General features: G+C 56.5%; 428 protein-coding genes, 7 tRNA genes, 1 other RNA gene, 5 pseudogenes, 1 riboswitch and 1 other annotated feature (2 of these 443 only partly in view). Of the genes and pseudogenes, 220 read left to right on the top strand and 221 right to left on the bottom strand.

What is annotated here, in order from left to right; translation table 11 throughout:
• Together ABR39_RS13195 and acpH are read right to left on the bottom strand one after the other, a co-directional pair.
• Positions 1-492: the 5' portion of a peroxiredoxin gene (locus ABR39_RS13195; protein WP_014168840.1), read on the bottom strand. Its footprint begins 111 nt before the window's first position; only the first 492 of its 603 coding nucleotides appear in the window; it begins with the start codon at positions 490-492; its stop codon lies beyond the left edge, outside the window.
• A gap of 127 nt (positions 493-619) precedes the next feature.
• The gene (acpH, locus tag ABR39_RS13190) at positions 620-1,201 is read right to left on the bottom strand and encodes an ACP phosphodiesterase (protein ID WP_047347297.1); all 582 of its coding nucleotides are present in this window, start codon (positions 1,199-1,201) and stop codon (positions 620-622) included.
• Between the two features lie 92 nt (positions 1,202-1,293).
• On the opposite strand from acpH, the gene queA reads away from it, so the two are divergent.
• The 7 genes from queA to ABR39_RS13155 all read left to right on the top strand — a co-directional run bounded on the left by queA (position 1,294) and on the right by ABR39_RS13155 (position 7,962).
• A complete protein-coding gene (queA, locus tag ABR39_RS13185; protein ID WP_047347296.1) occupies positions 1,294-2,364 on the top strand; it encodes a tRNA preQ1(34) S-adenosylmethionine ribosyltransferase-isomerase QueA in 1,071 nt (356 codons plus the stop codon).
• A 55-nt stretch (positions 2,365-2,419) separates the two neighbouring features.
• Positions 2,420-3,547 (top strand): tRNA guanosine(34) transglycosylase Tgt, encoded by a 1,128-nt coding sequence (gene tgt, locus ABR39_RS13180; protein WP_047347295.1) that lies wholly within the window; start codon positions 2,420-2,422, stop codon positions 3,545-3,547.
• Between the two features lie 22 nt (positions 3,548-3,569).
• Entirely contained in the window at positions 3,570-3,902 is a 333-nt protein-coding gene (gene yajC / locus ABR39_RS13175) for a preprotein translocase subunit YajC (RefSeq protein ID WP_042320789.1), read from the top strand.
• Positions 3,903-3,929: 27 nt separating this feature from the next.
• On the top strand, positions 3,930-5,777 hold the full coding sequence (gene secD / locus ABR39_RS13170) for a protein translocase subunit SecD (RefSeq protein WP_048339044.1): 1,848 nt from the start codon (positions 3,930-3,932) through the stop codon (positions 5,775-5,777).
• A gap of 10 nt (positions 5,778-5,787) precedes the next feature.
• Complete coding sequence (gene secF / locus ABR39_RS13165) at positions 5,788-6,759, top strand: protein translocase subunit SecF (protein WP_047347293.1); 972 nt, start codon at positions 5,788-5,790, stop codon at positions 6,757-6,759.
• 142 nt (positions 6,760-6,901) lie between these two features.
• Positions 6,902-7,267, top strand: coding sequence for a VOC family protein (locus ABR39_RS13160; protein WP_047347292.1), 366 nt, complete (start codon positions 6,902-6,904; stop codon positions 7,265-7,267).
• Between the two features lie 14 nt (positions 7,268-7,281).
• Positions 7,282-7,962, top strand: coding sequence for a helix-turn-helix transcriptional regulator (locus ABR39_RS13155; protein ID WP_047347291.1), 681 nt, complete (start codon positions 7,282-7,284; stop codon positions 7,960-7,962).
• Positions 7,963-8,078: 116 nt separating this feature from the next.
• On the opposite strand, the gene ABR39_RS13150 is transcribed toward ABR39_RS13155, so the two are convergent.
• Both ABR39_RS13150 and ABR39_RS13145 read right to left on the bottom strand, forming a co-directional pair.
• Positions 8,079-8,963 carry a nucleoside-specific channel-forming protein Tsx gene (locus ABR39_RS13150; protein WP_025756198.1) on the bottom strand — a complete coding sequence of 295 codons (885 nt, stop codon included), beginning with the start codon at positions 8,961-8,963 and terminating at the stop codon, positions 8,079-8,081.
• A 270-nt stretch (positions 8,964-9,233) separates the two neighbouring features.
• Entirely contained in the window at positions 9,234-9,773 is a 540-nt protein-coding gene (locus ABR39_RS13145) for a DUF3251 domain-containing protein (RefSeq protein ID WP_047347393.1), read from the bottom strand.
• Positions 9,774-9,925: 152 nt separating this feature from the next.
• Here ABR39_RS13145 and nrdR point away from each other — a divergent pair, with 152 nt between their 5' ends.
• The 5 genes from nrdR to thiL all read left to right on the top strand — a co-directional run bounded on the left by nrdR (position 9,926) and on the right by thiL (position 13,531).
• Positions 9,926-10,375 (top strand): transcriptional regulator NrdR, encoded by a 450-nt coding sequence (gene nrdR / locus ABR39_RS13140; protein ID WP_008503337.1) that lies wholly within the window; start codon positions 9,926-9,928, stop codon positions 10,373-10,375.
• Between the two features lie 4 nt (positions 10,376-10,379).
• Complete coding sequence (ribD, locus tag ABR39_RS13135; RefSeq protein WP_047347290.1) at positions 10,380-11,483, top strand: bifunctional diaminohydroxyphosphoribosylaminopyrimidine deaminase/5-amino-6-(5-phosphoribosylamino)uracil reductase RibD; 1,104 nt, start codon at positions 10,380-10,382, stop codon at positions 11,481-11,483.
• An 87-nt stretch (positions 11,484-11,570) separates the two neighbouring features.
• Complete coding sequence (gene ribH / locus ABR39_RS13130; RefSeq protein ID WP_006176874.1) at positions 11,571-12,041, top strand: 6,7-dimethyl-8-ribityllumazine synthase; 471 nt, start codon at positions 11,571-11,573, stop codon at positions 12,039-12,041.
• A 21-nt stretch (positions 12,042-12,062) separates the two neighbouring features.
• Positions 12,063-12,482: a transcription antitermination factor NusB gene (nusB, locus tag ABR39_RS13125; RefSeq protein ID WP_006809908.1), complete on the top strand. Its 420-nt coding sequence runs from the start codon at positions 12,063-12,065 to the stop codon at positions 12,480-12,482.
• Between the two features lie 77 nt (positions 12,483-12,559).
• Positions 12,560-13,531: a thiamine-phosphate kinase gene (thiL, locus tag ABR39_RS13120; RefSeq protein WP_047347289.1), complete on the top strand. Its 972-nt coding sequence runs from the start codon at positions 12,560-12,562 to the stop codon at positions 13,529-13,531.
• A 101-nt stretch (positions 13,532-13,632) separates the two neighbouring features.
• Here thiL and ABR39_RS13115 read toward each other — a convergent pair whose 3' ends face one another.
• The 4 genes from ABR39_RS13115 to xseB form a co-directional block, all read right to left on the bottom strand.
• Entirely contained in the window at positions 13,633-14,607 is a 975-nt protein-coding gene (locus ABR39_RS13115) for an aldo/keto reductase (protein WP_047347288.1), read from the bottom strand.
• Positions 14,608-14,668: 61 nt separating this feature from the next.
• Positions 14,669-16,531: a 1-deoxy-D-xylulose-5-phosphate synthase gene (gene dxs, locus ABR39_RS13110; RefSeq protein ID WP_047347287.1), complete on the bottom strand. Its 1,863-nt coding sequence runs from the start codon at positions 16,529-16,531 to the stop codon at positions 14,669-14,671.
• A gap of 24 nt (positions 16,532-16,555) precedes the next feature.
• A complete protein-coding gene (gene ispA, locus ABR39_RS13105) occupies positions 16,556-17,455 on the bottom strand; it encodes a (2E,6E)-farnesyl diphosphate synthase (RefSeq protein WP_047347286.1) in 900 nt (299 codons plus the stop codon).
• Positions 17,456-17,698, bottom strand: coding sequence for an exodeoxyribonuclease VII small subunit (xseB, locus tag ABR39_RS13100; RefSeq protein ID WP_008503331.1), 243 nt, complete (start codon positions 17,696-17,698; stop codon positions 17,456-17,458).
• A gap of 191 nt (positions 17,699-17,889) precedes the next feature.
• Between xseB and thiI the strand changes: the two genes are divergently transcribed.
• The gene (gene thiI, locus ABR39_RS13095) at positions 17,890-19,338 is read left to right on the top strand and encodes a tRNA uracil 4-sulfurtransferase ThiI (RefSeq protein WP_047347285.1); all 1,449 of its coding nucleotides are present in this window, start codon (positions 17,890-17,892) and stop codon (positions 19,336-19,338) included.
• Positions 19,339-19,470: 132 nt separating this feature from the next.
• On the opposite strand, the gene yajL is transcribed toward thiI, so the two are convergent.
• Positions 19,471-20,064 (bottom strand): protein deglycase YajL, encoded by a 594-nt coding sequence (gene yajL / locus ABR39_RS13090; protein ID WP_047347284.1) that lies wholly within the window; start codon positions 20,062-20,064, stop codon positions 19,471-19,473.
• Positions 20,027-20,938 carry a 2-dehydropantoate 2-reductase gene (gene panE, locus ABR39_RS13085; RefSeq protein WP_047347283.1) on the bottom strand — a complete coding sequence of 304 codons (912 nt, stop codon included), beginning with the start codon at positions 20,936-20,938 and terminating at the stop codon, positions 20,027-20,029. The genes yajL and panE overlap by 38 nt, the downstream gene beginning before the upstream one ends.
• Positions 20,939-21,059: 121 nt before the next feature.
• On the opposite strand from panE, the gene ABR39_RS13080 reads away from it, so the two are divergent.
• Positions 21,060-21,551, top strand: coding sequence for a YajQ family cyclic di-GMP-binding protein (locus ABR39_RS13080; protein WP_023334701.1), 492 nt, complete (start codon positions 21,060-21,062; stop codon positions 21,549-21,551).
• A gap of 33 nt (positions 21,552-21,584) precedes the next feature.
• Here ABR39_RS13080 and ABR39_RS13075 read toward each other — a convergent pair whose 3' ends face one another.
• The 8 genes from ABR39_RS13075 to ABR39_RS13040 form a co-directional block, all read right to left on the bottom strand.
• Positions 21,585-22,946, bottom strand: a complete 1,362-nt coding sequence (locus tag ABR39_RS13075; RefSeq protein WP_047347282.1) for an MFS transporter — start codon at positions 22,944-22,946, stop codon at positions 21,585-21,587.
• Positions 22,947-23,095: 149 nt separating this feature from the next.
• Positions 23,096-23,983, bottom strand: a complete 888-nt coding sequence (gene cyoE / locus ABR39_RS13070) for a heme o synthase (protein ID WP_013095848.1) — start codon at positions 23,981-23,983, stop codon at positions 23,096-23,098.
• A gap of 11 nt (positions 23,984-23,994) precedes the next feature.
• The gene (locus ABR39_RS13065) at positions 23,995-24,321 is read right to left on the bottom strand and encodes a cytochrome o ubiquinol oxidase subunit IV (protein WP_006176899.1); all 327 of its coding nucleotides are present in this window, start codon (positions 24,319-24,321) and stop codon (positions 23,995-23,997) included.
• Complete coding sequence (locus ABR39_RS13060; RefSeq protein ID WP_047347281.1) at positions 24,321-24,935, bottom strand: cytochrome o ubiquinol oxidase subunit III; 615 nt, start codon at positions 24,933-24,935, stop codon at positions 24,321-24,323. The genes ABR39_RS13065 and ABR39_RS13060 overlap by 1 nt, the downstream gene beginning before the upstream one ends.
• Positions 24,925-26,916 carry a cytochrome o ubiquinol oxidase subunit I gene (gene cyoB / locus ABR39_RS13055; protein ID WP_014168864.1) on the bottom strand — a complete coding sequence of 664 codons (1,992 nt, stop codon included), beginning with the start codon at positions 26,914-26,916 and terminating at the stop codon, positions 24,925-24,927. The genes ABR39_RS13060 and cyoB overlap by 11 nt, the downstream gene beginning before the upstream one ends.
• A 16-nt stretch (positions 26,917-26,932) precedes the next feature.
• Positions 26,933-27,880, bottom strand: coding sequence for a cytochrome o ubiquinol oxidase subunit II (gene cyoA / locus ABR39_RS13050; protein WP_014882770.1), 948 nt, complete (start codon positions 27,878-27,880; stop codon positions 26,933-26,935).
• A 478-nt stretch (positions 27,881-28,358) separates the two neighbouring features.
• On the bottom strand, positions 28,359-29,834 hold the full coding sequence (ampG, locus tag ABR39_RS13045; protein ID WP_047347280.1) for a muropeptide MFS transporter AmpG: 1,476 nt from the start codon (positions 29,832-29,834) through the stop codon (positions 28,359-28,361).
• 46 nt (positions 29,835-29,880) lie between these two features.
• On the bottom strand, positions 29,881-30,459 hold the full coding sequence (locus ABR39_RS13040) for a lipoprotein (protein WP_023310568.1): 579 nt from the start codon (positions 30,457-30,459) through the stop codon (positions 29,881-29,883).
• Between the two features lie 304 nt (positions 30,460-30,763).
• Here ABR39_RS13040 and bolA point away from each other — a divergent pair, with 304 nt between their 5' ends.
• The 11 genes from bolA (at position 30,764) to ABR39_RS12985 (ending at position 41,842) form a co-directional block, all read left to right on the top strand.
• Positions 30,764-31,081: a transcriptional regulator BolA gene (gene bolA / locus ABR39_RS13035; RefSeq protein WP_013095855.1), complete on the top strand. Its 318-nt coding sequence runs from the start codon at positions 30,764-30,766 to the stop codon at positions 31,079-31,081.
• Between the two features lie 330 nt (positions 31,082-31,411).
• Positions 31,412-32,710: a trigger factor gene (gene tig, locus ABR39_RS13030; protein WP_047347279.1), complete on the top strand. Its 1,299-nt coding sequence runs from the start codon at positions 31,412-31,414 to the stop codon at positions 32,708-32,710.
• A gap of 260 nt (positions 32,711-32,970) precedes the next feature.
• The gene (clpP, locus tag ABR39_RS13025; protein ID WP_010428105.1) at positions 32,971-33,594 is read left to right on the top strand and encodes an ATP-dependent Clp endopeptidase proteolytic subunit ClpP; all 624 of its coding nucleotides are present in this window, start codon (positions 32,971-32,973) and stop codon (positions 33,592-33,594) included.
• 127 nt (positions 33,595-33,721) lie between these two features.
• On the top strand, positions 33,722-34,996 hold the full coding sequence (gene clpX, locus ABR39_RS13020) for an ATP-dependent protease ATP-binding subunit ClpX (RefSeq protein WP_024906819.1): 1,275 nt from the start codon (positions 33,722-33,724) through the stop codon (positions 34,994-34,996).
• A gap of 182 nt (positions 34,997-35,178) precedes the next feature.
• Positions 35,179-37,533 carry an endopeptidase La gene (gene lon / locus ABR39_RS13015; RefSeq protein ID WP_023334706.1) on the top strand — a complete coding sequence of 785 codons (2,355 nt, stop codon included), beginning with the start codon at positions 35,179-35,181 and terminating at the stop codon, positions 37,531-37,533.
• Positions 37,534-37,743: 210 nt separating this feature from the next.
• Entirely contained in the window at positions 37,744-38,016 is a 273-nt protein-coding gene (hupB, locus tag ABR39_RS13010) for a nucleoid-associated protein HU-beta (protein ID WP_002444653.1), read from the top strand.
• A gap of 212 nt (positions 38,017-38,228) precedes the next feature.
• Positions 38,229-40,100, top strand: a complete 1,872-nt coding sequence (gene ppiD, locus ABR39_RS13005; RefSeq protein ID WP_047347278.1) for a peptidylprolyl isomerase — start codon at positions 38,229-38,231, stop codon at positions 40,098-40,100.
• Positions 40,101-40,248: 148 nt separating this feature from the next.
• Positions 40,249-40,629: a helix-hairpin-helix domain-containing protein gene (locus tag ABR39_RS13000; protein WP_047347277.1), complete on the top strand. Its 381-nt coding sequence runs from the start codon at positions 40,249-40,251 to the stop codon at positions 40,627-40,629.
• Positions 40,630-40,728: 99 nt separating this feature from the next.
• Positions 40,729-41,127 (top strand): YbgC/FadM family acyl-CoA thioesterase, encoded by a 399-nt coding sequence (locus ABR39_RS12995; RefSeq protein WP_047347276.1) that lies wholly within the window; start codon positions 40,729-40,731, stop codon positions 41,125-41,127.
• Positions 41,128-41,175: 48 nt separating this feature from the next.
• Positions 41,176-41,541, top strand: a complete 366-nt coding sequence (locus ABR39_RS12990) for a type II toxin-antitoxin system RelE/ParE family toxin (protein ID WP_047347275.1) — start codon at positions 41,176-41,178, stop codon at positions 41,539-41,541.
• Positions 41,513-41,842 carry a DNA-binding protein gene (locus ABR39_RS12985; RefSeq protein ID WP_082132648.1) on the top strand — a complete coding sequence of 110 codons (330 nt, stop codon included), beginning with the start codon at positions 41,513-41,515 and terminating at the stop codon, positions 41,840-41,842. The genes ABR39_RS12990 and ABR39_RS12985 overlap by 29 nt, the downstream gene beginning before the upstream one ends.
• 2 nt (positions 41,843-41,844) lie before the next feature.
• Here the strand turns inward: ABR39_RS12985 and queC are convergent, their stop codons facing one another.
• Both queC and ABR39_RS12975 read right to left on the bottom strand, forming a co-directional pair.
• Positions 41,845-42,540: a 7-cyano-7-deazaguanine synthase QueC gene (gene queC, locus ABR39_RS12980; RefSeq protein WP_047347273.1), complete on the bottom strand. Its 696-nt coding sequence runs from the start codon at positions 42,538-42,540 to the stop codon at positions 41,845-41,847.
• A gap of 66 nt (positions 42,541-42,606) precedes the next feature.
• On the bottom strand, positions 42,607-44,307 hold the full coding sequence (locus ABR39_RS12975) for an SgrR family transcriptional regulator (protein ID WP_047347272.1): 1,701 nt from the start codon (positions 44,305-44,307) through the stop codon (positions 42,607-42,609).
• A gap of 101 nt (positions 44,308-44,408) precedes the next feature.
• Between ABR39_RS12975 and cof the strand changes: the two genes are divergently transcribed.
• Positions 44,409-45,227, top strand: a complete 819-nt coding sequence (gene cof, locus ABR39_RS12970; protein WP_047347271.1) for an HMP-PP phosphatase — start codon at positions 44,409-44,411, stop codon at positions 45,225-45,227.
• 40 nt (positions 45,228-45,267) lie between these two features.
• Here the strand turns inward: cof and ABR39_RS12965 are convergent, their stop codons facing one another.
• Positions 45,268-46,314 carry a PLP-dependent cysteine synthase family protein gene (locus ABR39_RS12965; RefSeq protein ID WP_047347270.1) on the bottom strand — a complete coding sequence of 349 codons (1,047 nt, stop codon included), beginning with the start codon at positions 46,312-46,314 and terminating at the stop codon, positions 45,268-45,270.
• Positions 46,315-46,429: 115 nt separating this feature from the next.
• Between ABR39_RS12965 and ABR39_RS12960 the strand changes: the two genes are divergently transcribed.
• The 5 genes from ABR39_RS12960 (at position 46,430) to amtB (ending at position 52,349) form a co-directional block, all read left to right on the top strand.
• Positions 46,430-46,888 (top strand): Lrp/AsnC family transcriptional regulator, encoded by a 459-nt coding sequence (locus ABR39_RS12960; RefSeq protein WP_047347269.1) that lies wholly within the window; start codon positions 46,430-46,432, stop codon positions 46,886-46,888.
• 30 nt (positions 46,889-46,918) lie between these two features.
• Entirely contained in the window at positions 46,919-48,691 is a 1,773-nt protein-coding gene (locus ABR39_RS12955) for a SmdA family multidrug ABC transporter permease/ATP-binding protein (protein ID WP_047347268.1), read from the top strand.
• Positions 48,684-50,465, top strand: coding sequence for a SmdB family multidrug efflux ABC transporter permease/ATP-binding protein (locus ABR39_RS12950; RefSeq protein WP_047347267.1), 1,782 nt, complete (start codon positions 48,684-48,686; stop codon positions 50,463-50,465). The genes ABR39_RS12955 and ABR39_RS12950 overlap by 8 nt, the downstream gene beginning before the upstream one ends.
• A 220-nt stretch (positions 50,466-50,685) precedes the next feature.
• Positions 50,686-51,024: a P-II family nitrogen regulator gene (gene glnK / locus ABR39_RS12945; RefSeq protein WP_008503304.1), complete on the top strand. Its 339-nt coding sequence runs from the start codon at positions 50,686-50,688 to the stop codon at positions 51,022-51,024.
• Between the two features lie 35 nt (positions 51,025-51,059).
• Complete coding sequence (gene amtB / locus ABR39_RS12940; RefSeq protein ID WP_047347266.1) at positions 51,060-52,349, top strand: ammonium transporter AmtB; 1,290 nt, start codon at positions 51,060-51,062, stop codon at positions 52,347-52,349.
• Positions 52,350-52,529: 180 nt separating this feature from the next.
• On the opposite strand, the gene tesB is transcribed toward amtB, so the two are convergent.
• Complete coding sequence (gene tesB / locus ABR39_RS12935; protein WP_047347265.1) at positions 52,530-53,390, bottom strand: acyl-CoA thioesterase II; 861 nt, start codon at positions 53,388-53,390, stop codon at positions 52,530-52,532.
• A 203-nt stretch (positions 53,391-53,593) separates the two neighbouring features.
• On the opposite strand from tesB, the gene ABR39_RS12930 reads away from it, so the two are divergent.
• The gene (locus ABR39_RS12930) at positions 53,594-54,121 is read left to right on the top strand and encodes a YbaY family lipoprotein (protein ID WP_029741632.1); all 528 of its coding nucleotides are present in this window, start codon (positions 53,594-53,596) and stop codon (positions 54,119-54,121) included.
• Positions 54,122-54,156: 35 nt separating this feature from the next.
• Here the strand turns inward: ABR39_RS12930 and ABR39_RS12925 are convergent.
• A pseudogene (locus ABR39_RS12925) lies at positions 54,157-54,554 on the bottom strand (MGMT family protein).
• Between the two features lie 84 nt (positions 54,555-54,638).
• Here ABR39_RS12925 and ffs point away from each other — a divergent pair.
• The 3 genes from ffs (at position 54,639) to ABR39_RS12915 (ending at position 55,461) form a co-directional block, all read left to right on the top strand.
• Positions 54,639-54,735: signal recognition particle sRNA small type (ffs, locus tag ABR39_RS24405), an RNA gene on the top strand.
• Positions 54,736-54,997: 262 nt separating this feature from the next.
• A complete protein-coding gene (locus ABR39_RS12920) occupies positions 54,998-55,249 on the top strand; it encodes a hypothetical protein (protein ID WP_047347264.1) in 252 nt (83 codons plus the stop codon).
• Entirely contained in the window at positions 55,246-55,461 is a 216-nt protein-coding gene (locus tag ABR39_RS12915) for a hypothetical protein (RefSeq protein WP_008503298.1), read from the top strand. Before ABR39_RS12920 ends, ABR39_RS12915 begins: the two co-directional genes overlap by 4 nt.
• A gap of 83 nt (positions 55,462-55,544) precedes the next feature.
• Here the strand turns inward: ABR39_RS12915 and ABR39_RS12910 are convergent, their stop codons facing one another.
• Positions 55,545-56,966 carry a PLP-dependent aminotransferase family protein gene (locus ABR39_RS12910; protein WP_047347263.1) on the bottom strand — a complete coding sequence of 474 codons (1,422 nt, stop codon included), beginning with the start codon at positions 56,964-56,966 and terminating at the stop codon, positions 55,545-55,547.
• Positions 56,967-57,052: 86 nt separating this feature from the next.
• Here ABR39_RS12910 and ABR39_RS12905 point away from each other — a divergent pair, with 86 nt between their 5' ends.
• From ABR39_RS12905 to ABR39_RS12895, 3 genes are all read left to right on the top strand, one after another.
• Positions 57,053-57,664 (top strand): YczE/YyaS/YitT family protein, encoded by a 612-nt coding sequence (locus ABR39_RS12905; RefSeq protein ID WP_047347262.1) that lies wholly within the window; start codon positions 57,053-57,055, stop codon positions 57,662-57,664.
• A 77-nt stretch (positions 57,665-57,741) separates the two neighbouring features.
• Positions 57,742-58,812, top strand: a complete 1,071-nt coding sequence (locus tag ABR39_RS12900) for a LacI family DNA-binding transcriptional regulator (RefSeq protein ID WP_047347392.1) — start codon at positions 57,742-57,744, stop codon at positions 58,810-58,812.
• Positions 58,813-58,915: 103 nt separating this feature from the next.
• Complete coding sequence (locus ABR39_RS12895) at positions 58,916-62,008, top strand: beta-galactosidase (RefSeq protein ID WP_047347261.1); 3,093 nt, start codon at positions 58,916-58,918, stop codon at positions 62,006-62,008.
• A 34-nt stretch (positions 62,009-62,042) separates the two neighbouring features.
• On the opposite strand, the gene ABR39_RS12890 is transcribed toward ABR39_RS12895, so the two are convergent.
• Positions 62,043-62,849, bottom strand: a complete 807-nt coding sequence (locus ABR39_RS12890) for a nickel/cobalt efflux protein RcnA (RefSeq protein WP_047347260.1) — start codon at positions 62,847-62,849, stop codon at positions 62,043-62,045.
• A gap of 134 nt (positions 62,850-62,983) precedes the next feature.
• Between ABR39_RS12890 and ABR39_RS12885 the strand changes: the two genes are divergently transcribed.
• Positions 62,984-63,256 (top strand): metal/formaldehyde-sensitive transcriptional repressor, encoded by a 273-nt coding sequence (locus ABR39_RS12885; RefSeq protein WP_024906840.1) that lies wholly within the window; start codon positions 62,984-62,986, stop codon positions 63,254-63,256.
• On the opposite strand, the gene ABR39_RS12880 is transcribed toward ABR39_RS12885, so the two are convergent.
• The gene (locus tag ABR39_RS12880; protein ID WP_047347259.1) at positions 63,249-64,814 is read right to left on the bottom strand and encodes an EAL domain-containing protein; all 1,566 of its coding nucleotides are present in this window, start codon (positions 64,812-64,814) and stop codon (positions 63,249-63,251) included. The two genes, ABR39_RS12885 and ABR39_RS12880, sit on opposite strands and share 8 nt — an antisense overlap.
• Before the next feature lie 219 nt (positions 64,815-65,033).
• Here ABR39_RS12880 and ABR39_RS12875 point away from each other — a divergent pair, with 219 nt between their 5' ends.
• Both ABR39_RS12875 and ykgO read left to right on the top strand, forming a co-directional pair.
• Positions 65,034-65,294 (top strand): type B 50S ribosomal protein L31, encoded by a 261-nt coding sequence (locus ABR39_RS12875; RefSeq protein ID WP_047347258.1) that lies wholly within the window; start codon positions 65,034-65,036, stop codon positions 65,292-65,294.
• Between the two features lie 2 nt (positions 65,295-65,296).
• Positions 65,297-65,437, top strand: coding sequence for a type B 50S ribosomal protein L36 (ykgO, locus tag ABR39_RS24165; RefSeq protein ID WP_003859006.1), 141 nt, complete (start codon positions 65,297-65,299; stop codon positions 65,435-65,437).
• Here ykgO and ABR39_RS12870 read toward each other — a convergent pair.
• Positions 65,434-66,144: a GNAT family N-acetyltransferase gene (locus tag ABR39_RS12870; RefSeq protein WP_047347257.1), complete on the bottom strand. Its 711-nt coding sequence runs from the start codon at positions 66,142-66,144 to the stop codon at positions 65,434-65,436. The genes ykgO and ABR39_RS12870 overlap by 4 nt on opposite strands.
• A 101-nt stretch (positions 66,145-66,245) precedes the next feature.
• Here ABR39_RS12870 and ABR39_RS12865 point away from each other — a divergent pair, with 101 nt between their 5' ends.
• Positions 66,246-67,706, top strand: a complete 1,461-nt coding sequence (locus ABR39_RS12865; protein ID WP_047347256.1) for a PLP-dependent aminotransferase family protein — start codon at positions 66,246-66,248, stop codon at positions 67,704-67,706.
• Here the strand turns inward: ABR39_RS12865 and ABR39_RS12860 are convergent.
• The 6 genes from ABR39_RS12860 to acrA all read right to left on the bottom strand — a co-directional run bounded on the left by ABR39_RS12860 (position 67,678) and on the right by acrA (position 74,517).
• Positions 67,678-68,145, bottom strand: coding sequence for a YlaC family protein (locus ABR39_RS12860; RefSeq protein WP_047347255.1), 468 nt, complete (start codon positions 68,143-68,145; stop codon positions 67,678-67,680). The genes ABR39_RS12865 and ABR39_RS12860 overlap by 29 nt on opposite strands.
• Positions 68,146-68,262: 117 nt before the next feature.
• A complete protein-coding gene (gene maa, locus ABR39_RS12855) occupies positions 68,263-68,814 on the bottom strand; it encodes a maltose O-acetyltransferase (protein ID WP_047347254.1) in 552 nt (183 codons plus the stop codon).
• A 208-nt stretch (positions 68,815-69,022) separates the two neighbouring features.
• Positions 69,023-69,241, bottom strand: coding sequence for an HHA domain-containing protein (locus tag ABR39_RS12850; protein WP_008499287.1), 219 nt, complete (start codon positions 69,239-69,241; stop codon positions 69,023-69,025).
• Positions 69,242-69,268: 27 nt separating this feature from the next.
• Positions 69,269-69,643 carry an Hha toxicity modulator TomB gene (gene tomB, locus ABR39_RS12845; protein WP_008499288.1) on the bottom strand — a complete coding sequence of 125 codons (375 nt, stop codon included), beginning with the start codon at positions 69,641-69,643 and terminating at the stop codon, positions 69,269-69,271.
• 511 nt (positions 69,644-70,154) lie between these two features.
• Entirely contained in the window at positions 70,155-73,301 is a 3,147-nt protein-coding gene (gene acrB / locus ABR39_RS12840) for a multidrug efflux RND transporter permease subunit AcrB (RefSeq protein WP_047347253.1), read from the bottom strand.
• Positions 73,302-73,323: 22 nt separating this feature from the next.
• Positions 73,324-74,517, bottom strand: a complete 1,194-nt coding sequence (gene acrA / locus ABR39_RS12835) for a multidrug efflux RND transporter periplasmic adaptor subunit AcrA (RefSeq protein WP_047347252.1) — start codon at positions 74,515-74,517, stop codon at positions 73,324-73,326.
• A gap of 140 nt (positions 74,518-74,657) precedes the next feature.
• Between acrA and acrR the strand changes: the two genes are divergently transcribed.
• Together acrR and mscK are read left to right on the top strand one after the other, a co-directional pair.
• Positions 74,658-75,311: a multidrug efflux transporter transcriptional repressor AcrR gene (gene acrR / locus ABR39_RS12830; protein WP_047347251.1), complete on the top strand. Its 654-nt coding sequence runs from the start codon at positions 74,658-74,660 to the stop codon at positions 75,309-75,311.
• A gap of 112 nt (positions 75,312-75,423) precedes the next feature.
• Complete coding sequence (mscK, locus tag ABR39_RS12825) at positions 75,424-78,771, top strand: mechanosensitive channel MscK (RefSeq protein WP_047347250.1); 3,348 nt, start codon at positions 75,424-75,426, stop codon at positions 78,769-78,771.
• Here mscK and rsmS read toward each other — a convergent pair.
• Both rsmS and priC read right to left on the bottom strand, forming a co-directional pair.
• Complete coding sequence (gene rsmS, locus ABR39_RS12820) at positions 78,768-78,983, bottom strand: pleiotropic regulatory protein RsmS (protein ID WP_047347249.1); 216 nt, start codon at positions 78,981-78,983, stop codon at positions 78,768-78,770. The two genes, mscK and rsmS, sit on opposite strands and share 4 nt — an antisense overlap.
• Before the next feature lie 14 nt (positions 78,984-78,997).
• A complete protein-coding gene (priC, locus tag ABR39_RS12815) occupies positions 78,998-79,525 on the bottom strand; it encodes a primosomal replication protein N'' (protein ID WP_047347248.1) in 528 nt (175 codons plus the stop codon).
• A gap of 50 nt (positions 79,526-79,575) precedes the next feature.
• Between priC and ABR39_RS12810 the strand changes: the two genes are divergently transcribed.
• The 9 genes from ABR39_RS12810 to ABR39_RS12770 all read left to right on the top strand — a co-directional run bounded on the left by ABR39_RS12810 (position 79,576) and on the right by ABR39_RS12770 (position 88,975).
• Positions 79,576-79,953: a DUF454 family protein gene (locus tag ABR39_RS12810; RefSeq protein ID WP_047347247.1), complete on the top strand. Its 378-nt coding sequence runs from the start codon at positions 79,576-79,578 to the stop codon at positions 79,951-79,953.
• A gap of 151 nt (positions 79,954-80,104) precedes the next feature.
• Positions 80,105-80,656, top strand: coding sequence for an adenine phosphoribosyltransferase (apt, locus tag ABR39_RS12805; RefSeq protein ID WP_000127359.1), 552 nt, complete (start codon positions 80,105-80,107; stop codon positions 80,654-80,656).
• Positions 80,657-80,744: 88 nt separating this feature from the next.
• Positions 80,745-82,670 (top strand): DNA polymerase III subunit gamma/tau, encoded by a 1,926-nt coding sequence (gene dnaX, locus ABR39_RS12800; protein WP_047347246.1) that lies wholly within the window; start codon positions 80,745-80,747, stop codon positions 82,668-82,670.
• Positions 82,000-82,064, top strand: a sequence feature (DnaX frameshifting element). It overlaps the preceding gene by 65 nt.
• 54 nt (positions 82,671-82,724) lie before the next feature.
• Positions 82,725-83,057 (top strand): YbaB/EbfC family nucleoid-associated protein, encoded by a 333-nt coding sequence (locus ABR39_RS12795; protein ID WP_003858972.1) that lies wholly within the window; start codon positions 82,725-82,727, stop codon positions 83,055-83,057.
• Positions 83,057-83,662 carry a recombination mediator RecR gene (recR, locus tag ABR39_RS12790; RefSeq protein ID WP_008499298.1) on the top strand — a complete coding sequence of 202 codons (606 nt, stop codon included), beginning with the start codon at positions 83,057-83,059 and terminating at the stop codon, positions 83,660-83,662. Before ABR39_RS12795 ends, recR begins: the two co-directional genes overlap by 1 nt.
• Positions 83,663-83,772: 110 nt before the next feature.
• The gene (gene htpG / locus ABR39_RS12785; protein WP_047347245.1) at positions 83,773-85,647 is read left to right on the top strand and encodes a molecular chaperone HtpG; all 1,875 of its coding nucleotides are present in this window, start codon (positions 83,773-83,775) and stop codon (positions 85,645-85,647) included.
• A 229-nt stretch (positions 85,648-85,876) separates the two neighbouring features.
• On the top strand, positions 85,877-86,521 hold the full coding sequence (adk, locus tag ABR39_RS12780) for an adenylate kinase (protein ID WP_006809841.1): 645 nt from the start codon (positions 85,877-85,879) through the stop codon (positions 86,519-86,521).
• 124 nt (positions 86,522-86,645) lie between these two features.
• A complete protein-coding gene (hemH, locus tag ABR39_RS12775) occupies positions 86,646-87,608 on the top strand; it encodes a ferrochelatase (protein ID WP_014882814.1) in 963 nt (320 codons plus the stop codon).
• Between the two features lie 62 nt (positions 87,609-87,670).
• On the top strand, positions 87,671-88,975 hold the full coding sequence (locus tag ABR39_RS12770; protein ID WP_047347244.1) for an inosine/guanosine kinase: 1,305 nt from the start codon (positions 87,671-87,673) through the stop codon (positions 88,973-88,975).
• Between the two features lie 104 nt (positions 88,976-89,079).
• Here the strand turns inward: ABR39_RS12770 and ybaL are convergent, their stop codons facing one another.
• Both ybaL and ABR39_RS12760 read right to left on the bottom strand, forming a co-directional pair.
• On the bottom strand, positions 89,080-90,756 hold the full coding sequence (ybaL, locus tag ABR39_RS12765) for a YbaL family putative K(+) efflux transporter (protein ID WP_047347243.1): 1,677 nt from the start codon (positions 90,754-90,756) through the stop codon (positions 89,080-89,082).
• A gap of 230 nt (positions 90,757-90,986) precedes the next feature.
• Positions 90,987-92,207: an MFS transporter gene (locus ABR39_RS12760; RefSeq protein ID WP_047347242.1), complete on the bottom strand. Its 1,221-nt coding sequence runs from the start codon at positions 92,205-92,207 to the stop codon at positions 90,987-90,989.
• 169 nt (positions 92,208-92,376) lie between these two features.
• On the opposite strand from ABR39_RS12760, the gene ushA reads away from it, so the two are divergent.
• A complete protein-coding gene (ushA, locus tag ABR39_RS12755) occupies positions 92,377-94,029 on the top strand; it encodes a bifunctional UDP-sugar hydrolase/5'-nucleotidase UshA (RefSeq protein WP_047347241.1) in 1,653 nt (550 codons plus the stop codon).
• A 90-nt stretch (positions 94,030-94,119) separates the two neighbouring features.
• Here the strand turns inward: ushA and ybaK are convergent, their stop codons facing one another.
• The 3 genes from ybaK to copA all read right to left on the bottom strand — a co-directional run bounded on the left by ybaK (position 94,120) and on the right by copA (position 98,143).
• A complete protein-coding gene (gene ybaK, locus ABR39_RS12750; protein WP_047347240.1) occupies positions 94,120-94,599 on the bottom strand; it encodes a Cys-tRNA(Pro)/Cys-tRNA(Cys) deacylase YbaK in 480 nt (159 codons plus the stop codon).
• Positions 94,600-94,799: 200 nt separating this feature from the next.
• Positions 94,800-95,594 (bottom strand): TraB/GumN family protein, encoded by a 795-nt coding sequence (locus tag ABR39_RS12745; protein WP_047347239.1) that lies wholly within the window; start codon positions 95,592-95,594, stop codon positions 94,800-94,802.
• Between the two features lie 50 nt (positions 95,595-95,644).
• On the bottom strand, positions 95,645-98,143 hold the full coding sequence (gene copA, locus ABR39_RS12740) for a copper-exporting P-type ATPase CopA (protein WP_047347238.1): 2,499 nt from the start codon (positions 98,141-98,143) through the stop codon (positions 95,645-95,647).
• A 108-nt stretch (positions 98,144-98,251) separates the two neighbouring features.
• Between copA and cueR the strand changes: the two genes are divergently transcribed.
• Positions 98,252-98,656, top strand: coding sequence for a Cu(I)-responsive transcriptional regulator (gene cueR, locus ABR39_RS12735; protein WP_047347237.1), 405 nt, complete (start codon positions 98,252-98,254; stop codon positions 98,654-98,656).
• Here cueR and ABR39_RS12730 read toward each other — a convergent pair.
• From ABR39_RS12730 to ABR39_RS12720, 3 genes are read right to left on the bottom strand one after another with little or no spacing between them, the layout of a single operon-like run.
• The gene (locus ABR39_RS12730; protein WP_047347236.1) at positions 98,653-99,111 is read right to left on the bottom strand and encodes an NfeD family protein; all 459 of its coding nucleotides are present in this window, start codon (positions 99,109-99,111) and stop codon (positions 98,653-98,655) included. The genes cueR and ABR39_RS12730 overlap by 4 nt on opposite strands.
• Positions 99,108-100,022: an SPFH domain-containing protein gene (locus ABR39_RS12725; protein WP_047347235.1), complete on the bottom strand. Its 915-nt coding sequence runs from the start codon at positions 100,020-100,022 to the stop codon at positions 99,108-99,110. Before ABR39_RS12725 ends, ABR39_RS12730 begins: the two co-directional genes overlap by 4 nt.
• 44 nt (positions 100,023-100,066) lie before the next feature.
• Positions 100,067-100,918 carry a hypothetical protein gene (locus ABR39_RS12720; protein WP_047347234.1) on the bottom strand — a complete coding sequence of 284 codons (852 nt, stop codon included), beginning with the start codon at positions 100,916-100,918 and terminating at the stop codon, positions 100,067-100,069.
• 143 nt (positions 100,919-101,061) lie between these two features.
• On the opposite strand from ABR39_RS12720, the gene fetA reads away from it, so the two are divergent.
• Both fetA and fetB read left to right on the top strand, forming a co-directional pair.
• Entirely contained in the window at positions 101,062-101,733 is a 672-nt protein-coding gene (gene fetA, locus ABR39_RS12715; protein WP_047347233.1) for an iron efflux ABC transporter ATP-binding subunit FetA, read from the top strand.
• The gene (gene fetB / locus ABR39_RS12710; protein WP_047347232.1) at positions 101,726-102,508 is read left to right on the top strand and encodes an iron efflux ABC transporter permease subunit FetB; all 783 of its coding nucleotides are present in this window, start codon (positions 101,726-101,728) and stop codon (positions 102,506-102,508) included. The genes fetA and fetB overlap by 8 nt, the downstream gene beginning before the upstream one ends.
• Positions 102,509-102,558: 50 nt before the next feature.
• Here the strand turns inward: fetB and ABR39_RS12705 are convergent, their stop codons facing one another.
• From ABR39_RS12705 to tesA, 3 genes are read right to left on the bottom strand one after another with little or no spacing between them, the layout of a single operon-like run.
• The gene (locus ABR39_RS12705) at positions 102,559-103,413 is read right to left on the bottom strand and encodes a co-chaperone YbbN (RefSeq protein WP_047347231.1); all 855 of its coding nucleotides are present in this window, start codon (positions 103,411-103,413) and stop codon (positions 102,559-102,561) included.
• Positions 103,414-103,471: 58 nt separating this feature from the next.
• On the bottom strand, positions 103,472-104,242 hold the full coding sequence (locus ABR39_RS12700; protein ID WP_047347230.1) for an SDR family oxidoreductase: 771 nt from the start codon (positions 104,240-104,242) through the stop codon (positions 103,472-103,474).
• A 28-nt stretch (positions 104,243-104,270) separates the two neighbouring features.
• Positions 104,271-104,894: a multifunctional acyl-CoA thioesterase I/protease I/lysophospholipase L1 gene (gene tesA, locus ABR39_RS12695; RefSeq protein ID WP_047347391.1), complete on the bottom strand. Its 624-nt coding sequence runs from the start codon at positions 104,892-104,894 to the stop codon at positions 104,271-104,273.
• Between tesA and ybbA the strand changes: the two genes are divergently transcribed.
• From ybbA to ABR39_RS12680, 3 genes are all read left to right on the top strand, one after another.
• Entirely contained in the window at positions 104,865-105,551 is a 687-nt protein-coding gene (gene ybbA / locus ABR39_RS12690; RefSeq protein WP_047347390.1) for a putative ABC transporter ATP-binding protein YbbA, read from the top strand. The genes tesA and ybbA overlap by 30 nt on opposite strands.
• Complete coding sequence (gene ybbP, locus ABR39_RS12685; protein ID WP_047347229.1) at positions 105,548-107,962, top strand: putative ABC transporter permease subunit YbbP; 2,415 nt, start codon at positions 105,548-105,550, stop codon at positions 107,960-107,962. The genes ybbA and ybbP overlap by 4 nt, the downstream gene beginning before the upstream one ends.
• Positions 107,963-108,145: 183 nt before the next feature.
• Positions 108,146-109,291: a porin gene (locus tag ABR39_RS12680; RefSeq protein WP_047347228.1), complete on the top strand. Its 1,146-nt coding sequence runs from the start codon at positions 108,146-108,148 to the stop codon at positions 109,289-109,291.
• A gap of 125 nt (positions 109,292-109,416) precedes the next feature.
• Here ABR39_RS12680 and mnmH read toward each other — a convergent pair whose 3' ends face one another.
• The 6 genes from mnmH to ppiB all read right to left on the bottom strand — a co-directional run bounded on the left by mnmH (position 109,417) and on the right by ppiB (position 113,886).
• On the bottom strand, positions 109,417-110,487 hold the full coding sequence (gene mnmH / locus ABR39_RS12675; RefSeq protein WP_047347227.1) for a tRNA 2-selenouridine(34) synthase MnmH: 1,071 nt from the start codon (positions 110,485-110,487) through the stop codon (positions 109,417-109,419).
• Positions 110,488-110,572: 85 nt separating this feature from the next.
• Positions 110,573-111,640, bottom strand: coding sequence for a 5-(carboxyamino)imidazole ribonucleotide synthase (gene purK / locus ABR39_RS12670; protein WP_047347226.1), 1,068 nt, complete (start codon positions 111,638-111,640; stop codon positions 110,573-110,575).
• Entirely contained in the window at positions 111,637-112,146 is a 510-nt protein-coding gene (gene purE, locus ABR39_RS12665; RefSeq protein WP_047347225.1) for a 5-(carboxyamino)imidazole ribonucleotide mutase, read from the bottom strand. Before purE ends, purK begins: the two co-directional genes overlap by 4 nt.
• A 171-nt stretch (positions 112,147-112,317) precedes the next feature.
• Positions 112,318-112,527 carry a YdgH/BhsA/McbA-like domain containing protein gene (locus ABR39_RS12660; RefSeq protein WP_047347224.1) on the bottom strand — a complete coding sequence of 70 codons (210 nt, stop codon included), beginning with the start codon at positions 112,525-112,527 and terminating at the stop codon, positions 112,318-112,320.
• Between the two features lie 138 nt (positions 112,528-112,665).
• Positions 112,666-113,388: a UDP-2,3-diacylglucosamine diphosphatase gene (gene lpxH, locus ABR39_RS12655; RefSeq protein ID WP_047347223.1), complete on the bottom strand. Its 723-nt coding sequence runs from the start codon at positions 113,386-113,388 to the stop codon at positions 112,666-112,668.
• A 3-nt stretch (positions 113,389-113,391) separates the two neighbouring features.
• On the bottom strand, positions 113,392-113,886 hold the full coding sequence (gene ppiB / locus ABR39_RS12650; RefSeq protein ID WP_010428247.1) for a peptidylprolyl isomerase B: 495 nt from the start codon (positions 113,884-113,886) through the stop codon (positions 113,392-113,394).
• Positions 113,887-114,060: 174 nt separating this feature from the next.
• Between ppiB and cysS the strand changes: the two genes are divergently transcribed.
• The gene (gene cysS / locus ABR39_RS12645; protein WP_047347222.1) at positions 114,061-115,446 is read left to right on the top strand and encodes a cysteine--tRNA ligase; all 1,386 of its coding nucleotides are present in this window, start codon (positions 114,061-114,063) and stop codon (positions 115,444-115,446) included.
• 92 nt (positions 115,447-115,538) lie between these two features.
• On the opposite strand, the gene ABR39_RS12640 is transcribed toward cysS, so the two are convergent.
• The 5 genes from ABR39_RS12640 to folD all read right to left on the bottom strand — a co-directional run bounded on the left by ABR39_RS12640 (position 115,539) and on the right by folD (position 120,050).
• The gene (locus ABR39_RS12640) at positions 115,539-116,060 is read right to left on the bottom strand and encodes a metal-dependent hydrolase (RefSeq protein ID WP_047347221.1); all 522 of its coding nucleotides are present in this window, start codon (positions 116,058-116,060) and stop codon (positions 115,539-115,541) included.
• Positions 116,061-116,132: 72 nt separating this feature from the next.
• Positions 116,133-117,149, bottom strand: a complete 1,017-nt coding sequence (malI, locus tag ABR39_RS12635; protein WP_047347220.1) for a Mal regulon transcriptional regulator MalI — start codon at positions 117,147-117,149, stop codon at positions 116,133-116,135.
• A gap of 86 nt (positions 117,150-117,235) precedes the next feature.
• Entirely contained in the window at positions 117,236-118,735 is a 1,500-nt protein-coding gene (locus tag ABR39_RS12630) for a PTS transporter subunit EIIC (RefSeq protein ID WP_025756120.1), read from the bottom strand.
• Between the two features lie 234 nt (positions 118,736-118,969).
• Complete coding sequence (gene ybcJ / locus ABR39_RS12625; protein ID WP_023310640.1) at positions 118,970-119,182, bottom strand: ribosome-associated protein YbcJ; 213 nt, start codon at positions 119,180-119,182, stop codon at positions 118,970-118,972.
• A 1-nt stretch (position 119,183) separates the two neighbouring features.
• Positions 119,184-120,050 carry a bifunctional methylenetetrahydrofolate dehydrogenase/methenyltetrahydrofolate cyclohydrolase FolD gene (gene folD / locus ABR39_RS12620; protein ID WP_045328445.1) on the bottom strand — a complete coding sequence of 289 codons (867 nt, stop codon included), beginning with the start codon at positions 120,048-120,050 and terminating at the stop codon, positions 119,184-119,186.
• A gap of 310 nt (positions 120,051-120,360) precedes the next feature.
• On the opposite strand from folD, the gene fimA reads away from it, so the two are divergent.
• From fimA to sfmF, 6 genes are all read left to right on the top strand, one after another.
• Entirely contained in the window at positions 120,361-120,924 is a 564-nt protein-coding gene (gene fimA / locus ABR39_RS12615; protein WP_047347219.1) for a type 1 fimbrial major subunit FimA, read from the top strand.
• Positions 120,925-120,992: 68 nt separating this feature from the next.
• Positions 120,993-121,538, top strand: coding sequence for a type 1 fimbrial protein subunit FimI (gene fimI / locus ABR39_RS12610; RefSeq protein WP_047347218.1), 546 nt, complete (start codon positions 120,993-120,995; stop codon positions 121,536-121,538).
• Positions 121,539-121,572: 34 nt separating this feature from the next.
• Positions 121,573-122,265, top strand: a complete 693-nt coding sequence (fimC, locus tag ABR39_RS12605) for a type 1 fimbria chaperone FimC (protein WP_047347217.1) — start codon at positions 121,573-121,575, stop codon at positions 122,263-122,265.
• Between the two features lie 14 nt (positions 122,266-122,279).
• Complete coding sequence (locus tag ABR39_RS12600) at positions 122,280-124,844, top strand: fimbrial biogenesis usher protein (RefSeq protein WP_047347216.1); 2,565 nt, start codon at positions 122,280-122,282, stop codon at positions 124,842-124,844.
• Positions 124,845-124,857: 13 nt separating this feature from the next.
• On the top strand, positions 124,858-125,862 hold the full coding sequence (fimH, locus tag ABR39_RS12595) for a type 1 fimbria D-mannose specific adhesin FimH (protein WP_047347215.1): 1,005 nt from the start codon (positions 124,858-124,860) through the stop codon (positions 125,860-125,862).
• Positions 125,863-125,871: 9 nt separating this feature from the next.
• Positions 125,872-126,396, top strand: coding sequence for a fimbria assembly protein (gene sfmF, locus ABR39_RS12590; protein ID WP_047347214.1), 525 nt, complete (start codon positions 125,872-125,874; stop codon positions 126,394-126,396).
• A gap of 51 nt (positions 126,397-126,447) precedes the next feature.
• Here the strand turns inward: sfmF and fimZ are convergent, their stop codons facing one another.
• The 3 genes from fimZ to ABR39_RS12575 all read right to left on the bottom strand — a co-directional run bounded on the left by fimZ (position 126,448) and on the right by ABR39_RS12575 (position 129,332).
• Complete coding sequence (fimZ, locus tag ABR39_RS12585) at positions 126,448-127,080, bottom strand: fimbria biosynthesis transcriptional regulator FimZ (RefSeq protein WP_047347213.1); 633 nt, start codon at positions 127,078-127,080, stop codon at positions 126,448-126,450.
• Between the two features lie 812 nt (positions 127,081-127,892).
• Positions 127,893-128,609, bottom strand: a complete 717-nt coding sequence (locus ABR39_RS12580; protein ID WP_047347212.1) for a helix-turn-helix transcriptional regulator — start codon at positions 128,607-128,609, stop codon at positions 127,893-127,895.
• A 24-nt stretch (positions 128,610-128,633) separates the two neighbouring features.
• Positions 128,634-129,332 (bottom strand): EAL domain-containing protein, encoded by a 699-nt coding sequence (locus ABR39_RS12575; RefSeq protein ID WP_047347211.1) that lies wholly within the window; start codon positions 129,330-129,332, stop codon positions 128,634-128,636.
• A gap of 279 nt (positions 129,333-129,611) precedes the next feature.
• Between ABR39_RS12575 and ABR39_RS12570 the strand changes: the two genes are divergently transcribed.
• From ABR39_RS12570 to pheP, 9 genes are all read left to right on the top strand, one after another.
• Positions 129,612-129,688, top strand: a tRNA-Arg gene (locus tag ABR39_RS12570).
• 277 nt (positions 129,689-129,965) lie between these two features.
• Positions 129,966-130,041: transfer RNA gene (locus ABR39_RS12565), tRNA-Thr, on the top strand.
• Positions 130,042-130,120: 79 nt separating this feature from the next.
• Positions 130,121-130,951, top strand: a complete 831-nt coding sequence (locus ABR39_RS12560; RefSeq protein WP_047347210.1) for a CPBP family intramembrane glutamic endopeptidase — start codon at positions 130,121-130,123, stop codon at positions 130,949-130,951.
• A 354-nt stretch (positions 130,952-131,305) separates the two neighbouring features.
• On the top strand, positions 131,306-132,322 hold the full coding sequence (locus ABR39_RS12555) for an iron ABC transporter substrate-binding protein (RefSeq protein WP_047347209.1): 1,017 nt from the start codon (positions 131,306-131,308) through the stop codon (positions 132,320-132,322).
• Between the two features lie 24 nt (positions 132,323-132,346).
• Positions 132,347-133,921, top strand: coding sequence for an ABC transporter permease (locus tag ABR39_RS12550; RefSeq protein ID WP_047347208.1), 1,575 nt, complete (start codon positions 132,347-132,349; stop codon positions 133,919-133,921).
• Between the two features lies 1 nt (position 133,922).
• Positions 133,923-134,954, top strand: a complete 1,032-nt coding sequence (locus ABR39_RS12545; RefSeq protein WP_047347207.1) for an ABC transporter ATP-binding protein — start codon at positions 133,923-133,925, stop codon at positions 134,952-134,954.
• A 149-nt stretch (positions 134,955-135,103) separates the two neighbouring features.
• A complete protein-coding gene (gene yahO / locus ABR39_RS12540; RefSeq protein WP_023310654.1) occupies positions 135,104-135,379 on the top strand; it encodes a DUF1471 family periplasmic protein YahO in 276 nt (91 codons plus the stop codon).
• Between the two features lie 185 nt (positions 135,380-135,564).
• Entirely contained in the window at positions 135,565-137,751 is a 2,187-nt protein-coding gene (locus ABR39_RS12535; protein ID WP_047347206.1) for a TonB-dependent receptor, read from the top strand.
• Positions 137,752-137,854: 103 nt separating this feature from the next.
• Complete coding sequence (gene pheP / locus ABR39_RS12530; RefSeq protein ID WP_047347205.1) at positions 137,855-139,243, top strand: phenylalanine transporter; 1,389 nt, start codon at positions 137,855-137,857, stop codon at positions 139,241-139,243.
• 181 nt (positions 139,244-139,424) lie between these two features.
• Here the strand turns inward: pheP and ABR39_RS12525 are convergent, their stop codons facing one another.
• Positions 139,425-139,724, bottom strand: a complete 300-nt coding sequence (locus ABR39_RS12525; protein WP_047347204.1) for a helix-turn-helix domain-containing protein — start codon at positions 139,722-139,724, stop codon at positions 139,425-139,427.
• Positions 139,712-140,074 carry a type II toxin-antitoxin system RelE/ParE family toxin gene (locus tag ABR39_RS12520; protein WP_045286105.1) on the bottom strand — a complete coding sequence of 121 codons (363 nt, stop codon included), beginning with the start codon at positions 140,072-140,074 and terminating at the stop codon, positions 139,712-139,714. The genes ABR39_RS12525 and ABR39_RS12520 overlap by 13 nt, the downstream gene beginning before the upstream one ends.
• Before the next feature lie 203 nt (positions 140,075-140,277).
• Between ABR39_RS12520 and ABR39_RS12515 the strand changes: the two genes are divergently transcribed.
• From ABR39_RS12515 to ABR39_RS12500, 4 genes are all read left to right on the top strand, one after another.
• A complete protein-coding gene (locus ABR39_RS12515) occupies positions 140,278-141,516 on the top strand; it encodes an MFS transporter (RefSeq protein WP_047347389.1) in 1,239 nt (412 codons plus the stop codon).
• Positions 141,517-141,531: 15 nt separating this feature from the next.
• Positions 141,532-142,557 carry a sugar phosphate isomerase/epimerase family protein gene (locus tag ABR39_RS12510; RefSeq protein ID WP_047347203.1) on the top strand — a complete coding sequence of 342 codons (1,026 nt, stop codon included), beginning with the start codon at positions 141,532-141,534 and terminating at the stop codon, positions 142,555-142,557.
• Positions 142,550-143,692 (top strand): Gfo/Idh/MocA family protein, encoded by a 1,143-nt coding sequence (locus ABR39_RS12505; protein ID WP_047347202.1) that lies wholly within the window; start codon positions 142,550-142,552, stop codon positions 143,690-143,692. The genes ABR39_RS12510 and ABR39_RS12505 overlap by 8 nt, the downstream gene beginning before the upstream one ends.
• A gap of 75 nt (positions 143,693-143,767) precedes the next feature.
• Positions 143,768-144,739 (top strand): LacI family DNA-binding transcriptional regulator, encoded by a 972-nt coding sequence (locus ABR39_RS12500; protein ID WP_047347201.1) that lies wholly within the window; start codon positions 143,768-143,770, stop codon positions 144,737-144,739.
• Here ABR39_RS12500 and ABR39_RS12495 read toward each other — a convergent pair whose 3' ends face one another.
• Both ABR39_RS12495 and ABR39_RS12490 read right to left on the bottom strand, forming a co-directional pair.
• Positions 144,740-145,984 (bottom strand): mechanosensitive ion channel family protein, encoded by a 1,245-nt coding sequence (locus ABR39_RS12495; RefSeq protein WP_047347200.1) that lies wholly within the window; start codon positions 145,982-145,984, stop codon positions 144,740-144,742.
• A gap of 65 nt (positions 145,985-146,049) precedes the next feature.
• Positions 146,050-147,486 (bottom strand): MFS transporter, encoded by a 1,437-nt coding sequence (locus ABR39_RS12490; RefSeq protein ID WP_047347199.1) that lies wholly within the window; start codon positions 147,484-147,486, stop codon positions 146,050-146,052.
• A 107-nt stretch (positions 147,487-147,593) separates the two neighbouring features.
• On the opposite strand from ABR39_RS12490, the gene ABR39_RS12485 reads away from it, so the two are divergent.
• The 3 genes and pseudogenes from ABR39_RS12485 to ABR39_RS12475 all read left to right on the top strand — a co-directional run bounded on the left by ABR39_RS12485 (position 147,594) and on the right by ABR39_RS12475 (position 149,201).
• A complete protein-coding gene (locus ABR39_RS12485; protein WP_047347198.1) occupies positions 147,594-148,463 on the top strand; it encodes a helix-turn-helix transcriptional regulator in 870 nt (289 codons plus the stop codon).
• Between the two features lie 139 nt (positions 148,464-148,602).
• Positions 148,603-148,933 (top strand): annotated as a pseudogene (locus tag ABR39_RS12480) (type II toxin-antitoxin system RelE/ParE family toxin).
• Entirely contained in the window at positions 148,914-149,201 is a 288-nt protein-coding gene (locus ABR39_RS12475; protein ID WP_047347197.1) for a helix-turn-helix domain-containing protein, read from the top strand. The pseudogene ABR39_RS12480 and the gene ABR39_RS12475 overlap by 20 nt, the downstream one beginning before the upstream one ends.
• A gap of 36 nt (positions 149,202-149,237) precedes the next feature.
• Here ABR39_RS12475 and nfsB read toward each other — a convergent pair whose 3' ends face one another.
• From nfsB to ABR39_RS12460, 3 genes are all read right to left on the bottom strand, one after another.
• Positions 149,238-149,891, bottom strand: a complete 654-nt coding sequence (gene nfsB, locus ABR39_RS12470; protein ID WP_047347196.1) for an oxygen-insensitive NAD(P)H nitroreductase — start codon at positions 149,889-149,891, stop codon at positions 149,238-149,240.
• Between the two features lie 120 nt (positions 149,892-150,011).
• Positions 150,012-150,380, bottom strand: a complete 369-nt coding sequence (locus tag ABR39_RS12465; protein WP_047347195.1) for an MmcQ/YjbR family DNA-binding protein — start codon at positions 150,378-150,380, stop codon at positions 150,012-150,014.
• A complete protein-coding gene (locus ABR39_RS12460; RefSeq protein ID WP_047347194.1) occupies positions 150,370-150,960 on the bottom strand; it encodes a TetR/AcrR family transcriptional regulator in 591 nt (196 codons plus the stop codon). Before ABR39_RS12460 ends, ABR39_RS12465 begins: the two co-directional genes overlap by 11 nt.
• Positions 150,961-151,150: 190 nt before the next feature.
• Here ABR39_RS12460 and ABR39_RS12455 point away from each other — a divergent pair, with 190 nt between their 5' ends.
• Positions 151,151-152,254, top strand: coding sequence for an MBL fold metallo-hydrolase (locus ABR39_RS12455; protein WP_047347193.1), 1,104 nt, complete (start codon positions 151,151-151,153; stop codon positions 152,252-152,254).
• Positions 152,255-152,286: 32 nt separating this feature from the next.
• A complete protein-coding gene (locus tag ABR39_RS12450; RefSeq protein WP_047347388.1) occupies positions 152,287-152,628 on the top strand; it encodes a RamA family antibiotic efflux transcriptional regulator in 342 nt (113 codons plus the stop codon).
• A 49-nt stretch (positions 152,629-152,677) separates the two neighbouring features.
• Here ABR39_RS12450 and ABR39_RS12445 read toward each other — a convergent pair whose 3' ends face one another.
• Positions 152,678-152,926 carry a DUF1158 domain-containing protein gene (locus tag ABR39_RS12445; protein ID WP_013097677.1) on the bottom strand — a complete coding sequence of 83 codons (249 nt, stop codon included), beginning with the start codon at positions 152,924-152,926 and terminating at the stop codon, positions 152,678-152,680.
• A gap of 489 nt (positions 152,927-153,415) precedes the next feature.
• Between ABR39_RS12445 and ABR39_RS12440 the strand changes: the two genes are divergently transcribed.
• The 3 genes from ABR39_RS12440 to ABR39_RS12430 all read left to right on the top strand — a co-directional run bounded on the left by ABR39_RS12440 (position 153,416) and on the right by ABR39_RS12430 (position 160,438).
• A complete protein-coding gene (locus tag ABR39_RS12440) occupies positions 153,416-156,124 on the top strand; it encodes a cation-transporting P-type ATPase (protein ID WP_047347192.1) in 2,709 nt (902 codons plus the stop codon).
• A gap of 105 nt (positions 156,125-156,229) precedes the next feature.
• Complete coding sequence (locus ABR39_RS12435; RefSeq protein WP_047347191.1) at positions 156,230-157,294, top strand: efflux RND transporter periplasmic adaptor subunit; 1,065 nt, start codon at positions 156,230-156,232, stop codon at positions 157,292-157,294.
• 9 nt (positions 157,295-157,303) lie between these two features.
• Positions 157,304-160,438 carry an efflux RND transporter permease subunit gene (locus ABR39_RS12430; RefSeq protein ID WP_047347190.1) on the top strand — a complete coding sequence of 1,045 codons (3,135 nt, stop codon included), beginning with the start codon at positions 157,304-157,306 and terminating at the stop codon, positions 160,436-160,438.
• Here the strand turns inward: ABR39_RS12430 and ABR39_RS12425 are convergent.
• Positions 160,389-161,510 carry a YbdK family carboxylate-amine ligase gene (locus tag ABR39_RS12425; protein WP_047347189.1) on the bottom strand — a complete coding sequence of 374 codons (1,122 nt, stop codon included), beginning with the start codon at positions 161,508-161,510 and terminating at the stop codon, positions 160,389-160,391. The genes ABR39_RS12430 and ABR39_RS12425 overlap by 50 nt on opposite strands.
• 105 nt (positions 161,511-161,615) lie before the next feature.
• On the opposite strand from ABR39_RS12425, the gene ABR39_RS12420 reads away from it, so the two are divergent.
• Positions 161,616-162,506, top strand: coding sequence for an oxidoreductase (locus ABR39_RS12420; RefSeq protein ID WP_047347188.1), 891 nt, complete (start codon positions 161,616-161,618; stop codon positions 162,504-162,506).
• On the opposite strand, the gene ABR39_RS12415 is transcribed toward ABR39_RS12420, so the two are convergent.
• A complete protein-coding gene (locus ABR39_RS12415; RefSeq protein WP_047347187.1) occupies positions 162,503-163,297 on the bottom strand; it encodes an AraC family transcriptional regulator in 795 nt (264 codons plus the stop codon). The two genes, ABR39_RS12420 and ABR39_RS12415, sit on opposite strands and share 4 nt — an antisense overlap.
• Before the next feature lie 76 nt (positions 163,298-163,373).
• On the opposite strand from ABR39_RS12415, the gene ABR39_RS12410 reads away from it, so the two are divergent.
• The 10 genes from ABR39_RS12410 to ABR39_RS12365 all read left to right on the top strand — a co-directional run bounded on the left by ABR39_RS12410 (position 163,374) and on the right by ABR39_RS12365 (position 174,257).
• Complete coding sequence (locus ABR39_RS12410; RefSeq protein ID WP_047347186.1) at positions 163,374-165,341, top strand: FUSC family protein; 1,968 nt, start codon at positions 163,374-163,376, stop codon at positions 165,339-165,341.
• Complete coding sequence (locus ABR39_RS12405) at positions 165,334-165,549, top strand: DUF1656 domain-containing protein (RefSeq protein ID WP_047347185.1); 216 nt, start codon at positions 165,334-165,336, stop codon at positions 165,547-165,549. The genes ABR39_RS12410 and ABR39_RS12405 overlap by 8 nt, the downstream gene beginning before the upstream one ends.
• On the top strand, positions 165,546-166,409 hold the full coding sequence (locus tag ABR39_RS12400; RefSeq protein ID WP_047347184.1) for an efflux RND transporter periplasmic adaptor subunit: 864 nt from the start codon (positions 165,546-165,548) through the stop codon (positions 166,407-166,409). The genes ABR39_RS12405 and ABR39_RS12400 overlap by 4 nt, the downstream gene beginning before the upstream one ends.
• 72 nt (positions 166,410-166,481) lie before the next feature.
• Positions 166,482-166,919: a DcrB-related protein gene (locus ABR39_RS12395; RefSeq protein ID WP_047347183.1), complete on the top strand. Its 438-nt coding sequence runs from the start codon at positions 166,482-166,484 to the stop codon at positions 166,917-166,919.
• A 17-nt stretch (positions 166,920-166,936) separates the two neighbouring features.
• A complete protein-coding gene (locus ABR39_RS12390; protein WP_047347182.1) occupies positions 166,937-171,130 on the top strand; it encodes an HNH/endonuclease VII fold putative polymorphic toxin in 4,194 nt (1,397 codons plus the stop codon).
• A 10-nt stretch (positions 171,131-171,140) separates the two neighbouring features.
• A complete protein-coding gene (locus tag ABR39_RS12385) occupies positions 171,141-171,524 on the top strand; it encodes an Imm50 family immunity protein (protein ID WP_047347181.1) in 384 nt (127 codons plus the stop codon).
• Between the two features lie 208 nt (positions 171,525-171,732).
• The gene (locus tag ABR39_RS12380) at positions 171,733-172,146 is read left to right on the top strand and encodes a hypothetical protein (RefSeq protein ID WP_240477064.1); all 414 of its coding nucleotides are present in this window, start codon (positions 171,733-171,735) and stop codon (positions 172,144-172,146) included.
• 110 nt (positions 172,147-172,256) lie between these two features.
• The gene (locus tag ABR39_RS12375) at positions 172,257-172,778 is read left to right on the top strand and encodes an SMI1/KNR4 family protein (protein ID WP_047347179.1); all 522 of its coding nucleotides are present in this window, start codon (positions 172,257-172,259) and stop codon (positions 172,776-172,778) included.
• A gap of 297 nt (positions 172,779-173,075) precedes the next feature.
• A complete protein-coding gene (locus ABR39_RS24400; protein WP_047347178.1) occupies positions 173,076-173,621 on the top strand; it encodes an SMI1/KNR4 family protein in 546 nt (181 codons plus the stop codon).
• Between the two features lie 258 nt (positions 173,622-173,879).
• Positions 173,880-174,257: a hypothetical protein gene (locus ABR39_RS12365; protein ID WP_047347177.1), complete on the top strand. Its 378-nt coding sequence runs from the start codon at positions 173,880-173,882 to the stop codon at positions 174,255-174,257.
• A gap of 153 nt (positions 174,258-174,410) precedes the next feature.
• On the opposite strand, the pseudogene ABR39_RS26380 reads toward ABR39_RS12365, so the two are convergent.
• From ABR39_RS26380 to ABR39_RS12345, 5 genes and pseudogenes are all read right to left on the bottom strand, one after another.
• Positions 174,411-174,582 (bottom strand): annotated as a pseudogene (locus tag ABR39_RS26380) (helix-turn-helix domain-containing protein); the annotation flags it as partial.
• 63 nt (positions 174,583-174,645) lie between these two features.
• Positions 174,646-176,694, bottom strand: a complete 2,049-nt coding sequence (locus ABR39_RS12360) for a UvrD-helicase domain-containing protein (RefSeq protein WP_047347176.1) — start codon at positions 176,692-176,694, stop codon at positions 174,646-174,648.
• Complete coding sequence (locus tag ABR39_RS12355; RefSeq protein ID WP_047347175.1) at positions 176,684-178,891, bottom strand: ATP-dependent nuclease; 2,208 nt, start codon at positions 178,889-178,891, stop codon at positions 176,684-176,686. The genes ABR39_RS12360 and ABR39_RS12355 overlap by 11 nt, the downstream gene beginning before the upstream one ends.
• Positions 178,892-179,230: 339 nt before the next feature.
• Entirely contained in the window at positions 179,231-179,686 is a 456-nt protein-coding gene (locus tag ABR39_RS12350; protein ID WP_047347174.1) for a hypothetical protein, read from the bottom strand.
• A 230-nt stretch (positions 179,687-179,916) separates the two neighbouring features.
• Complete coding sequence (locus tag ABR39_RS12345; RefSeq protein ID WP_047347173.1) at positions 179,917-180,798, bottom strand: LysR family transcriptional regulator; 882 nt, start codon at positions 180,796-180,798, stop codon at positions 179,917-179,919.
• Positions 180,799-180,903: 105 nt separating this feature from the next.
• On the opposite strand from ABR39_RS12345, the gene budA reads away from it, so the two are divergent.
• The 4 genes from budA (at position 180,904) to ABR39_RS12325 (ending at position 184,772) form a co-directional block, all read left to right on the top strand.
• The gene (gene budA, locus ABR39_RS12340; protein ID WP_047347172.1) at positions 180,904-181,683 is read left to right on the top strand and encodes an acetolactate decarboxylase; all 780 of its coding nucleotides are present in this window, start codon (positions 180,904-180,906) and stop codon (positions 181,681-181,683) included.
• 13 nt (positions 181,684-181,696) lie between these two features.
• Complete coding sequence (alsS, locus tag ABR39_RS12335; RefSeq protein ID WP_047347171.1) at positions 181,697-183,376, top strand: acetolactate synthase AlsS; 1,680 nt, start codon at positions 181,697-181,699, stop codon at positions 183,374-183,376.
• 20 nt (positions 183,377-183,396) lie between these two features.
• Positions 183,397-184,167: a (S)-acetoin forming diacetyl reductase gene (locus tag ABR39_RS12330; RefSeq protein WP_047347170.1), complete on the top strand. Its 771-nt coding sequence runs from the start codon at positions 183,397-183,399 to the stop codon at positions 184,165-184,167.
• Positions 184,168-184,298: 131 nt separating this feature from the next.
• Positions 184,299-184,772, top strand: coding sequence for a cold-shock protein (locus ABR39_RS12325; protein ID WP_047347169.1), 474 nt, complete (start codon positions 184,299-184,301; stop codon positions 184,770-184,772).
• A gap of 68 nt (positions 184,773-184,840) precedes the next feature.
• On the opposite strand, the gene ABR39_RS12320 is transcribed toward ABR39_RS12325, so the two are convergent.
• From ABR39_RS12320 to ABR39_RS12300, 5 genes are all read right to left on the bottom strand, one after another.
• The gene (locus ABR39_RS12320) at positions 184,841-185,545 is read right to left on the bottom strand and encodes an ABC transporter ATP-binding protein (protein ID WP_047347168.1); all 705 of its coding nucleotides are present in this window, start codon (positions 185,543-185,545) and stop codon (positions 184,841-184,843) included.
• Positions 185,532-186,368 (bottom strand): ABC transporter ATP-binding protein, encoded by an 837-nt coding sequence (locus ABR39_RS12315; RefSeq protein WP_047347167.1) that lies wholly within the window; start codon positions 186,366-186,368, stop codon positions 185,532-185,534. The genes ABR39_RS12320 and ABR39_RS12315 overlap by 14 nt, the downstream gene beginning before the upstream one ends.
• Positions 186,361-187,194 carry an ABC transporter permease gene (locus tag ABR39_RS12310; RefSeq protein ID WP_047347166.1) on the bottom strand — a complete coding sequence of 278 codons (834 nt, stop codon included), beginning with the start codon at positions 187,192-187,194 and terminating at the stop codon, positions 186,361-186,363. Before ABR39_RS12310 ends, ABR39_RS12315 begins: the two co-directional genes overlap by 8 nt.
• On the bottom strand, positions 187,194-188,207 hold the full coding sequence (locus ABR39_RS12305; protein ID WP_047347165.1) for an ABC transporter permease: 1,014 nt from the start codon (positions 188,205-188,207) through the stop codon (positions 187,194-187,196). Before ABR39_RS12305 ends, ABR39_RS12310 begins: the two co-directional genes overlap by 1 nt.
• A gap of 139 nt (positions 188,208-188,346) precedes the next feature.
• Positions 188,347-189,915 carry an ABC transporter substrate-binding protein gene (locus ABR39_RS12300; protein WP_047347164.1) on the bottom strand — a complete coding sequence of 523 codons (1,569 nt, stop codon included), beginning with the start codon at positions 189,913-189,915 and terminating at the stop codon, positions 188,347-188,349.
• A gap of 201 nt (positions 189,916-190,116) precedes the next feature.
• Between ABR39_RS12300 and ABR39_RS12295 the strand changes: the two genes are divergently transcribed.
• Positions 190,117-190,815: a GNAT family N-acetyltransferase gene (locus tag ABR39_RS12295; protein ID WP_047347163.1), complete on the top strand. Its 699-nt coding sequence runs from the start codon at positions 190,117-190,119 to the stop codon at positions 190,813-190,815.
• A 32-nt stretch (positions 190,816-190,847) separates the two neighbouring features.
• Here ABR39_RS12295 and ABR39_RS12290 read toward each other — a convergent pair whose 3' ends face one another.
• The 8 genes from ABR39_RS12290 to betI all read right to left on the bottom strand — a co-directional run bounded on the left by ABR39_RS12290 (position 190,848) and on the right by betI (position 199,299).
• Positions 190,848-192,542 (bottom strand): thiamine pyrophosphate-binding protein, encoded by a 1,695-nt coding sequence (locus tag ABR39_RS12290; protein ID WP_047347162.1) that lies wholly within the window; start codon positions 192,540-192,542, stop codon positions 190,848-190,850.
• A 33-nt stretch (positions 192,543-192,575) separates the two neighbouring features.
• Positions 192,576-193,316 (bottom strand): SDR family oxidoreductase, encoded by a 741-nt coding sequence (locus tag ABR39_RS12285; protein ID WP_047347161.1) that lies wholly within the window; start codon positions 193,314-193,316, stop codon positions 192,576-192,578.
• Between the two features lie 273 nt (positions 193,317-193,589).
• A complete protein-coding gene (locus tag ABR39_RS12280) occupies positions 193,590-194,237 on the bottom strand; it encodes an anti-sigma factor (RefSeq protein WP_047347160.1) in 648 nt (215 codons plus the stop codon).
• A complete protein-coding gene (locus ABR39_RS12275; RefSeq protein WP_047347159.1) occupies positions 194,234-194,788 on the bottom strand; it encodes an RNA polymerase sigma factor in 555 nt (184 codons plus the stop codon). The genes ABR39_RS12280 and ABR39_RS12275 overlap by 4 nt, the downstream gene beginning before the upstream one ends.
• A 43-nt stretch (positions 194,789-194,831) precedes the next feature.
• Positions 194,832-195,395 carry a fasciclin domain-containing protein gene (locus ABR39_RS12270; RefSeq protein ID WP_047347158.1) on the bottom strand — a complete coding sequence of 188 codons (564 nt, stop codon included), beginning with the start codon at positions 195,393-195,395 and terminating at the stop codon, positions 194,832-194,834.
• A 152-nt stretch (positions 195,396-195,547) separates the two neighbouring features.
• On the bottom strand, positions 195,548-197,212 hold the full coding sequence (gene betA, locus ABR39_RS12265; protein ID WP_047347157.1) for a choline dehydrogenase: 1,665 nt from the start codon (positions 197,210-197,212) through the stop codon (positions 195,548-195,550).
• 13 nt (positions 197,213-197,225) lie between these two features.
• Positions 197,226-198,698: a betaine-aldehyde dehydrogenase gene (gene betB, locus ABR39_RS12260; protein WP_047347156.1), complete on the bottom strand. Its 1,473-nt coding sequence runs from the start codon at positions 198,696-198,698 to the stop codon at positions 197,226-197,228.
• Positions 198,699-198,711: 13 nt separating this feature from the next.
• Complete coding sequence (betI, locus tag ABR39_RS12255) at positions 198,712-199,299, bottom strand: transcriptional regulator BetI (RefSeq protein ID WP_047347155.1); 588 nt, start codon at positions 199,297-199,299, stop codon at positions 198,712-198,714.
• Between the two features lie 128 nt (positions 199,300-199,427).
• Here betI and betT point away from each other — a divergent pair, with 128 nt between their 5' ends.
• Complete coding sequence (betT, locus tag ABR39_RS12250) at positions 199,428-201,461, top strand: choline BCCT transporter BetT (RefSeq protein ID WP_047347154.1); 2,034 nt, start codon at positions 199,428-199,430, stop codon at positions 201,459-201,461.
• Between the two features lie 111 nt (positions 201,462-201,572).
• Here the strand turns inward: betT and entD are convergent, their stop codons facing one another.
• Positions 201,573-202,220, bottom strand: a complete 648-nt coding sequence (gene entD, locus ABR39_RS12245; RefSeq protein WP_047347153.1) for an enterobactin synthase subunit EntD — start codon at positions 202,218-202,220, stop codon at positions 201,573-201,575.
• A gap of 112 nt (positions 202,221-202,332) precedes the next feature.
• Positions 202,333-204,582, bottom strand: coding sequence for a TonB-dependent siderophore receptor (locus ABR39_RS12240; protein ID WP_047347152.1), 2,250 nt, complete (start codon positions 204,580-204,582; stop codon positions 202,333-202,335).
• Positions 204,583-204,796: 214 nt separating this feature from the next.
• Here ABR39_RS12240 and fes point away from each other — a divergent pair, with 214 nt between their 5' ends.
• From fes to entF, 3 genes are read left to right on the top strand one after another with little or no spacing between them, the layout of a single operon-like run.
• Positions 204,797-205,996, top strand: coding sequence for an enterochelin esterase (gene fes, locus ABR39_RS12235; protein ID WP_047347151.1), 1,200 nt, complete (start codon positions 204,797-204,799; stop codon positions 205,994-205,996).
• Positions 205,997-206,006: 10 nt separating this feature from the next.
• Positions 206,007-206,219: an MbtH family protein gene (locus tag ABR39_RS12230; RefSeq protein WP_047347150.1), complete on the top strand. Its 213-nt coding sequence runs from the start codon at positions 206,007-206,009 to the stop codon at positions 206,217-206,219.
• Positions 206,216-210,073 carry an enterobactin non-ribosomal peptide synthetase EntF gene (gene entF / locus ABR39_RS12225; RefSeq protein ID WP_047347149.1) on the top strand — a complete coding sequence of 1,286 codons (3,858 nt, stop codon included), beginning with the start codon at positions 206,216-206,218 and terminating at the stop codon, positions 210,071-210,073. The genes ABR39_RS12230 and entF overlap by 4 nt, the downstream gene beginning before the upstream one ends.
• 89 nt (positions 210,074-210,162) lie before the next feature.
• Here entF and fepC read toward each other — a convergent pair whose 3' ends face one another.
• The 3 genes from fepC to fepD are packed head-to-tail and all read right to left on the bottom strand — an operon-like array spanning position 210,163 to position 212,953.
• Positions 210,163-210,963 carry an iron-enterobactin ABC transporter ATP-binding protein gene (fepC, locus tag ABR39_RS12220; protein WP_047347148.1) on the bottom strand — a complete coding sequence of 267 codons (801 nt, stop codon included), beginning with the start codon at positions 210,961-210,963 and terminating at the stop codon, positions 210,163-210,165.
• On the bottom strand, positions 210,960-211,949 hold the full coding sequence (gene fepG, locus ABR39_RS12215; protein WP_123156787.1) for an iron-enterobactin ABC transporter permease: 990 nt from the start codon (positions 211,947-211,949) through the stop codon (positions 210,960-210,962). The genes fepC and fepG overlap by 4 nt, the downstream gene beginning before the upstream one ends.
• Positions 211,949-212,953, bottom strand: coding sequence for a Fe(3+)-siderophore ABC transporter permease (gene fepD, locus ABR39_RS12210; protein ID WP_047347146.1), 1,005 nt, complete (start codon positions 212,951-212,953; stop codon positions 211,949-211,951). Before fepD ends, fepG begins: the two co-directional genes overlap by 1 nt.
• Before the next feature lie 108 nt (positions 212,954-213,061).
• Between fepD and entS the strand changes: the two genes are divergently transcribed.
• The gene (gene entS / locus ABR39_RS12205; protein WP_047347145.1) at positions 213,062-214,309 is read left to right on the top strand and encodes an enterobactin transporter EntS; all 1,248 of its coding nucleotides are present in this window, start codon (positions 213,062-213,064) and stop codon (positions 214,307-214,309) included.
• Positions 214,310-214,355: 46 nt separating this feature from the next.
• Here entS and fepB read toward each other — a convergent pair whose 3' ends face one another.
• Positions 214,356-215,315: a Fe2+-enterobactin ABC transporter substrate-binding protein gene (fepB, locus tag ABR39_RS12200; RefSeq protein WP_047347144.1), complete on the bottom strand. Its 960-nt coding sequence runs from the start codon at positions 215,313-215,315 to the stop codon at positions 214,356-214,358.
• Between the two features lie 186 nt (positions 215,316-215,501).
• On the opposite strand from fepB, the gene entC reads away from it, so the two are divergent.
• The 5 genes from entC to entH are packed head-to-tail and all read left to right on the top strand — an operon-like array spanning position 215,502 to position 220,328.
• Complete coding sequence (gene entC / locus ABR39_RS12195; RefSeq protein WP_047347143.1) at positions 215,502-216,677, top strand: isochorismate synthase EntC; 1,176 nt, start codon at positions 215,502-215,504, stop codon at positions 216,675-216,677.
• Between the two features lie 9 nt (positions 216,678-216,686).
• On the top strand, positions 216,687-218,297 hold the full coding sequence (gene entE, locus ABR39_RS12190) for a (2,3-dihydroxybenzoyl)adenylate synthase EntE (protein WP_047347142.1): 1,611 nt from the start codon (positions 216,687-216,689) through the stop codon (positions 218,295-218,297).
• 10 nt (positions 218,298-218,307) lie between these two features.
• Positions 218,308-219,162: an isochorismatase gene (locus tag ABR39_RS12185; protein WP_047347141.1), complete on the top strand. Its 855-nt coding sequence runs from the start codon at positions 218,308-218,310 to the stop codon at positions 219,160-219,162.
• On the top strand, positions 219,162-219,914 hold the full coding sequence (gene entA / locus ABR39_RS12180; protein ID WP_047347140.1) for a 2,3-dihydro-2,3-dihydroxybenzoate dehydrogenase EntA: 753 nt from the start codon (positions 219,162-219,164) through the stop codon (positions 219,912-219,914). Before ABR39_RS12185 ends, entA begins: the two co-directional genes overlap by 1 nt.
• On the top strand, positions 219,915-220,328 hold the full coding sequence (gene entH, locus ABR39_RS12175; protein WP_047347139.1) for a proofreading thioesterase EntH: 414 nt from the start codon (positions 219,915-219,917) through the stop codon (positions 220,326-220,328).
• Positions 220,329-220,417: 89 nt separating this feature from the next.
• On the opposite strand, the gene ABR39_RS12170 is transcribed toward entH, so the two are convergent.
• The 3 genes from ABR39_RS12170 to ABR39_RS12160 are packed head-to-tail and all read right to left on the bottom strand — an operon-like array spanning position 220,418 to position 222,700.
• Positions 220,418-221,530, bottom strand: a complete 1,113-nt coding sequence (locus ABR39_RS12170; protein ID WP_047347138.1) for a M20 family metallopeptidase — start codon at positions 221,528-221,530, stop codon at positions 220,418-220,420.
• A gap of 13 nt (positions 221,531-221,543) precedes the next feature.
• A complete protein-coding gene (locus ABR39_RS12165) occupies positions 221,544-222,008 on the bottom strand; it encodes a YjiG family protein (protein WP_047347137.1) in 465 nt (154 codons plus the stop codon).
• Positions 222,005-222,700: a nucleoside recognition domain-containing protein gene (locus tag ABR39_RS12160; protein ID WP_047347136.1), complete on the bottom strand. Its 696-nt coding sequence runs from the start codon at positions 222,698-222,700 to the stop codon at positions 222,005-222,007. The genes ABR39_RS12165 and ABR39_RS12160 overlap by 4 nt, the downstream gene beginning before the upstream one ends.
• A gap of 268 nt (positions 222,701-222,968) precedes the next feature.
• On the opposite strand from ABR39_RS12160, the gene cstA reads away from it, so the two are divergent.
• Together cstA and ABR39_RS12150 are read left to right on the top strand one after the other, a co-directional pair.
• The gene (gene cstA / locus ABR39_RS12155) at positions 222,969-225,074 is read left to right on the top strand and encodes a pyruvate/proton symporter CstA (protein WP_047347135.1); all 2,106 of its coding nucleotides are present in this window, start codon (positions 222,969-222,971) and stop codon (positions 225,072-225,074) included.
• A gap of 58 nt (positions 225,075-225,132) precedes the next feature.
• On the top strand, positions 225,133-225,330 hold the full coding sequence (locus ABR39_RS12150; RefSeq protein WP_006809671.1) for a YbdD/YjiX family protein: 198 nt from the start codon (positions 225,133-225,135) through the stop codon (positions 225,328-225,330).
• Here the strand turns inward: ABR39_RS12150 and ABR39_RS12145 are convergent.
• The 4 genes from ABR39_RS12145 to ABR39_RS12130 form a co-directional block, all read right to left on the bottom strand.
• Complete coding sequence (locus tag ABR39_RS12145) at positions 225,327-225,731, bottom strand: helix-turn-helix domain-containing protein (RefSeq protein ID WP_010428455.1); 405 nt, start codon at positions 225,729-225,731, stop codon at positions 225,327-225,329. The genes ABR39_RS12150 and ABR39_RS12145 overlap by 4 nt on opposite strands.
• The gene (locus ABR39_RS12140; RefSeq protein WP_047347134.1) at positions 225,703-226,008 is read right to left on the bottom strand and encodes a type II toxin-antitoxin system RelE family toxin; all 306 of its coding nucleotides are present in this window, start codon (positions 226,006-226,008) and stop codon (positions 225,703-225,705) included. The genes ABR39_RS12145 and ABR39_RS12140 overlap by 29 nt, the downstream gene beginning before the upstream one ends.
• A 183-nt stretch (positions 226,009-226,191) precedes the next feature.
• A complete protein-coding gene (locus tag ABR39_RS12135) occupies positions 226,192-226,935 on the bottom strand; it encodes an SDR family NAD(P)-dependent oxidoreductase (RefSeq protein WP_047347133.1) in 744 nt (247 codons plus the stop codon).
• A gap of 57 nt (positions 226,936-226,992) precedes the next feature.
• Entirely contained in the window at positions 226,993-228,081 is a 1,089-nt protein-coding gene (locus tag ABR39_RS12130) for an oxidoreductase (RefSeq protein ID WP_047347132.1), read from the bottom strand.
• Between the two features lie 159 nt (positions 228,082-228,240).
• Between ABR39_RS12130 and ABR39_RS12125 the strand changes: the two genes are divergently transcribed.
• From ABR39_RS12125 to ABR39_RS12110, 4 genes are all read left to right on the top strand, one after another.
• Positions 228,241-229,743, top strand: a complete 1,503-nt coding sequence (locus ABR39_RS12125; RefSeq protein ID WP_047347131.1) for a sugar ABC transporter ATP-binding protein — start codon at positions 228,241-228,243, stop codon at positions 229,741-229,743.
• Positions 229,740-230,735 (top strand): ABC transporter permease, encoded by a 996-nt coding sequence (locus tag ABR39_RS12120; RefSeq protein ID WP_047347130.1) that lies wholly within the window; start codon positions 229,740-229,742, stop codon positions 230,733-230,735. Before ABR39_RS12125 ends, ABR39_RS12120 begins: the two co-directional genes overlap by 4 nt.
• 19 nt (positions 230,736-230,754) lie before the next feature.
• A complete protein-coding gene (locus ABR39_RS12115; RefSeq protein WP_047347129.1) occupies positions 230,755-231,819 on the top strand; it encodes a sugar ABC transporter substrate-binding protein in 1,065 nt (354 codons plus the stop codon).
• Positions 231,820-231,890: 71 nt separating this feature from the next.
• Complete coding sequence (locus ABR39_RS12110) at positions 231,891-233,132, top strand: LVIVD repeat-containing protein (protein WP_205626270.1); 1,242 nt, start codon at positions 231,891-231,893, stop codon at positions 233,130-233,132.
• Between the two features lie 100 nt (positions 233,133-233,232).
• Here the strand turns inward: ABR39_RS12110 and mtnK are convergent, their stop codons facing one another.
• Positions 233,233-234,432 carry an S-methyl-5-thioribose kinase gene (mtnK, locus tag ABR39_RS12105; protein WP_047347128.1) on the bottom strand — a complete coding sequence of 400 codons (1,200 nt, stop codon included), beginning with the start codon at positions 234,430-234,432 and terminating at the stop codon, positions 233,233-233,235.
• A gap of 104 nt (positions 234,433-234,536) precedes the next feature.
• Between mtnK and mtnA the strand changes: the two genes are divergently transcribed.
• Both mtnA and ABR39_RS12095 read left to right on the top strand, forming a co-directional pair.
• The gene (mtnA, locus tag ABR39_RS12100; protein ID WP_047347127.1) at positions 234,537-235,553 is read left to right on the top strand and encodes an S-methyl-5-thioribose-1-phosphate isomerase; all 1,017 of its coding nucleotides are present in this window, start codon (positions 234,537-234,539) and stop codon (positions 235,551-235,553) included.
• A 42-nt stretch (positions 235,554-235,595) separates the two neighbouring features.
• Entirely contained in the window at positions 235,596-236,075 is a 480-nt protein-coding gene (locus ABR39_RS12095; protein WP_047347126.1) for an SRPBCC family protein, read from the top strand.
• Positions 236,076-236,115: 40 nt separating this feature from the next.
• Here the strand turns inward: ABR39_RS12095 and ABR39_RS24850 are convergent, their stop codons facing one another.
• Positions 236,116-236,382, bottom strand: a complete 267-nt coding sequence (locus ABR39_RS24850) for a helix-turn-helix domain-containing protein (RefSeq protein ID WP_072059239.1) — start codon at positions 236,380-236,382, stop codon at positions 236,116-236,118.
• A gap of 106 nt (positions 236,383-236,488) precedes the next feature.
• Between ABR39_RS24850 and ABR39_RS12090 the strand changes: the two genes are divergently transcribed.
• Positions 236,489-236,713: a helix-turn-helix transcriptional regulator gene (locus tag ABR39_RS12090; protein ID WP_047347125.1), complete on the top strand. Its 225-nt coding sequence runs from the start codon at positions 236,489-236,491 to the stop codon at positions 236,711-236,713.
• A gap of 102 nt (positions 236,714-236,815) precedes the next feature.
• On the opposite strand, the gene ABR39_RS12085 is transcribed toward ABR39_RS12090, so the two are convergent.
• The 3 genes from ABR39_RS12085 to ABR39_RS12075 are packed head-to-tail and all read right to left on the bottom strand — an operon-like array spanning position 236,816 to position 238,655.
• Positions 236,816-237,358, bottom strand: coding sequence for a 1,2-dihydroxy-3-keto-5-methylthiopentene dioxygenase (locus tag ABR39_RS12085; protein WP_047347124.1), 543 nt, complete (start codon positions 237,356-237,358; stop codon positions 236,816-236,818).
• Positions 237,355-238,044, bottom strand: coding sequence for an acireductone synthase (gene mtnC, locus ABR39_RS12080; RefSeq protein WP_047347123.1), 690 nt, complete (start codon positions 238,042-238,044; stop codon positions 237,355-237,357). Before mtnC ends, ABR39_RS12085 begins: the two co-directional genes overlap by 4 nt.
• A complete protein-coding gene (locus ABR39_RS12075) occupies positions 238,041-238,655 on the bottom strand; it encodes a methylthioribulose 1-phosphate dehydratase (RefSeq protein ID WP_047347122.1) in 615 nt (204 codons plus the stop codon). Before ABR39_RS12075 ends, mtnC begins: the two co-directional genes overlap by 4 nt.
• A gap of 248 nt (positions 238,656-238,903) precedes the next feature.
• Between ABR39_RS12075 and ABR39_RS12070 the strand changes: the two genes are divergently transcribed.
• A complete protein-coding gene (locus ABR39_RS12070) occupies positions 238,904-240,064 on the top strand; it encodes a pyridoxal phosphate-dependent aminotransferase (RefSeq protein ID WP_047347121.1) in 1,161 nt (386 codons plus the stop codon).
• Here ABR39_RS12070 and ABR39_RS12065 read toward each other — a convergent pair whose 3' ends face one another.
• The 3 genes from ABR39_RS12065 to citR form a co-directional block, all read right to left on the bottom strand.
• Positions 240,065-240,703, bottom strand: coding sequence for an IbrB-like domain-containing protein (locus ABR39_RS12065; RefSeq protein ID WP_430748976.1), 639 nt, complete (start codon positions 240,701-240,703; stop codon positions 240,065-240,067).
• Complete coding sequence (locus ABR39_RS12060; RefSeq protein WP_047347119.1) at positions 240,676-241,899, bottom strand: phosphoadenosine phosphosulfate reductase; 1,224 nt, start codon at positions 241,897-241,899, stop codon at positions 240,676-240,678. Before ABR39_RS12060 ends, ABR39_RS12065 begins: the two co-directional genes overlap by 28 nt.
• 170 nt (positions 241,900-242,069) lie before the next feature.
• The gene (gene citR / locus ABR39_RS12055; RefSeq protein ID WP_047347118.1) at positions 242,070-242,969 is read right to left on the bottom strand and encodes a DNA-binding transcriptional repressor CitR; all 900 of its coding nucleotides are present in this window, start codon (positions 242,967-242,969) and stop codon (positions 242,070-242,072) included.
• A 640-nt stretch (positions 242,970-243,609) separates the two neighbouring features.
• Between citR and ahpC the strand changes: the two genes are divergently transcribed.
• Entirely contained in the window at positions 243,610-244,173 is a 564-nt protein-coding gene (ahpC, locus tag ABR39_RS12050; RefSeq protein WP_008501015.1) for an alkyl hydroperoxide reductase subunit C, read from the top strand.
• Between the two features lie 187 nt (positions 244,174-244,360).
• On the top strand, positions 244,361-245,926 hold the full coding sequence (gene ahpF, locus ABR39_RS12045; RefSeq protein ID WP_047347117.1) for an alkyl hydroperoxide reductase subunit F: 1,566 nt from the start codon (positions 244,361-244,363) through the stop codon (positions 245,924-245,926).
• A 60-nt stretch (positions 245,927-245,986) separates the two neighbouring features.
• On the opposite strand, the gene uspG is transcribed toward ahpF, so the two are convergent.
• On the bottom strand, positions 245,987-246,415 hold the full coding sequence (gene uspG, locus ABR39_RS12040) for a universal stress protein UspG (protein ID WP_047347116.1): 429 nt from the start codon (positions 246,413-246,415) through the stop codon (positions 245,987-245,989).
• A gap of 180 nt (positions 246,416-246,595) precedes the next feature.
• Between uspG and ABR39_RS12035 the strand changes: the two genes are divergently transcribed.
• A complete protein-coding gene (locus tag ABR39_RS12035) occupies positions 246,596-247,834 on the top strand; it encodes a zinc-dependent alcohol dehydrogenase (protein WP_047347115.1) in 1,239 nt (412 codons plus the stop codon).
• Positions 247,835-247,844: 10 nt separating this feature from the next.
• On the opposite strand, the gene yldA is transcribed toward ABR39_RS12035, so the two are convergent.
• Together yldA and rnk are read right to left on the bottom strand one after the other, a co-directional pair.
• Positions 247,845-247,934, bottom strand: a complete 90-nt coding sequence (yldA, locus tag ABR39_RS26310; RefSeq protein WP_276202997.1) for a small membrane protein YldA — start codon at positions 247,932-247,934, stop codon at positions 247,845-247,847.
• A gap of 137 nt (positions 247,935-248,071) precedes the next feature.
• Entirely contained in the window at positions 248,072-248,482 is a 411-nt protein-coding gene (gene rnk / locus ABR39_RS12030) for a nucleoside diphosphate kinase regulator (protein WP_047347114.1), read from the bottom strand.
• A 245-nt stretch (positions 248,483-248,727) separates the two neighbouring features.
• Between rnk and ABR39_RS12025 the strand changes: the two genes are divergently transcribed.
• A complete protein-coding gene (locus ABR39_RS12025) occupies positions 248,728-249,345 on the top strand; it encodes a flavin reductase family protein (protein ID WP_047347113.1) in 618 nt (205 codons plus the stop codon).
• Here the strand turns inward: ABR39_RS12025 and rna are convergent.
• The gene (gene rna, locus ABR39_RS12020; RefSeq protein ID WP_047347112.1) at positions 249,339-250,148 is read right to left on the bottom strand and encodes a ribonuclease I; all 810 of its coding nucleotides are present in this window, start codon (positions 250,146-250,148) and stop codon (positions 249,339-249,341) included. The two genes, ABR39_RS12025 and rna, sit on opposite strands and share 7 nt — an antisense overlap.
• 94 nt (positions 250,149-250,242) lie before the next feature.
• On the bottom strand, positions 250,243-251,610 hold the full coding sequence (gene dcuC / locus ABR39_RS12015; RefSeq protein ID WP_047347111.1) for an anaerobic C4-dicarboxylate transporter DcuC: 1,368 nt from the start codon (positions 251,608-251,610) through the stop codon (positions 250,243-250,245).
• Between the two features lie 394 nt (positions 251,611-252,004).
• Here dcuC and pagP point away from each other — a divergent pair, with 394 nt between their 5' ends.
• On the top strand, positions 252,005-252,622 hold the full coding sequence (pagP, locus tag ABR39_RS12010) for a lipid IV(A) palmitoyltransferase PagP (protein WP_165587281.1): 618 nt from the start codon (positions 252,005-252,007) through the stop codon (positions 252,620-252,622).
• 190 nt (positions 252,623-252,812) lie between these two features.
• Positions 252,813-253,022, top strand: coding sequence for a transcription antiterminator/RNA stability regulator CspE (gene cspE / locus ABR39_RS12005; protein ID WP_002439184.1), 210 nt, complete (start codon positions 252,813-252,815; stop codon positions 253,020-253,022).
• A 219-nt stretch (positions 253,023-253,241) separates the two neighbouring features.
• On the opposite strand, the gene crcB is transcribed toward cspE, so the two are convergent.
• Positions 253,242-253,625, bottom strand: a complete 384-nt coding sequence (crcB, locus tag ABR39_RS12000) for a fluoride efflux transporter CrcB (RefSeq protein WP_047347109.1) — start codon at positions 253,623-253,625, stop codon at positions 253,242-253,244.
• A 66-nt stretch (positions 253,626-253,691) separates the two neighbouring features.
• On the opposite strand from crcB, the gene ABR39_RS11995 reads away from it, so the two are divergent.
• Both ABR39_RS11995 and tatE read left to right on the top strand, forming a co-directional pair.
• Positions 253,692-254,480: a deaminated glutathione amidase gene (locus tag ABR39_RS11995; protein ID WP_047347108.1), complete on the top strand. Its 789-nt coding sequence runs from the start codon at positions 253,692-253,694 to the stop codon at positions 254,478-254,480.
• Positions 254,481-254,605: 125 nt separating this feature from the next.
• Positions 254,606-254,809, top strand: coding sequence for a twin-arginine translocase subunit TatE (gene tatE, locus ABR39_RS11990; protein WP_023310742.1), 204 nt, complete (start codon positions 254,606-254,608; stop codon positions 254,807-254,809).
• A gap of 81 nt (positions 254,810-254,890) precedes the next feature.
• On the opposite strand, the gene lipA is transcribed toward tatE, so the two are convergent.
• From lipA to leuS, 14 genes are all read right to left on the bottom strand, one after another.
• Complete coding sequence (gene lipA, locus ABR39_RS11985) at positions 254,891-255,856, bottom strand: lipoyl synthase (RefSeq protein ID WP_047347107.1); 966 nt, start codon at positions 255,854-255,856, stop codon at positions 254,891-254,893.
• Positions 255,857-256,062: 206 nt separating this feature from the next.
• Positions 256,063-257,016 carry a YbeF family transcriptional regulator gene (locus ABR39_RS11980; protein WP_047347106.1) on the bottom strand — a complete coding sequence of 318 codons (954 nt, stop codon included), beginning with the start codon at positions 257,014-257,016 and terminating at the stop codon, positions 256,063-256,065.
• A gap of 291 nt (positions 257,017-257,307) precedes the next feature.
• The gene (gene lipB, locus ABR39_RS11975; protein ID WP_047347105.1) at positions 257,308-257,949 is read right to left on the bottom strand and encodes a lipoyl(octanoyl) transferase LipB; all 642 of its coding nucleotides are present in this window, start codon (positions 257,947-257,949) and stop codon (positions 257,308-257,310) included.
• A gap of 95 nt (positions 257,950-258,044) precedes the next feature.
• Positions 258,045-258,308 carry a DUF493 family protein YbeD gene (ybeD, locus tag ABR39_RS11970; protein WP_006177135.1) on the bottom strand — a complete coding sequence of 88 codons (264 nt, stop codon included), beginning with the start codon at positions 258,306-258,308 and terminating at the stop codon, positions 258,045-258,047.
• 105 nt (positions 258,309-258,413) lie between these two features.
• Positions 258,414-259,625 (bottom strand): D-alanyl-D-alanine carboxypeptidase DacA, encoded by a 1,212-nt coding sequence (gene dacA / locus ABR39_RS11965; RefSeq protein ID WP_014069323.1) that lies wholly within the window; start codon positions 259,623-259,625, stop codon positions 258,414-258,416.
• Positions 259,626-259,764: 139 nt separating this feature from the next.
• On the bottom strand, positions 259,765-260,883 hold the full coding sequence (gene rlpA, locus ABR39_RS11960) for an endolytic peptidoglycan transglycosylase RlpA (RefSeq protein ID WP_047347104.1): 1,119 nt from the start codon (positions 260,881-260,883) through the stop codon (positions 259,765-259,767).
• Between the two features lie 16 nt (positions 260,884-260,899).
• Positions 260,900-262,012, bottom strand: a complete 1,113-nt coding sequence (mrdB, locus tag ABR39_RS11955; protein WP_008501037.1) for a peptidoglycan glycosyltransferase MrdB — start codon at positions 262,010-262,012, stop codon at positions 260,900-260,902.
• 2 nt (positions 262,013-262,014) lie between these two features.
• A complete protein-coding gene (gene mrdA, locus ABR39_RS11950; protein ID WP_047347103.1) occupies positions 262,015-263,916 on the bottom strand; it encodes a peptidoglycan DD-transpeptidase MrdA in 1,902 nt (633 codons plus the stop codon).
• Positions 263,917-263,944: 28 nt separating this feature from the next.
• Complete coding sequence (gene rlmH / locus ABR39_RS11945) at positions 263,945-264,412, bottom strand: 23S rRNA (pseudouridine(1915)-N(3))-methyltransferase RlmH (protein ID WP_003858701.1); 468 nt, start codon at positions 264,410-264,412, stop codon at positions 263,945-263,947.
• A gap of 3 nt (positions 264,413-264,415) precedes the next feature.
• Positions 264,416-264,733, bottom strand: coding sequence for a ribosome silencing factor (rsfS, locus tag ABR39_RS11940; RefSeq protein WP_023334893.1), 318 nt, complete (start codon positions 264,731-264,733; stop codon positions 264,416-264,418).
• Positions 264,734-265,002: 269 nt separating this feature from the next.
• Positions 265,003-265,668: a nicotinate-nucleotide adenylyltransferase gene (nadD, locus tag ABR39_RS11935; RefSeq protein ID WP_047347102.1), complete on the bottom strand. Its 666-nt coding sequence runs from the start codon at positions 265,666-265,668 to the stop codon at positions 265,003-265,005.
• On the bottom strand, positions 265,661-266,692 hold the full coding sequence (gene holA, locus ABR39_RS11930) for a DNA polymerase III subunit delta (RefSeq protein WP_047347101.1): 1,032 nt from the start codon (positions 266,690-266,692) through the stop codon (positions 265,661-265,663). The genes nadD and holA overlap by 8 nt, the downstream gene beginning before the upstream one ends.
• On the bottom strand, positions 266,692-267,261 hold the full coding sequence (gene lptE, locus ABR39_RS11925) for an LPS assembly lipoprotein LptE (RefSeq protein ID WP_047347100.1): 570 nt from the start codon (positions 267,259-267,261) through the stop codon (positions 266,692-266,694). Before lptE ends, holA begins: the two co-directional genes overlap by 1 nt.
• A 14-nt stretch (positions 267,262-267,275) precedes the next feature.
• Entirely contained in the window at positions 267,276-269,858 is a 2,583-nt protein-coding gene (leuS, locus tag ABR39_RS11920; protein ID WP_048339042.1) for a leucine--tRNA ligase, read from the bottom strand.
• A 214-nt stretch (positions 269,859-270,072) separates the two neighbouring features.
• Between leuS and ABR39_RS11915 the strand changes: the two genes are divergently transcribed.
• Complete coding sequence (locus tag ABR39_RS11915; protein ID WP_047347386.1) at positions 270,073-270,555, top strand: zinc ribbon-containing protein; 483 nt, start codon at positions 270,073-270,075, stop codon at positions 270,553-270,555.
• A 149-nt stretch (positions 270,556-270,704) separates the two neighbouring features.
• On the opposite strand, the gene rihA is transcribed toward ABR39_RS11915, so the two are convergent.
• The 10 genes from rihA to miaB all read right to left on the bottom strand — a co-directional run bounded on the left by rihA (position 270,705) and on the right by miaB (position 280,976).
• Positions 270,705-271,646 carry a pyrimidine-specific ribonucleoside hydrolase RihA gene (gene rihA, locus ABR39_RS11910; RefSeq protein ID WP_047347098.1) on the bottom strand — a complete coding sequence of 314 codons (942 nt, stop codon included), beginning with the start codon at positions 271,644-271,646 and terminating at the stop codon, positions 270,705-270,707.
• A 120-nt stretch (positions 271,647-271,766) separates the two neighbouring features.
• A complete protein-coding gene (locus ABR39_RS11905; protein WP_047347097.1) occupies positions 271,767-272,492 on the bottom strand; it encodes an amino acid ABC transporter ATP-binding protein in 726 nt (241 codons plus the stop codon).
• Positions 272,492-273,166, bottom strand: coding sequence for a glutamate/aspartate ABC transporter permease GltK (gltK, locus tag ABR39_RS11900; RefSeq protein ID WP_047347096.1), 675 nt, complete (start codon positions 273,164-273,166; stop codon positions 272,492-272,494). The genes ABR39_RS11905 and gltK overlap by 1 nt, the downstream gene beginning before the upstream one ends.
• Complete coding sequence (locus ABR39_RS11895; protein ID WP_023310756.1) at positions 273,166-273,906, bottom strand: amino acid ABC transporter permease; 741 nt, start codon at positions 273,904-273,906, stop codon at positions 273,166-273,168. Before ABR39_RS11895 ends, gltK begins: the two co-directional genes overlap by 1 nt.
• A 155-nt stretch (positions 273,907-274,061) precedes the next feature.
• Positions 274,062-274,967 (bottom strand): amino acid ABC transporter substrate-binding protein, encoded by a 906-nt coding sequence (locus ABR39_RS11890; protein ID WP_023334902.1) that lies wholly within the window; start codon positions 274,965-274,967, stop codon positions 274,062-274,064.
• A gap of 398 nt (positions 274,968-275,365) precedes the next feature.
• Positions 275,366-276,904, bottom strand: a complete 1,539-nt coding sequence (gene lnt / locus ABR39_RS11885; protein ID WP_047347095.1) for an apolipoprotein N-acyltransferase — start codon at positions 276,902-276,904, stop codon at positions 275,366-275,368.
• A gap of 5 nt (positions 276,905-276,909) precedes the next feature.
• Positions 276,910-277,788 (bottom strand): CNNM family magnesium/cobalt transport protein CorC, encoded by an 879-nt coding sequence (corC, locus tag ABR39_RS11880; protein WP_021242574.1) that lies wholly within the window; start codon positions 277,786-277,788, stop codon positions 276,910-276,912.
• 89 nt (positions 277,789-277,877) lie between these two features.
• Positions 277,878-278,345, bottom strand: a complete 468-nt coding sequence (gene ybeY / locus ABR39_RS11875) for an rRNA maturation RNase YbeY (protein ID WP_047347094.1) — start codon at positions 278,343-278,345, stop codon at positions 277,878-277,880.
• Positions 278,342-279,388: a PhoH family protein gene (locus tag ABR39_RS11870; RefSeq protein ID WP_047347093.1), complete on the bottom strand. Its 1,047-nt coding sequence runs from the start codon at positions 279,386-279,388 to the stop codon at positions 278,342-278,344. The genes ybeY and ABR39_RS11870 overlap by 4 nt, the downstream gene beginning before the upstream one ends.
• Before the next feature lie 163 nt (positions 279,389-279,551).
• Positions 279,552-280,976: a tRNA (N6-isopentenyl adenosine(37)-C2)-methylthiotransferase MiaB gene (miaB, locus tag ABR39_RS11865; RefSeq protein WP_028012350.1), complete on the bottom strand. Its 1,425-nt coding sequence runs from the start codon at positions 280,974-280,976 to the stop codon at positions 279,552-279,554.
• Between the two features lie 135 nt (positions 280,977-281,111).
• Between miaB and ubiF the strand changes: the two genes are divergently transcribed.
• Entirely contained in the window at positions 281,112-282,287 is a 1,176-nt protein-coding gene (gene ubiF, locus ABR39_RS11860) for a 3-demethoxyubiquinol 3-hydroxylase (protein WP_047347092.1), read from the top strand.
• A gap of 110 nt (positions 282,288-282,397) precedes the next feature.
• On the opposite strand, the gene ABR39_RS11855 is transcribed toward ubiF, so the two are convergent.
• From ABR39_RS11855 to nagB, 8 genes are all read right to left on the bottom strand, one after another.
• Positions 282,398-282,472 (bottom strand) — tRNA-Gln (locus ABR39_RS11855).
• Between the two features lie 36 nt (positions 282,473-282,508).
• A tRNA-Gln gene (locus tag ABR39_RS11850) sits at positions 282,509-282,583 on the bottom strand.
• 40 nt (positions 282,584-282,623) lie between these two features.
• Positions 282,624-282,700, bottom strand: a tRNA-Met gene (locus tag ABR39_RS11845).
• Positions 282,701-282,927: 227 nt separating this feature from the next.
• The gene (gene asnB, locus ABR39_RS11840; protein WP_010428626.1) at positions 282,928-284,592 is read right to left on the bottom strand and encodes an asparagine synthase B; all 1,665 of its coding nucleotides are present in this window, start codon (positions 284,590-284,592) and stop codon (positions 282,928-282,930) included.
• Between the two features lie 249 nt (positions 284,593-284,841).
• The gene (gene nagD / locus ABR39_RS11835; protein ID WP_008501057.1) at positions 284,842-285,594 is read right to left on the bottom strand and encodes a ribonucleotide monophosphatase NagD; all 753 of its coding nucleotides are present in this window, start codon (positions 285,592-285,594) and stop codon (positions 284,842-284,844) included.
• 45 nt (positions 285,595-285,639) lie between these two features.
• The gene (gene nagC, locus ABR39_RS11830; RefSeq protein ID WP_021242995.1) at positions 285,640-286,860 is read right to left on the bottom strand and encodes a DNA-binding transcriptional regulator NagC; all 1,221 of its coding nucleotides are present in this window, start codon (positions 286,858-286,860) and stop codon (positions 285,640-285,642) included.
• 8 nt (positions 286,861-286,868) lie between these two features.
• On the bottom strand, positions 286,869-288,017 hold the full coding sequence (gene nagA / locus ABR39_RS11825; protein WP_047347091.1) for an N-acetylglucosamine-6-phosphate deacetylase: 1,149 nt from the start codon (positions 288,015-288,017) through the stop codon (positions 286,869-286,871).
• A gap of 55 nt (positions 288,018-288,072) precedes the next feature.
• Positions 288,073-288,873: a glucosamine-6-phosphate deaminase gene (gene nagB, locus ABR39_RS11820; RefSeq protein WP_047347090.1), complete on the bottom strand. Its 801-nt coding sequence runs from the start codon at positions 288,871-288,873 to the stop codon at positions 288,073-288,075.
• A 328-nt stretch (positions 288,874-289,201) separates the two neighbouring features.
• Here nagB and nagE point away from each other — a divergent pair, with 328 nt between their 5' ends.
• The 4 genes from nagE (at position 289,202) to chiQ (ending at position 295,299) form a co-directional block, all read left to right on the top strand.
• Positions 289,202-291,223 carry an N-acetylglucosamine-specific PTS transporter subunit IIBC gene (gene nagE, locus ABR39_RS11815; protein ID WP_072059238.1) on the top strand — a complete coding sequence of 674 codons (2,022 nt, stop codon included), beginning with the start codon at positions 289,202-289,204 and terminating at the stop codon, positions 291,221-291,223.
• A gap of 169 nt (positions 291,224-291,392) precedes the next feature.
• Positions 291,393-293,060 carry a glutamine--tRNA ligase gene (glnS, locus tag ABR39_RS11810; protein WP_047347088.1) on the top strand — a complete coding sequence of 556 codons (1,668 nt, stop codon included), beginning with the start codon at positions 291,393-291,395 and terminating at the stop codon, positions 293,058-293,060.
• Positions 293,061-293,506: 446 nt separating this feature from the next.
• Positions 293,507-294,922, top strand: coding sequence for a chitoporin ChiP (chiP, locus tag ABR39_RS11805; RefSeq protein WP_047347087.1), 1,416 nt, complete (start codon positions 293,507-293,509; stop codon positions 294,920-294,922).
• Positions 294,923-294,969: 47 nt separating this feature from the next.
• Positions 294,970-295,299: a ChiQ/YbfN family lipoprotein gene (chiQ, locus tag ABR39_RS11800; RefSeq protein WP_047347385.1), complete on the top strand. Its 330-nt coding sequence runs from the start codon at positions 294,970-294,972 to the stop codon at positions 295,297-295,299.
• 106 nt (positions 295,300-295,405) lie between these two features.
• On the opposite strand, the gene fur is transcribed toward chiQ, so the two are convergent.
• From fur to ybfF, 4 genes are all read right to left on the bottom strand, one after another.
• Positions 295,406-295,852, bottom strand: a complete 447-nt coding sequence (gene fur, locus ABR39_RS11795; RefSeq protein WP_023310771.1) for a ferric iron uptake transcriptional regulator — start codon at positions 295,850-295,852, stop codon at positions 295,406-295,408.
• A 290-nt stretch (positions 295,853-296,142) separates the two neighbouring features.
• Positions 296,143-296,673: a flavodoxin FldA gene (fldA, locus tag ABR39_RS11790; RefSeq protein WP_008501067.1), complete on the bottom strand. Its 531-nt coding sequence runs from the start codon at positions 296,671-296,673 to the stop codon at positions 296,143-296,145.
• 155 nt (positions 296,674-296,828) lie between these two features.
• Positions 296,829-297,116 (bottom strand): LexA regulated protein, encoded by a 288-nt coding sequence (gene ybfE / locus ABR39_RS11785; RefSeq protein WP_023334913.1) that lies wholly within the window; start codon positions 297,114-297,116, stop codon positions 296,829-296,831.
• Between the two features lie 128 nt (positions 297,117-297,244).
• Entirely contained in the window at positions 297,245-298,018 is a 774-nt protein-coding gene (gene ybfF, locus ABR39_RS11780) for an esterase (RefSeq protein WP_047347086.1), read from the bottom strand.
• A gap of 183 nt (positions 298,019-298,201) precedes the next feature.
• Here ybfF and seqA point away from each other — a divergent pair, with 183 nt between their 5' ends.
• The gene (seqA, locus tag ABR39_RS25650; protein WP_047347085.1) at positions 298,202-298,750 is read left to right on the top strand and encodes a replication initiation negative regulator SeqA; all 549 of its coding nucleotides are present in this window, start codon (positions 298,202-298,204) and stop codon (positions 298,748-298,750) included.
• A 24-nt stretch (positions 298,751-298,774) separates the two neighbouring features.
• A complete protein-coding gene (gene pgm / locus ABR39_RS11770) occupies positions 298,775-300,415 on the top strand; it encodes a phosphoglucomutase (alpha-D-glucose-1,6-bisphosphate-dependent) (protein ID WP_047347084.1) in 1,641 nt (546 codons plus the stop codon).
• A gap of 103 nt (positions 300,416-300,518) precedes the next feature.
• On the opposite strand, the gene potE is transcribed toward pgm, so the two are convergent.
• The 9 genes from potE to kdpF all read right to left on the bottom strand — a co-directional run bounded on the left by potE (position 300,519) and on the right by kdpF (position 312,451).
• Entirely contained in the window at positions 300,519-301,832 is a 1,314-nt protein-coding gene (potE, locus tag ABR39_RS11765; protein WP_047347083.1) for a putrescine-ornithine antiporter, read from the bottom strand.
• Entirely contained in the window at positions 301,829-304,027 is a 2,199-nt protein-coding gene (speF, locus tag ABR39_RS11760; RefSeq protein ID WP_047347082.1) for an ornithine decarboxylase SpeF, read from the bottom strand. Before speF ends, potE begins: the two co-directional genes overlap by 4 nt.
• Positions 304,028-304,282: 255 nt before the next feature.
• Positions 304,283-304,387 (bottom strand): leader peptide SpeFL, encoded by a 105-nt coding sequence (gene speFL, locus ABR39_RS25410; protein ID WP_003858645.1) that lies wholly within the window; start codon positions 304,385-304,387, stop codon positions 304,283-304,285.
• Positions 304,388-304,665: 278 nt separating this feature from the next.
• Entirely contained in the window at positions 304,666-305,343 is a 678-nt protein-coding gene (gene kdpE / locus ABR39_RS11755) for a two-component system response regulator KdpE (RefSeq protein WP_047347081.1), read from the bottom strand.
• Entirely contained in the window at positions 305,340-308,027 is a 2,688-nt protein-coding gene (gene kdpD, locus ABR39_RS11750; RefSeq protein ID WP_047347080.1) for a two-component system sensor histidine kinase KdpD, read from the bottom strand. The genes kdpE and kdpD overlap by 4 nt, the downstream gene beginning before the upstream one ends.
• Complete coding sequence (kdpC, locus tag ABR39_RS11745; protein WP_047347079.1) at positions 308,028-308,603, bottom strand: potassium-transporting ATPase subunit KdpC; 576 nt, start codon at positions 308,601-308,603, stop codon at positions 308,028-308,030.
• Positions 308,604-308,615: 12 nt separating this feature from the next.
• Positions 308,616-310,664: a potassium-transporting ATPase subunit KdpB gene (kdpB, locus tag ABR39_RS11740; protein WP_047347078.1), complete on the bottom strand. Its 2,049-nt coding sequence runs from the start codon at positions 310,662-310,664 to the stop codon at positions 308,616-308,618.
• A gap of 18 nt (positions 310,665-310,682) precedes the next feature.
• Positions 310,683-312,362 carry a potassium-transporting ATPase subunit KdpA gene (gene kdpA, locus ABR39_RS11735; RefSeq protein WP_047347077.1) on the bottom strand — a complete coding sequence of 560 codons (1,680 nt, stop codon included), beginning with the start codon at positions 312,360-312,362 and terminating at the stop codon, positions 310,683-310,685.
• A complete protein-coding gene (kdpF, locus tag ABR39_RS24395; protein ID WP_014069365.1) occupies positions 312,362-312,451 on the bottom strand; it encodes a K(+)-transporting ATPase subunit F in 90 nt (29 codons plus the stop codon). Before kdpF ends, kdpA begins: the two co-directional genes overlap by 1 nt.
• A 308-nt stretch (positions 312,452-312,759) precedes the next feature.
• Between kdpF and ABR39_RS11725 the strand changes: the two genes are divergently transcribed.
• The 7 genes from ABR39_RS11725 to nei all read left to right on the top strand — a co-directional run bounded on the left by ABR39_RS11725 (position 312,760) and on the right by nei (position 318,873).
• Positions 312,760-312,966 (top strand): YbfA family protein, encoded by a 207-nt coding sequence (locus tag ABR39_RS11725; protein ID WP_014069366.1) that lies wholly within the window; start codon positions 312,760-312,762, stop codon positions 312,964-312,966.
• Between the two features lie 605 nt (positions 312,967-313,571).
• A complete protein-coding gene (gene phrB / locus ABR39_RS11720; RefSeq protein ID WP_047347075.1) occupies positions 313,572-314,984 on the top strand; it encodes a deoxyribodipyrimidine photo-lyase in 1,413 nt (470 codons plus the stop codon).
• Positions 314,985-314,994: 10 nt separating this feature from the next.
• The gene (locus ABR39_RS11715; protein ID WP_047347384.1) at positions 314,995-315,738 is read left to right on the top strand and encodes a type 2 GTP cyclohydrolase I; all 744 of its coding nucleotides are present in this window, start codon (positions 314,995-314,997) and stop codon (positions 315,736-315,738) included.
• Between the two features lie 14 nt (positions 315,739-315,752).
• A complete protein-coding gene (gene pxpB / locus ABR39_RS11710) occupies positions 315,753-316,409 on the top strand; it encodes a 5-oxoprolinase subunit PxpB (protein ID WP_047347074.1) in 657 nt (218 codons plus the stop codon).
• Positions 316,403-317,335: a 5-oxoprolinase subunit PxpC gene (pxpC, locus tag ABR39_RS11705; RefSeq protein ID WP_047347073.1), complete on the top strand. Its 933-nt coding sequence runs from the start codon at positions 316,403-316,405 to the stop codon at positions 317,333-317,335. The genes pxpB and pxpC overlap by 7 nt, the downstream gene beginning before the upstream one ends.
• Positions 317,322-318,059 (top strand): 5-oxoprolinase subunit PxpA, encoded by a 738-nt coding sequence (gene pxpA, locus ABR39_RS11700; protein ID WP_047347072.1) that lies wholly within the window; start codon positions 317,322-317,324, stop codon positions 318,057-318,059. Before pxpC ends, pxpA begins: the two co-directional genes overlap by 14 nt.
• A 22-nt stretch (positions 318,060-318,081) precedes the next feature.
• On the top strand, positions 318,082-318,873 hold the full coding sequence (gene nei / locus ABR39_RS11695) for an endonuclease VIII (RefSeq protein WP_047347071.1): 792 nt from the start codon (positions 318,082-318,084) through the stop codon (positions 318,871-318,873).
• Between the two features lie 98 nt (positions 318,874-318,971).
• On the opposite strand, the gene ABR39_RS11690 is transcribed toward nei, so the two are convergent.
• Positions 318,972-320,255 carry a citrate synthase gene (locus tag ABR39_RS11690; protein WP_047347070.1) on the bottom strand — a complete coding sequence of 428 codons (1,284 nt, stop codon included), beginning with the start codon at positions 320,253-320,255 and terminating at the stop codon, positions 318,972-318,974.
• A gap of 639 nt (positions 320,256-320,894) precedes the next feature.
• Between ABR39_RS11690 and sdhC the strand changes: the two genes are divergently transcribed.
• From sdhC to pnuC, 23 genes are all read left to right on the top strand, one after another.
• Positions 320,895-321,299: a succinate dehydrogenase cytochrome b556 subunit gene (sdhC, locus tag ABR39_RS11685; RefSeq protein WP_020684965.1), complete on the top strand. Its 405-nt coding sequence runs from the start codon at positions 320,895-320,897 to the stop codon at positions 321,297-321,299.
• Positions 321,293-321,640 carry a succinate dehydrogenase membrane anchor subunit gene (gene sdhD / locus ABR39_RS11680; protein WP_008501088.1) on the top strand — a complete coding sequence of 116 codons (348 nt, stop codon included), beginning with the start codon at positions 321,293-321,295 and terminating at the stop codon, positions 321,638-321,640. Before sdhC ends, sdhD begins: the two co-directional genes overlap by 7 nt.
• The gene (gene sdhA / locus ABR39_RS11675; RefSeq protein WP_003858619.1) at positions 321,640-323,406 is read left to right on the top strand and encodes a succinate dehydrogenase flavoprotein subunit; all 1,767 of its coding nucleotides are present in this window, start codon (positions 321,640-321,642) and stop codon (positions 323,404-323,406) included. The genes sdhD and sdhA overlap by 1 nt, the downstream gene beginning before the upstream one ends.
• Positions 323,407-323,421: 15 nt before the next feature.
• Positions 323,422-324,138 carry a succinate dehydrogenase iron-sulfur subunit SdhB gene (gene sdhB / locus ABR39_RS11670; protein WP_008501090.1) on the top strand — a complete coding sequence of 239 codons (717 nt, stop codon included), beginning with the start codon at positions 323,422-323,424 and terminating at the stop codon, positions 324,136-324,138.
• 223 nt (positions 324,139-324,361) lie between these two features.
• Positions 324,362-327,169, top strand: a complete 2,808-nt coding sequence (sucA, locus tag ABR39_RS11665) for a 2-oxoglutarate dehydrogenase E1 component (RefSeq protein WP_047347069.1) — start codon at positions 324,362-324,364, stop codon at positions 327,167-327,169.
• 14 nt (positions 327,170-327,183) lie between these two features.
• A complete protein-coding gene (odhB, locus tag ABR39_RS11660) occupies positions 327,184-328,404 on the top strand; it encodes a 2-oxoglutarate dehydrogenase complex dihydrolipoyllysine-residue succinyltransferase (protein WP_047347068.1) in 1,221 nt (406 codons plus the stop codon).
• A 96-nt stretch (positions 328,405-328,500) separates the two neighbouring features.
• On the top strand, positions 328,501-329,667 hold the full coding sequence (sucC, locus tag ABR39_RS11655; RefSeq protein ID WP_047347067.1) for an ADP-forming succinate--CoA ligase subunit beta: 1,167 nt from the start codon (positions 328,501-328,503) through the stop codon (positions 329,665-329,667).
• Entirely contained in the window at positions 329,667-330,536 is an 870-nt protein-coding gene (sucD, locus tag ABR39_RS11650; protein WP_008501094.1) for a succinate--CoA ligase subunit alpha, read from the top strand. The genes sucC and sucD overlap by 1 nt, the downstream gene beginning before the upstream one ends.
• Before the next feature lie 731 nt (positions 330,537-331,267).
• On the top strand, positions 331,268-332,836 hold the full coding sequence (gene cydA, locus ABR39_RS11645) for a cytochrome ubiquinol oxidase subunit I (protein WP_047347066.1): 1,569 nt from the start codon (positions 331,268-331,270) through the stop codon (positions 332,834-332,836).
• Between the two features lie 15 nt (positions 332,837-332,851).
• Positions 332,852-333,991 (top strand): cytochrome d ubiquinol oxidase subunit II, encoded by a 1,140-nt coding sequence (gene cydB / locus ABR39_RS11640; RefSeq protein ID WP_047347065.1) that lies wholly within the window; start codon positions 332,852-332,854, stop codon positions 333,989-333,991.
• Between the two features lie 14 nt (positions 333,992-334,005).
• Positions 334,006-334,119 (top strand): cytochrome bd-I oxidase subunit CydX, encoded by a 114-nt coding sequence (gene cydX, locus ABR39_RS24160; RefSeq protein WP_003858598.1) that lies wholly within the window; start codon positions 334,006-334,008, stop codon positions 334,117-334,119.
• Positions 334,119-334,409: a cyd operon protein YbgE gene (gene ybgE / locus ABR39_RS11635; RefSeq protein ID WP_008501100.1), complete on the top strand. Its 291-nt coding sequence runs from the start codon at positions 334,119-334,121 to the stop codon at positions 334,407-334,409. The genes cydX and ybgE overlap by 1 nt, the downstream gene beginning before the upstream one ends.
• Before the next feature lie 148 nt (positions 334,410-334,557).
• Complete coding sequence (ybgC, locus tag ABR39_RS11630; protein ID WP_003858593.1) at positions 334,558-334,962, top strand: tol-pal system-associated acyl-CoA thioesterase; 405 nt, start codon at positions 334,558-334,560, stop codon at positions 334,960-334,962.
• Positions 334,959-335,651 (top strand): Tol-Pal system protein TolQ, encoded by a 693-nt coding sequence (tolQ, locus tag ABR39_RS11625; RefSeq protein WP_008501101.1) that lies wholly within the window; start codon positions 334,959-334,961, stop codon positions 335,649-335,651. The genes ybgC and tolQ overlap by 4 nt, the downstream gene beginning before the upstream one ends.
• A gap of 3 nt (positions 335,652-335,654) precedes the next feature.
• Complete coding sequence (gene tolR / locus ABR39_RS11620; RefSeq protein ID WP_003858589.1) at positions 335,655-336,083, top strand: colicin uptake protein TolR; 429 nt, start codon at positions 335,655-335,657, stop codon at positions 336,081-336,083.
• Between the two features lie 28 nt (positions 336,084-336,111).
• On the top strand, positions 336,112-337,404 hold the full coding sequence (gene tolA, locus ABR39_RS11615; protein WP_047347064.1) for a cell envelope integrity protein TolA: 1,293 nt from the start codon (positions 336,112-336,114) through the stop codon (positions 337,402-337,404).
• A gap of 134 nt (positions 337,405-337,538) precedes the next feature.
• Entirely contained in the window at positions 337,539-338,831 is a 1,293-nt protein-coding gene (gene tolB / locus ABR39_RS11610) for a Tol-Pal system beta propeller repeat protein TolB (protein WP_047347063.1), read from the top strand.
• Positions 338,832-338,866: 35 nt separating this feature from the next.
• Complete coding sequence (gene pal, locus ABR39_RS11605) at positions 338,867-339,388, top strand: peptidoglycan-associated lipoprotein Pal (RefSeq protein ID WP_003858578.1); 522 nt, start codon at positions 338,867-338,869, stop codon at positions 339,386-339,388.
• A 9-nt stretch (positions 339,389-339,397) separates the two neighbouring features.
• The gene (gene cpoB / locus ABR39_RS11600; RefSeq protein WP_047347062.1) at positions 339,398-340,192 is read left to right on the top strand and encodes a cell division protein CpoB; all 795 of its coding nucleotides are present in this window, start codon (positions 339,398-339,400) and stop codon (positions 340,190-340,192) included.
• Between the two features lie 161 nt (positions 340,193-340,353).
• Positions 340,354-340,429, top strand: a tRNA-Lys gene (locus tag ABR39_RS11595).
• Positions 340,430-340,452: 23 nt separating this feature from the next.
• A tRNA-Lys gene (locus tag ABR39_RS11590) sits at positions 340,453-340,528 on the top strand.
• Between the two features lie 234 nt (positions 340,529-340,762).
• Complete coding sequence (gene nadA / locus ABR39_RS11585) at positions 340,763-341,806, top strand: quinolinate synthase NadA (protein ID WP_047347061.1); 1,044 nt, start codon at positions 340,763-340,765, stop codon at positions 341,804-341,806.
• A gap of 22 nt (positions 341,807-341,828) precedes the next feature.
• Positions 341,829-342,548, top strand: a complete 720-nt coding sequence (gene pnuC, locus ABR39_RS11580) for a nicotinamide riboside transporter PnuC (protein ID WP_047347060.1) — start codon at positions 341,829-341,831, stop codon at positions 342,546-342,548.
• Here pnuC and zitB read toward each other — a convergent pair.
• A complete protein-coding gene (gene zitB, locus ABR39_RS11575) occupies positions 342,545-343,483 on the bottom strand; it encodes a CDF family zinc transporter ZitB (protein WP_047347059.1) in 939 nt (312 codons plus the stop codon). The two genes, pnuC and zitB, sit on opposite strands and share 4 nt — an antisense overlap.
• A 105-nt stretch (positions 343,484-343,588) precedes the next feature.
• Entirely contained in the window at positions 343,589-343,966 is a 378-nt protein-coding gene (locus tag ABR39_RS11570) for a YbgS-like family protein (protein WP_047347058.1), read from the bottom strand.
• Between the two features lie 304 nt (positions 343,967-344,270).
• On the opposite strand from ABR39_RS11570, the gene aroG reads away from it, so the two are divergent.
• Entirely contained in the window at positions 344,271-345,323 is a 1,053-nt protein-coding gene (aroG, locus tag ABR39_RS11565) for a 3-deoxy-7-phosphoheptulonate synthase AroG (RefSeq protein ID WP_047347057.1), read from the top strand.
• 60 nt (positions 345,324-345,383) lie between these two features.
• Here the strand turns inward: aroG and gpmA are convergent, their stop codons facing one another.
• The 7 genes from gpmA to modE all read right to left on the bottom strand — a co-directional run bounded on the left by gpmA (position 345,384) and on the right by modE (position 353,131).
• The gene (gpmA, locus tag ABR39_RS11560) at positions 345,384-346,136 is read right to left on the bottom strand and encodes a 2,3-diphosphoglycerate-dependent phosphoglycerate mutase (protein WP_023310804.1); all 753 of its coding nucleotides are present in this window, start codon (positions 346,134-346,136) and stop codon (positions 345,384-345,386) included.
• Positions 346,137-346,342: 206 nt separating this feature from the next.
• Positions 346,343-347,383, bottom strand: coding sequence for a galactose-1-epimerase (galM, locus tag ABR39_RS11555; RefSeq protein WP_047347056.1), 1,041 nt, complete (start codon positions 347,381-347,383; stop codon positions 346,343-346,345).
• A complete protein-coding gene (gene galK, locus ABR39_RS11550; RefSeq protein ID WP_047347055.1) occupies positions 347,377-348,525 on the bottom strand; it encodes a galactokinase in 1,149 nt (382 codons plus the stop codon). The genes galM and galK overlap by 7 nt, the downstream gene beginning before the upstream one ends.
• 3 nt (positions 348,526-348,528) lie before the next feature.
• Positions 348,529-349,575 (bottom strand): galactose-1-phosphate uridylyltransferase, encoded by a 1,047-nt coding sequence (gene galT / locus ABR39_RS11545; protein ID WP_047347054.1) that lies wholly within the window; start codon positions 349,573-349,575, stop codon positions 348,529-348,531.
• A gap of 9 nt (positions 349,576-349,584) precedes the next feature.
• The gene (gene galE, locus ABR39_RS11540; protein ID WP_047347053.1) at positions 349,585-350,601 is read right to left on the bottom strand and encodes a UDP-glucose 4-epimerase GalE; all 1,017 of its coding nucleotides are present in this window, start codon (positions 350,599-350,601) and stop codon (positions 349,585-349,587) included.
• 201 nt (positions 350,602-350,802) lie between these two features.
• Positions 350,803-352,275: a molybdate ABC transporter ATP-binding protein ModF gene (gene modF, locus ABR39_RS11535; protein ID WP_047347052.1), complete on the bottom strand. Its 1,473-nt coding sequence runs from the start codon at positions 352,273-352,275 to the stop codon at positions 350,803-350,805.
• 67 nt (positions 352,276-352,342) lie between these two features.
• Entirely contained in the window at positions 352,343-353,131 is a 789-nt protein-coding gene (gene modE, locus ABR39_RS11530; protein WP_047347051.1) for a molybdenum-dependent transcriptional regulator, read from the bottom strand.
• 127 nt (positions 353,132-353,258) lie between these two features.
• Between modE and ABR39_RS11525 the strand changes: the two genes are divergently transcribed.
• From ABR39_RS11525 to modC, 4 genes are all read left to right on the top strand, one after another.
• Positions 353,259-353,408, top strand: a complete 150-nt coding sequence (locus tag ABR39_RS11525) for an AcrZ family multidrug efflux pump-associated protein (protein WP_008501118.1) — start codon at positions 353,259-353,261, stop codon at positions 353,406-353,408.
• Positions 353,409-353,585: 177 nt separating this feature from the next.
• Entirely contained in the window at positions 353,586-354,359 is a 774-nt protein-coding gene (gene modA, locus ABR39_RS11520) for a molybdate ABC transporter substrate-binding protein (protein ID WP_047347050.1), read from the top strand.
• Entirely contained in the window at positions 354,359-355,048 is a 690-nt protein-coding gene (modB, locus tag ABR39_RS11515) for a molybdate ABC transporter permease subunit (RefSeq protein WP_023326931.1), read from the top strand. The genes modA and modB overlap by 1 nt, the downstream gene beginning before the upstream one ends.
• Before the next feature lie 2 nt (positions 355,049-355,050).
• Entirely contained in the window at positions 355,051-356,109 is a 1,059-nt protein-coding gene (gene modC / locus ABR39_RS11510; protein ID WP_047347049.1) for a molybdenum ABC transporter ATP-binding protein ModC, read from the top strand.
• On the opposite strand, the gene ABR39_RS11505 is transcribed toward modC, so the two are convergent.
• Entirely contained in the window at positions 356,110-356,928 is an 819-nt protein-coding gene (locus ABR39_RS11505; protein WP_047347048.1) for a pyridoxal phosphatase, read from the bottom strand.
• Between the two features lie 140 nt (positions 356,929-357,068).
• On the opposite strand from ABR39_RS11505, the gene pgl reads away from it, so the two are divergent.
• The gene (pgl, locus tag ABR39_RS11500; protein WP_047347047.1) at positions 357,069-358,064 is read left to right on the top strand and encodes a 6-phosphogluconolactonase; all 996 of its coding nucleotides are present in this window, start codon (positions 357,069-357,071) and stop codon (positions 358,062-358,064) included.
• Positions 358,065-358,165: 101 nt separating this feature from the next.
• Here pgl and ABR39_RS11495 read toward each other — a convergent pair whose 3' ends face one another.
• Positions 358,166-359,449 carry a putative acyl-CoA thioester hydrolase gene (locus ABR39_RS11495; protein WP_047347046.1) on the bottom strand — a complete coding sequence of 428 codons (1,284 nt, stop codon included), beginning with the start codon at positions 359,447-359,449 and terminating at the stop codon, positions 358,166-358,168.
• A gap of 226 nt (positions 359,450-359,675) precedes the next feature.
• Between ABR39_RS11495 and hutI the strand changes: the two genes are divergently transcribed.
• The 5 genes from hutI (at position 359,676) to hutH (ending at position 365,920) form a co-directional block, all read left to right on the top strand.
• Positions 359,676-360,899, top strand: a complete 1,224-nt coding sequence (hutI, locus tag ABR39_RS11490) for an imidazolonepropionase (protein WP_047347045.1) — start codon at positions 359,676-359,678, stop codon at positions 360,897-360,899.
• Entirely contained in the window at positions 360,896-361,834 is a 939-nt protein-coding gene (hutG, locus tag ABR39_RS11485) for a formimidoylglutamase (protein WP_047347044.1), read from the top strand. Before hutI ends, hutG begins: the two co-directional genes overlap by 4 nt.
• A gap of 19 nt (positions 361,835-361,853) precedes the next feature.
• Entirely contained in the window at positions 361,854-362,588 is a 735-nt protein-coding gene (locus ABR39_RS11480) for a histidine utilization repressor (protein ID WP_047347043.1), read from the top strand.
• Positions 362,589-362,714: 126 nt separating this feature from the next.
• Positions 362,715-364,400 (top strand): urocanate hydratase, encoded by a 1,686-nt coding sequence (gene hutU, locus ABR39_RS11475; protein WP_047347042.1) that lies wholly within the window; start codon positions 362,715-362,717, stop codon positions 364,398-364,400.
• Positions 364,400-365,920: a histidine ammonia-lyase gene (hutH, locus tag ABR39_RS11470; RefSeq protein ID WP_047347041.1), complete on the top strand. Its 1,521-nt coding sequence runs from the start codon at positions 364,400-364,402 to the stop codon at positions 365,918-365,920. Before hutU ends, hutH begins: the two co-directional genes overlap by 1 nt.
• A 104-nt stretch (positions 365,921-366,024) precedes the next feature.
• Here hutH and ABR39_RS11465 read toward each other — a convergent pair whose 3' ends face one another.
• Entirely contained in the window at positions 366,025-366,501 is a 477-nt protein-coding gene (locus ABR39_RS11465; RefSeq protein ID WP_047347040.1) for a kinase inhibitor, read from the bottom strand.
• 48 nt (positions 366,502-366,549) lie between these two features.
• Positions 366,550-367,839 (bottom strand): adenosylmethionine--8-amino-7-oxononanoate transaminase, encoded by a 1,290-nt coding sequence (gene bioA / locus ABR39_RS11460; protein ID WP_430748975.1) that lies wholly within the window; start codon positions 367,837-367,839, stop codon positions 366,550-366,552.
• Positions 367,840-367,925: 86 nt separating this feature from the next.
• Here bioA and bioB point away from each other — a divergent pair, with 86 nt between their 5' ends.
• Genes bioB through bioD form a run of 4 tightly spaced genes read left to right on the top strand, consistent with a single transcriptional unit; the run spans position 367,926 to position 371,553 of the window.
• Complete coding sequence (gene bioB, locus ABR39_RS11455; protein ID WP_047347038.1) at positions 367,926-368,966, top strand: biotin synthase BioB; 1,041 nt, start codon at positions 367,926-367,928, stop codon at positions 368,964-368,966.
• Positions 368,963-370,120 carry an 8-amino-7-oxononanoate synthase gene (gene bioF, locus ABR39_RS11450; RefSeq protein WP_047347037.1) on the top strand — a complete coding sequence of 386 codons (1,158 nt, stop codon included), beginning with the start codon at positions 368,963-368,965 and terminating at the stop codon, positions 370,118-370,120. The genes bioB and bioF overlap by 4 nt, the downstream gene beginning before the upstream one ends.
• Positions 370,104-370,859 (top strand): malonyl-ACP O-methyltransferase BioC, encoded by a 756-nt coding sequence (gene bioC / locus ABR39_RS11445; protein WP_047347036.1) that lies wholly within the window; start codon positions 370,104-370,106, stop codon positions 370,857-370,859. The genes bioF and bioC overlap by 17 nt, the downstream gene beginning before the upstream one ends.
• Entirely contained in the window at positions 370,852-371,553 is a 702-nt protein-coding gene (gene bioD / locus ABR39_RS11440; RefSeq protein WP_047347383.1) for a dethiobiotin synthase, read from the top strand. Before bioC ends, bioD begins: the two co-directional genes overlap by 8 nt.
• On the opposite strand, the gene ABR39_RS11435 is transcribed toward bioD, so the two are convergent.
• On the bottom strand, positions 371,516-372,238 hold the full coding sequence (locus ABR39_RS11435) for an ABC transporter ATP-binding protein (RefSeq protein WP_047347035.1): 723 nt from the start codon (positions 372,236-372,238) through the stop codon (positions 371,516-371,518). The two genes, bioD and ABR39_RS11435, sit on opposite strands and share 38 nt — an antisense overlap.
• A 752-nt stretch (positions 372,239-372,990) precedes the next feature.
• Here ABR39_RS11435 and uvrB point away from each other — a divergent pair.
• Complete coding sequence (gene uvrB, locus ABR39_RS11430; protein ID WP_047347034.1) at positions 372,991-375,006, top strand: excinuclease ABC subunit UvrB; 2,016 nt, start codon at positions 372,991-372,993, stop codon at positions 375,004-375,006.
• Positions 375,007-375,079: 73 nt separating this feature from the next.
• On the opposite strand, the gene yvcK is transcribed toward uvrB, so the two are convergent.
• Positions 375,080-375,988, bottom strand: coding sequence for a uridine diphosphate-N-acetylglucosamine-binding protein YvcK (gene yvcK, locus ABR39_RS11425; protein ID WP_047347033.1), 909 nt, complete (start codon positions 375,986-375,988; stop codon positions 375,080-375,082).
• A gap of 226 nt (positions 375,989-376,214) precedes the next feature.
• A riboswitch (molybdenum cofactor riboswitch) is annotated at positions 376,215-376,349 on the top strand.
• Between yvcK and moaA the strand changes: the two genes are divergently transcribed.
• The 6 genes from moaA to ABR39_RS11395 all read left to right on the top strand — a co-directional run bounded on the left by moaA (position 376,337) and on the right by ABR39_RS11395 (position 379,816).
• Positions 376,337-377,326 carry a GTP 3',8-cyclase MoaA gene (gene moaA, locus ABR39_RS11420; RefSeq protein ID WP_048339041.1) on the top strand — a complete coding sequence of 330 codons (990 nt, stop codon included), beginning with the start codon at positions 376,337-376,339 and terminating at the stop codon, positions 377,324-377,326. It overlaps the preceding riboswitch by 13 nt.
• Positions 377,327-377,350: 24 nt before the next feature.
• Positions 377,351-377,863 (top strand): molybdenum cofactor biosynthesis protein B, encoded by a 513-nt coding sequence (moaB, locus tag ABR39_RS11415; RefSeq protein ID WP_047347031.1) that lies wholly within the window; start codon positions 377,351-377,353, stop codon positions 377,861-377,863.
• 3 nt (positions 377,864-377,866) lie between these two features.
• Positions 377,867-378,352 (top strand): cyclic pyranopterin monophosphate synthase MoaC, encoded by a 486-nt coding sequence (moaC, locus tag ABR39_RS11410; RefSeq protein WP_047347030.1) that lies wholly within the window; start codon positions 377,867-377,869, stop codon positions 378,350-378,352.
• The gene (gene moaD / locus ABR39_RS11405; protein WP_047347029.1) at positions 378,345-378,590 is read left to right on the top strand and encodes a molybdopterin synthase sulfur carrier subunit; all 246 of its coding nucleotides are present in this window, start codon (positions 378,345-378,347) and stop codon (positions 378,588-378,590) included. Before moaC ends, moaD begins: the two co-directional genes overlap by 8 nt.
• A 1-nt stretch (position 378,591) precedes the next feature.
• Positions 378,592-379,044, top strand: a complete 453-nt coding sequence (moaE, locus tag ABR39_RS11400; protein ID WP_047347028.1) for a molybdopterin synthase catalytic subunit MoaE — start codon at positions 378,592-378,594, stop codon at positions 379,042-379,044.
• A 64-nt stretch (positions 379,045-379,108) separates the two neighbouring features.
• Positions 379,109-379,816, top strand: coding sequence for a Bax inhibitor-1/YccA family protein (locus ABR39_RS11395; protein ID WP_047347027.1), 708 nt, complete (start codon positions 379,109-379,111; stop codon positions 379,814-379,816).
• A 125-nt stretch (positions 379,817-379,941) separates the two neighbouring features.
• On the opposite strand, the gene ABR39_RS11390 is transcribed toward ABR39_RS11395, so the two are convergent.
• Genes ABR39_RS11390 through ABR39_RS11380 form a run of 3 tightly spaced genes read right to left on the bottom strand, consistent with a single transcriptional unit; the run spans position 379,942 to position 382,900 of the window.
• Entirely contained in the window at positions 379,942-380,904 is a 963-nt protein-coding gene (locus tag ABR39_RS11390; protein WP_047347026.1) for a lysylphosphatidylglycerol synthase domain-containing protein, read from the bottom strand.
• The gene (gene clsB / locus ABR39_RS11385; protein ID WP_047347025.1) at positions 380,904-382,142 is read right to left on the bottom strand and encodes a cardiolipin synthase ClsB; all 1,239 of its coding nucleotides are present in this window, start codon (positions 382,140-382,142) and stop codon (positions 380,904-380,906) included. Before clsB ends, ABR39_RS11390 begins: the two co-directional genes overlap by 1 nt.
• On the bottom strand, positions 382,139-382,900 hold the full coding sequence (locus ABR39_RS11380) for an endonuclease/exonuclease/phosphatase family protein (protein WP_047347024.1): 762 nt from the start codon (positions 382,898-382,900) through the stop codon (positions 382,139-382,141). Before ABR39_RS11380 ends, clsB begins: the two co-directional genes overlap by 4 nt.
• Positions 382,901-383,033: 133 nt before the next feature.
• Here ABR39_RS11380 and ABR39_RS11375 point away from each other — a divergent pair, with 133 nt between their 5' ends.
• The gene (locus ABR39_RS11375) at positions 383,034-383,444 is read left to right on the top strand and encodes a YbhQ family protein (RefSeq protein WP_014883088.1); all 411 of its coding nucleotides are present in this window, start codon (positions 383,034-383,036) and stop codon (positions 383,442-383,444) included.
• Here the strand turns inward: ABR39_RS11375 and ABR39_RS11370 are convergent.
• The 5 genes from ABR39_RS11370 to cecR are packed head-to-tail and all read right to left on the bottom strand — an operon-like array spanning position 383,406 to position 389,046.
• Positions 383,406-384,512, bottom strand: a complete 1,107-nt coding sequence (locus ABR39_RS11370) for an ABC transporter permease (RefSeq protein ID WP_042715003.1) — start codon at positions 384,510-384,512, stop codon at positions 383,406-383,408. The genes ABR39_RS11375 and ABR39_RS11370 overlap by 39 nt on opposite strands.
• Positions 384,513-384,521: 9 nt before the next feature.
• Positions 384,522-385,655: an ABC transporter permease gene (locus tag ABR39_RS11365; RefSeq protein WP_047347023.1), complete on the bottom strand. Its 1,134-nt coding sequence runs from the start codon at positions 385,653-385,655 to the stop codon at positions 384,522-384,524.
• Positions 385,645-387,384, bottom strand: coding sequence for an ATP-binding cassette domain-containing protein (locus ABR39_RS11360; RefSeq protein WP_047347022.1), 1,740 nt, complete (start codon positions 387,382-387,384; stop codon positions 385,645-385,647). The genes ABR39_RS11365 and ABR39_RS11360 overlap by 11 nt, the downstream gene beginning before the upstream one ends.
• Complete coding sequence (gene hlyD / locus ABR39_RS11355) at positions 387,377-388,372, bottom strand: secretion protein HlyD (RefSeq protein ID WP_047347021.1); 996 nt, start codon at positions 388,370-388,372, stop codon at positions 387,377-387,379. The genes ABR39_RS11360 and hlyD overlap by 8 nt, the downstream gene beginning before the upstream one ends.
• Positions 388,369-389,046, bottom strand: coding sequence for a transcriptional regulator CecR (cecR, locus tag ABR39_RS11350; RefSeq protein WP_047347020.1), 678 nt, complete (start codon positions 389,044-389,046; stop codon positions 388,369-388,371). The genes hlyD and cecR overlap by 4 nt, the downstream gene beginning before the upstream one ends.
• Positions 389,047-389,251: 205 nt before the next feature.
• On the opposite strand from cecR, the gene rhlE reads away from it, so the two are divergent.
• Both rhlE and dinG read left to right on the top strand, forming a co-directional pair.
• Positions 389,252-390,631, top strand: coding sequence for an ATP-dependent RNA helicase RhlE (gene rhlE, locus ABR39_RS11345; RefSeq protein ID WP_047347019.1), 1,380 nt, complete (start codon positions 389,252-389,254; stop codon positions 390,629-390,631).
• A 96-nt stretch (positions 390,632-390,727) separates the two neighbouring features.
• Entirely contained in the window at positions 390,728-392,905 is a 2,178-nt protein-coding gene (gene dinG, locus ABR39_RS11340) for an ATP-dependent DNA helicase DinG (RefSeq protein ID WP_047347018.1), read from the top strand.
• On the opposite strand, the gene ABR39_RS11335 is transcribed toward dinG, so the two are convergent.
• The 5 genes from ABR39_RS11335 to ABR39_RS11315 form a co-directional block, all read right to left on the bottom strand.
• Positions 392,892-393,392 (bottom strand): fimbrial protein, encoded by a 501-nt coding sequence (locus tag ABR39_RS11335; protein WP_082132645.1) that lies wholly within the window; start codon positions 393,390-393,392, stop codon positions 392,892-392,894. The two genes, dinG and ABR39_RS11335, sit on opposite strands and share 14 nt — an antisense overlap.
• Positions 393,393-393,402: 10 nt before the next feature.
• Positions 393,403-394,392, bottom strand: a complete 990-nt coding sequence (locus ABR39_RS11330; RefSeq protein ID WP_047347382.1) for a fimbrial protein — start codon at positions 394,390-394,392, stop codon at positions 393,403-393,405.
• A gap of 17 nt (positions 394,393-394,409) precedes the next feature.
• The gene (locus tag ABR39_RS11325; protein ID WP_047347381.1) at positions 394,410-396,899 is read right to left on the bottom strand and encodes a fimbria/pilus outer membrane usher protein; all 2,490 of its coding nucleotides are present in this window, start codon (positions 396,897-396,899) and stop codon (positions 394,410-394,412) included.
• A 74-nt stretch (positions 396,900-396,973) separates the two neighbouring features.
• Complete coding sequence (locus ABR39_RS11320) at positions 396,974-397,648, bottom strand: fimbrial biogenesis chaperone (RefSeq protein ID WP_047347016.1); 675 nt, start codon at positions 397,646-397,648, stop codon at positions 396,974-396,976.
• A 61-nt stretch (positions 397,649-397,709) separates the two neighbouring features.
• A complete protein-coding gene (locus tag ABR39_RS11315; RefSeq protein ID WP_047347015.1) occupies positions 397,710-398,243 on the bottom strand; it encodes a fimbrial protein in 534 nt (177 codons plus the stop codon).
• A 220-nt stretch (positions 398,244-398,463) separates the two neighbouring features.
• On the opposite strand from ABR39_RS11315, the gene ybiB reads away from it, so the two are divergent.
• Complete coding sequence (gene ybiB, locus ABR39_RS11310; RefSeq protein WP_047347014.1) at positions 398,464-399,426, top strand: DNA-binding protein YbiB; 963 nt, start codon at positions 398,464-398,466, stop codon at positions 399,424-399,426.
• Between the two features lie 117 nt (positions 399,427-399,543).
• Here the strand turns inward: ybiB and ybiJ are convergent, their stop codons facing one another.
• From ybiJ to mcbA, 3 genes are all read right to left on the bottom strand, one after another.
• Positions 399,544-399,804 carry a DUF1471 family protein YbiJ gene (gene ybiJ, locus ABR39_RS11305; protein ID WP_047347013.1) on the bottom strand — a complete coding sequence of 87 codons (261 nt, stop codon included), beginning with the start codon at positions 399,802-399,804 and terminating at the stop codon, positions 399,544-399,546.
• A gap of 285 nt (positions 399,805-400,089) precedes the next feature.
• A complete protein-coding gene (locus ABR39_RS11300) occupies positions 400,090-400,356 on the bottom strand; it encodes a DksA/TraR family C4-type zinc finger protein (protein ID WP_047347012.1) in 267 nt (88 codons plus the stop codon).
• 122 nt (positions 400,357-400,478) lie between these two features.
• Entirely contained in the window at positions 400,479-400,745 is a 267-nt protein-coding gene (gene mcbA / locus ABR39_RS11295; RefSeq protein ID WP_047347011.1) for a DUF1471 family periplasmic protein McbA, read from the bottom strand.
• A 243-nt stretch (positions 400,746-400,988) separates the two neighbouring features.
• Between mcbA and rlmF the strand changes: the two genes are divergently transcribed.
• Positions 400,989-401,900, top strand: coding sequence for a 23S rRNA (adenine(1618)-N(6))-methyltransferase RlmF (gene rlmF / locus ABR39_RS11290; protein WP_047347010.1), 912 nt, complete (start codon positions 400,989-400,991; stop codon positions 401,898-401,900).
• A 45-nt stretch (positions 401,901-401,945) separates the two neighbouring features.
• On the opposite strand, the gene ybiO is transcribed toward rlmF, so the two are convergent.
• The 6 genes from ybiO to rhtA all read right to left on the bottom strand — a co-directional run bounded on the left by ybiO (position 401,946) and on the right by rhtA (position 408,543).
• Positions 401,946-404,159 (bottom strand): mechanosensitive channel protein, encoded by a 2,214-nt coding sequence (gene ybiO, locus ABR39_RS11285; RefSeq protein WP_047347009.1) that lies wholly within the window; start codon positions 404,157-404,159, stop codon positions 401,946-401,948.
• A gap of 124 nt (positions 404,160-404,283) precedes the next feature.
• Entirely contained in the window at positions 404,284-405,006 is a 723-nt protein-coding gene (gene glnQ / locus ABR39_RS11280; RefSeq protein WP_014069454.1) for a glutamine ABC transporter ATP-binding protein GlnQ, read from the bottom strand.
• Complete coding sequence (glnP, locus tag ABR39_RS11275; RefSeq protein ID WP_010428919.1) at positions 405,003-405,662, bottom strand: glutamine ABC transporter permease GlnP; 660 nt, start codon at positions 405,660-405,662, stop codon at positions 405,003-405,005. Before glnP ends, glnQ begins: the two co-directional genes overlap by 4 nt.
• Positions 405,663-405,746: 84 nt before the next feature.
• A complete protein-coding gene (gene glnH / locus ABR39_RS11270) occupies positions 405,747-406,490 on the bottom strand; it encodes a glutamine ABC transporter substrate-binding protein GlnH (RefSeq protein WP_023310880.1) in 744 nt (247 codons plus the stop codon).
• A gap of 362 nt (positions 406,491-406,852) precedes the next feature.
• Positions 406,853-407,356 carry a DNA starvation/stationary phase protection protein Dps gene (gene dps, locus ABR39_RS11265; protein WP_010428924.1) on the bottom strand — a complete coding sequence of 168 codons (504 nt, stop codon included), beginning with the start codon at positions 407,354-407,356 and terminating at the stop codon, positions 406,853-406,855.
• Positions 407,357-407,655: 299 nt separating this feature from the next.
• Positions 407,656-408,543, bottom strand: a complete 888-nt coding sequence (rhtA, locus tag ABR39_RS11260) for a threonine/homoserine exporter RhtA (protein WP_047347008.1) — start codon at positions 408,541-408,543, stop codon at positions 407,656-407,658.
• A gap of 354 nt (positions 408,544-408,897) precedes the next feature.
• On the opposite strand from rhtA, the gene ompX reads away from it, so the two are divergent.
• Positions 408,898-409,416: an outer membrane protein OmpX gene (gene ompX, locus ABR39_RS11255; RefSeq protein ID WP_008501173.1), complete on the top strand. Its 519-nt coding sequence runs from the start codon at positions 408,898-408,900 to the stop codon at positions 409,414-409,416.
• A 568-nt stretch (positions 409,417-409,984) separates the two neighbouring features.
• Here ompX and ABR39_RS11250 read toward each other — a convergent pair.
• Positions 409,985-411,568, bottom strand: coding sequence for a phosphoethanolamine transferase (locus ABR39_RS11250; RefSeq protein WP_047347007.1), 1,584 nt, complete (start codon positions 411,566-411,568; stop codon positions 409,985-409,987).
• A gap of 282 nt (positions 411,569-411,850) precedes the next feature.
• The gene (gene mntS / locus ABR39_RS11245; protein WP_014831181.1) at positions 411,851-411,979 is read right to left on the bottom strand and encodes a manganase accumulation protein MntS; all 129 of its coding nucleotides are present in this window, start codon (positions 411,977-411,979) and stop codon (positions 411,851-411,853) included.
• A 183-nt stretch (positions 411,980-412,162) separates the two neighbouring features.
• Between mntS and mntR the strand changes: the two genes are divergently transcribed.
• The 9 genes from mntR to ABR39_RS11200 all read left to right on the top strand — a co-directional run bounded on the left by mntR (position 412,163) and on the right by ABR39_RS11200 (position 422,817).
• On the top strand, positions 412,163-412,636 hold the full coding sequence (mntR, locus tag ABR39_RS11240; RefSeq protein WP_023335001.1) for a manganese-binding transcriptional regulator MntR: 474 nt from the start codon (positions 412,163-412,165) through the stop codon (positions 412,634-412,636).
• Positions 412,633-413,742: an anion transporter gene (locus tag ABR39_RS11235; RefSeq protein ID WP_047347006.1), complete on the top strand. Its 1,110-nt coding sequence runs from the start codon at positions 412,633-412,635 to the stop codon at positions 413,740-413,742. The genes mntR and ABR39_RS11235 overlap by 4 nt, the downstream gene beginning before the upstream one ends.
• Before the next feature lie 101 nt (positions 413,743-413,843).
• Entirely contained in the window at positions 413,844-414,938 is a 1,095-nt protein-coding gene (locus ABR39_RS11230; RefSeq protein ID WP_047347005.1) for an HlyD family secretion protein, read from the top strand.
• A complete protein-coding gene (locus ABR39_RS11225; protein ID WP_047347004.1) occupies positions 414,935-416,506 on the top strand; it encodes a DHA2 family efflux MFS transporter permease subunit in 1,572 nt (523 codons plus the stop codon). Before ABR39_RS11230 ends, ABR39_RS11225 begins: the two co-directional genes overlap by 4 nt.
• Positions 416,506-418,029, top strand: coding sequence for an efflux transporter outer membrane subunit (locus ABR39_RS11220; protein WP_047347003.1), 1,524 nt, complete (start codon positions 416,506-416,508; stop codon positions 418,027-418,029). The genes ABR39_RS11225 and ABR39_RS11220 overlap by 1 nt, the downstream gene beginning before the upstream one ends.
• A gap of 104 nt (positions 418,030-418,133) precedes the next feature.
• Positions 418,134-419,171 (top strand): aldo/keto reductase, encoded by a 1,038-nt coding sequence (locus ABR39_RS11215; protein WP_047347002.1) that lies wholly within the window; start codon positions 418,134-418,136, stop codon positions 419,169-419,171.
• Between the two features lie 163 nt (positions 419,172-419,334).
• Positions 419,335-420,711, top strand: a complete 1,377-nt coding sequence (locus ABR39_RS11210; RefSeq protein WP_047347001.1) for a glycoside hydrolase family 1 protein — start codon at positions 419,335-419,337, stop codon at positions 420,709-420,711.
• Positions 420,712-420,762: 51 nt separating this feature from the next.
• On the top strand, positions 420,763-422,085 hold the full coding sequence (locus tag ABR39_RS11205) for a PTS sugar transporter subunit IIC (protein WP_047347000.1): 1,323 nt from the start codon (positions 420,763-420,765) through the stop codon (positions 422,083-422,085).
• A 15-nt stretch (positions 422,086-422,100) separates the two neighbouring features.
• Positions 422,101-422,817, top strand: a complete 717-nt coding sequence (locus tag ABR39_RS11200) for a GntR family transcriptional regulator (RefSeq protein WP_047346999.1) — start codon at positions 422,101-422,103, stop codon at positions 422,815-422,817.
• Positions 422,818-422,825: 8 nt separating this feature from the next.
• On the opposite strand, the gene ABR39_RS11195 is transcribed toward ABR39_RS11200, so the two are convergent.
• On the bottom strand, positions 422,826-423,635 hold the full coding sequence (locus tag ABR39_RS11195) for a glycosyltransferase (protein WP_048339040.1): 810 nt from the start codon (positions 423,633-423,635) through the stop codon (positions 422,826-422,828).
• Positions 423,636-423,877: 242 nt separating this feature from the next.
• Positions 423,878-424,798 (bottom strand): L,D-transpeptidase, encoded by a 921-nt coding sequence (ldtB, locus tag ABR39_RS11190; RefSeq protein ID WP_047346998.1) that lies wholly within the window; start codon positions 424,796-424,798, stop codon positions 423,878-423,880.
• A gap of 222 nt (positions 424,799-425,020) precedes the next feature.
• Between ldtB and ABR39_RS11185 the strand changes: the two genes are divergently transcribed.
• Positions 425,021-426,616 carry an ABC-F family ATPase gene (locus ABR39_RS11185; RefSeq protein ID WP_047346997.1) on the top strand — a complete coding sequence of 532 codons (1,596 nt, stop codon included), beginning with the start codon at positions 425,021-425,023 and terminating at the stop codon, positions 426,614-426,616.
• 89 nt (positions 426,617-426,705) lie between these two features.
• Here the strand turns inward: ABR39_RS11185 and ABR39_RS11180 are convergent, their stop codons facing one another.
• Positions 426,706-429,069 (bottom strand): glycoside hydrolase family 31 protein, encoded by a 2,364-nt coding sequence (locus ABR39_RS11180; RefSeq protein ID WP_047346996.1) that lies wholly within the window; start codon positions 429,067-429,069, stop codon positions 426,706-426,708.
• A gap of 17 nt (positions 429,070-429,086) precedes the next feature.
• Positions 429,087-430,388 carry an MFS transporter gene (locus tag ABR39_RS11175; RefSeq protein ID WP_047346995.1) on the bottom strand — a complete coding sequence of 434 codons (1,302 nt, stop codon included), beginning with the start codon at positions 430,386-430,388 and terminating at the stop codon, positions 429,087-429,089.
• A 287-nt stretch (positions 430,389-430,675) separates the two neighbouring features.
• On the opposite strand from ABR39_RS11175, the gene ABR39_RS11170 reads away from it, so the two are divergent.
• Positions 430,676-431,749, top strand: a complete 1,074-nt coding sequence (locus ABR39_RS11170) for a LacI family DNA-binding transcriptional regulator (RefSeq protein WP_047346994.1) — start codon at positions 430,676-430,678, stop codon at positions 431,747-431,749.
• On the opposite strand, the gene ABR39_RS11165 is transcribed toward ABR39_RS11170, so the two are convergent.
• The 4 genes from ABR39_RS11165 to ABR39_RS11150 form a co-directional block, all read right to left on the bottom strand.
• Positions 431,746-433,002, bottom strand: coding sequence for a DUF1479 domain-containing protein (locus ABR39_RS11165; RefSeq protein WP_047346993.1), 1,257 nt, complete (start codon positions 433,000-433,002; stop codon positions 431,746-431,748). The genes ABR39_RS11170 and ABR39_RS11165 overlap by 4 nt on opposite strands.
• A 149-nt stretch (positions 433,003-433,151) precedes the next feature.
• Positions 433,152-433,967 (bottom strand): Cof-type HAD-IIB family hydrolase, encoded by an 816-nt coding sequence (locus ABR39_RS11160; protein ID WP_047346992.1) that lies wholly within the window; start codon positions 433,965-433,967, stop codon positions 433,152-433,154.
• 195 nt (positions 433,968-434,162) lie between these two features.
• A complete protein-coding gene (locus tag ABR39_RS11155; RefSeq protein WP_047346991.1) occupies positions 434,163-436,595 on the bottom strand; it encodes a formate C-acetyltransferase/glycerol dehydratase family glycyl radical enzyme in 2,433 nt (810 codons plus the stop codon).
• 4 nt (positions 436,596-436,599) lie between these two features.
• Positions 436,600-437,499 (bottom strand): glycyl-radical enzyme activating protein, encoded by a 900-nt coding sequence (locus ABR39_RS11150; protein ID WP_047346990.1) that lies wholly within the window; start codon positions 437,497-437,499, stop codon positions 436,600-436,602.
• Between the two features lie 128 nt (positions 437,500-437,627).
• Between ABR39_RS11150 and fsa the strand changes: the two genes are divergently transcribed.
• A complete protein-coding gene (gene fsa, locus ABR39_RS11145; protein ID WP_047346989.1) occupies positions 437,628-438,290 on the top strand; it encodes a fructose-6-phosphate aldolase in 663 nt (220 codons plus the stop codon).
• A 79-nt stretch (positions 438,291-438,369) separates the two neighbouring features.
• Here the strand turns inward: fsa and moeB are convergent, their stop codons facing one another.
• Both moeB and moeA read right to left on the bottom strand, forming a co-directional pair.
• On the bottom strand, positions 438,370-439,122 hold the full coding sequence (moeB, locus tag ABR39_RS11140) for a molybdopterin-synthase adenylyltransferase MoeB (protein ID WP_047346988.1): 753 nt from the start codon (positions 439,120-439,122) through the stop codon (positions 438,370-438,372).
• A 1-nt stretch (position 439,123) separates the two neighbouring features.
• Positions 439,124-440,356, bottom strand: a complete 1,233-nt coding sequence (gene moeA, locus ABR39_RS11135) for a molybdopterin molybdotransferase MoeA (RefSeq protein WP_047346987.1) — start codon at positions 440,354-440,356, stop codon at positions 439,124-439,126.
• Positions 440,357-440,544: 188 nt separating this feature from the next.
• On the opposite strand from moeA, the pseudogene iaaA reads away from it, so the two are divergent.
• From iaaA to gsiD, 5 genes and pseudogenes are all read left to right on the top strand, one after another.
• Positions 440,545-441,508 (top strand): annotated as a pseudogene (gene iaaA / locus ABR39_RS11130) (beta-aspartyl-peptidase).
• Entirely contained in the window at positions 441,495-443,366 is a 1,872-nt protein-coding gene (gsiA, locus tag ABR39_RS11125; protein ID WP_047346985.1) for a glutathione ABC transporter ATP-binding protein GsiA, read from the top strand. Before iaaA ends, gsiA begins: the two are co-directional and overlap by 14 nt.
• A 23-nt stretch (positions 443,367-443,389) precedes the next feature.
• Positions 443,390-444,928, top strand: a complete 1,539-nt coding sequence (gene gsiB, locus ABR39_RS11120) for a glutathione ABC transporter substrate-binding protein GsiB (RefSeq protein ID WP_047346984.1) — start codon at positions 443,390-443,392, stop codon at positions 444,926-444,928.
• Between the two features lie 5 nt (positions 444,929-444,933).
• Positions 444,934-445,854 (top strand): glutathione ABC transporter permease GsiC, encoded by a 921-nt coding sequence (gsiC, locus tag ABR39_RS11115; RefSeq protein WP_047346983.1) that lies wholly within the window; start codon positions 444,934-444,936, stop codon positions 445,852-445,854.
• 1 nt (position 445,855) lies between these two features.
• Positions 445,856-446,767 (top strand): glutathione ABC transporter permease GsiD, encoded by a 912-nt coding sequence (gene gsiD, locus ABR39_RS11110; RefSeq protein ID WP_047346982.1) that lies wholly within the window; start codon positions 445,856-445,858, stop codon positions 446,765-446,767.
• Between the two features lie 111 nt (positions 446,768-446,878).
• On the opposite strand, the gene rimO is transcribed toward gsiD, so the two are convergent.
• The gene (rimO, locus tag ABR39_RS11105; protein ID WP_032661331.1) at positions 446,879-448,204 is read right to left on the bottom strand and encodes a 30S ribosomal protein S12 methylthiotransferase RimO; all 1,326 of its coding nucleotides are present in this window, start codon (positions 448,202-448,204) and stop codon (positions 446,879-446,881) included.
• Between the two features lie 216 nt (positions 448,205-448,420).
• On the opposite strand from rimO, the gene bssR reads away from it, so the two are divergent.
• Both bssR and ABR39_RS11095 read left to right on the top strand, forming a co-directional pair.
• Positions 448,421-448,804 (top strand): biofilm formation regulator BssR, encoded by a 384-nt coding sequence (gene bssR, locus ABR39_RS11100; RefSeq protein ID WP_047346981.1) that lies wholly within the window; start codon positions 448,421-448,423, stop codon positions 448,802-448,804.
• Between the two features lie 106 nt (positions 448,805-448,910).
• Positions 448,911-450,028: pseudogene (locus tag ABR39_RS11095) on the top strand (PQQ-dependent sugar dehydrogenase).
• On the opposite strand, the gene ABR39_RS11090 reads toward ABR39_RS11095, so the two are convergent.
• The gene (locus tag ABR39_RS11090; protein WP_047346980.1) at positions 450,029-450,655 is read right to left on the bottom strand and encodes a glutathione S-transferase family protein; all 627 of its coding nucleotides are present in this window, start codon (positions 450,653-450,655) and stop codon (positions 450,029-450,031) included.
• A 241-nt stretch (positions 450,656-450,896) separates the two neighbouring features.
• Here ABR39_RS11090 and dacC point away from each other — a divergent pair, with 241 nt between their 5' ends.
• Positions 450,897-452,102, top strand: coding sequence for a serine-type D-Ala-D-Ala carboxypeptidase (dacC, locus tag ABR39_RS11085; protein WP_047347379.1), 1,206 nt, complete (start codon positions 450,897-450,899; stop codon positions 452,100-452,102).
• A gap of 98 nt (positions 452,103-452,200) precedes the next feature.
• Here dacC and deoR read toward each other — a convergent pair whose 3' ends face one another.
• From deoR to ABR39_RS11070, 3 genes are all read right to left on the bottom strand, one after another.
• Positions 452,201-452,959, bottom strand: coding sequence for a DNA-binding transcriptional repressor DeoR (gene deoR / locus ABR39_RS11080; protein WP_008503427.1), 759 nt, complete (start codon positions 452,957-452,959; stop codon positions 452,201-452,203).
• Positions 452,960-453,026: 67 nt separating this feature from the next.
• Entirely contained in the window at positions 453,027-453,635 is a 609-nt protein-coding gene (gene ybjG, locus ABR39_RS11075) for an undecaprenyl-diphosphate phosphatase (RefSeq protein WP_047346979.1), read from the bottom strand.
• A gap of 7 nt (positions 453,636-453,642) precedes the next feature.
• Positions 453,643-454,371 (bottom strand): phosphatase PAP2 family protein, encoded by a 729-nt coding sequence (locus ABR39_RS11070; RefSeq protein WP_047346978.1) that lies wholly within the window; start codon positions 454,369-454,371, stop codon positions 453,643-453,645.
• A 168-nt stretch (positions 454,372-454,539) separates the two neighbouring features.
• On the opposite strand from ABR39_RS11070, the gene ABR39_RS11065 reads away from it, so the two are divergent.
• The gene (locus tag ABR39_RS11065; RefSeq protein ID WP_047346977.1) at positions 454,540-455,772 is read left to right on the top strand and encodes an MFS transporter; all 1,233 of its coding nucleotides are present in this window, start codon (positions 454,540-454,542) and stop codon (positions 455,770-455,772) included.
• Between the two features lie 88 nt (positions 455,773-455,860).
• Here ABR39_RS11065 and ABR39_RS11060 read toward each other — a convergent pair whose 3' ends face one another.
• Entirely contained in the window at positions 455,861-456,673 is an 813-nt protein-coding gene (locus ABR39_RS11060) for a Cof-type HAD-IIB family hydrolase (RefSeq protein ID WP_047346976.1), read from the bottom strand.
• Positions 456,663-457,877, bottom strand: a complete 1,215-nt coding sequence (locus tag ABR39_RS11055; RefSeq protein WP_047346975.1) for an MFS transporter — start codon at positions 457,875-457,877, stop codon at positions 456,663-456,665. Before ABR39_RS11055 ends, ABR39_RS11060 begins: the two co-directional genes overlap by 11 nt.
• Before the next feature lie 81 nt (positions 457,878-457,958).
• On the opposite strand from ABR39_RS11055, the gene ABR39_RS11050 reads away from it, so the two are divergent.
• Entirely contained in the window at positions 457,959-458,504 is a 546-nt protein-coding gene (locus ABR39_RS11050; RefSeq protein ID WP_047346974.1) for a TetR/AcrR family transcriptional regulator, read from the top strand.
• On the opposite strand, the gene ABR39_RS11045 is transcribed toward ABR39_RS11050, so the two are convergent.
• The 4 genes from ABR39_RS11045 to ABR39_RS11030 all read right to left on the bottom strand — a co-directional run.
• Positions 458,501-459,271 carry an SDR family NAD(P)-dependent oxidoreductase gene (locus ABR39_RS11045; protein ID WP_047346973.1) on the bottom strand — a complete coding sequence of 257 codons (771 nt, stop codon included), beginning with the start codon at positions 459,269-459,271 and terminating at the stop codon, positions 458,501-458,503. The two genes, ABR39_RS11050 and ABR39_RS11045, sit on opposite strands and share 4 nt — an antisense overlap.
• Positions 459,272-459,389: 118 nt before the next feature.
• Positions 459,390-459,821 (bottom strand): glutaredoxin-dependent arsenate reductase, encoded by a 432-nt coding sequence (gene arsC / locus ABR39_RS11040; protein WP_047346972.1) that lies wholly within the window; start codon positions 459,819-459,821, stop codon positions 459,390-459,392.
• Positions 459,822-459,833: 12 nt separating this feature from the next.
• Positions 459,834-461,123 carry an arsenic transporter gene (locus ABR39_RS11035; protein WP_047346971.1) on the bottom strand — a complete coding sequence of 430 codons (1,290 nt, stop codon included), beginning with the start codon at positions 461,121-461,123 and terminating at the stop codon, positions 459,834-459,836.
• Positions 461,124-461,163: 40 nt separating this feature from the next.
• On the bottom strand, positions 461,164-461,373 hold the 3' portion of the coding sequence (locus ABR39_RS11030; protein WP_047346970.1) for a metalloregulator ArsR/SmtB family transcription factor. The gene runs 111 nt beyond the window's last position; the window shows 210 of its 321 coding nt (coding positions 112-321); the start codon falls outside the window, past its right edge; its stop codon occupies positions 461,164-461,166.

Below are 461,373 nucleotides of genomic sequence, written 5' to 3'. Positions count from 1 at the left end.
GTGGAACTGCAGCGCGTCAACCATGCGCAGCATTTCGTCGATGTTACGACCCAGCGGCAGATCGTTCACAACCTGGTGACGAACGATGCCGTTTGCGTCGATCAGGAAAGAACCACGCAGCGCAACGCCAGCGTCCGGATGTTCGATACCGTAAGCCTGCTGGATTTCGCGTTTGATGTCCGCAACCATTGCGTATTTCACCGCACCGATGCCGCCTTTATCGACAGGGGTGTTACGCCATGCGTTGTGTACAAATTCAGAGTCGAAGGAGACGCCTACAACTTCCACGCCACGCTTCTGGAATTCTTCGTAACGTTTGTCGAATGCGATCAGCTCAGACGGGCAAACGAAAGTGAAGTCCATTGGCCAGAAGAACAGAACGGTCGCTTTACCGTTGGTGTGCTGTTTGAAGTTGAAGTTTTCAACGATTTCACCGTTGCCCAGAACTGCTGCAGCTGTAAAATCCGGAGCCGGACGAGTTACCAGAACCATATGATTCTCCTGTAGATACTAAGGTTATTTGGAACGCAACGCGGGCCAGTATAGAGAGTGTTCGGGAATAAGACAAAGAGGTGGTGACAATCGTTCCGCCAGCTTTTACCTATCAATGTGAATTCTGTTACAGCTGTTTGTTTTTCGCCTGGGTCATCATGCGCGGGTAAAACTGCCAGAAACGCGTTTCCAGCGCATCGTAATGTTCGTCAAGGTCATACCAGGAGTCACGCAGCGCATCCAGGCGCGGGCGGCGGCTTGCCATCCCATTTAACACGTTCTGGATGAAGTCCATCTCGCGATAGCGCTCCAGCCAGCGTTCCGACCACAGGTAGTTATTCAGATTCACAAAGCGCGGCGGCGAGTCAGGCAAAATGATCGATACCTGCTGGTGGGCATAGCGCACAAACTCTGGCAAAGGCATCTCCGGCGACAGCTGTTCCCAGTGGCGCGACAGGAAGTGGTCCCACATTACGTCGAGCGTGATCGGCGCAACGCGGCGGGTTTCAGGGCGAAACCACGCTTTGGCTTCCGTCACCTCCGGCAGGTTATCGGTTATGACATCAATGCGGCGGTGCATAAAAATCCCGTCGACGACCTCAGGGGAATAGTCTTCAGCGGGGTTGCCGCGCACGAAATCGGCCAGCAAATTGCCGGACAAGGAGCTGTCAGCGAGGTGAGCGAGATGCAGGTGAGCGAGAAAATTCATGCGTTTTATTTGTCCGTGGGCGGCTAGTTGTTGCAGCAAAAGGGTGTGAGCACTAGACTATGCCGCCTGTTTTTAAGTCACGAGTATACGTCATGCGCGTCGCCGATTTCTCCTTTGAACTACCTGAATCCCTGATTGCTCACTACCCAATGCCTGAGCGCAGCAGCTGTCGTTTGCTGTCACTGGATGGGCCAACGGGCGAGCTGACGCACGGTACTTTCACCGATTTGCTCGACAAGCTCAACCCTGGCGATCTGCTGGTCTTTAACAATACCCGCGTGATCCCAGCGCGCCTGTTTGGCCGTAAAGCCAGCGGCGGCAAGATTGAAGTGCTGGTCGAACGTATGCTCGATGATAAACGTATTCTGGCACATATTCGCGCGTCTAAGGCACCGAAGCCGGGCGCTGAGCTGCTGCTGGGCGATGACGAGAGCATCAAAGCGACCATGACCGCGCGCCACGATGCGCTGTTTGAAGTGGAGTTCGATGACGAGCGTTCGGTGCTCGACATCCTGAACGCCATCGGCCATATGCCGCTGCCGCCGTACATTGAGCGTCCGGACGAAGAGGCCGACCGCGAGCTGTACCAGACCGTCTACAGCCAGAAGCCTGGCGCGGTGGCGGCGCCGACGGCAGGCCTGCACTTTGATGAACCGCTGCTGGAAAAGCTGCGCGCGAAAGGTATTGAGATGGCGTTTGTCACGCTGCACGTCGGCGCGGGAACCTTCCAGCCGGTGCGCGTGGACAGCATCGAAGATCACATTATGCACTCCGAATATGCCGAAGTGCCGCAGGACGTGGTGGATGCGGTGCTGGCCGCGAAAGCGCGCGGTAGCCGCGTCGTTGCGGTCGGCACGACGTCGGTGCGCTCGCTGGAGAGTGCCGCGCAGGCGGCAAAAAACAGTCTTATCGAGCCGTTCTTTGGCGATACGCAGATCTTTATCTACCCGGGCTATCAGTACAAAGTGATCGACGCGCTGGTGACCAACTTCCATCTGCCTGAATCGACGCTGATTATGCTGGTCTCCGCGTTTGCGGGTTATCAGCATACGATGAATGCCTACAAGTCTGCGGTAGAACAAAAATATCGCTTTTTTAGCTACGGGGACGCGATGTTTATCACGTACAATCCGCTGGCTTTGAATGAGCGTGTCGGGGAATAAGTCCGCGGCACCAGAATAATGTGTCGGACTGTTTTTCCGGCACAGAGGAAAGAAAATGAAATTTGAACTCGATACCACCGATGGCCGCGCGCGTCGCGGTCGCCTGGTGTTTGATCGCGGCGTGGTAGAAACTCCCGCGTTTATGCCTGTGGGCACCTACGGCACCGTCAAAGGGATGACGCCGGAAGAAGTTGAAGCCACTGGCGCGCAGATCATCCTCGGCAACACCTTCCACCTGTGGCTGCGCCCGGGTCAGGAGATCATGAAGCTTCACGGCGATCTCCATGATTTTATGCAGTGGAAAGGCCCAATCCTCACCGATTCCGGCGGTTTCCAGGTCTTCAGCCTGGGGGATATCCGCAAGATCACCGAGCAGGGTGTGCACTTCCGTAACCCGATCAACGGCGATCCTATTTTCCTCGATCCAGAAAAATCGATGGAGATTCAGTACGATCTCGGCTCTGACATCGTGATGATCTTCGACGAATGTACGCCATACCCGGCCGACTGGGACTACGCAAAACGCTCTATGGAGATGTCTCTGCGTTGGGCGAAGCGTAGCCGCGATCGTTTTGACTCCCTGCAGAACAAAAATGCCCTGTTCGGCATTATTCAGGGCAGCGTTTACGAAGATTTACGCGATATCTCTGTTAAAGGTCTGGTAGAGATAGGTTTTGATGGCTACGCTGTCGGCGGTTTGGCTGTGGGTGAACCGAAGGAAGACATGCACCGTATTCTGGAACATGTTTGCCCGCAAATCCCGGCAGATAAACCCCGTTACCTGATGGGCGTGGGTAAACCAGAAGATCTGGTTGAAGGCGTACGCCGCGGCATCGATATGTTCGACTGCGTTATGCCAACCCGCAACGCGCGTAACGGTCATCTGTTTGTTACCGATGGCGTGGTGAAAATCCGTAACGCGAAGCATAAAAGTGACACCAGTCCGCTCGACGCCGAGTGCGATTGCTATACCTGTCGCAATTATTCTCGCGCGTATCTGCATCATCTCGATCGTTGCAACGAGATTTTAGGTGCGCGTCTCAATACCATTCATAATCTTCGTTATTATCAGCGCTTAATGGCTGGTTTACGTAAGGCTATCGAAGAGGGTAAATTAGAGAGCTTCGTGACCGATTTCTACCAACGTCAGGGCCGGGATGTCCCACCTTTGAACGTTGATTAATTTTAATAATGAGGGAATTTGAATGAGCTTTTTTATTTCTGATGCGGTAGCAGCAACTGGCGCGCCTTCTCAGGGCAGCCCGATGTCTCTGATTCTGATGCTGGTTGTGTTCGGTCTGATCTTCTACTTCATGATCCTGCGTCCACAGCAGAAGCGCACCAAAGAGCACAAAAACCTGATGAACTCTATCGCGAAAGGCGATGAAGTGCTGACCAACGGTGGCCTGGTGGGTCGCGTGACCAAAGTAGCGGAAAGCGGCTACATTGCTATCGCCCTGAATGACACCACTGAAGTGGTTATCAAACGTGACTTCGTAGCTGCCGTTCTGCCGAAAGGCACCATGAAGGCGCTGTAATCCCAACTTTTCCCAAAGGGAACTGCCGTGTTAAACCGTTATCCTTTGTGGAAGTACATCATGCTGGTCGTCGTGATTATCGTCGGCCTGCTGTACGCACTTCCCAACCTGTATGGTGAGGATCCGGCCGTTCAAATCACTGGCGCGCGCGGTGTCGCCGCCAGTGAGCAAACGCTGATCCAGGTCCAGAAAACGTTACAAGAAGAAAAAATTACCGCTAAGTCTGTGGCACTGGAAGAGGGCGCTATTCTTGCTCGCTTCGACACCACCGACACGCAGCTCCGCGCTCGTGAAGCGCTGATGGGCGTGCTGGGTGATAAATATGTCGTGGCGCTTAACCTTGCTCCTGCAACCCCGCGTTGGCTGGCTGCTCTGAATGCAGAGCCAATGAAACTGGGTCTTGACCTGCGTGGCGGCGTTCACTTCCTGATGGAAGTGGATATGGATACCGCGCTCGGCAAGCTGCAGGAACAGAATATCGACAGCCTGCGCAGCGATCTGCGTGAGAAAGGCATCGCCTATACCACCGTGCGTAAAGAAGATAACTACGGCTTGAGCATCACGTTCCGCGACAGCGCGGCACGCGACCAGGCTGTAACTTACCTGTCTCAGCGTCACCGCGATCTGGTGATTACCTCTCAGGGCAGCAACCAGCTGCGTGCGGTAATGACGGATGCACGTCTGAGCGAAGCGCGTGAATACGCCGTTCAGCAGAACATCAACATTCTGCGTAACCGTGTAAACCAGCTGGGCGTGGCTGAGCCGCTGGTACAGCGTCAGGGTGCTGACCGTATCGTGGTAGAACTGCCAGGTATCCAGGATACCGCACGTGCGAAAGAGATTCTGGGTGCAACCGCGACTCTGGAATTCCGTCTGGTTAACACCAATGTCGATCAGTCCGCCGCTGCTGCAGGCCGTATTCCGGGTGACTCCGAAGTGAAACAGACCCGCGAAGGTCAGCCGGTTGTGCTGTACAAACGCGTGATTCTGACCGGTGACCATATCACCGACTCCACTTCCAGCCAGGACGAATACAACCAGCCGCAGGTTAACATCTCGCTCGATAGCGCGGGTGGTAACATCATGTCTAACTTCACCAAGGACAACATCGGCAAACCGATGGCGACCCTGTTCGTGGAGTACAAAGACAGCGGTAAGAAAGATGCAAACGGTCGTGCTGTACTGGTGAAAGAGGAAGAGGTGATTAACATCGCCAATATCCAGTCTCGTCTGGGTAACAGCTTCCGTATTACCGGTATTAACAACCCGAACGAAGCGCGTCAGCTCTCTCTGCTGCTGCGTGCCGGTGCGCTGATTGCGCCAATTCAGATTGTTGAAGAACGTACCATTGGTCCTACTCTGGGTATGCAAAACATCCAGCAGGGTCTGGAAGCGTGTCTGGCCGGTCTGGTGGTCTCTATTCTCTTCATGATCTTCTTCTATAAGAAGTTTGGTCTGATTGCGACGTCCGCGCTGCTGGCTAACCTGGTGCTGATCATCGGCATCATGTCCCTGCTGCCGGGTGCGACGCTGACCATGCCGGGTATTGCGGGTATCGTTCTGACCCTTGCGGTGGCGGTCGACGCCAACGTACTGATAAACGAACGTATCAAAGAAGAGTTGAGCAACGGTCGCTCTGTGCAACAGGCGATTGAAGAAGGCTACAAAGGGGCGTTCAGCTCCATCTTCGATGCGAACGTAACAACACTGATTAAGGTTCTTATCCTGTATGCAGTGGGTACTGGCGCTATCAAAGGCTTTGCGATTACCACCGGTATCGGTGTTGCAACGTCGATGTTTACCGCTATTGTCGGCACCCGTGCCATCGTGAACCTGCTGTACGGCGGCAAGCGCGTCAAAAAGCTGTCTATCTGAGGAGTGCGTTGTGGCACAGGAATATACTGTTGAACAATTAAACCACGGCCGTAAAGTCTGGGACTTTATGCGCTGGGACTACTGGGCCTTCGGCATTTCAGGTTTTCTGCTGATTGTGTCCATCGCCATCATGGGCGTGAAAGGCTTTAACTGGGGTCTCGATTTTACCGGCGGTACGGTAATTGAAATCTCCCTGGAAAAACCGATCGATATGGACCAGATGCGCGAATCGCTGCAGAAAGCGGGCTTCGAAGAGCCGCTGCTGCAAAACTTCGGCAGCAGCCGCGATATCATGGTGCGTATGCCTCCGGTACACGATGCCAACGGCAGCCAGGAGCTGGGTAGCAAGGTTCTGAACGTCATCAACGAATCGACCAGCCAGAATGCGGCGGTGAAGCGTATTGAGTTCGTCGGCCCGAGCGTGGGCGCGGATCTGGCGCAAACCGGTGCGATGGCGCTGATGGTTGCGCTGATCTCCATCCTGATCTACGTTGGCTTCCGCTTCGAGTGGCGCCTGGCGGCAGGTGTGGTTATCGCTCTTGCGCACGACGTGGTGATCACCATGGGGGTACTGTCGCTGTTCCACATTGAGATCGACCTGACGATTGTGGCATCCCTGATGTCCGTTATCGGTTACTCACTGAACGACAGTATCGTGGTATCTGACCGTATTCGTGAAAACTTCCGTAAGATCCGTCGCGGTACGCCGTACGAAATCTTTAACGTGTCGTTGACCCAGACGCTGCACCGTACCTTGATCACATCCGGAACGACCTTGATGGTTATCCTGATGCTGTATCTCTTCGGTGGCCCGGTACTGGAAGGCTTCTCGCTGACCATGCTGATTGGTGTCACCATCGGTACGGCGTCGTCTATCTACGTTGCGTCCGCACTGGCACTGAAACTCGGCATGAAGCGCGAGCACCTGCTCCAGCAGAAAGTCGAGAAAGAAGGGGCGGATCAGCCGTCCATTCTGCCGTAAGGCGACGTTTAGCGCGTTATCGAAATCCCGGTCTGGTGACCGGGATTTTTTTTATCTGCTCCTGACAAACACTCCTGACAGTATGCTGTCAGGAGCCCTGTCGTAGACTCTTTCTGAACCCAAACAACAGGCAGGAGGAAGTATGAAAAGTGTGATTAACTGGTTTGAAATTCCGGTCGCCGATATGGATCGCGCCATCAAATTTTATGAACTGGTAATGCAGGTTATGCTGAAGCGCGAGCAAATGGATGTTGCAGAGCTGGCGATTTTCCCGCACGAAGACCCGGCAACCGGCGGCGCGCTGGCGAAATTTGACGGCGTTACGCCGTCGCAGCAGGGCGCTATTATTTATCTGCATACTGACAATCTGGCGGCCACGCTCGATCGCATTGCCTCTGCGGGCGGTGCATGCGTCTTTGGTCCGCTGGAATTGCCGCGAGGCATTGGCACCATTGCCTTGTTCACCGACAGCGAAGGTAATCGCGTCGGCCTCCATCAACCTGCCTGAGAGCGGAATAAGATATGACCCGACGCGCTGACCGTTTGTTCCAGATTGTGCAGATCCTGCGGGGCAGGCGTCTGACAACGGCAGCGCATCTGGCGGACCGGCTTGGCGTGTCCGAGCGCACGGTCTACCGCGATATCCGCGACCTTTCACTTTCCGGCGTGCCGGTGGAAGGTGAGGCGGGAAGCGGATACCGGCTGATGTCGGGTTTTGACCTGCCGCCGCTGATGCTGACAAACAAGGAGTCAGAGGCGCTGATCGTCGCGATTCGCCTGCTCAAAACCTGGGGAGGTGAATCGCTGTCGCGCGAGCTGGAGTCGGCTCAGGAAAAGGTGCTGGCTATCCTGCCAGAGGAGAGTCGGCGAAAGGCGGAGCAGGCGCGTATCTACGCCCCGGACTTTTGCATGCAAAGCCACTCCCGCAGCCATTTTGACATGATTCACCAGGCGATTTCCGCCCAGCGCGTGTTGGCGCTGCATTACCGTGATGAAGCCGGACAGCTCTCTAAGCGTGAGGTTCAGCCGCTGGGGCTGTTCTTCTGGGGTGAGCGCTGGCTGCTGGCGGCGTGGTGTGAACGGCGCGATGACTATCGCTGTTTCCGGCTCGACAGATGCCTCAATATTGTGACTACGGAGAGGCGGTTTAGCGAAAGTGCGGACAGGTCTTTGGCGGATTTTTTGCGCAAGGTGAGGCAGTAAAAGCCAGGTGGCGAGGTAAAAGCAAAACGGCAACGATGTTGCCGTTTTTTGTGTTTGCACCCTCTCCCGTGGGAGAGGGAGGGGTGAGGGCACCAGCCCGCACAATCTCGCACTGGTTAGAAGTTATAACCCACAACCAGGTAACCACCCCAGCCGGTAGAACGGACGCTGAAGTCGCCGTTGCCGAAGTTCAGGCTCGCGTCATCGTTCCACTGGCCACCGTTGTGCCAGTAACGCGCAACAACAGAGTAGTGCCAGTGATCGTAGTTCAGTGCCAGGATGTGGCTGGAGGCGATGGAGTCGTTGGTGCGCGCTTTCTTACCGTTCAGGTCGCGGAAGTCGTTGTCGCCCAGATCTGAACCCCAGTCAAAGTTGGTGAAGCCGATGTAGCTCAGGTTGCCGCCCCACAGCTGGGTGATTGGCACAAAGTATTTCACTTTGAAACGGTAGCCATCCCACTCGTTTTCGTTCGCGGCACCGTAGTTCTGCCACTGGTACTTAGCGTATACGTTCAGAGACAGGCTCATTGGCAGGCCGGTATCGATGTCCGTACCCAGACCCATGTACCAGGTGCTCTGGCGACCGGACTTGTTGCGGCCCATGTCATAGATGTAGTTGTTCGCGAAGTACCACTCTTTGAACGGACCAAACGCCAGGCTGGTACCGGTCAGCTTATCAATAGAGAAGCGTGGTTCAATTTCCATGAACAGTGGGGAACCGTGGTTCCAGATACCTTTCGCGTCGGTGTTACCACCGAAGAAGACCGGTGCATCCATATAGCCATAGAAATCAAACCAGTCTTTCTTGGCGAACGCTTCATATTCCAGGTAGGTATCGTTACGGATCTGAGGTCCGAAGCGGGTGTGGTAGCTGCCGACCACGTTAACGCTCTGGTGCCACCAGTCGGAGAGGTATTGCGGTTTGTCGTTTTCCGCTGCGTTAACAGTGAAAGAAGAGGACAGTGCCAGCACGGCGCCAGCTGCGAGTAATGTTTTTTTCATAATCATGCCACTGATTGAAATTCCCTTCCGGGAGTGAAAAATGCGCGAATTGCGTTTCTAAATATTTCGTGTTTCTGCGGTGCCTATTATAGGAATCCCTGCTCACAAAAATATGTGTTGTTTCACATATCTCTCACACGCGTAATCGATTGCGTTCACGTTTGCGTACTTTAAACGGCCGGGATTGTAGCGGCAATCATTTATGTTGCCAATCCATACGAAATGTAAATGTTAGCGGAGTGACATTTCACTCCGCTTAAAAGGATGGAATTACTGCGCGGCGGGTTGAATGTCGTGAATGCGGATAAAGCCTAACTGTTCCGGCGTAAGGCCGCTCAGCTGAAGCGGTATTTCCACATCGCTGGGCGCTAAAACGCTGGCCGGGGCGGTGAACAGCTGATTCTTCACGTTCACTTCCTGGTAATTCTCCGTGGTGCCCTGGATCTGTCCCCACTCCACGGTACCGCTGAAGGCTGGAAGCGGATCGTTGGATTCGCCCTGGATGCGTAATGTTGCGCGCGTACCATCGGCATTCGCCGCCACGTTCACCAGCGACATTTTCAGCGTGCCAACCTGGCTGTTCAGGCGTGCAGGCGTGTTCGCGCCCGGCAGCAGATAAACCCCGCTGCTGGATTTGGCGTTCAGCGCGTTTTGCTGGGTGATCTTCACCGTTTCTTTGTTCAGCTTGTCCAACGCCGTATTGAGCGTATTCACGCTCTGTTTCATCTGACGGACTTCGGTTTGCTGTGCACAGGCGCTAAGGGTGAAGAGGCTCCCCACCAGCAAAATTTTTAGGTAACGTCTTGTCATTGCGCTTATTTCCTTGAAATAACGGATCGCTCTAATGATAGCCAGCATCATCGTGTCAGACATAGATCCTTTATCTCAAAAAGCTCTTCCTTTGTTGTCAGGCCAGATCAGGGTAAAATGAAAATCAGTTAACCGGATAACAGGGATACCGTATGCATTGCCCATTCTGCTCCGCTGTGGATACCAAAGTCATCGACTCTCGTCTTGTGGGCGAGGGGTCATCCGTACGCCGTCGTCGGCAGTGTCTGGTGTGCAACGAGCGTTTCACGACCTTTGAGGTTGCAGAGCTGGTAATGCCGCGCGTGGTAAAAAGTAACGACGTGCGCGAGCCGTTCAACGAAGAGAAACTGCGCAGCGGGATGCTGAAGGCTCTCGAAAAACGGCCCGTCAGCGCGGATGACGTTGAGATGGCGTTAAACCACATAAAATCTTACCTTCGCGGTTTGGGCGAGCGTGAAGTGCCCAGCAAGATGATCGGCAACCTGGTGATGGAACAGCTGAAAAAACTTGATAAGGTCGCCTATATCCGCTTCGCCTCTGTCTACCGCAGTTTCGAAGATATCAAAGAGTTTGGCGAAGAGATCGCCCGCTTACAGGATTAAGCTCATGCACGATGAGATGTACATGGCGCGCGCCATGAAGCTGGCGCAGCGCGGTCGTTTTACTACCCATCCCAACCCAAACGTCGGGTGCGTGATCGTTAAAGACGGCGAGATCGTGGGGGAGGGGTTTCACTATCGTGCAGGTGAGCCGCATGCTGAGGTTCATGCGTTGCGCATGGCTGGCGAGAAGGCGCGAGGTGCCACGGCCTACGTTACGCTGGAGCCCTGCAGCCATCACGGGCGTACGCCGCCGTGCTGCGAAGCGCTGATTGCCGCCGGTGTTTCACGCGTGGTCGCCTCGATGCAGGACCCGAATCCGCAGGTGGCCGGACGCGGTCTGTATCGCCTGCAGCAGGAAGGCATTGACGTCAGCCATGGTTTGATGATGCAGGACGCCGAAGCAATCAATAAAGGCTTCCTGAAGCGTATGCGCACGGGGTTCCCCTATATCCAGCTTAAGCTGGGCGCCTCGCTGGATGGACGTACGGCGATGGCAAGCGGCGAGAGCCAGTGGGTAACTTCGCCTCAGGCAAGGCGCGATGTGCAACGTCTGCGTGCGCAAAGCCATGCTATCCTCACCAGCAGTGAAACCGTGCTCGCTGACGATCCGGCCATGACCGTGCGCTGGGACGAGCTGAATGCCGATACCCAGGAGCTTTATCCGCAGGAGAACCTGCGTCAGCCGCTGCGTATTATTATTGATAGCCAGAACCGCGTGACGCCGGAGCACCGTATTGTCCAGCAGCCGGGTGAAACCTGGATTGCCCGCACCAAAGAAGACTCGCGCGAATGGCCGGAAGGCGTGCGCAGCATCATGGTGCCGGAGCATAACGGCCATCTGGATCTGGTGGTGCTGATGATGCTGCTCGGCAAACAGCAGGTGAACAGCATCTGGGTAGAAGCGGGCCCGACGCTGGCCGGTGCGCTCTTACAGGCCGGGCTGGTGGATGAACTGATTGTTTACGTTGCGCCTAAACTGTTAGGTCACGACGCGCGCGGCCTGTTTGTGCTGCCCGGCCTTGAAAAACTGGCCGATGCACCACAACTCAAATTTAGCGATATTCGTCCGGTGGGTCCGGATGTCTGCCTCCACTTAACGACAGCGTAATTGCTCCCGAAATAGGGAAGCAGTGCGCAAAGTATTATGATAAAATCCGCCCCCCTGCGGGGCCAAATGAACCCGTAAAGGAAGAGTATGAACATTATTGAAGCTGCTGTAGCTACCCCGGACGCTCGCGTCGCCATCACCATTGCGCGTTTCAACAACTTCATCAACGACAGCCTGCTGGAAGGTGCCATTGACGCCCTGAAACGTATCGGCCAGGTTAAAGATGACAACATTACCGTTGTTTGGGTTCCAGGTGCTTACGAACTGCCACTGGCAGCGGGCGCGCTGGCGAAAACCGGTAAATACGACGCGGTGATTGCACTGGGTACCGTTATTCGTGGCGGCACTGCGCACTTCGAATACGTTGCGGGCGGTGCAAGCAACGGTCTGGCACACGTTGCGCAGGACGCTGAAATTCCTGTCGCATTCGGCGTGCTGACCACCGAAAGTATTGAACAAGCCATCGAACGTGCTGGCACCAAAGCCGGTAACAAAGGTGCAGAAGCTGCACTGACCGCGCTTGAAATGATTAATGTATTGAAAGCCATCAAGGCCTGATTTTTTTGTAAGGGGAATTCCGTGAAACCTGCTGCTCGTCGCCGCGCCCGTGAATGTGCCGTCCAGGCACTTTACTCCTGGCAGTTGTCCCAGAACGACATCGCTGATGTTGAGTACCAGTTCCTGTCAGAACAGGACGTGAAAGATGTTGACGTTCTGTACTTCCGTGAACTGCTGTCGGGAGTGGCGACTAATAGCGCGTATCTCGATGGTCTGATGAAACCTTACCTGTCCCGTCTGCTCGAAGAGCTGGGTCAGGTAGAAAAAGCAGTGTTGCGTATCGCGCTGTTTGAGCTGTCTAAACGTGATGATGTGCCGTATAAAGTGGCCATCAACGAAGCGATCGAACTGGCGAAAACCTTCGGCGCTGAAGACAGCCACAAGTTTGTAAACGGCGTACTTGATAAAGCAGCACCTGCGATCCGTCCCCACAAAAAGTGATCCGCAAACCGGAGTTCTGCGTTGCCTGACGGGCAGTGCGGCTCCGGTTTTTTCTTTTATTTGCTGAGGCATAACGTATGGCATGCGGCGAATTCTCCCTGATTGCCCGTTATTTCGACCGTGTCAGAACCTCTCGTCTTGATGTTGAAACCGGCATTGGCGATGACTGTGCACTTCTCAATATTCCCGAAAAACAGACGCTGGCAATCAGCACCGACACCTTAGTGTGCGGACGTCATTTTTTACCGGATATCGATCCTGCCGATCTGGCGTATAAAGCGCTGGCGGTTAACGTTAGCGATCTGGCGGCAATGGGTGCCGATCCCGCGTGGCTGACGCTGGCACTGACGCTGCCTGAGGTAGATGAAGCCTGGCTTGAAGCCTTCAGCGATGCACTGTTTGAGCAGCTCAACTACTACGATATGCAGCTGATTGGCGGCGATACCACTGCCGGGCCGCTGTCGATGACGCTGGCGATCCACGGCTATGTCCCGCTCGGTCGCGCGCTGAAGCGCTCGGGCGCAAAACCCGGCGACTGGATTTACGTCACCGGTACGCCAGGCGACAGCGCGGCAGGGCTGGCTATTCTGCAGGATCGCTTAACCGTGAAAGACGCTGACGATGCGGCATATCTGGTTAAACGCCATCTGCGCCCGACGCCGCGTATTCTGCACGGCCAGGCGCTGCGCGAGCGGGCAAGCTCGGCTATCGATCTCTCTGACGGTCTCATCTCAGACCTCGGCCATATTCTGAAGGCCAGCGGCGTCGGCGCGCGCGTTGACCTGGATCTGTTCCCGCTGTCAGAGCAACTGCTTCGCCATGTGGAGCCTGAGCAGGCCCTGCGCTGGGCGCTCTCCGGTGGCGAAGATTATGAGCTGTGCTTTACCGTGCCGGAGCTGAACCGTGGGACGCTGGATGTCGCGTTAGCGCATCTCGGCGCGAAATTTACCTGCATCGGTCAGATCATGCCGGAAAGCGAAGGGCTGAAGTTTGTCCGTGAAGGTGCGCCGGTAACGCTCGACTGGAAAGGGTACGATCACTTCGCGTAAGTTTGTGCGCTCTGTATTGCCGGGTGGCGCTGCGCTTACCCGGCCTACAAATAGGGTGCGATCGTAGGCCGGGTAAGGCGAAGCCGCCACCCGGCAAGTGTTTACTTAAACCCCACCACCGGATGCTGCTGATACGGCGTCTCCAGCTCGGCAACCTGCTCCGGCGTTAGCGTGATATCTACCGCATTCAGCAGTTCATCTAGCTGCTCTTCCCGGGATGTGCCGATAATCGGTGCCGCAACGCCGCGCTTACCCAGCAGCCACGCCAGCGCCACCTGGGCGCGGGTTGCTCCGGTATCGTCGGCGATCCCGGCTAAGCGTTCGGCGATTAGCGCATCGCTGGCCTCTGTTCCTTCGTACAGGTTTTTTCCCACTTCATCCGAGACCAGACGGGCCGTGGTTTCTCCCCACGGGCGGGTCAGCCGGCCCCGTGCCAGCGGGCTCCACGGGATCACCGCGACGCCCTCCTGATGGCACAGCGGCAACATTTCTCGTTCTTCTTCACGATAGATCAGATTGTAGTGATCCTGCATGGTGACAAAGCGCGCCCAGCCGTGCTGCGCCTGGAGATCCAGCGCCTGTGCAAACTGCGACGCGTGCATAGACGACGCGCCGATGTAGCGCGCTTTACCGGCCTTTACGACGTCGTTGAGCGCTTCAAGCGTCTCCTCGATCGGTGTGTTGTAATCCCAGCGGTGAATTTGCAGCAGATCGACGTAATCCATGTTCAGGCGTCTGAGGCTGTCATCAATGGAACGCAGGATCTGCGCGCGAGAAAGGCCCTGAGGCAGGTCGCCCACCGGGTAGTACACCTTGGTGGCGACCACGATTTCATCACGACAAGCAAAATCACGCAGGGCGCGACCCACAATCTCCTCGCTGCTGCCGTCGGAGTAGCTGTTGGCGGTGTCAAAGAAGTTAATGCCGCCCTCAATGGCGCGTTTGATAATCGGACGGCTGCTCTCTTCCGGCAGCGTCCAGGCGTGATTTCCCCGATCGGGCTCGCCGAAGGTCATGCATCCCAGACAAAGTCGGGAAACCTTGAGGTCGGTTTTTCCTAATGTAGTGTATTGCACGGTCCGCTCCTGCTGTTTAAACACCAAGTTTAAGCATAGCAGGAGCGGAAAAGGGGAGGGATTAGTCCAGCCAGGCGCGGATTTTGGCTTCGATACCGGCGGCGTCCAGGCCAATCGCCGCGCGGGCTTCGTCCTGGGTACCTTGTGGAATGAAATGATCCGGCAGGCCGAGGTTCAGCACCGGAACGGCTTTACGGTTTGCCATCAGCACCTCGTTCACGCCGCTGCCCGCACCGCCCATAATGGCGTTTTCTTCCAGCGTGACCAGCACGTCATGAGTCTGTGCCATGCTCAGGATCAGAGACTCGTCGAGCGGCTTCACAAAGCGCATATCCACCAGGGTGGCATTCAGCGTTTCAGCCACTTTCGCGGCCTCCGGCATCAGCGTACCGAAGTTCAGAATTGCCACTTTCTCACCGCGACGTTTTACCAGACCTTTACCGATCGCCAGCTTTTCCAGCGGCTGCAGCTCAACGCCCACCGCATTACCGCGCGGGTAGCGAACGGCACTTGGACCATCCTGATAGTGGTAGCCGGTAAACAGCATCTGACGACATTCGTTTTCGTCGCTTGGCGTCATGACAACCATATCGGGAATACAGCGCAGGAACGACAGGTCAAACGCGCCCTGGTGAGTCTGGCCGTCGGCACCAACGATGCCCGCACGATCGATAGCAAACAGTACCGGCAGCTTCTGAATGGCCACGTCATGGATCACCTGATCGTAGGCGCGCTGCAGGAAGGTAGAATAGATAGCGACAACCGGCTTGTAGCCGCCAATGGCCAGGCCCGCTGCAAACGTCACCGCATGTTGCTCGGCAATAGCCACGTCAAAATACTGGTCAGGGTATTTTTTAGAGAACTCCACCATGCCGGAGCCTTCGCGCATGGCCGGAGTGACCGCCATCAGCTTGTTGTCTTTCGCTGCGGTTTCGCACAGCCAGTCGCCAAAGATTTTTGAATAGATCGGCATGCCGCCGCTGCTTTTTGGAAGACAGCCGCTGGACGGGTCAAATTTCGGGACCGCGTGGAAGGTAATCGGATCTTTTTCCGCCGGCTCGTAGCCACGCCCTTTTTTGGTCATGATGTGCAGGAACTGCGGGCCTTTCAGGTCGCGCATGTTCTTGAGCGTGGTCACCAGACCCAGCACGTCATGGCCGTCAACCGGGCCGATATAGTTGAAGCCCAGCTCTTCAAACAGAGTACCCGGCACGACCATGCCTTTGATGTGTTCTTCGGTGCGCTTGAGCAGCTCTTTGATCGGCGGTACGCCGGAGAAGACCTTCTTGCCGCCTTCACGCAGCGAGGAGTAAAGCTTGCCGGAGAGCAGCTGGGCCAGATGGTTGTTCAGCGCGCCGACGTTTTCGGAAATCGACATTTCGTTATCGTTAAGGATAACCAGCATGTCCGGCTTGATGTCGCCCGCGTGGTTCATAGCCTCAAAGGCCATACCGGCGGTGATAGCACCGTCGCCAATCACGCAGACGGTGCGGCGCTGCTTGTTCTCTTTTTCGGCGGCAACGGCAATACCGATGCCCGCTGAAATGGAGGTGGAGGAGTGGCCGACGCTCAATACGTCATACTCGCTCTCACCGCGCCACGGGAACGGGTGCAGACCGCCTTTCTGTCGAATGGTGCCAATTTTATCGCGACGTCCGGTCAGAATTTTGTGCGGATATGCCTGGTGACCCACGTCCCAAATCAGCTGATCGAACGGCGTGTTATAGACGTAATGCAGCGCCACGGTCAGCTCAACCGTGCCAAGCCCGGAGGCGAAATGGCCGCTGGAGCGGCTAACGCTGTCGAGCAGGTAGCGACGCAGCTCGTCGCACAGCTTCGGCAGGCTCTCTTTCGGCAACAGACGTAACTCCTGGGTGGAGTCAACTAACGCCAGTGTCGGGTATTTGGCAATATCAAAACTCATCAAAGGCTCATCGAGATAGTGTGTTTATTTATCACGCTGGATTATATAGTCCGCTAGCGCTTCCAGTGCCGAGGTATCCAGCGATTGCGCGGCCAGCTGATTCAGAGACTGGCGGGCATCCTCTATCAGATCCCGGGCTTTACGTTGGGCTTGCTCAAGGCCCAGCAGGGCGGGGTAGGTACTTTTGCCAAGCTGCTGGTCCGCACCCTGACGTTTTCCCAATGTTGCAGTATCGCCCACCACATCCAGAATGTCATCCTGAACCTGGAACGCCAGACCGATACTTTCTGCGTATCTGTCCAGAATCGGCAGGGCTTTGCGCCCTTGCTCACCCGCGCTCAGCGCGCCCAGGCGTACGGCTGAACGAATCAGCGCCCCGGTTTTATGGCGATGAATACGCTCCAGCTGTTCCAGATTAACCTGACGTCCTTCCGCGTCCAGATCCAGGGCCTGTCCGCCGCACATGCCGGCCACGCCGCTGGCCATTGCCAGTTCGGAGATCATCGCCAGGCGGTCGCGGTCAGCCACTTCAGCCATCGGCGCGTCGCTCAGAATCGAGAAGGCCAGCGTTTGCAGGGCATCACCCGCCAGAATGGCATTTGCCTCGCCAAACTTGATATGGCAGGTTGGTTGACCCCGACGTAAATCGTCGTCGTCCATTGCCGGTAAATCATCGTGGATCAGTGAATAGGCGTGAATGCACTCAACGGCGGCTGCCGGTGCGTCCAGCGTGTTATCGCTGATGCCAAACATACTGCCTGTGGCGTAGACCAGAAACGGGCGCAGGCGCTTTCCACCCAAGAGTGCGCCATAGTGCATGGCCTCAACCAGTGGAGTGTTCTGAAAAGGCTGTGGCGCAATAAAACGGCGCAGGGCGTCGTTGGCGCGCACGACGCGCGCCTGAAGCTCGTTGGCAAAATCCATTTACTCGGCGTCCGGTGTGAATGGCGTGGTTTTCGCGTCTTCGCTGTCGGAAAGCAGGATCTGCACGCGCTGTTCGGCCTGCTGCAGTTTGACCTGCCCCTGGCGCGCCAGCTGCACGCCGCGCTCGAATTCGTTGAGCGCCTCTTCCAGCGGGAGATCGCCGCTCTCAAGGCGGGTGACAATTTGCTCCAGTTCACTCAGCGCAGTTTCGAAACTGGCCGGTGCGTCGTTCTTCTTCGGCATAGTGAATTGACTCTTATATTCTTCGCCCCGACATGGTAACGGACTCAGGGCAATTATCAAATAACGCGCAATGTGCACAGGAGCGGCGCGATGGTGGTATACTTGCGCGCCTGGATGCAGCCACGGGTGTGGGCTGCTGTACTCTTTTCCATTACAAGCCTTAATACGCTTGCCTAAGAAACATTGCCGCCATGAAGTTTATCATTAAATTGTTCCCTGAAATCACCATCAAAAGCCAATCTGTGCGTTTGCGCTTTATTAAAATTCTCACCGGGAACATTCGTAACGTATTAAAGCACTACGACGAGACTCTCGCCGTGGTGCGCCACTGGGACCACGTTGAGGTCCGTGCGAAAGACGAAAACAAACGTCAGGATATTCGCGACGCCCTGACCCGTATTCCGGGGATCCACCATATTCTGGAAGTGGAAGACGTCCCGTTCAGCGATATGCACGACATCTTCGAGAAAGCGCTGGTCCAGTACCGCGACCAGATCGAAGGCAAAACCTTCTGCGTACGCGTGAAGCGTCGCGGTAAGCACGAGTTTAGCTCCATTGAAGTGGAACGTTACGTTGGCGGCGGCCTGAACCAGCACGTCGAGTCTGCGCGCGTGCGTCTGACCAACCCGGACGTGACCGTCAATCTGGAGATCGAAAACGATCGCCTGCTGCTGGTGAAAGGGCGCTATGAAGGTATCGGCGGCTTCCCGATCGGGACTCAGGAAGATGTTCTGTCTCTGATCTCCGGCGGCTTCGACTCCGGCGTCTCCAGCTATATGCTGATGCGTCGCGGCTGCCGTGTGCATTACTGCTTCTTCAACCTGGGCGGCGCGGCGCACGAAATCGGCGTTCGTCAGGTGGCGCATTACCTGTGGAACCGCTTCGGCAGCTCCCACCGCGTGCGTTTTGTGGCGATTAACTTCGAACCTGTGGTCGGCGAAATCCTCGAGAAAGTAGACGACGGCCAGATGGGCGTCATCCTGAAGCGCATGATGGTGCGTGCGGCTTCCAAAGTGGCTGAGCGCTACGGCGTGCAGGCGCTGGTCACCGGCGAAGCGCTGGGCCAGGTCTCCAGCCAGACGCTGACCAACCTGCGTCTGATCGACAACGTCTCTGATACGCTGATCCTGCGTCCGCTGATCTCCCACGATAAAGAGCACATCATCGATCTGGCGCGCGAAATTGGCACCGAAGATTTTGCCCGCACCATGCCGGAGTACTGCGGCGTGATCTCAAAAAGCCCAACGGTGAAAGCGGTGAAGGCGAAGATCGAAGCGGAAGAAGAGAACTTCGATTTTGCCATCCTGGACAAAGTGGTGGAGGAAGCCTCCAACATTGATATCCGTGAGATTGCCCAGCAAACCGAGCAGGAAGTGGTTGAAGTTGAAACCGTCAGCGGTTTTGGTGCCAGCGATGTGATTGTGGATATTCGTTCTATCGATGAACAGGACGCCAGCCCGCTTAACGTCGAAGGCGTTGAGGTGGTTTCTCTGCCATTCTACAAGCTGAGCACGAAATTTGGCGATCTCGACAAGAGCAAAACGTATCTGCTGTGGTGCGAGCGCGGGGTGATGAGCCGCCTGCAGGCGCTGTATCTGCGCGAGCAGGGCTTTGCGAATGTGAAGGTGTATCGCCCGTAGTTTTTTGTTGGGGAGTGCGGCCTGATGCCCTCACCCCGACCCTCTCCCACAGGGAGAGGGCGCAAACATTAAAAACGGCAACCTGAGGTTGCCGTTTTGCTTTTACCTACCGCCACCCGGCTTTTTTATGCACTACTCTTCATAGTAATTATAAATTCCCGCCGGCATCACCAGCGACGATGCCACTTCGTACGCTTTTTCACGCCCGACCAGCAGGTCAATAATCTTCAAGCCAAAATCAATCGCGGTGCCTGGCCCCTGGCTGGTCAGCAGGTTGACGCGCGGATCCCAGACCACGCGTTTATCCACCCACTGGTCTTCCGGAATGATCTCTTTCAGCCCCGGGAAGCCGGTCATGTTGCCGATGGGGAAGATGTCATGCGGAACCAGTACCGTGCCTGCGGCGGCGCAGATGGCTGCGACGATCCGACCTGATAAGTGGAACTGACGCACGGTCTCGACCAGCAGCGGGCTGTCGCGAAAATACTCCGCGCCCTTCAGGCCACCCGGCAGGACGATGATGTCGTAATCCCCGTCCGCCACCTGCACAAGCGGGGCATCCGCGAGGAGTTTCACCCCGCGCGAGCAGGTGACGGCCAGATTACCGTCGCTGGCGACGCTGGCGGTTGTCACGGTGATGCCGCCGCGCACCATTAAATCAATGGTGGTGACCGCTTCTGTCTCTTCGCTACCAGGGGCGAGGCAGATCAGTGCCGACGCGCTCATATTCACTCTCCTTACGTTTAACCAGGTCATACAGACGGGCGTTTTCCGGCACGGCGATACCGTGCGCGCGGGCGCGTTTTAGCAGATAGCCGGTAATGTAGTCGATCTCCGTGTGGCGTAATGCCCGAACGTCCTGCAACATCGAGGAGATGTTTTCTGCGGTACTCTCAATAACCTGCTCGACATAACAGCGTAAATCGTCCGCTGAGGTATGCAGGCCTTCCCGCTCAACGACCGCTGCGACTTCCGCACACAGCGTCGCAACGTCCTGCGGATGATTTTTTAGCTCCCCATTCGGGCAGTCCCACAACGCCGTCAGCGGATTAATCACGCAGTTGACGGCCAGCTTGCGCCAGAGCTGAGGTCGAATATGGTTATGCCAGGCCACGTCTGGCAACACCTTCTGCAGGACATCGGCAAGATAGCTGTAGTCCCCATCCTGCGTTCTGGCGGGGCCGATGTGCGTCACGCCACTGGCGACATGCACGATGATGTTGCCGTCGCGGCGGGCGGCATGAGTGGTTGTCGCCATCAGCAGGGGCTGCGGGACGCTTTTCAGCTCATCGAGCGTCCCCATGCCGTTATGCAGCAGCAGTATGGGGGAAGTGGGGGGGAGCTGCGCGGCCAGTGTCTTTACCGCGTCTGAGACCTGCCACGCCTTGAGCGTCACCAGTAAAAGGTCGCTTTGCGCCAGAAAATCTGGATCGTTGGCGGTGAGCGATTCGTTAAAGATGCTTCCGTCTTCACCAATCAGATTCACGCTGCAATAGGGCTGGGGCACGCGCAGCCAGCCCTGAACCTCATGTCCGTGCTTGCACAGCGCGGTCAGCCACAGCTGGCCAAGCGCTCCGCATCCGAGCACTGTAATTTTCATTGTTCCTCCTCACCTGCAACTGCGCCAGGTGTTACAGCTTAATTATACAGCTAAGCTTCTGTTGAGTTATGCCTCGTAGCGGGTATTATGCAACGCAACAAAAGTGAAGGGAGAAGAAAAGATGCCATCTTTCGATATTGTTTCCGAAGTTGATATCCAGGAAGTTCGCAACGGCGTAGAGAACGCAACCCGCGAAGTTGAGTCACGTTTCGATTTTCGTGGCGTTGAGGCGTCGTTTGAGCTGAACGATGCAAATAAGACTATTAAGGTGCTGAGCGAGTCTGATTTCCAGGTGAATCAGCTGCTCGACATTCTGCGCGCCAAGCTGTTAAAACGCGGCATTGAAGGGACGTCTCTGGATGTGCCGGAAGAGTTTGTGCACAGCGGTAAAAACTGGTTTGTTGAAGCCAAGCTGAAGCAGGGCATTGAGAGCGCAGTGCAGAAGAAGATCGTTAAGCTCATCAAAGACAGCAAGCTGAAGGTGCAGGCGCAGATCCAGGGTGAAGAAATTCGCGTCACCGGCAAGTCCCGCGATGACCTGCAGTCCGTGATGGCGCTGGTGCGCGGCGGCGATCTGGGACAACCGTTCCAGTTTAAAAACTTCCGCGATTAACGTAAAAAAGCCCGGTTTAACCGGGCTTTTTTTTCAGGCTTTGAGCGCCTGTTCGACCTCAAAGCGGTTGGTCATTTTACTGTCTATTTTGACGTAAGCGCTGCGTTCTTCCGGCACAATAAGCACCTCTGTCACGCCCTCTTTGACTTCCAGACGCTGCTTCAGCGCATCGCTAATTTCTACATCATCCGGAATTTCTACCCGCAGGCTGCTCACGTAGCGTGGTTCTTTCATGGTACTGGCAACCAGCAGCCAGACTGTCGCCAGCAGCGCGCCTGCAAGAAACACGGTTTGCGAATCAAACAGCCCGTCCACCCAGCCGCCAAGCGAGCCGCCGATCGCCACGCCGAGAAACTGGCTGGTGGAGTAAATGCCCATTGCCGTGCCTTTGTAACCGGCCGGGGACTCTTTGCTGATCAGCGATGGGAGCAGGGCTTCCATCAGGTTAAAGGCCAGGAAGAAGAGCTGCACGCCGGCAATCAGTTCCCAGAAGTGCGGGCCGGAACCCCAGAGCACGATCTCGGCAATCAGCAGGACCGCCACGCAGCCCACGAAGACGCGCTTCATTTTGCGCTTCACTTCGGCGTATATGATAAACGGCACGACGGAGACAAACGAAATCAGCATCGTGACCAGATAAATTTTCCAGTGCTCTGCCGCCGGGAAGCCCGCAGCGGCAAGCTGGCCGGGCAGGGCGACAAAGGTAGACATCAGCAGGATGTGCAGACACATAATGCCAAAATTGAGCTTGAGCAGGCGTGGTTCAACAATCACTTTGCTAAAGCAGCCTTTTACCATCCCCGATTCACGGTTGAGGACGTGGTTTTTGCTGTCCGGCACCACCCACAGGGTTAAGGCAATCCCGAGGGTCGCCAGTACGGCAATCATCCAGAACAGGGCGTGCAGGCCAAGCGCATGGGTAATGATGGGGCCGAGCACCATCGCAATGGCAAAGGTGACGCCAAAGCTCACGCCGATGAAGGCCATCGCTTTGGTGCGGTTCTGCTCGCGGGTTAAGTCTGACAGCAGCGCCATCACCGCGGCGGCAATCGCGCCGGAGCCCTGCAGGGCGCGGCCAAGAATAATGCCCCAGATGGAGTGGGAGAGGGCGGCAATGACGCTCCCGAGCACAAAGACCAGCAGCCCGCCGACGATCAGCGGCTTTCGACCCACCCGGTCAGAGAGCAGGCCAAACGGGATCTGGAATACCGCCTGCGCCAGACCGTAGATGCCGATCGCGAGCCCAATCAGCGCCTCGCTGGCCCCCTGCAGCGCCATACCGTACGTGGTCAGAACAGGCAGGACCATAAACATGCCAAGCATCCGTAGCGAGAAGACAGTCCCTAAGCCCCAGGTCGCGCGAAGCTCGCCTGGCGTCATTTTATAATCGTTCATTACCACCTCAGTTCAAAAGCAGGCCATAGTGTAGTGCGGGGAAGGGGCGGGGTAAATAAAGGGTTATTTAACAAATATTACATGCGTTATTAATAGATTTGGCGAATAAAAAAGGGTGCCGAAGCACCCCTTTATTCACCTGTTGTGGCTTACCAGACGTAAGTCAGCAGGTTGTGTGAATCCGGCACCATGAAGTCCACGGACATCATCACGGACAGCGAGGTGATGGCGACAATCGAGAACACAAACAGTTTGCGCGCCCAGACTTTGTCATCTTCCACTTTGTAACCGCGCAGCGCCATACCGAGCCACCAGACGCTCACCGCAGCCGCTACCGCCAGATATTTGTATCCAGCGTAACCGCCGAGAGAGAGCATCAGCGTTGCAACAGCAAAGGCGATGATGTAGAGCGTGATGTGGTTTTTAGCAACAGAAATGCCTTTCACGACCGGCAGAACCGGGATGTTCGCCGCCTGATAATCCTTAAAGCGGAAAATCGCAATGGCATAGGAGTGCGGCATCTGCCACAGGCTAAAGATAGCCAGCAGGATCAGCGCACCGCTGTCGAACTCGTTCGTGACCGCGCAGTAGCCAATCACCGGCGGCGCAGCGCCGGAGAGAGAACCAATCAGCGTGCCGTAGACGGAGTGACGCTTCATATACAGGCTGTAAACGCCCACATAAACTACGAACCCCATCACCCCCAGCCAGCAGGCCAGCGGGTTAGCACCAAACCACAGCAGCATAAAGCCAGCAATACCCAGCAAGGTGGCGTACACCAGCGAGACGGAAGGGGCGATCAGGCCTTTCACCAGCACCCGATTTTTGGTCCTTTCCATCTTCTTGTCGATATCCATGTCGATGTAGTTGTTAAATACACAACCGGACGCAACAACCAGTGACACACCGACCAGCGTGTAGATAAAGAGGGTGTAATCAATGCTGCCCTTAGAGGCCAGCAGGAACCCTCCGATCACGGAGATCAGGTTGCCAAAGATGATGCCTGGTTTCGTTACTTGCAGGTATTGCTTAAACATACTCGCCGCTCTTAGTGAACCATCATGTTGTAGTTGAGGTTCCACATAATCCAGATGGAACCGACTACCAGGATAGCGATGATAATCACGGTAAAGATGAAGGCCGTCATGTTCCAGCCTTCATCGGACTTGGTGTTCATGTGCAGGAAGCAAACCAGATGCACCAGAATCTGAATCACCGCGGTCACCAGGATTGCACCCAGAATAACCGGTTTAGACGCAGAGCCGCTCATCACCATCCAGAACGGAATCACCGTCAGGATGATCGACAGGATGAAACCTGTCATGTAGGTTTTTACGCTACCGTGGGAAGCGCCATGATCGTTTGAATGACTCATTACATCGCCCCCATCAGATATACAACAGAGAACACACAGATCCACACCACGTCCAGGAAGTGCCAGAACAGACTCAGGCACATGATACGGGTACGGTTAGTGCTGGTCAGGCCGCGACGGGATACCTGGAACATCAGTACCGCCATCCAGATCAGACCAGAGGTTACGTGCAGACCGTGGGTACCTACCAGCGCGAAGAACGCGGACAGGAAGCCACTGCGATCCGGGCCGAAGCCTTCCATGATCAGGTGATGGAATTCATAGATTTCCATCCCGATAAATCCAGCACCAAACAACCAGGTCAACGCCAGCCAGGAAACAACCTGGCTCTTGTTGTTTTTGTACATGGCGATAGCCGCCATGCCGTAGGTGATGGAGCTGAATAACAGCAGTGCGGTTTCAACCAGAACGAACGGCAGTTCAAAGATGTCCTTGCCAGCCGGGCCGCCCGCCGTGCCGTTCACCAGAACGGCATAGGTCGCGAACAGACAGCAGAACAGAATGCAATCGCTCATCAGGTAGATCCAGAAACCGAAGACTTTGGTCGGTCCTGTATCGTGGTGCGCATGTTCATGCGCGTGGGCAGTCGAGTGCGCCAGAGTATCAGTTGCCATTTTTCAGCCCCGCTTTAGAAATCTCGTCGAAATGCTGATTTTCCAGCTTCTCAACTTCACGGACTGGTACGTAGTAGTCCACGTCCTCGTCAAAGCTCTTCACAATCCAGCTGATTACGATGCCGGCGAAGCCAACAATCGCCATCCACCAGATGTGCCAGATCATTGCGAAACCAAATACCGTTGCGAAAGCGGCAATGACAATGCCCGCACCGCTGTTTTTCGGCATGTGGATCTCTTCGTAATGAGCAGGTTGCTTGTACGCTTCACCTTTTTCTTTCATTTCCCAGAATGCGTCGCGCTCATGAACCTGCGGCACAATGGCAAAGTTATAGAAAGGAGGTGGAGAAGAGGTCGCCCACTCCAGCGTACGGCCACCCCATGGGTCACCGGTCAGATCACGGTTCTGGTCGCGGTCGCGAATAGACACGTAGAACTGAATCAGCTGAGACGCGATACCACAGGCAATCAGCACGGCGCCGCCCGCTGCAACCATCAGCATTGGGTGGAACTGCGGATCGATCTGCTGGCTCAGACGACGGGTCATACCCATGAAGCCCAGCACGTACAGCGGCATAAATGCCACGAAGAAGCCGATGATCCAGAACCAGAACGCGCGTTTACCCCATTTTTCGTTCAGCGTGAAGCCGAACGCTTTTGGCCACCAGTAGGTTACGCCAGCGAAGCAGCCGAAGACCACGCCACCGATGATAACGTTATGGAAGTGCGCAATCAGGAACAGACTGTTGTGCAGAACGAAGTCAGCACCCGGTACCGCCAGCAGTACGCCGGTCATCCCACCTACGGAGAAGGTGACGATGAAGCCGATGGTCCACAGCATTGCTGAGTGGAACACGATACGGCCCTGGTACATGGTGAACAGCCAGTTGAAGATCTTAACCCCGGTAGGGATTGCGATAATCATGGTAGTAATACCGAAGAAGGCGTTTACGTTCGCGCCTGCACCCATGGTGAAGAAGTGGTGCAGCCAAACGATGAACGACAGAACGGTAATACACACGGTTGCCCACACCAGAGAGGTGTAACCAAACAGACGTTTACGCGAGAAGGTAGCCGCGATTTCGGAGAACACGCCGAAAACAGGCAGAACCAGAATGTACACTTCCGGGTGACCCCAGGCCCAAATCAGGTTGATGTACATCATCATGTTGCCACCCATATCATTCGTGAAGAAATGGGTGCCCAGGTAGCGGTCCAGGGTCAGCAGCGCGATGGTGACGGTCAGAATTGGGAAGGAGGCAATAATCAGGATGTTGGCGCACAGAGATGCCCAGGTAAATACCGGCATCTTGAACATGGTCATGCCAGGGGCACGCATCTTGATAATGGTCACAAAGAAGTTGATACCGGTCAGGGTAGTACCGACACCGGAGAGCTGAAGCGCCCAAATCCAGTAGTCAACGCCAACGCCCGGGCTGTACTCAATTCCTGAAAGCGGTGGGTAAGCCAGCCAGCCGGTCTGTGCGAATTCGCCCACGCCCAGTGACAGGTTAACCAGAATTACGCCGACAACCGTGAACCAGAAGCTCAGGTTGTTCAGGAACGGGAACGCAACGTCGCGCGCGCCGATTTGCAGCGGAACGACAACGTTCATCAGACCGATAACCAGCGGCATCGCCACGAAGAAGATCATGATAACGCCGTGGGCGGTAAAGATCTGATCGTAGTGGTGCGGCGGCAGGAAGCCGGCTTCACCCGCAGAAGCGAGTGCCTGCTGGCTACGCATCATGATCGCATCCGCAAAGCCACGAATTAACATGACGATACCGACGATGCAGTACATGATACCGAGTTTTTTGTGGTCAACCGAAGTCAGCCACTCGTTCCACAGGTAGCTCCACTTACCGAAGTAAGTGATTAAGGCCAGTAAGGCCGCGCCACCAATGATAATTGCAGCCACCGTAACCACGATAATCGGTTCATGGTAGGGCACTGCATCCAGTGTCAATTTTCCGAACATTTTCTTCCTCGGCCCCTTAGTGAGCGGTTTCCGCGTGGCTCATGTCCATGCCTTCCATACCTTCGTGCGCGCTGTGCTCGCCTTCAGGTTGGGTCATGTCCATGCTCTTGCCGTGATCCATAAATTTGCCAATAACGTCTTTGAACAAATCAGGTTTCACGTTAGAGAAGTACTCCACCTTGTTATATTCGCTTGGTGCTGCCACTTTTTCGAACGCCGCCATGTCAGACATGGTGTTTGGAGACTGCTTCGCTTTTTCAACCCACTGGTCGAAAGCGGCACGGTCTGGCGTTGCAATAGCTTTGAACTTCATACCTGAGAAGCCCGGGCCGCTATAGCTGGCGGAGATACCATCATAGGTGCCTGCTTCATTCGCGATCAGGTGCAGGTTAGTCTGCATACCGGCCATCGCGTAAATCTGGCTACCCAGACGTGGGATGAAGAAGGAGTTCATTACGGAGTTGGAGGTCACTTTGAACTGAACCGGAGTGTTCGCCGGGAAGGCGATTTCATTCACGGTAGCAATACCCTGCTCTGGATAGATGAAGAACCATTTCCAGTCCATGGAGACCACTTCAATGGTAATAGGTTTCTCATCGTGAACCAGCGGTTTGCTTGGCTCAAGTGCGTGAGTGGTTTTCCAGGTCAGTACGGCAAGGAACAGGATGATCAGAATAGGTACCGTCCAGACCACAGCTTCCACTTTATTGGAGTGTGACCAGTTAGGGCTATACTTCGCATCTTTATTGCTCGCACGATACTTCCAGGCGAAACCAACAGCCATCAAAATGGCAGGAATAACCACAATCAACATCAGGCCAAAAGCCGTCAATATCAGTGAACGTTGTTCCAGTCCAATCTGTCCTTTGGGGTCTAGTAGTGCAGAATCGCAGCCACTGAGTAATACAGTGCCCGCGAATAATGACAACCATCCCAAACTTTTATTGTATTTCCCGAGTCTCATTTAACGACCTCAATTCCACGGAGTCTGGTGGCGTTTAAAGTGTGCGGGCATTTTACGGGAAGGTTACATTACTGTAAACATCATTAGGCCTGTGTCAGGAAGGTGTTACCGGGTTCTGCCGCACGTGTCACAAGTGTTGCAAATTATGTCGGTCTTTATGACCGAAGCCGCATGGCGTGGGCTTTATAACGAAAGGCCCCCCAAGCATACCTTAAAAGGGGCAATTGGTATAACCATTGTTGAAAATAAACAAAAAATTAACAATTAATTATCAATAAAAAGACATCTAAAAAACGAAAAATCAAACTCTCCTCTGCTGAATCGTTTAATGAAAAATAGCGTTTTGGAAAAGGAGCTAATAATTTCCAAATCCTATCCCGCACAAAACAACAAATATTTTTTTTACCAGTTGTCGGCTATTTCGCCGTTATAATTTCGGTTAGTGATTACAACGGGAAATAACCTTTCGCATTTCTCTTCAGGTCATCTGCGTTTTACGCAACGCCATGAAATCGAGCAGACCCCCGAGCAGGATCCCCGCGACGGCCAGCAGGGCGCCTGCATCCAGCAGAAGGGCTTCGAGAGGGAGCGCCAGTGACGTGCAGGCATTAATAATGAGCACGACAAGCCAGAGTGCCAGCGCAACGCAGCCCACCATTAACAGACGTAAGGCAAAACGGTAGGCGCGATGATATTCGTTACGCGGCATAAAGTGTTCTGTCCGCTGGGTATATTCCAGCGTCTGACGGCAAACCAGCAGCAATAAAATCCCCGGCACGGCCGCCACGACCGAGAAGAGATAAAACGTAGGCCACCCGTGAGCTTCAACAAACCAGCCGGCAATCGGACCCACGTAGACGCGGCCAACGGCGGAGAGCGCCGAGAGCAGAGCGAACTGCGTGGCGGAAAACGACTTGTTGCACAGGGTCATCAGCAGGGCGACAAATGCCGCTGTCCCCATACCGCCACAGAGATTTTCAAAGAACACCGCGGCGGCCATGCTGATCGTATGTTTATCGGTAATTGACAGCAGCCAGTAGCCTGCATTTGAGGCGCCTTGCAGGATGCCGAAGATCAGCAGCGCGCGGAACAGCGTCAGGCGCTGCATCAATACGCCGCCGTAGAGCGCGCCGACGATGGTTGCAAACAGCCCCAGCGTTTTATTCACCACGCCCACTTCACCGGCATCAAAACCGACGCCCCGGATCAGGAAGGTGGTGGTCAGGCTCATCGCAAAGGCATCGCCCAGCTTATAAAGGACGATAAGCAACAGGATCAGCCAGGCGTTGTTGCGGCCAAAGAAGTCGCGCAGCGGTTCGGCGACAGCTTGCTCCAGCGAGCGGGGGACCGGGATGACATCACTCGGCTCGGGTGCAAATAGCGTAGCGATAATGCAGGGGATAAGCAGGGCCGCCATCAGCCAGTACATGCCCTGCCAGCCGAGGTAGCGGTCGGCCAGCCACAGCGCCAGTCCGCCAGAGACCAGCATCCCGAGGCGATAGCCCAGCACGCTGATTGCCGCACCGGCACCGCGCTCTTCCGCAGGTAACACGTCCGTCTTCCAGGCATCAAACACGATATCCTGCGAAGCGGAACAGAAGGCAATCACCACCGCGAGCGCGGCCATCCAGCGTAGCTGCGTGGTGGGCTCAAGAAAACCCATCGCCGCAATGGCCAGCAGCAGCAGGATCTGGGTCATCACTAACCAACCGCGACGCCGTCCCAGGAATGGCGGAGTGTAGCGATCCATGACCGGCGACCACAGGAACTTAAAGACATAGGCCTGACCAACAAGCGAGAAGAAACCGATGGTTTTAAGATCGATGTTCTCGACCGTCATCCACGCCTGAAGCGTGCCGGAAGTGAGCGCGAGGGGTAAACCCGAGGCAAAGCCGAGGATCAGCAGAATGGCTGATTTCGGTTGCTGGAAAATGCGTAAGTAATGACTGGACATGTTCTTATAAAACTGACCCGGCGATATACCGGGTCAGTCAGCAGGATTAACGCGCGTTTTGCTTGATGAAGTCGTGAATGCTGGTGTCCTGCGCCATATCGGCGATGGTATCTGTCAGCACGCTGTTCACGGCGTTAGCAATGTTCTGGTTAGAGGCCTGGAAAGCCCCCTCAACGGAGTAGCTCGCGCGGTAGTTTTTAGTCATCTTGTTGCCATTCTTCGCGGTAGCAATAATGGCGATATCGGCTTTGGTCGCGATGTTGTAGCGCACGTTACCCTGGGAAACGTCAGCGTACAGGTTGTTCACGATGATCTGCAGATCGACCGCGCCGCTTGGGCCAATCATATAGCCGCGAGCCGTCATCTGTTTCTCCAGCACTTCCTGAAGCAGGAAGCGCAGGTCGCGGGACGCGGTGAGCGTAACCTGCTGGTTATCGCGGGTCACTTTTGCCAGCGCCTGATCCTGACGCTGATCGGCACCGTTAATGCTCACGGTGACGCCCATCAGGCTTGGGTCCTGCTGAGGCAGGGTAATTTTTGGTGAGACATCAATGGTGGTAGGCGGGGTAGCACAGCCTGCCAGCATAAAAAGGGCTACCAATGGAAAGAAGAGTTTTTTTAACATTTTAAAGTTCTCACGAATCGTAAGCATAGAGAGAGAAAAATTGCCGCCATCATAACATTGCCAACGGTCAGGGGAAGTAGTCAACGCATGTAAATTCATCGTCTTGTCTGAAAACTGACCAGCTCACCCTTTTTCTTCTCCCGTGAATGACAAAAGGTATGAGTCTCACAGTGAACTTCATTCCTTTGAATGAGAAAATCAGATGAAAGCTAAATATTTGTTGTCTTGATGTAATGGAAACGGTAAAAGCGGCTAACATTTAAAGGGATGGGTGACATCCTGGCGTTGTCGGAGGAGTAATTTCATGATGATACGTGAGCAGATAGAAGATAAATTAAGGGCAGCGTTCAACCCTGTGTTCCTCGAAGTCGTCGACGAAAGCTATCGTCATAACGTGCCGGCAGGTTCTGAAAGCCACTTCAAAGTGGTTCTGGTTAGCGATCGCTTCACGGGAGAACGTTTCCTGAACCGACACCGCTTGATCTACAGCACCTTGACGGAAGAACTCTCCACAACCGTACATGCTCTGGCATTGCATACTTACACCATTAAGGAATGGGAAGGTTTGCAGGATACGGTTTTTGCGTCACCGCCTTGTCGCGGTGCAGGCACCATCGCCTGATAAATCGGATTTGCAACGGCTGGAGCTTTTCCAGTATGTTGCTAACAGATTTCCTCAAAACGGCCTCCGGGCCGTTTTGTTTTGTCTGAGTTTTGAGCGGATGGAGCGATTTTAAGGCTAAAAATAGCCTTAAAGTGTGAAAAAAGCCGCAGCAACATGCCCCAACCGTTCTCGACTCACCTAAGTGATGCCGCTATAATGCCGCGTCTTATTGAATGTCTTCGGGATGATTCTGGCGACAGGGAATGTGAATCTGCACTAAGAGAGCATCCCGGTATAACAGACAGATTCAGAGTTGACCGAGCACTGTGATTTTTTTGAGGTAACAAGATGCAAGTTTCAGTTGAAACCACTCAAGGCCTTGGCCGCCGTGTAACGATTACTATCGCTGCTGACAGCATCGAAACTGCTGTGAAAAGCGAGCTGGTCAACGTAGCAAAAAAAGTACGTATTGACGGCTTCCGTAAGGGCAAAGTACCAATGAATGTTGTTGCTCAGCGTTATGGCGCTTCCGTGCGTCAGGATGTGCTGGGTGAACTGATGAGCCGCAACTTTATCGATGCGATCATCAAAGAAAAAATCAATCCGGCCGGCGCGCCGAACTATGTTCCAGGCGAATACAAGCAGGGTGAAGACTTCACCTACTCCGTAGAGTTCGAAGTGTACCCGGAAGTTGAGCTGAAAGGTCTGGAATCTATCGAAGTTGAAAAACCAGTTGTTTCCGTGACTGACGAAGACGTTGACGGCATGCTGGACACCCTGCGTAAGCAGCAGGCGAACTGGAAAGAGAAAGAAGGCGCTGTTGACGCGGAAGACCGTGTGACCATCGACTTCACCGGTTCTGTAGACGGCGAAGAGTTCGAAGGCGGCAAAGCGTCTGACTTCGTACTGGCAATGGGCCAGGGTCGTATGATCCCAGGCTTCGAAGACGGTATCAAAGGCCACAAAGCGGGCGAAGAGTTCACTATCGACGTGACCTTCCCTGAAGAGTACCACGCTGAAAACCTGAAAGGGAAAGCAGCCAAGTTCGTCATCAACCTGAAGAAAGTTGAAGAGCGCGAACTGCCAGAACTGACTGAAGAATTCATCAAGCGTTTCGGCGTGGAAGATGGTTCTGTTGCGGGCCTGCGTACCGAAGTGCGTAAAAACATGGAGCGCGAGCTGAATGGCGCTGTGCGTAACCGTGTTAAATCTCAGGCGATCGACGGTCTGGTTAAAGCCAACGAAATCGACGTTCCAGCTGCCCTGATCGACAGCGAAATCGACGTGCTGCGCCGTCAGGCTGCACAGCGTTTCGGTGGCAACCAGCAGCAAGCGATGGAACTGCCACGCGAACTGTTCGAAGAGCAAGCTAAACGCCGCGTTGTTGTTGGCCTGCTGCTGGGCGAAGTCATTCGTACCCACGAGCTGAAAGCTGACGAAGAGCGTGTGAAAGGTCTGATCGAAGAGATGGCTTCTGCATACGAAGATCCATCAGAAGTGATCGAGTTCTACGGTAAGAACAAAGAACTGATGGACAACATGCGCAATGTTGCCCTGGAAGAGCAGGCTGTTGAAGCGGTACTGGCGAAAGCGAAAGTCACCGAAAAAGTGACCTCTTTCAACGAACTGATGAACCAGCAGGCGTAATTTCGCCCCAACGGTTTAAAGTTTGAACAGAAAACCCGTTGCCTTGCGGCAGCGGGTTTTTTTTATCGCAGCTTTAGCCCAGGAAGAGTGCTAAAACGCCCTTTCGGTGTTAGCGTAACAACAAAAGGTTGTTATGCTTGAAATAGGGCACTGTGAACCCCATAAGTACGTAATCATGATGAATGAGACTGGCTGATAATCCGTCCGTAAGGTTACAATCAGTACAGCAGGTGTTTTCAATTTTGATCCAGGAGACGGAAATGTCATACAGTGGCGAACGAGATAACTTTGCACCCCATATGGCTCTGGTGCCAATGGTTATTGAACAGACCTCACGTGGTGAGCGTTCTTTTGATATCTATTCCCGTCTGCTCAAGGAACGCGTTATCTTTCTGACAGGCCAGGTGGAAGACCACATGGCTAACCTGATCGTGGCGCAGATGCTGTTTCTGGAAGCGGAAAACCCGGAAAAAGACATTTACCTGTACATTAACTCCCCGGGTGGCGTGATTACAGCAGGTATGTCCATTTATGACACCATGCAATTCATCAAGCCAGATGTAAGCACTATCTGTATGGGTCAGGCTGCATCTATGGGCGCGTTCCTGTTAACAGCAGGGGCTAAAGGTAAGCGTTTCTGCTTGCCTAACTCCCGCGTGATGATTCACCAGCCGCTGGGCGGTTACCAGGGGCAGGCGACGGATATTGAAATCCACGCCCGCGAAATTCTGAAAGTAAAAGCGCGCATGAATGAACTTATGGCGCAGCATACGGGTCAACCACTCGAGCAGATCGAGCGCGATACCGAGCGCGATCGCTTCCTCTCTGCTCCAGAGGCAGTTGAGTACGGCTTAGTCGACTCCGTGTTGACCCATCGTAATTGATGCCCGCGACGCGAGTGTGCCGCTATACTAAGGTAGGGCGGCACTCTGCCTGAGAGCAGCTTGCGTCTTAGAATGGCATTTGCGTCGTCATGTGCGGCACAAAGAACTTAAAAAGAGGTTTGGACTCATGACAGATAAACGCAAAGATGGTTCGGGCAAACTGCTGTACTGCTCTTTTTGCGGCAAAAGCCAGCATGAAGTGCGTAAACTGATTGCCGGGCCGTCCGTGTATATCTGCGACGAATGTGTCGATTTATGTAACGACATCATTCGCGAAGAGATTAAAGAAGTCGCGCCACACCGCGAACGTAGCGCGCTGCCAACGCCGCATGAAATTCGTCATCACCTTGACGACTATGTCATCGGTCAGGAGCAGGCCAAGAAAGTGCTGGCGGTAGCGGTATATAACCACTACAAACGTCTGCGTAACGGCGATACCAGCAATGGCGTAGAACTGGGTAAAAGTAACATTCTGCTTATCGGCCCAACCGGTTCCGGTAAAACGCTGCTGGCTGAAACCCTGGCTCGCCTGCTGGATGTTCCGTTCACCATGGCGGATGCCACCACCCTGACCGAAGCCGGTTATGTGGGTGAGGACGTCGAAAACATCATCCAGAAACTGCTGCAGAAGTGCGATTATGACGTACAGAAAGCCCAGCGTGGGATTGTCTACATCGATGAGATCGACAAGATCTCGCGTAAATCAGACAACCCGTCCATCACCCGCGACGTATCGGGTGAAGGCGTACAGCAGGCACTGCTGAAGCTGATCGAAGGTACGGTTGCTGCCGTTCCGCCGCAGGGAGGTCGTAAACATCCGCAGCAGGAGTTCCTGCAGGTTGATACCTCCAAGATCCTGTTCATCTGTGGTGGTGCGTTTGCCGGTCTGGATAAAGTCATCTCCCACCGTGTTGAAACCGGCTCCGGCATTGGTTTTGGCGCAACGGTGAAATCAACGTCCGAAAAACCGAACGAAGGCGAGCTCCTGTCACAGGTTGAACCAGAAGATCTGATCAAATTTGGCCTGATCCCTGAATTCATCGGCCGTCTGCCGGTTGTGGCAACGCTGAATGAACTGAGTGAAGATGCGCTGATCCAGATCCTGAAAGAGCCGAAAAATGCGCTGACCAAGCAGTATCAGGCGCTGTTCAATCTGGAAGGCGTTGACCTGGAATTCCGTGACGAGGCGCTGGATGCCATTGCCAAAAAAGCAATGATTCGCAAAACCGGCGCGCGCGGCCTGCGTTCTATCGTTGAAGCGGCGCTGCTTGACACCATGTACGATCTGCCGTCGATGGAAGACGTTGAAAAAGTGGTGATTGACGAGTCCGTCATTAGCGGTCAAACCAAGCCGCTGCTGATTTACGGTAAACCGGAAGCGCAGCAGGCATCTGGCGAATAATTCACCAAATCATACAAGCAGTTAATTAAAAAGGGGGGATTTTATCTCCCCTTTACTTTTTCCTTATTCATAGCGTTGAATGTGTGGGAAACATCCCCATATACTGGATACATGTTAATGGTTATGTGAAGCACAGTGACATGACCAGCTTACCTGGCGGACACTAACTAAGAGAGAGCTCTATGAATCCTGAGCGTTCTGAACGCATTGAAATCCCCGTATTGCCGTTGCGCGATGTGGTGGTTTATCCGCACATGGTCATACCCTTATTTGTAGGGCGGGAAAAATCTATCCGTTGCCTCGAAGCCGCTATGGATCATGATAAAAAAATCATGCTGGTGGCGCAGAAAGAAGCATCAACGGATGAGCCGGGTGTAAACGATCTTTTCACCGTCGGGACCGTGGCCTCTATTTTGCAGATGCTGAAGCTGCCTGACGGCACCGTCAAGGTGCTGGTAGAAGGCCTGCAGCGTGCGCGTATTACCACTCTGTCAGACGATGGCGAACACTTCTCTGCGAAGGCAGAGTACCTTGATTCGCCTGAACTTGATGAGCGCGAACAGGAAGTGCTGGTTCGCACCGCGATTAGCCAGTTTGAAGGCTATATCAAGCTGAACAAGAAAATCCCACCAGAAGTGCTGACGTCGCTGAACAGCATCGACGATCCTGCACGTCTGGCGGATACCATCGCTGCCCATATGCCGCTGAAGCTGGCTGACAAACAGTCCGTTCTGGAAATGTCCGACGTTAACGAACGTCTGGAATACCTGATGGCGATGATGGAGTCTGAAATCGATCTGCTGCAGGTTGAGAAGCGTATTCGCAACCGCGTGAAAAAGCAGATGGAGAAATCTCAGCGTGAGTACTATCTGAATGAGCAAATGAAAGCCATTCAGAAAGAACTCGGTGAGATGGACGACGCGCCGGACGAAAACGAAGCGCTGAAGCGCAAGATCGACGCGGCGAAGATGCCAAAAGAGGCGAAAGAGAAAGCGGAAGCTGAATTGCAGAAGCTGAAAATGATGTCTCCGATGTCGGCTGAAGCGACCGTTGTCCGCGGCTACATTGAGTGGATGGTGCAGGTTCCGTGGAACGCCCGCAGCAAGGTCAAAAAAGACCTGCGTCAGGCGCAGGAAATCCTCGATACCGACCACTACGGCCTGGAACGCGTGAAAGACCGCATTCTTGAGTACCTCGCGGTACAAAGCCGTGTGAATAAAATTAAGGGCCCAATTCTGTGCCTGGTAGGGCCGCCGGGGGTGGGTAAAACCTCTCTGGGCCAGTCTATCGCCAAAGCGACCGGACGTAAGTATATCCGTATGGCGCTGGGTGGCGTACGCGATGAAGCGGAAATCCGCGGTCACCGCCGTACCTACATCGGTTCTATGCCGGGTAAACTGATCCAGAAGATGGCGAAAGTGGGCGTTAAAAACCCGCTGTTCCTGCTCGATGAGATCGACAAAATGTCGTCGGACATGCGTGGCGACCCGGCTTCGGCTCTTCTGGAAGTGCTTGATCCAGAACAGAACGTGGCGTTCAGCGATCACTACCTGGAAGTGGATTACGACCTGAGTGACGTCATGTTCGTGGCGACGTCCAACTCCATGAACATTCCGGCTCCGCTGCTGGACCGTATGGAAGTGATCCGTCTCTCCGGTTACACCGAAGATGAGAAGCTGAACATCGCTAAGCAGCACCTGCTGCCGAAGCAGATTGAGCGTAACGCGCTGAAAGCCAACGAGCTGACCGTAGAGGACAGCGCGATTATTGGCATCATCCGCTACTACACCCGCGAAGCGGGCGTGCGTAGCCTTGAGCGTGAAATCTCTAAACTGTGCCGTAAAGCGGTGAAACAGCTGCTGCTGGATAAGAGCCTGAAACACATTGTGATCAACGGCGACAATCTGCATGCCTATCTCGGCGTTCAGCGTTTCGACTACGGTCGCGCGGACAACGAAAACCGCGTTGGTCAGGTGACCGGCCTGGCATGGACGGAAGTGGGCGGCGATCTGCTGACCATCGAAACCGCCTGTGTACCGGGTAAAGGCAAGCTGACCTACACCGGTTCGTTGGGTGAAGTGATGCAGGAATCCATTCAGGCGGCACTGACCGTGGTGCGCGCGCGTGCGGAAAAACTTGGTATTAACCCGGATTTCTACGAAAAACGCGACATCCACGTGCACGTACCTGAAGGGGCGACGCCGAAAGATGGTCCAAGCGCGGGTATTGCCATGTGTACCGCTCTGGTTTCTTGTCTGACCGGTAACCCGGTGCGCGCCGATGTGGCGATGACCGGCGAAATTACGCTACGTGGTCAGGTTCTACCGATTGGTGGCTTAAAAGAAAAACTGCTGGCGGCACATCGCGGTGGGATCAAAACCGTATTGATCCCTTACGAAAACAAACGCGATCTGGAAGAGATTCCGGACAACGTGATTGCCGATCTGCAGATCCATCCTGTGAAGCGAATTGAGGAAGTTCTTAGTCTCGCATTGCAGAATGAACCGTCCGGAATGCAGGTTGTAACCGCAAAATAGTGACCTCGCGCAAAGAGCGTCAATAAAAACAAGGCTGGTAAGTCATTTCGCACTTGCCAGCCTTTTTTTGTATAGCTAATTTAGATTGCTGATTAGGTCAGCCATCAACAACGGGTGTTGTAAGGTCATGGCAGGCCTGATATAACTGCTGCGCGGTCGCGTTGTGAAGGATTCAGGCGCGATATAAATTATAAAGAGAGGAAGAGAACAGTGAATAAATCTCAACTGATTGACAAAATTGCTGCTGGTGCTGATATTTCTAAAGCTGCAGCTGGACGTGCGTTAGATGCATTAATTGCTTCTGTTACTGAATCTCTGCAGGCTGGGGACGACGTTGCACTGGTAGGCTTCGGTACTTTTGCTGTTAAAGAGCGTGCTGCCCGTACTGGCCGCAACCCTCAGACCGGTAAAGAGATCACCATTGCTGCCGCTAAAGTGCCGGGTTTCCGTGCAGGTAAAGCGCTGAAAGACGCAGTAAACTGATTGCTTTCCCGTCTCAGGGAAGCCGTATAGTACAAGGGCGCATCTTCTGATGTGCCTTTTTTGTTTGTCCAGACCTGATTTGTGCGAGTTTATGCGAGTTGTGGGCTGACAATCGCCCCGTTTTCTTGTCACAATACGACCTTACGCGCGACGGGCAGGATTTTCCGTCAGCGTCAGGTAACCAGTCACCTACAGCGGAGTGTTGTTACACCATGATGGACAGCTTACGCACGGCTGCTAACAGTCTCGTGCTCAAGATTATTTTCGGTATCATTATCGTGTCGTTCATATTGACCGGCGTGAGCAGTTACCTTATTGGCGGTGGCGCGAACTATGCCGCAAAAGTGAATGGCCAGGAGATTAGCCGTGGTCAGTTCGAGAATGCTTTTGCCGGTGAACGTAACCGTATGCAGCAACAGCTGGGCGACCAATTCTCTGAACTGGCAGCGAACGAAGGGTACATGAAGACCCTGCGCCAACAGACACTGAACCGTCTTATCGACGAAGCGCTGCTGGATCAGTATGCCAAAAAACTGGGTCTTGGCATCAGCGATGAGCAGGTGAAAAAAGCCATCTTCTCCACGCAGGCCTTCCAGTCTAACGGTAAATTCGACAACGCGCGCTACAACAGCATCGTCAATCAGATGGGCATGACTGCCGATCAATACGCTCAGGCTCTGCGTAATCAACTGACCACCCAGCAGCTCATTAATGCCGTCGTCGGCACCGATTTCATGCTTAAAGGTGAAACGGATGAACTGGCCGCGCTGGTGGCGCAGCAGCGCGTTGTTCGTGAAGCGACGATTGATGTGAACGCTCTGGCGGCGAAACAGCAGGTAAGCGACGCTGACGTTAACGCCTGGTACGAGCAGAACAAGAACACTTTTGTTTCTCCGGAACAGTTCCGTGTGAGCTATATCAAGCTGGATGCGGCTGCGCTGCAGGAAAGCGCGTCTGACGCGGAAATCCAGTCTTACTACGACCAGCATCAGGATCAGTTCACTCAGCCGCAGCGTAACCGCTACAGCGTGATTCAGACCAAAACCGAGGCTGATGCCAAAGCGGTACTGGATGAACTGAACAAAGGCGCTGATTTCGCGACCGTTGCGAAAGCGAAATCCACCGATATTATCTCCGCGAAAAACGGCGGTGATATGGGCTGGCTGGAAGAGGCAACCACGCCGGATGAACTGAAAAATGCCGGTCTGAAAGACAAGGGCCAGCTGTCTGGCGTTATCAAATCCTCCGTTGGTTTCCTGGTTGTCCGTCTGGACGACATCATTGCTGCAAAAACCAAGCCGCTAGCTGAGGTTCGTGATGATATCGCAGCGAAAGTGAAGCAGGAAAAAGCGCTGGATGCCTACTACGCACTGCAGCAGAAAGTGAGCGATGCTGCCAGCAATGACAACGAGTCTCTGGCGGGTGCAGAGCAGGCGGCTGGAGTGAAAGCGGTTGAGACGGGCTGGTTTGGCCGTGACAACCTGCCGGAAGAGCTGAACTTCAAACCGGTTTCTGATGCCATCTTTAACGGTGGACTGGTCGGTGAGAACGGCACGCCAGGCAGTAACTCTGACATCATTACCGTCGATGGCGATCGTGCGTTTGTTCTGCGCGTCAGCGAGCACAAGCCTGAAGCGGTCAAATCGCTGGCGGAAGTGAAGGATCTGGTTGTCGCTCAGGTTAAGCACAACAAAGCGGAACAGCAGGCGAAACTGGATGCTGAGAAGATTCTGGTTGATCTGAAAGCAGGCAAAGAGGACGCGCTCAAAGCGGCGGGCCTGAGCTTCGGTGAAGCGAAAACGCTGAGCCGTACCGGTCAGGATCCTGTCAGTCAGGCGGCGTTTGGTCTGAACCTGCCAGCAAAAGATAAACCAAGCTTCGGCACCACCACCGATATGCAGGGTAACGTCATTCTGCTGGCGCTGGATGAAGTGAAAGCCGGCACCCTGCCAGAAGCGCAGAAGAAAGCGATGGTTCAGGGCATTACTCAGAACAATGCCCAGATTGCTTTCGAAGCCATGATGAGCAACCTGCGTAAAGAAGCCAAAATTAAGCTGGGTGATGTAATAACTCAGCAGCAATAATTACGTATCTGCTCGCAGAATTTCGTAACGCTCTGCAAAAACTAAAGGCCGCTTTCGCGGCCTTTTCCATTTCTGCAATCTGCTGTTTGTGCCTGTTTTCTCCGGCGGCTATCGTGACGTGGCTGTCAACACACAAGGAGATAACAGCATGAAACGTGGAATCAAAGCACTGTTAATTACGCTGGCTATTGCCACCACCGGGATGAGCGCTGGCGCGCTGGCGGCGACACCTGCCGCCAAACCACAGACGGTACAGAGCAAGACCGACGCAGCCGCGCCGGTGCAGGGACAAACCAAAGCGACTGACGCCGGTAAAAACGTGGATGATGACGGTACGCGGGTGAGTATCAATTCGGCCTCTGCAGAAGACCTGGCCCGCGCGATGAATGGTGTCGGCCTGAAAAAAGCGCAGGCCATCGTCAGCTACCGGGAAGAGTATGGTCCTTTCAAAACTGTCGACGATCTCAAACAGGTTCCGGGTATGGGCAGCGCGCTGGTTGAGCGCAACCTCTCACACCTGACGTTGTAATCTCACATTTACTTGCACTGCAGCGATAATTTGCCAGGATAAAGAGGTCATACCAGTTATGACCTCTAATCCTACAATAACAGTAAAGGCTATTGCGCTATGCAGACAAAAATCAAAGTACGCGGTTTTCACCTCGACGTTTACCAGCATGTGAACAATGCCCGCTATCTTGAGTTTCTTGAAGAAGCGCGCTGGGACGGGCTCGAAAATAGCGAAAGCTTTCAGTGGCTGACCGCGCACAACATCGCGTTCGTGGTCGTCAATATCAACATCAACTACCGCCGTCCGGCCGTGCTGGGTGATGTGCTTACCGTGACCAGTCAGGTACAGCAGCTAAGTGGCAAAAGCGGGGTGTTAAGCCAGGTGGTAACGCTCGATCCAGAAGGGCAGGTAGTGGCTGATGCGCTGATTACGTTTGTCTGTATCGATCTGAAAACCCAGAAGGCGCTACCGCTTGAAGGGGAGTTACGGGAAAAGCTGGAACTGATGATCGCTTAGAAATTCTGTCTTTTATAAAAGACAAAAGGACTTTTCAGGGATAGAATAATGGACAGGGACTACGTTGTTGAACGTTACCGAACCCGTGACGGAAAAATTCCGTTCGAGGAGTGGGTAGCAAATATGAGGCGAAAGGATCCGGAGCTAGCGTTTCGGATCCTTCTGCGAATTGACCGTGCTGAGAAAGGGAATTTCGGCGATTACCGATATCTCAGAGAGGGTGTCTGGGAATTGAAAATTGATTGTGGTCCCGGCTATCGAATCTATTTTGCAGTACAACATCGGAAGATCCTATTGTTGCTGATCGGCGGTGACAAAAAGAGTCAAAAGGCTGATGTGAAACTGGCAATAGATTACTGGAATGAGCATCAAAAGGATAAATCCGATGAGCAAGAGCCAACAAAAATTTTCTAGTTCCGTCAGCCATGATGAAGCCGTTGTAAAAATGCTTCGTGAAAACCCTTCCTACGCCCAGCTATACCTGCAGGTTGCGTTAGATGAGATTTATGAAGATCAGGGGATCCCTGCATATTTAATCGCGTTAAGACGCGTCATCGAATCCCGCGGCGGCATAGGTGAAATTGCTACTAAATCGGGTCTTTCCCGTCAGCAGCTGTACCGAACCTTGTCTAATAACGGCAACCCAACGCTGACGACGTTAATGAAAGTCACGCGTGCTGCCGGCGTAAAACTGTTCGACAGCACGGTTAAATAGCCCTATTTTAGCCCGGTTTTTTTCTGCATCGCGGCCATCACGCCGACTTTATCGGCAAGATAATGATTCAGCCCGTTAGCGCGCAGGTTACAGGCGGCGCACTGGCCGCAACCGTCGCCTTTGATGCCGTTATAGCAGGTGAGGGTATCGCTGCGAACCAAATCCAGCTTGCCCCAGTAGTCCGCCAGCGCCCAGGTTTCTGCTTTATCCAGCCACATCAGAGGGGTTTCAAAGCGCGTATCTTTCGCCATCCCCAGATTGACGGCGTGGTTCAACGCTTTCACAAACTCGTCGCGACAGTCCGGGTAACCGGAGAAGTCGGTTTCACATACGCCGGTTATTACCGCTTCGGCTTTTACCTGGTAGGCGTAAATCGCCGTCAGGGTCAGGAAGAGGATATTACGGCCCGGCACAAAGGTGTTCGGAATGCCGCTGGCATCGGGTTCGTAGTCCGGGACGGGAATGCTGTCGCGGGTGAGGCTGCTAACGGCCAGCTCATTTAACAGCGTAACATCCAGTACCTTGTGCGCGCGTGCGCCCAGTTTCAGGGCCAGTTCACGGGCGACGTCGATTTCAGCGCGATGACGCTGACCATAATCGAAAGTAACACAGTGAACTTCATCATACTGATGAAGGGCCTGGACCAGGCAGGTAGTAGAGTCTTGTCCTCCGCTGAACACGACGACGGCACGTTTCATAAATCATCTCAACAGTTACGGTAAAAGCGTTATGTTACCGCCTGACCACGACGGCGACCAGCTTCTTCACGATTTGGGGGCGGGCAGCCAGGCTTCGGTAAAATCAAACCAGCCTCGGGTGTTGAGGCGTATGCCGTTGACCCCCGGCGGGGCGCTGATTTGATACTGGTAGTTAAACAGCGGTGTAATGACCGCGTTTTCCATAAGCTGGCTAAAAATGGCTTTCAGGCCAGCATGCCGATCCTGTTCATCGGCCTGAGTCTGTACCGCATCCAGGGTGGCCTGTAGATGAGCGTATTGAGGCGCGCTCAGCAGGTGTGGCCAGAGAGCATCACAGCGCAGCCACTGCTCAAGCGTGTATTCCGGGGCTTCGCCAATCAGCCTGTCGCCCATCATCATGTCCGCGTCTGCCAGTTGCTGGCATCCATCCCAGGTTTTCGCATCGTAAAAGATAACCGTAAGCGCGCAGCCCAGTTGTGCAAGGTACTGTTTTAGCTGTCGGGCCATCGTGTGTAACTCAACCGGCAAATGGTAAATCAGGGTTAATTTCTTCGGCAGAGGGACATGCGTTAAATCCGGCCACTGGGGGATCGCCCAGCCGGGCAGTAACTCCTCCGTTGGGTTAATCAGCCCTTCGTTTAGCCCAAGCGTATGCAGAAGCGATGAGAGATGAATGATATTGATGAGCCGCCGCGCCTGAATTTCACTCAGGCGCGGGCTTTGCTTCAGGGTGAGATAACAAAAGCCCAGACTGGTGCTGTTGGTGACCAGGCGCAGGCTCTCAAGTTCATCCGGCTCACCAATGGCAATCTGCACCGGATGACGACAGCTGGTACCCAGCCCAGAGTCAAACAGCGTCGGCGTGATCCAGTATTCGATAGCCTTAAGCAGCGGATGGCTGAGATGGTACTGTTCGTGGCTTTCCAGACGAACCAGGTCGGGTTCATACACGCTGAGTCTGAAGGGCCCGCTGCCCGTCATAGGCTGTTCGGGATGGGCAAGACGGCTGCAGTAAGTGGCCAGGCGGTGTGCCAGCCAGTAATCCGGCTGGTGCAAGGTAAATGTCAGACACTGAGGATGAGTGACGTCAACGCGTAAGACGCTCTGGAACAGCTTACGCAGGGCGGGCAGGGCAAAAAGCGCGGTCAGGCTCTGCTGAAGCTGTCCGGTCTCGACCTTATCGCCGTTATGCCAGTGCAGGGTGGATCGAATATAAAAATGCCAGCGCAGGCCGTCATCCGAGACCTCCCAGTGATGGGCGAGATCGCCCGTGGGTTCACTGGAGCTGCCGTGAAAGCGCGTCAGCCCGGAAAAGATCTGTCCGGCCAGATGCTGTTCCGCCCGACCGGGCAGAAAACCCGGATGAAGCGGGTCCAGAGAGCGGTAATAGGGGATGCGCAGCGTCGGCGTGTCGTTTTGCCACTGCCCGCCTAAAAACGGATGCAGCAATGACCGCAGCGCGTCTGGTGCAAGCTGGGCCAGCTCAAGCGCGTTGTGCTGCTGTCCACGCTTTAACGCCTCTTCCATCATCGCATTGCGCAGCGACTCTGGGGTGACATGGAACGTCAGTTCACCTCGTTTTCCGCGACCAGACTGCGCTCGCCAGCTTAGCCAGCCCGCTTCCTGGGCCTGACGCAGCAGCGTTCGAACATGCCGCTCGCTACAAAAACAGCGGGCCGCCAGCTCGCTGATGGTGACCTGCTGCGTCGCACCCTCGGACGGCTGCCAGAGGCGATGATACTGATTAAGTCGATTAAGCTGGCGCATGAGAAACCCTGAACAATAATTATCATCTATTCACTATTACTTCCGTATATCTCACACGATACTGATGCACAAGTTAATCGCATCACATTTCGGGAGTAATCATGGCTCGGCTCGCTGCATTTGATATGGACGGTACGCTGTTAATGCCGGATCACCGTTTGGGGGAGAAAACCCTGAACACGCTGAAGCGTCTGCGCGAGCGTGATGTCACCCTGACATTTGCTACCGGGCGTCATGTGCTGGAAATGCGTCATCTGCTGGGCGCGTTTTCCCTCGACGCCTTTCTGATCACCGGCAACGGGACGCGAATTCATTCTGTAGAAGGCGATGTGCTGCACCGTCAGGATCTCAACCCGGAAGTGGCGGATATCGTGCTGCACAGCACCTGGGACACCCAGGCCAGCATCCACGTCTTTAACGATCGGGGCTGGTTCACCGGGCGTGAAATTCCGGAACTGCTGCATGCGCATGTCTACAGCGGTTTTAAATACCAGCTTATCGACCTGCGTCGGATCCCCGCCCATGCGGTGACCAAGATCTGCTTCTGCGGCGATCATGACGATCTCTGCCGCTTACGCATTCAGCTGAATGAGGCGCTGGGTAATCGGGCGCACCTGACCTTCTCGGCGGTGGATTGTCTGGAGGTGTTACCTGTGGGCTGTAACAAAGGTTCCGCCCTGGCGGTACTGAGCGACCACCTGGGCTTAACGCTGCAGGACTGTATGGCGTTTGGCGACGCCATGAACGACCGGGAGATGCTGGGCAGCGTCGGCCGCGGTCTGATTATGGGAAATGCGATGGCGCAGCTAAAAGCAGAACTTCCCCATCTGCCGGTTATTGGGCACTGCGGTAACGAAGCGGTGTCCCATTTTTTGACGCATTGGCTGGACAATAACAACCTCCCATATTCCCCCGAATAGTGAGACCCTTCCAGCAAGCCAGACCCCGGTCTGGCTTTTTTTATTTCAGCAGCTCTGCAATCCGGGCTTTCCACGGGGCGATATCGCCGATGTTGGCCTGCACCCACTCCGCATTGTAGTAGGTTTCCAGGTAGCGTTCGCCGCTGTCGCACAGCAGCGTGACGATAGAGCCGGTGCGGCCCTCTTCGCGCATGCGTGCGGCAAGCTGCAGTGCGCCCCACATATTTGTGCCCGTCGATGCGCCGACTTTGCGGCCCAGCTGCGTCTCCAGCCAGTGCGCCGTTGCCACGCTTGCGGCATCCGGCACGCGCATCATCTCATCCACTACGTCCGGGATGAACGATGGTTCAACGCGCGGGCGGCCAATCCCTTCAATTTTACTGCCTACCGGGCTGCGCAGACCAGCATCGCGGTTTTGCCAGTAGTCGAGGAACACGGAGTTCTGCGGATCAACCACCATCAGCTGGGTATCATAGCCCTGACAGCGAATGTAACGTCCAATAGTGGCAGACGTGCCGCCCGTCCCGGCGCTCATTACAATGTACGACGGAACCGGGTGCGGCTCGTGGGTCATCTGGCGGAAGATACTGTCGGCAATGTTGTTATTGCCGCGCCAGTCCGTCGCGCGCTCGGCGAAGGTAAACTGGTCCATATAGTGGCCGTTGAGCTCGCGGGCCAGCATTTCGGAAGCGGCGTAGATTTCGCAGGCGCTTTCCACAAAGTGGCAGCGACCGCCGTAAAATTCGATCTGTTCGATTTTGCGTCTGGCAGTGCAGGAAGGCATCACCGCGATAAACGGTAGGCCCAGCAGGCGAGCAAAATAGGCTTCGGACACCGCCGTTGAACCGGATGAGGATTCAATGATAGTGGTGCCTTCTTTAATCCAGCCGTTACATAAACCGTATAAAAACAGTGAGCGCGCCAGACGATGCTTCAGGCTGCCGGTAGGATGGGTGCTTTCATCTTTCAGATAGAGCTGAATACCGTCAAATCCCGGCAGGGAAAGGCGAATCAGGTGCGTATCTGCCGAGCGCTGATAGTCGGCATTGATTTCGCTGATCGCATGTTTAACCCAAGTGCTATTCATCGTAGTTATCCGTTTGTCATTTTGTGCCTAGGATAGCGAAAAGCACAGAAAAAATTGTTGCTATCTGGCCTTTAAAATAGAATGAAGGGAGAAAAATTTTCTCTATGAGGTGGCTATGCTAGATAAAATTGACCGCAAGCTCCTTTCATTACTGCAAAGTGACTGTACCCTCTCTTTGCAGGCGCTGGCAGATGCCGTTAATCTGACCACCACGCCGTGCTGGAAGCGCCTCAAGAAGCTTGAGGATGACGGTATTCTTCTGGGACGCGTCGCGTTATTGGATCCAGAAAAACTGGGGCTTGGATTAACGGCGTTTGTCCTGATAAAAACTCAGCATCACAGCAGCGAGTGGTATAGCCGCTTTGTCACGCAGGTGTCCGAAATGCCAGAGGTGCTCGGCTTCTGGCGTATGGCCGGCGAGTACGATTACCTGATGCGCGTTCAGGTCGCAGACATGAAGCGCTATGATGATTTCTACAAGCGACTGGTGAACAGCGTACCGGGGTTATCGGACGTCACTTCGAGCTTCGCCATGGAACAGATTAAATACACCACAGCGTTACCTATTGAATAACTTCGTAAAATACCTTCAGGAACAAACCGCGTGCGATTATTTGCCCAATTAAGCTGGTACTTTCGTCGGGAGTGGCAACGCTATCTCGGCGCCGTATTCCTGCTTATTATCATTGCCATTTTGCAGCTGATCCCGCCGAAAGTGGTGGGATATGTCGTGGATGGCGTCACCGAACAGCATTACACCACCGCACGGGTGTTGATGTGGGTCGGCACGCTGGTGCTGACGGCCGTCATTGTTTATCTGCTGCGCTACGTCTGGCGCGTGCTGCTGTTTGGCGCGTCCTATCAGCTGGCCGTTGAGCTGCGTGAGGATTTTTACCGCCAGCTGAGCCGGCAGCATCCCGAATTTTATCTGCGCCATCGCACCGGGGATCTTATCGCGCGCGCCACTAACGACGTCGATCGCGTGGTCTTTGCCGCCGGGGAAGGGGTGCTGACGCTGGTGGACTCGCTGGTGATGGGCTGCGCGGTGCTGATCGTCATGTCCACGCAGATCAGCTGGCAGTTGACCCTGCTTGCCTTGCTGCCGATGCCGCTGATGGCGCTGGCGATCAATCGCTACGGCGAACAGCTGCACGAGCGCTTTAAGCTGGCGCAGGCGGCGTTTTCTTCCCTGAACGACCGCACGCAGGAGAGCATGACCAGCATCCGTATGATTAAAGCGTTTGGCCTGGAAGACCGACAATCCGCACTGTTTGCGGCCGATGCCGCGGACACGGGAGCGAAGAACATGCGCGTCGCGCGTATTGACGCTCGTTTTGACCCGACGATTTATATCGCGATTGGCATGGCAAACCTGCTGGCGATTGGCGGCGGAAGCTGGATGGTGGTGCAGGGCGCGTTGACCCTGGGGCAACTGACCAGCTTTGCGATGTATCTGGGGCTTATGATCTGGCCGATGCTGGCGCTGGCCTGGATGTTTAACATCGTGGAGCGCGGCAGCGCCGCCTATAGCCGCATTCGCGCCATGCTGGCCGAAGCGCCGGTGGTCAATGACGGGAGCGAAGCGGTACCGGAAGGGCGCGGCGTCATGAAAGTCGACGTCCGTCAGTTTGTCTATCCGCAAACGGAACATCCGGTACTGGAGAACGTCAGCTTTACGCTTCAGCCAGGCCAGATGCTCGGCATCTGCGGCCCGACGGGTGCCGGCAAAAGTACCGTGCTTTCGCTGCTCCAGCGCCACTTTGACGTCACGCAGGGCGATATTCGCTTCCATGATATTCCCCTGACCCGGCTGGTACTGGATGAGTGGCGAGGCCGTCTGGCGGTGGTGAGCCAGACGCCGTTTCTGTTTTCGGACACCGTGGCGAACAACATTGCCCTCGGACGTCCGTCGGCAACGCAGGAAGAGATAGAGCATGTGGCGCGGTTAGCCAGCGTACATGATGATATTTTGCGCCTGCCGCAGGGCTACGATACGGAAGTCGGGGAGCGGGGCGTCATGCTGTCCGGCGGGCAAAAACAGCGTATCTCCATTGCCCGCGCGCTGTTGCTCAATGCTGAAATCCTGATCCTGGACGATGCGCTTTCCGCCGTGGATGGCCGTACCGAGCACCAGATCCTGCATAACCTGCGCCAGTGGGGCGACGGACGCACGGTGATTATCAGCGCCCATCGTTTGTCAGCGCTTACCGAAGCCAGCGAAATACTGGTATTGCAGCACGGGCACGTTGCCCAGCGCGGGCAGCATGAAACGCTTGCGGAGCAGCCGGGATGGTATCGCGATATGTATCGCTATCAGCAGCTTGAAGCGGCGCTGGACGATGCGCCGGAACACGCAGAGGAGGCCACCCATGCGTAAGCTCGGAACGATGTGGCCGACGCTTAAGCGTCTGCTGGCCTACGGCTCGCCGTGGCGTAAACCGCTCTCCGTGGCCGTGCTTTTACTCTGGATTGCGGCGATTGCCGAGGTGAGCGGCCCGCTTCTCATCAGCTACTTCATCGACAATATGGTCGCTAAAAGCTACCTGCCGCTGGGGCTGGTGGCGGGCTTAGGCGTGGCCTACGTTGGGTTGCAGCTGACGGCGGCAGGGCTGCACTATGCCCAGTCTCTGCTGTTCAACCGTGCAGCCGTGGGCGTCGTGCAGCAGCTGCGTACGGACGTGATGGACGCCGCGCTTCGCCAGCCGCTCAGCGAGTTTGATACTCAGCCGGTCGGGCAGGTGATTTCGCGGGTGACCAACGATACGGAGGTGATCCGCGATCTGTACGTCACCGTGGTGGCAACTGTGTTACGCAGCGCAGCGCTGATTGGCGCGATGCTGGTGGCAATGTTCAGCCTCGACTGGCGCATGGCGCTGGTGGCAATCACTATCTTCCCGGCGGTGCTGATCGTGATGGTTATCTATCAACGCTACAGCACGCCGATTGTCCGTCGGGTGCGCACCTATCTTGCCGACATTAATGATGGCTTCAACGAAGTGATCAACGGCATGAGCGTTATCCAGCAGTTCCGCCAGCAGGCGCGTTTTGGCGAGCGGATGGGCGAAGCCAGCCGTTCGCACTACATGGCGCGCATGCAGACCCTGCGGCTTGATGGGTTCCTGTTACGCCCGCTGCTGAGCCTCTTCTCCGCGCTGGTGCTTTGCGGGCTGCTGATGCTCTTTGGCCTGACCACACGAGGAACCATTGAGGTTGGCGTTTTATACGCCTTCATCAGCTACCTTGGCCGCCTTAACGAACCCCTGATTGAGCTGACGACACAGCAGTCGATGCTCCAGCAGGCCGTGGTGGCTGGGGAGCGCGTGTTCGAGCTGATGGACAGGCCGCGTCAGACCTACGGCGACGACGAGCGTCCTCTGCAAAGCGGGGCCATTGCCTTTGATAACGTCTCGTTTGCCTATCGCGACGACCAGCTGGTGCTGCAGGACATCACGCTTGATGTTCCTTCACGCGGGTTCGTGGCGCTGGTGGGGCATACCGGCAGCGGTAAGAGCACGCTCGCCAGCCTGTTAATGGGGTATTACCCGGTCAGCCGGGGTGAAATCCGCCTCGACGGACGCCCGCTCGCGGCTCTCAGCCACGGTGTGTTACGCAAAGGCGTTGCGATGGTGCAGCAGGATCCGGTCGTACTGGCCGATACCTTCTACGCCAACGTGACCCTGGGGCGAGACTACTCTCAGGAGCAGGTCTGGGACGTGCTGGAGAAAGTGCAGCTGGCAGCGCTGGCACGCGGGTTTAGCGACGGGATCAATACGAAACTGGGCGAGCAGGGGAACAATCTCTCCGTTGGTCAAAAACAGCTCCTGGCGCTGGCGCGGGTGCTCATTGAAACGCCGCAGATACTGATTCTGGATGAAGCCACGGCCAGCATTGACTCCGGCACCGAGCAGGCCATCCAGCAGGCGCTGGCCGCCGTACGCGACCATACGACGCTGGTGGTGATTGCTCACCGACTTTCGACCATCGTTGACGCGGACACCATTCTGGTGCTGCATCGCGGACAGGCCGTTGAGCGCGGTACGCACCGTGAACTGCTGGAAGCAAAAGGGCGCTACTGGCAGATGTATCAGCTGCAGCTGGCGGGCGAAGAGCTGGCCGCCAGCGTGCGCGATGAAGAGTCGCTTAGCGCCTGATGCACTAAAATGAGGCGACGCGCTAACAGTCATTCCTGTTGGTGCAAAACTGAAACGCACCCTGCACCGGCATGGTGCGTTTTTTTTCACCGGTGCGTTTAGCAGGCGCGCGTAACGCTCATCGCACCGCTATTCCTCCTGGTTTTCATTTCTGGCACACCCCTTGCAATACCTTCTGCGTTAGCTGCGGCCATTACCGAATTCTGACTGGAGGGGATCTATGAAGCTGGTTACGGTTGTAATCAAACCATTCAAACTCGAAGACGTGCGTGAAGCGCTCTCTTCAATGGGTATTCAGGGACTGACTGTCACCGAAGTGAAAGGCTTTGGTCGTCAGAAGGGTCATGCCGAGCTTTATCGCGGGGCGGAATACAGCGTTAACTTTCTGCCAAAAGTAAAAATTGATGTCGCGATTGCTGACGATCAGCTTGATGAAGTCATTGATGTCATTAGCAAAGCGGCCTACACCGGCAAAATTGGCGACGGCAAAATTTTCGTTGCCGAACTGCAGCGCGTCATTCGCATCCGTACCGGCGAATCTGACGAAGCGGCACTGTAATTAACGCCTGGCACACAGTGATAGGGATCGAGAAAATGAAGATAGCAACACTTAAAACGGGTCTGGGTTCGCTGGCACTGCTGCCGGGCCTGGCGCTGGCTGCTGCACCTGCTGTGGCAGACAAAGCCGATAACGCCTTTATGATGATCAGCACCGCGCTGGTGCTGTTCATGTCCATTCCGGGCATTGCGCTGTTCTACGGCGGCCTGATCCGCGGCAAAAACGTTCTCTCCATGCTGACGCAGGTTGCCGTAACGTTCGCGCTGGTCTGCGTGCTGTGGGTGGTTTACGGCTACTCGCTGGCGTTCGGCACGGGCAACGCGTTCTTTGGTAACTTCGACTGGGTGATGCTGAAAAATATTGAGCTGACCGCGCTAATGGGCAGCTTCTACCAGTATATTCACGTTGCTTTCCAGGGCTCGTTCGCCTGTATTACCGTCGGGCTGATTGTGGGCGCGCTCGCCGAACGTATTCGTTTCTCAGCGGTCCTGATTTTCGTGGTGGTCTGGCTGACGCTCTCCTATGTGCCGATTGCGCATATGGTCTGGGGTGGCGGTCTGCTGGCAACGCACGGCGCGCTGGACTTCGCGGGCGGTACCGTTGTACACATTAACGCCGCGGTAGCGGGTCTGGTTGGCGCATACCTGATTGGCAAACGCGTGGGCTTCGGTAAAGAAGCATTCAAACCGCACAACCTGCCGATGGTCTTTACCGGTACCGCGATCCTTTACTTTGGCTGGTTTGGCTTCAATGCCGGCTCAGCAAGTGCCGCAAACGAAATCGCCGCGCTGGCCTTCGTGAACACCGTTGTGGCCACGGCGGGTGCAATCCTCTCCTGGGTCTTTGGCGAGTGGGCGGTGCGCGGTAAACCTTCTCTGCTGGGTGCCTGTTCGGGGGCGATTGCCGGTCTGGTCGGTATCACTCCAGCGTGTGGTTATGTTGGTGTGGGTGGCGCGCTGCTGGTCGGCCTGGTGTCGGGTCTGGCGGGTCTGTGGGGCGTGACGGCGCTGAAGCGTATTCTGCGCGTTGATGACCCTTGCGATGTGTTTGGCGTGCACGGCGTGTGCGGCATCGTCGGCTGTATCATGACCGGTATCTTCGCAGCGAAATCGCTGGGTGGCGTGGGCTACGCAGAAGGCGTCACCATGGCCCATCAGGTGCTGGTGCAGCTGGAAAGTATTGCTGTCACCGTGGTGTGGTCTGCCGTTGTCGCTTTCATTGGCTACAAACTGGCGGATATGACGGTTGGGCTGCGCGTACCGGAAGAGCAGGAACGCGAAGGTCTGGACGTCAACAGCCACGGCGAGAATGCGTATAACGCCTAAGGTAAAAGCAAAACGGCAACCTTTGGTTGCCGTTTTTAGTGTTTGTTCCCTCTCCCCGTGGGAGAGGGTCAGGGTGAGGGCATCAGGCCGCACCAGGTAAAAGCAAAACGGCAACCTATGGTTGCCGTTTTTAGTGTGTATTCCCTCTCCCCGTGGGAGAGGGCCAGGGTGAGGGTAACATCAACCTCGATTACGCATCACCCCTTCCTGCACCGTCGAGGCGACCAGCACGCCATCCTGCGTATAAAACTCCCCACGAACAAAGCCGCGAGCGCTTGATGCCGACGTACTCTCCACGCTGTAGAGCAGCCACTCGTTCATGTTGAACGGACGGTGGAACCACATGGAGTGGTCGATCGTCGCGACCTGCATCCCTTTTTCGAGAAACCCGACGCCGTGCGGCTGCAGCGCCACCGGCAGGAAGTTGAAATCTGACGCATAGCCCAGCAGATACTGATGCACGTGGAAGTCCTCAGACACCGTACCGTTAGCCCGGATCCAGACCTGGCGCTTCGGTTCCGCGGTATGGCCTTTCATCGGGTTGTGGAACTCGACGGGGCGGATCTCAAGCGGCTTATCGCAGAGAAACTTCTCTTTGACCTGCGGCGGAAGCAGATGCGCCAGCGCACGGGCGATATCGGTCTCTGATTTGAGCTCGTCTGGCGACGGCGCCGGGGGCATCACTTTCTGGTGCTCGTAGCCGGGTTCTGGTGCCTGAAAAGAGGCCGTCATGTAAAAGATCGGCTTACCGTTCTGGATAGCCGCGACGCGGCGCGCGCTGAAGCTGTTGCCATCTCTCAGGACTTCAACGTCATAGACGATCGGTTTTGCGCTGTCGCCGGGGCGTAAGAAGTAGCTGTGGAATGAGTGCACCAGACGGTCTGCCGGGACAGTCTCCTTTGCTGCGTACAGCGCTTGTCCAACGACTTGCCCGCCGAAGACCTGGCGTAAGCCTAAATCTTCGCTCTGTCCGCGAAAGAGTCCTTCCTCAATTTTTTCCAGATTCAATAATGTCAGCAGATTGTTCAGTGCCTGACTCATAATTGTCCTCAATAAACGCCGTAGCGAAAGATAGGCAGAGTATAACGCAGAAATGAAAGTGGTCCGATGGGTAGAATAATCTGAATATCGGGACGATTTCAGGCATTAATCAGTGATTTGTGCCACACTTGTATACGTTATGTGATTGAAACGACATCGGATGGGATCGATCCCGCTGGTGCATTGATGATAAGGAGACTTCAATGAAACTCGTGCCCATGCTAAGTGGTGTAGCTATTGCGGTGGCGTTGTCCGCCTGTGCCGGTAAGAGCGCCCAGGTGCCTGTACCAGCAGCCGATCCGAACGGGATTAATACCCTTTCACAGCAATCCATTCAGCAGCCTAACGTTTCCGGTACCATCTGGATTAAACAGAAAGTCGCGTTACCGCCGGATGCGGTATTAACGGTGACGCTGTCTGATGCTTCCCTGGCCGACGCGCCATCGAAGGTTGTGGCCCAGCGCGCCGTCCGTACTGAAGGTAAGCAGGCGCCGTTTAGCTTCGTATTGCCGTATAACCCATCGGACGTGCAGCCTAATGCCCGCATCCTGCTGAGTGCAGCGGTAACGATCAACGGTAAGCTGGTGTTTATCACCGATACGGTCCAGGAAGCGATCAATAACGGTGGGACAAAAGTCGACCTGAACCTGGTCCCTGTGCAGCAGACCGAAGTACCGGTCGCGCCGCAGACCAATCAGCCGTCCCTGCCAACCCCACCGACTCAGATGTAATGATTGTGTTTCCCCTCTCCTCCGGGAGAGGGGGATCAATACACCCAGCGGTACTTCTGCAAATCGATTTGCCCTGACCCTGATACCTGCACCCCTTCTGAAAGTAACGCCTGACGCTGACGCTGGAGATCCGGTCCGGTGAGCGAGATGGCGCCATGTCGATTCACCACCCGATGCCAGGGCAACGTGCTTCCTTCCGGTAGCCGTTTCAAAACGCCGCCGACCTGTCGCGCCGCGCGCGGGGAACCGGCCAGGCGTGCGACATCACCATAGGTAGTGACATAGCCTTCCGGGATTGAAGCCACGATTTGCCATACGCGCTGTGGAAAGGAGTCGTGCTCGTCCATACCTTCACCTGTGGGGATGTTCTGGAGAGCCATGGTAAACGAAGACCGTGATGATTGCTGCGCCTGTTTGCGCAAGAAACCAGCATCCGGTTCCTGGTAGCTTGCAATTGGTCGTTAGCACAGGGATAATGCGCCAGCGCGTTGGTTATCAACGCTCTCAATGGGGGCTCTGTTGGTTCTCCCGCAACGCTACTCTGTTCACCAGGTCAGGTCCGGAAGGAAGCAGCCAGGGCAGACGACGTGTGTGCCGGGATGTAGCTGGCAGGGCCCCCACCCATTTCTGGACTCGTACCTTCTTCCCTGTTTTTTACCTTTCCTTTAGCGTTTATTCCACAATAAGATTAAGCTTATATCGTGTAATATATATTTCATCGCTTTGAAATATTACTGTCATAAACCTGTAATAATAGACTGGCATTTTATATTCGGATGTCTATTTTCTACCATAATTCAAAAAAATATATATCTGGATAACATTGTTAACTTCGTGTATTAAATAAAGTACTTATTCCGAAGGGAAGTGACAAACATGGCTACAGCGGTATTAAACGTTAAGATCGATGACGCGCTAAAAGAAAGGCTTCGCCACTATGCGGAAGACAATAACGAGAATTTAAGCGTGACGACAGAGAAACTGCTGCTGCTGGCGTTTGAAGCAGTAGAAGAGGCGGGAGTATCGGAAGAGGATATTGATAATCAGCATACGGAAGAAGAGAGCATTTCTCCTTTTACTCCTAAAGAAATCAAAGCTCTACGTAAACTTCTGAAGAAGAGAAAATGAAACAACAACTGTCAACTGCCAGCGACTACAAAGAAGCCTGCGATCTGTTGCGTTCAGGCTACGTGAAGCATGTACGTCTTGGCTGGAATGTCGGAAGTGATGAGTTCTTTCGTATTGCGTCTGACTGGTGTGATACCGGCGCAAAAATAAAGAAAGATGGTGAAAACTTTGTTATTTCACTAAAAGGTTTTCCTATTCCTGCTCAGCATTAACTTCTGAACGGTGAAAACTGCTGACTGCCTCCGTGACAGTCAGCAGTTTTTATTTTTTATGATCGGCTTCAAACTTTTCAATATTAAATCACGCTGCGTTTTATCGATGGCATGTTTTTATTCAGAGCAAGCCATAGCGGTTTGATCCTCAGCAGCGCCTGCTCAAGCTCTGTCGGTTCGAGCGAGAAGGGCATCCGTAAATAGCGGTCAAACGCGCCAGATAAACCAAACCGCGTCCCGGTCCCCAGATTGATCCCCAGAATCTCAGCCCGCGCGGCAAGCTGAGTCGCCAGCATGCCCGGGAGTTCTATCCAGTAAGAGAGCCCGCCCTCCGCTTCATGGAATGTCCACTCAGGGAAATGTTCGCGCAACAATTCACCGCACCGATCGCGTCGTTCAGCCAGCATTTTCCGGCGCGCGGGCAGAAACGTCTCGCTGTTATTCATGAGCCACAGCATCGCCAGCTGTTCCAGCAGCGGAGACCCTAAATCCAGGGTATCCCGCGTCTGGGCGAGCGTGGCGATAGTACGCGAGGAGGCGCGGATCCAGCCGAGACGCAGCCCTCCCCAAAAGCTTTTTCCCGCAGAGCCTAACGTAATGACGGTGGCCTGTGGGTTGAAGGAGGCCAGCGGCGGCGGCGGAGGCGAGTCAAACCAGAGATCCACCATCGTCTCATCCACCACCAGCGCCGTACGGGTTTGCGCAGCAATATCGGTGATGGCCTGACGGGTCGCGATATCCATGCATCTCCCGGTCGGGTTATGAAAATCTGGCATCAGATACGCCAGCCGCGGTGCGGTCTGGGCAAGCGTTGCCGCGAAGCCGTCTGTATCCCAGCCGGTCTCCGGCAGCGACACCCCCACGGGCCTACACTGCGCCCCCTGAATGGCGGCAATCGCCAGCGGGTAGGTGGGATGGTCAACTACGACGCGATCCCCCGGCCCGGTCATCATCCGCAGCACCAGCGCAAAGCCGCTGACGGCGCCATTAACCACCATCACTTCCTCTGCGCGGGTGGGAAGACCGCGCGCGGTATAGCGCGCAGCGATGGCCTCCCGCAGCGCCGGCAGCCCAAGCTGATCGTAGCCCGTCAGCGAAAGGTGCTGCGTAATGGCGGTGAGCGCATGGGTATACGCCTGGTGGATCTCCGGCCCGGCATTCAGTGCTGCTGTGGAGAGATCCAGCGCGGCACTCGCTGCTGAAAGGGTGGGAACGGCGCGCGTATCCGGGAGGATCACGCGCGACCCGCTGCCGTGACGGCTTTCAAGATAACCTTCTTCGCGCAGATGGGCGAGGGCGCTGCTGACGGTGGTTCGGCTTACGTCCAGCGCAGAGGCCAACTCACGCTCGCCCGGCAGCCGCGTATTGAGCGCCAGCCGACCATCAAGGATTAACAGACGCAATGCATCGGCCAGCTGACGCCAGAGCGGAGTGCGGGACGAGGTTTGCTGCCAGTGGCCTAAAAGGCGTATCAAAGACTGGCTTCCGAAGCGGCGTGATGACATATGCAGTCCACTATTTGAAAACTGGACATTAATCATAGTGCCATTTTAGGTCAGGATGAAAGCCTGGTTCACTGGAGAAGATAAAAATGGTGCGTCGTCTGCTACAACTTTATGTCGGTTTAGGGCTGTATGGCCTTTCCACCGCGATGTTTATTCGTTCCGATTTGGGCGTCGATCCGTGGGATGTGTTTCATCTTGGGGTAGGGATGCAGCTGGGGATGAGCATCGGGACGGTGATCATTTTAGTCGGCGCTGCGGTACTGCTGCTGTGGATCCCACTGCGTCAGATGCCGGGGCTGGGCACCATCAGCAACGTGATTTGTATCGGTCTGGCGGCGGACGCCAGCATGGCGCTTATCCCTGAACTGAGTTCCTTGCCACTTCGCATCACGCTGTTGGTCGGGGGTATTGTGATGAACGCGATTGCGACCAGTATGTACATCGGTGCCGGTTTCGGGCCCGGCCCGCGCGACGGCCTGATGACCGGCATTCATGCCCGACTGGGATGGTCCATTCGCAGCGTGCGTACCTCAATTGAGGTGTCCGTCCTGCTGATTGGGTGCGTGCTTGGCGGCACGTTTGGGGTGGGGACCGTATTGTATGCCCTGACCATTGGCCCGCTTATCCAGCTCTGTCTGCCCTGGTTCCGCCAGAAGCCGCGCATTGCGGAAATTCCTCAGCCAGAGCGGGTTGTTTAATTTTGCGAAGCGCTCACATGTTTTAACGGCATCGCTGTGCCAGAATAGGCATCCCGAAATACGCGATGCCAGAATGCATGAAAGCTATCACTCTCTATGATGTCGCCCTCCTTGCGGGGGTTTCTTATCAGACCGTCTCCCGCGTCATTAACGACGCGGAACATGTGTCTGCCCGCACGCGGGAAAAGGTGCAGCAGGCGATGGCGGAACTGCACTACGTTCCTAACCTTCGCGCGCAGCAGCTGGCGGGCAAACGCACCCGAACGCTGGGGCTCATCACCACCGATCTGGCCCTGCACGCGCCTTCGCAAATTGTCTCAGCGGTAAAAACGCGTGCGGCCGAAAAGGGGGCGAGCGTCCTCATTTCCATGGTGGAGCAGCCGCAACAGTGTCAGGCCGCACTTCAGGCGCTGCTGGCGCAGCGCGTGGAAGCCCTGCTGGTGAATGTTCCGCTTGACGATGAACATGCCGAACAGCTCAGGGCCCTGGCGTCGCCTGTCCCGGTGCTGTTCCTTGATGTATCGCCCTCCGCGCAGGTAAATAGCCTGGTGTTTAACGCTGAACAGGGTGCGCGTCTGGGCATTGAGCATCTGCTTTCGCTGGGGCATCAGCGCATTGCCCTGCTGAGCGGGCCGGAAAGCTCGGTTTCTGCGCGGGCGCGTCTGGCGGGTTGGAAAGCCGCCCTGGCACGCGCAGGTCTTGACGCCGCTGCGGTTGCCTTCGGTGACTGGAGCGCGGCCTGCGGATATGAGAAGGGGCATCTGCTGCTGTCTGGGGCGGTATTACCGGATGCGATTCTGGTGGCGAACGATCAAATGGCGCTTGGGGTGATGCGCGCCTGTGCGGAAAAAGGGATAGCGGTTCCGGGCCAGATTTCCGTGGTCGGGTTCGACGATACGGCTGACAGCGCCTGGTTCTCCCCGCCGCTGACGACCATTCGTCAGGCCTTTCGCGACGCGGGGGAACGCAGCGTGGAGTGGCTGCTGGCGCCCACCGGGGACGACGCGTGCTGGCAGGTTCAGCTGCCGGTTACGCTGGTTACCCGTCATTCCAGCGCGCGCCATGCTCCCCGGCAGGCCGAACGAGAGGATCTGGCGCGGCAGCTCAGAAGCCTGGCGCTGATGGCCGAGCAGCTTGCCCGCAAATAGGACTTTTGTGATCTGACTCGCTACCCCGCGATCGAACGCTTTACCGTCGCCGATCGCCAGGGCATGTTACCCAAAATTGTGAGCGCTTCGCAAAGAGGTTGATATGTCCAATACCCCATCGCTGACCCTCAGCGCCATCCTGGCCCGACGAGACTGGGAAAATCCGGGGGTTACCCAGTGGAACCGCCTGGCCGCACACGCGCCGTTACACAGCTGGCGTAATGAACAATCCGCCCGGGACGACGCCGGATCCGTCAGCAGGCATAGTCTTAACGGGGTGTGGCGATTCAGTTTTTTTGCGGCACCCGAGCAGGTTCCTCAGGTATGGGTAGCCGAAGATTGTGCAGATGCCGTTGCGATGCCCGTGCCGTCTAACTGGCAGATGCAGGGGTTCGATACGCCCATCTACACCAATGTGACCTATCCCATACCCGTTAACCCGCCTTTTGTGCCGCAAGAAAACCCCACCGGCTGTTACTCGCTCACATTTGACGTAGAGGACGCTTGGTTACAGAGCGGGCAAACCCGCATTATCTTTGACGGCGTGAACTCGGCGTTTCATCTGTGGTGCAACGGAGAGTGGATAGGCTATTCCCAGGACAGTCGGCTGCCCGCCGAATTTGACCTCTCGGCGGCATTGCGTCCCGGTCAGAACCGCCTGGCGGTCATGGTATTGCGCTGGTGCGACGGCAGCTATCTGGAAGATCAGGACATGTGGCGCATGAGCGGCATTTTCCGCGATGTGACGCTGCTGCATAAACCCGAGATGCAGATTGCCGATTATCACGTCGTGACAGACCTGAATGCGGAGCTGGACCGCGCGGCGCTGAAGGTCGACGTCGCCCTGCAGGGTTCGCAATTTTCAGCGTGTGAAGTGGCCTTAACCCTGTGGCGCAAGGGAGAGAAATGCGCCAGCGTATCCCGGCGTCCGGGGTCGGCCATTGTTGACGAACGCGGCAGCTGGGCCGAGCGCTTAACGGTAACGATCCCCGTTGAGGCCCCTGCGCTCTGGAGCGCGGAAACGCCGGAGCTGTATCGCCTGACGATTGTGCTGCTTAACCCGCAGGGGGAAGTGCTGGAGATTGAGGCGTGCGACGTTGGCTTCCGCCGCGTTGAAATCAGCAACGGCCTGCTGAAGCTTAACGGTAAACCGCTGCTGATCCGCGGGGTTAACCGGCACGAGCATCATCCGGAAAACGGCCAGGTGATGGACGAAGCGACAATGCGTCGCGATATTGAAATCATGAAGCAGCACAACTTCAACGCCGTGCGCTGTTCGCACTACCCGAACCATCCGCTGTGGTACCGGCTTTGCGATCGCTACGGGCTGTACGTCGTTGACGAGGCCAATATCGAAACCCACGGCATGGTGCCGATGAGCCGCCTTGCTGACGATCCGCGCTGGCTGCCCGCCATGAGCGAGCGCGTGACCCGCATGGTGCAGCGCGATCGTAACCACCCCTCAATTATCATCTGGTCCCTGGGCAATGAGTCTGGCCACGGCGCAAACCACGATGCATTGTACCGCTGGGTGAAGTCCACCGATCCGACGCGCCCGGTGCAATACGAAGGCGGTGGGGCGAATACGGCGGCGACCGACATCGTCTGCCCGATGTACGCCCGTGTCGACCAGGATCAGCCTTTTCCGGCGGTACCGAAATGGTCAATCAAGAAGTGGATCGGCATGCCGGACGAAGCGCGTCCGCTGATCCTCTGCGAATACGCTCACGCGATGGGTAACAGCTTCGGTGGGTTCGAGAAATACTGGCAGGCGTTTCGCAGCCATCCTCGCCTGCAGGGAGGGTTTGTCTGGGACTGGGTCGATCAGGCGTTGACGAAGAAAGACGAAAATGGCAACGCGTTCTGGGCCTACGGCGGGGATTTTGGCGACAAACCGAACGATCGGCAGTTCTGCCTCAATGGCCTGGTCTTCCCCGATCGCACGCCGCACCCGGCGCTGTACGAAGCGCAACGCGCGCAGCAGTTTTTTACCTTTACGCGGGTGAGCACGTCTCCGCTGGTGATAGAGGTACAAAGCGGCTACCTGTTCCGCCGCACCGATAACGAAGTGCTGAGATGGACGGTTGCCCGCGACGGAGAAGTTCTGGCTGCAGGCGAGGTGACGCTCGCGATGGCGCCGGAAGGCACTCAGCGCCTGGAGATTGCCCTGCCAGAGATGACGGCCGAACCGGGAGAGGTCTGGCTGAACGTTGAAGTCCGCCAGCCGCGGGCAACGCCGTGGTCACCGGCTAACCATCGCTGCGCGTGGGAGCAGTGGCCGCTTCCGGCTCCGCTCTTTACTACGCCGCCAGCGCCTGCGGGCGAGCCGCCGGTTTTGACGCAAAACGAGCGCATGCTGGAGGTCACGCATCGTCAACAGCGCTGGCAGTTCGATCGCACCACGGGCAACCTGACGCAATGGTGGCGCGAGGGGGGTGAAACATTGCTCGCACCGGTGACGGATAACGTGAGCCGCGCACCGCTGGACAACGACATTGGCGTGAGTGAAGCGACGCAAATCGATCCGAACGCGTGGGTTGAGCGCTGGAAAGCGGCGGGCATGTACGATTTCACCTCGCGACTTTTGCACTGTGAGGCAGAGCAGCACGCGGGCGAGGTGGTGGTGACCACCCTGCACGTCGGGGAGTATCACGGCAAAGCGCTGTTCCTGAGCCGCAAAACCTGGCGGGTGGACGACCAGGGAAGGCTGCACGGTGATATTCAGGTTGATGTTGCGTCTGATATTCCGGAACCCGCGCGCGTAGGCCTGAGCGTTCATCTTGCCGAAACGCCGGAAAACGTTCACTGGCTGGGGCTGGGGCCGCATGAAAACTACCCTGACAGAAAGCTGGCGGCAGAGCAGGGGCGCTGGACATTGCCTCTGGAGGCCATGCATACGCCGTATATCTTCCCGACGGAAAATGGTTTGCGCTGCGATACCCGGGAACTCGTGCTGGGTGCGCATCAGCTGAATGGCGCGTTCCATTTCTCGGTGAGCCGCTACGGCCAGCAGCAGCTGCGTGAGACAAGCCATCATCATCTGTTGCAGGAAGAGCCGGGATGTTGGCTCTGCCTCGATGCGTTCCATATGGGCGTGGGCGGCGACGACTCCTGGAGCCCCAGCGTCTCGCCGGAATTTATCCTCCAGCAACGCCAGCTTCGTTATACCTTCAGCTGGCAGCAGCGCCTTAACTGACCATTGAGATGCGGCCACACGGGTGGCCGCATGCTTACGCCAGAATTCCGCTCAGGCCATGCAGGCTCATGTAAATCCCTACCATGATAATCAGCGCCGCTGAGATCCACGGCGCTTTGCGGGAAAATTCGCTAAACCCGGGCCAGCGTTTTGTCGCATGTTTGAGGCTTAAGGCGGCAATCGCGCCGGAAGCGACCAGGGTAATCGCCAGACCAATACTGAAGCTGAACACCAGCGTCGCGCCAAGGGCAAAATGCTTAAGCTGCAGGCAGATGAGCAGTACGGTGATGGACGCCGGGCAGGGAATAAGCCCGCCGGTCAGGCCAAACATCGCGATCTGTCCGGTGGTGACGTTTTGACCGTTGAAACGCCGGTTAATATCCTGCGCGTGCGCGCGCTGGTGGGCGTCCTGCCACTCCTCTTCAACCAGCAGGTGGCCGTGATGATGGTCGTGGTCATGATGATGATCGTGATAGTGATCATGATGATGATCGTGCGGCTGGCTCTCTTTCCAGGTGCGCCACGCCATCCACAAGGCGATCAGGACGATCAAGACTCCCGAGATCAGCTGAAACCACGGTTCTGAGGTATGCGCATCCCAGCTCCGACCAAACCATAATCCTGCCATGGCAATGATCCAGACCACCGCCGTATGGGAAAGCGTTGCCGCCAGACCGAGCAGTACCGCCTGTTTCAGCGTGCCGCGGATGGCCACAATAAAGGCGGCCATCATCGTTTTTGAGTGGCCCGGCTCCAGGCCATGTAATGCACCGAGCAGAATAGCGCTGGGGACAAACAGCCAGGCATTACCCTGCTGCAGGAGTGAAGCAAAATCGTTCATGGGAAATTCCGGAGTGGAAAGCGTGCCCTGATACTACTCCCCCCCAGTAGATTAATACTACCCCCCAGTAGAAAAATACTCAGGGGGAGTAGAGCGTGATATGCTTTCAAAGCCAAAAAGAGAGGGATGCAGAGATGTCACATACCGTTCGCGACAAGAAAATGTTATTGACTCGCCTGAAGAAAATTCAGGGGCAGAGTAACGCTCTGGAGAAAATGCTGAATAGCGATCACGAATGCGCCGAGGTGTTACAGCAGCTGGCGGCGATCCGCGGGGCGGTCAACGGCATGATGATGCAGGTGATCGAAGGGCATTTAACCGATCACGTAGTGAAAGAGCCTGAAGAAGCGCAGCGTGAAGCCGATCTTGGCGTAGTGCTGCAGGTGATCAAATCCTATCTTAAGTAGAGTGCGTTTCGAGGTTATTTTCGGCCCAAAGAATAAATTCCGTTTTGGGCAGCGCTTTGCTGTAGTACCACCCCTGCCCATACTGTACGCCGTGCCGGTGCAGCCAGGCGAGCTGCCCTGCGGTCTCGACACCCTCGGCCACCATCGCCAGCTTCAGCGACTTCGCCATTTCAATAATGTGCGGCGTCACGTTTTTATACTCCAGCGCGTCCACGAACGATTTATCAATTTTGAGCGTGTCGACATCCAGGTCCTGCAGATAGCTCAGGCTGGAATAGCCCGTGCCAAAATCATCAATATAGACAGGGTGACCCGCACGACGGAATGCGGCGATAGCCGGTGCGCTAATCTGGGGATCGGCAAAGCCGCGTTCGGTTAACTCAAGGGCGATCTGTTTGGGATGGACTTTCCACTTATTCAGCAACTGGCTCAGCAGAGCCGGCAGCGTGCCGGAGGTTAAATCGGCGGGCGCGAGGTTAATGGAGATGTGCTGATCGTCGTGAAGGTGCAGCCAGCTGCCCATATCTTCAAACACTTTTTCGATGACTAACTGCGTCAGCTGCGAGATGAGCCCCGTTTGCTCTGCAAGCGGCACAAAGATGTCAGGCGAAAGGCTGCTTCCGTCTGGCTGTGGCCAGCGCGTCAGCGCCTCTGCGCCCACAATTTTTCCGCTACACAGCGCCACGATGGGCTGATAGTGAACCACAAAATCGCGGCTGTTAATGGCGTCAAGCAGGCGATTGCGAGGCGACTGGATGCGGCGCAGGATCCGCAGGACAAAGAGCGCGGCAAGCAGGCTCATCAGGATGCCAAAGGGCAGCCATAGCAGCAGCTGCCGGTGCCAGGTTTCAGCCAGCGGCTTGAGCGTTGCCCATGTCACGACGGTAAAACCCAGCTCAGGGACGGGCTTCATGACGTACATTGAGCCGTTATACTGGACGCTTCTCACTTCATGACCCTCGATCGTGTCACGGATATGCGGATCGAGTTTATTGCTGCTGGCGAATATGCGGTGGGTTGTACTTCCTACCAGGGCGGCGTCAATCGCTATCTCACCGAAAGGGATCACATCCACCAGTGAGGCTGGATCGACCATGACAAGATAATGACCTTTTCCCAGCACGGCCATGTAGCGGTTAAACCCAAGATCGTTTTGCGTGGTCAGCCATGCGCTGTAGCCATCTTCAGTAATGCGCATCGGCGGCGGGAAAGGGGACGCATGGCTGGTTTGCTCCAGGGAGGAGCAGAGCGGCTTAAGGTTATCGATATAAATCACTTCCTGGACATATCGCCACGAGAAAGCGACGCGGCGCATCTCTCTTAACTGCAGAGGGCTACACGGCACGCCCTCAAAGGCCTCCAGGTGATTGAGCGCTTCTTTTGCCTGCTCCACGACCCTGTCGGTTCGTACCAGCACGCGTGAGGCATAGTTATCCAGCGCATCGACAAATTTATCTTCCGCCTGACGATGGGCCAGCCAGATGCTAAGGCAAATGGGGACCAGCACGGAAAAGATAAGTACGCCAGTCACCAGACTGACCAGATGTCGAGTTTTCATGCTGTCGTTTCCTTCCTCGTATACCCGTTCCTGGGCACTGAGTTCCCTGCCTGAAGAGAAAGATTTTACCGCGAAATGATATAGTTATAGCACGTGGTTGGCCTGGCTATCATTTTATCTCAGGCAAACCCAAAAATATCGGCAGGTGAGAGGGGTTGTTTTTTCAGACGGGCCTGGATATTATTTTGTTATGTTATAACAAAACATAAGAGGTTTATGATGAAACCAAATATCCATCCCGCTTATCGTACCGTGGTCTTCCACGACACCAGCGCCAATGAATATTTTAAAGTGGGCTCAACCATTAAGACCGAGCGCGAAATTGAACTCGACGGCGAAACGTATCCGTACATCACCATCGACGTCTCGTCAAAATCGCACCCGTTTTATACCGGTAAGCAGAAAACGTTCTCCACGGATGGCAGCACGGCGCGCTTCCGCAAGCGTTTTGGCGGTTTTCTCAATGCGAAGCGGGGCTAACCATGCAGGTACTTAACTCATTGCGCAGTGCAAAACAGCGTCACCCGGATTGCCAGATAGTCAAACGCAAGGGACGCTTATACGTGATTTGCAAATCCAACCCGCGCTTTAAGGCGGTTCAGGGGCGTAAAAAAAGACGCTAAATGCGCGTTTCTCGCCAGCTTTCCAGGGATCTTTTCTGTTTGCCATCGGCAGTAAAATTGTCGGTGGCAAGCCAGCTTTCAAAGGCGCTTGCCAGCGCCGGCCACTCTTTGTCGAGAATCGAAAACCAGTCGGTATCCCGGTTATGACCTTTTATGACCAGCGCCTGGCGAAAACGCCCCTCAAACTGAAAGCCCAGACGCAGTGCCGCTTTGCGGGAAAGCTCGTTCAGGCTATTGCACTTCCATTCATAGCGCCGGTAGCCAAGGGTATCGAACGCATACCGCATCAGCAGATACTGCGCTTCTGTCGACATGGGCGTGCGGCTTAACAGCGGAGAAAAGTGAACGTGCCCCACTTCCACCACGCCGTTTTTGGGATCGATCCGCATCAGGGACAGCGTCCCGACCGGAGATTGGGTCTGGTTATCGATAACGGTAAAGTGAATGGGATCGGGTAACTCACTTACGCTCGCCACCCATCCGGCAAATTCCTCTGCGGTGGCATCGGGTTCGCGCAGTAGCCACGTCCAGCTGCGGGTATCTTCGGCCAGGGAATATGCGGAGAACAGCGCGTCGGCATGCTCCACGCGCAGCGGCTCAAGCCGACAATAGCGACCCTGAAGTACCACCCGGGACGGATGCTGGCGAGGTTGCCAGTCGTGAAGGGGTTCGCCCACTGGCTGTCCGAACTGATTGAATGTCTTCATCTTAATTTCCGTGACGTTGAAAAGAGTTCCAGACTAGTAAATTGCTGGTTCCTTAAAAAGAACCAACAGGCTATGTTTTGATGGTTCCACGAGGAGATGAGATGAATATACCGGGTGATGAATTTTATACCTTGCTCAATGCAGCCCTGAAAAAACGTGGGGAAGAGACGCTCCAGCGCGCGCTCTATCTTGCTTTGCGGGAGGCCATACTGTGCGGAAGGCTTCGCTCCGGCAGCCAGCTTTCCGGTTCGCGAACGCTGGCTCAGCAGCTTTCCCTTTCCCGCAATACCGTTAATGCAGCGCTGGACCAGCTCACGCTTGAAGGGTATTTGCAGCGTAACCGCCAGGGCACGCGGGTGGCACAGCTCGCTCACCGCGCTGTCGCCCGGACATTGCCGGACCCTACCATTACGCTCGCCAGACGGGTCGGCCTGCTGCCTGCGCAGGTGATCCGGGACACGCCGGTTCTGGCGTTTACCCCTGGAACGCCGGCCATCAACTATTTTCCTCTGCCGCTGTGGCGGCGATTGTACGATCGCGTGATGCGGGAGGAGGGATATGCCCTGTTAGGGTACGGCGACCCGGCCGGTGAGCCGTCGCTGCGGGCTGCAATTGCCCGGCACCTTGCGCTATCTCGCGGCATTGACTGCGACGCCAGCCAGATTGTGATCACGGAAGGGGCGCTTGAGGGCGTTAACCTGTGCACGATGCTGTTGAGTGAGCCAGGCGATGTCGCCTGGGTAGAAAACCCCGGCTATAGCGGGGCAAAGAGCGCTTTTGTTAAAGCCGGCCTGAAAATGACGGGAATACCGGTTGATGAGGAGGGGATGTGCTGGGAAGGGGGGGATGCGCCTTCACCCTCGCTGATTTTTACCTCGCCTTCACACCAGTTCCCCTACGGGAGCGTGCTCAGTGCACGGCGGCGCCTGGCGTTGCTGGAGCTGGCCAGACAGCATAACGCGTGGATTATTGAGGACGACTACGACAGCGAGTTCCGCTATACCGGTGAGCCAGTGCCGGCCATGCTGGGAATGGTCGCTAACGCGCCCGTTGTCTATCTCGGGACGTTCAGTAAAACGCTGTTTCCGTCGCTAAGAATGGGGTTCATGGTGCTGCCGCCAGCGCTGGCCAACGCGGCGCGCCCGGCCATCGGCTCGCTGCTGCGCGGTGGGCATCGTGCTGAGCAGCGTACCCTGGCGCTGTTCATTGAAGAAGGTCACTATGCCCGCCATCTTGCCGCCATGCGTCGGCTCTATCGTAAGCGTTACCGCCAGCTGCGGGAGGTGCTGGGCGCGGAGCTGCATACGCCGCACCGCATTTTGGCGGGCGAAGGCGGGATGCATCTGACGCTGGCGATAGACGGTATTGACGACCGGGGGCTGGTGGAGAAGGCGAGGGCGTTTCAGCTGGCACCCGCTGCACTGAGCGGGTATTACCTGGAGTCGAAGCAGGGGCAAACCGGTCTGGTTTTAGGCTACGGCAATACCTCTGCTTCTCAGTTTGTGCCGGGGATCCGACGCCTGCAGGCGTTAATTACGCAGCAGCAGGGCGGGAAAGGGTAAAGACGTCATAGAAAGAGAGCTGGCCTTTGGTGGAGACCATTTTCTGCAGCTTCTCTTTTTGCTCGGTTTCCACTGCCGGCGAGTGCATGATGCTCTCGATAAGATCCGCAGGCACATAGCGCGTGTTGTACCATTCGCCGTTATAGCAGACCCGGAAATCGAGGACGTCGATATCTTCGTAACGGTAGCGCGGATTCACGTCGAAAAAGAAAAAGGCGTTAAAGACGACAAACAGCACAACGAGCAGCCAGACGGAGTCCACCAGCGTTTCGGACTTCAGCATCACAATAAGCGTCGCCAGCCAGGCGGCATACATTGCGACAAACAGTCCAGGATGTTTGCGAATAAAGCTAATGCTAAAGCGCGGGCGATTATCGCGCTTTTCGCGGAGGTTAAGATCGTCGATGGTGGCGGTAAGCAGGCGCTGTATCTCGGTCATTATTTGCCTTCATGAGAGTTGACAATACAGGGTGTCTGCCAATTTTAGGGGAGCCATCAGGCTGAAAAAAGTAACAGTCTGGCGCTAAAAGACCATAACAGTTGACTCCCCGGAACCTCACAGCGTTTTGATGATTTTTGCCGGATTGCCGCCAACGACGACGTTTGCCGGGACGTCCTTCGTCACCACGGCACCGGAGGCGACCACCACGTTATCACCGATAGTGACGCCAGGGTTAATGACCGCCCGGCCACCAATCCAGACATTATTACCAATGGTGACGGGTTTTCCAAACTCCACGCCGCTATTACGCTCCTCCGCATCCAGGGGATGGGTGGCCGTATAAATATGCACACCTGGCGCGAGCATGCAGTTGTCGCCAATATGAACAGGACAGACGTCCAGCATCACGCAATCGAAGTTAGCGTAAAAGTTTGTACCCAGATAAATGTTATATCCATAGTCGCAGCGGAAGCTCGGTTCTATATAAGCCCCTTCGCTTTGCCCAAGAAGCTCCGCCAGAATGTTCTGGCGTTCTGTTTTTTCATCAGGTGCGGTGTGGTTATAGCGATAAATCAGATGGCGGGCCCGAAGTCGGTCAGCCCGTAATGTTTCATCACCGGGGCGGTAATGTTCACCGGCAATCATCTTCTGTTTTTCTACGCTCATGAGAAACCTCTCTGGATGTCATTACCGCAGGGTAATCGTAACAGGCCAGAAGGGGAACGTTCCCGGAAAGCCGATGTGACTAGCGTCACAACATTGTTGCGGAAGAACACGTTTTACACGGAAACCTGGCCTGGGCACAGGGAGCATAACGGGATAGGTATATATAGCTTAGAACGTGGCGTAGAACTCTACAGACACCCTTCAAACATTAACGGACAAATTTCCACACAGAAGTAGGGATTTTGTCGTACAGCTTATTCATTGTCAGCTCAGCAAGACGATGGTCAGCGGCTGAATAAAATACCGCCAGTTCATTATCAGAAAGCTCGTATTTATTCTTTTCAATGACGCGCTCGAGCGTGTCAATTGACTGACAACGTCGCAAGCGCATCAAATAATCGATCTTTGTGAGTGGTTTATCAGACATAAATTCACCTTAGTAATTGTAATAATTTTAACAGGAAAGACTAACCGGGTTAGCTCTGCTCACGTTGACGAAACAGCGGAATAGCCGGTTTCCCGATTTACGCCATTTTTGCAAATCCTGGGCGTTAATGCCGTAACTGCTGAACAACATAAAGGTGTCGTCCAGGTATTCATCAATTTGCTCAATGAGCTTATTATCTTCATTGTACTTAATTTTATAATTAAGTGCGAAGGTTGCGATATGCTCTATCAGCTCATTCAACTGTAAATTGATGGCAGACGTTGGGTCGTTTACCCAGCCATGGTTACTTTCATCAAGATTGGCAAGGCAGTCATGGTACAAGGATTCGCAGAGAAATTTCAACTGCGCGATATCATGCCTTTTTGGCGAGTACTCGTCCATAGCGCATCCCCTTCTGAGTGATTTCTTACTCACCGAACATCAATGTCGGGATGGATACAACATACTTAGCCGCACGGGTGCTGTGTTCCTGATAACTCTAACTATAAGCCACTCGCTTCAAGATTTCATCGCGCTATTACGAAAAATTACAAATAAAACCGTAGACTGCGAGCGTACAGGCAATTGTTCGTCCAGGACTGAACTTTTTTATCCAAATTAACAATGGATTTTTATCGCTTCCTTACGTTTCATTGGCTTAGCTTAAACGATGAGAAAAGTTCTGATTCGGACTTTTCTTTGTCTGAACTTCTTATTAGGAATATTCCTAATAGCTTAAGCGGGGAAATGAAATTAAAAAAATCCTGAATTCACCGATTAAGTTATCAGTTAATTATGATATGTCTAATTAAGATGGCAGAAAATAAATAGAACTACAATAAGCGTAATTTATGATTTTTTCTGAAAATGAAAAAGGCCGCTAATGCGGCCTTTTTATCATGTGAAACCGGTATCAGTGAGGTTCTACCGAATGACTGTGCTCAACATCTTCATTCTTACGGCTGAAGCGGCGGCGAACCACCACGAAGAACACCGGTACGAAGAAGATAGCCAGTACGGTCGCGGTGATCATACCGCCCATAACACCTGTACCTACCGCGTTCTGCGCACCGGAACCCGCACCAGAGCTGATAACCAGCGGCAGTACGCCGAGGATAAACGCCAGTGACGTCATCAGGATTGGGCGCAGACGCATACGAACCGCCTCAAGCGTCGCCTCAATCAGGCCTTTGCCTTCTTTCTCCATCAGATCTTTGGCGAATTCAACGATAAGTATCGCGTTCTTCGCCGACAGGCCAATGGTTGTCAGCAGGCCTACCTGGAAGTAAACGTCGTTGGTCAGTCCACGGAACGTTGCCGCAAGCAGCGCGCCGATAACCCCGAGTGGAACCACCAGCATTACGGAGAACGGAATCGACCAGCTCTCGTACAGCGCCGCCAGACACAGGAAGACCACAATCAGTGAAATGGCGTACAGGGCAGGGGCCTGGTTACCGGACAGACGTTCCTGATAGGACATACCGGTCCAGTCATAGCCGATACCCGAAGGCAGCTTGCTCGCCAGCTCTTCCATCAGGTTCATGGCTTCACCGGTGCTTCGGCCCGGCGCTGCCTGACCCAGGATCTCCATAGACGGCAGACCGTTATAGCGTTCCAGACGCGGTGAACCGTATTCCCAGCGTGACGTTGAGAACGCCGAGAACGGAACCATCTGACCATTGCTGCCGCGCACGAACCAGCTGTTAATATCGTTCGGCAACATACGGTACTGCGCCTCTGACATCACGTACACTTTCTTCACTCGACCGCGGTCGATGAAGTCGTTAACGTAGCTACCGCCCCAGGCTGCGCCCAGCGTGGTATTGATGTCACTGATGGACACGCCCAGCGCCTGGGCTTTCTCCTGGTCGATGTCGATTTTGTACTGCGGCGTATCTTCCAGGCCGTTTGGACGTACGCCGACCAGCAGGTCAGGGTGCTTAGCAACTTCACCAAACAGCTGGTTACGCGCCTGCGTCAGTTTTTCGTGACCCAGACCGCCCTGGTCAATCAGCTGGAAGTCGAAGCCGGTCGCGGTACCCAGTTCAACAATCGCTGGCAGGTTAAAGGCGAAGACCATCGCATCTTTAATCTGCGAGAAGGTGCCCATTGCACGGCCGGTGATGGCTTCAACCTTGTTCTCTTTGCCCGGACGTTCAGACCAGTCTTTCAGAGAGACGAAGGCAATACCGGTGTTCTGACCGCGACCCGCAAAGCCAAAGCCGTTAACCGCAAACACGGACTCAACGTTGGCTTTCTCTTTGGTGAGGTAGTAATCGGTCATCTCATCCAGCACTTTCTGGGTACGCTCTTGCGACGCACCCGCCGGAAGCTGGGCCATACTCAGGAACACGCCCTGGTCTTCGTCCGGCAGGAAGGAGCTTGGCAGACGAACGAACAGGTAGGCCATACCCACCACGATGATGATATAGAGCAGCAGGTAACGACCGGTGCTGCGCAGGATGTTGCCTACGCTGTCGGTGTAGTGGTGCGTGCTCTTATCAAACATGCGGTTAAACCAGCCGAAGAACCCTTTATGCTCGCCATGGCCGCCTTTCTGAATCGGCTTCAGCATGGTGGCACACAGGGCTGGCGTCAGGATCAACGCCACCAGTACCGACAGCGCCATCGCAGAAACGATGGTGATGGAGAACTGACGGTAAATCGCACCGGTGGAGCCACCGAAGAAGGCCATCGGGATAAATACCGCAGACAGTACCATCGCGATACCGACCAGCGCGCCCTGGATCTGACCCATTGACTTACGGGTTGCTTCCTTCGGCGGCAGACCTTCCTCCGCCATGACGCGCTCGACGTTCTCTACCACAACGATGGCATCATCCACCAGCAGGCCGATGGCGAGCACCATCCCGAACATCGTCAGGGTGTTTATCGAGTAGCCAAATATCGACAGGATCGCAAAGGTCCCGAGCAATACCACCGGCACAGCAATCGTTGGGATAAGCGTTGCGCGGAAGTTTTGCAGGAACAGGTACATCACCAGGAATACCAGGATGATCGCCTCGACCAGCGTTTTAACCACTTCGTGAATCGAGATTTTGACGAACGGCGTGGTGTCATACGGGTAAACGATCTTCAGACCTGACGGGAAGAACGGTTCCATCTTCTTCAGTTCTGCACGGATCGCCGTGGCGGTGTCCAGGGCGTTAGCGCCTGTCGCCAGTTTGATACCCAGACCGGAAGCCGGCTTGCCGTTGAATTTCGCGATGATGTCGTAGTTCTCACCGCCCAGTTCCACTTTCGCCACGTCGCGCAGGCGAACCTGCGAACCGTCCTGATTCACCTTCAGCAGAATTTTGCTGAACTCATCGGCCGAGGTCAGACGGGTCTGCGCGATGATAGAGGCGTTAAGCTGCTGGCCTTTCACCGGCGGCGTACCGCCTAACTGGCCGGCTGCCACCTGGGCGTTCTGCGCTTTAATCGCGCTGATCACGTCGACCGGGGTCAGCTGGAAGTTGTTCAGTTTGTTCGGGTCCATCCAGATACGCATCGCGTACTGGGAACCGAACAGCTGTACGTCACCCACACCGGAAGTACGGCTGATAGCGTCCTTCATATTGGCGCCTACGTAGTCGGAAATATCCTCCTGCGTCATGGTGCCGTTGGTGTTGATAACGCCGACAACCATCAGGAAGCTACTGGACGATTTCTCGACGCTCACGCCCTGCTGTTGTACTTCCTGCGGCAGCAAAGGCATCGCCAGCTGCAGTTTGTTCTGCACCTGAACCTGCGCAATGTCAGCGTCAGTACCTGACTGGAAGGTCAGGGTGATCTGAACTGTACCGGTAGAGTCACTGTTTGAGGACATGTACATCAGGTTATCGATACCGTTCATGTTCTGTTCGATAACCTGAGTGACGGTGTCCTGCACCGTTTTCGCATCAGCCCCCGGGTAGGTTGCGGAAATTGTCACCGCCGGTGGCGCAATCGTTGGATATTGCGCGACAGGCAGCTTCAGGATCGCAAGTCCCCCGGCCAGCATGATGATAATGGCGATCACCCATGCAAATATGGGGCGATCGATAAAGAAATTAGGCATGTCTTAACGGCTCCTGTTTAAGTTAAGACTTGGTTTGTTCTGACTGGCCAGCGGCCGAAGCTTGTTGTTTATCGTCAGATTTCACTTCCTGTGCTTTAACCTGCGCGCCAGGACGAACTTTTTGCAAACCAGTAACAATCACGCGATCGCCATCTTTCAGACCTTCCGTCACCAGCCATTTATCGCCAATCGCCTGGGTAGCGGTGATATTGCGCGTTTCGACTTTGTCATCTGCCCCAACAACCAGTGCGCTCGCATCGCCGCGTGGCGTACGGGTCACACCCTGCTGTGGAACCAGAATGGCGGTTGGATTCGTTCCTTCTTCCAGACGCGCGCGAACAAACATACCTGGCAGCAGATTTTTGTCAGGGTTCGGGAAAATCGCACGTAAGGTGATGGAACCGGTGGTCTGGTCGACCGTCACGTCAGAGAATTCCAGCGTACCTTCCTGCGGGAACTTGATACCGTCGTTGGTAATCAGCTCCACTTTGGCTTTGCCGTTTTCCTGTTTCAGGGTGCCGTTAGCCAGCTCCTGTTTCAGGCGTAGGAAATCATTGCTGGACTGCGTCACGTCGACGTAGATCGGATCAAGCTGCTGCACGGTTGCCAGAGCAGTGGTCTGACCGTTCTGCACCAGTGCCCCTTCCGTGACGGAAGACTTACCAATACGACCGCTAATAGGGGAGGTCACTTTGGTATAGGCCAGGTTAATGCGGGCGGTTTCGACTGCCGCTTTGGCTGCCACTACGGCCGCGTTAGCCTGCTGGGCATCCGCCAGGGCTGTATCATAGTCCTGTTGGCTGATGTATTTGGTACCAAGCAGTTTTTGATAGCGGTTCAGCGTCAGCTGGGCAATTTTGGCCGCAGCCTGTGCTTTTGCCAGGTCACCTTTGGCGCTTTCATACGATGCCTGATAGGTTGCTGGATCAATCTGATACAGAGACTCACCGGCCTTCACATCACCGCCTTCGGTAAAGTTACGCTTCAGGATAATGCCGCTAACCTGAGGACGAACTTCCGCAATGCGGTACGCATTTGTGCGGCCTGGTAATTCGGTGGTGATTTGTAGAGGTTCAGATTTGAGCGTCACGACGCCTACTTCTGGCGCCTGCTGAGCTCCTTGTTGAGCCGGTTTGTCGTCACATCCTGTTAGCGCTAAGCTGCCTGAGAGCATCAGAACGACCGCCAGAGGCGTTAACCCTCTGTTTTTGTTCATATGTAAACCTCGAGTGTCCGATTTCAAATTGATCAAGGGTCCTGAGTCTAAAACCCATTGCTGCGTTTATATTATCGTCATGCTATGGTACATACATTCACAAATGTATGTAAATCTGACTCCTGTAAATTCACTCACCTATGGCACGAAAAACCAAACAACAAGCGCTGGAAACCCGACAACACATTCTGGATGTGGCAATACGTTTGTTTTCTCAGCAAGGTGTTTCGTCAACCTCGCTGGCGCAGATTGCTCAGGCTGCCGGTGTAACGCGGGGAGCGATTTACTGGCATTTTAAAGACAAGTCAGATCTGTTCAGTGAAATCTGGGAGCTTTCAGAGTCCAGCATTAGCGATCTCGAGAGTGAGTATCGGGCAAAATTCCCCGACGATCCACTCTCAGTATTGAGAGAAATATTAGTATATATCCTTGAAGCGACGGTAGTTGAAGAACGTCGCAGATTAATGATGGAAATTATCTTTCATAAATGCGAGTTCGTTGGCGAAATGGCGGTGGTGCAGCAGGCGCAACGTAGCCTTAGCCTGGAGAGCTATGACCGCATTGAACAGAATCTGAACCTGTGCATGCAGGCAAATCTGTTACCGGCCAATCTCTTGACCCGCCGGGCGGCTATCCTGATGCGCAGCTACATTTCAGGCCTGATGGAAAACTGGCTATTTTCCCCGCAATCCTTTGACCTGAAAGAGGAAGCCCGCAGCTACGTGGCAATTTTACTGGAAATGCTTCAGCTCTGCCCCACGCTGCGTAGTGATACATCTTCTCTCACTGCCTGAGTGGTTCCAGGATTTATCTCAGAGGCTCACGTTCGCGCTATTCTGCTTCAGGCGAGCGTGATATTCTTCACGCCGGACTATTTTCGGTCGTCTTCTGACATCATTCACAACTATGCTGCCCATCAATCGCTCGCAACATCCTGTATTTGCATTGCTCTTTGCGATGCTATTTTTCTTCGCCACGGCGCCGCTGACCTGGGCCCGCGCCGATAACAGCAATGATATCCCCTCGCGCAGCGATGTTCAGTCGCAGCTCGACACGCTGAACAAGCAAAAAGAGCTTTCTCCTCTGGATAAACTCATCCAGCAGGATCTGACGGAAACGCTGGAAACGCTGGATAAAATCGAGCGCATCAAAGCAGAAACCGCCCAGCTTCGCCAGAAGGTGGCGCAGGCCCCTGAAAACATGCGCAAAGCGACGGAATCGCTGAACGCCCTGAGCGACGTGGATAACGACGACGAAACGCGCAAGACGCTCTCGACGCTCTCTTTACGCCAGCTGGAGTCGCGCGTCGCGCAGTTACTCGACGACCTGCAAACCGCGCAGTCCGACCTCGCAACGTATAACAGTCAGCTTGTCTCCCTGCAAACCCAGCCGGAGCGCGTGCAAAATCTGATGTACTCCGCGTCTCAGCAGCTGCAGCAGGTCCGCAACCGCCTGAACGGCACAACGGTAGGGGAAGGCACGCTGCGCCCGACGCAGCAAACCCTGCTGCTGGTTCAGCAGACCTTGCTCAACGCGCAAATCGAACAGCAGCGTAAAAGCCTGGAAGGGAATACGGTGCTGCAGGATACGCTGCAGAAACAGCGTGATTACGTCACCGCGAATATTAATCGCCTGGAACACCAGCTCCAGCTGTTGCAGGAGGCGGTTAACAGCAAGCGCCTGACGCTGACGGAAAAAACCGCTCAGGAGGCCGTATCGCCTGACGAAACCGCCCGTATTCAGGCGAATCCGCTGGTGAAGCAGGAGCTCGAGGCTAACCACCAGCTTAGCCAGCGCCTGATTGTGGCGACGGAAAGCGGCAACTCGCTGGTTCAGCAAAATATCAAAGTCAAAAACTGGCTGGACCGCGCGCTGCAGGCGGAACGCAATATCAAAGAGCAGATCGCGGTCCTGAAAGGCAGCCTTCTGCTGTCGCGTATTCTCTACCAGCAGCAGCAGACGCTCCCCTCCGCCGATGAGCTGGAGGACATGACCAACCGCATTGCGGATTTACGTCTTGAACAATTTGACGTCAACCAGCAGCGCGATGCCCTTTTCCAGAGCGATGCCTTTGTCGCCAAAATTGAAGAGGGGCACTCCAGCGACGTGAACCCGGAAGTGCACGACGCGCTGCTCCAGGTCGTTGATATGCGTCGCGAGCTGCTGGACCAGCTCAACAAACAGCTGGGCAACCAGCTGATGATGGCCATTAACCTGCAGATCAACCAGCAGCAGCTGGTGAGCGTCTCGAAAAGTCTGCAGGAGATCCTGACCCAGCAGATTTTCTGGGTAAACAGCAATAAACCGATGGACTGGGACTGGATTAAATCCTTCCCTGAGACGCTGAAAACGCAGATCAAGAGCATGAAGATCACCGTGAACTGGGAGAAAGCCTGGCCCGCGGTGACGATTGCTCTGCTGGCGGGGTTACCGCTGCTGTTGATTGCGGGCCTGATTCGCTGGCGTTTGGGCTGGCTGAAAAAATACCAGGCGAAGCTGGCGTCCGAAGTGGGGCAGCTGCGAAACGATAGCCAGCTCCATACGCCAAAAGCGATTCTAATCGATCTCATTCGCGCCCTGCCGGTGTGCCTGATTATTCTGGCGGTGGGCCTGATTCTGCTCACGATGCAGCTCAACGTCAGCGATTTGCTGTGGGCGTTCAGTAAAAAACTGGCGCTGTTCTGGCTGGTGTTCGGCGTCTGCTGGAAGGTGCTGGAAAAAGACGGCGTGGCCGTGCGCCATTTCAACATGCCTGCACAGCTGACCAGCCACTGGCGTCGTCAGATTGTGCGCATCAGCCTCGCGCTGCTGCCGCTGCACTTCTGGTCGGTTGTCTCTGAACTTTCCCCGCTGCATCTGATGGATGACGTGCTGGGCCAGCTGGTGATCCTGCTGAACCTGCTGCTGATTGCTATCCTGATGTGGCCGATGTGCCGCGACAGCTGGCGTGATAAAGAGTCCCACAATATTCGTCTGGCCACCGTGACGGTTCTGGCGATCATTCCGCTGGCGCTGATGGTGCTCACGGCAACGGGCTACTTTTACACCACGCTGCGCCTGTCCGGGCGCTGGATTGAAACGGTTTATCTGGTGATCGTCTGGAACCTGCTCTATCAGACCGTGCTGCGCGGCCTGAGCGTGGCAGCACGCCGCATTGCCTATCGCCGCGCCATCGCGCGTCGTCAGCATCAGGTGAAAGAGGGGGCCGAAGGGGCAGAGCCACAGGAAGAGCCGACCATCGCGCTGGAGCAGGTTAACCAGCAGACGCTGCGTATCACCATGCTGGTGATGATTGCCCTGTTTGCCGTGATGTTCTGGGCCATCTGGTCCGATCTTATAACCGTTTTCGCCTATCTCGACAGTATTACGCTCTGGCAATACAACGGAACCGAAGCCGGTGCGGCGGTCATGAAAAGCGTGACCATGGGCAGCCTGCTGTTTGCACTGGTGTCGTCGGTCGTGGCCTGGGCGCTGATTCGCAACCTGCCAGGCCTGCTGGAAGTGCTGGTCCTGTCGCGTCTGAATCTTCGTCAGGGGGCGTCGTACGCTATTACCACGATCCTCAACTACGTCATCATCATTGCCGGGGCGATGACGGTCTTTGGCTCACTTGGCGTCTCCTGGGATAAACTGCAGTGGCTGGCAGCCGCCCTCTCGGTTGGCCTTGGTTTTGGCCTGCAGGAGATCTTCGGTAACTTTGTGTCCGGTCTGATCATCCTGTTTGAACGTCCGGTTCGTATCGGCGATACCGTCACCATCGGCACTTTCTCCGGTACGGTCAGTAAGATCCGTATTCGTGCCACCACCATCACCGACTTCGATCGCAAAGAGGTGATCATCCCGAACAAAGCGTTTGTGACCGAGCGTCTGATCAACTGGTCGCTCTCCGATACGGTGACGCGCGTGGTGATCCGCCTGGGCGTCGCCTATGGATCGGATCTGGAGAAGGTGAAAGAGGTGCTGCTGAAGGCGGCGTCAGAACATCCGAAAGTGATGCACGATCCTGCCCCGGCGGTGTTCTTCACCACCTTTGGGCCGAGCACGCTGGATCACGAGCTGCGTTTATACGTGCGCGAGCTGCGCGATCGCAGCTACACGGTGGATGAACTGAACCGTTCTATCGATCGCCTGTGTCGTGAAAACGATATCAATATCGCCTTTAACCAGCTTGAGGTTCATCTACGCAACGAGAAAGGTGATGAGCATACGGAAGTGAAGCGCGAGATTAAGGGTGACGATCCCACTCCGGCTTAATCTATTTTCCCTCTGCCCTTAGGGGCGAGGGAACGATTTTCTCCCTCTCCCTCAGGGGAGAGGGCAGGCTGAGAGGGTAATTTTCCCTCAAAATCCCGCCGCACAATCTCCAGCGCCTTAAGCACCGTCTCGGCGGGGATCTCATGATTCTCCAGCAGCATAATCAAATCGACGGCCAGTTTGACCTCATCGGGTGCATTTTCCAGTGACATGAGTAGGGCTCCTGTTAACGGGTCAAACGTTCAATGACGCGTTCAATCTCATCCAGCGCCTGACGGCAGCGGACGATGCGTCCTTCCAGCGCGCTAATCTCGCGCATCAATAGCTGCTGCTCTTCCAGCGTTTCGCTGTTGTTCAGCCGCACTTCGCGTTCGCGCTTCATCTCAAACAGCCGGCGTTCAAACTCCTGGTTCTCCAGCCGCTTGCGCTGCCATTTAGCAAGCCCTGGCGAGGCGCTGTCCCAGGCGCGCAGCGGCCAGGCGGCAATTTCGCGGTGCAGAGCGGTGATCTGCTCAGTAAGATGCTCCGCAAGCCACGTCACCTGTTCGTGCTGTTCACGCTCAACGGCATGGCGAAGCTCGTCGAGATGGGTCTGCGCTTCAGCAATATAATCCTCGATTACCGTGCTGCGGGTACGAAAAAGCTGCCGGTCAAAGCGCGGCTTCAGCGTGGCGTGCCCCAGCAGAGGGGTGGCCTCGGCTCGCAAGGTGGTTAGCTGTTTTTGCAGCATCTCCAGAAGCAAGTCTGTTTTCAAGGCGCTCTCCAGTGGTAAAGTAGCCGTTCAGTTTGATAACGATTCGCATTATGCAGCGTACTATTTTAATCATCATTGGCTGGCTCGCGGTAGTGCTTGGCACGCTGGGCGTGGTTTTACCCTTGCTGCCGACCACGCCGTTTATCCTGCTGGCGGCCTGGTGCTTCGCCCGCTCGTCACCGCGTTTTCACCACTGGCTGCTGTATCGCTCATGGTTTGGCGGCTATCTGCGGCACTGGCAAAAACACCGGGCCATGCCGCCCGGGGCAAAGCCGCGCGCGATCGCGGTGATCCTCATCACCTTCGCTATTTCATTATGGATGGTGAAAATGATGTGGGTGCGGATCCTGCTGCTGGTCATCCTCACCTGTCTGCTTATCTTCATGTGGCGGATCCCCGTGGTTGATGAAAAGCAACAAAAGCACTGAAGCCTCATCATGGCTGTTGCAATTATCACGCGCAGCCAGTAAATTCGACCGTTTTCGAGCACAGGTGCGCCTGGTCAAAGGTTAAACAATTGTTGCCTTGGCCGACTCGTTGCGCGCCGTGAGTAACACTGTTTCATTTAGGCACAAACCGATGACCGCAACTGCACAGCAGCTTGAATATCTGAAAAACAGCATCAAAAGCATCCAGGACTATCCAAAGCCTGGCATTCTTTTCCGTGATGTCACCAGCTTGCTGGAAGACCCGAAAGCGTACGCGCTCAGCATTGAACTGCTGGTAGAGCGTTATAAAAACGCCGGGATCACCAAAGTAGTAGGTACCGAAGCCCGTGGCTTCCTGTTTGGCGCACCGGTTGCGCTGGCGATGGGCGTGGGATTTGTGCCAGTGCGCAAGCCGCGCAAACTGCCGCGTGAAACCATCGCGGAGAGCTACGAGCTGGAGTACGGCACCGATCAGCTGGAAATCCACGTTGATGCGATCAAGCCTGGCGACAAAGTGCTGGTGGTTGACGATCTGCTGGCAACCGGCGGCACTATCGAAGCGACCGTGAAGCTGATCCGTCGTCTGGGTGGTGAAGTGACCGACGCGGCCTTCATCATCAACCTGTTCGATCTCGGCGGTGAACAGCGCCTGGAAAAACAGGGCATTACCAGCTACAGCCTGGTGCCTTTCCCGGGTCATTAATCCCGGTTTTCACAACCTCGCTCAATGGGTGAGGTTGTGATAGCATTCCCCTCCATAAATTCACCTTCCAGCGTTGCAGAGCCTGCCCATGAGTTATCAGGTGTTAGCCCGTAAATGGCGACCACAAACCTTTGCTGACGTTGTCGGTCAGGAGCATGTGCTGACGGCCCTGGCGAACGGCTTGTCGCTAGGTCGCATCCATCACGCTTATCTTTTCTCCGGCACCCGCGGCGTCGGTAAGACCTCTATTGCCCGTTTGCTGGCAAAAGGACTCAACTGCGAAACCGGGATCACCGCCACGCCCTGCGGCGTGTGCGATAACTGCCGGGAGATCGAGCAGGGGCGTTTTGTCGATCTGATCGAGATCGACGCCGCCTCGCGCACCAAAGTTGAAGATACCCGCGACCTGCTCGACAACGTGCAGTACGCCCCGGCGCGCGGCCGCTTCAAGGTCTACCTGATCGATGAAGTGCATATGCTGTCGCGCCACAGCTTCAACGCCCTGCTGAAAACGCTGGAAGAGCCGCCCGCGCACGTGAAGTTCCTGCTGGCGACCACCGATCCGCAAAAGCTGCCGGTCACCATTCTGTCGCGCTGCCTGCAGTTCCACCTGAAGGCGCTGGACGTTGAGCAGATCCGCGCGCAGCTTGAGCACATTCTTGATGAAGAGAAAATTGTCCACGAACCGCGCGCCCTGCAGCTGCTGGCCCGCGCGGCGGACGGCAGCCTGCGTGATGCGCTCAGCCTGACCGATCAGGCGATTGCCAGCGGTGACGGCAAACTCTCTACCGAGGCGGTCAGCACCATGCTCGGTACGCTGGATGACGATCAGGCGCTTTCGCTTATCGAAGCGATGATTGCCGCCAACGGGGAGCGCGTGATGTCGCAGGTAAATGCGGCCGCTGCCCGGGGTATTGAATGGGAGGGGCTGCTGGTTGAAATGCTCAGCCTGCTGCACCGCGTGGCGATGCTGCAGCTGTCTCCGTCAGCCATTGGCGCGGATATGGCCGCCATTGAACAGCGGATGCGTGAGCTTGCCCGCACCGTGCCGCCTGCCGACGTGCAGCTGTACTACCAGACGCTGCTGATTGGCCGCAAAGAGTTACCGTTCGCGCCGGATCCCCGGATGGGCGTTGAAATGACGCTGCTGCGCGCGCTGGCGTTCCATCCGCGTATGCCGTTGCCCGAGCCTGAGGTACCGCGGCAGTCTTTCGCGCCGGTCGCGCCCACGGCGGTGATGTCACCGCAGCAGGTACCGCCGCAGCCGACGCCGCCGCCGCAAAACGTGCCGCTGTCGGATGCCACCAGTTCGGTGCTTGCCGCACGCAGCCAGCTTCAGCGTGCGCAGGGAGTAACCAAACCAAAAAAGAGTGAACCGGCAGCGCCAGGAAGAGCGCGGCCGGTGAACAACGCCGCGCTTGAACGACTGGCATCGGTAACGGAGCGCGTACAGTCGCGTCCTGCACCGTCCGCGCTCGAGCAGAAAGCCCCGGTGAAAGAAGAGGCTTACCGCTGGAAGGCAACCACCATCATCGAAACGGTGAAGGAGGAGGTCGCCACGCCTAAGGCGCTGAAAAAGGCGCTGGAGCATGAGAAAACGCCGGAGCTTTCCGCGAAGCTTGCCGAAGAGTCTATTGCGCGCGACGCCTGGGCCGCCGAGGTCAGCAAACTCCAGCTGCCGAAGCTGGTGGAGCAGGTCGCGCTGAATGCCTGGAAAGAGCAGGACGGCAATCAGGTGCGTTTGCACCTGCGTCCGGGTCAACGCCACCTGAATTCCCCTGGCGCGCAAAAGGCGCTGGCCGAGGCGCTGGCCGCTTTACAGGGTTCACCGGTTGAATTGACTATCATTGAAGATGATAATCCGGCAGTGAAAACGCCGCTGGAGTGGCGTCAGGCCATTTATGAAGAGAAGCTCGCGCAGGCGCGCGAGGCGATTATTGCGGATAACAACATTCAGACCCTGCGCCGGTTCTTCGACGCCGATCTGGATGAAGAGAGTATTCGCCCCATTTGATCGTGAGTCTGACTTACGGTTGTAATCCTTAAACGTGAAAGAAGAGAGAAGCCTATGTTTGGTGGAAAAGGCGGTCTGGGTGGCCTGATGAAGCAGGCTCAGCAGATGCAGGAAAAAATGCAGAAGATGCAGGAAGAGATCGCTCAGCTGGAAGTCACGGGTGAGTCCGGTGCCGGTCTGGTCAAAGTGACCATCAACGGTGCGCACAACTGCCGTCGCGTTGAAATCGACCCGAGCCTGCTCGAAGACGACAAAGAGATGCTGGAAGATCTGGTTGCCGCCGCGTTTAACGATGCTGCGCGCCGTATCGACGAAACTCAGAAAGAGAAAATGGCCTCTGTTTCCAGCGGTATGCAACTGCCGCCTGGCTTCAAGATGCCATTCTGATGCAAACCAGTCCGCTGCTCACGCAGTTAATGGAAGCACTGCGCTGCCTGCCGGGCGTTGGCCCGAAGTCGGCGCAGCGCATGGCGTTCACGCTTTTGCAGCGCGACCGCAGCGGCGGGATGCGCCTGGCGCAGGCTCTGACCCGCGCCATGTCAGAAATTGGTCATTGTGCGGATTGCCGCACCTTTACCGAGCAGGACGTGTGTAACATCTGTACGAACCCGCGTCGCCAGGAAAACGGTCAGATTTGCGTGGTGGAGAGTCCGGCGGACATCTACGCCATCGAACAAACCGGGCAGTTTTCTGGTCGCTACTTCGTGCTGATGGGGCATCTCTCCCCGCTGGACGGTATTGGCCCGGACGATATCGGTCTCGACCGCCTTGAACAGCGTCTTGAGTCCGAAACGATCAAAGAGGTGATCCTCGCCACCAACCCCACGGTGGAAGGGGAGGCAACCGCCAACTACATCGCCGAGCTGTGCTCGCAGTACGGCGTTGATGCCAGCCGCATCGCCCACGGCGTGCCGGTGGGCGGCGAGCTGGAGATGGTGGACGGCACCACGCTGTCCCACTCTCTGGCCGGACGTCACAAGATTATTTTCTGACCAAACGGAGGCTGCACGCGCGGCCTCCGCTTGAAATTTTCCTCCCTTATCCCCATCTCTCACTCAACGTTTTACAACCCCATTAAATGGCATTGTTGAGGTCGACATAGATGAAAGGACAAGAAACCCGTGGTTTCCAGTCAGAAGTAAAACAGCTTCTGCACCTGATGATCCATTCCCTGTATTCCAACAAAGAAATTTTCCTGCGCGAGCTGATTTCCAACGCCTCGGATGCGGCGGACAAGCTGCGCTTCCGCGCGCTGTCCAACCCGGATCTGTACGAAGGCGACGGTGAGCTGCGCGTGCGCGTCTCGTTTAATAAAGAGAACCGCACCCTGACCATCGCCGATAACGGCATTGGGATGAACCGCGACGAGGTGATCGACCACCTCGGGACCATCGCGAAATCCGGCACCAAAGCGTTCCTTGAGTCCATGGGCTCTGACCAGGCGAAAGACAGCCAGCTGATCGGTCAGTTCGGCGTCGGTTTCTATTCGGCGTTCATCGTGGCGGATAAAGTCACCGTGCGCACCCGCGCCGCGGGCGACAGCGCCGAGAACGGCGTGCTGTGGGAGTCTAAAGGTGAAGGTGAATACACCGTTGATGACATCACCAAAGCGGATCGCGGTACCGAAATCACCCTGCACCTGCGTGAAGGGGAAGATGATTTCCTGAACGACTGGCGCGTACGCTCCATCATCAGCAAGTATTCCGACCATATCGCGCTGCCGGTAGAGATTGAAAAACAGGAAGAGAAAGACGGTGAAACCGTGGTCTCCTGGGAGAAAATTAATAAGGCGCAGGCGCTGTGGACGCGCAACAAGTCTGAGATCAAAGACGACGAGTACAACGAATTCTACAAGCACATCGCCCACGACTTTACCGACCCGCTGACCTGGAGCCACAACCGTGTCGAAGGTAAGCAGGAGTACACCAGCCTGCTGTACATTCCGGCACAGGCACCGTGGGACATGTGGAACCGCGATCATAAGCACGGCCTGAAGCTGTACGTGCAGCGCGTCTTCATCATGGACGACGCCGAGCAGTTCATGCCGAACTACCTGCGCTTTGTGCGCGGTCTGATAGATTCCAACGATCTGCCGCTGAACGTCTCCCGCGAAATTCTGCAGGACAGCACCGTCACCCGTAACTTGCGCAACGCCCTGACCAAACGTGCGCTGCAGATGCTGGAAAAACTGGCGAAAGACGATGCGGAAAAATATCAGACCTTCTGGAAACAGTTCGGCCTGGTGCTGAAAGAAGGCCCGGCTGAAGACACCGCGAACGTTGAAACGATCGCCAAACTGCTGCGCTTTGCCTCTACGCACACCGACTCCTCCGCGCAGACCGTGTCGCTGGAAGAGTACGTCTCGCGCATGAAGGAAGGGCAGGAGAAGATCTACTACATCACCGCCGACAGCTACGCGGCGGCTAAGAGCAGCCCGCACCTCGAGCTGTTGCGCAAGAAAGGCATCGAAGTGCTGCTGCTTTCTGACCGCATCGACGAGTGGATGATGAACTACCTGACCGAGTTCGACGGTAAGGCGTTCCAGTCAGTTGCTAAAGCGGACGAGTCCATCGACAAGCTGGCGGATGAAGTGGACGAAAGCGCGAAAGAAGCCGAGAAGGCGCTGGAGCCATTCATTGAGCGCGTGAAAACGCTGCTGGGCGAGCGCGTGAAGGAAGTGCGTTTCACCCATCGTCTGACCGACACCCCGGCCATTGTCACCACCGATGCCGATGAAATGAGCACCCAGATGGCGAAACTGTTCGCTGCTGCGGGCCAGGCGGTGCCGGAAGTGAAATATATCTTTGAGCTGAACCCGGATCATCCTCTGGTGAAACGCGCGGCGGATACCCAGGACGAAGCCCGCTTTGCCGAGTGGGTTGAGCTGCTGCTGGACCAGTCTCTGCTGGCCGAACGCGGCACGCTGGAAGATCCTAACCTCTTCATTAAACGTGTGAATGCGCTGCTGCTGGCGTAATTAAACACCTACCCCTCACCCTGCCCTCTCCCCAAAGGGGAGAGGGTGTTCAAGTTCCCTCTCCCCTTTGGGGAGAGGGTTAGGGTGAGGGGGAATCAATCGCACTAACCCAAATAATCTCCCCCCGTTAACCGTTTCAGCCCTCCCGCCTTCCTTGAGCCGCACCCGTTCTGGTGGTATTGTTTAGCGCTTTTGAAAAATTGAAACGACATTTGAGGGGATTTTCGCAATGCGTATTATTCTGCTTGGCGCTCCGGGCGCGGGTAAAGGAACTCAGGCTCAGTTCATCATGGAGAAATACGGTATTCCGCAAATCTCCACCGGTGACATGCTGCGCGCCGCTGTTAAATCTGGCTCCGAGCTGGGCAAACAAGCGAAAGACATCATGGACGCAGGCAAGCTGGTGACCGACGAGCTGGTTATTGCTCTGGTCAAAGAGCGCATTGCTCAGGAAGACTGCCGTAACGGTTTCCTGCTGGACGGCTTCCCGCGCACCATTCCTCAGGCTGATGCCATGAAAGAAGCGGGCATCAACGTGGACTACGTTCTGGAGTTCGACGTACCGGACGAGCTGATCGTTGACCGCATTGTTGGTCGTCGCGTACACGCTGCTTCTGGCCGCGTTTACCACATCAAATTCAACCCGCCTAAGGTTGAAGGTAAAGACGACGTGACCGGCGAAGAGCTGACCACCCGTAAAGACGACCAGGAAGAGACCGTGCGTAAACGCCTGGTGGAATACCATCAGATGACCGCGCCGCTGATCGGTTACTACACCAAAGAAGCGCAGGCGGGCAACACTAAATACGCTAAAGTTGACGGCACCAAAGCCGTGGCTGACGTTCGTGCAGAGCTGGAAAAAATCCTCGGCTAATCGCGCGCCTCTCACCCGGGCCCCCGGGTGAGAAATATTCTCATCTTACCTATTACAGCAATGGGTTCCGTTTAAACGCATTTCCGCTACAATTGACAACCATTCAAATGGTTAAGAGGCGTGAATGAGTCAGGCGAAAACCGGCATCCTGCTTGCCAATCTGGGCACTCCAGAAGCACCTACATCAGACGCGGTAAAACGCTACCTGCGACAATTTTTAAGCGACACGCGCGTCGTGGATTTTCCGCGACTGCTGTGGTGGCCGCTGCTGCGTGGCGTCATTCTGCCGATCCGTTCTCCGCGCGTCGCCAAACTCTATCAGTCCGTCTGGATGGAAGAGGGCTCTCCGCTGATGGTCTACAGCCGTCGCCAGGAAAAGGCGCTGGCTGCCCGCCTGCCGGATATGCCCGTCGCGCTTGGTATGAGCTACGGAAAACCGTCCCTCGAAAGCGCGGTGGAATCCCTGCTGGCGCAGGGCGTGGACCACATCGTCGTGCTGGCGCTCTATCCGCAGTACTCGTGCTCGACGGTGGCTGCCGTCTGGGATGAACTGGCGCGCATTCTGGCGACCCGCCGCCGTATACCGGGCGTGACCTTTATTCGCGATTACGCGGATAACGACCTCTACATCAAGGCGCTTGCCAACAGCGCGCGCGCGTCGTTTGAAAAGCACGGCGAGCCGGATCTGCTGCTGCTCTCCTACCATGGGATCCCGCAGCGTTTCGCCAACGAAGGGGATGATTACCCGCAGCGCTGCCGCGATACCACCCGCGAGCTGGTTTCTGCCCTCGGCCTGCCGCCGGAGAAGGTGATGATGACCTTCCAGTCGCGCTTCGGTCGCGAGCCGTGGCTGACGCCGTACACCGATGAAACCCTTAAAATGCTGGGAGAGAAGGGCGTGAAGCACATTCAGGTGATGTCGCCGGGCTTCTCGGCAGACTGTCTGGAAACGCTGGAGGAGATCGCGGTGCAAAACCGGGAATTTTTCCTTGAGGCTGGCGGTGAGAAGTACGAGTACATTCCGGCACTTAACGACTCGCCTGAGCATATCGACATGATGGTCTCGCTGGTGACAAACAGCCGCTGATCGCACTGCGGGCCGGGTTTGTGCTACCATTCCCGGCCTCTATTCTTTGCACAGTTCAGACCATGAAATTTCCCGGTAAACGTAAATCTAAACACTACTTCCCCGTTGATGCCCGCGATCCGCTCCTGCAGCAAATTCAGCCAGAAAATGAAACCAGCGCGGCATGGGTCGTCGGTATCGATCAGACGCTGGTGGACATTGAAGCGAAAGTGGATGATGCGTTTGTCGCCCGTTACGGTCTGAGCGCCGGGCACTCTCTGGTGATCGAAGACGACGTTGCCGAAGCGCTCTATCAGGAGCTGGTGCGTGAAAATCTGATCACCCATCAGTTCGCCGGTGGCACCATCGGCAATACTATGCACAACTACTCCGTGCTGGCCGACGACCGCTCGGTTCTGCTCGGCGTGATGTGCAGCAATATTGAGATTGGCGGCTACGCCTACCGCTATTTGTGTAACACCTCCAGCCGCACCGATCTGAACTACCTTCAGGGCGTCGACGGGCCTATTGGCCGCTGCTTTACGCTTATCGGAGAGTCCGGCGAGCGCACCTTTGCCATCAGCCCGGGGCATATGAACAAGCTGCGTGCCGAGAGTATTCCGGAAGAGGTGATCGCAGGCGCCTCGGCGCTGGTACTGACCTCGTACCTGGTGCGCTGCAAGCCGGGCGAGCCAATGCCGGACGCAACCATGAAGGCGATTGAGTACGCGAAGAAATACAACGTGCCCGTCGTTCTGACGCTGGGCACCAAATTCGTGATTGCCGATAACCCAGAGTGGTGGCAGGCCTTCCTGAAAGAGCACGTCTCCATTCTGGCAATGAATGAAGAAGAGGCGGAAGCGCTGACCGGTGAGAGCGATCCGCTGCTGGCGTCAGATAAAGCGCTGGACTGGGTGGATCTGGTGCTCTGCACCGCCGGCCCTGTCGGTCTGTATATGGCAGGCTTTACGGAAGAAGAGAGCAAACGCAAAACTCAGCACCCGCTGCTGCCTGGCGCGATTGCCGAGTTCAACCAGTACGAGTTCAGCCGCGGTATGCGCCATCAGGATTGCATCAACCCGCTGCGGATCTACTCTCACATCGCGCCATACATGGGCGGACCGGAGAAGATCATGAACACCAACGGCGCGGGCGACGGCGCGCTGGCCGCGCTGCTGCACGACATTACCGCCAATGCCTACCACAAAACCAACGTACCGAACTCCAGCAAGCACAAGTTCAGCTGGCTGACCTATTCGTCGCTGGCGCAGGTATGCAAATACGCGAACCGCGTAAGCTACCAGGTGCTGAACCAGCACTCACCGCGCTTAACGCGTGGCCTGCCGGAACGGGAAGACAGCCTCGAAGAGGCGTACTGGGATCGGTAAAAGAAAACCCCTCACCCTAACCCTCTCCCCATAGGGGAGAGGGAACTCGAACACCCTCTCCCCTATGGGGAGAGGGCTGGGGTGAGGGGACCAGACCGCACAAGCTAGCCCGTCACCCCTTCTTCAACCGGCGGATTCTCCAGCAGCGTCAGCATCGTGTTCGCAATCTCACGCTCGCCCATCACTACCTTATTCGCACCGCGCTCGGTGATATATTCCACCTCGTCGTCATAATGCGCCCGGGCGATAATCTCAATCGTTGGGCACTTCTCGCGCGCGGAGGCCACAATCTCACCCGCTTCATAGCCGTTTGGTATGGTCAGCAGCAGCCAGCGGGCGCAGTCCAGATGCGCCAGGTTCATGATCTCTTCGTTCGCCGCGTTGCCCAGCACCGCCCGAATGCCGCGCTCGCGCAGCTCGTCGACGCGGGAGCGCGACGTTTCAATCACCACCAGCGGAATGCCCTGCGCCATCAGCTTCTCGCCGAGGAGGCTGCCCACGCGGCCAAAGCCGACCAGCAGGGCGTGGTTGCAAATATCCACCGGGATCTGCTTCTCTTCTTCGATGGCCTCTTCCAGGGTCTGCTCTTCCAGCGTTTCGGTTTTATCGAGGTATTTTTCCAGCAGGGCAAATAGCACCGGGTTCAGCATAATCGACAGGATCGCGCCCGCCAGCACCAGGTTTTGCCCGGCCTGCGGCAGCAGGTTCAGGGCCATACCCAGACCTGCCAGAATAAAGGCGAACTCGCCAATCTGCGCCAGGCTGGCGGCGATGGTCAACGCCGTACGTGGGGAGTGACCGAACATTCGCACCAGGAAGAAGGCGGCGAGCGACTTACCAAAGATAATGATTGCCAGCGTGCCCAGCACGGCCAGCGGCTGGTGAATCAGAACCATCGGATCAAACAGCATTCCGACGGAGACGAAGAACAGCACGGCAAAGGCGTCGCGCAGCGGCAGGGTGTCGTGCGCCGCGCGGTGGCTCAGCTCTGATTCGTTCAGCACCATCCCGGCGAAGAACGCGCCCAGGGCAAAGGAGACGTCAAACAGCTCAACGGCACCAAACGCGATACCCAGCGCCAGCGCCAGCACGGAGAGGGTAAACAGCTCGCGTGAGCCGGTCGCCGCGCTGCGGGACATGATCCACGGTACCAGACGGCGGCCCACCAGCATCATGATGGCGATAAACGCCACCACTTTCCCGATGGTGATGCTCATATCCAGCGCCAGCGAAGCGAAGCCGACATTGTCTTTTTCCATCATGCCGGCGACGGCAGGCAGCAGCACCAGCGTCAGCACCATGACCAGGTCTTCAACAATTAGCCAGCCTATCGCGATTTGCCCGCGCTGGCTGTCTATCAGCTGTCTCTCTTCAAGCGCACGCAGCAGCACCACGGTACTGGCGGTTGAGAGACACAGCCCAAATACGATACCGGTCATTAACGACCAGCCCAGTAAGGCCGAAAGCGCCATCCCCAGCAGCGTCGCCACCCCTATCTGGGCGATCGCTCCGGGTATGGCAATCGACTTTACCGCCATCAAATCCTTCAGGGAAAAATGCAGGCCGACGCCAAACATCAGCAGAATCACGCCCAATTCCGCCAGCTCAGGGGCCAGTTTGGTATCCGCAACGAAGCCTGGCGTAAACGGTCCCGCCAGTACGCCCGCTAACAGATAGCCGACAAGAGGAGAAATACGCAATTTATTAGCAATCATGCCGAGGATAAAAGCGAGCACAAGTCCACCAACAATGGTGGTGATAAGCGGTGTGGCGTGGTGCATTCCGTCTCCTTTCGTTGTGGGTGTTCCTTTTTGGTGAAAAACCAAAAAACCGAGTAATAGTTTATGACAATTTTTACTCTTGTGTTTATGAATAATTGTTGAATTTTGAATAAAACAGCAATATGCGCCCAAAAAAGCGCATTTTGATAAATTCAGGGAGGAGATGAAGAAGAAACCCTTATGGCATCAGGGTATCAGGTAGCCAAAGTTAAACTTTGGCTACCGGTTATTTACGCTTTGTGGCGGTTATCAGGCAAGAATATGGTCAACATCCCAAGAAGTGGCAGGAAAGCGCAGATTTTATAAACCAGGAAGATGCTCGTGTGATCCGCAACCATCCCTAACACCGCGGCACCAAGCCCGCCCATGCCAAAGGCAAAGCCGAAAAAGAGCCCGGAAACCATACCGATACGCCCAGGCAGCAACTCTTGGGCATAGACCAGAATGGCGGAAAAGGCGGATGCGAGGATAAAACCAATAATCACGGTTAAAATTCCCGTCCATTCAAGGCTGGCGTACGGCAAAATAAGGGTAAACGGCGCGACGCCGAGGATAGAGCCCCAAATAACATATTTACGCCCAATCTTATCCCCTACGGGCCCGCCAATGACCGTGCCGGCCGCGACGGCGAACAGGAAGGCAAACAGGTGAATCTGGGCATTCTGTACCGATAATCCGAATTTTTGCATCAGGTAAAAGGTGTAATAGCTGCTGATGCTCGCCATATAGAAGTATTTCGAGAAAATCAGCACCAGCAGCACGGAAACCGCCAGGATAACCTTATTGCGCGGAAGGGGATTGATAACCTTCGCTTTGGGTTTACCTTTGTTCACCCGATGCTGAGCGGCATACCAGCGGCTGATCTGCGCCAGCACGACAATGGCCAGCAGCGCCGCCAGGACAAACCATGCCACGTTGCCTTTGCCGTAAGGGGCAATAATTACCGCGGCCAGCAGCGGGCCCAGGGAGCTACCGAAGTTACCGCCTACCTGGAAGAGCGACTGCGCCAGACCGTGACGCCCGCCAGAGGCCATACGCGCCACGCGGGAAGACTCCGGATGGAAAACGGACGAGCCGGTGCCCACCAGCGCGGCAGCAATCAGCACGGCCTCAAAGCTCCCCGCCATGGCCAGCAGCACCAGCCCGCTTAAGGTAAAGCACATGCCTATCGGCAGCGACCACGGCATCGGGTATTTGTCCGTCCAGTAGCCTACCACCGGCTGCAGCAGCGAGGAGGCCAGCTGGAAGGTCAGGGTGATCATCCCGATCTGCACGAAGGTGAGGGAGAACTCGGACTGCAGCAGCGGATAAATGGCCAGAATCAACGACTGGATCATGTCGTTGAGCAGGTGCGAAAGGCTGATTGCGCCTAATACTTTAAAGGAGGTGCGCGATGATGGCGGCGACGCCGGCGCGCCCGGAACGGGCTGGGTTGATTCACTGATTGCCATAGAGAGAATTACCACGTCTTTAGTTATTAGAAATGCAGAGTGTAATTATTATCCGACTAACATACCCGCCCGGGACATTTGAAGAAAGTCGCAATTCTGAAAACTTATTTGTCTATTCTTGTTAGTCACTGTAATTTTTGCCTTTGTCTATTGGTCAGGGAGAGAGAAGATGAAGTTAATGAAGCGGGGCGTCGCGCTGGCGCTCATCGCCGCATGGGGCCTGGTAAGCCTGCCCGCGCAGGCGTATGAAAAAGACAAAACCTATAAAATCACCATTCTGCATACTAACGATCACCACGGTCACTTCTGGCGCAGTGAATACGGCGAATATGGCCTGTCGGCTCAAAAAACGCTGGTGGATAGCATTCGCAAAGAGGTGGCAGCCCAGGGCGGCAGCGTGCTGTTGCTGTCGGGCGGCGATATCAATACCGGCGTGCCGGAATCCGACCTACAGGACGCCGAACCTGATTTTCGCGGCATGAACCTGATTGGCTACGACGCGATGGCCGTCGGTAACCATGAGTTTGATAATCCACTGAGCGTGCTGCGTCAGCAGGAGAAGTGGTCAAAATTCCCGTTCCTCTCCGCCAATATTTACCAGAAAAGCACCGGCGAGCGTCTGTTTAAACCGTGGGCGCTGTTTAAGCGTCAGGATCTGAAAATCGCGGTCATTGGCTTAACCACCGACGATACGGCGAAAATTGGCAACCCCGAGTTCTTTACCGATATCGAATTCCGCAAACCGGCAGACGAAGCGAAGCTGGTGATTCAGGAGCTGCAGCAAAACGAAAAGCCGGACGTGATAATTGCCACCACGCACATGGGGCATTACGACAACGGCGAGCACGGCTCTAACGCGCCCGGCGACGTGGAGATGGCGCGCAGCCTGCCTGCGGGCTCGCTGGCGATGATTGTGGGTGGTCACTCACAAGATCCGGTGTGTATGGCCTCGGAGAACAAAAAGCAGGTGGACTACGTGCCGGGCACGCCGTGCGCGCCAGACCGTCAGAACGGTATCTGGATTGTCCAGGCGCACGAGTGGGGCAAATACGTGGGCCGGGCGGACTTCGAGTTCCGTAACGGTGAGATGAAGCTGGTCCATTACCAGCTCATTCCGGTCAACCTGAAGAAGAAGGTTACATACCCTGACGGGAAAAGTGAGCGCGTACTTTACACCCCAGAGATTCCAGAAAACCAGCAAATGCTCTCCCTGCTGACGCCATTCCAGAACAAAGGCAAGGCGCAGCTGGACGTGAAAATCGGCACGCTGAACGGGCGTCTGGAAGGGGACCGCAGTAAGGTTCGCTTCGTGCAGACCAACATGGGCCACCTGGTGCTGGCGGCGCAAATGGCGCGCACCGGGGCTGACTTCGGCGTAATGAGCGGCGGCGGCATTCGTGACTCTATCGAAGGTGGAAACATTACCTATAAAGACGTCCTGAAGGTGCAGCCGTTCGGTAACCTGGTGGTCTATGCCGACATGAGCGGGAAAGAGGTCATTGACTATCTGACTGCCGTGGCGCAGATGAAGCCGGATTCCGGGGCTTACCCGCAGTTTGCCAACGTCAGCTTTGTGGCGAAAGACGGCAAGCTTAACGACCTGAAGATCAAAGGCGAACCGGTTGACCCGGCTAAAACGTACCGCCTGGCGACCTTGAGTTTTAACGCCACCGGCGGTGACGGCTATCCGCATATCGATAATAAACCGGGCTACGTGAATACCGGCTTTATCGACGCGGAAGTGCTGAAGCAGTTCATCGAGCAGAATTCGCCGATTGACGTGAATGCGTATGAGCCGAAAGGCGAGGTGAGCTGGCAGTAGTGCGGTTGTTTTGCCGGGTGGCGGCTACGCCTTACCCGGCCTACATTCGAATCGTAGGCCCGGTAAGCGCAGCGCCACCGGGCAATTTTCTCAATCTCTGCGTGCAATATCCGCAAACTTCGCGTCCAGCATTTTCGCCAGATCGCCCGCGGCCAGCTCAATATCCAGCCCGCGTTTGCCACCGGATATAAAGATGGTTTCAAATTGCTGAGAAGGGGCATCAATCAGCGTCGGCAGGCGTTTTTTCTGCCCGAGCGGGCTGATCCCGCCCACCAGGTAGCCCGTGGTGCGTTGCGCAACCATCGGATCGGCCATATCCACCTTCTTCGCCCCCAGGGCTTTAGCGACTTTTTTCAGATCCAGCTGGCCCGCCACCGGGGTGACCGCGACGGCGAGGTGTTTCATGTCGCCATTCACCGCAACCAGCAGCGTTTTGTAAACCTGGTCCGCGTTCAGGCCCAGCTTGCGCACCACTTCATCACCAAAGTTGGTTTCATTCGGATCGTGATCGTAAGTATGGATCCGGAAAGAAATGTTGTTTTTTTCGAGTAATTTAACGGCGGGAGTCATAGCTATCCTTCTTACGACAGACAAATCATGTCAACAGCATACGCCTGACGTTTGTCTAAAAAATAGCACCATCTTGCGCAATAGTATTGGCAGTGATGGTCACTTTGAGCGACAATCGGCTCAACCGAAGGTCTCCTTCGGCATAATAAAAACGATGAAATTCCTCTTTGACGGGCCAATAGAAATATTGGCCATTTTTTTTATTTCAGCAGCGACGGCAAATTCCCTTCCCCGTACAAATGTAACGCCCCAACCGCCACCACGTAATGCCCCGCAGGCAGAGCATGCAGCGTCTCCCGCCAGGCTTTGTTGCGCGCGTTCATCAGCACATCATATAACGATTCGCTGAACGTTGACGGTAAGGCCAGCTTACCGTCCGCAGGCGGCGCATCCAGCCACCAGCCAATCATGGTCTGCAGCAGTCGCGCGTTGGTGTGCCAGTGGGTCAGCGTATCGTCCAGCAGCATAAGGCCGTCGTCGGGAAGCTGCCGCAGGAGCGCAATCTGGCTGTCCGTCCCTTCCAGCTCGATGATGGGCAGACGGCGCGCCCTTGCCACGTTCAGCAGCTGGTAATCAATGCCGTAATCACCGCGCAGGCCCAGACGCTGTGCCTGCGTGGCCTGCAGCACCATCGCGATTTGCCAGAGCGGCAGGGTGTCAATCATGGAGAGCGAGACGCCCGTTTCATCGGCGACGCGGGTCAGTTCCGCAAGCTGGGTTTCATCCAGGCGTTCTGCCAGCGTGAGATCGCTCTCCAGCCCGGCAAACGGCGACTCGTGGCCAGAAATGTCCGCCTCAACGACCAGCGCATCGGCGCGTTTCAGCAGTTTAACCAGCGCGGGCGGCAGGGGAGACATATCCTGCGTGCCCATATGGATACTGCCCACCAGGTGCAGGTGTTGCCCGCCGGGGAGGGAGATATCCAGACCCGGCCAGGCGTAACGGCGAGGAAAGAGGGCGCGAAACGATGTTTTTATACGATTAAACAGACCCATACGCGCTCCATGAATGGAAAGGTTCATGCTAGCGCGTACGAGTACAAGGTTCAATCTTTCGGTTTAAAGCGCAGCAGCCGGTTGGCGTTGCTCACTACGGTGATGGAGGAGAGCGCCATCGCCGCACCCGCGACCACCGGATTAAGCAGCGTGCCGGTCAGCGGCCACAAAATGCCGGCAGCAATCGGGATACCGAGCGAGTTATAGATAAATGCCCCCAGCAGGTTCTGCTTCATGTTGCGCAACGTGGCTTTCGAAATGGCCAGCGCGTCGGCAACGCCCATCAGGCTATGGCGCATCAGCGTAATGGCAGCGGTTTCAATGGCTACGTCGCTCCCGCCACCCATGGCAATCCCCACGTCCGCCTGGGCCAGCGCCGGGGCATCGTTGATGCCGTCGCCGACCATCGCCACCTGACGACCCTGTTGCTGCAGGTTCTTAATCGCATCCGCTTTGCCGTCCGGCAGGACGCCTGCAATCACCTCATCAATTCCTGCTTCTTTCGCGATGGCGTTGGCGGTGGTCGGGTTATCCCCGGTCAGCATCACCAGACGGTAGCCCGCGCGGTGCAGACGCGCCAGGGCATCTACGCTGTCCTGGCGCAGCGGATCGCGAACGGCCAGCAGCGCGGCGGCTTTGCCATCTACCGCAAGGAGAACCGGCGTGGCGCCCTGTGACGCCTGCGCTTTTAGCTCGCTCTCCAGCGCGGAGGTATCAATACCGTTTTCATTAAGCAATGCCTGGTTGCCCAGCAGCAGCGCGTGGCCCTCTGCCTCACCGCTTACGCCGAGCCCGCGCAGGGTGCGGAAGCTGCTGACCTGCGGCAGGGCAGCATCATTCGCTTTATCAAGGATGGCGCGCGCCAGCGGATGGCTTGAGCCTTGCTCCAGCGCGGCGGCGAGCCGCAGCGCCTCCTCTTCGGCAATGCCTGCGGTCGTGACGGCCACCACCTGCGGTTTGCCTTCGGTGAGCGTGCCGGTTTTATCAAACACCAGCGTGTCGAGCGTGCTGGCCCGCTGCAGCGCGTCCGCGTCCCGCACCAGCACGCCAAACTCGGCCGCGCGGCCTACGCCGGAGATAATCGACATCGGCGTCGCCAGGCCAAGGGCGCAAGGACAGGCGATGATCAGCACCGTGGTGGCGATCACCAGGGTATAAACAATCTGCGGGGCAGGGCCGAAAACGTACCAGATCGCCGCGCTCAGCAGGGCAATACCGACCACCACCGGCACAAAAATGGCGGAAATTCTGTCAGCGAGCTGGCCAATTTCCGGCTTGCTGCTCTGCGCCTGACGCACCATGCGAATAATACGCGACAGCGTAGTATGGCTGCCGACGGCGCTGGCGGTGAACAGCACGCTGCCGTCCTGTACCACCGTCCCGGCATGAACGGCGTCGCCGTCTGATTTCTGCTGGGGAATGGGCTCGCCGGTCAGCATCGCTTCATCCAGCCAGGCTTCGCCCTGCGTTATCTTACCGTCAACGGGAACGCGATCGCCCGTGGTCAGGCGCAGCGTCATGCCGGGCTGAACCTCGGCCAGCGGAACGCTCTTTTCCCCTGCGTCCGTGACCACGCGCGCGGTTGGCGGGGTTAAATCGAGCAATCTTTCCAGCGCTTTCGAGGAGCGCTGGCGGGCGCGGGCTTCCAGCATATGGCCTAAGTTGATCAGGCCGATAATCATCGCGCTCGCTTCATAATAGAGATGCCGCGCTTCCATCGGGAACCACTGGGGCCAGACGTTCACGCTCATGGAGTACAGCCATGCCGCACCCGTGCCGAGGGCGACCAGCGTATCCATCGTCGCGGTGCGGTTTTTCAGGCTCTTCCAGGCGCTGGTATAGAAATGACCGCCCGCGAAGATCATCACGCCCAGGGTAATGACGCCAATCACCAGCCACAGCGTGCGGTTGTCGTCGGTGACCATCATGTTGTCGCCGATCATCCCCCACACCATCACCGGAATACCCACCAGCAGGGCGACAATCGCCTGCCAGCGGAAGCGCTTCATGGTGGCGATAGCCGTTTCCTGCTGGCGCTCGCGGCGTTCGGCGTCATCTTCGATGGCCTCCGCCCCGTAGCCCGCTTTTTCAACGGCCTGCACTAAATCTGCTGCGGAGGCGCTGCCCATCACCAGCGCAGTGCGCTCCGCGAGGTTGACCCGTGCCTGCGCGACGCCCGGTACCGCCTGCAAGGCGTTTTGTACCCGGGAGACGCAGCTGGCGCAGCTCATGCCGTTGATCAGCAGCTGTTGGCTGTCATCAATATCATCAGCTGCCGGAAGCTCAGGAGTGGCCGCTGTCAGCGCTTCCGACGGGGATGATGACTCTGCCAGCGGTTTAGCCTTTGGGTGGCTTAGCTCCGCCCCGTAGCCGGCCTGCTTGATGGTATCAATCAGCGCATCCGCGCTGGCGCTGCCGGTGACGGCGGCACGATCGATACTGACTTCAGCGCTTTCGACATCAGGGCGCTGTTCCAGACTTTCTTTAACGCGTTTGACGCAGTGGCCGCAGGAGAGGCCGTCCAGCGTCAGGTCAATAGTGTGAGACATAACAAAACTCCCGTATAATATTTTGGTCAGTTGTTGACCGGAGTAACGCTTTTCACTAACTGTTATGAAGGTTAAACCTTCCATCAAGGGGAAGGTCAAGGGGGAAATGTGAATATTAGCGATGTGGCAAAAAAAACCGGTTTAACCAGCAAAGCGATTCGCTTTTATGAAGAGAAGGGGCTGGTGACGCCGCCGCTGCGCAGTGAAAACGGCTACCGCAGCTACACGCAGCTGCATCTGGATGAACTGACGCTGCTGCGCCAGGCAAGACAGGTCGGTTTTAACCTGGAAGAGTGCGGCGAGCTGGTTAACCTGTTCAACGATCCGAAGCGTCACAGCGCAGACGTGAAAAAACGCACCTTGGAAAAAGTGGCCGAGATTGAACGCCATATCACCGAGCTGCAGGCGATGCGCAAGCAGCTGCTACAGCTCGCGGAATCCTGTCCGGGAGATGACAGCGCCGACTGCCCGATTATCGATAATCTTGCCGGCTGCTGTCATCGTAAGGCTTAAGCCTGGCAGGCTTTGACCCGCAGGGTAATACCTTCCACCGCAATGACCTCAACCCGCGTTCCGGCGCTGAGGTCGTCGTCGGCGACCACCGGCCACGAGCTGTCGCCCACGCGCATATGTCCCCGCCCGTTCACCAGCGCGGCGTCGAGCGTAAAACGCTGGCCGACAATCTGCTGTCCGCGCTGGTTGAGATGCGCATCCACCGGCTTCTGCTCGCTAACCCGTCGGTTAAGCCAGCGCCACCACAGCCACGCGGCCACCAGCGTCAGCACGGCAAACAACGCGCCCTGCCACGCCCAGTCAAGCGGCAAAATCCACACGAGCAGCCCGGTAATGACCGCGGCGACACCGCTCCAGAGCAGGTAGCCATTGCCGCCCAGCATCTCAGCGGCCAGCAATAAACCCCCGAGGCTTAGCCAGAAAGCGTGAGGATGTGCGACGATGAGCTCAATCATTTTTTACGCTCGTTTCCGCTGTCTTTGATAAGCTCGGCAATACCGGCGATAGAGCCCATCAGGCTGCTGGCCTCCAGCGGCATCATCACCACTTTGCTGTTATTCGCGGAGCCGATCTCTTTCAGCGCGTCGGTATATTTTTGCGCGACAAAGTAGTTCACGGCCTGGATATCACCGGCGGCAATCGCCTCTGACACCATCTGGGTGGCACGGGCTTCCGCCTCGGCTGAACGTTCACGCGCTTCCGCCTGTAAAAATGCGGACTGACGGTCGCCTTCCGCTTTCAGGATCTGCGACTGTTTTTCCCCTTCTGCTTTGAGGATCTCAGCCTGACGTACCCCTTCGGCTTCCAGAATGTAGGCACGCTTGGTTCGCTCGGCCTTCATCTGCGCGTTCATGGAGGCAATCAGCTCCGCCGGCGGGCGCACGTCGCGGATCTCAATACGGGTGACTTTGATCCCCCACGGGTTCGTTGCCTCATCGACAATATGCAGCAGGCGGGTATTGATGCTGTCGCGCTGGGAAAGCATCTCGTCCAGCTCCATCGAGCCCAGCACGGTACGGATGTTGGTCATCGTCAGGTTGACGATCGCCAGCTCCAGGTTGCTGACCTCATAGGCCGCTTTCGGCGCGTCAATTACCTGAATAAAGCAGACGGCGTCAATGGTGACGTTGGCGTTATCCTTCGAGATCACTTCCTGAGAAGGAATATCCAGCACCTGTTCCATCATGTTGATCTTGCGGCCGATTCTGTCCATGAACGGAACAATCAGGCTTAGGCCAGGCTGGAGCGTATTGGTATAGCGGCCGAAACGCTCGACGGTCCACTGATAGCCCTGTGGGACAATTTTGACGCCTGCGCCCACGATAACGAGCGCAACGAAAATAAGGACGGGAATAACGATAAGCATAAAAACCTCCTGTTTTGCATGCTGTGACGAGTGAAAGTGTGTGTTTATTGCTCGTAAGTATAGGTAAAGTCAGAGATGAATCCATCACCCGCCTTTGCGATGGCTTTGGATAATCCCTGGTAGTAATTCTCCAGCCCCAGCGCTTCGATATGCTGGATCTGTTCGCGAATGGGGGCGCAGAACAGTACGGCATTCCCTGCCTCAACGCGCTTGTTGTTAGGTGGAAGGTCGCCCGCGATGGCTTTGAACCACGTTCGGATACCCTGCTTTAAGCTGTGCGGCGCTTTTGCCAGATTATCCATTCCCGTCAGGACCTGCAGGGTGGGGAACTCATCGGCCATCACGGCGGTTTTCATGCGCGCAAAGAACTGGCTGAACAGCTCAAACGAGCCCAGATCGGTGACGCGGGGCTTGGTCGTTTTACCGTTTTTATTGCCGATTTTACCTGCCGCAGACGCCGAGGCCGGCACCGCGTTCACTTTTTCCAGCTCCAGCCCAAATAGCAAATTGCAGTGCGCGCGGCGGGCTTTCAGCGGGTAGGTCATCAGGACGTCAATGAACTGGGTTGCTTTCACTTCCGCAAGGTCGTGGTTGATAAGCCACTGGGTGCGAGAAAATTCAGCCGGAGAGACGAACCAGTCAGGCACCTCGTTAAAACGCTTTGATTTTCCTTTGCCGTCAAATTCAAGGAAGTGTGTCCCGTTGTCGAAGGCGAAATAGCAATTTTTGAAACTGCCGATCGTGGTGTTCACGATGAGCGCCTTCTTAACAAAATCGACCACCTCTGCACCAATGACAAAACGCGTGAGTTCCGAAGATTTGATGACTTCCATTAATGTTTCGACATCAGGAACACCAGGCTTCAGGGAAGGGAACTCATAAAAGATGTGTGCCATGCTGCATACTTCCTGTAGTGATGGTGGTGACAAATGACAAACAAAAAGTTTAACACTTGCTTTAGCGTGAGGCTATTCGCTCTGTGCGCACGAAAGGATTATGCTACAGGCGGTTATGACAAAAAGCGGTTAACGGAAGCGCAATGAACGATAAAAAAAACTTAATACATCTCAGGGATGTCGGGTTTCGTGTCGGGGAAAACACCATCCTTCAGCACGTCGAGTTTTGCCTGTCGCCGGGCGAGTTTAAATTAATAACGGGCCCTTCAGGCTGTGGTAAAAGCACGCTGCTGAAGATTGTGGCCTCCTTGCTCAGCCCCACTGAGGGCACCATTCTGTTTGAAGGCCAGGATATTGCGTCACTTTCTCCGGAAAGCTATCGCCAGCAGGTTTCCTATTGTGTGCAAACCCCCACGCTTTTTGGCGATACGGTCTATGACAACCTGATTTTCCCGTGGCAAATCCGTCAAAAAACGCCGGAGCCGGAAAAATTCACCCGGGATCTGGCCCGCTTTGGCCTTGCGGAGGAGACGTTAACCAAATCCATTAATGCGCTGTCGGGCGGTGAAAAGCAGCGCGTCTCGCTCATCCGCAACCTGCAGTTTTTACCGAAGGTGCTGCTGCTGGATGAAATTACCAGCGCGCTTGATGACGCCAACAAACGCAACGTTAACGAGATTATTCATCGTTACGTCCGCGAGCAGAATATTGCCGTGCTGTGGGTGACGCACGACGCCAGCGAAATTACCCATGCGGATGACGTGATTACGCTCCAGCCGCACGGTGGAAAAATGCAGGAGGCAAACCGTGGGTGAGCATAATATTACCAATGAATCCCTGGCGTTTTCGATGGTGCTGGTGCTGATTGCGATTGTGGTCAGCTACCGCGAAAAGCTGGGGCTGGAAAAAGATATTGTGTGGAGTATCTGCCGCGCGGTGATTCAGCTCATCATCGTCGGCTATGTGCTGAAGTACATCTTCAACGTCAACCACGCGGTCCTGACGCTGCTGATGGTGCTCTTTATCTGCTTTAACGCGGCCTGGAATGCGCAAAAGCGCAGTAAATACATTGATAAGGCGTTTATCTCATCGTTTATCGCGATTACCACCGGGACGGCGCTCACGCTGGCGGTGCTGGTACTCTCCGGCTCGATTGAGTTTACGCCGATGCAGGTTATCCCTATCTCGGGGATGATTGCGGGGAACGCCATGGTGGCCGTTGGGCTCTGTTATAACAACCTTGGCCAGCGTTTCAGCAGCGAACAGCAGCAGCTGCAGGAGAAACTAAGCCTGGGGGCCACGCCAAAAGTGGCCTCGGCGCGGCTGATTCGTGAAAGCATTCGTTCATCGCTGATCCCGACGGTGGATTCCGCCAAAACGGTTGGGCTGGTGAGCCTGCCGGGCATGATGTCGGGGCTGATTTTTTCGGGTATCGATCCGGTAAAAGCGATTAAGTATCAGATCATGGTGACGTTTATGCTGCTCTCCACGGCAAGCCTGTCAACCATCATTGCCTGCTACCTGACCTATCGGAAGTTCTACAACGCGCGCCACCAGCTGGTGGTGACGCAGTTGAAAAAGTCGGAATAAACCGTCTTTTGTAGGCCCGGTAAGCGTTAGCGCCACCGGGCATTTTTTTGTTAGTAGAGCAACGCGTACAGCTGACGACGGTACTTCGACGCCAGCGCGTCGCCGGTGCCCAGCGCGGCGAGGATCTCCTGGAACATCTTGCGCGCCTGGCCGTCTGCGGCGGCGAGGTCTTTTTGCAGATGGCTAAACAGCAGCTCCAACGCCTCTTCGTTGCGTCCCACCTGATGTAACTGCAACGCCAGCTGGCTTGCCAGCGCGGCGTCGGCCGGGTTATCGGCAACCTGCTGCTGCAGCTGCTGAATCTCCGGGGTGTCCGCGGCCTGCTTCAGCAGCTCAATCTGCGCCACCAGGCCCTGATAGCGGGTGTCCTGATCCTGCAGCGGAACGGTCTTGAGTACGGCCTCCGCGTCTTCCGAGCGGTGCAGGGCGATCTGCGTTTCTGCCAGCAGCAGGCCAATCTGGCTGTTCTGCTTCGACAGCTGCCACGCGTCTTTGAGCAGCGGCAGCGCCTCGTCATATTTGCCTTCCTGCATCAGCGCCATGCCTTCCTGCGCTTTCAGCTCTTCTTCGCGCGGCAGCACTTTATCCAGCAGAGCACGGATTGCCTCTTCCGGCTGCGGCCCCTGGAAGCCGTCAACGGGCTGACCGTTCTGGAACAGATAGACGGTGGGAATGGCGCGCAGGCCAAACTGAGACGCGACCATCGGCTCTGCGTCACAGTCCAGCTTGGCAAGAATGAACTGACCGTTGTACTGGGCGGCAAGGCTTTCCAGTACCGGCGTCAGCTGCAGACAGTGTTGGCTGCGTTCAGACCAGAAGTAGAACAGGACCGGTTTGGTCATCGACTGTTCAAGGGTCTGTTGCAGGTTTGCTTCAGTAATATTGACGATATTCTGTACGGACATGCGGCTTTCTCTTTTGTCGGTTTGTTCTTTACATGGGGATGCGCGACGTCGCTTCAACTCAACCGTGTAAAATTTTGTCCATCATCCGGCCCGGCAGCAGGCGTTTTAACCAGCCTACGGCGTGGGTGACCAGCGTGACCGGATAGCGCATTTTAGGGTGTTCGCTTTCAAAAGCATGGCGCACTTTGGCAACAACCGCTTCGGGCCCGAGGGTAAAGCGTGCGGCAATGCCGGGGTTCTCGACCGGTTTATCCGCCTGCGTCTGGTTCACGTTGTCGGTAAAGCGGGTGCGGATCGGGCCGGGTTCAATCAGGCTAACCTTAATGCCGCTGTGGCGCAGCTCCATGCGCAGGGCGTCGGACCAGGCCTCCAGCGCATATTTGCTGGCGGCGTAGGCGCCGCGGCCTGGGGTTGAAATTAACCCCATCACCGACGATGTCATCACGATGCGCCCTTCACCGTGCGGCAGCATCGCGGGGAGCAGACGCATGGTGAGCTGATGTACGCCGAAGAAGTTGGTCGAAAACTGCTTCTCCAGCGTTTCGCGGGAGAGCGTATCCAGCGGGCCATACACGCCGTAACCGGCATTGTTAAAGAGCCCGTAAAGACGATTGTCGGTCAGCGCGATGACCTCATCAGCGGCGCGCTCAACGCTCTCCGGCGAGTCCATATCCAGCAGCACGCCGGTAAGGCCCAGCCCGTTCATGCGTTCGACATCGTCGGGTTTGCGGCAGGCCGCCAGAACCCGAAATCCCTGGCGCTTTAGTTCAAGCGCGCTTTCAAGGCCGATTCCACTGGAACATCCTGTAATTAAGACCGATTTTTGCATAACTTTACCTGTCAGGATCTCCGCTTAATCAGGAGTCATGTTTAACTAAAGGAGCCAGCCGCGTTGCCATCCAGTCGGCAATAAACGGCTGAGCATCGCGATTGGGGTGGATCCCGTCGTCTTGCATCCATTGGGGTTTGAGATAGACCTCTTCCATGAAAAATGGCAGCAGCGGAATATCAAACTCTTTGGCAAGCTTAGGGTAGATCGCGCTAAAAGCCTCATTATACCGACGACCGTAGTTGGCGGGCAGGCGAATTTGCATCAGCAGCGGCTGGGCGTTTGCCGCCCTGATGTCCTGCAAAATGGTGCGCAGCGTTTGCTCCGTTTGCTGAGGCTGAAAACCGCGCAGGCCATCATTACCGCCAAGCTCAACCAGCACCCAGCGCGGCTGATGCTGTTTGAGCAGCGCAGGCAGGCGCGATAAACCCTGCTGAGAGGTATCGCCGCTGATGCTGGCGTTGATAACCGACGTCTTGCTCTGCCACTTGTCATTGAGCAGGGCGGGCCAGGCCGCGCTGGCCGCCATGCGGTAGCCTGCGCTCAGGCTGTCGCCAAGAACCAGTAACGTGTCCGCTGCCGCCGCGCGGAAGGTCATCAGAATCAAAAACAGGAAGGGCAAATGCCAGCGGAAAACAGTGTTGAAGTTCATCATCTTAAGAAGTCCGTCGGTCAGGGGGAACACGAGCTTTCCATCCTTACTGGAGTTGAACTCGTTGTCAAACGCGCTGAAACCATCGCGCTGATTGGCGAATCCGGTTCCGGTAAGTCCACGCTGCTGGCGATTTTGGCCGGTCTGGACGACGGCAGCAGCGGCGAAGTCCACCTGGTTGGGAAACCGCTGCATCAGCTTGATGAAGAGGCGCGGGCCGCGCTGCGCGCGCGTCACGTTGGTTTTGTTTTTCAATCTTTTATGCTGATCCCGACGCTGAACGCGCTGGAAAACGTCGAACTCCCGGCGCTTCTGCGCGGGGAAAATAGCCGTGAAAGCCGCGCTCACGCGAAGGCGCTGCTTGAACAGCTCGGTCTGGGGAAACGTCTCGACCATCTTCCCGCGCAGCTTTCTGGCGGTGAGCAGCAGCGCGTGGCGCTGGCTCGGGCGTTTAACGGCCGCCCGGAAGTGCTGTTTGCCGATGAGCCCACCGGTAACCTTGACCGTAAAACCGGTGACAGGATTGCCGACCTGCTGTTTTCGCTCAACCGCGAGCACGGTACCACGCTGATCCTCGTGACCCACGATCCGCAGCTCGCCGCCCGCTGCGACCGTCGCCTGCGGCTGGTTAACGGTATTCTTCAGGAGGAGGCATGATTACCCGCTGGTTCTGGCGCGAGTGGCGCTCGCCCTCGCTGCTGATTGTCTGGCTGGCGTTAAGCCTGGCGGTGGCCTGCGTGCTGGCGCTCGGCAGCGTCAGCGACCGGATGGAAAAAGGGCTCAGCCAGCAGAGCCGGGAGTTTATGGCGGGAGACCGGGCGCTGCAAAGCTCGCGCGCCGTTCCGCCGGGCTGGATTGACGAGGCGCGCACGCTGGGGCTGAAGGTGGGAGAACAGATTACCTTCCAGACGATGACCTTCGCGGGCGACACGCCGCAGCTGGCAAGCGTCAAAGCCGTCGATGATATCTACCCAATGTACGGTGAACTGCAGACCAGCCCGCCCGGGCTGAAGCCAGAGCCCGGCACGGTACTGCTGGCCCCGCGGCTGATGGCGCTCCTGAATCTGAAAACCGGCGACAGTATCGACGTGGGTGATGCCACGCTGAAAATCGCCGGGGAAGTGGTGCAGGAGCCCGACTCCGGCTTTAACCCGTTCCAGCTTGCGCCACGTTTGATGATGAATACCGCTGACGTGGCGAAAACCAACGCCGTGCAGCCGGGCAGCCGCGTCACCTGGCGCTATAAGTTTGGCGGCACGCCTGCGCAGCTTGATACGTATGAAAAATGGCTTCTGCCGCAGTTGAAGCCGGAACATCGCTGGTACGGGCTGGAGCAGGACGAGGGGGCGCTCGGCAAATCTCTTGAACGTTCTCAGCAGTTCCTGCTGCTGTCGGCACTGTTAACCCTGCTGCTGGCGGTGGCGGCGGTAGCCGTGGCGATGGGGCACTACTGCCGCAGCCGCTACGACCTGGTGGCGATCCTCAAAACCCTGGGGGCGGGCAGGGCGCAGCTGCGTAAGCTGATTGTCGGCCAGTGGCTGATGTTGCTGATGCTGTCCGCGCTGACCGGCGGGATAATGGGGCTGCTGTTTGAAAAACTGCTGATGGTGATGCTGAAACCGGTGCTCCCGGCCGCATTGCCGCCGGCCAGCTTCTGGCCGTGGCTGTGGGCGATGGGCGCAATGACGGTGATCTCGGTGCTGGTGGGGCTACGGCCCTACCGTCTGCTGCTCGCTACGCAGCCGCTGCGCGTGCTCCGCAACGATGTGGTGGCGAACGTCTGGCCGCTGAAGTTCCACCTTCCGGTGATTATTGCGGTGGCGGTGGGGCTGCTGGCCTGGCTGATGGGGGGCAGCACGCTGCTGTGGGCGGTGCTGGCCGGAGCGGTTGTGCTGGCACTGCTGTGCGGCGTGCTGGGCTGGATACTGCTCAACGTCCTGAAGCGACTGACGGTAAAATCCCTGCCCGTGCGCCTGGCGGTCAACCGTCTGCTGCACCAGCCCTGGTCTACGCTGAGCCAGCTTTCGGCCTTTTCGCTGTCGTTTATGCTGCTGGCCCTGCTGCTGGTGCTGCGCGGCGATCTGCTCGACCGCTGGCAGCAGCAGCTGCCGCCGGAAAGCCCGAACTATTTCCTGATCAATATCGCCCCTGAGCAGGTCGCGCCGCTGAAGGGCTTCCTGTCCGAGCATCATATTATTCCGGAGTCGTTCTATCCCATCGTTCGCGCGCGGCTGACGCAGATCAACGGCCAGCCAACGGAGGGAAACAAAGACGAGTCGCTTAACCGCGAGCTGAACCTGACCTGGCAGGAGAAACGCCCGGATCACAACCCGATTACCGCCGGCACCTGGCCGCCGAAAGCGGGAGAGGTGTCGATGGAAGAGGGGCTGGCGACGCGCCTGAACGTGAAGCCGGGAGATAGCGTCACCTTTACCGGCGATACCCAGGATTTTACCGCGAAAGTCACCAGCCTGCGTAAAGTTGACTGGGAAAGCCTGCGGCCAAACTTCTTCTTTATCTTCCCGCCGGGGGCGCTGGACGGGCAGCCGCAGAGCTGGCTGACCAGCTTCCGCTGGGAGAACGGTAACGGCATGCTGACCCAGCTGAACCGGGAATTCCCGACGGTCAGCCTGCTGGATATCGGCGCGATCCTGAAGCAGGTGGGGCAGGTGCTGGAGCAGGTGAGCCGCGCGCTGGAGGTGATGGTGGTGCTGGTGACAATTTGCGGCGTGCTGTTGCTGCTGGCCCAGGTGCAGGTGGGCATGCGCCAGCGGCATCAGGAGCTGGTGGTCTACCGCACGCTGGGGGCCGGTAAGCGGCTGCTGCGGATGACGCTCTGGAGCGAGTTTGCGCTGCTGGGGCTGGTGGCCGGTCTGGTGGCGGCCATGGGCGCAGAGACGGCGCTGGCGGTGTTGCAGACGAAAGTGTTCGACTTCCCGTGGGAGCCTGACTGGCGCCTTTGGTTGATACTGCCTCTGTGCGGCGCGGTGCTGCTTTCTCTTTGCGGAGGCTGGCTCGGCACGCGGCTGTTAAAGGGCAAAGCCCTGTTCCGTCAGTTTACGAGTTGATTTAGTACAGTGATAATTGCGCGCCGGGTTTTAATACCGGCGCGCAATGCTTAAATAGCACAAAGTGATAATACCCATTCATTTAGTAGCACAAAACATTAAAAACCCGTCCACACAGGCCGATTATTTCCAGTTAATATTCACCAGCTAAATATTTAGCAGCGTGTCTATTAAGGAAAAATAATGACTATAAAAAAATCAGCGCTGGCGGCAACGATCGGCGCGGCAGTGGCATTCACGTCCTTCGCTTCTCAGGCGGAAATCACCGTTCTTAAACAGGATCCTCAGGCGGGTAACCCGCTGAGCCGCCTGAACTTCACCGTTGGCGGCAGTATCCGTCCTCAGTTCCAGAACATGACCGGCGACGACGGTAAAAACAGCTACAAGCGTAACGGCTTCGACGGCGGCACCCGTTTCCGTTTCGCAGCAGATTACTACCTGTTTGATGACATCAGCTGGATCAGCTACTACGAGCTGGGTGTGAACATTCCTGCGCAGTTTAACTGGGATCACCACTACGCCGAAGGTGCGCACGACACCACGCGTCGTATGCTCTACACCGGTCTGAAGAGCGACACCTGGGGTACGCTGACCTTCGGTCAACAGAACAGCGTTTACTATGACGTGGTTGGCGTGAAAACCGATATCTGGGACTATGACATGATTGGTCAGGCGCCAGGTAACGGGATCAACGGCGACTACGACGGTTCTTATCGTTCACGCCAGATGCTGAAATATAAGAAAACCGTGGGCGATGCTGACATTTATGCATCCTACCTGTTTGAAGACAGCGAATACCTGCCGGGCAACGGCCTGCGCTACAAGCGTAAAGGCGGCGGTTCACTGGGTCTGGATTACCACCTGACCACCGATCTGACCTGGGGCGCCGCGTGGAACTACACCCGTGCGGATATGCGTAACCCGGACAACGGCGACAGCAAATCCTACGACCAGAACATCCTCGGTACCGCGCTGAGCTGGACGCCGGATAACTGGACCTTCTCCGCAGGCGGCGGCTGGTATCAGAACTTCCTGACCACCAAAAAAGTGTCTGTAAACGACTACTTTGCGGGTGACGCCTGGGGTATTGAATACTTCGCGGGTTACAAATTCCCAGTCGGGCAGTACGCGGTTAAATCCATCCAGCCATACTTCATGGGCGACCGTATTGAGTACGTGAACGGCCGTAACTACCAGCGCATCGACAACGGCGTGGGTATCAGCTTCCAGCTGGATTACGGTTTCCGCGTGGATTACGAACACGTGTTCACCTCCAGCACCGACAACCTGGGCGACATGAACCTGGTGCGTCTGCGTTACGACTTCTAAGTCGTCATGTTGGGTGCGGTCTGATGCCCTCACCCTGACCCTCTCCCACGGGGAGAGGGAACAAACATTAAAAACGGCAACCCTGGTTGCCGTTTTGCTTTTACCTCGCCACCCGGCTCTATTTTTCAGCGATCAAGCCACTCCGCAACTTCTCCATACGTCCCGCGATACACAATCTTCTCCGCTTTCTTCTCCAGCTGATAGCCGTACATCGGGTCGTAATAGTCCTTCAGCAGCGGCGCAAGCCAGCTGAAGTGCGCGTCGGTGCTGCCAGAGCGTTGCTGTTCCAGCAGCGCGGAATCTAATAGCGCGGTGAACTCAGCATACCGCTGCAGCCCCAGACGGCGGCGAATGGCGAACAGGCCGTGGTGCAGGTACTCGCTGTACTCTTTCCAGCCCGCTTCCTCGCCGTATGCGGCAGAAAAGTCCGCCCACATATGGTCGAAATACTCTTCGCGCAGGCGCTCAAGACGAATATCAAACGGGTCCTCCACCACGACGATAGGCGCTTCAACCATGCGGTCGCGCAGGCATTCCGGCAGGTGGTTGGAGCCAATCATCCGGCCCTCGTCTTCCAGCACCCAGCGCGCGGCATCTTTTTTCAGCAGCTCAACGGCAAGGTGATTCTCAAAGCTTGCCTGGGAAAGCTGCGGCGTCAGCGTGCGGCCAAACGAGGAACCGCGATGGTGCGCCAGCCCTTCCAGATCGATTCCCTGCGCGTGCTGCTTCACCAGCAGCGTTTTACCGTTTCCGGTACAGCCGCCGATGAGCACCATCGGTTTTTGTGACTGCTCGATGGTCGCCTGAATCGCCGCCTGACGCAGGGCCTTATAGCCGCCGCGGATCAGCGGGTAATCGATACCCGCCTCTTTCAGCCAGGCCTGGGAGATATGCGAGCGCTGGCCGCCGCGCGCGCAGCAGAGAAAGCCCTCAGGATGGGCAAGGCAGGCTTCGCGCCAGGCGTTGATGCGCGCATCGCGCGTCTCACCCTTTACCAGACTATGGCCGAGCGCCAGCGCGGCGTCTGGCCCCTGGCGTTTATAGCAGGTGCCCACGGCGGCGCGTTCGTCGTCGTTCATCAACGGCAGGTTAAGGGCGGCGGGCATCGCGCCCTGGGCAAATTCGATCGGCGCGCGAACGTCGATTAAAGGGGTATCGGACGCGAGGATCGCGCGATAGTCCGTTCCATCGTTCATGGGTATTCCAGAAAAAAGCTAAGCAGCAATGGGCGGGAATTGTACGCCGGGGAAAGAGGAGGTCAACTCCCCGGCGGAGGGCGCGCTATTTAAGCTTTGATTGTGCCCAGACAATGCCGCTCGCATATTCCGGCGGCAGGAGAGGGATCATCGCTTCCAGCGTGGCGCTCAGGCGGTCCGTGTCGCTGTCGTTCAGGTTCAGGTGACCCACTTTACGACCCGCGCGAACCTCTTTGTCATACCAGTGCAGGTGCAGCAGCGGCAGCTTCAGCCAGTCGTAGTTCAGATCGGTGCCGATCAGGTTGATCATCACCGACGGGCTGTTCACCACCGGCTGCGGCAGCGGCAGGTCGGTGATGGCGCGCAGATGCAGTTCGAACTGGCTGATGGACGCACCGTTTTGCGTCCAGTGGCCGCTGTTGTGCACGCGCGGCGCGAGTTCGTTGATCAGCAGACCGGACGGGGTGATAAAGCACTCCATCGCCATGACGCCCACATAGCCGAGTTCGTGCATGATGGCAGAGAGCATATCTTCCGCCTGCGCCTGCTGGTCGGCATTGGCGTGCGGGAAGGCCACGCTGGTGCGCAGGATACCGTCCTGATGCAGGTTATGCGTCAGAGGGTAAAACACCGTGCGGCCATCGTGCCCGCGCGCGCCCACCAGCGACACTTCGCCGCTAAAGTTGATGCCCTGCTCAACGATGCACTCGCCGTAGCAGTCATCCGGCAGCTCGGCGGTGTCGTTCGCGCGCAGACGCCACTGGCCGCGGCCGTCGTAGCCGCCCACGCGGCGCTTCACGATTGCCAGGTCGCCCAGCATCGCGAAGACGTCATTCCACTCGCTTTTATCGGACAGGAGCTGCCACGGCGCGGTCGCAAGGCCGAGCTTGTCGAACAGCTGCTTTTGCGTCAGGCGGTCGGCAATGATCGGGAACACATCGCGGTTAACAAAGGCGTTGTGACGCGCCAGCTCGCGCGTCAGGGCCGTCTCCGGCCAGCGTTCGATCTCGGCGGTAATCACGCTCTGGTGGAACGGCACGGCTTCAGGTTCAGCATCCAGCCCGACGGGCCAGACGGCAATACCCAGCGGTTCACCTGCCTGGCGCAGCATGCGGCCCAGCTGGCCGTTACCGAGGACGCAAACCTGCTTCATGCCGCACCCCGCGGGTCCGGATTGTCCAGCACCTCGTCGGTCTGGGCTTTACGCCACTCCGCCAGACGCTGACGTAACGCGCTATCGTGCGTTGCGAGGATCTGCGCGGCCAGCAGGGCGGCGTTTGCGGCACCCGCTTTGCCAATTGCCAGCGTGCCGACGGGAATGCCGCGCGGCATCTGAACGATGGAGTAGAGGCTATCAACACCGCTCAGTGCGGCGCTTTGTACCGGGACGCCGAGAACCGGCACCAGCGTTTTGGCGGCAATCATGCCTGGCAGATGTGCTGCGCCGCCCGCACCGGCAATGATCACCTCATAACCGTTCTCTTCGGCGCTTTCGGCGAAGCTGAACAGTTTGTCCGGTGTACGGTGTGCGGAGACCACTTCTACGTGGTGCGGAACATTCAGGATTTCAAAGATTTCGGCGGCGAACTGCATGGTAGCCCAGTCGCTTTTGGACCCCATCACGATGGCGACACGCGCCGGATTATTGCGGGAAGACATGCGTCTTAAAACTCCTGTGGTGCGAAACACACTGCTTTCGAGGGCACAGAGAATAGCATGTTATACGGGCAAGGAAAACGGTTGCGCGGTTAAAAGGTGAGCCGTTGTTGCCATCCATTCATAACAAAACAGACCGCGTTCTGGCGGTCTGTTTTCGTTGTTCGGCAATCATTATTTAGTCAGTTCTGCGGTCATGTGCACGCGGTTGTTGAACTGTGCGCTGGTGATTTTGTAAGAGGCGCCCTGTTCAGCGGCCTGTGCAGCAATTTTCGCTTCTGCGCGGTCAAGGGTTGAACCGGTTGCGCTGACGCTCTGAGCGAAAGCACCGAAAGAAGCCAGAGAAAGTGCGGCAACTGCAACGAAAGTTTTGATGGATTTCATGGTCGTATTCCTTAAGTAATTTATCTGGGATAGGGCATGTTGCCCTGATGTGATAAATAATAGACCGACCATGGACTGATTAAAATCGAAACAATTTGCCGATATCGTTCAATTAAATTGAATAAATTTGCGCGAGGATTAAAACGGGAAAGCGATGAGTTCGACGCCTTCGGGCGTGACTTTGACCATCGATCCTTCGCTGTGCCAGGCACCGAGGACGACGCGGTGGGCCGGTTCGCCGTTGGCGATAAGGGAATGCACGTCAGGACGATGGGTATGGCCGTGGATTAACCACTGCACGCGGTGCTTTTCCATGACGTTGACAACCGCCTGCGGGTTCACGTCCATGATGGTCATGGATTTGCTGCTGTTGGCGGCTTTACTGCTCGCGCGCATGCTGGCGGCGATGCGGTTGCGGATAAACAGAGGCAGGGCGAGGAATAGCGTCTGGATCCACGGTGTATGGACCTTAGCGCGAAATGCCAGGTAGCCGGTATCGTCAGTGCAGAGCGTGTCGCCGTGCATGATCAGCACCTTGCGGCCATAGAGGTCGAGCACCTGTTCTTCCGGCAGCAGCGTCATGCCGCTTTCGCGGGCGTAGCGCTTGCCGACCAGGAAATCGCGGTTGCCGTGAATGAAGTAGCAGGGGACGCCGGAATCCACCAGCGTTTTAATGGCCGAGGCCATTTCACGGTGCAGCGGGTTAGGATCGTCGTCGCCAATCCAGGCTTCAAAGAGATCGCCCAGGATGTACAGTGCGTCGGCGCTTTTCGCTTCACCGCGTAAAAAACGTAGAAAACCGGCGGTAATCGCCGGTTCTTCCGTTTGCAGATGCAAATCTGCAATAAAGAGTGTCGCCACGAATTACTCGCTGACGGTCACGCTTGTAATCACAACGTCTTCTTTAGGAACGTCCTGGTGCATACCGCTGCGGCCGGTAGAGACGGCTTTGATCTTGTCAACCACGTCCATACCTTCAACCACTTCTGCGAATACGCAGTAGCCCCAACCCTGCAGGCTTTCGCCGGAGAAGTTCAGGAAGTCGTTATCAGCCACGTTGATGAAGAACTGCGCGGTAGCAGAGTGAGGCGCCTGAGTACGGGCCATTGCCAGCGTGCCGCGGGTGTTTTTCAGGCCGTTGTTCGCTTCGTTTTTGATCGCTTCTTTGGTTTCTTTCTGGTTCATGCCAGGTTCAAAACCGCCACCCTGGATCATAAAGCCGTTGATCACGCGGTGGAAGATGGTGTTGTTGTAGAAACCTTCGCGGCAGTAGTCCAGGAAGTTTTTAACTGTTTCAGGCGCTTTGTCATCAAAGGTTTTGATTACGATATCGCCATGATTAGTGTGGAAAGTAACCATTTTTGCATCCTGTTCCGTTATTGTGGTACGTCGACCCGCGTTCGGGTCATATATAGGGGCTTGTTATAGCATAACCACAGGATGCGATCACCTTGCATTGTGTGCTGCTTCGGGTTTGAATTACGGGTAGAATAGCCGGTTTTCAACCACACACGTGTTTATATGGAATCTTCGATGTTAAAAATCTTTAATACAATGACGCGCCAAAAAGAGGAATTTAAACCTATTCATGCCGGGGAAGTCGGCATGTACGTGTGTGGTATTACGGTTTACGATCTCTGTCACATTGGCCATGGCCGTACCTTTGTCGCCTTCGACGTAGTTTCACGCTACCTGCGTTTTCTGGGGTACAACCTGAAATACGTGCGTAACATCACCGACATCGACGATAAAATCATCAAGCGAGCTAATGAGAACGGCGAGAGCTTTGTGGCGCTGGTCGATCGTATGATCGTCGAGATGCACAAAGATTTCGACGCCCTGAATATTCTGCGTCCGGACAGCGAGCCGCGCGCCACCCACCATATTCACGAAATTATCGACATCACCGAAAAGCTGATCGAACGCGGTCACGCCTACGTGGCGGACAACGGTGACGTGATGTTCTCGGTGCCGACCGATCCCACCTACGGTTCGCTTTCCCGCCAGGATCTGGACCAGCTCCAGGCCGGCGCGCGCGTTGACGTGGTAGACGTGAAGCGCAACCCGATGGACTTCGTGCTGTGGAAAATGTCCAAAGAGGGCGAACCAAGCTGGCCATCCCCGTGGGGTGAAGGCCGCCCGGGCTGGCACATTGAATGTTCCGCGATGAACTGCAAACAGCTGGGCAAACACTTCGACATCCACGGCGGCGGTTCAGACCTGATGTTCCCGCACCACGAAAATGAAATCGCGCAGTCCACCTGCGCCCACGGCGGCGAGTACGTTAACTACTGGATGCACTCCGGGATGGTAATGGTTGACCGCGAGAAGATGTCCAAATCGCTGGGCAACTTCTTCACCGTGCGTGACGTGCTGAAGTATTACGACGCGGAAACCGTGCGCTACTTCCTGATGTCCGGCCACTATCGCAGCCAGTTGAACTACAGCGAAGAGAACCTCAAGCAGGCGCGTTCGGCGCTGGAGCGTCTGTACACCGCGCTGCGCGGAACCGACAGGTCTGTTCCTGCCGCTGGCGGCGAAGCGTTTGAAGCACGCTTTGTTGAGGTGATGAACGATGACTTCAACACCCCGGAAGCGTACTCCGTGCTGTTCGACATGGCGCGCGAAGTGAACCGCCTGAAGTCAGAGGATATGGCAGCAGCGAATGCGCTGGCGGCGCATCTGCGTAAGCTCTCTTCCGTGCTTGGCCTGCTGGAGCAGGAGCCGGACGCGTTCCTGCAGAGCGGCGCGCAGGCGGACGACGGCGAAGTGGCGGAAATTGAAGCGTTGATCAAAGCGCGTCTGGAAGCGCGTCAGGCGAAAGACTGGGCGGCGGCAGATGCGGCGCGTAACCGTCTGACCGAGATGGGTATCATTCTGGAAGATGGCCCGCAGGGCACGACTTGGCGCCGTAAGTAAGTCTGGTGCGCGCTGATGCCCTCACCCCAGCCCTCTCCCACAGGGAGAGGGTGCAAACACTAAAAACGGCAACGTGAGTTGCCGTTTTGCTTTTACCTCCGCCTCCACCACAACAACCCCATCAGCACCACACCCGGCAGCCACACCCACATCAGTTCAGAGAGAATGACCTGGTGCCCATACGGCGTGGTATAGCGCGACAGCGCAAACGGCGCGACCTTAATCACCTGCCACGGCGCAAAGAAGCGTTCATCTGACCACGGCCACAGCCAGCCGACGCCTTTCCCGCCCGTCGTTATTGAATCCAGCAGGCTGTGCGACAGCAATGACACGGTTAAAAATAGCCAGCACCGGGTCAGGCTTGCCCGGAACCATCGTCGGCCAATCAGCACGCAGAGTATCGGCACCACAAAGGCAAACAGCAGGGAGTGGGTAAAGCCGCGATGGCCGAAAACGTTGCCGTAAGCGACGCCGAACTTAAACGCCAGCACGTCAGCGTCGGGCAGCATGGCGAGGACAATGCCGGCAAACAGCAGGCGGGGAGGAATAACTTTTGTTCCCAGACCTAAGCCCAGGCAAAGCGGAACAGCAGCGTGCGTAATAACGGTAGGCATCGTATTTATCCGTGGCAAATCATGGAACTATAGCAGTGAATGCCACACAGCCGAGCCTGGTTAAATTCTGATTTACGCCGACTCGCGCGCGATAAGCTGCCCGGAGAGCGTAATACGCTGCGTTTGCAGCGTCGGCTCCTTCAGCGTGCGAATAATCAGCCCGGCCGCCTGACGCCCCGTCTCTTCGCTGGCGGACGAGACGTAGGTAAATGACGGCGAGGTGAGGTTAACGTGCAGCATATCTTCGAAACCGACCAGCGCGACCTGCTGCGTCAGAAACACATCTTTACCCACCGTACGTCCGACCTGATGAATACCGGAAATGGAGCCGATCATCGCATCCGGCGAGTGGCAGAGCAGGGCGGTAATGGTGTTGTTTTTTTCCAGCAACTGGCGGGTGGCGAAACCCGCGGCCAGCGTGTCATCGCTGCAGGCCGGCGAGAATTCATCGCGCCAGACCAGGCCGTTTTGCGTCATCGCGCTGCGAAAGCCAAGCAGGCGCTGCTCGCGGATAAGGCAGCCTTCACGCCCGCCAATGTAGGCGATATTGCGGTGGCCGCGCTCGATAAGATAACGCACCGCCAGATTTGCCGCCTGGCGGTTATCGCGCATCACGAGGTTGCATTTTTCATCCAGCAGGGACTGAGAAACCACCACCAGCGGCAGCGGGCAGCGGCGAATCTGTTCCGGCAGGGTGGACGTGCGGGTGTCCGAGGCCAGATAGATAACCCCGGCGACGCCCTGCTGCTTAAACGACAGCAGGCAGCGCTCAAGATGGTCAGCGTCGTTCTGCGGCTGGCCGAGAAAAACCATATATCCCTGTTTTTCCAGCTCCTGGACGATACTCGCCATCACCTTGATGGAGAAGCTGTCGCTAAAGTCGCGGAGGATCAGACCAATCAGGTTGGAGGTGTTGGCGCGGAGGTTGGCAGCTGCGACGTTATGAACATAGCCCAGCGTATTGATGGCAGCGTTGACCTTCCCGATCGTGGCCTCTGAGATTTTCCCTTTCTGGCGCAGCACCAGCGAGACGGTTGAGACCGAAACGCCCGCGTGCTTTGCGACATCAATAATGCTGACTTTCTTCAAAACCACTCCCTGAATTTAACCGATTATCAGCCAGATACGACAATGCGTCTCCCAGCGTACAGGAGACGCGTCGTTCAGGCATCTTATTATTTGCCGATCATGGTGGACATGGTTTGGGCGATAAACTGTGCTCTGGCACCGAAAATCACCTGAATACCGTTGTCGCCGACGAAGACCACGCCGCGCGCGCCGAGCCCGTTCAGGCCGTCTCTGTCTACCGCCTCGCTTTTTGCCACTTCCAGGCGCAGACGGGTGATGCAGGAGCCGACGGAGTCGATGTTATGCGCCCCGCCCAGCAGGGTGATGATCTCGGTTGCGAGCTCGGAATCTGACTTCTCATCCGCGTTAGCGGTGACTTCCGTGCGGCCCGGCGTTTTCACGTCGAAGCGGCGGATCACAAAGCGGAACGTGAAGTAATAGATCAGGCCCATTGGAATACCGATGATAATGGCGTTCAGGAAGTTGGTCTGGTAGCCGTTGAATGACGGCAGGATCCCGAATGACAGGTAGTCGATAAAGCCCGCAGAGAACGACTTGGCGATATGCGCGTGCAGCAGATACATGGTCATGTATGCCAGACCCGCCATGATGGCGTTAAAGACGTACAGAATCGGCGCCACGAAGATAAAGGTAAACTCAACCGGTTCGGTGATCCCCGTCAGGAAGCAGGTGAGCGCCGCGGAGAACAGAATACCGGCCGCGATTTTCTTATTCTTCGTATGGGCTTCGTGATACATCGCCAGGCACGCGGCGGGCAGCGCGAACAGCATCAGCGGGAATTCACCCTGCATGAACTTACCGGCGTTCTGATAGGTGTCGCTGCTGAAGGATTTCACCCCTTCTTCCAGCATCTTGAACCAGATGGTCTGGTCGCCGTGGATAACCTGGCCGGCCTGGGTGGTGTAATCCCCGAACGAATACCAGAAAGACGGGTACCAGATATGGTGCAGACCGAGCGGGATCAGCGCGCGCTCCACCAGACCGAAGATAAAGGTCGACGCCGCCTGGTTATCGCCGTTAACCACCACCGAGAGCGCGTCGATACCGGCCTGAATATGCTGCCAGACGTACGGCAGCAGCAGCCCCATCAGGAATGAAAGGAACGCCGTTGCGATCGCCACGAAGCGCTTACCGGAGAAGAAGCCCAGGAATTCCGGCAGCTGCATGGTGTGGAAGCGGTTATAGCACCAGGCCGCGAGAATACCGCAGATCAGGCCGCCAAAAACGCCCATCTGCAGCGTCGGGATGCCGACGACCATGGCGTATTTTCCGCCCTGAGAGGCCATTTCTGGCGTGATGCTCAGTACGGTGCTGATGGTGATATTCGTGACAAACACCGAGACCGCCGCAGACAGTGCCGCAATGCCGGATTCCGACGCCAGACCGACGGCAGAGCCAATGGCAAACAGCATCGGCAGGTTATCAAAGATAACCCCGCCCGCGTTCATCATCAGCGGCAGATGAAACTTATCGCCGAAGGCCAGCAGCAGGCCCGCAGCGGGAAGCAGTGAAATTGGCAGCATTAAGGCGCGACCAATCATCGATAACTTAGACAGCGATTTAACAAACCCTGATATCAGACTCATGCTGATTTCCCCCGAGTAGCGCTTTTTTCGGCGCTGTTATTGTAAGTAGAACGTTTTAGTAGAACGTTCTACTCATCGTGGGCAAAGAGTGAAAAACGCGCAACTGAATTTTCACATTTCAACAGATGAAATAGTGATTATTTGAAGTTGATCGATAAATAACCGTGATGGGTGTGAGGGGATTTTTATCCCCTCTCCCTGTGGGAGAGGGTTAGGGTGAGGGCATCAGACGGCTCAGGCCGTAACGGTCACGCTCTGTCCTTCAAAGCTCACGGTCTGGCCCGCGACAATTTTGCAGCGCTTGCGCGTTTCTACCACGCCGTCGACTTTTACTCGCCCGTCGGCGATAACAATTTTCGCCTGCGCGCCGCTTTCGCTCCAGCCTTCCAGCTTCAGCAGATCGCACAGCTCAACGTGCGGATGTTTACCTAATGAAAAAGTCGCCATCTTACGCGTCCTCTACGTCGTGATATTCTTCGCATGCCTGCAACGTATTCTGAATCAGTGTTGCAACGGTCATCGGGCCTACGCCGCCCGGCACTGGCGTGATGTAAGAGGCGCGAGCCGCGGCATCTTCATACACCACGTCGCCGACCACTTTGCCGCTTTCCAGACGGTTAATCCCGACGTCCACGACAATCGCCCCCTCTTTAATCCATTCGCCTGGAATAAAGCCCGGCTTACCGACCGCGACGATCAGCAGATCGGCATTTTCTACGTGATGACGCAGGTTTTTGGTGAAGCGGTGAGTGACGGTGGTGGTGCAGCCGGCCAGCAGCAGCTCCATGCTCATCGGACGCCCCACGATGTTGGACGCGCCAATAACCACGGCGTTCAGGCCGTAGGTGTCGATGTTATAACGCTCCAGCAGCGTCACGATACCGCGCGGCGTGCACGGACGCAGACGCGGCGCGCGCTGGCACAGGCGGCCAACGTTGTACGGATGGAAACCGTCAACGTCTTTATCCGGTGCGATACGCTCCAGCACCTTCACGTTGTCGATACCTGCCGGCAGCGGCAACTGAACCAGAATACCGTCGATCTCTTTATCGGCATTCAGGGTATCAATAAGTTCCAGCAGTTCTGCTTCGCTGGTGGTTTCCGGCAAATCGTAAGAGCGGGAGACGAAGCCGACCTCTTCACACGCTTTGCGCTTGCTGCCGACATAAATCTGCGATGCCGGGTTGCTGCCAACCAGCACAACGGCCAGCCCGGGGGCGCGTTTTCCGGCGGCTTTACGCGCCTTCACTTTTTCCGCGACCTCAGAGCGCACCTGCTGCGCAATCGTTTTACCGTCAATAATCTTTGCTGCCATCAGAGAGAAGATTCCGTCTGTAACGTTTGAAAGGGGGGATTGCCTGTATTTTGTCAGAAGCGAGCGCCGCTGTCAGTCACCCTTTACGCGTTTTTATCAGTGGGGCGCAAAAACCCTTCTTAACGGATGGTCAATTTCCTAGGCGGGATTAGGATGTGACCTGGCGAAATGGCAGCGTTTTGACATATTTAAAAAACGCGTCCTGAGCTACTTTGTCTCCTCCGAAATAAGCTTTCAATTAATCAATTGAACGTATTTCTTATTCCCGATTATTCGCGGGAAGGGTTATTTACATTTTAAAGGAATAGACATGAAACTCAGCAACATTGCTTCTACTGTTATTGCTACGTTGGCCCTGATTGCGGGTGCCGCAAATGCAGCAGATCCTGCTACCCCGGTTTCCGTAAATGGCGGTACCGTACATTTTAAAGGTGAGCTGGTTAATGCTGCTTGTTCAGTAAATACTGATTCTTCCGAGCAGACCGTTAATCTGGGTCAGTATCGCACCGCGAAATTCACTAAAGTGGGCGACACCACCTCCAATATTCCATTCAACATTGAACTGAACGATTGCGATCCGCTGGTAGCCAAAACTGCAGCCGTTGCGTTCACCGGTCAGATCGACCCAACCGACAAAACTCTGCTGGCAGTGTCCTCCGGCAGCAACGACAACACCGCGAAGGGCGTAGGTATCGAGATCCTCGACAGCAAATCCAGCGTTCTGACGCCGGACGGTGCAACCTTCTCTGCGGCGCAGACGCTGATCGAAGGGACTAACACCCTGAAGTTCACCGCGCGTTATAAATCAACGGCTGCAACCACCGAGCCAGGCCAGGCGAACGCTGACGCCACCTTCGTAATGAAATACGAGTAATTCCTCCGCACAGGGATGTTCAGGCCTCATGGATGAGGCCCGTCATACGCAAATGCCAGGAACGAAGGATGACAAGGACCGGAACACTACTGTTGTTAACCCTTGCGATGGCTGGCCCGGTATCGGCGCATACCGTGGTGATCGAAGGCGGCAAAGTGCATCTCAGAGGTGAGCTGGTGAACGGCGGCTGCGCCGTGGCGCCGGACAGCCAGAATATGCGCATCGACATGGGGCAGTACCGAACCAATTCATTTTCCGGTGTGGGCAGCTTTTCCACCGTAAATGTGCCTTTCACCGTGCGGCTGCTGGACTGCAGCGTTGATGTCTCGCGCACCGTGGGGATCCAGTTTCAGGGCGTCACACCCGCAGAAGATCCGCAGGTCTTTCTGGCGACGTCGCGGCCGGGTGAAACACCTGTCAGCAGCGGCGTTGGGCTGGCGCTCTTTGACGAACAGCAGCGTCAGATTATCCCGAATGCCACGGCCGTCAGCTGGCTGCCGGTCGATACCCGCGAGCTGGCGTTCCATTTTAGCGCCCGCTATCGGGCTATTTCCGAACACCTCGAGCCAGGCAAAATTCAGTCGGATGTCTGGTTTACGCTGATTTATCCATAACACCTGCGAACACAATATTAAAGGTACGGTTGTGATGAATACCCTAATTAAACCAGGACTTTTTTTATCGTTTATTTTAATGATGGTTTCTGCATGCGCGAATGCGTCCGGCGGTATTGCGCTGGGGGCCACGCGCGTTATTTACCCGGCCGACGCGAAGCAAACGTCGCTGGCGATCACTAACAGCAACAAACAAGAACGCTATTTAATTAACGCGTGGATCGAAAATGCGAACGGGCAAAAAGAAAAAACCTTTGCCGTTACTCCGCCATTGTTTGTGAGCGAGCCGGACAGCGAAAACACGCTGCGTATTATTTACGCCGGACCTGCACTGCCTGCCGATCGCGAATCGCTCTTTTATATGAACGTGAAAGCGATCCCGTCAGTGAACAAAGCGAAAACCGAAAACAATAACGTGCTGCAGCTGGCGATCCTCTCGCGCATCAAGCTGTTTGTGCGCCCGAATAACCTGGCGATGCAGCCGGAAGAGGCGCTTTCCCAGCTGCGGTTTGAGCGTGCCGGCAACCATCTTAAAGTCAGCAACGCGTCTCCGTATTACATCACCCTGGTCAACGTGAAGCTGGGCGGACAGACGCTGGATAACCTGATGGTTGCGCCGAAAAGCTCGGCGCAGCAGGTGCTGCCAGCCGGTGCCGGCGGCACGCTTTCCTGGCAGAGCGTGAATGACTACGGTGCCATCACGCCGGCGCGTAGCGTTAACCTGTGAGCAGAGTCAGGGCGATGAAAAACCACCAGGGACGTTACTGCCCGGTTGCACTGGCGCTGATGGCGGCGCTCTGGCCGCAGGCTGGCTGGAGCGAAAGTTATTTCAACCCGGCCTTCTTGTCCGACGACGCCGCCACCGTGGCGGATTTGTCGCGTTTTGAACAAGGGCACCAGCAGGCACCCGGCGTTTATCGCGTGGATATCTGGCGTAACGATGAGTTTATCGGTACCCAGGACGTGCGCTTTGAGCAGGCCGAGAACGCGCCGCCGGTGGCGGGTGGGTTGTCGCCGTGTATTACCCGCGCGATGCTCGACCGCTTTGGCGTCAATGCCGCGGCGTTTCCCGAGCTAGCTAACGTGCAGGGCGAGACCTGCGTTCCGCTGACCACGGCCATTCCCGGCAGCGAAACGGTGTTCAACTTTGCCTCGCAGCGTTTGAACGTCAGCCTGCCGCAGGTGGCGTTGCAAAACAGCGCCCGGGGCTACATTCCGCCTGAGCAGTGGGATGAAGGCATCCCCGCCGCACTGGTGAACTACAGCTTCACGGGCAACCGCGGAAGCGAAGATGACAGCTACTACCTGAACCTGCAGAGCGGGTTGAACTACGGCGCATGGCGTTTACGTAACAACGGCGCGTGGCGCTACACGCAAAATAACGGGCAGCGGCACAGCGAGTGGCAGAATATTGGCACCTGGGCGCAGCGCACCGTTATTCCGCTGAAAAGTGAACTGGTGCTGGGCGACAGCAATACCGGAAATGACGTCTTCGACAGCGTGGGTTTTCGCGGCGGTCGGCTTTTCTCGTCTGACAGCATGTACCCGGACAGCCTGCAGGGCTACGCACCGACCGTGCGCGGGATTGCCCGCACGCCCGCCAAAGTGGTGGTGCGTCAGAACGGCTACGTTATCTATCAAAGCTACGTGCAGCCGGGCGCATTTGCCATTAGCGACCTCAACCCGACCTCCTCAAGCGGTGACCTTGAGGTGACGGTCGAAGAGAAAGACGGCACCCAGCAGCGCTATACCGTGCCGTACTCCACCGTGCCGCTCCTGCAGCGTGAAGGGCGCTGGAAGTACGACCTCGTCGCAGGGGATTACCGCAGCGGCAACAGCGATCAGGATACGCCGTTCTTCACCCAGGGGACCCTGATTACCGGCCTTGCCAACGGTTATACGCTCTACGGCGGGACGCAGCTGGCGTCACGCTATACCGCGGTGGCCATCGGGGCCGGTAAAAACCTCGGCGACTGGGGGGCGGTCTCGCTTGATATCACCCATGCCCGCAGCCAGCTCGCGGATGACAGCAAACATGAAGGGCAGTCTCTGCGCTTCCTCTACGCGAAATCCCTTAACGGCTTCGGCACCAACTTCCAGCTGCTGGGCTACCGCTATTCCACAAAAGGGTTTTATACCCTGGACGATGTCGCCTGGCGCTCGATGGAAGGCTATCAGTATGCCGACAGCCAGGACGATAACGATGTGCCGGACGTGCAGAGCTATCACAACCTGACGTGGAATAAAAAAGGCCGCTTCCAGCTCAACGTTTCTCAGTCTCTGGGAGATTACGGCTCGGTGTACATCTCCGGCAGCGAGCAGACCTACTGGGGAACGGACGAGACGAACCTCTGGTATCAGCTGGGGTATGCGGGGGGCGTGAAGGGGGTTAACTACTCCGTTTCGTTGTCGTGGAATAAATCCGTCGGGATCGACGGTACTGACCGGATCGCGTCGTTTAACGTTTCCGTGCCGTTCAGCCTCTTTACCCGTCAGGGCTATCGCCGGGACAGCGCCATCGACAGGGCCTACGCCACGGCATCCGCCAGCCGAAACAGCGATGGCGACACAAGCTGGCAAACCGGGGTCAGCGGCACGCTGCTGGAGGATCGCAACCTGAACTACAGCGTGACCCAGGGACACGCCAGCTCCAACGGCTCAAGCGGAAGCGCCAGCGCCAACTGGCAGGCGACCTACGGCACGCTGGGCGTGGGCTACAACTACAGCCGCGATCAGCACGATCTCAACTGGCAGCTCTCCGGCGGGGTGGTCGGCCATGCTGACGGCGTGACCTTCAGCCAGCCGCTGGGCGACACCAACGTGCTGATCAAAGCCCCGGGGGCATCAGGCGTTAGCGTCGAAAACCAGACCGGCGTAAGAACCGACTGGCGAGGCTATGCGGTGATGCCGTATGCCACCGTCTACCGCTATAACCGCGTGGCGCTGGATACCAACACCATGAGCAACAACACCGATATCGAAAATAACGTGAGCAGCGTGGTGCCGACCAAAGGCGCGCTGGTGCGCGCCAGCTTTGATACCCGCATTGGCGTGCGCGCCCTGCTGACGGTGACGCGCGGCAACCAGCCCGTGCCGTTCGGCGCGGTGGTGCGTGAAACCCAAAGCGGCGTGACCAGCATGGTGGGGGATGACGGACAAATATACCTGAGTGGGCTGCCGCTGGAAGGCGAACTGCTGATTCAGTGGGGCGACGGGGCGCAGTCCCAGTGTCGCGCTCGCTATCGCTTATCCCCTGAAAGCCAGAACCAGGCCATTACCATGGCGGGGGCAAGCTGTGATCGTTAACGAGGTTTCAAAGATGCGCATTGTACGCAACGTAATGGGCTTTGCGCTGCTCTGCAGCGTGATGCCCGCATGGGCAACGGTTTGCCAGAACTCCACTGGCGTGGCGAAGGATATCTCCTACGATCTCTCAAACGTTTTTAACAGCTCCAATAACAAACCGGGGCAAATTGTGACCCTTGCGCAAAAGTCCGGGCTGGTCGGCGTCAATGCTATCTGTCCCAAAGGAACTAGCGGGAAGTCCACGATGCGCAGCTACGTCACCAGTCTGCCGGTAACGACGGTGATTGATAGCTATAAGTATGTGCAGCTGAACGACTATCTGGATGGCGCAATGCAGATCCACGATGACTTCGCGGGTACCTTCTACCCGCCAGCCAACTATATCCAGATGGGGCAGCACCCTAACGTTCCGAATAACAAGGCGTTTCCGGTTACCGACTCGAAGCTGGTCTTTCGCCTGAGAGTCACGCGGCGGTTTATCAATATGGTGGTGATCCCTCAGCAAACCATGTTCCGGGTGTATGTGACGACCACGACATCGGACCCACTGAATACGCCGGTGTATACCATCAGCTATAGCGGTACCATTCAGGTGCCGCAGAGCTGTGCGATAAATGCCGGGCAGGTGGTGGAGTTTGATTTTGGCGATATTGGCGCATCGCTGTTCAGCCAGGCGGGGGCCGGTAATCGTCCCCAGAAAGTCTCGCCGCAGAGTAAAACCATTGCGATTAAGTGTACGAACGTGGAGGCCAACGCTTATCTGACGATGCGCATCGAGGCGGAAAAAGTCTCTGGCAACGCGCTGATCTCCGATAACCCCGATCTGGGTTTTGTGGTGGCGAACGACAGCGGCGCTCCTCTGACGCCTAACAACCTGAACAGCAAAATACCGTTCCGCCTGGACGACAGCGCGCAGGCGCAGGTGGGAATTCGGGTATGGCCGGTGAGCATTACGGGTAATAAACCCGCAGAAGGCCGCTTCACCTCTCGCGGCTATCTTCGCGTGGATTACGATTAAGGGGGAGAGATGCGGAACTGGAAAGGACATTTCACTGCGGTGGCTCTGGCGATGTTTCAGGCAAACGCGTGGTCAGCCACCGCGCTGGGCGAGATCAATATTCAGATGTCCGGCAACATTGTCGATTTCACCTGCGTTGCGGAGGGCAGCGATAGCGACAAGACCGTTACGCTGGGCACCTGGCCCACGAAACAGCTCGGCACCACCGGGAGCCGCACGCAGCCCATGCCGTTTACGCTGAAGCTGACCGGCTGCCCGCCGGGGGCGGCATCCATTACGTTTTCGGGTAAAGCCGACGGCAGCAATAGCGGTTTGCTGGCGCTGAATGACGTCAGTACAGCAAGCCGTGTCGCCGTGGAGATCAGGGATGCGGATAAAACGCGTCTGGCTCTCCAGCAGGCCAGCCAGCCGGTTTCGGTTGATGCGCAGGGGAATGCAACGTTGTCGTTTTATGCCAATTATATCGCTACTGCCGATGACCCTCAGCCCGGCCGGGCTGATGCAGATGCCACCTTCATGATTAATTATAATTAGCACTGACCGCACTCCCTGAAGCTCAGATAAGCTGCAGGGAGTGAATTCAGGTTATAGCAGTTCGTGCGCTTTGGCGTAATCAATTAATTCCACGATGCTTTGCACGCCCAGCTTGGAATAAATATTGGATTTGTGCGCACTAATGGTCTTGTTGCTTAATAGTAGCTGCTCAGCAATTTCCTTATTGGATAATCCATTCGCCAGATACCGTAATACTGTGACCTCACGATTCGATAATGGCATATCTACTGCCATTCCTTTTCCTGAACCCGAATGGTTTATAAAGTTCAACGTTTCCGACGGGAAAAAAGAATAGCCCATCAGGATCATCTCTACGGCGTTGTAGATCTCACCTAAATCTTTTCGTTTACTGACAAAACCATTTGCCCCGGCGCGAATGGCGCGGCCAGCGTAAAATATCTCTGATTTAGAGGAGAGGAACAGAACCTTAATGCTCTTGTTTAAGTTTCTGATTCTCTTGAGTAAATCGAAGGCATCCGTGCCCGTGAGTTCAATGTCAAGGATCACCAGATCGATAGGGTGATTGCGGATACAGTCAAGGACTTCATGGCTATCGCCAGACTTGAGCTTGACTGCGATATTTTTATTTTTCTGTAGCAGGACTTCTATCGACATTCTGACGATAGGATGTTCGTCCATAATGATAACGGATGCCGGTTTCATTTTTAATGCCTCAGATTGTTAAAAGCGTTATGCAGAGTTTGGTAAAACTCTCGAAATGCCGGAAGGATATAATGTGCAGATCCCTATACCGTAGTATTTCCCTGGAAAGAGCGAAAGCATCCTTGTTTACGTAATGAAAAGAACTATGCCTCAGCGCGGTCATCTCATTTGGCTGGTGTTGGCAAAAAGGTTTTTCTTATTCAGATTTGGTACGCATCTTATTATACAGGGTAAGTTTTTTCCGAAAACCCTGTAAATTAATCTCCGCTTATGGGTTTGTATTATGTTCTGGATCTGAATCGCTATTATTTTAAAATTAGCGGAAATATCCTGTTATCCCATTTACCGCATTTTTTCATCTTTATGTAATAACAAAAAATAACAGATATCTCTGTATGTTGATCAGTTGTTAATAAAAACACGCCTCATTTCAGGCGGCGTCTCCGCAGCGGACAGGTGAAAAATTGCCCTCGCAGGCCAGCAGGCCTTCATCTGAAAGTGCTTCGGTTGACCTTGAGAACAGCGTTTGCTGCACAGGAGAACATGCTGTCCGCTTCGCTTTTTACTCCCAGGGCAACTCGCTAAGCTGCTTGTTTTTACATCATTATCATCTTGTTAACGCTATCTGCATTCACTTAACGGATGGAGGAAAGTGCTGCCGTTCAATCAATTTGTGGCATTTCACAAGGTTCGCGCCCGTAAATTAGGAATAGTTATAATTTCGATTTTATTGTTAATAATTAACATTTCCGCAACGTGAATGGTAAGTAATTTCCTAAACCTCTTTAGGAAATAAGGGGTTAGGGCGTGCGTTAAAACGTGCAGTCTGAAAGATTATTAAGAAGGTGTAGCAATTCCTGGCGATGGCTCAGCCCCAGTTTCAGCAGGATGCAGCTGAGGCGATAAATAATGCGGCTATAGGGACGATTCTGCATCAGGGCAATCTGGCGCAATGTCCTGCCCCGTGAGAGCTCCTGCAGGATGGGCCATTCGTTGCGGGAGAACCAGTCCTTTTCGGAACCCTGCGGGGGGCTGGTATCCAGCAGGCTGTGCTGGAGCGCCGCGGCGTTCAGCTGACGTTCGAGCACGTGAAAGGGCCCTGCCGCTTTGCAGAAGAGGCGGGTGTCGTAATTATCGGCCCGGACGAGCAGCCAGGGCGTCAGGAAAGGCGGAAACAGGCTATGCCTTCTCAGCTGATCCAGTTTTTCCAGCAGCCCCGTAGACCGGCTTTCAATATCCACGACCAGACGGGCTGATGGCCACTGCGTCTGGGCGACAAGGGCGTCGTCCAGCGTGGCAAAGTCGCAGCAGCTGCTCAGGGGAAACTGGCCGTTGAGAAAACCGGTGCGCAGGAAGTGATCCTCCGTCACCAGAATGATAAACGGGGCGTCTGTTTTGCGGGGCTGGCTGATGGACTGGCTCAAAAATTCGAGTCGGTCGAAAAAGGGGGGAGCGAAAGGTGAGCGCGTAAATCCCAGTGCATCACTTCCCGTACGCCGCCGCCGGTAACGGCGCACTGTCATTCGCATGGCCTCCCTCCTGGAAATGGCGCTTTAATCCTCCGGCCATGTCCAGGACGGCCAGTAATACCCCTGGCCGAGATCGGCGCCTGCCTGCAGTGCCCAGGTACGATCGCGTTCAGTCTCAATACCTTCGATAAGCACTTTCCCGGCAAGCTGAAAGCAAAGGGAAACCAGTTGCCTCAGCGCAGGGGTGTTGCGTAAACGCCAGAATGCTTCCTTATCTATTTTGATGCCGCTTAAGGGGAGTCGGCAGGCTAAAAACGACTGTACTAAGACGTCATCCACGTCATCCAGCCAGATTGCGTGTCCCTGTTTTCTGAGCAGCAGCAGATTCTGAATGACGCGCTGCTTCTGCGCGACGGACAGCGCCAAAAAAGCCGCGGGGTCGACAATCTCAATATTGAGCGGTGCGGCTGGCAACCTGATAAGTCGCTGAAAAGACGCAGGCTCCGTCAGGACGGTTATCGGCAGATTAATAAAAAGGTTATGACCGTGCGGCGTATTTTTTAACGCGGCAAGCTGCGCTTCAAGCAGCGTTATGGACCAGAGTGCAGAGCGATCGTAAAAAAAGTCCTCAGCGTGCCGCGACGCGGACAGGACGCTGAGAACCTCTACACCCACCTGACGCAAGGAGGCGAGGGCGACGATGGGCTCAAGCTTAATGCCGACGATGTCCTGAGAAACGTACTGTAACCGGGGGGGCGAATCTATCGGGTTTTGCGCTGTCACTCCATTGTCCTGTTGTCTGTCAGCCTCCAGGCGGCCGGGATACCAGGCTCTAGTGTGACGAGCTGACGTACAGGAAAACAGCAGGCGTTACTTAAATGCAACTAAGCCTTTTCGCAGCACGAAATTGTACGGGAGAAAAGCGGGGGGATGGAGAAAAAACAGCCATATTTACAATCAACTAGCCCTAATCAGGCCAGAAAACGGAAAAGGCATTGACTCACCTGCCATTGACCGTATAATTCTTCGCGTTTCACCACCGCGAAGTTCACTCTTCTCAGTGCGCCCTTAGCTCAGTTGGATAGAGCAACGGCCTTCTAAGCCGTAGGTCGTAGGTTCGAATCCTACAGGGCGTGCCATTTAGTCTCGGCGCGTAATCCACCCCTTTTTTCCCCTGACCAACCAACCGCTACCGATCCCTGTGCCTGATTTTAACCGTCGGATTTGCATGGTTAATTCCAGATGTGTATCATTCTGCACCCGGCCCAGGAGCCTGTCGGTGAGAACGTTTGTTCCGTCATCGACCGGTCATTGGCGTAGTTCCAGCCAGGGCCACCATACCGCCACTAGCTCATCGGGAAGAGCGACAACCAGGATGTTGTAGTACGGGGTTCGAGGCTCCGGTGGCGGACCAACGCCGACTTAGCTCAGTAGGTAGAGCAACTGACTTGTAATCAGTAGGTCACCAGTTCGATTCCGGTAGTCGGCACCATATTTATGGCTTCTCCGTGGGATGCCTCCGGCACGACATGCCTTTTCACTGTTGTACATACCGGTCATGAAGGACAAATATGTGGTATCTACTCGCAACTTCGCTTGCCGCACTTTCCCTTAATAAAAGCCTGGCTTACCTGTTGCTGGGGTTAACGGCATTTCTCGGCTGGAAACAGGGCGTTCTGGATGCCCCGGCGCTGCTGGTGATTGCATCAATCGTTATTGGCTGGTCTGTTGTTGAATGGCTACGTAATAAAAATAATAAATATACTTATCTGGTTGAAGGCCTGTGCGTGGCCATCGCCGTTGCCCTGGTTATGCATGTGCTCCCGGGCTTCCATAACCCTAAAGTGCTGGATGCCGTCGTTGTTGGTCCGCAAAGCATACCGTTCAGTATGTACTTTAATATGGACAAGGCGGTGGTGCCGTTCTTTTTAATTACGTGCATGCCAACGCTATTCGTAGCAAAACCCCTCTATAAAGCGGGCAAGATTGGCTGGGGAATATTGGTTCTTGCGATACCCGCGCTGTTACTTTTGGCCGTTACGTTGGGCGGGCTGAGAATTGAGCCGCATGCGCCAGAATGGTTCGCTCAATTTGCCCTTGCGAATATTTTCTTCGTCTCTTTGGCCGAGGAAGCCTTGTTCAGAGGCTACCTGCAGCAGCGCTTGTCCCGGATTATTCATCCCGTTGCCGCGCTGCTGATTGCCTCAGTCATCTTTGGGCTGCTGCATTACAGCGGCGGTTTACTGCTGATTATATTTGCCAGCCTCTCCGGCATTATTTATGGCCTGGCGTGGATGTGGAGCGGCAGGCTCTGGGTTGCAACGTTATTCCATTTTGGGCTGAACTGCGTGCATTTATTGTTCTTCACCTATCCGATGTATGCCCCCCACGCGGCGATGTGATGCGTTTTTAAATAGTAGACTAATAATTTGGCCACCTCTGAATAAGCATAAAAAAGCCCCGAAATATCGGGGATTTTTTATATATGCCGGGCGCTTAAATAAAAATTTTTACTTCGCGGCAGAATGAATAGAAGACTAATGAATTTCGTTGGCAGGCTTAAGGTTTTCTTAATCTAAATATTATCTCGAATTAAAATCTGGATTTTTATCATTTCAAACTCCGCAATAAAGAAATTTTACACTTTTACGTTTAAACTCGATTGATACTAATTATCATTAGCGTTGTTGTATGCTTTAATCCTGTCCCACAAAGCTATGAGTAGTTACTCCCGTTGGTCTATTAAGGATATGTTCATGAATTCTCGCCTGCTGTCCTGCTTCTCGCTTGCCTTGTTGTCTTCATCACTTTTCCTTTCCACACAATCGGTTGCTGCCGATAATAGCGAAGGTATCGTTGTCTACAACGCGCAGCATGAAAACCTGGTGAAGTCGTGGGTTGACGGTTTTACCAAAGAAACCGGCATCAAAGTGACTTTGCGTAACGGCGATGACAGCGAGCTGGGTAACCAGCTGGTACAGGAAGGCAGCGCATCCCCGGCGGACGTATTCCTGACCGAGAACTCGCCGTCAATGGTGCTGGTGGATAATGCCAGCCTGTTTGCGCCGCTGGATGCAGACACCCTGAAGCAGGTACCGGCAGAATATCGTCCGGCGCACGGTCGCTGGATCGGCATCGCTGCCCGCAGCACGGTGTTTGTCTATAACCCGGAAAAACTGAATGAACAGCAGCTGCCAAAATCACTGATGGATCTGGCAAAACCGGAGTGGAAAGGCCGCTGGGCGGCATCACCGTCAGGCGCGGATTTCCAGGCCATCGTGAGCGCAATGCTGGCCCTGAAAGGCGAGCAGGCTACCCTGGAATGGCTCAAGGCGATGAAAGCCAATTTCGTTGCCTATAAAGGCAACAGCACCGTGATGAAAGCAGTCAATGCCGGCCAGATTGATGGCGGCGTGATTTATCACTACTACCGCTTTGTCGATCAGTCCAAAACGGGCGAAAACAGCAAAAACACCCAACTCTACTACTTCAAACACCAGGATCCGGGCGCGTTTGTTAGCCTCTCTGGCGGCGGCGTGCTGGCGTCCAGCAAACACAAAGCGCAGGCGCAGGCCTTCATCAAATACATTACCGGTAAAGAAGGGCAGGAAAGCCTGCGTACCAACAATGCCTTTGAATACGCCGTGGGCGTGAACGCGGCTTCAAACCCGAAACTGGTTCCGCTGAAGGATCTTGATGCGCCGAAAGTTGAACCTTCATCGCTCAACAGTAAAAAAGTTATCGAGCTGATGACGCAGGCCGGCCTGCTGTGATCCTGAGAGTAAAGTGAACGTCTTATGTCTGGTCTGAGTCTCGACATCGGAAAAAACAGAGTGCAGGAGCCTGCCCGCAGGCGTCCTGCACTGCCGATGGTTGCGTTAGCTGTGTTGTTTTCATTGATGGCGCTTCTGCCTTTGGGTTTTATCATTGCCATTGGCATTGAGACGGGCTGGGAAACCATTAAGGCGCTGGTGTTCCGCCCGCGCGTGGCCGAGCTGCTCAGCAACACGCTGTGGCTGACGGCTTTAGCGGTGCCGCTCTGTATCGTGACGGGCGTAGCGATAGCCTGGCTCACCGAGCGCACGCAGCTTGCCGGGCGAGGGATCTGGTCTGCGCTGGCGGTTGCCCCGCTGGCGATCCCGGCGTTTGTGCAAAGCTATGCCTGGGTGAGCGTTGTCCCGTCAATGCACGGGCTTTCCGCGGGCGTGTTCCTCTCCGTTCTTGCCTACTATCCGTTCATCTACATGCCGGTTGCGGCGGTGCTGCGCCGCCTTGACCCGACGCTTGAGGATGTGGCCGCGTCGCTCGGCACCCCGCCGTGGCGGGTCTTTTTCCGCGTGGTGCTGCCGCAGCTCAAGCTGGCTATCTGCGGCGGCGCGCTGCTGGTGGCGCTGCACCTGCTGGCGGAATATGGCCTGTACGTGATGATCCGCTTTGATACCTTCACCACGGCGATTTATGACCAGTTCCAGTCAACCTTCAGCGGCCCGGCAGCGAACATGCTGGCGGGCGTGCTGGCCCTGTGCTGCCTGGCTATCCTGGTGCTGGAAGGCGTGACGCGCGGAAAAGCACGCTACGCGCGCATTGGCGCCGGGGCCGCGCGCGAGCAGAAACGCTGGCCGCTGAAGCCTGTGGCCGCCGCGCTGGGCCAGCTGTTTTTCATCGTGCTGATCGTGCTGGCGCTGGGCGTGCCGTTGATTGTTCTGTGCCGCTGGATTTGGCTCGGCGGCGTGCAAAACTGGATGAGCGCCGATCTCTGGCACTCGCTGCGCCAGACGCTGATGCTCGGCGTGGGCGGAGCCCTGCTGACGACGGCGTGCGTGATCCCCATCGCGTGGCTTGGTATCCGCTACCCGCACCGCATCTTCCGGATGCTGGAAGGGTGCATCTATATCACCAGCTCGCTGCCGGGCATTGTCACGGCGCTCGCCCTGGTCACCGTCACCATTCATTACGCCCGTCCCATTTACCAGACGGAAATTACCCTGTTCCTTGCCTACCTGCTGATGTTTATGCCCCGTGCGCTCATCAACCTGCGGGCGGGGATTGCGCAGGCGCCAGTCGAGCTGGAAAACGTGGCGCGCAGCCTGGGCAGCACGCCGGCGAAGGCGCTCTGGAGCGTCACGATGCGGCTGGCCGCGCCGGGTGCGGCGGCGGGAGCCGCGCTGGTTTTCCTCGGCGTCAGCAACGAGCTGACCGCCACCCTGCTGCTCTCTCCGCTGGGCACGCGCACGCTCTCCACCGGATTCTGGGCGCTGACCAGTGAAATTGACTATGTGGCAGCCGCGCCATACGCGATGCTGATGATTCTGATTTCACTCCCGCTGACCGCCATTCTCTATATGCAGTCGAAGAAAATTGCAGGGCTATGACATGCTTGAATTAACCGCCATTTCTAAATCGTTTTCTGACGTGCAGGTGCTCGACAGCTTAAACCTGAGCGTTGCGCCGGGGAGCAGGACGGCGATTGTCGGGCCATCCGGGTCGGGTAAAACCACGCTGCTGCGAATTCTTGCCGGTTTTGAAACGCCCGACACGGGGCGCATTGTCATGCAGGGGAGAACGCTGTTTGATGAAAACAACTTTGTTCCCGCCCACCTGCGCCGGATCGGTTTTGTTCCTCAGGAGGGCGCGCTGTTCCCGCACCTCAATGTGGCAGACAACATTGCCTGGGGGCTGGACGGTACCCGCCACGAGAAGCGCCAGCGCGTTGAGGCGCTGATGGAGATGGTCTCTCTGGACAGGCAGCTCGCAACGCACTGGCCCCATGAAATTTCCGGCGGACAGCAGCAGCGCGTGGCGCTTGCCCGCGCGCTGGCCCAGCGTCCTTCACTGATGCTGCTGGATGAACCTTTCTCGGCGCTGGACACAGGCCTGCGCGCCATGACCCGTAAAGCCACGGCCGATCTGCTGGCTGAAGCGGGCGTGGCCTCGATTCTGGTCACCCACGATCAGAACGAAGCGTTGTCCTTTGCCACGCAGGTCGCGGTCATGCGCTCCGGGCGCTTCACCCAGGTCGGAACGCCTTATGACGTCTACACCCGTCCCGTTGACGAAGAGACGGCGCTGTTTCTTGGCGATGCGCTGATCCTCTCTGCAGAGTTCAGCGCGGGCTACGCCGTTTGCGCGCTGGGTGAGGTGCCTACGGATAATGCCCATGCGACAGGGCAGGGCAAGGTTATGTTGCGGCCCGAGCAGCTGAGCGTGACGGCATGTGCCTCGCATGAAAGCCCGATCTCGATTCTTGATGTGGACTTCACCGGCCAGCTGTCGACGCTTACCCTTGCGTTAGCCGGTGAGCAGCAACCCGTGATTCTGAAGACCGTAAGCCAGCCTGGCTGGAACCCGGGAACCGCGGTACGTATTGATATTGCTGGCACCGCGCGGGTATTCGAATATTCTTAATATTCGTTAGTAATTTCATGCAACGGGTTGTTATAAAAGAATTTTCCCGAGAGTATGGCATTTCCTCAGATTCTCTACCATGCTCATAAAACCTCACCATCATGGGTGAGGTTTTTTGTAGTTGCTGATTAATCTCAAGGAAAAAGGTTATGAAAAAGACGACTGCTATTTTGTTGGGAACGGCGTTACTATTTACGACCAATGCTTTTGCTGCACAGCTACTCACTAAAAGCGAGTTCAAGAAAGTTGCGTCCCAGTATAAAAAAATCGGTACGGTAAACACCTCGAATGAGGTATCGGTTGATGATGCAAAAAAAGAACTGATTGAGAAAGCCGATAAAAAAGGCGCGGATGTCCTGGTGCTCACTTCCGGGAACACCAACAATAAAATTCACGGTACGGCCAATATTTACAAGAAAAAATAACGTCACTTCAGCCGCCCCATGAGGGGGCGGCTGTTCTGCCTCTTCTCTCGCCACGCTTCCCTTTCGTACACGCTGACGCTTGCTAACGCATAGATAATGCGTATAGTTCTCATTTGCATTGCAGCCAATACATTTTAAGGCCCGACAACGGGCCATTTTTGCGCGCACTTTCAAATGAGTTAACGATGAACAACACCAAAATACACAAAACGCTGCTGGCGCTCGCCGTTGGCGCGGTGACACATTCCGCTTACGCGGCGGATGATAAAAAAGAAGACACCATTGTTGTGCAGTCTGCACCTGCCGGCGATTTTAAACCCGGCGGCGACCAGCCTGTGCCGGCCTTTCTTGACGGACAGGTCGCGAACGGCGGGCGTATGGGGATGCTCGGCCAGCAGAACGCCATGGACGTGCCGTTCAACATCATCAGCTACACCTCGAAGCTGGTTGAAGACCAGCAGGCGAAAACCATCGCTGACGTTGTCGCCAACGACGCGGGCGTACAGTTTGTTCAGGGCTACGGCAACAGCGCGGAAACCTACCGCATCCGCGGCCTGAAGTTTGACGGCGACGACATGACCTTTGGCGGCCTGTCCGGCGTCCTGCCGCGCCAGGTGGTGGATGCCCAGATGGTCGATCGCATTGAGATCTTCAAAGGGGCAAACGCCCTGATGAACGGCGCGGCGAGTTCCGGCGTGGGCGGAATGATCAACCTTGAGCCAAAACACGCGGGCGAACTCCCGCAGGCGAAAGTCGGGGTCGACTACACCTCGGATTCTCAGATTGGCACCACGCTGGATGCGGGCCGTCGCTATGGCGACAGCGACCAGTTTGGCGCACGGGTGAACCTGGTGCACCGCGAAGGGGAAACCGGCATACCGAACGATCGCCGCCGCACCACGCTGCTCTCCACCGGTCTCGATTACAAAGGCGACCGCTTGCGCACCTCGCTGGATCTCGGCTATCAGAAGAAAACCTTCCACGGCAGTCCGACCAGCGTCAATATTTCGGCGGTGGATTTCGTGCCCGAGCCGCCGAAAAACGATCGCAACATCTCGCAGAAGTGGGCCTACAGCAATATCGAGAATGAGTTCGGGATGTGGCGCAGCGAGTACGATATCAGCGACAGCTGGACGGTCTATACCGGCCTGGGGGCGCAGCACGCGCACGAGGAAGGCACCTACAGTGCACCGAAGCTGGTCGATAAGAGCGGTAAGGCGACGGTCAGCCGCCTCGACACCAACCGCATCAGCGACGCCGTCAGCGGGATGGCGGGCATTCGCGGTAATTTTACTACCGGCTTCGTGTCGCATAAGGTGAACGTCGGCTATTCGGCGATGACGAAAAACGAAAAAATCGCGTGGAAAATGTCGGCAGCGAAGGATAACCCGACGACCAACATCTACCACAACACCGGCGTTGATATGCCGGACAGCAGCAACTTCAACGGCTCTGGCGGAAAGTACAGCGATCCGCTGACCAGCGGACGCACCCGCACTCAGGGCTGGCTGCTGAGCGATACGCTGGGCGTACTGGACGATAAGCTGCTGTTCACCGCCGGGGCGCGCCACCAGAAAGTGGTCATCCGCGGGTATAACAAAATCACCGGTGCGGAAAACGACGCGGACGGCTTTGACGGCAGCCGCTGGATGCCAACCTACGGCGTGGTCTACAAGCCGTGGGAGCAAATCTCCCTCTATGCTAACCATACCGAAGCGCTGCAGCCGGGTAAAAACGCGCCTGACACCGCCACTAACTACGGGCAGAGCACCGGTATCGTTCACTCTAAGCAGAACGAAGTGGGCGTGAAGGCCGACTTCGGCCGCGTGGGTGGCTCTTTGGCGCTGTTCGAAATCAAAATGCCGTCCGCTATTCTCGATAGCCAGACGAAGCATTACGGCCTGGACGCCGAGCAGCGCAACCGCGGCGTTGAGCTGAATGTGTTCGGCGAGCCGATGCTGGGGATGCGCCTCAACGCCAGCGCCACCTGGCTACAGGCAGAGCTGACCAAAACCAACAACGGTCTCAACCAGGGTAATGACGCGATCGGCGTCCCGAACTTCTACGCCGTGCTGGGTGCGGAATATGACATTAAACCGATCGACGGCCTGACCGCGACCGCGCGCGTGAACCACTCCGGCACGCAGTATGCCGACCTCGCGAACAGCAAAAAGCTCGACAGCTACACCACGCTGGATCTGGGCATGCGCTATCGCTTCGCGGTGAACCACAATGAAAACCAGATGACGGTGCGCGCGGGCATCGACAACGTGACCAATGAGAACTACTGGGCCAGCGTGGACGATTCCGGTACCTACATCACTCAGGGTGAACCGCGGACCTTTAAGGTCTCGGTTGGCTACGAGTTCTAAGCGTTCCACCTCGTTATCCGGGGCAGGGATGCCCCAATCCCTTGCTACCTCCAGCATGAAGTGTTAAAACGTGCCCCTTCTAAAAAAGAGACAGGGGTAGGACGTGAAAGACGCGTCATCCGCTTCAGGCCATGGTAGCACTGAAGCCTCGTCGGATCAGAATCCGACGCTGCAACGTGGTTTGCAAAATCGACATATTCAGTTAATTGCCCTTGGCGGCGCGATCGGTACCGGGCTGTTTCTCGGCATCGGCCCCGCTATTCAGATGGCCGGCCCCGCGGTTCTGCTGGGTTACGGTATCGCCGGGGTTATCGCCTTCCTGATCATGCGCCAGCTTGGCGAGATGGTTGTTGAAGAGCCGGTTTCTGGCTCCTTCGCACACTTTGCTTATAAATACTGGGGCCCGTTTGCAGGCTTCCTGTCCGGCTGGAACTACTGGGTGATGTTCGTGCTGGTAGGGATGGCGGAGCTGACCGCCGCAGGTATTTACATGCAGTACTGGCTGCCGGATGTCCCGACGTGGATCTGGGCGGCGGCCTTCTTCATCATTATTAACGCCATTAACCTCGTCAACGTGCGCCTGTACGGTGAAACCGAGTTCTGGTTTGCGCTGATCAAAGTGCTGGCGATTATCGGCATGATCGGCTTTGGCCTGTGGCTGCTGTTCTCCGGCCACGGCGGCGAGCGCGCGACGATCGACAACCTGTGGCAGCACGGCGGCTTCCTCGCCACCGGCTGGAAAGGGCTAATCCTCTCCCTGGCGGTGATCATGTTCTCCTTTGGTGGGCTGGAGCTGATTGGCATTACCGCCGCCGAAGCGCGCGACCCGCACAAGAGCATTCCAAAAGCGGTTAACCAGGTGGTGTACCGTATTCTGCTGTTCTACATCGGCTCGCTGGTGGTGCTGCTAGCACTTTATCCGTGGGTGGAAGTGAAATCCGACAGCAGCCCGTTCGTGATGATTTTCCACGATCTGAACAGCAACGTGGTCGCCTCTGCGCTGAACTTCGTTATCCTGGTCGCGTCACTGTCGGTCTATAACAGCGGCGTCTACTCCAACAGCCGCATGCTGTTTGGCCTCTCCGTACAGGGCAATGCGCCGAAGTTCCTCACCCGCGTGAGCCGCCGCGGCGTGCCGGTGAACTCCCTGCTGCTCTCGGGCGCCATTACCTCGCTGGTGGTGCTGATCAACTACCTGCTGCCGAAAGAGGCCTTTGGCCTGCTGATGGCGCTGGTTGTCGCCACGCTGCTGCTTAACTGGATCATGATCTGCCTGGCGCACCTGCGCTTTCGCGCCGCGATGCGCCGCAAGGGACGCGAGACGCAGTTCAAGGCGCTGCTCTACCCGGCGGGCAACTATCTCTGTATCGCTTTCCTGGGGCTGATTCTGGTGCTGATGTGCACCATGGATGATATGCGCCTGTCAGCGATGCTGCTGCCGGTGTGGGTGGTGTTCCTGTTTATCGCGTTCAAGCTTTCGCGCAAAAAGTAGCACGGTTTTCTCCCTCTCCCTGTGGGAGAGGGCCGGGGTGAGGGCACCAGACCGCACCAAACCAGACCGCACCTGCCCTCACGCCCGGTGGCGCTGCGCTTACCGGGCCTACATGTTCCGGGCCGTTATTATTTTGTAGACCGGATCAGCGAAGCCGCCAGCCGGCCTGCAACGTGCAATATCAAATCTGAAACGCTATCCGTTTCCCATTCGGTAACGTGACATCAATGCTCAGTTCACCGCCGAGGGCACTGACATAGCGTTTGAGTGTTGAAAGCCGGGGATCGTTACCCGGCTGTTCGATTTTCGCTACAGTGGGTTGTTTTACCCCCATTGCGTTGGCCAGTTCCGTCTGCGAAACATTGAGCTCTTCCCGCAATTGATTCAGGGAAACAATTCTGCGCATCACTTCAACTTTAGCCGCAATACGCTCCCGACTTTCCGCGCTCTGTTGTGCCATAAGTTCTTTTAGCGTTGCCATATGGCCTCCTTATCAGCCAGATGTCTGCTGTACTCAACGTCAGCCAGCGTAATCATTTCTTTATAAAACCGTTTTTGGTTACAACCGGTTTTGTCTCCTGCACAGAGCACAATCGCTTTACGGTCAGGATCAAAAGCAAAAAAGGCCCTGATGGGTTTGCCCGCATGCTGAATGCGTAACTCTTTCATATTCGCATAGGCTGAAGCCTTTACGGTGTCTACATATGGCCGCCCAAGCGTTGGGCCAAACTCAGCAAGGATATGCATCATCGCCAGCACATCTTCTTTCAATGCTGTTGTTTGTTCAAAGAACCATTCATCAAATCTGTCCGTTGTCTCGACGTTCCACATCGTTTCTCCTGTTGCTTCCTCGCCGTTTTATTTTATAGCCTATTGGCTATAATGGCAATCAAACGCCTCGTTTTGATATACAGCACCTTTATCGTGACTCCCCTCCCAATTCCGTTTCGATCCACAGGATCTTTATTTTGTAATCGATTACTTTTTATTTGAACTGTTTTGTAATCGATTACTTTTTCTGGGTGAGGCTCATCATGGTGTCAACAACTGAAAGTAGTGGAAAGGCGATAGCACAGCACCGGCTGCTGGTTCCGCGGCTGTCGTTAATGATGTTTTTGCAGTTTTTTATCTGGGGTAGCTGGTCGGTTACGCTCGGCCTGGTGATGACCCAGCACAACATGTCTTTGCTGATTGGCGATGCGTTCTCCGCCGGGCCAATCGCCTCTATTCTCTCGCCGTTTGTGCTCGGCATGCTGGTGGATCGCTTCTTTGCCTCGCAGAAGGTGATGGCGGTGATGCATCTCGCGGGCGCGGCGATTCTGTGGTTCGTTCCGGGCGCGCTCGTTGCTGAAAACGGCGCGCTGCTGATCGGCCTGCTGTTTGGCTACACGCTCTGCTATATGCCAACGCTTGCGCTGACCAACAACATCGCGTTTCACAGCCTGGCAAACGTCGATAAAACCTTCCCGGTGGTTCGCGTGTTCGGCACTATCGGCTGGATTGCGGCGGGGATATTTATTGGCGTCACCGGCGTGTCCGCAAGCGTCACTATTTTTCAGGTGGCCGCGGCCAGCTCCGTGCTGCTGGCCATCTACAGCCTGACGTTGCCGCACACCCCGGCCCCCGCGAAAGGGCTGCCGGTTAAGGTGCGCGATCTGTTCTGTGCGGATGCCTTCGCGCTGCTTAAAACCCGTCACTTCTTCGTCTTCTCCGTCTGCGCGATGCTGATTTCCGTGCCGCTAGGTACCTACTACGCCTATACCGCGTCTTATCTGGCAGACGCAGGGATTGCGGACGTCAGCACTGCGATGTCGTTCGGGCAGATGTCGGAGATCGTCTTCATGCTGGTGATCCCGCTGCTGTTCCGCCGTTTGGGCGTGAAAATTATGCTGCTGATCGGCATGCTGGCGTGGTTCGTACGTTACGCCATGTTTGCCCTCGGCGTGAGCGAAGAGGGACGTTTCCTGCTGTACATCGGCATTCTGCTGCACGGCGTGTGCTATGACTTTTTCTTTGTGGTGGGCTTTATCTATACCGACCGCGTGGCGGGCGAAAAAGTAAAAGGCCAGGCGCAGAGCATGATTGTGATGTTCACCTACGGTATCGGAATGCTGCTCGGCTCGCAGATTTCCGGGGCGCTCTATAACCGTCTGGTGGCGGGGCAAACCGTGCCGCAGGCGTGGGTGACATTCTGGTGGATCCCGGCGGTGGCCGCCGCGGCGATCGCGCTGATTTTCCTTCTCACGTTCAGGTATGACGATGACAAGGCGTAATGTTCTGGAGGTGGTATGAGAACGATGAAAGGACCCGGTATTTTTCTGTCGCAGTTTATTGGCGAAGAGGCTCCGTTTAACTCGCTCGACGGCCTTGCGGGGTGGGCGGCAGATAAGGGCTATAAAGCGGTGCAGATCCCCTGCAATCATCCGCACATTTTTGATGTAGAGAAAGCCGCAGAGAGCCAGGATTACTGCGATGAAGTCACCGCTAAGCTGGCCGCACAGGGGCTTGTCATCAGCGAGCTGTCTACCCATCTTGAAGGGCAGCTTGTGGCGGTAAACCCGGCTTACAGCGACGCGTTTGACCATTTCGCGCCCGCGTCAGTGCGCGGTAACGATACGGCCCGCCGGGCGTGGGCCACGCAGAAGCTGAAGCAGGCGGCGATCGCTTCCGCCAGATTGGGCCTGAAAGCGCACGCAACGTTCTCAGGCTCGCTGGCATGGCCGTTTTTCTATCCGTGGCCGCCGCATAACGAGCAGCGTTTTCAGGAAGCATTCGTGGAGCTGGCAGCCCGCTGGCGGCCGATTCTGGATACCTTCGGTGAACAGGGCGTAGACGTCTGTTTTGAGCTGCATCCGGGGGAAGATCTGCACGATGGGGTGACGTTTGAGCGTTTTCTGGCGCTGGTGGATAACCACCCGCGCTGCAACATTCTCTACGACCCGAGCCATATGTTGCTGCAGCAGATGGACTATCTGGCCTTTATCGACATCTATCACGCTCGCATCAAAGCATTCCACGTGAAGGACGCCGAATACCGTGCGAGCGGACGGAGCGGCGTGTACGGCGGCTATCAGCCGTGGATCAACCGTGCCGGTCGCTTCCGTTCGCTGGGCGATGGGCAGATCGACTTCAAGGGCATTTTCAGCAAACTGACCCAGTACGACTACGACGGCTGGGCGGTACTGGAGTGGGAGTGCTGCCTGAAGGACGGTGATACCGGCGCGAGTGAGGGCAGCGCGTTTATCCGTCGCCACATTATCCCGGTCTCCGGGCGCGCGTTTGATGATTTCGCGGCAGGAGGCAGCCATGATTAACGTCGGAATTATCGGCAGCGGGTTTATCGGCCCGGCGCATATCGAGGCGCTCAGGCGGTTGGGTTTTGTCCAGGTCGTCGCGCTGTGCGACAGCACGCTGGCGCAGGCGCAGGAAAAAGCGCGTCGGCTTAACGTCCCGCACGCCTATGGCAGCGTGGATGCGTTACTCGCACATCCCGATCTGCACGTGGTGCACAACTGCACGCCGAACCACCTGCATGCGGAGATTAACCGCCAGATCCTGCGCGCGGGAAAGCACGTTTTTTCCGAGAAGCCGCTGTGCATGACTCCGGACGAGGCGCGCGAGCTGGTGGCGCTGGCAGAGCGGGCGGGCGTGGTGCACGGCGTGAGCTTTGTCTATCGCCAGTTTGCGATGGTGCGACAGGCCGCGAGCATGCTGCGCGCGGGTAGCGTTGGACGGGTGTTTGCCGCGCACGGCAGTTATCTGCAGGACTGGATGCTGCTGGAAACCGACTATAACTGGCGCGTGGATGCCGCGCTGGGCGGTGCATCGCGCGCGGTGGCGGATATCGGCTCCCACTGGTGCGACACGGTGCAGTTTGTCACCGGCCGCCGCATCACCGAGGTGATGGCCGACCTCGCTATCGTCTGGCCGACGCGCAAGGCTAACGTGGCCGGAAATCAGACCTTCGTGCATGACGAACACGCCCGCTATGAGGACAAACCGGTCACCACGGAAGACTTCGGCTCGGTGCTGTTTCGCTTTGACGACGGCAGCAAAGGCAGCTTTAGCGTCTCGCAGGTGAGCGCCGGGCGCAAAAACCGCCTGGCGTTTGAGATCAACGGCAGCGAGCGGTCGGTGGCGTGGGATCAGGAGAACCCGCAGCAGCTGTGGATTGGCCATCGCGCGCAGGCAAACCAGACGCTCACCGACGACCCGAGCCTGATGAACCCTGACGTGGCCGACAGCGCCCATTTTCCCGGCGGGCATATTGAAGGCTGGCCGGACGCCTTTAAAAACATGATGGCGCAGTTCTACCGTGCCGTGCAGGCGGGCGCAATGCCGGATCGGCCCGCGTTTGCCACCTTCCACGATGGCGCGAACGTGATGTATATCATTGATGCAATAGTAAAAAGCCATCAGCAGCAGCGCTGGGTTTGCGTGGCGCAATGACGCGTTGCCCGGTTCGCCGGGCAGCGAATTTATGGTAGCCTGCACAAAACGCTAACCGCAGGATGTGTCGTCGCTATGTCAATTCAGAAAATCGCTCAGCTGGCCGGGGTCTCCGTGGCGACGGTTTCCCGTGTGCTCAACAACAGCGACACCGTGAAGGCGAAAAATCGCGAGCGCGTCCTGCAGGCGATCCAGGAGAGCAACTATCAGCCCAATCTGCTGGCGCGCCAGCTTCGTACCGCCCGCAGCTACATGATCCTGGTGATGGTCTCGAACATTGCCAACCCGTTCTGCGCCGAGGTGGTGAAGGGCATCGAAGAAGAGGCTGAGAAAAACGGCTACCGCATTCTGCTGTGCAACTCTGGCTCTGATATCGAACGCTCCCGCTCGGGCTTAAGCCTGCTCTCCGGCAAAATCGTCGACGGCATTATCACCATGGACGCCTTTTCGAAGCTGCCGGAACTGGCAACGTTGATAGGTTCTGCCCCGTGGGTGCAGTGCGCCGAATACGCCGACGCCGGTACGGTTTCCTGCGTGGGGATTAACGACGTCGATGCCTCCCAGCATGCCGTCAGCCAGCTGGCCGAGAGCGGCCATACGCGTATCGCGATGATCAACCACGACCTCAGCTATAAATATGCCCGCCTGCGCGAGCGCGGCTACAAAAGCGTGATCCACCTTAAAGACCTGGCGTATCAGGCGGTGGAGTACGCGAGCGATCTCAGCTCCCGCGCCGGAATGGCCGCCATGCAAAATCTGCTGAAGGAAAACCCGCCGGACGCGGTATTTGCCGTTTCCGACACGCTGGCAGCGGGGGCCTTACGCGCCATTCAGCAGGCGGGACTGCGCGTGCCGGAGGATATCGCGGTTGTCGGTTTTGACGGCACCGAGCTGGCGGACATGATTTCGCTGACCACCATTGAGCAGCCGTCGCGGGATATCGGGCGCAAGGCGGTCGATCTGCTCTTAAATAAGATCGACAACCCGGATGCGCCCACGGAAAGAGTGATGATGGACTGGCGCTTTATTTCCCGCGCCAGCGCCTGATTATCTGGCGACAGCGCCCGCAAGGGCGCGAATATCGTTCCCGGTCGGCGACTGGTGAATGCGCAGACCAAATTCATCCACTACCGCAAAAATATGGTCGAAGATGTCCGCCTGAATCTCCTCATATTCCGCCCAGACAACCGTATTGGTGAAGGCATATATTTCAATCGGTAAACCATTCGCGTCAGGAGCGAGCTGGCGCACCATTAGCGTCATATCTTTACGAATACGCGGGTGGTTGCGCAGATATTCATTCAGGTAGGCGCGGAAGGTACCAATATTGGTCATCTTGCGCAGGTTTAATACCGATTCGCCTTCGCCGTTCTGCTGATTCCACAGGTTTATTTCCTCATGTCGCGCGGCCAGATAGGGCTTCAGCAGCTTCGCCTGAATCAGCTTCTGCTGCTCCTGCTCGTCGAGAAAATGAATGCTGGTGGTATCGATATTCAGGCTGCGCTTAATGCGTCGCCCGCCGGAGGCAGACATCCCGCTCCAGTTGATAAAGGCGTCGGAGACCAGCGCCCACGTCGGGATGGTGGTAATGGTGTTGTCGAAATTGCGCACTTTGACGGTGGTCAGGCCGATGTCCGTCACCGTGCCGTTGGCGCCGTATTTTGGCATCTCCAGCCAGTCGCCAAGCTTGAGCATATCGTTGGCGGAGAGCTGAATACCGGCCACAAGCCCCAGTATCGGGTCTTTGAAGACCAGCATTAATACCGCCGCCATGGCACCCAGGCCGCTTATCAGAATCGCCGGAGACTGGCCGATCAGCAGGGAGATAATCAAAATCCCCACCAGTATCGCGCTCACCAGCTTAATGCCCTGGAAGATCCCCTTCAGCGGCAGCTGCGACGCGGTCGCCATTTTCTGCGACAGATTGAAAATCACGTCCAGCAGCGAGAAGAAGGAAAGCAGGGCATACACCATGACCCACAGCTTCGCGCAGGTGGTGAGAATTTCCGCCGCTTCGCTGCCTTTTTGCAGCCACAGTACCGCCTGAACGTTAACGATTATCCCCTGAAGGGTAAAGGCCAGACGGTGAAATAATTTATTCTGGGTAATGATCTGCAGCCATAAATGGCTGCTGGCCTGCGCGCGTTTTTCGAAAGCTCGCAGCACCACTTTGTGCAGAATAAAATGAACGATAATGGCGGTAAGAAAAATAATACCAAAGATAATCACTAAAGAGGTGGTGTGATTAATTTCAATGCCTAACTCTTCAACCTGAGCAATTAATTCCTGCATAACGTCTCCTGTATTGATGCAGCCCCATAATGGCGGCTGCGGATCTATTATGCAAATTCACGGACTTATTTGGCGGCCTGACAGACCTTCACTACCGGCAGGCACAGGCGATGGCGCATGCGCAGCGTCGCCAGCGCCAGCACCACCATCATCACCGTTTCCACCGTCAGGAAGACGTTAACCGCCTGGGTGTAATCCCCGTGATGGTGTTGCAGCGCGTGCAGCAAAATCGCGCCAAAAATGGCCGGACCCAGCCCCAACGCAGCCTGCTGCAGCGTGCTGAGAATGGCGCTCGCGGCCCCGGCGTCGTCAGGCTGAATATCGCGCATGCCGATGCGGTAGAAGCTGTTCACGATCAGCGCCTGCCCGTAGCCCACCAGCCCGGTGGCGGGTGCCAGCGTCAGCGCGGTGTTGTTCATACCCCACAGCCGGAACGTCGCCATCAGCGCCAGCAGTCCGATAATCTGGATCGCCAGACCCGTCAGCAGTATGGTGCTGGTGCTGTAGCGGGCAATCAGACGCGGCGCGAACCACGCGGAAATAAAGTAGGTCACGCCCAGCGCAATAAAGCTGTTCCCGGACTGCCACGGCGCCATCCCCAGACCGCTCTGCATGGTGAGCGCCATGCAAAACATAAACCCGGACCAGACGCTGAAAAATAGCATCGCAATCAGTACGCCAAAGCGAACGCTGCGAAGCGCAAGCAGGCGCGGCGGGATCAGCGGGTGGGCATTATTACGCTCTTTTTTGCGCGCATTTAGCGCCATCAGCCAGGCCAGTGGGATTAGGGCGAGAAGCATCGCCTTCAGCGGCCAGGACCAGTGCCACTGTGGGCCAAGCGCCATCGGGAACAGCAGGCAGCAAAGCATGATGGCCAGCATCACGGTGCCTGCCCAGTCGATGCGGGACGGCGTCTCGCGACGGGTTTCCGGTACGAAACGGCGGCTCAGCGCCAGCACCACCAGACAAATCGGCACGTTAATAAAGAAGGCGTTACGCCAGCCCAGCCCGGCGATATCCGCCGACACCAGCCAGCCGCCGCCCATCTGGCCGACGATAAACGCAATCCCGCCGATGCCGCCAAACAGGCTAATGGCTTTCGCGTGGGCGGTGCCTTTCAGCGTCACGTGCAGCGTGGCAAGAATTTGCGGCATGATTAGCGCGGCTCCTGCGCCCTGAACGATGCGCGCGGCCAGCAGTTGTTCGATGTTGCCCGCCATTCCGCACAGCAGAGAGGTCAGGCCAAAGATCCCCACGCCCCACATAAACAGACGACGACGGCCAAAATTATCCCCGAGCTTGCTGCCGAGGGCGAGGCAGACGGCAAAGGCGACGCCGTAGAGGGCGACGATCAGCTCCAGCTCGGTGGCGGTAGCGTGCAGTGAATGGGTGATAGCGTCCAGCGCCACGTTGGTGATTGAGGTATCAATCATCGGCAGCATCTGGCCGGTTAACAGCAATATCAGGCCAGCGCGACCCGGTGAAACAACTGACGTATTCATGGTAACTCCATTGCGTCATTCAACAGATGGTCGTAGCATCAACCATCTGATAAACGGGTACCAGTTCTTGCTTATACTGGTACTGGCACTACCATGCAGGGGGATTTATGGCCTTGATGTCTGAACCGGTTGCCTCACGTCAGGACGACACCCGAAAACAGCTGGGTGCTTTTTTGCGCGCGCGGCGTGAAAGCCTCGATCCCCAGCGTCTTGGCCTGCCGCGCAGCGGTCGGCGCCGCACGCCGGGCCTGCGCCGGGAAGAGGTGGCGATGCTCGCAGACGTGGGCGTGACCTGGTATACCTGGCTTGAGCAGGGCAGGGACGTCAACCCGTCGAGCGCAGTGATGGCGGCCGTGGCGAAAGCCTTGCAATGCACCCCAACCGAGGCCCGACACCTGTTTGTGTTGGCCGGATTGCCGCCGGGTGAAGCGCCGCAGGCGGTCTGCTGCGAGGGTATCAGCGAAGGCACGCGCCGCCTGCTGGATACGCTGATGCCGAAACCGGCCAGCATCCAGAAACCGAACTTCGACATCGTGGCGTGGAACGACAGCTTCGGGCATCTGATGGGCGTCGATTTCAATGAAATCCCGCCGGAAGACCGCAACTGTATTTATCTGTTTCTCACCCACCCCGCGTGGCGCGCGCGTCTCGGCAGGCGCGACGACGTGCTGCCGATATTTGTCTCTTACTTCCGGGCGGCGATGGCCGAACACCGGGGCGACCCGCTGTGGGAGGCCAAGCTGGCGCGCTTCTTTGCGGTGTCGGAAGAGTTTAAAACCCTGTGGCACCAGCGCAACGACGTGCGCGGCGTGGAGAACCAGCTCAAGCTGTTTACCCATCCCGAGCTGGGGGATTTTACGCTGCAGCAGATGTACTGGTACTCCGCGCCGCGAAACGGGTCGCGGCTGCTGGTTTATCTGCCGGTGGATGAGGCGGGGGAGCGGGCGATGGCGTGGCTGGCGGAGCAGGGGAAATAAGTTTTTTGCGAGACGGTTTCAGGGAATCAACGCGGATCCGGTTCTGCCTGTTTAAAGCGGGTAAGGTGAGACACTAAAGGCTAAATTAGCCTTTAATGCAAATTGCCTTATATGCTAATATCATCAGGGATGAAAAACCGTGTTCAGACTTATTGTTCATGAGGCGGTCAGGGAAGAAATTCTCTCACTGCCTGCTGGGGTACAGGCGAAGCTGATTCGACAGCATGATAAATTACGCACTAACCCGACAGTCTCTGAGAGAACCTGACAGCAAACCCTTACCCTATGGTTTGTTTGAAATCAGAACCGTCGGGCTGATCCACACTCGTGGGATCTACGTTTATCAGCGGGAAAAGACAATTTTTCTGCTGCGGGTATTTATCAAGAAAACGCAAAAAACGCCCTCTGCTGAACTCCGTCTGGCATTGAAACGACAACAGGAGATGTTGGATGAGCAAAAAGATTATTGACTGGGATGAACTCAGAGCAGAGCTGTTAAATAATTCTGAGGTGCAGGCTTCTTTTGATGCAGAAGAGCGCAAGGAACGCCTGCGGGAGATGCTGGCGCAATGGCGCGACCATGCTGGTCTGACGCGCGCACAGGTGGCGGAGCGGATGGGCGTCAGCGCACCCACGGTATCAAGAATGGAAGCGAATATTACCCGGGCGAGCCTTGATACGTTAACGCGCTACGCGCTGGTGTGTGGGGTGAAGCATCCGCAGATTACGCTTTATTGAAAACAGGCACGCCGGAACCCAGCGTGCCAGAAGGGATCAGCACTCGGTCACAATCGTGCTCAGCGGCAGGCGGGATTTCGGCAGCGTGGCGTTGAAATCTTCCACGCTGTGGTGCCCAACCGGCACCACCACCAGGCTGGTGAAGCCTTTCTCTTTCAGGCCAAACTCTTCGTCGAGGATCGCGGCGTCGAAACCTTCAATCGGTACCGCGTCCAGACCCAGTGCGCCAACGCCCAGCAGGAAATTGCCGACGTTCAGGTAAACCTGCTTCGCCATCCACTGATCGTCATCTTTCAGATCCACGCGGTGCATGTCGGCGAAGAAGTGGCGGCCTTTATTGTTGGCGGCTTTGGCTTCTGGCGTGTTGAAACGGCCATCCGCCTCTTCCTGGTCCACGACGCGCTCCAGCCAGGCGTCATCCATCGCGGTTTTCGCGCAGAACACCACCACGTGAGAAGCATCCAGCATTTTGCGTTCGTTGAACACATAGGTGCCCGCGGCAGATTTCGCCACGCGCGCTTTTCCTTCCTCGGTGCTGGCCACGATAAAGTGCCACGGCTGGGAGTTGGTGCTCGACGGGCTGTACTGCAGCAGGGTTTTGATTTTTTCCGCTTCTTCAGCGGTCAGTTTTTTAGCTGGGTCGAACGCCTTGGTGGAGTGGCGTTTCAGGGCGACAGAAATGATATCCATAACAACTCCTGGTGATGAAATTCGCCCGCGTGCGGGCGAGAAAGGTGAGCAGATTACAGCGGGACGCGGAAAAAGATAAGTGCAATTCGAGCGTTTACTCTGTTCGGCTCAGACGAACAATCAGGCCGGCCGGATCCACTTCTGGTCTTTTTTTGGCAGCTTATCCACCACCAGATTCCATGAGTCGTTGATAAGGTCGGTCACCAGTTCCGGCGTTACGTCGTCAGTGCCGTAAAGGGAAATCCAGTGTTTTTTGTTCAGGTGATAGCCCGGTTCAACGCCACGATAAATCTGCTGGTTTAACAGCGATTTTTCCGGATCGGACTTCAGGCTGACGTGGGGGCGTCCGTGGACGGTGGCCATCAGCATAAAAATTTTTCCGCCCACTTTAAACACGTCATATTCCGGCCCAAACGGCCAGCAGTGTTCGGTGAACGGCAGCTCCAGCGCCACGCGCATGGCGTGCTCCTGTAAGGCTTTACTCTCCATTGGCGTCCTCATAGGCAAGACCGCGCCACATCACATCAAATCCGAGCGCTTTAAAATCAACGGCGCGGGAAGGATCGCGGGTAGCAAATTCCATCGTGGTTTCGGCCAGCGATAAGAAAAGCGCATCGCCGAATGTTTTAAATTCATCTGACATAAACACCTGACGCACCGAGCGGCGGCAGAGTTCATGCAGCTCGGGGAACATCTCTTTCACGGCCTGTTCCGTCTCGGCGTTGATCTTCTCGCTGACGCCAAGCTGGCGAATCGCGGCGTGCGCGAGAGGGTTTTTGATCCCCCAGTCAACGTAGCTGTTCCAGATGTTTCGCGTGTGCTCTTTCGGCGTGGTAAGGCTGCGATCCAGGTTGGACAGCATCGCCTGGCAGAGATCCTGCTTCAGGTGCAGGTAGAGGGCATTCAGCAGATCGTCTTTCGTAGCAAAGTAGCGAAACAGGGTGCCTTCGGCGACGCCCGCGTTACGGGCAATTAACGCCGTTGAGGCGGCAATACCTGACTGTGCAAACGCCACCGTTGCGGCTTCCAGTAAGGCCTGTTTTTTATCTTCACTCTTCGGACGTGCCACTAAATTTTTCCTCCTGTCAATTGTAAAAACCCCGATTGAAACACGTGCTTTGACACGCTGCAACGCGGAATGTCAAAGATCGAAAACGTCTTGACGACTTTATCATCATATCTATAATGAGTGCTTACTCACTCATAATCAAGTTTACCCCGCGCAAACTATCGGATGGGGCGCGTTTTCGGGTCAGGATATGAAAAAACCTCTCTTCATCTGCGTGGTGTTAATCATGATTATTGCTTCAGCTGCAACTTTACCCTGTGTTCTGAATGCCGGATTTGGCCAGCCGCCGCAGGGCGAGCAGCTCACCGAAGTGGAAGCCTCCCCGCAGTACCGCGAGGGGAAATTCCATAATACGCTGCCGACGCCGGGCTATAACGGTGACAAAAATATGCTGGTTGCGACGTGGGAGTTTCTGACCAAAAAAACCGAAAACGCACGTCCGGCCCGGCCGCTGCCGCTGGTGAAAACCGATCTCGCTAGCCTGCCGCTGGAGCAGGACACTCTGGTGTGGCTCGGCCACTCCTCGTGGTATCTGCAGCTTGCGGGCAAACGCATCCTGATTGACCCGGTGCTCGGCAACTATGCCGCACCGTTCTCATTCCTCAATAAAGCCTTCGCCGGCGAGTATCCGTGGCGCGCTGAAAGCATGCCGGAGATCGACCTGCTGATTATCTCGCACGATCACTACGATCATCTGGATTACGCCACCATCAGGGCGCTGCTGCCGAAGGTGAAGCGAGTGGTGACGCCGCTGGGCGTGGGATCCCACCTGCGCTACTGGGGGATGAACCCCGACATTATCGACGAGCGCGACTGGAACCAGTCGGTGCGCGTCAGCGATGAACTGACGGTGCATGTTCTGCCGGCGCGTCACTTCTCGGGGCGCGGTATCAAACGCGATCGAACCCTGTGGGGCAGCTTTATGTTCGTCACGCCTGAGCAGAAGGTTTACTACAGCGGCGATTCCGGTTACGGCCCGCACTTTAAGGCCATCGGTGAGCAGTTTGGCGAGGTTGACCTGGCCATTATGGAAAACGGCCAGTACGACCAGGACTGGAAGTACATCCACATGCTGCCGGAGGAAACGGCGCAGGCGTCGGCGGATCTTCGCGCGAAAGCCGTGGTGCCCGGACATAACGGACGCTTCGTGCTGGCGAAACACGCCTGGAACGACCCGCTGATCCAGCTGGCCAAAGCGAGCAAGGACAAAAATTATCGGCTGCTGACGCCGGAGCTGGGCGAGCCCGTCCGGGTGAGTGACACCACCCAAACGTTTCGCGCGTGGTGGGAATAATGTTTAAGCAAGAAGCAGAGGGGGAGAGCAGTATGACCATTTCCGCTCAAGTCATCGACACTATCGTCGAATGGATCGACGACAACCTGCATCAGCCATTACGTATAGAAGAGATTGCCCGCCACGCGGGTTACTCGAAATGGCACCTGCAGCGGTTGTTTATGCAGTACAAGGGGGAGAGTCTGGGACGCTACATCCGTGAACGCAAGCTGCTGCTGGCGGCGCGCGATCTGCGTGAGTCGGACGAGCGCGTGTATGAGATTTGCCTGCGTTACGGGTTTGACTCGCAGCAGACGTTTACCCGCATCTTCACCCGTACGTTCAACCAGCCGCCAGGCGCGTACCGTAAAGAGAACCACAGTCGGACGCATTGAACGCAAACGCAAGCCGGGTCGGCGCAACCGCCACCCGGCTTTTTTTGGCTTACGACGCCAGTGAAAACCAGCGGCGCCAGACGAAACGCAACACGAAGAATTCGATCGCCCCGAGCAGTAAAAACCACACGCAGAACAGAATGGTGTAGAGCTGGTTAAGGTCGACCATATGAAAGGTCTGAACCAGCTTCTGGGCCAGCACCAGCCCAAGCGAGGGCGCAGGGAGCAGCAGGCACGATAGCAGGGCCAGCAATAAAATGCCGCCTGCCGTGAGCAGCGATTCTAACGGGTGTTTCATCGTAATGTTAATCGTCAGTTAAAAATGTCATTGTCCGGCATCCCGGAACGTAAAGCAATATCAACCCGGCGGACGTTTTTTGAATAAAACGAACGCGCTATTCTGTGAATAAATAACAGAAAAAGAATAATTCTCCAGAAGCGATAAGATTATTATCGCCTAATGTAAATAAACGTCTGTATCAGGAAAATAATTTTACAAACGTATAGGTGCTATATCCAATTAACGTGGCAATAACAATGGCCGCGATAACGTATAACACCAGTCGACGCCCGCGATAAATACCCATCATGGTTTCCCCTCGTTTAGTGTTGGTTTAGACATATTTTGTAAAAATCAGGCCATCGAAATAGTTTTAATCAGTTTTGAATAACCGAGAAGTCATTATATTGCGGTAGATCAATTTTACCCGCAAGACTTTAAAATGAATTTATTTAAGCCCGAAAGGAATTCAGGCTTCTGTTCACCGGATATTGAAGGAAAAATACGATGACCGAAAAAAAATTATCCCCAAACGTGCCGCCTTCCGGCGGGCTGGCATACCAGCAGACCGTAGAGCAGGTGCTCGCTCACGCGCAGAGCCAGGCCAGCGGCCTGGACCGCGCAGAGGCGCAGGCGCGTCTGCAAAAAGTGGGGCCGAACGCGCTGCCGGAGAAAAAAGGTAAACCCGCCTGGCTGCGTTTTTTGGCCCATTTTAATGATGTCCTGATTTATGTCCTGCTGGCCGCCGCCGTATTAACGGCAATAATGGGCCACTGGGTTGATACGCTGGTTATTTTGGGCGTGGCGGTGATTAATGCCTTAATTGGCCATGTTCAGGAAAGTAACGCGGAAAAATCCCTGAAGAGTATTCGAAATATGCTCTCCAGCGACGCGCGCGTTATTCGTAACGGCAGTCACGAAACTATACCCACAACTGAAATAGTCCCGGGCGATATTATTGTATTACGCGCAGGGGATCGTATTCCGGCGGATATGCGTTTAATCGAGGCGCATAATTTACGCGTGGAAGAGGCGATTCTGACCGGTGAATCCACCGTTGTGGATAAACACACCGGCCCGCTGAGCGGAGAATTGCCGCTGGGCGACCGCACCAACATGGTCTTCTCCGGAACCACCGTGAGCGCGGGGGGCGGCGTTGGCGTGGTCACCGCGACCGGTAAGGATACGGAACTCGGTCACATCAACCAGATGATGGCGGGCATTGAAAAGCACCGCACGCCGCTGCTGGTGCAGATGGATAAGCTCGGCAAAGCGATCTTCGCCATTATCCTCGCCATGATGGCCGCGCTGTTTATCTTCAGCCTGGCGTTCCGCGAGATCCCGATGGGCGAGCTGCTGCTCTCCCTGATTAGCCTGGCGGTGGCCTCCGTACCGGAAGGTCTGCCGGCGATTATCTCCATCATCCTCTCCCTGGGCGTGCAGGCGATGGCGCGCAAGCGGGCGATTATCCGCAAGCTGCCGACGGTTGAAACCCTTGGCGCGATGACCGTGGTTTGCTCGGATAAAACCGGCACCCTGACCATGAACGAGATGACGGTTAAGGCCATCATCACCGCCGACGCCTGCTACCGCGTGGACGGCAACAGCTACGAGCCGGTGGGCAACATTTACCTTGAAGGCAGCGACGAGCCGGTGCAGATCCAGCCGGGCACCGTGCTGGAGCAGTACCTGCGCACCATCGACCTGTGTAACGACAGCCAGCTGATTCAGGACGAGCGCGGTCTGTGGGGCATCACCGGTGGGCCAACCGAGGGGGCGCTGAAGGTGCTGGCGGCGAAGGCCAGCCTTGAGCCGGTTATGACCACCCTGGTTAATAAGATCCCGTTCGACTCGCAGTACAAGTACATGAGCACCCACTATCAGATTGACGGTGAGGAGCAGATCCTGATCACCGGCGCGCCGGACGTCATTTTCGCCCTGTGCGCGCAGCAGCAGACCCGTAACGGCGCGGAAGCCTTTAACCACGCGTACTGGGAAGCTGAAATGGAGCGCTATGCGCGTCAGGGGCTGCGCATGGTCGCGGCGGCGTTCAAGCCGGCCAGCGGCGAGCAGGCATTAACGCACGACGACCTGAGCCACGGCCTGATCTTCCTCGGCATCGCCGGGATGATGGATCCGCCGCGTCCGGAAGCGATTGACGCAATTAACGCCTGCCAGCAGGCGGGGATCCGCGTGAAGATGATCACCGGGGATCACCCGCAGACGGCGATGAGCATCGGCCAGATGCTGGGGATCACCAACAGCGAGCAGGCGGTGACCGGCTACCAGCTGGAGAAGATGGACGACGCCGAGCTGGCGGACGCGGCGGTGAAGTATGACATCTTCGCCCGCACCAGCCCGGAGCATAAGCTGCGCCTGGTGAAAGCGCTGCAGGATAAAGGTGAAATCGTCGGCATGACCGGTGACGGCGTGAACGATGCCCCGGCGCTGCGTCAGGCTGACGTGGGCATCGCGATGGGCATCAAAGGCACGGAAGTGACCAAAGAGGCGGCGGACATGGTCCTGACGGACGATAACTTCGCCACCATCGCCAGCGCGGTGAAAGAGGGGCGTCGCGTTTACGACAACCTGAAGAAGACCATCCTGTTCATCATGCCGACCAACCTCGCGCAGGGGCTGCTGATTGTGATTGCGCTGCTGGCGGGAAATATCATTCCGCTGACGCCGGTGCTGATTTTGTGGATGAACATGGCAACCTCCGCCACGCTCTCCTTCGGCCTGGCCTTTGAAGCCGCCGAGCGCAACATCATGCGCCGTCCGCCGCGCCAGACCGGGCAGCACGTGATGGACGCCTACGCCGTCTGGCGCGTGGCCTTCGTCGGCACCATGATTGCCATCGCCGCCTTTGCGCTGGAAGCCTGGCTGGCCCCGCGCGGCCACAGCGCGGAGTTCATCCGCACCGTGCTGCTGCAGATGCTGGTCTGCGCCCAGTGGGTGTACATGATTAACTGCCGCAACACCGAAGGGTTCTCCCTGAACCGCGGCCTGCTGGCAAACAAAGGTATCTGGCTGGTGACGGGCGTGCTGTTCCTGCTTCAGGCGGCGATTATCTACCTGCCGTTTATGCAGATGCTGTTCGGCACCGAAGCGCTACCGCTGCGCTACTGGTTTGTCACTCTGGCGGTGGCGGGCGCGATGTTCTTCGTCGTGGAAATCGAGAAGCGACTGACGCGCAGGTTCCGTAAGGCTGCATAACTTTTTGCCCTCACCCTAACCCTCTCCCACAGGGAGAGGGAACTCAGACCTCCCTCTCCTCGCGGGAGAGGGTCGGGGTGAGGGGAACACATCTGAGGTACTCCCATGAAATTCCCACTCCTGTTCGCGCTCCTCGCCAGCACCCTGCAACCCGCATTTGCCGCCGCCATTCCCGTCCGCGTCGCCGCCGTGGAGCAGACCGCCCACGCCGCCGAGCGTCAGATCCCGGGTCGTATCGAAGCGATTCACACCGTTGAGCTGCGCGCCCGCACGGAAGGCGTGATCACGAAAATCAACTTCCGCGACGGGCAGTACGTGAAAAAAGGCGACGTGCTGTTTGAGCTCGACGACGCCGAGCCGCGCGCCGCCCTGCGTCTGGCGCAGGCCGAAGTGAACAGCGCCGACGCCACGCTGCGTCAGGCACAGCAGCAGCTTTCGCGCTTTGAAAGCCTGGGCAGCAGCAACGCCATCAGCCGTCACGACGTGGACAACGCCCGCATGCAGCGGGACGTCGCCCGCGCCGCGCTGGAGCAGGCGAAAGCCCGGCTCGAAACCCGCAACGTCACTCTGAGCTACACCCGCATCACCTCGCCGATCGACGGGCGCGTGGGGCACAGCCGGTTCCACGCGGGCAGCCTGGTTAACCCGGCGAGCGGCGTGCTGGTCGAGGTGGTGCAGCTCGACCCCATCCGCATCGCCTTTGCGCTGGAAGAGGGCGCGTTTGCCGCTAAGGTCGGACAGCATGCGGATATCAGCGCCATGAAGCAGGCCTGGCAGGCGCTGATCGACAGCAACGGTCAGCGCGTCAGCGGCGAGCTGACGTCCGTGGACAACCGCATCGACCCGCGTACCGCCAGCGTGATGCTGCGCGCCGAGTTCGCCAACCCTAGCCATCAGCTTCTGCCCGGCGGCAATGTGAATGTGACTTTGCGCCCGATGAGCGAGAAGGCGGTGCTTACGCTGCCCGCCGCAGCGGTCCAGCAGAACGGCGACGGGTTCTTTGCCTGGGTGATTAACGCCGACGGCAAAGCCGAAATGCGCCCGCTGAAGATCGCCGGCCAGATTGGCCAGCAGTTCCAGATCACCTCCGGCGTGAAGCCCGGTGAGCGAGCGATTACTGACGGCGCGCAGCGCGTGCAGCCCGGCGCTGCCGTCCAGATACTGAATTAAGGAGCCATCATGCTGACGTTTTTCATCAAACGCCCGCGCTTTGCGATGGTGATTGCGCTGGTCATCACCCTGCTCGGAGCCATCGCGCTGAGGATTATTCCGGTAGAGCAGTACCCGCAGATCACGCCGCCGGTCGTGAATGTGTCAGCGTCATGGCCGGGTGCCAGCTCGGCTGACGTGGCGGAGGCCATCGCCGCACCGCTGGAGACCCAGCTGAACGGCGTGGACCACATGCTCTACATGGAGTCCACCAGTTCGGACGAAGGCACCTACAGCCTTAACATCACCTTTGCGGCGGGCACCGACCCGGACCTCGCCGCCATCGACGTGCAAAACCGCGTGGCGCAGGCCGTGGCGCAGCTGCCCGCCGAGGCGCAGCAAAACGGCGTGCAGGTACGCAAGCGGGCCACCAACCTGATGATGGGGGTAAGTCTTTACTCACCTAATAACACCCACACGCCGCTGTTCGTCAGCAACTACGCCAGCACCCAGGTGCGCGAGGCGCTGTCTCGCCTGCCGGGCGTCGGACAGGTGCAGATGTTCGGCGCGCGCGATTACAGCATGCGCATCTGGCTGCGTCCGGACCGCATGAACGCCCTGAACGTCACGACCGACGACGTGGCGCAGGCGCTGCGCGAGCAGAACGTGCAGGGCGCGGCGGGCCAGGTCGGCACGCCGCCGGTGTTTAACGGCCAGCAGCAGACCCTGACCATCAACGGGCTGGGGCGCTTAAGCCAGGCCGAAGACTTTGCCGACATCATCATCCGCGCGGGTGAAATGGGCCAGCTGGTGCGCCTGAAGGACGTCGCCACCATCGAGCTTGGCTCGCGCAGCTACAGCTCCGGCGCGCAGCTGAACGGGCACGACTCCGCCTACCTCGGCATCTACCCGACCCCGTCCGCCAACGCCCTGCGCGTGGCCGACGCGGTGCGCGCGGAGCTGGAGCGCCTCTCGACGCGCTTCCCGGACGACCTGACGTACGAGGTGAAATTCGACACCACCACCTTTGTCGCGGCGACGATCAAAGAGATCGGCGTCTCGCTGGCGCTGACGATGTTGGCGGTTGTGGTGGTCGTTTCCCTGTTTCTGCAAAGCTGGCGCGCGACGCTGATTGTCGCGCTCGCCATTCCGGTGTCGCTGGTGGGCACCTTTGCGGTGCTCTACACGCTGGGCTACTCCGCCAACACCCTCAGCCTGTTCGCCATTATTCTGGCGCTGACCATGGTGGTGGATGACGCCATCGTGGTGGTGGAGAGCGTCGAAACGCTGATGGCGGAAGGGCAGAGCCGTACGGCGGCGACCGCGCTGGCGCTGCGCCAGATTGCCGGGCCGGTGATTGCGACGACGCTGGTGCTGCTGGCGGTGTTTGTGCCGGTGGCGCTGCTGCCGGGGATTGTTGGCGAGCTGTACCGCCAGTTTGCGGTGACGCTCTCGACGGCCGTCACGCTCTCAAGCCTCGTGGCGTTAACCCTGACGCCCGCACTGTGCGCGATGCTGCTTCGTCCGCGTCCGGCACAGCCCGCGGCGATTTTCCGCGGATTCAACCGGGGGCTGGACGCCACGCGTGGTTTCTACACCCGCATCGTGACTGTGTTCAACCTGCGCCCGTGGCTGGCGCTGCTGGCCACCGCAGGCGCTGCGGCCGTAGTGGCGTTCAGCTTTACGTCGATGCCAAAAGGCTTCCTGCCGCAGGAGGATCAGGGCTACTTCTTCGCCAGCGTTCAGCTGCCGGAAGCGGCCTCGCTGGAGCGCACCGAGGCGGTGATGGCTACGGCGCGCGAATTAATCGCCAAAAACCCGGCGGTGGAGGACGTGATTCAGGTCTCCGGGTTTAACATTCTCAACGGCACCAGCGCCTCCAACGGCGGGTTTATCTCCATCATGCTGAAGGACTGGAGCGAGCGGCCGCCGCTGGATGAGGTGATGGGCACCCTGCAGCGCCAGCTGCTGGCCCTGCCGGAAGCGACCATCATGACCTTCGCGCCGCCGACGCTGCCGGGGCTGGGCAACGCCTCCGGCTTCGACCTGCGCATTCAGGCGCAGGCGGGGCAGAGCCCGGCGGAGCTTGAGCGCGTGACGCGTGAGGTGCTGGCGAAAGCCAATCAGCACCCGCAGCTGAGCCGCGTGTTCACCACCTGGAGCAGCAACGTGCCGCAGCTGACGCTGACCGTTGACCGCGAGCGCGCCGCCCGTCTCGACGTGCCGGTGTCGCGCATCTTCAGCAGCCTGCAAACCGCCTTTGGCGGCACGCGCGCCGGGGATTTCAGCGTCAACAACCGCGTCTACCACGTGGTGATGCAGAACGAGATGCAGTGGCGCGAGCGCGCCGAGCAGATTAGCGAACTGTTCGTGCGCAGCAACAGCGGCGAACGGGTGCGCCTGAGCAACCTCGTCACTATTACGCCGACCGTCGGCGCGCCGTTCCTGCAACAGTACAATCAGTTCCCGTCCGTGTCGGTGAGCGGCTCGGCGGCGGAGGGAGTGAGCAGCAGCACCGCGATGGCGGTGATGGGCGAGATTCTGGCGGAAAACCTGCCAGCCGGGTACGACTATGCCTGGAGCGGCATGTCGTATCAGGAGCAGCAGACCGGCAACCAGGCGATGTGGATCGTGCTGGCGGCGGTGGTCATGGCGTGGCTATTCCTCGTCGCCCAGTACGAGAGCTGGACGCTCCCGGCGAGCGTGATGCTCTCGGTGCTGTTCGCCATCGGCGGGGCGCTGGTCTGGCTGTGGTTGGCGGGATACGCCAACGACGTGTACGTGCAGATAGGTCTGGTGCTATTGATAGCCCTCGCCGCCAAGAACGCGATCCTGATCGTGGAGTTTGCCCGCGCGCGGCGCATGGACGGGATGGCGATTGTCGATGCCGCGCGCGAAGGGGCCTCGCGCCGCTTCCGCGCGGTGATGATGACCGCCGTGTCGTTCATTATCGGCGTATTGCCCATGATGCTGGCGACCGGGGCGGGAGCCCAGAGCCGCCGCATCATCGGCACCACGGTGTTCAGCGGCATGCTGGTGGCCACGGTGGTGGGGATTATCTTCATCCCCGCGCTGTTCGTGCTGTTCCAGCGCCTGCGCGAGTGGGGCCACGGCCTTACGGACTCGTCGCCCACAGCTCGCAGTGCTTCTGAACCAGAGAAATAAGCGAGCCGCCGTCGGCGATAAACTCCCGCATGCGCTGCGCCTCGCTCTTGCCCTGCTTTAACAGCAGGGCAATTTCATTGACTGCGCTCGTCGCGCCGAGCTTCTCGGCCGACGGCGCAACCTGCTCCAGCAGCCAGGCAATGTCTTCCGCCACGGTCTTGTGCTCGCCGGTGTGCACGTCCGTCAGGATCCCCTCCAGCCCATAACGACACGCCTGAAAACGGTTAAAGCGATACAGCAGGAAATCCTTCTCCTGATGCTTATAGGGCCGTGTGGTCAGCAGCCAGTGGGACGTCGCCTGAATCAGTCCGGCGATGTTAATCGCGTGGCCGAGCGTCAGCGGCGTATCCATCACTCGCACCTCCACGGTGCCAAAGTGCGGGCTGGGGCGAATGTCCCAGTGCAGATCTTTAATGCTGTCGATCATGCTGGTCGAACTCAGGCGGCGGAACAGCCCCTCGAACTCCTGCCAGCTATTGACCCACGGCATCTGGCCGTTATCCGGAAACCCTGAAAAAATGTTGAGCCGAGACGAGGAGAACTTCGTGTCCGTGCCCTGCATGTACGGCGAGGCCGCCGCCAGGGCGATAAAGTGCGGGACAAAGCGCGACAGGCCGTGCAGCAGGTAGATGGCGTCATCTCCGGTCCGACAGCCGACGTGCACGTGCTGGCCGAACACCGTTGCCTGCAAAATCAGGTAGCCGAAGCGCTCAAGCGTGACGTTATAGCGCTCGTCGTCGCAGACCTCCTGACGCTGCCACTTCTGGAACGGATGCGTCCCGCCGCCGCAGATCTGAATATGCTGCTCCGCCGCGGCGCGCAGGATGCTCTGCTGCATCACCGAGAACTGCGCGGCCGCCTGGTCGATGTTCTGGCACACGCCGGTGGCGATTTCGAGCATGCTTTCGGTGATGTCGTGTTTGACCTCGCCGCCTTTGATGTCGTCTTTGACGGCGGCGATAAGCGCGGAGGAGTCCTGGCTGAGATCGTACCCCGGCGGGTTAACCACCTGCAGTTCGAGTTCGATGCCGAGGGTAAAAGGTTCAGAGGATTTGAAATCGGGTAAAGGCATGGCGCACTCCGTTGTCTGTTGTGTGTTGAGTATAGACAACGACGTGGCGCTCATTTTTCTGGGTGGTATAACTGTTAGCAGGCTTAGCGAAAAGGGGAGTGACTCATGTCTGACTATCCAACCATAGCGCTGCTTGGACCGGGTGCAATTGGTACCACCATTGCCGCAGTGCTGCACGACGCGGGGCGCACGCCGCTGCTGTGCGGACGCACCGCGCATCCTGAGCTGCGTTTACGCTACGACGAGGGTGAAACGGTGGTGCCGGGTCCGGTATTAACCGATCCGGCCGTCATCACGAGCCCTGTCGATCTGGTATTTGTGGCGGTAAAAACGACGCAAAATGCCGACAGCGCCGGGTGGCTGCGCGCGCTGTGCGATGAAAACACCGTGGTCTGCGCGCTGCAAAACGGCGTGGAGCAGAAAGCCCAGCTGGAGCCGTGGGTCAACGGCGCGACGGTGCTGCCGTCGGTGGTCTGGTTCCCTGCGCAGCGCGAGCCGGATGCCTCCGTATGGCTGCGCGCCAAACCCCGCCTGACGCTGCCGGACGCGCCGCAGGCGCAGCGGGTAGTAGAGGCGCTTCGCGATACGCGCTGCGCGGTTGAGCTCTCGGCAGACTTCGCGAGCGTCGCCTGGCGCAAGCTGCTGCAAAACGCGGTTGCCGGGCTGATGGTGCTGGCCAACCGCCGCGCCGGGATGTTCAGGCGCGAGGATGTCAGCGAGCTTGCGCTGGCCTATCTGCGCGAGGGGCTTGCCGTCGCCCGCGCCGAAGGGGCGAAGCTGGACGATGCTGTGGCCCAGGAGATTCTGGCGAACTTCCAGCGCGCGCCTGAGGACCTGGGCACGTCGATTCTTGCCGACCGTCAGGCCGATCGTCCGATGGAGTGGGATATCCGCAACGGCGTCATCCAGCGCTACGGCCGCAAACACGGTATTGCGGTTCCCATTAGCGACGTGGTGGTGCCGCTGCTGGCGGCGGGGAGCGAGGGGCCGGGCTAACGGCCGCTGTTTTTCCGTTCGGCAAAGTAATGCGCGGGCGTGCTGCCCATCGCTTTTCTGAACATGGTGATAAACGCATTCACGGATTCATACCCGAGCGTTGTCGCCACGTTCTGGACGGGCACGCCGCTTGCCAGCTCCCGCAGGGCAATAATCAAATGCAACTGCTGGCGCCATCGCCCGAAGCTCAGCCCGGTCTCGCGCTGCATCAGGCGGGCAAACGAGCGCTCGCTGAGGGCCAGCCGCTTCGCCCACGCCTTCAGGGTGCTTCTGTCCTCCGGTCGGCTGACCAGCGCGTCGGCCATGGCGCGAATTTTCGGATCGGCTGAGACCGGCAGGCTCAGCTTCTGCTGCGGCATGCTGGCGAGCTCGTCCAGCGTCACCCGGGTCAGCCTGGCGACGTGGCCGTCGGGAGGATAATCAACGCCCTCATGCGTCAAACGATCGACCAGCTCCTTAATCAACGGCGATATCGCCAGCGTGCAACACTTCTCCGGCAGCGCCGCCGCGCCGGGCTCAATAAACAGATAGTTCAGGTGCGCGTTCCATGTCGCTTTCGCGCTGTGCGGGATCCCGCCCGGGATCCAGACGGCGCAGTCCGGCGGCACGATCCAGATATCGTTTTGCGCATAGCAGCTGACCGCGCCGTAGCGGGCAATAATCAGCTGCCCCTTGCGGTGGGTGTGTACCGGCACTTCCGCGGCGTAGTCCACGAAGTCCAGATGACGCGCCACGGCAGGCGAGGCGCTAGAGTCAGGGTCATACAGCGTATGAGCAAGTTGAGGCTTCACGATTCTGGCAACTTTTAGGTATTTTTTGACAGAATAGAGTATTTAAGCGGGTCTGCAAGCCGGTAATAATCCCGGCATGAAAAACATTTTCTCTCATCCTGTGCTGCGAAACGACGCGGGGGCGATTATCTACGCAGCAAAGAGTTTTGCCGCGGCGATGCTCGCGTATTACCTCGCCCTGTCGATCGGCCTTGAGCGTCCTTCATGGGCGATTATTACGGTTTACATCGTATCGCAGACGTCGGTGGGGGCATCGCTCAGCAGAAGCCTCTACCGGCTGGCCGGTACGGTTGTCGGGGCCTGCGCGACCGTTCTGATTGTCCCCACCTTCGCGAATACGCCGATCCTGTGCAGCGTTGTACTGACGGGCTGGATCGCCTTCTGCCTGTGGCTCTCCCTGCTGGAACGCACGCCCCGGGCGTACGCCTTCGTGCTGGCGGGCTACACCGCGAGCCTGATTGGCTTTCCGGCGGTGTCCGATCCCGGCGGCATCTTCAGCGTCGCTATTGTCCGCGTGCAGGAGATCGCGATTGGGATTCTCTGCGCGGCGCTGATCCACCGCTACGTGCTGCCCGCGCGGGTATCGGGCCAGTTCAACGCTAAGCTATCCCAGACGCTACGGGCCGCGCGCGGGCGAGTGGCGGATACCTTAGCCGGCAAACCCGACGCGGCTTCCGGCCCGCTGCATCTGGCCCTGGCGCTGCAGTTCCTGCAGGGCATAAGCCACCATATTCCCTATGATTTTGCCCTGTCTGCCCCGGTGCGGCAGGCCAGGAAAGCGATTCACGATCGGCTGGCGCGGCTCGTTATCGTCAACTGTGAATTACATGACCGCCTGCCGGCGAGCGGAACCCTGCCCGCCGACGTGCAGGCATTGCTGGAGGACGTTCAGGCCTGGCTGGCCGGTGAAGGCGATGATCCCAGCAGCACGGCAGAGGCGCTGCGGCACCGCTGTGTGCTTCTCATCGAGCGGTATGCCACGCAGGCGCAGACGTTTGAAGACGCGCTGCAGGTCAGTTTTATTCGCTACCTTTCGGAGGCTATCGCTCTTCTGCATCAGTGCGAGCGCCTGTCCGGAGCCATCCACCATGCGAAGCCTGTCTTCGGGGAGATACAAAGCCGTGCGGCAAAAGGCTACGTGTTCCACCGCGATCCTCTTACCGCCGCACGCACGGCGCTGGGGGCTTTCGCCATTATCCTGAGCGGCTGCCTGGTGTGGATCTTCTCAGCATGGCCGGACGGCGGAACGGCGATGTCGATACTCGGCGTCTGCTGCACGCTGTTTGGCAGCTTCGACACCCCGGCACCGCACATCGTGAAGTACATCGTTGGCTCGTTTTGGGGCGTGCTGATTAGCCTGCTCTACAGCTTTGCGCTGCTGCCGCAGGTGAGCGATTTCCCGGTGCTGGTGGCGGTGCTTGCTCCGGCGTATCTGCTGGCCGGGTCGCTTCAGGCGCGCCCGCCCACCACGTTTATGGCGATGGGGATCACCCTGACGCTGCCCATTCTGTGCGAGCTGGGCGCGCGCTACAGCGGAGACTTCGCCGTCGCGGCCAACACCGCCATTGCGCTCTTTGCCGCCACCGGTTTTGCCGTCGTGAGCATGAGCCTGCTGCAAACCGTGCAGGCGGATGGCGCCATCGCGCGCCTGCTGAACATCTGCCAGCGCGACACTCGCCGCAGCGTGAAGGGTACGCTGCGGGTTGATGAAACGCACTGGATCAACCTGATGATGGACCGCACCGCCCTGCTGCTGCCGCGCCTGCCGCGCAGCAAACATGCGCCAGAGCAGGCGCTTGACCGGCTGCTGCACGCGCTGCGTCTGGGGCTTTCGGTTATGCATTTACGCCGCGGTGACGCACCGCCCGGCAGGGAGGTTGACGCGCTTTTTCATCAGATAGCAACCGCAGACAGCAGCCACTTGCGCGAATGCCTCGCCGACATCATCGAGCGGCACCTGCCTGCGGCAGATGAACATACGCGCCAGTTTGTCTTCAGGCTGGTGGATCTGCACTGTGCATTACGGGAGCCAGACCATGGTTAACGATCTCAATATCGGCGGCGTTTTTATTCCGGGGCTGCTGACGGTCGCCCTCGCGGCGCTGGTCTGCACGCTGGGCCTCGTGGCGCTTTTCTCACTCAGCAGGCTTTACCGGCGCTTGCCGTTTCGCCCGCTGCTGGACGTTTCCACCTGGATTGTCACCTTTTTCCTGCTGATGCAGGGCCTGACCGCGTTGGGGTTATTGTCATGAAATCACTGCTCTCTTTACTGGCTCGCTATGCGTTGACGTTAAGCGCGGCCGCAGCTGCCACGCTTCTGGCGTTTATGCTGTGGAAACACTATGCCCAAACGCCCTGGACCCGAGACGGCCGCGTGCGGGCGGACGTGGTGCAGATTGCGCCGGACGTCTCCGGGCCGGTCATCAGCGTGGCCGTGCGGGACAATCAGTGGGTGAACCGGGGCGATGTGCTCTACGCCATCGATCCGCGCTGGCTCAGGCTGGCGGTTGCCAGCGCGCAGGCGGACTTGGAGTCGAAACGCCATGAGATGCTGATGCGCCAGGATGCGGCCCATCGCCGCACGCTGATTAAAAACGCCATCTCCAGCGAGGATTTGCAGCAAACCGGCAGCGCGGCGAACGTCGCGGCGGCCAACTATCACGGTGCGCAGGCCGCGCTGGCGCTGGCCGAGCTTAATCTGGCGCACGCCACCGTCCGTGCGCCGGTCTCGGGGTACGTCACGCACCTGCGGCTCCGCCCCGGAGACTACGCGACGGCGGGGGAGACAAAGGTCGCCATCGTTGATGCCCACAGCTTCTGGGTGGTGGGATACTTTGAGGAGACCAAACTGCGCCATATTCGCGTTGGGGATCGCGCGCGGGTCGCGCTGATGGGCTTCGGGCCTGTGATTGCCGGGCACGTGGAGAGCATCGGACACGGGATCGGGGACAGCAATGATGAGACGGGCGGGCTGGGTCTGCCCGACGTCGAGCCTACCTTTAGCTGGGTGCGGCTGGCGCAGCGCGTGCCGGTACGCATTCATATCGACACGCTGCCGCAGGGGATTGAACTGGTGGCGGGCCTGTCGGCGAGCGTGTCGGTGGGGCAATAATCTGGGGATAGTCAGCCTTAAACACATATGCGAAACTTACCGCTTCTGAAAATATGTGGTGGGACCCGCTCAATGTCAGAACAACATTCGCAGTGCCTTTTCAGTGAAGGACTGATCAACGTTCCTGAGGGTTATCAGGATCGTACCGTCAACGTATTCGCGCCGCCCGCGGCGGATGCGCCGGCGTTCAACATCTCCCGCGATGCCCTCAACCCCGGCGAAGCGCTTGCCGCGTATATCGACCGCCAGCTCGCTCTGATGGCAAAGCACATCAAGGGCTGGAAGCAGGGTGAGCGCAGCGCCGCGACGCTGGGCGACGGCCTGTCACAGGGTGAAACCGTCCATGCCAGCTACCTGCGCGACGGGAAACGCATCTGGCAGCAGCAGGCCGTGTTTAACGTCGACGGCGATAACATTCTGGTGTTCACCATGACCTGCACCCGCGCGCTGGGCGATGCCGACGGCGCGCTGTTTGGCGATCTTCTCAGGAGCTTCCGCTTCCACCATTAACTTCAGGGACCGTTGTTATGTTTGAAGCAGCACGCGTTGGTGATGATATCGGCCACTCCGGTGCGCTGGCCGGTATGATTGCCGGAACGATTGTCGGTGGCCTGATTGCCGCCGCCGGGGGCATTCTGGCGGGGGCCATGTTTATTGCCGGTCTCGGCGCATCCTGCCTTGGCGTGGGCGTCCTGCTCGTCGGCGCCAGCCTGGCCGTGGGGTATTACACCGGGGAGCTGGCAACCGCCGCCCGGGACAGCATCGCGGACGCCGGGGCATCCAGCATGACGAAGAAAGGCGTCATCACCTCCGGCTCGCCCAACGTGTTTATCAACGGTAAACCCGCCGCGCTTGCCACCGATAGCACCGTCGACTGTTCTGACGACGGTTCGCAGCAGATGGCCGAAGGCTCTAAGCGCGTCTCCATTAACAGCCAGCCTGCCTCCCGCATCGGGGATCGCACCACCTGCGACGCGAAGGTGATGACCGGTTCGGACAACGTCATTATCGGCGGCGACCCGCAGCAAACCCTGCCCATTCAGTCTGAAGTGCCCGAGTGGCTCTACAAAGTCTCCGATCTAACCCTGCTGTTCGCCGGCCTGCTCGGCGGGTGGGGCGGTGCCGCTGGCAAAGTTGGGGCGCTCTCTAAGCTGCTGGGCAAAATCCCCGGCATCAACAAGCTGGCCCGTATCGCCTGTCGCGCCGGCACGCTGATGACCGGCGTGGCGGCCGCGGGGATCATCGCCCGCCCGGTGGATATCGTCAGCGGACAGAAGTTTCTCAGCGGGGATGATGAGCTGGACTTCGTCCTGCCTTCCCGTCTTCCGGTGCGCTGGCAGCGCTACTGGCGCAGCGGCAACCCCGGCGACAGCGTGCTGGGCCGCGGCTGGAGCCTGTTCTGGGAAAGCCGCCTGGAGACGTATCAGGGCGGCCTGGTGTGGCGCGCGCCGTCCGGCGATTACGTTGCCTTCCCGAAGGTCCCGAAAGGGCTGCGCACCTACTGCGAAAGCGAAAAAAACTGGCTTGAACATCACCAGGACGACAGCTGGTCGGTGTATGACGTCAGCGGCGAGCGCTGGCACTATGCACCGCTGCGGGAGGATGCCCCGTCGCTGCTCCAGCGCATCTCTGAACCGTGCAGCAACGATATCCTCTTCGAGTGGAATGCGGATAATACCCTGCATGCCCTGACCGACAGCGCGGGCCAGCGGGTAGTCTGCCGCTACGACCGTGACAGGCTCGTCGGCGCCTGGCTGGATGACGAGATCTGTCTGGTCAGTTACGCTTATGATGAACAGCGCCAGCTGGTCTCCGTGACCGGCCGGGGCGGTAGCGTGCGCCGACGCTTCAGCTGGCAGGACGGGCTGATGAGCACCCACGAGGACGCCAACGGCCTGCTGAGCGAATACCGCTGGCGGGAGATTGACGGCCTGCCGCGGGTGGTCGGCTTCCGCCACAGCGGCGGCGAACAGCTGACGTTCGAATACGATTTTGATAACGGCACCCGCCGCGCGACCCGTGAAGACGGCGCGCAGGCGCACTGGCTGGTGGACGACGACGACAACGTCGCGCGCTTCACGGATTACGACGGTCGCCAGACGACGTTTGTTTACCGCGACGGCGAGCTCTGCGACGTTATTCTGCCCGGCGGGGCAATGCGCCGCAGCACGTGGGACAAATACGGCCGCATGACCAGCGAGACGGACCCGGCTGGCCGCCGCACGGAGTATCACTGGCATCGCCTGACCGACCGCATCACCCGCACGGTTTACCCGGACGGTACCTCATCGCAGGCCATGTACGACCTTCGCGGTCGCCTGCTGTCGGAAACGGATCCGGCCGGTAGCACCACCGCGTATGACTATCCCGATGAAGAAGAAAACTTGCCGGAGAGCATCACCGACGCCATCGGCGGCGTGGTGCGTCTGGTCTGGAATCACCAGGGGCTGCTGACGCAGCGCACCGACTGCTCCGGCAGCGTCACCCGCTTCACCTACGACCGCTTCGGGCAACTGATTGCCAGCGAGGATGCGGAAGGGAATATCACGCGGCGGGAGTGGAGCCGTGCCGGGCTGCTGAGCGCCGTGATCCATCCGGACGGCAGCCGCGAGTCGCTGGTGTGGAACGAACGCGGCCAGCTCACGGGCTGGCGCGACCCGCTGGAAAGCGAGGTGAGCTGGGCCTACAACGCGCTCGGCCTCCCGGTCAGCCTTACCGACCGTATTGGCCGCGTGCGGCAGTGGCGTTACGACCCGCGCGGTAACCTGCTGCGACTCGATAACGGCAACGGGGCGGAATACCGCTTCACCTACGACGCCGTGGGTCGCCCGCTCAGCGAAATGCGGCCGGACGAGACCGTGCGCCATATGGAATGGGACGCGCGAGGGTTCCTCTGCGCGCTCGAAGAAAACGGCCGGCCTGCCGCCGACGGCGGCATCGCCCGTCGCGTCCAGCAGTTCAGCTATGACGACAGCGGGCTGCTGATCGGGCGCACTCAGCGCCACGCGGAGTACCGCTACTTCCGCGACCTGAGCGGCCAGATTACCCGCATTCGCCGCACGCCAACCGCCGAAGGCGTTGCCCTGGGTATCGAAAGCGATGAGATCGCTTACCGCCACGACGCCGCCGGGCGCGTGCTGAGCGAGACCGGCATTAACGGTGCGGTGGGCTACGAGTGGGATGCCCTGAGTAACCTGACCGGCCTGACGCTGCCCGGCGAGCAAAAGCTGGCCTGGCTGCACTACGGCTCCGGCCACGTCAGCGCCATCCGCTTCGGGCAGCAGCTGGTGACCGAGTTCACCCGCGACCGCCTGCACCGCGAGGTGCGCCGCACCCAGGGCGCGCGCGATCAGCTCCGTCAGTATGACAGTCTCGGCAGACGCACTCTGCAGCGCAGCGAATTAAGCACGGACGTGACCCTGCCGGAGCAGGCGCTACTGGAACGCCTGTATCGCTACACCGCGCGCGGCGAGCTTTCCGGCGTCAGCGACAGCCTGCGCGGAGAGGTGGACTACGGCTACGACGCCGAAGGGCGTCTGCTGAAGCACTACGAGGCCCGACAGGGGCACAGCCGCGCGCAGTTCAGCTATGACGCCGCGGATAACCTCGCCGGCAATGACGATGCGGTACCGGTCACGGATAACCGCCTGCAGCACTGGCAGGCGCTGTTCATGAAATACGACCACTGGGGCAACCTGGTCAGCCGCCGGAACGGGCTGTATGAGCAGCATTATGCCTATGACGCCGAGAACCGTCTGGTGTCCGCCCGGGGAACCGGGCGGGAAGGACGGTTTGAGGCACGCTATCACTACGACGCGCTGGGCCGCCGCACGCGCAAAATCGTCACCACGACGCACGGCACCACCGACACCCGCTTCCTGTGGCAGGGCTACCGCCTGCTGCAGGAGCAGCAGGAGAGCGGGCTGTGCAGCACGTATATTTACGACCCGAATGAAGCCTGGAGCCCGCTGGCGCGGGTGGATCACCTTCGTGACCAGAGCAGCGGTGAGATTTACTGGTTCAATACCGACCTGAACGGCGCGCCGCTGGAAGTGACCGACGAGCGCGGCGCGGTGCGCTGGAGCGGCCAGTACGGCAGCTTTGGCGAGGTACGCCACCAGAGCGAAGGGTTCTCACGGGTTGTGAATCGCTCGGCGATGGCACACCAGCCGCTTCGCTATGCCGGGCAGTACGCTGACGGTGAAACGGGGCTGCACTATAACCTGTTCCGCTACTACGACCCGCAGGTCGGGCGGTTTATTGTGCAGGATCCGATTGGGCTGAATGGTGGGTGGAACCTTTATCAGTATGCTCCGAACCCGTTGGGGTGGATTGATCCGTTGGGTCTTGCTAGCTGTACTACTAAATTTAAATCGAGAAATGCAGCCTTTAGGGCAGCGAAAAGAGATGCCGGTATTCCTATGAATCAACAACCAGATAGGATATTCAATCCTAAAACTGGATTCAATGGTTCCCACAGAAATGTCCCAATGACGGATTCCAGTAAAAATCCTATTTTTGATAGCGCCGGTAAACAAATCTGGACAAGAGAGTATCAATTTACTAAAGCAGATGGTAATAAAATTATTATTCAAGACCATTCTGCTGGGCATGTTTATCCTGGAGGAATTGGAAATCAAGGTCCTCATTTAAATGTAAGACCGTTCGAAAATACTCGAACAGGTTCAGTTCCTGGCACATTGGATCATTATGAATTTTGAGGAGAGTCATATGTATTGGAATGAAATCGAAGGTAGTATTTTGTTTAACAAGGTTTTCAGTAGAGATGTTGAAGTGAATGAAATCGACATCTTTGATATTAAAATAGACCGCGAAGCTGCTACGGTAATAATATGTTTTGACCTTGTTAATGAATTGCCTGACAATCCTCCCCCAAAATGGGTTAAAGGTTATAATAGATGTAGATGTGGTATAAATTGCAGTGGAGTAAAATTCTTAAAAATAGAAGGTATGTCTACGGATATGCCAGCAAAAATAGAAATACAAAAAAACACTCCCCATAGTGAAGTTATAATAAAGGGGGCAGATATTTTTTTAAATTTGAAGTGTTCGCATATACAATTAATGGGACCTTCCGTATATATTAGTCAGTAAGCTAAAGGCCGGGATGGATTTTTAAATTTTCCTGGCTTTAATAATTTAAGGTTGGTTCAGTTTACTGAATAAGTACATCCTATTCCTTTAATATGAGATTGGTTTAATCTGTGCCGTGAAGCATATTGAAGGGGGAGAGCTACGAAAATTAAATAGCCGAAAAACAAAATGTGGTTGAGAGATTATGTTATCTAAGAAAATAACGCTAATGAGTCAATCTCGAGGTTGGTGGTATGATGATATCACTCAAGAGTATAGTGATGCTTTGCTTTCTTTAGGTATTGACCTTTCTTCTGATTTTGCTCAATTTTATTTGCACGTTGAGGATGGGGCTACTTTTCATAGCAGGAATCATGAAATTTATCAGATCTGCTGGTTTGTCATAAATTCCTCGTACCAACTTGAACTTAAGAGAACACATGAAATATTAAAAATACCAAACGAGTATATTCCCTTGGATGGTTTTCAAAGCGAGGGTGGGTATTTTTATAACAAAAAAAATGGAGAGGTTTTATTTATCAATGTAGGGGATGCTTTAACTAACTTCCTACAGGGGGAATTAAATCCTCAATGGGTAGACTTTAATTCTTTCATTGAATGGTTTTTTGATTTAAATAAATGAATGAAATATTCCGGAAACCATTAAGTTCCGGCTTTTATTTCTACAATCAATTTTTCCATAGAGGTGGAGCATCTAAGATCAAGAAGTCATGACCTTAGTAAGGAGAGCCTATGCCTATTTCATGCGGTAAGCCTGCAAATAAAAAAGAAATTAAAATTTTGGAGGAAAAATTCAAAGTCAGTTTGCCAGAAGATTATAAAGAATTTCTCAGGATGAAAAATGGTTTTGTTGTAAAATCTCCGGATTTTTGTGAGTTGGAGTACGAAGGTGTCAATGAAGGGATTATCGCTTTCTATGCTCTTTTTGGAATGAATATGAAAAATCCTAATCACGATATTTTTCGTCAAAATGAGAATTTTTTAAATGAACTTGATTTTATCGATGATAAGTTAATTATTGGTGATGATTCTGGAGGTAACTTTTACCTTATATTAAATGGTAGTGAAAGCCAAGGTGTGTATTATTGGGACAGAACACATCTACATGCTGAGGATGATATCCAAGAGTTTGAGATCGCTGAGAAAAATGAGTGCGGCAATATCTATAAAATTACTAATAGCTTTATGGAATTTTACAAGAAAATTTGTGAGACATCTCTTGATGCAGGAAAGAATGTAACTGTTGATTTATGATATTTTAAAATAAAGCCATAATCAGAATATGATCATGGCTTATTTTTTTACATTTAGATGTTAGTAAATAGATAAACAGTAATAAAAAGAATGTCAGATATGCTTGTGTTTTATCATTGGTAATAATGCCATTGCATAGAAAAAAGGCATTACACAGAAAGCGGCTCAAAATTTGTTAAGGGAAAAAATGCTTACTCCACATCATCTGAGTGCGAATACCATAATTCTTCTGCCGAGAGAGCTTCATGCCAATGTGCCACATATTGGCTACGAATCAGATATATGTAGGAAAGAACATTGTTGAAAAAATTAAAGCGCTTTGGAGCGAAATCGACATTATTACCATTAGATGAACTGAAAAAGAGTTTAAATACATTAGAAACATCAATAGGGCCAATTCCTGAAAGTTATCGTGCCTATTTACTTCATTTTGGCGTTTCTGTTCTTTTTGATGTAAATATTTTTTTCAAGGCGTTACAACCATCTCCGTGGTCTGATGAGCAAGGAAACGATACGCTTGAGTCTTTGTACGGCCTTGCAGAATCGGGTAAAGAATATACTGTCTTTGAAATGGCTGATACATACCGGAATGATTTTCGCGATCAATGGTTACCGATAGGAGCCTCGTCTGGTGATAATCAAATCTGTCTTTGCCTCAAGGGAGGTATGTCGGGAGAGATCTGGTTTTGGGATCACGAGTCTGATCCAATATTCAATGATTCGGTAGTGACCTCCGGGTTGACGAAAATAGCAAACTCCTTCGATGAGTTTGTTGATATGCTTACTGTTCAGGATGATAAAATAAATGCATCAGGTGTAATTAAAGTCGATCTTGATTTTTAATAAAGGGTACTTGCGGTGACCTTTGCGAAGTCCATCAATTGCTGAAAGGTGGGCGTAACTGATGCAGCAAATATCATAGAAGCAACAGCCGTTTCGCTATGCTGGGAATATATATTTTGCTCTTTTAAAAAGAGCAATATTAAAAACATTTGTGCGGATGTCATTTTCGACTGCCTTAAGCTACTAATCATATTAATGAATATCAGGTTTTCGGTAAAAATCTATCAGGAGCAAAATGGTTCAAGATAAGGAGAACTGATGAGTAATGTTAAAAATCTTATTGCAGCGTGTATTAACTGCTATGAAGAAAATGATGTATTCACCATCGGAATAGGGGATGACAGTCATGATCCAAAAAATTTCATCATTATCGGACGATTCGACGAAGATGAATTACCCGTTAATGAATGCATTGGATTTCAGAGTGAGTCAACGGAATATGAGTTAACAGACTCTATTCGTTCTGTTCAGCTCACTGAAGACAAACTTGTGATCGTGCTTAATGAAAATGCTGTAAAAATGATTGGTATCAGGGAATATCATGTGGTCATTCCTGCAGCAAAAGACTCTAAATCGCTTGGAAAGTGTTTGAGGGAAGTGTTTGAAGGCAGTGATGTACTTCTACAATTACCGTAAGGTTTTAGCCACGACATGGCTAGCATGTTTGCCTTTCTTTATGGTGATGCTGAGCCATTTCTAGCAGATGGCACAATTGTTGAGTCAACGTTCAATGGCGAACAGAATAGCTGCGTCACTTTTTTCTGAACACCTAGTAGAATTCCATCCTAATCAATTCCCTACATATGCATTCACCTGTACGCCAAAACGCTTCGCCAGCGCGCGCATATGACCCAGCGTTAACGTGCGCTGTCCGTTTAGAATTCGACTCACCACAGACTTCTTGCCTTTCTTACTCGAAATCGCTCTGAGTGGGTTGGTACTGGTCCATTAGCGTTTGCAATTACACAACGCCTGATGGGATTAGCCATCCTTGGCAATATTTACACCATGCTAAGTAAAGACCTCATTTAGGGGGGTGAGTAAATAAATTTGTTATTTTGTTTTCATCGATTTCTTTGTTTGTAAAAAGAAAAATCTTTAAATTGTTTATAGCTCTTGAGCTTGAAACATACAATAATCTTCTTGCTGATTCCAATTGAGAATTTAGGTTGTTGTTCATGTCGGAATTTAAAAGAGTAGAAAAATATCCTTCTTTTCTATTGAATGAATCGGAGAGAAAAACTAATACATTATCAAACTCCAGACCTTTAGATGCATGGCAAGTTAAATATGAAACTAAACTTTCTGAGTATTTTTGATAAATAAAGTCTAGCCATAAGAAAAATTGTTCCATATCAAGTTGGAATAATCTGTCTAATAGTTGAGGAAGCTTGATTGTATCTTTAAATCTGCATTCCTCGATGATTTTATTTTTTGATATCTCTAAACCTTCAATGACAAGATTGAAGTTATAGTTAATGATCTTCTGAATTTCATTATCTTGACTTGGATAATACTTAGATATTTCGTTAACAAAATCACTTAACGTGTTAAAATTTAATGAGTCAATGAATCTTATAGAGTTTAAAACATCTGATAGATTATGGTTTTGGATGGGGGATTTATTGAAAAAGTCTGAAATTGAAAAGTTCGCTTTTCTTTTTAACATATAAAGAGGCATCAATAAGTCGTGCAAAATAGATGGTAGAAGGCCTGCATATCGCATTTCTCTGAATAAAAACTCCGAGCCAATTATCTCAAATCCTTTTGTATTTTCCGCTTGGTAAATATCTAGCATAGTATTATAAAGTGTCTCAAAACCAAGGAGTTGTGACAGCATTTCATTTTTTAGAACAAGACATGCAAGCTTGGATTTTTCATTTATACTCCATTCGCTTTTATGTTTTTGAATTACAGAAGTTAAATAGTTATAATTATAATTGCTTTCTTGTTCAATAATCAAAGCCGGACAACATTGATCTATGTGGATTTTCATCGGGCTCTGTTTTACATCTTGATGTCCCCCTCTAATATTGTTGATACATGCCACGATATTTTGATGCGATCTTCTGTTGATGTTTTTGACCAATTTTTTGAGACTATTCGATTCACTATGCGTGCTATCTTTATAAATTGTTTGCATAGGGTCGCCAAAAAAACCTATGCATAATTTTTTGTTTTCTTCTCTTGCAATCTTATCGATATCTAAAAATAAATTAATTATGTTTTCATCCGTATCTTGATATTCGTCAATAAAAATAAGTGGATGAGAATCGATGATGCATTTTAATAACAACTTATATTTACGAAGTAATCGGGACGCATACAATAATAAAGTGTTATGTCCAATGATGTTTCTATACAGTACCTCAATATTTTTTGTGTTAAAATATTTTATTATATCGAAACGGTCTTCTTTAGCTTCAATCTTGAGTATGCACTCTTTGTACTCTTGATGCTTAACTAGTTTTTTTAGGATGCTTGATAATTTTTGATAATTCCCTCTAAGTTGGTTAAATACAACTTCATCAGTAATGGATTTTAAGTACTCCCAAAAATCAGAGGCTGATTTAATAGAACCATAAAAGTTATTTTTATCTTTTAATATGTGACTTATTATTGTGTTAATGTGATGTTCTTCCAGGCTTCTTACTTTTAATAAAGTGATATCGTTCGTTTCTAATTCATAGATTTCACTTTGAATTTTTGTGATTTGCTCACTTAAGAAAATAACATGCTCATCAAGTAGTAAATCCATATGGAACTTAACAACATCCCAAATGTAAGAATGGATTGTAGAAGTTATTACTAAATCATTATCGCCTAATCTTTGTTTTATTTCATCAGCTGCATTGTTTGTATATGTAATGCATAGTATTTTTTGACTATGAGCGACCAATTCAGCATGGTTTTCGGTTATGAATTTATTAACACCTGTAATGAGAGCATGAGTTTTACCAGCTCCGGCTCCAGATATAAAATAAAAAGAGTTGAAATTTTTTATCAAGTTTAAAAGTTCGGCTTCAACACTTTTCTCGATTTCAATTTGCTGCTGGTCAAGTTTAAATTTCATAGTTTACGCCATCTCTTTTTAATTTTAATGTAAGCCATTCAAATCCTTTTAAAATGTAATCAGGAAGTTCTGGCTTGGGCTGGTCTGCTGTAACTAAAGAGAAAATGAGGTTGTTAGAAAATTCGCTTTTTTTATTGGTCAATAGTTTCTGTAATTTTCTGGAGTTATGAGCTATATTGTTAGTATTCCTTGTGCTTCCAAGAGTACTCAATGTTTCTTTTTTTATAACCTTAAGAAGTACATTTAATAGTAAATTATTATCATAATTCTTTAAGATAAATGCCTCTTCAAAACTAGTGGCATAATAAGTGATTTCTGGAGAAACTCTCGGTATATCAATACCATCTTTCTGAAACACAACCATCAAATTATCTTTTACATAATAATTACTTAATGCTGAAATTTTGTTGTTTTTAAAAAAGTGACATAATGTTGCGTTTGTAGTTATTAATTCATCAGAGAGAGTTGATATTTGGCCAACGATCTGAACCTTGGAATCAGATTCATCAGATTCATCAGATTCATCAGATTCATCAGATTCATCAGATTCATCAGATTCAACAGCTTCAACAGCTTCAACAGCTTCAACAATAATTTTATTATCTTCAATTATATTTGTATTGTTTTTCTTTATTTGTTTTTTAAAATCAATATCAGTAATGATCAAAGATGGAATTTGAATCTTATTTATTAACTTTTCGTAAACTTTTGCATGTGCACCATCTATTCTGAATACAGAAATATGCATTCGGTTGAGTATTGGATCTTTTTCAATATAAGAATTCAATACGCGCTCTTCAGTAATACCTTCTACAAAAATTATAGCATCAGAGAAAAATAAATCTGGAGTTTGATGTTTTATGTGTTTTTTAATAAACTCAAATTGCAATATTTTAGTTTTTGAATCTGCTATGTCTTTATCCTTTAGTAAGACATTAGCAGCATTCCCGTGCTTGAGGTAAATATAATTAATGTCATCAAAAGTATTACTGCTATGAATAACGCTGTTTAGAATATGAGATGAATGAGTGGTTATAAGTATCTGACTTTTGAGCGAATTTAGGTTTTCTACTTGATGGGATAAAATCTCATTTAATGCCTCTTGGATATGTCTGATGAAATTAATTTGCATTTGTGGGTGCATGAATACTTCTGGTTCTTCAATGCATAAAAGTCTAATTTTACTTTGGTTCGTTTCTTTTAGACTTTGATTTGTGTAATCTATTATTTCACCAATAATACTGACTAAGCTTGCATAGCCTAGACCAAACTGACTCTCTGGAACAAGAAAATCTCCATCTCTATGTTCATAAGTAATTAAGTCCGACATTAGTTTGTCGAATGTCAATTCAGATCTTAGCTCTATTCCAATTTCTTTATCAGAAATTATCTTGGCTAAAATTCTCTCAACACCTGATTGGTGTTTAATTTTAATATTCTGAGTGAGATTTTCATTGTTACCATCGACTAAATTTAGAATCCCTTCATATTCATCTGCATCAGATTCATACATATATTTAATGATTTTATTAAAAGACTTTGTGAGTAACCTTTTGTCGTGAATGTTTTTGGCTGCTGAGATAACTCTCAAATCGAAGATGTTTTTCGGTGTAAGGGTATCTAAATATACGCCTTGGTAGTTTTTAATTTTTCTTTTAAATTGAGTTTTAGATAATATATCAAGGTATTTTCTGAAGATTTTCTCTTGGTTATCGTTCTCGCTGGGGAGGTTTTTTTTGAGTTCTTCTATTTTTGATATATAATCTGCTTTTATTTTAACTTCATACTCAATAAAGATATTTGCTTTTCGCACTCCATCAATTAAGGATCGTTTCGCATCGATAAAAGATTTGAAATCGCCAGTGAGGTCATGCATGCTATCATCTAAAATAATCTCTATTTCAAAAGATAATTTTGGCGTTATGTCTTGTCTGCCATCTAGATTTTGCTTAAGTATGGCTTTGGAGTAATTATAATTAAAATCATGGCCTGTGATTTTTTCTGAGTCAGAATATAAAAGCTCTAGTGCTTTTGTTACAGTTGTTTTACCTGAATTATTTTTTCCTATGACGAGCGTTGTTGACGAAGCGACTAAATCTTTTTGTGGCGATTCACTGTGTGATTTGACGAATCCGATAATATTATCATTATCTCCAAATTTCCTGAAGTTATTTATTTTTAGAAAAGATATATACACAAAACCTCCTGTTGAAATGTATTATTCATTTTTAATGATAAAAGCATAACGAATTTAACGAAAGGTCTTGTGAAAATCAATAAATAAAAATACATAAGCGGTATTTTGTTATGAGGGATAAATTCTTCTTTTTCTTACGTTTATAAGTAATTGTTATAACACATTGACTTTTATAATGAAGATGGTCTATTTACTGTTTTCTAGAAAACTAGAATTAGTGATGTATTTACTCTTTTACTATCGTTACCGCTCCTATTGTACTTTCGACATTGAATTTGTTTGCAACAGGCCGAAATCCTGCTTTTTACTCAGCAGAACCCCGGCCCCCCATCACACGCCTCAATGCTCCGGAATATACGGCTCCTTCACAAACTCAGCCAGCAGCCAGACCATATCATGCAGCAGCCCGGTGAGTTCTTTCGCCACGCTCGCAGGCAGTGTCCCGCCCATCACCGCCAGCGTTAGCGCCACAGCATAATCCACCTGCAACGCCGTCTCCTGCCAGCAGTCCGGCATGCAGGAAACGATCTTCTCCCCCGCGATGAGCCGTTCAACCAGATGCGGGGGAAGTTCCGTATCGCAACGTTCACGGAGGCGTTTAAGCAGTTCCAGCAAGCGCTCGCAAAGTATAGAAAACGTCACGGGATCGTCAGTTTCAACCAGCACGCTCACACAGGCGGCGCAGGTGTCAGCCAGTTCGAAGAGATCTGCGGAATCACAAAGCTGAAGATTGATGAGGTGATGAACAGCGCTTTCTTCAGAGAGCGCATAAGAAAAGTTAGGTGTAGTAGCCATTTAGCATCCTCGTTGTGCAAAAAAGTGTCATGTTATGCTAACGGGTTCCTACGCCCGGTTACGGATGTGCCGCAACGCAGGCACTTTACGACCGTGAAGAAAGGATGAAAAGGGATGCCCCTGAATTACATAAGGTTGCTTGCAGGTTTGCGAGGCGGCTTCCAGAAGGGCATTGCCGGGTGGCGGCTGCGCCTTACCCGGCCTACAAAAAACACCAACCAAACCGGCCGCTACCCCTCGCTCATCATCGCCAGAAACCGCTTCACCGTCCGCGAGCGTTCAAAGCGCCGCCAGCAGAGCGCGATATCGGTATAAAGCTCCGGCGAGCTCAGCGCGTGGTAGGTAACATTCGGTGGAGAAATGGCCGCCATTGATTTCGGCACTAGGGCGAAGCCGCCGCCCGCGGAAACCATGCTCAGGGAGGAGGAAAGCTGTGACGACTGCAGCGCGTGCTGCACGTCAATCCCGGCCCGTTCGCAGCAGCCGTAAACCCTGTCGTACAGGCCGGGCGCGACCTCCTGCGGGAACAGCACCACCGGCGTATCACACAGCTGGTCCAGCACCAGATCGCCGCTTGCTGCCAGCGGATGGTCGCGATGTAGCGCCACCACCATCGGCTCCCGGTCGAGGATTGTTAACTCGAACGCCTTGCTGCTTTCGCACGGCAGGCGCACGAAGGCGATATCCAGCTCACCCTCCGCCAGCATCGTCGTCAGCGAAGACATATTGGCTTCCACCTGGTGAACCTGCACCGCCATGTTCTGCACCTGATACTGACGGATCAGCGCGAAAATTTTGGGATGAAAAGCGTCGGAGCTGGTGATGCCAATCGACAGGCTGCCGTTCAGCCCGCGCGCGATGCCGCGGGCTTTCTCCAGCGCGGCGTCGCTCAGCGCCAGGATCTTGCAGGCGTCCTCGTAGAAGGCTTCTCCCGCTTCGGTCAGCTCCACGCCCCGCGTCAGGCGTCTGAACAGCGGCGTGCCCACTTCCTCTTCGAGCCGTTTGATCTGCTGACTCAGAGGAGGCTGTGAAATACCCAGCGCTTCGGCCGCCCTGGTGAAGTGTCGCTCGCGTGCAACCGCGACAAAATACCGCAGATAACGAAGTTCCATATCAAAAACGTCTCAAACCACCATGGATTCTATATTGGAACTCTCTGCTGAATCGGGTCAACATTTATTTAACCTTTCTAAATAAAGTTGAAGAGGACGAGCGTGATGATGCATTCATCTGCCTGCGACTGTGAGGCCAGTTTGTGCGAGACCCTGCGCGGGTTCTCCGCCCAGCATCCTGACAGCGTGATCTATCAGACATCGCTAATGAGCGCCCTGCTAAGCGGCGTGTACGAGGGGGAGACCACCATCGCCGATCTGCTGGCACACGGTGATTTTGGTCTGGGCACCTTCAACGAGCTGGACGGCGAAATGATTGCCTTCAGCAGCAAAGTGTACCAGCTGCGCGCCGACGGCAGCGCCCGGGCCGCGAAGCCAGAGCAGAAAACGCCGTTCGCGGTGATGACCTGGTTCCAGCCGCAGTACAGGATAACCTTCAATGGCCCGGTCAGCCGTCAGCAGATCCACGACGCGATCGACCAGCAGATCCCCTCCGATAACCTGTTCTGCGCGCTGCGCATCGACGGCAATTTCCGCCACGCCCACACCCGCACCGTACCGCGCCAGAAGCCGCCGTACCGCGCGATGACCGACGTGCTGGACGACCAGCCGGTGTTCCGCTTTAACCAGCGCGAAGGGGTGCTGGTCGGGTTCCGTACGCCGCAGCATATGCAGGGCATTAACGTGGCGGGCTATCACGAACACTTTATCACCGACGACCGTCAGGGCGGGGGACATCTGCTCGACTACCAGCTGGAGAGCGGCGTGCTCACCTTCGGTGAAATTCACAAGCTAATGATTGACCTGCCCGCCGACAGCGCGTTTTTACAGGCCAACCTTCACCCCAGCAATCTTGATGCAGCGATCCGTTCCGTCGAAAACTAACAGGAGAACTACCGTGAACAGTGAGAAACAGTCACGTCAGTGGGCGCACGGCGCCGATATGGTTGTCGGCCAGCTGGAAGCGCAGGGCGTGAAGCAGGTGTTCGGGATCCCGGGTGCGAAAATCGACAAGGTCTTTGACTCCCTGCTGGACTCCTCCATCGAGATCATCCCGGTGCGCCACGAGGCGAACGCGGCGTTTATGGCGGCAGCGGTAGGGCGGCTGACCGGCAAGGCCGGGGTCGCGCTGGTCACCTCCGGGCCGGGCTGTTCGAACCTGATCACCGGCATCGCCACCGCCAACAGCGAAGGCGACCCGGTGGTGGCGCTGGGCGGGGCAGTGAAGCGGGCGGATAAAGCCAAGCTGGTGCACCAGAGCATGGACACCGTCGCCATGTTCAGCCCGGTCACCAAATACGCTGTAGAAGTCAGCTCGCCGGACGCGATTGCCGAGGTGGTATCGAACGCGTTTCGCGCCGCCGAGCACGGCAGGCCGGGCGGGGCGTTTGTCAGCCTGCCGCAGGATATTGTCGACCAGCCCGCGACGGGCGCAATTTTACCTGCCAGCGGCCCGGCACTGATGGGCCCGGCGCCGGAATCCGCCATTAACGACGTGGCGAAGCTTATCGAGAACGCCAAAAACCCGGTTATTTTGCTCGGCCTGATGGCCAGCCAGCCGGCCAATAGCGCCGCGCTGCGCAAGCTGCTGGAGAAAAGCCGTATTCCGGTCACCAGCACCTATCAGGCCGCCGGGGCGGTGAACCAGGAGCACTTCACCCGCTTCGCCGGACGCGTCGGCCTCTTTAACAACCAGGCGGGCGACAGGCTGCTCCACCTGGCGGATCTGATTATCTGCATCGGCTACAGCCCGGTGGAGTACGAGCCGTCCATGTGGAACAGCGGCGACGCCACGCTGGTGCACATTGACGTGCTGCCCGCCTATGAAGAACGTAACTACGTGCCGGATCTGGAGCTGGTGGGGGACATCGCCGAAACCCTGAACCTGCTCGCTAACCGCATCGATCGTAAGCTGGAGCTGAGCCAGCGGGCGTCAGAAATACTGGTCGACCGCCAGCATCAGCGCGATCTGCTCGACCGCCGCGGTGCCTCGCTCAACCAGTTTGCCCTGCATCCGCTGCGCATCGTCCGCGCCATGCAGGACATCGTGAATAACGACGTAACGCTCACCGTGGACATGGGCAGCTTCCACATCTGGATCGCCCGCTACCTCTACAGCTTCCGGGCGCGTCAGGTGATGATCTCCAACGGTCAGCAGACCATGGGCGTCGCGCTGCCGTGGGCAATCGGCGCGTGGCTGGTGAATCCGGGGCGCAAGGTGGTGTCGGTTTCCGGCGACGGCGGCTTCCTGCAGTCGAGCATGGAGCTGGAAACCGCGGTGCGCCTCAACGCCAACGTGCTGCACATCATCTGGGTGGATAACGGCTACAACATGGTCGCCATTCAGGAAGAGAAAAAATACCAGCGTCTTTCCGGCGTCGAGTTCGGCCCGGTCGATTTCAAAGCCTATGCCGACGCCTTCGGCGTGAAGGGCTTCGCCGTGGAGAGCGCGGACGCGCTTGAGCCGACGCTGCGCGCGGCAATGGATGTCGACGGCCCCGCGGTGGTAGCCATTCCCGTCAACTACAGCGATAACCCGCTGCTGATGGGCCAACTCCATCTCAGCCAGATTTTGTGAATCAATATAAGGACAGAGAAATGCAAAAAGTTGCTCTCGTAACGGGCTCAGGCCAGGGGATTGGTAAAGCGATTGCGCTGCGCCTGGTGAAAGATGGTTTTGCCGTCGCCATTGCGGATTATAACGACGAGACGGCGAGAGCCGTTGCCGACGAAATCATCCGCAACGGCGGTAACGCCGTCGCCGTGAAGGTGGACGTATCCAACCGCGAGCAGGTGTTTGCGGCGGTCGAGAAGGCCCGCACCGCGCTGGGCGGCTTCGACGTGATCGTTAACAACGCCGGGGTTGCGCCGTCCACGCCCATCGAATCCATCACCCCGGAGATTGTCGACAAGGTCTACAACATCAACGTGAAAGGGGTGATCTGGGGCATTCAGGCCGCGATCGACGCGTTTCGCAAAGAGGGGCACGGCGGCAAGATCATCAACGCCTGCTCCCAGGCGGGCCACACCGGTAACCCGGAGCTGGCCGTCTACAGTTCCAGTAAATTCGCGGTGCGCGGCTTAACCCAGACCGCCGCGCGGGATCTCGCGCCGCTGGGGATCACCGTTAACGCCTACTGCCCGGGCATCGTGAAAACGCCGATGTGGGCGGAGATCGACCGTCAGGTCTCCGAGGCGGCGGGTAAACCGCTCGGCTACGGGACCGAAACCTTTGCCAAACGCATTACGCTTGGCCGCCTGTCCGAACCGGAAGATGTCGCCGCCTGCGTCTCATACCTCGCCGGGCCTGACTCTGACTATATGACCGGCCAGTCGCTGCTCATCGACGGTGGGATGGTGTTCAACTAAATACTAATAAGCTCTGACATGAGTTTTCCCCTGCCTCCGTGCAGGGGCTTTTTTTTGTCTCCTCCGCCATTGTGCATTACACTGCGCGCTGCAAAACTTTAGTCATTACGATCTGACAGGCGGTAACAGCGATGAACGGTACAATCACAACGTGGTTTAAAGATAAAGGCTTTGGATTTATCAAAGATGAAAACGGCGACAACCGCTATTTTCATGTGATTAAGGTCGCGAACCCCGATCTGATTAAAAAAGATGCCGCGGTGACCTTTGAGCCAACCACCAATAACAAAGGCCTCTCCGCCTATGCGGTGAAGGTGATCCCGGAAAGCAAGCACCTCTATATTGCGGGCGAGCGGGTGAAGCTCACTTCGATCAAATCCTTCGTGGTGTTCAGCGAAGAAGAGCCGGTTGATACCAAAATCGACAAAGAGAACGCGGTGCTGTCGGTCGGGCTGCTGATGAACAGCATCAAGCCGAAGTCCGATAAAAAGCCGGGCGAAATGCGTTCGGTGAAGAAGCTGGCGATCACCACCTTCCAGAATACGACGATGATCTTCACCGAAGATGAAATCGACATTGATGCCACGGTGAAGCTGCTGAAGTGATTTTTTGCCGGGTGGCGGCTACGCCTTACCCGGCCTACGAAACCCGTGCGGCGCTCGCCGCCGCACGGTTACCCCATCCTATGCTCACCCCTCAACATTGCCTCACGGTCAAATACCCGCTGGATCTCCCCGTGCGCCATAAACGCTGCCCGGTCGGACATATGCGCAACCACGTCCGCGTCGTGGCTCACCAGCAGATAGGTCATGCCGTGCTCGGCCTTCAGGCGGTTGAGCAGGTTCAGGATTTCCGCCTGCACCGACATATCCAGCGCCGAGGTGGGCTCGTCCAGCAGGAGTAGCTGCGGGCGCAGCAGCAGCGCGCGGGCAATCGCCACGCGCTGGCGCTGGCCGCCGGAAAGCTGGTGCGGGTAGCGTTTACCCGCGTCGGCGGAAAGCCCCACCTGCTGTAGCGCATCCGCCACCTTTTCGGCAACCTGAGTTTCACCGTGGATGTTTAACGGCTCTGACAGGGTGCGAGAAATTGTGTGGTTCGGGTGCAGCGAGGCCCAAGGATCCTGAAACACCATCTGCACGTTGCGGCGAAGCTCGCCTTCAAAACGTCGTCCTGGCCGTAACGCTTCTCCCAGGATCGAAATGCGGCCGTTCCACTCGCGCTGCAGCCCCGCCAGCACGCGCAGAATAGTCGATTTCCCGCAGCCGGATTCACCGATCAGGCTGAAGGTCTCGCCTTTCTCAATAGCAAAGCTGGCGGCGGAGACCGCCGTTTTCTCCCCGAAGCTCACCTGGAGCTGGTTTACGTCAACGAGAGCCATTGTTCACCTCCTTCCACGGCTGCGAGCGGTCCAGCGTCGGCAGCATCTGTCCATAGGTACTGGCGCTCGGACGGCAGGTCCACAGGGTGCGCGTGTAAGGATGCGTCGCCTGCGGGAGCTGGCTTGCCGCCATCTCATCGACCTTTTCGCCCTGATACATCACCAGCACGCGGTCGCAGTGCTCCGCCACCAGCGGCAGATCGTGGCTGATGAGCAGCATCGCCATCTGGCGCTCTTCGCACTGCTGCACCAGCAGTTCGAGGATCTGGTTGCGCAGGCGGGCGTCCAGTGCGGAAGTGGGTTCGTCGGCAATCAGCACCTGCGGGTTGTTGATCAGCGCAATCGCAATCATCACGCGCTGGCCCATGCCCCCGGAGAGTTCAACGGGGTAGCGCTGGAGGACATGTTCGTTGAGTCCGACGGCGCGGATGATGTCGTGAATGCGCGCCAGGCGTTCAGCGCGGGGCAGGCGCTGATGCAGGGTCAGCGCCTCCTCAAGCTGGGCGGCGACGTTTTTCGCCGGATTCAGCGCGTAGCGCGGGTCCTGCAGGACCATCGCAATCCCGTTGCCGCGCAGCGCCTGCCAGCGTCCGCTGTTCAGGGTCAGCAGGTCGTTGCCGAGCACGTTAAGCCGGTTCGCGCTCACGATGCCGGGCTTACGCACCAGCCCCATCAGAGCGCGGGCGGACATCGACTTGCCCGAGCCGGATTCCCCCACCAGCGCCAGCCGCTCGTTGCCAAGCGTGAAGCTCAGGTTGTTGACCACGCGCGCGGCGGGGTAGTCGATATTCAGCGCATCGACGATGACGCGGTGTTCAGTCATGCTGTGGCTCCAGTACGTCGCGCAGGCCATCGCCCAGCAGGTTAAAGGCCAGGCTGGCGAACAGAATGGCCCCGCCCGGAATGGCGGCAATCCACCACTGGTCGAAAATCACCTGCATGCCGTCGGCGATCATCGCGCCCCATTCGGCCATCGGCGGACGTGCGCCAAGGCCGAGGAAGCCAAGACCGGCGGCGGCCAGAATAATGCCTGCCAGATCCAGCGCCAGCCGCACAATCGCGGACGGCAGACACAGGGGCAGAATATGCCCGACCAGCAGGCGCGGGCCGCGAATGCCCATCATCTCGGCGGCGGCCAGGTAATCGCTGTGGCGCAGGCGCTGAATTTCACTGCGCGCCTGACGCGCGTAGGCCGGCCAGGTGGTTAAGGCCAGCGCCAGCGCGCCGTTGACCAGCCCCGGGCCGAGCATCGCGACAAACGCGAAGGCGAGGATCAGGCGCGGCATCGACATCACCACGTCGGTAAAGCGCATCAGGATGCGCTCCATCCAGCCGCCGTAGTAGCCGGACAAAATCCCCACCAGCAGCCCGGCGGGCAGGGTGATAACGGTAACTAATGCCACCAGCCCGAGCGCCGGTCGCGTGCCGTAAATCAGGCGCGAAAGCAGGTCGCGCCCGTAGCTGTCGGTGCCCAGCCAGTGCTGGCCGTTCGGTGCCTGCAGGCGCGAAGCGGCGTCCTGCCAGTTCGGGTCAAGCGGCGCGAGCCACGGCGCGAACAGGGCGATCAGCACCAGCAGCGCGATGGCAATCAGTCCGCAAAAGGCGGCGGGGGAGCGGCGCAGGCGGCGTAAGAAAAGATAAAACGGCATCAGCGCACCCTGGGATCGGTTGCCCGCACGAGCAGGTCGGTAAGGTTATTGATCAGCACAAAGCAGACGCCAATCAGCAGCGTGCCGCCCATGATGGCGGTGGTGTCTCCGGCGAACAGGGCGGTGGTGAGATAGCGCCCGATGCCCGGCCACGAGAAGACGGTTTCGGTTAATACCGCGCCCTCCAGCATGCTGGTGTAGGCCAGCGCAATCACCGTCAGCAGGGTGCCGCGAATGTTCGGCAGCACGTGGCGCAGCAGGATGGTCATCTCCCCGGCACCCTTGGCGCGGGCGAGCAGAATGTACTCTTTGTTCATCTCGCTCAGGCAGGCGGATCGCGTCAGGCGGGTAATGCTCGCCAGCGAGTAGTACGCCAGCAGCAGCACCGGCAGCACCAGGTGGCTGATGGCGTTGCGGAACGCCTCGCGGTCGCCGGAAAGCCAGGTATCAATCAGCGCAAAGCCGGTGCGCGGCTCCACGGTGAACTGCCAGATGTCGTCCAGCCTGCCGGGACCCGCGCTCCACTGCAGCTTCGCGTAGAACAGGGCCAGCATCAGCAGGCCGAGCCAGAAGATCGGCACCGAGTTGCCGAGCAGGGTGAGGGTTCTGAGCGCTAAATCGAGCGGTGAACCGGCGTAGCGGGCGCACAGCACCCCGGCAATCACGCCGAGTACGGCACCGATGATTAAGGCAAGGGTCGCCAGCTCCAGCGTGGCGGGGAAGGCGTGCAGCAGATCCTGCAGCACCGGCTGTCCGGTGGCGCTGGCGGTGCCTAAATCACCGTGGGCGAGGTTTTGCAGATAGTGCCAGAACTGCACGGGCAGGGGCCGATCCAGACCGAGCTGGTGGCGAACCTGATCGTAGGTTGACTGGCTGGCGTGATCGCCGACGATCTGCAGCACGCGATCGACCGGGGAAAACGCCGAAAGCGCAAACGTGACGAGCAGCAGCCCGAAAAGCGTGAGCAGCAGGGTCAGCAGACCCTGCAGCACGCGGGTGGAAAGATGTGGCATGGGAAAACCGTTATCCTGAAAATATGCACGGACGGCTCCCTCTCCCGTTGGGAGAGGGCGGGGGTGAGGGGAAACAGGCGGCTCTGTTGCGCGATGTTGCCCTCACCCCAACCCTCTCCCACAGGGAGAGGGAGAAAAGCTACTTCGTAACGCGATCGTACCAGACCATATCCGCGTTCAGCCCCTGCTGATACCCCTTCACGTTATCGCGAACCACGATCTGGGTTTTGCCCTGATCGACGAACACGTACGGCGAGCTATGCTGCAGCTGTTCCTGCATTTTCTTGTACAGATCCAGACGCTTCGCCGGATCCGGCTCGGCTACCGCTGCCAGCGTGGCCTTGTTCATCTCCGGAATTTTCCAGCCGTTAAGCCCCGCCACGGTGCTGGATTTGCCGTCGTTCCACGCGAAGGCGCTGGCGTTGGAGTGCGCATCGAAGTAGTCCGGGATCCACAGACGAATCGCCGCCTGATGCTGCTTCGCGCGCACGCGTGCGTACACCTGGCTACCCGCCGCGGGCAGCAGATCCACCTTCACGCCACCCTGCGCAAAGCTCGCCTGCATCGACTGGGCGATGGTGATAAACGGCGCCTTGTTCTCCACGTCGAGGGTGAAGTGCGCGTCTTTAATGCCCGCTTTCTCGAGGATCGCTTTCGCCTTCGCCGGGTCAAATTTAAACGGATTGTCTTCCAGCGCGCCCGGCAGGCCGACCGGCAGGAAGCTCTGATGAACAAAATACTGGCCTTTCAGCAGATTTTTGGTGATGCCTTCATAGTCGACCAGCCAGCGTGACGCTTCCCAGAAGGCCGGGTTGTTCAGCAGCGGGTTGGCGCTGTTGCCGGTGTTAAACACCAGGTAATTCTGCTCCGCGGACGGGATGCTAAGCACCTTCACGCCCGGCTTGCCGTCCAGCGCGCTAATCTGGTCTGCACCCAGATCGCGCGCCACGTCGGCATCACCCTGCTGGATCAGCAGGCGGCGCGAGGCCGGATCGGGGACGTTTTTAATAATGATGCTTTTCAGCTTCGGCGCACCGCCGGGGGCGGAGTCGTTGGCTTCCAGCACGATAGCCTGATGCGGCTGATAGACGCGCATTTTGAACGCGCCGCTGCCCGCCGAGTGCATTTTCAGCCACGCGTTGCCGAAGTCGTTATCCTTCACGTTCGCCGCAACCTGCTTTTCATCCACGATGGAGGCAATCGGCGTAGAGAGAATATTCAGCGCCACCGACGGGCTCACATCCGCCGTCCAGTGAAGCTGGAGGGTATGGTCATCCACCTTTTTCAGCTGGCTGGCGATGTTGCTGGCGTCCCAGCCCAGCACGTTCAGGATAAAGGCCGGGGATTTGTTCAGCGTCACGGCGCGGGTGTACGAGAAGATCACGTCTTCCGGGCGCAGCGGGTTGCCGGAGGCGAATTTTGCATCGGGCTTGAGCTTGATGGTCAGGGTTTTTGCGGCCGCGTCGGCGTCCCAGCTTTCCGCCAGAATCGGGGTGATTTTTTCCGGGTTATCGCGGTCCGGCTGTACCAGGCGCTGATACAGGCTCGGCACGGTCTGGATGCTGGAGAGCTCGTTGGCTTCAGCCGGGTCGAGGCTCACGATGTCATCAAGCCCCTGGGCAACAACCAGCGTGTTGGGCGGAGTAGCGGCGTGGGCAGCGCTTGAGAGCGCAGCCAGCACCAGTAACGGCAGCAATTTTTTAGTCATAGCGATCCCTGAGAAGAATATATTGTGATTGTTTTATGCTCCGCTACGTTAGGTCGTCTCTGACATTACGCAAAGTCGAAATTCAGCTTTCCTTATGCCTTCCTGGAATATCGCATGCGCTCGGGCTATTAAAATACGCTGCTTTTCGCCCGCTTTTTAACCTGCTATAACAAAATCCTTACCTTTCAGGGAGTCAACGTCGTGCCAGAAATCAATCAACATGGTCAAACCGTTAACGATATCGTGCCTGGCTGGACGGGCGCGCGCGTCTTAACCCGCACGCCGCTGTTCGGCCAGTACTGCCGTCTGGAGGTGCTGGATGCCGATCGCCACGCGGCCGATCTCTATGAGGCGTATGCCCTGGGCGACGACAGCGACTGGACGTGGCTTGCCAGCACGCAGCCGACGAGCGTGGAAGCCACCGCGCACTGGATCGTGGCGAAGGTGATGGACGATGAGCTGGTGCCGTTTGCCGTCATTGATTTACGCACCGAGCGGGCGGTGGGGCTGGTGAGCTATATGGCCAACGAGCGTCTGCTGGGGTCGGTCGAGATTGGCCACGTGACCTGGTCGCGGAAGATGAAAGGCTCCCGCATCGGTACCGAAACGGTGTGGCTGCTGCTGAAAAATGCCTTTGAGCACGGCTACCGTCGGCTGGAGTGGAAGTGCGATTCCATGAACGTGGCGTCGCGCAGGGCGGCGGAGCGGCTGGGGTTTGTCTGGGAAGGGCGCCTGCGCCAGAAGCTGGTGCGCAAGGGACGCAACCGGGACAGCGATATGCTTTCTATTATTGACGGCGAATGGCCGCAAAGAGACGCGGAGCTGCGCGCCTGGCTGGCGGCGGAGAATTTTGACGGGGAAGGGCGGCAGATTAAGCGGTTAGAGGCGTTTCGGTTATAGGTGTTTTTGTAGGGTACATCTAAAACGGCCGATCAATCTGCGGAAATGGCAATTTCAATCAAGTTGGTTTTTCCGGACTGCAGCCCCTGCGTCACCGCCGTGGCGATATCCGCGGCCTGGGTGACCCGGCAGCAGCGGATGCCCAACGCGGTGCCCAGCGACTGAAAATCAATTTGCGGGTTAATCAGATCCATCCCGATAAAACGCCCCAGCTTCGTCGAACTGTAGCCCGGCTGACCTTTCATAAAGTTCTTCAGGATGTTGTACTCCAGGTTGTTCATCACGATAAAGGTGACGGGCAACGCTTCGTGCGCTGCCGTCCAGAGCGCCTGCGGGGAATACAGCGAGGCGCCGTCGCCAACCAGACACACTACCGGCTCGCGCCCCAGCCCCAGCGAGTGGCCTACTGCTGCGGGCATCCCCCAGCCCAGACCGCCGCCGCGCATAAAGTAGTACCGCTGATGCTGACGATCGGAGATAAACCTGCGGACGTGTCTGGCCGTGGCAATCGCCTCATCGACAATCGTCGTGCCCGCCGGAATGGCGCGGATGACTTCCCAGGCCGCCACCATCGGGGAGATAGCCGGGCGTAACCGTTCGGCGGCCAGGCGTTCTTCCTGCTGCCGCCACTCGTTTTCCCGCTCCACGCGCGCCTTAGCCAGCAGTTGCTGGTGGAGCAGCTTGCTGGCAGCCCGGTGCTGGTCCAGTCTCGGCAGCAGGTCGCGCAGAGAGAGCTTGATGTCACCCATCACCGAGAGGCGAGTGGCATACGAGCGGCCAAGCTCGTTCATATCCGCCGAGAGCTGATACACCGCGCAGCTTTCCGGAATGGCCTCGCCCTCGCTATACAAAATGGCGATCAGGCTTCTGCCGCCGATGATAAATACGGCATCGTAGGCGTTGATGACGCTGGCGATTTCTCCTGCGGTGGTGGGCATGTTGCCCCGCCAGAGCGCGTGCTGGGTGGGAAAAGGCAAATTCAGCGGCCAGGAGGAGCCGTAGACGTGGGCGCTAAGCGCCTCCGCAAGCTGGACAATCTCCTGCGTCGAGCCGCTGGAGTGAACTTCATCGCCCGCCACAATCATGACCCTGCCGGGGGGAACCGCGCTGAGCGCCTGCGCCAGCTCGTCCAGCGAGCCCGCGACGGTGTGATAGTCCACTCTGGACGCCGTCTGTATCCCGGCGTCGCTCAGCTCTTCCATAACGTTCATCGGCAGAGAGAGCAGGACCGGGCCACCCGGAGGGTAGCTGGCCGCGTGAAACGCGCGTCGCACCAGCACCGGGAGCTGGTCGGCGCTGGTGACCTCCTGCGCCCACTTCATGACCGGGGAACCAATAGAGACAATGTCATCATACAGAAGCGGGTCGCGGACGTAGTGGCGCGTGTCCTGCTGTCCGACGGTGACAACCAGCGGAGTTTTCATGATCCGCGAATTAATCAGATTCCCCATGCCGTGCCCCAGACCGCTGGCGGTATGCAAATTGATAAAGCCGGTTTTGCCGGAGGCTTTTGCGTAGCCGTCGGCAATGGCAACCACGCTGCTCTCCTGGAGCGCCAGAACATAGTGAATATTTTCATGACGAAGCAGAGCATCGATGAGGGGAAGTTCGGTGGTGCCGGGATTGCCAAAAATATATTCCACGCCTTCACTCTCCAGCACCTCAAGGAGAATATCGGCGCCGGAGCGCATATTTAAATCTGATAAGGACGTTAATGATTTAATCATAATGACACCTCATTCAGTATTATTTAAGGCATGCTAAAATTCTTCCTGCGTCGGACGAACAACAATTTCATTAATATCAACGTCGCCTGGCTGTTCGATGGCAAATAAAACGGAGCGGGCAATCGCGTCTGCCGAAATAGCCTGCTTATAAAATTCATGGAGAAATTTTTTACTCTCTTCGTCTGAGCTGCCGAACTGCAGCTCGCTTTCGACCGCGCCGGGAGAGATAAGCGTGGTGCGTATCGTTTTACCTGCTTCCTGGCGCAGACCCTCGCTAAGCGCGCGAACGGCGAATTTTGTCGCGCTGTACACCACGCCGCCGGGGGCAAGGACCTTGATGCCCGCTACCGAGGCAACGTTAATAAAGTGTCCACTTCCCTGGCGCTGGAACACCGGTAATGCGGCCGCGACGCCGTACAGTACCCCTTTCAGATTGGTATCAATCATCTTGTCCCATTCGTCGGTTTTCAGCTCGCTGAGTGGGGCGATAGCCATAAAGCCAGCGTTGTTGATCAGCACGTCCACGCGCTGGTATGCGGCGATGGCAGCCTCAATGGCGCGCTGGACCTCTTCCTGACGGGTCACATCGGCCTTGACGGCGATGGCCTTGCCGCCTTGCTGGATTATCCTGTCCCCGAGGGCATTAATTTTGTCCTGACGGCGCGCCACCAGGACCAGCGAATACGCATTATTCGCTAAATGGAGGGCAATGGCCTCACCAATCCCGCTGCTGGCACCGGTGATAACGACAACCTTGTTTGCACTATTATTCATGATCTTATCTCACTGTTGTGTGATTCAAAAAATAAAAGGCAGGGAAGGATTAAAGAATAACGGCGAATTCTTTAATTCTGGTTTTTGATATATTGTATATCTGACATGGAATAAGGTTCGCTTAAAACTTAATGGAGTACGGAAGAGTATGTCAATAACGTTTTATAATAATAAAATTAATTGCAAGCCTAATATTTAATTCTTATATGTAACTGTCATATGAACAGAATGAAATTGGGTGCCCCTCGCCTCCCTGCGAATAAGGCACGAGGATTATATTTTTCCACTGTACAGCACGGGCCCCGTGGGAAGGCCGGTGGGGGAGCCTCCCTCTGGTTCAAGGCTTATCGCTATCGTGGCGTCAGGAGTCAGCGCTGTGTTCCTGAGAGTAACGCGTGTCGGTATGGCGGTATGCAGCAGCCCCAGCGATATCGGCGCCTGACCGTCAGGTATCAGCCAAAGCTGCAGGCTATGTTGTGCCGCAACGGCGTTCGGTCTGAGCGGGGTAATGCTCAGATGCTCGCGTCTGGCGTCCGCACTGACTACCCACTCCCCATGCTGCCGGGCATCGTTGAGCACCATCAGCGGAGCGAGTTCCGGCGTGCGGGTGGAATACCAGGCAATGACGGTAACGGCGGCGAGGGAAGCCGCGGCCATCCAGCCGATATAAGGACGGCTTTTACGCAAAGGCGTTGTAGAGGGCAGATCGAGGACGATTCTCTTCCACACCGTTTCTGGCGGAGGGACTGGCGCAAGATGGCTATCGAGCGTGCTGAACATGTTCTGCCAGTACGCAGCGCGGGCGGCCAGGCCGGGTTCATCGGCAAGCCTTTTCTGAAACTGAAGCCGTGCCCCTCCCCGCAGGGTGCCGAGGGCATATTCTGCTGCCAGCATGTCGTCGCGTTTTTCAGCGTCATTCATAGGCCCACACACTCCCGAAGATGATCCATTGCGCGGCGGATCCAGCTTTTTACTGAGCCCACCGGCTGCTGAAGCCAGTCTGCAATATCGCTGTGGGACATGCCCTGATAGTAGGCAAGCGTAATGCTCTGACGCTGTTCGTGGCTCAGATGTTCCAGGCAATGCCTGAGCCGTGCTGCCTGCGCGTCGTCGTGCCAGCTATTCGGCTCGTCGCTTTCGCTCAGCAGAATATCTTCGGAATACGACTCCTCGCGGGCGGCAGCGCGGGTTTGCCCGCTGCGCAGCCAGTCAATGCAGCGGTTGCGAACAATATGCGTGAGCCAGGTCATCGGAGAGCTCAGGGTGGCGTTATAGGTTTCAGCTTTACTCCAGACGGTGACAAAACAGTCGTGAAGGATCTCTTCCGCCCAGGCGCGATGACGCAGCATGCGCAGCGCGACGGCAAACAGATGCGGTGAAGTGAGTCGGTATAGTTGTTCAAATGCGCGGCGATCGCCGTTTGCGACCGCCTGCATTAATTTCAACTGCTGTTCAGCCAGCGCGTTATCCATGTTTTTCCCGGAAGGCAACGTCACACTTCCGAAGTATAGACAACTACTTAGGCATCAGGACGGTATCAATCACATCGATCACGCCATTTTTCTGATGGACGTCATAGGTGCTGATGTTCGCCACGTTACCTTTACCATCTTTGAGCTGAATATTGTGCGGGCCGTTGCTCATGATCCACAGAGGCTGACCGTTAACGGTTTTCAGTTCAGCGTGGCCGCCGCCCTGTTTAATTTTCTGCTCCAGCGCTTTCATATCGTAATTACCGGCTACCACGTGATAGGTCAGGATGCTGGTGAGCAGCGCTTTATTTTCCGGCTTCACCAGGTTGTCGACCGTACCCGCAGGCAATTTTGCAAACGCCGCATCGGTTGGCGCAAAAACGGTGAAGGGCCCTTTGCTCTGAAGCGTATCCACCAGCCCGGCTGCTTTGACCGCCGCCACCAGGGTGGTGTGATCTTTCGAGTTCACGGCGTTCTCAACAATGTTTTTGCTCGGGAACATTTCCGCTCCGCCCACCATCACGGTGCCTGACGTCATGGCTGCTGATGCGCCTGCACAGAAGAGTAAAGCGCTGGATACGAATGCAACACTGAGTAGCTTTTTCATCATTTATCCTCGGATTAGGGAGCAAAGGCGTTGCTCACATACTCACATACGAGGGCAGGGGGAAAACTGGATGCAGGGAAATGAAAATAAATTTCGGGAGAGGGAATTCCCTCTCCCCAGCGGGGAGAGGGTTAGGGTGAGGGGAAAACGACTTAGCGCCTCACCGGTGCGCCATTCGCCACATAATACGCCGCCGTGCTCTTCGCCAGCGGCTCGCGACCGCGAATGGCGTCGGCAACTTTCTCGCCAATCATAATGGTGGTGGCGTTCAGGTTGCCGGTGATGATCTGCGGCATAATCGACGCATCCACCACGCGTAACCCTTCCAGTCCGTGAACGCGGCCTTCACCGTCGACCACCGCCATCTCGTCATAGCCCATCTTGCAGGTGCCGCACGGGTGGAAGGCGGTTTCGGCGTGGTTGCGCACGAACTCGTCCAACTGCTCGTCGGTCTGGCACTCGACGCCCGGGCTGATTTCGCGCCCCCGATATTTGTCCAGCGCAGGCTGGTGCATGATCTCGCGGGTGATGCGGATCGCGTCGCGGAACTCCTGCCAGTCCTGCTCGTGGGACATATAGTTGAACAGAATCGCCGGATGCTGCTGCGGATCGCGTGACGTAATGCGCACGTGGCCGCGGCTTGGGGAACGCATGGAGCCGACGTGGCACTGGAAGCCGTGCTCTTTTACCGCGTTCGAGCCGTTGTAGTTAATCGCTACCGGCAGGAAGTGGTACTGAATGTTCGGCCACTCGAACTCCTCGCGGCTGCGGATAAACCCGCCCGCCTCGAAGTGGTTGCTCGCCCCCACGCCGGTGCCGCCAAACAGCCACTCGGCGCCAATCTTCGGCTGGTTCCACCACTGCAGGGCAGGGTAGAGGGAAACCGGCTCTTTGCATTCGTACTGAAGATACATCTCCAGGTGATCCTGCAGGTTTTCGCCCACGCCGGGCAGGTCGTGCACCAGCGGGATATCAAACTGCTTCAGCAGCTCCGCGTTGCCCACGCCGGAGCGCTGCAGGATCTGCGGGGAGGCGATCGCGCCTGCGCACAGCAGCACCTCTCTCTTCGCCGTCGCTTTGGATGGAATGGTGCTTTCGCCTTCCAGCCACTCGACGCCCACCGCGCGCTTGCTTTCGAAGAGGATGCGGTCGGTCATGGCGTGGGTGCGGATGGTCAGGTTCGGGCGCTTTTTGGCCTGGTCCAGATAGCCGCGCGCGGTGCTGGCACGTCGGCCCTGCGGCGTGACCGTGCGGTCCATCGGGCCGAAGCCTTCCTGCTGATAGCCGTTAAGATCGTCGGTGCGCGGGTAGCCCGCCTGCACGCCCGCCTCCACCATCGCCTCAAATAGCGGGTTCACGCCCGGTTTGGAAGTGGTGACGCTCACCGGACCGTCGCCGCCGTGGTAGTCGTTCGGGCCCACGTCGCGCGTTTCGGCCTTGCGGTAGTAGGGCAGGCAGTTGAGATAGCTCCAGTGCTCCAGGCCCGGCTCTTTAGCCCAGTTATCCAGATCCATCGCGTTGCCACGCACGTAGCACATGCCGTTGATCAGCGACGAGCCGCCCAGCCCTTTGCCGCGCCCGCACTCCATGCGGCGGTTGTTCATGTACGGCTCTGGCTCGGTTTCATACGCCCAGTTGTAGCGCTTGCCCTGCAAAGGGAACGCCAGCGCGGCGGGCATCTGGGTGCGGAAGTCAAAGCGGTAATCCGGCCCGCCCGCTTCAAGCAGCAGCACGGTGGTGTTCGGATCTTCAGTCAGTCGCGTTGCCAGTACGTTGCCGGCAGAGCCGGCCCCGATAATGATGTAGTCAAATTGCAAATAAACCTCCCGGTTAAAATATGGACTGGAATTTACCCATCTCAACCTGGATGGACTTCACCTGGGTGTAGCTTTGGAGCGTCATCACCCCGTTCTCGCGGCCGATGCCGGAGTGCTTGTAGCCGCCAACCGGCATCTCTGCGGCGGATTCACCCCAGGTGTTGATCCAGCAGATGCCCGCTTCGAGCTGATGAATGGCGCCGTGGGCGCGGTTCAGGTCGGCCGTGACGATGCCCGCCGCCAGACCGTAGTCGGTGTCGTTGGCGCGGCGAATGGCTTCTTCATCCGTTTCGTAGGTGAGGATGGACATCACCGGGCCGAAGATCTCCTCGCGTACGATGGTCATCTCGTCGGTGCAGTCGGTGAAGACCGTCGGGGCAACCCACGCGCCGTTATCAAAGCCGTCACCTTTTAGCACGTCACCGCCGCACAGCACGCGCGCGCCTTCCTCTTTGCCTTTGGCAATGTAGCGCAGCACGCTGTCGCGGTGCGGGAAGCTGACCATTGGGCCAAAGTTGGTGTTTTCATCGAACAGATCGCCCGCGCGGATGCGGCCCACGCGCTCGACGATTTTCTGCTCAAACGCGGCTTTAAATTTCACGGGCACGAACACGCGGGTGCCGTTGGTGCACACCTGGCCGGAACTGAAGAAGTTCGCCATCATGGCGATGTCCGCCGCGAGATCGAGATCCGCGTCGTCGAAAATAATCAGCGGAGATTTGCCGCCCAGCTCCATCGTCACCTCTTTCAGGGACGAAGCCGCCGAGTTGGCCATCACCTTTTTGCCGCTGGCGACGCCGCCGGTAAAGGAGACTTTGGCGATGCCCGGATGGTCGGTCAGGAACTGGCCGGTCTCCGCGCCCACGCCCGGCAGGACGTTAAACACGCCGTCCGGCAGGCCCGCTTCGGTGTAGATCTCGGCAAGCTTAAGGGCGGTGAGCGGGGTCACTTCGCTCGGCTTGAAGATCATCGCGTTGCCCGCTGCCAGCGCCGGGGCAGATTTCCACAGGGCGATCTGGATCGGGTAGTTCCACGCGCCGATGCCCGCCACCACGCCCAGCGGTTCGCGGCGGGTGTAGACGAACGAGGTCTCACGCAGTGGGATCTGGCTGCCTTCCAGCGCCGGGATCAGCCCCGCGTAATACTCCAGCACGTCCGCGCCGGTGACGATGTCCACGGTTGAGGTTTCGGAAAAGGCTTTACCGGTGTCGAGGGTTTCCAGCTTTGCCAGCTCGTCGTTGCGCTCGCGCAGGATATCAACGGCGCGGCGCAAAATGCGCGAGCGCTCCATGGCGGTCATCGCCGCCCAGATCTTCTGCCCGCGCTGTGCGCTTTCCACGGCGCGGTCGACGTCATCGCGCCCGGCGGCCTGCACGGTCGCCAGAACTTCACCGTTGGTCGGGTTGATGGTCTCGAAGGTGCGACCGCTGGTGGCCGATGTATAACCACCATTGATATAAAGCTGCTGTTCTGCCATTCGGGACATAAATTCTCCTCGGTTAATCGGTCGGTAAATGCTGGCTGATAAAGTGGCTGGTAAGCGACTGGGCCAGCGTCTTATCCAGCGGTTTGCCGCTCAGGGCCGCGCGCAGCCATAGGCCGTCAATCAGAGCAGCCAGCCCGTAGCCTGCCTCCTGCGCCTGTTCGCGCGGTAGTTCGCGGCGGAACTCGTACACCAGGTTTGACAATAAGCGGCGGCTGCTCACCTGCTGCAGGCGGTAGAGCATCGGCTGGTGCATGCTGCTCGCCCAGAAGGCCAGCCAGGCCTTCATCGCCGCGCTGCTGACCTGGGTCTCATCAAAATTGCCGCCGACAATCGCCTGCAGGCGCTGCTCCGCGCTGCCGTTCGACAGGGCGTGCAGGCGGCTTAATACCGCGTCGCGCAGCTGGCCGGTGATGTCGCGCATGGTCGCTTCCAGCAGACCATTTTTGTCTTTGAAGTAGTGACTGATGATCCCCGTGGAAACGCCCGCCCGACGGGCGATCTGCGCGATCGTCGCATCATGCATTCCCACTTCATTTATTGCTTCCAGCGTGGCGTCGATAAGCTGCCTGCGCCGGATTGGCTGCATCCCCACTTTGGGCATTGTTGCCACTCCATTCATCAGCGTTGGTTAACCATTAAAGCGGTTTTTGATTGGACGTTCAATATAAAATGTGTCTTAATTGTTGCGGATTTGGATTTTAATAGTTACAAAAACAGTGGGGATACTGGATGACAGACCTTTCACAAGACAGAGAAAAGGACAAAATCAATCCGGTTGTTTTTTATACATCCGCAGGACTGATTTTGTTGTTTTCCCTGACAACCATCTTCTTTCGTGATTTTTCTGCCGAGTGGATTGGGCGGACCCTGAACTGGGTGTCGAAGACCTTCGGCTGGTACTACCTGCTGGCGGCGACGCTCTATATCGTCTTCGTGGTCTGCATTGCCTGCTCGCGCTTCGGGTCGGTAAAGCTCGGGCCCGAGCAGTCAAAACCCGAGTTCAGCCTGTTGAGCTGGGCCGCGATGCTGTTTGCCGCCGGCATCGGCATCGACCTGATGTTCTTCTCCGTGGCCGAACCGGTCACGCAATATATGCAGCCGCCGGAAGGGGCAGGGCAGACGATGGAGGCCGCGCGACAGGCGATGGTCTGGACGCTGTTCCACTACGGCCTGACCGGCTGGTCGATGTACGCCCTGATGGGGATGGCGCTTGGATACTTTAGCTATCGTTATAATTTACCCCTTACCATTCGCTCCGCGCTGTACCCGATTTTCGGCAAAAAGATAAACGGACCGATTGGCCACAGCGTGGACATTGCGGCGGTGATCGGCACCATCTTCGGTATCGCCACCACGCTCGGGATTGGCGTGGTGCAGCTCAACTACGGGCTGAGCGTGCTGTTTGATATTCCGGATTCGATGGCGGCCAAAGCGGCGCTGATTGCGCTGTCGGTGATCATCGCCACCATTTCGGTGACCTCCGGCGTCGACAAGGGCATCCGCGTGCTCTCTGAGCTGAACGTCGCGCTGGCGCTGGGCCTGATCCTGTTTGTGCTGTTTATGGGGGATACCTCTTTCCTGCTCAATGGCTTAGTGCTGAACGTGGGTGATTACGTGAACCGCTTTATGGGCATGACGCTAAACAGCTTCGCCTTTGATCGCCCGGTAGAGTGGATGAACAACTGGACGCTGTTCTTCTGGGCGTGGTGGGTGGCGTGGTCGCCGTTCGTTGGCCTGTTCCTGGCGCGCATTTCGCGTGGCCGCACCATCCGCCAGTTTGTGATGGGCACGCTGATTATCCCGTTCACCTTTACCCTGCTGTGGCTGTCGGTGTTCGGAAACAGCGCGCTGCACGAGATCATTCACGGCAACGCGACCTTCGCGCAGGAAGCGATGGCGCACCCGGAGCGCGGCTTCTACAGCCTGCTGGCGCAGTACCCGGCGTTTACCTTCAGCGCGTCCGTGGCGACCATTACCGGCCTGCTGTTCTACGTCACCTCGGCGGATTCCGGCGCGCTGGTGCTGGGCAACTTCACCTCGAAGCTGAAGGACATTAACAGCGACGCGCCGAACTGGCTGCGCATCTTCTGGTCCGTCGCCATCGGCCTGCTGACGCTCGGCATGCTGATGACAAACGGCATCTCGGCGCTGCAGAACACCACGGTGATCATGGGGCTGCCGTTCAGCTTCGTTATCTTCTTCGTGATGGCCGGGCTGTATAAGTCCCTCAAGGTGGAAGATTACCGCCGCGTCAGCGCCAGCCGCGACACCGCGCCGCGCCCGATGGGCGCGCAGGACAGGCTGAGCTGGAAGAAACGCCTGTCGCGCCTGATGAACTACCCGGGCACGCGCTATACCAAACAGATGATGGAGACGGTCTGCTTCCCCGCCATGGAAGAGGTAGCCCAGGAGCTGAAGCTGCGTGGTGCCTACGTGGAGCTGAAAAACCTGCCGCCGGAGGAGGGCGAGACCCTGGGACACCTGGATCTGCTGGTGCACATGGGCGATGAGCAGAACTTTGTCTACCAGATCTGGCCGCAGCAGTACTCGGTACCCGGTTTTACCTACCGGGCGCGCAGCGGGAAATCGACCTACTACCGGCTTGAGACCTTCCTGCTGGAAGGGAGCCAGGGGAATGATTTGATGGATTACAGCAAGGAGCAGGTAATTACGGACATTCTGGACCAGTATGAACGGCACCTGAACTTTATCCATCTGCACAGGGAAGCGCCGGGGAATAGCGTGATGTTCCCGGATGTTTGATTGATGACAAACATCTGTCATTAACAATTCAGCCGTCTTTCTTGCCGGGTGGCGCTGCGCTTACCCGGCCTACAAAACCGGTTTACCGTAGGCCTGATAAGCGAAGCGCCATCAGGCTTTCAGCAACGTCCACACGCTCTCATCAGTAGTCTGCCAGGCGAGGGTAAAGCCAGCGCTCTCTGGATATTTTCCAGCCGGGTAAGAAAGCTTCAGTGAAATTGTTTTCTCATCTAACGCGGTGACTCTCGCACAGTCAAAACCCATATACGTCTTCACCTGCGGAAAGAGCGCCTTGAACAGACTCTCTTTGGCGCTAAACGCCAGCGTCAGCGCCAGCGCGAAAGGGAAGCCCGAGCGCGTCAGGCACATCGCCTCCTGCGCATCAATAATGCCGTCCTGGATTTCACGGGCTTCACGCTCCGCAAGAATGGCTTCGCAATCAATACCTACCAGCGCTGCCGGATGACGGACGACAATCGCCATCGCCTGCGTGCCGCTGTGGGTGATGCTTCCTGAAACGCCTTCCGGCCAGAGCGGTTCGCCGCTGGGGCCGATGCCGGGAACGGCGTGGTCAGGTAAGGCATGGGCGGCGGCGATGCGGCCCGCCAGATGTTCGGCTTTGCGTTTGCGTCCGGCGTTTGCAAGTTCGGCATGGTGGGGGAGCCAGAGGAGATCGGCGTCGGTGAAGGTCTTGGGATCGAAGGTGACGCGATGGACGGTGTGGCCGGCGAGAATGAACGTGCGGTGGGTGGTGTGCATGTTTTTCCTCTTTCAGCAAATAGTGCGGCCTGATGCCCTCACCCCGGCCCTCTCCCACAGGGAGAGGGAGCAAACACTAAAAACGGCAACGAGGTTGCCGTTTTGCTTTTACCTAGAAGCGCGTATTCACGCTCATATACCAGGTCCGGCCCGGCTCATTATACGTATACGCTCCCGCGCCGTACATATACGCACCGGTAGTGGTGTTCCCGGTGGTCTGGGCATTTCCCGCACGCCACTGGCGCTTGTCGAAGACGTTATCCACGCCGCCGGTCAGGCTGACGTTTTTGGTCATGTCCCAGGTCGCGCTCAGGCCAACGATGCTGTACGGGCTGACTTCGTCTTTCTCCGAGCCGGTCACCGGCTGACCTTTGTAGTTGTACTTCTTCGGCTGCTGCTTGCCGTACCAGGTGAAGGTTGACTGGAGCGACACGTCCTGATGAACCTGCCAGCTCAGGGTCGAGTTCAGCGTGTACTCCGGGATGATCGACAGACGGTCGCCGGTCTCCTTGTTCTTGCTCTGCAGCATGTAGGTAATATTGTTGGTCCAGTTGATCGTGTCGCTGACCGGCACGTTCAGGGAGCCTTCCAGCCCTTCAACGACCGCCTTCGGCACGTTTTCCCACTGGTAGATATCGGTCTGCACCTTACCGGAAGAGGTGTGTCCAATCGGCGCGTAGCCCGCTTCAATCTTGTCGCGATAGTCGTTACGGAACCAGGTGACGCCCGCCAGCCAGCCGTCGCGCTTCCACTCCAGGCCAATCTCTTTGTTGATGCTGGTTTCGGCCTTCAGGTCGTCGTTGCCCATCATGTAGCAGCCCACGCCGTCGGAGCTTGCGTAGCAGCCCTGGCCTTTGCTGTAGAGCAGATAGTTCGGGTTGGTCTGGTACAGGCTCGGTGCCTTATAGGCACGCGCGATACCCATCTTCAGCGTGAAGTTATCCCCCAGACCCTGCGACAGGTTCAGGGACGGGCTCCAGTTGTTGCCGACGATGGTGTGATGGTCGAAGCGCAGCGCCGGGGTCAGCATGGTGCTGTCGGTCAGCTCCATGTTGTTCTCGGCGAACAGCGAGAAGATCTCTGCCGACGTATACGGGCTCCGATCGTTACTCATGCCCGGAATAGTGCCGCCCTGCTGGGTTTGCGTGAAGGAGGTCGAGTCCTTCATGCGCTGTTGGTTCCACTCGGTGCCCAGCGTCAGGTTCTGGTTGACGAGGAAATCAATCGGCAGGTTGATTTCGCTGTGCAGCATCACGTCGGCCAGGTCGGTGTCGGTGAATTTATTGCTGTTGAACAGCCCTTCCAGACCACCCGCCAGCCCTTCGCCCAGGCGGGAGTTGCGGGTGTGCTCATACTGCGCCCAGTTGCTGGTGGTGATGCCGTTATCCCAGCCGCCGTTCCAGGTGACGGCGAAATTCTGGCGATAGATACGGTTGGTCTCTTTGCCGTAGTTTTTCTTCACCAGGCCGCTGGAGCTGTTGTCGTTGTTGGTATTCTGGGTATCGCCGGCGTAGAGGTTGTTCTGGCGGCTGTAGCCTGCTTCAAACTCCAGGGACTGCATTGGCGCGAAGTCCCAGCGCACCACGCCGTTAATGTCTTTGTTTTCTACACCCTCGCGGCCTGCGGGCAGCGTGTCGGCGTAGGCACCGGTACGATCGGACTGGTGGCCCTGGTTGATGTCCCACGCGTCGGCCTGCGTCTTGTCCAGATTACCGAACATGCGGAAGCTGAAGTCGCCGCCGAGCGGGCCGCTCAGGCTGAAGTTGGTGCGTTTAGTGGAACCTTCGTCCTTGTGTTCTGGCGCATTCAGGTAGGTGTTCCAGGAGCCGTGCCACTGGTCATCGAACTTTTTAGTGATGATGTTCACCACGCCACCTGCCGCACCGTTGCCGTAGCGCGCGGCCGCCGGACCGCGGATCACTTCGATGCGCTCAATCATCTCTGGCGGCACCCAGCCGGTATCGCCGCGGGTATCACGCTCGCCGCGCCAGCCCAGACGGATGGAGTTACGGCTGGTCACCGGCTTGCCGTCGATCAGGATCAGGGTGTTTTCCGGCCCCATCCCGCGGATATCAATCTGACGGTTATTCCCGCGCTGGCCGCTGGTGGAGTTCCCGGTCAGGTTTACGCCCGGCATGGTACGGATAATTTCAGCCACGTCGCGCGCGGGCGGGTTTTTACGGATCTCATCGGCGGTAATGGTCGATACGCCAGGCGCCTGCAGGTTCTGCTCGGCGGCGGTGATGACCATCGTATCTTCGTGCTGCGCGGAGGCGGTGCTGTCGTCTGCCAGGGCTGGCAGCGCGACGCCGTAAATCCCTAAGTTGACCAGCAAGGCCAGGGAGTGAATCTTCTTATTCATTGTACGTCCTGCTTTTCGCGCCGCGTCCCCTGGCTCCATTCCCGAAGGGGAGAGGAGGCGGCATGGTGTCACCCGCAAGTGGGCATGATTGTTTTTTGAGCGCGCTTCCCACAGCGCGGGCACTACGCTATTGCAAATGCAAATAGTTATCAATAATATTATCAATAAAATTTGTCCTGAGACAAAAAAGACGGTTAAACATGAGGTTATAAGGGTGACGACGTTAACAACGGGAAGTGAAGCGTGGTGGCAGTCGAAAAAGGGGCCTGAATGGACGCCGGAAAAGGGACAATATCGCGTCACGTTCTGGTGGCGTGACCCGGCAGGAACGCAACGTTCGTCACCGACCAAACGCGTCTGGCTCTATATCACCGGCGTGACCGATCACCATCAAAATGCCCGCCCGCAATCCCTCGAACGCATTCCTGATACCGACGTCTGGCAGTGGCAGGGCGAGTTCAGCCCCGAATGGCGCGGAAGCTACTGTTTTATCCCCTCCGTGAATGAAAATGATTTTGCCGACGCGGTATTCGAAGGCCAGCAGCCGGACCGCATGGCGCTGCGCGAAGGCTGGCGCAAACTGCTGCCGCGCGCGGTGTCTGACCCTCTGAATCCGCAGAGCTGGCGCGGCGGGCGCGGCCATGCCGTCTCGGCGCTGGAGATGCCGGAAGCCCCGGTTCAGCCGGGCTGGCATCATCCGGATACGCCCCACAGCGCGCCGGTCTGCATCGAATGGGAAAGCGCGCGCCTGAAAAACCGCCGTCGCGTATGGGTTTTCACCACCGGTGAAGCTAACCCGCAGCGCCCGCTGGCAGTGCTGCTCGACGGCCAGTTCTGGGCCGAAAGCATGCCCGTCTGGCCCGCGCTGGCGTCGCTCACCGCCGAGCGCAAACTGCCGCCTGCCGTTTACGTGTTAATCGATGTGATCGACATGGCGCATCGCAACCGCGAGCTGCCGTGCAATGCCGATTTCTGGCTTGCGATACAGGAAGAGCTTCTCCCGCTTGTCAAAAACCGCGTGCCGTTCAGCGACCGCGCCGACCGGACGGTGGTCGCAGGGCAAAGCTTTGGCGGCCTCTCTTCCCTTTACGCCGCGCTGAACTGGCCGCAGCGTTTTGGCTGCGTGCTGAGCCAGTCCGGCTCTTACTGGTGGCCGCACCGCGGCGGGCAGCAGGAAGGGCTGTTAATCGAACAGCTTAAAGCGGATGAGATAGCCGCGCGCGGGCTGCGCATCGTCCTTGAGGCCGGGCGCAACGAGCCGCTGATTTTCAACGCCAATCAGGCGATTTACGCCGAACTACGCGCCCGGCATCAGGTTTACTGGCGTCAGGTTGACGGCGGACACGATGCGCTTTGCTGGCGCGGTGGGCTGACGCAGGGGCTGATGACCCTCTGGCAGCCGCTTATTCAATAACGGAGTCTGTATGGAATTCAGCAATCCTTTCGATAACCCGCAGGGACAGTTCGCCATTCTGCAAAACGACCACGGGCAGTACAGCCTGTGGCCGCAGCAGTGCGAGCTGCCGGCAGGGTGGCGCGTGGTGTGCGAAGCGCAGCCGCAGGACGCATGCCAGAAATGGCTGGCGGAACGCTGGCAAACCTTAGTACCGTCCCATTTTGCGGAGGGGAACGCATGAACCGTCTTCCTCTCGTTGCCGCCCAGCCGGGGATCTGGATGGCGGAGCAGCTGTCCACGCTGCCAAACGCCTGGAGCGTGGCGCACTACACCGAGCTGAAAGGCGATATTGACGCGCCGATGCTGGCAAAAGCCATTGCGGAAGGCATGATGCAGGCCGATACCCTGCGGATGCGTTTCATTGAGGACAACGGCGAGGTGTGGCAGTGGGTGGATGACACCTTCATTCTGCCTGAGCCGTCCATCGTTCGCGTTGACTCTCACACCGCCGCCTTGGCGCTGATGGAGGCCGATCTCAACCAGAACCTGCGCGTCGACAGCGGTCAGCCGCTGGCGTTTCACCAGCTGATTCAGGTCGGCGAGCGTCAGTGGTACTGGTATCAGCGCTATCATCATCTGGTGGTAGATGGCTTCAGCTTCCCGGCCATTACGCGTCAGATTGCCGCGATTTATGCCGCCTGGAAAAAGGGCGAACCGACGCCTGAATCCCCGTTTACGCCGTTTGCCGAGGTGGTGGACGAGTATCAGCGCTACCGCGCCAGCGAGGCGTATCAGCGCGACGGTGCCTTCTGGGCTGAGCAGCGCAAGCAACTGCCTTCTCCGGTCTCGCTCTCTTCCTCGCCGCTGCCGGGACGCGCTGCCACTACCGACATTCTGCGCCTGAAAATTGCCGCCGACGGCCGTGCCTTTAGCCAGCTTGCGCAGGCGGCAGGGCAGGTGCAGCGCACCGATCTGGCGCTTGCGCTGGTGGCGCTGTGGCTCGGCCGCCTCACCGGACGGCTGGACTACGCCGCCGGGTTTATCTTTATGCGCCGCATGGGGTCCGCCGCGCTGACCGCGACCGGGCCGGTGCTCAACGTCCTGCCGCTGGCGGTGAATATCAATCCGCAGGAGAGCCTGCCCGCGCTGGCGCTGCGCCTGGCTAACCAGCTGAAAAAAATGCGCCGCCACCAGCGCTACGACGCCGAGCAGATCGTGCGCGACAGCGGGAAGTCGGCAGGCGACGAAGCCCTGTTTGGCCCGGTGCTGAACGTCAAGATGTTCGATTATCAGCTGGATATCGACGGCGTGGAGGCCACCACCCACACGCTGGCAACTGGCCCGGTGAACGATCTGGAGCTGGCGCTGTTCCCTGACGAGCAGGGCGGATTAAGCATTGAGATCCTCGCCAGCAAGCAGCGTTACGATGAAGCAACGCTCACTCGCCATGTTTCGCGCCTGAACGCGATGCTGATGCAGTTTGCGGCGAACCCTGACCTGCGCTGCGGCGAGGTGGAAACCGTTTCAGAGCAGGAGTACGCAAAGCTCGCGCGCATCAACGATACCGGGCTGGCGCTGCCGTCCACCACGCTCGCGGAGCTGGTGGCGGAGCAGGCGAACAAAACGCCGGATGCCCCCGCGCTGGCGGATGCCCACATTGCGCTGAGCTATCGTGAGATGCGCGAGCAGGTCGTCGCGCTGGCAAACCTGCTGCGCGAACGCGGCGTGAAGCCGGGCGACAGCGTGGCGGTGGCCCTGCCGCGTTCGGTGTTCCTGACGCTGGCGCTGCACGGCATCGTCGAGGCGGGAGCCGCATGGCTGCCGCTGGACACCGGCTACCCGGACGACCGCCTGCGGATGATGCTGGAGGACGCGAAGCCGTCCCTGCTCATTACCACCGACGAGCAGCGTTCGCGCTTTAGCGACCTGCCGATTACCTCATTTAGTTACAACACACTGTTACCGACCGCGGGTGCTGAACCGCTGCGCCTGGCGAAGCCGGAGCAGACGGCGTACATCATCTTTACCTCCGGTTCGACCGGGCGTCCGAAAGGGGTCATGGTCGGGCATACCGCCATCGTCAACCGCCTGAAGTGGATGCAGAATCACTACCCGCTGAACGCGAGCGACGTGGTGGCGCAGAAAACGCCATGCAGTTTTGACGTGTCGGTGTGGGAGTTCTGGTGGCCGTTTATCGCCGGGGCGAAGCTGGTGATGGCCGAGCCGGACGCGCACCGCGACCCGCAGGCGATGCAGAGCTTCTTCGCGCAGTACGGCGTGACGACAACCCACTTCGTGCCGTCGATGCTGGCGGCGTTTGTCGCCTCGCTGACGCCAGACAACGTCGCGTGCTGCAAAACGCTTAGGCAGGTGTTCTGCAGCGGCGAAGCGCTGCCGACCGGGCTCTGCCGCGAGTGGGAACAGCTCACCTATGTGCCGCTGCATAACCTCTATGGCCCAACGGAAGCGGCGGTGGACGTCAGCTGGTATCCGGCGTTTGGCCCGGAACTGGCGGCCGTTGAAGGCAACAGCGTGCCGATCGGTTTCCCGGTGTGGAACACGGGGTTACGCATCCTTGACGCGATGATGCGCCCGGTGCCGTTCGGCGTGGCGGGCGATCTTTACCTCACCGGCATCCAGCTGGCGCAGGGGTATCTGGGCCGTCCGGACCTGACCGCGAGCCGCTTTATTGCCGATCCGTTTGCCCCGGGCGAGCGGATGTATCGTACCGGCGACGTTGCCCGCTGGCTGGACAACGGCGCGGTGGAGTATCTGGGCCGCAGCGACGATCAGCTGAAAATTCGCGGCCAGCGCATTGAGCTCGGCGAAATCGACCGGGCGATGCTGTCGCTGCCGGACGTGGCCCAGGCCGTGGCGCACGCCTGCGTGTTCAACCAGGCGGCGGCAACGGGCGGCGATGCCCGCCAGCTGGTGGGGTATGTTGTCTCTGAATCGGGTCTGCCGCTGGACCGCGACGCGCTGCTGGCATCCCTCAAAGCACAGCTGCCGCCGCATATGGTGCCGGTGGTGCTGCTGCAAATCAGCGCGCTGCCGCTAAGCGCGAACGGCAAGCTCGACCGCAAGGCGCTGCCGCTGCCGGAGCTGACCAGCAAAACATCCGGCCGCGCGCCGGAAAGCGAAACCGAAATCACTGTCGCGCAGGCGTTCTCGGCGCTGCTGGGCTGCGAAGTGAACGATATCGAAGCCGACTTCTTTGCCCTCGGCGGTCATTCGCTGCTGGCGATGCGCCTCGCGGCGCAGCTTAGCCGCACGTTCTCCCGCAAGGTCACGCCGGGGCAGATTATGGTCGCCTCCACTGTGAGTAAGCTCAGCGCGCTGTTGGACTCGCAGATGAGCGACGAGCAGGCGCAGCGTCTGGGATTTGAAACGCTTCTCCCGCTGCGTGAAAGCGGCGGCCCAACGCTGTTCTGCTTCCATCCGGCGTCCGGGTTCGCGTGGCAGTTCAGCGTGCTGGCGCGCTACCTCAGCCCGCGCTGGTCGATAACCGGCATTCAGTCGCCGCACCCGGAAGGGCCGATGCAGCAGTGCGCGGATCTGGATGGAGTAATCGAACATCACCTGAATACGTTGCGTAAGCAGCAGCCGCAGGGGCCGTATTACCTGTTCGGCTATTCCCTCGGCGGCACGCTGGCGCAGGGCATTGCGGCGCGTCTGCGCGCGCAGGGTGAAGCGGTCGCGTTCCTCGGTCTGCTGGATACCTGGCCGCCGGAAACCCAGAACTGGGCGGAAAAAGAGGCCAACGGCCTCGACCCGGAGGTGCTGGCGGAAATCGAGCGCGAGCGTCAGGCCTTTATCGCCGCTCAGCAGGGGCAGGGCACCAGCGAGCTGTTTAACGCTATCGAAGGCAACTACGCCGACGCGGTGCGGCTGCTGACCACGGCGCACAGCGCGCGCTTTGAGGGTAAAGCGACGCTGTTTGTTGCCGAACGCACGCGAACGATGGACCCGCAGGTCGCGTGGGCGCCGTGGGTGAGTGAACTGGAGGTGTACAGCCAGGATTGCGCCCACGTGGATATCATTTCACCGCAGGCGTTTGAGAAGATAGGGCCGGTGTTGAAGGAGATTTTGGGGTAACGTTTAAAGCCCCTCACCCTAACCCTCTCCCTGTGGGAGAGGGGATGGTTTGCTCCCTCTCCCTGTGGGAGAGGGCCGGGGTGAGGGCATCAGACCGCACGCTTGCCTAACGGCACCACCAGCGGCGTTCCCGCCACCGGATCGTCAATAATCATGCAGCGCATGCCGTAGATCCGCTCGATCAGCTCCGGCGTCACAATCTCCTTCGGCGCGCCCTGCGCCACAATCTCGCCGTCGCGTAGCGCAATCAAATGCGTGGCGTAGCGGCACGCCTGGTTTAAATCGTGCAGCACCGCGGCCAGGGTATACCCCTGCGTGCGGTTCAGCTCGCTCAGCAGCTCAAGCAGGTCAATCTGATGGCTGATGTCGAGCCAGGTCGTCGGCTCGTCCAGCAGCATGATGGCGGTCTCCTGCGCCAGCACCATCGCAATCCACGCCCGCTGGCGCTGCCCGCCGGAGAGGGTATCCACGCTCTGCAGGGCGAGATCGGTAATCCCCGTCGCCCGCATCGCGCGGCTGACCGCCTCGTCATCCTCTTTACGCCAGCGGGTGAACAGCGGCTGGTGCGGATAGCGCCCGCGCGAGACCAGCTCCTGTACCGTGATGTCTCCCGGTGTGGTGGCGTTTTGCGCCAGCAGCCCGATGCGCCGCGCCACCTCTTTGCTGGCGAAGCGCTGGATCTGCTCTCCGTCGAGGAACACGCTGCCTTCAGCCGGCGTCATCAGGCGGCTGAGGGTGCGCAGCAGGGTCGACTTACCGCAGCCGTTCGGCCCGATGATTGCCGTAAAATGGCCGTCCGGAATGGCAACGGATAAGTCACGGGCAATGATTTTTTTGCCGTAGCCGAGGGTAAGATTTTCGCCGCGCAAGCGGGTGGTTGTGTCTGTCATTTCTTGCGTGACTCCTGAACGAGCAAGACGATGAGATAAATCCCGCCGAGGCTGACGGTCACCACGCCCACCGGCAGTTGATAAGGCATAAACAGCCGCTGGGCGCAGAGATCGGCGGCCAGCAGCAGCAACGCGCCGCAGAACGCCGCCTGGGTGAGTCCCCAACGCGCCGTCCCGCTAAGACGACGCGCGATATGCGGCGCCACGAGGGCGATAAACGAGATCGGCCCGGCGATAGCGGTAGAGGCGGCAGTCAGCAGTACGGCCACCAGCATCAGCATCAGGCGCGAGCGTTCAACGCTTACGCCCAGCGCGCAGGCGCTGTCGTCGCCCATCTCCAGCAGACGCATGCGCCGCACCAGCAGCAGCGCGCCGATAAACATCAGCACTATTAGCGGCGCGGCGGGCCAGGTTTTGCCCCACGTCAGGCCGTTGAGGGAACCGGCATACCACAGCCCGGCGGAGAGGGCGGTTTCCAGCGAGGCCTGCAGCAGCAGCCAGGTGTTAAAGGCCATCAGCATGGCGCGGACGCCGATGCCGATGATGATCAGGCGGAAGGTGTCGATGCCGTTGCACCAGGCAAGCAGCCAGATAACCAGCGACGTCAGAATGCCCCCCGCCATCGCCGTAAAGGTGATGGCCGTCAGGTGCTGGCCAAACAGCACCATCGCCACCAGCACGCCGCTCCAGGCCCCGGTGTTGAGGCCCATCACGTCCGGGCTGCCGAGCGGGTTGCGCATCAGCGACTGGAAAATCGCACCGCTGACGCCCAGGGCTGCGCCCACCAGAATCGCCATCGCCACGCGCGGCAGCCGCCACTCCGTCACCACCATAGTGATGTTGCGCGGCGCGCTGCCGAGCAGGGCGTTAAAGACCTGAGTGAAATCGAGCGTGACCGCGCCGCTGCGCAGGCTCCAGACCGCCAGCAGCAGAATGGCGATAAGCAGCAGCGAGACGCTGGTGAGTAAACGACGGGACGGGGCCATCATGCGCCACCTCCGCGCTTGCGGCGCACGAGGAAGATCAGCACCGGCGCGCCGATAAAGGCGCTGACCACCGAGACGCGCAGCTCGCCGGGCACCAGCAGGCGGCCCAGCACGTCGGCAAACAGCAGCAGGGCAGGGGTGGCCAGCAGCGTCACCGGCAGCGACCAGCGGTGATCCGCCCCCACCAGCCAGCGCGCCACGTGCGGCATCATCAGGCCGATAAAGGCAATCGGGCCGACCACGGCGGTCGCGCTGCCGCATAGTACGGTGATGGCGAGCAGACCAATCAGCTGCGTGCGCGCCACGCGGTTGCCGAGGGCGGTCGCGGTGTCGCTGCCGAGGCTCAGGCTGTTGAGCGCGCGGCTTAAAAACAGCGCCACGGCGGCAGCGATAATGACCGGGATCGCCACCACTTTCAGGGTTTCAAGCGTGCGGATATCCAGCGAGCCGGCCTGCCAGAAGCGCAACTGGTCGTAGACGTCCGGGTTGAGCAGGGCGATGCCGTTGGATAACCCTTCCAGTACCGCCGCGAGCGCCACGCCCGCCAGCGTCAGGCGCACCGGGCTCAGCTGCCCGCCGCCCTGGCTGCCGGTAAACGCCACGATCAGCGAGGCAGCCAGCGCGCCGCAGAAGGCCATGACCAGCTGCTCAGACGGAGAGGTGAAGCTGAACAGCGCCGCGCCGAGCACGATGGCAAAGCTGGCGCCGGAGTTAACGCCGAGGATGCCGGGGTCTGCCAGCGGGTTACGGGTAAGGGTTTGCATCAGCGCGCCGGCAAGGCCGAGCGCGCCACCGGCAAGCAGCCCGGCGAGGGTACGGGGCAGGCGGGCGTCGAGCACGATAACGCAGTCGGCGCTCTGACAGGTGCCGGTGAGCGCATCAACGATAACGGACGCGGGCAGCGGCTTCGCGCCGACCAGCAGGCTGAGTGCAATCGCAAGGCTCAGGAGCAGCAATAAAACGGGCACGGCAATGGCGCGCACCGAAGAAGAGGAAAACGACATAGCAACATCCATGATTTGATAATGATAGTGATTATCGTTATCTATCTTATTTGGCTATGTTAGCATGTGCGCCCATGGAATGGGTAGAATTACACTCAAGGCTTTGTCATGAATCAAAAATCCTGGCTGCTCAACCTCAGCCTGCTTAAAACGCACCCGGCGTATCGCGCCGTTTTTATCGCCCGCTTTATCTCCATTTTATCCCTCGGCCTGCTCGGCGTGGCCGTGCCGGTACAGATCCAGACCATGACGCACTCCAGCTGGCTGGTGGGGCTGTCGGTTACCTTAACCGGCGGGGCGATGTTTATCGGCCTGATGGTCGGCGGCGTGCTCGCGGACCGCTACGAGCGTAAGAAGCTGATCCTGCTGGCGCGCGGCACCTGCGGCGTGGGCTTTATCGGGCTGTGTCTGAACGCCATGCTGCCGGAGCCGTCGCTGATTGCCATTTACGCTCTTGGCCTGTGGGACGGCTTTTTTGCCTCGCTAGGCGTGACGGCGCTGCTGGCGGCCACGCCCGCGCTGGTCGGGCGTGAAAACCTGATGCAGGCCGGGGCGATCACCATGCTCACCGTGCGCCTCGGCTCGGTGATTTCGCCGATGGTGGGCGGCCTGCTGCTGGCAACGGGCAACGTGGCCTGGAACTACGGGCTGGCGGCGGCGGGGACCTTTATCACCACGCTGACCCTGCTGCGCCTGCCCCTTCTTCCGCCTCCGCCGCAGCCGCGCGAGCATCCGCTGAAATCGCTGATGGCAGCCATTCGTTTTCTGTTCAGCAACCCGCTGATTGGCGGCATTGCGCTGCTCGGCGGCCTGCTGACCATGGCGAGCGCGGTGCGAGTGCTGTACCCGGCGCTGGCGGGAGAGTGGCAGATGAGCGCCTCGGAGATTGGCATTCTCTACGCCGCCATTCCGCTCGGCGCGGCGTGCGGAGCGCTGACCAGCGGCAACCTGGCGCAAAGCGCGCGGCCGGGGTTGATTATGCTGCTTGCCACGCTGGCCTCGTTTATCGCCATTGGCTTCTTTAGCCTGATGCCGGTGTGGGCGCTGGGCGTGTTGTGCCTGGTGATTTTCGGCTGGCTCAGCGCCATTAGCTCGCTGTTACAGTACACCCTGATCCAGACCCAGACGCCGGAAGGGATGCTCGGGCGCATCAACGGCCTGTGGACCGCGCAGAACGTGACGGGTGATGCCATCGGTGCGGCGATCCTCGGCGGCCTGGGGGCGATAATGACCCCGGTGGCGTCGGCGAGCAGCAGCGGGTTTGTATTAGCGATGATTGGCGGGATTTTGTTGATCGCATTAGCGGAATTACGGCGGTTCAGGCAGGAGAGTGTGTTGAACGACGGTGCGGCCTGATGCCCTCACCCCGACCCTCTCCCACAGGGAGAGGGAGGTAAAATACCTACTTGAACAACGTATTCAATCTGTCTAACACCAGCATCGCGCTGTAATAATCCAGGCGGAAGGTCTCCGTTCCCAGCACCCAGACGCGCTTGTTCTTCACTGAAGGCAGATGCGCCAGCAGCGGGTTGGCGTAAATCGCATCCACATCTTTCTGGTCGCCGGCAAACACAAACAGCCCTTCACCGTTCAGCCCGGTAGCCAGGCTTTCACCGCCCAGCTGAACAATGTCGTGGCGCTTGCCCTGGCTTTTGGAGGTGTGCAGCCCGGCTGGCAGGTCAGCCAGCGTAAAGCCCAGCTGGTGCAAAAGCTTGCCCTGTGCAGATTCTGCGGTCCACAGGTTGGCGCTGCGCGCGGCGGCGGTGTAGACGATGGCGTTCACCGGCTGCGGCGGCAGTTTCATCTGCTGTTTCACCTGCGCAAGCTGTTTATCAAAAGCGGTAATGCGCTCTGCGGCCTGCTTTTCCTGTCCCGTAATGGTGCCCAGCTTCGTCAGCAGTTCCTGCCAGCTCTTGTCGTCGTAGTTGATGATAAGCGTCGGGGCGATGGCGGAGAGCTGGTCGTACAGCGCCAGCGCGGAATCCCCGCCGGTGGCGCTGATTAAAATCAGGTCCGGCATCTGTGCCGCGACCGCTTCGGCGCTCGGCTCACCAATGTACAGCCGCGCGACCTTGCGCTGTTTCGCGATATCACCCCACTGGCGCAGGAAACCCTGCGCGTCCGCCACGCGGTTGTTCGGCGCGGTTGCGCCGCTGGCGACGACCGGGGCGTCAATCGCCAGCAGGGAGCCGGTTAAGGTCACGCTGGTGGAGACAATGCGCGTCGGCTTGCTCTCCAGGGTATGCACGCCGCGGCTGTCGGTCACCTGACGTGGCCAGTCGGCAGCGGCGGCTGAGGTAAGTCCTAAAACAAAAAGTCCGAATAAAAGCAGGGGAGTACGGCAAACGGCAGGGAATTTCACAGCGCGGTATCCTGTTTTTGTTGAAGATAATGCTTCTCATTTTCATGGTTGCCGCGAAGGGATGCAAGCTTTTGTCGCACAAGTTATTTGCCCGACGGTTGACAGCGAAGCGATGTGGGATTAGGTTAGCCTCGAAAATATAAATGATAATCATTATTGCTTCTTTTATCATTTGAGGAGGATGATATGGATACGTCCCTGGCTGAGGAAGTTCAGCACACCGCAAGCACGCTGCAATCAGACCGCTTTTTCTTTATGTCGCCTTACCGCAGCTTTACCACGTCCGGCTGTTTTGCCCGCTTCAATGAACCCGCCGTCGGCGGCGACGATCCGGCGGGTCAGTTCCAGCAAAAATTAGCCCAGGCCTTCCGGAATGCAAAAGCCAGCGGCATTGCTCACCCGGTGATGGTGGGGGCGATCCCGTTTGATACCCGCAAGCCCTCGTCGCTGTTTATTCCCGAACGCTGGCAGACCTTTTCTCGCCCGGCGCGTCAGCAGTCTTCACGCTATTTCTCCGGTACGCAGGCGCTGAAGGTGGAACAACGCACCGAGATCCCGCCGCAGCCCGTGTTTGAAGAGATGGTCGCCCGCGCGGCAGCGCTGACCGCCACGCCGCAGGTGAACAAGGTGGTGCTGTCGCGCCTGATTGATATCGCGACAGACAAACGCATGGACAGCGGCGCCCTGTTGGAGCGCCTTATTGCCCAGAACCCGGCGAGCTTTAACTTCCACGTGCCGCTGGAAGACGGCGGCGTGCTGCTCGGGGCAAGCCCGGAGCTGCTGCTGCGCAAAGAGGGTGCGCACTTTAGCTCGCTGCCGCTGGCGGGTTCCGCGCGCCGCCAGCCGGACGACGTGCTGGATCGCGAAGCGGGCAACAAGCTGCTGGCCTCCGAAAAGGACCGCCACGAGCACGACCTCGTGACCCAGGCGATGAAGGCCATTCTCGCGCCTCGCAGCCATCATCTCAGCATGCCTGACTCTCCGCAGCTCATCACCACGCCGACGCTGTGGCATCTGGCGACGCCTGTGGAAGGCGAGGCGCGTGAAAACGAGAACGCCCTGACCCTGGCGTGCCTGCTGCACCCGACGCCGGCGCTGAGCGGCTTCCCGCATCAGGCGGCAAAAGAGCTGATTGCCGAGCTGGAGCCGTTCGACCGCGAGCTGTTCGGCGGCATCGTCGGCTGGTGCGACAGCGAAGGCAACGGCGAGTGGGTGGTGACCATCCGCTGCGCGCGTCTGCATAAAAATAGCGTTCGCCTGTTTGCCGGCGCGGGCATTGTGCCCGCCTCCTCCCCGGTGGGCGAGTGGCGCGAGACCGGCGTGAAGCTCTCCACCATGCTCAACGTTTTTGGTTTGCACTGAGGAAGACTGATGACCATTCCCTTTACCCGCTGGCCTGAGGAATTTGCCCTGCGCTACCGTGAAAAAGGCTACTGGCAGGATCTGCCGCTGACACACATCCTGACGGATCGCGCGAATAGTGATGCGGTCGCCATTATCGACGGCGAACGTCGCGTGACCTACCGCGCGTTTAATGAGTCCGTAAACAACCTGGCTTCAGCCCTTCAGGCGCGCGGGCTGCAGCGCGGCGAGACGGCGCTGGTGCAGCTTGGCAACGTGGCCGAGTTCTACATCACCTTCTTCGCGCTGCTGCAAATCGGCGTGGCGCCGGTGAACGCGCTCTTTAGCCACCAGCGCAGCGAGCTGAACGCTTACGCCCTGCAAATCAAACCCGCCGTGCTGATTGCCGATCGCGACCACGCGCTGTTCGCGGGCGATGACTTCCTTAACGCTTTCGTGGATGAACACCGTTCGGTGCGCGTCGTCCTGCTGCGCGGTGACGGGGGTGAGCATGTGCTGGAGGCGGCGATTTCCCGCCCGGCGGACAATTTTATTGCTAACCCGACGCCCGCCGACGAGGTGGCGTTTTTCCAGCTTTCCGGCGGCAGCACCGGCACGCCCAAGCTTATCCCGCGCACGCATAACGATTACGACTACAGCATTCGCCGCAGCAACGAGATCTGCGGCATTACCGCCGAAACGCGTTACCTGAACGCGCTCCCTGCGGCGCATAACTACGCCATGAGCTCGCCGGGATCGTTAGGCGTCTTTACCGCGGGCGGCTGCGTGGTGCTGGCGAACGATCCGAGCGCTACGCTCTGCTTCCCGCTGATTGAACAGCATCAGGTTAACGTCACCTCGCTGGTGCCGCCTGCGGTTAGCCTGTGGCTGCAGGCCATCGCCGACGGGGCGGGAAACGCGCAGCTTAAATCGCTCAAATTGCTGCAGGTGGGCGGCGCGCGCCTTTCCGCCACGCTCGCGGCGCGTATACCGGCCGAGATTGGCTGCCAGCTGCAGCAGGTGTTCGGCATGGCGGAAGGGCTTGTGAACTACACCGCGCTCGACGACGCGCCGGAACGCATCATCAATACCCAGGGGCGCCCGATGTGCCCGGACGACGAGGTATGGGTGGCGGACGAGCACGGCAACCCGCTGCCGCGCGGGGAGGTCGGGCGTCTGATGACCCGCGGGCCGTATACCTTCCGGGGCTATTTTAACAGCCCGGAACACAACGCCAGCGCCTTCGACGCCGACGGCTTTTACTGCTCCGGCGATCTGATCGCCATCGACGAGCAGGGCTACATCACCGTGCAGGGACGCGAGAAGGATCAGATCAACCGCGGCGGAGAGAAGATCGCCGCCGAAGAGATCGAGAACCTGCTACTGCGCCACGAGGCGGTGATCCACGCCGCGCTGGTGAGCATGGAGGACAGCCTGCTGGGTGAGAAGAGCTGCGCGTATCTGGTGGTGAAACAGCCCCTGCGCGCGGTCGAGGTGCGTCGCTTCCTGCGCGAGCAGGGCGTTGCCGAATTTAAGCTGCCGGACCGCGTGGAGAGCGTGGATGCGCTCCCGCTGACGCCGGTCGGCAAAGTCGATAAGAAACAGTTGCGCCTGTGGCTTGCTGAACGCGCCCGGGGCTGAGGAACAGAGAATGGCTATCCCAAAATTAACCGCTTACGCGCTGCCAACCGCCGCAGATCTGCCGACCAGTAAAGTGAACTGGGCGTTTGAACCTGAACGCGCCGCGCTGCTGATCCACGATATGCAGGAATACTTCCTGAACTTCTGGGGCGAAAACAGCGCGATGATGCAGCAGGTGGTGGCTAACATCGCTAAACTTCGCGATTACTGCAAAGCGCATAATATTCCGGTCTACTACACCGCCCAGCCGAAAGAGCAGAGCGACGAAGATCGCGCCCTGCTCAACGACATGTGGGGGCCAGGTCTGACCCGCTCGCCGGAGCAGCAGCGTATCGTTGCTCAGCTGACGCCGGACGAAGCGGACACCGTGCTGGTGAAGTGGCGCTACAGCGCGTTCCACCGCTCGCCGCTGGAGCAGATGCTGAAAGAGACCGGCCGCAACCAGCTGCTGATTACCGGCGTGTATGCCCACATCGGCTGCATGACTACCGCCACCGATGCCTTTATGCGCGACATCAAACCGTTCTTTATTGCCGACGCGCTGGCGGATTTCACCCGCGACGAGCACCTGATGTCCCTTAACTACGTGGCCGGGCGCTCTGGCCGCGTGGTGATGACTGACGAGCTGCTGCCGTCCGTTCCGGCCTCAAAGGCCGCGCTGCGCGAGCTGATCCTGCCGCTGCTGGACGAGTCCGACGAGCCGATGGATGACGAAAACCTGATCGACTACGGTCTGGACTCGGTGCGCATGATGGCCCTGGCCGCCCGCTGGCGCAAAGTGCATGGCGATATCGACTTCGTGATGCTGGCCAAAAATCCCACCCTCGACGCCTGGTGGGCGCTGCTCTCCCGCGAGGTGAAGTAATGGGATTTGATTTCACCGGTAAAACCGTCTGGGTTACGGGGGCGGGGAAGGGGATTGGCTACGCGACGGCGCTGGCGTTTGCCGAAGCCGGCGCGCAGGTGACCGGGTTCGATCTGGCCTTCCCCCAGAAAGATTATCCGTTTGCCATCGAAACGCTGGACGTGGCGGATTTTGCTCAGGTCAGCGATGTGTGTGGCCGTTTGCTTAATACCCTTGAGCGTCTGGACGTGCTGGTCAACGCGGCGGGCATTCTGCGCATGGGGGCGACGGACCAGCTCTCGCAGGCGGACTGGCAGCAGACCTTCGCGGTCAACGTTGGCGGGGCGTTTAACCTGTTCCAGCAGACGATGGGCCAGTTTCGCCGTCAGCAGGGCGGGGCGATTGTGACGGTGGCCTCTGACGCGGCACATACGCCGCGCATCGGCATGAGCGCCTACGGCGCCTCGAAAGCGGCGCTGAAAAGCCTGGCATTGACCGTCGGTCTGGAGCTGGCGGGCAGCGGCGTGCGCTGCAACCTGGTGTCGCCGGGCTCAACGGATACCGATATGCAGCGCACCCTGTGGAAAAGCGACGATGCGGAGCAGCAGCGCATTCGCGGCTTTGGCGAGCAGTTTAAGCTCGGCATTCCGCTCGGCAAAATCGCCCGTCCGCAGGAGATTGCCAGTACGGTGCTGTTCCTCGCCTCCGATGCCGCCAGCCATATCACCCTGCAGGATATCGTGGTGGACGGCGGCTCCACGCTGGGGGCGTAGATGATCTGGAAACGTCATGTACCCCTCGAGGAGCTGAACGCGACCAGCCTGAACACCCTGGTGGCGCATCTCGGCATCGTCTATACCCGCATCGGGGACGACACGCTGGAAGCGGAGATGCCGGTGGATGCGCGCACCCATCAGCCGTTCGGCCTGCTGCACGGCGGGGCCTCCGCAGCGCTGGCGGAAACGCTCGGCTCGATGGCCGGGTATCTGATGACCCGCGACGGGCAGAGCGTGGTGGGCACGGAGCTTAACGCCACGCATCACCGCGCGGTGTCGCACGGCAAGGTGCGCGGGGTATGTCAGCCGCTGCATCTGGGGCGTTCCAGCCAGAGCTGGGAGATTGTGGTCTTCGACGAGCAGGGACGGCGCTGCTGTACGTGTCGGTTGAGTACGATGGTGCTGGGTTGACCGGTGCAGAATTGCCGGGTGGCGGCTTCGCCTTACCCGGCCTACACCTCACACGTAGGCCCGGTAAGCGAAGCGCCACCGGGCAATGTTTACAACATCGATACCACCCGCTTCAACAGCCGAATTCTCGGCGCTATGGACGCTTTATCCAGCCACTCCGCCGGGCTGTGGAACCCGGCGCCAACCGGCCCGAAGCCGTCAAGCGTCGGGATGCCGAGCGCTGCCGTGTGGTTGGCATCGCTCCCACCGCCGACCGCCTGCCAGGTAATGGCGATGCCTTCCGCTTGACCCGCCGCTTCTACCTGCTGCATCAGCGCCTGGGTTGCTTCGCTTGCTGCCATCGCCGGCTTGTGATTGACCCGCGTCAGCGTGGTGGTCACGCCGTCTGAAAAGCCTTTCTCACATAACGCCTCCAGCGCCTGGTTCACCCGGTCGTACTCGTCGTTTTCCCAGAAGCGAACGTCCAGTTCTGCCACGGCGCTGTCCGCGACCACGTTCGCCGCGCTGCCGCCCTGAATAACGCCGACGTTCAGCGTGGTGCCGCGATCCCAGTCCGTCAGGGCATTGATGGCGATAACGCTGTTTGCCATCGCGGTAATCGCCGAGCGGCCTTTCTCCGGGTCGTTACCCGCATGCGCCGCCACGCCGCTGAAGGTGAGGTGATAGCCCGCCATGCCTTTACGCGCTTTCACCAGCGAGCCGTCGGAGCGGGCGGCTTCGCACACCAGCACGCAGCGGGAACGCTTAGCCAGTTCACCAATCCATTCGTGGGAATAGACAGAGCCGGTCTCTTCGTCCGGGTTCATCGCCACGGCAATCGCGAGACGCTCGTTGTCCGCGGCATCGAGCCCGCGCATCGCCCACAAAATATTCAGAAGTCCGCTCTTCATATCCGAGACGCCGGGGCCGTACAGGCGGGTATCGTCCTCGCTCATCGGGCGTTCGGCCACGGTGCCAGCGGGAAACACGGTATCCAGATGGCCGACCAGCAGCACGTCGAACCGTTCCGCCTGCGGCTTGTTGCTGACGAACACGCCGGGGCCAACCTTGTCGCCCAAATTCACCTGCTCCGTGTGCCAGCCCTCACGCTGCCAGAGCTGCTGCATGATGCCTGCTACGGCTGCGACGCCGTCAATCGTCTGGGTTCCGCAGTCCACGTTCACCAGGGTTTTCAGTTCTTCGATGTAATGGTCAAGATTCATGTTCACGTCCTGTTCAGAGAATAATGCGCATCAGCAGCATGGCTAAAAATGCGTTGACGACCGAGATGGCGATCATCAGCGGAATGCGTTTGGCGCGGGTGCCGATCACGCCCAGAATGCGGCCCAGGTACTGCACCTGCGAGCCCATCAGGTAGATGGCGGGCGCCAGGATCGCCAGGTGCTCGCCGGTGAGGATGCCTTTATCAAACAGGCCAATGGCGACGCCGATCCCGCCGCCCATCGACATCCAGCCGCCAATCAGCACGGCGGCCGCTTCGCCCGGCAGGCCAAACAGGCCCATCAGCGGGGCGAAGATGGTGCCCAGCCCTTTTAGCGCGCCGGTAATTTCAAGCGCTTTGATGATGATAAACGCCATCACCACGTTGGGCAGGGTGCTGCTGGTGGCAATGCTCCAGCCTTTGCGCGCGCCTTCGATAAACACATCGGTAATGACGGGGTTGGACTGTGGGGCGCTCATGCGGCGTCTCCTTTACCGGTGAAAGACAGGATCAATCGCAGCAGATTGGCACCCACGATTTTCATCATGAACATGACGGCGATACAGGCCCCGATGGAGGTAGGCACCGCAGCCGTACCGTCAACGGCGACCAGCGTAAAGAGGATGGCGCCGGAAGAGAAAAAGTTGGTGATCATCGCCCCGGCGGAGAACTGGAACATGGCGAAGACGTCTTTCTCTTTTTCGCTGATTTGCCCTTCATCAGACAGATTTCGCGTGAGGGACGCGCCGACGTCGGTGCTTTGCAGGCTGCCTATCAGCGCCAGCCCGGCGGTGCCGGGAATGCCCAGCAGCGGGCGCAGCAGAGGGGTTAAGAGCTTGCGGGCGGCGCGCAGGGCGCCGTAGTGCTCCAGCACGTTGATCATCCCTAGCGCAAACATCACGGCCGGAATTAAACCGAGCGCGAAGAGAAATCCGTCCATCGCGCCGCTGCCGCCGGTGCCGCGAAAGGCGCTGCTGGCGGTCGTCAGGGTGCCATCCTCCAGGCTGGCTTTACTGACCACTTTGCCAAACGCGCCGTTGAGGGTGGTGAAATCAAAAACGCCGTACCACTCTTTTCCGCCCAGCAGGCCAGAGAAGAAAACGGCTGCAAACGCCAGGGCGAAGTACGCGCCGGGCCCGACCTTACTATCCTGAGGTACTGAACTGTTCATATCCTTTTCCTTGTATGCACGCCATTGCGCAGGATCATTCTGGCGAGGTTATGAGCAAAAAAAATGATACAAATCATTCCGTAAGGTGGTGCCTGGACGAAAAAGGCAAAAGTGTGACCGGTGACGGTACGAAAGTGATCGGCTTAACAATGTGGTGTAAATGTGTGGTTTGACCACGCATAATTGCGTTTCAAAGTTGTTAAATTTTATCCGTTGTTCTAGAAACAAAATGTAACATCTCACTGTTTCACAACAACGGATAACCACGATGAACAACTCAGGGAAATACCTTATATGGGCAGGGCTCTCCGTTGTGGGAGCCTTTGCCCTGGGCTATATCGCCCTCAACCGGGGAGAGCAGATCAACGCGCTGTGGATCGTTGTCGCCTCCGTCTGCATTTATCTGATCGCGTATCGTTTTTATGGCCGCTATATCGCGAAGAACGTCTTAGGGGTTGATGCCACGCGCATGACGCCAGCCGTCCGCCATAACGACGGGCTGGACTACGTGCCGACCGATAAAAAAGTGCTGTTCGGCCACCATTTTGCGGCGATTGCCGGGGCAGGGCCGCTGGTGGGCCCGGTGCTGGCGGCGCAGATGGGCTACCTGCCGGGGATGATCTGGATCCTTGCCGGCGTGGTGCTGGCAGGGGCGGTGCAGGACTTTATGGTGCTGTTCGTCTCCACCCGTCGCGATGGTCGTTCGCTGGGCGAGCTGGTGAAAGAGGAGATGGGGGCAACCGCCGGGGTGATTGCGCTGGTGGCGACCTTTATGATCATGGTGATCATCCTCGCGGTGCTGGCGATGATCGTGGTGAAAGCGCTGACCCACAGCCCTTGGGGGACGTATACCGTTGCTTTCACCATTCCGCTGGCGCTGTTTATGGGGATCTACATCCGCTATCTGCGTCCGGGCCGAATTGGTGAAGTATCGGTGATTGGCCTGGTGTTTCTCGTGTTCGCCATTATCTCCGGCGGCTGGGTAGCGGAAAGCCCGACCTGGGCACCGTTCTTCGACTTTACCGGCGTACAGCTCACCTGGATGCTGGTGGGATACGGCTTCGTGGCGGCGGTGCTGCCGGTATGGCTGCTGCTGGCCCCGCGCGACTACCTCTCCACCTTCCTGAAAATCGGCACCATCGTCGGGCTGGCGATCGGCATTCTGATTATGCGTCCGACCCTGACCATGCCTGCGCTGACCAAATTCATCGACGGCACCGGCCCGGTCTGGACCGGCAACCTGTTCCCGTTCCTGTTTATCACTATCGCCTGCGGTGCGGTGTCGGGCTTCCACGCGCTGATTGCCTCAGGCACCACGCCGAAGATGCTGGCGAATGAAAATCAGGCCTGCCTGATTGGCTACGGCGGCATGCTGATGGAGTCCTTCGTCGCCATCATGGCGCTGGTCTCGGCCTGTATCATCGATCCGGGCGTCTACTTCGCGATGAACAGCCCGATGGCGGTGCTGGCACCTGCCGGCACCGTTGACGTCGTCGCGTCTGCCGCGCAGGTCGTGAGCGGCTGGGGCTTTGCGATTACGCCAGACACGTTAACCAGCATTGCGAATGAGGTGGGCGAGCAGTCGATCATCTCCCGTGCGGGCGGGGCGCCTACGCTTGCGGTAGGCATGGCCTACATTCTCCACGGTGCGCTGGGCGGGCTGATGGACGTGTCGTTCTGGTATCACTTCGCCATTCTGTTCGAGGCGCTGTTTATCCTGACGGCGGTAGATGCGGGAACCCGTGCGGCGCGCTTTATGCTGCAGGATCTGCTGGGCGTGATCTCCCCGAACCTGAAGCGTACCGATTCGCTCCCGGCTAACCTGCTGGCAACGGCGCTGTGCGTGCTGGCGTGGGGCTACTTCCTGCACCAGGGCGTGGTCGACCCGCTGGGTGGGATTAACACCCTGTGGCCGCTGTTCGGTATCGCCAACCAGATGCTGGCGGGCATGGCGCTGATGCTCTGCGCGGTGGTGCTGTTCAAGATGAAGCGCCAGCGCTACGCGTGGGTGGCGTTAGTGCCAACCGCATGGCTGCTGATTTGTACCCTGACGGCAGGCTGGCAGAAAGCCTTCAGCCCGGACAACAAGGTGGGCTTCCTGGCAATCGCCAACAAGTTCCAGGCGATGATCGACAGCGGTAAGATCCCGGCGCAGTACACCGAGTCGCAGCTGTCGCAACTGGTGTTTAACAACCGTCTGGACGCCGGGCTGACTATCTTCTTTATGGTGGTGGTCGTGGTGCTGGCGTTGTATTCTCTCAAAACCGCGCTGGCGGCGTTGAAAGTCGACAAGCCAACGGCAAAAGAGACGCCTTACGAGCCAATGCCTGAAAACCTGGAAGAGATTGTCACCCAGGCCAAAGGGGCGCATTAACCTGTGTGCCGGGTGGCGCTAGCGCTTACCCGGCCTACATTTCTGTGAGACCAGAATTATGTTCGACACCCTTTCCAAAGCAGGTAAGTACCTGGGCCAGGCCGCCAAAATGATGATTGGCGTGCCGGACTACGACAACTACGTCGAGCATATGCGGGTTAACCATCCGGACCAGACGCCAATGACGTACGAAGAATTTTTCCGCGATCGCCAGGATGCGCGCTACGGCGGCAAGGGCGGGGCGAAGTGCTGTTAACCCTCTTTCGGTAAATAGAGGCTGATCTGCTCCTGCTTACAGCCGTAAATGGCCGCGAGTTTTTCGCGGGTGCGTTTTTGCGGGCGGGAGTCCAGCGCTTCAAGCTGTGACACGGCAGACTGGCTGATGCCGAGTTTCTCCGCCACCTCCTGCTGGGACATGCCGCGCAGGATGCGCCATGCGGCCTGCAGGCTGACGTTCTGCCAGGTCATGATGCTGCACACTTCTCCGGGTAATTCCACGTCATCCAGACTATCGTGTTCGACCTCGATATCCTCCAGGTCGTCGTCGGTTTCGTCGTCAATTTCTGCCATCTGTAAGAGCATACGAAAATATTCGTGATAGGGAATAACGACGTACTGCGTTTTCCCGTTATCGTCCTTGATTAGCTGTACAGCCATAGTTGGCACTCTCCTCATGCAGGTAAGTCGTTGAAGTTCTGCGCTTGACGGCCAAAACATAACAATGGTTATCGGGATCGTCCCGAAGCGTATAGATGATGCGGTAATCGCCAACGCGTAGTCGGAAATGATCTTCTGTTGCCGATATTTTTTTGATATCGGGCCGGGGAGCCGAGCGGTCATCCAGCTCGGCAAGCTTTACCTCAATGCGTCGCTGATACCGCTCGTCAACCTTTGAAAACGCCTTCTTTGCACCATTGGACCAGACAATCTTCATCCGTACCTCCACTGTACGCCCACACAAAATATAAGGAAATAATAAGACTATTAGATAAATTCCGAATTTCTTATGGGGGACTGTAGACTCGACAAACAGCGGAAAAAAGGGGCAAAACGCAAACCGTCGAAGCGGCTCGAAAAGGCCTCTGCCGGGCGACAGAGGCTTGCAGAGAATGTGCGATCAGGCGTTCAGACCGCCGTCCACGTCCAGCCCCGTACCGGAGATCTGCCCGGCGGCCGGGCTGGCCAGGAAGGTTACTGCCGCCGCGATGTCTTCCGGCTGGCCGTAGTGACCGATGGCAATCATCTGGCGCTGGGCTTCCGCCTGCTCCCCGTCCTCCGGGTTCATATCGCTGTTTGTCGGTCCAGGGTGAACAAGGTTAACGGTAATGCCGCGCGGGCCTAAATCGCGCGCCAGGCCACGGGTGAGGGAGTTAAGGGCAGACTTCGTCATTGAGTAGACGGCAATGCCCGGCTGCGCCACGCGGTTGGCCAGACAGCTGCCGATGTTGATAATTCGCCCGCCGTCAGACATATGCACCAGCGCTTCCTGAATGGCGATGACCACCCCACGAATATTGACGTTGATAAGGGCGTCAATGTCCGCCAGCGTCATGGACTCCAGCGGGCCGCCGCGCGCGATCCCGGCGTTGTTGACCAGAATGTCCAGCCCGCCGAGGGAGCGCGCCGCATGGGTGACGGCATCCTGAATGGCCTGCGCGCTGGCGCTGTCGGCCTGCACCGCTTCACCGTGCCGCCCAAGCGCCTTAATTTCATCGGCAACCGCCTGGGCTTTTTCGGCAGATTTTTCATACGTAATAACCACGTCGGCACCGGCGCTCGCCAGCGACAGCGCGATAGCGCGACCCAACCCACGGCTGGCGCCGGTAACCAGCGCCTTCTTACCTGTTAAATCGATCTGCATGATGACCTCGTTGCGAGAGTGGTGAGAATCATCATTAGGTATAGACGGTCGGGGCGATTAACGGCTGAAGGATTCCACCTTCTCAAACGCCGCGCGCAGAACTTCAGGCGTTAACGTCACCGGCAGATAATGAATCGACTCGACCGGGCGCAGGGTGTGGGCAATGACCTTATCCAGTTCGTCGCGGTTATTGATATCGACCGCCAGCGCGCGAAGCGTGGTCGGCAGGTTAAAACGCCGATACGCCGAGACCAGCTGGCCCAGCACGTCGTCCTGGCCGAGGAGGGCACTTTGCACCAGGATGCCGTAGGCCACCTTGGTACCGTGGAGGTATTTTTCCGTCTGCGGCAGCACGGTTAAGCCGTTATGCACCGCATGCGCCGCCGCCACGCGGGTATAGCGTTCGCCCAGCCCGCCGACCATCCCGCCGCCGGCAATAATGGCATCCACCACGTCCCTGAACGCCTGGGTTTGTTCGCCGCGCTGCTGGTCAGCCAGCGCTTCCTCGCTGTGATCCAGCAGCACGTCGCGGATCGCCAGCGCGCCGTTAATGCCCAGACGCACGGTCAGCGGCAGGTTTTCAGGCTGCGGCGCGAGCACTACCGCTTCGTACCACTTCGCCAGCGTATCGCCAATCCCCGCCAGCAGATATTCCGCCGGCGCGTTGAGGATGATTTGCGGCTCCACCAGCACCAGGAAGTTAGCGTCGTCGAAGATCTCAAACTGCAGCGCCTGACCGGCATCGTTGTACCAGACGGAGAGCGGGGTCCACGCCGCGCAGGTGGCAGCCACGGTGGGGATACCCACGAACGGCACGCCTAAACGACGCGCCACGGCTTTCACCGTATCCATCACCGCGCCGCCGCCAACGCCAATGACCACGCTCGCACCGCTGCCGGCTTCGTTCACCAGGTGGGTGACGTCGCGCTCGCTGCAGTGGCCCTTAAACAGCAGGTGCTTTGCGCCCGGCGCGTTAAAGCTCTCCGGCAGGAAAGGGCGCGCGCCTTCGATGGCGCGCTCGCCGTAAATCCACACCGCGCGGGAAAGCTGTTCCGGGGTAAAGAAGTCATGCAGATGCGCAAGGCTTCCGGGATGGGAGAAATAGTTCGCCGGGCCGGGGACGACGCGGATGTCGGTGTTGCTCATGGAAGTGTCCTTTTTTTGGAAGCGCTAACCCGATGTTATGTCTGGACATCCGGATGGCTAATAATATTTCGCTTTAACTTATGCCTTTTCCGTCGTTGTCAGTCAACCGGAGCTGTGAAAAATTCGATAAATCAGAAGAGTAATGAAGGATTTACGCGGATGGTTTCCAGTCGCCTTGAGATGCACGGTATCAGCCTGGCCTTTTCCGGCTTTCAGGCGCTGTCGCGCGTCAATTTCACCCTAACCGGCGGAACCGTTCATGCGCTGACCGGCGCCAACGGCGCGGGCAAATCAACGCTGATGGCGGTGCTGTGCGGAACGCACGAACGCTATGAGGGTGAGATTTGCATTAACAACCAGCCGGTGACGATCCGCGAACCGCTGGACGCCAAACGGCTGGGGATCCACCTGGTTCAGCAGGAGGTGGACGTGGCGCTGATCCCGGGGTTAACCATTGCCGAAAATATCATGCTCGACAGGCTGGCGCAGCCGGGGCATCGCTTCAGCTGGCGCACCGTTCGCCAGCAGGCGAGACAGGCGCTGGCCCAGCTGGACGTCTCCCTGGACGTGCGTCGCGTTATTGACAGCTGTTCGCTTGCCGAAAAGCAGCAGATTTTGCTGGCACGCGCCTTGTCCCACCACTGCCGTTTTTTGATTCTTGATGAGCCCACCGCGCCGCTGGATGCCCACGAAAGCGAGCGTCTGTTTGCCGTGGTAAGGCGCTTAAAGCAGCAGGGCATCGGGGTGGTGTTTATCTCGCATCGCATTCACGAGCTGAAAGCCATCTGCGACACCCTGACGGTGCTGCGCGACGGCAAGCTGATTGAGTCCGGCCCGATGGCGGACCTCAGCGGCGAAGCCATCGTCGAGAAGATGCTCGGCCACGTGCTGAGCGATATCTATCCGCCCGCACGACCGCCGCACGGCGGCGAAACGCTGCTACGCGTGGAGGGCCTGCACGACGACGCGCTGCTAAAAGATATCTCCCTGCACCTGCGCAAAGGCGAAATCCTTGGCATCGCCGGGCTGGCGGGCGCGGGCAAAACCGAGCTCTGCAAGGCGCTGTTTGGCGCCAGCAAAAGCCGCGTGGCGCGCGGTGAGCTGAATCATCAACCCTGGAAACCGCGCGACCCGGCGGATTCCGTGCTGCGCGGGCTGGCGCTGGTGCCGGAGGAGCGGCGCAAAGAGGGGATCTTTATCGATGAGCCGGTGAGCATGAACCTTGCCGTATGCGCCGATAACAGCTTCTCGCGCTGGAGCCTGTTCGGCCATCGTCAGGCGTGGCGCTGGGCGGAGGAGGTGATTGCCCGCGTCGGCGTTCGGGCGCGCGGGCCGGGCCAGGTGCTGCGGCGTCTGTCCGGGGGTAACCAGCAGAAGGTCGCCATCGGAAAATGGCTGCGCAATGACGCCAGCGTGCTGATATTCGACGAGCCGACCAAGGGCGTGGACGTCAAGGCCAAAACCGACCTGTTCCAGCTGATTGACGGCCTGGCGCGCGAGGGCAAAGGGGTCATTTACGCCTCCGGCGAATTTGCCGAACTGGTGGGGTTGTGCGACCGCATCTGCGTGTTGTGGGATGGGCGTATCGTGGCGGAAATCGCCGGGGCCGAGGCCCGTGAAGAGACACTACTTTATTATTCAACCGGAGGAACGGCGCCGTGAGCAAGGCCCTTTCAGTGAACGCGGCGGCGTCTGGCCGTCAGCAGATTTTTGATTTTCTCTACAAGTGGGGCATGTTGCTGACCGTCGTCGCGCTGGTGGCCGTTTTTGGCCTGGCGTCGGACAACTTCCTCGACCCGAACAACATCATCAATATCCTGCGCTCGATTGCCATCGTGACGGTGATAGCCATTGGCGTGTCGATTTCTCTGACCATCGGCGGGTTCGATCTCTCCGTGGGGTCAACGGCGTCGCTGGCGAACGCGCTGGTGATTTCGCTTTTCGTCTGGCACGGCTTCGGCACCACAGAGTCGATTCTGATCACCCTTGCGCTCTGTACGCTGGTGGGGCTGTTTAACGCTTTTCTGATCGTCATCCTGCGTATTCCCGACATGCTCGCGACGCTTGCCAGCCTGTTTGTGATCCAGGGCGTGGCGATGACCTACAGCTACGGCGGGTCGATTACCGAAAACATGGTCCTGCCGAGCGGCGACATGGCGGAAGGAACGATTCCGGCGGCGTTCAGCCTGCTGGGGCAGGTGCCAACCATCGTCATCATCATGCTGGTGGTGACGATTCTGGCGCAGCTTGGGCTTTCGCTCACCACCCACGGTCGTCGGATGTACGCCATTGGCGGTAACCCGGAAGCGGCGCGTCTCTCCGGCATTCGCACTACGCGCTACAAGGTGGCGGCCTACGTGATTGCCTCTCTGCTGGCGGGGTTGGGGGGGATTTTGCTGGCGTCGCGCATCGGGTCGTCGCAGGTGAATGCGGGCGGCGGCTATCTGATGGACGCGGTAGCCGCGGCCTGGATCGGCTTCTCGCTGGCCGGGTCCGGCAAGCCAAACGCGCTGGGGACGGTGGTCGGGGCGGTCATTCTTGGCGTGCTGTCGAACGGGCTGGTGATGCTCTCGGTGCCGTATTACGCCATGGACATTATAAAAGGGCTGGTGCTCGCGGTAGCGCTGGCGATTACCTACATACAAAAACGCTGACAACACAACGGGATAAAAAATGAAAAAGATTGCACTCTCTTTAGTGGCGCTCGGGCTGCTCACTTCTCTGCCAGGCTTTGCGGCCACGCCCGCGCCGCTTCCGGCCGCCATTGCCAACCACGACGGCCCGATCCGCATTGCGGTGATCCGCAACCTCGGCTCAGACGACAACACCACGCAGTTTATTGCCGGGGCGATTGAGGAAGGGAAGAAGCTTGGCTTTAAGGTCAGCACCTTTTTAAGCAACGGGGACGATGCCAAATTCCAGGACTTCGTTAACCAGGCCATTAGCCAGAAATATGACGGGATTATTCTCTCCCAGGGGCGCGACCCGTACTCCACCGCGCTGGTGAAGAAGGCGGTGGATGCCGGGATAAAAGTCGCGGTATTTGATACCGCCGTAAACGGCGAGATCCCGGGCGTGACCGTTACCCAGCAGGACGATGCCTCACTGACGAATCTCTCTTTCGGCCAGCTGGCGAAAGATTTCAACGGCAAGGCCAATATCGTCAAGCTATGGGTGGCCGGCTTCCCGCCGATGGAGCGTCGCCAGACTGCGTATAAAGAGCTGCAAAAACAGTATCCGGACATCAAAGAGCTGGAGTCTATCGGCGCGGTCTCGTCTGACGTGCAGGGCGACACCGCCAACAAGGTGGGCGCGATCCTGGCGAAATACCCGAAAGGCAAAATTGACGCTATCTGGGGCACCTGGGACGCCTTCAGCCAGGGGGCTTATAAAGCGCTGAAAGAGAACGGCCGCACCGAGATCAAACTCTACAGCATCGACATCTCCAACCAGGATCTGCAGCTGATGCGCGAGCCGGGCAGCCCGTGGAAGGTGAGCGTGGCGGTGGATCCGAAGCTGATTGGTGCGACCAACGTGCGTCTGGTGGCGAACAAGATTGCCGGAGAAGCCACGCCGGCAACCTATGACTTCAAAGCGGCCGCGATCCCGCAGGCGCTGCTGACCGCCCAGCCGGGTGCGGTGAACGTGGCGTCGCTGGGTAAAATTATTCCGGGCTGGGGCCAGACGGAAGATTTTATCGCCCCGTGGTTTGCGACGCTGGAAGCCAGGTCAAAATAATGCCCGGTGGCGCTGCGCTTACCGGGCCTACGGGGTAAGGCGCGGCCGCCACCCTGCGAAAGGAGTATAAGGTGTCTCAGTTACCCACCCCCGAATACAGCCGCAATATGCGGCTGATTGGCCACAGCGACCAGGGCGGCCGTCCGGACGGCGTGCAGCTGATGGTGCATCGCGGCTTCGCGTATATCGGCCATATGGTGTCGCAGGGCTTTTCCATTGTGGACGTGCGCGACCCGAAAAACCCGAAACCCGCGGGCTATGTGCCCGCGCCGCCGGGCACCTGGAACGTGCACCTCCAGGCGCATGATGACCTGCTGCTGGTGATCAACGCCCGGGATCTGTTTGCCGATGCGCGCTTTGCCGACGAGAAGGTCTACTACACCCGCCAGGTGGGGGAGACCGTCAGCGACGTGCAGGAAAAAGGCTGGAGCGCGGGCTTGCGGGTGTTTGACATCTCCACGCCGGATAAGCCGCGTGAAATCGGCTTTCTGTCCCTGAGCGGCATTGGCATTCACCGCATCTGGTTCGTCGGCGGGCGCTGGGCGTACGTCTCGGCGCTGATCGACGGTTTTACCGACTACATCTTCCTGACCATCGACCTGGCCGATCCGCGTAAGCCCGAAGTGGCGGGGCGCTGGTGGCTGCCGGGCATGAACCAGGCCGAAGGCGAGAAGCCGGACTGGCCGGAAGGGAAACGCTACGCGCTGCACCATGCGATTATCGCCGGGGATACCGCCTACGGCAGCTGGCGCGACGGCGGGCTGACGCTGCTGGACGTGAAAGACCGCGCGCAGCCGAAGCTGATTAGCCATCGCAACTGGAGCCCGCCATTTGGCGGCGGGACGCACACCGCGCTGCCGCTGCCGGACCGCTCCCTGCTGGTGGTGCTGGACGAAGCGGTGCTCGACAATCAGGAAGACGGCGAAAAGCTGATCTGGCTGTTTGATATCCGCGAGCCGGCGAACCCGGTGAGCATCTCTACCTTCCCCCAGCCGGATGAAATTGACTACGTGGCGAAAGGGGCGCATTTCGGGCCGCATAACCTGCACGAGAACCGGCCGGGAAGCTTTGTCAGCTCAACGCTGATTTTTGCCACGTACCAGAATGCAGGCGTGCGCGCGTACGACATTTCCAATCCATATCGACCGGTGGAAACCGGCGCGCTGGTGCCTGCCGCGCCAGAGAGAATGATGGACACGCGGCCGTATCGCCCTCAGGTGATCCAGTCGTGCGACGTGTTTGTGGATGCGCAGGGGATTATTTACAGCACGGATTATAACGGCGGGTTATCGGTGATTGAGTATCTGGGGTGAGTGCGGTTTGATGCCCTCACCCCGGCCCTCTCCCACAGGGAGAGGGAGAAAATCAGTAGCGTAGGCCCGGTAAGGCGAAGCCGCCACCGGGCAAATGCACTCAGCTGTACTGACGCACCCGTGCCACCAGCTCTTCCGCGCTGTCGATACGGTCGGCAATGACAATCAGCGCCTTGCCGAGCGTAATGGCGTGGCGCAGGCATTCGTGGCGCATGGCGTCATCCGCAATGGTGTCGATATCCGCCACGTGAGAAAGCCCCACGCTGCGGCGAATCAGCTCCGTGCCGCAGAAGCCGATGGCATCGTGCCAGACCTTTTTCAGAAACGCGGAGGCATAGCCCGGTGCGCTCAGCGCCGCATCGCGCGTTTTCTCGTTTGCCAGCGCCTGGAAGCGTTCCGCGAAGGTATTCCAGAGCTCCTGGATATCGGTCAGGCGCTGCTCGCGTGCGGCAGCGGCATCGCGAATGCCCAGATGCCCCGGCAGGCCGCAGAAATTGAGCAGCAGGTTGCCGATGGCGGTGCCCACGTCAAAGCCAATCGGGCCGAAGTAGCCAAACTCGGCGTCGATGGCCTTCAGGCTGCCGTCCGCCACGAAAATTGACCCGCTGTGAATATCGCCGTGCAGCAGCGCTTCGGCCTGAGAGAAGAAGCGATGCTTCAGGGAGGCCACGGCAATCTTCAGCTGGGCGTCGTCGCGCAGGGCGGCAACATCGTTTTCCAGCTCGGCCGGGTAGCTGTTGCGCTCGTGGATCTGGTACGGATCGTTAAAGAACAGATCTTCGGTGATCTCGCACATCTCCGGATTAATGAATTTCGCCACCTGTGCTTTTTTCTCGTGCGGGTGCAGGTAGAAATCGCTGGTGTGGAACAGCGCGTGCGCGAGGTATTCCCCCAGCTGGCGCGCGGCCTGCGGGTAGTGATTATTTTTAATCAGCTCGCCGCGCCAGATCAGGTGGCTGGAGAGATCTTCCATCACCATTACCGCCAGTTCCGGGTCAAAGTGGTGAATTTTCACGGTGTGCTGCGGGCTGTGCCGGTAGTGCTCGACCAGGGTTTGCGCCTCCAGGCGGGCGCGATCCAGCGTTAACGGCCAGGACTCGCCGACGCAGCGCACGTAGGGCAGCGCCTGCTTGACGATAATGCGGCTCACGCCTGCGCTGTCGAATATTTTAAACACCAGATTGAGGTTACCGTCGCCCACCTCCTGCGCCTCTACCAGCGATGAAGGATCGTCAAGGCCGCCGAACTGCTTTGCATACTCCACGGCGTCCTGGGCGGTAAAGGTACGGTATTGCGACATGGCCTGTTCCTCACGGGTTTGCTAATAAAGACATGTAGACGTCTATACATCTGGATTTCATCCTGACACAATGTGCTACAACAACGCAACAGGGAATTAACGACATGCAGACATTACAGACGACCAGCCTGCGGGTGACGGATAATCAGCTCTTTATTCTCGACCAGCAGGCCCTTCCGCAGGAGAAACGCTGGCTGGATGCCTCTACGGTAGAGGCGCTGGTGGGCCATATTCACGCACTTAGGGTGCGCGGCGCGCCGCTGATTGGTCTCTCTGCAAGCCTGCTGCTGGCGCTGCTGGCGGAAAGCGGTAAAAGCCGCGACGAACTGGCCGTGGCGCTGGATACCCTGCGCGCGTCGCGCCCCACGGCCGTGAACCTGATGAACAACCTCGACCGCATGAAGCTGGCGCTGTGGCAGGAAGATTTCGTTTCGGCACTTGTAACGGAAGCGCTGCGTCTGATTGACGAAGATAAACAGCTCTGCGACGCGATTGCGGAAGCCGGTAGCGCGCTGGTCAAACCCGGCAGCCGCCTGCTGACCCACTGCAATACCGGCGGGCTGGCAACCGCGGGCGTCGGCACCGCGCTGGGCGTCATTGCCCGTGCGCATCAGGACGGTAACGTCAGCAGCGTCTGGGTCGATGAAACCCGTCCGCTGCTGCAGGGAGGCAGGCTGACCGCATGGGAACTCGGCGAGCTGGGCGTGCCGTATCAGCTCATCACCGATTCCATGGCCGCCAGCCTGATGGCGAAAGGGGAGGTAGACGCCGTGTGGGTGGGCGCAGACCGTATTGCCGCCAACGGCGATGTGGCAAATAAAATTGGTACCTACTCGCTGGCGGTACTGGCGAAATTCCACGGCATTCCGTTCTACGTCGCCGCGCCGCATACCACGCTCGACCCGGACTGTCCGAACGGGGATGCGATCCCCATCGAGCAGCGTGCCGCCAGCGAGGTAACGGGCGTGGCGGGGAGCTTTGGCGCGGTGCAATGGGCACCGGAAAACGCACGGGTCTATAACCCGGCCTTTGACGTCACGCCTGCCTCGCTGATTAGCGGCTGGGTGCTGGATACGGGCGTGGTCACGCCGGAAGCGGTGGCAAACGGGAAATTCGCCTGAGTCCGGCTATCCTTTAAGGGGTTCCCTTAAGAGGACAATATCGTGACGCTCGATCCTGAAACTGACTTAAAACTGGAGCGCGTGGTGGATGCACCGCGCGACCTGCTGTGGCTGTGCTGGACCACGCCGGAACATATCAAAAATTTCTTCATTCCTGCTCCCCATAAGGTGACCGAGTGCGATCTCGATCTCCGCGTGGGCGGGCGGTTCAACACCGTGTTTGAGGTGGACGGTCAGCGGATGGATAACCGCGGTGTCTTCCTGGAAATCGATCCCGGTAAAAAGCTGGTCTTTACCGATGGCTATACCGAAGGCTGGAAACCGGCCGAGAAGCCGTTTATGACGGCGATTTTATTGCTGGAAGACGTTGGGGAGGGGAAAACCCGCTATACGGCGATAGCGCGCCATCCGACGAAGGACATCCGTGAGCAGCATGAACAGATGGGTTTCCACGAAGGGTGGGGCATTGTGCTGGACCAGCTGGTGGGGTATGTGAAGTCTCTTAGACCCCCTCTCCCTTGAGGGAGAGGGTTGGGGTGAGGGGGAACATACGTTGATGATATTAAATATGGGGGCTTTGTCTCGTAGCCCTTCTCTGACGGAAAATGGGTTCCCCTTTTTCATCAAAATACCTTTCCGGCCATATCACATCTGGCGAGGTGTTTAGCGCCTGAGCAATGAGAAATTCCCCTTTAGGCCACGGCCGGGATAGTGCGTTTGCTAATGTAGATGATGACAGCCCGGCCTTGCGTGACAACGCAGCCAGGCTTGTTCCATGTTTCTTTAGTGCGGCAATGATATCGGCAGGATGCCAGTTTTTATGACGCATTGTGTTCTCCTTACAGGTGTTCGTTACATGCTCAATTATCCTGTTTTGGGATAAAAACACAACGAGAGGATATTCGATTTCAGGATATTTGTATGGAATCGGAACAATGGCCTCAGTTTACTCGGACGAATACCAGCGTGTTATCAATGCGTTGAAGAAAGCTCGTAAAGAGAAGGGGATTACTCAGGTGCAGCTTGCTGAGGCTTTAGGGAAACCCCAATCGTTTATCGCTAAAGTAGAAAGTGGTGAGCGCAGGTTAGATGTGGTGGAGTTTGTGCATCTGGCGAGGCTGGTTGACGCAGATGTACAGAGGATTATCGCCAGTATTTAATGAATGCCTGAATAGGGAACTGACCACCTCAGCCGTATGTTCCCCCCTCACCCTAACCCTCTCCCCTAGGGGCGAGGGGATTGTTCCGCGCCCCTCCAGACTTCATGCAAGTCTGGGATACGCTTCCGCAATCGCATCACCCGTAAACTGGGCCACCCAGCCTTCCGGGTTGTCGAAAATACGTATAGCGGTAAAGTTCGGCTCTGAACCCATATCAAACCAGTGAGGCGTGCCCGCCGGCACGGAAATCAGGTCGTTTTTCTCGCACAGCACCTGATACACCTCATCACCAATGTGCAGGCAGAACAGCCCGGCGCCTTCTACAAAGAAGCGCACTTCATCTTCGCCGTGGGTGTGCTCGTTCAGGAACTTCGCGCGCAGCGCGTCTTTCTGCGGGTTGTCGGCGCGAAGGCTAATCACGTCCCAGCTCTGGTACCCTTTTTCCGCCACTAGCTTATCTATCGCATGCTGATAGGCTTCGATCACCACCTCAGGCGCAGGATCCTGGCCTAAATCTCGATCGGCCGCCCAGCGTTCAAAACGCACACCCCTGGCGTTGAGCTGTTGGGCAATTTCGTCCGCGTCGGTGCTGTGCCACTGATGCTCGCTGGCGTCTTTATCAGAGTAAATCGTTAATGCGCTCATGAAGGGATCTGCTCCGGGTTAATCTCGTCAAACTGGTGGATCTGATGGTGGTGGCTTGCGCCGTCATCATCACCGCGAATCAGCTGCAGGGTGCGAAAACCTGCCTGTTCAGCCGCGTCCAGCTCCTGATGAATATCCGACAGGAACAGGATCTGCGACGGGGCAATGCCCGTTTGCGCCGCAATGTTCTGATAAGACTGCACTTCGCGCTTGGCGCCGATGTGGGTATCAAAATAGCCGCTGAACAGATGAGTAATATCACCTTCGTCGCTGTAGCCAAATAACAGTTTCTGCGCAGCAACGGAGCCAGAAGAATAAACATAGAGATCAATGCCTTGCGCTTTCCATTTTTCAAGCGCAGGCAGCACGTCCGGGTAGAGGTGGCCGGTAAAGTCGCCGTTGACGTAGCCGTCCTGCCAGATAATTCCCTGAAGGGCCTTCAGCGCCGTCGACTTACGGTCTTCATCCATAAAGGTGAACAGCGTATTGATAAGGTCGCTGACGCTGGCGTGCGGAGCGTTAATTTCATCACGCAGGTTGTCCAGAATGGATTTGACCGGCTCGGCGTACTGCTGGGCGGTCACGAAAGCCGCCAGCCGCTCACGCGCGTAGGGGAACAAAACGTCGTGGACAAAACGAATATCGCTGGTGGTCCCTTCAATATCCGTCACAATCGCGCGAATCATACTCTCTCCAGTTGTCGTAAACGCATTTCGCATTCAAATAGGAATTCTAGTCCTTCCAGATGACGGCGGGCTTCGGCCACATCGCGTCCCCAGCAGGTTAAGCCATGACCGCGCAGAAGAAAACCATAATTAAGCGGGCGTTCCCGTGCGTAATGGGCGATTCGCGATGCGAGGGCGTCGATATCCTGGTCGTTGTCAAACACCGGGATAGCCACCGTATCCTGATGCGTGGTCTGCCCGGTGAGGGATTTTTGCATCTCGAAGCCGCTGATGGTCAGTTCGGCCTCTTTCACCAGACGCGACAGCACCGTCGCGTTCACCGTGTGAACGTGCAGGACGGCGTTGGCCTCGGGGAAAAGGCGATAAATGAGGGTGTGCAGCCCGGTCTCCGCCGAGGGCCTGCGGCCAGACGGCGCGCGGTTGGTGGCGATCTCGACCTGCAGAAAATCGTCCGTTGTCAGGCTGCCTTTGTCTTTGCCGGATTCGCTGAGCCAGCAGAGGTGTTCGTCCTGACGCACCGACATGTTGCCGCCGGTGGCGGGAGCCCAGCCTTTGGCGCCAATCCAGCGGCAGGCGTCGACCAGATGCGTGAGTTGCAGGTTGTCTGTCATTTTCCTTTTACCCTCTCGGCCAGGAATATTCATATGGTTTATACCCGTCATACTTCGAGTTGCAGGTGCGTTGGCTGCACTCACTCACCCCAGTCACGTACTTATGTACGCTCCCGGGGATTCGTTCCCTTGCCGCCTTCCTGCAACTCGAATTATTTAGGGTATAGACGTCTAAGCGTCTTGATTGCCAAAGACTAACATCGTGTTATAGTGGCAGCAACATAAGTATTACAAGCAGGCACAACACAATGAGTAATAACGCATTGATTCCGCAGAGTAAACTTCCAAATCTCGGTACGACCATCTTTACGCAGATGAGCGCCCTGGCGCAGCAGCACAATGCGATAAACCTCTCGCAGGGGTTCCCGGATTTTGACGGACCGTCATATTTGCAGGAGCGCCTGGCGTACCACGTTGCACAAGGGGCGAATCAGTATGCGCTGATGACTGGCGTGCAGGCGCTGCGGGAAGCCATTGCGGACAAAACGGCGGAGCTATATGGCCATAAGCCCGATGCGAACACCGACATCACGGTGACGGCAGGGGCAACCGAAGCGCTGTATGCGGCCATCACCGCGCTGGTGCGCGCGGGCGATGAGGTCATCTGCTTTGACCCGAGCTACGACAGCTACGCGCCTGCGGTTGAACTTTCCGGCGGCGTGGTGAAGCGCGTGGCGCTCCAGCCGCCGCATTTCCGCCCGGACTGGCAGGCGTTTGCCGCGCTGCTGAGCGATAAAACCCGTCTGGTGATTCTGAACACGCCGCACAACCCGTCCGCTACGGTGTGGCAGAAAGCCGATTTCGCCGCGCTGTGGCAGGCCATCGCTGAACGTGAAATTTATGTTCTGAGCGACGAAGTGTACGAGCACATCTGCTTTGCTGAGGAAGGGCACGCCAGCGTGCTGGCCCATCCGCAGCTTCGCGAGCGCGCAATCGCCGTCTCGTCATTTGGTAAGACTTACCATATGACCGGCTGGAAAGTAGGCTATAGCGTGGCACCAGCCGCCATTAGCGCGGAGCTGCGCAAAGTGCACCAGTACCTGACGTTTGCCGTGAATACGCCGGCCCAGCTGGCGCTGGCGGATATGCTGCGTGCTGAACCCGAGCACTATCGCGAGCTGCCGCGTTTCTACCGTGAACGGCGGGACCTGTTTGTGTCTGCGCTGAGTAAGAGCCGTCTGGAGATTTTGCCTTCGGAAGGGACCTACTTCCTGCTGGCGGACTACAGCGCCATTTCCGATCTGGATGACGTCAGCTTCTGCCAGTGGTTGACCAAAGAAGTAGGTGTTGCGGCGATCCCGCTATCCGTCTTTTGCGCCGATCCCTTCCCGCATAAGCTGATTCGCCTCTGCTTTGCGAAACAGGAATCGACGCTGCTGGCGGCGGCAGAGCGCCTTAACGCGATCTGATTATTTCACCGTCCAGGCTTCGGAGTAACGACGGTCTGCAAAGAGTTCCAGCAGACCGTTGATTTGCTTGAGCCGCAGGACTTCGTCTTTGTCCATGCCCAGCTCCTTGCCGATTTTCTCGTCATCCCAGCCAAGTTGGACCAGCTCGCGGACGATATCGGACATCGCGTTAATCTGGTGTCGACCTCGCGCCCGGTTATGGCGGATGGTCGCGGCCATCCGGTCGCGCTTTTTCTGCCGCTCTTTACGCAGGCAGGTTACCGGCAGGTAGCCTTTCAGCTGGCGCTTTAACACCGCCCGGTTTGAACCAATTTCGTGGCGATGAAAGCCGTCGACGATTTCATAATGCTGAGCATCGCTCTCCGTGACCACGATGGGCTGCGTGAAGCCGTCCATCTCCAGTGATTTACAGAGCAAGCGTTTTTCCGGCGGTGCGACGTTATTCGGGTTGTAATCGTTAGCGGTAATCTCGTCCTGTTTGATCCACAGCACGCAGTCGACGGGCTGCTCGCGAAAAGGGCTGTTTTCATGGATGGCCTGGCGAAAGGCGTTGATGGCTTCAATACGTTTGTCTTCGGGAAGAGACTGAAGATAGCGCGCCATTTCTTTAATCAATCGTTGCTGCATAAGATCCCCCATTCCTTGCGTTTTGACTTTATCCGTTCGCTGTAGCGTTGATAGTGCTTTGGTTTGTTAGGACTGAATGAAAGGGCGCGACACCAGTAGTCATTATTGAGTAATACCTTGCACACGCGTCGCCAGGACGGAATATCTTTTGCCCCGATATCGCCCTGCTGGGTGTCGGGAATATCGGCCATGCCTCTCTTTTGATACCAGTGCAGATAAATCGCGATTTTATTGCGGTAATGTTCCGCCGTGGTTTGCGGCATGCTGTCGAGCAGCAGCATGGCGTACTCGCGCCAACTGAGCGCGTCAGGTTTAAGGATTTTACGGTGGCCATAAAAGTGATTGTCCTGGCCCGCGTAAACGCCCCCGCTGTGCACGCCACTTACCCGCCCGCACATCGCTGCCCAGCGTTCGGGCTCAACAACGTGATAGAGCCACAAACCCTGACGCTGTTCCGGGCCAAAGGGCTCACAGATGCGCATATAGCGCGGAGGAACGCCTGCCTGAAACATCAGGTCGTAAAGGGGGTTGTAACATCCGCCCGTTTTAGCAAACCATGTCCAGATATCGGCGGTTTTCCAGTCGTACAGCGGATAGATATACCAGGCGTGGCCGCCCGGGGCGACGCTGGTCCAGGGTTTGTCATCGGCAAAGCGCCGTTTCCGTGCGTTAGCGATAGTCAAAAAACGATTGTAGGATTCATCGGCACGAATACCGACCATCATGGCCGCCGGACGGCTTTGGGCAAACCACTCTGAAAACGCGCGAACAAAGGCTTCAAACGTCATGCCAGGCTGGTAGAAATCGAAGTAATCAGGAGCGGTAATGGCGCCTGCAGGCGGCTGGCGCACCCACTGTTTCCCTGGCTCCCAGCATTGCCATTCGGGGTGAAACTGCGTAAGTGAATTTTGCGTCGTTAACGGCAAGGCAACCCACCAGCATTTCTCAATAACATCGGCATACTGCCCGAGCATGTTATTTATATGCTGAATGGTGTACGTGAACTGTGCTTCCCAGTCGATAAAAAGTAAGTGGATCTTCTTACCCTTTTTTCGCGCTATTTGCGCGGTAAGGTGAAACATGATGGTAGAGTCTTTGCCGCCAGAAAACGAAACACAGACACGGGGAAGATTTTCAAGCGTCCAGCTAATCCGTTCAGTGGCGGCTTCAATAACATTTTTATTGATCGGTATTTTATAAACAGACAAGTACGATTTCCTCCTTGAAATAATTGCCAGGTTATTATGTCAATACAGGTAGGGGAATCATAGTCTTGTAAATTACGACAAGTAAATGAATAAAAACTCTTTTTTAGAAGTATTTGCGTGCGTTATGAATAAAGAGGAGGCGTGGCTGTGATTTTCACAGCCAGACCGGATTATTTATCAGTTATTTTTGCAATGAAATTAGCGAAAACGGCGCTATTTAACGCAGAGCGGTTATAAAGCATGAACATATTAGCGATGGGGAGCTTAAACGGCGTATCGACTATTTTCAGCCGCAATGCATCACAATATTGGTTATACATGGCTTCCGGAATAAAGCCGAGCAGATGAGATGCGCCAATCATCGCCACGATAGAGAAGAAAGAGTCACTGCGGAAAACCACGTTCCTGTCCATCAGGATCTGCTCCGACTCAGCCTGATAGCTTTTTACGCCGGGGTTATCGCTGAGGTAAAGCGTAAATTTCTCCTTTTTCAACTCTTCTACCGAAGCGAAATCGCCTATGCGGGGATGATCCTGACTGCACACCAGCACTATCGGATACTCTGAAAAAGGAACGCAGACTAACGAACGGTTATTGACGGGCGACGGCGAAAAAACCAGATCGGCTTTACGATAAGCCAGCAAGTCTTCTGCGGTTTCACCGGTGAGCAACATATCATGAAGTTCAATTTCATAATTATGCTCACGCATCAATAGCTTCATAGGATCCAGCATGGTTTTGGGTGAGAGTACCTGAGGGCAGTAGATCACGAAGTTTTTCTTCAGCGAAGAGCTATGCATGATGTTAATTGTCTGCTCAAGCTGATTCAGGTTTTGCTCAAGATGATGGTGAAGATTGACGCCTACCGTGGTGGGGGTGATACCTTTTCCCGAACGGATAAAGAGAGGGTCGCTGAGCTGGTTGCGCAGCCGCTGCAGCGATTGACTAACCGCCGACGGTGTAATGTAGAGCGTTTCTGCTGCCTTACTGATGCTCAGGTGCTGGTAGATACATTCGAAAATGACCAGCAGGTTGAGATCGAATTTTTTGAGGTCGTAAAGATTTGCCATGTTTCATCCTGAGTGCGCTACGGTGCGTTATCACATCACTGATAACTATAGAACTAAGTTAACTATTTACCATCCATGATAGTTAACTGACTTAATTGTTATTGAAAACCAACTTAATATATCACGAATATAGATTAATGAAATAGAACTTCAATAATCATTAAGATATTTTTATCTTTAAAAGACAAAATAAAATTGAATAAAAGTAGTGTGATTTATATATCGACAAGGAGTTATCACTCATTTTTATTTAAACCCCGGTTACGGTGATGACGCCGCGATCTGCACCGTTTGGTAAAACCTATCACAGCCATAGATAAGATTGCCCCTTGCGTCCATTGCCCTGCGTCAGTACGGGTGTTGTAATCAGGGGGCTGTTACGGCCTTGATATAAAGGTAAGTAGAGCGCAACGCAACGCCGGTAGTATTACCGGCACTGAAAGTTCCTGTGGAAAGTTCAGGTATCAGGGCCGCCCACCAGGGCGGCCTTTTTACTATCGGGCTTTCGTTTATTCAGTTCACAACGGTGTCTTGTTCGGGTTGTAAGGTTTGGCTGATTGATTTGATAAAGCATACGCATTAGCCCCGATGAGCAAAGTTGGTTACCTTACATCTCAACGAAAACACGGAGGAAGTACAGATGTCTTTGATTAATACCAAAATTAAACCTTTCAAAAACCAGGCGTTCAAAAACGGTGAGTTCATTGAAGTCACTGAGAAAGATACCGAAGGCCGCTGGAGCGTGTTCTTCTTCTATCCTGCTGACTTCACCTTCGTTTGCCCGACTGAACTGGGTGACGTGGCAGACCACTATGACGAACTGCAGAAGCTGGGCGTAGACGTTTACTCTGTGTCTACCGATACCCACTTCACGCACAAAGCATGGCACAGCAGCTCTGAAACCATCGCCAAAATCAAATACGCGATGATCGGTGACCCGACTGGCGCCCTGACCCGTAACTTCGACAACATGCGTGAAGATGAAGGCCTGGCAGACCGCGCGACCTTCGTCGTTGACCCGCAGGGCATTATCCAGGCTATCGAAGTTACCGCTGAAGGTATCGGCCGTGATGCTTCTGACCTGCTGCGTAAAGTGAAAGCGGCTCAGTACGTAGCGTCTCACCCAGGCGAAGTTTGCCCGGCGAAATGGAAAGAAGGCGAAGCGACTCTGGCTCCATCTTTAGACCTGGTCGGCAAGATCTAAGTCTGTAAAGCCTGGCGGCGCTGCGCTTGCACAGGCCTACAGCATCGTAGGCCGGGTAAACGAAGTGCCACCCGGCAATCAATGGGCGCCCCCCGCGCCCATTTCATCTAACACCATGATGCAAGTTGCATTCAGGCCGCCCGTATAAGGCAGCTTGCATGATGACGTTTTAAGAGAGGGAAGAACAATGCTCGACACTACGATGAAAACCCAGCTCAAGGCATACCTTGAGAAACTGACCAAACCCGTTGAGCTGATTGCCACGCTGGACGACAGCGCGAAATCGGCAGAAATCAAAGAACTGCTGGCAGAGATCGCTGAACTGTCACCGAAAGTGACGTTTAAGGAAGATAATACGCTGGCAGTCCGTAAGCCTTCTTTCCTGATAACTAACCCAGGCTCTGACCAGGGACCGCGCTTTGCCGGTTCGCCGCTGGGACATGAATTTACGTCGCTGGTGCTGGCGCTGCTCTGGACTGGCGGCCACCCGTCGAAAGAGGCGCAGGCGCTGCTGGAGCAGATCCGCGATATCGACGGCGATTTTGAGTTTGAAACCTATTATTCACTCTCCTGCCACAACTGCCCGGACGTGGTGCAAGCGCTGAACCTGATGTCGGTTCTGAACCCGCGTATCAAGCACACGGCGATTGACGGTGGTACCTTCCAGAATGAAATCACCGATCGCAACGTGATGGGCGTTCCGGCTGTCTACATGAACGGCAAAGAGTTCGGCCAGGGCCGTATGACCCTGACCGAAATCGTGGCCAAAGTGGACACCGGTGCTGAAAAACGTGCGGCAGAAGAGCTGAACAAGCGTGATGCGTACGACGTGTTGATCGTCGGTTCCGGCCCGGCGGGTGCGGCGGCGGCGGTTTACTCCGCGCGTAAAGGGATCCGTACCGGCCTGATGGGTGAACGTTTTGGCGGCCAGGTGCTCGATACCGTGGACATCGAAAACTATATCTCTGTACCGAAAACCGAGGGCCAGAAGCTGGCCGGCGCGCTGAAGGCGCACGTCAGCGATTACGACGTGGACGTGATCGACAGCCAGAGCGCCAGCAGGCTGGTGCCGGCTTCGGTCGAGGGTGGTTTACACCAGATTGAAACCGCCTCCGGCGCGGTGCTGAAAGCACGCAGCATTATCATTGCCACCGGCGCGAAATGGCGCAACATGAACGTCCCGGGTGAAGATCAGTATCGCACCAAAGGCGTGACCTACTGTCCGCACTGCGACGGCCCGCTGTTCAAAGGTAAGCGCGTGGCGGTGATCGGCGGCGGTAACTCCGGCGTGGAAGCGGCTATCGACCTCGCGGGTATCGTTGAACACGTTACCCTGCTGGAATTTGCGCCAGAGATGAAGGCAGACCAGGTTCTGCAGGATAAAGTGCGCAGCCTGAAAAACGTCGACATCGTACTGAATGCGCAGACCACGGAAGTGAAGGGCGACGGCAGCAAAGTGACGGGTCTGGAATACCGCGACCGCGTGAGTGGCGACGTTCACAGCGTTCAGCTTTCAGGGATCTTCGTGCAGATTGGTTTGCTGCCAAACACCACCTGGCTGGAAGGGGCGATTGAGCGCAACCGCATGGGCGAAATCATCATCGATGCGAAATGCGAGACCAGTGTGAAGGGCGTATTTGCCGCCGGCGACTGTACCACCGTGCCGTACAAACAGATCATCATTGCCACTGGCGAAGGTGCGAAGGCATCTCTGAGTTCGTTTGACTATCTGATCCGCACTAAAACCGCATAATAAAAGAAAGCAAGACTACACCTGCAATAGCGAGAGGCCACCGAAAGGTGGCCTCTTTTTTTATCTAACGACCATCACCGGTATGTGGGTGTGGCGGATCACGCTGGAGGCGTTAGACCCCAGCAGATGCGTGGTAATGGAAGGGTTGCGCGAACCGATGACCACCACGTCTGCTTTCAGCTCGGTCGCCAGTTCATTTACCGCATCGCGTACGCTGCCAAACCTGACGTGCGTTTTAATGCGAGAAGGGTCGATGCTGAAATGGCTGACCATAGTTTGCAGGCGCGTTTCCGCTTCGTGCTGCAAATGCTCCTCGAAGCGACGCACGTCGGCGGCAAAGCGGTGAAGGCTCAGGCTGGCGGAACCCGGCAGCACGTGCAATAGATGGATAACGCCGTCCTGTTGCGCCAGGAACTCCGCATGACGTACGGCCTTGTCGCTCAGCTCCATCTCAAAAACATCAACCGGCATAATGATTCTCTGATACATACCCGTTTCTCCTTGTTTATAAACGCTGAACTCATTCAACCACAAAATACAAATGGTTTCTGTAAGCGCCCCGGCAGTTTTCTTATCTCGCCAGGATAAATCTCAAAAGGTGTGTATTCCCGGGCAGGCCTTCAGGGGTAGCTACCCTTATACACTTACCTGGAACCTTTCGGAGGTCGCATGAAAGCACTTACGTATCACGGTCCGCACCATGTTCGCGTCGAGAATGTCCCTGACCCCATCATTGAACAGCCCGACGATATCATTCTGCGCGTCACGGCCACGGCTATCTGCGGCTCCGATTTGCATCTCTATCGCGGAAAGATCCCGAAGGTGCAGCACGGCGACATTTTTGGCCATGAATTTATGGGGGAAATCGTCGAATGCGGAACAGAGGTGAAGAATTTGCAAAAAGGCGATCGCGTGGTAATCCCCTTTGTCATCGCCTGCGGGGACTGTTTCTTTTGCCGTCTGCAGCAGTACGCGGCCTGTGAGAATACCAATGCCGGGCAGGGAGCCGCGCTGAATAAAAAGCAAATCCCCGCGCCGGCCGCGCTGTTTGGCTATAGCCATCTCTACGGCGGCGTGCCGGGAGGGCAGGCGGAATACGTTCGCGTGCCAAAAGGTAACGTCGGACCGTTTAAGGTCCCGCAGCTTCTTTCTGACGATAAGGCGCTGTTCCTGTCCGATATTTTGCCTACGGCCTGGCAGGCGGCAAAAAATGCGCAAATTCAAAAAGGCTCAAGCGTAGCCGTTTTCGGCGCCGGGCCGGTGGGGCTACTGACCATTGCCTGCGCGCGGCTGTTAGGGGCTGAGCAAATCTTTGTTATCGATCACCACCCTTACCGGCTGCAATTTGCCGAGGCGCGTTACGGGGCAATTCCCATCAACTTTGATGACGACGACGACGCAGCGGAAAAAATCATCGGGCAGACTGCAGGCCAGCGCGGCGTTGATGCCGTGATCGATGCGGTAGGCTTCGAAGCGAAAGGCAGCACCACGGAAACGATCCTCAGCAACCTGAAAATTGAAGGCAGCAGCGGCAAAGCGTTGCGCCAGTGCATTGCTGCCGTGCGGCGCGGCGGGGTAGTCAGCGTACCCGGCGTGTACGCCGGGTTTATTCATGGCTTCCTGTTTGGCGATGCCTTTGATAAGGGGTTAACGTTTAAGATGGGCCAGACGCACGTCCACGCCTGGCTGGGTGAGCTGCTACCGCTTATCGAAAAAGGGCTGCTTACGCCGGAAGAGATCGTGACCCACTATCTCCCTCTTGCGGATGCGGAACGCGCCTATAAGATTTTCGAAAAACGGGAGGAGGAGTGCCGGAAGGTCATTCTGGTTCCTGGTGCAGAAACGCCTGAGGCCGCAGAGCAAAAAGTGAAGGGCCTGGTCAATGCTTTCCCGGGTGGCGTTGCGTGAGAAAACACGCTTACCAGTGGCGTTCAAGGTAGAGTACGGCCGTGACGATAATCGCCACAAAAATCAGAAAAATGAGTGTGATAGCCAGTATTTCACCCATGACCGTCCCCGCGGCACCAAAACAGATTAAGCGTGGATTAAGGCCTTTTCGCGCGATATAGGAAAATGGGGTGAATTTGCGGAAAGAGGATGCGGCTGCATCCTCTGTGCAAAGCGGGGGCGCTTGTTCAGAAGAGGTTAACGCAGGTAATCGCCCGCGGCTTCTGGCTGGTAAAGCAACGCCAGCACTTCCAGATGGGTAGAGGTGCCGCCCGGTAATTCCCAGTGGATGGTATCGCCCGTGCGCAGCCCTAGCAGTGCGGCACCCACAGGAGCAAGGACAGAAAGCTGTGTGCTGCTGTCCGTCATCTGCGACGGGTAAACCAGCGTGCGGGTCAGCTCTTCGCCGGTGGTCAGGTTGCGGAATTTTACCTGGCTGTTCATGGTGACCACGTCATGCGGCATTGACTCAGGGGTGCACATCTGCGCCCGGTCAAGCTCTTCATTCAGGGCGTCGGCCACCGGAAGTGAGGCAAACTCTGCTTTTTCTAACAGCCTGTCGATACGTTCTGCGTCGAGCTCATTGATGATAATTGTAGGTCTGGACATTTTTACTCCATGTCGTTAATGCTGCGTGTCACGCAGAAACCAATCCAAAAGAAAACCCTCGCCGTCTGGCAGCGAGGGTTTAACTCTCCCGATGATACTGGCTGAGCGCGCAAGTTTGAAGTGATGAAGGTCACATTCATGGTCCATATGAATTTTCACTGAAATTTATTCAGTCTGCATTCCGGACGGATTGCGTTACGCTGAACGTCCTGAATCCGGGCGTTGCCCACCAACGAGAGAGAACTATGTATTTCTACCAACCGTCTCAGGGACACGGCCTGCCGCATGACCCGCTGAACGCTATTATTGGTCCACGTCCGATCGGCTGGATCTCCTCATGCGATAATGCCGGTCAGCTGAATCTCGCACCGTACAGCTTCTTTAACTGCTTTAACTATCGCCCGCCGATCATCGGCTTTTCCAGCAACGGCTGGAAGGACAGCGTGCGTAATATTACCGAGACCAAAGAGTTTGTCTGGAACCTGGCGACGCGCGACCTCGCTCAGGCCATGAACCAAACCTCTGCAATGCTTCCCCACGATCGGGATGAATTTAGCTTTGCCGGGCTCACGCCAGCGGCCAGCCAGCTGGTGAATGCGCCTCGCGTTGCAGAAAGTCCGGTGAATTTTGAGTGCCGCCTGTCGCAGTGCATTCAGCTTACCGGAGCCGACGGCACGCTGGTGGATACGTGGCTGGTATTGGGAGAAGTGGTCGGTATTCATATTGCCGAAACGCTGCTGGAAGAGGGGATATACCAGACGGCGAAAGCGCAGCCCATCCTGCGTGCGGGTGGGCCGACGGCTTACTATGGCATCAGTGACGAAAACCGGTTTGATATGGTACGCCCGGGCGCGGGTCAGTAACCGGCTTTATCAATCACGAATTGTTTTCCGCAGTTACCCGGATGTGGCTGCGGTGCAAACGACGTTGCTGAAAGCGGGTTATTAATGGTGTCTGCCTTCAGCGAAATTTGCATCTCGGTCAGATACGCCGGATTGCCGTTGCAGGTTAGCTTGAACGCTTTGACGTTTTCCCTGCCCCAGGTTTTGGCGACGGCACTGTCAAAGTTGCTACGACTGACGGTTTTTCCGTAGTTATCGGCGAGGAATTTACCCACCGCACTGGTTTTAACTTCCTGATTCATCCGCACCATCGTGCCGAAATAGGCGTCGGGATCAAAACCAAAGCAGACGCCATGTTTGGCATATTCGTAACGTTCCAGGCAGGAATTACCGCCCGCGCCCGGCATCACGTCGTTGAGCTTTGCGGCGCCGGAGAGCGACAGCCCGGTTTCGGCGGCGGCACATTTGCGGCTGGCCTTCACTTCCGGCATGTTCGGGATGGGACGCGTGGCACAGCCAAAGCGCATCCACCGACGTTCATCCACGCCGCGCGAGGCAATAGACTTCGGCAGGCCTGGCCATAATCCGTGCACGGTCAGAAAATCGGCTTTGTTTTCGGCCTCTTTTTGCAGGCGACACTCGTCAGGTTCATTGCGGTTGCGCTCGACCATGCTCTGACAAAAACCGGTTTGCCAGGACAGCGCCAGAACATAGCGATCGAAATCGCCATACTGCGTTGCCTTGAGCGGTTCGGCCTGGGCGGAGAAGACACAGAGTGCAAGCGCCATGGCGCCAGATGGGATAACGATATCCTTCCTGAACATATGATTTCCTGATCGAATGAACATGATTAATTTCTGGAAGTTATTAAAGCACAAAAAGCGCCCGCAGGCGCTTTTTGGATATCAGTAATTTAGCTTAGGCTGCGCCGGGAACCAGCACTTCCGTGGCGATAATCACGATAATCAGCCCAACAATAACGGGCACTGAGGTGCGTTTTACCACTTCGAATGGCGAGATTTTCGCCATCCCGGCAACGGCGACGACCACACCCGATACCGGCGAAATAGTACGACCCAGGTTTGAGGCCTGCAGCATGGGAATGGAGAGATACGCCGGGTTAATACCGGAGGAGTGGGCCAGTTTTGGGATCATCTCAACGAATGCGTAGAACGGCGCATTACCGGAGCCGGTGGTCATGGCCGCGAGCATGGTGAGCACCACCAGAACCAGCATCAGGATAATACTGGCCGAGCCGAACGAGGTGGCAATGGAGATCAGGCTCTGGATAAAGCCAATCGTGCTCAGACCCTGAGCAAAGACGCCTGCTGCCACCAGCAGCATCACCACGCCAGCGAAGGCATCCGCCATCCCGCGATACGCCACTTCCAGACCCGTGAACACTTTTTGCGTGTTAAAGCCGCGCACAAATTCCAGCACGGCGGCCAGCAGCATGCAGATGACCAGAATGGTGATGATGTGCAGCTGCGGGCCCCATTTTCCGTCAAAAATCAGCACCCCGATAATCGGCGTGAACGGCAGAATGGCGTAGAAAGCGGGAGCGGTAGTGGTGATTTCACTCACGTCCATCATTTCATGGCTGATGTTTTCTTTCTTATCGAGATAGCGCTGCCAGAAGAAATGCGCGATGCCCATCCCAACAATGGCAACAATCGAGATCGGCAGCGTGGTTTTAAAGGCGAAGTCGATGAGTGACATCTCCGCAGCCTTGGCTGCCAGCACAACGTCGCCAGAGGTCGGGGAGAGAATAATGGCTGCCGGAGACGCGCAAATTGCCGCTGCCGCACCACGGCTGATACCGACGTTCACCATGACCGGGAACAGCGTGGCCATGAGCAGTACGCCGAGGCCGGTTGCTGACGACACGGCCAGCGACATCAGGCAGGCGAGGAAATAGGCGGCGACCATCAGCAGATACGGCGAGTTGATGTACTGCAGGGGTTTCGAGGCAAGCTTAACCACCATGTCGTTGGCGCCGATATGGGTCATGTAGGCCGCAAAACCGCACAGCATCATGATCATCATACCCAGGTCGCCACCGCGGCTCATGAGCAATATTTTAATGTATTCAACAATATCAGTGGCGGTATAACCGGTGCTGGTAGCGCTGGCAGGTAATACCTGATGCCCCATTATTGCGCTGATAATCAGCAGTGTTAACCCGCCAACGAATAATACGCCCGTGGCCGAGTAGCCTTTAATGATGTAGCGTGCGACACCGACAATGACGACGACTCCAATAAGGAGTTCGATTAACGTAAGCATGATTTCCCCTGTATCTTTGCTGCACTGGAGCACAAAAAATCTATAAAAAAAAGAAGGATGAAATGTGCCCAATAAATGGGCCGTTCTTGCTGATTAAAATCAATAAACAGACGACTAGAGAACAGAACAATCGTGTTTTTGCCATGACCCAGACATTTATGTCATGAGAGCCTTGACCAGCAGAAATAGCGCAACATGTCTTTACAATGATAACAGATTGTTAATGTTTTGTGTGATTTAGCATGTTGCTGATAAAAAAGGTTAAAGCGGTAAAAGGCACACCCTGCATGGGCTTATTCAGACTTGCCTCCAGCATTTATTAAGAATATTCCAGAAAAGAGGGTGAATAATTAGGAATAACGCCGATGTCGTTAAGCTTTGATTCAACTATTTTATGGTAAACTTTGCCTCGAATACTAAGAATGGTAATTGCATTGTGATCGTACGTAATACTTTTTTCTCTATTTTGTTGTTTATTTTTGGGCAGTTAACGTTTTCTTCTGTTGCACAGGCAGGAGACAACGCGACGGATAAAGGCTGGTTCTCAACCTTTACTGATAATGTTTCCCAAACCTGGACGGCTCCTGAACATTATGACCTCTATGTTCCGGCGATAACGTGGCATGCGCGTTTTGCTTATGACAAAGAGAAAACAGATAAATACAACGAGCGTCCCTGGGGGGCGGGTTTTGGCCAGTCGCGCTGGGATGAAAAGGGAAACTGGCATGGCATCTATCTGATGGCCTTTAAAGATTCGTTTAATAAATGGGAACCGATTGGGGGTTACGGCTGGGAGAAAACCTGGCGACCCTTAGCGGACGAGAACTTCCACGTCGGTTTGGGCTATACCGCCGGGGTCACCGCACGTGACAACTGGAACTACATTCCGATTCCGGTGCTGCTGCCGCTGGCCTCTATTGGCTACGGCCCTGCAACGTTCCAGATGACCTATATCCCGGGTACCTATAACAACGGTAACGTTTACTTCGCCTGGATGCGTTTTCAGTTTTAACTGAAAAAACTTTACATGGTGGTGAAAAAACGCGCAGTCGTTGATTCATAAACGATAAAAATCTGCCAGTGAAAATTAACGCGACTTTAGTCACTTTTTATCAAAGATCCGCTGGACAAAAGGTCCCACAATTGATGTACTGGTAACCGACACAGCATTTGTGTCGTTTTTTAATGTAAAGGTAATTTTGATGTCTAAGATTAAAGGTAACGTTAAGTGGTTTAATGAGTCCAAAGGATTCGGTTTCATTACTCCTGAAGATGGCAGCAAAGACGTGTTCGTACACTTCTCTGCAATCCAGTCTAATGGTTTCAAAACTCTGGCTGAAGGTCAGCGTGTAGAGTTCGAAATCACTAACGGTGCCAAAGGCCCTTCTGCTGCTAACGTAATCGCTCTGTAATTCAGACGCGTCAGCAAGAATTTCAAAACCCGCTCACTGAGCGGGTTTTTTTCGTTTTGAATCAGCCAAGCAGATACATTTTCAGGAAGCTGGCAACGATCAGCACGCTCAACAATACCATTCCTGCGCTCATCAGACTCTGTTTCATTCTGTCACCCTCGTTCAGTACTGCATTCAGAGTGACAGAGAAAAATTAAGCCAACATTAACGTCCCGTCCGTTAATGTGTACTTGCAGTAGAAAACAGCCAGAATGCGATCCCCGTCATCGCAAAGGAACCGAGCATGTTAATCGCGATATTCACCAGCGCCCAGCCGATACGGCCTTCCTGAAAGAGAAACACCACTTCGGCAGAGAATGTGGAGAAGGTGGTTAACCCGCCGCAGAAACCTGTTGTAATCAAGACCTTCCACATGGGGTCGATGTGCGTCATTCGGTTAAACCAGGCCAGCCCCATGCCAATGATAAAGGCACCAATCAGGTTTGCGGCAAGCGTTCCCATTGGAATCGCCTGATGCAGGGGGTTAAACCGCATACTTAGAAACCATCGCGCAACGCTACCCGTTCCCCCACCAATAAAAACGGCTAAAAGTAGTTGTAACACGCTTAATACCTGCTATTTGATTGTAAGAGTAGCGAGTTTAACGCCGTTTATGATGAGGGGACAAATATGTATGTAGCGGTAGGGCAATTTGCGGTCACGCCTGACTGGCAAGAGAATGCGATTAAATGCGTCAACCTGATGAGGCAGGCCCGGCAGAAGGGCGCGTCGCTGTTAGTTCTCCCCGAAGCGCTGCTGGCCAGGGATGATAATGATCCGGATCTGTCGGTGAAGTCGGCACAGCCTCTGGACGGCGGATTTTTACAGCAATTACTGGCCGAGAGCATCGGCAACGAGATGACAACCATTTTTACGGTTCATGTTCCCTCCACGCCGGATCGTGCGGTGAATACGCTCGTGGTGATTCGCGGCGGGACAATAGTTGCACGTTACGCCAAGCTACATCTCTATGACGCGTTTAGCATTAAGGAGTCGCGACGCGTTGACCCCGGAGACCGTGTTCCGCCTCTGCTGGAGATTGACGGGTTTAAGGTTGGGTTGATGACCTGCTACGACCTGCGTTTTCCGGAGCTGGCGCTTCATCTGGCGCTACAGGGCGCGGACGTGCTGGTATTGCCTGCTGCGTGGGTCAAAGGACCGTTAAAAGAGCACCACTGGTCAACGCTGCTTGCGGCGCGCGCGCTGGATACGACCTGTTATATGGTTGCCGCAGGAGAGTGTGGTACTAAAAACATCGGGCAAAGCAGGGTGGTTGATCCGCTGGGTGTGACGATTGCCGCCGCCGCGGAAGCACCGGTTTTGCTGATGGCGGAGATAAACTTAGACAGAATTGCGCTTGCCCGTCAGCAATTACCCGTTCTTCGCAATCGTCGATTTGCGCCACCGCAATTATTGTGACGTTTTTTTCAACAATGCTTGATTCACCTTGTTACAGATTGCTATTGTGTGCACGCGCTAAATGACCGTTAATACAATCAGGTTTTGGCGCTGAATGCAGCCTGTTTTAAGTAAAGAAGGTATCTATGGGTGAGATTAGTATTACCAAACTGCTGGTGGTTGCCGCACTGGTCGTCCTGCTGTTTGGTACCAAGAAGTTACGCACGCTGGGTGGTGACCTGGGCGCTGCCATCAAAGGCTTCAAGAAAGCGATGAACGACGATGATGCGGCTGCGAAGAAAAGCGCCGAGGATGACGTCCCGGCAGACAAGCTTTCTCACAAAGAGTGACAGCAATGCCTGAGGGCTTGCGAAAAAAAACCGGCTCATGAGGCCGGTTTTTTTGTATTACTGTAAATGAATATTACAGCATTATTTAACTTCTTCGCCTTTTGCCTGCATATCGGCATGGTATGAGGAGCGAACAAATGGGCCGCATGCTGCGTGGGTAAAGCCCATCGCCAGCGCTTCGGCTTTCATTTCATCAAACTCGTCCGGGCTCACGTAGCGCTGTACCGGCAGGTGGTGGCGGCTTGGCTGCAGATACTGTCCCAGGGTCAGCATGGTCACACCGTGGCGGCGAAGATCGCGCATCACCTCGATGATTTCCTCATTGGTTTCACCCAGACCCACCATCAGACCTGACTTGGTCGGGATATGCGGATGCGCTTCTTTGAAACGCTCCAGCAGCTTCAGAGACCAGTTATAATCTGCACCCGGACGCACCTGGCGATAAATACGCGGCACGTTCTCCAGGTTGTGGTTAAACACATCTGGCGGTGTAGCGGTCAGGATATCCAGCGCACGGTCCATACGGCCGCGGAAGTCTGGAACCAGCGTCTCAATTTTAATATTTGGGCTTTTCTCGCGAATGGCCGTAATGCAATCAGCAAAGTGCTGAGCACCACCATCACGCAGATCGTCACGGTCAACGGACGTGATAACCACGTAACGCAGCGCCATGTCAGCGATGGTCTGCGCCAGTTTTTGGGGTTCGTTAGCATCGGGTGCAACTGGACGGCCATGGGCTACATCGCAGAACGGGCAGCGGCGGGTACAGATAGCACCCAGAATCATAAACGTCGCGGTACCATGGTTGAAACATTCAGCAAGGTTCGGGCAAGAGGCTTCTTCACAGACGGAGTGGAGGCCGTTTTTGCGCATCGCCGCTTTGATCCCCTGGATACGCGAAGAGTCAGCCGGAAGTTTGATTTTCATCCATTCCGGTTTTCTTAACAGCGCCTCGCGCTCTGTAGCCACGTTTTTAACCGGGATAAGGGCCATTTTATCGGCATCGCGGTATTTAACTCCGCGTTCCATCACAATGGGTTTACTCATAGCGTGCGTGTTCCAGTTGCGAATATCGAAGGAAAGCGTTTCAATTCAAGGGAATGTTGTATTTATCAACTATTTTTGAACGAACGACAGGCAGTATATCATTGAAATGGTCGTTAAAGCAGCCTGCCACGTCGCCAATTTGTAAAATAGTTGTTGTTTTGTGCCTTTTGCCCTGCAAGCGCAGGGGCTTATGCTGGCTTAAGCTGTCAGAAGGCCTGGCGGATAATGCGGATGACGTTTTCAAGTACCGGATCGCGCAAGCTCAGTTTGTTGTAATGCAGTGAAATCTCGATAGATTCCGCATTAAGTTGCCCGAGTGGGATGCTTTCCAGCGGCCAGCATTTCCGCAGCAGGCTATACAGGCGTGCCGGCATGATGCACAACATATCGCTGCTGCCGATCAGGGATGCAGTAGTGAACATATTGTAACTACTGAAGCTTATCTGACGCTCTGGGAAAATTTCATCAATACGCTGGCGCAGAGCATGATTAGACTGCCCCTCAGTGATGAAAGAAGAGTGGTCGTAGTTGCGCAGGTTTTCGAGGGTCAACGGCTCGCTGAGGGCGGGATGCTGCTGGCGGCACACCAGAACCAGGTTATCCGCATAAAGCACATTTTGCCCCAGCGCTCTGGCACTGAAGCTTCCGCTTTCAATAATCAGGTCCGTCTGGAACTGGGCAAGCTGAATATCAGGTTCATTGAGCGGCACATTGCGAAGCAGGAGCTGTGGCGCATGCTCTTTCACGGCCTGGAAGATTGCCGGCATTACCAGTACACCCACAGAAGGCGAACAGCCGATGGTGATGGTTCTCTGCTTATCGTAGCTTCCGGTTAAATCCAGAGCGCCCAGAATCGACTCCAGTCCCTGGCTGATGAACTCATGGAGGTGCGTGGCGTAAGCCGTCGGCGTCACCCCCTGGCCCTTACGGATAAATAACGGGTCGGGGAATATAGCGCGTAGCTTTTGAATTGACTGGCTTATTGCTGATGGCGTGAGATTAAGAATTTTCGCAGCGTTAACGATACCCTTGTGGACATATACTGCCTCAAAAATAGTCAGTAAATTGAGATCAATATTACGTAAAGTCCGAAAAATTTGCGGCTTGTCTTCGCCACCAGAGTCATTCAGGCGTTTGGCTGGTAAATTATTATACTCCACGCTTTCACTCCGTATACATTCACAATATGAATGATAGTTGAATTTATTTATTATGCTTGTAGAGATTCGTAAAGTGTTGGTTTTGTTTCACTTGTTTATCGAAAACAAACAGTTGTGTGATTATCACTCACGTTACTTAGGCCGTGTTTGCCGCGCTTGCGTAAGGCTAAATAATATGTAACGGTAATATTCGGGCGCTTCGAAAATATAGAATCTGGGGTTTATTGTAAAGCGCAAAAGCGGTAAATAAACAGTGGCTCGTCAAATTAGCGAGCCATGTTGTACGATATATTAAGCAGGGATATATTCGTGCGGGGGATTGTTAAGTAGTGCTAACACGTTCTTCAAAAGTACGGGACGAATAGTTTCTGGCGTCGCGGTTTCAACCCACTGGCGCATGTGCGTCATTTCCATGCCGGCGTAGCCGCAGGGGTTTATGCGCTGGAAAGGCGCGAGATCCATATTAATATTCAATGCGAGGCCGTGGAAGGAGCAGCCTTTACGGATACGCAGTCCCAGAGAGCAGATCTTCATTTCCCCAACGTAGACACCCGGCGCATCGGCTCGTGGGTGCGCGTCAATACCGTATTCCGCCAGCGTGTTGACGACGGTTTGCTCCAGTAAGGTAACCAATTCACGCACGCCAAGCTTTCTGCGCTTCAGATTCAACAGGACGTACATTACCTGCTGCCCGGGCCCGTGATAAGTGACCTGCCCACCGCGATCGCTCTGAATCACCGGGATATCACCCGTCATCAATAAATGTTCCGCTTTTCCCGCCTGACCCTGCGTAAATACCGGCAGGTGTTCCACCAGCCAGATCTCATCCGGGGTGCTGTCATCGCGTGAATCGGTGAAATCATGCATAGCCTGGGAGACAGGCTCATAAGGTTGCAGCCCGAGGTGACGGACCAGAATTTTATCCTGATACAAAACTGCGTCTCCGAAGACGAGGGACAAAAGGTGTGCGGGAGTATATCACAGCGGGGGAGAGGGGTTACCCGGCAAACCGGGTAACCGCAAAGGGACTACAGAACCATACGAACAATTTCGATATTGCCGAGCTCTTCGTACAGCGTCTCAACCTGCTCAATGTGTGTCGCAGTGATGGTAATAGAAACCGAGTGGTAGTTGCCCTTGCTGCTTGGTTTTACTGACGGAGAGTAGTCACCCGGCGCATGGCGCTGTACCACTTCAACCACCTGATCAACCAGCTCAGGTTTCGCCAGACCCATTACTTTGTAGGTAAATGAGGTAGGGAATTCAAGCAGTTCGTTAAGTTTGGTTTTCATGTCAGCTCCGGCGTAACGTCAAAAAGAATAACTCCCACGTCAGGTGGGAGTTATCAGGATACTTAGTATATGGGGATCAAAATCACACTTTCAAGTGTTCAATTTTTAACCAAACCAGTGATGGAACATCAATTTAATGTAATCAATGATTTTGCCGAAGAAATTGCCCTCAGGAATTTCTTGCAGGACAACCAGCGGACGCTGATCGATCGTCTTACCATCCAGCTGGAAGTTAATGGTGCCCACAACCTGGTTTTTCTGCAGCGGGGCATGCAGCTCGGTGCTGTTCAGGACGTAGCTGGCTTTCAGATCCTTCATACGACCGCGAGGAATGGTCAGGTACAGGTCCTTATCAACGCCGAGGGAAGCACGGTCGTTGTCACCGAACCAGACGGGTTCAGAAGCAAACTCCTTGCCTGCTTTCAGTGGATTCACGGTTTCGAAGAAACGGAAGCCCCAGGTCAGCAGTTTCTTGCTTTCTGTTTCGCGGCCTTTAAAGGTACGACCGCCCATCACGGCTGAGATCAGACGCATCTGACCTTCAGTGGCAGAAGCCACCAGGTTGTAGCCCGCTTTATCGGTATGGCCAGTTTTGATGCCGTCAACGTTCAGGCTGTTATCCCACAGCAGGCCGTTACGGTTGGTCTGACGAATACCGTTGAAGGTGAACTCTTTCTCTTTATAGATAGAGTACTCATTGGGTACATCGCGGATCAGCGCCTGACCAATCAGGGCCATGTCGCGTGCGGAGCTGTACTGACCGTCTGCATCCAGGCCGTGTACGGTCTGGAAATGGCTGTTTTTCAGACCCAGCGCGGTCACGTAGCTGTTCATCAGACCCACGAAGGCATCCTGGCTACCGGCGGCGAAATCGGCCATTGCCACGCAGGCATCGTTACCTGACTGCAGGTTGATGCCGCGAATCAGCTGAGAAACAGGAACCTGCATACCCGGCTTCAGGAACATCAGAGAAGAACCTTTGAAGACAGGGTTCCCGGTTGCCCACGCATCGTTACCGATGGTGACCAGATCCGACTCTTTGAATTTACCTGCCTTCATAGCCTGGCCGATAACGTAGCTGGTCATCATTTTGGTCAGGCTAGCCGGGTCACGGCGCGCATCGGCATTCTGTTCTGCCAGCACTTTGCCAGAGTTGTAATCGATCAGGATGTAGGATTCCGCATCGATTTGCGGAACGCCAGGGATCATGGTCTTGATATTCAGGTCATCGGCGTGAGCTGCAGAGAGTGCAGCAGCGCAAAGGGCCGTGGTCAGCGCCATGCGCTGCACAAAACGAGCAGAAAAGGTGGTCTTCATGGTCAGAACTACGACATCCGTGATGGAATTAAAAAAAGTGCCTTACTATAGCAAATGCTATTCAGGCAGGCATCCGACTTTAAGCATGAGTTTGTGAATGTGTTTTACACAAACTGACATTTCGGACACCGCCGATTAATTACTTTGCAACAGCGATAAATGACTGAAGCTGAGCTTCATTCTGCAAGCGCTGCTGAAGGGTCGTTGCCTGCGATTTGCTGGCAAACGGCCCCATCTGAATACGCCACACCGCGCCGTTCTGTTCAACGCGTCCTGGTACCCCGAACTGCTGGCTCAGACGCTGTTGATACTGTTGGGCCCGCGCCCGATCGCTCACTGCGCCAACCTGAACCACATAGCTGCCGCTGGCCGCAGCCGCTACTGCCGCACTTTGTGTAGTCGCTGGCGCCGTTACGGGAGCCGGTTGGGTCGCTGGTGCTGTAACAGGAGCTGTAACAGGAGCAGGGGCTGGCGTAGGCTCGCTGCCTTCAAGCACGCCCGAAGCTAAGGTCGTCGGTGCACCCAGAAAACCGCTGCTCTTTACCGGTGCGCCGGTTGAATCATCGCTTTGCAGGGTGTCATTGCTGATCGGACGGATTTCTCCGCCTGGCTGAGAAGGTGCTGCCGGAGACGAGGCGCTTCCCATTCCGCCGTCAAGATTTGGACGGTCAGGAAGGGCGTAGGTCTGTTTCGCCACCGTCGTACACGCGGTGCCCGGCCCGGAGAGCGAGCCATCCTGCGCCACGATAATCGGGTCAATACGGACTTTGGTATTGTTCGAGGTGTTCAGGCGATCGGCGGACGCGCGAGACAGGGAAATCACCCGGTCATTCCCGTACGGGCCGCGGTCGTTGATGCGCACGACGATCATACGGCCGTTCGCCAGGTTGGTGATACGGGCGTAGCTTGGAATCGGCAGCGTTGGGTGTGCCGCAGTCAGCTGCATTGGGTCGAACGCTTCCCCGGAGGCCGTCAGGTTACTGCCTGGCTCAGCATCATAAATGGCGGCAAAGCCAGCCTGACTGAAACGGGACGGATCCTGAACAATTTTGTAGCTTTTGCCGTCGCGCTCGTAATCCTGATTAGCACTGGCATTCAGCGGTTCATAAACGGGATCGGCTCCGCTGATTTCAACGTTCGGGCCATTACACACCGCAGGCTGCGGCGGCGCGACGGTTGCCTGTTGCTGACCATCATCACTTGTGCAGGCCGCAAGTAAACTTGCCGCGATGCAGATCCCCAGCCACTGCTTACGCATTCCGATCCCCTTATTTTTATACGCTTTTTGACAACATTTTTCTGTGGGTATGGATCGACATCACGATACCAAACCCGGCCATCAACACGATCAGTGCCGAGCCTCCGTAACTCACCAGCGGCAGCGGTACGCCTACCACCGGCAGAATACCACTCACCATACCAATATTTACGAAGACATAAACGAATAAAATCAGCATCAACCCGCCAGCCATGACGCGACCAAAGGTGGTTTGCGCGCGTGCTGCAATCCACAATCCCCGCATGATCAGCAGGACGTACAGCGCCAGCAATATTAATATGCCAACCAGCCCCAGCTCTTCCGCCAGTACGGCGAAGATAAAGTCGGTGTGGCGTTCCGGTAAAAATTCCAGCTGCGACTGTGTGCCGTGCAGCCAGCCTTTACCGCGCAGGCCGCCGGAGCCAATCGCAATCTTGGACTGAATAATATGATAGCCCGCGCCCAGCGGATCGGTTTCCGGATCGAGCAGCATCATGACGCGCTGGCGCTGGTAATCATGCATCAGGAAGAACCAGAGGATAGGGATGAACGCCGCGATCAGCACTACCGCGATACCAATCAGACGCCAGCTCAGTCCCGACAGGAAAAGGACAAACAGGCCCGAGAGGGCGATAAGGATTGAGGTGCCAAGGTCAGGCTGTGCCGCAACCAGCAGCGTCGGCAGGAAAATCAGCACCAGCGCGATGGCGGTATTTTTCAACGACGGCGGACAGACGTCGCGGTTGATAAAGCGAGCCACCATCAATGGAACGGCGATTTTGGCAATTTCCGAGGGCTGGAAGCGGACAATACCCAGATCCAGCCAGCGCTGCGCCCCTTTTGAAATGGCGCCAAACGCATCTACCGCAACCAGCAAAATAATACAGAAGATGTAGAGATAGGGCGCCCAGCCTTCGTAGACGCGCGGCGGGATCTGCGCCATCACCACCATGATGATCAGACCCATCGCGATCTGGCCGATTTTGCGCTCCATCATGCCGATATCCTGGCCACTGGCGCTCCAGATAACCAGTGCGCTGTAGACCAGCAGAGCCAGGAGGATCAGCAGCATGGCTGGGTCGATGTGGATTTTATCCCACAGCGATTTTTTATTTGGATTATCCGTCATGATTATTGGTCCTCCGCCGCAGCGGCGGCCGGGTTTTCAGCCGGCAGTTCGGTGTTGTTATCACCCAGCATAATGTGGTCAAGGATCTGGCGCATGATGGTCCCTACCGCTGGCCCGGCACCGCCGTTCTCCAGAATCATCGCCACCGCAACCTGCGGGTTATCATAAGGGGCAAACGCCGTCATCAGCTTATGGTCACGCAGACGTTCGGCAATGCGGTGTGCGTTATAGGTTTCGTTGGCTTTCAGACCAAACACCTGCGCGGTACCGGATTTCGCGGCCACCTTGTACGGTGCGCCGGTAAAGTACTTATGCGCGGTGCCGTTCGGGCGGTTTGCCACGCCGTACATACCGTCTTTCGCGATTTCCCAGAAGCCGGAGTGAATGTCACCCACAGGCGCTTCGTGCGGCTGGTTCCAGGGCACTTTTTTACCGTCTTCAACCGTACTTTGCAGCAGATGAGGGACTTTCACCACGCCGTCATTGATGAGGATCATCATGGCTTTGTTCATCTGAAGCGGCGTTGCCGTCCAGTAACCCTGGCCGATACCCACCGGAATGGTGTCACCCTGATACCACGGTTTTTTAAAGCGCTTCAGCTTCCATTCACGCGTAGGCATGTTGCCAGAACGCTCTTCTGAAAGGTCAATGCCGGTGTAATGTCCGTAGCCGAATTTACTCATCCACTCTGACAGGCGGTCGATCCCCATGTCATAAGCCACCTGATAGAAGAAGGTATCCGCAGACTCCTCCAGCGATTTGGTGACGTTCAGATGGCCGTGGCCCCATTTTTTCCAGTCACGATAGCGCTTATCTGAACCTGGCAGCTGCCACCAGCCCGGGTCAAACAGGCTGGTATTACGGTTGATGACGCCGGCACTCAGTGCCGAGACCGCCACGTACGGTTTAACCGTGGATGCCGGTGGATAAACCCCTTGCGTCGCGCGGTTTACCAGCGGCGTATTGGGGTCATTAAGCAGGCCGGAATAGTCTTTACTGGAGATGCCGTCAACAAAGAGATTCGGGTCATAGCTTGGCATTGACACCATCGCCAGGATGCCACCGGTACGCGGATCGGTTACCACCACGGCTGCACGGCTGCCCGCCAGTAAGGTTTCAATATACTGCTGCAGTTTAAGATCGAGCGTCAGATAGACGTCGTGCCCCGCCTGAGGCGGCACTTCTTTCAGCTGGCGAATAACGCGGCCACGGTTGTTAACCTCAACCTCTTCATAGCCGGTTTGCCCGTGCAGTACTTCTTCGTAGTAGCGTTCAATTCCCAGCTTACCGATATCGTGCGTTGCCGCGTAGTTGGCCAGCTTGCCGTCTTTATCGAGGCGGTCGACGTCTTTGTCGTTAATCTTGGAAACGTAGCCAATCACATGCGTCAGCGCGGAGCCATAAGGATAGTAGCGACGCTTGTAACCCTTCACTTCCACGCCGGGGAAACGGTACTGATTCACCGCAAAGCGGGCCACCTGAACTTCCGTCAGATTGGTTTTTACCGGAATGGAGGTGAAGCGGTGAGAGCGAGCGCGCTCTTTTTTGAAGGCGGCGATATCGTCATCGTTAAGATCGACAACGCTCTTCAGCGCTTCCAGCGTATCCTGAACGTTATCGACTTTTTCCGGCATCATCTCGATTTGATAGATGGTGCGGTTTAACGCAAGCGGAGTGCCGTTACGATCGTAAATAATGCCGCGGCTGGGTGCGATGGGCACCAGCTTAATGCGGTTTTCGTTTGAACGCGTCTGGTAGTCGGTAAAGCGGACAATTTGCAGATTATAAAGGTTGGCGATCAGCACGCCGGTAAGCAGCAAAATCCCCGTAAAGGCGACCAGCGCCCGGCGCACAAACAGCGCGGACTCAGCCGTATAGTCGCGAAAAGAATTCTGTAGTTTCATCCGCTGCTTAATCTACCCTGGTCAGTCATTACTCGCGGTGATAGGGGTGGTTGGTAGTAATGCTCCACGCGCGATACAGGCTTTCTGCTACCAGTACCCGAACGAGCGGGTGGGGAAGCGTCAGCGCGGAGAGAGACCAACTTTGTTCGGCTGCCGCCTTGCAGGCAGGGGATAACCCTTCAGGCCCGCCAATCAACAGACTGACGTCACGGCCATCCTGCTTCCAGCGCTCCAGTTCGTGCGCCAGCTGCGGCGTATCCCAGGGCTTCCCTGGAATATCGAGGGTAACGATGCGGTTTTTGCCTGCGGCAGCCAGCATCAGTTCACCCTCTTTATCGAGAATACGTTTGATATCAGCGTTCTTGCCGCGCTTTCCGGCGGGAATTTCCACCAGTTCGAACGGCATGTCTTTTGGAAAACGACGCAGATATTCAGTAAAACCGGTTTGTACCCAGTCTGGCATTTTGGTGCCGACGGCGACCAGCTGCAACTTCACGCATTAACCCCAGAGTTTTTCCAGCTCATACAGGCGACGGCTCTCGTCCTGCATGACATGGACAATGACATCGCCGAGGTCGACAACTACCCAGTCAGCCGTCGCTTCACCTTCAACACCCAGCGGTAACAGCCCTGCTGCACGCGATTCCTGAACCACGTGATCGGCAATCGAAACCACATGACGCGTAGAAGTACCGGTGCAGATGATCATGCAGTCGGTAATACTGGATTTACCCTTAACGTCGATAGCGATGATGTCCTGACCTTTCAGGTCATCAATTTTGTCAATAACAAAATCCTGGAGTGCTTTACCCTGCAAGTTTTCCCCCTGGGGTGAATGAGATTATAAAACGTTGAATTCGTAGCCAGGCAGTATACCTGAACTCACGCCTGTATCGGGACAACTGTCTCCGGCCAGGCTTTTGAAGGCGGGTATCATCCCACCCTCCGCCTGAGATTGCATCGCCATTTTTGTAAAACAATTTCTGTAAAGCAATGATCGGCGGGAAAGTCTGGCAGCGGAGGATAACAGTATGGCTTAACCTGTCAAGGCAGGATAAACAATAAGCCACTTTTTATGCCCTCCGGCTATTCATCTGCGCTTTTCTGATACAAACCGTGCGTATGGATATACTCAAGCACCGCTGCCGGTAGCATATCGTCACACGCTAAACCTTGCTGTAAACGCTCGCGAATGAGTGTTGCAGAGATATCGAACCACGGTGTTTCCGCCAGATAAATCTTCCCGGCAGGCTGATTGTGAAGATCCTCAACGTTATCCGTGAGATGGTCTTCCAGCCACTGCTGGTACTGTGCTTCGCGCATGGTCAGCGGATAGCCCGGACGGCGGCAGACGAGCAGGTGGCTGTTCTCCAGAATGGTTTCATACTGATGCCATGTGGGGAAATTCAGCAGGGAATCCTGGCCGATGATAAAGGCCAGCGGCTGGTCTGGCCCTTGTTCGGCTCGCCACTCCTGAAGCGTCTGAGACGTCCAGGAGGGCGTGTTGCGACGCAACTCACGCTCATCAAGTGTGAAGAGCGGTTTATCTGCGATGGCAAGGGCGAGCATCTCTTTTCGCTGCTCGCTGGTTGCCTCGGGCTGCGGACGATGGGGCGGGACATTATTGGGCATAATGATGACGCGCTGAAGGCCGATCAGATTCGCCAGAATTTCAACCGGCTTCAGATGCCCGTAATGTACCGGGTCGAAGGTGCCGCCATACAAGGCCTGTAAGGAATGCATACTATCCATCAATAAAAACGTCTGCCAGCGCCTTATGGCAAAGCAGCAGAGAAAGGCTTTCCAGCTCTGCCCAGACCGACTGACCATAATCTTGTTTTAACGTGAGCTCAGCGCGCATCAGAAGCTGTACAGCCTGACGAAGCTGTTCATGACTCAGGCGGTTAACGGCCTCGGTGGTCAAAGCCCTGCGATTTTGCCACACCCGATGTTTATCAAACAGCGAGCGCAATGGCGTATGTGCAGATTGTCGCTTGAGCGTAACCAGCAGCAACAGTTCGCGCTGCAGCGTACGCAGCAGAATGACGGGTTCGCTCCCTTCCAGACGCAGCTGCTGCAGAATATGCAGGGCGCGTTTGCTTTTCGCCGACAGCAGCGCATCCACCCAGTGGAACGGCGTGAAGTGCGCCGCGTCGTTAACGGCCTGCTCAACGCGCGGTAAGGTCAACTTGCCGTCCGGCCACAGCAGAGAAAGTCTGTCCAGCGCCTGCGCCAGGGCCAACAGGTTACCTTCATAGCAGTAACAGAGCAGTTGATTTGCCGCATCATCCAGCTGAAGGTTGTTCTGCTTCGCTCTCGCAGCCACCCACTTCGGCAGATGCGCCTGCTCAGGCGTCTGACAGGTGACCAGCACCGCGTGGGTGGCGAGCTGGGTAAACCACGCTGCGTTTTCCTGGGCTTTGGTCAGCTTGTTGCCACGCACAATGAGGAGCAGATCGCTGTGTAACAGGCTGACCAGCGTGGCGAGCTGTTCATTAATGGCCGCGTTAGGACCATTATCCGGCAGCAGGATTTGAATCGTCTGGCGCGAGGCAAAAAGGCTCATCGCCTGACACAGTGAGAAGAGGGCGTTCCAGTCGGTATTGTTATCGAGCTGGACGGTGTGGTGTTCATCAAAGCCCTGCGCGGCTGCCGCATGTCGCACGGCATCCAGGCTTTCCTGAAGTAATAACGGATCGTTCCCAAGAAGCAGATACGCCGCGCGCAGCCCTTCATTGAGCTGCGCGCGGAGTTGTTCAGGATACAGCCTGATCATCAGTTACCCATGGAGGTAGAAACAGGAGCTGCGTTAGCGTCCGGTTTTTCGATGATGTCAGAGCCTTCTTTCTTAGACGCTGCAACGGTCGGCAGTTTACGGATCAGCTGTTCCGCCGCCTTGTCGTACATTTCGTTGATGATAATCTGCTGTTCGGCATCTTTTGCCAGCGCCGTCTGCGGGTTATCAAAGAACGAACGGTACACTTTTGTACTGATTGGATAAATGTCTTTACCCGGGATCAGCACGGCTGCATTAACCGTCATGACCATTTGATACTCAGCGGTGCGGCCATCCTGGAAGATAGAGGCCGTATCCTTGCCGAGCGTCATCCCCAGAACACGCAGAGACGGAACATCCTGGCGCAGCGTGTCTTTCTCAATCAACTCAACGCCGTTCAGACGCAGCTGATTACGGATTGCCCGGCTGAGTGGACCATTCGGATCCGAAGAGTCAAAGATCATTGTTTTCATCTGAGCAGGCACCGCCGTAGTATTGCGCAGGTGCCAGCCACAGCCAGCGGTGACAAGCACCGCCAGAGATAAGAGTATTGTTGCCAGTTGTCGCACGTTTCCTCCCGCGCTTAGCCAACGACCAGATTCAGCAGTTTACCCGGTACGTAGATCACTTTACGCACGGTAACGCCCTCAAGATATTTTGCGACCAGAGTTTCCTGGCCCGCGCGCTCGCGAACCTGTTCTTCGGTTGCATCGACCGCCACGGTAATTTTACCGCGGACTTTGCCGTTTACCTGGACCACGACCAGCGTTGTGTTTTCCACCATCGCTGCTTCGTCAGCCTGTGGCCACGGCGCGTTGTCGATATCGCCTTCGCCTTTCAGCTCCTGCCACAGGGTGAAGCTGACGTGCGGAGTGAACGGGTTCAGCATGCGAACAACCGCCAGCAGCGCTTCACGCATTAAGGCGCGCTCCTGCTCACCGTCCTGCGGGGCTTTCGCCAGCTTGTTCATCAGTTCCATAATAGCCGCAATTGCGGTATTGAAGGTCTGACGACGACCAATATCGTCAGTCACTTTCGCAATCGTTTTATGAACATCACGACGCAGCGCCTGCTGATCTTCAGTCAGCGCGGCGGCGTTCAGTGCCGGGGCATCGCCCAGAGCGGTATGTTCGTAAACCAGTTTCCAGACGCGTTTCAGGAAGCGGTTCGCGCCTTCAACGCCAGACTCCTGCCATTCCAGAGTCATGTCTGCCGGAGAAGCAAACATCATGAACAGACGCACGGTATCCGCGCCGTAGCGCTCAACCATTACCTGCGGGTCGATGCCGTTGTTTTTAGACTTGGACATCTTGCTCATGCCGGTATAGACCAGCTCATGACCTGCGGCGTCTTTGGCCTTCACGATACGGCCTTTCTCGTCACGCTCAACGATAGCATCAACCGGAGAAACCCAGTTACGCTCGCCGTTTGCACCGACGTAGTAGAAGGCATCTGCCAGCACCATGCCCTGGCACAGCAGCTGTTTAGCCGGTTCGTCAGAGTTCACCATGCCGGCATCGCGCATCAGCTTATGGAAGAAGCGGAAGTAGAGCAGGTGCATGATGGCATGTTCGATACCACCGATATAGATATCTACCGGCAGCCAGTAGTTTGCCGCATCGGAGTCCAGCATACCGTCCTGATACTGCGGGCAGGTATAACGCGCATAGTACCAGGATGACTCCATAAAGGTGTCAAAGGTGTCGGTTTCACGCAGCGCAGGCTGGCCGTTGACGGTGGTTTTGGCCCACTCAGGATCGGCTTTGATCGGGCTGGTGATGCCGTCCATGACCACGTCTTCCGGCAGGATCACCGGCAGCTGATCTTCCGGCGTTGGCATCACGGTGCCATCTTCCAGCGTCACCATTGGGATTGGCGCACCCCAGTAACGCTGACGGGAAACGCCCCAGTCGCGCAGACGGAAGTTAACTTTACGCTCGCCCACGCCAAGGGAGGCCAGCTTATCGGCGATGGCGTTGAAGCCTTCTTCGAAGCTCAGACCGCTGAACTCCCCGGAGTTGAACAGGGTGCCTTTTTCGGTCAGCGCCTGTTCGGACAGGTCTGGTTCTGAACCGTCGGCGGCCAGAATAACCGGTTTGATGGTCAGACCGTATTTGGTGGCAAATTCGTAGTCGCGCTGGTCGTGACCCGGAACGGCCATTACGGCGCCCGTGCCGTATTCCATCAGTACGAAGTTGGCGGCCCAGACAGGGATGGCTTCGCCAGTCAATGGGTGAATGGCTTTAAAGCCGGTATCAACGCCTTTTTTCTCCATCGTCGCCATGTCGGCTTCGGCCACTTTGGTGTTGCGGCACTCGTCGATGAAGGTGGCCAGTTCTGGATTGTTTTCTGCCGCTTTCTGCGTCAGCGGGTGACCTGCGGCCACGGCCAGGTAGGTCGCGCCCATGAAGGTGTCCGGACGGGTGGTGTAGACGGTCAGGGTCTGGTCGTAGTTCTCAACGTTGAAGGTGATCTCCACGCCTTCAGAACGGCCGATCCAGTTGCGCTGCATGGTCTTAACGGTATCTGGCCAGTGGTCCAGGTTATCCAGATCGTTCAGGAGCTCATCAGCGTAAGCGGTGATTTTAATAAACCACTGCGGGATCTCTTTACGCTCAACTTTGGTGTCGCAGCGCCAGCAGCAGCCGTCGATAACCTGTTCGTTTGCGAGAACGGTCTGGTCATTCGGACACCAGTTAACGGCAGAGGTCTTTTTGTACACCAGGCCTTTTTTATACAGCTCGGTGAAGAATTTCTGTTCCCAGCGATAGTATTCCGGGGTACAGGTTGCCAGCTCGCGGCTCCAGTCATAGCCAAAGCCCAGCATTTTGAGCTGGTTTTTCATATACGCGATGTTGTCGTACGTCCACGGTGCCGGAGCCGTATTGTTTTTTACCGCTGCGCCTTCCGCAGGCAGACCGAACGCATCCCAGCCGATAGGCTGCAGGACGTTTTTGCCCAGCATACGCTGGTAGCGCGCAATCACATCACCGATGGTGTAGTTACGCACATGGCCCATGTGTAGTCGACCAGAAGGATAGGGAAGCATCGACAGGCAGTAATACTTCTCTTTGCTCTCGTCTTCGGTTACTTCAAAGGTGCGCTTCTCGTCCCAGTGTTGCTGGACTTTTGATTCTATCTCTTCCGGGCGGTATTGCTCTTGCATGGCAGCCAGTGGTCCTGTTTTCAATACAGCTACAAATGTAGCCAATGGATGTGGTAATTCAGATCCGCATAGCATAGCCCAAACGCCCGCGTCAAAACAGCCTTTCGCACAAATGCGCTTTGCAGGAATTTACCGGGTCTGTGCTTCACCTGACAAAGCGGTGATGAAATAAGGTCTATTATTAGAAATAGTTACTTACCCGGGAGGCAAAATGATGAACAAGGTTGCTCAATTTTACCGCGAACTGGTGGCGACACTGACGGAACGGCTGCGTAACGGCGAGCGCGATATTGACGCGCTGGTTGAGCAGGCACGTGCCCGCGTGACGCAAACGGGTGAGTTAACGCGAACCGAAGTGGAAGAGGTAACCCGCGCCGTGCGCCGTGACCTGGAAGAGTTTGCGCGCAGTTACGAAGAGAGTCAGGACGAGGTCGCTGACAGCGTGTTTATGCGGGTGATCAAAGAGAGCCTGTGGCAGGAGCTGGCGGATATCACCGACAAAACGCAGCTGGAGTGGCGCGAGGTATTCCAGGATTTGAACCACCACGGCGTCTACCAGAGCGGCGAAGTGGTGGGACTGGGCAACCTGGTGTGTGAGAAGTGCCATCACCATATTGCGGTCTATACGCCGGATGTACTGCCGCTGTGTCCGAAGTGCGGGCACGACCAGTTCCAGCGCCGGCCGTTTGAGCCCTAGGTAAAAGCAAAACTGTTTGCTCCCTCTCCCTTTGGGAGAGGGCTGGGGTGAGGGCATCAGGCCGCACAAAGTAAAAGCAAAACGGCAACCCCGTTGCCGTTTTTAGTGTTTGCACCCTCTCCCCGTGGGAGAGGGTTGGGGTGAGGGCATCAGGCCGCACTATAGTAAGCCAGTCTCTCCGCCAGCAAATCCACAAACGCCTCCCGGTCGATGTTCACCATCACCGTAGTATTTGGTTTATTCCCCGTCAGCGAGTAATAATCCACCACCGTCATGCCCTGGGTGTATTTTCCCTGCGTCTCAACGCCAACCCATCTGTCCACCGTGGTAAACATCTCAGGTTTTAACAGCCAGGCAATTGTGCACGGGTCGTGCAGCGGCGCGCCGTGGAATCCCCATTTCTCGACTTTGTGATACTCCATAAAGAAATCGAGCAGCTCAGCCACGGTTGTCGCGACCGGATTACCTACGGCACGGAAGCGCTCAATATCGTCAGCCATAATCTGCGCGCGATGAGTAACATCCAGCCCCGCCATCACAATCGGCAAGCCGGACTGGAAGACGATCTCGGCGGCTTCCGGGTCGACAAAAACGTTGAACTCGGCAGCCGGCGTCCAGTTTCCCAGCCCCATCGCGCCGCCCATGATGACGATACGGGCGATTTTGCTGTGCAACTCGGGATGACTATTAAGCAGCAACGCGACGTTAGTCTGCGGGCCGGTCGCCACCAGCGTGACGGGCTCAGCGCTTTCTCGCAGCACTTTTGCCATCAGCTCAACTGCGGTGCAGTTTTGCGGTGCGAAACCTGGCTCCGGCAGCGCGGGACCGTCCAGCCCACTTTCACCGTGCACGTTATCCGCGATAATTAACTCGCGCATCAGGGGCTTGACCGCTCCGCCAGCGACGGGAATATCGGGGCGGTTGAGCAGCGTCAGCATGCGTAAAACGTTACGCAGGGTTTTATCCGGCGTCTGGTTTCCGGCAGAAGAGGTAACGGCTTTGACGTCGAGTTCAGGGGAGGCAAGTGCAAGGACGAGTGCAATCGCGTCATCATGACCCGGATCGCAATCGAGAATGATCGGTTGTGCCATAGCGTTCTCCATTCATAGCGTTATTTTGTGACAAGGTTAACGCTGCAATGTGACGCCGAATAGAGGAAGAAATCTAAAGCGTGAAGCAGTGCGCAATCCGAAGATTGCGCACTGAGAAGATTAGTGCAGGATTTTGGCCAGGAAATCTTTTGCGCGCTCGGATTTCGGGTTAGCGAAGAACTCTTCTTTCGGCGAGTCCTCCACGATCTTCCCTTCGTCCATAAAGATCACGCGGTTGGCCACTTTACGGGCGAAGCCCATCTCGTGGGTCACCACCATCATGGTCATCCCTTCGTGCGCCAGCTCGACCATGACGTCCAGTACCTCGTTGATCATCTCAGGATCGAGCGCCGACGTTGGCTCATCAAACAGCATTGCAACGGGATCCATGCACAGCGCACGGGCAATCGCCACGCGCTGCTGCTGGCCGCCAGAAAGCTGCGCCGGGAACTTATCGGCATGTGCAGAGAGCCCAACGCGTTCCAGCAGCTTCAGACCTTTCTCGCGCGCAGCTTTTTTATCACGCTTAAGCACTTTCACCTGCGCCAGGGTCAGGTTCTCAATAATGGAGAGGTGAGGGAACAGCTCAAAATGCTGGAACACCATGCCAACGTGAGAGCGAAGCTGGGCAAGATTGGTTTTCTTGTCGTTGACTTTGGTGCCGTTGACAACGATCTCACCCTGCTGGACCGGCTCCAGTCCGTTGACGGTTTTGATCAGCGTCGATTTACCGGAACCGGACGGCCCGCACACTACCACCACGTCGCCTTTTTTCACTTCGGTGGAGCAGTCGGTCAGCACCTGAAAGTGCCCATACCATTTAGAAACATTTTTCAGGGAAATCATTATACCGTCCTTTTCTTCAGCCAGCTGACCAACAGCGACGCGCTTAAACTAATCACAAAATAGACCGCACCCGCGAAGAGCACCATCTCGACCTGCGTACCATCACGTTCACCGATGGTTGACGCGGTACGGAAGAAGTCTGCCAGACTCAGAACGTAGACCAGGGAGGTATCCTGGAACAGCACGATACCCTGGGTCAGCAGGAGCGGAACCATGGCGCGAAACGCCTGCGGCAGAATAATGAGCTGCATGGACTGCCAGTGCGTCATCCCCAGTGCCAGTGCGGCGCTGGATTGCCCGCGGGAGATGCTTTGAATGCCCGCACGGATAATTTCCGAGTAGTAAGCGGCCTCAAACATGGAGAACGCCACCATCGCGGAGATCAGGCGGATATCGGTTTTCGGCGACAGGCCCAGCACGTTTTGCAGGAAGCCGGGCACAATCAGGTAAAACCACAGCAGCACCATTACCAGCGGGATGGAGCGGAACACGTTAACGTAGGCGGTCGCAAACCAGGCGAAAGGCTTAAAGCTCGACAGGCGCATGACGGCCAGCAGGGTACCCCAGACGATACCAATGATGATGGCAATAACGGTGATTTTTAAGGTAATCACCAGGCCATCAAGCATGTATGGCATGGATGGAACGATAGAACTCCAGTCAAATTCGTACATTATTTGCCCCCCAGATTACCCGGCAGGCGGATTTTGCGTTCAACCAGGTTCATCACCAGCATGATGAAAGCGTTAATCAGAACATACGCGAGCGTGATCGCGGTGAAGGATTCCCACGCGTGCGCGGAGTAATCCAGCAGTTTGCCCGCCTGAGCGGCCATATCGACCAGGCCGATAGTCGAGGCGATGGCCGAGTTTTTCACCAGGTTCATCATCTCAGAGGTCATCGGTGGAACGATAACGCGGTAGGCGTTAGGCAGCAGCACATAGCGGTAGGTTTGCGGCAGGGTCAAGCCCATTGCCAGGCCCGCATTTTTTTGTCCACGGGGTAATGACTGAATGGCGGCACGCACCTGCTCGCAAACGCGCGCAGCGGTAAACAGCCCCAGACACATCATGGAGGAGACAAAGAACTGTACATTCGGATCCAGTTCCGACTTGAACCACATGCCAATATTTTCCGGCAGCAGTTCCGGGATAACCAGATACCAGGTAAAGAATTGCACGATCAGCGGAACGTTACGGAACAGTTCCACATACAGGGTGCCAAGTGTTGAAAGAAAACGGTTAGGGACGGTGCGCAGAATACCGAACAGAGAACCGACAAGAAACGCGATAATCCACGCCGTTATCGATAATGCCACGGTAACCTGAAAGCCGCTCCACAGCCAGCCAAGATAGGTGGTGTTGCCGAACGGGGCTTGTTGCAGGAATATGCCCCAGTTCCAGTCTATTGACATAATAAACTCCAGAAAAAAAAGGGTAGCAGCGCTACCCTCGAAGATTGGTGAGAAGCTCATTTTTCGCGCTGAGTGGGGAACGACCACTCAACGTATAGTCTGTCCATGCTTCCCGACAATCGAGAGGGCAGGAGATCCCGCCCCTGTTGTTCTAATTAGTTAAGAGCTTTGTCATTTGGAGATTTGAACAGCGCTTTCATGTCTTCAGACAGTTCAAAGTTCATGTTGAGATTTTTTGGTGGAATCGGGTTCTTGAACCACTTGTCGAACCATTTTTCCGCTTCGCCGGAGGTCTGCACCTGAGCGATGGTGTCATCGATCAGCTTTTTGAACTGCGGATCGTCTTTACGCAGCATACAGCCGTAGGCTTCTTTCGACTGCGCGGTACCGACGATATCCCAGTTGTCCGGTTTTTTCGCTTTCGCACGCTCGCCCGCCAGCAGGGCGTCATCCATCATAAACGCGACGGCACGACCGCTTTCCAGAGTACGGAAGGAGTCGCCATGGTCTTTCGCGCTGATGATGCGCATATCCATTTTCTTCTCGTCGTTCAGCTTGTGCAGCAGCACTTCTGAGGTGGTACCGGAGGTGACAACGACCGCTTTGCCTTTCAGGTCAGCGAAGTCTTTGATCTCACCGCCTTTCTTGGTCAGCAGGCGGGTGCCCACAACAAAGATAGTGTCCGAGAAGGCAGCCTGTTTCTGACGCTCGAGGTTATTGGTGGTGGAGCCACACTCGAAATCAAAGGTGCCGTTTTGCAGCAGTGGAATACGGTTCTGTGAAGTGATTGGGATCAGCTTCACCTGCAGGTCAGGTTTGTTCAGCTTTTTCTTCACAGCTTCAACGATGGCGTTGGAGTAATCCTGTGAATAGCCCACGACTTTTTGCGTGTTGTCGTAGTAAGAGAACGGGACTGAAGATTCACGGTGGCCGACCACGATGACGCCGTTTTTGGCAATCTTGTCGAGAGTGCTGCCTGCTGCCGGAGCATCTTCAGCGTGAACCACGCCTGCAGACATTCCCATAACCAGCATTGCTGTGGCCAGTTTACGTAATTGCATACCCAACTCCTTTTTTATCAGCGCCAGTGACGCTTTGATACCCATTGTGATGTTGTTATATCTCGCGCAATGCGAGTGCAGTGTTATGCAAGCTTGTTAACATTTAGTCTGGCTTAATGTAAAGATTTTGCTGCGTTATTGTTTATTTTTGCGAAGCGCGCCGCACCATTCAGAGGCAAATATCTCCCGTTGCACCGTTTCGGTGCTACCGATGATCTACGGTGGTGCGACTAAGTTGCACGTTAAGCCAAACTGCGTTTACCTGAATAAACAAAGCAATAGGCGTGCCAGAATTGAACTTTGGAGGGAACTGTCGGGTGGCGCTGACGCTTACCCGACCTACGGGAACGAAATGTAGGCCGGGTAAGCGTCAGCGCCACCCGGCAAAGGAGGTAAGGTTATTTACTACGCTGACGCAGGCTCATCAGCACCGCGCCAAAGCCGAACAGCACGGTCAATATCCACAGCGGCCAGTTGCCGGTACGGGCGTATGGCGTCAGGCCGGATGTTGGCGTGACTTTTGTGGTCAGCACTTCCCGGGTGAACTGCGGGATCATGGACTGAATTTCACCCTGCGGTCCAATCACGGCGGTGATGCCGTTGTTGGTGCTGCGCAGCAGCGGACGCGCCAGCTCCAGGGAGCGCATCCGCGCCATCTGGAAGTGCTGCCACGGGCCAATTGACTTACCAAACCAGGCATCGTTAGAGATAGTTAGCAGGAAGTCCGTGTCCGGGCGGAAGTTGTCGCGCACCTGCTCGCCGAGGATAATCTCATAGCAAATGGCCGCCGTCAGAGCAAATCCGTGCGCATGCAGCTGGGGCTGAACGTATGGCCCGCGGCTGAAAGAGGACATCGGCAGGTCAAAGAACGGTGCCAGCGGGCGCAGAATTGACTCCAGCGGAACAAACTCACCAAACGGCACAAGGTGGTTCTTGTTGTACCGGTCAGTGGAGTTGTAGCTGTACTCGCTGTCTTTGCCGAGCGTAATGATGGTGTTGTAGGTGTCGTAGCGGTTCTGCTGATTCAGACGCGCATCAACAATCCCGGTGATCAGCGTGCTGCCACGCGAGAGCAGCAGGTCGTTCATCATGTTGAGGAACGGCTGCTGGTTAATCTCCAGATCGGGGATCGCCGACTCTGGCCAGATAATCAGCTGTGATTTACCCATCACCTCTTCCGTGGCGTTGGCGTAGATCTTCAGCGTATTCAGCAGCTCTTTCTCGTCCCACTTCATGGACTGCGGGATATTTCCCTGAACCATAGAAACCTGCGTGGCGCGTTCGGGCTCAAGGGTGAACCACTGGATATAGCGCAGCGGGAAGGGCAGAGCGAACAGCACCAGCGCCACAACCAGCGGCTTCCAGCAGCGTGTCACCAGCGCCAGTACCAGCAGGCCGCTGACAACCATCAGCAGGAAATTGATGGCCTCAACGCCCATCACCGGCGCCAGGCCTTTCAGGGGGCCATCAATCTGACTGTAGCCGAACTGCAGCCATGGGAAGCCTGTCAGCACCCAACCGCGCAGGAACTCGGTAAGTTGCCAGACCACCGGCGCGGCAATAGCGACGCGCAGCCAGGTCGTTTTCGGCCACAGGCGAGAAAGGATGCCTGCGAACAGACCGGTATACAGCGAGAGATACGCAGCGAGCAGCACCACCAGGAAGACGTTAACCGGGCCCGGCATACCGCCAAACTGGGCGATGCTGACATAGACCCAGTTGATACCTGAGCCAAATAGCCCCAGTCCCCAGAAGTAGCCGATGGCGGCAGCCTGTACCGGACGACGATTCAGGGTCAGACCCTGTAGTCCCATCAGGGAGAGAATGGCCGCAGGCCAGATGTCGTAAGGAGAAAAAGCCAGCGTACCGCTGGCTCCGAGTAACAGCGCCAGCAGCAAACGGACGCGCTGGCGTTCAAGAAGTGAGGCAAATGCCATTTACATTAATCTTCCAGTTTTGGCACCGGTGAATCGTCCGGCGTTCTGACGTGAACCTGTATAATACGTCGGCTGTCGGCCATTGCCACTTTGAACTGGTAACCGTCAATGTCAACGGTCTCGCCGCGCGCCGGAAGATGGCCAAAGGCCTGCATCACCAGCCCGCCAATGGTATCAACCTCTTCATCGCTGAAGTGGGTACCGAAGGCGTCGTTGAAGTCTTCAATCGAGGCCAGCGCGCGCACGGTCCAGGTGTGGCGGCTGAGCTGACGGAAGTCGATGTCTTCCTCTTCGTCATACTCATCTTCGATTTCGCCCACGATCAGCTCAAGAATATCTTCGATCGTGACGAGACCGGACACGCCACCAAATTCATCAATAACAATCGCCATGTGGTAACGCTGCGAGCGGAACTCTTTCAGCATCCGATCCACACGTTTACTCTCCGGCACGACCACGGCCTGGCGTAACACTTTTTCCATGCTGAAGGCTTCGGCATCGCTGCGCATAAACGGCAGCAGATCTTTCGCCATCAAAATCCCTTCGATGTGATCTTTGTCTTCGCTGATAACCGGGAAACGCGAGTGGGCGGATTCGATGATGACATCGAGGCACTCGTCCAGCGTCTGGTTGCGTTTCAGGGTGATCATCTGCGAACGGGGGATCATGATATCGCGGACGCGCTGGTCGGCGATGTCCATAACCCCTTCGAGCATTTCGCGCGTATCTTCGTCGATAAGGTCGTTCTGCCCGGAATCACGAATCAGCTCCAGCAGTTCATCACGGTTTTTCGGTTCGCCGTGGAAAAGCTGGTTCAGAATGAGGGAGAAAAATCCCTTTTTACTGGTTGTCGTGTCGCTACTGTGTGAATTGTCGTCGCTCATGGCGTTTGTTAAGGGTTCTCTTGTTAGTTCAACGTTTACCGCCACGCGATGTCCTTTCGTGGCGGCATGTTAATCCGTCAGGTGACGGACTATTCTTTCTCGGCAATGTACGGATCCTCATAGCCCAGAGCAAGCATTATCTCTGTCTCGAGGGTCTCCATCTCTTCCGCTTCGTCGTCTTCGATATGATCGTAGCCGAGCAGATGCAGGCTGCCGTGTACCACCATGTGCGCCCAGTGGGCCTCAAGGGGTTTTTGCTGCTCTTTGGCTTCCTGTTCAACCACCTGACGGCAGATGATCAGATCGCCCAATAGCGGCATCTCGATACCCGGCGGCGCTTCGAACGGGAAAGAGAGCACGTTGGTCGGCTTATCTTTCCCGCGATAGGTCAGGTTAAGCTCGTGGCTTTCTGCTTCATCCACCAGGCGAATCGTGACTTCTGATTCTTCCTGAAACTGGGGGATAACGGCATCCAGCCATTTCTGAAACTGTGCCTCATCTGGCATGCCGGAATTATCTTCACAGGCCAGCTGTAAATCGAGGATCACCTGACTCATTTCTGTTCTTGCTCCTGCGCTTCGCGCTTACGTTCTGCGGCCAGTTCGGCCTTACGCTTCTGATCCGCCTCTTCCCAGGCTTCATAAGCGTTAACGATACGCGCGACCACCGGGTGGCGTACCACGTCTTCACTGTGGAAGAAGTTAAAGCTGATTTCGTCGACCTCGGCCAGCACCTCAATGGCGTGGCGAAGGCCCGATTTGGTGCTGCGCGGCAGGTCAATCTGCGTTACGTCACCCGTAATGACTGCCTTTGAGTTAAAGCCGATACGCGTCAGGAACATCTTCATCTGTTCGATGGTGGTGTTCTGGCTTTCATCGAGGATGATGAACGCATCGTTCAGCGTACGGCCACGCATGTAGGCGAGCGGAGCAACTTCGATAACGTTACGCTCAATGAGCTTCTCGACCTTCTCAAAGCCCAGCATTTCAAACAGCGCATCGTATAAAGGGCGCAGATACGGGTCGACCTTCTGGCTCAGATCGCCCGGCAGGAAGCCCAGTTTTTCACCCGCTTCAACGGCAGGGCGGGTCAGCAGGATACGCCGGATGTCCTGGCGTTCCAGCGCATCAACCGCAGCGGCAACGGCCAGATAGGTTTTACCCGTACCCGCCGGACCCACGCCGAAGGTGATGTCATGGTCAAGAATGTTGGCGATGTACTGCGCCTGGTTTGGCGTGCGCGGCTTAATCACGCCACGTTTGGTCTTGATGTTAATGGCTTTGCCATAGTCCGGCACGCTTTCCGCGCTCTGTTCCAGCACGCGCGCCTCTTTAATGGCGAGGTGGATCTGTTCCGGTTCGATATCCTGAATTTCGCCGCGCATCGGGGCGGTATCAACATACAGGCTACGCAGAATGTCCGCGGCGGCGTTGACGCAGATAGGGCGTCCGGTAAGTTTGAAATGATTATCGCGACGATTGATTTCGATACCCAGACGTCGCTCCAGTTGTTTGATGTTGTCATCAAACGGCCCGCACAGGCTCAGCAGGCGAGCGTTGTCTGCTGGCTCAAGGCTAATTTCACGCGTATCTATGTTCAAACTGTTCCTCTTTGATTGGTTAACTGATCCGTTGCGACAGGGCGTAATAAAACGGTCATTACCGAAATTATTCACGCCATAGAATAAAGGCGCAAGCGTTGCGGATGATATTGGGGACGATAAGAGGAAATACAAGGCCTGCCGGAAAGGCAGGCCATGAGGATTAAGGCTGGTAAATTCCCACGCCAGAATCATTTTCTTTGCGGGTACGCGAAATCACGGATTCCGGCGACTCTGCAATACGCAGGCCCATTTCGTCTTCGGTACGTACCACTTTTGCGCGCAGCGAGTTGGTCAGCACTTCGACAATCTCGACGTCCACGAATTTACCGATCATGTCCGGGGTGCCTTCAAAGTTCACCACGCGGTTGTTCTCGGTACGGCCGGAGAGTTCCATAATGCTCTTGCGTGAGGTGCCTTCTACCAGAATGCGCTGAACGGTGCCGAGCATACGGCGGCTCCAGGCATTGGCCTGCTGGTTGATGCGCTCCTGCAGAATATACAGACGCTGCTTTTTCTCTTCTTCCGGTACATCGTCAACCATATCGGCCGCGGGCGTTCCCGGACGCGCTGAGAAGATGAAGCTGTAGCTGACGTCAAAGTTCACTTCGCCGATGAGCTTCATGGTGCGCTCGAAGTCATCAGCGGTTTCGCCAGGGAAGCCGACGATAAAGTCAGAGCTTATCTGGATATCCGGGCGGGCTTCACGCAGCTTACGGATGGTCGACTTATACTCCAGCACCGTGTGCGGACGGCCCATCAGGTTCAGCACGCGGTCAGAGCCGCACTGAATCGGCAGGTGCAGGAAGCTCACCAGCTCTGGCGTATCGCGATAGACGTCGATGATGTCGTCGGTAAATTCCATCGGATGGCTGGTGGTAAAGCGAATGCGGTCGATGCCGTCAATCGCGGCGACCAGACGCAGCAGTTCGGCAAAGCTGCCGGTGGTGCCGTCGTAGTTCTCTCCGCGCCAGGCGTTAACGTTCTGGCCCAGCAGGTTCACTTCGCGTACGCCCTGTGCGGCCAGCTGCGCGATTTCAAACAGAATGTCATCTGCCGGTCGGCTGACTTCTTCACCACGGGTGTACGGCACCACGCAGTAGGTACAGTACTTGTTGCAGCCTTCCATGATGGAGACGAAGGCGGTCGGGCCATCGGCGCGCGGCTCCGGCAGACGGTCAAATTTTTCGATTTCCGGGAAGCTGACGTCAACGACCGGGCTGCGATTGCCGCGAACCTGGTTGATCATCTCAGGCAGACGGTGCAGGGTCTGCGGGCCAAAGACAATATCCACATAGGGGGCTCTCTGACGGATCAGCTTGCCTTCCTGCGACGCGACGCAGCCACCCACGCCGATGATCAGGTCCGGATTTTTTCGCTTAAGGAGTTTCCAGCGACCTAATACGTGAAAGACTTTTTCCTGCGCTTTTTCACGAATGGAACAGGTGTTCAGCAGCAGCACGTCCGCTTCTTTCGCATTTTCAGTCAGCTGGTATCCGTGGGTGGTATCCAGCAGATCGGCCATCTTGGATGAATCGTATTCGTTCATCTGACAGCCCCAGGTTTTTATATGGAGTTTTTTAGTCATCGACTTGCTCAGCTCAGGATTGCAAGCCGCGTATTGTAATGCTTTGGTGGGGTTGTGACCAGTATGAAGGTTATGTGTCTCAGGACCGAAAAAATCCGGTAAACTTAAGGGATTCTCCAATAAGGAAAATTGACCATGACACTCCAACACACCGAAGTTGCCGTTGTCGGCGGCGGTATGGTCGGCGGCGCGCTGGCGCTGGGGCTGGCGCAGCAGGGATTTGAGGTAACGGTAATTGAACAGTCGGCGCCTGCGCAATACGATCCGGCGGCCAAACCGGATGTGCGTATTTCCGCTATCAGCGCGGCCTCCGTTGATCTGCTGCGCGGGCTGGGCGTATGGGAGGCGGTGCTGGCGATGCGCGCGCATCCTTACAGCCGCCTTGAAACCTGGGAGTGGGAAAATGCCCACGTCGCGTTTGATGCCGCCGAGCTGAAGCTACCGCGCCTGGGTTATATGGTGGAAAACAACGTGCTCCAGCGGGCGCTCTGGCAGGCGCTGGAGGCGCACCCGAAGGTAACGCTGCGTGTTCCGGCGTCGCTTAAGGCGCTGCATCCTCACGATAGCGGCTATTTACTAACGCTCGACAGCGGCGATGAACTGGCCGTGAAGCTGGTCATCGGAGCGGACGGTGCCAACTCGCAGGTCAGGCAGATGGCGGGTATTGGGGTTCATGCCTGGCAGTACGAGCAGTCCTGTATGCTGATTACCGTCCAGTGCGAGAAGGCGCCGGGAGAGAGCACCTGGCAGCACTTTACCCCGAATGGTCCGCACGCCTTTTTACCGCTGTTCGATAACTGGGCGTCGCTGGTGTGGTACGACAAACCGGCGCGCATTCGCCAGCTGCAGGGGCTTTCAATGGAGCAACTGCAGCGGGAGATTCACATGCACTTCCCGAACCGTCTGGGCAACGTTACGCCGGTCGCTGCAGGGGCGTTCCCGCTCACGCGCCGTCACGCTTTGCAGTACGCCCGCGAAGGGTTGGCGCTGGTGGGCGATGCAGCACACACCATTCACCCGCTGGCCGGGCAGGGTGTAAACCTGGGGTACCGTGACGTTGAGGCGTTACTGGATGTACTTGGCAGCGCCCGCGGACATGCAGAAAACTGGTCCAGCCATCAGGTTCTGAAGCGTTACCAGACGCGACGCATGGCGGATAACTTTATCATGCAGTCGGGAATGGATCTGTTCTATGCCGGGTTCAGCAATGACTTAGCCCCGGTGCGCATTCTGCGTAATATTGGGTTAATGGCGGCGGAACGCGCCGGTGGCTTGAAGCGTCAGGCGCTCAAATACGCCCTGGGACTCTAATATTTATTCCCTCTCCCCGTGGGAGAGGGCCAGGGTGAGGGCATCAGGCTACTCAATTCTGAACAACAAAAACAAAAAAGCCCGCAGAGCGGGCTTTTTTGTTACTTAAGTGGCTGGGGTGCAGGGATTCGAACCCCGGAATGCTGGTATCAGAAACCAGAGCCTTACCGCTTGGCGACACCCCAATTGCGTTAAACAAACTGCTTAACGACTTTTTAAATTGGCTGGGGTACGAGGATTCGAACCTCGGAATGCCGGAATCAGAATCCGGTGCCTTACCGCTTGGCGATACCCCAACAATTTGTCTTGATTACCGAAAAATCGACAATCTAAATTTGGTGGCTACGACGGGATTCGAACCTGTGACCCCATCATTATGAGTGATGTGCTCTAACCAACTGAGCTACGTAGCCATCTTTTTTCGCGTTACCTTATCGGCGTTGCGGGGCGCATTATGCGTATAGACCCTTGCAGCGTCAACACCTTTTTCAACGAAAATAGCCGGAATGTGACTGTTTGGTTAGGTTGCGAACAGCGTGACCGAATATTCGGCAATTATTGGTTATTAATCGGTTTTAGACGATGAAATGTGAGGCAAAAAAATAGGGCCCCCTGAGGGGCCCTGGTGCGATTTGAGTGATTATTTGTAGGCCGACTGGTGAACGCCTACCGCACGTCCTGATGGATCGTTCATGGATTTGAACGATTCATCCCATTCAATCGCTTTAGCAGAAGAGCAGGCGACGGAAGGACCACCCGGTACGCACTCCGCAGCGCTCGGAACCGGGAACAGCTCTTCAAAAATTTCGCGGTACAGATACGCCTCTTTCGAGCCTGGCGTGTTGTACGGGAAGCGGAAGCTAGCGGTTTCCAGTTGCTGGTCAGAAACCTGTTTTGCCGCCACCTCTTTCAGGGTGTCGATCCAGCTATAGCCTACGCCATCAGAGAACTGCTCTTTCTGACGCCAGGCAACGCTTGCCGGCAGGTAGGATTCAAAACATTCACGCAGGATATGTTTTTCCATTTTGCCGTTGCCGCACATTTTGTCCTGCGGGTTGATGCGCATCGCCACGTCGAGGAATTTCTTATCCAGGAACGGAACGCGTGCTTCAACACCCCATGCCGACATCGCTTTGTTGGCACGCGCGCAGTCAAACATATGCAGAGCCTGCAGCTTACGCACGGTCTCTTCGTGTAGCTCTTTGGCGTTCGGCGCTTTATGGAAGTACAGGTAGCCGCCAAACACTTCGTCAGAACCTTCACCGGAAAGCACCATTTTGATACCCATCGCTTTGATCTTACGCGACATCAGGTACATCGGCGTGGAGGCGCGAATTGTCGTTACGTCATAGGTTTCGATGTGATAGATCACATCGCGGATCGCATCCAGGCCTTCCTGCACGGTGAAGTGAATTTCATGGTGCACAGTACCCAGGTGGTTTGCCACTTCCTGCGCGGCCTTCAGGTCAGGTGCCCCTTCCAGGCCCACGGCAAAGGAGTGCAGCTGTGGCCACCAGGCTTCTGAGCGCTCCTGATCTTCCACGCGGCGCGCGGCGAATTTCTTGGTGATCGCGGAGATCACGGAGGAGTCCAGACCGCCGGAGAGCAGCACGCCGTATGGCACGTCAGACATCAGGTGGCTTTTAACGGAATCTTCCAGCGCCTGACGCAGCTCGGCTTTGTCCGTGACGTTGTCTTTCACCGCGTCGTAGTCGAACCAGTCACGCTGATAATACTGACGGATCTCGCCGTCTTTGCTCCACAGGTAGCTGCCCGCCGGGAACTCTTTAATGGTACGGCAGACCGGCACCAGGGCTTTCATTTCAGACGCAACATAGAAGTTACCGTGTTCATCGTGGCCCATGTACAGCGGGATAATACCAATGTGGTCACGGCCAATCAGGTAGGCGTCTTTTTCACTGTCGTACAGGGCGAATGCGAACATGCCCTGCAGGTCGTCGAGGAATTCGGGGCCTTTCTCCTGATACAGCGCCAGGATGACTTCACAGTCAGAGCCGGTCTGGAAGGCGTAGCGGTCGCCGTACTCGGCGCGCAGCGCCTGATGGTTATAGATCTCACCGTTGACAGCAAGCGCGTGCGTTTTTTTCTCGTTATACAGCGGCTGTGCACCGGCGTTGACGTCAACAATAGACAGACGTTCGTGAGCCAGAATCGCTTTGTCACTGGCGTAAACGCCGGACCAGTCCGGGCCGCGATGGCGCATCAGGCGGGACAGTTCGAGTGCTTTTTTACGCAGTTCGCCCGCGTCAGTTTTAATATCCAGTACGCCAAAAATTGAACACATAACCTTCTCCGTTAACCCTGTTGCTTTGTAATGTTGCTTGCTTATGAAAATGCCGCAAAGGGGCAGGGCGCGCAAGCGTTTTACGGGTGAAAGCGGAAATAGTGCAATGGCGGTTGCGGATCAGTGAAAAAGGCGTATGTCATGAGCGCATTTATTGATGATTATGCAATGAAAGCGCTTTTTTGTTAGATGGGGTTGTGTTTTGCGGGCGTAAAATTAAAGAACCACGCCTTCAGGCGTGGTTCGGTATCAGATGATGTCAATTTCATCAACGGAGGGGTAGATCCAGCTTGGCCGGAACGGCATCGAGTCTATGTCATCAAGCTGAGAGACGCCGGAGAGCACCAGAATCGTCTCCAGACCCGCCTGGAAACCGGCCAGAATGTCGGTGCGCAGGTTGTCGCCGACGATAACGGTTTCTTCAGAGTGGGCCTGCATCTTGTTGAGCGCGGCGCGGATGATCCACGGGCTTGGCTTGCCAACGTAGAAAGGCTTGCGCCCGGAGATTTTCTCGATACCGGCACATAGCGCGCCGCAGGCCGGATAAAAACCACGGCCATGGGTATCCGGGTTGGTCGCAATAAAGCGCGCGCCGTTAGCCACAAAGAAGGATGCCTTATGCATCATCTCCCAGTTATAGGAGCGCGTTTCACCCACAATCACAAAGTCCGGGTTGACATCGGTGATGGTAAAGCCCGCTTTGTACAGCTCGTGGATCAGCGCGCCTTCACCGACAACGTAGGCTTTTTTCCCTTCCTGACGCTTCAGGAAATCCGCCGTGGCCATCGCCGAGGTATAAAACACGCTGTCCGGGACGTCGACACCCGCCGTCGCAAAGCGGTTTGCCAGATCCTGACCGGTCTGAGAAGGGTAGTTCGTGAGAAGAACCAGAGGCATTCCTTTGTCGATGATGCGGTGAAGAAACTCCGCAGCACCCGGCACGGCAACGTTGTCGTGCATCAGCACGCCGTCGATATCACAAATTACATTCTTAATGGTCATGGACAGTCCGACATCAAAAAAAGAAGGCGTTACTATAAGGTCCGATCAACTTTCCAGCAAATGCTGCAGCAGAATTCCGTTGAGCATGGCGCGTTTGACCAGCGCGAATGCGCCAATCGCCGAGCGATGGTCAAGCTTTGAACGAACCACCGGAAGGTTCTGGCGGAATGCTTTTAGCGCCTGGGTGTTAATACAGCCTTCAATAGCGGGCAGCAGTACCTTTTCCGCCTCCACAATTTCACCCGCGATAACCACTTTTTGCGGGTTAAACAGGTTAATGGCGATGGCGATGGTTTTCCCCAGATGGCGCCCCACCTGCTCGATCACTTCACAGGCCAGCGCGTCGCCCTTATTGGCGGCTTTACAGATGGTGCCTATCTTACAATCGTCGAGCGTGACGCGGCTTTGATAACCCTGCTCCAGCAGATGGCGAACGCGCTGCTCAATGGCGGTGTTGGCGGCAATGGTTTCAAGGCAACCGAAGTTGCCGCAGTGGCATCGTTCCCCGAGGGGTTCAACCTGAATGTGGCCGATCTCACCAACGTTACCGTTGCGACCAATAAAAATTCGGCCGTTAGAGATAATGCCTGCGCCCGTACCGCGGTGAACGCGCACCAGAATAGAGTCTTCGCAGTCCTGGCTCGCACCAAAGTAGTGCTCAGCCAGCGCCAGAGAGCGAATGTCGTGGCCCACAAAGCAGGTCACTTTGAAACGTTTTTCCAGCGCGTCGACCAGCCCCCAGTTTTCAACCTGAATGTGCGGCATATAGCGGATCACGCCGCTTTCCGGGTCGACCAGGCCGGGCAGAATGACGGAAATAGCGATGAGTTCGCGGATCTTGCGCTGACAGCTTTCAATAAACTGCGCGATGGTATTCAGCAGCGCATGCTCCAGCGTCTCCTGGGTGCGCTCCGGCAGGGGATAGTGCTCTTCCGCAATGGCTTTGCTGCTCAGATCGTAGAGCGTGAGCGTGGTGTCATGACGACCCAGCCGGACGCCAATTGCCTGAAAATTGCGGGTTTCGGTAATAATGGAGATCGCGCGGCGGCCCCCAGTGGAAGCCTGCTGATCGACTTCTTTGATCAGACCGCGCTCAATGAGCTGGCGGGTAATTTTTGTCACGCTGGCGGGAGCAAGCTGGCTTTGTTCGGCTATCTGGATACGTGAGATTGGCCCGTGTTGGTCAATCAGGCGATATACCGCCGCACTGTTAAGTTGTTTAACGAGATCGACATTACCAATTTGAGCTTGTCCGCCAGGTGTCATACTTTTACTTACTCAGTGACGACCTCGTTACCATTAACGATGGTCTTAATAATTTTATAATCGTGTGTGAATGCCGTCAGGTTTGCAACCATACCTGGTGCAATTCCGCCAAGCTGTTTATCCACGCCCATTGCGCGAGCTGGATAAAGGGTGGCCATACGCAGGACTTCATCAAGCGCAATCCCGCAATGCTCAACCAGGTTACGCACCCCTTCAATCATGGTCAAAGAGGAACCACTCAGCGTACCGTTTTCATCCACACACAGTCCATTGCGGTAGTATATTGTTTTACCGGCAAAAATGAACTGCTCAATATTTGCACCTGCCGGGGCGGTGGCATCTGTTACCAGACAGAGCTTGTCACCTTTCAGCCGCTTGGCATTGCGAATGTTGGTGTAATCGACGTGTAAACCGTCCGCGATAATGCCGCAGTAAACGTCTGGCTCATCCAGAATCGCGCCGACCAGACCCGGTTCACGCCCCGTGATGTACGGCATGGCGTTATAAAGGTGCGTCGCAAAGGTAATGCCCGCGCGGAAGCCGGCTTTGGCCTCTTTCAGCGTGGCGTTAGAATGGCCCGCTGAAACAACAATCCCGGCGGCGGCCAGTTTGCTGATGACGTCAGTGCCGGTCATTTCAGGCGCCAGCGTCACTTTGGTGATGACATCGGCGTTCGCACACATGTAGTCAACCAGTTCCGCATCAGGTTTACGCACGTAATTCGGGTTATGCGTCCCTTTCTTGACCATATTCAGCCATGGCCCTTCAAGGTGCAGACCCAGCGCCTGATTCGGATATTTGGCCAGGTATTCGCGCATCACGCGGATACCCTGCTTCATGAGGTCATCACTGCTGGTAATGAGCGTTGGCAGATAGCTGGTGCAGCCTGATTTCTCGTTGGCTTTCTGCATGATCTCCAGCGTTTCGACCGTTACCGCATCGGCGGAGTCATTAAATTGCACACCGCCGCAGCCGTTCAGCTGTACGTCGATGAAACCGGGGGAGATTACTGCTCCATTGAGTGAGCGCTGTTCAATCTCCGGCGGCAGCTCTGCCAGCGGGCAAACACGTTCAATCAGGCCATTGGCGATAACAATCGCATGGTCATCCAGAATTTCATGGCCGGTATAAATCCGACCGTGGGTTAAAGCGTACATAACGACCCCCGGTTAAAAAAAGCGGCCGCCTCTTGATGAAGAGGCGGTTATTCAATTACAGACCTTTGATGTTCTCAGCTTCTAACTCGTTGAAGTATTTCAGCGTTTTCACCTTCAGCTCCATCGTGGACGGCTCGTCGCAAACGATGACTGATTTAGGATGCAGCTGCAGGCAGCTGATGGTCCACATATGGTTCACGTTGCCTTCAACGGCAGCCTGCAGCGCCTGCGCTTTCACGCCGCCCAGGACCAGAATCATCACTTCTTCGGCATCCAGCAGGGTGCCTACGCCTACGGTCAGGGCGTATTTTGGAACCTGGTTAACGTCACCGTCAAAGAAGCGGGAGTTTGCCACGCGCGTGTCATGGGTCAGCGTTTTAATACGCGTACGGGAAGCGAGAGATGACGCCGGTTCGTTAAACGCGATATGACCGTCGTTACCTACACCGCCCATGAACAGGTGGATTTTACCGTAGGAACGGATTTTTTCTTCATACTGACGGCATTCTGCGTCAATATCCGGCGCGTTTCCATTCAGCAGGTTAATATTTTCAGATGGAATATCAACGTGATCAAAGAAATTGCGGTGCATAAAGCTATGGTAGCTTTCCGGATGTTCTTTCGGTAAGCCGACGTATTCGTCCATATTGAAGGTCACAACATGTTTGAAGCTAACCTGGCCTGCTTTGTGCATCTCTACCAGGGCTTTATACGCGGTCAGCGGTGTGCCACCCGTCGGAAGGCCAAGGACGAAAGGACGATCGGCGGTCGGTTTGAACGCGTTAATGCGGTTAACGATATGGCGAGCGGCCCATTTGCCGACTTGTTCAGCAGTTGCCAGGGGAATCAGTCTCATTGTTCACCTCAAGAGTTAAAGTAGAAGAGTGGGCGGATGGCTATCGGAACCTGATGCTTAAGCGTAACCTGGAACCTTTCAGGCCGGATCAATCCGTCTTGATTTTTCGAATGATAAAATAAGTTTTCGTTGTTAGCCAGTGAAAGGGAGGGTAATAAACGATATTTGGTGACAAAAATCACAAAAAGTACGCGTTTAATTTGCGATACGAATTAATTTTTCACACACTCACAATGCCAGTGAATCATCAACTGTATATATAGTTCGTGACACAATAAAAAACAGAGCTGAGAACATGCCTTAAACGGGGTCTCATAGGGGGAAGAAAGTGAGTATTCTAGGTTATTTACAAAAGGTTGGTCGCGCACTGATGGTGCCGGTCGCCACGCTGCCTGCCGCAGCCATCCTGATGGGTGTCGGCTACTGGATCGACCCCAACGGCTGGGGTAACACCAGCGCGCTGGCGGCGTTCTTTATCAAGTCAGGCTCCGCCATTATCGACAACATGTCCGTATTGTTTGCGATTGGTGTGGCTTACGGTATGTCCAAAGACAAAGACGGTGCCGCTGCGCTGACCGGTTTTGTCGGTTTCCTCGTGTTAACCACTCTCTGCTCGCCTGCAGCGGTGGCCATGATCCAAAAAATCCCGGCGGACCAGGTTCCGGCGGCATTCGGTAAGATCAGCAACCAGTTTGTCGGTATCCTTGTGGGTATCATCTCTGCCGAACTGTACAACCGCTTCAGTAGCGTAGAGCTGCCAAAAGCGCTGTCGTTCTTCAGCGGTCGTCGCCTGGTGCCTATTCTGACCTCCTTTGTGATGATCTTCGTTGCGTTCATCCTGATGTACATCTGGCCGGTTATCTTCGACGGTCTGGTGAACTTTGGTGAACACATCCAGAAACTGGGCTCCGTCGGTGCGGGCGTGTATGCGTTCTTCAACCGTCTGCTGATCCCGGTTGGTCTGCACCACGCGCTGAACTCCGTATTCTGGTTCGACGTTGCAGGTATTAACGATATCCCTAACTTCCTGGGTGGCGCACAGTCCATCGAAGCAGGTAAAGCGGTTGTCGGTATTACCGGTCGTTACCAGGCAGGCTTCTTCCCAATCATGATGTTTGGTCTTCCAGGCGCTGCGCTGGCTATCTACCACTGCGCGCGTCCAGAAAACAAAGCGAAAGTGCTGGGTATTATGATGGCGGGCGCGTTTGCGGCCTTCTTCACCGGTATCACCGAGCCGCTGGAATTCTCCTTCATGTTCGTGGCGCCTGTACTGTACGTGATCCACGCTGTGCTGACCGGTATCTCCGTGTTTATCGCGGCAAGCATGCACTGGATTGCGGGCTTTGGCTTCAGTGCGGGTCTGGTGGATATGGTGCTTTCTTCCCGTAACCCGCTGGCAACCCACTGGTGGATGCTGATCCCACAAGGTCTGGTGTTCTTCGCGATCTACTACATGGTGTTCCGTTTCACTATCACCAAATTCAACCTGATGACCCCGGGTCGTGAACTGGCCGTGGCCGGTAGCGAAGCGGATGGTCAGGATGTGAACGTGAGCGGTGCTCAGGATCAGGACGTATCGGGTCTGGCGCGTCAGTACATTGCCGCTGTCGGCGGTTCTGACAACCTGACCGGCATTGATGCCTGTATCACCCGTCTGCGTCTGAACGTGAAAGATTCTTCTCTGGTAAACGAAGCGCTGGCGAAACGCCTGGGCGCGTCCGGTGTTATCCGCCTGAACAAAACCAGCGTGCAGATTATCGTCGGCTTCGTTGCAGAAAAAATTGCCAACGCAATGAAAACGACCGGCCCGGTTGCAGCCGCTGAAGCAAGCGCTGCGCCTGCTGCCGCTCCTGCAGCTGCAAAACCGCAGGCGGTACCTAACGCCAAAACGGTTGCCGCGCTGGTGTCTCCCGTCACCGGTGAGGTCGTTGCGATTGAGCAGGTGCCTGATGAAGCGTTCGCCAGCAAAGCGGTCGGTGACGGTGTTGCGGTGAAACCAACGGACAAAACCGTTGTGTCTCCTGCTGCCGGTACCATCGTGAAAATCTTCAACACCAACCACGCGTTCTGCCTCGAAACCGAAAATGGCGCGGAGATCGTTGTCCACATGGGTATCGATACCGTTGCGCTGAACGGTCAGGGCTTTACTCGTCTGGTGGAAGAGGGCGCTGAAGTGGTGGCCGGCCAGCCGGTTCTGGAAATGGATCTGGACTTCCTGAACGCCAACGCGCGCTCCATGATAAGCCCGGTGGTTTGCAGCAACATCGACGACTTCAGTGGCCTGGTCATTCAGGCGAAAGGTCAGGTTGTTGCGGGTCAAACGCCGCTGTATGAGATTAAAGGCAAGTAATCGCTCCTGAGTAGAGTCATGCCTTAAGCGGCGGGGGATATCCTCCGCCGCTTTTTTTTGCAGCAAATGCCCCCATTATTTTCTTCAGAGCCGTTTTAAGGGTTGTCACTACGTCCGGCTTATAAGATCATATGCCGTTATACGTTGTTTACGCTTTGAGGAATCCACGATGAGTGAGGCAGAAGCCCGCCCGAGTAACTTTATTCGTCAGATCATCGATGAAGATCTGGCCAGTGGTAAGCACACCACAATTCATACCCGCTTCCCGCCGGAGCCGAACGGCTACCTGCATATCGGGCATGCAAAATCTATCTGCCTGAACTTTGGCATTGCCCAGGACTATCAGGGGCAGTGCAACCTGCGTTTCGATGACACCAACCCAGTAAAAGAAGACATCGAATACGTTGAGTCCATTAAGAACGACGTGCAATGGCTGGGCTTCAACTGGTCTGGCGATATCTGCTACTCCTCTGACTATTTTGATCAGCTGTACGCCTATGCGGTTGAGCTGATCAACAAAGGTCTGGCGTATGTCGACGAGCTGTCTGCTGACGAGATCCGTGAATACCGCGGAACGCTGACCGCACCGGGCAAAAACAGCCCGTTCCGCGATCGCAGCGTTGAAGAGAACCTGGCGCTGTTTGAAAAAATGCGTGCCGGTGGCTTCGAAGAAGGCAAAGCCTGCCTGCGTGCCAAAATCGATATGGCGTCTCCGTTCATCGTGATGCGCGATCCGGTGCTGTACCGTATTAAATTTGCTGAACACCATCAGACCGGTAACAAGTGGTGCATCTACCCGATGTACGACTTCACCCATTGCATCAGCGATGCACTGGAAGGCATCACCCACTCCCTGTGTACGCTGGAGTTCCAGGACAACCGTCGTCTGTACGACTGGGTACTGGATAACATCACCATTCCTGTGCATCCGCGTCAGTACGAGTTCTCTCGTCTGAATCTGGAATACACCGTGATGTCCAAGCGTAAGCTGAACCTGCTGGTGACCGACAAGCACGTTGAGGGCTGGGATGACCCGCGTATGCCGACCATCTCTGGTCTGCGTCGTCGTGGTTATACTGCCGCGTCTATTCGTGAGTTCTGCAAACGTATCGGCGTGACCAAGCAGGACAACACCATTGAAATAGCTTCTCTCGAATCCTGCATTCGCGAAGACCTCAACGAAAACGCACCGCGTGCGATGGCGGTCATCGACCCGGTGAAGCTGGTTATCGAGAACTATCCGCAGGGTGAAAGCGAGCTGGTCTCCATGCCTAACCATCCGAACAAACCGGAAATGGGCAGCCGCGACGTGCCGTTCAGCGGTGAAATCTGGATCGACCGCGCTGACTTCCGCGAAGAAGCCAACAAGCAGTACAAGCGTCTGGTGTTGGGTAAAGAGGTGCGTCTGCGTAATGCCTACGTCATCAAAGCCGAGCGCGTAGAGAAAGACGCGGAAGGGAACATCACCACCATCTTCTGTTCATATGACGCTGAAACGCTGAGTAAAGATCCGGCGGACGGCCGCAAGGTGAAAGGCGTTATTCACTGGGTGAGCGCGACGCATGCGCTGCCGGTAGAAATTCGCCTGTATGACCGTCTGTTCAGCGTGCCTAACCCGGGTGCTGCTGAAGACTTCCTGGCGACCATCAACCCAGAATCTTTGGTGATCAAGCAGGGTTATGCAGAGCCTTCCCTGAAAGCCGCTGAAGCGGGTAAAGCGTTCCAGTTCGAGCGTGAAGGTTACTTCTGCCTGGACAGCCGTTACAGCACCGCGGAAAAACCGGTATTTAACCGTACCGTTGGTCTGCGTGATACCTGGACCAAAATCGGCGAATAATAACGCTGCATTGGTCAATGAGAGACAAACGCCGCTTATTGCGGCGTTTTTTTATTTAACGATCATATCGTTAAAGCAGGGGGGGAATAATATCGAGGAAAATATCAGGTCAATGTGGTGCTACTTATTTTTCTGAAAAAAGTTTGTTTTTTATCATCAATACGCAATTTGTAAAAAGTAACAGCAATTAACGATCTTACCCTCTGAAATTTAATGGCGTGCCCCGCCAAATCTCGCCCTCCGGCAAATGTTACAAAGCGCTACCAATTATGTGCACTTCGTCATAATCCTGACTTTTGTCCGCTGAAAAGCATTGATAATTCGCGTCGCGAAAAATAACCTAAAGACGGTAGTTAATTCGAGGGTATTTATAACTACCCCTGACCATTTGGTCTTTTTTATTTTCGCCGTTTCAGGCGTTTTAATTCGTCAAAGAGGAATAATCTATGCGTACGTTCAGTGGCAAACGTAGTGCGCTGGCGCTGGCTATTGCCGGTGTGACAGCAATGTCGGGCCTGGTCGTTACACCAGAGGCGAAAGCCGCAGGTTTCATCGAAGATTCTACCCTCACGGGCGGTATTTATTACTGGCAGCGTGAACGTGACCGTAAAGACGTCACCGAAGACAAATACAAAACTAACCTTTCTCACTCCACCTGGAACGCTAACCTCGACTTCCAGTCAGGCTATGCCGCAGATATGTTCGGTCTGGATATTGCTGCGTTTACCGCGATCGAAATGGCGGAAAACGGCGACAGCGGCCACCCGAACGAAATTGCCTTCTCCTCCAGCAACAAAGCCTATAAAGAAGACTGGTCCGGGGATAAGAGCGGAATCAGCCTTTATAAGGCCGCAGCGAAATTTAAATACGGCCCGGTGTGGGCGCGCGGTGGCTATATTCAGCCCACCGGCCAGACGCTGTTAGCGCCGCACTGGAGCTTTATGCCAGGCACCTATCAAGGTGCAGAAGCCGGGGCTAACTTTGACTACGGTGATGCGGGTGCGTTGAGCTTCTCTTATATGTGGACCAACGAATATAAAGCACCGTGGCATATCGAAATGGACAAGTTCTACCAGGGCGATCGTAAAACGCGGGTAGATTATCTTCATTCTCTTGGTGCTAAGTACGATTTCAAAAATAATCTGGTGCTTGAAGCGGCATTTGGTCAGGCACAAGGATACATGGACCAGTATTTTGCCAAAGCATCTTATAAGTTCGATATCGCCGGAAGCTCACTTTCGACCAGCTATCAATTCTATGGTGCGCGAGATAAAGCAGACGCACAAAATAACCTGCGTACCAACGATGAAGTGGCACTTGCCAGGGACTTATATGACGGCACGGCCTGGCTGCAAGCTTTAACCTTTGGCTACAAGATTGGCCAGGTGGATCTTCGTCTTGAAGGCACGTGGGTCAAAGCTGATGGTAATCAGGGCTTCTTCTTACAGCGCATGACACCAACCTATGCATCTTCTAACGGTCGCCTGGATATCTGGTGGGATAACCGCTCTGACTTTAACGCCAATGGTGAAAAAGCAGTCTTCTTCGGGGCGATGTACGATCTCAAAAACTGGAATCTTGCAGGTTGGTCAGTGGGGGCTTCCTATGCTTACGGTTGGGATGCTAAACCAAGTAGTGCCCCAATCTACGATCAGAGCCAGCGCTTGAAGGAATCCGCCTATAGTCTGGATGCTGCGTATGTACTGCAGGATGGAAGAGCCAAGGGCACAATGTTCAAACTGCACTTCACCCAGTATGACAACCATTCTGACCTGCCTAGCTACGGTGGCGGATATAACAACATCTTCCAGGATGAGCGTGACGTGAAATTCATGGTTATCGCACCGTTCACCATCTTCTGATGAATCGTCCGGCGGGTTAGCGCCCGCCGGACCGGAGACTGCACATGATGAAAAAAATCGTAATTGTCGCGCTGCTGGCGTCGGGGCTGGTGGCGTGTTCTCAGAGCCAGGCACCTAAAGAAGACTCCCGGCTGAAGGAGGCCTATAGCGCGTGCATCAATACCGCTGAAGGCTCGCCGGAGAAAATTCAGGCCTGCCAGAGCGTATTGAATGTGCTGAAAAAAGAGAAGGCGCATGAGCAGTTCGCAACGCAGGAAAATGTTCGCGTGATGGATTACCAGGCCTGTATCCAGGCGCGTAAAACCGGTAACGATCAGGAAGTGGCGAAGCGTTGCGACCAGATCTGGAAAGAGATCCGCAGCAATAACAGTAATTAACCTGCTGTTATCATGCCCGGTGGCGCTACGCTTACCGGGCTTTTTTATACCTGAATACAGGCAAAAAAAAGCCAACCTTGCGGCTGGCTCAGAGTATGAAGACTGATTATTTTGCGTCGTGCGCGTGGTCATCTTCGCGGCAGTCGCCTTCAGCGCAGTGACCGTAAAGGTACAGGCTGTGGTTGGTCAGGCGGATGCCATGACGCGCGGCGATTTCACGCTGGCGTGATTCAATGGAATCATCGCTAAATTCAATGACCTTGCCGCAATCGAGGCAGATCAGGTGATCGTGGTGCTGCTGCTGGGTCAGTTCGAAAACAGATTTACCGCCTTCGAAATTATGACGGGTAACAATGCCCGCGTCATCAAACTGGTTCAGCACGCGATAGACGGTAGCCAGCCCAATCTCTTCACCCATGTCAATAAGACGTTTATAGAGGTCTTCCGCACTGACATGGTGATTGTCTGGACCCTGAAGCACTTCGAGGATTTTTAACCGAGGAAGCGTAACTTTCAGGCCAGCCTTCTTTAATGCGGTATTGTTGTCAGTCATGCGGAATCTGTCCTGTTGCTAAACGATTCACTTCTGTAGGAAGTGACAGAAAATGCACCCGGGATAATGCGTCTCATTATAGAACTGCCATGGCTAAATGAAAACTGCAAGTCTCAGGCAAAATATGCTTATAAAAACGTGGTATCACCAACAAACTTGCTCAATGGAAAACCACGTTTATCAGGGAGACATTGTACAGGTCTGGGCGAAAAAGTTAAAAGATTGTAGCGATTAATTTAATCGGTTTGACCTGGAGCACGGGCGCAGCCGCCGCTGCGCCGCGATAAAAATCAGGCGTTAAGAATATCGTCCAGGTGCAGTTCCTCACGGATCTGCTTAACCCATTTCTCAACGCGCTCTGCCGTCAGCTCTGGCTGACGGTCTTCGTCGATGGCCAGACCCACGAAATGATCGTCATCGGCCAGGCCTTTAGACGCTTCGAAGTGGTAACCGGCAGTTGGCCAGTGGCCAACGATCACTGCGCCATTCGGCTCAATGATGTCGCGGATAGTCCCCAGCGCGTCACAGAAGTACTCGGCGTAGTCTTCCTGATCGCCGCAGCCAAACAGGGCGACCAGCTTACCGTTGAAGTCGACTTCTTCCAGCGTCGGGAAGAAATCATCCCAGTCGCACTGGGCTTCACCGTAGTACCAGGTTGGAATACCCAGCAGAAGAATGTCATAGCCTTCGAGATCTTCTTTGCTGCTCTTGGCGATGTCATGCACATCAGCAACGTCTTTACCGAGCTGTTTTTGAATGTTTTTTGCGATATTTTCGGTATTGCCGGTATCACTGCCAAAGAAAATGCCGATGATTGCCATGAGTAAAATAACCTCTTGAAACTTAATAGTATGGTGGCGCAATTCGGCCACGGATAAGGGCAATAATAGCAGAACTGGCAACCCTGCGGAAACAGCTATCGCGCAGGACTGCACTCCGTGCTACATGAAAAGGGCGATAAAGGGGATTTTCAGACTTATGCCTGGCTGCGTAACGTCTCAAGCTGGGCGATCAACATCTCTTCAATGAGCTCGCTGCGGCTGATATTTCGCGCGTCAGCCAACTCGTTAAGCGCATCGACGGCGTCGGCGTTAAGCTTCAGTTCGACACGCTTAAGCCCACGATTTTTATCGCGTTTAAGCTGGTTGCGTTTATTGATACGCAGCTGTTCATCGCGCGAAAGCGGATTCGTCTTGGGTCGTCCCGGTCGACGCTCATTCGCGAACAGATCTAGTGTCGTACGGTCCGTTTGTTCTTTGGCCATGATTCTGAGACTTCGGGGGAAACACGCCGCCCTGCTAATGCCCGGGCGATAAGCGCGCCATCATACATCACCAAAAACGGCACGCCAACGACTGGAAGCCCGCAGCCTTCCAGTCGCTCTCTTTTTAATCAATTCGCAGTATCAGCGAGATAGCGGCGAATGGCGCGCAACACGGCGTCAGGTTTTTCTGCGTGAACCCAGTGTCCGGCCCCGGCAATCACGTGGGCGCGCGCCTGCGGGAATTGTGCCAGCAAGGTGTCGCGGTACGCGTCGGTAATATAAGGAGAGTTACCGCCACGAATGAAGAGGGTAGGGTGTGGCCAGGCAGGTACCGTTTTCCAACCCACGATATTGTTGTACTGCTCCCAGAGCGCCGGCACGTTAAAACGCCATTGTCCGTCAACAAACGACTTCAGCAGGAACTGCACGACGCCTTCTTCATCAAGATGGTCACGCATGACCGCAGCCGCCTGTTGGCGGGTCGCGACACCCGCTTCAGTGACCGCATTGATGGCGGCAAAAATCTCGTCGTGACGGCGGACGTCATAATCCACGGGCGCGACATCAATCACCACTAGGCCGTTAATACGCTCCGGCGCAAGCGCCGTCAGGGCCATCACCGCTTTGCCGCCCATTGAATGCCCGATGAGCGTCACCTTCTGCAGGCCGTTGGCGTCCAGCGTATCCAGCAGATCCTGCGCCATCGCGGCGTAGGTCATTTCGTCTGAACGCCCGGAAAGACCGTGATTGCGCATATCGACCTGTAAAATATCGTGATCGGTAACCAGATCGCGCGCCAGCACGCCCAGGTTATCCAGGCTGCCAAAAAGCCCGTGAACCAGTACGATGGGAGAATTATTGTTCGGCGATTGTGCAGTTTGCGCTCGGGTATTCAATTTCATGGCAAAGTTCTTTTTTTACGTATGTCAGGTTAGGGTATCATGTTGACCATTCTGCCGCCCGGCTGCAAGGTTCCAGTTTAATCTGACTTTTGCTGCCAACCTGGTTTGACGCTATCCGCTGTTGGGATTTGACCCTATAATCCCAATGACTTGTATTCAGATAAGAAATCGCACTGGATTAAGATGAAAACAATCGAAGTTGATGACGAACTCTATCAGTATATTGCCAGCCAGACGCGGCATATCGGGGAGAGCGCGTCCGACATTTTACGGCGCATGCTTAAAATTTCCGCCGCTTCACAGCCTGCTACCCCAGTCACCAAAGATGTCGTGTCTCAGCCGAGCGTTGTTGCACAGGCTAAACCTGCCGTGACACCGGCAAAAGATAAAGTGCGCGCGATGCGCGAGCTGCTGCTGTCCGATGAATATGCGGAGCAGAAAAAGGCGGTTAACCGCTTTATGCTGGTGCTGTCTACACTTTATTCACTGGATAACAAGGCGTTTGCTGAAGCGACCGAGTCGCTGCACGGTCGTACTCGCGTCTATTTCGCGGGTGACGAGCAGACGCTGCTGCAAAATGGCAACCAAACCAAACCTAAACATGTCCCAGGCACTCCGTACTGGGTGATCACCAATACCAATACGGGCCGCAAGTGCAGCATGGTTGAACATATCATGCAGTCCATGCAGTTCCCGGCGGAATTGATTGAAAAGGTTTGCGGTACAATTTAACCCTTGCATCAGAAGGACCCGGTAATGGCAAATCACAGCCGTGCAGGCCAACCTGCACAACAAAGCGATTTGATTAACGTCGCTCAGCTGACCGCGCAGTATTACGTGCTGAAACCGGTCGTGGGCAACGCAGAACACGCAGTGAAGTTTGGTACATCTGGTCACCGCGGTAGCGCGGCGCGCCACAGCTTTAACGAACCGCACATTCTGGCGATTGCTCAGGCCATTGCCGAAGAGCGCGCTAAAAACGGCGTTACCGGTCCGTGCTACGTGGGTAAAGACACCCATGCGCTGTCTGAACCGGCGTTCATCTCTGTTGTGGAAGTGCTGGCCGCAAACGGCGTTGATGTGATTGTTCAGGAGAACAACGGTTTTACCCCAACGCCTGCGGTGTCTAACGCTATCCTGGTGCACAACAAAAAAGGTGGCGCGCTGGCTGACGGGATCGTTATCACGCCATCCCATAACCCACCGGAAGACGGCGGCATCAAATACAACCCACCTAACGGTGGCCCGGCAGACACCAACGTCACCAAAGTGGTGGAAGACCGTGCAAATGCCTTGCTGGCTGACGATCTGAAAGGCGTGAAGCGCATCTCCCTGGATGCCGCCATGGCGTCCGGCCACGTGAAAGAGCAGGATCTGGTTCAGCCTTTCGTGGAAGGGCTGGCGGATATCGTTGACATGGCGGCGATTCAGAAAGCCGGCCTGAAGCTGGGTGTGGATCCGCTGGGCGGCTCCGGTATTGAATACTGGAAACGTATCGCCGAGCATTACAAGCTGGATCTGACCATCGTGAACGATCACGTCGATCAGACCTTCCGCTTTATGCACCTCGATAAAGACGGCGCGATCCGTATGGACTGCTCCTCCGAGTGCGCCATGGCGGGCCTGCTGGCGCTGCGCGATAAATTCGACCTGGCGTTTGCTAACGACCCGGATTATGACCGTCACGGTATCGTCACCCCTGCCGGGCTGATGAACCCGAACCACTATCTGGCCGTCGCGATTAACTACCTGTTCCAGCACCGTCCGCAGTGGGGCAAAGAGGTGGCCGTCGGTAAGACGCTGGTCTCTTCAGCCATGATCGACCGCGTGGTCGACGCCCTGGGTCGCAAGCTGGTGGAAGTGCCGGTGGGCTTTAAATGGTTCGTTGATGGTCTGCACGACGGCAGCTTCGGCTTCGGTGGTGAAGAGAGCGCCGGTGCGTCATTCCTGCGCTTCGACGGCACGCCGTGGTCAACCGATAAAGACGGCATCATCATGTGCCTGCTGGCGGCGGAGATCACCGCGGTCACCGGTAAGAACCCGCAGGAACATTACAACGAGCTGGCGGAGCGTTTTGGTGCGCCAAGCTATAACCGCATTCAGGCTGGCGCGACCTCTGCTCAGAAAGCCGCTCTGTCCAAACTCTCTCCAGAGATGGTCAGCGCAAGCACCCTGGCGGGTGACCCGATCACCGCGCGTCTGACGGCGGCGCCGGGCAACGGCGCATCCATTGGCGGTCTGAAAGTGATGACCGAAAACGGCTGGTTCGCTGCGCGTCCATCCGGTACGGAAGATGCGTATAAAATCTATTGCGAAAGCTTCCTCGGCGCTGAACATCGTCAGCAGATTGAGAAAGAAGCGGTAGAGATTGTCAGCGAAGTGCTGAAAAACGCGTAAGTGGTGTTTGGTGCGGGCTGATGCCCTCACCCCGTCCCTCTCCCACAGGGAGAGGGAGAAAACATTAAAAACGGCAACCTCCGGGTTGCCGTTTTGCTTTTACCTAACTATGTTTATTCTTCAATTCAAATCTCGGCGATACCAGACCGTACAGCGTCCAGCCCATAAAGGTCACCATCGCGCCATACAGCATCGCCTCCTGGCCGGATGAGTAGAGCGCATAGAAGCTGTAAATCGCCCCAATCAGCGCCACGATATTCGCCGCACGCGCCTTGCGTGGATCCACCTTCGCGACTTTCTGAATAATCACCAGCGCCGCCATCGACAGAATATACGGAATGATATTCGTCACTACCGCCAGGTTGACCAGCACGTTGAACTGGCTGTTCAGCGACGGGCTAATGGTCATCAGCGACAATCCGCTCTGGAAGATGACAATGGCCAGCATGCCCTGTACCGGCGCATCGGCTTTGGTCACGCGGGAGAAGATTTTCGGGAAGTAACCTTCATCAGCCGAAGATTTGAACACCTGCGCGATGGTGAACTGCCAGCCGAGGAGCGAACCGCAGCAGGACATAACCATCAGCCCCATGATCACTTTCCCGACTTCCGGGGTGAACATCTGCGCGAAGGCCAGCCCGAACGGCGCCGTGGATTTAGCCAAATCCATGTTCGGTACGATGCCGGCAATAACGTTAGTCGAGATGATATAGATCACCGCCGCGCCCAGCGTTCCGCCCAGAACGGCAATCGGGACGTTCTTTTCCGGGTTCTCTACCACTTCCGCGTTTGCACAGGCCGATTCCAGACCGAGGAAGGCCCACAGCGTCATGGCGATGGAGGACCCGACAGCGGTAAAGAACGGCACATGGTGCGGGTTCCAGGAGTTCGCGTACAGGGTCGGGCTGAACCAGAACCAGCCGATGATGCACAAACCCACAACCGGGATAATCACGCCCCAGACGGTGATGCTACTCAGCTGTCCGGTGATTCGTGCGCCGCCAAAGTTGGCCACGGTGCAGATCCACAGCACGCCGGTGGTTGCTAAACCAATCTGTACCGGGCTGAGCGTGGCACCAAACAGCTCCGTGCCGTAACCCACGGCGGAGATGGCAATCGCCACGTTAGCAATCAGCAGCGACACGCCGTAGGTATAGTTGGCCATAAAGTTGCCCGACTTGCCAAAGGCATACTCCGCATAGCCACCCATCCCGCCTGACTTGCGGCTGAACATCCCGCACTTGGCAAATGCCCACGCCAGCGCCATTGAACCTACGGCGGTCACCAGCCAGGAAATAATCGAAATGGTTCCCACTTCGGCAAGCTTGGTGGGCAGCATGATGATCCCGGAACCCATCATGTTCACCATGGTGAGGATGGTCAGCTGCACCACGCCCATCTTATTGGACTTACTCATAATTTCTCTCCCTTCAGCAGCGCGGGCTGAGCGGCGGGTTGTTTAATGACGTAGCAGCGAACCTGTTTGCGACCGTCACACTCCTCGACGTATACGCCCTGCAGCTCTGGCGCAAAGCCCGGTAACAGGTTGATCCCTTCTTCCAGCGCGGCAAAGTAGCGCAGCACGGAACCGCCCCAGACTTCCCCCGGGACAACACACAGCACCCCTGGTGGATAAGGAAGGGCGCCTTCGGCGGCGATGCGGCCTTCCGCGTCGCGCAGGGACACCAGTTCAACCTCACCACGCAGATAGGCGTAGTTCGCGTCCTGCGGGTTCATCATCACCCGTGGGAAGTGAGACTTGCGGAACATCTCTTTTTGCAGCTGTTTTACGTTGTGGCGGGCGTACAGGTCATGCATTTCCTGGCAGATCTGGCGCAGGGTGTAATCCGCGTAACGTTCCGGATGCTGTTTGTAGAGAGACGGCAGTACCTCTTTTAGCGGCACATCGCTCTCGAGCAGTTTTTCGAAGCGAACCAGCTGTGCCACCAGCTGCTGCAGCTTGCCCATATCTTCGGCAGGCGTGAGCAGGAACAGGATCGAGTTGAGATCGCATTTCTCCGGCACAATGCCGTTTTCACGCAGGAAGTTGGCGAGGATGGTGGCGGGCACGCCGAAGTCGTCATACTCACCGGTGCGGGCGTTAATGCCCGGCGTGGTCAGCAAGAGCTTGCACGGATCGATAAAATACTGATGCTCAGCGTAGCCTTCAAAAGCGTGCCAGTTTTCACCCGGTACGAAGTGGAAGAAGCGCAGATCGGTTGCAATTTCCGCCGTGTCCCAGCTTTCCCACGGACGGCCATCCACCGTTTCCGGCACGAAGGGGCGCAGATACTGACAGTTTTGCAGGATTAACTTGCGCGCTTCGATACCGTTCACCACGCAGTCCATCCACATGTTGCGCCCGCTCTGGCCTTCATGCATCCGGGCGTTGATGTCCAGCGCGGCAAACAGCGGATAGAACGGGCTGGTGGAGGCGTGCATCATAAAGGCATTATTCAGCCGCTTGTGCGGGACATAGCGCTGCTGGCCTTTGATGTGGCTGTCTTTCTTGTGGATTTGCGAGGTCTGTGAGAAGCCGGCCTGCTGTTTATGCACGGACTGGGTGACCAGGATCCCCGGGTCGTTTTCGTTCAGCTCCAGCAGCAGCGGAGAGCAGTCGGCCATCATCGGGATAAACTGCTCGTAACCCACCCAGGCCGAGTCAAACAGGATGTAATCACACAGATGACCAATCTTATCCACCACCTGACGGGCGTTATAGATGGTGCCATCGTAGGTACCCAGCTGAATCACCGCCAGACGGAACGGACGCGCATCGCGTGCACGGCCAGGTGCGACCTCTGCCACGAGCTCGCGCAGATAATGTTCTTCAAAGCAGTGGGCGTCAATGCCGCCAATGAAGCCGTAAGGGTTGCGCGCGGTTTCAAGATAGACCGGCGTAGCGCCTGCCTGAAGGAGGGCACCGTGATGGTTGGATTTATGGTTGTTACGGTCGAACAGGACCAGGTCACCCGGGGTGAGCAGGGCATTAAGCACCACTTTGTTGGATGACGAGGTGCCGTTCAGCACGAAGTAGGTCTTATCGGCGTTAAAGACTTTTGCCGCGTGCTGCTGCGCAATGCACGGCGCGCCTTCGTGGATCAGCAGATCGCCCATCGCCACGTCGGCGTTGCACAGATCGGAGCGGAAAAGCGTCTCACCAAAGAAATCGACAAACTGGTTACCGGCAGGATGACGGCGGAAGAACTGCCCACCCTGATGCCCCGGGCAGTCAAACGCGCTGTTGCCCTGCTTCACGTAGTCGACCAGGGCGCGGAAAAACGGTGGACGCAGCTGGGTTTCATACTTCTGGGCTGCCGCTTCCAGCTGGCGTCCGTAAAAGTCGTTGCTGGTGTCTGAATACTCAAATACGCCATGAATGCGCGATAAATAATCAGCCGGGATGATCTCTTCTTTGTGTGTTGCGACAAAAACAGGAATGCCAAAACCGGTGGCTTCTATTTCTTCCAGGATGCCGTCAGTAATATCGCTGACCGCCAGAACAACGGCGGCAACATCAATATAATCCGAGATGCGGACATCCACCAGCTCACGCTGGGTGCTAAAGCAATCCGGACATGCACGGCTGGCTGCAATTTTTAAACTTTTCATCTTTCTCTCTTTATTTTAGATAACATGCGTCCCTCGATTTCTTGTAAGAAAGAAATCGATAATTTCCCGGAAAAAAAGCAAAGGATGGCCGCTGATTAAAATCAGTGAATTGCTTTTTTTGATGATTGAAATTCAGTCCGCCCGGTGCGGATGAGTCTGAATCAAGATGAATAAGCGCACGGGTTCACAGGCAATAGCCTGTAAAATAAGGTGTTTCAGGATGACCTGTAAGCGAGCGCGCCAGAAGTCGAAGGACTACCGGGCGTTAAAGAGGTGAAAGTCAAAGCAGTTTCGGTGGGCAAACATCATGATATGTGTTGTCCGCCTTATATGGGGCATCAAGCGATTATTGTTTTCCATGTTTCATTTTCCTTTCAGTAATTGAAAGCATGGTCATTTTATCCGGGAAAAAGGGATTAACTGTGATCATGATCACCGTTAACCGATCATTTTAGAAATAAATATTCGTTTTTGATGAATATCTCAGATCAAAATTCTGATTTGTTGATGTGGTGTTAATAACATGTTTTTCTAATGTTTTAGCGCGAGAAAATAATGAAAGATGTTCTTAATGGTTTTATTTTAAATGAGTGATGATGGGTTTTTATTATTAATTAAAAATAAAAGTGAATAGATATTCAGACCATAAACCGATAACCGATACCGGTTTCAGTTAATAAATGGCGAGGGCGAGCGGGGTCAACTTCGAGTTTCTGACGAAGGTGTCCCATATATATGCGTAAATAGTGACTGTGTTCTACAGCGTTAGGTCCCCACACCTGATTTAACAGCTGGCGTTGGGTAAGTACCTTACCGTGGTTGTTGAGCAGCACGGCGAGCAGGCGAAACTCGATTGGCGTGAGATGGATCTCTTCTTCACCGCGCACAATTCGTCGCGCGGCCAGGTCAACCCGGATATCGCTAAACGTATAGACTGGGTCGGCTGGCGTGGTTGCGCTGTGGCGACGCAGCGCCACGCGAAGGCGAGCCTGCAGTTCGCCGATGCCAAAAGGTTTAATCAGGTAGTCATCCGCTCCGGCATCCAGCGCGGCGATTTTATCTGTCTCTTCAGTGCGGGCGGAGAGCACCAGAATCGGCATCTGGCTCCACTGGCGAACTTCCCGAATGAAGTCGATGCCGTCACCATCCGGCAGCCCAAGATCGAGGATCACCAGGTCCGGCTTGCGGGTAGCGGCTTCAATTAAACCCCGTTGAAGCGTACTCGCGTCATGAACGCGCAGACCGTCTCCTTCCAGCGCAGCGCGCAGAAACCGACTAATGGCGATCTCATCTTCAACAATCAGAACGTTGATCACAAATCCTCTGGTAATTCATTAAGTTCTGGCGGGGTTTCCAGAGGAAGTGTAACACAAAAACGCGCGCCGCCTTCCGGGCGATTCTCTGCGGAAATGGACCCGCCGTGAACGTCAATAATCGCCTGGCAAATCGCCAGCCCCAGCCCGACGCCCGGAATGGCCGACTCCTTATTGCCGCGCGCGAATTTTTCAAAAATAGCCAGCTCTTGCCCGGCAGGAATGCCCGGACCGGTATCCCAGACCTCAAGATGAAGCGTGCCATCTTTCACCGTCGCATCCACGCCAATCCGCGCGCTGGCACCCGCATATTTGCCGGCATTTTCCAGCAGGTTGATCAGCACCCGTTCGAACAGCGGGCCATCAACGTGAATCAGGGTCAGGGGCTCAGGCATGTTCAGCGCGATATGTCGCCCACCCAGACCGGGTTCGAGCATTTTCAGGGCGCTGCCCACCACCTCTTCAAGCGTGAGCCACTCTTTTTTCAGGTTAAAGCCGCCTGACTGAATACGCGCCATATCAAGCAGGTTATTCACCAGACGCGTGGTGTTCAGCACGTGCTGGCGGATCTCGCTGGCCTGAAGGGCATGTTTAGAGCCCTCCGCCGCCAGGTCCAGCGTCAGGATTTCTGACTGACCAAACAGGACGGTGAGCGGGGTTCGCAGATCGTGAGACAGCGCCGCCAGCAGCGAGTTACGAATGCTTTCACGCTCGCTTGCCAGCCGGGCCTGCTCTTCGCTGGCGGTGAGCGCAAGCCGCTCGAGCGCGCTGGCAACCAGCAGGGTGAAAGTCTCGAGCAGCCGCTGCTGTTCGGGGATCATCAGCTGGCGCAGGTTGGATGGCTCAACGATGACCAGCCCCTGATTTTTATCGGCACTGCGCAGCGGCAGAATTTGATAAGGCACGCCGGGCAGGGTGTCGGTCCCTGCGCCCGCAGGTAATCCTTTATCAAAGCTCCAGCGCGCGATGGCCTCGTCCCAGGGCGTCATGCCTGAGGCCGACGTCAGCGGGCGCAGCCTGCCATGTTCGTCCGGGAGTAAAATCAGGTTGCTGGCATGAAACGTCGAGCGGATAAACTGCTCGCTGGTTTGCACGATATCCAGCGGGGTACGGCCAACCGCCAGCGACTTCGACATCTCATAGAGATGGCGCGTGCGCTGTTCGCGGTAGCGGGCGATACGCGCCTGATAGCGCACGCCCGCCGTCAGATTCCCGATCACCAGCCCGACGGTGAGCATCACGCCAAAGGTGAGAATGTACTGCACGTCTGAAACCGCCAGCGTGCCGCGCGGGGCGATAAAGAACAGATCGAAGCTGATGACGTTGATGACGGTCGCAAGTACCGACGGCCAGCGCCCGTAAAAGAGCGCAACTACCACCACGCCAAGGAGATAAATCATCACCAGGTTGGCCGCGTCGAAGGCAAACAGCCACTGGCTGGCAATCATGGTTATGAGGGCACAGAGCACGACGGCAACAAGACAGCCGCGAATTTGCATCCGCCATTTATCACCAAACGCCCGCGCGTCCGGTGTTCGGGAGGGCAGGGACGTGGGTTTGTCGTCCAGCGCCACGATCACCAGATCCAGATCCGGCGCGCGGCGGGCCAGTTTGTCAGCAAACGATTCGCGGCTAAACCAGCGGCGATGCTGGCGACGGCCAATCACGATTTTCCCCAGGTTATGCTCGCGCGCGTAGCGCAGAATGGCTTTATCTTCTTGGGGATCGGACAGGGTGGCGGTTTCGGCACCCAGCTCCTGCGCCAGGCGCAGCGAACTCAGAATAGCGCGGCGCTGGTTTTCGGGCAGGGCGTGTAGCTGCGGCGTTTCGACATACACCGCGTGCCAGACGCTGCCAAATTTGGCCGCCAGCCGGGCCGCGGTGCGGACAAGCTTTTCATTGCCGCTGCCGTGGCCCACGCACAGCAGGATGGCGTCTCGCGTGTGCCAGACGCGTTCCTGTCCCTGTAAGTCGCGCCAGGCGCGCATCTGATCGTCCACCCGGTCGGCGGTTCGCCGCAGGGCCAGTTCGCGCAGGGCAATCAGGTTTCCTTTACGGAAGAAATGTTCGATGGCGCGCTCGGCCTGGCCGGCGATATAGACTTTGCCTTCGTGCAGGCGCTGGCGTAAATCATCGGGGGGTAGGTCGACCAGCATCACCTCGTCGGCGGAATCGAAGAACGGATCGGGTACCGTTTCGCGCACCTGAATGCCGGTCACGCCGCTGACCACGTCGTTCAGGCTTTCGAGATGCTGAACGTTAACCGTCGTGAAAACATCAATGCCGGCCTCAAGTAACTCTTCAACGTCCTGCCAGCGTTTGGGATGGCGCGAGCCTGGCGCATTGCTGTGCGCCAGCTCGTCCATCAGGATAAGAGCGGGACGGCGGGCGAGGGCCGCATCGAGATCGAATTCGGTGACTAACCGACCGCGGTGGCTGATGCGTCGGGGCGGCTGGGTGGCCAGCCCCTTCAGCAGCGATGCCGTCTCTTTACGTCCGTGGGTTTCGACCACGCCGATCAGAATATCGAGCCCCTGCGCCCGAAGCCGCTGGGCTTCCGTCAGCATGGCGAAGGTTTTCCCGACGCCCGCGCAGGCGCCAAAGAAAATTTTCAGTTTGCCGCGATGGGCTTCAGCCGTCTGTTCGAGCAGCCTGTCCGGATCCGGGCGCATGGGCTCGTCGGTCATTTAGTTTTTCCTTAGCGCGTCCAGCGCCAGATTCAGCTCAACAATATTCACCACGGGCATGCCGATGAAGCTGACCAGCGGCTTTTGCGTGTGCTCGGCAACCAGCTGGCTAACCTGTTCGACGGTCAACTGACGGGCGGCGGCGACGCGCGGAATTTGCCATGCCGCCGCTGCCGGCGTCAGGCTGTAGTCCAGCCCGCTGGCCGAGGCGGTCACCAGCTCCACGGGAACGTCACGGCTGGCCTGCGGATTAGCGGCGCGCAGGGCTGCCACACGCCCGGCGACGGCTTTGTCCAGCTCGGGGTTGCTGCCCGCCAGGTTACTGCCGCCGGATGCCATCGGATTATACGGGCTTTCGGCAGTGGCGGAAGGGCGTCCCTGGAAGTAGCGGACATCCGTAAAGTTCTGTCCAATCAGGCGCGAACCGCGGTTTTCACCGTTTTGCATAATCAGCGAGCCGTTGGCCCGATCCTTAAACCACCACTGGCCCAGCGCGGTGGTCACCAGCGGATACAGCCCGCCGGTAATGAGAGACAGCAGAATAAATAGAAGTATAGCGGGGCGTAACATCGTCATTTGATTCACCTTTTAAACCAGGCCAAACAGCGTCAACAGCAGGTCGATAACCTTGATACCGATGAAAGGCACCACCAGCCCGCCGAGGCCGTAGATCCACAGGTTGCGGCGCAGCATGGCGGCGGCGGTGAGCGGCTTATAGCTCACGCCCTTCAGCGCCAGCGGGATCAGGAAGACAATAATCAGGGCGTTAAAAATCACCGCACTGAGAATGGCCGAGGACGGAGAGTGCAGGTGCATCACGTTCAGCGCGTTTAATTGCGGATAGGTCGCGGCAAACGCGGCCGGAATGATGGCGAAATACTTCGCCACGTCGTTGGCGATGCTGAACGTGGTCAGCGAACCGCGCGTCATCAGCATCTGCTTACCGATGTGTACCACTTCAATCAGCTTGGTCGGGTTGGAGTCGAGGTCAACCATGTTGCCCGCCTCTTTTGCGGCCTGCGTACCGGAGTTCATCGCTACCGCCACGTCGGCCTGCGCGAGGGCTGGGGCATCGTTGGTACCGTCACCGGTCATCGCCACCAGACGGCCTTCCGCCTGATACTGACGAATCAATGCCAGCTTGGCTTCCGGCGTTGCTTCGGAAAGAAAATCATCCACGCCCGCTTCGGCGGCAATCGCCGCTGCGGTAAGACGGTTGTCCCCGGTGATCATCACCGTTTTGATCCCCATTTTACGCAGCTGGGCAAAGCGCTCTTTGATGCCGCCTTTGACGATATCCTTCAGGGCGATCACTCCGAGCACGCGAGCACCCTCGGCCACCACCAGCGGCGTTGCCCCCTGACGGGCCACGCTCTCGACCAGGCTGTCCACTTCCGGTGGGAAGTGGCCAGTGTTGGCCTCAATGTGGCGACGGATGGCATCGACAGAGCCTTTACGGATCATGCGATCCTGAATGTTAATGCCGCTCATGCGGGTTTGCGCCGTGAAGGGCACGAAAGTGGCGTGCAGGCTCTGAACGTCGCGCTGGCGCAGGTTAAAGCGCTGCTTGGCGAGAACCACAATGCTGCGGCCTTCCGGGGTTTCATCGGCAAGGGAGGAGAGCTGTGCCGCATCCGCCAGCGTTTTTTCATCCACGCCCGGGGCGGGTAAGAAATCTGACGCCTGGCGGTTGCCGAGGGTAATGGTCCCGGTTTTATCCAGCAGCAAGACATCCACGTCACCGGCTGCTTCCACCGCACGCCCGCTGGTGGCGATGACGTTAGCACCAAGCATGCGGCTCATCCCGGCCACGCCGATGGCAGACAGCAGGCCGCCAATGGTGGTTGGGATCAGGCAGACCAGCAGAGCCACCAGAACAGTGATGGTGACCGCGGTGCCGCCATAGGCGGAGAACGGCCACAGCGTCGCGGTGGCCAGCAGGAAGACGATGGTCAGCGCCACCAGCAGGATGGTCAGCGCGATTTCGTTTGGCGTTTTGCGACGCTGCGCGCCTTCCACCATAGCGATCATCCTGTCGAGGAAGGTTTCACCCGGGTTAACGCTGCACTGGATCACCAGCCAGTCGGAGAGAATGCGCGTCCCGCCCGTCACGGAGGCGAAATCGCCGCCGGATTCACGGATAACCGGCGCGGATTCCCCGGTAATAGCGCTTTCGTCCACCGATGCGCCCCCTTCAATAACTTCCCCGTCGCAAGGGATAATGTCACCGGCTTCCACCAGCACCACATCGCCTTTACGCAGTTCATCCGCCGGAACGTGATCCATCTGCGCGCCGTATTTCGGCTCACGTAACTTGCGTGCGAAGGCGGTTTTTTTCACCCCTTTCAGGCTGTTGGCCTGTGCTTTACTCCGGCCTTCCGCCAGCGCTTCTGCAAAGTTGGCGAACAGCACGGTAAACCACAGCCACAGGCTGATGGCGGCGGTAAACATCGCGTTTCCCGGCATGTGGCCCGTTCCCATGGCAATTGCCAGGGCGGTGGTCAGGACGCTTCCCGCCCAGACGATAAACATCACCGGGTTGTGCCACTGCACGCGCGGGCTCAGCTTTTTCACCGCGTCCATGAGCGCCTGGCGAACTAATGACGGTTCGAACAGGGCCAGTTGTTTACGACTCATGACAATTTCTCCGCAAAATCAGCGTAAAGAGAGGTATTCCGCGACCGGGCCTAACGCGAGGGCGGGGATAAAGGTCAGGGCGCCGACCAGCAACACGGTGCCCGTCAGCAGGCCGATAAACAGCGCGCCGTGGGTCGGCAATGTTCCGGTGGTGGTCGGTTGAATTTTTTTATTCACCAGCGATCCGGCAATCGCCATGACCGGCACAATGATCCCGAAGCGACCCACAAACATGCAGAACGCCAGCAGACAGTTCCAGAACGGTGAGTTGGCGCTTAAGCCTGCAAAGGCGCTACCATTGTTGTTGGCGGCCGAGGAGACGGCATACAGCACTTCGCTAAAACCGTGAATGCCCGGGTTAAAGATGCCGCTGCGTCCTGCCTCGGTCATCAGCGCCAGCGCGGTGCCGAGCAGCACAAGGGCAGGGGTGACCAGAATCGCCAGCGCGGTTAATTTCATTTCGCGAACGTCGATTTTTTTACCCAGGTATTCCGGGGTGCGGCCAATCATGAGACCGGCAATAAACACCGCCAGCAGCACGAACAGCAGCATGCCGTAAAGACCGGAGCCCACGCCGCCAAACACCACCTCGCCAATCTGCATCAGCCACATCGGGATCATGCCCCCCAGTGCCGTAAAGGAATCGTGCATGGCATTGACTGCGCCGCACGAGGCCGCTGTGGTGACCACCGCATACAGGCTGCTGGCGAGAATGCCGAAGCGGCTCTCTTTACCTTCCATGTTGATCGCGCTATCGGCGCCCAGCGAGAGGAAGTGCGGATTACCCTGCCATTCGGCCCACATCACCAGTGCGGCACAGACCACAAAGATAAGCGACATCGTCCAGAGCAGAGTGCGCCCCTGACGGCGATCGTTGACCACGTCACCGAAGGCAAAGCAGAGCGCGGCGGGGATCAGGAAAATGGCCAGCATCTGCACAAAATTGGTCAGTGCGGTAGGGTTTTCAAACGGATGCGACGAGTTGGCGTTAAAGAAGCCCCCACCGTTCGTCCCGAGCATCTTGATGGCTTCCTGAGACGCGACTGGCCCCATCGGCAGAAGCTGTTTTGCCCCTTCCAGCGAGGTATAAGGTGCGTAGGGCAGCAGGTTTTGCAGGGTGCCTTGCTGAATAAAGAACAGCGCGATTAGCAGCGCAATTGGCAGCAGGATCCACAGCGTTATGCGCGTCAGATCCACCCAGGCATTGCCCAGCGTACTGACTTTCTGGCGGGCAAACGCGCGCGTCAGCGCGAAGATCACCGCGATACCGCTGGCGGCAGAGAGGAAGTTTTGCACGGTTAAGCCGGCCATCTGGCTGAAGTAGCTCAGCGTGGTTTCACCGGAATAGGACTGCCAGTTGGTGTTGGAGACAAAACTGACCGCCGTGTTCAGCGCAAGATGCCAGGACAAGCCCGGTAATTGTTGCGGGTTCAGCGGCAGGCTGCCCTGCAGCATCAGCATGGCAAAAAGCGCAATCAGCCCAACGATATTCAGCAGCAGAATGGCTAGCAGATATTCGCGCCAGTTCATCTCCCGATCGCGTATCCCCAGCACGCGCCAGATCCCTTTCTCAACGCTTCCCGTGCCGGGCAAGGGGACGTTGTTGATAAGCCGTGCCAGCCCTGTTCCCAGTGGCCGGGCCAGGACGAACAGGACCACTAAGAAGCTGGCGATAAGCAAAAACGCCTGAGCAGCCATCAGAATGCCTCCGCATTAATCAGGGCATAAACCAGATAGCCCAGTAACAGGAACACCAGCACGATGCCGGCAATAAGACCTGCACTCACAATCCACCTCCGGGTGACTTTTGTTGTTGTGCTAACGGTAGGATTTATGGCGCAAAGATTTCGCAAAAATGAGAAGGGCGGGTGTAAAAAAAGTATAAAAATGAGAAAGCCCACAATTTAACTATTGATAAGTAAATCGTTAACTTTTTTGTAACTTAGTTACGGCGTGAATGTAAATTTTCACTAAACGGGCGAAAATAAGTGGTCGGATGAGTAGTAAAATTACAAACAAAGCGATATTATTTTAGCCAGGTCACAGATTTTGAATTTTCCGGATGACGTTTCCGGCCAACTATAGGGGAGAAAATATGGATCTTTATAAAGAGTATCCGGCTCATATCGTGTTCATGCGTCGCACTTTCGCCGTAGTGGCTGGCGTGCTGGCTCTGCCGGTGATGCTGTTCTGGAAAGATCGTGCACGTTTTTACAGCTATCTGCACCGCGTATGGGCGAAAACCAGCGAGAAGCCGGTATGGATGGACCAGGCCGAGAAAGCGACCTGCGATTTTTACTGATACGAAGACTACACGCAGCAATAAAAAAACCGCCAACAGTAATGTGGCGGTTTTTTTGTCCCTCAGGATTCGCGGTCCGTTGGGTGGTTTATCAAGCTCTCACACAGAGGTTTTCAAGCATACTTCTGCAAGCTGAAGATTCAAACGCTTAGATCCTAAATATATTCTTAAAAACAATTTCAATGGATTACGCTTCGTTCGCGCGGAGATTACTATGCAGCGTCCCTTTCCGCCATCTCGCAAATGGGCACCGGTCACGGGAGAGGTATTTCCACAACCGTGAGTCAGGCTCCACACAGGGCTTGTGTCCACCGACTTATCACCGGTGGTGAACGGTGGAGCGGTTAGCTGCAGGGACCGCATAATGAAACGCTATATATGCATTGCGTTCATTGTCGCCAGCGTACTTGTTGTTAAGCGTGATGAACCGACCGGGTTTGTTGCATTGACCACGATAGCGCAGGACAAGTAGCGTTAAGGCCGCCTCGGGCGGCCTTTTTTATTTCATCCCGTCTACACTTCATGGCAAAGTACATTAAAAGCCCGCCGCTTTTTCCTTTGGTGGCGTGCCCTTACGGACATAATGGATATTTGCCTGGAGTTTTATGCCCACCCATCTGGTTTGGTTTCGCGCGGACCTGCGCGTGCATGACAACATCGCTCTTGCGGCTGCCTGCCGCTCTCAGGATGCCAGGGTGCTGGCGCTGTTTATCGCCACGCCCGGACAATGGCAGCAGCATGATATGGCGCCCCGACAGGCCGCTTATCTCAACTCGCATCTGAATGAACTGCAATGCTCGCTTGCCGAAAAAGGCATTCCGTTGATTTATAAAGAGGTCAGTGACTTTGCCGCGCAGCTTCTGGCGGTGCAGGAGGTGTGCCAGCAGCACCAGGTCACGCATCTTTTTTATAACTATCAGTACGAACTGAACGAGCGCCAGCGGGATCGCCAGCTGGAGGCAACGCTGAAAGACGTGCAGTGCCAGGGCTTTGATGACAGCGTAATGCTGGCGCCGGGCAGCGTTATGACAGGCAATCATGAGATGTACAAGGTGTTTACGCCCTTTAAAAACGCCTTTGTTAAACGTCTTAAAGAGGCGCTGCCGGAGTGCGTGGCCGCGCCCGCAGTTCGGGGGGAGGCGTTAACGGACCTGCCGGAACTGACGTTTAATTATCCCCAGGCGGCGTTCGATGCGCTTCTGTTCCCCGCCGACGAGAAATCTGCTATCGCGAAGCTGCGCCAGTTTTGCAAACAGGGCGCGGGTGAGTATGACGCGCGCAGGGATTTCCCGGCCATTGAAGGGACCAGCCGTTTATCCGCGTGCCTGGCGTTGGGCGTGCTCTCTCCTCGCCAGTGTTTGCATCGTCTGCTGGCCGAGCAGCCTCAGGCGCTGGACGGCGGGCCCGGGTCGGTGTGGCTTAACGAGCTGATCTGGCGCGAGTTCTATCGCCATCTGATGACGTATCACCCTGATTTATGTAAACATCGGCCATTCATTTCGTGGACCGATAACGTAACATGGCAGCACGATGAGGCGCTCTTCCAGGCGTGGCAGAAAGGTGAAACGGGCTACCCCATTGTGGACGCCGCGATGCGTCAGCTAAATGAAACCGGGTGGATGCACAACCGTCTGCGGATGATTACCGCCAGCTTCCTGGTGAAAGATCTGCTTATCGACTGGCGTGCCGGGGAGCGCTATTTTATTTCTCAGCTGATCGATGGCGATCTGGCGGCGAACAACGGCGGCTGGCAGTGGGCCGCCTCGACCGGCACCGATGCGGCTCCCTATTTCCGGATTTTTAATCCCACCACCCAGGGGCAAAAATTTGACGCAGACGGTGACTTCATTCGCCGCTGGCTGCCCGCGCTCAGGAATGTTCCTGCGAAAGCGATCCACGACCCGTGGACATGGGCGGATAAACAGGGCGTGAAGCTCGATTATCCCCGTCCGATTGTTGACCATAAACAGGCGCGCGTCGCCACGCTGGCGGCCTATGAAGCCGCCCGCAAAGCTTGAGAGAGTGATGATGAAAAATAGCGAACTGGAAAGCCTGATCAACGAAAAACTGAACAGTACCGCCTTCAGCGATTACGGCCCGAACGGGCTTCAGGTTGAAGGACGTGAGACGGTGCAAAAAATTATCACTGGCGTGACGGCAAGCCAGGCGCTGCTGGACGAGGCTGTTCGTCAGGACGCCGACGCGGTGATTGTCCACCACGGTTATTTCTGGAAAAACGAATCGCCGATTATTCGCGGCATGAAGCGCAACCGCCTGAAAACGCTGCTGGCAAATGACATCAACCTGTACGGCTACCACCTGCCGCTGGATGCGCACCCGGAGCTCGGTAACAACGTTCAGCTGGCGCAGTTACTTGGAATTACCGTGATGGGCGAAATTGAGCCGCTGGTGCCGTGGGGCGAACTGGCGATGCCGGTTCCGGGGCTGGAGCTGGCCTCATGGATCGAAGCGCGCCTCGGGCGTCGTCCTCTGTGGTGCGGCGATACCGGACCGGAACTGGTGAAGCGTGTTGCCTGGTGCACCGGGGGCGGGCAGGGCTTTATCGATAGCGCCGCGCGCTTCGGTGTAGACGCGTTTATTACAGGCGAAGTCTCGGAGCAGACGGTTCACTCCGCCCGCGAGCAGGGGCTCCATTTCTACGCCGCAGGGCACCATGCCACGGAGCGTGGCGGCATTCGCGCCCTCAGCGAATGGCTGACGGAAAATACCGATCTGGATGTGACCTTTATTGATATCCCTAATCCGGCCTGATGAGAGGTAGTTAAGTGCAGCGAGCGCGTTGTTATCTTCTGGGCGAAACCGCAGTGGTACTGGAGCTGGAGCCGCCCGTTACGCTGGCTACGCAAAAGCGTATCTGGCGGCTGACCCAGCGTCTGGCCGATATGCCTGAAGTGGTTGAGGCCATTCCGGGCATGAATAACATTACCGTCGTGCTGCGTAGCCCGCATACGCTGGCTCTGGATGCCATCGAACGCTTGCAGCGCTGGTGGGAAGAGAGTGAGGCGCTGGAGCCTGACTCCAGAACGATTGAGATCCCGGTGGTGTACGGTGGTGCGCAGGGGCCCGATCTCTCCGTGGTCGCCGAGCACTGCGGGTTAACGGAAAAGCAGGTTGTTGAGCTGCACGCCTCCGTTGATTACGTGGTCTGGTTTTTAGGGTTTCAGCCGGGCTTTCCGTATCTTGGCGGGCTTTCCCCGAGGCTGCATACGCCGCGTCGCGCGGAGCCGCGCCTGAGCGTGCCGGCAGGCACCGTCGCAATTGGTGGCGAACAGACCGGCATTTATCCACTGGCTTCGCCTGGCGGCTGGCAGCTTATCGGACACACGTCCACGCCGTTATTTGAACCCGGGCAGGCATCGCCGGTCCTCCTGCGTCCTGGCGATACCCTCCGCTTTATCCCGCAGAAGGAGGGCGTATGTTAACGCTTATTCGCGCCGGGCTTTACACCTCCGTTCAGGATGCGGGCCGCTTTGGCATGCGCCAGTCCGGCGTGAGCTACTGTGGCGCGCTGGACAGGCCCGCGCTGGAGATTGCTAACGTGCTGGTGGGCAACCCCGGCAATACGGCGGCGCTCGAAATTACGCTGGGGCAGTGTGTCATTGAGTTTAGCCACGAGACCTGGTTTGCGTTAACCGGCGCCGGGTGCGATGCCACGCTTGATGGCAAAGCGGTCTGGACCGGCTGGCGGCTGCGGGCGAAAGCCGGGCAGCGTTTAACGCTTAAGCGCCCTCTGCACGGTGTACGCAGCTATCTTGCGGTTGCGGGCGGGATTGACGTGCCGGAGGTGCTGGGCTCATCCAGTACCGATCAGAAAGCCGGTATTGGCGGCCACGAAGGACGCCTGTTGCAGGATGGCGATCGTCTGGCGATCGGGCCCTCTGCGCGCCACTTCTCGACGGCTCAGGGCGTGAAGCAGCTCCTCTGGGGGAACCAGATCCGCGCCCTGCCGGGGCCGGAATATCATGAATTTGACGAGGCCTCTAAAGAGTCCTTCTGGCGTTCGCCGTGGAAGCTTAGCCCGCAAAGTAACCGCATGGGATATCGCCTGCAGGGACAGCCGCTGACCCGTACGACGGACCGAGAATTGCTTTCCCACGGGTTGTTGCCCGGCGTCATTCAGGTGCCGGGTAATGGTCAACCTATTGTGTTGATGAACGATGCGCAGACGACGGGCGGTTATCCGCGTATTGCCTGCATTATTGAGGCCGATCGTTACCATCTGGCGCAAATTCCCCTGGGACAGCCGATCCACTTCGTGCAATGTTCGCTGGAGGAGGCGCTGAAGGCGCGTCAGGATCGGCAGCGCTACCTGGAACAGCTGGCGTGGAGGCTCGATGGTAAAGATTGATTTAAACGCCGACTTGGGCGAGGGCGGCAGCGCGGATGCCGAGCTGATGACCCTGGTCTCCTCGGTCAATATCGCCTGCGGCTTTCACGCGGGTGATGCGCGGATCATGCTGGAGAGCGTGCGCAATGCCCTTAAAAACGGCGTAGCGATTGGCGCTCATCCGAGCTTTCCCGACCGGGAAAACTTTGGCCGCACCGCGATGAACCTGCCGCCGGAGACGGTCTACGCCCAGATGCTGTACCAGATTGGCGCGCTGGAAGCGATTGTGCGAGCCCAGCAGGGCGTGTTACGCCACGTGAAGCCGCACGGCATGCTCTACAATCAGGCGGCGAAAGATCCCGCTCTTGCTGACGCCATTGCCCGCGCGGTACGGGATTGCAACCCGCAGCTGATACTGGTTGGCCTGGCGGGTAGCGAGCTTATCCGCGCCGGGCAGCGTCTGGGGTTAACCACGCGTCAGGAAGTGTTTGCGGACAGAGGATATTTGCCCGATGGCAGCCTGGTCCCGAGGACCCAGCCCGGCGCGTTAATCACCTATGCATCTCAGGCGCTGGCGCAGACGCTTCAGATGGTGCGGGAGGGCACGGTCAACGCGACGGATGGCTCTACGGCCAGCGTGCAGGCGGATACGGTTTGTTTACACGGTGATGGCGAGCATGCGCTGCAGTTCGCGCGCCGCTTACGGGCGGCCTTTGCAGAGCAGGGGATCCTCGTCAGCGCCTGACACTCACGATAAGGACAGAAAAATGCCTGAAGGCCCGGAGATCCGCCGCGCAGCGGATAGCCTCGAGGCGGCGATAAAGGGCAAAACCCTGACGGATGTCTGGTTTGCTTTTCCTCAACTGAAAGCGTTTGAAGCCCAGCTGGTGGGCCAAACGGTGACGCATATTGAAACGCGCGGGAAGGCGTTGCTTACGCACTTTTCCCATAACCTGACGTTATATAGCCATAACCAGCTTTACGGCGTCTGGCGAGTGGTTAACGCGGACGAGCAGCCGCAAACCAACCGCGTGCTGCGCGTCAGGCTGCAGACGGCGGATAAAGCAATTCTGCTTTACAGCGCGTCGGATATTGAAATGTTAACCCCGGAGCAACTGCTTACTCACCCGTTCTTACAGCGGGTCGGGCCGGATGTGCTGGATATGCGCCTGACGGCGAGCGATGTTAAAGCCCGCTTGTTATCCCCCAAATTCCGCAACCGGCAATTTTCCGGATTACTGCTCGATCAGGCGTTCCTGGCAGGGCTGGGTAACTATCTGCGGGTAGAAATTCTGTGGGAAGTGGGGCTGGCACCGCAGCACAAAGCGTCTCAGTTAAGCGATGAACAGCTGGAGGCGCTGTCCCACGCGCTGCTGGATATTCCGCGGCTATCCTATAACACGCGCGGCGTGGTGGATGAGAACACGCATCACGGGGCGCTGTTCCGCTTTAAGGTGTTTCATCGGGCGGGAAAGAAATGCGAAAGGTGCGGCGGCATTATCGACAGGATAATGCTCTCTTCACGACCGTTTTACTGGTGTCCGCACTGTCAGAAATAAAAGAAAACGGTAACCCTGAGGTTACCGTTTTTAATATTTTCACCCTCTCCCTGTGGGAGAGGGCCGGGGTGAGGGCATCAGGCCACACCCAATGTCTTTTAGCGCTTAATATCAGACTTAAAATCACGCTGCTCGTAGCCGGTGTACAGCTGACGAGGGCGAGCAATTTTCATGCCTTCGCTGTGCATTTCGTTCCAGTGCGCAATCCAGCCTACGGTACGCGCCATCGCGAAGATCACGGTGAACATGGAAGACGGAATACCCATCGCTTTCAGGATGATACCGGAGTAGAAATCGACGTTCGGGTAGAGTTTCTTCTCGATGAAGTACGGGTCGTTCAGCGCGATGTGCTCAAGTTCCATCGCCACTTCCAGCAGGTCATCTTTGGTACCCAGCTCTTTCAGCACTTCGTGGCAGGTCTCACGCATGACGGTCGCGCGCGGGTCGTAGTTTTTGTAAACACGATGACCGAAGCCCATCAGGCGGAAGGAGTCATTCTTGTCTTTCGCGCGACGCACGAACTCAGGAATGTGCTCAACGGTGCTGATCTCTTCCAGCATCTTCAGTGCCGCTTCGTTCGCGCCACCGTGCGCCGGTCCCCACAGGGAGGCGATGCCCGCAGCGATACAGGCGAACGGGTTCGCGCCTGAAGAGCCTGCGGTACGGACGGTGGAGGTCGAGGCGTTCTGTTCGTGGTCAGCGTGCAGGATCAGAATACGGTCCATCGCGCGTTCCAGCACCGGATTCACTTCGTACTCTTCGCACGGCGTGGAGAACATCATGCGCAGGAAGTTACCCGCGTAGGAGAGGTCGTTACGTGGATACACAAACGGCTGGCCGATGGAGTATTTGTAACACATCGCCGCCATGGTTGGCATTTTGGACAGCAGGCGGAACGCCGCGATATCGCGGTGACGTGGGTTATTCACGTCAAGGGAGTCGTGGTAGAACGCCGCCAGCGCACCGGTAATACCGCACATCACCGCCATCGGGTGAGAGTCACGACGGAACGCATGGAACAGACGGGTAATCTGCTCATGGATCATGGTGTGACGGGTCACGGTGGTTTTGAATTCATCGTATTGCGCCTGCGTCGGTTTTTCGCCGTTCAGCAGGATGTAGCACACTTCCAGATAGTTGGATTCGGTGGCTAACTGATCGATGGGGAAGCCGCGATGGAGCAGGATACCTTCGTCACCGTCAATGTAGGTGATTTTGGATTCGCAAGATGCGGTAGAGGTAAATCCTGGGTCAAAGGTGAAAACCCCTTTAGAACCCAGCGTACGGATATCAATAACATCCTGACCGAGCGTGCCTTTTAGCACATCCAGTTCAATAGCATCATCACCATTTAGGGTGAGTTTTGCCTTTGTATCAGCCATTTACGGTCTCCTTAGCGCCTTATGCTTAAGACTGCGCTTTACCGGATTTGCTTTCAGCTGTTAATCACCGTTACCAGATTGTTATTTGGCTTACCGCTCAGCTCACGAGGACAAACCAGGGTACAGAGCTATGGCGCCTTGCAGGTAAACGAATGAAATATCAGTGAAACAACAGCAAATCAGCGTTTTTGCAGTCCGAATTATTCAAACCTGTATATCACTAATAACTGTCCTGATAACTTCGGTCAATACCATCACACTGTTACATAACTATTTGTCAGGTGAAAGAGAGACCTCATAACTTTTGAGCATTATATGCCTTTTCTGATGACGTTTGTAACAATATTGTTTAACATTTGTCAAATCAGATGATTAAAAATTAAAAAGATGTTGTTATCGTGACCCTGATCACTGTTCCAGAGAAAACCCGACAAACTGTATGTAGGTTAATTGTAATGATTTTGTGAACGGCCTATACTGCCGCCAGGTCTCCGGAACACCCTGCAATCCCGAGCCACCCAGCGTTGTAACGTGTCGTTTTAGCATTTGGAAGCAATGTTTTGCATGACGCGCAGTTATAGAAAAGGAACGCTGCTTGACCCGCATCGCAGTCCGGAGGAAGGAAACAATAAGAACAGCATGTGGGCGTTATTCATGATAAGAAATGTGAAAAAACAAAGACCTGTCAATCTGGATCTCAAAACGATCCGGTTCCCTGTAACAGCAATAGCGTCCATTCTGCACCGTGTATCCGGTGTGATTACGTTTGTGGCGGTCGGTATTCTACTGTGGTTACTGGGCACCAGCCTCTCTTCTCCTGAAGGATTCCTCCAGGCCTCTGCCATCATGAACAGCTTCTTCGTAAAATTCATCATGTGGGGCATTCTGACCGCGCTGGCGTACCACGTTGTTGTGGGTGTTCGCCATATGCTGATGGACTTCGGCTACCTGGAAGAAACGTTCGAAGCCGGGAAACGCTCCGCTAACATTTCATTTGTGATTACAGTCGTGCTTTCACTTCTCGCAGGAGTTCTCGTATGGTAAGCAACGCCTCCGCATTAGGACGCAACGGCGTACATGACTTCATTCTTGTCCGTGCTACTGCCATCGTTCTCACCCTTTATATCATCTATATGATCGGTTTCTTTGCGACCAGCGGCACGCTGACGTGGGAAATCTGGAGCGGGTTCTTCGGATCTGCCTTCACCAAAGTGTTCACCCTGCTGGCGCTGTTCTCCATCCTTATTCATGCCTGGATTGGTATGTGGCAGGTGCTGACCGATTACGTTAAACCTCTGGCGATTCGCCTCCCTCTGCAGCTGGCCATTGTTGTTGCTCTGGTGGTTTACGTTATTTATGGATTCGTTGTGGTGTGGGGTGTGTAATGAAACTGCCAGTCAGAGAATTTGATGCTGTAGTCATTGGTGCGGGTGGCGCAGGTATGCGTGCCGCACTGCAAATTTCCCAGAGCGGCCAGACCTGTGCGCTGCTCTCAAAAGTTTTCCCGACCCGTTCCCATACCGTGTCTGCGCAGGGCGGTATTACCGTTGCGCTGGGTAACTCCCATGAAGATAACTGGGAATGGCACATGTACGACACGGTAAAAGGTTCCGATTACATCGGCGACCAGGATGCCATCGAATATATGTGTAAGACTGGCCCGGAAGCGATTCTGGAGCTGGATCACATGGGTCTGCCGTTCTCCCGTCTGGAAAATGGCACCATCTATCAGCGTCCGTTTGGCGGCCAGTCGAAAAACTTCGGCGGCGAGCAGGCGGCACGCACCGCGGCAGCGGCTGACCGTACCGGTCACGCGCTGCTGCACACGCTGTATCAGCAGAACCTGAAAAACCACACCACCATTTTCTCCGAGTGGTACGCGCTGGATCTGGTGAAAAACGCCGATGGCGCAGTGGTAGGTTGTACCGCGCTGTGCATCGAAACCGGTGAAGTGGTTTACTTCAAAGCCCGCGCAACCGTGCTGGCCACCGGCGGGGCAGGCCGTATTTATCAGTCCACCACTAACGCCCACATCAACACCGGTGACGGTGTCGGTATGGCAATCCGCGCTGGCGTGCCGGTGCAGGATATGGAGATGTGGCAGTTCCACCCAACCGGTATCGCCGGTGCAGGCGTTCTGGTGACGGAAGGCTGCCGTGGTGAAGGTGGCTACCTGCTGAACAAACACGGCGAGCGCTTCATGGAGCGTTATGCCCCAAATGCGAAAGACCTGGCGGGTCGTGACGTGGTGGCGCGTTCCATCATGATCGAAATCCGTGAAGGCCGCGGATGTGACGGCCCGTGGGGTCCACACGCGAAGCTGAAACTCGACCATCTGGGTAAAGAGGTGCTGGAATCCCGTCTGCCGGGCATTCTGGAGCTGTCCCGCACCTTCGCTCACGTCGACCCGGTGAAAGAGCCGATTCCGGTTATCCCAACCTGCCACTACATGATGGGCGGTATTCCGACCAAAGTGACCGGCCAGGCGCTGACCGTGAACGAGCAGGGCGAAGACGTGGTCATCCCTGGCCTGTTCGCGGTAGGCGAGATTGCCTGCGTATCCGTACACGGTGCAAACCGTCTGGGCGGCAACTCCCTGCTGGACCTGGTGGTGTTTGGTCGTGCGGTGGGTCTGCATCTGCAGGAATCCATTGCCGAGCAGGGCGCGCTGCGTGATGCGACCGACGACGAAATCGATGCCTCTCTTGAGCGCCTCAACCGCTGGAACGGTAACCGTAACGGCGAAGATCCGGTGGAAATCCGTAAAGCGCTGCAGGAATGCATGCAGCACAACTTCTCGGTATTCCGCGAAGGCGACGCGATGGCGAAAGGTCTTGAGCAGCTGAAAGCGATCCGCGAGCGTCTTAAAAACGCCCGTCTGGACGACACCTCCAGCGAGTTCAACACCCAGCGCGTTGAGTGCCTGGAACTGGATAACCTGATGGAAACCGCGTTCGCAACCGCGATGTCGGCAAACTTCCGTACCGAAAGCCGTGGCGCGCATAGCCGCTTCGACTTCCCGGATCGTGATGACGAAAACTGGCTGTGCCATTCCCTGTATCTGCCAGAGTCGGAAACCATGACGCGTCGTAGCGTCAACATGGAACCGAAACTGCGTCCGGCGTTCCCGCCGAAGATTCGTACTTACTAATGCGGAGACAGGATAATGAAACTCGAATTCTCAGTTTATCGTTATAACCCGGATGTTGATGACGCTCCGCGTATGCAGGACTACACCCTGGAAGCGGAAGAAGGTCGCGACATGATGCTGCTGGATGCCTTAATCCAGCTGAAAGAAAAAGATCCGACGCTGTCGTTCCGCCGCTCCTGCCGTGAAGGGGTGTGTGGCTCTGACGGCGTGAACATGAACGGCAAAAATGGCCTGGCCTGCATCACGCCAATTTCAGCGTTGCAGCGCCCTGGCCAGAAAATTGTTATCCGTCCTCTGCCAGGCCTGCCGGTCGTGCGTGATTTGGTGGTAGACATGGGGCAATTCTATGCACAATATGAGAAGATTAAGCCTTACTTATTGAATAATGGGCAAAATCCACCCGCTCGCGAGCACTTACAGTCTCCTGAGCAGCGTGAAAAACTCGATGGGTTGTACGAGTGTATTCTCTGTGCATGTTGTTCAACGTCCTGCCCGTCGTTCTGGTGGAACCCGGACAAGTTCATCGGCCCGGCCGGTCTGCTGGCTGCCTATCGCTTCCTGATCGATAGCCGCGACACCGAAACCGACAGCCGTCTGGAAGGACTGAGTGACGCTTTCAGCGTATTCCGCTGCCATAGCATCATGAACTGCGTCAGTGTGTGTCCGAAGGGGCTGAACCCGACGCGCGCCATCGGCCATATTAAGTCGATGCTGCTGCAGCGCAGTGCGTAAGTAGTGAGAGGGGAGCGCTGTTCCCCTCACCCTAACCCTCTCCCAAAGGGAGAGGGAACAGATTGCAGAAACCTTTAAAAACTGCCCTGAAGTCTAGACAGTTTCTAAAGGTTCCTTCGCGGGCCAAAGTAAAAGAGCTCGCAGGTGAACCCCGGCACGTACACGGTGTGTGCGTGGTAGTTTCTACGGCGAAAGTAAGCATAAAAATGCTTAAGGGATCACGATGCAGAACGGCGCAATGAAAGCCTGGCTGGACTCTTCTTACCTCTCTGGTGCTAACCAGAGCTGGATAGAACAGCTCTATGAAGACTTCTTAACCGATCCTGACTCAGTGGACGCAAACTGGCGTTCCATGTTCCAGCAGTTGCCTGGCACGGGAGTCAAACCGGATCAATTCCATTCCAAAACACGTGATTATTTCCGTCGTCTGGCGAAGGATGCCTCACGTTACTCTTCTGCGATTTCCGACCCTGACACCAATGCGAAGCAGGTTAAAGTCCTGCAGCTTATCAACGCTTATCGCTTCCGCGGTCACCAGCATGCGAATCTCGATCCGCTGGGACTGTGGAAACAAGACCGTGTGGCCGATCTCGATCCGGCGTATCACGATCTGACCGAGGCCGATTTCCAGGAAAGCTTTAACGTAGGTTCCTTTGCCATCGGCAAAGACACGATGAAGCTGGGCGATCTGATTAACGCGCTCAAGCAAACCTACTGCGGCTCCATCGGCGCGGAATACATGCACATTACCTCTACCGAAGAGAAACGCTGGATCCAGCAGCGTATCGAATCCGTAGCGGGCCACGCGAACTTCTCGGCTGACGAGAAAAAACGCTTCCTGAACGAACTGACCGCAGCGGAAGGCCTTGAGCGTTATCTCGGCGCGAAATTCCCGGGTGCAAAACGCTTCTCGCTGGAAGGCGGCGATGCGCTGGTACCGATGCTGAAAGAGCTGATTCGTCACGCAGGCAAGAGCGGTACCCGTGAAGTGGTACTGGGCATGGCGCACCGTGGTCGTCTGAACGTACTGGTCAACGTGCTGGGTAAAAAACCGCAGGACCTGTTCGACGAATTCGCGGGCAAACACAAAGAACACCTCGGCACCGGCGACGTGAAGTACCACATGGGCTTCTCGTCGGATATCGAAACCGAAGGCGGTCTGGTTCACCTGGCGCTGGCGTTTAACCCGTCGCACCTGGAAATCGTCAGCCCGGTAGTTATCGGTTCCGTGCGCGCGCGTCTGGATCGTCTGGACGAGCCAAGCAGCAACAAAGTGCTGCCAATCACCATCCACGGTGATGCGGCGGTAACAGGGCAGGGCGTGGTTCAGGAAACCCTGAACATGTCGAAAGCGCGTGGTTATGAAGTGGGCGGTACCGTTCGCATTGTAATCAACAACCAGGTGGGCTTCACTACCTCTAACCCGCTGGATGCGCGTTCTACTCCGTACTGCACCGACATCGGTAAGATGGTTCAGGCACCGATCTTCCACGTTAACGCGGACGATCCGGAAGCCGTTGCTTTCGTGACCCGCCTGGCGCTGGACTACCGTAATACCTTTAAACGCGATGTGTTCATCGATCTGTTCTGCTACCGCCGTCACGGCCACAACGAAGCGGATGAGCCAAGTGCAACCCAGCCGTTGATGTATCAGAAAATCAAAAAACACCCGACGCCGCGCAAAATCTATGCTGACAAGCTGGAAAGCGACAAGGTGACGACGCTGGAAGATGCGACCGAAATGGTCAACCTCTACCGCGACGCGCTGGATGCGGGTGAATGCGTAGTGAAAGAGCTGCGCCCGATGAACATGCACTCCTTTACCTGGTCGCCGTACCTCAACCACGAGTGGGATGAGAGCTACCCGAACAAGGTTGAGATGAAGCGCCTGCAGGAACTGGCTAAACGCATCAGCACCGTACCGGACGCTATCGAGATGCAGTCTCGCGTGGCGAAAATCTACGCTGACCGTCAGTCCATGGCGGCAGGTGAGAAGCTGTTCGACTGGGGCGGCGCAGAAACGCTGGCTTATGCAACGCTGGTTGACGAAGGCATCCCTGTTCGTCTGTCCGGTGAGGATGCGGGCCGCGGTACCTTCTTCCACCGTCACGCGGTTGTTCATAACCAGTCCAACGGTTCAACCTACACCCCGCTGCAGCACGTGCACAACGGTCAGGGCCAGTTCAAGGTCTGGGACTCCGTGCTGTCTGAAGAAGCGGTACTGGCATTCGAATACGGTTACGCCACTGCGGAACCACGCACCCTGACCATCTGGGAAGCGCAGTTCGGCGACTTCGCCAACGGTGCGCAGGTGGTTATCGACCAGTTCATCTCCTCCGGCGAGCAGAAGTGGGGCCGTATGTGTGGCCTGGTAATGCTGCTGCCGCACGGTTATGAAGGCCAGGGTCCGGAGCACTCCTCCGCGCGTCTGGAACGTTATCTGCAGCTCTGCGCTGAGCAGAACATGCAGGTCTGCGTGCCGTCCACTCCGGCTCAGGTGTACCACATGCTGCGTCGTCAGGCGCTGCGCGGTATGCGTCGTCCGCTGGTGGTGATGTCGCCGAAATCCCTGCTGCGTCATCCGCTGGCGGTCTCCAGCCTGGATGAACTGGCCAACGGCACCTTCCTGCCAGCTATCGGTGAGATTGACGAGCTGGATCCGAAGGGCGTTAAGCGCGTCGTAATGTGTTCTGGTAAGGTTTATTACGACCTGCTGGAACAGCGCCGCAAGAACGATCAGAAAGATGTCGCCATTGTGCGTATCGAACAGCTTTATCCATTCCCGCATCAGGCGATGCAGGAAGTGCTGAAACAATACGCTCACGTACATGATTTTGTCTGGTGCCAGGAAGAGCCGCTTAACCAGGGCGCATGGTACTGCAGCCAGCATCATTTCCGTGAAGTGATTCCATTTGGGTCTGCCCTGCGTTACGCAGGTCGCCCGGCCTCCGCCTCTCCGGCGGTAGGGTATATGTCCGTTCACCAGAAGCAGCAACAAGATCTGGTCAATGACGCGCTGAACGTCGATTAATTAAAGGATACATAATGAGTAGCGTAGATATTCTTGTTCCCGACCTGCCTGAGTCTGTAGCAGATGCGACCGTCGCCACCTGGCACAAAAAACCAGGCGACGCCGTTAAGCGCGATGAAGTGCTGGTAGAAATCGAAACTGACAAAGTGGTACTGGAAGTACCGGCATCGGCGGATGGCATTCTGGATGCAGTCCTGGAAGATGAAGGCACGACCGTGACCTCTCGTCAGATCCTGGGTCGCCTGCGCGAAGGCAACAGCGCGGGCAAAGAGTCCAGCGCGAAATCTGAAGAGAAAGCCTCTACGCCGGCTCAGCGCCAGCAGGCTTCCCTGGAAGAACAGTCTAACGACGCGCTCAGCCCGGCGATCCGTCGCCTGCTGGCTGAACACAGCCTTGACCCGGCAGCCATCAAGGGCACCGGTGTGGGGGGGCGTCTGACCCGCGAAGACATCGACAAACATCTGGCGAAAGCGCCTGCTCAGGCAGAAGCGAAAGCCCCTGCGGCGGCACCGGCAGCACAGCCTGCTCTGGGCGCCCGCAGCGAAAAACGTGTGCCAATGACTCGCCTGCGTAAGCGTGTGGCCGAGCGTCTGCTGGAAGCGAAAAACTCCACCGCGATGCTGACCACCTTCAACGAAGTGAACATGAAGCCAATCATGGACCTGCGTAAGCAGTACGGTGACGCCTTCGAAAAACGTCACGGTATCCGTCTGGGCTTTATGTCCTTCTACGTGAAAGCGGTTGTTGAAGCGCTGAAACGCTATCCGGAAGTGAACGCGTCTATTGATGGCGATGACGTGGTTTACCACAACTATTTCGACGTCAGCATGGCGGTTTCTACTCCACGTGGCCTGGTAACCCCGGTTCTGCGCGATGTCGATACCCTGGGTATGGCTGATATCGAGAAAAATATCAAAGAGCTGGCTGTTAAAGGCCGCGACGGCAAGCTGACCGTAGACGACCTGACCGGAGGTAACTTCACCATTACCAACGGCGGCGTATTCGGTTCACTGATGTCTACCCCGATCATTAACCCGCCGCAGAGCGCGATCCTGGGTATGCATGCCATTAAAGATCGCCCTATGGCGGTTGACGGTAAAGTTGAGATCCTGCCAATGATGTACCTGGCGCTCTCTTACGACCACCGCCTGATTGACGGCCGCGAGTCCGTGGGCTTCCTGGTAGCCATTAAAGAGCTGCTAGAAGATCCAACGCGTCTGCTGCTGGACGTCTAGTTACTTTTAGGATCACCTGCCCTGTAGACCGGCACAAAGACCGCGCCGGTCTACAGGTTTGAAGATAACGATTACCCTGAAGGATGGATAGAACACATGAACTTACATGAATATCAGGCCAAACAGCTGTTTGCCCGGTATGGCTTACCGGCTCCGGTGGGTTATGCCTGTACTACCCCGCGTGAAGCAGAAGAAGCTGCATCTAAAATCGGTGCCGGCCCTTGGGTAGTTAAATGTCAGGTTCACGCTGGTGGCCGTGGTAAAGCGGGCGGTGTGAAGGTTGTTAAGAGCAAAGAAGAGATCCGCGCTTTTGCTGAACATTGGCTCGGCAAACGTCTGGTGACCTATCAGACGGATGCGAACGGCCAGCCGGTTAACCAGATCCTGGTGGAAGCGGCAACCGACATTGCTAAAGAACTGTACCTCGGCGCGGTCGTTGACCGTAGCTCCCGTCGCGTAGTGTTCATGGCGTCTACCGAAGGCGGCGTGGAAATTGAAAAAGTGGCGGAAGAGACCCCGCACCTGATCCACAAAGTGGCTATCGATCCGCTGGCAGGCCCAATGCCTTACCAGGGTCGCGAGCTGGCGTTTAAACTGGGTCTGGAAGGCAAGCTGGTTCAGCAGTTCACCAAGATCTTCATGGGTCTGGCAAATATCTTCCTGGAGCGCGATCTGGCGCTGATCGAGATTAACCCGCTGGTGATCACCACCCAGGGCGACCTGATCTGCCTCGACGGCAAGCTGGGCGCTGACGGCAACGCACTGTTCCGCCAGTCCGATCTGCGCGAAATGCGCGACCAGTCACAGGAAGACCCGCGTGAAGCGCAGGCTGCACAGTGGGAACTTAACTACGTTGCACTGGATGGCAACATCGGCTGCATGGTTAACGGCGCGGGCCTGGCAATGGGCACCATGGACATCGTTAAGCTGCACGGCGGTGAGCCAGCGAACTTCCTCGACGTAGGCGGTGGCGCAACCAAAGAGCGCGTAACCGAAGCGTTCAAAATCATCCTCTCTGACGACAACGTAAAAGCTGTTCTGGTGAACATCTTTGGCGGCATCGTACGTTGCGACCTGATTGCTGACGGTATCATCGGTGCGGTAGAAGAAGTGGGCGTTAACGTTCCGGTTGTCGTACGTCTGGAAGGTAACAACGCTGAACTTGGCGCGAAAAAACTGGCTGACAGCGGCCTGAATATTATTGCAGCGAAAAGTCTGACGGATGCAGCTCAGCAGGTTGTTGCCGCAGTGGAGGGGAAATAATGTCAGTTTTAATTAATAAAGATACCAAGGTTATCTGCCAGGGCTTCACCGGTAGCCAGGGGACTTTCCACTCCGAACAGGCAATTGCCTACGGTACGCAGATGGTTGGCGGCGTTACGCCAGGTAAAGGCGGCACCACGCACCTGGGCCTGCCGGTGTTTAACACCGTGCGTGAAGCCGTAGAAGCGACGGGCGCAACCGCGACCGTTATCTACGTTCCGGCACCGTTCTGCAAAGACTCCATTCTGGAAGCGATCGACGCGGGTATCAAACTGATCATCACCATCACTGAAGGCATCCCGACGCTGGATATGCTGACCGTGAAAGTGAAGCTGGACGAAGCGGGTGTGCGCATGATCGGCCCGAACTGCCCAGGCGTTATCACTCCGGGCGAATGCAAAATCGGCATCATGCCGGGTCACATTCACAAGCCGGGCAAAGTGGGCATCGTTTCCCGTTCCGGTACGCTGACCTATGAAGCGGTTAAGCAGACTACCGATTACGGTTTCGGCCAGTCCACCTGTGTGGGCATCGGCGGTGACCCAATCCCGGGTTCTAACTTTATCGACATCCTGAAGCTGTTCCAGGAAGATCCGCAGACCGAAGCGATCGTCATGATCGGTGAGATCGGTGGTAGCGCTGAAGAAGAAGCGGCTGCTTACATCAAAGAACACGTGACCAAGCCTGTTGTCGGTTACATCGCGGGCGTGACTGCACCAAAAGGTAAACGTATGGGTCACGCAGGCGCAATCATTGCCGGCGGTAAAGGTACGGCTGATGAGAAATTTGCAGCGCTGGAAGCCGCAGGTGTGAAAACCGTTCGCAGCCTGGCGGATATCGGCGAAGCTCTGAAATCCATCATTAAGTAAGTCCTCTCTGCTCCCCGCAAGGGGGGCGTTGCAGTATAAAAATGTCCGTTTCGACATGGTTGGCCGCTGAAAAGCGGCCTTTTTTTACGTGCCGGACATCATGAAATAGTCACAAATTGGTGTTAATTAGTAAGAGCCAAAAGGTAAAATTATTGTTATTTATTTTACTTAAAGAGAACAGATGGAAAAAAACGTAAAACGCACTAAAATTTATGTCCTGAATAAATCAGCCATTCCGCACTGCCTGAGTTAATAGAAATCACTTCTGTTTATATTAAGCACTCTATTCGATAACCTAGCCTGTATTTTATATACATATCTTTAACATGGTTTTTACTATGTTCACCACATCAAAACACAATTAACATAACTGATTGTTTTTGATTTAAATCAATGTTTAATGTTTGGAAAAACGCACCAAAAGGCGCTAAATTGTCCCCGATCAAAATGGCCGAAAAGTGGTAATTTTGCTATAAATTGATCGCCGTCGAAAAACGTAAATATGATTCAATAAAAACCTGTTTATTGTAAGGGTTTTGCAGCGTATTATATTTGCGGGATCAATTTGAATTTTTTATTAACGTATTTGTAACCTCACGTCATCGTTTTTATCCTCCTTCAGGATAATAACGACGACAAGGATGCGAATAATTTGTATTGGGGCATGCGTGTGAATCTCTCTCTGACGGGGTTCACTCTCGGAGTCTTCATGCGATGAGCAAGGAGTCATGATGTTAGATATAGTCGAACTGTCGCGCTTACAGTTTGCCTTGACCGCGATGTACCACTTCCTGTTTGTGCCACTAACGCTCGGTATGGCGTTCCTGCTGGCCATCATGGAAACGGTATACGTTCTCTCCGGCAAACAGATTTATAAAGATATGACCAAGTTCTGGGGCAAGTTGTTTGGTATCAACTTTGCACTGGGCGTGGCAACCGGTCTGACCATGGAGTTCCAGTTCGGGACTAACTGGTCTTATTATTCCCACTATGTAGGGGATATCTTCGGTGCGCCGCTGGCCATTGAAGGTCTGATGGCCTTCTTCCTCGAATCCACCTTTGTAGGTCTGTTCTTCTTCGGCTGGGACCGTCTGGGTAAAGTCCAGCATATGGCAGTGACCTGGCTGGTTGCATTAGGTTCGAACCTGTCCGCGCTGTGGATCCTGGTTGCGAACGGCTGGATGCAGAACCCAATCGCGTCTGATTTCAACTTCGAAACCATGCGTATGGAGATGGTCAGCTTTGCTGAGCTGGTCCTGAACCCGGTTGCACAGGTTAAATTCGTTCACACCGTAGCTTCTGGCTATGTGTGCGGCGCGATGTTTGTACTGGGCATCAGCTCTTACTACATGCTGCGTGGTCGCGACTTCGCGTTCGCTAAGCGTTCCTTTGCTATCGCTGCAAGCTTCGGTATGGCTGCAATCCTCTCTGTTATCGTTCTGGGTGATGAATCCGGTTACGAAATGGGTGACGTGCAGAAAACCAAACTGGCCGCCATCGAAGCCGAATGGGAAACGCAACCGGCACCTGCTGCCTTTACGCTGTTCGGTGTTCCCGATCAGGACGCGCAGGAAAACCGCTTCGCTATTCAGATCCCTTACGCGCTGGGTATCATCGCAACCCGTTCAGTTGATAAGCAGGTGACGGGTCTGAAAGAGCTGATGGTTCAGCACGAAGAGCGTATCCGTAACGGTATGAAGGCCTACTCTCTGCTGGAACAGCTGCGTGCCGGTTCTACCGACCAGGCTGTTCGCGACCAGTTCAACACCGTGAAGAAAGATCTGGGTTACGGTCTGCTGCTGAAGCGTTATACCCCGAACGTTTCTGATGCGACGGAAGCACAAATCCAGATGGCCACCAAAGACTCCATTCCGCGTGTTGCGCCACTGTACTTTGCATTCCGTATCATGGTGGGCTGCGGCATCATCATGCTGCTGATCATTGCGGCGTCCTTCTGGTCCGTGATTCGTAACCGCATCGGCGAGAAAAAATGGCTGCTGCGCACCGCGCTGTACGGTATTCCACTACCGTGGATCGCGATCGAATCGGGCTGGTTTGTTGCGGAGTATGGCCGTCAGCCATGGGCGATTGGTGAGGTGCTGCCAACGGCGGTAGCGAACTCCTCCCTGACAGCAGGCGACCTGATCTTCTCCATGCTGCTGATTTGTGGTCTGTACACCCTGTTCCTGGTGGCTGAACTGTTCCTGATGTTCAAGTTCGCGCGCCTTGGCCCAAGCAGCCTGAAAACCGGTCGCTATCACTACGAGCAGTCTACTGCGACTACTCAGCCGGCACGCTAAGACAGGAGTCATCAAATGATCGATTATGAAGTATTGCGTTTTATCTGGTGGCTGTTGGTCGGCGTTCTGCTGATCGGTTTTGCCGTCACGGATGGTTTCGACATGGGGGTGGGGATGCTCACCCGCTTCCTCGGTCGTAATGACACCGAGCGTCGAATCATGATTAACTCCATCGCCCCGCACTGGGACGGTAACCAGGTGTGGCTGATCACCGCAGGCGGAGCGCTGTTCGCTGCCTGGCCGATGGTCTACGCGGCTGCGTTCTCCGGTTTCTACGTGGCGATGATTCTGGTGCTGGCCTCTTTATTCTTCCGTCCGGTCGGTTTCGACTACCGTTCCAAGATTGAAGACACCCGCTGGCGCAACATGTGGGACTGGGGCATCTTCATCGGTAGCTTCGTTCCACCGCTGGTCATCGGCGTGGCGTTCGGTAACCTGCTGCAGGGCGTACCGTTCCACCTGGACGAATATATGCGTCTTTACTACACCGGTAACTTCTTCCAGCTGCTGAACCCGTTTGGTCTGCTGGCCGGTGTTGTGAGCGTGGCGATGATCATCACTCAGGGCGCCACCTATCTGCAGATGCGTACTGTGGGTGAACTGCACCTGCGCTCTCGCGCGACGGCTCAGGTTGCTGCGCTGGTTACGCTGGTCTGCTTCGCCCTGGCCGGTGTGTGGGTGGTGTACGGCATTGATGGTTACGTAGTGACGTCTGCTATCAACCACACTGCGCCGTCTAATCCGCTGACCAAAGAAGTGGCGCGTCAGGCGGGTGCATGGCTGGTGAACTTCAACACGACGCCAGTGCTGTGGGCTATTCCTGCTCTGGGCGTGTTGCTGCCGCTGCTGACCGTGCTGACGTCTCGTCTGGAGAAAGGCGCTCTGGCGTTCGTGTTCTCTTCACTGACGCTGGCGTGCATCATCCTGACGGCGGGTATCGCAATGTTCCCATTCGTCATGCCATCCAGCACCATGCTGAATGCTAGCCTGACCATGTGGGATGCGACCTCCAGCCATATGACGCTGAACCTGATGACGTATGTTGCTTGCGTGTTCGTTCCGATTGTTCTGGCCTACACCATCTGGTGTTACTGGAAAATGTTCGGTCGTATCACTAAAGAACATATCGAAAGCAACACCCACTCTATGTACTAAGTAAGGAGCTGAATATGTGGTATTTCGCATGGATTTTAGGGACGCTTCTTGCCTGTGCATTTGGTGTCATCACTGCCCTGGCGCTTGAGCACGTGGAAGCGACCAAAGCGGGTGAAGAAAAACACTAATGAATATTATCGCGAAACTTTACGCGGTAATGGATAAGCGCCCGTTACGGGCGCTTTCTTTAGTGATGGCATTACTGCTGGCAGGTTGTATCTTCTGGGACCCTTCGCGCTTTGCAGCGAAAACCAGCGAGCTTGAAATCTGGCACGGCTTCCTCATTATGTGGGCGGTGTGCGCAGGTGTGATCCACGGCGTGGGCTTTCGTCCGAAAGCCGTTCACTGGCAGGGGATTTTTTGCCCGCTCATTGCCGATCTGGTGCTTCTCGCCGGTTTGATTTTCTTCTTCTTCTGAATAAGAAATGTCCGTTAACGTTATGGGCTTACCCGAGCCCATAAAAATTTACTCTCCGTTTACTTTCTCCCATTCCAAACCATCATTCCCGCGCGTATAGTAGCGAAGTTTAAAAGCTCTAACTTTTGTTGCATTACTGGGATGTAAAGTGAATACAACGCTGTTTCGATGGCCGGTTCGTGTCTATTACGAAGATACCGATGCCGGTGGTGTGGTTTACCACGCCAGCTACGTTGCTTTTTATGAACGGGCACGCACAGAGATGCTGCGCCATCATCACTTTAGTCAACAGGTGCTGTTGGCTGAGCGAGTTGCCTTCGTGGTACGCAAGATGACGCTTGAGTATTTTGCGCCTGCCAGACTCGACGATATGCTCGAAGTCCAAACTGAAATTACATCAATGCGCGGGACCTCACTGGTTTTCACGCAGCGGATAGTCAACGCAGAGAACACCGTACTGAACTCAGCTGAAGTACTGATTGTTTGTGTTGATCCAACCATAATGAAGCCTCGTGCGCTTCCTAAGTCTATTGTCGCGGAGTTTAAGCAGTGACTGACATGAATATCCTTGATTTGTTCCTGAAGGCAAGCCTTCTGGTTAAACTTATCATGTTGATTTTGATTGGTTTTTCAATCGCATCCTGGGCCATCATCATCCAGAGAACGCGTATCCTCAATGCCGCTGGCCGTGAAGCTGAAGCGTTTGAAGATAAGTTCTGGTCGGGTATTGAGCTTTCTCGTCTGTACCAGGAAAGCCAGGGACGCCGTGAAAACCTTACTGGCTCCGAGCAAATTTTCTATAGCGGCTTCAAAGAGTTCGCCCGTTTGCACCGTGCAAACAATCATGCGCCGGAAGCGGTCGTGGAAGGTGCCTCGCGTGCGATGCGTATCTCGATGAACCGTGAGCTGGAAAACCTTGAAACGCATATTCCTTTCCTCGGGACGGTAGGTTCCATCAGCCCGTATATCGGTCTGTTTGGTACCGTTTGGGGGATCATGCACGCCTTTATCGCGCTTGGCGCGGTGAAGCAGGCGACGTTGCAGATGGTTGCCCCAGGTATTGCAGAAGCACTGATTGCGACCGCTATTGGTCTGTTTGCCGCAATCCCGGCGGTTATGGCTTATAACCGTCTGAACCAGCGCGTGAACAAACTGGAACTGAACTACGACAACTTTATGGAAGAGTTCACTGCGATTCTGCACCGTCAGGCGTTTACCAGCACCGAGAGCAACAAGGGGTAAACCATGGCCAGATCGCGTGGACGAGGTCGTCGCGAGCTCAAGTCCGAAATCAATATCGTTCCACTGCTGGACGTTCTGTTGGTACTGCTGCTGATCTTTATGGCGACAGCGCCAATCATTACCCAGAGTGTGGAAGTGGATCTGCCGGATGCGACAGAATCACAGGCGGTGAGCACCAATGACGATCCTCCGGTTATCATTGAGGTTTCCGGCGTAGGGCAATACAGCGTAGTGGTAGAAAAAGATCGTATGGATCAGCTTCCGCCCGAGCAGGTCATTGCTGAAGCGCAGCGTCGCCTGGAGTCAAATCCGAAAACGGTCTTCTTAATCGGTGGCGCGAAAGACGTACCATACGATGAAATTATTAAAGCGCTGAACTTGCTACATAGTGCGGGTGTTAAGTCAGTTGGCTTAATGACTCAACCTATTTGATCATCCGCGTAGTTTTTGGGAACCGATAGTGTCAAAGGCAACCGAACAGAACGACAAGCTTAAGCGAGCGATAATCGTCTCCGCAGTGCTGCACGTTATTCTCTTTGCAGCGCTGATCTGGAGTTCGTTCGATGAGCACATTGATGCATCAGCCGGCGGCGGTGGAGGGTCTTCCATTGACGCCGTGATGGTGGATCCCGGTGCGGTAGTACAGAACTATAATCGCCAACAACAGCAGAAGGCGAGTGCAAAACGGGCTGAAGAGCAGCGTGAAAAACAGTCGCAACAGCAAGCGGAAGAACTGCGTGAAAAGCAGGCCGCCGAGCAGGAGCGTCTGAAGCAGCTTGAGAAAGAACGTTTGCAGGCGCAGGAAGCCGCGAAAGAGCAGGCAGAACAGCAGAAACAAGCGGAAGCCGCAGCGAAACAAGCCCAGCAACAGCAGAAGCAGGCGGAAGAGGCGGCTGCAAAAGCCGCAGCGGACGCCAAAGCGCAGGCTGATGCCCAGGCAAAATTAGCGGCCGAAGCGGCGAAGAAAGCGGCTGCTGATGCTCAGAAGCAAGCTGAAGCGGAAGCCGCGAAAAAAGCCGCTGCTGATGCCCAGAAGAAAGCCGAAGCGGAAGCTGCGAAGAAAGCGGCTGCTGATGCTCAGAAGAAAGCCGAAGCGAAAGCCGCTGCTGACGCTCAGAAGAAAGCTGAAGCAGAAGCCGCGAAGAAAGCCGCTCAGGAAGCAGAGAAGAAAGCTGCTGCCGAGGCTGCGAAGAAAGCGGCTGCTGCTGAGAAAGCTGCGGCAGAAAAAGCGGCAGCAGCAGAAAAAGCCGCTGCTGATAAAAAAGCTGCAGCAGAGAAGGCCGCTGCCGATAAGAAAGCCGCGGCTGAAAAAGCGGCTGCGAAAAAGGCTGCCGCTGCTGAAAAAGCCGCAGCTGCTGCCGGTGTGGACGATCTATTGGGCGACCTGAGTTCTGGTAAGAATGCGCCGAAAGGCACGACAAGTGGTAGCGCAGGCGGCTCATCTCCTGCTAAAGGAAATAAGCAAGGGCAAGGCGGTGCTTCTCAGGCTGAGATTGCTTCGTACATCTCACAGGTGCAGTCAGCCATTCGTGGTCATCTGTATGACTGGGATACCTATAAAGGTAAAACGTGTACCTTGCGTGTCAACATTGGTTCTGATGGCACTATTCTTGGCGTCAAGTCGGAGGGGGGGGACGATGCATTCTGTCAGCAGATGCTAGCTGCAACCAATAGAATGACGAAGTTCCCTAAACCACCTTCTCAGGCTGTGTATGAAACATTCAAAAATGCACCGCTGGACTTCAAACCCTAAGTTACATTTTCCCCGTGCAAACGGGGAAAAATAGACCAGGTTTAGTCACAGGGTTCGGGTAGTTTTGTCTATTTGAGTTTGTTAACATTCTGCTAAATTATCGTGGGTAAGGTTACCCGGATAAGGGAGATATGATGAAGCAGGCATTACGTGTAGCATTTGGTTTTTTAATGCTGTGGGCAGCAGTACTGCACGCAGAAGTACGTATCGAGATCACCCAGGGGGTGGACTCGGCACGCCCAATCGGTGTTGTTCCGTTCCAGTGGGCCGGTCCTGGCGCTGCACCTGAAGATGCCGGTGGCATCGTGGCGGCTGACCTGCGTAACAGCGGTAAATTCAACCCGTTAGATCGTTCTCGCCTGCCTCAGCAGCCGGGTAGCGCGCAGGAAGTACAGCCTGCGGCATGGTCAGCACTGGGTATTGATGCCGTGGTTGTGGGTCAGGTTACCCCTAACCCGGACGGTTCTTACAACGTGGCCTGGCAGCTGGTTGATACCGGCGGCGCACCAGGTACCGTTCTGGCACAGAACTCTTACAAGGTCACTAAACAGTACCTGCGCTATGCGGCACACGCCGCCAGCGATGCGGTATTCGAAAAACTGACCGGCATCAAAGGTGCATTCCGTACTCGTATTGCTTATGTGGTCCAGACCAACGGTGGTCAGTTCCCGTATGAGCTGCGCGTATCTGACTACGACGGCTACAATCAGTTCCTGGTGAAACGTTCTTCCCAGCCTCTGATGTCTCCAGCCTGGTCTCCGGATGGATCTAAACTGGCCTACGTAACCTTCGAAAGCGGACGTTCTGCGCTGGTTATCCAGACGCTGGCTAACGGTGCTGTTCGTCAGGTGGCGTCGTTCCCTCGTCACAACGGTGCACCTTCGTTCTCTCCGGACGGGTCTAAACTGGCCTTTGCGCTGTCTAAAACTGGTAGCCTGAACCTGTACGTGATGGACATTGGCTCTGGCCAGATCCGTCAGGTGACCGATGGTCGTAGCAACAACACCGAACCATCATGGTTCCCGGACAGTCAAAACCTGGCATTTACCTCTGACCAGGCAGGCCGTCCACAAATCTATAAAGTGAACATTAACGGCGGTGCTCCACAGCGTATTTCCTGGGAAGGTTCTCAGAACCAGAACTCAGACGTGAGCAGCGACGGTAAATTTATGGTAATGGTGAGCTCCAACGGTGGGCAGCAGCACATTGCCAAACAAGATCTGGTAGCGGGTGGCGTTCAAGTTCTGTCGTCAACGTTCCTGGATGAAACGCCAAGTCTGGCACCTAACGGCACTATGGTAATCTACAGCTCTTCTCAGGGGATGGGATCTGTGCTGAATCTGGTTTCTACAGATGGGCGTTTCAAAGCGCGTATTCCGGCAACTGATGGACAGGTAAAATCACCTGCCTGGTCGCCGTATCTGTAAATAATAATTAATTGATTACTAAAGGAATCATAGAAATGCAACTGAACAAAGTGCTGAAGGGGCTGATGATCGCTCTGCCTGTAATGGCAATCGCAGCGTGTTCTTCTAACAAGAACGCCAGCAATGACCAGAGCGGCGAAGGCATGATGGGTGCCGGCACCGGTATGGACGCGAACGGCAATGGCAACATGTCTTCTGAAGAGCAAGCGCGTCTTCAGATGCAGCAGCTGCAGCAGAACAACATCGTTTACTTCGATCTGGATAAATACGACATCCGTTCTGACTTCGCTGCGATGCTGGACGCTCACGCTAACTTCCTGCGTAGCAACCCATCTTACAAAGTCACCGTAGAAGGTCACGCGGACGAACGTGGTACTCCAGAGTACAACATCTCCCTGGGTGAACGTCGTGCTAACGCTGTTAAAATGTACCTGCAGGGTAAAGGCGTTTCTGCTGACCAGATCTCCATCGTTTCTTACGGTAAAGAAAAACCTGCAGTACTGGGTCACGACGAAGCGGCTTACTCCAAAAACCGTCGTGCCGTACTGGTTTACTAAGAGAATTGCATGAGCAGTAACTTCAGACATCATCTGTTGAGTCTGTCGTTACTGGTTGGAATAGCGGCCCCCTGGGCCGCTTTTGCTCAGGCACCAATCAGTAGTGTCGGCTCAGGCTCGGTAGAAGACCGGGTCACTCAACTCGAGCGTATTTCTAACGCTCACAGCCAGCTTTTAACCCAACTCCAGCAACAACTTTCTGATAACCAAAGCGATATTGACTCTCTCCGCGGACAGATTCAGGAAAGCCAGTATCAGCTTAACCAGGTTGTGGAACGTCAAAAGCAAATCTTGTTGCAGATAGATAGCCTGAGCAGCGGTGGTGGTGCAGCACAAGCACAGCCAGCAGCGGGCGATCAGAGCGGTGCGGCGACATCTGCACCGGCAGCGGATGCGTCTGCTTCAACAGGCGCGCCTGTACAGAGCGGTGACGCGAATACGGATTACAACGCTGCCATTGCCCTGGTGCAGGATCAATCTCGTCAGGATGAGGCGCTTGCTGCGTTTCAGAGCTTTGTTAAGAAATACCCTGATTCCACTTATCAGCCAAATGCGAATTACTGGCTCGGTCAGCTGAATTACAACAAGGGTAAAAAGGACGATGCGGCGTTTTATTTTGCCTCCGTGGTGAAAAACTACCCGAAATCGCCAAAAGCGCCTGATGCGATGTACAAAGTGGGCGTTATCATGCAGGACAAAGGCGACACTGCGAAAGCCAAAGCGGTTTATCAGCAGGTGGTTGCAAAATTCCCGGGTACCGAAGGTGCTAAGCAGGCGCAAAAACGTCTGAATTCGATGGGATGATTATCGCATGACCAGAAATCGCGTTATTTCTGGTCGTGCAGCATGATTACTAAGCAGTTAAGTGATCTTCATCGAAATTTTTGTTGCGCTGAATTCTTAAATCAGTAATATATGCCGCCGTTGCCACGGGATATCAAACAACGTGAAAACAGCGTAAAAGTGGGTCGTTAGCTCAGTTGGTAGAGCAGTTGACTTTTAATCAATTGGTCGCAGGTTCGAATCCTGCACGACCCACCACTTCGAAGAAAAAATCCCGCAAGGGGTCGTTAGCTCAGTTGGTAGAGCAGTTGACTTTTAATCAATTGGTCGCAGGTTCGAATCCTGCACGACCCACCAGTGTAGAAAGGCGCCCTAAAGGCGCCTTTTTGCTATCTGAAGTTTCAGAATCCTCTCTTGTAGGTCGGGTAAGGCGAAGCCGCCACCCGACAAATGCTATGTGTACCTATACCCGGTGACTTTTCTTCTCAAATTCGCTATCTTGTTTAGTATACAAAACACAATTGCCGTGCGTTTTGCTATGTCAGGCAAAAGAAAGGCAATATTGTTAAGCCAGTAAAACGAGAAGCCATAATGAGCGTGATGTTTGATCCTGAAGCCGCAATCTATCCGTTTCCGCCAAAACCTGTCCCGCTGAGCCAGGATGAAAAGCAATTCTACCGCGAGAAGATCAAGCGTCTTCTTAAAGAGCGAGATGCGGTGATGGTGGCCCATTACTATACCGATCCGGAAATTCAGCAGCTGGCGGAAGAGACAGGCGGCTGTATTTCTGACTCACTGGAGATGGCGCGCTTCGGTGCAAGACATCCGGCTTCCACGCTACTGGTCGCAGGCGTGCGTTTTATGGGCGAAACGGCAAAGATCCTCAGTCCAGAAAAAACCATTCTGATGCCAACGCTTAACGCAGAGTGTTCACTGGATCTCGGCTGCCCGATTGACGAATTCACCGCTTTCTGCGATGCCCATCCTGACCGGACCGTGGTGGTTTACGCCAATACCTCCGCTGCGGTAAAAGCGCGGGCAGACTGGGTGGTCACGTCAAGCATCGCCGTTGAATTGATTGAACACCTGGACAGTATGGGGGAGAAAATTATCTGGGCGCCTGACCGCCATCTCGGAAATTATGTCCAGAAGCAGACGGGGGCTGACGTTCTCTGCTGGCAGGGCGCCTGCATTGTGCACGACGAATTCAAAACTCAGGCGCTGGCCCGCATGAAGGCACTTTATCCTGAGGCCGCCATTCTTGTTCACCCTGAATCACCGCAGTCGATTGTCGATATGGCGGATGCCGTGGGTTCAACCAGCCAGCTTATTAACGCTGCCAGAACGCTGCCTAACAGGCAGCTTATCGTGGCGACCGATCGCGGTATCTTCTACAAGATGCAGCAGGCGGTGCCGGAGAAAGAGCTCCTCGAAGCGCCAACGGCAGGCGAGGGCGCAACGTGTCGCAGCTGTGCGCACTGCCCGTGGATGGCAATGAACGGCCTGAAGGCCATTGCCGAAGGGCTTGAGAGCGGCGGTGCAGCGCATGAAATTCATGTGGACGCTGCTCTGCGCGAAGGTGCGTTAATTCCGCTTAACCGCATGCTGGATTTTGCGGCTACACTACGTACTTAATTCAATACGCCCAGGGGAAAAGATGGATTTTTTTAGCACACAGAACATTCTGGTTCATATACCGATTGGTGCAGGTGGCTATGACCTGTCATGGATTGAGGCCGTTGGCACGCTGGCGGGATTACTGTGTATCTGGCTCGCCAGCCTGGAGAAGATCAGCAATTACGCGTTCGGGCTCGTTAACGTCACGCTGTTTGCGATTATCTTCTTCCAGATCCAGCTCTACGCCAGTCTGCTTTTGCAGCTGTTCTTCTTCGCCGCCAATATTTACGGCTGGTACGCGTGGTCGCGTCAGAACAGCCAGCAGGAGGCCGAGCTTCAAATCCGCTGGCTGCCGTTGCCAAAAGCCATCGCCTGGCTTGTCGCCTGCGTGGTGGCCATTGGTTTAATGACCGTCTATATCAACCCGGTGTTTGCGTTCCTGACCCGCGTTGCCGTTTCGGTCATGTCCGGTATCGGCCTGAATGTGACGATGCCGGAGCTCCAGCCGGATGCCTTCCCGTTCTGGGATTCCTGCATGATGGTACTGTCGATTGCGGCGATGATCCTGATGACCCGCAAATACGTTGAGAACTGGCTGCTGTGGGTCATCATTAACGTCATCAGCGTGGTGATTTTTGCGCTACAGGGCGTCTATGCCATGTCGCTGGAATATCTGCTTCTGACCTTTATCGCGCTGAACGGTAGCCGAATGTGGATTAACAGCGCGCGTGAGCGTGGCTCTCACGCGCTTTCCAGCTAGTGGTGATGATGATGTGAATGGCCGGACTGCGCCTCGTTAAGGTGGCAGTCCGGCCCGTTACAGGGCTGATACTCCATCTGGATGGTGGCGTGGCCAATTTCGTAGTGATGTTCAAGGAAGTGCTGGATGCGTTCAAGCAGCGCATCGTGGTCGTGCGGCGGAATGACCTGGACGTGCAGCGTCATGACCGGCTTCTCCCCCACCAGCCAGACGTGAACATGATGAACGTTGCGGACTTCCGGGACAGAGCGGCGCAGGTTGCGCTTCAGCTCGTCGATATCCATGGAGGCCGGTGCCCCTTCAAGCAGTTCATTGACGCTCTCCTTCAGCAGCCGCCAGGCGCTGCGCAAGACCAGACACGATACCAGCACGGAGAGAATCGGATCGACAGGCGTCCAGCCGGTATAAAGGATCACCAGCGCGGCCACGATCGCCCCGACTGAACCGAGCAAATCGCCCAGCACGTGCAGGGCTGCTGCCCGCACGTTGAGGTTCTTCTCCCCGCTGCCGCGGTGCAGAATCCAGAATGCCAGAATATTCGCCACCAGCCCTGCCACGGCAATCACCATCATTGTCGTCCCGGCGATGGGCTGAGGGTGCCTGAAGCGCTGTACGGCCTCCCAGACGATAAGAACGGTAATGACCACCAGCGCAATGGCGTTAACAAACGCGGCAAGGGTGGTCAACCTCAGCCAGCCGAAGGTATGGCGCGCATTTGGAGGACGACGAGCAAACTGCACGGCCAGCAGGGCGAAGAGCAGCGCGGCTGCATCGGTCAGCATATGTCCGGCATCAGCCAGAAGCGCCAGAGAGCCGGAAACCAGCCCGCCAATGACTTCGATAACCATAAACGTTGCCGTGACGCCAAAGGCCAGCATTAGTCGTTTAGCGTTGTCGTTGCCCGGGGTATGTGAGTGTGAATGGGTGTGCGCCATGTCTGCTTTCCTGATTTATTATTGTTTTTAGTGTAGCGTTTTTAATGGGTTGCTCCAAAAAGAAAGGAGAGCCTGAGCTCTCCTTTTTCTTCCGATCGCAACGGATTATTGGGTGGTGCCATCGGTTTTGGTATTGGCATCATCGCCCACTTTGTCATTCGCATCCGGGCAACGGCCGTCTTTACACATCGTGTTTTTGTGAACCTCATCCTTGCTCATATTGTCATGATTCATGGTGCCGGAGTCGGTACCATTAGGGTGCAGCATCGTGCCGCCGGTGTTCGTGTTCCCGGTATTAATTTGGCTATTATCGACATTGTTCGGGGCGACATTCTGTTTGGCATCAGGGGCCACCTGGCCTGCTGACGCGGCCGCGTTAGCATCGCCGTTACCCGATGAGCTCGTTTCCGCCGCAAGGACGCTGCCGCTTGCCAGGGTGAGTGTGGCAGTCAGGAAGAGGGTTGCCAGTTTTGTCATTTTCATCATGGTGCTCCTGTTCTTGTCGTTACGCTGGATAACATTCTCCAACAGTGCATCTTTTTCAGAGGCGAAAGATCCCGCCTTACCGACTTACGTCAGTAGGGAATCGCGTTTAAGCGTGTAAAAATGGTTGTTACAGTTAAAAAGCTTAGGTTAGATCTCGTTTTTCGCTATTTTGTGGCGATTTTTAGGCGAATTCCAGGAATTATCTGCGTGAAGTGTAAAACCGTGTTTACACTTCCTGGTCGACAAGATAGATTGAAAGGATTGCTTTCATTACTAAAGATATGGCAGAGCTGGAAAGAAAATGAATTATCAGAACGACGATTTACGCATTAAAGAGATCAATGAGTTATTACCTCCTGTAGCACTCCTTGAGAAATTCCCCGCCACTGAAAATGCCGCAAACACGGTTTCTCATGCTCGTAAAGCGATCCATAAGATCCTGAAAGGTAATGACGATCGTCTTCTGGTGGTCATTGGGCCGTGCTCTATCCACGACCCGGCAGCCGCGAAAGAGTACGCCGCCCGTCTGCTCACCCTGCGTGAAGAGCTGAAAGGCGAGCTGGAAATCGTGATGCGCGTGTACTTTGAAAAACCGCGTACCACCGTGGGCTGGAAAGGGCTGATTAACGATCCGCATATGGATAACAGCTTCCAGATCAACGACGGTCTGCGCATCGCGCGCAAGCTACTGCTGGAGATCAATGACAGCGGCCTGCCCGCGGCCGGTGAGTTTCTGGATATGATCACGCCACAATACCTGGCGGATCTGATGAGCTGGGGCGCAATTGGTGCCCGTACCACTGAATCTCAGGTTCACCGCGAGCTGGCTTCCGGCCTCTCTTGCCCGGTTGGTTTTAAAAACGGCACGGATGGCACGATGAAGGTGGCTATTGATGCCATCAATGCCGCTGGCGCACCGCACTGCTTCCTGTCGGTGACCAAATGGGGTCACTCCGCCATCGTTAACACCAGCGGCAACGGCGACTGCCATATCATTTTGCGCGGCGGCAAAGAGCCAAACTACAGTGCAAAACATGTCGCAGAAGTGAAGGTCGGGCTGGAAAAAGCCGGGCTGCCAACGCAGGTCATGATCGATTTCAGCCATGCCAACTCCAGCAAGCAGTTCAAAAAGCAGATGGAAGTGGGTGCAGACGTTTGTCAGCAGATTGCCGGCGGTGAGAAGGCGGTGATTGGCGTGATGATCGAAAGCCATCTGGTTGAAGGTAACCAGAACCTGGAAGGCAGTGAACCGCTGGTCTACGGTAAGAGCGTCACCGATGCCTGTATCGGCTGGGAAGATACCGACACGATCCTGCGTCAGCTGGCGAATGCGGTAAAAGCGCGTCGCGGTTAATGCGAATGCAGAAATAAAAAAGCGCGGAAGGCTCCGCGCTTTTTTTATATCCTGCGAAAATTACTTCGCTTTACCCTGGTTCGCGACAGCCGCTGCTTTCGCCGCGATTTCTTCCGCGTTACCCAGATAGTAATGTTTGATTGGCTTGAAGTTTTCGTCGAACTCATACACCAGCGGTACGCCAGTTGGGATGTTCAGTTCGAGGATCTCGTCTTCACCCATGTTGTCCAGGTATTTCACCAGCGCACGCAGGGAGTTACCGTGAGCAGCGATGATCACGCGCTCACCGCTTTTCAGGCGTGGCAGAATGGTTTCGTTCCAGTAAGGCACAACGCGGTCGATGGTCAGCGCCAGGCTCTCGGTGGTTGGCAGCTCAGCGTCGGTCAGTTTCGCGTAGCGTGGATCGTGGCCCGGGTAACGCTCGTCATCTTTGGTCAGCTCCGGTGGCGTAATTGCGAAACCGCGGCGCCATTGTTTAACCTGCTCGTCACCGTATTTCTCGGCGGTTTCTGCTTTGTTCAGACCCTGCAGCGCACCGTAGTGACGCTCGTTCAGTTTCCAGGATTTCTCAACCGGCAGCCAGGCCTGATCCAGTTCGTCGAGAACGTTCCACAGGGTGTGGATGGCACGTTTCAGCACAGAGGTGTAAGCAAAATCAAAGCTGAAGCCTTCTTCCTTCAGCAGTTTACCTGCTGCTTTTGCTTCGCTTACGCCTTTCTCGGACAGATCAACGTCGTACCAACCGGTAAAGCGGTTTTCGTTGTTCCACTGGCTTTCGCCGTGACGCACCAGAACCAGCTTAGTAATAGCCATCTCTTACTCCTCAAGCATTTTTAGAATGATAACAATTCTCATTATATTGCCATGGCTGTGCCACCAGCAACGCTTAACCCTAACCATAGCGAAAATAGTCTCTGAGTGTAAGATGCTTGTGAATCCAGGGTTATGATTTTGTCTGCGATCGGCGCTATTTTCAGCAAAGCGGGCAGAAAAAAGCCCTCCGATGGGAGGGCTGAAAATCAATGCGGAATAAAATGGTATTCCGTCACGCTAACGTACTCTTCACCCGGGCGCAGCACGCAGTCTGGCTGCGGCCATTCTTGATGGTTCGGGCTGTCCGGCAGGAACTCGCTCTCCAGCGCCAGGCCTTGCCAGTCGCTGTATTCATCGTGTTCGCGCGCCGTCGTGCCGCCAAGGTAGTTGCCTGAGTAGAACTGCAGGGCAGGGGCGGTGGTATATACCGTCATCTGCAGCTTCTCATCCGCAGACCAGACCTGTGCGGCAGGCTGTTTCACATCGCCTTTTGCCTGCAGCAGGAAAGCGTGGTCGTAACCTTTCACCTTGCGCTGATCGTCATCGCTCAGGAAATCCTGGACGATGGTTTTCGCGCTGCGGAAGTCAAAGCTGGTGCCGCTCACGGATTTCAGGCCCTGATACGGAATGCCCATCTCGTCAACCGGCAAATAGTCATCCGCAAGGATTTGCAGCTTGTGGTTACGCACGTCGCACTGGTTACCGTCCAGATTGAAGTAGGCGTGATTGGTCAGATTAACCGGACACGGCTTGTCGACCGTCGCACGGTATTCAATGGCGATACGGTTGTCGTCGGTCAGCGTAAAGCGTGCGGAGGCGTTCAGGTTTCCCGGGAAGCCCTGATCGCCATCAAGCGAATCCAGTGAAAACAGCGCTTCGCCGTCGTTTTGGCGGACAATTTTCCAGCGGCGTTTATCAAAGCCTTCCGGGCCGCCGTGCAGCTGGTTCTCACCCTGGCTTGGGAGCAGGGCGTAATGCACGCCGTCGAGCTCAAAGCGGCTTTTCGCGATGCGGTTAGCATAGCGGCCTACGGACGCGCCCAGATAGGCGGACTGATTGATATATTGCTCAGGCGAAGCGCAGCCGAGAAGGGTTTCGCGAACGCTGCCATCCGGCATAGGAACGCGGGCGGAAAGCAGCGTGGCTCCCCAGTCCATCAGCGTAACCACCATCCCCGCGCTGTTGCGCAGGGTTAACAGGCGATACGGCAGACCATCCGGTGCGAGGGTAGGTGTTTCGTTTAGCACTGTCCGGCTCCTTGTGATGCTTTACACACGTAGAAGGTTTCTTTAATTCCCGTTTTCGCTTCGTACTGTTTTTCTACCGCCTGCTGGACGGCAGGTACAAGTTCTTCCGGCACCAGGGCAACGATGCAGCCCCCGAAGCCGCCGCCGGTCATGCGCACGCCGCCTTTATCGCCGATCGCTGCTTTTACGATCTCAACCAGCGTGTCGATTTGCGGCACGGTGATTTCAAAATCGTCGCGCATGGAGGCATGAGATTCCGCCATCAGTTCACCCATACGCTTCAGGTCACCTTTCGCCAGTGCGGAGGCGGCTTCAACGGTACGGGCGTTCTCTGTCAGTACGTGGCGAACGCGTTTGGCAACGACCGGATCCAGCTCGTGTGCCACCTTATTGAATTCATTGAGCGTCACGTCGCGCAGGGCAGGCTGCTGGAAGAAGCGAGCACCCGTTTCGCATTGTTCGCGGCGCGTGTTGTATTCGCTGCCGACCAGCGTGCGTTTGAAGTTGCTGTTGATAATCACCACGGCCGCGCCTTTTGGCAGGGGAACGGCTTTGGTGCCAAGCGTTCGGCAGTCGATCAGCAGCGCGTGCTCTTTTTTGCCCAGCGCGGAGATCAGCTGGTCCATGATGCCGCAGTTACAGCCCACGAACTGGTTTTCTGCTTCCTGGCCGTTCAGCGCAATTTGCGCGCCGTCCAGCGGCAGGTGATAAAGCTGCTGGAAGACGGTGCCCACGGCGACTTCCAGAGACGCAGAGGAGCTTAAGCCCGCACCCTGCGGCACGTTGCCGCTGATCGCTAAATCCGCGCCGCCAAAGTTCTTGTTACGCTTCTGCAGATGCTTCACCACGCCGCGCACGTAGTTAGACCACTGCTGGCCGTCGTGCGTAACGATCGGCGCATCGAGGGAAAACTCGTCCGTCTCATCACCGTAATCCGCGGCAATCACGCGGACTTTACGGTCGTCGCGCTTCGCGCAGCTGATGACCGTCTGGTAATCAATAGCGCACGGCAGAACAAAGCCGTCGTTGTAGTCGGTGTGTTCACCAATCAGGTTGACGCGGCCAGGCGCCTGGATAACGTGGGTGGCAGGGTAGCCAAATTTTTCAGCAAACAGGGATTGTGTTTTATCTTTCAGACTCATTTTTTAGACTCCTGATTCGCGATAGTGAACGTCGCTAACCGCGCGCAGACGTTCTGCCGCCTGTTCCGCCGTCAGGTCACGCTGGGTTTCCGCCAGCATTTCATAGCCCACCATAAATTTACGCACCGTCGCAGAGCGCAGCAGCGGCGGATAGAAATGGGCGTGCAGCTGCCAGTGCTGATTCTCTTCCCCGTTAAACGGTGCGCCGTGCCAGCCCATTGAATAGGGGAAAGAGCACTGGAACAGGTTGTCATAACGGCTGGTCAGCTTTTTCAGCGCCAGAGCAAGGTCGTCGCGCTGCGCGTCGCTGAGTTCGGTAATGCGCTGTACGTGCGCTTTCGGCAGCAGCAGCGTTTCAAACGGCCAGGCTGCCCAGTAAGGCACGACGGCCAGCCAGTGTTCGGTTTCCACCACGGTGCGGCTACCGTCGGCCAGCTCGCGGCGGGTGTAATCCACCAGCATTGGGGAACCGTTTTCCGCGTAATACGCTTTTTGCAGACGGTCTTCACGCTCGGCTTCGTTGGGCAGGAAGCTGTTCGCCCAAATCTGGCCGTGCGGATGCGGGTTGGAGCAGCCCATGGCCGCGCCTTTGTTTTCAAAGACCTGCACCCACGGGTAAGTCTGACCCAGCTCTGCGGTTTGCATCTGCCAGGTGCTCACCACCTCTTTCAGCGCCTCAACGCTCAGCTCCGGCAGCGTTTTGCTGTGGTCGGGCGAGAAGCAGATCACGCGGCTGGTGCCGCGCGCGCTTTCGCAGCGCATCAGCGGGTCGTGGCTTTCCGGCGCGTCCGGCGTGTCGGTCATCAGGGCAGCGAAATCGTTGGTGAAAACGAAGGTGCCTTTGTAATCCGGGTTTTTATCTCCCGTCACGCGCGTATTGCCCGGACACAGGAAGCAGTCCGGGTCGTGCTGCGGCAGCGTTTGTTTCGCAGGCGTTTCCTGCGCCCCCTGCCAGGGGCGCTTGGCGCGATGCGGAGAAACCAAAATCCATTGCCCGCTTAACGGGTTAAAACGACGATGCGGATGATCGACGGGATTAAACGAAGTCATGACGGATCCTTAGTCCGGATAACCCTGCGGATGGCGCGACTGCCAGTGCCAGGTATCCTGTGCCATTTCATCAAGCGTGCGGGTGACACGCCAGTTAAGCTCTTTATCGGCTTTGGAGGCATCGGCCCAGTACGCCGGGAGATCGCCTTCACGGCGCGGAGCAAAGTGGTAGTTCACCGGCTTGCCGCAGGCTTTGCTGAAGGCGTTAACCACATCCAGCACGCTGCTGCCGACCCCGGCACCGAGGTTGTAAATATGCACGCCCGGCTTGTTGGCCAGCTGCTGCATCGCCGCTACGTGGCCGTCGGCCAGATCCATCACGTGGATGTAATCACGCACGCCGGTACCGTCTTCGGTTGGGTAGTCGTTACCAAAAATCGCCAGCGAGTCGCGGCGGCCCACGGCAACCTGGGCGATATACGGCATCAGGTTATTTGGAATGCCCTGCGGGTCTTCACCCATATCGCCAGACGGATGGGCGCCGACCGGGTTGAAGTAGCGCAGCAGGGCGATGCTCCACTCCGGCTGTGCTTTTTGCAGGTCGGCCAGGATCTGCTCCACCATCAGTTTGCTCTTGCCATACGGGCTTTGCGGCGTACCGGTAGGGAAGCTCTCAACGTAAGGAATTTTGGGCTGATCGCCGTAGACGGTGGCGGACGAGCTGAAGATGAAGTTTTTTACGTTGGCCGCACGCATGGCGGAGATGAGACGCAGCGTACCGTTGACGTTGTTGTCGTAATACTCGAGCGGTTTCGCAACGGATTCTCCGACGGCTTTCAGGCCGGCGAAGTGGATCACCGCTTCAATGGCGTGGTCGTGAAGGATCTCGGTCATCAGCGCTTCGTTGCGGATGTCGCCTTCCACGAAAGTAGGCTGTTTACCGCCAAGACGCTCAATCACAGGCAGCACGCTGCGCTTACTGTTGCACAGGTTATCAAGGATGATGACATCATGGCCGTTTTGCAGCAGCTGCACGCAGGTATGACTACCTATGTAACCGCTACCACCTGTTACCAGAACTCGCATATTTAGCTCCATTGGGCTTATGGTATGTAATAACCATAGCATAACAGAGACGCGAAAAGTGTGACATGGGATAAAATAGTGGAATCGTTTACACTGTTTTTAAAATCCGATTTTCAACCGCAATGGGGCATTGTAGATCAACGGTATAGAGATGTCTTAGTGCAGGTTATCTGAAAAACGGAGGGCGGGGCCCTCCGGGGATTAATCGATTTTGCTTTGCAGATAATGATAGTGTTCACCGTCCGGAACAAACTCCAGGCGATGGGTGATGCAGGAGGGGGCATCTTCGGCGTGGTGAGAAACAAACAGCAGCTGCGTTTCGCCTTCGCCAATCAGCACATCGACAAAGCGGCGGATCAGCTGGCGGTTTAGCGGATCCAACCCCTGCAGCGGTTCATCCAGAATAAGCAGCGTAGGATGCTTCACCAGCGCGCGCACGATAAGCGCCAGGCGCTGCTGCCCCCACGACAGGCTATGAAACGGCGCGTCAGCGACCCGGTTGTCCATGCCGAGAATATCCAGCCACTGCTGGACCAGCTTGTGCTGTTTGTCCGACACCGCCTGATAAATACCGATGGAATCAAAATAGCCGGAAAGGATCGCGTTGCGTACCGTGGTACTGACCCGGTAGTCCAGATGCAGGCTGCTGCTGACGTAGCCAATGTGCTTTTTGATATCCCAGATGGTCTCGCCGCTGCCGCGACGCCGGCCAAACAGCGTGAGATCGTTGCTGTAGCCCTGCGGGTGATCGCCGGTTATCAGGCTCAGCAGCGTCGATTTTCCCGCGCCGTTGGGGCCGACAATCTGCCAGTGCTCGCCAGGATTGACCGTCCAGGTGAGGTGGTTAAGGATCGGGCGATCGTCATAAGAGACCACCCCATCGCGCAGCACGATGCGCGGCTGGTTGGGGTCAAGCGCGTGGCGGGCCGAAGGAGCGTCGGGTTCCGGAAGGGTAATACCGTCAAGCCGTTCGCTATGGGCGAGCTGGGCAATGAGCGCCTGATTCAGCAGCGCCGATTTTTCACCGGTCTCGGTCAGATTACAGTCGGCCAGTACGCCTGCGTGCTGGATAAAATCCGGAATTTCATCAAAACGGTTAAGCACCAGCACGAGGGTAAAGCGCTGCTGGTTAAGCGACTCCAGCAGGGACGCCAGCTGCGCACGGGACTGCACGTCAAGACCGTCGAACGGTTCGTCGAGGATCAGCAGCTTCGGCTCGCTCATCAGCGCCTGACAAAGCAGCGTTTTTCGCGTCTCGCCGGTAGAAAGGTATTTAAAGCGCCGGTCCAGCAGGCCGGTAATGCCGAACCGTTCTGCCAGGCGCTGACAGCGGGCGGGATCCTTCACTTCATCCTGAATAATTTCCGCCGTCGTGCGGCCGGTATCTTCTTCACCAGGGCTGAGCAAATCGGTGTTGTTGCGCTGCCACTCGTCGCTGACCAGCTTTTGCAGCTGTTCAAATGACAGACGCGTCAGGCGCGTAAAGTCATTTTGATATTCACCCTTAAGGAGAGTGAGCTCACCGGCAAGCGCGCGGGCCAGCGCAGATTTACCGCTGCCGTTGGTGCCGACAAACGCCCAGCTTTCACCCGCGCGTAGCGTCAAATCAGCAATCGTCAGCGTTCGGGTATCGCTAAGACGAAACGTGCCTTGCGAAATATGCAATGATGACATGATTTATCCCTGTTTTTGCAGCAATAGATATCAGGGATACGCACTGTTGGTGCGATTGTCAATGCGCTCAGCACAATGTGGCGATAATCACCCGGTCTGCGTTGAACCAGGCGGTGACGACAGCACCTTCTTCTAAATCCTCAGCCTCGCTGAGTGGGACCGTCGCGCAGAGCCTTTGACCGTCTGCCAGAGTCATCAGCACTTCGCACTGCTCCTCGCCGCGTTCGATATGGCTGATTGCGCCCTGCAGCTGGTTATCTGCTGTCTTTACCTCGTTGGGATGGCGCGTGATATTGACCCACGGCGCTTTCAGCAGCACCAGCACCTCTTTACCTTCATCCAGCTCAAGCCGTTCTGCGCTTTGTGCCGTTATCGCGGCTTTCAGCCGGGTGGTGCCATCGGCAAGCAGGATCTCAATATGCTGCTGTACCTGGAGATTATCGCGCGCCGTCACCGTACCAAACCACTGGTTGCGGGCGCTGGTTTGCAACGAAAAGCGGGAAATGGCGGCCAGCAAACTGTCCAGCGGCACGTTGTCGTCATCGCTTAACGCATCGAACGCTTTTTGCTGGATCTGGCCCAGGAGATCGTAAAGCTGAATCAGGCGCTGGCCATAGCGCGTCACGATTGCGCCACCGCCGCCTTTGCCGCCAGTGGCTCTGTCTACCAGCGGCTGCTCGCTCAGGGTGTTCATATCGTTGATGGCATCCCAGGCGCTTTTATAGCTAATCCCGGCATTTTTCGCCCCCTGGCTAATCGAGCCCGTTTGTTCTATTTGTTTAAGCAGGGCGATACGTCGCGGATCGGCGAAAAGCTTTTGCTGAAGTCTGAGAGTGAGGAGAATTTCGGCCTGCATAACAGTATCCTGGCAAAAAGAGTATTGTGACCCAAATGGTGCAGGGCGCAAAGGGTACCGCACAAAAGGGGATGTTTTTCTCACCTGAAAGGGTAGAATAAGCTGTTCACAATATCTGGAGAAAACCATGTTAGAGTTGTTGAAAAGTCTGGTATTCGCCGTGATCATGGTACCAGTAGTGATGGCCATCATCCTCGGTGCCATCTACGGCCTGGGTGAAGTGTTCAACGTCTTTTCGAACATTGGTCACAGAGACCAGGCTAAAAAGCAGCATTGATTCCCCACAAAACGCCCGGCTTGTCCGGGCGTTTTGCTCTCAAGATTTTCTCACTTTCGCCGATATCATTTAACGCAACACCCGGTTTACCCCTTGAGCGGTACGATTAAACGCTGGGATCTCCCTGACGTTACCGTTATATTAATATGTATATAACGCTACTCACAGGAGTTACAAATGGCACGTACATGGGTACGCCTTTTCGCAGGGGCAACGCTGACGCTTTCGCTTACCGGCCACGCGCTGGCGGACGACGGGAAAATTACGGTCTTTGCGGCGGCGTCGCTGACCAACGCAATGCAGGATATCGCGGCGGCGTATAAAAAAGAGAAAAACGTCGAGGTGGTCTCCTCGTTTGCCTCTTCCTCTACGCTGGCGCGTCAGATAGAAGCGGGCGCACCGGCGGATCTGTTCATTTCGGCTGACCAGAAGTGGATGGATTACGCGGTGGAGAAGAAATCGATTGATGCGGCAACCCGCGAAACGCTGCTGGGCAATAGCCTGGTCGTCGTGGCGCCAAAAGCCAGCGCGCAGGCCGACTTCACCATCAACAAAGAGACAAACTGGACCCGCCTGCTGAACGGCGGTCGTTTGGCGGTGGGTGATCCGGAGCACGTTCCGGCCGGGATTTACGCCAAAGAAGCGCTGCAAAAACTGGGCGCGTGGGAGACCCTGTCGCCGAAGCTGGCACCGGCGGAAGACGTTCGAGGCGCGCTGGCGCTGGTGGAGCGCAATGAAGCCCCGCTGGGCATTGTGTATGGCTCTGATGCCGTTGCCAGCAAGGGTGTTAAAGTAGTCGCAACCTTCCCGGAAGACTCCCACAAGAAAGTGGAATACCCTGTTGCGATTGTTGATGGACATAATAATGCGACCGTGACGGCCTTCCGCGATTACCTGAAGGGGCCACAAGCGTCCGCAATCTTTAAACGTTATGGATTTACGACTCACTGATGATATTGACCGATCCTGAATGGCAGGCTGTTCTGCTGAGCCTGAAAGTCTCCTCCCTGGCGGTTGCGCTGAGCCTGCCCTTTGGGATCTTCTTTGCCTGGCTGCTGGTGCGCTGTCGGTTTCCCGGCAAAGCGTTGCTCGACAGCGTGCTTCATCTTCCGCTCGTGTTGCCGCCCGTGGTGGTCGGCTATCTGTTGCTGATTTCGATGGGACGACGCGGTTTTATCGGCGAGAAGCTGTACGACTGGTTTGGGCTGACGTTTGCGTTTAGCTGGCGCGGTGCGGTACTGGCGGCGGCGGTAATGTCATTCCCGCTGATGGTGAGGGCGATCCGCCTCGCGCTGGAAGGCGTGGATATGAAACTCGAGCAGGCGGCCCGCACGCTGGGCGCCGGTCGCTGGCGCGTCTTTTTCACCATCACGCTCCCGCTGACGCTGCCGGGCATTATTGTCGGCACGGTGCTGGCTTTCGCCCGCTCGCTCGGCGAGTTTGGCGCCACGATCACCTTTGTATCGAATATTCCCGGCGAGACGCGAACCATCCCATCGGCCATGTATACCCTGATTCAGACGCCGGGAGGAGAGGGTGCCGCGGCGCGCCTGTGCATCATCTCAATCGTGTTAGCCCTGGTATCGCTGCTGGTGTCGGAATGGCTGGCGAGACTCAGCCGTGAGCGAATGGGGAAATAGACATGCTTGAGCTTCATTTTACCCAGACGCTGGGAAACCATACCCTGACGCTTAGCGAGACGCTGCCTGCAAGCGGCATCACCGCCATCTTTGGCGTGTCCGGGGCGGGGAAAACGTCGTTAATCAACGCGATAAGCGGCCTGACCCGCCCGCAGTCAGGACGGATTGTGTTGAACAACCGCGTCTTAAACGACGTGGAAAACAAGGTGTATCTGTCGCCTGATAAACGCCGTATTGGCTATGTTTTCCAGGATGCGCGCTTATTCCCGCACTACAGCGTGCGCGGCAACCTGCGCTACGGCATGGCGAAAAGCATGGCTTCGCAGTTTGAGAAGCTGGTAACGCTTTTAGGTATTGAACCTCTACTCGACAGGCTGCCTTCCGCGCTTTCCGGCGGGGAAAAACAGCGGGTGGCGATCGGCCGCGCGCTGCTGACCGCGCCGGAGCTGCTGTTGCTCGACGAACCGCTGGCCTCGCTGGATATTCCGCGTAAGCGTGAGCTCCTGCCCTACCTGCAGCGCCTGACGCGTGAAATTAACGTTCCGATGCTCTACGTCAGCCATTCGCTGGATGAGATCCTGCATCTGGCCGATAACGTGCTGGTGCTGGAAGCGGGCAGCGTTAAGGCCTTCGGCAAGCTGGAAGAGGTATGGGGCAGCAGCGTAATGCACCCCTGGCTACCAAAAGAGCAGCAGAGCAGCATTCTGAAAGTGAGCGTTCTGGAACACCATCCGCACTACGCGATGACCGCGCTGGCGCTGGGCGATCAGCATTTATGGGTTAACCGGATCGATAAACCGCTGCAGTCAGCCCTGCGGATCCGCATTCAGGCGTCAGATGTCTCGCTGGTTTTACAGCCCCCGCTGCAGACCAGTATCCGAAATATTCTGCGCGCCAAAGTGGCGGAGTGTTTTGATGATAACGGTCAGGTGGAAGTGAAGCTTGAGGTGGGTAGCAGAACGCTCTGGGCGCGCATCAGCCCGTGGGCCAGGGATGAGTTAGGGATCAAACCCGGCCTGTGGCTTTACGCGCAAATCAAGAGCGTCTCTATCACCACCTGATTACAGCAGATGGGTATAAATGTACTGCGCGATGCTGTCGGTGGTGTTATCCCCAATCACCACGTTGGCGCGCGCCTTCACGGCATCATCGGCGTTGCCCATTGCCACGCCCGTACCGGCGGCCTCCAGCATGCTGATGTCGTTGTAGTTATCGCCAAAGGCAATTACATCCTGCATCGACCCGCCCTGTGACGCCACGTACTGCGTCAGACGCTTGCCTTTGCTGTTGCCTTTGCGGGCAATATCCACCTGATCGTGCCAGGACCATTCGCACTCCAGACCCAGCGTCTGTTCCACGCGTTTCGCGAAGGCATTCAGTTTGGCGGTATCCTCATCCGTCAGAGCGAATTTCCAGATTGCCTCAACGTCCTGGGCTGCCTGACGCAGGGAGGAAACCTGGGTAAAGACCGGACGCTGCGCTTCGGGCAGGGACAGCGCCCAGTTGCTGGTACGCACCACGTGGCCGGTAGGGCGCTCGTAGACCATCGCATTGTCCACGTACATCAGGCCGTGAACGTCATGCTCATCCAGAAGATCAATCAGTTGCAGCGCCTGGGGAACCGGCAGCGGGTCGGATTCTAAAACCTTTTTTGCCTGATAATCATACAAATAAGTGCCATTACAGCAAATTGCAGGTGTATCTAACGCCAGTGCCTGATAAAAAGGGTGAATGGCAACGTGATGTCGACCCGTTACGATAAGGAGTTGATATCCCGCTTCCTGCGCGCGCTTAAGCGCGTCCAGGGAAGAGGGGAGAAGGGTTTTTTGCGGCGTCAGTAAGGTACCGTCTAAATCCAGAGCAATCACACGCGAGGTCATCTGTTTTCCCGGGTTAATATTGAATTTACGTTTTGATGGGATGGTACACCGAGAGGCGAATGCTTCAAAATTCCTGTCGACAATTCAGCATTCACCGTCAAAAGTTAATTACTTTCATGCGCAGTGAGGAGTGAATATTCATGAAACAAACCGTTTATACCGCCAGTCCTGAAAGCCAGCAAATTCATGTCTGGCGTTTAAATACCGAAGGGACACTCACGCTGGTTCAGGTTGTTGATGTGCCAGGCCAGGTGCAGCCGATGGTTATCAGCCCGGATAAACGTTTCTTGTACGTGGGTGTGCGCCCGGAGTTTCGCGTGCTGGCCTATCGCATTTCTCCGGACGACGGTGCGCTGACGTACACTGCCGAAGCGCCATTGCCGGGCAGCCCAACCCACATTTCTACCGATCGTAAAGGCAACTTTGTCTTCAGCGGCTCGTATAACGCGGGCTGCGTCAGCGTAACGCGTCTGGAAAATGGCATTCCGGTCGAGACCGTGGATGTGGTGGAAGGGCTTGAAGGCTGCCACTCGGCAAATATCTCTCCGGACAACCGTACGCTGTGGGTGCCTGCGCTGAAGCAGGATCGTATCTGCCTGTTCACCCTGAGTGACGATGGTCACCTGGTGGCGCAGACTCCTGCTGAAGTCACTACCGTTGAAGGCGCGGGCCCGCGTCATATGGTCTTCCACCCGAACCAGCAGTACGCCTACGTGGTCAATGAACTGAACAGCTCGGTGGACGTATGGGAACTGAAAGACCCTAACGGCCAGATTGAATGCGTGCAGACGCTGGATATGATGCCGGCTGACTTCTCCGACACCCGCTGGGCGGCTGATATTCACATTACGCCGGATGGCCGTCATCTGTACGCCTGTGACCGTACCTCCAGCCTGATTACCGTCTTCAGCGTCTCCGAGGACGGCAGCGTGCTGGCCATTGAAGGCTTCCAGCCAACGGAAACCCAACCGCGCGGCTTTAACATCGATCACAGCGGTAAATACCTGATTGCGGCAGGGCAGAAATCCCACCACATCGCGCTGTACGAAATTAAAGGCGAGCAGGGCCTGCTGGAAGAGAAAGGGCGTTACGCCGTCGGCCAGGGGCCAATGTGGGTGGTCGTTAACGCTCACTAAGCGGCTTAAAGCAAAAAACCTCGCATATGCGAGGTTTTTTTATGCCCGGTGGCACTGCGTTTACCGGGCCTACGGGTTGTGTAGGCCGGCAAAAGGACATCTTACTGCTTAGGCTCAGCAACCACTTTGCTACCCAGACCGCGGTTGTTGTATTCCCACATGCGGTTGAAGTTAGCGTCGTTCAGGTTACGTTGCACGTTCCCTTTATCATCCACCGCGCCGGTATTGCCGGAGAATGGACGTTTAGAGATGGCGGCATCAGCCCACGGCTTCGCCATGTTGAAGCCTTCGTTAATCACGCTGTCGCGGATCACGACCTGACCGTTGGTCGCAGAGTCCACATCCAGGGAGCGGCCCAGCTGCGCCACGCCGTCACCGGCAGCGTTAAAGCGGCTGTTCACGGCCAGGAAACCGTAGAAGAGGTTAGACTGGGTTGCTGGCGCAAACACATAGCCTTCCTGCTGGGTACGTGAATTCACCACGCGGAAATCGGTGTTATCAAACACCACCGCGCCGCGACCGGACACCAGATCCACGTCACCTTCAACGTAGCTGTTGGTCACCAGCGTACGGGTCAGACGGTTATTCTGCAGGGTGTTCTGCACGCCGCTATTGGTCACGAAGAAGGTGTTCTGACGGCCCAGAATGTTCACGTTGTTGATCTGAACCTGGTCGCCATCGCTGCGCAGCGCAACGGCCTGGTGGTTACCAGCATCAACGCTGTCACCCAGGGTATTCTGAATGGTCAGGTTCTGCAGCTGCAGACCGTTATTCTGAGACCAGAATACCGCGGAGCACATCACGCCAATGGTGGCCGAACGCTTGCTCTGGCAGTTATCAAACATATACCACGCCGGTTTGCCCGGCATATATTTGCCGGCCGGGTTCACCAGGCGACGCCAGGTGTTGCTGTCGATTTCAGAGTCAATCGCCAGGCCAATTTTTACGTCGATCGCTTTTTCGCCCAGACCGTACAGCGTAATGCTGCCCGGTGCCGCCGGAACATACACGGTGCCTTCATACTCACCCGGCAGGATCGCGATGTACTGACGAGACGCGCTGTGTTTAGTAATCGCAGCGTCAACCGCGGCCTGAATAGAGGTATGCGTTACGCCCTGCGCACCCGCCGGGCCAACGACGAAGTCAGGCTGTTTAGGCAGGTTAATAGAAGACGGCGTCCACGGCGCAGCGTTAGGATCCATCGCCGAGAAGTAGTGGGCACGGTCAAAGTTCTTCGCTTCATCAGCGGACAATACCGGGCGGGAGGCAGTACCCGGTGCGACCTGCTCAGAAGGTCGCTGATCCGGTGGGGTTGAACTGCATGCGGATAAGGTCACGCCAAAGGCGAGTGCTAACGCCAGACGGGAAATCCTGGAAATATTCAAGGTGAAGCTCCTGGGTATGCAAGTCTTAAACGGGATAGACGAAATAGCCTGCTTTTTTATACTAAGTTGAGCGAAACGGGAAGATAAAAAGGGTAAAAGTTGCATTTTTAGCCCTGGAGCGGCAGGTAAGTGATCACAAATAAATAACAATTTCCACAAAGTCGGTTGACAGCAGACAGCAGATGAAAATAAATGTCTATACAACCCATGACAAGTGGAATGCCCCATGCAGCAGCTTCATCCCGACGATGTAATATGGCGAAACGCGCGACTGGCGACAATGGCTCCGGATGTCCGTGCGCCTTATGGACTAAAAGAGCAACACGCCCTGGTCGTGCGCGGCCACACCATTGTTGCCGTGATTCCTGAATCTGATATTCCTGGCGGGCACCGTCACTGCGTCGATCTTCAGGGGCGTCTGGTGACGCCGGGCCTGATTGACTGCCATACCCACTTGGTATTTGGCGGCGATCGCGCGGCGGAGTGGGAGCAGCGTCTGAACGGCGTCTCCTATCAAACCATCAGCGCGCAGGGGGGCGGGATTAACGCTACCGTGACGGCGACGCGCAGCAGCGCTCCCGAAACCCTGCTTAAGCTGGCGCAGCAGCGGCTTCAGCGACTAATGAATGAAGGCGTCACCACGGTTGAGATCAAGTCCGGATACGGGCTAAACGCCGACGCCGAAGAGAAGATGCTGCAGGTTGCACGCCAGCTAAGCCTCAATAACCCGATCGATATCAGCCCAACGCTGCTGGCCGCGCACGCGGTTCCGGCGGAATACCGACAGGATCCGGATGCGTACCTCGCGCTGGTCTGCGAGCAGATCATGCCCGCGCTGTGGCAAAAAGAGCTGTTTGAAGCGGTGGACGTGTTTTGTGAAAACGTCGGCTTTACGCCGTCGCAAACCGAGCGCCTCTTCCAGGCGGCAACTGCGCTCGGCATTCCGGTGAAAGGCCATGTAGAGCAGCTTTCAAATCTGGGCGGTGCGGCGCTGGTCAGCCGATATCACGGGCTGTCGGCCGATCATATCGAATATCTTGATGACGCAGGTGTTCAGGCGATGGCGCAAAGCGGGACGGTGGCGGTTCTGCTACCCGGCGCGTTCTATTTTCTTCAGGAGCGCCAGCGTCCGCCGGTGGAACAGCTCAGAAAACAGGGCGTGCCGATGGCCGTCGCCACCGACTATAACCCGGGCACCAGCCCGTTTGCGAGCCTGCACCTGGCGATGAACATGGCCTGCGTACAGTTTGGCCTCACGCCTGAAGAGGCCTGGGCTGGCGTCACGCGCCATGCCGCGCAGGCGCTGGGCCGTGGCGCAACCCACGGGCAGCTGCGGGCAGGGTTTGTCGCTGATTTCATCGTCTGGGATGCACACCATCCGGTAGAGATGGTCTACGAGCCGGGACGCAATCCGCTGTATCAACGTATTTTCCGTGGGGAGGCAGTATGAAGCTATGGCGGCCCGTCGCCGAAACGGTCTGGCAGGGGCGCGACGACAGCGCCGAGGCCAGCAGCGCAAAGCGTATTTTTCAGACGATACGACAGCAGGCGCAGTTTGCTCCTCTGCCATCCGGCATTGCGCTGATAGGCTTTGAGTGTGATGAAGGGGTCAAGCGCAATCAGGGCAGGCCCGGCGCCGTACAGGCGCCGGATATGCTGCGAAAAGCGCTGGCGAATATGGCCAGCCATCAGGGACACGATCGGCTGGCGGATATGGGCTCGGTGTACGTTGAAGGCGAGGAGCTGGAAGCGGCACAGCAGGCGTTAAGCGATGCCGTCACGGCCTGCCAGCAGTCCGGCATGCGCACGCTGGTCTTTGGCGGCGGGCACGAAACCGCCTGGGCGCACGGCCGCGGCATTCTGGATGCTTTCCCTGACGAGCGCGTGGTGGTGATCAACCTTGACGCCCATCTTGACCTGCGCAAGGCTGACCGGGCGACGTCCGGCACCCCGTTTCGCCAGCTGGCGCATTACTGCGATGAGCGCGGGCGGGAATTTCAGTACGCCTGCCTTGGCGTGAGCCGGGCGGCGAACACGCAGGCATTGTGGGATGAGGCTGAACGCCTGAACGTCACGCTGGTGGAAGATCTCCATTTCAGGCGCGATGCGTTATCTTCCCTGGAAAAGGTGCTGGCGCAGGCCGATCGCATCTACCTGACAATCGATCTGGACGTTCTGCCCGCCAGCGAAATGCCCGCCGTTTCGGCACCGGCAGCGTTAGGCATACCGGCCCTGGATCTCCTGCCCATCATCGAACATATCTGTCGAAGCGGTAAGCTACAGGCCGCCGATCTGGTAGAGTTTAACCCGCAGTACGATCGGGACGGACAGGGCGCAAAGCTCGCCGCCCGTCTGGCCTGGCAAATTGCTCACTGGTGGGCATAACACCGTTTAAGGAGTCATGATGTTTTCACGCTCACCGCTGCCGCAGTCGAGTCCTCCCGCGCCTTTCTACGAGAAGGTGAAGCAGGCGATAAGCGAAAAAATCGCCACCGGCGTCTGGCGGCCGCACGATCGCATTCCGTCGGAGGCCGACCTGGTGGCGCAGTTTGGCTTTAGCCGGATGACCGTCAACCGGGCGCTGCGCGAACTGACCGACGAAGGTCTTCTGGTGCGTCTGCAGGGCGTCGGGACGTTTGTGGCGGAGCCGAAAGGGCAATCCGCCCTGTTTGAAATCCGCAGCATTGCGGACGAGATTGCCGCGCGTAACCATCAGCACCGCTGTGAGGTGCTGGTGCTTGAGGAAACTCAGGCCAGCGCAGAGCAGGCTACAGAGCTTAACGTCAAGGAGGGAAGCCGCATCTTCCACTCCGTGATGGTGCATTTCGAAAACGACATTCCGGTACAGATTGAAGATCGCTGCGTTAACGCTGAGCGGATACCGGACTATCTGGACCAGGATTACACCCAAACCACGCCGCACGCGTATCTTTCGCTTGTCGCACCGTTGACGGAAGGGGAGCACATTGTGGAAGCCGTGCGCGCCACGCCGCAGGAGTGTGAACGGCTGCGCATTAAAGAACACGATCCGTGCCTGCTGATCCGCCGTCGCACCTGGTCCTCGTCGCACATCGTGTCGCATGCCCGGCTGCTTTTCCCCGGTAACCGGTACCGGCTGCAGGGCCACTTTATGTCATAAGTTTTAAAAGCGTGATAGCTAACGCAATATAACAAAATTGTATCTTTTTTGTTAAATGCGACCTTGTGTGTGCTTGTCTATACAAGTATATCTAAATGCATCACTGTCCCGTATGAGGAGCACACAATGTCGTCAGGTAAATACCGCCAGCAGGATGTCCGCGCCGCGCGCGGCACCACACTTACCGCCAAAAGCTGGCTCACCGAAGCCCCGCTGCGCATGTTGATGAACAACCTTGATCCTGAGGTGGCGGAAAACCCCCACGAGCTGGTGGTCTACGGCGGCATAGGCCGCGCCGCGCGCAACTGGGAATGCTATGACGCAATTGTAAAATCCCTGACCGAACTCGAACACGACGAGACCCTGCTGGTGCAGTCCGGCAAACCGGTGGGCGTGTTTAAAACGCACAAGAACGCGCCGCGCGTGCTGATCGCCAACTCTAACCTCGTGCCGCACTGGGCCACCTGGGAACATTTCAACGAACTCGACGCCAAAGGGCTGGCGATGTATGGCCAGATGACCGCCGGGAGCTGGATTTACATCGGCAGCCAGGGGATTGTGCAGGGCACCTACGAAACCTTCGTGGAAGCCGGTCGCCAGCACTATAACGGCTCGCTGAAAGGCCGCTGGGTATTGACCGCCGGTCTCGGCGGCATGGGCGGCGCGCAGCCGCTGGCCGCCACGCTTGCCGGTGCGTGCTCGCTGAACATTGAGTGCCAGCAGAGCCGCATTGATTTCCGTCTGCGTACCCGTTACGTCGATGAACAGGCAACCAGCCTGGACGATGCGCTGGCACGCATCAAAAAATACACCGCCGAAGGCAAAGCGGTCTCGATTGCTCTGTGCGGCAACGCGGCGGACATTCTTCCTGAACTCGTCGCCCGCGGCGTGCGTCCGGATCTCGTGACCGACCAGACCAGCGCGCACGATCCTCTGCACGGCTACCTGCCAAAAGGCTGGACGTGGGAAGCCTATCAGCAGAAAGCGGAAACCGACCCGGAAGGCACGGTACTTGCCGCTAAGCGTTCGATGGCAGAACACGTCTCCGCCATGCTGGCCTTTAGCCAGATGGGCATTCCGACCTTTGATTACGGCAACAACATCCGCCAGATGGCGAAAGAGATGGGCGTGAATAACGCGTTCGATTTCCCGGGATTCGTCCCGGCCTATATCCGCCCGCTGTTCTGCCGCGGCATCGGTCCTTTCCGCTGGGTTGCCCTGTCCGGCGATCCGGAAGATATCTACAAAACCGATGCCAAAGTGAAGGAGATCGTCGCGGATGACGAGCACCTTCACCACTGGCTGGACATGGCCCGCGAGCGCATTAACTTCCAGGGCTTACCGGCGCGTATCTGCTGGGTAGGGCTGGAATGGCGGCAAAAGCTGGGCCTGGCCTTTAACGAAATGGTACGCAGCGGCGAAGTCTCCGCGCCGATTGTTATCGGCCGCGACCATCTGGACTCCGGCTCCGTCGCCAGCCCGAACCGCGAAACGGAAGCCATGCGCGACGGCTCCGATGCGGTCTCCGACTGGCCGCTGCTGAACGCCCTGTTGAATACCGCCAGCGGCGCGACCTGGGTATCGCTGCACCACGGTGGCGGCGTAGGAATGGGCTTCTCCCAGCATTCCGGGATGGTCATTGTTTGTGACGGAACCGATGAAGCCGCCGCGCGTATCGCCCGCGTATTGCACAACGACCCGGCAACCGGCGTGATGCGTCACGCGGATGCGGGTTATGACATTGCGATTGACTGTGCCAAAGAGCAGGGGCTGAACCTGCCGATGATCCCTGCCACACAAGGAAAGCAATAATGAACGCATTAACACTCACTCCCGGCTCGCTGACGCTCAAACAGCTGCGTAGCGTCTGGCGCAAACCGGTTACGCTCTCGCTGGATGACAGCGCGCACGCGGCCATTAACGACAGCGTGGCCTGCGTGGAGGCGATTGTTGCCGAAGGGCGCACCGCCTACGGCATTAACACCGGCTTTGGGCTGCTGGCGCAGACCCGCATCGCGACACACGATCTGGAAAACTTACAGCGCTCGCTGGTGCTGTCACACGCGGCGGGCGTCGGCCAGCCGCTGGACGATGAGATTGTCCGTCTGATGATGGTGCTCAAAATCAACAGCCTGGCGCGCGGCTTCTCCGGCATTCGCCTGAGCGTGATCCAGGCGCTGATGGCGCTGGTGAATGCGGAAGTCTATCCGTGGATCCCGGCGAAAGGTTCCGTTGGCGCTTCCGGGGATCTCGCGCCGCTGGCGCACATGTCGCTGCTGTTGCTGGGTGAAGGCAAAGCGCGCTGGCAGGGCGAGTGGCTCCCCGCGAAAGAGGCGCTGAAAAAAGCGGGATTAACCCCGATCACGCTGGCGGCGAAAGAGGGGCTGGCGCTGCTTAACGGCACGCAGGCGTCGACCGCCTTCGCGCTGCGCGGCCTGTTTGAAGCTGAAGACCTGTTTGCCTCGGCGGTGGTGTGCGGTGCGCTGACCACCGAAGCCGTGCTGGGCTCACGTCGACCGTTCGATGCCCGCATCCACGACGTGCGCGGCCAGCGCGGGCAGATTGATGCGGCCAGCATGTACCGTCACGTGCTTACCGACAGCAGTGAAATCGCGGATTCACACCACAACTGTGACAAGGTGCAGGATCCGTATTCACTGCGCTGCCAGCCGCAGGTGATGGGCGCGTGCCTGACGCAGCTGCGCCAGGCGGCGGAGGTGCTGCTGGTGGAAGCCAACGCGGTATCCGATAACCCGCTGGTGTTCGCGCAGGAAAACGAGGTGGTCTCCGGCGGTAACTTCCACGCCGAGCCGGTGGCAATGGCGGCGGATAATATCGCGCTGGCGATTGCCGAAGTCGGCGCGTTGTCCGAGCGCCGCATTGCGCTGATGATGGATAAACATATGTCCCAGCTGCCACCGTTCCTGGTGCGTAACGGCGGGGTCAACTCGGGCTTTATGATTGCCCAGGTGACCGCGGCGGCGCTGGCAAGCGAGAACAAAGCCCTGTCGCACCCGCACAGCGTGGACAGCCTGCCGACCTCTGCCAACCAGGAAGATCATGTCTCTATGGCGCCTGCCGCCGGGCGTCGCCTCTGGGAGATGGCCTCCAACACCCGTGGCGTGCTGGCGGTAGAATGGCTGGCGGCGTGTCAGGGTATCGATCTGCGTGAAGGACTGAAATCCAGCCCGCTGCTCGAGCAGGCGCGTCAGACGTTGCGCGAGCACGTATCGCATTACGATGATGACCGCTTCTTTGCGCCGGATATTGATAAGGCGATGCAGCTTCTGGAAGAGGGGCGTCTGGTGGGGCTGTTGCCGCCGGTGCTGTGATTTTTTGCCCTCACCCTAACCCTCTCCCACAGGGAGAGGGAATGGTTAGGTTTTCTCCCTCTCCCTGTGGGAGAGGGCCGGGGTGAGGGCATCAGCCCGCACTATTACGAATACATCGCCGTTATCGATGCGCTCCCGAGCGTATGGAAATGCACGTTAAACCCTACCATTGCGCCGCTCGCGCCTTCGTCTACCTCAATCTTGTCCACATCCAGCGCGTGCACCGTGAAGATATAGCGGTGGGTTTCGCCTTTTGGCGGCGCCGCGCCGCCGTAGCCCGCTTTACCAAAATCGGTGCGCGTCTGAATGGCGCCTTCAGGCAGGGCAACCAGGTCAGACCCGGAACCCTGCGGCAGGACGCGCGTATCGGCGGGCAGGTTCGCCACTATCCAGTGCCACCAGCCGGAGCCGGTAGGCGCATCCGGATCGTAACAGGTGACAACAAAGCTTTTGGTGCCGGCCGGTACATCGTCCCACGCCAGGTGCGGTGAGATATTGTCTCCCTGATACCCCATGCCGTTGAATACGTGGCGTTCCGGCAGTTTTTCGCCGTCGCGCAGATCTTTACTGATGATTTTCATACGGTTTACCCTCGCTAATCACTCGTACAGGAAGTGTAACGCATAGGGTTAAATCGTGAAATGCGCGGGGTTGTTAACGGCTTCGACGACGGCGGCGGTGAGCTTGCGCAGCTGAACGGGCGTAATGATATACGGCGGCATCAGGTAGATGAGCTTGCCGAAGGGCCGTACCCACACGCCCTGGTCCACGAAGAAGCGTTGCAGCGCCGCCATATTCACCGGATGGGTGGTTTCAATCACCCCGATGGCGCCCAGCACGCGGACGTCCGCTACGAAACTCGCGCCCGAGGCGGCGCTCAGCTCTTCTTTCAGCTGCGCTTCAATCGCTGCAACCTGCGTTTGCCACTCGCCGCTCTCCAGAATCGCAAGGCTTTCGCTCGCGACCGCGCAGGCCAGCGGGTTGCCCATAAACGTTGGGCCATGCATGAAGCAGCCCGCTTCGCCGTCGCTGATGGTATCGGCGACGTGACGGGTCGTCAGCGTGGCGGAGAGCGTCATGGTGCCGCCGGTGAGCGCTTTGCCCAGGCACAGAATGTCCGGGGAGATACCCGCATGTTCGCAAGCAAAGAGCTTGCCGGTGCGGCCAAAACCGGTCGCGATCTCATCGGCAATCAGCAGAATGCCCTCGCGATCGCACATCTTGCGAATACGCTTCAGCCATTCCGGGTGGTACATCCGCATTCCGCCTGCGCCCTGCACGATAGGTTCAAGAATGACGGCAGCAATCTCGTGACGATGCGCCGCCATCAGCCGCGCGAAGCCAACCATGTCCATCTCGTTCCACTCGCCGTCGAAGCGGCTCTGCGGCGCCGGGGCAAACAGGTTTTCCGGCAGATAGCCTTTCCACAGGCTGTGCATGGAGTTATCCGGATCGCAGACCGACATCGCCCCGAAGGTATCTCCGTGATAGCCATTGCGGAAGGTGAGGAACCGCTGACGGGACTCCCCTCTGGCATGCCAGTACTGCAGCGCCATTTTCATCGCCACTTCCACCGCCACGGAGCCGGAATCGGCCAGGAAAACGCACTCCAGCGAGTCAGGCGTCATCGCCACCAGCCGGCGGCACAAATCCACGGCTGGCTGATGGGTGATTCCGCCAAACATCACGTGCGACATCTGGTCAATCTGCGCTTTCATCGCCGCATTCAGGCGTGGATGGTTGTACCCGTGAATGGCCGCCCACCAGGAGGACATCCCGTCAACCAGCTGCTCGCCGCTGGAGAGGTGTAGCTCGCAGCCGTGGGCCGAAGCCACCGGATAGACGGGCAGGGGGCGGGTGGTGGAGGTGTAAGGGTGCCAGATATGCTGCTTGTCGAAGGCGAGATCGTCCTGGGTCATAATCGACTTGTAAACCATTTTGAAAAGTTTTAGGTTTACGAGTATAAACCGAACCGAAAATTAACAAAACCCTTTGGAGAAGCCCAATGGCTCACCACGCACGCTGGACGATGTCGCAAGTTACTGAATTATTCAACAAACCCTTCCTTGAGCTGATGTTCGAAGCCCAACAGGTGCACCGTCAGCACTTCGATCCTCGCCACGTTCAGGTCAGCACGCTGCTGTCGATCAAGACCGGCGCCTGCCCGGAAGACTGCAAATATTGCCCGCAGAGCGCGCGCTATAAAACCGGCCTGGAATCCGAACGGCTGATGGAGGTTGAGCAGGTGCTCGACTCCGCGCGTAAGGCGAAAAACGCCGGCTCGACCCGCTTCTGCATGGGGGCGGCGTGGAAGAACCCACACGATCGCGACATGCCGTATCTGGAGCAGATGGTGAAGGGCGTGAAAGAGATGGGCCTTGAAGCCTGTATGACGCTCGGCACGCTGAACGACGAGCAGGCGCAGCGCCTCTCGGCGGCCGGGCTGGACTACTACAACCACAACCTCGACACCTCGCCGGAGTTTTACGGCAACATCATCACCACCCGTACCTATCAGGAGCGTCTGGACACGCTTGATAAAGTGCGTGACGCGGGGATCAAGGTGTGCTCGGGCGGCATCGTGGGCTTAGGTGAAACGGTGAAAGACCGCGCCGGTCTGCTGCTGCAGCTGGCGAACCTGCCGACCCCGCCGGAAAGCGTGCCGATCAACATGCTGGTGAAGGTCAAAGGCACGCCGCTGGCGGATAACGACGACGTGGATGCGTTTGATTTTATCCGCACCATCGCGGTGGCGCGCATCATGATGCCGACCTCGTACGTTCGCCTCTCTGCGGGCCGTGAACAGATGAGCGAGCAGACCCAGGCGATGTGCTTTATGGCCGGGGCCAACTCCATCTTCTACGGCTGCAAGCTGCTGACCACGCCGAACCCGGAAGAGGACAAAGACGTGCAGCTGTTCCGCAAGCTGGGGCTGAACCCGCATCAGACAGGGGTGCTGACCGGCGATAACGAGCAACAGCAGCAGCTGGAGCAGCAGATTTTCAACGCCGATACCGACCAGTTCTACAACGCGGCAGCCGTATGACCTGGGAGGCTCGTATCCATTCCGCGCTCGACGAGCGGCGGGCGGCAGAGGCGTTTCGCGTACGCAGGGTAGTCGAAAACGGCGCAGGCCGTTTTCTTACCCGTGACAACCGGCAGTTTTGTAACTTCTCAAGCAACGATTATCTCGGGCTGAGCCAGCATTCGGCCATTATCCGCGCCTGGCAGCAGGGCGCGGAGCGGTACGGCGTGGGCAGCGGCGGCTCCGCGCACGTCAGCGGATACACCACGGCGCACCGGGCGCTGGAGGAGGCGCTTGCCGACTGGCTGGGCTACCCGCGCGCGCTGCTGTTTATCTCGGGTTTTGCGGCCAATCAGGCGGTCATTGCAGCCCTGATGGGCAAGGACGACCGCATTGTCGCCGACCGCTTAAGCCACGCCTCCCTGCTGGAGGCGGCAAATTTAAGCCCGGCTCAGCTGCGCCGCTTCGCCCATAACGATACGGGGCAACTCGCTGCGTTGCTGGATAAACCTTGTGACGGGCAGCAGCTGGTGGTCACGGAAGGGGTGTTCAGCATGGATGGCGACAGCGCGCCGCTTGCCGCGCTGCACGACGCCGCAAAGCGGCAAAACGCCTGGCTGCTGGTTGATGATGCCCACGGCACTGGCGTGATGGGCGACGAAGGGCGCGGCAGCGCGCATCTGCAAAACGTGAAGCCGGAGCTGCTGATTGTCACCTTCGGCAAAGGCTTTGGCGTGAGCGGGGCCGCCGTGCTGTGCAGCGAACCCGTCGCCGATTATCTGCTGCAGTTTGCCCGGCATCTGATCTACAGCACCAGCATGCCGCCCGCGCAGGCCGTGGCGCTGTCAGCGTCCCTGGCGGTGATCCGCAGCGCAGAAGGCGATGAACGCCGGGTGCGTCTGGCGGAACATATCCAGCGTTTTCGTCAGGGCCTGGCACAGCTTCCCTTCCGGAGCACCGATTCGCAGAGCGCGATCCAGCCGGCGATCGTCGGCGAAAACAGCCTGGCGCTCGCGCTGGCGCAAGCACTGCGCGAGCGGGGGATGTGGGTGACGGCCATTCGTCCGCCCACCGTGCCGCCGGGTACCGCCCGCCTGCGCGTGACGCTCACGGCGGCGCACGAAGCAGAGGATATTGATGCTCTTCTGGAGGCGCTGAATGTCGCCCGTCAATAAGCAGGCCATTGCGGCGGCGTTTGGCCGTGCCGCGCGCAGCTATTCACAACACGATGAGCTTCAGCGCCAGAGCGCAGAGGGGCTGCTGGCGTTGCTTGGCGAGACGCGTTTTACCCAGGTGCTTGACGCCGGGTGCGGCCCCGGCGGGAATAGCCGCTACTGGCGCGAAGCGGGAAGCCTGGTTACGGCTCTTGATCTGTCATCCGACATGCTTGCGGAGGCACGTCAGCAGCAGGCTGCGCACCGCTATCTGGTCGGTGATATCGAAGCGATTCCGCTGGCGGATGCGCAATTCGATTTGGTCTGGAGCCATCTCGCCGTGCAATGGTGTGGCAGCCTGCCGCAGGCCTTAAGCGAGCTTTACCGGGTGGCGCGCCCGGGCGGGAGCGTGGCGTTTACCACGCTTCTGGAAAGCTCGTTACCGGAGCTGAATCAGGCCTGGAGGGCGGTAGATCGCCAGCCGCACGCCAACCGGTTTTTATCACACGAGCGGGTCACGCAGGCGCTGGCAGGCCGGCGCTATCGCAGCGCGGTGCAGACCATCACCCTCAATTTCAGCGACGCGCTCAGCGCCATGCGCTCGCTGAAGGGCATTGGCGCCACGCATCTGCATACCGGACGCGAGAAAAAACCGCTCACCCGGGGTCAACTGCAGCGTCTGGAGCTGGCCTGGCCGCAGGCGCGGGGACATTTCCCGCTCTCTTATCAACTTTTTCATGGGGTTATCGAACGTGACTGAACGCTATTTTGTCACCGGAACGGATACGGAAGTGGGTAAAACGGTTGCCAGCACCGCGCTGCTGCAGGCGGCGCGAAAGCTTGGGAAAAACACCGCCGGGTATAAGCCGGTTGCTTCCGGCAGCGAGATGACGGCGGAAGGGTTACGCAACACCGACGCGCTGGCGCTCCAGCGGAACAGCACGCTTGAGCTCGCCTATTCAGCGGTGAATCCGTATACCTTTGCCGAGCCGACGTCGCCGCACATCATCAGCGCCGACGAAGGTCGTCCGATTGATTTCGCCGTGCTCTCGGCCGGATTACGGGCACTGGAACGCCAGGCGGACTGGGTGCTGGTGGAGGGCGCAGGCGGCTGGTTTACGCCGCTCTCGCAGGACCAGACGTTTGCTGACTGGGTGCAGCGCGAGCAGCTCCCGGTCATTCTGGTCGTAGGGGTGAAGCTCGGCTGTATCAACCATGCCATGTTGACCGCGCAGGCCGTTTCGCAGGCAGGACTGCGCCTGGCGGGCTGGATAGCCAACGACGTGGTTGCCCCCGGCAAGCGGCATCAGGAGTACCTTGCAACGCTCAAGCGGGTTCTTCCTGCCCCATTCCTCGGGGAGATCCCGTGGCTTGCGGACGATGCCGAACGTGCCGAAACCGGGCGCTATCTTGACCTCAGCGCCTTGCTTCCAGCGACATCCAGTGGGCAATAAGCTCATCGTCCAGTTCGTTAACGTGGCCATGGGCCACGTTACGCCCGCGATAAAGCATGCAAAAACGATCCGCGACCCGGCGAATAAACGACAGTTGCTGTTCAGCCAGCAGCACCGTCATCCCGAGCTCTCGGTTTAAGCGCACCAGCAGCTGCCCCAGCTTATGCGCGAAACCGTGGCCTGCGCCGTGCAGGGGCTCGTCCAGAATCAGCATCCGCGGACGGTTTACCAGCGCATTGGCCAGGGCCAGCTGGTACTGGTCGTCTGGCGAAAGGGTATTGCCCCGGGTTTGACGCAGCGCGTAGAGTTCCGGGAACAGGTCATACACCTCATTTTTCGCTTCCGGGTCGGGCTTGCCCATCGCCCGCATGGCGATATGCAAATTCTCCTCAATCGTCAGCTGGGAGAAGATCCGCCTGTCCTGCGGGACATAGCCTATCCCCGGCCCTGAACGCTGTTCTGGCACCTGGCTTAGCAAATCACGCGGCGGCGCGCCTGCTTCATGCCAGATGATGGTACCGCTTTCGACGGGCACTTTCCCGGCGATGCAATTCATGAGGGTGGTTTTCCCCATTCCCGGCAGGCCAACGACGCCTGTACACATCCCTTGCGGAAAATCTAAATCCACGTTCCATAGCGTATGTTGGCTTCCGTAAAACTGGTTCACTGCACGCAGACTCAACATCTTTCTCTCCTTAAAAATGTGTGTAGGTGAGGCACGTTCTGGATTGTGCAAAACCCCTGCCAGAAAGCGTAAAGTGACTAAAAAAGCGACTTTTTTAGGAATAAGTCACAGGAGAGCGGTGTAAAACCAGAGGGATTGCACATCAACGGTGCCAGCGGTGGTGAGTTGTGGTGCAGGGTCAGAAATGATGAAAATGTGAGCAAGATCTCGTCGGTTGGTTATGAATGACTCAACTGTTAATCATCAAAAAATAGCTATAAAAATTTTTTCCTGCCGGTTCGTGGGAAAATCCGGGAATTTGCCGAGCGCCAGTCTGTATGGGCTGGAAGCAGTTATCCACTATTCCTGTGGATAACCATGTGCATTAGAGTTAGAAAACACGCGATAAGCGAGAGGCGACGCGGCTTTCGCCCAAATTGGCGCGAAACGCGGCTTTAGAAAATATCGTTTATTATTTAACTGGTTAGATAAAAGCAATTCCCGTCATGAAAGTGTCACCCGTTGCCATAAAACTATCATTACCTGGCTTGACAAATGTTAAAAAAGAAAAAGTTCTGGGGATAACCTGACCTGACTGGTGTTTTATGTTGTCACAGTCGAAATTTTGGCCGCTATCGCGCTAATCATGCAGGCGCTACTCTAAATATCGTGACATGCTACTGGTTTTTCATCCAGTGTTTTTTACTGGCATTCCTGGCCACAACGAGTAAAATTACTCACCTGCCGCTTATAACGTCATCAGGTTGTCGCCCATGAGTAAACCGTTCAAATTGAATTCTGCTTTCCGTCCTTCGGGGGATCAGCCCGAGGCCATCCGCCGTCTGGAAGAAGGGCTGGAAGATGGGCTGGCACACCAGACGCTGCTGGGGGTAACCGGCTCCGGCAAAACGTTTACCATTGCCAACGTGATCGCTGACCTGCAGCGCCCCACGATGGTGCTGGCGCCCAATAAAACCCTGGCCGCACAGCTTTACGGCGAGATGAAAGAGTTCTTCCCGGACAACGCGGTGGAGTATTTCGTCTCCTACTACGATTACTACCAGCCCGAAGCCTATGTCCCGAGCTCTGACACTTTCATTGAGAAAGATGCTTCGGTAAACGAGCACATTGAGCAGATGCGTCTTTCAGCCACGAAGGCGCTGCTTGAGCGTCGCGATGTGGTCGTCGTGGCGTCGGTTTCCGCTATCTACGGTCTGGGCGACCCGGATCTGTATCTGAAGATGATGCTGCACCTGACGCAGGGGATGATCATCGATCAGCGGGCGATTTTGCGCCGTCTGGCGGAGCTGCAGTACACCCGTAACGACCAGGCTTTCCAGCGCGGGACGTTCCGCGTGCGCGGTGAAGTGATCGACATCTTCCCGGCGGAATCGGACGATATGGCGCTGCGCGTTGAGCTGTTTGACGAAGAGGTTGAGCGCCTCTCTCTGTTCGACCCGCTGACGGGACACATTGAGTCGGTGATTCAGCGCTTCACCATCTACCCGAAAACGCACTACGTGACGCCGCGCGAGCGTATCGTGCAGGCGATGGAAGAGATTAAAGTGGAGCTGGCAGACCGCCGTAAGGTGCTGCTGGCGAACAACAAGCTGCTGGAAGAGCAGCGCCTGAGCCAGCGTACCCAGTTTGATCTGGAGATGATGAACGAGCTGGGCTACTGCTCCGGCATCGAAAACTACTCCCGTTTCCTCTCCGGGCGCGGGCCGGGCGAGCCACCGCCGACGCTGTTTGACTATCTTCCGGCAGACGGTTTGCTGGTGATCGACGAATCCCACGTCACTATTCCGCAGATTGGCGGGATGTATCGCGGTGACCGCGCGCGTAAAGAGACGCTGGTGGAGTACGGCTTCCGCCTGCCGTCGGCGCTCGATAACCGCCCGATGAAGTTTGAAGAATTCGAGGCGCTGGCTCCGCAGACCATCTACGTGTCGGCAACGCCGGGCAACTACGAGCTGGAGAAATCCGGCGAGGACGTGGTTGACCAGGTGGTGCGTCCGACCGGGCTGCTGGACCCAATCATCGAAGTGCGTCCCGTGGCGACGCAGGTGGACGATCTGCTCTCCGAGATCCGTGCCCGTTCCGCCATCAACGAGCGCGTGCTGGTGACCACGCTCACCAAGCGCATGGCGGAAGACCTGACCGAGTACCTCGAAGAGCACGGCGAGAAGGTGCGTTATCTGCACTCGGATATCGATACCGTGGAGCGAATGGAGATTATCCGCGACCTGCGTCTGGGCGAGTTTGACGTGCTGGTGGGGATCAACCTGCTGCGAGAAGGTCTGGATATGCCGGAAGTCTCGCTGGTGGCGATCCTGGATGCGGATAAAGAGGGCTTCCTGCGTTCTGAACGCTCTCTGATCCAGACCATTGGCCGCGCCGCGCGTAACGTCAACGGGAAAGCGATTCTGTACGGTGACAAAATCACCCCGTCGATGGCGAAAGCGATTGGCGAAACGGAGCGCCGTCGCGAGAAACAGCAGCGCTACAACGAAGAGCACGGCATTACCCCGCAGGGGCTAAACAAGAAGGTGGTCGATATTCTGGCGCTGGGTCAGAACATTGCCAAAACCAAAGCGAAAGGCCGCGGCAAGGCGCGTTCAGTGGTGGAAGAAGATACCGTCGTGCTGACGCCGAAAGCGCTTCAGCAGAAGATCCACGAGCTGGAAGGGCAGATGATGCAGCACGCGCAGAACCTGGAGTTCGAAGAGGCGGCGCAGATCCGCGACCAGCTTCATCAGCTGCGGGATCTTTTCATTGCCGCATCCTAGTTAAAGCGCGTGTTTTCTCCCTCTCCCTGTGGGAGAGGGCCGGGGTGAGGGCTTCAGGCCGCACAAAACGAGCCTAACCCAGCGCCTGAATCGCCTTCTCCAGCGCGTCGCGCAGCAGATGGCGGTCATGACGATATTTAATATCGCTGGCCTCCAGCGGCTCCTGCACCACCAGGCGATCGCCAATCCCTGACACGTCGACTTTCGGTCCCACCACCACGCCGTCGATAATTTTCTTCCCGACGTACTGCTCCATCAGGCTCAGCTTGTCCGCCAGCGACAGGCTTGCGGCTGCCGGGCTCAGTTCGCGCCCCAGGTTACCGATGTAGACCATCGGGGCAGGGGTGCGGCGCAGCGCCTGGGCCAGCTCTTTCACCAGCAAAATGGGCATCAGGCTGGTGTAAAAACTGCCCGGACCGATCAGGATCACATCCGCTTCAGCAATGGCCTCAACCGCTTCGCGCGTGGCGGGGACGGCTGGGTAGGTCATCAGCTCTTTCGGCGGCACAATGAGCTGATCGATATTCACCTCGCCGTAAACTTCATGGCCTTCCGCGTCGATGGCCATCAGATCGACCGGCTGCTCAGACATCGGGATCAGAAACGCATCCACTTTCAGCAGATTTCGTATCAAATTGATGGCTTCCAGCGGGCGCACGCTCAGGTGATCCAGAGCTTTAAGCATTAAATTTCCGAGGTTATGCCCGGAAAGTTCTCCATTACCGCCGAAACGGTACTCAAACATTGCTGATGCAACGCTCGGTTCGGTAATCAGCTGGTTCAGACAGTTGCGCATATCGCCCCAGGCGATACCCCCTTCTGCACGTCGGATGCGGCCCGTAGAGCCGCCGTTATCCGTTGTTGTCACGATCCCTGTCAGCCTTGAGCCGAGTGAAGACAAAGAGGACATCACCCGGCCCAGACCGTGGCCTCCGCCGAGTGCGACCACACGGTCAAGATCCGCAAAAGTGCGATTGCGCATACACATTCCTTATCACGTTCAATCTGCGTAACACTACCCTAACTACCCCTAAAAGACGATGCCTCACCGGACGCAAAATGACGCATATCAATGCGAAGATGCTGTTTTTGCGTATTCTGTAGTGAAAATACACAATTATGTCGTTATGTATTTGTTTATATAGCGTTAAGCGAGAATAGCGAAGAGTGGATTTACGCGCTACTATCGCCATAACCACGTTTTCAAATTTGAAAACATACACTCTAGCCTTTGTGCCTGTGTCGAAAGATATGGCGCTCTGGCCGTGGCGAATATGCCACCAGGGTACAGAAAGAAATGACTGTGCCTCCCATATCTGGAAAGGTGTACATGGCTTCACAACTTACTGATGCTTTCGCGCGTAAGTTTTATTACTTACGTCTGTCGATTACCGACGTGTGCAACTTCCGTTGCACCTACTGCCTGCCCGACGGCTACAAACCGGGCAGCGTCACCAATAACGGCTTTCTCTCCGTGGATGAAGTGCGCCGCGTCACGCGCGCCTTCTCTGAGCTCGGCACCGAAAAAGTGCGTCTGACCGGCGGAGAACCTTCGCTGCGCCGCGATTTTCCCGACATCATTGCCGCCGTGCGTGAAAACGAACGCATTCGTCAGATTGCGGTAACCACCAACGGATACCGTATGGCCCGCGACGTGGCCGCCTGGCGTGATGCTGGCCTGACCGCCATCAACGTCAGCGTGGACAGCCTGGATGCCCGCCAGTTTCACGCCATTACCGGTCAGGATAAATTCCGCCAGGTGATGGACGGCATCGACGCGGCGTTTAGCGCCGGGTTCGAGAAGGTCAAAGTCAACACGGTGCTGATGCGCGACGTCAACCACCATCAGCTGGACACCTTCCTGGCGTGGATCAAATCTCGCCCCATTCAACTGCGCTTTATTGAGCTGATGGAGACGGGCGAGGGGAGCGAGCTGTTCCGCCGCCATCATATCTCCGGCATGGTGCTACGCGACGAGCTGCTGAGACGCGGCTGGATCCATCAGATTCGCCAGCGCAGCGACGGCCCGGCGCAGGTCTTCTGCCACCCGGACTACGACGGGGAAATCGGGCTGATCATGCCCTATGAGAAAGACTTCTGCGCCAGCTGCAACCGTCTTCGCGTCTCCTCCGTGGGCAAACTGCATTTATGCCTGTTCGGCGATGGCGGCGTCGAGCTGCGCGATCTGCTGGAAGATGATGCCCAGCAGAGCGCGCTTGAAGCGCGTATCTCAGAGGCTCTGACGCACAAAAAACAGACCCACTTCCTGCATCAGGGCAACACCGGCATTACTCAAAACCTGTCTTACATTGGCGGGTAATCAGGCTTAAGAGGGAATCATAAGATGAGTCAGGTCAGCGCGGAATTTATCCCGACACGCATTGCCATTCTTACCGTTTCCGACCGCCGTGGCGAAGAGGATGATACCTCCGGCCACTGGCTGCGCGAGGCGGCCCATGACGCGGGGCATCAGGTTGTCGATAAAGCGATCGTCAAAGAAAACCGCTATGCCATTCGCGCGCAGGTATCGCAGTGGATCGCCAGTGATGAGGTGCAGGTCGTGTTGATTACCGGCGGCACCGGCTTTACCGCAGGCGACCAGGCGCCCGAAGCGCTGCTCCCGCTGTTCGATCGCGAAGTGGAAGGCTTCGGTGAAGTGTTCCGTATGCTCTCCTTTGAAGAGATTGGTACCTCCACGCTGCAGTCGCGCGCGGTGGCCGGTGTGGCAAACAACACCCTGATTTTCGCCATGCCCGGCTCGACGAAGGCCTGCCGCACCGCATGGGACAATATTATTGCCCCGCAGCTGGATGCCCGTACCCGTCCGTGTAATTTCCATCCCCATTTAAAGAAATAAGCTATGTCACAACTGACCCACATTAACGCCGCTGGCGAAGCGCATATGGTGGACGTTTCCGCCAAAGCGGAAACGGTGCGCGAGGCGCGCGCCGAAGCGTTCGTCACTATGCTGCCGGGCACGCTGGCGATGATTATCGACGGCAGTCACCACAAGGGTGACGTGTTTGCTACCGCGCGCATCGCGGGCATTCAGGCCGCCAAGCGCACCTGGGATCTCATCCCGCTGTGCCACCCGCTGATGCTGAGTAAAGTGGAAGTGAACCTGCAGGCGCAGCCGGAGCACAGCCGCGTGCGCATTGAATCACTCTGCCGCTTAACCGGCAAAACCGGCGTGGAGATGGAGGCCCTGACGGCAGCGTCTGTTGCGGCACTGACCATCTACGACATGTGCAAAGCGGTGCAGAAAGATATGGTGATTGGCCCGGTTCGCCTGCTGGCAAAAAGCGGCGGCAAATCCGGTGATTTTAAGGTGGACAGCCATGATTAAGGTTCTCTTTTTTGCGCAGGTGCGCGAGCTGGTCAACACCGACAGCCTAACGCTGGACGCGCCATTTGAAGACGTTGCCGCTCTGCGCGCGCACCTTGCTGCGCAAGGCGACCGCTGGGCGCTGGCGCTGGACGAAGGCAAGCTGCTGGCCGCCGTTAACCAGACGCTGGTTGAATTCACGCATCCGCTGAAGGCAGGGGATGAAGTGGCCTTCTTCCCACCGGTAACGGGGGGCTAAGGTGGCTGAGACCCGAATTCTGGTAGGTCCCGAGCGTTTCAGCGTCGGTACAGAATACAGCTGGCTGGCGGAGCGTGACGAAGATGGCGCGGTCGTGACCTTCACCGGTAAGGTGCGCAACCACAACCTCGGCGACAGCGTGAAGGCGCTAACGCTGGAGCACTATCCGGGCATGACGGAGAAATCGCTGGCTGAGATCGTAGAAGCGGCGCGAGGCCGCTGGCCGCTCGGGCGCGTCACCGTGATTCACCGCATCGGCGAGATGTGGCCCGGCGAGGAGATTGTCTTCGTCGGGGTGACCAGCGCACACCGCAGCAGCGCCTTTGCGGCAGGGGAGTTCATTATGGATTACCTCAAAACCAAAGCGCCGTTCTGGAAGCGGGAAGCCACGCCGGAAGGCGACCGGTGGGTTGAATCCCGCGACAGCGATAAACAGGCCGCCAGCCGTTGGTAGTCGGTTTACGTGGATGTGTTACTCTTAACGTGTGTGTCTACTTAATCTTAATCAGGAGTGAATCATGGACCGATTTCCGCGTTCCGATTCGATAGTACAGCAGACCCGTAGCGGGCTGCAGACGTATATGGCTCAGGTCTATGGCTGGATGACGGTTGGCCTGCTGCTTACCGCGTTTATCGCGTGGTATGCAGCGAATACGCCTGAACTGATGATGTTTATCTTCTCCAGCAAAATCACCTTCTTTGGGCTGATTATCGCACAGCTGGCGCTGGTGTTTGTGCTTTCGGGTCTGGTGCAAAAGCTGAGTGCCGGAATGGCAACAACCCTGTTTATGCTCTATTCGGCGCTGACGGGGCTGACGCTTTCCAGCATTTTCATCGTTTACACTTACTCTTCCATCGCTAGCACCTTCGTGGTGGCCGGCGGGATGTTCGGCGCGATGAGCCTCTACGGCTACACCACGAAGCGCGATCTGAGCGGCTTCGGCAGCATGCTGTTTATGGGGCTGATCGGGATTGTGCTGGCGTCGCTGGTGAACCTGTGGCTGAAGAGCGAAGCGCTGATGTGGGCCGTGACCTACATCGGGGTGGTGATCTTCGTTGGGCTGACGGCGTATGACACCCAGAAGCTGAAAAACATCGGCGAGCAGATTGACGTACGCGACAGTTCAAACCTGCGCAAATACGCGATCCTGGGGGCGTTGACGCTGTATCTGGACTTCATCAACCTGTTCCTGATGCTGCTGCGGATTTTAGGCAACCGTCGCTAGTTATTTCCCCTCACCCTAACCCTCTCCCTCAGGGAGAGGGGATTGCACAGTGCGGTCTTTCCTCCCTCTCCCTGTGGGAGAGGGCAGGGGTGAGGGCACCAGACCGCAGGGCTACCCGACTAAAATTATTTGGCCATCGCCTTCTCATTCTTCGCCCGCAGCTTCTTCGCCCGACTCTCCAGCACCAGATAACAGACCGTTGCCAGCGCCAGCGGCAGGAAGTAATACAGCATGCGGTAGGCGAGCAGGGCAGCGATGATGGCGCCCTGAGAAACGTGCTCCCCGGCCAGCAGGGCGATAAAGACCGCCTCCAGCACGCCGATCCCCGCCGGAATATGCACGATCACCCCGGCAATACTGCTCACCAGCAGCACGCCCAGCACGAAGAAGTAATTCACGTCTTCACCAATGAGCAGCCAGATAATCGCCCCCATCGCCATCCAGTTGGCGCTGGACACGGCCATCTGCAGCACCGCGAACTTCCACGACGGCAATACCAGCTTTTGCCCCTTGATGGTCATATGGCGGCGCTTTGCAAACGCGCAGGCCCAGAGATACACGGCGATAATCAGCAGCAGCACGATGCCCAGTATGCGCAGCGTGGTTTCGTCGATATACCAGTGCGCCGGCAGCTGTACCACGCCGATGGTGAAGATCACCCCGCCAAGCAGAATATAGCCCAGCCAGTTGGTGGTGATGCTCAGGGAAAAAATGCGCGTAATCGTCCCGCCAGGCAGCCCCAGGCGCGAGTAAAGACGATAGCGCATGCCAATCCCCCCGACCCAGGTGCTGAGCGTCAGGTTGAAGGCATAGCAAATAAACGACACCAGCATCACCTGACGCTTGGCCAGCTTGTGGCCGCAGTAGGCGCGGCCAAGCAGGTCGTAGCAGCCGTACATCAGATAGCTCACGATAACCAGCCCTGTCGCGCCCAGCAGCACCATCCGGTTATAGTTGCGGATAACTTTCCACACCTCTTCCCAGTCAACCTTCTGCGCGTAGACCACCAGCAGAACCGCGACGGCGATGAAAAACAGCCAGGTCAGGATCTTTTTTGCCAGCCGCCAGCGCGGATGTGATTTCGACATCAGGGCTTGCCTCCGTCTTCCGCTTCAATACGGTCCTGGGTTTCCATTTCGGGCTGTACCGGCGGGTCCACCTGCGCCAGCTTCGGCGTGTGCGCCGGCAGCCAGCCGACCATCGCCGGGAAATGACGCAGGAAGTGGAACACCACCACGCTGATGCCGAGGTTCCACCAGGTGCGTTTGGGAACCATCGATTCATCAACGCGCACGCAGTCATTGACGATCAGCGCCTGCAGGTTATCCCGCAGGGTCTGATTAAACTGGCGATCGTGAATGATCAGGTTGGCTTCAAGGTTGAGGGATAAGCTCAGCGGATCGAGGTTGCTGGAGCCCACGGTGGCCCAGTGATCGTCCATCAGCGCGACCTTGCCGTGCAGCGGCCGACGGCGATATTCGTAAATCTGCACGCCGCCCTTCACGAGGTAGTTATACAGCAGCCGCGCCCCGACTTTGACGATAGGCATATCCGGCTCGCCCTGCACAATCAGCTTCACGCGCACGCCGCGCCGGGCCGCATTGCGCATGGCATGCAGCAGGCGATAGCCCGGGAAAAAGTAGGCGTTGGCGATGATGACCTCGCGCTTCGCGTTGGCGAGCATCTTAAGATAATGACGTTCAATGTCGTCCCGGTGCTCGCCGTTATCCCGCCAGACGAAAAGCGCCTGCGCTTCGCCGGGCTTCCGGTTCTCTTCCGGGCGATGGCGGCGTTTCCACCAGCGGCGAACGGCCTCTTTACCCGGCAGGTTCTCCAGCTCAAACAGTAAGATGTCCTGCACCACCGGGCCTTCAATGCGAATGGCGTAATCCTGCTTCGCTTCCGGGCCGTAGTCGGACATATGTTCAGCGGAGTAGTTAATGCCGCCGACAAACGCCACCGTCTCATCCACCACCACAATTTTGCGGTGCATCCGGCGGAAAAGGTTGGTACGCATGCCGAGCAGGCGAGGGCCGGGATCGTAGTAGCGGAACACCACGCCCGCGGCGGTCAGTTCATTGACGAACGCATCGCTAAGGTCCGGCGAACCATAGCCATCAAGCAGCACTTCAATTTTGACGCCGCGCCGGGCGGCGCGCAGCAGCACGCTGTGCAGCTGCTTGCCGACGTTGTCTTCGAACCAGATAAAGGTTTCGAGGATCACCTTCTGCTGAGCGTTATCAATCGCTTTAAATACGGCCGGGTAGTACTCATCCCCGTTGACCAGCAGCGTGATCCGGTTGCCTTCCTGCCAGGAACATTTCATAAGTGGATCTCCGCGCTGAGCGGGGCATGGTCGGAAAGATGCCGCCAGTTGAGAAGCGCCAGGGCGGTCGGGCTGCTGGCGTGGGCATTCTTCACGTAGATCCGGTCAAGCCGAAGCAGCGGGAAACGGACCGGGAAGGTGCGCGCAGGCCTGCCGTTCGCCCGGGTGAAAATTTCCTCCAGTCCGGCATCCACCTTCAGCGGATGGTTTGCCCGCTGTCGCCAGTCGTTGAAATCGCCAGCCACCACCACCGGTTCACCTTCGGGAAGCGCATTGGCCCATTCGGCCAGCATGTTCAGCTGCGCCTGACGATGGGCTTCGCGAAGGCCTAGATGAACGCAGCCGACATGGATGGGAAGGGCAAGATCGGGCGGCGTAATGCGGCAGTAAAGCAGCCCGCGTTTTTCGCTCTCCCCGACGGAGACGTCGCGATTTTCGTAATATTCAATCGGGTAACGGGACAGCACCGCGTTGCCATGATGCCCTTCCGGATAGACCGCGTTGCGGCCGTAGGCGTAATCACTCCACATGGTGTCGGCCAGAAATTCATAGTGCGGCGTGTCGGGCCAGTTCTCAAAGTGGAGCGGATGCACTTCATGTGCGCCCATCACTTCCTGCAGGCAGACAATATCCGCGCTGACGGTGCGCACCGCGTCGCGCAGCTCCGGTAAAATGAAGCGGCGGTTAAATGCTGTGAAGCCTTTATGAATGTTTATCGTCAGCACCTTAAGCGAGAAATGCTGCATTTTTTTCGTCATAAGCTCCTTCCTGAGTGACTATCCCAATGAAAATAAAGTGTAGTCGGCGTCACAAAAAGATGCGGCGTTACGGAATTTTCCGTAAAGTGCGGTAGTCTGATTAAGCAGAGAAAAATCCTTCAGGAGAGAAGCCATGAAGTGGCAACAACGTGTTCGTGTCGCAACTGGCCTGAGTTGCTGGCAGATAATGTTGCATTTACTGGTCGTGGCCGTACTGGTGATGGGCTGGATGAGCGGCACGCTGGTGCGTGTTGGCCTGGGGCTATGCGTCCTTTATGGCGTCACCGTGCTGTCGATGCTGTTCTTACAGCGTCACCATGAAGCGCGCTGGCGCGAGGTGGGTGACGTGCTCGAAGAGCTCACCACCACCTGGTACTTTGGTGCCGCGATGATTGTGCTTTGGCTGCTGTCGCGGGTGCTGCAAAACAACCTGCTGCTGGCCCTGGCCGGTCTGGCTATCCTTGCAGGGCCAGCGGTGGTCTCATTGCTGACCAAAGAGAAAAAGCTACGCAATGTTGCGTCTAAACATCGCGTACGCCACTGAGCCCGTCGTGGCCGCAATGACCAGTAGCGGCCACAAACTTCCCCAGACAATATCCAGACTCGCATCCTTCAGATAGATTTGCTTGGTGATGTCCGTAAAGTGCCGAATGGGATTTACCCACGTCAGATCCTGTAGCCACACCGGCATATTCTCAACCGGCGAGACATACCCCGAGAGCAGGATCGCGGGCATCATAAAGACGAAAACCCCAATAAACGCCTGCTGCTGCGTCGAGCAAAGCGCCGAGATCAGCAGCCCAAACCCCACCAGCGACAGCCCGTAAATCACCATCGTGAAGTAAAACAGCGCCAGCGAACCGGCAAACGGGATCTGGTAGGCCCAAATACCTACTCCCAGCACGATGGTGGCCTGGAAGGTGGCGACAATCAGCGCCGGCACCGCTTTGCCGACGAAGATTTGCCAGGTGGCGAGCGGGGAAACCAGCAGCTGATCCAGCGTGCCTTGTTCGCGCTCGCGGGCGACGGACAGGGAGGTCACGATCATCACCCCGATGGTGGTGATCATGGCGATCAGCGACGGTACCACAAACCATTTGTAGTCCAGGTTCGGGTTGTACCAGTTACGCACCACCAGCTCGCTGTTGTTGGGCTTCGGTTTGCCCTCCATCAGCTCCTGCTGGTAATCCTTCACCACCTGCTGCAGATAGTTGGCCGCTATCTGGGCGCTGTTGGAGTTACGCCCGTCGAGGATAAGCTGCATCGGCGCGGTCTGGAAGGTGTCCAGATTGCGGGAAAAATCCGCCGGGAAACGCACCAGCAGCAGCGCTTTTTGCGTGTCGATGGTGGGCTGGATCGCCTGCGGGCTTTTCAGCAGCAGGATGTGGGTAAAGGCCTTCGCACGGGCAAAGCGCTGCGTCAGCTCGACGGAATGTTTGCCGTTGTCTTCGTTGTAAATGGCAATGGTGGCGTTGGTCACCTCCAGCGTGGCGGCAAACGGGAACAGTAAAACCTGGATCAGCACCGGCAAGACCAGAATGGCGCGCGTCTGCGGCTCGCGCAGCAGGGATTGCAGCTCTTTGCGTATTAACGTCCATAAACGGTGAAACATGTTCGCTCCTTAATCCAGACGCCGTTTGGTTTTCATCCACGTCAACCCAATAAACATCACCGCCGACGCCATCAAAAACAGGGTGTTGATAAGCAGCACTACCGGAATATTCCCCGCCAGGAACAGGCTTTGCAGCGTGCTCACAAAGTAGCGGGCCGGAATAACATAGGTCACGGCGCGGATCGCGGCAGGCATGCTGTCTATCTGGAAGATAAACCCGGACAGCATAATCGACGGTAAAAAGGCGGCGTTGAGGGCCACCTGCGCGGCGTTAAACTGGTTGCGGGTGATGGTGGAGATGAGCAGCCCCATGCCCAGCGTGCTGAGTAAAAACAGGCTGGTGATAAAGAACAGCACGACCAGCGAACCGCGGTACGGCACGCCGAGGATAAAAACTGACACCAGCATACAGAGCAGCATCGCCAGCATGCCGAGAAAGTAGTAGGGAATAAGCTTGCACAGCAGCAGCTCGACGCGCGTCACTTCGGTTGAAAGCAGGGCCTCCATGGTGCCGCGCTCCCACTCTCGGGCGATCACCAGCGAGGTCAGTATCGCGCCAATGACCGTCATGATGATGGTCACCGCGCCCGGAATGATAAAGTGCTGGCTGATGGCGGCCGGGTTAAACCAGTAGCGCGTCTGCACGTCGATCAGCGGTTTAAATTCTTCGCCCCGATCTTCCGCCCGCTGCATCTGCCACAGTTGCCAGATCCCCTCCGCGTAGCCCTGCACGAAGTTCGCCGTGTTCGGCTCGCTGCCGTCGGTAATGACCTGGATCGGGGCATCGGCTCCGGCACGCGCCATATTGGCGGCGAAATCCACCGGGATCACCACCAGCCCGCGAATTTTCCCGGCCTGCATTTTCTGGATCAACTCCTGCCGGTTATCGCTGATGGTGGCGTCGATGTAGGGCGAGCCGGTCATGGCGTGGGTGAAGTCCAGCGCCTCTTCGCTCTGCTGCTCCAGCAATATCCCAACCCGCAGCTTGCTGGAGTCGAGGTTGATCCCGTAACCGAAAATAAACAGCAGCAGCAGGGGGATCACCACCGCAATCAGCCAGCTGCTGGGGTCACGCACGATCTGACGCGTCTCTTTGATACACAGCGCGCGTACCCTGCGCCACGAAATCGCCTTATTGCGCATGGGCGTTCTCCTTATCCCAGTCGTGGATGAGGGTGATAAAGGCCTGCTCCATGGTCGGGTCCGGAACCTCATCGTCGGCGGCCTGCTCTTTCAGGTCGTCCGGGGTTCCGTGGGCAATCAGCTTGCCGCGGTACACCAGCCCGATGCGGTCGCAGTACTCCGCCTCGTCCATAAAGTGCGTGGTGACCATCACGGTCACGCCTTTTTCCACCATGCTGTTGATATGCAGCCAGAACTCGCGGCGGGTGAGTGGATCCACGCCAGAGGTGGGTTCATCCAGAAAAAGAATATCGGGCTCGTGCATCAGCGAGCAGGCCAGCGCCAGCCGCTGCTTAAAGCCGAGCGGCAGTTCGTCGGTGGCGTGGGAGGCAATGCTGGTTAACCCAAAGGCGTCGCTCATGCGGCGGATTTTTTCGCTCTGCGCACGCCCGCGCAGGCCGTACACGCCGGAGAAAAAGCGCAGATTCTGCTCGACGGTCAGGTTGCCGTACAGGGAGAACTTCTGCGCCATATAGCCCAGATGCTGGCGCGCCTTACCGGAGCTGACCTTGAGATCCATATCCAGCACCAGCGCCTTGCCGGAGGTGGGGACCAGCAGGCCACACATCATCTTAAAGGTGGTGGATTTTCCCGCGCCGTTCGGCCCGAGCAGGCCGAAAATCTCGCCGCGCTTTACCGCAAAATTGACGTTGTCGGTGGCGGCGAAATCCCCGAACTTCTTGGTCAGGGATTTGGCTTCGATCACCGTTTCCCCGGGCGTACCTTCCACCGTGTGCAGGATGGCGCCGAGGGGGGACTCCGACGTGCCCGCGCCGCCCAGCAGGTCGATAAACGCATCTTCAAAACGCGGCGCCGTCTCTTCCATCTCGATCTCAGGCATGCCCGGCGCACGGCGAATATCGTCGACGGTGGCCTCTTTTTTGAGGATCACCCGCACCGAGCGGCCCTGAATCATCCCGTCACTGACCTGCGGCAGTTTCAGCACCCGCTGCAGCAGCCTGCGGTTGGATTCCTGCGGGCTATGCAGCAGGAAACTGCGCCCGGCCATGCTTTGCGTCAGCGTTGTCGGCTCGCCCTGATAGAGCAGTTCGCCTTCGTTCATCAGCAGCACGTCCCGGCACTGCTCGGCTTCGTCGAGGTAGGAGGTGCTCCAGAGGATCAGCATCCCGTCGCCCGCCAGCTCGTGCACCATCTGCCACAATTCACGGCGCGAAATCGGGTCTACGCCGACGCCGGGCTCATCCAGCAGCAGGACCTTCGGCTCGCCGACCAGCGTACAGGCCAGCCCCAGCTTCTGCTTCATCCCGCCGGAGAGCTTGCCCGCCAGCCGGTCGGTGAACGGGCCGAGGGAGGTAAACTCCAGCAGACGCGCGAAGGTCTTTTGTCGGGTTTCGCCGGTGACGCTGCGCAGATCGGCATACAGATTCAGGTTTTCCATTACCGTCAGATCTTCATACAGGCCAAACTTCTGCGGCATATAGCCGAGCATGGCGTGGAGCGCACCGTCATCCGCGATCGGGTCAAGCCCGAGCACGCGGGCCGATCCTTCATCCGGCTTCAGCAGACCGGCCAGCATGCGCATCAGCGTGGTTTTGCCCGCCCCGTCCGGGCCGACCAGCCCGGTGACATAGCCTTTCTGGATGGTGCAGTTCAGCGGGGCTACCGCGGGCTTATCCATCCCCTTAAAGCGTTTAACCAGATTGTTGAGCTGAATAACCGCGTCATTCATGTCGTTCCCCGTCGTTGACTGTTACGGTGACAGGCATGCCCTGACGCAGCGCGTCGTCCGCATCGGTCACGATGATGCGCAGGCGATACACCAGGTCGGTACGCAGGTCCGGTGTTTCAACGGTTTTTGGCGTGAATTCGGCCGTCGGAGAGACAAAGCCCACTTTACCGTGATACGGCTTGTCCGGGCGGCCGTCGGTATAGAGCAACAGCTCGCGACCCGGCTGCATCTGGCCGAGATTCGGCTCGTCAATGTAAGCGCGTACCCACACCGGGCGGGTCAGGGAGAGCGTTAAGACGGTGCTGCCCGCGCTGAGCATGCTGCCCGGCTCAACGGCGCGGGTCATCAGCGTGCCGTCAGACGGGGCGATTAAGGTGGTGTCGTGCAGGTCCAGTTCCGCCTGGGCCAGCTGCGCCTGCGCCTGTTCAAGGCTGGCTTTGGCCTGGGCAATATCCTGCGGGCGGTTACCGGTGCGGTACTGGCTCAGCTTGTCCTGAGCGGATTTCAGCGTCGCCTGGGCCTGATCGCGCGATGAACGGGCATTCTCCAGATCGTTAGCGGAAATGGTGCGGCTTTTCCACAGCCCCTGCTGGCGGGCATAGAAGTTCTGCGCGTAGTCATAGGCCGCCTGCGCCTGTTTGACCGCGGCGGCGGCCTGGGCAACCTCTTCGTCGCGATAGCCAGCCAGCATCAGATCATACTGTGCCTGGGCAACGGAGACGCCGGCTTTGGCCTGCTGCAGCGCATTTTCAAAGGGGGCTTTGTCCAGCATTCCCAGCGTCTGCCCCGTCTTAATGGCATCACCTTCGTCAACGTTCAGCGAGGCGAGACGCCCGCCGACGCGGAAGCTCATGTTCACCGTGCGAATATCAACGTTACCGTACAGGGTCAGGCCCCGGTCCTGATGGCTTTGATACCACAGCCAGCCACCGACTCCAGCAGCAAGTAAAACAACAACCACCAGAATGATGGCGACAGGTTTTTTCATGACTTCAGGCTCCTTTGCGTTAAGCCTTGCAGGATCAGATCGAGATGACAGGTGATGACCTGGCTAATCTGCGCGGCTTTATCCTCATCAAATTGTGTCCAGCCGGTGCGTAACAGGATGGTTTCCCGGCCCAGGCGGAAGGCCAGGATTTCACCCAGCAGGGCGTGGGTATGCAAAACTGTTTCGGTATCGTTGGCATCCAGCCCGGTACAGGCGGCGATCAGCCGGGTCAGGTGGGTATGCATCGGGTCTATCACCCGATCGTGTACCAGCTGGTAGGCGGCAGTGGGGGAGAGCTGCTCGCGGGAGATAAACTTGCTCAGGTTGAGCGTATCGTCATGCGTCAGCAGGCGGATCATATTGTGGCAGGCCTTGAGAATAAGCTGCCGAACGGCCTCGCGATCGGGCGACGGCTGGCTGAGCAACTCGGTGGCTTCTTCAACGTGCGGGCGAAACTGCGTGCCGATAAAATCGGCGATCCACTCGGCGCAGGCGAGATATAAATCCTCTTTTGAGCCAAAATAGTAGGTGATGGCCGCAATGTTCTGCCCGGCCTGCGCCGCGATATCCCGCGTGGTCGCATGCAGTCCGTACTCGCCAAACTGCGCCAGCGCGGCGGCAATAAGCTGGCTTTTGGCCTGTTCACCTTTTGATGTCGTCGGGGTCGTATTCATAGCGGCATTAAAAATTAATCAATCGATTGATTAAGACTATGCCTGATTCATGCCCTCGTCGAGGGAACTGAGGGATATTTTATGCGCCACGTCACAAAAGCTGCTACACTCCGCCCCTTCGCGACATTGTGGTTTTTGTCCTCCCCTATTCGTTATATCTCCCTGAAAACTACACCTGTGATGGTCGGGGCGGTTCGGAGTTTTTATGTCTTTTGATTCCCTTGGCCTGAACCCGGAAATTCTGCGCGCGATCGCAGAGCAGGGCTACGTTGAGCCAACCCCAATCCAGCAGCAGGCTATTCCTGCCGTTCTGCAGGGCCGTGACCTGATGGCGAGCGCCCAGACCGGTACCGGCAAAACCGCCGGTTTTACCCTGCCGCTGCTGGAACTGCTGGTAAAAAACCAGCCGCACGCCAAAGGCCGTCGTCCGGTTCGTGCCCTGATCCTTACCCCAACCCGCGAGCTGGCAGCCCAGATTGGTGAGAACGTGCGTGAGTACAGCCGCTATCTCAACATTCGCTCGCTGGTGGTCTTCGGCGGGGTCAGCATTAACCCGCAGATGATGAAGCTGCGCAGCGGCGTCGACGTTTTGGTTGCTACTCCGGGTCGCCTGCTGGATCTGGAGCATCAGAACGCGGTTAAGCTGGACCAGGTTGAAATTCTGGTGCTGGACGAAGCCGACCGCATGCTCGACATGGGCTTTATTCACGACATTCGCCGCGTGCTGGCTAAACTGCCGTCGCGTCGTCAGAACCTGCTCTTCTCCGCAACCTTCTCCGACGAGATCAAGGCGCTGGCGGAAAAGCTGCTGCATAACCCGCTGGAAGTGGAAGTGGCGCGTCGCAACACCGCCTCCGAGCAGGTGACGCAGCACGTTCACTTTGTGGATAAAAAGCGCAAGCGGGAACTGCTCTCCCAGATGATCGGTCAGGGCAACTGGCAGCAGGTGCTGGTCTTTACCCGCACCAAGCACGGCGCTAACCATCTGGCGGAGCAGCTGAACAAAGACGGCATCCGCAGCGCGGCGATCCACGGCAACAAGAGCCAGGGCGCGCGTACCCGTGCGCTGGCGGACTTCAAGTCTGGCGACATCCGCGTGCTGGTGGCGACCGACATCGCCGCCCGTGGCCTCGATATTGAAGAGCTGCCGCACGTGGTGAACTACGAGCTGCCAAACGTCCCGGAAGACTACGTGCACCGTATTGGCCGTACCGGCCGCGCGGCGGCAACCGGTGAAGCGCTCTCGCTGGTGTGCGTGGATGAGCACAAGCTGCTGCGCGATATCGAACGCCTGCTGAAAAAAGAGATTCCGCGTATCGAAACCCCGGGCTATGAAGTGGATCCGTCCATTAAGGCGGAGCCGATTCAGAATGGTCGTCAGGGTGGTCGCGGTCAGGGCGGCGGCGGTCGCGGTCAGCAGCCGCGTCGTGCCGAAGGCGGTGCGCCGAAGTCATCGGGCAAACCTCCGCGTCGCAACAGCGATGCCAAACCCGCCGGCGAAAACCCATGGCGCAGCGGCGAAGGCAAACCGGCAGGGGAAGGGCAGCGCCGACGCCGCCCGCGTAAACCTGCTAACCCGCAGTAATCTGGAAGCCCGGTCGTAAAGCCGGGCTTTTCTTTTTGCGGCAGCCAACAGAAAGTGCCACAATAGTGGCTGTTTATACAGTATTCCAGGTTTAAGATGGCGTTAACCGCGGCGCTCAAAGCGCAAATTGGCGCATGGTACAAGGCGCTACAGCAGCAGATCCCCGATTTTATCCCCCGAGCACCACAGCGGCAGATGATTGCTGACGTGGCAAAAACGCTCGCCGGGGACGATGGACGACATCTGGCGATTGAAGCCCCGACGGGCGTCGGGAAAACCCTCTCGTATCTTATCCCGGGCATTGCCATCGCGCGGGAAGAGCAAAAAACGCTGGTGGTCAGCACCGCCAACGTGGCGCTACAGGACCAGATCTTCAGCAAGGATCTGCCGCTGCTGCGCAAAATCATTCCCGACCTGCGTTTCACCGCCGCGTTTGGGCGTGGGCGCTACGTGTGTCCGCGCAACCTGGCGGCGCTCGCCAGCAGTGAGCCCAATCAGCAAGATTTGCTGGCGTTTCTTGACGACGAACTGACGCCGAACAACAAGGCCGAGCAGGAGCAGTGTGCAAAGCTCAAAGCCGAGCTCGACGGCTATAAGTGGGACGGCCTGCGCGATCACACCAGTCAGGCCATTAGCGACGACCTTTGGCGCAGGCTCAGCACCGATAAAGCGAGCTGTCTGAACCGCAACTGCCACTACTACCGGGAGTGCCCGTTCTTTGTCGCCCGGCGCGAGATTCAGGAAGCGGAAGTGGTGGTTGCCAACCATGCGCTGGTGATGGCCGCCCTGGAGAGCGAAGCCGTCTTGCCGGAGCCCAAAAACCTGCTGCTGGTGCTCGACGAAGGCCACCATTTGCCGGACGTGGCGCGTGACGCGCTGGAGATGAGCGCCGAAATTACCGCTCCCTGGTTCCGCCTGCAGCTGGATCTCTTCTGCAAGCTGGTGGCGACCTGCATGGAGCAGTTCCGCCCGAAAACCACGCCGCCGCTGGCGGTGCACGAGCGGCTGAGCGACCACTGCGAAGAGGTCTATAGCCTTATCTCGTCGCTGAACAACATCCTGAATCTTTATCTGCCGGCCACCCAGGAGGCGGAACACCGCTTCGCGATGGGAGAACTGCCGGAAGAGGTGATGGAGATCTGCCAGCAGCTGGCGAAGCATCTGGAAAAGCTGCGCGGGCTGGCGGAGATGTTCTTAAACGATCTCAGCGAGAAAACCGGATCGCATGACGTGGTGCGTCTGCACCGTATTCTGCTGCAGATGAACCGCGCGCTGGGGATGTTTGAAGCGCAGAGCAAGCTCTGGCGGCTGGCCTCGATGGCGCAGGCGTCCGGCGCGCCGGTCACCAAATGGGCCACCCGCGACGTGCGCGACGGGCAGGTCCATCTCTTTTTCCACTGCGTGGGCATCCGCGTGGCCGACCAGCTGGAGAAGCTGATCTGGCGCAGCGTGCCGCACGTGGTGGTCACCTCTGCGACCCTGCGTTCCCTTAACAGCTTCTCGCGGCTGCAGGAGATGAGCGGCCTGAGAGAGAAAGCGGGCGACCGCTTTGTGGCGCTGGACTCGCCGTTTAACCACTGCGAGCAGGGCAAGCTGGTGATTCCCCGCATGACGTTTGAGCCGCTTATCGACAACGAAGAGCAGCACATTGCGGAGATGGCGGCCTACTTCCGCGAACAGGTCGAGAGCAAAAAATACCCCGGCATGCTGGTGCTGTTTGCCAGCGGACGCGCCATGCAGCGCTTCCTGGAGCACGTAACCGATCTGCGACTGCTTCTGCTGGTACAGGGCGATCAGCCGCGCTACCGGCTGGTGGAAACGCACCGCAAGCGGATCGATAACGGCGAGCGCAGCGTGCTGGTGGGGTTACAGTCGTTCGCCGAAGGTCTGGATCTGAAGGGCGACTATCTGACGCAGGTGCATATTCATAAAATCGCCTTCCCGCCTATCGACAGTCCGGTGGTGATCACCGAAGGGGAGTGGCTGAAAAGCCTCAACCGCTATCCGTTTGAGGTGCAAAGCCTGCCGGCGGCGTCGTTTAACCTGATCCAGCAGGTCGGGCGTCTGATTCGTAGCCACGGCTGCTGGGGCGAGATTGTGATTTACGACAAGCGCCTGCTGACGAAGAACTACGGTCAGCGGCTGCTGAACGCGTTACCGGTATTCCCGATTGAACAGCCAGAGGTGCCCGAAGTGAAAAAACGCCCGGCAAAACCGGCCGCCGGGCGTAAAAAAAGCATCCGTGCTAAGGGGCGCGGTCCTACTGGTAAGTAAAGGTGGCCTGGACAACGCTGCTGAACGTGCCGGCAGTCACGGGCATGGCGGTAGCGTAATAGCGTGCAGCCATCGGAAAATCAGCGGTGTGGGTACCGGCATCAATCACCACGCTGAATCGGGCTTCGGGGGCAAGCACGATATAATCCAGACGATCTGCCAGCTCCAGTGCCACCCCTTTAGCGGTGCCGCTATTGGCAAATTTAAAGGGGTGAGCCGTATCACGCGGGCCGTCAACGGAGATGGTGGCCACCGTCAGCGTGGGCGGGCAGTTCGTGAGCTTTAAATCGAAATTTTTCCACGGGCCGGTATCACCGATAGTCTTGAAATCACTGGACGTGGCCTGTCCGAGATCCACCACCATATTCTGGCTGGCGCTGTCTACCTGGCAGGTGGTGTCGTAAATATTCCCTTCGATATTGAGCGTAACGTCGGTCGCGCCCGCAGAGAGGCTCGCCAGGACGAGCAGGAGGGGATAAATTTTCATCATGGCTCCGTTACTGATATTCCATATCGATGGTGGCAATCGTGTTGGCTTTTCCCGCCGTGACGGTGGCATCCGTCTGGTAATACTGCACCGCGAAGGGAATATTGTCCGGTACGTTGGGTTCGGTTCTTCCACCGACCGGGATAGGGAAGTTATATTTGAGATCGACACCGTCCAGCAGCATGCGTACGCCAACGCCCGTGGCGCTGTCGCTGCCGGGAGTGAGATTGAGCACATCGTCGTATTGGCTGTTAACACCGTTCGCGCTGGTCACGGAGGCCGTAAGATTCACCGCTTCCGTACAGGTGGCGGTGAGACTGAAATTCTTCCAGGCCGTATAGCTGCCCACATGGGTAAATTGCGAAACCGGGAAATCGCCGAGTGTGACCGTCAGATTCAGCGGGTCAATGGAGCAGGTGGCTGTTCTTTCCGCAACCGTGGCGGAGTAGCGGCTGTTATTTCGATCGCCAGAAATACCGACAGACTGAAAAGCACCAAATCCAAAGGGATCTTGCGCACTTGAAATCGTTCCGCTCCCGATGTGTGTCGCCGTTTTGATTAGCCGTTCGGTATAGCTGAAAGAAAACGTCTGTCCGCTGTCGCTGCTGACTGTTCCCATGGGCGTAGCGGTGGTGTCGCATGAATAACCCTTTCCGCGAACGATCTGCCCGTTACTGTTCAGGAGTTGAATCCCTACGCCGTCCACATCAGTGGAGTAAACGCCCGGCATGCCTGAAACTTCCGTTCCCGTTCCGTAGTAGCAGGAAATAATGGTATGACTAGAAATCGTTCCGGAACAGCTGCCGTTGATGGTATGTGTCTTTGCCGAGCCTGGGATGACGCTGCCGATATCGAGGGTCGTGGGTACGGAAAGCGTACCGGCATCAAGGGTATAGGGCAGATTGGTGCTGTCACAGGTTGTCGCCGCCTGAGCATGCGGTATCAGACACGCGCTTGTGAGGAAGACAACCAGCGCAAAGGCATATTTAAACATGTTCATTTTTTCCTCGGAAAGGGTCATACGCACTGCGCCGTGACGTTAAGGACTGCACTATCGTCTTTTGCCGGCAGGTGGTAGGCAGCGGTGCAGTGGCTGTCGGCGGTTTTCCCCCAGCTGACGTCAACCGTCCCTTTTTCATGCATGCCGGTCAGATAAACCTGCCCGCCATCGCCCACGATAAACTCGCCGTCCTGATGGGCCTGAGATGCCGTCGCGCCGAACGGGATTGCGCGTCCGTCAGCGCGTTTCAGCGTCATTAATACCCGGCTGCCAACGTGCGTTTCATAGTGGGCGCGCACGATGGCGCCGCGCGTTGGCGTCACGGTTTTGGCTGCCTGATCGACGTCCGCATTTCCCGGCAGCGTTTCCGTGTTGAGCGCAAGGGTGTTATGACGATACGGCGACACGTAAGGCACAATGGCATAGCCGCGGAAGTCGGTATTCACGCCGGTCTGATTGCTGATGTTCGTGCCGTCCGCACCCGGCGCTTCGACCAGCGCGGCCGTCTCGCCCATCGGCTGACCCAGCGTAACGCCGTGCGCATGGGCGATCATGCTCCCCTGAAGGCCGACGTTGAGCTGCTGCTGCTGGTTATCCTGTGAATAACCCGCGTTCACTTCACCGTAGGTACCTTTGTAATCGGCATTCAGGCTGGTGCTGTTGCCGCTGCTTTGGCTGTGGCCCTGCTGAACGCCCCGGCTGAGGTTATTGCCAGCCAGCGCGGTGCCGTTTAGGCCCACGCTTTGGGTCGTATCGTGTTTCGTGCTGTTCAGGTTGTAGTTCACCCAGGTGTTGCTGAGCCAGTGGTCAAGAGGAACGGAGACGTTGAAGGCGATGGTCTGCTCGCTGGTTTTTTCGTTGTCGTCGTCGCTGCCGTCACGGGTGTTTTTATCCAGGCCGTAGCTCAGGCCGTAGCTGATGCCGTGCCACGAGTTGTTGTAACCCAGGTTCATTGAGGTCATTCCCTGGTTTGAGTTCCAGTAGCTCTCTTTGACCAGGCTTAAGGTCAGCGAACCGAACGAACCGCCCAGAGACTGATCGATAGTGGCCTCTTCGCGGCTGCGTCGGGTGTCCGGCGTTTCCCAGTCGTCATTGCGGGTATGGGAATCCAGGGTGTCCTGCAGGGTGTAAAATCCCTTGCTGTTATAGCGATAGCCAGCCATGGAAAAATGGGTGCCGGTGGTAGCAAAATCTTTGCTGTAGCGGATGCGCCAGGAGCGGCCGTGAGTCGGATCCTGGTCCTGCATCTCCGATTTCGCGTCGGTAAGGTCCACCGAGAACGCGCCAAAATCGCCGATGTTCTTACCGAACCCCAGCGCCAGCGCATCGTAGTACTGGCTGGCCTGCACGCCGCCGTAGGCCGTAAAGCCGTAAGGCAACCCGTAGATTGCCGTACCCTGCATGAAAGGCGTTTTTTCGACGTCGCTGTCGTAGCTGCGATAGCGACCTGCGGTAAGGCTGTATTTAAAGCGGCCTTCACGCTGCAAGACCGGCACCGACGCGTAGGGCACCACGAAATGTTGTTCGCTGCCATCCGTCTCTTTAACGGTGACGTTCAAATCGCCGCTGCCGCCGGTGGGGTAGAGATCGTTAATCTCAAACGCGCCGGGGGCGACATAGTTCTGGTAAATGACGTAACCGTTCTGGCGGACGATAACCTGGGCGTTGCTGTGCGCCGTTCCGCGGATCACCGGTGCAAAACCCTTCATGCTGTCAGGGAGCATGTCGTCATCCGAAGCGATCTGCGCTCCGGTGTAAGAGATGCTGTCAAACACGTCCGAAGGTGAAGAGCTTTGCCCGAATTTGACGTTGCTGCCGAGGGCGATAATATCGCGCTGGGCATAGGTATAGACCGACGAAAACTCACTTTCCGCGTCACCGCTGGTTTTGCTCCAGGTGGAGTAGTTACGCAAGCGCCACGCCCCGAGGTTAAGCCCCGGACGCAGGTTAAGAAACTCACTGCGCTGGTCGGTACCGTTTTCACCTTTGCCGTGGTTGTCCCCGGCGGTGAAGCTGTAATTCAGCAGCAGGGCATTTATCCCTTCGTCGTACTCCTGCGGGTCGACGTAATCGCGCGGCACCTGGGTGATGGCGGTCTGAGGAATGCTTAACAGCAGCTGCTGCGGATTAACGTGAAACGTGGCGCTGGCGGAAGGGATAACGCTCAGGTCAACACACTGGGCCTTGTCATCCTGCACAAATTTGTCGATTTTAATACCGAAGCTTTTTAGCTGGGCCGCGCTCAGGCACGGCTGCAGGGTTGATTTCCCGCTGGCATCTTTTTTCAGCGTAAATTCAATCTCTTTACTTGCCACTTTATTATTGTTAACGAAGACGTCGACGTGATATTTCCCCGGCGCCTGACCGGGGCCTATCTCATAAATACTCAGATCCGTTTTCCCCTGACCGGGGTTGTCGATATCCAGCAGCGCCGGGTTGAAATAATCTTCGGCCAGAACTTTTTGCACGCAAACGCCCAGCAGGGTACATCCCAATGCAATAAGCATTGAGCGTCCATGTTGTTTAGGCGGTTCGGTCGTATATTCCCAGCTCATAATGTTTTCCAGTAATCCCTGGATGATTATTTAATTTGCGCGGTATATGACTGGCTGATGCCGCCGTAGTCATTAATGATTTTCCAGCTCACAGAGCGCGCGGTAATATTCCCCGGAACGGAAAAGTGGGTTTCGGCTTTGGGTTTGGCGTAGGTGGCTTTGTCGACCTTTTTACCGTCCAGCTTTATCTCCTGGAAGTTCATATAAAACGGCGTAGGGTTTTCGACAATGAGCTGGTTACCCTGCGTGTGCCAGGTTAATTGCGTGGTGGCATCTTCTGGCTTACCGGTAATACTCGCCGGGCGATAGAGGAGTTTAATTCGAGTTTTAATCGCGATCTGCAGCGTGTTCGTGTTTTCATTGCGCGCGGAAGAGGGAATAGATTTAATATTCAACCAGAACAGCGATTCACGATCGGCAGGTAAATTCCCCCCGGTTCTGATGATGCGCAGAACGTTGTCCTGCTTCGCATCAAGGCGGAACAGAGGTGGCGTAATCAGGAATGGGGCTTTCTCGCGTGCGTTGTCTTCTGTTTCTACCCACGACTGCACCAGGTAGTCGAGGTTATCCGGGTTGGCGATCCCAATAGACGACTCTTTTTTATTTTCCGGGTATACCACGCGCGTGCCGCCGATAGTAATTCCGGCGTGAGCGGCAGAGGTGATTAATAAAAATGAGGAGAGCAGAAGATATTTACGCATTGAGATACCGTAATCAAGAAGTAACAGATATTAGCCACTGGGGTAGCTAATATCTGTTTTATTAGTTGTAAACGATGGTGAAGGTTGATGCGGCATTCGCCAGCCCGGCAGTAATTGTGCCTCCGGTCTGAATATAGCGTGCACCAAACTCCAGGTCGTTCGTTGTGGCTCCCGGCGTGAGCGTATAATCTGCAGAAGCAGTATATAAACTCAGTGGGTTTTGGGTTTTATCCAGCAGCTGAACACCTACACCCGACGCAGCACCTGTGCCAGAAGTAACAGCAAGGATATCCTTATTGTTACTGTCAGGTGTCCCGCCGAACGTCACGGATGCACTGGTGACCGTTTCAGGACAATCTTTAAGCTGAATACTAAAGCGGGTCGTCGACGTCGTCGAACCACTTCCGGCAAATGCAGATTTAGCAACCTTACCTAATGAAACATTAAGTGGGTTACTTAAACCATTTACGACCGTGCATGCAGAGTCAATAATTTCACCTGTGAAATTAATTTGCCCTTCACCACTGGATGCAAATGCAGAAACCGAAGCACACGCCATCCCGGCAGCGATGCCCGCAATAATAAATTTTTTCATTTTAATCCTCTGAATGAAAGTGTGACACTTCTGACATTAATCATCACGTGGCTGATTAATTCGGTGTGAACTATCGCTGAGAATTATTTTTCGCTCAATTTATCTTCAGACCACTTTTATCCTCAAAGCGTCTTCGCAGGCTTCCGGGAGAGGAAAATGATTACCCGGCAGGCATTTATCAGGGCTATAGTAACGGCAAAGAGCCGCAAGGAGAGATGTCGTGGATTATCGTAAAATTATCAAAGAGGTGGGGCGAGGAAAGAACCACGCCCGTGACCTGGATCAGGAAACGGCCCGTGCCCTGTACACCCATATGCTGAACGGTGATGTGCCCGATCTGGAAATGGGTGGGATCCTTATTGCGCTACGTATTAAAGGTGAAGGTGAAGCGGAGATGCGCGGCTTCTATGAAGCCATGCAGGCGCAAACGCTGCGCTTAACGCCGCCGGTGGCAAAACCGATGCCGATCGTTATCCCTAGCTATAACGGCGCGCGTAAGCAGGCGAATTTGACCCCGCTCCTCGCTATCTTATTACACAAGCTGGGGTTCCCGGTGGTGGTGCACGGCGTAAGCGAAGATCCCACGCGCGTGCTGACGGAGACGATTTTCGGCATGGTAGGCGTTGAGCCAACGCGGCATGCCGGCCAGGCGCAGGCGAAGCTGGATGGCCATCAACCGGTTTACATCCCGGTGGGAACACTTTGCCCGCCGCTGGAAAAGCAGCTCGATATGCGCTGGCGCATGGGCGTGCGTAACAGCGCGCATACCCTGGCGAAGCTGGCGACGCCGTTTGGCGAAGATAACGCCCTGCGCCTTTCCAGCGTTTCGCACCCGGAATACGTGGCGCGCGTGGGGCAATTTTTTGACGACATTGGCGGCAGAGCATTGCTGATGCACGGCACGGAAGGCGAGGTTTATGCTAACCCGCAGCGCTGCCCCCAGGTGATGCTGATTGATTCTGCTGGCACGCGCGCCATTCTTGAGCGTGGGGAAGAGAATACCGGTGTGATATTGCCCGAGGCGAAAGATCCGCATACTACGGCACACTGGATTGAGCAGTGCCTTGCCGGGAATGTACCTGTTCCGCATTCGATCAAGCTCCAGATGGCCTGTTGCTTGCTCGCCACAGGCGAAGCTGACTCGGTCGAAGCCGGGCTGAAACGCGTTAATGACGCTTTTTAAGTAAAAAAAAGCCCGTCCAGTGGCGGACGGGCAAGCAAGGGTAACAACAACAGGGTCAATGAGGGTTGGAGCAGCTCACCAGAGGGTATGGCGAGGGTATAGCATTCATTCAGTCGATTATTTGTAGATAACCGCAGTACCGCTCAGCTTGTTATTGGTGTTCGCGGAGGTGATGCTGTATCCGCTTGCACCGGCAGCAGCGGCTTTCTCAGCCAGTTTGGCTTCCAGACCGTCCAGCGTGGTCGCGCCTTCTGCACTTACCACACCGATTTTATTCATATTTTGCGCCTGAGCAGATGAAACAGGCTCCGCAGCGAAAGCGCCGAAAGACAGAGCGGACAGGGCAACAGCAGCAACAGCATATTTGATGGTTTTCATAGTTAATCTCTCGCAGGTTATTCTGTTAAGGGGACGATGTTCCGTCGATGTGATAAGTATCACGGTTTTCCGCGGAAGATAAAATCGAAGAGAATTGACGTGGTTGCTCAAAAAAATTGAATGACAAATAACTTATTGAATATTAATAAATTCAGAGCAGCGCTTTACACTTCTTGTTGATGCGCTTTACAGAAGTGACATGAACGGCACGTTTTGCCACGCGTCTGGCTAAAATTCGTGAGCGTAAAGCAACGCGGTTACGCGGTTAGCTTACGTAAAGGAAAGTCAACGTAGCTGGCTGTCTTTCGAACCTCTGCGATTATATCCTGAGTGGGATGAATTTTTTGAATCTTTATCCTGCTGGCAGCCAATGCAAAGCCGTACGCCAGGTATGGCTTTACGGCGCGCCTCGGGAATGGGTTCCCCACATTCTTCGCATTCAGATAAGCTTTCCCCGCGCGGAATTTCACCGCGAGCGCGTGCAACCGCATCTTCAATCGTACTGTTGATCTGCTCGTTAACGGCGTCGTCATTTGCCCAACCGGAAGCCATGATGTCCTCCATCACCTGTTTAAGTTATACATTTCACTATGGGGTCAAAAAACGAACAGTCAAGGCGAGAGGGGAAGAGAACTGCATCCGTTGGGCAGATGCAGTCTGGTAGAAGAGGCTGGTTATTTATAGATGGTCGCTGTGCCGTACATATGGTTATCTCCGCCAGCGGAGTTCACCACGAATCCTTTTGCACCTTCCTGGCGGGCTTTTTCAGCCAGTTTATCCTGCAGATCGTCAAGATTGCTTGCACGGCTTACCGAGACGGTGCCCGCAGGTCGCAGCTGGCTAGTGTCGGTACTCTGGGTAAGGGACTGAACGGCCATGGCGGAGAATGACGCGGCCGCCAGGACGCCGGCGAGAACAGCAAGGGTCAGATATTTTTTCATAATCACATCCTCATGAGGAAACAACAGGTGATTCCCTATAAGTTTAGAAGCCGGACGAGTGTGACTTAGCGCAAATATTTGATGATGATCTGCTTATTTTTTGAACGATGTTAATTGACAATTCGCTGACAGATCATAGACATAAAGGTGTTTGATTTATGGCGGTTTTTTAAGCGTCACAGAGAAAGATTTACCGTTGGGCCAGCAAAGGGTATCTTACGCCGCTGTTTAAAGGAGAATGCCATGACTTCCCAAAAGCCGGGATTGCACCCGCGAAATCGCCACCGCAGCCGCTACGACATGAATGCGTTATGCCTGAGCTGCCCTCCGCTGCAGGACTACATTGTCCAGACTCCTGCGGGTGAACCGTCGGTCAACTTTGCTGACCCGCAGGCGGTTAAAATGCTGAACAAAGCCCTGCTGGCGCATTTTTACGGTGTGGCTCACTGGGATATTCCGGAAGGTTTTCTTTGCCCGCCCGTGCCGGGCCGCGCTGATTACGTCCATCATCTTGCCGATCTCCTCGCAGACGATCGTGACGGAGTGATTCCCGAGCAGGCCTCCGTTCTGGATATCGGTACCGGGGCGAACCTGATTTACCCGCTGATCGGCGCGCATGAATATCACTGGCGCTTTACCGGAAGCGAAATCGGTGACGAGGCCTTTGCCAGCGCCCAGGCGATTATCAGCGCGAACCCGGGTTTAAGCCGCGCCATTCGCCTGCGCCGTCAGAAAGATGCGGCCGCGATTTTCAACGGCATTATTCACAAAAACGAAAGCTATGACGTGACGATGTGCAATCCGCCGTTCCATGATTCGGCAGCAGCGGCCCGCGCGGGAAGCGAGCGCAAGCGCCGCAACCTGGGTCAGGCCGAGGACGCCGCGCTGAATTTCGGCGGACAGCAGCAGGAGCTATGGTGTGAAGGTGGCGAAGTGGCGTTTATCCTGCGCATGATTGCGGAAAGCAAGCAGTTTGGCCGCCAGGTGAAGTGGTTCACGACTCTGGTTTCCCGGGGGGATAACCTGCCGCCACTCTATCGCGCGCTGACCGAAGCGGGCGCCGTAAAAGTGGTGAAAAAAGAGATGGCGCAAGGCCAGAAACAGAGCCGCTTTATCGCCTGGTCGTTTATGGACGATAACAAACGTCGCAAATAGCACCCCGTTGTAGGCCGGGTAAGGCGAAGCCGCCACCCGGCTCGGTTACAGCGTCGGCTCCTGCGGCGGGAGCGGAGAGGCGGGTGGCGGCAACACCTGATACGTCTGCACCGGCATCCGCACGTTCGCCAGATCGAAGTGTTTTTTCACCATGCTGTCGAGGGCAAAGCGCACCGTCCACTGCTTCAGCGGCTGCGTGGTGAACGACACGCGCAGGGTAAATGCCGTGTTCGTCAGCCCGACAATGCCGGCAAAGGATGGCTCTCCGATCACCAGCCCGCGAATATCGTCCATCTGCATCAGCTCTTCTACCGCATCCCGCAGCGCCTGCTTCGCTTTGTCAGCATCCTCATGACGATCCACATCGTAGTTCGCCACCACGGAACCAATACCGCGGACGAAGTTGGCGAAGGTGGTGATCGAAGACCAGGGAATGATGTGGTACGCGCCGGTGTCCTGGCGCACGCCGACGGAGCGTATGGACATCCGCTCTACCGTGCCGGTTAACGGCCCAATCGTGACCAAATCCCCCGTGTTCATCCCGTTCTCAAACTGGATAAAAATGCCGGTAATAATATCCTTCACCAGCGTTTGCGAGCCGAAGGAGATCGCCAGCCCCAGCGCACCGGCCCCCGCCAGCAGCGGGGCGATGTTCACCCCGATTTCCGACAGCACAATCATGATAGTGATGGTACTGATAATCACCGCCAGCGCGTTGCGGAACAGGGTTAACAGCGTTCTTGCCCGCGCGCTGGGCAGCGGCCTGCCGTGAATATCCGATACCAGACGGTTCTCGATAAGGCTCGCCAGCAGCGTCCAGCCGACGGCGGAGAAGAACAGGATCAGGGCGATACGAATTAAAATATCGACGGTCTTTTCGCCTGCGCCGTTATGCAGCCAGTTCCAGAAATCAAACAGGCTCCACGCATTCAGGAGCAGCATAATCGCCACGCAGACGGTCAGAATGCGCGCCACCTTGAGCGATACCGACATCCAGCCGTTCACCCGTTTTTGCAGCTCAGGGTAATTGCGCTGAACCTGTGGTGACAGGGTAATGGTCTTCGATATCCAGCGCGACAGCAGGCCGGATACAAACGCCGCGATGCCGATAATCGCCAGGCTTTTGAAAGTGGCCCCCATCATAAATTTCAGGCTGTTTCCCGGATCGAACAGCGAGAAGAAGCACAGCACAATGAAGTAAGCGCTTGCCAGCCAGTGCCACACCAGGGCGAACGCGCGAATAAAGAGGCTAAAGAACGAGAGGGAGCGATCGGCCAGATGCAGCAGGCTCTCAGTGATGGTCTTTTTATTGTGGAAGATAAGGTACAGCGACCAGACGGTAATGCAGAGCATGATAATCACGTTTGCCAGGGCGCCAAACTGGACGTTCACCTGGTTGGAGATGATCGGCACCGCAACCAGCAGGCCGTAGCCAATCAGCCCGCTGAGCACGCTCAGACGCAGTGCCCAGTATTTCGCGCTCTCATCGCGAATCGAAAAAGGGCGCAGCGCCGGAACGTGCGGACAAAAGAGTAACCGCAGCAGCGCCTTGAAGAACTCAATCAGCGCAAAGGCATTCAGGAAAAGCGATTGCTGGAAGGCGATGGTTTTGTTGCCTGCATTCAGCCTGTCGGCCAGCATCTGGCCTAAAAACAGCGTCAACGCCAGCAGCAGTAAATCGATGATAAACGCTGAGGCGATCATTAAAGGCAGATGGAGCCAGCTGCTTTTCTCCTGATTTTTCCTGCGCCCCCATTGCCCCATTTTGCGGTACAGCGGCCACGCGCACAGGCGTACCAGCCAGTAAAAAAGAAATACCGCGCCCGCCAGCATCAGGAACTGCGTGGCGGCGGCGGTAAAGGTGTGTGGGTTAAAGGGCTTATGCGGTGAGCCAATCAGGTTGCGATAGAGCTGGGCAAAGCGCGAGGAGAGCGCTTCACCATAGTGGCGGCTCACGTCGGTGACGTTTTCCAGCACCGTTTTTTGCTCCTCCTCCTGAGGCGGGGTAATGTCAGGCACCTGCTCCTGCGGCGGCGTGGCGGCCACTTTTCGCAGCTGGCCGATGAGCTCCTGCCGGGAGGTGTCATTCTCAAGGACGTCGGCAAGGGCGCTGTAGGCAGCTTTTTTCTGTTCGGCATCGGGCTCGGGTGGCGGCGTGCTGTTCGTCGTCGCGGTGGTTCCGGTGGTGACGCCGGGGATCGCGACGGCAAACGATGGCGTACTAAACAGGCTTATCAACAGCAACAGGATCCACGGCACGGCGTCCTCCGGTGAAAATGTCGAACAAAATGATAAGTATAGAAGTCGGGGCGCGGCGGGGGATTTTTGGGAACAATCTGGCGTAAAAAAGCCGGGCATGCCCGGCTTAGCGTGAAGCGATGGATCAGGAGACGTGCTGCAGGAACTCCTGCAGGCGCTGACTTGGCGGGTTCGCAATCAGTTCCTGCGGGTTACCGTCTTCAGCGATACGGCCTTTATCAATAAAGATCAGGCGGGAAGCCACTTTCTCAGCAAAGCCGATTTCGTGGGTCACGATAACCATCGTCATCCCTTCTTCTGCCAGATCCTGCATGACTTTCAGCACTTCGTGACGCAGCTCTGGGTCAAGGGCAGAGGTTGGCTCATCAAACAGCATCATTTTAGGTTTAACCGCCAGCGCGCGGGCAATAGCCACGCGCTGCTGTTGGCCGCCGGACAGCTCGGAAGGGTAGTGGTGCGCACGCTCTGCCAGGCCCACTTTCGCCAGCAGATCTTTTGCCAGCGCTTCCGCCGCCGCTTTGTTGGCGCCGCGCACGCGCAGCGGGCCAAACATCACGTTTTCCAGCGCCGTCAGGTGCGGGAACAGGTAGAACTGCTGGAACACCATGCCCGCTTCCTGACGAATCAGACGGTCGTCCACTTTCGGGTCGTTCACTTTCAGACCGTCGACGATCAGATCGCCGCTGGTGATTTCTTCCAGCTTGTTGATGCAGCGCAGCAGCGTCGATTTACCGGAACCGGACGGCCCGATAATGACCACCACTTCACCCTGCTTAATGTTCAAATCAATATTGTGCAGCACCTGGGTTGGGCCAAAGTGCTTGGAAACGTTTTTAAATTCAATCACAGGATTTTCATCCTTCTTTCAAGACGACGCAGAACGAAGCTCAGAACCAGAGTAATGATCAGGTAGACAACGGCTACCGCACTCCAGATTTCCAGCGCGCGGAAGTTGCCGGCGATGATCTCCTGTCCCTGACGGGTCAGCTCAGCCACGCCGATAACGATGAACAGCGACGTATCTTTAATGCTGATGATCCACTGGTTACCGAGCGGCGGCAGCATGCGGCGCAGCGCCAGCGGCAGAATAACGTGGCGGATCGTTTCGCGACGAGAAAGGCCCAACGCCAGACCGGCTTCACTGAAACCTTTATGAATCGACAGCACCGCACCGCGGGTAATTTCCGCAATGTAGGCCCCTGAGTTGATCATAATGGTGACGACGGCTGCGCTGAACGGGTCGATGCGCAGGTCATTGAAGGCCATTGGCAGGGCGAAGTAGATGAACATGACCTGCACGACAATAGGAGTGCCGCGGATCACTTCGATGAAAACCAGTGCGATGTGGTTTGCGATCCAGCCGCCGTAGGTGCGGGCGAAACCGGCGACAAGACCGATAATCAACCCACCAACCAGACCCAGGACCGAAATCCACAGGGTCATTTTAGCGCCTTCAAGCAAGAGTGGAATGGCAGGCCAGATGGCGCTCCAGTCAAACTGCATGATAATTTCCTGTTACTGTTACCGTGTTTCAAAAATAGCAGGGGCGAAAGGTCGCCCCCGAGTGAACGTCATTTTTACGTCTTATTATTTAGGCTCGGTGCCGAACCATTTTTTGTAGATTTCGTTATAGGTGCCGTTCTCTTTCAGCGTTTTCAGCGCGCCGTTAACTTTCGTGCGCAGATCGTCGCTGCCTTTCGGGAACGCGATACCGTACTGCTGGGCTTCCAGAGACTCGCCCACGGCCTTGAACTTGCCGTTGCCCGCCGTTTTGATGAAGTACAGGATGTTAGGCGTGTCGTGCAGAACAGCGTCAGCACGGTTGGTGCCGAGTTCCATGTACGCGTTGTCGATGTTCGGGAACTGACGCAGGTCTTTGGTTTTGATATTCGCTTTTGCGTAATCAACGGAACCGGTGCCGCTCTTCACCGCAACCACTTTGCCGTCGAGATCTTTTACGCTTTTTACGTCGTTATTATCGGCTTTAACCATGACCAGCAGGCCGCTTTTGTAGTAGCCGTCAGAGAAGTCGATCGCTTTTTTACGTTCATCGGTGATGGTGATACCCGCCAGCGCCAGATCCACGTTTTTGGTTTGCAGTGCCGGGATGATGCCGCTGAAGTCCATTGGCTTCAGGGTGTAATCCAGTTTGAGTTCTTTTGCGACAGCGGCCCACAGATCCACATCAAAACCAACGTATTTATCACCCTGTTTGAATTCAAACGGAACGAACGCCGTGTCGGTCGCCACAACCAGTTTGTCGGCAGCCTGAGAGGACACCGCAAAAGCCAGGGTAAGTGCAGCCAGTGAAACTTTTAATACAGACTTCATAGCATTTCCTTTTATATCCACGGGGCGATCCCCTGCGAGAACAGGTGGCACAATGAAAAAATCGTGCCAACTTTACAAGCTATTGTTTTGCAAAGGGGATGATGTCATGCATTGCACAATAAATGGGGCAATGAGGTTTTATTGCACCAAAGTGGAGCACTGTTTTGGTGCGCTTCGTTTGGGGCAACTGACGGAGAGACATTTAGCGGAAATTCTGACGAAAAAACAATCTTTCGTTAACGGTTGTGTGAGGTGATTATTACAATTTCTTCACTTTTGCACTGTCTCAGGCAAAAAGCGTGCACCATAGATGTGCAAAACCCTCACCGGAGGGCGAGGGTTTGATAGAAAATTCGTATGAATTATTCGATGTTAGATTCGATAAACCACAGGAACTGATCCAGGTCGCGGGAGGCGGCGGTAAAAATATCTGCGGTATCTTCGTCTTTGGCTTCGCCAATCGCTTTGCGCACGTCATTGGCCACAATCGCGTAGCGGTCCGCCAGCTCTTTCAGGTGATCCTGAACGGTATGGATATCCAGCGGATAACTCTTCAGTGGCGTTTTGCTGTTGATCACCTGCGTGGTACCCAGCGCGACGCCGCCTAGCTGAACGGCACGTTCAGCCATCGTATCAAGGTGGGTAACCAGTGCCGTGCGGAAGCCATCCAGCATTTCATGAACGGCAATAAAGTTTGCACCGCGCATATTCCAGTGGGCCTGTTTGGTGATCAGCGAAAGATCGATGAACTGGATCACCTGGCGATTCAGCAACTCAATGGTCGCCTTTTTGTCGCTATCCGATACATCGTTACGGGTATAAAGCAGATTAGACGCTTTCGTTTTCACCAGTTTAGCGGTACTCATAATCTCATATCCTCTTGATGTTTATGTCCCAGGTAATTTCGAAACTAAGTATAGCACCGGATTTTTTCTCTGCGGTCTGGCTGTGCCTATCGGTTTAATAGCAAAAAGGAGGTTGAGAATTTAATTTATTGAAATTAATGATAATTTTATAAATTGATACAGATCAATCTTAATTGCGGGATGGGGGAGTTACCGTGGAGGGATATTTCGTGAATATGACAATGTTTGTAAGAAATTATAATACCTCGCATTCTGGCCTTTATTCTGCATGGCCCCGAAGCCATGCAGAATATATGGCCTTAGCTGATATCTACCTTCTCAACTTTTGGTTCAGGGCGCATGGTGAGCGTCGAGCCCATTGACGCGGCGATAATTGAGCAGAGCGCCAGCGTCTGGGTCAATGTCAGGGTTTCGCCGAGGAATACCATCCCGGAAATCGCCGCAAGTGCAGGCTCCATGCTCATCAGCGTGCCAAAAATGCGTGTCGGCAGGCGCGTAAGGGCAATCATTTCCAGAGAGTAGGGGAGTGCGGTGGAGAGAATCGCGACCGCCAGCCCGACGGGCATAACGGACCATTGCCAGATAGATTCCGTCGCCTGCGCCATGCCGATGGGCACAAAGACGATAGCGGCGATGAGTGAACCTAACGCGACCGTCGCCGGTCCATGCTCTTCCCCTGCGCGCTGGCCTGTTAATATATAGATAGCCCAGCAGGCACCTGCACCCAGCGCCAGCGCTGCGCCCGTGAGATCGATCTCAGAGACGTTCTGGCCCAGCGGAAGCAGGAACCATAAGCCCAGCACGGCTAATATGACCCAGATAAAATCAACCGGACGTCGTGAGGAGAAAAGCGCCACGGCCAGCGGGCCGGTAAACTCCAGCGCGACGGCAATCCCCAGCGGTATTGTTTGAATGGAGAGGTAGAACAGATAGTTCATCGCCCCGAGTGAGAGTCCATAAAACAGCAGAGGCAGACGCTGCTCTTTTTTGAAGCGCAGACGCCAGGGTTTGAAAATGACCACCAGTATTGCCGTGCCCAGCACGATACGCAGGGCGGTAACCCCAGGCGCGCCAACCAGCGGGAAAAGCGATTTGGCCAGCGAAGCACCGCTTTGAATGGACAACATGGCAATGAGTATGACGGCTACCGGCAACCAGACCGACGACGTGCGGGATAACCCAGGCATCCTTTCTCCTGTCAGCTTATGTCAAACGAAGTAAAGGTTGCAGTGTAAAGGAAATAAGCGGCAACGGTTGAGGCGCTGTTGAAAAAAAACCTCGTGAAATCCGTAAAATGGTTAAGCGCTGGTGGATTTATCGCCTGATAGATTAGGAATAATCTGGATGAATGTAACGGCGCGTGCGCGCACTATGCGCATTTAGTAGTGAAAATTGCATGTGATTTGAAAGAGATAGCTGACGATGGAAACGTTCTGTTACAGGAAAGGTTTCATTAGACATCACGAATCACAAAGAGTTTCGCAAATTTTTTTGATATATTTAAAACTTACGGACTTACTTGAAGCACATTTGAGGTGGTTATGAAAAAAATTGCATGTCTTTCAGCACTGGCCGCTGTACTGGCTGTTTCCGCAGGTACCGCTGTAGCTGCTACTTCTACTGTTACTGGTGGTTACGCTCAGAGCGACTATCAGGGCGTGATGAACAAAGCTAACGGTTTCAACCTGAAGTATCGCTACGAGCAGGATAACAACCCACTGGGCGTGATCGGTTCTTTCACCTACACCGAGAAAGATCGTTCTGAAAACGGCGCATACAACAAAGGCCAGTACTACGGTATCACTGCTGGTCCAGCTTACCGTCTGAATGACTGGGCAAGCATCTACGGTGTTGTAGGTGTTGGCTACGGTAAATTCCAGCAGACCGAAAACGAAGGTCTGAACCGCACTGCAAGCAACAGCGACTATGGCTTCTCCTATGGCGCAGGCCTGCAGTTCAACCCAATCCAGGACGTTGCTCTGGACTTCTCTTATGAGCAGAGCCGTATCCGCAACGTTGACGTTGGCACCTGGATCGCGGGCGTAGGTTACCGCTTCTAATCACTTCGGTGAGCCAATAAAAAATCCGCCCAATGTGGCGGATTTTTTTTGTGGAAGACAAAAGCAAAACGGCAACCCAAGGTTGCCGTTTTTAGTGTTTGTTCCCTCTCCCCGTGGGAGAGGGTTCCCCAGTAATTTTTTTACCGAAAGCAACGAATGTTGTTTCAGCAAAATTAATGACTTACAGCGATGTCCTGGTCCGGCTGTAAATCGCCGAGGCGTTTCCGTAAGGCCGGGGCGAGGCGCAGGGATGCGCCGAGAGGGCGTGGCCTGCAGGGATGCAGGCTCATGCCCGACCCGATAGCCTGAAGGAATAAGCCGAGGGTACCGCGAAGCGGCGATTTACCGCCGGGAGCCCGGGTCGCCAGGGTGGTGGCGACTGAGCCACCCTGGCACGTTCACAGGTCATGCCGTTACAGAGTAGCAAGGAAAATAAAGTGAACGGAATGACCACCAGAGCCGTATGTTCCCCCTCACCCCAGCCCTCTCCCTTAAGGGAGAGGGAGCCGACTGTGCTGGCATTATTTTGTGGGGATCCCTCAGCCCACTGGGTGAGGGCATCAGACCGCTACTTACTCTTAATATCAAACATATCCGTACCCAGATGGTTGTAGTCAACTTTCTGTAACTTGAAGTTGGTAACGTACACTGGGGGCGCTTTCTTGTTTGAGACAAACGGGTAAGCACTTTTTATCTGCTCGGCCTTAATCCCCGTCCACTGCGAGAAGAACTGCAGGAAATCATTCGCTGAACGACGCGCTTTAATAACGCGATGCGTTTTATCATCACTCGACAGCACCATAAACGGCACCTGGAAGTTCTGCTGGAACTTGTCATCGTGCGCCAGATACTGCACCTCTTTACCGCGCTCTTTGAACGCCAGCCCGTGATCCGAGAAATAGACCATGGAGAAGCTTTCGCCCGTGTTGCGTAACTGCTCGTACAGCTTGCTGAGCAGGTCGTCGGTTTGCGTCATGGTGTAGAGATAGCACGAGGTCTCTTTAGACTGCACGAACTGCGCATACTTCCCGCCAGTTCGGTCGCAGGCCTGCGGGTGTGACCCCATCAGGTGCAGGACAATCAGCTGAGGCTGGGTGCGCGGGGTGGCGAACACCTGTGCCGTCATTTTCAGCAGCGCTTCGTCTTTGGTGTTTTTGTCCGCTTCAAAGTCGCCGCTCTTCAGGAACTGCACTTCGTCAGCACGCTTAGCAATGCTGGCGATGGCCGTATCGTATTCGCCAATCTGCCCCTGATTGGAGAACCACCATGTCTGATAACCCGCGCGGTTTGCCAGGGTCACAAAATTATCCTGATACTGCGGTTTGCCATCCACCACGCGGTTAAGCGTCAGGCCGAGCGATTTTTGCGTCGACCCGCTGGCCGCGACGTAATCGGTAAACAGGGTGCCTTTAACCGTATTCGCAAACGGGGTGTTATCCCAGTGTCCGCCAAACGCCCCCATCGCATCGCGACGTGCGCTTTCGCCAATCACCACCACATAGGTGTGGTATTTCGGCTTCACGGCCAGTACGTTCCAGGTGTCTTTCATATTGGAAAGCTCAGCCATACGCGCCTGTTCGTCGAGCACCTCTTTATTATTTACAACGACGTCTTTCACGAAGCGGAATACCGGATAGCCGATATTGATGAGCCTTAACTTACCGTCCCAGGGAATATTCTGGATGGGGGCGACAAACGCCACGGCAATGCTGAACACCAGACAGAGTATTTCGATCTTGCCCCAGGATTTTTTCTCGCCCGACTGACGGCGGATGGCGATGACGCCCAACGCGAAGATAAAGAGCCCGACCACGTAGCTGTACCACGGGAAGATCGTCAGGATCTCCGTCGACTCTTCCATATTGGTCGAGTGCAACGCCAGTAGGGTATTAAAGTTTGGCGAGCCGTACGCCTGACCAAACGGGAAATAGAGCGCAGCGACCAATGAACAGATCCCGATTACTGCTTTTTGCACGCGCGGTGCGGCTCGCCACAGCACGTGCAGCACGCAGGTGAAAGCCACCGCGTAGAGCAGACTAAAGGGGTAACCCAGCGAAAAGTTAATCAGTAATGACTGCAAAAAGTAAAAACCCGTCCACGGGCTTAAGGCCCGGCTGCGGGTCACAACGGTATCTATCAGGGTTAAATTCATAGGTCACTATCATGGATGAAAACGCCATGTGCTCACCCTGGCGTCAAGGGTCATAACCTGCCTGACAGTGCGTGGAGAGGGAATAGGGTCCGCTTCAGCGAGCCGCAAATTGTGCAGGGCTGCAAGAAGATAGTGCGAGCGGTAAATAATATCAACAGTTGCTAAGCAGATGTTTTGCGAAGGGGACTGCAAATCCGTAAAAAAGATCGGGAATAAGGCGGCTGGAAGCCAGTTTACAGCGAGATTGTGACGGGAAAATGACGCGGCGTACCGCAACGCCGCTTAGTGGGAAGGTTTATCGTCCTGATGCGGTTTGTTGTTAAACATATCGCACAGCATGTTCAACAGCATCAAGCGCACTTTAAAGGGAGAGTGGGTAAACACGGTCATACACCTCTTGAATTCGTTCATAAGACCTCCTGATTTTTGATCCCTTCGATCCGTGAAGGGTGACTGCATTACATACAGATATAGCACAGGCTATATTGTATAGCTATGGCTATTTCGTTAATTTTTTGTGCTTGCAGAGCTATGGTTTACAATGTGCGCTCTCGATACCGGGCGCTGGAAGCGTCACCCCACTGAGGAAGTACAATGAACCGTCGCGCAGGTAAGCCAACAATGAGGAAAACGACGCAACTGGTGAATGTTGAAGAACATGTCGAAGGTTTTCGCCAGGTCCGTGAAGCGCACCGGCGTGAACTGATTGATGATTATGTTGAGCTCATTTCCGATCTGATCCGTGAGGTCGGGGAAGCGCGTCAGGTCGATATGGCCGCCAGGCTGGGGGTTTCGCAACCGACTGTCGCTAAAATGTTAAAACGCCTGGCCTCCGTGGGCTTAATTGAAATGATCCCCTGGCGCGGTGTCTTTCTGACGCCAGAAGGGGAAAAGCTCGCGCAGGAGAGCCGCGAGCGCCATCAGCTTGTCGAGAATTTTTTACTGGTGCTGGGCGTCAGCCCGGAGATTGCCCGCCGGGATGCGGAAGGAATGGAGCACCACGTTAGCGAAGAGACGCTGGTGAAGTTTCGTGAATTTACGCTTAAGTATGGTCCCTCCGCTGAATGAAAATCCCTGGACTGCAGGCCCTGGCACGCGATCGTTTCTTCCATCTCTTATTACTCATTGGCGCAGCATTAAGCCTCTTTGTGCCGTTTGCACCGCGCGCCTGGCCTGCCGCCATTGACTGGCGCACTATCATTACCCTGAGCGGCTTAATGATGCTCACCAAAGGGGTCGAGCTGAGCGGCTATTTTGACGTGCTGGGACGTAAAATGGTGCGCCGCTTTGCCACCGAGCGCAGGCTGTCCCTGTTTATGGTGTTCTCCGCCGCGGTGCTGTCGACGTTTCTGACCAACGATGTGGCGCTGTTTATCATCGTGCCCCTCACGCTAACGCTGCGTAAACTGTGCGAGATCCCGGTCAGCCGCTTGATCATCTTTGAAGCGCTGGCCGTCAACGCCGGCTCGCTGTTAACGCCTATTGGCAACCCGCAAAATATCCTTCTCTGGGGACGTTCCGGACTGTCGTTCGCCGCCTTTACCTGGCAGATGGCCCCTCTGGCGCTGGTGATGATGCTGTCGCTGCTGGCGGTGTGCTGGTTTGCGTTTCCGGATAAAAAACTGCAGTACCACAGCGGAACAACCGGCCCGCAGTGGCAGCCTCGTCTGGTCTGGAGCTGCCTTGGGTTATACATCGTCTTTCTGTTCGCACTGGAGCTGAAGTATGAGCTGGCGGGCGTCCTGCTCGTCGCGGCGGGTTTCGTCGTGCTGGCGCGCCGCGTGCTGGTGAGCGTGGACTGGACGCTTCTGCTGGTCTTTATGGCGATGTTTATTGATGTGCATCTTCTTATCCAGCTTCCGGTGCTGCAAAACGTGCTGCACAGCGTCAGTACGCTGTCTCAGCCGGGACTGTGGCTGACGGCGATTGGCCTGTCGCAGGTAATCAGCAACGTGCCTTCCACCATTCTGCTGCTCAACTATGTTCCGCCGGATACGCTGCTGGCCTGGGCCGTTAACATCGGCGGGTTTGGTCTGCTGCCCGGTTCGCTGGCGAACCTGATTGCCCTGCGAATGGCTAACGACCGTCGCATCTGGTGGCGCTTCCATCTCTGGTCGATCCCGATGCTGATGTGGGCCGCGGCGATCGGTTTCGGAATATTCCTTCTCATATAGTGCGCAATTTGTCAGTTTTTCCTGGCAAACGTATAGCAACGTCCTAGCTTTAGTGAACGGCATAGTGTGATGCCGCTCACTGACAGGACCGTTGCTGACCTATGGCTGAAGATCAAAATCCGCCTGCTGACGAGCAGGACAAAAACAATAATGAGCGTAAGCGCCCGGGCAAAAAACCGTTAATTATCCTCGGCATTGTCGTGGTGGTAATGGTCGTCGTGGCGCTGGTCTGGTGGTTTTTAACCCGTAACGAAGAGACGACTGACGACGCCTTTACCGACGGCGACGTGGTGACGATTGCCCCCAAAACGGCAGGCTACGTCACCGAGCTGCGCGTGCGCGATAACCAGCGCGTGAAAAAGGGCGATCTGCTGGTGGTCATCGATCCGCGAGATACTACCGCACAGCGCGATCAGGCTCAGGCCCAGCTTGGGCTGGCCATCGCGCAGCTGCACCAGGCCCAGGCGCAGCTTGCGCTCTCAAAAGTCCAGTATCCCGCCCAGCGTGACGAAGCCAAGGCGCAGGTGCTGAAAGCGCAGGCCGATCTGGCGAATGCGCAGGCAGAGTACCGTCGCCAGCGCGGCGTCGACCCGCGTGCAACCACCCAGCAAAGTATTGATTCCGCTAACGCACAGCTGCGTAGCGCACAGGCAGGGCTGGCCAGCGCCCAGGCGCAGCTGGAAGTGGCAGAGCAGGTACAGCTGCAAATCCGCCAGCAGGAAACCAACGTTGAAGCGCGCGAGCGTCAGGTCGATCAGGCTAAAGCCCAGCTGGAAACGGCAAATCTGAACCTCTCCTATACCGAAGTCCGCGCCCCGTTCGACGGCGTTGTCACCAAACGCAACGTGCAGCCCGGTACGCTGGTGCAGGCGGGAACGGCGCTGTTCTCGCTGGTATCCCCGAACGTGTGGGTGGTGGCGAACTTTAAAGAGTCGCAGCTCGAGCGCATGAAGCCGGGTGATAAGGTCACCGTGTCCGTTGACGCATGGCCGGATATGGAGCTTGAAGGGCACGTTGACAGTATTCAGCAGGGCAGCGGCTCGCGCTTCTCCGCCTTCCCGGCAGAAAATGCCACCGGCAACTTCGTTAAAATTGTGCAGCGCGTGCCGGTCAAAATCGTCATTGATAAAGGCCTGGATCCCAACAAACCGCTGCCGCTGGGGCTGTCGGTGGAACCGAAGGTGACGGTGGAATGACGGATCACAGCCACGACAGCTGGAAGCCCGCCAGCAATCCGTGGGCGGTGGCGATTGTCGTCACCCTGGCGGTGTTTATGGAGATCCTCGATACCACCATCGTCAACGTGGCGCTGCCCCACGTGGCGGGTTCGCTCTCGTCCAGCTATGACGAATCCACCTGGGTGTTAACCAGCTATCTGGTTGCGAACGGCATTGTGCTGCCCATCTCGGCGTTTCTGAGCCGGGTGTTTGGCCGCAAGCAGTTCTTCCTGATCTGCATCGTTATGTTCACCGTCTGCTCGTTCCTGTGCGGGATCGCCACCGAGCTATGGCAGATCATCCTGTTCCGCGTGATGCAGGGCTTTTTTGGCGGCGGACTCCAGCCTACGCAGCAGTCGGTGCTGCTCGACTACTTCAAACCCGAGGATCGCGGCAAAGCGTTTGGGCTTTCCTCCATCGCCATCATCGTTGCGCCGGTTCTCGGCCCGACGCTGGGGGGCTGGATCACCGACAACTACTCCTGGCGCTGGGTGTTCTTTATTAACATTCCGGTGGGGATTGTGACGGTGCTGGCGATCTACCAGCTGCTGGAAGATCCGCCGTGGGAGAGCAAATCAAAAGAGAAGCTGACCATCGACTGGACGGGGATCGGCCTGATCGCGCTGGGGCTGGGCTGCCTGCAGGTGATGCTGGACCGGGGGGAAGATGAAGACTGGTTCTACTCGAACTTTATTCGTACTTTCGCCGTGTTGACGCTTGTCGGCATTATCGGCGCGATTTACTGGCTGGTATATGCCAAAAAGCCGGTGGTTGATCTTCATTGCATGAAGGACCGCAACTTCGCCGTCTCCAGCCTGCTGATGGCCGGTATGGCGATGATCCTGTACGGCAGCTCGGTGGTGATCCCGCAGCTGGCGCAGCAGGATTTGGGCTATACCGCCACCTGGTCCGGGCTGGTGCTGTCGCCCGGGGCGGTGCTGATCGTCTTAACTATCCCGCTGGTATTGAAGCTGATGCCGGTGGTGCAGACGCGGTGGATTATTGCCTTTGGCTTTACCTGCCTGGCGGTGTCGTTCTTCTGGTCGCGCACGCTGACGCCGGATATTGACTTCGAAACTCTGGTGCTGTTCCGCAGCGCACAGTCGATAGGGCTGGGGTTCCTGTTTGTGCCGCTCACCACCATTGCCTTTATTTCGATTCCAAGGCGGCTCAACGCCGATGCCGCAGCGTTATTCACCATGTTCCGTAACGTTGCGGGGTCGGTTGGGATTTCGCTGTCGACGGCGGCGATTACCGAGCGCTCGCAGGCGTACAGCGCGCACCTTGCGTACCACGCCTCGCCTTTCAATGAGCAATTCCAGCAGGCGATACGCGAAAGCGCCCAGGCAATCCAGAACTTCACCACCCAGGTAGGGGACCCCACCGGGATTGCCACCGGACGCATGTACCAGACCATGATTGAGCAGTCGCGCTTCCTGGCCTACATCGACGTCTTTACCATTCTGAGCGCGGTGGCTTTGCTATTGATTCCGTTTTGTTTGTTGCTCTCGCCGGTTAAGAGCGAGGGGAGTGCAGGAGCACACTGATGATACACAGACGTTTACACCCTCTGATGATAATGATGCTGCTGGCGGGCTGCGCCGTCGGGCCAGACTACCAGCAGCCCGCGCCGCCCGCCGTTACGCACTGGAACGATAAGGGCGACAGCGCGGTGAAATCACAAACCACTTCCGCCGCGACCAACCCGCGCTGGTGGAAAACCTTCGGCTCGCCGCAGCTCGACAGCCTGGTTGAACGCGCCATTGCCGGAAACCTGACGCTGCAGCAAACGGTGCTGCGCATCGCGGGAGCGCGTGAACAGATTAACCAGGCAGGCGGGGCGTTTTACCCGTCGGTGAATGGCAATCTGCAGGCGACGCGCCAGCAGCTCGGCCTGGAAGGGGAGTTGAAATCCCACGGCGTGTACGATCAGCTTGATAATGTCGATCCTGAACTGCGGGGCGCGTTAGGCCCGCTGACGCAGCCGATTAACCTTTATCAGGGCAGCTTCGACGCCCAGTGGGAAATCGATCTGTGGGGCAAGGTGCGCCGGCAGGTGGAGGCGGCAGAAGCGCAGCAGAAGGCGGCGATAGAGCAGCGCAACGACGCGCTGGTGTCGCTGGAAGCGGAAGTGGCGCGCGCCTGGCTGCAGCTGCGCGGGGCGCAGAGCATTATCGCCACGCTGAATACCCAGATAAAAAGCGCCCAGCAGACGCTGGACCTGACCGAAAGCCGCCAGCGCGGCGGGCTGTCTCCGCAGATGGACGTGGAAAACGCCCGTGCGCAGCTGGGCAATCTCGAAGCACAGCTGCCGCAGTATCAGGCGCAGGAGCGCCAGGCGATGAACGGTCTGGCAATCCTGCTCGGCAAGCCGCCCGGCGCGCTGGATGCGGAATTGCAAAGCGTGCAGCCGATGCCAGCCCTGCCGGATATCGTACAAACGGGCATTCCGTCGACGCTGGCGCGACGCCGGCCGGACGTGCGCGAAGCGGAGGCGAATCTGCATGCCGCCACGGCGCAAATCGGCGTTTCGGTGGCGGAGCTGTTCCCGAGCTTTACCCTCTCCGGGCAGTTTGGCCTGCGAAACAGCGAAAGCAACTGGCTGACCGACTGGAGCAGCCACTTCTACAGCTTTGGTCCGCAGGTCTCTATCCCTATCTTCCAGGGCGGACGGCTGGTCTCCAGCGTGAAGGTCGCGCGGGCGCAGCAGGGCGCGGCGGTGCTGGACTATCGCCAGACGGTGCTAACAGCGCTCGGCGATGTCGAAAACGCGCTGGTGAGCTATCGCACCGACCAGCAGCGTGAAGCGGGGCTGGCGAAAACCATCGATGCGCTGCAAAACGCGTTTGACCTGGCGAGCGACAGCTACCGGCAGGGCATCGCCAGTTTTATCGACGTGCTGGACGCCCAGCGGCAGCTGGCGCAGGCCGAGCAGCAGCGCGCGCAGGCTCAGGTGCAAAGCGCGCTCGACCTGGTCGCGCTCTACAAGGCGCTCGGCGGCGGCTGGGAGCCGTATCAGCAGGTGCAGTTACCGGATTACAGCGTCTTTGGCGACGCCCCGCGCGGATAAATTTTCAGAGGATTGGGCAAGAAACGGACAGGAACGCCACATTCGCGATGGCTGAGCGGCGGGTATAACTAACAGACACCCAATCGACATGCGAGGAAAGCGTTATGCGTTATCAAAAACTGGGCAATACCGGACTGTTTGTTTCTGAACTGTGCCTCGGCACCATGACGTTCGGCGGTGAAGGCGGCATGTGGGGCAAGATTGGTCAGCTCCAGCAAAATGAAGCCGAGCAGCTGGTGGGCCGCGCGCTGGACGCGGGCATCAACTTTATCGACACCGCCGACGTCTATTCGGAAGGCCGCTCGGAGGCGATCCTCGGGCAGGCGCTGAAAAACCTGAACGTCCCGCGCGAAAACGTGGTGGTCGCCACCAAGGTGTTCGGTGAAACGGGTAGCGCAGGGGTGAACTCGCGCGGCAGCTCGCGCTATCACATTATCAGCAGCGTGAAGGAGAGCCTGCGCCGCCTGCAGCTCGATCATATCGATCTCTACCAGCTTCACGGCTTTGACCCCGCCACGCCGATCGAAGAGACGCTTTATGCCCTGGATAACCTGGTGCAGCACGGCCACGTGCGCTATATCGGCGTCTCGAACTGGGCGGCGTGGCAGATTGCCAAAGCGCTCGGTATTTCTGAACGCCTCGGGCTGGCGCGTTTCGCATCGCTCCAGGCGTATTACACCATCGCCGGACGCGATCTTGAGCGCGAGCTGGTGCCGATGATGCAGAGCGAAGGCGTCGGGCTGATGGTCTGGAGCCCGCTGGCGGGCGGTCTGCTGAGCGGAAAATATGGCCGCGACGGACAGGGTGAAGCCGGTAGTCGCCGTCTGGAGTTTGACTTCCCGCCGGTGGATAAAGCGCGCGCCTTCGACTGCGTGGACGTGATGCGCACCATTGCCGAGCATAAAGGCGTCTCCGTGGCGCAAATCGCGCTGGCGTGGCTGCTGCACCAGAAAGCGGTGACCAGCGTCATTATCGGTGCCAAACGTATCGATCAGCTGGACGACAATATTGCCGCGACCGGGATCCGCTTGAGCGAAGACGAGCTTAAACAGCTTGATGCGGTCAGCGCGCTGCCGCGCGAATATCCCGGCTGGATGCTGGAGCGGCAGGGTGAGTATCGCCGCAACCAGCTCGCACAGTAATATCCCTTCTTCCCCGGTGGCGCTTCGCTTACCGGGGCTACTTTCCCTGGTCATTATTTCAACCCATCTCACAAAAAACGATCCTCCTCTTTGATCCTCATTTCATCTTCGCCTATATGACTAGTCATGAAATTTTAAATGACTAGTCATATAGGGAGAGACCATGAACAATTCACTGCCGGCCAACTTTTTATGGGGCAACTCCGTATCCAGCATGCAGACGGAAGGTGCCTGGAATGAGGGCGGGAAGGGGATGTCGGTGTATGACATTCGGGAAGCCGGGGAGAACATCTCCGACTGGAAAGTGGCGACAGACTCCTACCACCGCTACCGGGAAGATTTCGATCTGATGCAGGATCTGGGCATGAACTGCTACCGCTTCCAGATCTCATGGAGCCGCGTCTGCCCGCAGGGTGACGGCGAGTTTAACGACGAGGGCATCGCGTTTTACGACCGTTTTATCGACGATCTGATTGCCCGCGGCATTGAGCCGATGATCTGCCTCTACCACTTCGATATGCCGCTGGCGCTGGCGCAGGAGTACAACGGCTTCAATGACCGCCGGGTAATGGACGCCTTTATCCGCTACGGCAAAAAGATGATCGACTGCTATGGCGACCGCGTGAAGTACTGGCTGACCTTCAACGAGCAGAACATCTTCCATATGCCGGAAGCGTTCCGCATTTCCGGCTATATGAAAGGCGAGCAAACCCTGCGCGAGCTGTACGAGTTACAGCACCACACCATGGTGGCGCACATGTCGCTGACCGAGTACCTGCACCAGACTAAGCCGGGCCAGCTGATGGGCGGCATGCTGGCGCACCAGCTGATTTACCCGGCCACCTGCAAACCGCGCGATATCTTCTGCGCCCAGCAGTACGACGAGTTCCTCAACCAGAACCTGCTGCGCGTCTTTGCCGGTCAGGGCTACAGCCCGGCGGTGATGGCGGTGGTGGAGCAGGAAGGCTTTGGCGATATCTACCGGGCTGAGGACCTGGCGCTGTTCGCCCGTACAAAGAATGACTATATGGCCTTCAGCTATTACGCCAGTAAAACGCTGGACAGCGATGCGATCCCGGAAGGCACGCCGGTGAATTATTACCTGCTGCACGGCGAGAAAAATAACCCGTACCTGAAGGCCACCGAGTGGAACTGGCAGATCGATCCGCTCGGTTTTCGCACCATCATTACCCGCTACGCCAACGACTGGCGCCTGCCGGTATTCCCGATCGAAAACGGCATTGGGGTGATTGAGTCCTGGGACGGTATAAACCCGATTGAGGATACCTACCGCATCGACTACCACCGGGCGCATATCGAGGCGATGAAAGCGGCAATGTTCGAAGACGGAGCAGAGGTGATCGGCTACCTCGGCTGGGGCCTGATCGACATTCTCAGCTCTCAGGGAGACATGCGTAAGCGCTACGGCGTGGTCTATGTCAACCGTGAAAACCACGACCTGAAAGACCTGAAGCGCGTGCCGAAGAAGAGCTACGCGTGGTTAAAACAGGTTATCCATACCAACGGACGCGAGATGTAAGCCGTACGCTGCCGGGCCGTTTTTGTGACTGATTGATGGGAACTATCCGCTATGTCTGAAACAAAAATAACACCGCATATGCAGTCCTTTGTCGACAAGTTTGTAGAGTTCTCGGCGCGCCTGGCAAACCAGGTGCACCTGCGCTCCCTGCGCGACGCCTTCGCCACGGTGATGCCGATTTTCATCCTCGCCGGTCTGGCGGTGCTGGTGAACAACGTGGTATTCCCGTGGATTTTTGACGGCGACACGCTCGCGCACTTCAAGGTGTGGGGCGAGGCGATTATCAACGGGACGCTGAACATCGCCGCGCTGCTGCTGGCGCCGATGATTGCCTGGTCGCTGGCGCGCAACAAAGATTTCGACAATCCGGTCTCGGCAGTGGTTATCGCCGTCAGCAGCTTTATTATTATGATGCCGATGCGCCTGCAGATTACGCCTGTCGGCGGCAATACCGCGGTGAACGTCACCCAGGTGCTGACGTTCGCCAATATCGGCTCCACCGGGATTTTTGCCGGGGTGCTGATCGGGCTGCTTTCAACAGAAGTGTTTATTGCCATCTCGCGGCTGAAGGCGCTGCACATTTCCCTCGGGGAAAACGTGCCGCCGGCGGTGAGCAAATCCTTTACCGCGCTGATCCCGACCATTCTCACGCTTTCGCTGTTCGCAGTGCTGGCGGCCATACTGGCAAACGTGCTGCACACGGACCTGATCCATCTTATTACGACCTTTATCCAGCAGCCCCTGCGGCTGATCAACACAAGCCTGCCGGGGACGATTTTCATCTACAGCTTTGGTAACTTCCTGTTCACGCTGGGTATTCACCAGTCGGTGGTGAACAGCGTGGTGCTGGAGCCGTTCCTGCTGATCAACACCAACGAAAATATGCTGGCCTTTGCCAACGGACAGCCGATCCCGCACATCATCAACAACATCTTCGTGCCGACGTTTGGCATGGTGGGCGGCACGGGCAGCACTATCTCGCTGCTGATCGCCATCTTTATCTTCTCCCGACAAAAGTCGGCGAAGCAGGTGGCGCGTCTGTCGCTGGCGCCGGGTCTGTTCAACATCAACGAGCCGGTGATTTTCGGTTTGCCGATTGTGTTTAACCTGCCGCTGATGATCCCGTTCGTGCTGCTGCCCGCTATCGGCATTTACTTCGCCTGGCTCTGTACCACGCTGGGGTTAATGTCGCGCTGCGTGGTAATGATCCCGTGGACCACGCCGCCGATCCTGAGCGCCTGGCTGGCCACGGCGGGGGACTGGCGGGCGGTGGTGGTGCAGTTGGCAATCATCGTATTTGGTGTATTCTTCTACCTGCCTTTCCTCAAGATTGCCGAGAGAGTGGCGTTGAAAAACAGCGGGATAGAAAACTAACAGAAAGGAAGGACGATGGCGGCGAAGTACATCACCATAGCGCGGGAAATTAAGAAACGCATTATCAGCCAGCAGTACGCCGCCAATGAACCGCTGCCGGACCAGTTTGCGCTGGCGGCGGAGTTCAGCACCAGCCGAATGACCATTCAGCAGGCCATGCGTCAGCTGATTGTCGAAGGGCTGGTCTACACCCGTCAGGGGCAGGGAACGTTCATCCGTAAAAATTTCCTCCAGCTCTCGCAGTGGGATCTCTCCGGCAGCGACTACTTTGGCGCCACCAAAACCTGGGAGCATCTTGGAACGGTGACCAGCCAGGTGGTGCATTTTGAACTGCGCTTCCCGAACGAGAAAGAGCAGGCGTCGCTGATGATTAACGCCGATGCGCCGATCTATGACTTTATTCGTCTGCGTTTGCTGAACGGCGAGCCGATGTCGCTGGATTCCACGGTGATGCCGATGAATCTGGTACCCGGCCTGACGAAAAGCCATCTTGAAGGTTCGGTGTTCCAGTATCTCCAGGAGACGCTGGGGCTGAAAATTATGGGGTCGTACCGGGTGGTGCGGGCATTAAAGCCGAACGCGCTGGACATGCTGCATCTGGTCTGTGCAGAGAGCGACCCGGTGCTGGAGGTCGAGCAGGTGATCTATCTGGAGGATGGCACACCGCTGGAGTATGCGCACTGTCACTATCGTTACGACCACGGCGGGATCGTGATCGTGAATAACGGGTAATCAGGTTTTCAGGCGCACGACTCGAAATAGCTGTCCGTGTCTTTTATGTAAAGATCGTTCTGACACAGATGCTGGATTTGACCAGGCTTCAATGTAAAGCGGATTTTTTGAAGCCAGGAGCGTTTTATTTTGCTGGTATTGTCGCGAGATAAACCATAGTCATGGATTATCTCATGAACAAAACGAATACTCTGTGCAGAAACATAAACTGGTGTTTTGGTGAGCTGAATCAGTTTGCTGATCCAAATATCATCCGCGCGAGGACAGACCTTAATAAAATCCTCGTTAAAATGGAAATACTCCGGAATCATATTTTTCTTGAGCACAACGCCACCGAGACCAGTGATGATATAGTTTTGCTCAACAACTTTTGGCACGGTGATAAGCGGAAAATTACGATAGGTATCAAGAAGTTCTTTCTTCTTCTTTACTGTTTCACGCACGCGCGCAGCAACCACATATTCCTGATTGTGGCGGTAGAAATCATTCAGCAGGGTTTCTGCCCAAATTTCGTTATAGATAGCGTCATCGTCGGCATAAATCAGAATATCGTCTTCGGTTGCAGCTTGTAGCGCCGGAAACAATTTACGATAAGGCCCGGTATTTTTAACCCATTTAAAAATCAGGTTTGTACCCGTCTGGCGAATTTTCTGCACCCATTCAGGCTCGTCAGTGATGCCTTCGTCACTGAGATAAGGTGTGCTGGAGACCCACACAACAATTTGATCGACCTTCTTACTCTGGTTCGCCAGTGACCACACTGTTTGCGAACAGAGATAAAGGCGCGATTTTGTTGTTGTTAAGTTAATGCTGATCATCGAACTAAGTGTGCTCCAGGAAATAAAAAGACCCTATAAATACAGATAATACTGATTTTATAGGTAGGCGCATCATAACACTTAGAGGATTAGATGTAACCCCGCTGACTTAGCAGAAAATGGCAAGAATGGGACTTACAGCATTAATTGCTGTTCCGAAAGGATAAGCATGGTGGGTATTGCGGAGGAATAAGACCCCGATAATTTGGGGTCTTATAAGATACTTTAGTGCTTCAGATTGATCAGTTCAAACGCACCGGCATACCGGAGCGGTTCTGCACAGCCTGATCGACAATCGCCGTTTCCACGTCAGCCTGAGAGGTTACAGCCTGCACCGCGCTGTTCAGCGTAACTGGTACGACTTCGTTGTTGTTGATCTGATCTTCGCTAGTAGACAGCGGGTTGTGCACTTCGATGTAGCGGCTGCCGTCTGGCTCAGACGTCGCTTTCACCGGTTCGTTGATGAACTGCACACGCGTACCGACCGGCACGTTTTCGAACAGGAACTTGATGTCTTCGTTACGCAGACGCACGCAGCCGTGGCTCACGCGCAGGCCGATACCGAAGTTGGCGTTAGTACCGTGAATGGCGTACAGACGGCCAATGTACAGCGCGTACAGACCCATTGGGTTATCCGGGCCTGCCGGAACGACGGCTGGCAGCGGTTCGCCTGCAGCGATGTATTCCGCGTGCATTTTGGCCGTAGGCGTCCAGGTTGGGCCCGCTTTCTTACGCTCTACTTTAGTGGTCCAGTTCATTGGGGTGTCTTTACCCAACTGGCCGATACCGATTGGCAGCACGATAACGGTGTTGGTGCCTTTCGGGTAGTAATACAGACGCATTTCCGCGCTGTTAATCACGATACCTTCGTGAACGGTATCCGGCAGGATCAGCTGCTGAGGAATATTCAGCACGGTACCCGCTTTCGGCAGATACGGGTCTACGCCCGGGTTCGCTTCCAGCATGTTAGACAGGCCCAGCTGGTACTGCGCAGCGAAATACTCGAGTGGCTGAGAGTTACCTTCCGGAACGGTGACCACCTGGTTTTGTCCCACCAGACGGCTACCGTCGGTCGGCAGCGGATACGTCACCGCAGAAGCGGTCTTACAAAAACCTACTACGGCTAACGCCGCCGCAAAAAGCGTTGTTAATTTCATGTTCATGTTGTGCGAGGTATCTAAGCCATTCAGGCGATGAGTTGATAAGTCTGAATCTGTGATGGGAGCGCATTATATGTGCATTCCCGCTAACAGGGAATTCAGATGTGTACGAAATCACATTTTTTTCGATTTTGTTAAAGTTTAGTGGAGAGTCGCAACACGGGATCTCAATTCGGAATTGTGGCATAATGCCGTGTTTATCACACTTTTCGCAGGAATCTCCCCGTGTTAGTTACCAGCAACGTCACTATGCAGTTTGGCAGTAAGCCGCTGTTCGAAAACATTTCCGTCAAATTTGGCGGCGGCAACCGTTACGGCCTCATTGGTGCCAACGGTAGCGGTAAATCCACCTTTATGAAGATCCTCGGCGGTGACCTGGAGCCGACGCTCGGTAACGTTTCGCTCGATCCTAATGAGCGCATCGGTAAGCTGCGTCAGGATCAGTTCGCCTTCGAAGAGTTCACCGTACTTGATACGGTGATCATGGGGCACGCGGAGCTGTGGGAAGTGAAGCAGGAGCGCGATCGCATTTACGCCCTGGCTGAAATGAGCGAAGAAGACGGCTATAAAGTGGCCGACCTGGAAACGCAGTACGGCGAAATGGACGGATACTCTGCGGAAGCGCGCGCGGGCGAGCTGCTGCTCGGCGTCGGCATTCCGGTAGAACAACACTACGGCCCGATGAGCGAAGTCGCGCCAGGCTGGAAGCTGCGTGTCCTGCTGGCACAGGCGCTGTTCTCTAATCCGGACATCCTGCTGCTCGATGAACCGACGAACAACCTGGACATCGATACTATCCGCTGGCTGGAGCAGACGCTGAACGATCGCGACAGCACCATGATCATCATCTCGCACGACCGTCACTTCCTGAACATGGTCTGTACGCACATGGCGGATCTGGACTACGGCGAGCTGCGCGTTTACCCGGGCAACTACGACGAATACATGACGGCTGCCACTCAGGCGCGTGAGCGTCTGCTGGCCGACAACGCCAAGAAGAAAGCGCAGATTGCTGACCTGCAGTCCTTCGTCAGCCGCTTCAGCGCCAACGCCTCTAAATCGCGTCAGGCGACCTCGCGCGCCCGTCAGATTGACAAGATCAAGCTCGATGAAGTTAAAGCCTCCAGCCGTCAGAACCCGTTCATCCGCTTCGAGCAGGATAAGAAACTGTTCCGTAATGCGCTGGAAGTGGAAGCCCTGGCAAAAGGCTTTGAAAACGGTCCGCTGTTTAAAAACTTCAACCTGCTGCTGGAAGTCGGCGAGAAAATTGCCATTCTGGGCGCCAACGGCGTGGGTAAATCCACCATGCTGAAAACCCTGGTCGGCGAACTGCAGCCGGACAACGGCACCGTGAAGTGGTCTGAAAACGCGCAGATCGGTTACTACGCGCAGGATCACGAGTATGAGTTCGAAAACGATCTGACGGTGTTCGACTGGATGAGCCAGTGGAAGCAGGAAGGCGACGACGAGCAGGCGGTGCGCAGCATCCTGGGGCGTCTGCTGTTCAGCCAGGACGACATCAAAAAGCCAGCTAAAGTGCTCTCCGGTGGTGAGAAGGGCCGTATGCTGTTCGGCAAGCTGATGATGGAAAAACCAAACATCCTGGTGATGGACGAACCGACCAACCACCTGGATATGGAATCCATTGAATCGCTGAACATGGCGCTGGAGATGTACCAGGGCACGCTGATCTTCGTCTCTCACGACCGTGAGTTCGTCAGCTCGCTGGCAACCCGCGTGATCGAAATTACGCCTGAGCGCGTGGTGGACTTCACCGGTAACTACGAAGATTATCTGCGCAGCAAAGGTATCGACGGCTAAAAAAAAGCCCGGTGGCGCTTCGCTTACCGGGCCTACGTTCTATTCCCTCTCCCCGTGGGAGAGGGTTAGGGTGAGGGCATCAGGGCGCACTACACCACCCATTCGTCCGCTTCAGCCCCATTCACCAGCAGCCTGCGTTTTTCCCCCGCCGGTAACGACACCTTCAGCGCTTTCCACGCCGGACGATAATCCCCGCGCGCGTTGACCTTCAGGTTAATGGTTGCGCCGTCGCACACCATTTCCCAGTCCACCCACAGCGCATTGCCGTTCTGGTAGCCCCAGCTTTCTCCGTCATCTTCAAACAGCATGCCAGAGGTTGTCCCGACGCCCTTCACCGGGAACAGCTTCAGCTCGCGAGTGTCGTCTTTTTCTGCGGATACGTGGGTAATGCGCTCGCTGAGCGGCAGACCGGCACCGGCGCGGACCAGCAGCGGCAGTTTTTCCAGCGGCGCGTCGAGGACGATCGACTGGCCGCCCGCATACCACGCGTGGGTGTAAAAATCGTACCAGCCGGTTTCGTTATCCGGCAGCCAGAGGCGACGCTCGCGCTGACCGGCCTCCACGACGCTGGCCACCAGCAGGTCGCGGCCCAGCAGGAAGTCATCGCACTCCTCAAACGTCTGCGCATCGTGCTCGTGGTCGAGGAAGGTCGGGCGCAGCATCGGCTCGTCGTCGGCGTGCGCCTGCCAGAGCAGGGTGTAGAGATACGGCAGCAGGCGGTAGCGCAGCTCAATCGCGCCACGAATGGCAGGGGTCACGCCCGGGTACATCCACGGTTCGTTCACGGTGTGGTCATCATTCCACGAGTGAATGGTAAAGCGCGGATGCATCACGCCGTTCTGCACCCAGCGCACGAACAGCTCGGCGTCCGGCTTGTCGCCGGAGAAACCGCCCACGTCGTGACCGACGTTGAACAGCCCGGACAGGCTCATGCCCAGCCCCATGCGGATGTTATAGCGCAGGGTCTGCCAGCTGGTGCGGTTGTCGCCGCTCCAGGTCTGAACGTAGCGCTGCATCCCGGCGCAGCCGGAGCGGGAAATCAGGTACGGACGCTTTTCCGGGGCAAAGCGCTGCTGCGCTTCCAGCGAGGCGCGCATCATCAGCAGCGGCATCACCGGGCGAATATGCTTGATGGCGATCTCCCTGCCAAAGCCGTGACAGCGGGCTTCCCCGTCCCACACTTCATATTCGTTGTTGTCGTTCCAGGTGGAATCGATGCCCATCTCCAGCAGCTGCGTGGTGACGCCGTTCTGCCACCACTGCACCGTCTGCGGGTTGGTAAAGTCGAGGTGCGAGCCTTCGTCATCCCAGAAGCTGGAACGTTCTGGTGCATCGGTTTCTGAATCGCGAATGAACAGGCCGCTCTCCGCCACTTCGCTATAGCGCGGATGGTCCTGCAGCAGGCACGGCTTGATGTTTGCCGCAAGCTTCAGCCCCGCGTCGTGAAACGCCTGGCTCATCACCTTCGGCTGCGGCACCTTGTCATGGTTCCAGTTAAAGACGTAGCGCTTGCCGTTGATCGAGGTATAGCCGGAAGAGAGCTGGAACGAGTCGCACGGAATGGCGTGCTCTTCACACAGGCGGATGAAGTTCATCAGCTGGTTTTGCGCGTCCGGCGCGTCGGTGTAGTGCATGGTCGAGCCGCTGTAGCCCAGGCTCCACTTCGGTCCGAACAGGGTTTTCCCGGTCAGGCGCACGAAGGCTTTGGTGACGTCCAGCACGCGCTTGCCGGTAAAGATGTAGTAATCGATATCGCCCGCTTCCGCCTGCCAGCGGCGGTAGGCGGTGTGGTAGTTGTCTATCTCGTTGCCCAGATCCAGCCAGCAGCTGCTCAGGTTGTCGTAGAACAGGCCGTAGCTCACGTCGTCGCGGTGGGTGAGGGTGAACGGAATATGCTTGTACAGCGGGTCGGTGCTGGCCGCGTTGTATCCCATTGCGTCGAGGTTACGCATCTCATAGCGTTTGCCGTTGCGCTGCAGATCGCCCGCTTTCTCACCCAGACCGTAAAAACGCTCGTCCTTGCGGCGGCTCAGGTAGTGCGCCACGCCGTCACCGTGGGCGTTCAGCAGATAAGCGCTGGTCGGACGGTCGTTGACCAGCGGCTGCCACTCGCCCGCCTCATTGCGGTAGTGCCACTCCAGCCACAGCGGCTGATGCACGGTCACGCGCAGCCGTTCGGTTGCCACGGTTAGCGTCTCACCCTCCTGCGCCAGCGTCCAGGCCGGGCAGGTGAAACCGCTTAAGTCGTCACGGCGGCGACCTTCCCACGGCACGTCTTTTTCCGGGGCGATGCTCCAGGTGCGGTCCAGCGCCAGCTCGCCTTTGCGTTTGATCAGCACGCGGAACAGGTTCTCTTCCAGCACATACAGGCACAGGCGGTGCTGGTTATCGACCAGCAGTTCCAGATGGTTTGCTGACTGCTTATCTACGGTCCAGTTTTTCAGGGTTTTCATATGCAATACATCCACTATCAGGCGCGCTTGGCGCGACGTTCAGCAATAAATGCTACCAGGAAGACAGCGCCAATCAGGTCAAAGAAGCCCATGGCAATAAAGAGCGGGTTAAAGCCGATTTTGTCGGCGGTCACGCCGATTAACAGCGAGAACAGGAAGCTGGCGATCCACGCCGCCGAGCCGCGCATGCCGTTGACCGTCGCCATCTGGCCTTTGTCGAACGACTCCACGACCAGGGCGCTCAGCATGCAGGAGATGATCTGGTGCCCGAAACCGCCGATGGAGATCAGCACGATGGTGATATACGGGTCGCGGGTAATGGCCACGATGCCCAGAGAGATCATCAGGAACGCACCGGTCACGGAGCTTGCCACGACCGAGTTAACGCGGGAGCAGCCGAACAGGCGGGTGTACAGACGCGTCAGGTAGCCGCTCGCCACGCTGCCGAGATCGGCGGCGAGGAACGGCAGCCAGGCAAACATCGCGATCTGCTTCAGGTCCATACCGTGCTCTTTGGCGAGGTACAGCGGCACCCAGAAGCTCAGCACCGCCCAGGCCGGTTCCGCCATAAAGGCCGGAATGGCGATACCGTAGAAACGCTTGTTTTTTGAGACGGTTTTCAGCGCGGTCAGGAAGGGCAGTCTCACCGCAGGCGGTTCGTTATCCTGCTTGATAAACGCCAGCTCGTCCTTGCTCAGGTTTGGGTGCTGCTCCGGATTGTGGTAGAACGCCCACCACAGGAGCACCCACAGCAGCGCCAGCACGCCGGTGAACATAAACGCGCCCTGCCAGCCAAACGACGCATGAGCGAAGTAGATGATAGGCGGAGCCAGCATCGCACCGATGGAGAAGCCTACGCCCGCCCAGCCGGCGGCAACGGGACGTTCTGATTTCGGGAACCATTCGCCGATCGTTTTGGCGTTTGCCGGCGTGGCGGCCGCCTCAGACGCGCCCATAAAGAAGCGCAGAATAGCGAGGTGCAGCCAGCTTCCGGCACCCGCGTGGAAAATACACATCAGCGCCCACACCCCGGCACAGACCATGAAGCCAATCTTCAGGCCAATCACGTCGATCAGCCAGCCGCACAGGGGCTGGAAAATGGTGTAGGCGATCTGGAACGCGCCGACGATCCAGGAGTACTGCTCGGTGGTGATCCCGAGGCTCTCTTTCAGTTCGGGGGCGAGGATCCCGAGTGAGTTTCGAGTGATGTAGTTAACGGTGACGCCAAGTAAGAACAGCACCAGCACGTACCAGCGCAGGTTCTTGATGACGCGACGGGTCTTGCTTGTCGCAACGGTATTATTGATGTCCTGACTCATTTTACTCTCCACAAGACGGACGCTAAGGGACGGAGGTTCAGGTGTCACACAGATTTTTATGCCTTTGATTTCTATCCGTTTAGAATGCTTAAGTTGCTATACAACTAGTATGGAAGTTGTGTGACAAGTTCACCTTAAGGGAGAAAATGAGCGGGAAATAGTGGATTTTGTGCAAAATTTCTCATAACTGACCTCAACCCTCTGGCATGATGGCTTTTATGTCAGTTATTGCCTGACGGATACGCTATGAAAATTTTTTCATTTCGCAAATGGAGCCAGATCACAAAATGGACAAAAGGCTAAAAATCACCGAAATTGCCGCCCGAACGCAGCTCTCCATCAGCACCGTGTCGCGGGTGCTGGCGGGCAAAGCAAACACCAGCGAAAAAGCGCGCGCAAAGGTGCTGGCGTGCGCGCGGGAGCTGGGGGTAATGGACGCAATGGCGGCGGGGCGTTTGCTGCTCAATAGCCTGGTGGTTTTTGCCCCCCAGCGCGCCTTTGACGAGCGGTCCGATATCTTTTACTACCGCGTGATCCAGAGCGTGGGGAAAGGGCTGGCCTCCCATGAAGTGCGGTTACGCTACTGCGCGCTGGAAGAGAACGACAGCGACGCGCAGCTTTTTCTGGCGCGCATGAACGAGCCGGATACGCAGGCCGCCATTCTGCTCGGTATCGACGATCCGCATATCCACGATCTGGCGGTGGATGTCGGTAAACCCTGCATGCTGATCAACTGCCGCGACCGCCATATGCGCCTGCCGGCCGTCGCGCCGGATCATCGCGCCATTGGCGAGCGGGCGGCGGAATACCTGTTCGAGATGGGGCACCGCGAGGTGATGACGGTGCTCTGCCTGCGGCGCTACACCATGGAGCAGCGCCTGTCTGGGATCCGCGATGCGTGGCAATCCCACAACCTGACGTTCAACGACAAGCGCGATCTGCTGGTGGTGCCGAGCTTCAGCGCGCGCGAAACGGAACATATGGTCAGCAGCTGGCTCAGTGAAATGCAGGGCAAGGATTTGCCGACCGCCTTTCTGGTCGGCGGCGACTTTATGGCGGCGGGTACCATCAGCGCCTTACAAAACCACGGTCTGCGCGTGCCGCAGGACGTCTCGGTGATGAGCATTGACGGGTTTAATCTGGCGGCGATTCAGGATGTGCCCCTGACGGCAGTGCATGTCCCGCGCGATGAGCTGGGAACGGAAGCGGTGCATATGCTCCAGCAGCGGCTGATGCGCCCGGACGCGCCGGTGGGGACGTTGCTGCTTAACGGCACGCTGACCGTGCGGGAGTCGGTCCGGCGGATACGTCAGGGGAAACGACGCACCGCCGTTGAGCGGGAAGGGCTGTATGACAGTTAGGCCATGCCCAGCGCGCGCTTGCCGTGGATGTTCAGGTCGGCCACGGTAAAGCGATCCTGCCAGGTCTTTTCATAATCTTCGCGCGGGAAATCCCCTGGCGACGCGCCGGTTTCCAGCGCTTCCTTGACCTTCTTCGCATAGGCGAGGTTTTTCTCGCACATCGGTGCGGCAGGAATGTACATCACGTTGCCCCAGCCCTGCTGGTTCTCCACCGGCGCGACGGAGTGGATCACATCGCAGTGCCACCACACGGAATCGCCCGCGTCCAGCGCCGGAATGCTGCTTAACGCTTCGATGAGCAGCGGGTGCCACTTCTCGGAAATCGGCAGCACGCGTCCCGGCGCCACGCCGCACAGCTCGTCCTCCGGCACGTCGTCCAGCAGCGGACGCAGCAGAATATAGGCCATCGCTTCCGGGATCGGCACCACGTGCAGCAGCCCCTGTCCGGGGATCATATCCGACAGCGCCGTCCAGCCCTGGAAGGTGCGGAACACGGAGCATTTGGTGGTGTTATCCACGGTGTACTCTTCCACTTCAGTGCGGTGCGCGGCGTTCCACGGGTCGTATTTATCGACGTTGCCGTCAAACACGCGGGCGAACACCTGCTGATAGGCCGGCAGCAGCCAGCGCTCCAGCGCGCCGGAATCGGTGTGCGCACCCAGCCCTTTCGAGGTGGTTCCCGGCGGACGGCGGCGAATGCGATCCGGATAGATCACGCTCACGTCCGGGTCGAACCATTGTTTGCCGTTGCTCTCGAATGTCCATAAGCGGTTCAGGAACGACTGCACCTGCGCCATCTCTTCGCTCTGGCGCGCCTGCATTTGCGCCTGCGACCAGTAGATCGGATAAATCTCCGGGCGAGAGGCCGTTAAGGTACCGAAGAAGTTATCGCCCGGACCTTTATACACCTCGTCAAACTTGTTGAGATCGAGGTAGTCGAGCATCGACTGATCCCACGCCAGGGCCTGCTCGCGCGGGAAGTGACCTTTAATCACCGCGCAGCCGCGGCGTTTTACCGCCTCGCGCTGAGCATCGGTAATTGTGCCGTTTTTCACATCGGAAAACGGAATCACCGGCCAGACGGGTTCGCCTTTGTTTTTGAGGGCGTTAATTTCCGCCACGCGGCTGGCAATCTTATCGCTGAGCTTATTGAACACCGCCTGCACGTCACCGATCTGCGCGCGCAACTCACGTTTTAACTGACGGATTGCCGCTTTGTGATCCGTCGGCAAGGTTTCACTGGTAAAGGTCATAACTGCCTCGCATCTTTCATTCGAAAGTAAAAATGTCTACAAGTGATACTTTAAGTTAAAAATAAGTTAATGCAAGTTTAAAAACTTGACGTGCGCCACAGGATGGAAAAGAAGAGAAGAACCGGAGCAAGGCTCCGGCGAGGAGAGGATTACGCGTCGAACGGGGAATGGGCGTCGAGAACGGCCTGAATGACGTTCAGCGCGCCCTGATGGTTGTTGTCATCGGTGGCGTAGCGGGCAATCTCTTTGATGCTTTCTGCCGCGTTGCCCATCGCAAAGGAGTATTTCACCAGCTTCAGCATCTCCGCGTCGTTGCCGCTGTCGCCAATACCCACGCACGCCTGCGGGGACACGTCCCAGCGCTTCAGCAGGCGGCTGATGCCGTTGGCTTTGTGCAGGCCGGGGATAATTAAATCCACAAAGCCAAAGCCGCTGGTGACCGGCTTCATAATGCCGTCGAGCGACACGTGCAGTTTATCTACCAGGCTCGGGATATCGCTGTCCGGCAGGTTCAGGGAGAACTTAAACAGCACGTCGTCGATATCGTGATAATCGCTGATGCGCTTTAAGCGGTGATAGTGCTTTGACATCAGCGCCACGAACGCCTCCGGCGCTTTGTCGCTGACGTAGGCGCTCTCCAGTCCGCAGGCCACAAAGTTCAGCCCTTTGTCTTTCAGCAGTTCGCCAATGACGATTTGCGATTCATGACGGGTCAGCTCGCCGTGGAAAATTTGCTCGCCGCGATCGAACACCAGCGCGCCGTTTTCCGCCACGAAGGAGATCTGCTCTTTCAGCTCCGGGAAGAAGGAGATGAGCTGGTAATACTGGTTGCCGCTGGCGACAACGAATTCAATGTCGCGGGCTTTAAGCTGTTCAAACTGTGCCTGAAAGCGGTCTCGATCGTACTGCTTGGCATCATCAAGGAAAGTTCCGTCCATATCGGTGACGATAACTTTTACGGTCATACATTGCGCTCCTGGGTCACTGCGTTTTGAAACATTCTAATAACAAGGTGACGGGGAGCACAAATTTAATTTCATTCGAAAGTAAAAGCAAAACGGCAACCTGGGTTGCCGTTTTTAGTGTTTTCTCCCTCTCCCTGTGGGAGAGGGCCGGGGTGAGGGCATCAGCGTGCGCATTTCCCCTTAGGAGATACTTCGTTACAGCGTATGCTCAGTACGGGCGATAATATCGTCCTGCGCATCCGGCGACAGGGCGGTGAAGAACGCCGAGTAGCCAGCCACGCGCACCACCAGGTCACGATACTGGTCAGGGTGTTTTTTCGCTTCCAGCAGCGTTTCGCGAGAAACAATGTTGTACTGAATATGCCAGCCCTTATGCACCTCGAAGAAGGTGCGCAGCAGCACCATCAGCTTCTGTCGGTCGCTGTCGTTTTCCAGGGTCGACGGGTTCAGCTTCTGGTTTAACAGCACCCCGCCCAGAATCGCTTCCGTAGGCAGTTTGCCCACCGAGCCGATGACCGCCGTCGGGCCGAGATGGTCCGTACCGGAAGCCGGGCTTGCGCCTTCCGCCAGCGGGGTGTGCGCTTTGCGTCCGTCCGGGGTGGCCATCGTCGCCGCGCCAAACGGCACGTTCGCGGAAATAGAAGAGGTACCTGCGTAGTAGTTACCACCGATCGGGCCACGGCCGTAGCGCGGGTTGTGGTACTGCTTCAGCTCTTCAATGTAGGTCTGATAGGCACGGGTCAGCAGCATATCCACGTTGTCGTCGTCGTTGCCGTACTTCGGCGCGCCGTTGATCAGGCGCTGGCGCAGCTGCTCGTGGGTCAGGCCGTCGAAGTCATCCGCCAGCGCGGCCGCCAGCTGCTGCTGACCGATTGCGCCCTGATCGAACACCAGCTTTTTCACCGCCGCCAGGCTGTTGCCGAGGTTGGCGATGCCCACCTGCAGGCCGGAGACCCAGTCATACTTCGCGCCGCCCTGCTTGATGCTTTTCGCACGTTCAATGCAGTCGTCCACCAGCGCCGAGCAGAGAATATCGTGGACGTTCTCTTCCAGCATGGTGTCCACCACGTACTCGATCTCGATGGATTTGCGGGTGTAGTAGCGGATCTGGGTATCCCACGCCGCCATCACCTCCTCAAAGTTATCGAAGTTACCGGCAGAGAGCGCTTTCTCCTGCGGCAGGAACACCTTGCCGCTGGTGGCATCGCGGCCACCTTCCAGCGCGGCGAGCATCACGCGGGCAAAGTTGATAAAGCTCATGCCGGTGCAGCGATAGCCCCATTTACCCCCGACGGCGGTTTCGATGCAGCCAATCGCGGCGTAGTCATAGGCATCGTCTTTCTCGACGCCGAGCTTGATGAATTCCGGGATCACGATTTCATCGTTGTTGAACGCCGGCATCCCGAAGCCGCAGCGTATCACCTGCACGCAGGCGTCGAGGAAGTCGTTGCTCATGCCCGCGTGGTAACGCACGCTCAGGTTTGGCTGGGTGGAGCGCAGGCGACCGCAGGATTCCAGAATCGCGTAGGAGAGCGGGTTGACCGCGTCCATCGGCTCGCCGTTGACCAGCTTCTGGCCACCGATGGTGACGTTCTGGTACAGCGGGCTGCCGGCAGAGGCTTTAGAGTGCGAGCCGGAGCGGATCTTGTTCACTTCCAGCAGCTTCAGCCAGCAGCTGTGCAGCAGCTCAATGGCGTGCTCGCGGTCGAGGCTCTGGTCAAGCTCCACGTCGCGACGGTAGTACGGATAAAGATACTGGTCCATACGCGCGAAGGAGACGGAGTGGCCGTTGGACTCAATCTGCAGGATCAGCTGGATGAAGTAGCACAGCTGCAGCGCCTGCCAGAAGGTTTTTGGCGGTTCGTGGGCAATCACGTCGCAGTTTTCCGCCATGGCCAGCAGCTCGTCGCGGCGGCTTTCGCGGGTTTCGGTGGAGGCCATTTCGCGCGCCAGGTCCGCAAAGCGCGTAATGTGCAGGCTCACGGCCTCCAGCACGATATCAATCGCTTTCAGGAACTGGTCGCCGTGGAGATCGTCCAGCACCGTCAGGTTAATGCGCGAGCGGCGCTCGGCCACCTTGGTGCGCAGGCCGTCGAGACCTTTCTCCAGCACCAGCGGGAAATTAACGGCCAGATGCGCATCGCCGGAGGTCATATTGCCTTCGGCTTTGATAATGCCGGTTTCCAGCAGGCCTTTCTGTTCGTCGGTGAACATGCCGTAGCAGCGATCCTGCACCGTCTGGCCGCGCCACCACGGGCAGATTGCATGCAGGACGCGCTTGTTCTCTTCGCTCACCGCAAAGCCTGCACCCGGACGGTCCGCCAGGTCGTCGATCTCTTTCTCAATCCAGGAGACGGTGTATTCCGGGAAGATCGGCGCGGCGCGCACTTCGCTTGCCTGGTTACCTATGATGAGCTCGTCGTGTTTGATCCAGATGGTACGCTCGGCCAGGTGATGCGCCAGCGCCAGGGCGCGACGCACCGGGATCGGCTTGTCCATGTGCTGCTGATACATCTCGGTGTAATGCTGCGCGCGCTCGGTACACACCGGCGGCTTGACGATATGTACGAGGGCCGTTTTGTGCGCTTTAATGCGCTCGCTGAGGGTGTTGAGATTCAGGGTCGTCATAAGTTTATCCTCGTAAGGTCGCGGTTAACCCTTTCTGGCAGGCGTACTGCTGCGCGAAGTCCAGCAGGGCAGGGTTATCCAGCGGTTTGTCAGGGGCAGAGTAGGGTTGGCCGAGCAGGGTGTATTTGTTCATGCCCAGCGTGTGGTACGGCAGAAAATGAATATCGTCGACGCCGAGCTCGTCGGCAGCGAAATTGGTAATGGCGGTAACAGACGCTTCATCGGCGTTAAAGCCCTGGATCAGCGGCACGCGGATGGTGATTTTTTTCCCGGCAGCGGCCAGGCGTTTCAGGTTATCCAGGATTCGCTTAGCCGAGCCGTCCGTCCACTGCTTGAAAACGTCACCGTCAACGTGCTTCAGGTCGGCGAGGAACAGATCGACGTACGGTAAAGAGGGCTCGATATAGTGCCACGGCACGTGAAGACAGGTCTCGACGGCGGTGTGGATACCCTGTTCGTGGCTGGCTTTAAACAGCGCAAGTGCCAGATCGGGGTTCATAAACGGCTCACCGCCGGAGAGGGTGATGCCGCCGCCGCTGCGGTCGTAAAAAGGCTTATCGCGTAGCACGGTTGCCATAATGTCGTCTACCTGCTGTTCTTCACCGCAGACGGTGAGCGCCTGCGTTGGGCAGCAGTCGGTGAGGGCGTTGAGCGTCTCGTCGTCAAGCTTCTCACGATGGATGACCATCCCGTTCAGCGCACGTTCGATACAGCCCGGAGCCGCCTGCTGGCACAGGTCGCAGCCGTCCAGGCACAGGCGGGCATCAAACAGCACGTCCCGGCTGCGGGAGCGGCTTTCCGGGTTCTGGCACCAGCGACAGCCCAGCGAGCAGCCTTTTAGGAACACCACGGTACGAATACCGGGGCCATCGTGGGTAGAGTAACGCTGAATATTGAAGATCATGTTTTCGCCTCTCATCTTGCATATGAAGATTAAATTACTTTCGAATGAAAGTTATCTTGATGCAGGTCAACTCTTGAGCAGGTTTTGTCGTGATAGGGTAAGTGCAGGCTAATTTTGAGGGTGACATCATGGAACTTTATCTCGACACATCTGACGTTGCGGCAGTCAAAAAGCTGGCGCGTATCTTCCCGCTCGCGGGCGTGACCACCAACCCAAGCATTGTTGCAGCCGGTAAAACGCCGCTCGACGAGCTGCTGCCGGCCCTGCACGACGCGCTGGGCGGCAAAGGCCGTCTGTTCGCTCAGGTGATGGCGACTACCGCGGAAGGCATGGTGGAAGACGCGCGTAAGCTGCGCGCCATCATTAACGACCTGGTGGTGAAAGTGCCGGTGACGGCAGAAGGGCTGGCGGCAATCAAAATGCTGAAAGCGGAAGGGATCCCGACGCTGGGCACGGCGGTGTACGGTGCCGCGCAGGGCATGCTCTCCGCGCTGGCGGGGGCGGAGTATGTCGCCCCTTACGTTAACCGCGTGGACGCGCAGGGCGGGGACGGGATCCAGACGGTGGTTGAATTGCAGCAGCTGCTGACGCTGCACGCCACGCAGTCAAAAGTGCTGGCCGCGAGCTTTAAAACCCCGCGTCAGGCGCTGGACTGCCTGCTGGCAGGCTGCGAGTCTATTACGCTGCCGCTGGACGTGGCGCAGCAGTTTATCACTTCACCCGCCGTGGATGCGGCGATTGTGAAGTTTGAGCAGGACTGGCAGGGGGCGTTTGGACGGACGACTATCTGACGCTGTTGCCGGGTGGCGCTGACGCTTACCCGGCCTACGATTTTCTCCCTCTCCCTGTGGGAGAGGGCCGCAGCAGGGTTTAACCTCCGCAAACCTCACATCCCGGATTACGCATCAGCTTCATCTCGCGGAACTGGCAGGTCATCGCGTCGTACATCACGATTTTCCCCGCCGCCGGCGTACCGTAATGCGCCAGGACTTTAATCGCTTCCATCGCCTGCAGTGACCCGATTATGCCGACTAACGGCGCCATCACGCCCGCCTCGACGCAGGTCAGCGCGTTCTCGCCAAACAGGCGGCTCAGGCAGCGGTAGCAGGGTTCACCCTCCGCGTAGGTGAAGACGCTGATTTGCCCCTCCATGCGGATCGCCGCCCCGGAAACCAGCGGCGTTTTATGCGCAAAACAGCCCGCGTTTAGCTGATTGCGGATTGCGACGTTATCGGTGCAGTCGAGCACCAGATCGTGCAGAGCAATCTGCGCGAACAGCGCGTCGTCATCCAGCATCGCGTCAATCAGGGTAAACTGAACGTTGGGGTTGATGCGGGCCAGCGCCGTGCGGGCAGAGTCTACCTTCGGCTGGCCAACCGTCGCGTCGCTGTGCAGCGTCTGGCGCTGCAGGTTAGACACCGACACGGTATCGAAATCCAGCAGCGTCATCCTGCCCACGCCCGCCGCCGCAAGGTACTGCGCGGCGGCGCAGCCCAGACCGCCCAGACCGACGACCAGCACGCTGGCCGCCTTGAGCGCTTCCTGGCCCTCGAAGTCAAACCCGCGCAGCACAATCTGGCGGTTGTAGCGCATCATCTCCTGGTCGCTCAGCTCCACCGTCATGTCAGCCCCCGAACAGGTGGTTAAAGCTTTCTACTTCAACCCATTCGCCCGCTTCCACGTTGCCGCGCTCGCGCTCCAGCACGATAAAACAGTTGCCCTGGCTGAAGGAGCTGAAAATGTGCGAGCCTTGGTGTCCGGTGGTGCTCACTTCGAGCTCGCCGTCCGCGTTGCGCGCCAGAATGCCGCGCTGGAAATCGAGACGACCCGGGGATTTTTTCAGGCGCGTGGCGGCACGCACGCGCTGGCGTTCCGGCAGCGGGTTAGCCTTGTTGCCGGAAAGCTTCGCCAGCAGCGGGATCACCAGCTGGTAGAAGGTGAGTGCCGCAGAGACCGGGTTACCCGGCAGGCCGCAGAACCAGCTGTGCGTGAGCTTGCCAAAGGCGAACGGTTTGCCCGGCTTGATAGCCAGCTTCCAGAAGGCGATTTCCCCCAGCTCTTCAAGAATGGTTTTGGTGTAATCCGCTTCGCCAACCGAGACGCCACCCGAACTAATGACCACGTCGGCGGACCGATCCGCTTCAATAAACGCGGCGCGCAGTTTTTCCGGATCGTCAGGAATAATCCCGAGGTTGATCACCTCGCAGCCCAGCTGCTCCAGCATCAGGTGTACCGCCAGACGGTTGGTGTCGTAAATCTGTCCGTCCTGCAGCGGCTGGCCCGGAAGCTGAAGCTCGTCGCCGGTGGAGAAAACGGCGACGCGCACCTTACGGATAACGTCGACTTCGGCAATGCCGAGCGACGCCAGCACGGGCAGTTCACCCACCGTCAGCTTCTGTCCGGCGGCAAAGACCGTCGCGCCGAGGGTAATGTCCTCGCCGGTACGACGGATGTTCTGGCCCGCTTTAACGTTCGCGGTAAAACGCACGCCGTCGTCGGTCTGTTCGGTCTCTTCCTGCATCACCACGGCGTCGCAGCCAACCGGTACCGGCGCGCCGGTCATAATGCGCACGCAGGTGCCCGCAGGCCACTCACCGTTAAACGGCTGGCCGGCGAAGGCTTTACCCGCTACGGGGAGCACCTGGCCCGTCTGGAGATCTGCCAGACGCACCGCATAACCGTCCATCGCTGAGTTATCGAATCCCGGTACGTTAAGCGGGGAGACGATATCGCGCGCGGCAATACGCCCAAAACAGCGCACGAGGGGCAACGTTTCAACGTCCTGCAGCGGGGAAAGTCGGTCAAGCATCTGCGTGAGTGCCGTCTCAAGCGGCATCAGTCCGGCGGTAAAATCCATGGTGGGCTCCTGCACAGTAACAACGAAAGCGTCCATTATGGCAGAAAAGTGCCACTAACAGTATGACCCGGAGGGTGTACGCTTTACATCACAGTTGCGTCTTTCTATATTCAAAAATCATCTGAAGTTTCATCGACGATAATGATATTTATAGAAAAAGCCGCGAATCAGGCTAACGGGTGATGCGAATGGTTAATGCGGTAATCGCAATTCATGGCGGCGCCGGGGCAATCACCCGTGCACAGCTCAGTCCCGAACAGGAAAAGCGCTACATTGACGCGCTGTACGCCATTGTCGAAACAGGCCAGAAAATGCTGGAAGCGGGCGAGAGCGCGCTGGACGTGGTCACCGAGGCGGTGCGCCTGCTGGAAGAGTGTCCGCTATTTAATGCGGGGATCGGGTCGGTCTTTACCCGGGATGAAACGCACGAGCTGGACGCCTGCGTAATGGACGGTATCACCCTGAAAGCGGGGGCCGTGGCGGGCGTCAGTCGCCTGCGTAATCCGGTGCTGGCGGCGCGTCTGGTGATGGAAGAGAGCCCGCACGTGCTGCTGACCGGCGCCGGGGCTGAGGCGTTTGCCTTCGAACACGGGATGGAGTCGGTATCGCCCGATCTTTTTTCCACGGAAGCGCGCTACCAGCAGCTGCTGGAGGCCCGTTCGGCGGGCATGACGCAGCTGGACCACTCCGCACCGCTCGATGAAACCACCAAAATGGGGACGGTCGGCGCGGTGGCGCTCGATAAGGCCGGAAACCTCGCGGCGGCGACGTCAACGGGCGGCATGACCAACAAGCTGCCCGGGCGCGTCGGCGACAGCCCGCTGCCGGGGGCCGGGTGCTATGCCAATAACGCGACGGCGGCGGTGTCGTGTACCGGAACCGGGGAAGTGTTTATTCGCACCCTCGCGGCCTACGACATCACCGCGCTGATGGATTACGGCGGTTTAAGCCTCAGTGAGGCCTGCGAGCGGGTGGTGATGGAAAAACTACCTGCCCTGGGCGGCGTCGGCGGGCTCATTGCGGTGGATCGCGAGGGCAACGTGGCCCTGCCGTTCAACAGCGAAGGGATGTATCGCGCCTGGGGATATGCCGGCGATGAGCCGAGCACGGGGATCTATCGTGAATAAGGGGGCAACGCGTGCCGCACAGTGAAGAGCTGGACAACCGCGAGGTACTGGCTGTCCATCAGCTGAATATTGCGTTTCAGGAAGAGCGGCAGTTCATCCCCGCAGTACAGAATTTATCGTTCTCGCTCAGGCGCGGCGAGACGCTGGCGATTGTTGGCGAGTCCGGCTCCGGTAAATCGGTCACCGCGCTGGCGATGATGCGCCTGCTGGAGCAGACGGGCGGGCAAATCCGCAGCGAGAAAATGCTCCTGCGCCGCCGCAACCGTCAGGTCATTGACCTAAACGAGCTGAGCGGCTCGCAGATGCAGGGCGTGCGCGGGGCGGATATTGCCATGATCTTCCAGGAGCCGATGACCTCCCTCAATCCGGTTTTCCCGGTGGGGGAACAAATTGCCGAGTCCATCCGCCTGCATCAGGGGCTGAGCGGCGATGAGGCGCTTCGTGAAGCCAGACGGATGCTGGAGCTGGTGCGCATCCCGGAAGCGCAGGCCATCCTTGGGCGCTACCCGCATCAGCTTTCCGGCGGCATGCGCCAGCGGGTGATGATTGCCATGGCGCTCTCCTGCCGTCCGGCGGTGCTGATCGCCGATGAACCGACGACGGCGCTGGACGTGACGATTCAGGCGCAAATCCTGCAGCTCATCAAAGTGCTGCAGCAGGAGATGGAGATGGGGGTGATATTCATCACCCACGATATGGGCGTGGTCGCCGATATCGCCGATCGCGTGCTGGTTATGCACAAGGGCAACGCGGTGGAAACCGGCCCGGTTGAGCAGATTTTTCACGCGCCCGTCCATCCCTATACCAAAGCGCTGCTGGCGGCGGTTCCGCGTCTTGGGGCGATGAACGGTAGCGATTTGCCGCGCCGCTTCCCGCTGATTTCTCTCGATGCGGCGGAGCAGGAGGAGGACGAGCGCGAGCAGGACACGGTGGTGCCGGGTAAGCCCATTCTTGAAGTGCGCGATCTGGTCACCCGTTTTCCGCTGCGCAGCGGCGTGTTGAACCGCGTAAAGCGCGAAGTGCATGCGGTGGAAAACGTCAGTTTTGATTTATGGCCGGGCGAAACCCTGGCGCTGGTGGGGGAGTCCGGCTGCGGTAAGTCCACCACCGGGCGCGCGTTGCTCCGTCTGGTGGAAACACAGGAAGGCAGCATTACCTTTAACGGCGAGCGCATTGATACCCTGCCGGACAGCAGGCTGCAGGCGGTGCGGCGGGATATTCAGTTTATTTTCCAGGACCCGTATGCTTCCCTCGACCCGCGCCACACGGTGGGGTACTCGATCATGGAGCCGCTGCGCGTGCATAACCTGCTCGACGGCGACGCGGCACAGCGTCGCGTCGCCTGGCTGCTGGAGCGCGTTGGCCTGAAGCCGGAACACGCCTGGCGTTATCCACACGAGTTTTCCGGCGGACAGCGGCAGCGAATCTGCATTGCCCGCGCGCTGGCGCTGAACCCGAAAGTGGTGATTGCCGATGAGTCCGTTTCGGCGCTGGATGTCTCTATCCGGGCGCAAATCATCAATCTGTTGCTCGATTTACAGCGGGATATGGGCATCGCTTTTCTGTTTATCTCGCACGATATGGCGGTGGTCGAGCGCATCAGCCATCGCGTGGCGGTGATGTTCATGGGGCAGATCGTGGAGATCGGGCCGCGACGCGCGGTCTTCGAGAACCCGCAGCATCCGTACACCCGCAAGCTCATCGCGGCGGTTCCGGTCGCCGATCCGGCGCATCGCCACGGGCAGCGCGTGCTGCTGCAGGATGAAATGCCGAGCAATATTCGTAAACGCGGCGAGGCCGTTGAACGCGTCACGCTGCGCGAGGTCGGACCGGGGCATTTCGTGGCGCCTCCGCGTCAGGACAACGCTTTTTCGCGGTTATAACTTACAACAGGCAGGAGAACACAATGGTTACATTTGTAGCGCGTAGATGGTTGTTAGCCGCGAGCGTGACGGCAGCCCTGGCCGCTGCCCCCGCGTTCGCCGCCAAAGACGTGGTGGTGGCCGTCGGCTCTAATTTCACCACGCTCGATCCGTATGACGCCAACGACACGCTGTCGCAGGCGGTAGCGAAATCGTTCTACCAGGGGCTTTTTGGCCTGGATAAAGAGATGAAGCTGAAAAATGTGCTGGCGGAGGGATACACTGTCTCCGCCGACGGGCTGGCGTATACCATCAGGCTCAGAACCGGGGTGAAGTTCCAGGACGGTACCGATTTCAACGCGGAGGCGGTGAAGGTTAACCTCGACCGCGCCAGCAATCCGGAAAATAGCCTCAAGCGCTATAACCTGTATAAAAACATCGCCAGCACCGAGGTGGTCGACCCGGCGACGGTAAAAATCACTCTGAAAGAGCCGTTCTCGGCGTTTATCAATATTCTGGCGCATCCGGCAACGGCGATGATCTCCCCTGCCGCGCTGAAGAAATACGGTAAAGAGATCGGTTTCCACCCGGTGGGGACCGGCCCGTATGAACTGGTAACCTGGAATCAGACCGACTTTGTGAAGGTGAAGAAGTTCAGCGGCTACTGGCAGCAGGGGCTGCCGAAGCTGGACACCATCACCTGGCGTCCGGTGGTGGACAACAACACCCGCGCGGCGATGCTGCAAACCGGCGAGGCGCAGTTTGCCTTCCCGATCCCGTATGAGCAGGCCGCGATTTTGCAGAAAAACAGCAAGCTGGAGCTGGTCGCCAGCCCGTCGATCATGCAGCGCTACATCAGCATGAACGTTACGCAAAAGCCGTTTGATAACCCGAAAGTGCGCGAGGCCATCAACTACGCCATTAACCGCCAGGCGCTGGTGAAGGTCGCCTTTGCCGGCTATGCCACCCCGGCCACCGGCGTGCTGCCGCCGGCTATCGCGTATGCCCAGAGCTATCAGCCGTGGCCGTACGATCCGGCCAAAGCGCGCGAGCTGCTGAAAGAGGCGGGCTTCCCGAACGGGTTCAGCACCACGCTGTGGTCGTCGCATAACCACAGCACCGCGCAGAAGGTGCTGCAGTTCACCCAGCAGCAGCTGGCGCAGGTCGGTATTAAGGCGCAGGTCACCGCGATGGATGCCGGACAGCGTGCGGCTGAAGTGGAGGGCAAAGGGCAGAAAGAGAGCGGGGTGCGGATGTTCTACACCGGGTGGTCGGCCTCGACCGGCGAAGCTGATTGGGCGCTGTCGCCGCTGTTTGCCTCGCAAAACTGGCCGCCAACCCTGTTCAATACCGCGTTCTACAGTAATCCGCAGGTGGACAAAGATCTTGCCGATGCGCTGAAAACCACCAAACCGGAAGAGAAGGCACGCCTCTACAAAGATGCGCAGGACATTATCTGGAAAGAGTCACCGTGGGTGCCGCTGGTGGTGGAGAAGCTGGTGTCAGCCCATAACAAAGCGTTGACCGGGTTCTACATCATGCCGGACACCGGTTTTAGCTTTGACGATGCGGATTTAAAATAAACCTCATGCTGAATTATGTTTGTAAACGCCTGCTGGGGCTTATCCCGACGCTGCTGATTGTGGCGGTCCTGGTGTTTTTGTTTGTCCATATGCTGCCGGGCGATCCGGCGCGTCTGGTTGCGGGGCCAGAAGCAGACGCCACCGTTATTGACCTGGTGCGTAAACAGCTTGGCCTCGACCAGCCGCTGTATATCCAGTTCCTCCATTATATTTGCAACGTTCTGCAGGGCGACTTTGGTATCTCGATGGTGTCGCGGCGACCGGTGTCGGAGGAGATTGCCAGCCGCTTTATGCCAACGTTCTGGTTGACGATTGCCAGCATGAGCTGGGCGGTCGTGTTTGGGCTTGGCGCCGGGATTGTCGCGGCCGTCTGGCGCAACCGCTGGCCGGACAAGCTCGGCATGGCGCTGGCGGTGACCGGTATCTCCTTCCCGGCGTTCGCGCTGGGGATGCTGCTGATGCAGATCTTCTCCGTTGAACTGGGCTGGCTGCCGACCGTCGGGGCCGATACCTGGAAGCATTACATTCTGCCCTCAATGACGCTGGGGGCTGCCGTGTCGGCGGTGATGGCCCGCTTTACCCGCGCCTCGTTCGTTGACGTGCTGAGCGAGGATTATATCCGCACCGCGCGGGCGAAAGGGGTCAGCGAGAAGTGGGTCATTCTTAAGCACGGGTTTCGCAATGCGATGATCCCGGTGGTGACGATGATGGGGTTACAGTTTGGTTTCCTGCTGGGCGGCTCTATCGTCGTGGAGAAGGTCTTCAACTGGCCGGGGCTGGGACGCCTGCTGGTCGATTCCGTCGAGATGCGCGACTATCCGGTCATTCAGGCGGAAGTCCTGCTTTTCTCGCTGGAGTTTATCCTTATCAACTTAGTGGTGGACGTGCTCTACGCCGCCATTAACCCGGCCATCAGGTACAAGTAAGATGCGATTGTTGAACTGGCGACGTCAGGCCGTTTTAAACGCTATGCCGGGGCTCAAACCGGAACATATCCGCACGCCGTGGTCCGAATTCTGGCGGCGTTTTCGCCGTCAGTCGGTTGCGATGGCGGCGGGACTGTTTGTGCTGCTGCTGATTGCGGTGGCGATCGTTGCGCCGTGGGTAGCGCCATTTGATGCGGAAAACTATTTTGACTACGACCGTCTGAACGACGGGCCTTCAATGCTGCACTGGTTTGGCGTGGACTCCCTCGGGCGCGATATCTTCAGCCGCGTGCTGGTCGGGGCGCAAATCTCCCTTGCCGCCGGCGTTTTCGCGGTGCTGATCGGCGCGACCATCGGTACCGTGCTGGGTCTGGTTGCCGGGTATTACGAAGGCTGGTGGGACCGCATCATTATGCGCATCTGCGACGTGCTGTTTGCTTTTCCCGGCATTCTGCTGGCGATTGCGGTGGTGGCGATAATGGGCAGCGGCATGGCGAACGTTATTATCGCGGTGGCGGTCTTTTCGATTCCGGCGTTCGCGCGCCTGGTGCGCGGCAACACGCTGGTGCTGAAGCAGCAGACCTTTATCGAATCTGCCCGCAGTATGGGCGCCAGCGACGCCACGATCCTGTTCAGCCATATTCTGCCGGGTACGGTGTCGTCCATCGTGGTCTATTTCACCATGCGTATCGGCGTGTCGATAATCTCCGCGGCCAGCCTGTCGTTTCTGGGATTAGGGGCTCAGCCTCCGACGCCGGAGTGGGGCGCGATGCTGAATGAGGCGAGGGCAGATATGGTGATTGCGCCGCACGTGGCGATCTTCCCGAGTCTGGCAATTTTCCTGACCGTGCTGGCGTTTAACCTGCTGGGTGACGGGCTGCGCGACGCGCTGGATCCGAGGATTAAGGGGTAGGGCTTCCCCTCACCCCGGCCCTCTCCCCAAAGGGGCGAGGGGGAAAAGACCGCACCGAGCAGTCCCCTCTCCCCTATGGGGAGAGGGTTAGGGTGAGGGGACGTTGGCTAATTAAACCCGGCTACCCCACAGGTCATACTCGTCCGCGTTTTCAACCTTCACGCGAATGATATCACCCGGCTTAACGCTGGTTTCGCCGTTCAGGTAAACTGCACCGTCGATTTCCGGGGCGTCCGCCATGCTGCGGCCAATCGCGCCCTCTTCGTCCACTTCATCAACGATCACCATGATCTCGCGGCCCACTTTCTCCTGCAGGCGTTCAGCAGAGATCTGCTGCTGCAACTGCATGAAGCGGTTCCAGCGCTCTTCTTTCACCTCTTCCGGCACCTGATCCGCCAGTTCGTTGGCGGTTGCGCCCTCTACCGGGCTGTACTTGAAGCAGCCGACGCGGTCCAGACGCGCTTCTTTCAGGAAGTCGAGCAGCATCTGGAAATCTTCTTCGGTTTCACCCGGGAAGCCGACGATGAAGGTGGAGCGCAGGGTCAGGTCAGGGCAGATTTCACGCCACTGCTTGATGCGCGCCAGCTGGCGGTCAACGGAGCCAGGACGCTTCATCAGCTTCAGGATACGCGGGCTGGCGTGCTGCAGCGGGATATCCAGATACGGCAGAATTTTGCCTTCCGCCATCAGCGGGATCACGTCGTCAACGTGCGGGTAAGGATAGACGTAGTGCAGGCGCGTCCAGATACCGAGTTTAGACAGCTGCTCGCACAGGCCGACCATGCTGGTTTTCACCGGCTCGCCGTTGTGGAAGCCGGAGCGGTGCTTGACGTCCACGCCGTAAGCTGAGGTGTCCTGGGAGATGACCAGCAGCTCCTTCACGCCCGCGTCAGCCAGACGTTTCGCTTCCGCCAGCACTTCGCCAATCGGACGGCTTACCAGATCGCCACGCATGGATGGGATGATGCAGAAGGTGCAGCGATGGTTGCAACCTTCGGAAATTTTTAAGTAAGCGTAGTGGCGCGGCGTTAGCTTCACGCCCTGTTCCGGCACGAGGCTCAGGAACGGGTTGTGCTTTGGTTTTGGCACGTAGTGATGAACATGTTCCAGCACCTGCTCGTAGCTGTGTGGGCCGGTGATCTCCAGCACCTTCGGGTGCACTTCGCGGATCTGATCCACTTTCGCGCCCAGGCAGCCGGTGACAATCACTTTGCCGTTTTCCGTCAGGGCTTCACCGATGGCTTCCAGTGACTCCTGAACCGCGCTGTCGATAAACCCGCAGGTGTTAACGATCACCATATCGGCGTTGTCGTAGCTTGGCACCACGTCATAGCCCTCGGTGCGCAGTTCGGTCAGGATGCGTTCTGAATCCACCAGGTTTTTCGGGCAGCCCAGGGAGACGAAGCCGATTTTCGGCTGGTGCGTAACATTGCTCATAGGTTAAAAATTCATCAATTATGGAGTTATCAGGGCGGGATTTTACAGCGTATCGCGGGGGATTTATACACTCTTTGCAAGGCGGATGCGTCGGGCAGACGTTGTAACATTGTAAATAATGTTAATCAGTTAAGAATAATTGATCTCAGGCATTAAACTGTACAAAAAATGTACTTATCCTGAGTATGCACAATGGCTGACAGAGGAGGAAAGAGCATGACCGTTGACAGACTAAAACGCGATCTGCTGAACAAGCTGATCAACGCCCGAATCGACCTGGCCGCGTACCTGCAGTTGAGGAAGGCAAAAGGGTATATGTCAGTCAGCGAAAGCGAACATCTGCGTGATAACCTGTTTGAACTTTGCAATTTCATGCGTGAAAAAGCACCGATCCTGAAAGCGAGATACGGCGAAAGTGAGCTGATAGCGCTGCGCCGCTCCGCTGAGGTGCTCTCCATCGCAGGGGTGTGTCTGATGAACGGACGCCACGACTGCCCGAATTTTATCGCTGTTAACGCGGAGAAGCTTGAAAACTGCCTGACCACGCTCTCTCTATGCATCATGTGTCTGAACGAGCACGAGAAGCTTGAACAACACTGATCCCGGGGGAGGCAACTCCCCCTTCTGATTAAGCTTTTGTAAAAGTGATAACGCCCCCGGACGCAGTGGCTAACCTTTATGCCATATGCCGATAAAGGAGCGCGTTATGCATCGATCCTCGCTGATTTTCCTGCCCGCGTTGTTATTTCCCTTTTCGCTGCTTGCTGCGCCTGAGGCGGTCAGGGTCGAGGTGCTGCAAAACAGACTCGATCACCCCTGGTCCCTGGCGTTCCTGCCGGACAACCAAGGGCTGCTGGTCACCCTGAAGGGCGGTCAGCTCAAGCGCTGGCAGGCCGGAAAAGGGCTTTCCGATCCGATTGTCGGGGTACCGAAGGTCTGGGCAAACGGCCAGGGAGGATTGCTGGACGTGGTCCTCGCGCCGGATTTTAAACAATCGCGCCGCATCTGGCTCAGCTACGCCGAAGCAGGGAATGACGGCAAAGCCGGCACGGCGGTGGCTATGGCCGGTTAAGCGACGACTTTACGCGCATTGAAGCCTTCCAGGTGGTGTTCCGCCAGATGCCGAAACTCTCTACCGGTAACCATTTTGGTGGGCGACTGGTGTTCGACGGCAAAGGCTCTCTCTTTATCGGACTCGGCGAGAACAACCAGCGGCCCACGGCGCAGGACCTGGACAAATTACAGGGCAAAGTGGTGCGCCTCACCGAAGACGGCAAAGTGCCGCCGGATAACCCCTTTGTGCATACTCCCGGCGCGCGGCCTGAAATCTGGTCCTACGGTATTCGCAACCCGCAGGGGATGGCGATGAACCCCTGGAGCGACACGCTGTGGCTGAACGAGCACGGCCCGCGCGGCGGGGATGAGATTAATATTCCGGAGAAAGGGAAAAACTACGGCTGGCCGCTGGCGACGCACGGCATTAACTACAGCGGGCTGAAAATTCCGGAAGCCAAAGGCGAGCACGTTGAGGGAACCGAAAAACCGCTGTTCGTCTGGAAGGTCTCACCGGCCGTAAGCGGCATGGCGTTTTACAACAGCGACGTCTTCCCGCAGTGGAAAAACAAGCTTTTTATCGGCGCGCTGAAGGAGAAGAACGTGATCGTGCTGAGCGTGGAGGGTAACAAGGTGACGGAGGACGGGCGAATTCTGGGCGACCGGGATCAACGTATTCGCGATGTGCGGGTGGGGTCGGATGGGTATCTGTACGTCCTGACGGATGAGACGGACGGGCAGCTGTTGAAAGTCAGCCCGTCCGGCGCGTAATCAGGTTACCGGGATCATCACGACGTTACGGTACGCCGGGCGCTCGCTCAGCTGTTTAAGCCAGCGCTCAAGATGAGGGCGCGGCGTCCACTTCAGGCCCATGTTGGTCAGGTTCCAGACGAACGGCGCCACGGCGATATCGCCTGTGCCGAACGCGTCACCGGAGAACCAGGCGTGCTTCGCCAGCTCGTCATCCATCATCGCAAACAGATTTTCGCAGGCATCCTGCGCGGCATGAATAGCGGGATAGTCACGTTCGGCTTCCGGCGTGCGGATAAGCCCCATCAGGATCACGCGGTGGGTAGGGGAAAGCGTCTGGTTTGCCCAGTCCATCCACTTTTCGCCCTGGGCGCGGCGGGCCGGGTTTTCGACCCACAGACGACCCTGCCCGTACTGGGCGGCCAGGTAACGAACAATGGTGTTGGATTCCCAAAGCGTGGCGTCTGTTTCATCATCGCGCAGTAGCGGCACCAGGCCGTTCGGGTTCATGGCCAGATAGTCGGCCTCTTTATTCACGCCAAACGACATGCCTGCCATGATTTGATTGAACGGTAAATCCAGCTCTTCCAGCGTCCAGAGCACTTTCTTAACGTTGGTCGAATTATTCCTGCCCCACAGCGTAATCATATTTACTCCAGATGAGATGTGAATCCGAATCAGCTTTTCGCCATGGTGAGATAAACCTAACAATTACGCAACAGAAGACAAAAAAAACGTCTTAATCAAAGCGTATCTGAATGTTATTGCATAAACTTTAATAACTTTACCCTGGTTGGGTTTCTTTAACCGTTTTAGTGCGCTATTACTCATCGCTTCTTGCGACACGGTGATGTGACGTAATTTTTGAATGGACACTCGGGTGGCATTTATGACGCGAAAAATGACTTCTCTGCGCAGCCTGGCGGCAGGTTCTGCGCTCCTTTTCCTGTTTGCACCAACTCTCTATGCAGCTGAGCAGGCTGCGCCAGAAGCGCCACCTGTGGATGCGCGCGCCTGGATCCTGATGGACTACTCCAGCGGTAAAGTGCTGGCGGAAGGCAACGCGGATGAGAAACTCGACCCGGCAAGCCTGACCAAAATCATGACCAGCTATGTGGTAGGCCAGGCGTTAAAAGCAGGCAAGATCAAGCTTGACGATATGGTTACCATCGGGAAGGACGCCTGGGCGACCGGCAACCCCGCGCTGCGCGGGTCATCGGTAATGTTCCTGAAGCCGGGCGATCAGGTTTCCGTATCGGATTTGAATAAAGGGGTGATTATCCAGTCCGGCAACGATGCCTGTATCGCGCTGGCGGATTACGTCGCGGGCAGTCAGGATTCATTTATCGGTCTGATGAATGGCTACGCGCAAAAGCTGGGCCTGACCAACACCACCTTTAAAACCGTTCACGGCCTGGATGCGCCGGGCCAGTTCAGCACCGCGCGCGACATGGCGCTGCTGGGGAAAGCGCTTATTCACGACGTGCCGGATGAATACGCCATCCACAAAGAGAAAGAGTTTACCTTCAATAAAATCCGCCAGCCGAACCGCAACCGCCTGCTGTGGAGCAGCAACGTTAACGTGGACGGGATGAAAACCGGCACCACGGCCGGCGCGGGTTACAACCTGGTGGCCTCCGCGACGCAGGGCGATATGCGCCTGATCTCGGTGGTGCTGGGGACCAAAACCGACCGCATCCGTTTTAACGAATCAGAAAAACTTCTGACCTGGGGATTCCGCTTCTATGAAACCGTGACGCCAATTAAACCGGATGCCACGTTCGTCAGCCAGCGCGTCTGGTTTGGTGACAAGAGCGAAGTGAATCTGGGGGCGGGTGAAGCGGGCTCGGTGACCATTCCGCGCGGCCAGCTGAAAAACCTGAAGGCCAGCTACACCCTGACCGATCCGCAGCTCACCGCGCCGCTGAAAAAAGGCCAGGTGGTCGGGACGATTGATTTCCAGCTTAACGGTAAGTCGATTGAACAGCGTCCGCTGATTGTGATGGAAGCGGTAGAAGAGGGCGGCTTCTTCAGCCGGATGTGGGACTTCGTGATGGTGAAATTCCACGGTTGGTTTGGCAGCTGGTTCAGCTGAGTTTTTTGCCGGGTGGCGGCTTCGCCTTACCCGGCCTACGTTTTTCGCCCTCTCCCTGTGGGAGAGGGCCGGGGTGAGGGCATCAGACCGCACCCCACTTAATACATCAACTTCACCTGCTGCGCCTTCGCATGCGCCACGATCTCGTCATCCGGACGGCAATCGCTCACAATGGCGTCAAACTGCGCCAGTTCACCCATTCTCGCCGAACGCACCTTGCCAAACTTGCTGTGGTCAACCACCAGCACATGGTACTGCGCTGCGCTTAGCGCCCAGTGCTTCACCGGCAGCTCTTCCAGGTTAAAGCAGGTCGCGCCCTGACGCACGTTCACGCCCGCAGCGGAATAAAACGCGATATCCGGGCAGAGATTGCTGAGCGTGTCCTGCAGGTTAAGCGGCTTAAAGATCGCGTTGCTGGCGTGAAACTCACCGCCGCAGAGGATCACCCGGCACTCGGGTTTCTCCTGAAGCGCCAGAAAGGTGTTCAGGGAGTAGCACACGGCGGTAAAGGGAATGCTGCTGTCGATGGCTTCGATAATCCACGGCGTGGTGGTACCGCAGTCAAAAAACAGGGTCTGGTGCGGCTGTACCAGCGAAGCCGCAAGCCGTGCGGCTTTGCGCTTCTCTTCAACCAGGCGCGTCTTCTGGTCGCTGATCAGATAATGGCTGGCGCTGCGCGGTTCAAGCACAATATACCCGCCCAGCAGCACGACGGGCGCGCTTTCGCTGTTCAGATCCCGACGAATGGTCATCTCTGAGACGCCGAGGAGGTTGGCGGCTTCCTTAAGATGCAGCTTATCGCTGCGCTTCAGCGCCTGTAGCAGCTGAGCAATGCGGTCATCGCGACGTGTTTCCATAGTTCCTCGGGATAAAAAAGTGAACCCCCGCAGGGCGGGGGTTCAAGTGTAACCCGTCAGGTCGGGGTTAGTCACGTATCCAGCCTTTGCGGATCGGGATAGCGAAAATGGCGCGATAGAGGGTAGAGAGCCCGCGGTAGAGCGCTTCACCAAAGAGACTCCACAGAATCGCCGCGCTCACGCAGCCAATCAGCCCCACCAGGAAACCGCCCACCATATCCAGCGGCCAGTGGACGCCCAGGTAAACGCGAGACCAGGCGATGGCCACGGCGACCATCATCAGCACCGCACCCGACCACAGGCGATGCCAGAACAGGAAGGCCAGCGCGAAGGTAAAGATCACCGTACCGTGATCGCTCGGGAAAGAGTCATCCGGCGCATGGTGCAGGAAGGTATAGCCGACGTGATCGACAAAAGGACGATCGTGCGGGAAGGCGTGACCCAGAATGTAGCTCAGCAGTACGCTAACTCCGAGCGCCATCGCCACTTTGATCACCAGCTGGCGCTGCGCTTTCACCTGGCTACGGGGACCCCACAGCCAGAGGATGGCTGCCAGCACAGGCACGATGCTGATCAGATCTTTCGCCAGAAAGATGGCAAAGTCGATTGTCCACTCGGGCGAGGCCGGGGTGGCGTTGATCAGATAAAACAGCTGATAATTCAGACTCTCTAACATAGCGTTATCACTCTTTAGCAAACCGGGTGGAAATAAGGCCATAAACCACCACCTGGGAAAACCAGACCCACCACCCAGCCCACAGGTTGTGAGAGAAAAAATGTGCCCCGCGCATGACCTGGCCGTAACCCATCGCCAGACCTAACACCACGCCCAGCGCGACGAAGCACCAGGCAAGACGCGGACGCTCGCGCCAGAAGGCAAAAAACAGCCCCATCACCATAAAGCCGCTGGAGGCATGACCGCCGGGGAAACAGCGCCCCGGACCGCTGTCTGCAGGGGCGGAACTGAACAGGGGATAAGACATAGCTTTCCCGCCATATTCCACCAGATCCCACGGGCAGCTGTGATGGCTCACGCTTTTCAATATGCCCACCACCAGCGCGCCAACGCCCATCAGCAGCGCCGCGGTGACCAGCCTGGCGTTACGCTTGTATGCACCGTAAAACAGCGCCACGGCACCCAAGGCGATGGCGACGTATTTCGCCAGGCGATGGTTCAGCAGATCCAGCAGGTGGTCTTTCTGCAGCGGGAAGCTCTGCGTCGCCGCGTCGTACCAAAAGCCGGTTATCCATCTGTCGAGCGCTTCATCGCGCGATAGCCACGTAAACACCACGGCAAGCGCTATCAGCACGAAAAGCTGATAACCATAAAAGCGGGACGGTAAGCGGTAAAGTCGTTTTGTCTTATTTGTCTGTAAGTTAGACAATTCTGAACGGCTGGAGGTGAGTGCCATAATTAGGGGTCGTTGACGAGTAATCGGGGTATCATAAATCTGTCAACTTAAGGAAACCTTAAACGAAGACGATATGTGCTTTATTTCTGTTTATCCTCGATAATTCACTATCTCGGGCTGCGGCATTTCATTACACTCGTCGCGATTTTGTCATTATAAAGAGATTGCATGTTAAACCGTTCTTCTTCTGGTTCACGTCTGGGTCGTCAGGCGTTGCTTTTCCCTCTGTGTCTGGTGCTCTACGAATTCTCTACCTATATCGGCAACGATATGATCCAGCCCGGTATGCTGACCGTTGTGGCGCAGTACAACGCGGGAATCGAGTGGGTACCGACCTCCATGACCGCCTATCTGGCAGGTGGCATGTTTTTGCAGTGGCTGTTAGGCCCGCTGTCGGATCGTATTGGCCGTCGTCCGGTGATGCTGACGGGCGTGGTGTGGTTCATCGTGACCTGTCTCGCCACGCTGCTGGCGCAAAACATTGAGCAATTTACCCTGCTGCGCTTCCTGCAGGGGGTGAGCCTGTGCTTTATCGGTGCCGTGGGGTATGCCGCCATTCAGGAGTCGTTTGAAGAGGCGGTGTGTATCAAAATTACCGCGCTGATGGCGAACGTGGCGCTTATCGCCCCCTTACTCGGGCCGCTGGTGGGTGCCGCGTGGGTGCACGTTGCGCCCTGGGAAGGGATGTTCGTGCTCTTTGCGGTTCTCGCCGCTATCGCCTACTTTGGCCTGCACCGCGCGATGCCGGAAACGGCTACCCGCATCGGCGAGAAACTCTCGCTGAAAGAGCTGGGTCGGGATTACAAAGAAGTGCTGAAGAATGGCCGCTTTGTGGCGGGGGCGCTGGCGACAGGGTTCGTTAGCCTGCCGCTGCTGGCATGGATAGCCCAGTCACCGGTCATTATCATCAGCGGTGAAAAGCTCAGCAGCTACGAGTACGGCCTGCTGCAGGTGCCGATCTTTGGCGCGCTGATTATCGGGAACCTGGTGCTGGCACGTCTGACGTCACGCCGCACCGTGCGTTCACTGATTATCATGGGCGGCTGGCCGATTGCGGCAGGACTGATTCTGGCTGCGGTGGCGACCGTCGCGTCATCCCACGCCTATCTGTGGATGACGGCGGGGCTCAGCCTCTACGCCTTCGGGATCGGCGTGGCGAACGCCGGGCTGGTGCGCCTGACGCTGTTTGCCAGCGAGATGAGTAAAGGTACGGTGTCAGCGGCGATGGGGATGCTGCAGATGCTGATTTTTACCGTCGGTATCGAGGTGAGCAAGCATGCCTACGCGATGGGCGGCAACGGTCTGTTCAGCCTGTTTAACCTCGCCAACGGCGCGCTGTGGGTTGGCCTGATGGTGGTGTTCCTGAAAGACAAGCGCGTCGGAAACGCCCTGCAACCTTAATCTTTCTTCCCTCTCCCCTGGGCGAGCTCGGGACAGTCCCCTCTCCCTGTGGGAGAGGGTTAGGGTGAGGGCACCAGACCGCACGGTATCAATTAAACGGCGCCTCTCCATCCAGCACCTTCTCAATCACATCCAGTACGCCTTCGTCGTTATTGTGCGGAGCTTCAAAACGCGCCACCGCTTTAATATGCGGTCTGGCATTCGCCATCGCAAAGCTGAACCCGGACTGGCGCAGCATCTCCACGTCGTTGCCGCTGTCACCGAAGGCCACCACTTCGCTGTCGTCTATGCCCCAGCGCTGTTGCAGGATCCGCAGGCCGTTAGCTTTATGCACGCCGGGGATGATCAGATCGATACTGCCGTGACCGGTGGTGACGGGCACCATGATGTCACTCAGCTTTTCATGCAGCAGCGCCTGAATACGCGGAATTTCCTCGTCAGACACGTTGAGCCCGAACTTGAAGAAAATATCGTTCAGGTTGTCGAAGCCGCTGACCATTTCGAGGCGGTGGTAGTACTTCGCCGCGATATCCTTAAAGCCGTCGTCATAGCATTTCAGCGTGTATGCGCTGCTTTTTCCGCAAGCGATGATCTCAATGCCCGGCACGTCGCTTAACACGTTCGCGACGGTGTCGAAGTGGGCTTTCGAGAGTTCACCGTTAAAGACGTCTTCACCTTCGCTCACGACCCAGCCGCCGTTTTCGGCGACGAACGCGATTTCATGCGCAATCTCCGGGAAAAAGGAGATGAGCTGGTAGTACTGGTTGCCGCTGGCAACCACGAAGCGAATGCCTTGCGCCTTCATGCGGGCGTACTGCGCCAGAAAGCGCGGGCGGTTGTAGGTCTTGGCGTCGCTCAAAAAAGTGCCATCCATGTCGACGGCGATCAGTTTAACGCTCATATCCCTTCTCCAGTGTCGTTTGGTTCGTTTCCGGCTTTGCCACCGCGCGCGCCACCAGCGCCGCAATGATGACCAACCCTAATACCACAAGCATGGCGCTGCGCAGCCCGTAGTGCTCGCCGAGGAAGCCGAGCAGCGGCGGCCCGACCAGGAAAGCGAGATAGCCCGTGGTCGCCACCACGCTGACGCGCGTCGGGGCATCCGGGCCGGTGTCGCTGGCGGCCGAAATGGTCAGCGGGAAGCCGAGCGACGCGCCCAGTCCCCAGAGGATCACCGAGACGCCGGCAATCCAGTCCACATCCACAAAGATGATCATCGCGATGCCGAGGCCGCCGAGCAGGGCGCTGGCGCGCACTACTGCCACGCGGCTATAGCGGTCGATAAACCAGCCGCCGGTGAAGCGCCCGACGGTCATCCCCAGCGTAAACCCGGCGTAAATCAGCGAGCCGGAGGTCGGGCTAAAGCCGTGGCCGTCCACCATCAGCAGCGGCAGCCAGTCGTTGGCGGAACCTTCCGCGAACGCCATCGCCAGCACCACCACGCCGATCAGCATCAGCTGGAAATCGCGGTAGAAGGGCAGCCCTTTTTCGACCGAATGCTGTTCGTCAGCGGAGTTTTTGCCGGTGCCGTCCGGGATGGCCCGGATGCCGGTCAGAATCGGAATGATGCACACCAGCGCCGCCAGCAGGATATGCAGATTGGCGCTCACGCCAGAGGCCGTCAGCGCCATACCGACGCCGGCACCGGCCAGCGTGCCGAGGCTATAAAAGCCGTGCATCATTGGCAGCACGGTTTTGTTCATCTCGCGCTCGACCGCCGCCCCTTCAACGTTGATGGCAACTTCCGCCGAGCCGAAGCTGCCGCCAAATACCGTCAGCCCCAGGGCGAACAGCAGCGGCGACGCACACCACAGCGCGGCGCTCAGCACGATCATCCCGACCACCGCGAAGCACATGGTGGTGCGGATCACCGCCCGCGTACCGAAGCGCTTCACCAGCCATGCGGAGCAGAGGATGCCGCTCATCGAGCCTATCGACAGCCCGAACAGCACGATGCCCATCTCAGCGGTAGAGACGGACAAAATATCGCGAATGGCTGGCGTACGCGTGGCCCAGGAGGCCATCAGCAGGCCGGGAATAAAGAAAAACATAAATAGCGCCCACAGGCGTAGCTGCAGGGCTTTACGGGGAGAGGTCAGCGTCATTGGGGTAGCACCAGAAGTACAACAATAGCGACAACACTAGCAAGTTTGTGTACATTTGTACATAAACCACGTGAGGAATTTATGAGCAGACCACCGAACGATCCGCATCGCCGGGAGAAGATCCTGCAGGCAACGCTCGATACCATCGCCGAGCACGGTATTCAAGCCGTCACGCATCGTAAAATCGCCACCTGCGCGGGCGTGCCGCTGGGGTCGATGACCTACTATTTCGACGGCATGGAGCCGCTGCTGGAGGAGGCCTTCACGTGGTTTACCCGCCAGATGTCGCAGCAGTACCGGGATTTCTTCGCCGGCGTTACCGGGCCGGAAATGGCGTGTGAATCCATCACCACGCTGATCCACAGCTCTCAGGTGACCACGCCGCACAACATGGCGCTGATGTATCAGCTTTACGCCTTTATGCACCGCAGCGCGGCGCTTAAAACGGTGATGCAGGACTGGATGAAGATGAGCCAGACCACGCTGGAGCAGTGGTTCGACCCGGCCACCACCCGCGCGCTGGATGCGTTTATCGAAGGGATGACGCTGCACTACGTCACTGACCGGGCGCCCTTAACCCGCGAAGAGATCCGTGCCATGGTGGGCAGGATTGCGGGCGAGGGCTAGGTTGCGCCCGCGGTCATATTGACGGTGGTTCCCGTCATGGCGCCTGCCGCATCTGACGCCAGAAACGCAATGGTGTCTGCCACCTGCGCCAGCGTTGGCAGGCGATGCGTCAGGGTGCTTTGCGCGGCGCCGCCGAGAAACTGCTCGACCGTAATGCCCATCGCCTGCGCCTTGGCGGCGAAAATGGCACCCACATACGAACCCGCCTGCACCGCGTCGGCTATTGCGTGAGAACGCACGCAGAGTACGCGAATATTTTGTGTCCCCAGCTCTGCCGCGAGCGCCCGGGTCAAGGCTTCCGTTCCCGCGCAGCCGACGATATGCCCGAGGTGGCCCGCCATCGTCATGTTTGCGGCCGGGGCGACGACGGTAATTATGGTTCCGGCATGCTCGCCGCCCATGCGGGGCGACACGGCTTTCGCAATGTTGAAATATGCTGCCAGGAAAGGATCGAAACCCTGTTGGAATTCGCTGAGCGTTAACGCCTCCAGGCGTTTGCCCTGATCGTGCATAAAGCCCGTGGCGTTGACGACGATATCAATGCGGGCAAGGTCGGGGAGCTGCGCGGAGGCATCGAGCGCATCGAAAACAAACGTGCTGGCAGACCCGCCGTCGGCGCGAATACTGTCGACGACCGGCTCGAGCCTGGCGTGGCTGCGCGCGGCGAGGTACACATCCGCTCCCTCGCGCGCCAGCGCGTGCGCCGCTGCGCTGCCGATAGCGCCGCTGCCGCCGAAGATGACGGCGGTTTTATTTTTAAGACCCATACCTGCATCCCCTCACCAGACCTAACCCTCAACAGTATGTGCCGGGTTTCGGCTGATGCAACCCGGCCGGTGGGCGGGATATGCCGCGGGCAAGCCTTACTGCGCCATTATCAATAGCTTACTTTTGCGAGATTTTTTTCCCGCTGGCGTCCACCACGGCTTCGCCATCCTCTTTGGTAAACGCCCCTTTTTGCGCGTCCGGCAGGATGTCGAGGACGACTTCAGACGGGCGGCACAGGCGCGTGCCCAGCGGCGTCACCACGATCGGACGGTTAATCAGGATCGGGTGCTGAAGCATAAAATCGATAAGCTGCTCGTCGGTGAACTTATCTTCGACAAGACCGAGCTGTTCATAGGGCTCCACGTTTTTACGCAGCAGATCCCGCACTGAAATCCCCATATCGGCAATCAGTGTGGTCAGCGTATCGCGCGACGGCGGCGTTTCCAGATAAAGAACGATCTCTGGCTCCGCGCCGCTGTTGCGGATCATCTCCAGCGTGTTGCGCGAGGTGCCGCAGGCCGGGTTGTGATAAATGGTGATGTGGCTCATATCAGTGGCTCATTACAGTGTGAAGGAGAGACGCAGCGCCAGCGCGGCGAGCGTCACAAACAGGACCGGCAGCGTCATCATGATGCCCGTCCGGAAATAGTAGCCCCAGGTAATCGTCATGTTTTTCTGCGCCAGCACGTGGAGCCAGAGCAGGGTGGCGAGGCTGCCGATGGGCGTGATTTTCGGCCCCAGATCGCAGCCAATCACGTTGGCGTAAATCATCGCTTCCTTTATCAATCCCGTAGCCGTGCTGCCATCAATGGAGAGCGCGCCAATCAGCACCGTGGGCATATTGTTCATTATGGATGACAGGAACGCGGTGATGAACCCGGTACCCAGCGTGGTGGCCCACAATCCGTGTCCGGCCAGGCTATTCAATATGCCGGAGAGATACTCCGTCAGCCCGGCATTGCGCAGGCCGTACACCACCAGATACATCCCCAGCGAGAAGATAACGATCTGCCACGGTGCGCCGCGCAGCACTTTTCCTGTATTTATCGCATGTCCGCGTTTTGCGACGGCAAACAATATCAGCGCGCCGACGGTCGCAATGGCGCTGACCGGAATGCCGAGAGGTTCAAGCACGAAGAAGCCGACGAGAAGAAGCAGCAGCACGATCCAGCCCGTTCTGAACGTCGGGAGGTCGTTAATGGCCCGAGCGGGCTCGCGGAGTTTCGCCAGGTCATATTCCGGGGGAGTTTCCTTGCGGAAGAACAGATGCAGCATCACCAGCGTTGCGGCAATCGCGGCGATATCAACCGGGATCATCACCGAGGCGTATTCGCTGAACCCCAGCTTAAAGAAATCTGCCGACACGATGTTGACCAGGTTCGAGACAATCAGCGGCAGGCTGGCGGTATCGGCGATAAAACCCGCTGCCATCACAAACGCCAGCGTGGCCTGTTTGCTGAACCCCAGCGCCAGCAGCATGGCGATAACGATAGGCGTCAGGATCAGCGCCGCGCCGTCATTGGCAAACAGCGCCGCCACGGCTGCGCCCAGCAGCACGATGTACGTAAACAGCAATCGCCCGCAACCGTTCCCCCAGCGGGCGACGTGCAGCGCTGCCCACTCGAAAAAACCGGACTCATCCAGCAGCAGGCTGATAATAATGACGGCGATAAACGTCGCCGTGGCGTTCCAGACAATATTCCAGACTACCGGAATATCGCTAATGTGGATCACGCCACACGCCAGCGCCAGCGCGGCGCCGATGCTGGCGCTCCAGCCGATACTGAGCCCTTTGGGCTGCCAGATGACCAGTACCAGCGTAAACAGAAAAATAGCCCCTGCCAGAAACATCTTCTACTCCGTTATATCTGTTTTTGTGAATGTGTTGTGCTTAGCACGAGCCCGGAAGTCGGTTTTTAAGCTTCAGGCGCGTCTCTTCCCGCAGGCAGTTCCAGCTGGTGTCGATAACGGTAGCCGCCCACGCAGGCATGTTCGGAGACAAACGGTAATAGACCCATTTCCCCTCACGGCGATCGATAACCAGCCCGGATTCGCGCAGCAGGGCCATATGGCGGGAGACTTTCGGCTGAGATTCGGCCGT

This window comes from Enterobacter genomosp. O, from assembly GCF_001022965.1.
Taxonomy (GTDB): Bacteria; Pseudomonadota; Gammaproteobacteria; order Enterobacterales; family Enterobacteriaceae; genus Enterobacter; species Enterobacter cloacae_L.
This window is presented reverse-complemented; position numbering and strand designations above follow the sequence as displayed.

Coding starts and splice junctions, on each gene's coding strand:
- cydB (WP_047347065.1), top strand. CDS start 332,852: ATGATCGATTATGAAGTATTGCGTTTTATCTGGTGGCTGTTGGTCGGC.
- tesB (WP_047347265.1), bottom strand. CDS start 53,390: ATGAGTCAGGCACTGAACAATCTGCTGACATTATTGAATCTGGAAAAA.
- ABR39_RS12880 (WP_047347259.1), bottom strand. CDS start 64,814: ATGAAAACTCGACATCTGGTCAGTCTGGTGACTGGCGTACTTATCTTT.
- purE (WP_047347225.1), bottom strand. CDS start 112,146: ATGTCTTCCCGCAATAATCCGGCGCGTGTCGCCATCGTGATGGGGTCC.
- ABR39_RS11315 (WP_047347015.1), bottom strand. CDS start 398,243: ATGAAAAAATTTATTATTGCGGGCATCGCTGCCGGGATGGCGTGTGCT.
- ABR39_RS12425 (WP_047347189.1), bottom strand. CDS start 161,510: ATGCCTTTACCCGATTTCAAATCCTCTGAACCTTTTACCCTCGGCATC.
- ABR39_RS11250 (WP_047347007.1), bottom strand. CDS start 411,568: ATGAATTTAACCCTGATAGATACCGTTGTGACCCGCAGCCGGGCCTTA.
- ABR39_RS12325 (WP_047347169.1), top strand. CDS start 184,299: ATGAACGGTACAATCACAACGTGGTTTAAAGATAAAGGCTTTGGATTT.
- ABR39_RS12475 (WP_047347197.1), top strand. CDS start 148,914: ATGAGCAAAAAGATTATTGACTGGGATGAACTCAGAGCAGAGCTGTTA.
- ABR39_RS12885 (WP_024906840.1), top strand. CDS start 62,984: ATGTCACATACCGTTCGCGACAAGAAAATGTTATTGACTCGCCTGAAG.
- sucA (WP_047347069.1), top strand. CDS start 324,362: ATGCAGAACGGCGCAATGAAAGCCTGGCTGGACTCTTCTTACCTCTCT.
- thiL (WP_047347289.1), top strand. CDS start 12,560: ATGGCATGCGGCGAATTCTCCCTGATTGCCCGTTATTTCGACCGTGTC.
- modA (WP_047347050.1), top strand. CDS start 353,586: ATGGCACGTACATGGGTACGCCTTTTCGCAGGGGCAACGCTGACGCTT.
- dxs (WP_047347287.1), bottom strand. CDS start 16,531: ATGAGTTTTGATATTGCCAAATACCCGACACTGGCGTTAGTTGACTCC.
- ABR39_RS12405 (WP_047347185.1), top strand. CDS start 165,334: ATGGTTAACGATCTCAATATCGGCGGCGTTTTTATTCCGGGGCTGCTG.
- yajC (WP_042320789.1), top strand. CDS start 3,570: ATGAGCTTTTTTATTTCTGATGCGGTAGCAGCAACTGGCGCGCCTTCT.
- ABR39_RS12140 (WP_047347134.1), bottom strand. CDS start 226,008: ATGAAGATTGTCTGGTCCAATGGTGCAAAGAAGGCGTTTTCAAAGGTT.
- ABR39_RS12240 (WP_047347152.1), bottom strand. CDS start 204,582: ATGAATAAGAAGATTCACTCCCTGGCCTTGCTGGTCAACTTAGGGATT.
- dnaX (WP_047347246.1), top strand. CDS start 80,745: ATGAGTTATCAGGTGTTAGCCCGTAAATGGCGACCACAAACCTTTGCT.
- ybfF (WP_047347086.1), bottom strand. CDS start 298,018: ATGAAATTGAATACCCGAGCGCAAACTGCACAATCGCCGAACAATAAT.
- ybjG (WP_047346979.1), bottom strand. CDS start 453,635: ATGTTAGAGAGTCTGAATTATCAGCTGTTTTATCTGATCAACGCCACC.
- ABR39_RS12770 (WP_047347244.1), top strand. CDS start 87,671: ATGAAATTTCCCGGTAAACGTAAATCTAAACACTACTTCCCCGTTGAT.
- pxpC (WP_047347073.1), top strand. CDS start 316,403: ATGTTAACGCTTATTCGCGCCGGGCTTTACACCTCCGTTCAGGATGCG.
- ABR39_RS12145 (WP_010428455.1), bottom strand. CDS start 225,731: ATGGCTGTACAGCTAATCAAGGACGATAACGGGAAAACGCAGTACGTC.
- ABR39_RS12035 (WP_047347115.1), top strand. CDS start 246,596: ATGAAAGCACTTACGTATCACGGTCCGCACCATGTTCGCGTCGAGAAT.
- yldA (WP_276202997.1), bottom strand. CDS start 247,934: ATGGGTGAAATACTGGCTATCACACTCATTTTTCTGATTTTTGTGGCG.
- ABR39_RS11215 (WP_047347002.1), top strand. CDS start 418,134: ATGCGTTATCAAAAACTGGGCAATACCGGACTGTTTGTTTCTGAACTG.
- ABR39_RS11180 (WP_047346996.1), bottom strand. CDS start 429,069: ATGAAAACCCTGAAAAACTGGACCGTAGATAAGCAGTCAGCAAACCAT.
- ABR39_RS12380 (WP_240477064.1), top strand. CDS start 171,733: ATGAGTCAATCTCGAGGTTGGTGGTATGATGATATCACTCAAGAGTAT.
- modB (WP_023326931.1), top strand. CDS start 354,359: ATGATATTGACCGATCCTGAATGGCAGGCTGTTCTGCTGAGCCTGAAA.
- bioF (WP_047347037.1), top strand. CDS start 368,963: ATGACCTGGGAGGCTCGTATCCATTCCGCGCTCGACGAGCGGCGGGCG.
- ABR39_RS12660 (WP_047347224.1), bottom strand. CDS start 112,527: ATGAAATCCATCAAAACTTTCGTTGCAGTTGCCGCACTTTCTCTGGCT.
- ABR39_RS12560 (WP_047347210.1), top strand. CDS start 130,121: ATGTGGTATCTACTCGCAACTTCGCTTGCCGCACTTTCCCTTAATAAA.
- ABR39_RS11160 (WP_047346992.1), bottom strand. CDS start 433,967: ATGACCGTAAAAGTTATCGTCACCGATATGGACGGAACTTTCCTTGAT.
- hutU (WP_047347042.1), top strand. CDS start 362,715: ATGTCGTCAGGTAAATACCGCCAGCAGGATGTCCGCGCCGCGCGCGGC.
- glnP (WP_010428919.1), bottom strand. CDS start 405,662: ATGCAGTTTGACTGGAGCGCCATCTGGCCTGCCATTCCACTCTTGCTT.
- ybaL (WP_047347243.1), bottom strand. CDS start 90,756: ATGCACCACGCCACACCGCTTATCACCACCATTGTTGGTGGACTTGTG.
- ABR39_RS12500 (WP_047347201.1), top strand. CDS start 143,768: ATGTCAATTCAGAAAATCGCTCAGCTGGCCGGGGTCTCCGTGGCGACG.
- dinG (WP_047347018.1), top strand. CDS start 390,728: ATGGCGTTAACCGCGGCGCTCAAAGCGCAAATTGGCGCATGGTACAAG.
- yvcK (WP_047347033.1), bottom strand. CDS start 375,988: ATGCGCAATCGCACTTTTGCGGATCTTGACCGTGTGGTCGCACTCGGC.
- ABR39_RS11170 (WP_047346994.1), top strand. CDS start 430,676: ATGGACAAAAGGCTAAAAATCACCGAAATTGCCGCCCGAACGCAGCTC.
- cysS (WP_047347222.1), top strand. CDS start 114,061: ATGTTAAAAATCTTTAATACAATGACGCGCCAAAAAGAGGAATTTAAA.
- ABR39_RS12910 (WP_047347263.1), bottom strand. CDS start 56,966: ATGTCATCACGCCGCTTCGGAAGCCAGTCTTTGATACGCCTTTTAGGC.
- ABR39_RS12170 (WP_047347138.1), bottom strand. CDS start 221,530: ATGAATCTTGACCATTACATCGAAGAACTGAAAACCCTGGTGAACGTG.
- entS (WP_047347145.1), top strand. CDS start 213,062: ATGAATCAAAAATCCTGGCTGCTCAACCTCAGCCTGCTTAAAACGCAC.
- ABR39_RS12315 (WP_047347167.1), bottom strand. CDS start 186,368: ATGACTGAACACCGCGTCATCGTCGATGCGCTGAATATCGACTACCCC.
- recR (WP_008499298.1), top strand. CDS start 83,057: ATGCAAACCAGTCCGCTGCTCACGCAGTTAATGGAAGCACTGCGCTGC.
- cydA (WP_047347066.1), top strand. CDS start 331,268: ATGTTAGATATAGTCGAACTGTCGCGCTTACAGTTTGCCTTGACCGCG.
- cyoA (WP_014882770.1), bottom strand. CDS start 27,880: ATGAGACTCGGGAAATACAATAAAAGTTTGGGATGGTTGTCATTATTC.
- pgl (WP_047347047.1), top strand. CDS start 357,069: ATGAAACAAACCGTTTATACCGCCAGTCCTGAAAGCCAGCAAATTCAT.
- sdhB (WP_008501090.1), top strand. CDS start 323,422: ATGAAACTCGAATTCTCAGTTTATCGTTATAACCCGGATGTTGATGAC.
- hemH (WP_014882814.1), top strand. CDS start 86,646: ATGAGTCAGGCGAAAACCGGCATCCTGCTTGCCAATCTGGGCACTCCA.
- ABR39_RS13160 (WP_047347292.1), top strand. CDS start 6,902: ATGAAAAGTGTGATTAACTGGTTTGAAATTCCGGTCGCCGATATGGAT.
- ABR39_RS12375 (WP_047347179.1), top strand. CDS start 172,257: ATGCCTATTTCATGCGGTAAGCCTGCAAATAAAAAAGAAATTAAAATT.
- ABR39_RS12895 (WP_047347261.1), top strand. CDS start 58,916: ATGTCCAATACCCCATCGCTGACCCTCAGCGCCATCCTGGCCCGACGA.
- ABR39_RS12185 (WP_047347141.1), top strand. CDS start 218,308: ATGGCTATCCCAAAATTAACCGCTTACGCGCTGCCAACCGCCGCAGAT.
- modE (WP_047347051.1), bottom strand. CDS start 353,131: ATGCAGGCCGAAATTCTCCTCACTCTCAGACTTCAGCAAAAGCTTTTC.
- yahO (WP_023310654.1), top strand. CDS start 135,104: ATGAAAAAGACGACTGCTATTTTGTTGGGAACGGCGTTACTATTTACG.
- ABR39_RS11365 (WP_047347023.1), bottom strand. CDS start 385,655: ATGCGCAATAAGGCGATTTCGTGGCGCAGGGTACGCGCGCTGTGTATC.
- ahpF (WP_047347117.1), top strand. CDS start 244,361: ATGCTCGACACTACGATGAAAACCCAGCTCAAGGCATACCTTGAGAAA.
- thiI (WP_047347285.1), top strand. CDS start 17,890: ATGAAGTTTATCATTAAATTGTTCCCTGAAATCACCATCAAAAGCCAA.
- chiP (WP_047347087.1), top strand. CDS start 293,507: ATGCGTACGTTCAGTGGCAAACGTAGTGCGCTGGCGCTGGCTATTGCC.
- ubiF (WP_047347092.1), top strand. CDS start 281,112: ATGACACTCCAACACACCGAAGTTGCCGTTGTCGGCGGCGGTATGGTC.
- pnuC (WP_047347060.1), top strand. CDS start 341,829: ATGGATTTTTTTAGCACACAGAACATTCTGGTTCATATACCGATTGGT.
- ushA (WP_047347241.1), top strand. CDS start 92,377: ATGAAGTTAATGAAGCGGGGCGTCGCGCTGGCGCTCATCGCCGCATGG.
- ABR39_RS11435 (WP_047347035.1), bottom strand. CDS start 372,238: ATGTTGAGTCTGCGTGCAGTGAACCAGTTTTACGGAAGCCAACATACG.
- ABR39_RS12760 (WP_047347242.1), bottom strand. CDS start 92,207: ATGGCAATCAGTGAATCAACCCAGCCCGTTCCGGGCGCGCCGGCGTCG.
- copA (WP_047347238.1), bottom strand. CDS start 98,143: ATGTCTCACACTATTGACCTGACGCTGGACGGCCTCTCCTGCGGCCAC.
- queA (WP_047347296.1), top strand. CDS start 1,294: ATGCGCGTCGCCGATTTCTCCTTTGAACTACCTGAATCCCTGATTGCT.
- dps (WP_010428924.1), bottom strand. CDS start 407,356: ATGAGTACCGCTAAACTGGTGAAAACGAAAGCGTCTAATCTGCTTTAT.
- ABR39_RS12515 (WP_047347389.1), top strand. CDS start 140,278: ATGGTGTCAACAACTGAAAGTAGTGGAAAGGCGATAGCACAGCACCGG.
- ABR39_RS12990 (WP_047347275.1), top strand. CDS start 41,176: ATGGACAGGGACTACGTTGTTGAACGTTACCGAACCCGTGACGGAAAA.
- entF (WP_047347149.1), top strand. CDS start 206,216: ATGAACCGTCTTCCTCTCGTTGCCGCCCAGCCGGGGATCTGGATGGCG.
- deoR (WP_008503427.1), bottom strand. CDS start 452,959: ATGGAAACACGTCGCGATGACCGCATTGCTCAGCTGCTACAGGCGCTG.
- ABR39_RS11225 (WP_047347004.1), top strand. CDS start 414,935: ATGACGGATCACAGCCACGACAGCTGGAAGCCCGCCAGCAATCCGTGG.
- fepC (WP_047347148.1), bottom strand. CDS start 210,963: ATGACAGACACAACCACCCGCTTGCGCGGCGAAAATCTTACCCTCGGC.
- galE (WP_047347053.1), bottom strand. CDS start 350,601: ATGCGAGTTCTGGTAACAGGTGGTAGCGGTTACATAGGTAGTCATACC.
- ABR39_RS12070 (WP_047347121.1), top strand. CDS start 238,904: ATGAGTAATAACGCATTGATTCCGCAGAGTAAACTTCCAAATCTCGGT.
- ABR39_RS12725 (WP_047347235.1), bottom strand. CDS start 100,022: ATGCTTATCGTTATTCCCGTCCTTATTTTCGTTGCGCTCGTTATCGTG.
- ABR39_RS12555 (WP_047347209.1), top strand. CDS start 131,306: ATGAATTCTCGCCTGCTGTCCTGCTTCTCGCTTGCCTTGTTGTCTTCA.
- lnt (WP_047347095.1), bottom strand. CDS start 276,904: ATGGCATTTGCCTCACTTCTTGAACGCCAGCGCGTCCGTTTGCTGCTG.
- ABR39_RS12320 (WP_047347168.1), bottom strand. CDS start 185,545: ATGGCTCTCGTTGACGTAAACCAGCTCCAGGTGAGCTTCGGGGAGAAA.
- ybbP (WP_047347229.1), top strand. CDS start 105,548: ATGATTACCCGCTGGTTCTGGCGCGAGTGGCGCTCGCCCTCGCTGCTG.
- moaA (WP_048339041.1), top strand. CDS start 376,337: ATGGCTTCACAACTTACTGATGCTTTCGCGCGTAAGTTTTATTACTTA.
- corC (WP_021242574.1), bottom strand. CDS start 277,788: ATGAGCGACGACAATTCACACAGTAGCGACACGACAACCAGTAAAAAG.
- ABR39_RS12330 (WP_047347170.1), top strand. CDS start 183,397: ATGCAAAAAGTTGCTCTCGTAACGGGCTCAGGCCAGGGGATTGGTAAA.
- acrR (WP_047347251.1), top strand. CDS start 74,658: ATGGCACGAAAAACCAAACAACAAGCGCTGGAAACCCGACAACACATT.
- ABR39_RS11570 (WP_047347058.1), bottom strand. CDS start 343,966: ATGAAAATGACAAAACTGGCAACCCTCTTCCTGACTGCCACACTCACC.
- rhlE (WP_047347019.1), top strand. CDS start 389,252: ATGTCTTTTGATTCCCTTGGCCTGAACCCGGAAATTCTGCGCGCGATC.
- ABR39_RS12900 (WP_047347392.1), top strand. CDS start 57,742: ATGAAAGCTATCACTCTCTATGATGTCGCCCTCCTTGCGGGGGTTTCT.
- ABR39_RS13040 (WP_023310568.1), bottom strand. CDS start 30,459: ATGTTAAAAAAACTCTTCTTTCCATTGGTAGCCCTTTTTATGCTGGCA.
- ABR39_RS12300 (WP_047347164.1), bottom strand. CDS start 189,915: ATGACTAAAAAATTGCTGCCGTTACTGGTGCTGGCTGCGCTCTCAAGC.
- entH (WP_047347139.1), top strand. CDS start 219,915: ATGATCTGGAAACGTCATGTACCCCTCGAGGAGCTGAACGCGACCAGC.
- ABR39_RS11375 (WP_014883088.1), top strand. CDS start 383,034: ATGAAGTGGCAACAACGTGTTCGTGTCGCAACTGGCCTGAGTTGCTGG.
- cydX (WP_003858598.1), top strand. CDS start 334,006: ATGTGGTATTTCGCATGGATTTTAGGGACGCTTCTTGCCTGTGCATTT.
- bioB (WP_047347038.1), top strand. CDS start 367,926: ATGGCTCACCACGCACGCTGGACGATGTCGCAAGTTACTGAATTATTC.
- mcbA (WP_047347011.1), bottom strand. CDS start 400,745: ATGAAAAAATATCTGACCCTTGCTGTTCTCGCCGGCGTCCTGGCGGCC.
- fepG (WP_123156787.1), bottom strand. CDS start 211,949: ATGGCCCCGTCCCGTCGTTTACTCACCAGCGTCTCGCTGCTGCTTATC.
- ABR39_RS11895 (WP_023310756.1), bottom strand. CDS start 273,906: ATGTCAATAGACTGGAACTGGGGCATATTCCTGCAACAAGCCCCGTTC.
- mntR (WP_023335001.1), top strand. CDS start 412,163: ATGAACCGTCGCGCAGGTAAGCCAACAATGAGGAAAACGACGCAACTG.
- tesA (WP_047347391.1), bottom strand. CDS start 104,894: ATGAACTTCAACACTGTTTTCCGCTGGCATTTGCCCTTCCTGTTTTTG.
- ABR39_RS11210 (WP_047347001.1), top strand. CDS start 419,335: ATGAACAATTCACTGCCGGCCAACTTTTTATGGGGCAACTCCGTATCC.
- nagC (WP_021242995.1), bottom strand. CDS start 286,860: ATGACACCTGGCGGACAAGCTCAAATTGGTAATGTCGATCTCGTTAAA.
- queC (WP_047347273.1), bottom strand. CDS start 42,540: ATGAAACGTGCCGTCGTCGTGTTCAGCGGAGGACAAGACTCTACTACC.
- sucC (WP_047347067.1), top strand. CDS start 328,501: ATGAACTTACATGAATATCAGGCCAAACAGCTGTTTGCCCGGTATGGC.
- ABR39_RS24850 (WP_072059239.1), bottom strand. CDS start 236,382: ATGCGTCATAAAAACTGGCATCCTGCCGATATCATTGCCGCACTAAAG.
- ABR39_RS11335 (WP_082132645.1), bottom strand. CDS start 393,392: ATGAAAATTTATCCCCTCCTGCTCGTCCTGGCGAGCCTCTCTGCGGGC.
- leuS (WP_048339042.1), bottom strand. CDS start 269,858: ATGCAAGAGCAATACCGCCCGGAAGAGATAGAATCAAAAGTCCAGCAA.
- ldtB (WP_047346998.1), bottom strand. CDS start 424,798: ATGAACATGAAATTAACAACGCTTTTTGCGGCGGCGTTAGCCGTAGTA.
- ABR39_RS12450 (WP_047347388.1), top strand. CDS start 152,287: ATGACCATTTCCGCTCAAGTCATCGACACTATCGTCGAATGGATCGAC.
- ABR39_RS12965 (WP_047347270.1), bottom strand. CDS start 46,314: ATGAATAGCACTTGGGTTAAACATGCGATCAGCGAAATCAATGCCGAC.
- galT (WP_047347054.1), bottom strand. CDS start 349,575: ATGACTTCGTTTAATCCCGTCGATCATCCGCATCGTCGTTTTAACCCG.
- odhB (WP_047347068.1), top strand. CDS start 327,184: ATGAGTAGCGTAGATATTCTTGTTCCCGACCTGCCTGAGTCTGTAGCA.
- ABR39_RS11505 (WP_047347048.1), bottom strand. CDS start 356,928: ATGACCTCGCGTGTGATTGCTCTGGATTTAGACGGTACCTTACTGACG.
- ABR39_RS12930 (WP_029741632.1), top strand. CDS start 53,594: ATGAAACTCGTGCCCATGCTAAGTGGTGTAGCTATTGCGGTGGCGTTG.
- ABR39_RS11525 (WP_008501118.1), top strand. CDS start 353,259: ATGTTAGAGTTGTTGAAAAGTCTGGTATTCGCCGTGATCATGGTACCA.
- fur (WP_023310771.1), bottom strand. CDS start 295,852: ATGACTGACAACAATACCGCATTAAAGAAGGCTGGCCTGAAAGTTACG.
- betI (WP_047347155.1), bottom strand. CDS start 199,299: ATGCCCAAAGTGGGGATGCAGCCAATCCGGCGCAGGCAGCTTATCGAC.
- sucD (WP_008501094.1), top strand. CDS start 329,667: ATGTCAGTTTTAATTAATAAAGATACCAAGGTTATCTGCCAGGGCTTC.
- ABR39_RS12135 (WP_047347133.1), bottom strand. CDS start 226,935: ATGCAGATCGATTTAACAGGTAAGAAGGCGCTGGTTACCGGCGCCAGC.
- ABR39_RS12230 (WP_047347150.1), top strand. CDS start 206,007: ATGGAATTCAGCAATCCTTTCGATAACCCGCAGGGACAGTTCGCCATT.
- ABR39_RS12150 (WP_006809671.1), top strand. CDS start 225,133: ATGTTCGACACCCTTTCCAAAGCAGGTAAGTACCTGGGCCAGGCCGCC.
- ABR39_RS11300 (WP_047347012.1), bottom strand. CDS start 400,356: ATGGCTTCCGGTTGGGCAAATGACGACGCCGTTAACGAGCAGATCAAC.
- ABR39_RS11395 (WP_047347027.1), top strand. CDS start 379,109: ATGGACCGATTTCCGCGTTCCGATTCGATAGTACAGCAGACCCGTAGC.
- ABR39_RS11330 (WP_047347382.1), bottom strand. CDS start 394,392: ATGAACATGTTTAAATATGCCTTTGCGCTGGTTGTCTTCCTCACAAGC.
- cpoB (WP_047347062.1), top strand. CDS start 339,398: ATGAGCAGTAACTTCAGACATCATCTGTTGAGTCTGTCGTTACTGGTT.
- ABR39_RS11915 (WP_047347386.1), top strand. CDS start 270,073: ATGAACAAGGTTGCTCAATTTTACCGCGAACTGGTGGCGACACTGACG.
- ABR39_RS13075 (WP_047347282.1), bottom strand. CDS start 22,946: ATGAACGATTATAAAATGACGCCAGGCGAGCTTCGCGCGACCTGGGGC.
- ABR39_RS12455 (WP_047347193.1), top strand. CDS start 151,151: ATGAAAAAACCTCTCTTCATCTGCGTGGTGTTAATCATGATTATTGCT.
- ABR39_RS11055 (WP_047346975.1), bottom strand. CDS start 457,877: ATGACGCTGACCTCTCCCCGTAAAGCCCTGCAGCTACGCCTGTGGGCG.
- ABR39_RS12125 (WP_047347131.1), top strand. CDS start 228,241: ATGGTTTCCAGTCGCCTTGAGATGCACGGTATCAGCCTGGCCTTTTCC.
- fimH (WP_047347215.1), top strand. CDS start 124,858: ATGCGCATTGTACGCAACGTAATGGGCTTTGCGCTGCTCTGCAGCGTG.
- ABR39_RS11155 (WP_047346991.1), bottom strand. CDS start 436,595: ATGACGACCCTGAATCTCAACACCCTCAGCGAGCGCATTAAAGCGCAC.
- ribD (WP_047347290.1), top strand. CDS start 10,380: ATGCACGATGAGATGTACATGGCGCGCGCCATGAAGCTGGCGCAGCGC.
- miaB (WP_028012350.1), bottom strand. CDS start 280,976: ATGACTAAAAAACTCCATATAAAAACCTGGGGCTGTCAGATGAACGAA.
- hutG (WP_047347044.1), top strand. CDS start 360,896: ATGAAGCTATGGCGGCCCGTCGCCGAAACGGTCTGGCAGGGGCGCGAC.
- ABR39_RS12360 (WP_047347176.1), bottom strand. CDS start 176,694: ATGAAATTTAAACTTGACCAGCAGCAAATTGAAATCGAGAAAAGTGTT.
- gpmA (WP_023310804.1), bottom strand. CDS start 346,136: ATGGCTATTACTAAGCTGGTTCTGGTGCGTCACGGCGAAAGCCAGTGG.
- tig (WP_047347279.1), top strand. CDS start 31,412: ATGCAAGTTTCAGTTGAAACCACTCAAGGCCTTGGCCGCCGTGTAACG.
- mntS (WP_014831181.1), bottom strand. CDS start 411,979: ATGAACGAATTCAAGAGGTGTATGACCGTGTTTACCCACTCTCCCTTT.
- ABR39_RS12600 (WP_047347216.1), top strand. CDS start 122,280: ATGAAAAACCACCAGGGACGTTACTGCCCGGTTGCACTGGCGCTGATG.
- rnk (WP_047347114.1), bottom strand. CDS start 248,482: ATGTCCAGACCTACAATTATCATCAATGAGCTCGACGCAGAACGTATC.
- cecR (WP_047347020.1), bottom strand. CDS start 389,046: ATGAATACGACCCCGACGACATCAAAAGGTGAACAGGCCAAAAGCCAG.
- bolA (WP_013095855.1), top strand. CDS start 30,764: ATGATGATACGTGAGCAGATAGAAGATAAATTAAGGGCAGCGTTCAAC.
- nei (WP_047347071.1), top strand. CDS start 318,082: ATGCCTGAAGGCCCGGAGATCCGCCGCGCAGCGGATAGCCTCGAGGCG.
- ABR39_RS11465 (WP_047347040.1), bottom strand. CDS start 366,501: ATGAAAATCATCAGTAAAGATCTGCGCGACGGCGAAAAACTGCCGGAA.
- ABR39_RS11390 (WP_047347026.1), bottom strand. CDS start 380,904: ATGTCGAAATCACATCCGCGCTGGCGGCTGGCAAAAAAGATCCTGACC.
- hlyD (WP_047347021.1), bottom strand. CDS start 388,372: ATGAAAAAACCTGTCGCCATCATTCTGGTGGTTGTTGTTTTACTTGCT.
- bssR (WP_047346981.1), top strand. CDS start 448,421: ATGACCGTTGACAGACTAAAACGCGATCTGCTGAACAAGCTGATCAAC.
- ABR39_RS12505 (WP_047347202.1), top strand. CDS start 142,550: ATGATTAACGTCGGAATTATCGGCAGCGGGTTTATCGGCCCGGCGCAT.
- hutH (WP_047347041.1), top strand. CDS start 364,400: ATGAACGCATTAACACTCACTCCCGGCTCGCTGACGCTCAAACAGCTG.
- ABR39_RS11690 (WP_047347070.1), bottom strand. CDS start 320,255: ATGGCTGATACAAAGGCAAAACTCACCCTAAATGGTGATGATGCTATT.
- ABR39_RS12395 (WP_047347183.1), top strand. CDS start 166,482: ATGTCAGAACAACATTCGCAGTGCCTTTTCAGTGAAGGACTGATCAAC.
- kdpD (WP_047347080.1), bottom strand. CDS start 308,027: ATGACCGACGAGCCCATGCGCCCGGATCCGGACAGGCTGCTCGAACAG.
- ABR39_RS12905 (WP_047347262.1), top strand. CDS start 57,053: ATGGTGCGTCGTCTGCTACAACTTTATGTCGGTTTAGGGCTGTATGGC.
- ABR39_RS13065 (WP_006176899.1), bottom strand. CDS start 24,321: ATGAGTCATTCAAACGATCATGGCGCTTCCCACGGTAGCGTAAAAACC.
- rlpA (WP_047347104.1), bottom strand. CDS start 260,883: ATGCGTAAGCAGTGGCTGGGGATCTGCATCGCGGCAAGTTTACTTGCG.
- lipA (WP_047347107.1), bottom strand. CDS start 255,856: ATGAGTAAACCCATTGTGATGGAACGCGGAGTTAAATACCGCGATGCC.
- ABR39_RS12975 (WP_047347272.1), bottom strand. CDS start 44,307: ATGCGCCAGCTTAATCGACTTAATCAGTATCATCGCCTCTGGCAGCCG.
- dacA (WP_014069323.1), bottom strand. CDS start 259,625: ATGAAGACCACCTTTTCTGCTCGTTTTGTGCAGCGCATGGCGCTGACC.
- ABR39_RS12290 (WP_047347162.1), bottom strand. CDS start 192,542: ATGATTAAATCATTAACGTCCTTATCAGATTTAAATATGCGCTCCGGC.
- ppiD (WP_047347278.1), top strand. CDS start 38,229: ATGATGGACAGCTTACGCACGGCTGCTAACAGTCTCGTGCTCAAGATT.
- mrdB (WP_008501037.1), bottom strand. CDS start 262,012: ATGACGGATAATCCAAATAAAAAATCGCTGTGGGATAAAATCCACATC.
- rsmS (WP_047347249.1), bottom strand. CDS start 78,983: ATGTCACTGGAAAATGCACCCGATGAGGTCAAACTGGCCGTCGATTTG.
- clsB (WP_047347025.1), bottom strand. CDS start 382,142: ATGAAATGTTCCTGGCAGGAAGGCAACCGGATCACGCTGCTGGTCAAC.
- ABR39_RS12275 (WP_047347159.1), bottom strand. CDS start 194,788: ATGGATAACGCGCTGGCTGAACAGCAGTTGAAATTAATGCAGGCGGTC.
- mtnC (WP_047347123.1), bottom strand. CDS start 238,044: ATGATTCGCGCGATTGTGACGGATATTGAAGGGACCACCAGCGATATT.
- ABR39_RS11995 (WP_047347108.1), top strand. CDS start 253,692: ATGTATGTAGCGGTAGGGCAATTTGCGGTCACGCCTGACTGGCAAGAG.
- mtnA (WP_047347127.1), top strand. CDS start 234,537: ATGCAGACATTACAGACGACCAGCCTGCGGGTGACGGATAATCAGCTC.
- betB (WP_047347156.1), bottom strand. CDS start 198,698: ATGTCCCGAATGGCAGAACAGCAGCTTTATATCAATGGTGGTTATACA.
- nfsB (WP_047347196.1), bottom strand. CDS start 149,891: ATGGATATCATTTCTGTCGCCCTGAAACGCCACTCCACCAAGGCGTTC.
- ABR39_RS12440 (WP_047347192.1), top strand. CDS start 153,416: ATGACCGAAAAAAAATTATCCCCAAACGTGCCGCCTTCCGGCGGGCTG.
- ABR39_RS12390 (WP_047347182.1), top strand. CDS start 166,937: ATGTTTGAAGCAGCACGCGTTGGTGATGATATCGGCCACTCCGGTGCG.
- ABR39_RS12490 (WP_047347199.1), bottom strand. CDS start 147,486: ATGAATACGTCAGTTGTTTCACCGGGTCGCGCTGGCCTGATATTGCTG.
- clpP (WP_010428105.1), top strand. CDS start 32,971: ATGTCATACAGTGGCGAACGAGATAACTTTGCACCCCATATGGCTCTG.
- ABR39_RS12345 (WP_047347173.1), bottom strand. CDS start 180,798: ATGGAACTTCGTTATCTGCGGTATTTTGTCGCGGTTGCACGCGAGCGA.
- maa (WP_047347254.1), bottom strand. CDS start 68,814: ATGAGCGTAGAAAAACAGAAGATGATTGCCGGTGAACATTACCGCCCC.
- gsiD (WP_047346982.1), top strand. CDS start 445,856: ATGCGATTGTTGAACTGGCGACGTCAGGCCGTTTTAAACGCTATGCCG.
- galK (WP_047347055.1), bottom strand. CDS start 348,525: ATGAGTCTGAAAGATAAAACACAATCCCTGTTTGCTGAAAAATTTGGC.
- ABR39_RS12130 (WP_047347132.1), bottom strand. CDS start 228,081: ATGAGCAACACCGACATCCGCGTCGTCCCCGGCCCGGCGAACTATTTC.
- modF (WP_047347052.1), bottom strand. CDS start 352,275: ATGTCATCATTGCATATTTCGCAAGGCACGTTTCGTCTTAGCGATACC.
- ABR39_RS12400 (WP_047347184.1), top strand. CDS start 165,546: ATGAAATCACTGCTCTCTTTACTGGCTCGCTATGCGTTGACGTTAAGC.
- ABR39_RS12525 (WP_047347204.1), bottom strand. CDS start 139,724: ATGGCAACGCTAAAAGAACTTATGGCACAACAGAGCGCGGAAAGTCGG.
- yajL (WP_047347284.1), bottom strand. CDS start 20,064: ATGAGCGCGTCGGCACTGATCTGCCTCGCCCCTGGTAGCGAAGAGACA.
- ABR39_RS13080 (WP_023334701.1), top strand. CDS start 21,060: ATGCCATCTTTCGATATTGTTTCCGAAGTTGATATCCAGGAAGTTCGC.
- tomB (WP_008499288.1), bottom strand. CDS start 69,643: ATGGACGAGTACTCGCCAAAAAGGCATGATATCGCGCAGTTGAAATTT.
- chiQ (WP_047347385.1), top strand. CDS start 294,970: ATGAAAAAAATCGTAATTGTCGCGCTGCTGGCGTCGGGGCTGGTGGCG.
- ABR39_RS12385 (WP_047347181.1), top strand. CDS start 171,141: ATGTATTGGAATGAAATCGAAGGTAGTATTTTGTTTAACAAGGTTTTC.
- pal (WP_003858578.1), top strand. CDS start 338,867: ATGCAACTGAACAAAGTGCTGAAGGGGCTGATGATCGCTCTGCCTGTA.
- gsiB (WP_047346984.1), top strand. CDS start 443,390: ATGGTTACATTTGTAGCGCGTAGATGGTTGTTAGCCGCGAGCGTGACG.
- ABR39_RS12420 (WP_047347188.1), top strand. CDS start 161,616: ATGTCTGACTATCCAACCATAGCGCTGCTTGGACCGGGTGCAATTGGT.
- ABR39_RS12160 (WP_047347136.1), bottom strand. CDS start 222,700: ATGAACAGTTCAGTACCTCAGGATAGTAAGGTCGGGCCCGGCGCGTAC.
- ABR39_RS12995 (WP_047347276.1), top strand. CDS start 40,729: ATGCAGACAAAAATCAAAGTACGCGGTTTTCACCTCGACGTTTACCAG.
- ispA (WP_047347286.1), bottom strand. CDS start 17,455: ATGGATTTTGCCAACGAGCTTCAGGCGCGCGTCGTGCGCGCCAACGAC.
- glnK (WP_008503304.1), top strand. CDS start 50,686: ATGAAGCTGGTTACGGTTGTAATCAAACCATTCAAACTCGAAGACGTG.
- ABR39_RS11370 (WP_042715003.1), bottom strand. CDS start 384,512: ATGTTTCACCGTTTATGGACGTTAATACGCAAAGAGCTGCAATCCCTG.
- ampG (WP_047347280.1), bottom strand. CDS start 29,834: ATGTCCAGTCATTACTTACGCATTTTCCAGCAACCGAAATCAGCCATT.
- fimI (WP_047347218.1), top strand. CDS start 120,993: ATGACAAGGACCGGAACACTACTGTTGTTAACCCTTGCGATGGCTGGC.
- sdhD (WP_008501088.1), top strand. CDS start 321,293: ATGGTAAGCAACGCCTCCGCATTAGGACGCAACGGCGTACATGACTTC.
- ABR39_RS12700 (WP_047347230.1), bottom strand. CDS start 104,242: ATGCAAAAATCGGTCTTAATTACAGGATGTTCCAGTGGAATCGGCCTT.
- ABR39_RS11235 (WP_047347006.1), top strand. CDS start 412,633: ATGAAAATCCCTGGACTGCAGGCCCTGGCACGCGATCGTTTCTTCCAT.
- ybaK (WP_047347240.1), bottom strand. CDS start 94,599: ATGACTCCCGCCGTTAAATTACTCGAAAAAAACAACATTTCTTTCCGG.
- ABR39_RS11060 (WP_047346976.1), bottom strand. CDS start 456,673: ATGAGCGTTAAACTGATCGCCGTCGACATGGATGGCACTTTTTTGAGC.
- dacC (WP_047347379.1), top strand. CDS start 450,897: ATGACGCGAAAAATGACTTCTCTGCGCAGCCTGGCGGCAGGTTCTGCG.
- clpX (WP_024906819.1), top strand. CDS start 33,722: ATGACAGATAAACGCAAAGATGGTTCGGGCAAACTGCTGTACTGCTCT.
- ABR39_RS12745 (WP_047347239.1), bottom strand. CDS start 95,594: ATGGGTCTGTTTAATCGTATAAAAACATCGTTTCGCGCCCTCTTTCCT.
- kdpC (WP_047347079.1), bottom strand. CDS start 308,603: ATGACGATGTTACGCCCCGCTATACTTCTATTTATTCTGCTGTCTCTC.
- ABR39_RS12535 (WP_047347206.1), top strand. CDS start 135,565: ATGAACAACACCAAAATACACAAAACGCTGCTGGCGCTCGCCGTTGGC.
- ABR39_RS12310 (WP_047347166.1), bottom strand. CDS start 187,194: ATGCCGTTTTATCTTTTCTTACGCCGCCTGCGCCGCTCCCCCGCCGCC.
- ABR39_RS11325 (WP_047347381.1), bottom strand. CDS start 396,899: ATGCTTATTGCATTGGGATGTACCCTGCTGGGCGTTTGCGTGCAAAAA.
- ABR39_RS12410 (WP_047347186.1), top strand. CDS start 163,374: ATGAAAAACATTTTCTCTCATCCTGTGCTGCGAAACGACGCGGGGGCG.
- ABR39_RS11165 (WP_047346993.1), bottom strand. CDS start 433,002: ATGACCTTTACCAGTGAAACCTTGCCGACGGATCACAAAGCGGCAATC.
- nagB (WP_047347090.1), bottom strand. CDS start 288,873: ATGAGACTGATTCCCCTGGCAACTGCTGAACAAGTCGGCAAATGGGCC.
- cyoE (WP_013095848.1), bottom strand. CDS start 23,983: ATGTTTAAGCAATACCTGCAAGTAACGAAACCAGGCATCATCTTTGGC.
- rhtA (WP_047347008.1), bottom strand. CDS start 408,543: ATGCCTGGGTTATCCCGCACGTCGTCGGTCTGGTTGCCGGTAGCCGTC.
- speFL (WP_003858645.1), bottom strand. CDS start 304,387: ATGGAAAACAATAATCGCTTGATGCCCCATATAAGGCGGACAACACAT.
- fetA (WP_047347233.1), top strand. CDS start 101,062: ATGAACGATAAAAAAAACTTAATACATCTCAGGGATGTCGGGTTTCGT.
- ABR39_RS12810 (WP_047347247.1), top strand. CDS start 79,576: ATGCAGCGTACTATTTTAATCATCATTGGCTGGCTCGCGGTAGTGCTT.
- ABR39_RS12550 (WP_047347208.1), top strand. CDS start 132,347: ATGTCTGGTCTGAGTCTCGACATCGGAAAAAACAGAGTGCAGGAGCCT.
- ABR39_RS12165 (WP_047347137.1), bottom strand. CDS start 222,008: ATGAGCGCCCCACAGTCCAACCCCGTCATTACCGATGTGTTTATCGAA.
- folD (WP_045328445.1), bottom strand. CDS start 120,050: ATGGCAGCAAAGATTATTGACGGTAAAACGATTGCGCAGCAGGTGCGC.
- nagA (WP_047347091.1), bottom strand. CDS start 288,017: ATGTACGCTTTAACCCACGGTCGGATTTATACCGGCCATGAAATTCTG.
- ABR39_RS11890 (WP_023334902.1), bottom strand. CDS start 274,967: ATGCAATTACGTAAACTGGCCACAGCAATGCTGGTTATGGGAATGTCT.
- uspG (WP_047347116.1), bottom strand. CDS start 246,415: ATGTATCAGAGAATCATTATGCCGGTTGATGTTTTTGAGATGGAGCTG.
- ABR39_RS13060 (WP_047347281.1), bottom strand. CDS start 24,935: ATGGCAACTGATACTCTGGCGCACTCGACTGCCCACGCGCATGAACAT.
- gsiC (WP_047346983.1), top strand. CDS start 444,934: ATGCTGAATTATGTTTGTAAACGCCTGCTGGGGCTTATCCCGACGCTG.
- ABR39_RS11905 (WP_047347097.1), bottom strand. CDS start 272,492: ATGATTTCCCTGAAAAATGTTTCTAAATGGTATGGGCACTTTCAGGTG.
- ahpC (WP_008501015.1), top strand. CDS start 243,610: ATGTCTTTGATTAATACCAAAATTAAACCTTTCAAAAACCAGGCGTTC.
- ABR39_RS12850 (WP_008499287.1), bottom strand. CDS start 69,241: ATGTCTGATAAACCACTCACAAAGATCGATTATTTGATGCGCTTGCGA.
- ABR39_RS11045 (WP_047346973.1), bottom strand. CDS start 459,271: ATGGGTCTTAAAAATAAAACCGCCGTCATCTTCGGCGGCAGCGGCGCT.
- ABR39_RS11035 (WP_047346971.1), bottom strand. CDS start 461,123: ATGTTTCTGGCAGGGGCTATTTTTCTGTTTACGCTGGTACTGGTCATC.
- ABR39_RS12090 (WP_047347125.1), top strand. CDS start 236,489: ATGGCCTCAGTTTACTCGGACGAATACCAGCGTGTTATCAATGCGTTG.
- apt (WP_000127359.1), top strand. CDS start 80,105: ATGACCGCAACTGCACAGCAGCTTGAATATCTGAAAAACAGCATCAAA.
- ABR39_RS13145 (WP_047347393.1), bottom strand. CDS start 9,773: ATGACAAGACGTTACCTAAAAATTTTGCTGGTGGGGAGCCTCTTCACC.
- ABR39_RS12280 (WP_047347160.1), bottom strand. CDS start 194,237: ATGAATGACGCTGAAAAACGCGACGACATGCTGGCAGCAGAATATGCC.
- htpG (WP_047347245.1), top strand. CDS start 83,773: ATGAAAGGACAAGAAACCCGTGGTTTCCAGTCAGAAGTAAAACAGCTT.
- fepD (WP_047347146.1), bottom strand. CDS start 212,953: ATGTCGTTTTCCTCTTCTTCGGTGCGCGCCATTGCCGTGCCCGTTTTA.
- ABR39_RS11065 (WP_047346977.1), top strand. CDS start 454,540: ATGTTAAACCGTTCTTCTTCTGGTTCACGTCTGGGTCGTCAGGCGTTG.
- bioC (WP_047347036.1), top strand. CDS start 370,104: ATGTCGCCCGTCAATAAGCAGGCCATTGCGGCGGCGTTTGGCCGTGCC.
- ABR39_RS12730 (WP_047347236.1), bottom strand. CDS start 99,111: ATGATTGAGCTCATCGTCGCACATCCTCACGCTTTCTGGCTAAGCCTC.
- purK (WP_047347226.1), bottom strand. CDS start 111,640: ATGAAGCAGGTTTGCGTCCTCGGTAACGGCCAGCTGGGCCGCATGCTG.
- ABR39_RS11090 (WP_047346980.1), bottom strand. CDS start 450,655: ATGATTACGCTGTGGGGCAGGAATAATTCGACCAACGTTAAGAAAGTG.
- ABR39_RS12920 (WP_047347264.1), top strand. CDS start 54,998: ATGGCTACAGCGGTATTAAACGTTAAGATCGATGACGCGCTAAAAGAA.
- glnH (WP_023310880.1), bottom strand. CDS start 406,490: ATGAAGTCTGTATTAAAAGTTTCACTGGCTGCACTTACCCTGGCTTTT.
- ABR39_RS12680 (WP_047347228.1), top strand. CDS start 108,146: ATGACTATAAAAAAATCAGCGCTGGCGGCAACGATCGGCGCGGCAGTG.
- amtB (WP_047347266.1), top strand. CDS start 51,060: ATGAAGATAGCAACACTTAAAACGGGTCTGGGTTCGCTGGCACTGCTG.
- ybeD (WP_006177135.1), bottom strand. CDS start 258,308: ATGAAAACCAAACTTAACGAACTGCTTGAATTCCCTACCTCATTTACC.
- dcuC (WP_047347111.1), bottom strand. CDS start 251,610: ATGCTTACGTTAATCGAACTCCTTATTGGAGTCGTCGTCATTGTCGGT.
- fimC (WP_047347217.1), top strand. CDS start 121,573: ATGAATACCCTAATTAAACCAGGACTTTTTTTATCGTTTATTTTAATG.
- ABR39_RS12720 (WP_047347234.1), bottom strand. CDS start 100,918: ATGGCACACATCTTTTATGAGTTCCCTTCCCTGAAGCCTGGTGTTCCT.
- zitB (WP_047347059.1), bottom strand. CDS start 343,483: ATGGCGCACACCCATTCACACTCACATACCCCGGGCAACGACAACGCT.
- moeA (WP_047346987.1), bottom strand. CDS start 440,356: ATGGATTTTACCGCCGGACTGATGCCGCTTGAGACGGCACTCACGCAG.
- aroG (WP_047347057.1), top strand. CDS start 344,271: ATGAATTATCAGAACGACGATTTACGCATTAAAGAGATCAATGAGTTA.
- phrB (WP_047347075.1), top strand. CDS start 313,572: ATGCCCACCCATCTGGTTTGGTTTCGCGCGGACCTGCGCGTGCATGAC.
- entA (WP_047347140.1), top strand. CDS start 219,162: ATGGGATTTGATTTCACCGGTAAAACCGTCTGGGTTACGGGGGCGGGG.
- ABR39_RS11150 (WP_047346990.1), bottom strand. CDS start 437,499: ATGATCTTCAATATTCAGCGTTACTCTACCCACGATGGCCCCGGTATT.
- fsa (WP_047346989.1), top strand. CDS start 437,628: ATGGAACTTTATCTCGACACATCTGACGTTGCGGCAGTCAAAAAGCTG.
- holA (WP_047347101.1), bottom strand. CDS start 266,692: ATGATCAGGCTGTATCCTGAACAACTCCGCGCGCAGCTCAATGAAGGG.
- ABR39_RS12350 (WP_047347174.1), bottom strand. CDS start 179,686: ATGGCTACTACACCTAACTTTTCTTATGCGCTCTCTGAAGAAAGCGCT.
- ABR39_RS12025 (WP_047347113.1), top strand. CDS start 248,728: ATGTATTTCTACCAACCGTCTCAGGGACACGGCCTGCCGCATGACCCG.
- ybeY (WP_047347094.1), bottom strand. CDS start 278,345: ATGAGTCAGGTGATCCTCGATTTACAGCTGGCCTGTGAAGATAATTCC.
- ABR39_RS12630 (WP_025756120.1), bottom strand. CDS start 118,735: ATGAGTCTGATATCAGGGTTTGTTAAATCGCTGTCTAAGTTATCGATG.
- ABR39_RS11195 (WP_048339040.1), bottom strand. CDS start 423,635: ATGATCAGCATTAACTTAACAACAACAAAATCGCGCCTTTATCTCTGT.
- fimA (WP_047347219.1), top strand. CDS start 120,361: ATGAAACTCAGCAACATTGCTTCTACTGTTATTGCTACGTTGGCCCTG.
- ABR39_RS12065 (WP_430748976.1), bottom strand. CDS start 240,703: ATGGGGGATCTTATGCAGCAACGATTGATTAAAGAAATGGCGCGCTAT.
- ABR39_RS12580 (WP_047347212.1), bottom strand. CDS start 128,609: ATGCGAATGACAGTGCGCCGTTACCGGCGGCGGCGTACGGGAAGTGAT.
- modC (WP_047347049.1), top strand. CDS start 355,051: ATGCTTGAGCTTCATTTTACCCAGACGCTGGGAAACCATACCCTGACG.
- acrB (WP_047347253.1), bottom strand. CDS start 73,301: ATGCCTAATTTCTTTATCGATCGCCCCATATTTGCATGGGTGATCGCC.
- ABR39_RS12870 (WP_047347257.1), bottom strand. CDS start 66,144: ATGAAGACATTCAATCAGTTCGGACAGCCAGTGGGCGAACCCCTTCAC.
- cof (WP_047347271.1), top strand. CDS start 44,409: ATGGCTCGGCTCGCTGCATTTGATATGGACGGTACGCTGTTAATGCCG.
- panE (WP_047347283.1), bottom strand. CDS start 20,938: ATGAAAATTACAGTGCTCGGATGCGGAGCGCTTGGCCAGCTGTGGCTG.
- rihA (WP_047347098.1), bottom strand. CDS start 271,646: ATGGCACAACCGATCATTCTCGATTGCGATCCGGGTCATGATGACGCG.
- glnS (WP_047347088.1), top strand. CDS start 291,393: ATGAGTGAGGCAGAAGCCCGCCCGAGTAACTTTATTCGTCAGATCATC.
- lon (WP_023334706.1), top strand. CDS start 35,179: ATGAATCCTGAGCGTTCTGAACGCATTGAAATCCCCGTATTGCCGTTG.
- ABR39_RS11070 (WP_047346978.1), bottom strand. CDS start 454,371: ATGGCACTCACCTCCAGCCGTTCAGAATTGTCTAACTTACAGACAAAT.
- sdhC (WP_020684965.1), top strand. CDS start 320,895: ATGTGGGCGTTATTCATGATAAGAAATGTGAAAAAACAAAGACCTGTC.
- cstA (WP_047347135.1), top strand. CDS start 222,969: ATGAACAACTCAGGGAAATACCTTATATGGGCAGGGCTCTCCGTTGTG.
- cspE (WP_002439184.1), top strand. CDS start 252,813: ATGTCTAAGATTAAAGGTAACGTTAAGTGGTTTAATGAGTCCAAAGGA.
- potE (WP_047347083.1), bottom strand. CDS start 301,832: ATGAGTAAGTCCAATAAGATGGGCGTGGTGCAGCTGACCATCCTCACC.
- ABR39_RS12640 (WP_047347221.1), bottom strand. CDS start 116,060: ATGCCTACCGTTATTACGCACGCTGCTGTTCCGCTTTGCCTGGGCTTA.
- rna (WP_047347112.1), bottom strand. CDS start 250,148: ATGTTCAGGAAGGATATCGTTATCCCATCTGGCGCCATGGCGCTTGCA.
- ABR39_RS12365 (WP_047347177.1), top strand. CDS start 173,880: ATGAGTAATGTTAAAAATCTTATTGCAGCGTGTATTAACTGCTATGAA.
- asnB (WP_010428626.1), bottom strand. CDS start 284,592: ATGTGTTCAATTTTTGGCGTACTGGATATTAAAACTGACGCGGGCGAA.
- ABR39_RS12520 (WP_045286105.1), bottom strand. CDS start 140,074: ATGTGGAACGTCGAGACAACGGACAGATTTGATGAATGGTTCTTTGAA.
- hutI (WP_047347045.1), top strand. CDS start 359,676: ATGCAGCAGCTTCATCCCGACGATGTAATATGGCGAAACGCGCGACTG.
- ABR39_RS12305 (WP_047347165.1), bottom strand. CDS start 188,207: ATGCCACATCTTTCCACCCGCGTGCTGCAGGGTCTGCTGACCCTGCTG.
- speF (WP_047347082.1), bottom strand. CDS start 304,027: ATGAAAAGTTTAAAAATTGCAGCCAGCCGTGCATGTCCGGATTGCTTT.
- mrdA (WP_047347103.1), bottom strand. CDS start 263,916: ATGAAACTACAGAATTCTTTTCGCGACTATACGGCTGAGTCCGCGCTG.
- seqA (WP_047347085.1), top strand. CDS start 298,202: ATGAAAACAATCGAAGTTGATGACGAACTCTATCAGTATATTGCCAGC.
- ABR39_RS11715 (WP_047347384.1), top strand. CDS start 314,995: ATGAAAAATAGCGAACTGGAAAGCCTGATCAACGAAAAACTGAACAGT.
- moaB (WP_047347031.1), top strand. CDS start 377,351: ATGAGTCAGGTCAGCGCGGAATTTATCCCGACACGCATTGCCATTCTT.
- tatE (WP_023310742.1), top strand. CDS start 254,606: ATGGGTGAGATTAGTATTACCAAACTGCTGGTGGTTGCCGCACTGGTC.
- ppiB (WP_010428247.1), bottom strand. CDS start 113,886: ATGGTTACTTTCCACACTAATCATGGCGATATCGTAATCAAAACCTTT.
- ABR39_RS12795 (WP_003858972.1), top strand. CDS start 82,725: ATGTTTGGTGGAAAAGGCGGTCTGGGTGGCCTGATGAAGCAGGCTCAG.
- acpH (WP_047347297.1), bottom strand. CDS start 1,201: ATGAATTTTCTCGCTCACCTGCATCTCGCTCACCTCGCTGACAGCTCC.
- sdhA (WP_003858619.1), top strand. CDS start 321,640: ATGAAACTGCCAGTCAGAGAATTTGATGCTGTAGTCATTGGTGCGGGT.
- gltK (WP_047347096.1), bottom strand. CDS start 273,166: ATGTACGAATTTGACTGGAGTTCTATCGTTCCATCCATGCCATACATG.
- budA (WP_047347172.1), top strand. CDS start 180,904: ATGATGCATTCATCTGCCTGCGACTGTGAGGCCAGTTTGTGCGAGACC.
- ABR39_RS12465 (WP_047347195.1), bottom strand. CDS start 150,380: ATGGAGAGTAAAGCCTTACAGGAGCACGCCATGCGCGTGGCGCTGGAG.
- entC (WP_047347143.1), top strand. CDS start 215,502: ATGGATACGTCCCTGGCTGAGGAAGTTCAGCACACCGCAAGCACGCTG.
- ABR39_RS12890 (WP_047347260.1), bottom strand. CDS start 62,849: ATGAACGATTTTGCTTCACTCCTGCAGCAGGGTAATGCCTGGCTGTTT.
- xseB (WP_008503331.1), bottom strand. CDS start 17,698: ATGCCGAAGAAGAACGACGCACCGGCCAGTTTCGAAACTGCGCTGAGT.
- ABR39_RS13000 (WP_047347277.1), top strand. CDS start 40,249: ATGAAACGTGGAATCAAAGCACTGTTAATTACGCTGGCTATTGCCACC.
- arsC (WP_047346972.1), bottom strand. CDS start 459,821: ATGAGCCACATCACCATTTATCACAACCCGGCCTGCGGCACCTCGCGC.
- tolB (WP_047347063.1), top strand. CDS start 337,539: ATGAAGCAGGCATTACGTGTAGCATTTGGTTTTTTAATGCTGTGGGCA.
- ABR39_RS12430 (WP_047347190.1), top strand. CDS start 157,304: ATGCTGACGTTTTTCATCAAACGCCCGCGCTTTGCGATGGTGATTGCG.
- ABR39_RS12085 (WP_047347124.1), bottom strand. CDS start 237,358: ATGAGCGCATTAACGATTTACTCTGATAAAGACGCCAGCGAGCATCAG.
- ribH (WP_006176874.1), top strand. CDS start 11,571: ATGAACATTATTGAAGCTGCTGTAGCTACCCCGGACGCTCGCGTCGCC.
- rimO (WP_032661331.1), bottom strand. CDS start 448,204: ATGAGCAATGTTACGCACCAGCCGAAAATCGGCTTCGTCTCCCTGGGC.
- mnmH (WP_047347227.1), bottom strand. CDS start 110,487: ATGAACGATGGAACGGACTATCGCGCGATCCTCGCGTCCGATACCCCT.
- ABR39_RS12545 (WP_047347207.1), top strand. CDS start 133,923: ATGCTTGAATTAACCGCCATTTCTAAATCGTTTTCTGACGTGCAGGTG.
- ABR39_RS12445 (WP_013097677.1), bottom strand. CDS start 152,926: ATGAAACACCCGTTAGAATCGCTGCTCACGGCAGGCGGCATTTTATTG.
- ABR39_RS12860 (WP_047347255.1), bottom strand. CDS start 68,145: ATGACCGAGATACAGCGCCTGCTTACCGCCACCATCGACGATCTTAAC.
- nagD (WP_008501057.1), bottom strand. CDS start 285,594: ATGACCATTAAGAATGTAATTTGTGATATCGACGGCGTGCTGATGCAC.
- ybfE (WP_023334913.1), bottom strand. CDS start 297,116: ATGGCCAAAGAACAAACGGACCGTACGACACTAGATCTGTTCGCGAAT.
- cyoB (WP_014168864.1), bottom strand. CDS start 26,916: ATGTTCGGAAAATTGACACTGGATGCAGTGCCCTACCATGAACCGATT.
- moeB (WP_047346988.1), bottom strand. CDS start 439,122: ATGACGGTGGAGCTGAGCGACCAGGAGATGATGCGCTACAACCGCCAG.
- ABR39_RS11050 (WP_047346974.1), top strand. CDS start 457,959: ATGAGCAGACCACCGAACGATCCGCATCGCCGGGAGAAGATCCTGCAG.
- ABR39_RS11380 (WP_047347024.1), bottom strand. CDS start 382,900: ATGACGAAAAAAATGCAGCATTTCTCGCTTAAGGTGCTGACGATAAAC.
- nadA (WP_047347061.1), top strand. CDS start 340,763: ATGAGCGTGATGTTTGATCCTGAAGCCGCAATCTATCCGTTTCCGCCA.
- ABR39_RS12865 (WP_047347256.1), top strand. CDS start 66,246: ATGAATATACCGGGTGATGAATTTTATACCTTGCTCAATGCAGCCCTG.
- ABR39_RS11205 (WP_047347000.1), top strand. CDS start 420,763: ATGTCTGAAACAAAAATAACACCGCATATGCAGTCCTTTGTCGACAAG.
- ABR39_RS11220 (WP_047347003.1), top strand. CDS start 416,506: ATGATACACAGACGTTTACACCCTCTGATGATAATGATGCTGCTGGCG.
- fldA (WP_008501067.1), bottom strand. CDS start 296,673: ATGGCAATCATCGGCATTTTCTTTGGCAGTGATACCGGCAATACCGAA.
- ABR39_RS11230 (WP_047347005.1), top strand. CDS start 413,844: ATGGCTGAAGATCAAAATCCGCCTGCTGACGAGCAGGACAAAAACAAT.
- ABR39_RS12270 (WP_047347158.1), bottom strand. CDS start 195,395: ATGAAAAAGCTACTCAGTGTTGCATTCGTATCCAGCGCTTTACTCTTC.
- bioA (WP_430748975.1), bottom strand. CDS start 367,839: ATGACCCAGGACGATCTCGCCTTCGACAAGCAGCATATCTGGCACCCT.
- ybgE (WP_008501100.1), top strand. CDS start 334,119: ATGAATATTATCGCGAAACTTTACGCGGTAATGGATAAGCGCCCGTTA.
- rlmF (WP_047347010.1), top strand. CDS start 400,989: ATGACTTCCCAAAAGCCGGGATTGCACCCGCGAAATCGCCACCGCAGC.
- adk (WP_006809841.1), top strand. CDS start 85,877: ATGCGTATTATTCTGCTTGGCGCTCCGGGCGCGGGTAAAGGAACTCAG.
- ABR39_RS12705 (WP_047347231.1), bottom strand. CDS start 103,413: ATGTCCGTACAGAATATCGTCAATATTACTGAAGCAAACCTGCAACAG.
- tgt (WP_047347295.1), top strand. CDS start 2,420: ATGAAATTTGAACTCGATACCACCGATGGCCGCGCGCGTCGCGGTCGC.
- entD (WP_047347153.1), bottom strand. CDS start 202,220: ATGCACACCACCCACCGCACGTTCATTCTCGCCGGCCACACCGTCCAT.
- ABR39_RS13150 (WP_025756198.1), bottom strand. CDS start 8,963: ATGAAAAAAACATTACTCGCAGCTGGCGCCGTGCTGGCACTGTCCTCT.
- ABR39_RS11725 (WP_014069366.1), top strand. CDS start 312,760: ATGGATCTTTATAAAGAGTATCCGGCTCATATCGTGTTCATGCGTCGC.
- ABR39_RS12285 (WP_047347161.1), bottom strand. CDS start 193,316: ATGAATAATAGTGCAAACAAGGTTGTCGTTATCACCGGTGCCAGCAGC.
- ABR39_RS12875 (WP_047347258.1), top strand. CDS start 65,034: ATGAAACCAAATATCCATCCCGCTTATCGTACCGTGGTCTTCCACGAC.
- acrA (WP_047347252.1), bottom strand. CDS start 74,517: ATGAACAAAAACAGAGGGTTAACGCCTCTGGCGGTCGTTCTGATGCTC.
- ompX (WP_008501173.1), top strand. CDS start 408,898: ATGAAAAAAATTGCATGTCTTTCAGCACTGGCCGCTGTACTGGCTGTT.
- nrdR (WP_008503337.1), top strand. CDS start 9,926: ATGCATTGCCCATTCTGCTCCGCTGTGGATACCAAAGTCATCGACTCT.
- ybbA (WP_047347390.1), top strand. CDS start 104,865: ATGCCAGCGGAAAACAGTGTTGAAGTTCATCATCTTAAGAAGTCCGTC.
- kdpA (WP_047347077.1), bottom strand. CDS start 312,362: ATGGCTGCTCAGGCGTTTTTGCTTATCGCCAGCTTCTTAGTGGTCCTG.
- tolR (WP_003858589.1), top strand. CDS start 335,655: ATGGCCAGATCGCGTGGACGAGGTCGTCGCGAGCTCAAGTCCGAAATC.
- ABR39_RS12960 (WP_047347269.1), top strand. CDS start 46,430: ATGCTAGATAAAATTGACCGCAAGCTCCTTTCATTACTGCAAAGTGAC.
- ABR39_RS12915 (WP_008503298.1), top strand. CDS start 55,246: ATGAAACAACAACTGTCAACTGCCAGCGACTACAAAGAAGCCTGCGAT.
- moaC (WP_047347030.1), top strand. CDS start 377,867: ATGTCACAACTGACCCACATTAACGCCGCTGGCGAAGCGCATATGGTG.
- mscK (WP_047347250.1), top strand. CDS start 75,424: ATGCTGCCCATCAATCGCTCGCAACATCCTGTATTTGCATTGCTCTTT.
- ABR39_RS13155 (WP_047347291.1), top strand. CDS start 7,282: ATGACCCGACGCGCTGACCGTTTGTTCCAGATTGTGCAGATCCTGCGG.
- ABR39_RS11175 (WP_047346995.1), bottom strand. CDS start 430,388: ATGAGTCAGGACATCAATAATACCGTTGCGACAAGCAAGACCCGTCGC.
- ABR39_RS12115 (WP_047347129.1), top strand. CDS start 230,755: ATGAAAAAGATTGCACTCTCTTTAGTGGCGCTCGGGCTGCTCACTTCT.
- pxpA (WP_047347072.1), top strand. CDS start 317,322: ATGGTAAAGATTGATTTAAACGCCGACTTGGGCGAGGGCGGCAGCGCG.
- moaD (WP_047347029.1), top strand. CDS start 378,345: ATGATTAAGGTTCTCTTTTTTGCGCAGGTGCGCGAGCTGGTCAACACC.
- ABR39_RS11480 (WP_047347043.1), top strand. CDS start 361,854: ATGTTTTCACGCTCACCGCTGCCGCAGTCGAGTCCTCCCGCGCCTTTC.
- ABR39_RS12485 (WP_047347198.1), top strand. CDS start 147,594: ATGGCCTTGATGTCTGAACCGGTTGCCTCACGTCAGGACGACACCCGA.
- betT (WP_047347154.1), top strand. CDS start 199,428: ATGACAGACCTTTCACAAGACAGAGAAAAGGACAAAATCAATCCGGTT.
- ABR39_RS11320 (WP_047347016.1), bottom strand. CDS start 397,648: ATGCGTAAATATCTTCTGCTCTCCTCATTTTTATTAATCACCTCTGCC.
- ABR39_RS12075 (WP_047347122.1), bottom strand. CDS start 238,655: ATGACAGACAACCTGCAACTCACGCATCTGGTCGACGCCTGCCGCTGG.
- ybcJ (WP_023310640.1), bottom strand. CDS start 119,182: ATGGCGACTTTTTCATTAGGTAAACATCCGCACGTTGAGCTGTGCGAT.
- fimZ (WP_047347213.1), bottom strand. CDS start 127,080: ATGAAACCGGCATCCGTTATCATTATGGACGAACATCCTATCGTCAGA.
- entE (WP_047347142.1), top strand. CDS start 216,687: ATGACCATTCCCTTTACCCGCTGGCCTGAGGAATTTGCCCTGCGCTAC.
- sfmF (WP_047347214.1), top strand. CDS start 125,872: ATGCGGAACTGGAAAGGACATTTCACTGCGGTGGCTCTGGCGATGTTT.
- kdpB (WP_047347078.1), bottom strand. CDS start 310,664: ATGAGTCGTAAACAACTGGCCCTGTTCGAACCGTCATTAGTTCGCCAG.
- ABR39_RS12495 (WP_047347200.1), bottom strand. CDS start 145,984: ATGCAGGAATTAATTGCTCAGGTTGAAGAGTTAGGCATTGAAATTAAT.
- ABR39_RS12985 (WP_082132648.1), top strand. CDS start 41,513: ATGAGCAAGAGCCAACAAAAATTTTCTAGTTCCGTCAGCCATGATGAA.
- nadD (WP_047347102.1), bottom strand. CDS start 265,668: ATGGATAGTATGCATTCCTTACAGGCCTTGTATGGCGGCACCTTCGAC.
- ykgO (WP_003859006.1), top strand. CDS start 65,297: ATGCAGGTACTTAACTCATTGCGCAGTGCAAAACAGCGTCACCCGGAT.
- ABR39_RS12435 (WP_047347191.1), top strand. CDS start 156,230: ATGAAATTCCCACTCCTGTTCGCGCTCCTCGCCAGCACCCTGCAACCC.
- ABR39_RS11200 (WP_047346999.1), top strand. CDS start 422,101: ATGGCGGCGAAGTACATCACCATAGCGCGGGAAATTAAGAAACGCATT.
- uvrB (WP_047347034.1), top strand. CDS start 372,991: ATGAGTAAACCGTTCAAATTGAATTCTGCTTTCCGTCCTTCGGGGGAT.
- citR (WP_047347118.1), bottom strand. CDS start 242,969: ATGGCAAATCTTTACGACCTCAAAAAATTCGATCTCAACCTGCTGGTC.
- pagP (WP_165587281.1), top strand. CDS start 252,005: ATGGTAAACTTTGCCTCGAATACTAAGAATGGTAATTGCATTGTGATC.
- ABR39_RS12950 (WP_047347267.1), top strand. CDS start 48,684: ATGCGTAAGCTCGGAACGATGTGGCCGACGCTTAAGCGTCTGCTGGCC.
- ybiJ (WP_047347013.1), bottom strand. CDS start 399,804: ATGAAAACCATCAAATATGCTGTTGCTGCTGTTGCCCTGTCCGCTCTG.
- mtnK (WP_047347128.1), bottom strand. CDS start 234,432: ATGTCGCAATACCGTACCTTTACCGCCCAGGACGCCGTGGAGTATGCA.
- ABR39_RS11360 (WP_047347022.1), bottom strand. CDS start 387,384: ATGAATGACGCGGTTATTCAGCTCAACAATCTGGTTAAACGCTTTAAG.
- pgm (WP_047347084.1), top strand. CDS start 298,775: ATGGCAAATCACAGCCGTGCAGGCCAACCTGCACAACAAAGCGATTTG.
- ABR39_RS12510 (WP_047347203.1), top strand. CDS start 141,532: ATGAGAACGATGAAAGGACCCGGTATTTTTCTGTCGCAGTTTATTGGC.